Source organism: Pseudobutyrivibrio sp. UC1225 (genome assembly GCF_900115215.1).
Lineage (GTDB): Bacteria > Bacillota > Clostridia > Lachnospirales > Lachnospiraceae > Pseudobutyrivibrio.
Genome location: NZ_FOVQ01000001.1, coordinates 173,015 through 634,387, shown reverse-complemented (window position 1 = coordinate 634,387; position 461,373 = coordinate 173,015). Strand labels below are relative to the sequence as shown.

The window sequence follows — 461,373 nt, the reverse complement described above, 5'->3', positions numbered from 1 at the left end:
TTTGTTATTAACACGGTTCTATTTCTAGTTGGTTGGCGCGTTATGGGACGTCGCTTCGCAGCCAACACCTTACTTTCCACATTTTGTTTACCAGTAGAGATTCATATTGCAGAAATCATTGCATCTCATTATGAGCCTGTTGATGATATAGTTTTGTGCACGGTTTTTGGTGGATTACTTATTGGCGCCAGCCTTGGAATAGTAATCAGAACTGGTGCATCTACCGGTGGTATGGATATTCCACCAATCGTTATGAATAAGTTTTTCGGTACATCTATTTCAGGCGTAATGTGGGTGTGCGATATTATAATTCTTGGTGTTCAGGCTATTTTTACTGATCACAGATTAGTGCTTTACGGCATTATCCTGGTGGTTATTTACACCATGACTTTGGATAAGACCTTGATTCTTGGAAAAGCTAAGACTCAGATAAAGATTGTCAGCAAGAAGAGTGATGAAATACGTCGTGCCATCCTTCAGGATGTGGACCGTGGTGTTACAGTTATGTACGGTCGCACAGGCTATCTTGGCAAGGACACAGAGATTTGTCTTTCAATTGTTTCCACAAGAGAGCTGGCGAAGGCTGAGCGTCTTGTACACCAAATCGACCCTGAGGCTTTCATTATTGTCAGCCGTGTATCTGAGGTAAAGGGTCGAGGCTTTACTGAGCAGAAGAAATACTTATAAGATGATATGAGAGTCATTCAGAAGCTTCTGGTGGCTCTTAAATTTTACTTATACACTTTACTGCACTAAAGTGTTCTGCTAGAATGAAAGTCAAATAAAGCGTAATAGTTGAAAGGGAGAAGGATTATGCCAGTGTTTGATTTTGCTAATGATGAGAAAGAGAAAAAGGAAGCTGTGGTGACATACACTACATTTCGCTCGGACGAGCCGGTGGCATCTGCTGAAAAGCCAATTTTGGTTTTGGCAGATAAGGCAGGGGTAATGAAGCACCATACAAATGGAACGTTCACTAATCCGATTTCCAGAAGCAGCTTCGAATACGAAACAGATAATGGCGTTATTTCTACTGATATTCTGAGGGTGGACTCTCGCTTTGTCAGCCTTATTGGATGGCTGGGAGAGAATCATATTCCTGTGAGACTTTCAGGTGCCAATATAGCAGAGGGATATGCAGTTTACAAAATCAGAGAAACTGCGACAGGTAACGGTAAGCTTTCTTCAGAGGATGGCTTTTTGCAGTTTATGATGGAGCGCCTTTTTGCTTCTAATGCCCCTTCCGAAGAGGAACTGGATGATGAAGATGCAGAAGATGGCGATGATATGAAGCTTACCAGCATCCAGTCAATTACTGATTTCATTACCTGTGCCGGAAGAACTTTCCCTGACAACATCAGACTATGGGCTCGTCGCAATCTTGCCGTTGCGAAGTCAGCTGAGGTTACAATCGAGGAGCGCCGTCATGCTCAGAGAGCACTTTCTATAATGACAGGTATCCACTGGAAGAGTGATTATTTTGAAGCCATTGATCCAGTAGAAGCAAGAAGAATTTTGGATGAAGAGCTTTACGGCTTGGAGTCTGTAAAGCAGAGAATCATGGAGACAGTAATTCAGGTGAACCGCACCCATACTTTGCCCAGCTATGGCTTGCTTCTTTGCGGTCCTGCAGGAGTTGGAAAATCTCAAATCGCATATGCGGTAGCAAGAATCCTAAAGCTTCCATGGACAACTCTTGATATGAGCTCTATAAACGACCCGGAGCAGCTTACAGGAAGCTCAAGAATATATTCAAACGCAAAACCAGGTATCATCATGGAGGCTTTTGCAAATTCAGGTACCAGCAACCTTGTATTCATAATAAACGAGCTTGATAAGGCAAATTCAGGTAAGGGCAATGGTAATCCTGCCGATGTTCTTCTTACACTTCTTGACAACCTTGGCTTTACAGACAATTATATGGAGTGCATGATTCCTACAATGGGCGTATACCCAATTGCCACAGCAAATGTAAAAGCCGATATTTCAGCTCCACTTATGTCTCGTTTTGCAGTTATCGATATTCCAGATTATTCTCTTCAGGAGAAGAAGGAGATATTCAGAAGATTTTCACTTCCAAAGGTTTTAAAGCGAATGGGAATGGCTGACGAGGAATGCCAGGTTACAGAGGATGGACTTGATGCTGTTATGGAGAAATTTGTTATTTCTACAGGTATCAGAAATGTGGAGCAGGCGGCAGAACATCTTGCAGCAAATGCTTTGTATCAAATAGAAGTGGACAAAGTGGAGTCTGTTGTCTATGACAGAAAAATGGTAGAAAAACTTTGCTTATAGGGTAGCAAAAACTAAATTTTTGTGTTAAAGTTTTTTTGTTAATATCTATAATATATTCAATTAAAACGAAAGGAGAGCAGCTATGGATAAATCCGACAGTCACGGGCGATTATGTAACTATTTTGCAGCTGCTCTTTTCTTATACTAATCGGGCAGTTTTCCTTTTTGTGTTTTTGCAATTACATATTCAGTGACTTTTTTATGCCTATAGTTCAAACGAAACTATGGAAACAAAAGACTTACTAGAAGACAACAAGATTCAGGAGATTATAGACTTACTGCGCTCAAATATGAGTGCGGAGCAGATGATTGAGGCGTTGGATGATTATCATGAAAATGATATCGCTGAAGCATACGAGTCTCTTGAAACTGAAGACAGACAAAGACTTTTCGGCATCTTAGGTGCGGAGCTCCTGTCTGAAATTTTCCCTTACATCGAGGATGTAGGAGAATACTTAACTGAGATTACACCAGAGCAGGCGGCTGACGTCCTTGAAAACATGGACGCCGATGATGCGGTTGATGCCTTGGAAGACATCGATGATGAGGAGCAGAGAGAAAAGCTTATCGAATTGATGGATGAGGACGCATCTGCAGACGTTCGACTGATTAATTCTTACGATGAAGATGAAATCGGTAGCATGATGACTACGAACTTCATCGTTATTGCAGAAAACTTTTCTGTAAAGCAGGCGATGCGAGCTCTGATTACCCAGTCTCAGGATAATGACAATATCAACACTATTTATGTAGTGGATGATAACGACAAATACTGTGGAGCCATTGAGCTTAGAGATTTAATTCTCGCCCGAGCTGATACTCCTCTTACAGACATCATTAGCCACAGCTACCCAAGCGTTCAGGCTGATGCATCTATTTCAGATAGCATCGAAATGTTAAAGGATTACGCAGAGGATTCTATTCCAGTTCTTAATCCAAACGATGAAATCATCGGTGTAATCACATCTCAGGATATCATCGAGGCCGTTGATGATGAGATGGGTGAAGACTATGCTAAGTTGGCTGGTTTGACAGCAGAGGAAGATTTAAACGAGTCGCTGTTTGAAAGTATTAAAAAGCGTATTCCTTGGCTTTTATTACTTTTAGGATTAGGGCTTGTGACAAGCTCTGTTATTGGTATCTTTGAAGGCGTTGTAGCCTCAGTAGCAGTTGTAGTAGTGTTCCAGTCTCTTATTTTGGATATGGCCGGAAATGTTGGTACACAGTCTCTGGCTGTTACCATCCGAGTTCTTATGGATGAGGAAATTTCTGGAGTAGAAAAAGCAAAGTTCGTTCTTAAGGAAATGAGAGTTGGAGGTACCAACGGACTAATTTTAGGATTACTTGCCTTTGTATTTGTTGCAGTATATCTTCATGGTTTTAAGGCCTACGCATGGTACGCTGCCTTCAGTGTATCTGGCATTGTTGGTTTTTCACTTTTTGTGGCAATGATTGTTTCAAGCTTCATCGGTACAATTATTCCTATCTTTTTCCACAAGATTAAGGTAGACCCAGCAGTAGCTTCTGGTCCACTTATTACCACAGTAAATGATTTGGTTGCAGTGGTAACATATTATGGTCTTGCAGGTTTACTTTTGGTGGGACGTTTGTAATAATAAACAGATTTTAAGAAGCCTTGTATGTTGTTATTCAAAATAACAATATACAGGGCTTTTTTCACATAATTGTCATAAAAAACAACAAAATGTTGTAGAACTTATTATGCAAATAAGATAGAATTAAATTATAAAAACTACCTTCTATACGGTCGATATATTAGGTACAGAAGCTCTTGTTTTTTAAAATTTAATAGGTAAGGAGTGTGACCCCATATGAAGAAAAATTACGTCCTTGATACCAACATTCTGATCCATTGTCCTACTGCGTTATTTGGTTTTGATGATAACAATGTTATTATCACCACCACAACTCTTCAGGAACTTGATTCCAAGAAGACAGCCTTTGCTGAGGTGGGCTATGGCGCCAGAGAGTCAATTCGAAACATCGAATCAATTGAGGGAGATTATGCGAGTGGAGTTACAATGCTGAATGGCGGTACCTTTAAAATCGCCAAAGAATCTGAATTTGAGAAGCTGGTTCCAGCTGAGTATTCGCTAGACAAACCTGACAACAGAATAATAAATGGTGTACTTGGCATAGCTAAGGAATCAGACTTAGAAACTATATTAGTTACAAATGATATTTCAATGAGAATCAATGCAACAATGTGTGGCTGTGTAGTACAGGGCTATCACAACGAGATGATTCTTGACAGTGAGAACTATACAGGACGAAGGGATATCACACCGGAAGATATAGAGAGTCCATTTAATAAGGGATTCTTAGAAAATGAATTTGGTATTTGTAGAGACGGAAGTAATTCAGCCCTCTACACCTTTAAGGAAGACGGATGGCACCTGTTAAAGGACAGAGACTACTACACTCCATACTGTCAGCCTAGAAATGTAGGACAGCGATTTGCTTTATATGCTTTGCTGGCACATCCAGAGGATTTACCACTTGTTATTTTAAAGGGAAGTGCAGGAACGGCTAAGACTTTCCTTTCACTGGCAGCAGGACTTCAGGGATATTACCACAACGGCTACGACAGAATCATGATTACCCGAAGCAATACTCTTTCAGATAACGATTTGGGATTCCTTCCTGGTGATTTGGAAGAAAAGATGACTCCTCTTATTGCACCATTTATGGATAACCTGCAGGTACTTCTCAAAGGGCAAAATGAAGAGAAGGAACAGGTTAAGCTCCAAATAGAGGACATGTTTGAAACAGGTATTATCGAGATTTGTTCACTGGCTTACATGAGAGGTCGTTCTCTTGTTAATTCTTTTATCATAGTGGATGAAGCACAGAACTGCACAATTGGACAGATTCTTGAAATTATTACCAGAGCAGGCAAGGGCTCTAAGGTAGTTCTTCTTGGAGATCCAGACCAGATTGATTCTCCTAAGCTTGATAGAAAGAATAATGGTCTTACATTTGCTTCAGAGAGAATGAAGGGCTCAAAGCTTTGTGCACAGGTTACCTTTGATGAAAGCGAGACTGTTCGAAGCCCACTTGCAGCTGAAGGCGCAAAGCGTCTTGTAATCAAATAGTTTAATCTCTTGTTTATTTTATAAATCCTCCTTTAGGGACCCAGTGTTCTTGCCTGGGTCCCAGCTTTTTTGCCATAGAGTTTGTGAAATGTGGCTATATGATGTATGATACATGTATTACAACTAGTTTGGGAGGGGTGAATAATGAAGCGAAAAATTGTAGGTTTTCTTGCACTATTTATTTCGGTAACGATGATAACTACTGGTTGCGGAGGAGCGGACTCTGCATCTACATCATCTTTTGCAACCACTGAAACAGCAGATTATGATGCAGGGGGCTTTGATGGGAATCTCGAAGGGTCAAACTATGTTGACTCCTATGATGAAAGCTATGCTGAAGAAAAATCCATGGAGGCTGAGTCTCCAGAAGAGCCAGAGTTGGATGAAGATACTGAATATGACACAAGCAGAAAGAAGGTATACAGATCTCATATTAGTATTGAGACAAAGAAGTTTGATGATGATATAGCTGCCATAAGGGATTTTGTACAGTCAAATCAGGGCTATTACGAGGATTCGGCAGTATCAGGCTCTCAGGAATACGGTGGTAGAAGAGCAAGCTTCACAGCGCGTATTCCAGCTGCAAATTATCAGAAATTCATGGAGAGTATTGGCGACATAGGCTCTGTAACCTCTACCAGTGAAAACGTGGAGGATATTACAAGCAGTTATGTGGATGCACAGGCAAGACTTAAGAGCCTTAGGACAAAGCTAAAGCGCCTTGAGGAGCTTGAGCAGAACGCACAGACTGTTGAAGAGCTTCTTCAGATAGAGGACAGAATTAATGATGTTCAGTATCAGATAGAGAATTATACTGCTCAGCTTCGTGTATACGATAATCAGGTGGATTACTGCACAATCTCTATCAATGTTGAGGAGGTTGTCACCTATACAGAAATCAAGGCTGACACATTCTGGAATCGTCTCACAGAGGCAATAGGAGATTCCTTGTCAGGCTTTGTCAGCTTCCTTCAGGGGCTGGTAATTGTCATTGTTTATGTATTGCCATATGCCATAGGTGCGGTAGTAATAGCATGTATTGTATTGTTTATTCTTAAAAAGAAGGGAAAAACTCCTAAGAAGCTAAAGGAGAAGAAAGCTGGTAAGGCAGCTTCAATTACAAAGACTGCAGGCTATACAGGCCCAAGCTATTCAGAGGAAGATAAAAAAGAATGATAATAATTATCAAGGCCTAGGACATTGTCTTAGGCCTGATTTTATGTTAGAATTTCTTAGATTATGGGAAACTATACTTTCTTTTAAAAAGGATAAGATAGGAGATAGATATGAGAATAGGAACAGGTTATGATGTACATAAGCTTGTAGAGGGCAGAGACCTTATTATTGGCGGCGTAAAAATCGACCATACACTTGGTCTTTTAGGTCACTCAGATGCAGATGTACTTTTACATGCTATTTCTGATGCTGTTCTCGGAGCAGCAGGGTTGAAGGATATTGGGGCTCATTTTCCAGATACAGATCCTAAGTACAAGGGTGCTGATTCCATGAAGCTTTTAGAAGAGGTTCGTGAGCTTGTTATGGATAAGGGCTATGTTGTTGGAAATGTAGATGCCACTGTTATTGCACAGAAACCAAAGCTTCGTCCTTTCATCGAGCAGATGGAGGAAAATGTAGCACGATGTCTTGGCATCGATGTGGATCAGGTTAATATTAAAGCTACTACAGAGGAGCATCTTGGCTTCACTGGTAGAGAAGAGGGAATTAGCGCACAGGCTGTCTGTTTGCTTTATGAGTTTTATGATGGAAGCAATGTAGTATTTGACAGCGGACGAAGCTGCGAGACATGCGGGGGTTGCGCTAGAAATAAAGGAGAGTAATGAAAATGGATTTTAAGTTTTACAATACTGCCTCAAGAGAGGTAGAGGTTTTTAAGCCAAACGAAGAGGGCAAGGTTGCAATGTACACCTGCGGCCCTACAGTATATCATTTCGCACATATCGGAAACATCCGTACATATATCATGCAGGATGCACTTATTAAGTCTTTAGAGTACGCTGGTTACGATGTAAAGCGTGTTATGAACATCACAGATGTAGGACACCTTTCAAGCGATGCTGATACAGGCGAAGATAAGATGGTTGCTGGCGCAAAGCGTGAGCACAAGACAGTTATGGAGATTGCAAAGTTTTATACAGATGCCTTCTTCAAGGACTTTGATGCAGTAGGAAACAAGCGTCCAGATGTAGTGGAGCCTGCTACAAACTGCATTCCAGAATTCATCCATATGGTAGAGGTTCTTCTCGAGAAGGGCTATGCATATGTTGCTGGTGGAAATGTATACTTTGACACAAGCAAGCTTCAGGATTACTACGTATTCTCATCATCAGTTGAAAAGGAAGCCCTTGAGGTTGGTGTACGTGATGATGTAGAAGAGGATACAAATAAAAAGAACAAGACAGACTTCGTTCTTTGGTTTACAAAGTCTAAGTTCGAGGACCAGGCTCTTAAGTGGGATAGCCCATGGGGCGTTGGTTACCCAGGCTGGCATATCGAGTGCTCATGCATTTCTATGAAGCATCTTGGTGAGTACATGGATATCCACTGCGGTGGCGTTGATAACATCTTCCCACATCACACAAATGAGGTTGCTCAGTCAGAGGCTTATCTTGGCCATAAGTGGTGCAATTACTGGTTCCACAGCAATCACCTTAATGATCAGTCAGGAAAGATGTCTAAGTCAAAGGGCGCTATCCTTACAGTTTCTGTTCTTCAGGAGAAGGGTTACGATCCACTGGTTTACAGATTCTTCTGCTTACAGTCACACTATCGTAAGCCACTTGTATTCTCTTGGGACAATCTTGATAACACAGTTCAGGCTTATAATAAGCTTGTTAAGAGAGTATCTGAGCTTAAGGCAGAGGGTGCTGTTGACGAGGCAGTTAAGAAGGAATTCGAGGAGAAGTTCTGCGAGGCAGTTTCAAATGACTTGAATACTTCTATGGCTATCACAATCCTTTATGATGCATTAAAGGCAGATACAAATGATGCTACAAAGCTTGCTCTTGTAGAGAGCTTTGACAGAGTTCTTTCTCTTGATTTGATTGGTCATGCTAAGGCTCTTTCAGAAGCAGGAAGCAATGTTGATGCTGAGCTTGAAGCATTTATTAACGATGCTATCGCTCGTCGTGCAGAGGCTAAAAAGGCAAAGGATTTTGCTACAGCAGATGCTATCCGTGATGAGCTTTTAGCAAAGGGTGTAGAAATTAAGGATACTCGTGAAGGAGTAGTATGGAAGCTAGTTTAAATGAATATTTAAATAGCAAATTTAACATTGAACCAAAGGATATAAGAACTTACTCACCACTGACACTTGCTTACATAGGCGATGCTATTTTTGATGTGGTGATTCGTTCTATCCTTGTTAATAAGGGTAATACTGCAGTCAACAAGCTTCATCAGAGAACCAGCTCTGTGGTAAAGGCGCCTACACAGGCAAAGATGGCAGCTGCTCTCATGGAGGATTTTACAGAGGAAGAGGCCGACTGGTATCGTAGGGGTCGCAATTCAAAGCCACACACAAAGGCTAAGAATGCCACCACTATGGATTATCTGGAGGCCACAGGCTTTGAGGCTGTTATGGGTTATCTTTATCTCACTGGAGATATGGATAGAATCTGTGAATTGGTAAACCGCGGTATTGAACGTTTGGAATTAGATATATTGGAGTAAATATGGAAGAAAGTAGAATTGTAGAAGGGCGTAACGCCGTATTAGAGGCATTTCGCTCAGGAAAAACTATAGACAGATTGTTTGTGCTTGAAGGCTGCAAGGATGGCCCTGTTCAGACTATCCTCAGAGAGGCAAAAAAGAGCAAGGACACAGTTGTAAGCTTCGTTAAGAAGGAGCGTCTTGATCAGCTTTCAGAGACAGGAAAGCATCAGGGTGTTATTGCTTATGCAGCAAGCTATGATTATGCAGAGCTTGATGATATTTTGGCAGCAGCAAGAGAGAAGGGTGAGGATCCATTCCTTATCATCCTTGATAACATTGAGGATCCACACAATCTAGGCGCTATCATCCGTACAGCAAATCAGGCTGGCGCTCATGGTGTGGTTATTCCAAAGCATCGTGCTGTAGGCCTTACAGCTACCGTTGCAAAGGCATCTGCAGGTGCTATCAATTACACTCCAGTAGCTAAGGTTACAAACATCTCCAAGACTATGGAAGAGCTTAAGGAACAGGGGATGTGGTTCGTGTGCGCAGATATGGGTGGCACTACTATGTACGACCTCAACCTTACAGGCTCAATTGGTCTTGTTATTGGTAACGAAGGTCACGGCGTTTCAGATCTTGTTAAGAAGAACTGTGATATGGTTGCCAGCATTCCTATGTATGGAGATATCGATTCACTTAATGCCAGTGTTGCTTGCGGTGTATTGGCATATGAGGTTGTTAGACAGAGAATCAACAAAGCAAAATAATTCCTACGGGGGTTAAAGATGGACCTGAGAGAAGAGTACGCTAAGTTTACTGATGAGGAGCTTGTGAAAAGCTATCAGTCAGGAAACGTTGCTGTTGTTAATTATATTTGCGAAAAATATAAGCCGCTTGTTTTAAAGCTTTCCAAGAAATATTTTTTGATTGGTGGGGAGAATGAGGACCTTATTCAGGAAGGAATGATAGGTCTTTTTGGTGCCATAGGAGATTATGATACCAACTCAGATGTTACATTTTTTCATTTTGCCCAGCTTTGTATAGACAGGCAGATGATAAAGGCTATCGAAGCCAGCAATCGAAAAAAGCATTCCCCACTTAATGCATATGTTTCTTTATATGACGAGGAGGGTGGAGAGCTGGATGAGCCTAATTTTACATCAGATGATCCGGCAGAGCTTATTATTGTAGCCGAAGAGAATCTTGATTTAATAGAGCGCCTGAAGCAGGCATTATCTCCGATGGAAAAAAAGGTCTTCGAGCTCTATATGCAGGATTATGATTATAAAGAAATTGCAATAAAGCTCGATAAACCAGAGAAATCAATAGATAATACATTAACAAGAATAAAGCAAAAAGCCCGAGGGCTTTAGAGTTGGCGGATTAGATTTTATAATCCGCCAATTTCATTTCCATGTAATAAGTTTCTTCTTTTTCTGATGGAACAACCTTGAAGCCAAAATGCTTATATAGCTTAATAGCTTTTTCGTTGTCCTTTTCAACTTCGAGACGTACAGTCTCCATATCGTTTTTCTTTCCAATATCAAAAGCTGTATTCAACAGTCTTATAAGAGTTTTTCCTTTTAAAAATCCAAGTTCATCTTTAAGTGCCAAAGATGTAATATAAGCCATTTTAGAATCTGTGTCGTTGCAGTAGAAGCTGAAGAATCCTACTGGCTTTTCGTCGTGGTATTCAGCCAGAAAATGGCCATTTTCAAGATGTTTTTCAATGAATGACTTTCTGTTGTCATCGTCTGTGATAGCTCTAAGGAAGTAAGTATCCTTGAACTCTAAGATATCGTTTTCTGCCTCTTCAAATGTTGTTACTTCTTTAACATTGATTGTTACGTTTGACATTATTTTCCCTCTTATACCTAAAAATTAATGGACACGAAATCTTTTTGTAACGATTTATATAGATTCACATTAAAATGTAACGTTACATTACAAAAAGTAACTTTTTGCCCACACTAAAAAGAATATCACATGTGTTTGTAAAAAACTAGCAAATTCACTGGATTTGTGTGACGTTTAAAGGGGAATAAATGCAATAGATTATAATAGTTAAAAAAAGAGACAGATATGAATCGATAGATTCATATCTGTCTCCTGAAATTGAGTATTATTAGTTCTTCAAGATGCCCTCTGTATAAATGTTATACAGCTCAGGGGCTACATTTGATTTTATATTGTCATATACAGGTTTACTAAGCTTTTGTATTTCATTTCTCATTTCATCGGAGAGGGGTATTATCTGTGTACCTGATTCTTCGATCGTAGCCACTCTGGAGGCGATTCTGTCATCTGACTGCTGTCTAGCATACTTAGTAGCGGTAGCAGCAGCCTCCTTTAGTATTTCCTGCTCCTCTGGAGTCCTCTCATTCATAAAATCATCACTTACAATAAGAGAAATAAGATGAGGCAGGTGGTTTGTTTCTATTACGTAATCCTGTTGTTCGTATAGTCTGTTGGATACGATAACTTCATAAGGATTTTCCTGAGCATCGATGGTACCCTGCTGTAATCCAATGTAAACCTCAGAGAAGGTCATTGGAGTAGGAGAGGCTGAAAGTGCCTTCCAAAAATCCAAATGGTAGGAATTTTCCATGGTACGGATTTTTTGACCTTTGAAATCATTAATAGTTTTGACCGGTTTGTTGGTGGTCATAACTCTGAATCCCTGATCTGCGTAGCCTAGCAGCTGATATCCGCCATCCAAATACACCTGAGATATTTCTGTCATGAATTTAGGATCATCTACTTTGCTGCGAACCTGATCTATTGTGCCAAACATACATGGCATATCAAATATTGCAACGTCAGGTAGGAATGTTACTTGTGGAGCAGTATTTTGTACGACAAATGGAATGTCGCCATCTTTACATGATTCTAAAAGCTCTCTGTCACCGCCTAAAACGCTGTTAGGATAAACCTGAATAACCATCTGACCATCGCTGAGTCTGTAGACTTCCTCGGCGAATTTCTCAGCGTAAATTTGTGTAACGGTGTCCTCTGGACTTGAAGTACCAAGAGGCCAGGCATAAGTCTGAACCTCCGACGATTTGCCACAGGAGCAAAGACTAAGGGCTGATATAAAAATTGTAGAAAGAGCAATAATTCGTTTGAATTTCATATCATCCTCCTAAACTAAAACCAAACTGATTCCAGGAATAAAAGTAATCAGCAATAAAGCGATAATAAACATAGCAATCATAGGTAGCGCTTTTGCTGCAATATCAACAACAGGAACATCTGTAAGTGAACTTGCAACAAAAAGGTTAACACCGATTGGAGGTGTAACGAAGCCTATAGCCAGATTAACAACCATCATGATACCAAAATGAACTGGGTTCATTCCAACTGCTGTTACGATAGGCAGAAGGATAGGAGATAAGATGAGGATTGCTGGTGTTGTATCCATAACCATTCCAACAAGAAGAAGGAACAGGTTGATTACCAGTAATAGGATAATCTTATTTGTAAAGTTATCCAGGATGTAAGCGCTGACTGTCTGAGGTACCTGCATAAGGGTAAGCACTCTTGAGAAGGCGGTTGATGCTGCCAAAATGAAAAGGATTGGAGCATAGGTCTTCATAGCCTCTACAAAGATGTTCCAAATGTCTCTGACGTGGATTGTCTTGTAGATGAAGAGGCTGACAATAAGTGCGTAGAATACAGAAATAACAGCAGCTTCTGTAGGGGAAGCTATCCCTGCATAGATACAGCCTAAAACAATAATAGGACTGAGGATTGCAAAAAAGCTTTCCTTGAAGATTGCGCCAAAGCCTTTTGCGTGAAGTGCATCGATTTCTGCATTAATTTTTTCCTTGTCCTCGCCTACCAATTTGCAATGGAAATATGCATAGGCCATAAGCAGTGCACTAATTAAAAGTCCTGGAATAATTCCGGCTATAAATAAATCACTTACAGACTGGCCAGATGCCATAGCATACATAATAAAAGGTATGCTTGGAGGAATAATAACTCCAAGACCGCCAGCAACAGCAACGATTGCTGTAGAGAACTTCTTATCGTAGCCCATCTCTAAAAGAAGAGGGATGGTCATAGAACCGACGGCTGCAACAGTAGCTGGAGCGGAGCCGGAAATGGCGCCATAGAACAGGCAGGTGATGATAACTGCACAAGGGACACCTGCTGTTTTCTTTCCAATGAAATATGAGAATACATCAAAGAGCTTCTTTGAAATCTGTCCGTGAGCCATGATGATTCCAGAAAGCACAAACATTGGAACTGCTAAAAGTGGAAAGCTATCAATTCCTCCAACCATAGAGCGAATAACATAGCTTGCACTGGCTGTAAAGGAAGGATCAAAAGCTCCAGGCAACACTGCAACTATTCCAAGGGAGATAGAAACAGGAATTGCGATAATTAAGCACAAAGCAAATAAGATAAGTACGGTTAATGCACTCATTTCTTCTTTCTCCCTTCTTTAGATTTAGTGTTTTCAAGTACTTCTTTATTAAAATTCCCCTTAGCAAGGAGAGCATTCATTTCGATTCTGTGTTGTTCACGTTCTTCTATCTGCTTGAGATGAGAAGGCCATGTTTTTAATTCTTTACGATGGATGACATTGTGCCACTCAAGGAACCATCTTTCTAGTATTCTGATGGCGCAAAGTGTAAAGCACACAAGTGGTGCTGACTGCACAAAGTACATAGGAATTCCGCAGGCAGGAGATACCTGACCGCTTTCAATAGTCGATACCAAATAACGATATGAAAATGGAATGAGATAAACGAAAAATATAAATTCAATTGTAAGGTTTAATACCTTAAATAACGCCTTGCCTCTAGGCTTAAAAGCGCGAATAAACTGATCAATTTTGATGGAAATACATTTCTTTGTGCATAGACTCACACTTAAAAATGCAGACCAAATGAATAAGTAACGGGTGATTTCTTCAGACCATGAGAGTGAGGCGCCTAAGATATAGCGACAAAAGATTTGGATGCCCATTATGACACTCATACCGATGAGAAGAACAACCATGATAAACTCTTCGAGATATTCATCTATAAAGAAAAAGATACGTTTCATGTGATTTTAAGTCCCCTTATAATTCAATAGGGCAATTTGTGCATTTACACAAATTGCCCTATAAATGCTTAATGATTACATTGAACCATGTATAAGATTAAGTATTGTTGAAAGATCAGAAGCATTCATCTGACCAGGAGCAGAAGCCTTGCCAACAGCACCAAAGGTAAGTGCTGAACCGAAAGCTTCGCCGCAAAGACGGCTTACAAGACCTGTGCCAGCCATTGACATTGTAATGATTGGACGGTCAGCGTAATTGTCAGCCATTTCCTGAGTTGCGCTAAGGAGTGTAACTACATCCTTACGGCAAGTAGGCATAACTGCAATCTTTGGAATATCAGCTCCAAGCTCCTGCATCTTACGAAGTCTTGAAACGATATCGTCTTTGTCAGGTGTCTTATCAAAGTCGTGGTTTGAAGCAACAACCTTAACATTATTCTTGTGAGCCTCAGCAACGATATCCTTAACGATATCATCACCGGTGAAGACTTCAACGTCTACTAAATCTACAAGACCAGTAGCAGCAGCCTTCTTGTTAAGTGTAGCGTATGCATCCTTCTCGATAGACTTTTCGCCACCTTCGTTTGAAGTTCTGAAAGTGAAGAGAAGAGGTGTGTCGCCTAAAGCAACTCTAAGGTCCTTGAGGACATCCTCTACCTTATCGAACTCGAAAACGCCATCGAACCAGTCAACACGCCATTCTACAACGTCGTGAGCAACTCCCTTGAAGGAATTTGCAGCAGCAAGGATATCGTCCTTTGTCTTACCAACGATAGGTACACAAATCTTTGGAACGCCCTCGCCAAGTACTACGTTTCTAATTTTTACAGTATTCATAATATATCCCTCTAAATTAGTGTGTTTATGAATTTGCCTCTACCATCTTAGTATATCTTAAGTTTACGAAGATACCAAGAACAACACCGATAGCTGTAAGAACAATGTTCATAACCATAACGCCTGATGGTGTCATAGCAGCAGCTGCTGTAAGGATTGTGTAGTTGCAAAGTGATGAAGCAATCATAACAAGTGCTGTAACTGTACCCTTAATCTTAGGGAAGAGCATGTTACATACAGATGTAGCAATCTGAAGAAGTCCGCCTGCTCCAGCCCAGCCGATAGCGAAAGCTGCGACCTTCATCATACCCTGTGATGGTGCCATAAGTACAAGGATTAATGTAGCAAGGCAAATGATAGGGTAAACTACGATGAAACGTACGTCCTTAATCTTACGTGTAAGAATAGATGTAACGATAAGAGCAAGGATTGTACCTGTTGAGTAGAAAGTCTGCATGATTGAAGGATCTTCCCAACCAACATTTGTCTTAGCGTAGTTCTGTGCACAGTTAAGCCATAACTGGAATGTACCTGTACATGTGAAACCGATAAGAATCATTGCAATTGACTCAATAGAGAAGTGAGTTGTCTTTAAGCTTGCAATAAGTCCTTCCTTCTTTTCAGCTGCAGCTGCATCTGAATCTGGAAGTGGAAGGATGAAGATAAGTACTACTAAAATAATGTATCCAATACCACAGATATAGAAAAGTCTGTTGTAGCTTACTAAGCCAGCAGCATTTGTTGCAACTGTCATTCCAAGGAAGAATGGAAGAAGCATCTGTGAGATTGCGATAAAGAACTTGATACCCATTGTAGCAATACCTGGAGCATCGCTGATGATTTCAGCAACAGCTGGGTAAATACCAGTATCAAGGAAAGAGTTAGCAATACCACCGATGATAGCGCAGATATAAGCAATCTGGTAACCACCGTTTGTACCTGCATTGAAGGCAAGTGCAAGACCGATAACGTAGATTGCATAAGAGCAACCACCGATAACTACAGAGATACGACGACCAAGCTTATCAGAAAGAGGTCCAGCGAATGGAAGAGCGATAAGTCTTCCGAGACCAAGTGCAGCTGAAATAGCTGTGATTGACATTACCTCAACGCCCCAGCTAGTAGCGAGAGCCTCTTTGATAACTGACTGTCCAAGAATTGAGCAGCCTACTCCGTGAATGAAGTAGTTCAAATAAAGAATTAAAGCTGCAGGATAATATTTTGCTTTTGAATTTGTTCCCATGAGATTTCCTTTCATTATTTAATATGAAATCAATTTGATTACTCGTACTTAATTCCAAGTACTTCCTTCATATGTTCGATTGGCATATCCTGACCTGTCCAAAGCTTGAAACCAGCAGCGCCCTGGAAGAGCATCATGCCAAGACCGTTCATCTTCTTACATCCAACTTCTTCAGCCATCTCTAAGAACTTTGTCTTAGCTGGAGCATAAACAGTATCGGTAACGATAAGGTCTGGACGGAGATAAGAAGTATCTGGAAGCCATGTCTGACCCTCGAGAGGCTTCATACCCATTCCTGTTGCGTTTGCAAGAAGGTAGCTGTCTGCGATTTCGCGTCTAAGAGCATCCTTATCAGCAAGATCGTAAAGAGTTGCTTTACAATCTGTTCTGTCGTTGATCTTGTCAACTGTCTCCTGTGCCTTGTCCCAGAATGCATCCTTGATGTTGAAGATAGATAATTCCTTAACGCCATCAAGAGCTGCCTGAATCTGGATTGCTGTACCAGCACCACCGCAACCAACGATAGTCATTTTCTTTCCGATTACATCGATATCGTAATCCTTAAGTGACTGCATGTAACCAATACCATCTGTGATGTGACCTGTAAGAACACCATTCTCGTTTGTAATAGTGTTTACAGCACCGCAAAGCTCAGCAGCAGGAGAGAGCTTGTCAAGATACTGTCCAACAACAGTCTTGTTTGGCATTGATACGTTCGAGCCAACAAGCTTAAGAGCTCTAAGTCCCTTAACTGCGTCCTCAAGTGTGCTGTTATCTACCTCAAATGCGAGATATGCATAATCGAGACCAAGGTAAGCAAAAGCCTCGTTGTGCATAGCTGGTGAGCTAGAGTGTCTGATTGGATAGGCCATAAGACCGATGAGCTCGGTGTGGCCAGTGATTCTTTCTGCCATTATTCATTTCCTCCAAAAGTGTTTATTAAGAATTTTTGATTTTAACAGTGCCCGCTAGTTAAATTGTTAAATTCTTAACAGTCTCTATGTATATTATTGTAAATGTATTAATAGAAAACTTCCAATACTTATATTGCGTAGAATTAATAGCATAAATGTACTGATTGTGGTATTATTAGACATATAGAACGAATTAATTGTGAACAAATTGTGCAGTTTTATGAATGAACTATGAAAAGGAGTCCAATATGACATTAAATCAACTCACGTATTTTTATGAGGCAGCTAAGCTACAGCATTTCAACCAGGCAGCAGAGAAGCTTCATATATCGGAGCCATCTTTGAGTCGTTCCATTGGTTCATTAGAGAGCGAGCTTGGAGTTGTTCTGTTTGAAAAGACAGGTAGAAATGTTGTGCTTACAAAAACTGGGGATATCTTTTTTGAGCATGTTGATAAGATTCTTAGAGAAGTAAATCAGTGTGATAGAAAGATGCATCAGCTATCAGGTTCTGGAGGACACATTGATCTTGCCTATGTGGCTCCTCTTGCTGGGTCCTTTATTCCTAATATGTGCAGAGCCTTCTTATTAGAAGAGAAGAATCAGGCTGTCACCTTTACCTTCCATCAGGATATTACCTCTAGAAATATAGAAGGCTTAAAGGCGGGTAATTACGATATTATATTTGGTTCCTTTGTTAAAGATGAGCCTAATATTAAGTTTATTCCTGTTATGCAACAGGAGCTGGTGGTTATTATGCCAAAGGGACATCCTCTGGAAGAGTGTGATCTGATTGATGCCAGCGCTTTTTCTAAGTATCCTGTGTTAGGCTATACAAGAAACTCAGGTTTAGGCCGACTTACCAGAGATTTCTTTACTCATAATGATGTTGAACCTAATTTTATTTGCGAATCACCTGATGAAAATGGCATTGCTTCCCTAGTTGCGGCGGACTTTGGAATAGCTTTGGTTGCAGATGTAACTTCTATACATAGAGGGGATGTTACTATAAGGAAGCTTTCAACAGAACAGTACGTTTCACACACTGTTTACATGGCATACATAAAAGGAAGATACCAAATGCCAGCGGTTCAGCGTATGATAGATTTTATATTAGTACACTCAATGCATTAATAATTTGCAAAAAATGCATTGGATTTATTAGTTAAAGCGGGATTATACTTCTATTATAAGAAGCATGCCCGCTTTTTTTAAATTCTGAATAGCTCTACGTAAATAATTGTTTATTTAATAGGAGCGTCTAAATTATGAAAACTAAGTATCCACACATTTTTGAACCACTTACAATTCGTCGTATGACACTTAAGAATCGTGTTATGATGACACCAATGGGAACAAACTATGGTGATCAGAATGGCGAGATGACTTTTGTGCATATCGATTATTATGAGCAGCGTGCTAAAGGTGGCACAGGTCTTTTAATGGTAGAAAATGCCAGCGTATTTTCACCACAGGGTTCAAATGGTACAACTCAGCTAAGAATTGATCACGACAATTACATTCCACGTTTATGGTATTTTACTGAGAGAATGCACAAGCACGGTGCTTGCGTAGGTATCCAGATTAACCATGCAGGTGCATCAGCTGTTTCTGCACGTACAGGTATGCAGCCAGTTTCAGCATCTGATATTCCTTCAAAGGCTGGCGGAGAGACTCCACGTCCACTTGAGAAGGAAGAGATTTATGAGATCGTTAAGAAGTATGGTGAGGCTGCAAAGCGTGCTCAGACAGCCGGCTTCGACTGCGTTGAGATTCATGCAGGTCATTCATATCTTCTTAGCCAGTTCCTTTCACCTACAACTAATAAGCGTACAGATGAGTTTGGCGGTTCTGCAGAGAACAGAGCTCGTTTTACAAAGCTTGTTATCGAAGAGGTTAGAAAGCAGGTGGGGCCATTCTTCCCAATCTTTGTTCGTATTTCTGCTGACGAATTTATGGAAGGTGGTAACACTCTTGAGGATACCTTAGATTATCTTCAGTATTTCCAGGAAGAGGTTGATGTGTTTGATGTTTCAGCTGGTCTTAATGGTTCTATACAGTACCAGATTGATGCAAATTATCTTCCAGATGGATGGCGTTCATACATGGCAAAGGCTGTTAAGGAAAAATATGGTAAGCCATGTGTAACAATGGGGAATATTCGTGATCCTAAGGTCGCTGAGGAAATTCTTGAGAAGGGCGACGCAGATATCATCGGTATGGGTCGTGGACTTATCGCAGATCCAGCTTGGGTAAATAAGGTAGAGTTCAATAGAGAAGACGAGCTTAGAAAGTGTATCTCTTGTAACGTTGGTTGCGCTGGTCACAGAATTGGTCTTAATATTCCAATCAGATGTACAGTTAACCCTGCAGTTAATGCAAATGATGAATATTATAAGAGAAAAATCAATAAGCCTTGCAACGTAGTTGTAATCGGTGGTGGTACTGCTGGTCTTGAGGCAGCTTGTACAGCAGCTGAGGTAGGATGTACTACTTTCCTTCTTGAGAAGAAGCATGAGCTTGGAGGTCTTTCTGTTCAGATTTCTAAGATTCCTGATAAGAAGAGACTTGCTGATTTCCCTAAGTACATGATTAACCGTGCTAGCAAGCTCAAGAATCTGTTTGTATTCACAGACAACGACACTACAGTAGAGCAGGTTAAGGGATTAAAGCCTGATATTATTGTTAATGCTACAGGTTCAAATCCTACACTTCCTCCAATTACAGGTCTTATGGATCTTGTAGACAAGGAAGATTCTAATGTAGCTACAGTTATCAAGATGATCGAAAGAATCAATGATTACCCAGAGGATATGAAGGGTAAGAAGGTTGCTGTAGTTGGTGGTGGCGCCGTAGGTCTTGATGTAATGGAATTCTTTACAGAGAGAGGTTGCGAGGTTACTATCATCGAGATGCTTCCAATCATCGGTAATGGTCTTGATCCTATTACTAAGTGTGATACAGCTGCTAAGATGAAGAAGTACAATGTTCGTCAGATGACAAATACTGCTCTTCAGGAAGTTTGCAACGACAAGTTTATCGTTAAGACTCCAGAGGGCAATATCGAGAACATCAACTTCGATTATGGTTTCGTATGTCTTGGTATGAGAGCTAACACACCTATCATCAATGATCTTGAAGAGGCATTTGCTGATACTGATGTTGAAATTTACAACATTGGCGATTCTAAGCGTGCTCGTCGTATCATTGAGGGAACAGAAGAGGGCCGTGATATTATTAAGGTTCTTGAGAAGCATGAGTTTCTTTAAGATATAATCTGATATAATTACAGACAGATTGAAATTATGGGTTTCAATCTGTCTGTTTTTTTGTTAATATTAGTGTTACAATTTAAAGCACTAAAGTGAAGGAGAAGCTGTTATGGACCAATTAAAGATGTTACGTGAACACTTAGGACAGAATGATGAGATAATATTAAATGCGCTTTTAATGAGAAATAGCATTGTTGAAGAGATTATGGCTTATAAGGAAGCTAATGGTCTTCAGATATTACAGCCGGAGCAGGATGAAAAGCGCGAGAATTGGTTAAAGGCCAGTCTTGAAGGAAAGCGTCACGGCAAGGAAGTACAAAATGTTTTTAAGAGTATTGTTGAAAACTCTAAGCGTATTCAGGCAAGACATCTTTTTAATTACAATATTGTACTAATTGGTTTCATGGGAGCAGGTAAGACTACTATATCTGATTACCTCAGCACATGCTTTGCCATGGATGTGGTGGAAATGGATCAGGTTATCTCAGAGAGAGAGGGAATGAGCATCTCTGATATTTTTGAGGTATATGGCGAGGAACATTTTAGAAATGCTGAAACTAATCTTTTGAAGGAGATGCAGACAAAGCATAATGTAGTTATTTCCTGCGGCGGTGGTACTCCAATGCGAGAGTGCAATGTGGTAGAAATGAAGAAGAATGGTCGTGTTGTTCTTCTTACTGCAAAGCCTGAGACAATCCTTGATCGTGTTAAGGACAGTCACGACAGACCACTCATTGAGAATAATAAAAATGTGGAATTTATCGAGGAGCTTATGCTGAAGCGCCGTGAAAAATATATGGCAGCAGCTGATATTATTATTGAGACAGATAATAAGTCAGAGCTGGAAATCTGCGAGGAACTTGTAAATTCACTTTTGAAGTTCGATGCAGACAACAAATAGAATAGGACGATAAAAAAGCCTGAGCTTTTCCTATAGAGGATAAGCTTCAGGCTTTCTGTTTTTGTAAACCATAAATTCTTTGAAGCCGCAGGTATTTAGCATATCAGGAAGCTTTTCAAAATCTGCAGCAACGTGAGCTGGTTCGTGGGCATCAGCGCCAAGGGTTATCATTTTTCCACCAAGCTCATGGTATCGTTTTACGATGGATAATGCAGGATTAGGATTTGCCAGCCCTTTTCTAAGACCGCCAGTATTTATTTCCAGTGATTTATCCATCTTTATTATCTTATTAAGAATCTCATCAACAATTTCAAAGTAAGGCTGGTGGGTATCTTCTTTTACCTTAGGATCCTTTGCATATCTAAAGGCGTAATCTAAATGTGCGACAGTATCAAAGTCTGTAAATGCTGTAATATTCTCTAAAACACATTCGTAGTAGCGGGTGAGAAGCTGCTTCGCATCTCCGGATTCCCAAAAGGTATCAAAATATGGATCCTGCTTATCAATGAGATGAGTACTTCCTATTATAAAGTCGAAAGGAATATCTTTAGCTACCTTATATATGTCAGCTGCAATATGTGGCTGAATCCCAAGCTCAATTCCGGTTAATACTGTGAAGCTATCATTAGATTGTTCTATAGCAAGCCTGTGCTGCGCTTCGTAATAGCTGTAGGGGTCAAGTTCGAAAAAGCCATATTTAGGAGGATAGTCCAAATCCATATGGTCTGTGAAGGTGATACCTCGAAGTTTTTTTGCGCGAGCTGCGTTTATCATATCAATGGGTTCGGCCTTGGAATCCCCTGAAAAATTACTGTGCATGTGATTGTCCCAAAACATAATTCTGCCTCCTTTTGACGCTAATTCTAGCAGATTGAGAAAATTTTAACAATAATTTCATTTTGGGCTTGAATTATAAATTGGTTTTGTTTAAAATGTAGTACATACGGGGTGCATTTTTGTGGCACTTCGAAAAATTAATATTTTAAAAGAATCTTTAGGAGGATTTAAAAATGGCAGTAAGAGTAGCAATTAACGGTTTTGGCCGTATCGGACGTCTTGCATTCCGTCAGATGTTCGGTGCAGAAGGTTACGAAGTAGTAGCAATCAACGACTTAACTAGCCCAAAGATGTTAGCACATCTTTTAAAGTATGATTCATCACAGGGAAAGTACGAGCATGCAGATGAGGTTTCTTGCACAGATGATTCAATCATCGTTTGCGGTAAGGAAATCAAGATTTATGCATTCCCAGATGCAAACAATTGCCCATGGGGTGAGCTTAAGGTAGACGTAGTTCTTGAGTGTTCAGGATTCTACACATCAAAGGAAAAGGCACAGGCTCACATCAATGCTGGTGCTAGAAAGGTTGTTATCTCTGCTCCTGCAGGAAACGATCTTCCTACAATCGTTTACAATACAAACCACACAACACTTAAGGCTGATGATACAATCATTTCAGCAGCTTCATGTACAACAAACTGCTTAGCACCTATGGCTGACGCACTTAACAAGTACGCTCCAATCCAGTCTGGTATCATGGTAACAATCCATGCTTACACAGGTGATCAGATGACACTTGATGGCCCACAGAGAAAGGGTGATCTTCGTCGTTCACGTGCAGCAGCAGTTAACATCGTTCCTAACTCAACAGGTGCTGCAAAGGCTATCGGCCTTGTTATCCCAGAGCTTAACGGAAAGCTCATCGGATCTGCTCAGCGTGTTCCTACACCAACAGGTTCTACAACAATCCTTACAGCAGTAGTAAACAAGAAGGATGTTACTGTTGAGGGTATCAACGCAGCTATGAAGGCAGCAGCTAACGAGTCATTCGGTTACAACGAGGATGAAATCGTTTCTTCAGATATCGTAGGTATGAGATTTGGTTCTCTCTTCGATGCTACACAGACAATGGTTTCTAAGGTTTCTGATGATCAGTACGAGGTACAGGTTGTTTCTTGGTATGATAACGAGAACAGCTACACATCACAGATGGTTCGTACAATCAAGTACTTCTCAGAGCTTGCTTAATTCGTTTATCGAAATTAACGACTTTATTAGGGGTCCGGTCCACATGGACCGGACCCCTTTTTTATTAAGGAGGAATAATAAAAATGGCATTAAACAAAAAGACAGTTGATGATATCAACGTAAAGGGTCGCCGTGTTCTCGTTCGTTGTGATTTTAATGTACCACTTAAGGCTGGCGAGATTACAGATGATACACGTATCAAGGCAGCTCTTCCTACAATCAACAAGCTTATTGCTGATGGTGGAAAGGTTATCCTTTGCTCACACCTTGGTAAGGTAAAGAATGGTCCTAACGAGGGCGAGTCACTTGCTCCAGTTGCTAAGCGTCTTTCAGAGAAGCTTGGTAAGGAAGTTGTTTTCGTTTCTGATTACAACGTAACAGGCGAGGCTGCTACAAAGGCAGTTGAGGCTATGAAGGAAGGAGATGTAGTTCTTCTTCAGAATACTCGTTTCCGTGGCGAGGAAGAGACAAAGAACGGTGAGGCATTCTCTAAGGAGCTCGCTGATCTTGCTGATGATTATGTATGCGATGCTTTCGGTTCATCACACAGAGCACACGCTTCTGTAGCTGGTGTTACAAAGTTCATCACAGCTAAGGGTGGTTCTAACGTAGTTGGATACCTTATGCAGAAGGAAATCGACTTCCTTGGCAACGCTGTTGAGAATCCTGTACGTCCATTCGTAGCTATCCTTGGTGGTGCTAAGGTAGCTGATAAGCTTAACGTTATCAACAACCTTCTTGAGAAGTGTGACACACTTATCATTGGTGGTGGTATGTCTTACACATTCCAGAAGGCTATGGGATATGAAATCGGTACATCACTTTGTGATGATACAAAGCTTGACTACTGCAAGGAGATGCTTGAGAAGGCTAAGAGCATGGGTAAGGAGATTCTTCTTCCTACAGATGCTGTTACAATTGCAGAGTTCCCAGATCCAATCGATGCTCCAGTTGAGACTGTAGTATATGATTCAGACAAGATGCCTGCTGACAGAATGGGTTGCGATATCGGACCTAAGACAGTAGAGCTTTTCTCTAACAAGGTTAAGACAGCTAAGACAGTTCTTTGGAACGGACCAATGGGTCTTTTCGAGAACCCAGCACTTGCTGTAGGTACAGAGTCTGTAGCTAAGGCTCTTGCTGAGACAGACGCTACAACAATCATCGGTGGTGGTGATTCAGCAGCAGCTGTTAACCAGATGGGATTTGCTGACAAGATGAGCCACATCTCTACAGGTGGTGGTGCTTCACTTGAGTTCCTTGAGGGTAAGGAGCTTCCAGGCGTTTACGCAGCAGATGATAAATAAGAAAAGAGGAAAATAAAAATGGCAAGAAGAAGAATTATTGCCGGCAACTGGAAGATGAACATGACACCTTCTGAGGCTGTAAAGCTTGTTGCTGAGCTTAAGGATTTAGTAAAGAACGATGATGTAGACGTAGTTTACTGCGTACCTGCAATCGACATCGTTCCTGTAGTAGAGGCTGTTAAGGGTACAAACGTAAACGTTGGTGCTGAGAACTTCTACATCGAGGATAAGGGTGCTTTCACAGGCGAGATTTCAGCTCCTATGCTTGTTGACGCTGGTGTTAAGTACGTTATCATGGGACACTCTGAGAGAAGAGATATCTTTGGTGAGGATGATATCCTTATCAACGCTAAGGTTAAGAAGGCATTCGCTGCTGGTCTTACACCAATCCTTTGCTGTGGTGAGTCTCTTGCTCTTCGCAAGGCTGGCACATACAAGGAGTGGATCGAGCGTCAGAACACTTGGGACCTTTCAGGTGTTACAGCTGATCAGGTTAAGAATCTTGTTATCGCTTATGAGCCAATCTGGGCTATCGGTACAGGTGAGACAGCTACAGCTGATCAGGCTGAAGAAGTTTGTGGATTCATCCGTGAGCTTATTGCTAAGCTTTATGATGGTGCTACAGCAGAGGCTGTTCGTATTCAGTACGGCGGTTCTATGAACGCTGGTAACGCTGCTGAGCTTCTTAGCAAGCCAAACATCGATGGTGGTCTTATCGGTGGTGCTTCACTTAAGCCAGACTTCGGAAAAATCGTTAATGCTTAAAATTTAATGAGTTTTATCAATGACTTTGTTAAAATTGTCAATTATAAGTAAGAAAAACTCCTAAAGTTTTACATGCGCACCAGTCATCTGGTGCGCTATTTTTATTTTATTTGCCATATTTTTATGATATAATTTGCGCTGATGGACGTTTAGTGCCAGAAGGAGTTATTTTATGAGACGATTATCTCGTTTATTTCTTATATCAGGATTTTGTTTTTTAGCATTCACAGCTTGTGGCAAGGATGATGCCGAACAGACAGAAGAGGCAGTTGATACCACAGAGCAGGTTGCTTTTGATGATGTAGAGGTTGAGGACTATACAGTCCTTTCATATAGTGAGCTTGAAGTACTTGCTTATCAGGGCGATACAGAGGCTCAGGTTATGCTTGGAAGAATGCTTGAGTATGGTACAGAGGATGTTAAGCAGAATTTTGCAGAAGCTATCTCATGGTACCAGATGGCATCTGATTCAGGCAGCGTAGAAGGAACAGATGCACTTGGTTATTTCTATCTTACAGGTGCAGGTGTTGAACAGAATCTGGACAAAGCAGAAGAGCTTTTTAAATCAGCTATTGATGCAGGTTCAGTTAATGCAAAGGTTGGTCTTGCCCGTGTATTACTTAAAAAGGGAGACTATGAAGCTGCAGAAACTGAGCTTGAAGAAGATACCACAGAGCATGCTACAGCAAATGAAAAGAAGTCGACTAAGAAGGATTCTGAGGATGATACTGATGAAAATGAGCTTTCACAGATCGTAGATTTACTTATCGTTGCTCAGCAGGCAGGAGATTTAGATGGTGGCTATTATCTTGGCTACATCTATGAGAAGGGTATCGGTGTTACTCAGGATTATAAAAAGGCTTACGACTATTACAATAGAGTAGTTAGAAGTACTAGCACAGCATTAAATGATAGAGATTCAATTAATCTTTCTAATATTGCCATTGCACTTATGTATATTAAGGGTTATGGAGTAGGCGTTGATACTGATGCGGCTATGGAGCATTTGACTGTAGCATCAGATAATTCATCACCAAAGGCCAGCTATTACATCGGACAGATGTACGAAAAGGGCATCGGTGTTGACAAGGATTATGAGAAGGCAATGGAGTACTACTTAAAGGCAGCAGACTTTGATTTTGCTCCAGCACTTAATCAGATTGGTTACCTTTATTACAATGGATATGGTGTAGATGTAGACTTTGCTTCGGCAGTTTATTATCAGAAGCTTGCAGCATTGCAGGGATATGCCATCGCCCAGGTAAATTTAGGTTTTCTATACGAAAATGGATATGGGGTTGAGAGGAATTTGGAAACAGCTTTGTCCTACTACGAAATGGCGGCAAATTCAGGATATGAAGGCGCCACTGAGGCTGTTGTCCGAGTGAAGGCACAGATTAATGAGGAAATGTAATTTAGGCTTAGCTTTAGTTTTGACATGTAGTGTTTTACTTTCCGGTTGCGGTGCAAAGGAAGGCATCGTAAGTTCTTTTAATTTAAAAGAAAGTCAGCCAAAGAAATTGCAGATAGCAGATTTGGGAGATGCATGGGATACTATTTTGAACAATAGTACCAAGGAATTTATTGGCGGACATCCTATAGATGAGTCCTTTTTAGCATTGGTTACATCAGAATATGGAGATAGTGTTATTGAAGAAATTGCCAGCTATGCTAATTTTGAAACTCCTGATATTTGGTATGAACTTACTGGAAAGAGCATACATGTTCTTTGGTATGAGTACTGTAAAAGTACAGGTATTCAGAGCTATTCATTAGGTAATACCTATGAAATAGATTGTGATGATGAGGTAGTCCTGGATTTCACAGGAGATATCTCATTTGCAAATGATGTTGCAACCACAGAATATATGGATCATCAGATTAATGGAATTACTGATTGCTTCTCAGAGGATTTATTGGAAGAGATGCGTTCAGCAGATATAATGATGATTAACAATGAGTTTGCATACACCACAAGAGGTGCTGCTCTTGAAGGAAAGGCATATACCTTCAGAGGAGACCCAAGCAGAGTTTCTCTTTTAGAGGAGCTTGGCGTTGATATTGTTAGTGTTGCTAACAATCACGTATTTGATTACGGCGAAACTGGTTTAAAGGACACACTTGATACACTGGAAGATGCTAAGATGCCTTATGTAGGCGCGGGCAGAAATTTAGAAGAAGCCAAAAAGCCAGTTTATTTCATAGCAGCAGGCAAAAAAATAGCTATTTGTTCTGCTACACAGATAGAACGAACCCTCAATTTCACACAGGAGGCGACAGACACTTTACCAGGTGTTTTGAAATGTCTTCATCCAGAAATTTTCTGTGGAGTAATTCGAGAAGCAAAAGCAAATTCGGATTACGTAATTGTTATTCCACACTGGGGTACTGAGGGAAATGCTAATTATGGAGAGGACCAGATAAATCTTGCAAGAAGCTTCGTAGAGGCAGGGGCAGATGTTATTATCGGTGGTCACACTCACTGCTTACAAACAGTAGAATATATGGATAATGTTCCTATTTTCTACAGCCTTGGTAATTATTGGTTCTCTATTACAGGAGAAATGCCAGCAGATTATCATACTGGTTTAGCTCAGATTAAGATTTCAAAGGACGGACAGATTGATGCAGCGTTCATACCTTGTGAATTCTCATCAGGTGTTACGCGCCTTTTAAATAAAAACGATAAAGCATATAGCGATATCATAGACAGTCTCAATAGTCTTTCTAGCACTGCTAAGATAGATAAAAAGGGACATATTACAAAAAAACAATAGAATAATGAACTAGTATTACACTAGACATTTAAGGAGGAATTACTATGAGTAAGAAACCTGTAGTACTTATGGTTCTCGATGGATATGGTCTTAATGACAATCCTAAGGGAAACGCCATTGCAATGGCAAAGACACCTGTTATGGATAAGCTTATGGCTGAGTGCCCATTTGTTCCGGGCCAGGCATCAGGTATGTTTGTTGGTCTTCCAGATGGCCAGATGGGAAATTCAGAGGTAGGACATATGAATATCGGCGCAGGCCGTATCATCTACCAGGATCTCACAAGAATCACTAAGGCTATCAATGATGGCGAGTTCTTCGAGAACAAGGTTCTTCTTGAGGCAATTGAAAACTGCAAAAAGAATGATTCTGATTTACATCTTTGGGGTCTTCTTTCTGACGGTGGCGTTCACAGCCACATCGAGCACCTTTATGGAATGCTTGAGATGTGCAAGAAGAACGGTCTTACAAAGGTATTCGTTCACGCCTTCCTTGATGGTAGAGATACACCACCAGCTTCTGGTAAGGATTTCTTAGCTCAGCTTCAGAGCAAGATGGATGAAATCGGAGTTGGTGCAATTGCATCTATCTCTGGTCGTTACTACGCTATGGATAGAGATAACAACTGGGATCGTGTACAGAAGGCTTACGATTCACTTGTTAAGGGTGAGGGCGTTAAGGCTACTTCAGTTCAGGATGCTATGCAGGCTTCTTATGATGAAGGTGTTACTGATGAGTTCGTACTTCCAACAGTTATCACTTATGCTGATGGAACTCCACTTTCAGTTGTTAAGAACGGCGATTCAGTTGTATTCTTCAACTTCCGTCCAGACCGTGCTCGTGAAATTACAAGAGCATTCTGCGATGACAAGTTCACAGGATTCGATAGAGAATTCCTTAATTTATATTATGCTTGCTTCAAGGATTACGATGAGACAATCCCTAACAAGCACATTGCTTTCGAGAAGGAGAGCATTACAAATACTTTCGGCGAGTTCCTTGCAAACAGCGGCTTAAAGCAGCTTAGACTTGCTGAGACAGAAAAATACGCACACGTTACATTCTTCTTCAACGGTGGTGTTGAAGAGCCTAACAAGGACGAGGAGAGAATCCTTGTTAACTCACCAAAGGATGTAGCTACATATGACCTTAAGCCTGAAATGTCGGCACCAGAGGTTGGCGCAAAGCTTGTAGAGGCTATCAAGTCTGATAAGTACGATGTTATCGTTATCAACTTTGCTAACCCAGATATGGTAGGTCATACTGGCGTCATAGAGGCAGCTGTTGCAGCTGTAGAGCGTGTTGACTCACTTGTAGGAGAGGCAGTAGAGGCAGTAAAGGAGAAGGACGGAGCGTTGTTCATCTGTGCTGACCACGGAAATGCTGAGAAGATGATTGATTATGAGACAGGAGAGCCACACACAGCTCACACAACAAATCCTGTTCCATTTATCTTAGTTAACTATGATGAGGCTTACACACTTCGCGAAGGCGGCGCATTGTGTGATATCGCTCCTACACTTATCGAGATCATGGGTCTTGAGCAGCCAAAGGAGATGACTGGTAAGTCACTTTTAATTAAGAAATAGTTGTTCGCCTCCTTTTAGGAGGCAGAGCGATTAAAATAAACTAAATAAAAAGAGAGAGGATTTGATTATGAAACCAATTAAAGAGGGAAAAGTAAGAGAAGTATACGATAACGGAGATAGCATTATCATGGTGGCAACAGATCGTATATCTGCATTCGATGTTATTTTAAAGAATAAGATAGTAAATAAGGGTGCTGTTCTTACACAGATGTCTAAGTTCTGGTTCGACCTTACAAAGGACATCGTTCCAAATCACATGCTTTCAACAGATGTAAAGGATATGCCTGAGTTCTTCCAGAACGAAGAATACAAAGGCAAGTCAATGATGTGCAAGAAGCTCACAATGCTTCCAATCGAGTGCATCGTTCGCGGTTACATCACAGGCTCTGGCTGGGCTAGCTACAAAGAGAACGGTACTGTTTGTGGTATAGAGCTTCCAGCAGGTCTTAAGGAATCTGATAAGCTCCCTGAGCCTATCTACACTCCTTCAACTAAGGCAGAAATTGGTGATCATGATGAAAATATCTCTTTCGAGCGTTCCATTGAAGTTCTTGAAAAGGAATTTCCAGGTCACGGTTTAGAGTACGCTACTGCTCTCCGTGATAATACAATTGCTCTTTATAAGAAGTGCGCTGATTATGCTCTCACAAAGGGTATCATCATTGCAGATACAAAGTTTGAGTTTGGTCTTGATGAGGCAGGCAATGTAGTACTTGCTGACGAAATGCTTACACCAGATAGCTCACGTTTCTGGCCACTAGAAGGATATGAGGCAGGCCACGGTCAGCCATCCTTCGATAAGCAGTTTGTACGCGACTGGCTCAAGGCAAATCCAGAGTCTGATTACCTCCTTCCACAGGATGTAATTGATAAGACCATCGATAAGTACCTTGAAGCGTATAAATTACTTACAGGTAAGGAACTCAGTATCTAGACATATTTCGGATTAAAGTAATAGGAGTAATTAATGGGAGATTTTAACTTAAAGGACATGCCATGGGACGGACTGCATGAGGAGTGCGGCGTCTTTGCTATGTATGATTTCGACGGTGGGGACGTTGCCTCCTCTATTTATTATGGCCTTTTTGCTTTACAGCACAGAGGACAGGAGAGCTGCGGTATCGCCGTATCAGATACTAATGGTCCAAAGCGTAACTATGCTTTGCATAAAGACATGGGCCTTGTTAATGAAGTTTTTAATCAGGAAATATTAGAGAGCATGCACGGAGATATCGGTGTGGGTCACACCAGATATTCCACTGCTGGTTCTTCCTGTCGTGAGAATGCACAGCCACTTGTGCTTTCTTATTGGAAGGGTCTTCTTGGAATGGCACATAATGGAAATCTTATCAATGCCGATGAGCTTCGTGAAGAGCTTTCAATGACAGGTGCTATTTTCCAGACTACTATCGATTCTGAAACTATTGCATACCTTATCGCAAGAGAGCGACTTAAGAGTGCTTCAGTTGAGGAAGCTGTTGCAAAAGCTTGTGACAGAATAAAGGGAGCATATTCGCTGGTAGTAATGTCACCAAGAAAGCTTATTGCAGCCCGCGATCCACAGGGCTTCAGACCTCTTTGTATTGGTAAGCGTGATAATGCTTATGTTATAGCATCTGAGACCTGTGCTCTTGATACTATCGGAGCGGAGTTTGTTCGTGATGTTGAGCCAGGTGAGATTGTTACTATTTCTCCTGATTTTGGAATTAAATCAGATAAGAGCAGATGTGTTCCTAAAAATGAACATGGTCGTTGTATTTTCGAATACATTTATTTTGCAAGAACAGACAGTACCTTTGATGGAAAATCTGTATATGAAGCACGTATTAAAGCAGGACGTTTCCTTGCACAGGATTCTCCTGTAGAGGCAGACCTTGTAGTTGGCGTACCAGAGTCTGGTAATGCGGCTGCGCTTGGTTATTCTATGGAGTCAGGTATTCCATATGGAACAGCCTTCATTAAGAATAGCTACGTAGGACGAACATTCATTAAGCCTAAGCAGAAGAGCAGAGAGTCTTCAGTTCAGGTTAAGCTTAACGCCCTTAGAGAGGTTGTTGCAGGAAAGCGTATCATAATGATTGATGATTCCATCGTACGTGGTACCACATCAGATAGAATTGTTAAGATGCTTAGAGATGCAGGTGCTACAGAAGTACACGTTAGAATTTCATCACCACCATTCTTGTGGCCATGCTATTTCGGTACAGATGTACCTTGCAGAGAGCAGCTTATTGCATACAATCGCTCAGTAGATGAAATCTGCGGAATTATCGGAGCAGATTCGCTGGCATATCTACAGTTTGATCGTTTATCGCAGATGGTAGACGGTTTGGAGATTTGTCATGGTTGTTTTGATGGAAATTACCCTATGGACCCACCTACTAAAGATATAAGAGGAGAATATGATGAGTAATACAGATAGATACAGTAGCCCACTTTCAGAGAGATATGCCAGCAAGGAGATGCAGTATATTTTTTCTCAGGATAAGAAGTTTTCAACATGGCGTCGTCTTTGGATTGCTCTTGCTGAGACAGAGATGGAGCTTGGTCTTTCTCAGGATGGAAAGCCAGTCATCACTCAGGAGATGATTGATGAGATGAAGCAGCACATTGAGGATATTAATTATGATGTTGCTGTTGCCCGCGAGAAGGAAGTAAGACACGATGTAATGAGCCATGTATATGCTTATGGCAAACAGTGTCCAAAGGCAGCAGGTATTATTCACCTTGGTGCAACAAGCTGCTATGTTGGTGATAATACAGATATCATTATCATGCGTGATGCACTTCTTCTTATCAGAAAGAAGCTTGTAAATGTTATTGCTGAGCTTGCTGCATTCGCTGATAAATATAAGGCACAGCCTACACTTGCATTTACTCATTTTCAGCCAGCACAGCCTACAACAGTAGGAAAGCGTGCTACACTTTGGCTTAATGAGTTTGTTATGGATCTTGAGGATTTGGATTATGTGCTTTCTACTCTTAAGCTTCTTGGTTCAAAGGGTACTACAGGTACACAGGCAAGCTTCCTTGAGCTTTTCAACGGCGACAACGAGACAATCGACAAGATTGATCCTACAATCGCAAAGAAAATGGGATTTGAGTCTTGCTATCCAGTATCAGGCCAGACATATTCTCGTAAGGTAGACACAAGAGTTTGCAATATCCTTGCAGGTATTGCAGCCAGTGCTCATAAGATGTCAAATGACATTCGTCTTCTTCAGCATCTTAAGGAAGTAGAAGAACCATTTGAGAAGAGCCAGATTGGTTCATCAGCTATGGCTTATAAGAGAAATCCAATGAGAAGTGAAAGAATCGCATCTCTTTCAAGATACGTTATGATTGATGCTCTTAACCCAGCAATCACATCAGCTACTCAGTGGTTTGAGCGCACCCTTGACGATTCTGCTAACAAGCGTCTTTCTATCGCTGAGGGCTTCCTTGCTACTGATGGTGTACTTGATCTTTGTCTTAACGTAGTAGACGGTCTTGTGGTTTACGATAAGGTTATTACAAAGCGTCTTATGTCTGAGCTTCCATTCATGGCTACAGAGAACATCATGATGGATGCTGTTAAGCTTGGCGGCAACAGACAGGAGCTTCACGAGAAGATTAGAACTCTTTCTATGGAGGCAGGAAAGAACGTAAAGGTAGAAGGTAAGGAGAACAACCTTCTTGAGCTTATCGCTGCAGATGACGAGTTCCCAATGGGTCTTGAGGAGCTTGAGGCTACAATGGAGCCTGCACGTTATGTTGGACGTAGCCCACGTCAGGTAGAGGTTTACCTCCGCGAGGTTATTACACCAATCCTTGATGCAAATAAGGATATCCTTGGCGTAAAAGCAGAAATCAACGTATAATATGAGAATGTATCTACAAACGGTATGTCAATCTTCACGGACTATGGAAAGCTTTTAATTCTTCTTGTTGGATGTATGCTTGCAGTTGCACTTATTGTAGATCCACTTCTTGCAGCAATCGTTCTTAGAAGAAATCCATATCCACTTGTTTTCAGATGTCTCAGAGAGTCAGGTGTGACAGCCTTCTTTACTAGAAGTTCAGCTGCAAATATTCCTGTAAACATGGAGCTTTGCGAGAAGCTTGGCATGGACCCAGAAATGTATGCTGTATCCATTCCTCTCGGTGCAACTATCAACATGGACGGTGCAGCTATCACAATCGCGGTAATGTCACTTGCAGCTGCTAACACAGTAGGAATTCAGGTTTCCTTTGCCACAGCACTTATCCTTGCTTTCATTGCAACTCTTGCTGCCTGCGGAGCTTCAGGTGTTGCTGGTGGTTCACTTCTTCTTATCCCAATGGCTTGCTCATTATTCGGAGTTAATGCTGATGTAGCCATGCAGGTAGTAGCAGTAGGATTTATCATCGGTGTAGTTCAGGATTCTGTTGAGACAGCCCTTAATTCCTCAGGTGATGTTATGTTTGCTGCAACAGCAGAGTACGCTCAGTGGAAGAAGCAGGGTAAATCTCTTCCAACATTTTTAGGCGGAGATACCAAACTTGATATCTAATTTTTATTGAATTTTTTCTATCCCAATGTGGGGCATGATGCTTCACACTGGGATTTTTTTTGCCGATATATAGTAATGGAATATATTCAACATTACTATGGGGCGGTGATAAAAAATGGATAAAAAATTCTTTGTACGAATACTGGCATTGGCTATGGTAGCAGTGTTAGTTCAAGCGTATTTAAATAGAAATTTCCTTTTTTCTGAAGCAGACGAATTGGATTTAAATATAAATACCATTATGGAATTGAGCTCTGAAAAAGCTGGAGATGGAGAAGAGTCTGATTCCAAAGAAGAACAAAAGAATGATGAGGCAGGTAAGTCTGAGGAAGAACCTAAGTCTGAGGAACTCAAGTCAGGTGAGGGGCAGAATTCTGATGAAGATGTTAAACCAGAAGAAGCAAAAAGTGACGATGAGTCAAAGGCTACTGATGAAACTGGTGCTGAGGGAGAAAAGAAAGATGGGGAGGAGAAGTCTGTCAAATTAAGAAAGAGCGGAGAAGGATCTTCTGATGGGGAAGATACAGACGGTGAAGAAGAGGAAGAAGAGGGAGAAGAAGGAGAAGGAAACCAGCAGCCAACGGAAGAAGAAAAGGATAAATGGACAGTAACAGTAAGGGACGGCATTGAACATATCTCTATTGAAATATCAAACCATAATCCTTCTGTTGACGATACTGTTTCGGTCATAGCTCGACCTGATGATGGATATCAGGTAAAGAGCCTTTCGGTAAAACCTGCCGTAGCTGATACCTTTACAGAGATTTCCTTATCACCTTCTGAGGACGGCAGTTGTAGTTTTACTCAGCCAAATGGAGACGCAATTATAGATGCATCTGCAGAGATAGTAAGCTACACCATTGCTACACCTACAATTTATCCTGAAGCGGCACAGACGGAATGCAGTATTCAGATACAAGGTATCATTAAGCAGCCAGAGTCTACCGCTGAGGGCAATACAAATGCCTGTGTTGGCGACAAAGTAGTTTTATCTGTAATAGAAAAAGTCGGATATGTCCTTTCGTCTATTGCTGTCACAGATAGTAATAGCAATAAAATTGATGCAGTTAAAAATCTTGATGGTAATTATGAATTTATGATGCCAGCGGCAAATATAGATTCTATAGTCGCAACCTTTATAGATTTCAAAATTCTTGAAGAAGCAACAAAGCCATTTATTGTTAATGCCAACGGTCATGATATTCCACAGGTAGGAGATAGATTGACCGCGTCTACATATGCTTTGCCAAGCATTCAGTGGAAATGGTATGCCAATGATGTATTCATTGAAGGAGCTACCAGTGAAATCTTGGTATTAACAGATCGTGAGCTTGGAAAGACTATTAAGGTTCAGGCAACACAGCCTCGAAATGCTGCAGGCGAAGGAAAACCTGCTACAGATATTTCTCTTATGTCAGAGGCAACACAGCCTGTTGTTGGCAGAGAAGCAGGAACTATTACAGCAGAAGAGGTGGCTGCAGCCATTATTTATGATTATGTAAATGAGACTATTAATGTGACAGCTGATTATGAGGTGGCCTTATCCGATTCTTCTATGGAAGGACAGACATCACTTGTTATTACAGACATTATAGATAGAGAAGTGAACAGGGTAGTCTATATAAGAAGAAAGGCTACTGAAAGCTCACCTGCCAGTGAGTGGCTGGCGGTATTCATTCCTGAAAGACCAGCTGCGCCAGTGATAAGTGTAGAGAATGCTGTTACCTCTGATTGGAATAATGGTGGCTTAGTGGGAACAAACTCTGCCATGGAGTACAGGCTGATTTCCGCTACAACCTATACCAGAGCAAATGACACATATACCAAGGTGCCAATTGGAACCTATGTGATACGATATGCAGCAAGCGCCACAGCTTTTGCGGGTAAGACGGCAGAGTACACGGTGCGTAGACAGGTAATTGAACTGACCGCACAAAATAAACCAGTTATTGTGAATGTTACTGCTTCCAGAACCCAGCCTATTATAGGAGATACTTTGGAGGTACAGGTAAATGCAGGACCTGGCATAACTTATCAGTGGTACGCAGGCAGTACAGCTATAAGTGGAGCCACTGGAGTGAGATATACACTGCCTACAAATACTTATAATAAGTATATAACGGTAAGGGCTACTCAGGCAGCCAACGTTGATGGTGAAGGTCACCCAGCAAGTGCAATAACAGTAGCGTCAGCCTCCGTTGGACCTGTAAAGAAGGTGCCTGGAGATTCAATCAGTGAATCAGAGATAAAAGAGCATCTTAGTTACAATTATCCGATGGAAGTAGTGGCTATAAGCTCTGATTATGAGATTTCAACAGGTTCTGGTTCTTCTGGAACAGCTAATTTAAAGCTGACATCAGTGCTAGACCGAAACAGCGCTAAATATATTTATGGACGAAGGAAAGCCTCTGACTGGAAGGAAGCAAGTTCATGGGTAAAGGTAAGTATCCCAGAAAGACCTGCAAGTCCTAGTAATCTAACGACAGAGGATGCATCCAGCTCAACTGCTGAGGATGGAAAGATAATTGGGACCAGTACTTCTATGGAATATAAGGCCAGTGGAGCATCGTCTTATACAAAGGCGTCAGCATCATACACTACTGTTAAAGCAGGTACCTACTTCGTCAGAGTTGCAGCAACAGGCTCAAACTTTGCCAGCAAGTATGTAACTGTAAAGGTAGAAGCAAAAGCAGAGAAAAAAGAGACTACAACAGCTACTAAAAAAACAACTACAAAGAAGACCAGTAATAAGAAGTCATCCAACACTTCTAAAAAAACGGAAGTCGACGGTGAAGGCACAGCCTTAGATTTTGATCTTATAGACAAGGACGACATGTGGAAAACTCTTCCTGAGGACACCAAGGCAGCTTTAAAAGAGTTATTAGAGTCTACAAGTGGTGAGCTAATAGATGCCAATGATATGTTAGATGCTTCCGCGGTGCAGGAAAGTGAGATTGCTGTACAGGATGTTCCAATAGCACTTGTGGTTGGTAAGGGTGTTATTGTAATTGAACTTGATAAAATGGATTATGGTGGTGTAAAGCTACCAGATGCATACGCAGTTGCAAAGAGCATTCTTACGGAAGAACAAATTGATTTGATTTCAAGAGGTGGACTTGTTGAGCTAAAGATAGCCACTAATTCTACTCTTGAAGAGCGTATACCGGATGCCGAACAAGCTGTATTTGAAAAAGGATTTTTGGAATATAGTGAAGTATATCCAGATCTGACGAAAGAGGGATATTTCGATATAAACATATCCTATAAGTTTGATTCTCATGACTGGAAGGAAGTTACGGAAACGCTGGCTCCAATCAAGTTTGTTTTTGAATTACCTGACAATCTAAAAAACTCAGCTCAAGACTTTTATATGATAAGGGTTCATGATGGCGAAAGTGCTTTGTTAGGTGATCAGGATGAAGACTTAAATACAGTTACCATATCTTCGGAGCAATTTTCTACTTATCTTTTGGTTAGCACGCCGGTGGTACCACTTGCTGTTTCCGAACCTATAGAAGAAGAGGTCGACGAAAAAGGAAATAGTCCTATTAAGTTTTTCGTTACTCATCAGTGGCCAATTCTTTTCTGGGCGTTAGTGGGACTGGATGTTGTATTCCTTGCATCAAGAAAGATAAGGAAGATGAGAAGGATGAAAAAACTAAAGACAGCTGAATAACAAACAGACTCCCTTGCTGAAAAGCGAGGGAGTTTTTTATTGCATTTTCACATAGCCGTCACTTAGTAATCAGCTAACGATAATATTTGTGTTTTATAGTCTAGAAAGACAAAAAACACAAAGGAGAGTAATAGCTATGATAACCGTAGAGCATTTATCTAAAAGATATGGCGATGTTCTTGCAGTGGATGATTTGTCTTTTACCATTGAGGATGGTCATATTTATGGTTTTCTTGGCCCAAACGGAGCCGGAAAGTCTACAACTCTAAATATCATTACAGGCTGTCTTGCAGCTACAAGCGGTGAGATTAAAATCGATGGTCACGATATATATGAAGAGGAGAGGGAGGCTAAGAGACTAATTGGATATCTTCCAGAAATTCCACCTCTTTATATCGATCAGACACCTAGGGAATACTTAAAGTTTGTGGCAGAAGCAAAAGGTGTAAAAAAAGCCGACATAGAAGCTGAAATAGACAGGGTAATTGAGGAGACTCACATCACAGAGATGCAGAATCGACTGATTAAGCATCTGTCAAAGGGATACCGACAGAGGGTGGGAATATCTCAGGCTTTAATCGGAAATCCTTCTGTAATCATCTTAGATGAGCCTACTGTAGGCTTAGACCCTATGCAGATTATTGAAATACGAGATTTAATAGCTGAGCTTGGAAAGAAGCATACTGTTATTTTAAGCTCCCATATTCTTTCTGAGATTCAGGCTATTTGTGAGAAGGTTCTTATCATCTATAAAGGAAAGCTTGTTGCCTTTGATAATATCGAAAACCTTGGTAAGACCAGACTACAGGGAAATCAGATAGAGATTTTATCTGGTGGAGATCCACTAGAGACTATAGAATTACTTGAAAGAAATACAGCTATAACCTGTTTTGAGCAAAAGGAGCAGGTAGATGGATATAACAGCTTCAAGTTAACCACAAGCAGTAGTGATTCTTTTGAGATTTGCAAGGAGCTGTTTGTAGCCTTTGCAGGTAAGGGGATTCCTTTGGTTAAGCTTAATCCTATCAAGACCACATTGGAGGATATCTTTATCGAACTTACCTCAGCAGAAAATGAGGAAGAAGCATATGGAGGCCCAAAAGCAATCGAGCCTGCTGAAGAAAAAGTAATTCCAGAACAGGAGGCGAGATAATGTTAGCAGTATTGAAACATGAGTTATCACTTTATTATCATAGTTTGTCGGGCTATGTATTCGGAGCTTTTCTTTTAGCATTTACAGGTATAGGAGCATTGATTTATAACATCAATGCATCAGTGGCTAATTTTGAATATGTGCTTAGCTTTATTCAGATGGTGTTTATTATCATTGTTCCAATTCTTACCATGAGAATAATTGCAGATGAGAAGAGACAGAGAACAGATCAGCTACTTTATTCCTTGCCAATCAGAACAAGTGAAATTGTAGTTGGAAAGTTTTTGGCGTTACTTGTGGTATTTATTATTCCAATGCTTGTAATATGCCTTTATCCATTGATTTTCTCCATGTATGGAGAGGTTTATCTGCCAACCAGCTATGGTTCAATATTTGCTTTTGTATTTTTGGGACTGGCTCTTATAAGTATAGGAATGTACATTTCATCCCTTACTGAGTCTCAGGGAATGGCTGCAGGAATCTGTGTGGTAATAATGCTCCTTAATTATTTTTGTGTTCAGATTGCCAATGCTATTCCAAATGAAACAATTCAAAACATTATTGCAAAGATATCTTTATTTCAGAGATTTTCCTTGTTTTACAATGGAATTTTCGATTTGACAGCGATTGTTTATTACATAAGTATCATTGCCTTTTTCCTGTTCTTATGTGTGCAGTCACTTGAGAAGAGGAGGTACAACGGATAATGAAACTTCAGAAACCTAATATTGACATAAAAGCTTTTCAGGAGAGAACAAAGGAATCCTTAAATACAAAAAGGTTTAAGATTGGTAGTTACAGTAAGGCAATAACGATCCTTGTTCTTGGTATCGTAATTGCGATAAATGTGTTTGTATCATCTTTGCCTTCAAAGTTTACACAGTTTGATATATCAGCAGCCAGACTCTATTCCCTGACATCTTCAAGTAAGGCTGTTGTAAGTAATATAGAAGATGACGTGACTATCTACTGGATATGTCAGGCAGGTCAGGAATCTACAGTCATTGAAAAGCTGCTTAATGTATATGATTCCCTGTCAGATAACCTGAAGGTTGTGAAGAAGGACCCAGATACTTACCCAACCTTTGCAAAGGAATATACAGATGAAACTGTTACAAACAATTCCTTGATTGTAGTTTCTGGAGACAAGAGTCGTTATATAAGCTATGAGTCAATGTATCAGGTGGATAACAGCTCATACTATACAACAGGTTCTGCTTCTCAGTCTTTTGATGGAGAGAGCTTAATCACAACAGCTATAGATTATGTGGTATCAGAGGAGCTCCCACAGGCTTATGTTCTCACAGGTCATGGTGAAGCTGAAATGGGTACAACTATGAAATCTGCGCTTGAAAAATCAAATGTGGAGACAAAAGAATTCTCGCTTTTAAATGTGGACAGTGTGCCTGAGGATGCATCAATCATCCTGATAAATTCTCCTACAAGTGATTTGTCGGAGGAAGAGGTTACAATTTTAGAGTCATATATGGATAATGGAGGTCATATTGTTGTACTTTCCGGTCCAGAGCAGGATGCTGAATTGGCTAACTTCAAGAGCCTGCTTGAGTATGTAGGTGTTTCTGTGACAGATGGAATAGTAATAGATACCAATAGAGATAATTACGCTTTTGAATACCCTTATTTCCTTATGCCAACCATAGGCGCATCTGACATTACAAACTCACTGGTTGAGGGAAATAGTAAGGTTATTATGCCAATTTCTGCGGGACTTACAATCAATAATACAGCAGGAGCATATACAGTAACTTCTCTTCTTGACAGTTCATCAGAATCCTATGCTAAAACAGCAGGATATTCTCTTAGCACCTACGATAAAGAAGAGGGGGATGTAGATGGCCCATTTTCACTTGCTATATCAGCAGAGAACTCAAGTGAAGGCTCCTTAGTATGGATTGCTTCTGATTATCTTTTGGATGATCAGTATAACTCTTATTCTTCAGGTGCCAACACAGACTTCTTTATGAATGCTATTAGCTGGAAGATGACAGATAATGAATCACTCCAGATTAGAGCAAAGTCTTTAGATTATAACTATCTTACAATCAGCGCATCAGCTGCCAGAATGATTAAGATAATCATGATTGGACTGATTCCTCTTGGATATCTGCTTTATGGTATTGATGAAGTGGTTCGCAGAAGAAAAGTAAGCCTTGAGTAGGAGGGATATAATGAAGCGAAAAAAGACATTGCTGATATTAAGTCTTGTGCTGGTGGTGGCCGTGGTTGCCATCGTGGCAGAAAAGGCTATAGCTCAGCATGTAGATAAAATAAACACTATTGATGAAGAGGTATTTAATATCTCAGAAGAGGATGTAAATCAGGTGACCGTCACTAAGGATGGAAATACTGCCGTGGTAGAAAAGGTGGATGACACCTGGAAGAATACTTCGGACACAGATTTTCCTGTTGATCAGGCTTATGTAGCTGAAATATTTAAGGCCTTTGAGTCTGTACACGCCAGCTTTATCATAGATGACGTGGAGGATTACAGTCAGTATGGAATCTCTAATCCAGAGGGAAAGATTACATTTACAACAGCAGATGGTACCAAAGAGATTGCTTTTGGCTCATTTTCCACAATTGATGAAAAAAGATATATCTGCGTGGATGGCGGCAGCGTTTATCTAATTGATACTGATTTGCTTGAGAAGCTTTCAGGTGATATAGAAGATTATCTGGATAGAGATAAGGTGGCAGGTTATTCGCAGTTAACAGCTATGCGAGTCACAGGTGCCAGCAAGGCAAATGTGGTTTATGATCCTGATGGAAAATATACATATACAGACGCTTACAATTTTTACAATGTAAGTGATAATGAGCATCAGCCACTTTCAGAAAGTAAGGTTTTAGGATACTTAAGCACTTTGACTCATCTTGATTTAAGTAATTACGAGACCTATAAAGCTACTGAAGATGATATGGCAAAATATGGCTTGGATAATCCAACCCTGACAGTAGCACTTACTGGAGAGGTTCCTGCAGATGATGAAGATGAGGATGCTTCAGTAAAGTCTGTTAATCAGACCATGTATTTTAGTCATAAGGATGGTAAGGATAAGGCATATCTTTGCTTCGATGGTTCAACTATCGTATATACGATAACTGCTGATGAATATGAAGATGTTCTAAAAGCAAATTACGAAGATTTAAGACCTGATGAGATAGTTTCTATAGACTGGACTAAGGTGGCTCAGATATCTGCAAAGATAGATGGTGAGACCAGTATTATTGAGGTAGATCACAGCGGTGATGGAAATAAATACTCTATCGGTGACGACAAGATAGAATTCGTTGCAGCTACAAGTAAGATAGACGGACTTACTCTTTCAGAAGTAGGAGAAGATTATAAAAAGGGAACAGAGGAGCTGGCATTTGCTATTACCTTGGATGATGATGACGCAACACTGGTAAATGTAGTCATGTATCAATATGATGGTGATTCCTGTGTTGTAGCAGTGGATGGAAAAATTGTTGGACTTTGCGACAGATCTTCAATGTCTACTTTGAGAGAGGAGATTACCAGTGCAATATTAAATAAGGGCAAGGACCAGTAGCCCTTACCCTGTAATTAACTTAATAGAGTCATAACACCCTCAGCACTACTATTAGCCTGGGCAAGGATTGTTTCTCCTGCCTGGGCTAAAATTTTATCCTTAGATAGTTTTACCATCTCAGAGGCCATATCCGTATCTCTGATACGAGATTCAGCAGCGGTAGTATTTTCTACGACATTATCAAGATTTCTTATTGTATGTTCTATACGATTTTGGATTGCACCAAAATAACTTCTAACGCCACTTACTATTAGAATAGCTGTACCAAACTCATCGATGGCAGAGGTGGCGTCATCTTCAGTAAGTACATTTGTCTTGGAGATTGTAAGTGCATCACAACTCATATTATAAAGAGTGATTTCCTCCTTATTGGACATATCTGCATCAGTACCCAGGTGCAGATTAATATTTATATAGGTTGATGCAGCGGCTCTAAGCTGATAGTATTCGTCTGATACATTAACAATTTCCATCGGCTGGTCAGATTTTTTGGCTGAGGTGCCCAATATATTAGAGCCACCAGTATTTAGAGAAAATGAAGTAATGGAACCTGCGCCATCACCTGACAGATAGGTTAACTGTCGAACAAACTCAACGGAGCTCATTTTTCCGCCCTTTGAGGAAGTGGTGTTTCCACTGTTGATATCGTTCTTTAGAGTATCTACAGATATTCCAGTAACATTGTTCATGATACTATCGAAACTTGAGTCTGAATCATCTAAAAATGCCTGGAAGATTTTATCTGCACCATTAAGTAGATTTTCCTTGGAGACATCATCTCCGTCTGCAGCGAGATAGCAGGTATAGGCTGCGGCAAGATAACCGTGACCATATTCACGATTATCAACGGTATCGGTCTGTAAATATGCAGCGATTTCTCCATCCTGAGAGGAATCATTGGCGCTAGATAAAGATTTTGTAAGATAGGTTAAGGTGCTGTTCCATCCAGTGGTGTAACCGCCACCTGTTAATTGAGCAGCTCCCTCTACAAACCAATTTGGAAAGTCAGTATCAGAACCATCTCTTCTGTACATTCTTTCAGGATAAAGAATATCCATCACACCGTGCATAACTTCATGGGCAATTGTTGATTCCAAAGTTTGCACCTGACTTTTGGTAAGGTCAAGTGATGGAAAATCAGCCTCGTCAACATGCATGGATAATGATCCACTGGCAAAGTTTTGGGCTGGAATAGTAAAGGCTGCCTGCATATAAGCCAGCTTATTACTTGGTCCATCTATATATCTGATACTTAGCTCTGTATTGTAGGCAGACTTATTGACTGAAGCCAGATCACGAAGCTTGTTACCCATTGAAGGAATATTATCAAGTATCTGTGCTATAGCATTTGGGTAGTATTCTTGAGCTATTTTCCCTGCAAGAGTGTTTACAGCAGATTTCTGAGAGGCAGAACCATTTATTTTTCTAATTTTTGGAGTGGTTCCGTTCTTATCAAAAATCTGAATTTCATTGAATTTGGTTCTGCTTGTAATGGAATTAATTTCTTCTTTAAGCTTTTCGATTTCTGCATTTACGTTTTTTCTGTCACTTTCAGAGAGAGTTCCATTTGCCGCCTGAACAGCAAGCTCATTTGCTCGCTGGAGCATGTCATGAACCTCTGTAAGAGCACCGTCTGCAATCTGTGCAAGAGAAATACCATCTCCACCGTTAGAAGAAGATTGTGTAAGACCACGAATCTGGCGACGCATTTTTTCAGAAATAGAAAGACCAGCAGCATCATCAGCAGAGCGGTTAATCTTAAAACCGCTTGAAAGCTTTTCACTTTCAGTTGAAAGTGAAGAATCTGTAAGATTGTACATTCTGCTGGCGTTACTTGCGCCTAGATTGTGTTGGATGACCATATTTTCTCCTCGTGAAAAAATATAATACGTAACTATTTATTATTTCGGTAACAAAATGTATATTATTAGAGGAAAAAATTGTATTTCATATTTAAAAATTTATTGCTTTAAAGTGCTAAAAGATGTACAATCTTTTCTAGATTGTGCCGGAAGAGGTCTCTGGCGCACCTGAACTTATTTTTGGAAGGAGAGAATAACAAATGAATTTTAAGAGTAGTTATTTACAGGGCGTTTACGACGGACTTGAGTCAAGAAACGCAGAGCAGAAGGAATTCTTACAGGCAGTAGGAGAGGTTCTTGAGTCTTTAGAGCCAGTTGTTGCTGCTAATCCAAAGCTTGAGGAGCTTGGTGTTATCGAGCGTATCGTTGAGCCAGAGCGTATTATTCAGTTTAGAGTATCTTGGGTTGACGACAAGGGCAAGGTTCAGGTAAACCGTGGATACAGAGTACAGTTCAATTCAGCAATTGGACCTTACAAGGGAGGCCTTAGACTTCACCCTTCAGTAAATCTTTCAGTTATCAAGTTCTTAGGTTTCGAGCAGATCTTCAAGAACTCACTTACAACACTTCCTATCGGTGGTGGTAAGGGTGGTTCTGATTTCGATCCTAAGGGTAAGTCAGATATGGAAATCATGAGATTCTGTCAGGCATTCATGACAGAGCTTGCAAAGCACATCGGTGCTGATACAGACGTTCCAGCTGGTGATATCGGTGTAGGTGGACGTGAGATTGGTTATATGTATGGCCAGTACAAGAGACTTCGTAACGAGTTCACAGGTGTTCTTACAGGTAAGGGACTTTCTTACGGCGGATCACTTGCTCGTACAGAGGCTACAGGATACGGCGTATGCTACTTCACACAGGAGATGCTTAAGTCTGCAAAGAACACATCATTCGAGGGCAAGACAGTAGCTGTTTCAGGTGCTGGTAATGTAGCTATCTATGCTATCCAGAAGGCATATCAGCTTGGCGCTAAGCCAGTTACATGTTCTGATTCTACAGGTTGGATTTATGATCCAGAGGGAATCGATGTTGATCTTCTTAAGGAAGTTAAGGAAGTTAAGAGAGCTCGTCTTTCTGAGTATGCTGCAGCTAGACCATCAGCTGAGTATCACGAGAAGAAGAATGGCGAGCATGGTGTATGGCAGTACAAGGTAGACATCGCTCTTCCATGTGCTACACAGAACGAGCTTGATGAGAATGATGCTAAGATGCTTATTGATAACGGCGTTCTTGCTGTATCAGAGGGTGCTAACATGCCTTCAACTCCAGAGGCTGTTGCTGCATTCCAGAAGGCTGGCGTTCTCTTTGGACCAGCTAAGGCTGCAAACGCAGGTGGTGTTGCTACATCAGCTCTTGAGATGTCACAGAACTCTGAGAGACTTCACTGGTCATTCGAGGAAGTTGATTCTAAGCTTAAGGGCATCATGGAAGGTATCTTCCACGCATGTGATGATGCTGCTAAGAAGTATGGTATGGAAGGCAATTATGTTGCAGGCGCTAACATCGCAGGCTTCGAGAAGGTTGCAGATGCTATGATCGCTCAGGGCATCGCATATTAATCACATAATCTTGATATTATATCTCCAGAACAGGTATTGTTCTGGAGATTTTTTTTGTCTCAAAAACGGTGAATAGTAGCTTGAAAAATAAACTTTTGGCAAGAAATTCTAAAATTTGGCAATAAAATGTTACATTTGCTCTTTAAATTTGAAAATTCTGTGTTACAATAACATGGCGGATTTAGGGTTATAAATAAGTTATGTTTTAGATTTTTTGAGGTATTTATAATGTCGAGAAAGAAAGTAGAAAGTTTATTAAAGGGAGTTGCGATAACGGGTGCTACAGTTGGTGGAGCATCTGTACTTGGTGATGCAAATTTAGCATACGCTGCAGAGCTTGGCGAAGAACAGGCAGCTGCAAGTGCGCAGGGCGTGATTACTATAGAAGTTACTCAGCAACAACAGCAGCAGGTTATTGAGTCCACAGTACAGAGTGTACAGGAGGAGAGAGCTCAGGAATCTGTTGAGGAGCAGGCTAAGGAAGAAACTGAAAAGCAGACAGAGGAAATCGATTCCACTATCACAGCAGAGAGTCAGTCGGCAAGTGACTCAGCTGCTACAGAGACATCTGAATTGGCATCACAGTCAGAGGTTGCAAGAACCTCATTATCAGAAGAGGAATCTACTATTTCATCTACTTCTACCTCGGCATTAGAATCCCTCACTTCAGAGAATGAGAGCTTAGCAAGTACATCAGTATCAGATTCAGAGAGACTGGCTTCAGAGAGCGCAAGTCTTTCTACAGCTATGTCTGAGGCTGAGGAAGTATTTGAGTCAGCATCTACATCATTCTCAGAGGCAGGTCTTCAGGACGATTATCTTGAGAATCTTATAAAGCAGATTGAGGAGGCGCAGGCGGAGCTGAAGGCAGCACAGGCTGATGCCATTGCTCACGGAGAGCGACTTAATCATACACCAGCGTCTAATAACTATTACGGTTATGGTGATAAGCTGGCAAATCTTCTTATTCAGTATTCCTTCTATCAGGAGGGTTATGTTGGAGAAATCCTTTACAGTGACTGGGATAGCAGCAATTACAATACCAACAGTGTAAAGGTTACTTATATTGATGCAGCTGGTGAGACAAAGTACGCATATTTTGATTATGTAACAGTTGATCAGAATGGTGATGCTTTGGTTCCTGGACTTACAACTGGATGGGGTCAGAATGATAATGCAAATATCGTTTCTGGAATCATGGTTGTTAAGAAGACAACTCAGTATACAGATGGTGCAGGAAATGTTCTTACATGGAAGTATGAGACAAATTATGCTGCTGATGGAACAGCTCAGACAGTATGCAGATATTATGTAAATGGATACCAGCTTCAGGATGTTGTTAAGGTTGATTTAAATGATGACAATACATTTACTCTTTCATGGCCTACAGAGGAGACAAAGGGCACACTTGTAAATGTTGGATGTGATCATGATTATTACACATGCAATGGTACTGTTTACAAGAATTTAGCTTATTTCTCTACAAAGGATAATGACTGGAACAATACCTTTGACGGTATTTTTAGAAATAATAGAAATGATAATCTTGGTACAGTGGTCAATCACTGGAATGGAACAGGTACTTACAGTGAGTTGACTGACACAGAGGGAAATATTGTCAGCCTTGTAACAAAAGAAAAAGCGGTGTGCAAGCAGAATAAATGGGGCTGGGAAATGGAAAGATATACTGCCATTTCCATTGGTGGAAAGACTTATTATTATGAGTCATCCAACATATCAAAAAATCCTGATGGAACTTACCATCTGGTTGCATATTTAGATGGAGTTGGAGAGACCTATGAGGCACAGCATATTACATTAAAGGCAGCCACATATTCATCTACTACTACTGTAAACTATAAGCTCAGCTTCGTAGCCAAGGAGCATGAGGGTTCAGATATTTACTTTAATTACAACGGTGAGGCCAGAGATGGAAACTTCGATGTAAAGGGTTACACATACTTTGGAGAGGATGCATTTAATAAGGGTAAGGATGATTACCATGAAGCAAGAAGTGAAGTGACTTCTTTATCTGAGTCAGTTAGTGCAATAGCATCAGAGTCAGCAGCATGGTCAGAGTCAGTTAGTGCAAGCGAGGCAGTATCACAGAGTGAGGCAGCCCAGAGAAGTGAGTCTATTTCTGAGAGCTCAAGAATGTCTGAGAGTGCATCTCAGTCTAGAAGCATGTCCCTTTCAGATAGTGCAGCAGCATCAGAATCTGCATCTTCATCAAGATCAGAGTCTACAAGCTTCTCAGCAAGTGCATCTGCAAGCGCAAGCGCATCAATGAGCCAGAGTGCATCTGAGTCAGCTAGCTGTGCAGCTTCATTATCAGAGAGTGTGTCAGCAAGTGAGAGTGCTTCAGCAAGTACATCAGCATCTGTAAGTGCAAGTGCTTCAATGAGCATGAGTGCTTCAGTAAGCACATCAATGAGTAACAGTATGTCAGAATCTGCAAGTACTTCAGCTTCAGAGTCTGCTTCAAATAGTGTAAGTGCATCAGAATCAGAGAGTACATCAACAAGTGCAAGCACATCAGTAAGTGAGAGTGCATCTACAAGCTCAAGTGAATCAGCAAGCGCAAGTACTTCAATGAGTGATAGTGTAAGTCAGAGCACATCAGCATCAGAGAGCGCTTCAACAAGTGCAAGTGAGTCTGCATCAGCAAGCACTTCAATGAGTGATAGCGCAAGTCAGAGTACTTCAGAGTCAGCAAGTACATCAGTATCTGAGAGTGCCTCAACAAGTGCAAGTGAATCAGCAAGCATAAGCACTTCAATGAGTGATAGTGCAAGTCAGAGTACTTCAGAATCTGTAAGTACATCAGCTAGTGAGAGTGCATCAACAAGTGCAAGTACATCAGTAAGTGAGAGTGCTTCAACAAGTGCAAGTGAGTCTGCATCAGCAAGCACTTCAATGAGCGATAGTGCAAGCCAGAGTGCTTCAGAGTCTGCAAGTGCTTCAGCTTCAGAATCTGCTTCAATTAGTACAAGTGCATCAGAGTCAGCAAGTACATCGGCATCAGAGAGTACATCAGCAAGTACAAGTGAATCTGCATCAACAAGCACATCAGAGTCAGCTAGCACATCAGCATCTGAGAGTGCATCAACAAGCATGAGTGATTCAGCTAGTGCAAGTACTTCAATGAGTAATAGTGAAAGCCAGAGTACATCAGAGTCAGCAAGCACATCGGCATCAGAGAGTACATCAGCAAGTACAAGTGAATCTGCATCAACAAGCACATCAGCATCTGAGAGTGCATCAACAAGCATGAGTGATTCAGCTAGTGCAAGTACTTCAATGAGTAATAGTGAAAGCCAGAGTACATCAGAGTCAGTTAGTGCATCTACATCAGTAAGTATGTCAGAGAGCATGAGCACATCAGTGTCTGAGAGTACATCAGCTAGTGTAAGTGAATCTGCATCTACTAGTGCATTAGAGAGCACTTCAGCAAGTATGAGTGAATCAGCAAGTGCAAGTACTTCAATGAGTGATAGTGCAAGCCAGAGCATGTCAGAGTCTGAATCAACAAGTACAAGTGAGTCTGCTTCAACAAGTGCATCAGCATCTGAGAGTGCTTCAGCAAGCACAAGTGAGTCAGCATCTACTAGTGTATCAGAGTCAGCTAGTACATCAATGAGTAACAGTGCTTCTGAATCAGCTAGTACAAGTGCAAGTACTTCAGCTAGTGAGTCATCATCAACAAGCATGAGCAACTCAGCAAGTACAAGCGCTTCAACGAGTGATAGTGCAAGTCAGAGTGCTTCTGAATCAGCTAGTACATCAGCATCTGAGAGTACATCTGCAAGCTTAAGTCAGTCTGCGTCAGCAAGCGCTAGCACATCAGTATCTGAAAGTACTTCAATGAGCATGAGTGCATCAGCAAGTACAAGTGCCTCAATGAGCCAAAGCATGTCAGAGTCAACAAGTACTTCAGCATCAGAGTCTGCATCAACAAGTGCAAGCCTCTCAGAATCAGTAAGCGCATCAGAGTCAGCAAGTATTTCTGAGCGTATTAGTGAATTAGAGAGTGTATCTCTTTCATATAGCATGAGTCAGTCGGCATCAGTAAGCATGTCAGAGAGCGCTTCAGCAAGTGCCTCAGAGTCTGCTTCAGTTAGTGAGAGTGTTTCTGCATCAGAGTCACTTTCACAGAGCATCAGTACACTGGAAAGTCTTTCAACATCTGTAAGTCTCAGTGAGTCAGTTTCAGCGAGCGAGAGCATGAGTGTAAGTGTTTCAGAAAGCATCTCAACAAGTGAGAGCATCTCTGTTTCAGAGTCTGTTTCAACAAGTGAGAGCATTTCGATTTCTGAATCTGCTTCTGTAAGACTTAGCGAGTTAGAGAGCTTATCAGCATCTTCAAGATTAAGTGAGCTTGAAAGTATGTCTGAGAGTGCAGCAGTATCTGAAAGTACATCAGTAAGCCTTAGTGCTTCAGCATCAGAGTCTGCATCAGTGAGTGAGTCAGAGTCAGCAAGCACATCAGCGTCAGAGTCTGCCTTAACAAGCACAAGTGAGTCAGCAAGCACATCAGCATCAGAGTCTGCATCAACAAGTGCAAGTGCTTCAGCAAGCACATCTGCTTCAGAATCTGCAGCTGCATCTACTACACCTGCACCACAGGGAAGTAACAATGGAAATGGTTCAGGAAATGGATCAGGTTCTAGTTCATCAGCTAGTGAGTCTAGCCATGTTGCACCTGTAGAGACTAAGGTGGAAGACAACTTTAAAGAGGTTGGCGAGCCAAAGATTACCATTAGCACAACCAAGTTCAACGAGGTTGAAGTTTCAATTGAGGATCAGGAAGTAAGCCTTGCAGTGGTTCTTGATGATGAGGCTACAAAGGTAGATGATGTGGTTGAAATCCTTGAAGAGGAAACTCCACTTGGTGTGTCTAAGGCAGGCGTAAGTGGAAGAGTATGGTGGTACTGGATTCTTATTCTTATAAGTGCTATCTCAGGTAAGATTGCAAAGGATAAGAGAAAGAACAAAATGAATGACCTTTCTGAATAAGGTATATATACATACAGAAAAAATTCACAGAAGTTGGTAGAATGTAAATTTAAATCATTCTATAATAAGAGGGTAGTGGGGATGACCTTACTACTCTCTTTGTTTTTTAATCGAGAGGAGATATTTATGAACGGTAAAGTAAAATCTGCCTTGGAGGCTCTGGCAATTCTTTCAATCACTTTGATTATAGCCATGTCCAGCCCTTTTAATCCTTGGATAGAGGGTTCATTTACTACAATCCAAACTGAAATATTAGATATTGCGTATTCGGTTCGTCAGGGCTTCTTGGCATATGTTGAGCTTGATGGACACTATGGACCAGTATTATATGAGTTTTATGGTCTTGGATATCTGCCTACAGACACACATATTGTTCATTTTATAATGGAAACGGTGATTGTGTTCTTTACAGTATTGTTTAATTTCAAGACTGCAAAGCTTTATACCTCTGAGATATTTGCATTAATTAGTACCTTCTTGCTTACAGTTTTTGAGATGGGAGCACTTACTCATGCAGGAGCAGAGGAGTTTATGTTTTTCCTTTTCTCATTGACGGTTTATCATGTTGCAAGACAGCTAAAATATGGTTTCCTTTCATATCACACTTATCTTCTTGCAATTGACTTTGGTTTGGTATTCTTTCTGCAGCCAGTTTATTCCCTTATTTGGGTGATTCTTTTGGTATTTTTTGCAGTGAAATTCTGGAATGAGAAGCTTCCATCAGATGAATATAAAGCATTTGTTGTATCTGTAATTGAGGGTCTTATTACAGTAATGATTCCAATGGGCTTGTACCTTTGGTATTTCAAGAATGCAGCAGCCTTCTGGCAGAATGTGGTGGTTTACAATTTCAGTCACATGGGAACCTTTGAAGAGGGAATCAGGACAGTTTGTGGAACACCATGGATAATACTTTTGTCAGTACTTATCGTTGTAATAATCATTAAGAGTATCAAGAAAGAAAACATATCTGATTTATGTTGTTGGCTTGGATTAATGTTTGTATCCTACATCGTAATTGCGTTACAGGGTGATAATCCATCAACAATAGTGCAGTTGTCAAAAGCTTTATATATTGTACCTCTCGCAAGTGCTTTTTCGTTATTTGATAATTACTTGGGATTGAGTGTGGAAAAGCGTAAATTTTAATTATATAAATGGAAAAAAGCCATGGATAGAATTAGAATACTGCAAATTGGACAGGAAAGCTGGGAAAAGAGATTCCAGCTTCCAGACAGGGTAAAGATAATATATGCTAACGAGAATATAGAGCTCAAAAAAGAGATTTATGAGCTTGTAGTTTTGGAGCGTAATATTACCCAGGAAGAGTTCGAGGCAGTAAACAAGATGTCCATGGCTTATTGTTTTTTTATAGTGGATTCCTTTGTGCCAGATTCTATTACCCAAAGACTATTTGCCCAGAAAATAGGAAAGGTAATTCCAAAGGACACGATTCAAAGTTTTCTTGATAATGAGATAAAAAAATATTTTCCAAAGCCATATGGCGAAAAGTTTAGACCAGAAGCTGTGGGAATAGCTCAGGGATTTAAGGGTAGCATAAAATGGTATGGTCAGTATAGTGTCACTCTTAATGGAAGTTATGGTCAGGAGTTCAATCAGATTGCATTTTGGAGAGGAAATATTCCTATCGAAGCAGGCCAGGCCATAGAATTTTGGCTAGAATATAAAAAGGAGCCAGAGGTAGAGCTAATGCTTGTAATAAAGCAGTTTGTATCTGGTAGTCTGGCAGACATTTGCGATAGCTGGGAATTCAGCGAAGAAGATATGGAAAATCCTGTCCTTATAGAGGGACGTAATGGCCCTGGTACTATATTCTGCGAGTTAAAGGCAAAGGGCAGCGGAAGACTGGATATTATTGGATTACACGACCGTATTTCCAGATGGGACCAGGGATGCTTTATGGTCGGTGGAGAAAGATATGTTACCTCTGACAGAGAAGAGATATTCGCATATTTTGATCCAGGTGATATGAAACCACCTATGGCTGTTTATTTCTCAGGATATAAGACTATGGAGGGGTTTGAAGGGTATTACATGATGAAAAAAATGGGATGCCCATTCCTTCTTATTGCCGAGCAGCGCTTTCAGGGCGGTGGATTTTACATGGGAAATAAAGAGTATGAGCAGTTAATGATTTCTGTAATACAGGGATATCTTGATAGACTGGGATTTTATTCAAATCAGCTTATATTATCAGGTATTTCCATGGGCACCATTGGCTCTATGTATTACGGATGTGATTTGAGACCGCATGCGCTGATTTTAGGCAAGCCACTGGCTAGCCTGGGGAATATTGCTGAGAACGAAAGATTAAAGAGACCGGGGGGATTTCCTACGTCTCTTGATTTGTTGCGCTTTCACGGTGGTGGAATGGAAAAGGATGCCATCGATATATTAAATGATAGATTTTGGAACAAGATTAGAAATAGCGACTTTGGACATACAAAATTTATAGTTTCTTACATGTACGAGGATGATTATGATGATACAGCCTATGACAGACTGTTATCAGAATTGAATTCTTCTGGAGTTCAGGTGTACGGTAAGGGATTACATGGACGTCATAACGATAATTCCGCAGGAATCGGCGCCTGGTTTAAGAGCCAGTACGAGCGAGTCCTGCGGGAAGATTTTGAACGTATTTGATTTTATAAGGCGTTACATACCGGAAGTTTTGCAGATAGAGCAGAGCGCACATGGTTATGAGCTATGGCTGTATCGCTAACATTGAAATACTGATATGAATAGGTATTTAAGGTTTCGTTTATAGTGTCATCACCGGTAACATCTACGTTGTAGTAATTTCCACCTATCTTGACTATATTCCAGGCGTGTTCTTCGCCGTTAGCAATTCCCGTAACATAATAGCAGGTTATGCCAAGTTTCTGGCAGGAAATCTGAAACGCCCTCGAATATCCTGCACATACACTACAACCTTCCACCAATGCAGAGTACGCACTTTGGTGGCTCTTATTTGTGTTTGCGTAGGTAGATAAATCACAAATCATATCATGAACAATTCGTTCTCTTTCCAAATCAGTAGGATATGCTGCAGCCTGAGTAACAATATTGTCTATAGCGTTGTTGAAGGCTATGGTAGCAGCGGCCAGACTAGACTTAGGAATACAATAATTGAGCTTCATCTGGATAACCATATTGTGGGAGTTATATCCATATTTGTAAGAAGTACTAACCCAAAAAAGCTCAGGATGATCGTTATATACAGCATTCATAGTGATGTATAAATCCTCATGAGTAAGAGGCACATTCAGGCGGAATACAGCTTCATTAAAGGTAAGTATATTCTCGTATACCTGATTGTAAACTCGCTGTTGAGAAGGATTAAGAACGCTGTTATATATGTATAAATCATTATTAGCATAAGCTTCGAAATCACAGTTCAAAAAGAACATTACAAGAAGGCAAATAACGCATATGCCTGTTAATCCTTTACCATAATTGTTTCTTACTGCTTTTCCCATACATAAATCCTCAATAGTTAAATTTCTGGGTACAATTTGTGGCTGGTAATTTTATTATAATGGATGATATCAGATAATATATGAAGGAATTGTTAACTACACAGAAAATTCATACTTGTTTAACCTAAAAATTACGATTGATTTTGGGACCCATGTTATCATTAGGCTACATCCATTTGCGCTATTTGGAGGTGCCTATGAGCTTTGTAGAATTTAAAAATGTTGGAAAAATTTATAAGACTGGAGAGGTCAGAGTTGAGGCTCTTCATGATGTGAATTTTGAGATTGAAGAGGGCGAATTTTGTATTATTGTTGGGGCTTCTGGAGCCGGCAAGACTACTATTTTGAATATACTTGGAGGAATGGATACCCTCACCAGTGGAGGTGTATATCTGGCTGATAGAGATGTATCAGGTTATTCTCCAAGAGAACTTACTAGCTATCGTAGATTTGATGTAGGATTTGTATTCCAGTTCTATAATTTGGTGGGAAATCTTACAGCAAAGGAGAATGTAGAGCTGGCTGCTCAGATATGTAAGGATCCAATTCCAGCAGAGGAAATATTGGAAGAGGTAGGGCTTAAGGAGCGAATGAACAATTTCCCAGCCCAACTTTCTGGTGGAGAGCAGCAGCGTGTAGCTATAGCCAGAGCCTTGGCAAAGAATCCAAAGCTTTTACTGTGTGATGAGCCTACAGGCGCTCTTGATGATGAGACAGGACGAGCGGTTCTAAAGCTTTTACAGGAGACCTGCAAGAAGGGGAAAAAGACGGTTGTAGTTATTACTCATAATCACGCACTCACTGCAATGGCAGACAGGGTCATAACCGTGAAGTCTGGAACTGTTGTGGATATGCATATGAATGATAATCCAGTAGATGTGGATGAGATTAACTGGTAGCAAAGGTTTCCCTTTGATGAGAAACTGTCAGCAGAGCTGACTGATGAGGTGTAATAATATATGTTAGCCAAATCAACGTTAAGAGAAATAAAAGATTCCCTGGGGCGCTATATAGCCCTGCTTATAATCATCGCCATAGGCGTGGGCTTTTTTGCAGGATTAAAAGTAACTGACCCTGCCCTAAGAGTATCTATGCAAAAATATTTTGAAGATACTCAGTTCTATGATTTTAGGCTTATTTCATCCCTGGGCTTTGGCGAAGAGGAAATCGACTATTTAAAGGAAAAAATTGAGGCTGGCTCCGTGGAAGAATCTATTTCCTTTGATGTGATGATGGAGTATGAAGACAGTGACTATGCCATTAAAGTAATCAGTCTGCCAAAGGAAATAAATAAGGTGGTGCTGATAGATGGAAGATGGCCTCAGTATGAAAATGAATGTCTTGTTGATGCAGCTATATTAGACAGTGATGCCATAGGCTCTACAATTTACGTGGCAGATGGAAATGAGAAAGAGGACAGGGACAGATTTAATTACAGCAGCTTTAAAATTGTTGGCGTAGCAAAATCGCCGTTATACATCCAATACGAACGTGGTACTACATCTATTGGGGCAGGTGTTTTAGATGGTTTTATCTATGTTGAAGGTAAAGCCTTTAAAGATGATTTTTATACGGATTGTTATGTGAAGCTTGATTCCAATCCAGAGCTATATACCGAAGAGTATGACAGTCTTATAGAGGCTAATGAAGATAAGATACAGAAAGCACTTGATGCGGCTTCGCAAAAAAGATATGAGAGTATAGTTAAAGAGGCTCAGGAAAAGCTGGATGATGCTAAAAAGGAATTAGAAGATAAGAAAGCATCCACTGGAGAAGAGCTTGCAGATGCAAAGATGGAGCTGGATTCAGCAAAGAAGAAGCTGGATTCTGGCAAGAAGCAAATAGAGGAATATGAGAGCCTTGAGATACAGTTGAAGGATGGTCTTGACCAGATGTTAGATGGTATTAATCAGATGGATATGGCAAGACAGATGAATCCAGCCATGGTTGATGAGAACAAATACAATGCTCTTGTAGCCGAGTATCAGGAAAAGTCCGCTCAGCTTTATACCTTGCAATCAAGTCTCAGTAAGGCAAAAAAGGATTATGATTCTGGGGTGAAGGAATACAAAGATGGCTTGGCTGAGTATGAGGATGGTGTAGAGGAATTTAATGAAAAGATTGCTGATGCTGAAGCTGAGATAGCTGATGCACAAAAAGAGATAGACGACATAGAAGAAGCTGATACTTACCTTTTGAAGCGCGACAGTAACGCAGGTTATGTGTGCTTTGAAAGCGATTCTACGATAGTAGGTGCTATAGGCAACGTATTTCCTATATTCTTCTTTTTAGTAGCAGCTTTAGTTTGTATGACTACCATGAACCGCATGGTAGAAGATCAGCGTACACAGATAGGAGTGCTTAAGGCTTTAGGCTATAGCAATGGAGCAATAATGGGTAAATTTGCATTTTATTCAGGCTCCGCAGCCTTTCTTGGCACAAGCATAGGCTTCGCTTTAGGAACCTTTGGTTTTCCACAGGCCATATGGTATGCATATCAGATGATGTATAACACTAGAGAGGTGGATTACTATTTTGATGGCAGGATGCTTATCATCAGTTTTGCTGCAGCATTTATCTGTTCAGTTGGAGTCACACTTGTATCTTGCAGAGTCGAGATGACAGAGATGGCAGCCTCTCTAATGAGACCAAAGGCGCCAAAGGCTGGTAAGCGAATCTTCCTGGAATATATTCCTTTCTTCTGGAACAGATTAAAATTCCTAAAGAAGGTCAGCCTTCGTAATATATTTAGATACAAAGGTCGACTGATTATGATGGTAATGGGTATAGCAGGATGTACAGCACTTCTTGTGGCAGGTTTTGGTGTATATGATTCCATTGCTGATATAGCTGTGAATCAGTACACAAATATTTCCCTTTACGATATGGATATAACCTTAAAAAAGGGAGCCAAAGAATCAGTTCCAGTTTTAGAGAAGAAGGGATATGACAAGGAGGACTATATTCTTTTCTATCATACCTCTGTAGATATGAAATTTGGTAAACACACCAAGAATATCTATATGAATGTTTATGATGATGGAGCTGATATAGATACGTTCTATGATATGCATGATATTAAGGGCAATCATATTGATATGAGTTCTCTGTCAGAAGACGAGATAGTAATTAACATGGGACTGTGTGACAGATATGGAATGAAGCTTGGTGATACTATTACAATATCTTCTGATGATATGAAACCGACAGAGTTTAAGGTGGGAGCTATTAATCAAAACTTTATTTACAACTACATGTATATGAATGCCAGCACCTATGAGAAATACATAGGAGATATTCCGGAGAGAAAGAACCTTTATGTTGTGGTTGATGAAGGTGTGGATTCTCATGAAGCTGGAGCAGAGCTTATGGGGGATACAGCCATAAGTATGGTTGTTCCAACAAAGGATATGTTAGACAGAGTCGAGAACATGATGAGCAGTTTAAACATAATCATCTATCTTGTAATAGGAAGTGCTATGGCTCTTGCAGCAGTGGTTGTGTATAATCTTACAAACATAAATATTTCTGAGAGAGTAAGAGAAATAGCGACGGTTAAGGTTTTGGGCTTCTATAAAGAGGAAACCAGAGCATATGTATTTAGAGAAAATATTCTTCTTGCTATAATGGGTGCAGCAGTTGGACTTGTGGTTGGAAAGTTTTTCCATGCTTTCATAATGAGTGAGATAATAGTGGATTTGATTACATTTGATGTTAGGGTCACAGCTTTTAGCTACCTACTGTCATTTGTATTGACGATTGTGTTTACGTTGCTTATCAATATACTTATGGGTAGAAAGTTAGACGAGATTAGTATGACGGAATCTTTGAAAGCAGTGGAATAAACACTAGACTTTACTTCTTTACTGTGCTACAGTAAACTGAAAAGAAATTTATAGATAAGCGAGGGAAGAATCATGTCAGTTAATTATGTTAGTACTAGAGATTTAAATAAGCAGGAAATTACTGCTTCACAGGCAATCTTAAAGGGACTTGCAGATGATGGTGGTTTGTTTGTGCCTACATCTATTCCTAAGTTGGAGGTTCCTGTGGAGACGCTTGCTGAGATGACATATCAGCAGGTTGCTTATGAGGTATTAAAGCTTTTTCTTTCAGATTTTACAGAGGATGAGCTTAAGCATTGCATTAACAGTGCATACGACAGCAAGTTTGATACAGAAGAGATTGCACCACTCGTATATGCGGATGGAGCATATTATCTTGAGCTTTTCCATGGAGCTACAATTGCATTTAAGGATATGGCACTTTCAATTTTGCCACATCTTATGATTACTTCCGCTCGTAAAAATAATATAAAGAATGATATTGTAATTCTTACAGCAACATCAGGTGATACAGGAAAAGCAGCACTTGCAGGTTTTGCAGATGTTGAAGGTACAAGAATCGTTGTATTTTATCCAAAGAATGGTGTTTCTGCTATTCAGGAGCGTCAGATGGTTACTCAGAAGGGTGACAATACTCATGTAGTTGGTATTAAGGGTAACTTTGATCAGGCTCAGACAGGTGTTAAGCAGATGTTTAATGACAAGGCTCTTGCAGCAGAATTAGATGCAGCAGGATTCCAGTTCTCATCAGCAAACTCTATCAACATTGGCCGTCTTGTTCCACAGATTGCTTACTACGTATATGCGTATTCAAAGCTTCTTGCAGAGGAGAAGATTACTTCTGGTCAGGAAATCAATGTAGTTGTTCCTACAGGTAATTTTGGTAATATCCTCGCAGCTTATTATGCTAAGAACATGGGGCTTCCAATTGCAAAGCTTGTCTGTGCATCAAATGAGAACAAGGTTCTCTATGATTTCTTTACATCAGGAGAATACGACAAGAACAGAGACTTTATTCTTACAAATTCACCTTCAATGGATATTCTTATTTCAAGTAATCTTGAGAGATTAATTTATCACATTGCTGGAAATGATGCTGAAAAGAACACAGAGCTCATGGAGTCGCTTAAGGTTACAGGAAAGTATCAGATTACTGATGATATGCGTGCAAAGCTTGATAGCTTCTATGGTAATTATGCATCAGAGCTTGAGACAGGAATGACAATCAAGGATTTATACAATGAGACAGGCTACATTATTGATACACACACAGGTGTAGCTGCTTCTGTTTATAACAAATATAAGAAGAAAACTGGTGATGATAAGGTAACTGTGATTGCTTCAACAGCCAGCCCATTTAAGTTTACACGTGCAGTTATGGGTGCTATTGACTCAGCATACGAAAAGGAAGAGGATTTCGTACTTGTAGATAAGCTTTCAGAACTTGGTAAGGTTGATGTACCAAACGCAATAGAAGAGATTCGTTCCGCTCCAGTTCGTCACGACACAGTCGTAGAGGTAGAGGATATGTGCGCAGAAGTTAAGCGTTTCCTAGGCATTTAATTTGTATTAAAAAATGGCACCCATTCGGGTGCCATTTTTAAACTAATAACATACTAGTAAATGAACAATTCCAAATGGATAGGCTACTGGGAAGTCTACACATTTGTTAGGTCCTGAAAGAACACCTTCCTCTGTTATCACAGGAGGTGACAGGGAAATATCTTCTGAAAGCTGATTAGAGGCATTTACTATGAACAATCCATTGTGGAGGTTAAGGAAATCCTCTAATGCAGCTACAATATACTCGTTAAATTCATTGAAATCCTCTTTTGCATATCTTGATGAAAATGCAATAGCGGTCTCTCTGTCGCAGTCGATGTGTGTAATGAACTCATGGTCACTGCTAATACCCTGAGATACGCCGAATGTTATAGGAAATTCCTCCAGCACCATAGGTGAAAGAGGAGAGAAGTCTTCTCCTATAAATCTTATCAGGCTGTTAAACATAAGCTCAAGGTACATAAGATTTAGGTCGTTTGCAGGCATCTCTGCCATAAGGAAGAACTTGGAAATAATACTTTGAATTGCTTCCTGATTTTCTACATCAAGACTCAAATCATAAAGCTCGGCTTCATTTTTATAATCAAAGATAATTCGTTCCAGTTCTTCGTATGAAAAAACACCATCCTCAACCAGATTCTGACCAAGCAATATAAAATCAGGGGTCTGCTTCGATAGGAGCTCCTGAACTTGAGCTTCTTCAAGATAACCTCGTTCTATGGCTATTTCACCAAAGCGCTTGTCCTCGCGAGTCTGAACATAAAGACACTCATCCACTTCGTTGGCAGTCATTAAACCCTCATGTATGGCAATTGTACCAAGCTTTATGTGGGTCTGCGAAAGTCGGGACATAGCACTAAATAGCTGTTCCTGATTTACAATTCCCTTTTGCAACAAATAGTTACCTAAGAACTGTGTGTACATAAACTACTTTCCTCCAAGTCGAAGTTCGATAATTTCTTTAATCTGGTTCTTCTCAAAAGGTTTCTGAATGAAATCCTTTGCACCCAGTTGAATGGCTTTTTTAAGCTGTTCCTGTGTACCCACAGAAGATACGATGATAATAACTGCATCCTTGTCAAAAGATGTAATTTCAGAAAGAGCCTGAGTACCGTCTTTTTCTGGCATAACAATATCCATGAAGACAAGGTCAGGTTTTTCTTTTTTGTAAAGTTCAATAGCTTCAGCGCCATTTTTTCCTTCTATGAAGGTGGCGCCAGTTGCGACTTCCTTTACAGCATCAACCAATTGTTTTCTGGCAAGTACTGAATCATCACAAACTAGAATTTTTTTGTTAGTTATGTCCATAAAGCCAACACCTCCTGCATATTATAAATTAATAATACAATAACAATTGGGTAGATTCAAATGGATTTATCAGAAATCTTAAGTATATTTTGTGAATTTAGCAAATATTAATCAACGACGTTGTATCGAATAATTTCTTGGATGCAATAGAAAAAATGAGGCATTTTCGTTATAATTAATGCATAAAGATTTTTGGAGGGAACAATAATGACAATGAATTTTTTCTCAATCTTTGATGCAATTATCACATTGCTGGGAGCGTACCTGTTATTTACAGGCATCAAGGGATATAAAAAGGGAGAGGTTGATCCTATGGTTGTCACCACGGAGGAGCTTACCAGATGTGGAGATATAAAGGGACTTTCAGCTTATCTTATGCCTAAGTGTGCAATCTTTGGAGCATTCTGTATCATTTTTGGTGTACAGGGACTCTTAAATGATTCACAGTTTATTGCATTTCCTAAGTTTGTAAATGTAATTTTCCTTATAGCTTTTGTTGTTGTGTGGATTTTATTTTCTGCAGCTATTCATAAGGCAAAAAAGCAGTATATTCATTAAAAAATTTAAATAACATCACCTAGAATTCACATAAGTGATGGATACTATAATTCGGTAGTTTACGTATCGTGTTTTAGGAGGCGTACATGAAGAAGATTTTGGTGGTTGATGACGAGGAAAAGATTCGCTCAATTATCCGTAAGTATGGTGAGTTTGAAGGCTATGCAGTCGAAGAGGCCTGTGATGGCATGGAGGCCATCGAAAAGGTAAAGGCCAACAATGATTACGATGTTATAATTATGGATGTTATGATGCCGGAGTTAGATGGCTTTTCGGCATGTAGTGAAATAAAAAAGATAAAAGATATTCCAGTTATTATGCTTTCAGCAAGAGGTGAGGAGTACGACAGAATTCACGGCTTTGAAGCAGGAGTTGATGACTACGTGGTTAAGCCATTTTCACCAAAGGAGCTGATGATGCGCGTGAATGTTGTTACCAGTCGCAGCAAACCTGACGCTGGAGCAGCTATGGATGTTTTCAAATACGAAGGATTGGAAATTAATTTTACCGCTCGTACAGTTTCTATAGATGGAAAGAGAATCGAAATGTCTCCAAAGGAATATGAGCTTCTCTTTTATCTTGTTCGTAATAAGAATATTGCGCTCGAAAGAGAAAGACTTATTACTGAGGTATGGGGATATGACTATTATGGCGATGACAGAACGCTCGATACCCATATTAAGTTACTTAGAAACAGTCTTGGCGAATACAGAAAATTATTAATTACCCTTCGTGGCGTTGGCTACAGATTTGAAGCGTAATAATGGAGGGATTCTTTTGAGAAAAAGTCGTATTAGTATTAAATGGAAGACCTTTTCAATATTCCTGATTTTTACCATAGTGCTTTTAGGAGTACTATGGTTTTTTCAGATAGTCTACCTTGATGATTTCTATAAAATCATAAAAAGACAGGAAACAGAAACTGTTCTTAACAATGTAGAGGAATTGCTTTTATCGTCCAATGATAGTGACGATGATTGTTCTGACGATATAGAAAAGATCGCAGCAAACCATAATCTTGGAATTTTTATTACTGATGAAGATGGTAATTCTATCTACAATGCAGAGTACATCTATAATTCACAGATGTCCTCATTGCCACCGTTTCTTTTCGAAATTTTCTACGATGAGGCTGTGGCCAATGGTGGGGAGGCTGTTATAGAATATAAGGGCAGTGAGATGCAGAACAAAATTCGAGAGGTTCTTGATAGCATAGAAAAGCCTACTGAAGAAGAGGATGCCAACGCGGGACGAATCGCATATACGATACCTCCAAAGAGAGAGGAGCCAGGACAATTCCGTCAGAACATCGGAGACGATATGGCCGAATCAGTTATTTATGTGCGAGTAATCGATGTAGGTAGCTTTAAGCAGGTCATAATGATTAATTCTGTTTTGACCCCAGTGGATGCCACCGTTAGTACACTAAAGGCTGAGCTGAAATACATCTCAGTTATTATAATTATTATTGCTTTTATATTGGCAGTAATGCTTTCGCGAAGCCTGTCAAAATCCATAATTAAAATTAATGATGGAGCAAAGAAGCTGGCTGCTGGAGATTACTCTGTTAAATTCAATTCACATGATTACATGGAGGTGGCTGAGCTTTCAGATACTTTAAATTATGCAACATCCGAATTAGGAAAAGCCGACAGCTTTCAAAAGGAATTGATAGCAAATGTATCTCATGATTTGAGAACACCTCTTACAATGATTAAGGGATATGCAGAGGTAATGCGTGATATTCCTGGAGAAAACACACCGGAAAATGTGCAGGTTATTATTGATGAGACGGAGAGACTTTCAGGTCTTGTTAATGACATGCTAGATATCTCAAAACTTAAGGCAGGTACAATCACTATTCAGCCTGAGGATTATAATATTACTGAAAGTATTCGTCATGTTTTGGAGCGATATAATAAGCTTCGCGAGGTGGATGGATATACTATTGATTTTATATATGATGATGAAGTTATCGTATATGCGGACGAGCAGAAGATGTATCAGGTGCTTTATAACCTTATAAACAACGCTATTAATTATACGGGCGATGACAAGAAAGTAACTGTTATACAAAAGGTTATAGACAACAAGCTTCGAATAGAAGTAAAGGATACAGGACAGGGAGTTAAACAGGAGGATATCCCATACGTTTGGGATAGATATTATAAAGATTCATCAGCTCATAAACGAGCTATTCAGGGTACCGGCCTGGGGCTATCTATCGTAAAGAATGTACTTGAGCTTCATGGTGCTAAATATGGTGTCTTCTCTATAAAAGGTCAGGGCGCAACCTTCTGGTTTGAGATAACAATAAATCCTTTTGTTGAAGAGGATGAGGAATAGGAAAGGAAGAGATGTTTTCTAGGGACTTTAGCTTATGGCTAAAGTCCTTTTTTATTTTCAACCTGCTGATTACAGGATACCCATCAAGGCAGTGCATCAATGATACCCTTCGGCGCTTCGCGTCATTGACCCACTGCCTGTAGATGGGTATAAGGTAATCAAGCAGGCTTGAAAATGGGACTGTGGCATAGCCCAGAGAATAGATATACATAAATTTAGGGCAAATATGTGCTAAAACTGCGATTTACGGAAAAATGGTATGGTTTATGCATTTGTTACGTAGAGTTTTGATAAAGTGAGTATTATTTCGGGAACATAATCTTTTGTATGTGTAGTATTTAATGGGGATATTGGAATAAATGGATATTGGTTAAATTATGTGGATTTTTGATTACGGAAAAACAGTATATATTTGAGCATTGTTACGTAAATGAATCTCTTGTAAGAGTAGTTATTTCCTTTTTTGTAAAAACACTGTAGATTCCCCCAATATATGTGTGTTGAAGGCTGGTGGCATGCCACAGTCCCATTTTCAAGCAGGTAGAAAAAAGGATTCCAGCAAAACGCTAGAATCCTTAAACATTTTAATCCAAAACTCTTTCTTCAATTGGAATGTATTTCTTGTGCTGGCATACTGTCATGTATGCAGGTCTCATAATCTTACCCTTATGGCAAATCTCTTCCATGCGGTGAGCACTCCAGCCAGCGATACGAGCGATGGCAAAGATAGGAGTGAAGAGCTCTCCTGGAATGCCGAGCATCTGATATACGAATCCAGAATAGAAATCCACATTAGGTGAAACACCTTTATAAATCTTTCTCTCCTCAGCAATAATCTTTGGAGCAAGCTTTGCAACTAATTCGTAAAGACGATATTCCTTTTCCATGCCTTTTTCAATGGCAAGGTCTTCTACGAAGGAATGGAAGGTAAGAGCACGTGGATCTGAAACAGAATAGATAGCGTGTCCCATACCATAAATAAGCCCCTGTCGGTCAAAGGCTTCGCCGTGGAGAAGGTCACGAAGGTAATTACCAACCTCTTCCTCGTCTTCCCAATCCTTTAAGACTGATTTCATATCTTCAAACATCTTAACAACTTTGATATTGGCGCCACCGTGCTTTGGACCCTTAAGTGAACCAAGGGCAGCAGCAATAGCAGCGTATGTATCTGTACCTGAAGATGATACAAGGTGAGTAGTAAAGGTAGAGTTGTTACCACCACCGTGCTCCATATGAAGGATTAAAGCAACATCAAGAAGCTTTGCTTCAAGTGGAGTGAATTTACTATCAGGTCTAAGGCAGTGAAGAATGTTCTCTGCTGTAGAATAATCAGGTCTAGGCTGATGAATGATAAGTGAGTTTTCATTATAGTAATAATCATAGGCAGCGTAGCTGTAAACCGAAAGTAATGGGAAATTAGCTATGAGCTGCAAACACTGTCTTAAAACATTTGGTTCTGATGTATCATCAGCGTAATCATCATATGAATAAAGAGCAAGGACGGAACGGGCAAGTGAGTTCATCATGTCCTTTGAAGGGCTCTTCATAATCATGTCGCGAACAAAGTTCTGTGGGAGTGAACGGTAATGTGCCAGTATCCCCTTAAACTCGTTGAGCTGCTCAGTAGTTGGAAGAGTGCCAAATAAAAGAAGATATGCACACTCTTCAAAGCCAAAGTGCTGCTCCTGTGGAAGGTTTTTAACTAAGTCACGTACATTGTAGCCACGGTAGAAAAGCTGTCCGTCGCAAGGTACTTCCTTACCATCCACAAACTTCTTTGAATTAACCTCAGAAATCTCTGTGATACCAACAAGAACACCCTTACCATTAAGGTCACGGAGACCTCTTTTAACATCATAAGTAGTGTACAACTCTGGATCTATATATGAAGATTTTTTGGAAAGCTCCGCAAGCTTTTCCAATTCAGGAGTTATCTCGCTGTAATTCTCAATCACCATGTAACATTGTCCTCCTCAAAACTATTTCGCACTTTAGCGTGCTAAACTACAATTTAATGTATACTACCATAAATATGTGTAAATATACAAGGTTAATTGTGACATTTATTTAGGTTATTTTGCAAGAGAAATAGGCAAATTTAAGAAAAATTTTATAGTTAGCAAATTGCTTAATTTTATGTTTAAAAATTGTACAAATCATAAAACACTTTTTTTGTGAATTTATTGACAATAATTTGTGTAACGTCTAGAATGATAACTAGCGAAAATTAGTTTTTAGCCTTTATTTTATAGGGGTTAGCTAGTAAAAATTTATTTAGAAAAGTGAGGTAAAGACAAGATGGCTAATGTTGATTTAACAAAGTATGGCATCACAGGAACTACTAGCATTGTTCACAATCCTTCTTATGAGGATCTTTACAAGGCAGAGCTCGCAGATTCAAACGAGGGATTTGAAGTAGGTAAGGAAACAGAGCTTGGCGCTGTTAACGTTATGACAGGTATCTACACTGGACGTTCACCTAAGGATAAGTACATCGTTATGGATGAGAATTCTAAGGATACTGTTTGGTGGACAACAGAAGAGTATAAGAATGATAACCATCCAATGTCTGAAGAGGTTTGGGAGAAGGTAAAGGACCTTGCTAAGAAGGAGCTTTCTAACAAGGATCTTTACGTTGTAGATTTATTCTGCGGCGCAAACAAAGACACACGTATGGCAGTTCGTTTCATCGTTGAGGTTGCTTGGCAGGCTCATTTCGTTGAGAACATGTTCATTAAGCCAACAGCAGAGGAGCTTGCAAACTTCGAGCCAGATTTCGTAGTTTACAATGCATCAAAGGCTAAGGTTGAAAACTTCAAGGAGCTCGGTCTTAATTCTGAGACATGTGTAGCTTTCAATATTACAACTCGTGAGCAGGTTATCATCAATACATGGTACGGCGGAGAGATGAAGAAGGGTATGTTCTCAATGATGAACTACTTCCTTCCACTTAAGGGTATTGCTTCAATGCACTGCTCAGCTAACTGCGACATGGATGGAAAGCACACAGCAATCTTCTTTGGTCTTTCTGGAACAGGTAAGACTACACTTTCTACAGATCCAAAGCGTCGTCTTATCGGTGATGATGAGCACGGCTGGGATGACAACGGCGTATTCAACTTCGAAGGTGGTTGCTACGCAAAGGTTATCGGTCTTGATAAAGAGTCTGAGCCAGATATCTACAACGCAATCAGAAGAGATGCTCTTCTTGAGAACGTAACAGTTGATGGCGCAGGTAAGATTGATTTTGATGACAAGAGCGTTACAGAGAATACTCGTGTATCTTATCCAATCGACCACATCAACAATATTGCAGCTGAGGTAAACAAGGTTTCTGCTGGTCCTGATGCTGAAAACGTAATCTTCCTTTCAGCAGATGCATTCGGAGTACTTCCTCCAGTATCTATCCTTACACCAGAGCAGACAAAGTACTACTTCCTTTCAGGATTTACAGCAAAGCTTGCTGGTACTGAGAGAGGTATCACAGAGCCTACACCTACATTCTCCGCTTGCTTCGGTCAGGCATTCCTTGAGCTTCACCCAACAAAGTATGCTGAGGAGCTTGTTAAGAAGATGGAGAAGTCTGGAGCAAAGGCTTACCTTGTTAACACAGGATGGAATGGAACAGGAAAGAGAATCACAATTAAGGATACAAGAGGTATCATCGATGCTATCCTTAACGGTGACATCAAGAATGCTCCAACAAAGACAATTCCTATGTTCAACTTCGAAGTTCCTACAGAGCTTCCAGGTGTTGATCCTAAGATTCTTGATCCTAGAGATACATATGCTAACGCTTCTGAGTGGGAAGAGAAGGCAAAAGATCTTGCAGCTAGATTCAACAAGAACTTTGTTAAGTACACAACAAATGAGGCTGGTAAGGCACTTGTTTCTGCAGGTCCACAGCTCTAATTTGAAGCTTAACAATTATAAATTCTAATAATTTACCCACCTTGTGACATATTGTTACGAGGTGGGCTTATCTTTGGAATATAGGACTTCAATATAACTTTGTGAAAAATCTGTTCTTTATTTTGACACAAATATATTGTAATATAATTGCAGGTACAAGATACCGACTTTTACCTAACCTGGGATGTACGATTTAACTTATCCTTTTTGAACCTACATTTACTTTAAATGGAATGCTTATATTTCTAATCGGCTGTCAGGCCTCCTTTGCAGTGGAAGGCAAAAGATTAGTTGCGGCGATCCACCTAGCTGGCGCTAGGAGTCAATTGATAGGCCCGGCACCTCCGGGTTAGGTTTTAAAAGAAAACAGTAGCGGCTATGCGTTGCATAGTCGCTTTTTCTTTGCTAAAATTTAGGCGTTGAGGAGAATATTTTATGTGGACCTTTTTGGGATATGGAAAAACATATTTAGATAAATGCGGCAGAGATAACATAGGTGCGTACGCTGCACAGACGGCCTACTTTATGATTATGACCGCCATCCCTGTAACTATGCTTTTAGTGTGGATTGCCGGCTTGATTCCTTCTATTAGTCATTATCTTAATGAGCTTATTTATGAGGTTGTTCCTGCGGAGTTTTCACCATTCATGGCAAAGGTTGTTCACCTTGTTACAAAGGGTTCTGTTGGTGCTATTTCTATTTCTGCGCTGATGGCTATCTGGTCTTCAGGAAAAGCTTTTCAGAATCTTATGGTAGGACTTAATCAGGTTAATCAAATAGAAGAAACACGAAATTGGGTTGCCAGACGTATCAAGGCGATTTTCTATACAATGTTTCTTCTTTCAATTATTGTTGTAATCATGCTCATGCTTGTATTTACACAGAAGCTTCAGGGATATGCTAAAAGCAATTATGGCTTCCTTGCATACGTATTTGGAATACGACCATTGTTTAGAAGTATTTTTGTTTTTATCTTTTTGGTTATCGTATTTACGTTTTTATTTACCGCATTGCCAAATAAAAATCTAAAGTTTATGAGCCAGCTACCAGGTGGAATAATCTGTGCGGTTAGCTGGTATATATTCAGTTTGTTCCTTGCTATCTGGGTAAAATACTTTAATGGCTTTTCTATGTATGGAGCTTTGGCCACTATGATGATTTTTATGTTTTGGCTTTATTTCTGTATGTACTTTATGCTTATGGCTGCTGAGGCGAATGTATTTTTTGCAGATGCCTTTGGAATGGCATGGGAGAAGTTCAAAAAAGACTTTAAGGCAAAGCATTTTAGTAATTGGACTACCAAGTAATTCTGTGCTAAACTAGGTTGAATGTTTATTAATGATTTAGAAAGAAATTAAGATGTTAGTAAAAGATTTTGATTACGAGCTTCCTGAGGAGTTGATAGCTCAGGACCCTCTTGAAAAGAGAAGCAACTCAAGACTTATGGTCTTGGACAAAAACACAGGCGAGACACTTCATCGCCATTTCTATGATATTAAAGAATATCTCAGACCAGGTGATTGCCTGGTTATCAATAACACTCGTGTTATTCCAGCAAGATTATATGGAGCAAGAGTAGGCTCTGGCGGAAAGGTAGAGATTCTTCTATTAAAGAGACTCAGCGACACTCAGTGGGAGTGTTTGGTTAAGCCTGGCAAGAAAGCTCGTCCAGGAATGGAGATTTCCTTTGGTGATGGTCTTTTAATTGGAAAGATTATTGATATTGTAGATGAGGGAAATCGTATCATCGAGTTTTCTTATGATGGTATTTTTGAAGAGATTTTAGATAAGCTTGGAGAAATGCCACTTCCACCATATATCACTCATAAGCTTCAGGACAGAGACAGATATCAGACAGTTTATGCAAAGTATGATGGAAGTGCTGCAGCACCTACTGCAGGTCTTCATTTTACACCTGAGCTTCTCGAAGAAGTTAAGGCTATGGGAGTAAAGATTGCGGAGGTTACTCTTCATGTAGGTCTCGGTACCTTCCGTCCTGTAAAAGAGGATGAGGTATTAGATCACCACATGCACTCAGAGTACTATGAGATTACTCAGGAAGCCTGCGATATTATTAATGAGACAAAGGCTAACGGAGGAAGAGTTATTTCAGTAGGCACCACAAGTACACGTACTCTTGAATCAGCTGCAGAGCCAGGAAAGCCACTTGTCCCAAAGAGTGGATGGACACAGATATTCATTTATCCTGGTTATGAGTTTAAGGTTATCGATTGTCTGATTACAAATTTCCATCTTCCACAATCGACACTTATTATGTTGGTTTCAGCGCTGGCAGGAAGAGAACATGTCCTTGCTGCGTATGAGGAAGCTGTTCAGGAAAGATACAGATTTTTCTCCTTTGGAGATGCCATGATGATTACTGATTTACAGCAGTAGGAGTATTGAATTTAACACTTTCAACTGTTAAAATTTTAACTTAATGAGATTATTATTTAGGGAGGCCACCTATGGTAGATATTATTACTGAATTAAGTGCCAAGTTCGAAACAGAGCTTCAGAATATCAAGAATTCTGAAGAGCTTGAGAATATAAGAGTTTCATACCTTGGTAAAAAGGGTAGTGTTACAGCTGCCATGAAAGAAATGGGCAAGCTCTCAGTGGAAGAGAAAAAAGAGTTTGGCCAGAAGATTAACATGCTTAAGAACACTGTTGCAGACAAGATTGCCGAGAAGAAGGATGAGCTTGCAGCATTAGAGCTTCAGAAGGAAATCGATAAGGTTCCAGAGTTTGATATTTCCCTTCCAGAGCATTTTGATCAGGGAAGCTATCATCCAATTACTCTTGTTCAGCGTCAGTGCGAGACAATATTTAAGTCTATGGGCTTTACCGTTGAGGATTACAGCGAGGTGGTTACAGATTACGAGTGTTTCGAGTCTGTTAATATTCCTAAGTATCACCCTGCAAGAGATATGCAGGATACATATTATCTTGAGAATGGTCAGCTTCTTAAGTCTCAGACTACAGCTGCTCAGAACGCTATTTACAAGAAGTATAGAAAGCAGCTTCTTGAGAATGGTACACCTATTAAGGCTATCTTCCCAGGTCGTTGTTTTAGAAACGAAGCTACAGATGCATGTCATGAGAATACTTTCTTCCAGATGGAAGGTGTTATGGTAGGTAAGGACATTTCTATTTCAAACCTTATCTACTTCATGAAGACTATGCTTTCAGAAGTATTTAGAAGAGATATTAAGGTTCGTCTTCGTCCAGGTTTCTTCCCATTCGTGGAGCCAGGTTTCGAGCTTGATATCAACTGCCTCAACTGTGGTGGTAAGGGTTGCCCTTCTTGCAAGCATTCAGGATGGCTTGAGCTTTGCCCATGCGGTATGGTTCATCCAAAGGTTCTCGAAGAGGGTGGCATTGATCCAGAAAAGTACACAGGTTTTGCCTTTGGCCTTGGCCTTACAAGACTTGCAATGATGAAATACGGTATTAAGGACATCCGTGATCTGAACAGCGGTAATCTTAGCAGCTTGGCTCAGTTCACTGATGACGAGCAGTAAGGGAGGACTTTTGATATGTTTATTTCAATGAATTGGATCTCTGATTTTGTTGACCTTAGTGGTCTTGACAAGATGGAGCTTATCGCTAAGTTCTCTCTTGCAACAGCAGAGGTTGAAAATGATATTTTCCATAAGGGTGAGGATTTATCAGGTGTAGTTGTTGCTGAGATTAAATCAGTAGAGGAGCACCCAGAATCTAAGAAACTTCATCTCTTAAAGGTTGATGCCGGAGATGGAAAGCTTACAGATGTTGTATGTGGAGCACCAAATGTTCGCGTTGGTATGAAGACAGCCTTCGCAAAGGTTGGAGCAAAGCTTGGTGAGATTACAATTGCACCACGTCCATTAGCTGGTTTCGAGTCATATGGTATGTGCTGTTCAGAGAAGGAAATCGGAATCTCTGATAACAATGATGGCATCATGGATATTACAGAAGACGTAGCAAATGGTACAGATATCAAGGATTTATACGAAATTGACGATATAATCTTTGAGGTTGATAATAAGTCTCTTACAAACCGTCCAGACCTTTGGGGACACTACGGTATTGCCAGAGAGTTCGCAACAATTGCAAAGCGTCCACTTAAGGAACTTCCTACAATCGACTTAAGCAAGTACGACAATCTTGAAAAGATTGATCTTAAGATTGAGGATGAGCTTTGCCAGAGATATTCATCTATTAAGGTAGAGAATGTTGAGAAGAATGTTGCTCCTATGAATATGAGAATTCGTCTCTACTATTGTGGTATGAGAGGAATCAATCTTCTTACTGATCTTACAAACTACCTTATGCTCGAAATGGGTCAGCCAATGCATGCTTTCGATTCACGCAAGGTTGGTAAGATTCGTATTAAGAGATTTGATAAGCCATTTACTTTCACAACACTTGATGGTGTTGAGAGAAACATAGATGAGAATACACTTATGATATGCAATGATAACACACCAGTTGCTATCGCAGGTATCATGGGTGGTCTCGATTCAGAAATCGTGGAAGATACAACAACACTTACTCTTGAGTCAGCTACATTTAATGCAGCTTCAATCAGAAAGAGTGCAGTTCGTCTTGCTCACAGAACAGATGCATCTGCTCGTTATGAGAAGAGTCTTGATCCAGAGATGACTACAGTTGCCATCGCTCGTTTCATGAAGCTTCTTCTTGATATTGATCCAGGTGTAAAGGTTGTATCAGCACTTACTGATGAATATGCTTTCCATTATCCACATGTAGCCCTCGATTTTGACAAGAACTTTGTGGATAAGTACACTGGAATTGAGATTACAAATGAGCACATTGTGGATACACTTACTGCTTTAGGTTTTGAGGTAAAGCAGGACGGGGATAACTTCCACGTTGATGTTCCTTCATATCGTGCTACAAAGGATATCAGCTTAAAGGCAGATATCATCGAAGAGATTACTCGTATCTATGGTTACGATAATTTTGAGCTTTCTACTACAAATGCTCCTCTCTACCCAGTTCGTATGGATGAGACAAAGAATGTAGAAGACAGAATTAAGGATATCCTTGTTAAGAGATTTAAGCTTCACGAGGTACATTCTTATGTATGGCAGTACGCTGACGAGTATAAGAAGCTTGGAATAGAAGTAGAAGAGAATGTTAAGCTTGCTAATTCTACAAACCCTAACATTGAGACTCTTAGACGTTCAATGATTCCTACTCAGCTTTGCCAGGTTAATTACAATACAGGTTACGATACTGATTTCGGTATTTTCGAGGTTGGTCGTGTTGTTGAAGGACTTAAGGCAGATGGCCTTTGTGATGAGAAGAAGAAGCTTTGCATCACATTATTCTCTAAGACAAAGTCACTTGAGCAGCTTTACTTCGAGCTCCGCGATATGATTGCTGAGACAGTAGACGATGTTAGAAATAAGGCTCTTACATATAAGAAGCTTGAGGCTACACATTCATATGAGCATCCAAAGAATCTTAACGCTCTTATTATTGATGGCGTTCAGATTGGTGAAATTGGTGTTGCTCACCCAGTAGTATCAAAGAAAATTGATAAGAAAGCAGCCATTGTTTTCGCAGAAATCGATGTTGAAGCGCTTTCAGATATCAATCCAGAGCCTATAAAATATGTAGAACCATCAAAATATCCATCAATTGAAGTAGATTTATCATTTATTGCCGAGAAATTTTCTGAAATAAATGATACAATAAAAGAAAGTGCTAAAGATATTCTGAAAAAGGTCGGTGTATCCGATGTTTATTCAGACGGAGGCAGCAAGTCAATTACCGTAAGATTGCTCTTTGGGGATGATGAGCGTACTCTTACACATGAAGAAGTTCAGAAGGTAGTTGACGAGATTATTGAGAAGCTTAAGAATAAGGGGATAAATCTTAAGGCTTAAACGTAACTACTAATTAATGTATTGGGGGGCATGAGATGGAGGAGAAAAGAAAAAGCAAACGTTTAGACATTGGTGTAAAGGTAGAAATTGAGCGAATTGATGAAGCCAACATCACCACCGTGAAGTACATGGAGGTTGAGGTAACCAATATCTCAAAGACAGGTTTAGCTTTTAGGGTTCCTGGTGTGGAATTTGAAATCGGAGCAACTTTCGATGCTAAGATTCAAATTTGGACAAAGGAAACCATTGATTCCGTATTTAAGGTTGTTCGTTCTAACAAGCTTGATGGAGACATCTATGAGTATGGCTGTATATTTGTCGGAATGACAGATACAGACGCGCTGAAGATTGAGATTTATCAGTTGTTTAGCGACGCAGAATAGAGGAGACATAAATTGGATTCTAGCATTATTTTTCCAAATCTTCATATCACTCTAAACAATATTGAAAAAGGATTCCATATCGGGTCCTTTTTCATTGCGTTTTACGGCGTTATAATTGCTATTGGTATGTTGGTTGGGGTCACTTACATTCTTAATGAAGCAAAGCGAGAGGGCTTTGATGAAGACAAATTTTTGGATATCTGTATTATCACCATTATTGTTGGTGTTATCGGAGCCAGACTTTACTATGTAATATTTGCATGGGAGTACTACAAAGATAATCCCCTTAGTGTTTTCAATATCAGACAGGGCGGTCTTGCTATTTATGGCGGAGTGCTTGCTGGTATTGCCTGTGTAGCAGTGCTTTGCAAACTTAGAAAGCATAATTTCCTACAGGTAATGGATATCTGTATTGGCGGTGTGGTCATTGGTCAGATATTTGGTCGATGGGGCAACTTCTTCAATAGAGAAGTTTTTGGACAGTACACGGATGGGCTGTTTGCAATGCTGCTTCCTATTAATTCCATTAGAAGTCAGTCGGATGTTACATCTGAGATGCTTACAAATATCGTGCAGATAAATGGAGTAGACTATATATCTGTTCATCCTACCTTCCTTTATGAGTCTTTATGGAACCTGGGATTGTTTATTATCATGTTCCTAATGATAAGAAAAAAGAAGTTCCAGGGCCAGGTATTTTTTACCTATCTTTTAGGCTACGGAGCAGGACGCTTCTGGATAGAAGGAATTCGTACTGATCAGCTTAAGCTTTGGGGCACAGGCATCCCGGTATCACAAGCATTGGCTGCGATATTAATTGTTCTTGGCACAGGATTATATGTATATAATCTCAAGAAATTAGAAAATAATTAAATAAAAATGTATTTTTTTAAGTACAATCTGAGACATTGGTCAATCCAATGTCTTTTTTTTATGTCTTTTTTGGCATATTTTGTGCTAATTATGGGAACGCCCACCACTTTATACCACATGTGGGGAATATTGATTTTACGGGCTTTGCGGGTTGCAGATGAGCTTAATTTGGTTTAGAATGTAGTTAAAAGTGGAGGAAAGTGGAATAAAAGTGTCATAAAGTGGTGGATATGGAGACAGTCTGCCATTTGGAAAGGAGGAAGTGTCTCATGTTCATGGGCGAATACAGTCACAATTTAGACGCGAAGAATCGTCTTATTATGCCTGCAAAGTTTCGTGAGCAGTTGGGAGATCACTTCGTTGCCACTAAGGGACTTGATGGTTGCCTTTTCGTTTATCCACTTAGCGAATGGCAGAATATCGAGGAAAAGTTCCGAGAGATTCCACGTACCACAAAGGATGCTAGAAAGTTCTCCAGATTCTTCTTTGCAGGAGCAGCAGAATGCGACATCGATAAGCAAGGAAGAGTACTTATTCCAGCTACACTTAAGGAATATGCTGGAATTGATAAGGAAGTTGTTTCTGTAGGTGTTCTTAACCGAATTGAAATCTGGTCTAAGGAACGCTGGATAGAGGAAGGCACCTACGATGACATGGATGAAATAGCAGAGCATATGGCTGAGCTTGGTCTCGGAATTTAAGGAGTTAAATGGAATTTAATCATTATTCGGTTCTCTTACATGAGACAGTGGACAATTTGAATATTAAACCTGACGGAATCTATGTTGATGGCACATTGGGAGGTGGCGGTCATTCTTTTGAGATAGCCAGTCACCTTACTACAGGACATCTTTACGGATTTGATCAGGACACCGACGCCCTAAAGGCAGCTGGGGAGAGGCTTGCATGTTACGGGGATAAGGTCACCAGAATTCATAGTAATTATGAATTCATGAAGGAGCGTCTTGCAGAGTTTGGTGTTACCAAGGTGGATGGCATAATGCTTGATCTTGGAGTTTCCAGCTTCCAGCTTGACGAGGCGGACAGAGGATTTACTTACAGAGTAGAGGATGCTCCTTTGGATATGCGTATGGACAAGGACAATCCTATGACGGCTGCTGATATAGTTAATACTTATTCAGCAGAGGATTTGACCCGCGTCCTATACACATATGGTGAGGAAAAATTTTCAAAGCAGATTGTTAAAAACATCATCAAAGAGAGAGAAAAAGCTCCAATACTTACAGCTGGTCAGCTTAATAAAATCATTGCTGAGAGTATTCCAAAGAAGGCTCAGGTTGGTCAGGGGCATCCTTCAAAGAGAACCTATCAGGCTCTTCGAATTGAACTAAACAGAGAACTTACTGTTCTAGAAGATCATATAGACGATATGATTGATTTACTTAATCCAGGTGGAAGACTTTGTATCATCACCTTCCATTCGTTGGAGGACAGAATTACAAAGGTTGCTTTTAAGAGAAATGAGGATCCTTGTACATGTCCAAAGAACTTCCCGGTATGTGTTTGTGGGAAAAAGTCAAAGGGTAAAGTGGTTACTAGAAAGCCAATATTACCAAGCGATGAGGAGCTGGAAGCAAATTCCCGCTCAAAGAGTGCGAAGCTTAGAGTATTCGAGCGTGGTGACGAAGCCTAAGCAGATAGAGAATTTTGGGTGCTAGTTTTGATTACTAGTTTAAATTGAGGAATAGAGAGATATGCAGGAATTAAAGACTTACTATTACAACGATGGCAATGCCGTCCGCAAAGAGACAGAATACCAGTTGCGTCCGGCTAGAAGTCTGCCTACACGTGAGCAGCGTGAGCGTGAAAAGCGTGAGGATGCCATCCGTCGCCAGAAGATTACAGATAGAAGACGTGTAGCAGCTCTTAGAAAGAATAGATTGTTAACAGGTTATATGATTATGGCAGTTGTTCTTACCTGCTTTATGCTCGTGGGCTATGTGGCACTTCAGACTAACGTTACAACAAGAATGGGACACATTGCAGATATGGAAAATGAGCTTTCTACCATCAATGCTGATAACAATGCAGCTGAGAGTAGAATCGCTACAAATACCAATCTTTCAGAGATAAAAGACAAGGCTATAAATGAGTTGGGAATGGTATATGCAACCAGCAACCAAATAGTGTATTATAGTATAGATGGTTCTGACTACATGAGTCAGTACAAGGATATACCATAGGAAGATACGCATAATGTCTAGTAATAAAAAACGACGAAGAATAAAACCTAATAAAAAGATTTTAAAAAGAATGCAAAGAAAACTCTGGCTGGTATTTGGAGTTGTTTGTATTCTTTTTGTTGTTCTAATAGGACGCATAATGTACATCCAGTACACTAGTGGTGATAAATACGAAAAGATAGTTTTGGCTCAACAAAAATACGACAGCTCGATTATTCCTTTTCAGAGAGGAAATATTGTTGATACCAGAGGAACAGTATTGGCCACCAGCGTTGATGTTTACAACGTTATTCTAGATAGTAAGGTTCTTAATGATAATGAAAAAAAGGCTAAGGACAAAAATAAGGATAGCTGCATTACAGCCACAGTAAACCTGGTAGCTGAGTGCTTCCCAGAAATAGATAAAGAGAAGATTCGTACTCAGCTTGAGGAACATCCAAAATCTGCATATTTTGTTTTGGCTAAAAAGGTTCCTTACGAAGAGATGGCTGCCTTCGAAGAGAAAAAAGCCGCAGATGAAAATAAAGGGAAGATTTTTGGTATCTGGTTTGAAAAGGAATATGTAAGACAGTATCCATACGGAAGTCTGGCGGCAGCTACCATAGGTTATGCAAGTAGCGGTAATGTTGGTGTAATTGGTCTTGAAAACAAATATTCAAATGTTTTGAACGGAATTAACGGACGTACCTATGGATACCTTAATTCTGACAGTAACCTTGAACAGACGACAATTGATGCCACTAACGGTAACAACATTGTTTTATCTCTGGACGTTAACATTCAGACTATTGCTGAAAATGCTATAAAAGATTGGAACGAGAAGACAATGGCTCAGTGGAATGCAGACCATCCTGATGAGCCAGAGTATCAGGGTTCACTTCATACAGCTGCGCTGGTTATGAATCCTAATACAGGTGAGATTCTTGCCATGGCTCAATATCCATCCTTTGATTTGAACAATCCAAGGGATTTATCTGCATATTACACAGAAGAGCAGATTGCGGAAATGTCTACAGATGACAAGATGGATAAGCTTAATAAAATCTGGCAGAATTTTCCAATTACATATACCTATGAGCCAGGTTCTACCTTTAAGCCTTTTACCGTAGCTATGGGACTTGAGACAGGTGCCTTATCAGGCAGTGAGACCTATTTTTGTGATGGTGGTGAGATGATTTCCGGCTATCCAAAGTTGGTAAGATGTGTTGCCCACAATAAAGGTGGTCACGGCACACAGACTATTGCAGATGCATTGTCCAATTCCTGCAACGATGCCCTTATGCAGATGGTAAGAGTCATCGGCGCAGATACATTTTCTGATTATCAGTCGATATTTGGATTTGGACAGAAGACAGGCATCGACCTTACAGGTGAAGCCAGCACAGCAGGACTTATTTATAGCAAGGACGATTTACATTCCGCTATTAACCTTGCTACAAATTCTTTCGGTCAGAACTTTAATACTACTATGATTCAGCTTGGAACAGGTTTCTGTTCCCTTGTAAATGGTGGTAATTTATATGAGCCACATCTTGTTAAGAAGATTACCGATTCAAATGGTAATACTGTTAGCGAGATTGAGCCTAATCTTTTAAAGAAGACAGTTTCAAAAGAGGTTAGTGATATACTTAAGGAATATCTTCACTTCGTAGTATCTGATGGTACTGGAAAGACTGCCGGTGTTAACGGATATACCATCGGTGGTAAGACAGGTACAGCGGAGAAGCTTCCTCGAGGCAATCACAAATACCTAGTTTCCTTCATTGGCTTTGCACCTGTTGATAATCCCCAGCTTGTAGTATATGTTATTGTTGATGAACCTGGAGTAGGAGCAGAGGGCAACAATCAGGCCCACAGTAGCTTCGCCCAGGAGATTGTTCATAACATTTTTGAACAGGCATTACCTTATATGGGTGTTGAATCTTCTCTTACAGAAGAAGAGGAGGCTGCCGCAGCATCAGCTCTTACCGAGGCTGCTCAGCAGAGCGAGCCGGATGAAGGTGTAGCTGAGGACACACCTGAGGGTGGCGAGTCCACAGCAGACCCGTCCGTAACCCCAGATAATGGTAACGAAGATCAAAACTAAGGAGTTTTATTATGTTAGAAGTTTTTTTACCAATGATAGTTGCATTTTTTATAGTTGTAGCGCTGGCGCCAGTGTGTATTCCATTACTTCGTAGACTTAAGATGGGAAACACAGAGCGTGAGTACATTAAGGAGCACAAAGCAAAGAATGGTACACCTTCAATGGGTGGCATCATGATACTTATTGCATTTGCTGTTACAGCTATTTTGTTTGGAAGAAATGTTCCACATATCTATCCAATCGTTATTCTTACAGTTGGCTTTGGTGTTCTTGGTTTTGTAGATGATTTACTCAAGGCTTTGAAGCGAAGCTCAGACGGTCTTAAGGCATGGCAGAAGATGCTTGGTCAGATTGTTCTTACAACAGGCTTTGCTGTATATATGGTAAAGTTTTCTGATGTTTCTTTAGAACTTAGAATTCCAGCAACAGGTGCTTTTGTGGATATTAGCTGGCTTGCAATTCCACTTCTTTTCCTTGCAGTGCTTGGAACAGTTAATGGTGCCAATTTTACAGATGGTCTTGATGGTCTTGCCACTTCAGTTACACTTGCAATTGCAGGTTTCTGGGGACTTGTAGCAATTCATCTTTATTCAGATATTACTCCAGCAATTGCTGCCATGATTGGTGCATTGTTTGGATTTTTAATGTTTAATGTACATCCTGCTAAGATTTTCATGGGCGACACAGGTTCACTTGCTCTTGGTGCATTCGTTGTATCAGTTGCATACACTTTACAGATGCCTATCTTCATTATCGTTGTTGCTCTGATTTATCTTGCAGAGGTTCTTTCTGTTATTCTTCAGGTAGGTTACTTTAAGATGACAGGTGGAAAGAGAATTTTCAGAATGGCACCAATTCATCATCACTATGAGCTCGGTGGTTGGTCTGAGGTAAAGGTTGTTGCTGTATTTACAACAGTTACAATTTTCTTATGCACATTTGCATATTTTTTGGTATAGGGGAGTTAATTTAGTTTTATGACAAGAGACAAGGAGCTGGCCGCTTCAAGACGAGAGGCCAGACAACGAAAAAAATTAAAAAAGCTATTGAATTTTGATTACACTCTGCTTTTTATCGTTGTGTTTATTTTAGCCTTCGGTCTGGTTATGCTTTACAGCACCTCTGCTTATGCAGCGTCTCTTAAGATAGGAGATTCTACTTACTACCTTAAGAAGCAATTATTTGCGGCAGGACTTGGCTTTGTAGGCATGAGCTTCTTTACAAAAGTTGATTATAGAAGATGGAGTGCATTTGTTATTCCGATTTATTTTGTTTCTATTTTCTTATGTGTAATTGTTAATTTCGTAGGTACTACCTTGAATGGTTCTACACGTTGGCTTAAGGTAGGCGGAATTTCTGTGCAGCCATCAGAGATTGGAAAGGTTTCAGTTATTCTGCTCATAGCTTTTGTAGTTGATAGAGCGCCAAAGCATCAACGTACAATTAAGGGAACTATTCGTACCTTGGCACTTATTCTTCCAATATTTGGTGTAGTAGCATATAACAATCTGTCTACAGCGATTATCATTGCAGGTATAGCTTTTGTTATGACATTTGTGGCATCACCAAAATACAGACCATTCTTCCTTGCTGGTGCAGGCTTTGTTGGTTTGGGACTTTTGGCAATACACTTTGTTAGCTACAGAGCACAGCGTATCTCAGCATGGCTTCATCCAGAGGATTATATAGAGGATACTGGATTCCAGATTCTTCAAGGACTTTACGCCATTGGTAGTGGTGGATTGTTTGGAAAGGGGCTTGGTGGCAGTATGCAAAAATACATTGTGCCAGAGGCTCAGAATGATATGATTTTTTCTATTATCTGTGAGGAATTAGGTATATTCGGCGCAGTTTGTATTATCCTTTTATATATCCTCCTGCTTTACAGATTACTTTTCATAGCTACTCACGCCAAGGATATGTTTGGTTCATATATTTGTATCGGTATAATGGCTCATATTGCGCTTCAGGTTGTACTTAACATTGCCGTTGTTACCAATTCAATTCCAAATACAGGTGTTTCTTTACCGCTAATTAGTTACGGTGGAACATCAGTGGCGATTCTTTTATCAGAATTTGGATTGGCCCTTAGCGTGTCTAAGAATATGGATTTTGATGGGGAGGAATATGAGTAGAAGAGCTAGAAGACGAAGAAAAGCCTTTGTGCTTGTTTTTATAGAATTTGTTCTGGCTGTGGTTATTGTTGCATCCGTGCTGGGCGCAGGCGCATATTTTATGTGCCCAATTAAAGAGCTTTCCGTGGAGGGCACAGATCTTTATACAGCCGACGAGATAAAGAATTATATTTTGGATGATGAATATTCAGGGAATGCAGTATATGCGTTTTTTAAGAATAAGCTTTTCCCTAAGGGAGATGCTGAATTTATAGATTCCTTCGATGTTAAAATGACTGGATTAAATTCAATTACAATTGTTTGTAATGAGAAGAAGATTCTTGGGTACATATATCAGGAGGATGGAAAATACGTTTATTTTAATCATAGTGGAGAAATAGTCGAGATTAGTGAGACTTTTGTGGATAGAGGGTACATGAAAGTTGAAGGTGTTGTCTGTGAAAACCCAGAGAGAGGTGAAAAGCTTCCTATCGGTAAAGAGCAGATTGGATATCTTACCTCATTAATCAAGATATTAAATAAAAATGATTTAATGCCAAATGTGGTTTCATATGATGAAGATGGACGAATAATTTTGTCTTATGACACCTATAATATTGCTCTTGGAAGTAGCGTTTATCTGGAGGAGAAGATTGACCGTGCACTTAGGATTCTTCCACAGCTTGATGGAATGACCGGAACACTACATCTTGAGAATTATTCCAGCGCTAACACAGATATTGTATTCGAAAAGGACTCTGGAGAGGAAGAAAATTAACTTTTTTTGATAAAAAACGGTTGATAAATAGAGTGAAAAAATATAATATTATATATAGTATTTTGGTATTAGAGAATTTGTTTGACCTCCCTTAGAGGTTTAATAATAAGGAGGATAAAGTTTTGATTAACATTACGACTGACGAGACAGGGGCTCCTGTCAGAATCATTGTTGTAGGCGTAGGCGGCGCCGGCAATAATGCAGTAAAGCGTATGGTTGAAGAGGGAATTGGGGGAGTTGAGTTCATTGGCATCAACACTGATAAGCAGGCGTTGGATTTATGTAAGGCGCCTACTCTTTTAGCTATAGGTGAGAAAACAACAGGTGGAAAGGGCGCTGGCGCAAATCCAGAAGTAGGCATGAAGTCTGCTGAGGAGAGCGCAGAGGATATTTCAGCTGCTATTAAGGGAGCTGATATGGTATTCATCACATGTGGTATGGGTGGTGGTACTGGTACAGGTGCTGCTCCAGTTGTTGCTAGAATCGCAAAGGAACAGGGCATCCTTACAGTAGGTATTGTTACAAAGCCTTTCCAGTTTGAAGGAAAGCCACGTATGAATAATGCCCTTAATGGTATTGAAAGATTAAAGGAGAGCGTAGATACTCTTATCGTTATCCCTAACCAGAAGCTTGTTGAAATCTGCAACAAGTCTATGGGTATCGGAGAGAGCTTCCGCATGGCAGATCAGGTGCTTCATCAGTCTGTTCAGGGTATCACAGATCTCATTACTAAGAATTCACTTATTAACCTTGACTTTGCTGATGTTCAGACAGTTATGAAGGACAAGGGCTTAGCACATGTAGGTATCGGTTCTGCTAAGGGTGATGAGAAGGCTCTTGAGGCTGTTAAGGCAGCTGTTGCTTCTCCACTTCTTGAGACAAGCATCCAGGGTGCTACAGACGTTATTGTTAATATCTGTGGTGATGTTGGTCTTAACGATGCAAACGAGGCTACATCTTATGTTCAGGATATGACAGGCGCAGATGCAAATATTATCCTTGGTATTACGGTAGATGAGACTATGGATGACGAAGTATCTGTTACAGTTATTGCTACAGGTCTTGGTGAGCCAGTTTCTACACCAGGAATGCGTACAGCTTCAGGTATGATGTACAATGCACAGCCTAGACAGTCTAGTGCTGATATTCTTGCAAGCATGCAGCGTACAGTAGCTCCAGCTGGACAGGCAGGTGTTACAAATCCTACACCAGTTGTTAACAGAGCTGTTACACCTACTACACCTATCCAGAAGCAGGTTACACCAGTGGCACCTACAGAGAGCACAGTTCCAGAGCTCAATATTAAGATGCCAGATTTCATGAGCTCAATTAAGAAATAATTATATGAATTAGTAAAGGCACTGCATTTGCAGTGCCTTTTTTTATAACTCATATTTACCTTTTTTCTTGGTTATTTCAGCCATGTAGGCTGCAGTTATAATACCAGTCGGAAGAGCGATGACAGCCATTCCTACCAATGCGGAAATCATTGTAATAAATCGTCCTACCGGAGTAACAGGATATATATCACCATACCCAATTGTAGTAATAGAAATAGTAGCCCAATACAAGGCATCGAAGAAGGTATCAAACAGATTTGGTTCTAGCTGGAACACCAGCATTGCTGATACTATTATATAAACTATAATCAAAATCAATACTGCTAAAAGCTGAGCCTTAACTTTTCTTATTACATTTGCAATGATAATCATTGTTTTAGAGTATCTAACCAGTTTTAAAACTCTAAAGATTCTAAACAATCTGAAAAGCGAGATTATCGTTGAGACTGGAAAGAAGATATATAAAACCGGAGAAATTGACAACAAATCAAATAATGCTAAAGGTGTAAAAATATAAGCTATGTAGGCTCTATAATGCTTGTAGCCCATTTTATAATCTGCAGTATAAATTCGTGCTATGTAATCAATAATAAAGAGTATACTTACAGCTACATCAATAATAAGAGTAAGTAGATTATTTCCTTTTTGAGTCAAAGGAACAAGACCTACGATAATAGCCACAGTCATTAGCCTATCGTAAGCCCGGCTAGAAACATCACCAATAGACGACACCTCTAGCACTTCATATATTCGACGTTTAAAATCGTATTCAGTACCCATTAGATGTTACCACCTTTAATAAATGCAATAATACCTAAAACAATCAATGCAATAGTAAGGATGTCACATAACAGCACAAAAATTTTTGCCTGCTTTGTACGTGCATCCTTTGTAAGGCCGGAATCACTAATTAAGATATCTTTGTTATTACCTTCTTTTTTATTCATAGTTATAATCTCCTAAAATAAATAATATCATCTTAATGTGAAAAAAAATTATACACATTATGTAGATTTTCGTATCTTTATCCCAACAGTATACTTGCAAAACTTGTAGGAAGTGGAAGGTGAGAGATTCATTTTTTGTAAATCAAGATTTTATTTTAAAAAAAATCTGAAATATTGTATTGACACTGTATAATTGTAATGATATAGTTACTTCAACATAATAAAGTACTAAACCGATGAGGGAGAAGAGTACCTCTACATGATTCTTTTTAGAGAGCTGTGATGGTGGGATGCAGTAAGATAGTGTTTTGGGAATGGACTCCTGAGGGCGTGAGGAAATAGCATTATTGCTAGAGTATTGCACGACGGAAGGCACTCGTTAGTTGCCAGGGATATGATGGTATCCTGATAAGCGCATGAGTAAATCATGAATTCAAGGTGGCACCGCGGAATAAATTTTCGTCCTTGATAGAAACGTGACGTTTCTATCAAGGGCTTTTTTAGTTTAGAGCGGCTAGAAAAACTAGGTAAGCGCGAGCAGGAAGGCTCCATGCAAGCTAGGAAGGAACCCGAAGGGGAGGTTGCCTAGCGAAGTATGGAAGGTGGCCTGCGGGAGCATAAAAAAGCAGGATGCCGCTCAATAGTAGAAAGGAGAATAGACATGATAAAAGAAGCAATTGCAAAAATCGTAAACAAAGGAGACCTTACATATGATGAGGCCTATCAGGTAATGAATGAGATTATGAATGGAGAAACATCTCAGACTCAGAACGCAGCTTTCCTTGCAGCTCTTTCTACAAAGAGCGCAAAGGCAGAGACAACAGATGAAATCGCAGGATGTGCTACAGCAATGAGAGAGCATGCTCTTAAAGTTGAAACTGGAATGGATGTTTTTGAAATAGTAGGAACAGGCGGCGATAATGCACATAGCTTTAACATTTCTACAACCTCAGCACTTGTAGCAGCAGCTGCTGGAATGAAGGTAGCTAAGCATGGAAACAGAGCAGCTTCTTCACTTTGTGGAACAGCTGATTGTCTTGAGGCACTTGGAGTAAATATTCAGCAGGATCCAGAAAAGTGTGTGGAGCTTTTGGATAAAGTGGGAATGTGTTTCTTCTTTGCTCAGAAGTATCATGCATCAATGAAGTACGTAGGAGCAATCAGAAAAGAGCTTGGTTTTAGAACAGTTTTCAATATCTTAGGACCACTTACAAATCCAGCAACACCTTCTATGCAGCTACTTGGCGTATATGATGAATACTTAGTTGAACCGCTTGCTCAGGTTCTTGTAAGTCTTGGCGTAAAGCGAGGAATGGTTGTATATGGAATGGACAAGCTTGATGAGATTTCTTTAAGTGCACCTACAAAGATTTGTGAAATTTACAACGGTGAGTTGCTTACATACACAATTAAGCCAGAGGATTTTGGATTTACCAGATGCACAAAGGAAGATTTAAAGGGCGGCACACCTGAGGAGAACGCAAAGATTACAAGAGAAATCTTAAAAGGAGCTAAGGGACCTAAGAGAGATGCAGTTCTATTAAATGCAGGTGCATCACTCTTCATCGGAGGAAAAGCAGAGAGCTTTTCTGAGGGAATTAAGCTTGCTGCAAAGATTATTGATTCAGGAAAAGCTCTTGAGACCTTAGAGAAATTTGTTTTAGTAAGCAATGAAATTAAAGCAGGAGAGGCAGATGAACATACTACAGCAGCTAGGGCAGCATGCAACGCATAGAGTTGAGGAAGCAAAAAAATATATATCTTTGGAAGAACTAAAAGCAAAGGCTTATGGTCTTCCAAAGGGGAATTTTGAATTTGAAGAAGCTCTCAAAAAAACAGGAATAAGTTTTATATGTGAGTGCAAAAAAGCTTCTCCTTCAAAGGGAATCATCGCAGAGGATTTTAATTATCTTCAGATTGCAAAGGACTATGAAGAGGCAGGTGCAGATTGCATCTCAGTTCTCACAGAACCTAAATGGTTTTTAGGTAGTGAGGAATATCTAAGAGAAATCGCAGATGCAGTAAATATTCCATGTATCAGAAAGGATTTTACTGTAGATGAATACATGATATATGAAGCAAAGGTTCTTGGAGCTAAAGCGGTACTTCTTATATGTGCAATTCTGACGGAAGAACAAATAAGAGAATATATTCGTATATGCGATACACTGGGGCTTAGTGCTTTGGTAGAGGCTCACGATGCTGATGAAGTAAAAATGGCTATTGAAGCAGGAGCACGTTTAATTGGTGTAAACAATAGAAATTTAAAGGATTTTTCAGTAGACACAGGAAATAGCAGAGGACTAAGAGAATTGGTTCCTAAGGATGTTATTTTTGTTTCAGAAAGCGGAATCAAAGGACCAGAAGATATACAGCTTTTACAGGATGCCAAGGTAGATGCAGTTCTGATAGGTGAGACCTTAATGAAGGCAGAAGATAAAGCAGCAAAACTTAGAGAATTAAGAGGAAATTGATATGACAGCTATTAAATTATGCGGACTTACAAGAGAAGAAGATATAAAAAAAGCTAATGAAATTAAGCCAGAGTATGTTGGTTTTGTCTTCTATGAGAAGAGCAGACGAAACGTTACAAGGGATAAGGCAAAGAAGCTTAGAGCTATGCTTAATCCAGAGATTAAAACTGTAGGTGTTTTCGTTGATGCTAATCCAGTTGAAATTGAAAAGCTTTACGATGAGAGAATCATTGATGTTGCTCAGCTTCATGGAAATGAAAGTGAAGATTATATTAAGGATCTTCAGGATAAATGCATTCCAGTAATCAAAAGATTCAAAGGAGATGAACCTGAGGAACTTATTAAGGCAGAAAAGTCCAGTGCAGATATGATTCTTTTTGATGTAGGTCAGGGCGATGGAAAGACTTTTAATTGGAAATTGCTTTCATATATCGATAGACCTTTTATTTTAGCAGGTGGCCTTAATCAGGAAAATGTTGCAGAGGCTATTGAGGCTACAAATCCTTATGGCGTTGATGTCAGCTCAGGAATTGAGACCGATAAGCTTAAGGATGGTCATAAGATGAGAGAATTCGTAAATGCGGTTCGAGAGGATAAAAAAGTGGCAAAGACTACAGGGCGTTTTGGAGTACATGGTGGTCAGTATATTCCAGAAACACTTATGAATGCAGTAAATGAGCTGGAGGAATCATATAACCACTATAAGGATGATCCAGAATTTAATAGAGAGTTAAAGGAACTTCTTGATAATTATGCTGGTCGCCCAAGCCTTCTTTATTACGCAGAGAAGATGACTAAGGATTTGGGTGGAGCAAAGATTTACCTTAAGAGAGAAGATTTAAATCACACAGGTTCTCATAAAATAAACAATGTATTAGGACAGGCACTTCTTGCAAAGAAGATGGGAAAGACAAGACTTATTGCAGAGACTGGAGCCGGTCAGCACGGTGTAGCAACTGCTACAGCAGCAGCTCTTCTTGATATGGAATGTGTGATCTTCATGGGTGAAGAGGATACTAAGCGTCAGGCTTTAAATGTGTATAGAATGAAGCTTCTGGGAGCTGATGTTGTACCAGTTACCAGTGGAACTGCAACTTTAAAGGACGCTGTTTCAGAGTGTATGAGAGAGTGGACAACAAGAATTGACGATACACATTATTGCCTGGGTTCAGTAATGGGACCTCATCCATTCCCTACAATCGTTAGAGATTTTCAGGCGGTTATTTCAAGAGAATCAAGAGCACAGATTCTTGAAGTGGAAGGAAGACTTCCAGATGCTGTTCTTGCCTGTGTAGGTGGTGGAAGTAATGCCATGGGTTCTTTCTATCACTATATTGGTGACGAAAATGTAAGACTCATCGGATGCGAGGCAGCAGGACGAGGAATTGATACTTTCGAGACAGCAGCTACAGTTAATACGGGTAAGGTTGGCATCTTCCACGGTATGAAGTCTTATTTCTGTCAGGATGAGTATGGACAGATTGCACCAGTTTATTCCATTTCAGCTGGTCTTGATTATCCAGGTGTTGGCCCAGAGCATGCTTACCTTCATGATATAGGCAGAGCAGAGTATGTGCCAGTTACAGATGATGAGGCAGTTGAGGCCTTTGAGTACATTGCAAAGACAGAGGGAATCATCGCAGCCATCGAAAGCTCACATGCTATCGCATATGCGAAGAAGCTTGCTCCTACAATGGACAAGAATCAGATAATCATGGTTACAGTTTCAGGTCGTGGTGACAAGGATTGTGCCGCAATTGCACGTTACAGAGGAGAGAACATCTATGAGTAAGATAGCAGAAGCATTTAACAATAAAAAAGCATTTATTCCATTTATCACCTGCGGTGATCCAGACCTTGAGACCACAAAGAAGATAATAAAGGAGCTTGAGAAAAACGGGGCAGATTTAATTGAGCTTGGTATTCCTTTTTCAGATCCTACAGCAGAAGGACCAGTTATCATGGAAGCCAATATTAGAGCTTTGAAAAATAAAGTGACAACTGATGATGTGTTTAACATGGTTGCTGAGGTAAGTAGTGAAGTAAGCATACCTTTAGTATTTATGACTTATGCAAACGTGGTTTATTCATATGGTAGTGACAGATTTTTTGAAAAATGTAAGGAGACAGGAATCTGTGGAATCATCCTTCCAGATGTGCCATTCGAAGAAAAAGCTGAGTTTGAGGATGCGGCTGCAGAGTATGATGTGGAATTTGTGTCGATGATTGCACCAACTTCTGAGGACAGAATAGACATGATTTCAGCAGACGCCAGAGGATTTATTTATATCGTTTCCAGCCTTGGGGTAACAGGTACAAGAAAAGAGCTTAACGGAAATATTAAGTCTTTGGTGGAGCGTGTTAGAAAAAATACTGATGTACCATGCGCAGTGGGATTTGGTATTTCTACTCCAGAGCAGGCAGCTGAAATGGCTAATATTTCAGATGGTGCCATCGTAGGTTCCGCAATTGTAAGAGTAATTGCTGAGCACGGAAAAGATGCACCAGCACATGTAGGTAAATTTGTTAAAGAAATGAAGGAGGCATATTATGTTTCCTAGTTTAGAAGAAGTAAAAAAGTTGGCAGAAAGCGGTGATTACAAGCGTATTCCAGTGGCGATTGAGATGCTTTCAGATAGTCTTACAGCTATCGAGACCGTAAGAATTTTAAGGAATGCCAGCCATCAGTGCTATCTGTTGGAAAGTGCCAGTCAGTCTGAGACATGGGGAAGATATTCTTTTCTTGGCTTTAATCCTAAAATGGAAATTACCTGTCAGGACGGAGTAGTAAAAATTAAAGAAAATCATGGAGCAGATAAAACTCTAGTTGAAGAGAGAAAAGTTGCACATCCTGGATTAATTCTTCGTCAGGTGCTTGCAGATTATAAGACACCAACCTTGGAGGGGCTTCCAACTTTTACAGGAGGTCTTGTTGGATATTTTTCTTACGATTACATCAAATATGCAGAGCCAAAGTTAGCCCTTGAAAATCATGGTGAAGATGATTTTAAAGATATGGATTTAATGCTTTTTGATGATGTAATAGCCTTTGATAATTACAAGCAGAAGATTTATATCATTACAGGAATTATGCTGGATACGGATTCGCTGGAAGAAGCATATGTACAGGCAGGAGAAAGATTAGAGCAACTAAAGAAGCTTCTTAATGAGGGTGTAAAAAAGGAGTTTAAGCCACTTAAACTTAACTCTGAAATTACACCAAAATTTTCTAAAGAAGAGTATGGCCAGATGGTAGAAAAGGCAAGACATTACATTAAGGAAGGTGATATCTTCCAGGTGGTACTTTCAAATCCTATGACAGCCAAAGCAGAAGGAAGCCTTTTTGATACTTATAGATATCTTCGTTCTACAAATCCATCACCATATATGTTTTATTTCAACAGTGATGACATAGAAATAGCAGGCGCATCACCTGAGACCTTGGTAAAGGTTGAGCAGAAAAAGGTAAGCACCTTCCCTCTTGCAGGCACACGCCCACGTGGAAAGAGCCAGAGTGAAGATGAAGCACTTGAAGCTGAACTTCTCAGGGATGAAAAAGAGCTTGCAGAGCACAATATGCTTGTAGATCTTGGTAGAAACGATATAGGTAAAATAAGCAAGCTTGGTACGGTAAATGTGGAAAAATACATGGGAGTGGAGCGTTATTCTCATGTAATGCATATCGGTTCTACAGTGGTAGGCCAGCTTGCTGATAACAAGGATGTAATTGATGCCGTAGATGCTATTCTTCCTGCTGGAACTCTTTCTGGTGCACCTAAGTTTAGAGCCTGTCAGATTATCGAGGAGTTGGAACAGAGCAAGCGAGGTATTTACGGTGGTGCTTTGGGCTATATCGACTTTGCAGGAAATCTTGATGTGTGCATCGCTATCAGACTTGTGTATAAGAAAAAGGATACAATCTGTATTCGATCTGGTGCCGGAATCGTATATGATTCAGTACCACTTACGGAAGCAGAGGAATGTATTAATAAAGCAAAGGCAGTTGTTAATGCTGTGAAGTACGCAGAGGGGGGATTGGCATGATTTTATTAATAGATAATTACGATAGCTTTTCTTACAATCTCTACCAGCTGGTGGGTGAAATAAATTCGGATATTCTTGTAATTCGAAATGACGAACTTCGTTTATGCGATATTGAAAAACTAAATCCAAGTCAGATTATTATTTCACCAGGTCCAGGCAGACCAATAGATGCAGGAATATGTGAAGATGTGATAGCTCATTTTGCAGGAAAGGTTCCTATTCTTGGAGTATGTCTTGGGCATCAGGCAATCTGTGAAACCTTTGGTGCTGATATCACATATGCCAAGGAGCTTATGCATGGTAAACAATCAGTGGTAGCAATTGATAGAGATTGCAAATTATTTAAGGGACTTCCTGAGGAAATAAAAGTAGCACGTTATCATTCGCTGGCAGCTGATCCAGAGGTACTTCCTTCAAATCTAAAGGTTGTAGCTACTTCCGATGATGGAGAGGTAATGGCTGTAAAGCATAAAGATTATGAAGTATATGGTCTTCAGTTCCATCCAGAATCTATTCTTACCCCTGATGGAAGACAGATGATAAAAAATTTTATAGCATAAAAAATGTTGAATTTGCCAGCCTTCGGGCTGGCTTATTTTTTATATTTTGCTATACTAGATATGTGTTTTATTGAAAAATTGGAGGAAGAATAATTACAACAATGAAGGACTTTAATCATTTTGATTACAACAAAAAAGCTTCCAGCAGAGGAAGGAAGCAAAAAGATATTTTTAGGCGAAGGATACTTATTGGCGGTATTGCTGTAGGTATTCTATTTTTAACGCTGGGTACAGTTTTTATTGTGAAAAAGGTTACTGGTGGAAAGGAAGAGCCAGTAGAAGTAGCAGAAGAACTGGAGCCAGAAGATGATGTTAAAATCGAAGTAGTGGTAGATGAGCCAGAGGAAGAACCAGCAGAGGAAGTTACAGAGGACACAGAGGAGGAAGAAAAATCTTCTAAGGATCCACAGGTAGAGGTCAAGGTAGAATCTGGAGCAAATGTTGATGTTGGTAGTCTGGTAAGCGCCAGCACTGTAGGCGAGAACTCAAATATCACTTATGGTATTGATGTTTCAAAATTTCAGGGTACTATCGACTGGACACAGGTAGCTTCTTCAGGTATCAATTTTGCGATGATTCGTGTTGGCTATAGAGATTCATCTACAGGAGAAATCAAAGCTGACTCAAATGCAAAATATAATATGCAGGAAGCTGAAAAGAATGGAATTAAGATTGGTGCTTATTTCTTTTCTACAGCGATAAATTCTACAGAGGCCAATGAGGAGGCTACCTGGGTTGCAAATTATATTGCTCAATATCCTATAACATATCCTGTTGGATATAACTGTGAGGGATTTGAAAATAGCTCAAGTCGACAGTACAATCTGACAAAGGATGAGAGAAGTGCAGTTGCAGATGCTTTTTTGGATGCCATATATAAGGCCGGATATACACCTATTTTCTATGCTTCAAAAAATGAGCTGACAAATGATGCCAAGTGGAATGCATCTTCGTTAGAGAAAAAATGGAAAATCTGGATGGCATGGTATAACCAGGATACATCAGCCATTGCTACAGGTCCTGCATATAGCGGAAAATGCGCTATGTGGCAATACACAAATCAGGGAACTATTCCTGGAATTAGCAAAAAGGTAGATGTTGATGTGGCATACTTTGGTTACAACGGCACAGAAACAGCCAAGGATACATCTGAAAGAGCAGTGGCGTCAGCTGATGTGGAAGCACTTATGAAGTTCGATGCTGTGGAGGAAACAGTTACAGCGAAGAGTAAGACAAACTTAAGAGATAAGCCTAGCCAGGGAGCAGATAGTACAGTTAAGGTGACACTTCTTAATGGTCAGACTGCTACACGTACAGGAGTCAGCAAGAGCGGATGGTCAAGAGTGGTATTTGAGGGCGGCACATATTATGCAGTTTCAAGCTACCTTACAACAGATTTATCTGCAGCCGCCCAGACAGCACCTTCACCTACTCCAGAAACAGCTACAGATGCAGCCCAAGCAGAGCAGACACCAGCTACAACAGGATTTAAAACAAAATTTACCGATTGTAATGAGTTAATAACTGCAAAGGAAATAGTTAACCTTCGCTCTAAGCCAAGCGTTACCGATGCAGATTCGCAGGTTGTTATCACTTTATACAATGGTATGACGGCTACACGTACAGGTATTAATAATGAGTATGGCTGGTCAAGAATTGATTACAACGGACAGACACTATATTGCGTAAGCAGTTATATAAAAGTAGTAGAGTAAAAATGATACTCGCCAATTTAAAGTTTTCCTTCTGAAAAAGGAAACTCTAAAAAAAGACCCGATTTTTTTGTAAGAAAAAATTGGGTCTTTTTTAGTAAATATGCACAGTGAAAAATTAAATCGAAAGAGTAAAATATTAACAAAATATTACGAAAATGATACAAAGTGCATAAAAAAATACTACAATTAATTGTTAAAAATACTAGTATATTAGTCTTGACAGAGTTTTTACGACGTGAAAACTGCACGTGTGAAATAATACACAGCGAGGCATAAGTTATTGACTATAACGTTTAAGTACACATATTATATATATAGGTCGCGACAGTAAGACGAAGGGAGATGCATAAGAATGCATAATGTTAAAAAAATTAAGCGATTATTATCGTTAGTATTGACATTAATAATCGTTGTAACAGCAGTTCCTGTAAAAACAGCAAATGCTGCCAGCGGTACAAACAAAACTGCTACACAGGTTGTCTCAGACATGACAGTAGGTTGGAATATAGGAAACAGCCTTGATTCTTATGGTCAGAAGTCAAATTTCCCATATACAACTTCAAATGAGACATACTGGGGAAATCCAAAGACAACAAAAGCTTTAATCGATGAAGTAGCTAAGGCAGGTTTTAATACAATTCGTATTCCTGTTTCATGGGGACAGTATACAACAGGATCTAATTATCAAATTCCTGATTTCTTCATGAAGAGAGTACATGAAGTAGTAGATTACTGTATTGCAAATGATATGTATGTAATTCTCAATACACATCATGATATTAACAGCGATTATTGCTTCTATGTTCCAAACAATGCTAATAAGAATCGTTCAGAGGCTTATTTCAAGTCAGTTTGGACACAGATTGGTAAAGAGTTCAAGGATTATGATTATCACCTTGTTTTTGAAACAATGAATGAGCCAAGACTTGTTGGACACAGCGAGGAGTGGTGGTTCCCAAGAAATAATCCAAGCTCTGATATTAAAGAGGCTGTTGCATGCATCAATGATTACAATCAGGTAGCACTTGATGCAATCAGAGCAACAGGTGGAAACAACGCTACAAGATGCGTAATGGTTCCAGGTTATGATGCTTCTATCGAAGGCTGTATGACAAATTCATTTGCTATGCCTAAGGACTCAGCAAGCAACAGACTGATTCTTTCAGTTCATGCTTATATTCCTTATTATTTCGCTCTTGCAAGTGATACATACACAACAAAGTTTGACGATAGCAATAAGGGGGATATTGATTCATTCTTCAATGATTTAAATTCTAAGTTCTTATCAAAGAACGTACCAGTTATCGTTGGTGAGACAAGTGCAACAAACAGAAACAATAGGGCAGATCGTGTAAAGTGGGCTGATTACTATTGGGGAACAGCTGCAAAATACAGCAATGTAGCAATGGTTCTTTGGGATAACAATGTCTATGAGAATAATTCTGCAGGTTCTGATGGTGAGTGTCACAGATACATTGATAGAAATTCATTAAAGTGGATGGATCCAGAAATCATCAGTGCTATTATGAAGCATGTAGATGGAACACCAGCTACTATCAATGGAAAAGTTGTTCCAACACCTACACCAGTGCCAACAGCAACACCTACACCAACACCAAAGCCAACACCTACACCAACACCAAAGCCAACACCTACACCAACGCCAAAGCCAACACCTACACCAACTCCTCAGCCAACAGCAACACCTTCAGCTACAGGTGATTTAAAGGCTGAGTACACAATTAATAATTGGGGTTCAGGCTATCAGGTATTAATCAAGGTAAAGAATGATTCTTCAGCTAAGGTTAATACATGGACAGTGAAGGTAAATAAGAAAGATGTAAAGATTGATTCAAGCTGGTGTGTAAATGTTGCCGAGGATGGTGACTATTATGTAATCACACCAATGTCATGGAATTCTTCTATAGAAGCGGGAGCGTCGGTAGACTTCGGAATTCAGGGCAATGGTTCAATTGGTACAACAGTAGATATAACTGTTAAGTAAGATTAAAAAATTAGAGAATGCGGGTAGATTTTTAGAGTAAATTTTACTCGCATTCCTTTTAATCAGAAACTCAAACGTTTAAGTAAACTATGATATCAAGCGCGCGGATATCATAATATAAAAACAATTTTTAAGGAGGAATATGTTATATGCACAAAAACACAAAATCTTTTTGCAAAAAGGTTCTGATGTGCTCTCTGTCTGCATCCATGGTGATTGGAGGCTTTAGCCTTCCAACACTTAAGGCTGATGCTGCAAATTACAATTATGGTGATGCTCTTGCAAAGTCATTATTGTTCTATCAGCTTCAGGAATCTGGAAAGCTTTCAGAGGAAACATTATCAAGAACAAACTGGAGAGCAGATTCTGCACTTAAGGATGGCTCAGACAACGGACTTGATCTTACTGGTGGATGGTATGATGCTGGTGATAATGTTAAGTTTAATTTACCAATGGCATATTCATCTATGGTTCTTGGTTGGTCATACTTAAATAATCCAAAGGCATACAAGGAGTCTGGACAGGAAAAGTGGATGCTTCACGATATTAAGTGGGCAAATGATTACTTTGTAAAATGTAATCCAGATTCAAACACATATTATTATCAAGTAGGCGATGGTGGAAAGGATCACGGATTCTGGGGAGCGCCAGAGCTTGTAGAGGCAAAGATGGACAGACCTTCTTTCAAGGTTGATGGAACATCTGCAGGCGGTGGCTCATGTGTAACTGGTGAGGCAGCTGCTTCACTTGCTGTAGCTTCTCTTGTATTAAAGGATTCTGATCCTGCAAGATCTGCAACATATTTAGCACATGCAAAGACACTTTATAAGATGGCAGAAAGCGCAAAGAGCGATGCTGGTTATACAGCAGCAAGCGGATTCTATACATCATACAGCGGATTTTATGATGAGTTATCATTAGCAGGCTGCTGGTTATACAAGGCAACGGGAGATAAGACATATCTTACAAAGGCAGAGAAGTATGCTGAAAACTTTGGTTCAGAATTCCAGGGTGGCGATGAAATTGCATATTCATGGACAATGTCTTGGGATGATACACATATGGGGGCATGTTTACTTCTTGCAGAGTTAACAGGTAAGGATAAGTATTACACACCAATTGAGAATAGTATTGATTGCTGGAATGGCAAGCTTGAAGGTTCTAATTCAGTAAGAATTACTCCTGGTGGACTTTCATTCTTAAGTGAGTGGGGCTCAGTTCGTTATGCTTGCAACCAGGCATTCATTGATACAATTTATCTTGGTCTTGATAAAGCAGATAAAGCTCATAAGGATGGAGCAAATGCTTATATCGAAAGAACAATCAATTACACACTGGGAAGCAATGGTCAGAACTTCATGGTTGGCTACAATGCACAGTCTCCTAAGAATCCTCATCACAGAGCAGCTCATGGTTGCTGGTCAAACAACCTCAACGCAGCTCCTGAGAATTCAAGACATACACTTGTAGGTGCTATCGTTGGTGGACCTGGTTCTGCAGACGATTCATACAAGGATGTTCGTAGTGATTATCAGGCAAACGAGGTTGCTTGTGATTACAATGCAGGCTTCACAGGCGCTTGTGCATATCTCTATGAAAAGAACGGATTTGGTGCCGTTACAACACCAACAGCTATCGAAAAGACAGATGGTGAAGAGTTTGTTCTTAAGGCTGGCATCAATGCTCAGGATAAGAACAACAAGATTAACTTTGTTGAGCTTAAGACTGTTATCGAGAATCATACAGCTTGGCCAGCAAGAGTTACAGACAACTTAAAGCTTCGTATGTACTTCGACCTTAGCGATGTTATCGCACAGGGAAACAGTGCATCAGATATGAAGGTTTCTACAACTTACATGCAGCATCCTGTAAAGATTTCTAGCTTTAAGAAGTCTGGCAACTCAGGTCTTTACTATATCGACCTTGATCTTGCAGGCGCTGAAATCTATCCAGGTGGACAGAGTGAGTGCAAGTGCGAGCTTCAGGTTAGAATTACAGCACCTGGAAAGTGGGATTATTCTACAAGCCCATGTGTAGCAGGACTTGGCGGAACAAGCAATTCTCAGATGTCTGCACCTAAGGGAATGCAGTTGTTCGAAGGTTCTACTTTAGTGCTCGGTGAGAAGACAGTTGATGTTGTTGATGAGCCAACACCAACACCAGTAGTAACACCAACACCAACACCAAAGCCAACACCAACACCTACGCCAAAGCCAACACCAACACCAACACCAAAGCCAACACCAACACCTACACCAAAGCCAACACCAAAGCCAACACCAGTGCCAACTGAGACACCTTCAGGAAGCTTGAATGCTGATTATTCAATTAACAACTGGGGTTCAGGCTATCAGGTATTAATAAATGTTAAGAATGACTCTAAGACCACAACTAACACATGGACAGTTAAGGTAAATAAGAGCGACATTCAGATTGATTCTAGCTGGTGTGTAAACATTGACGAGACAGGTGATTACTATGTAATCACTCCTATGTCATGGAACTCAGTTCTTGAGCCAGGTGCATCTACATCATTTGGTGTTCAGGGATCAGGTCACGTAAACTCAACAGTTGGAATTACTGTAGAGTAGGAGGTGCTAAGTGCAGAAAAAATCAATTTGCAAGAAGACATTGTCTGCTTCTTTAGCAGCTTTATTACTTGTATCAGGATGCAATCTTGCACCTCTTAGTGTTAGAGCAGCAGAGAAGGAATTAACAACAGCCTATACAATTAATAACTGGGGCTCAGGCTATCAGGTATTAATTAAGGTAAAGAATGATACAACAACCAGAGCTGATTCTTGGGCTCTTAAGGTTAACAAGAATGATGTTGGAATTGATTCAAGCTGGAATGTTAAGGTAAAAGAGTCTGGTGACTATTATGAAATCACTCCAATGGAGTGGAATTCAGTAATTGAGCCAGGTAGCACAGTGGAATTCGGTGTACAGGGTTCTACTCATGTTGGTTCTACAGTTGAGATTATTGCAAATGGGGATGGACAGGCTGATACACCAAAGCCAACACCAACTCCAGTTGTAACACCAACACCTACACCTACAGCAAAGCCTACACCAACTCCAACACCAGTTGTGACACCAACACCTACTGTTAAGCCAACACCAACACCAACGCCAACTCCAACTCCTACAACAGTAGTAGAGGATCCTTCAGTTCAGGGAGATGATTGGCTTCACACAGATGGCCATAAAATCCTTGATAAGCAGGGACGTGAAGTATTCTTAACTGGTGCAAACTGGTTTGGCTTCAACTGCTCAGAGAAGGTATTCCATGGTTTATGGAGTGCTAATATGAAGGATGTAGTTGAGGGCATGGCTGATCACGGTATCAACCTTGTACGTGTGCCAATTTCTACAGAGCTTCTCCTTGACTGGAAGGCTGGTAAGAAAGTAAAGGTTAACGTAAATACGTATGCTAATCCAGAGCTTAAAAGAGCTGATGGAAGCGATATGGATTCAAGAGAAATCTTTGATACCTTCGTAGATCTTTGCCGAGTAAATGGTATCAAGATTATGATGGATTGCCATAGCGCTGATGCCAACAACTCAGGTCACAATTATAATGTTTGGTATGGACCTAAGGGCTTCACCACACAGGATTGGATTGATGGTTGGACATGGTTTGTAAAAGAGTATAAGAATGATGATACAATCATCGCTTGCGACCTTAAGAATGAGCCTCACGGCAAGTATTCTACAGGTGAAGAGCCTGCTGCTAAGTGGGATGATTCAAAGGATGAATGCAACTGGCAGTACGCAGCAAGCCGTTGTGGAAAGGCTATTCTCGATGTAAACCCTAACCTTCTTATTATGGTAGAAGGTATCGAGGAGACACCAAGACCTGGTTATGATTACAATTCAGGATTACAGGATCCAAATGCTTCAGAAGAGCAACTGAAGTATTACGGCGGATGGTGGGGTGGAAACCTCAGAAACGCTGGCAAATATCCAGTAGACCTTGGAAAGTATCAGAATCAGTTAGTATACTCTCCACATGATTACGGTCCACTTGTTTACGAGCAGACATGGTTCAAGAAGGATTTCAGCGAAAAGACTCTTCTTGAGGATGTTTGGTATGACAGCTGGTTCTATATCCAGGATAAGGATATCGCACCTCTCCTTATTGGTGAGTGGGGTGGATTCATGGATGGTGGTTCAAATGAGAAGTATCTGAACATCATGTCAGACTTCATCGCTAAGAATCACATCAACCATACCTTCTGGTGCATCAATCCTAACTCTGGTGACACAGGCGGCCTTCTTGAAGGCGACTGGGTAACATGGGATTCAGCTAAGTACAACATGATGAAGCAGACACTTTGGTCTGATTCAAAGACTGGTAAGTTTGTAGGTCTTGATCACAAGGTGCCTCTTGGCTCTAACGGTGAGACAGTGACAACTTATTACAAGTAATTTAACACTTTAATGTAAAAAAGTACTTGCATTTATATAGAAATAATTGTATATTAGTGCAAGACAAAGGCGTCTAAACAACACCCGAAGTGGGTTCGTTTAGGCGTCTTTTTTGTTATGTAAAATGTGGAAGGAGTAGCAGACATGGATAATGACAATCAGCAGATGGGATTATACAATCCTGCCTTTGAACATGATAATTGCGGAATCGGTGCTGTAGTTTCAATCAAAGGAATCAAGACTCATCAGACTGTATCAGATGCTTTAAAGATTGTAGAAAATCTTGAGCATAGAGCAGGTAAGGATGCAGCTGGAGAAACAGGTGACGGCGTAGGTATTTTACTTCAGATTTCTCACAAGTTTTTCAAGAAAGCTTGTAAGACTTCAGGCATTGCCATTGGTGATGAGAGAGAATACGGAGTTGGTATGTTTTTCTTCCCTCAGGATGAGCTAAAGAGAAAACAGGCCATGAAGATGTTCGAAATCATTGCTGAGAAGGAAGGCTTGGAATTTTTAGGTTGGAGAGAGGTTCCAACAAAAGCAGAAATTCTTGGTAAGCTTGCAGTAGAGTGTATGCCTCATATTATGCAGGGCTTCATTAAAAAGCCTGCAGACTGTAAGAAGGGACTTGATTTTGACAGAAAGCTATACGTGACACGTCGTGTTTTTGAGCAGACAGCTGAGGATACCTATGTAGCTTCTCTTTCTAGCAGAACTATCGTATATAAAGGAATGTTCTTAGTAGATCAGCTTAGACTTTTCTTCGAGGATCTTCAGGATCCTGATTATGAGTCAGCTATCGCTACAGTTCACTCAAGATTTTCAACAAATACAAATCCATCTTGGGAGCGTGCTCATCCAAACCGTTTTATTGTACATAATGGTGAGATTAACACTATTAAGGGTAATGCAGATAAGATGCTTTCCCGCGAGGAGACAATGGTTTCTCAGGTTCTCGAATCTGAAATGACAAAGATTACCCCAGTATGTAATCAGGCAGGTTCAGATTCAGCCATGCTTGATAATGCATTGGAGTTCCTTGTAATGAACGGTATGCCACTTCCACTTGCTGTTATGATTACAATTCCAGAGCCATGGGTAAAGAACAAGGCAATGGAGCAGGCTCGTCGCGATTTCTATCAGTATTATTCCACAATGATGGAGCCATGGGATGGTCCAGCATCAATCCTTTTCTCAGATGGAGATATTATGGGTGCCGTTCTTGATAGAAATGGACTTCGCCCATCAAGATACTATATTACAAACGACGATTACCTTATTCTTTCTTCAGAGGTTGGTGTTCTTCCAATCGAAGAGAGCAGAATTAAGGCAAAGGATAGATTAAAGCCAGGCAAGATGCTTCTTGTTGATACTGTAGAGGGCAGACTTATTGCAGATGACGAGCTTAAGGCTACATTTGCGGCACGTCAGCCATACGGTCAGTGGCTTGATGCTAATCTTGCCCACCTTGCAGACATTAAGATTCCTAATGAATCTGTGCCAGTATATTCTCAGGCTGAGAGAGATAAGCTTCAGAAGGCCTTTGGATATTCCTATGAAGAGATTAAGGATTCAATCCTTCCAATGGCATTAAATGGTGGTGAAAACACCGGTGCAATGGGTATTGATGTACCACTTGCAGTTTTATCAAAGCATCATCAGCCATTATTTAATTACTTCAAGCAGCTTTTTGCACAGGTTACAAATCCACCAATCGATTCTATTCGTGAGGAGATTGTTACAGCTACAACAATTTATCTTGGAACAGCGGGAAACGTCCTTGAGGAAAAGGAAGAAAACTGCAACATGCTCCAGATTAACAACCCAATCCTTACAACTACTGACTTGATGAAGATTAAGTCTATGAAGGTACCAGGACTTAAGGCAGAAACAGTGCCAATTATTTACTATAAGAATACTTCTTTGGAGAAGGCTATCGAGCATCTCTTCGTAGAGGTAGACAGAGTAAACAGAGAGGGTGCAAATATCATCATCCTTTCAGATAGAGGTGTGGATGAAAACCATGTGGCAATTCCATCACTTCTTGCAGTTGCAGCTGTTCAGAGACATTTGGTTCAGACAAAGAAGCGTACAAGCCTTTCAGTAATTTTGGAATCAGGTGAGCCAAGAGAGGTTCATCATTTCGCAACACTTTTAGGCTATGGTGCTTCTGCTATCAACCCATATCTTGCACAGGAGACTATTGCTGAGCTTATCCAAAAAGGTCAGCTTCAGAAGGATGTTCACGCAGCTATTGATGCATATAACGAGGCTGTTATTTCAGGCATTATCAAGATCGCATCAAAGATGGGTATTTCTACAGTTCAGTCATATCAGGGTGCTAAGATTTTTGAGGCTATAGGTATTAGCTCTGATGTAATTGATAAGTACTTTACAGGAACCATCAGCCGAATTGGTGGAATCACTTTAAAGGATATTCAGGATCAGGTGGACATGCAACATTCACAGGCCTTTGATCCCCTAGATTTAGATGTAGATGAGACTCTTGATTCAAGAGGTCAGCATAAGATGCGTTCAGGTGCAGAGGAGCATCTTTATAATCCAGCTACAATTCATCTTCTTCAGCTTTCTACAAGAACAGGAGATTACAATACCTTCAAGGAGTACACTGCTCTTGTAAATGAAGAGGATAATATCAGAAACCTTCGTGGTTTAATAGATTTTAATTACCCTAAGAAGGGTATCAGTATCGATGAGGTAGAATCAGTAGATTCTATCGTTAAGAGATTTAAAACTGGTGCAATGAGTTATGGTTCTATCTCAAAGGAAGCTCATGAGACTATGGCAATTGCCATGAATATGCTTCACGGAAAGTCAAATTCTGGCGAAGGTGGAGAGGAAGATGAGCGTTACGAGATTGGACCAGATGGTCTTAACCGTTGCTCTGCAATTAAGCAGGTAGCATCAGGTCGCTTTGGTGTAACAAGCAAGTACCTTGTTAGTGCCAAGGAAATCCAGATTAAGATGGCACAGGGTGCTAAACCAGGTGAAGGTGGACATCTTCCAGGAAAGAAGGTTTACCCTTGGATTGCAAAGACTCGTCTTTCTACTCCAGGTGTTGCTCTTATTTCGCCACCACCTCATCACGATATCTATTCAATCGAGGATTTGGCAGAGCTTATTTATGATTTGAAAAATGCAAATAAGGATGCTCGTATTTCTGTAAAGCTTGTATCAGAGGCAGGCGTTGGTACAATTGCTTCTGGTGTAGCAAAGGCAGGAGCTCAGGTAATTCTTATTTCAGGTTACGACGGTGGTACTGGTGCAGCTCCAAAGTCATCTATCCACAATGCAGGTCTTCCATGGGAGCTTGGTCTTGCTGAGGCTCATCAGACTCTTATGATGAATGGCCTTAGAAACAAGGTCGTAATCGAGACAGATGGAAAGCTTATGAGCGGTCGTGATGTAGCTATCGCATGTGCACTTGGTGCAGAGGAGTTCGGTTTTGCTACAGCTCCACTTGTAACTATGGGCTGCGTAATGATGCGTGTATGTAACCTTGACACCTGCCCAGTTGGTGTGGCCACACAGAATCCAGAGCTTAGAAAACGCTTCGCAGGAAAGCCAGAATATGTTGTAAACTTCATGCGCTTTATTGCTCAGGAGCTTCGTGAATACATGGCAGAGCTCGGCTGCAAGACTGTAGATGAACTTTGTGGACGTACAGATTTACTTAAGGTTAAGGACAATTGCAAGAACGGTTCCTATGGTAAGGTGGATATGTCTGCAGTTCTTAATAATCCATTCGAGGGTGAGAAGATTTCTTACGAGAATAAGAATGTATATAACTTTGAGCTTGAAAAGACAGTTGATGAGAAGATTCTTCTTAAGAAGCTTGGCAGCGCAATTAAGTCAGGAAAGGGTGGAGAGCTTTCTGTAGATATTTCCAATACAGATCGAAGCCTTGGAACACTTCTTGGTGCTGAGCTTACTCGTCACTTTGGTGAGAGTCTTGAAGAAGATACTTACAAGGTTAACTGCCACGGTGCAGGAGGTCAGTCCTTCGGTGCATTTATTCCAAAGGGACTTACACTTGAGCTTGAAGGAGATTCCAACGATTACTTCGGTAAGGGACTTTCTGGCGGAAAGCTTGTAGTATATCCATCAAAGGAAGCTACCTACAAGCAGGATGAAAATATCATCATTGGTAACGTAGCGCTTTACGGTGCCACAAGTGGTAAGGCCTTTATCAATGGTGTTGCCGGAGAGCGTTTTGCAGTTCGTAATTCCGGAGCGACAGCAGTTGTAGAGGGCTGTGGAGACCATGGTTGTGAATACATGACAGGTGGTCGTGTAGTAGTCCTTGGTACAACAGGAAAGAACTTTGCTGCAGGTATGTCAGGCGGTATTGCATACGTGCTTGATGAGGATGCAACACTTTATAAGAGGCTGAATAAATCTATGGTAAGCCTTGAGACTGTAACAGATAAATATGACGTTTTAGAGCTTAAGGAAATCATCAAGGAGCATGTTAAGGCAACAGGCTCTGCGAAGGGTAAGGAAGTATACGAAAACTTTAGCGAGTACCTTCCTAAGTTCAAGAGAATTGTGCCATTCGATTACAAGAAGATGATGCAGACAATCGTCCAGATGGAGGAGAAGGGCTTATCTTCAGAACAGGCTCAGATTGAAGCGTTTAATTTACTGTGCAGATAGGAGGATTATCATGGGAAAGCCAACAGGATTTTTAGAATATGAGCGCAAAGAGGCTTCTGCAGTTAGTCCTCTTCAGCGTATTAAGAATTTTAACGAATTTCATACACCACTTTCAAAGGAGGAGCAGCAGAAGCAGGCAGCCCGTTGTATGGAGTGTGGTGTTCCATTCTGCCAGGCAGGTATGACAATTAAGGGGATGACTTCAGGCTGTCCTCTTAACAACCTGATTCCTGAGTGGAATGATTTAGTATATCAGGGAAACTATGAGATGGCATACAGACGTCTTCATAAGACCAGCAATTTCCCAGAGTTTACCTGCAGGGTATGTCCAGCTCTTTGTGAGAAGGCATGTACCTGTGGTTTAAATGGAGATGCTGTCTCTACAAAGGAAAATGAGATGGCTATCATCGAATACGCCTATGCGAATGGCCTTGCAGATGCAAAGCCACCAAAGGTTCGCACTGGTAAAAAGGTTGCAGTAATTGGTTCAGGTCCTTCAGGACTTGCAGTGGCAGATCAGCTTAACAGACGTGGTCACAGCGTCACTGTTTATGAGCGTAATGACAAGGTTGGTGGATTACTTCGCTATGGTATCCCTAACATGAAGCTTGAGAAGCAGATTATCGACCGCAAGGTAAAGGTAATGGAGCAGGAGGGCATCAGCTTTATCGTAAATGCGAATGTTGGTGAGAATGTTAAGGCAAATGATTTAGTGTCAAAGTATGATGCGGTTATTCTTTGCTGTGGTTCTTCTAATCCTCGTGATATTGCCGCAACAGGTCGTAAAGAGGCCAAAGGAATATATTTTGCTGTAGATTTTCTCACTTCAACTACAAAGTGTCTCTGGGCAAACAATATGCAGCTTGTAGATGGAGAATATATTTCTGCCAAGGGCAAGGATGTAATCATCATTGGTGGTGGCGATACAGGTAATGACTGTGTAGGTACAGCAATTCGTCACGGCTGCAAGTCTGTAACACAGCTTGAGATGATGCCAAAGGCTCCAGATGTTCGTGCTGAGTCTAATCCATGGCCACAGTGGCCACTTGTGTGCAAGACAGATTATGGTCAGCAGGAGGCTATTGCTAAGTTTGGACATGATCCACGTGTCTACACAACAACTGTAAAGGAATTTAAGACTGACAAGAATGGTAACCTTAAGTCTGTAGTTTTAGTTTCTTTAGAGTCACAGGTGGATAAGAAGACAGGACGAAAGATGATGGTGCCAGTAGATGGTACAGAAAAAGAGGTTCCATGTCAGCTTTGTCTTATCGCAGCAGGTTTCCTTGGTTCACAGGATTATGTTACAAAGGCATTTAAGGTGGAAGTGGATGGACGCACTAACGTTGCATCCGTAAATGCGAATTCATTTGCCACAAATGTGAAGAAAGTATTCACCGCTGGAGACATGCACACAGGCCAGTCTCTCGTAGTAAAAGCAATTCGTCAGGGACGCGATTGTGCCCGTGAAGTAGATGAATATTTAATGGGTTATTCAAATTTATAAAAAAAGTTGTTGACAACGAATTAACAAAGTTTTATTATTCAAATCAATAAAAAACAATGGAACGACAAAGGCGTCGTAAACGTAGAGATGAGCTACGTTTACGGCGCTTTTTTGTTTCTAAAAAACTGGTAGGTAACAAGCTCTTAGGTTTCTGAATGAAGCATGTTAGCTGAATGAAGAAACACTAAGGCTTGTTACCGTAACCAGGAAATCTGGGAAGGAAAAAGAAGTATGTGTTCAATTATGGCTTTAAGCAAATGCCACGTTGAAATGAAAGATTTCGAAGCGGCATTCTCTAAAACAGTGTCTAGAGGACCAGATATGCAAAAGGTGATACGCATAAACGATTCGGTCCTGGGATTCCAAAGATTATCAATCATGGGCCTTACAGAAGCAGGAATGCAGCCCTTCGAACTGGATGGTAATTATGTAATCTGCAACGGTGAGCTATACGGGTTCAAGCCAGTAAGAGAAGAGTTAAAAGCAGACGGTTACAAATTCTTAAGCGACAGTGATTGCGAAATCATCTTACCGATGTATCGCAAATACGGTACAGCAATGTTTGAAAAGCTGGATGCAGAATTTGCAATGGTTATCTACGATAAAGCTGAAGACGATTTGGTAGCAGCAAGAGATCCAATCGGAATCAGACCTTTGTTCTACGGATATGACAAAGCAGGTTCGATAATGTTTGCTTCTGAGGCAAAGAACTTAATAGGTCTTACAGAAGAGGTTAAACCATTTCCACCTGGACATTATTACAAAGCTGGAAAGTTTGTATGCTACAGAGATTTGGCAAAGCGCAAGCCTTACAGTAAGGATGGTGTTGAACAGGCTTCAGCAAAGATTAAAGAGCTTCTGGTGGCAGGAATTGAAAAGAGACTTGATGCAGATGCACCAGTTGGTTTCCTTCTTTCCGGAGGACTTGATTCATCACTTGTTTGTGCAGTAGCACAAAAGATGATGGATAAACCAATCAAAACCTTTGCAATTGGAATGAATGAAGATGCAATCGATTTAAAGTATGCAAAAGAGGTTGCTGATTACATCGGATCAGAGCATCACGAGATAATCATCAATAAGGATATTGTTCTTGAATCTCTTGAAGAAGTTGTTGCAGCTCTTGGAACTTACGACATTACAACAATAAGAGCCAGCATGGGAATGTATCTTATTTGTAAAGGAATCAAAAAAGAGTTCCCAGAGGTTCGAGTACTTCTTACCGGTGAGATTTCAGACGAGATTTTCGGATATAAATATACAGACTTTGCTCCTAATGCTGAAGAGTTTCAGCTTGAAGCAGAGAAGAGACTGAGAGAGCTTTATATGTACGATGTGCTTAGAGCTGACAGATGTATCTCAGTTCACTCAATGGAAGCAAGAGTTCCATTTGGAGATTTAGCCTTTGTGGATTATGTGATGAGCATTAATCCTGAAATAAAGATGAATAAGTACAACAAAGGAAAATATTTATTAAGGCATGCCTTCGAGGGAGACGATTACCTGCCTTACGACATTCTCTTTAGAGAGAAAGCGGCATTTTCCGATGCAGTTGGACATTCAATGGTTTATTACTTAAAGGAGTATGCAAACAGTATTTATTCAGATAAAGACCTCGAGAATGCAAAACGTAAATACGAATACAGAGCACCATTCACAAAGGAATCTCTCCTTTATAGAGATTTATTTGAAAAGTACTATCCAGGTCAGGCAGAAATGATTGTAGACTTCTGGATGCCAAATAAAAATTGGGAAGGATGCAACGTAAACGATCCATCCGCCCGAGTATTATCAAATTATGGAGCTAGTGGAATTTAAAAGGAGGAATAATGATATGAGCAAGGTAACAGAGATTTTTGGAAGTAAAGTTTTCAATGATGAGACCATGAAAGAGCGTCTCCCTAAGGATGCTTACAAAGCCCTTAGAAATACTGTAGAGGAGGGACGTCCACTTGATAGAGAGCTTGCAAATGTAATTGCGCATGCTATGAAGGAATGGGCTATTGAGCTTGGTGCTACACACTTCACACATTGGTTCCAGCCAATGACAGGTGTAACAGCTGAGAAGCATGATTCATTTATTCAGCCAGAGGAAGGTGGAAAGGTTATTATGACTTTCTCAGGCAAGGAGCTTATTAAAGGCGAGCCTGATGCGTCTTCATTCCCATCAGGTGGACTTAGAGCTACATTTGAGGCTAGAGGATATACAGCATGGGATCCTACAAGCTATGTATTCATCAAGGATGATACACTTTGTATCCCTACAGCATTTTGCTCATACTCAGGTGAGGCGCTTGATAAGAAGACTCCACTTCTTCGCTCTATGGAGGCACTTGATAAGTCAGCAGTTAGAATACTTAAGCTTTTCGGACACGACGAAGTAAAGAGAGTAATTACAACAGTTGGTCCGGAGCAGGAATATTTCCTTATTGATTCTGAGATGTATAACAAGCGTCCAGATTTAATATACACAGGCCGTACACTTTTCGGAGCAAAGCCTCCAAAGGGACAGGAGCTTGAGGATCACTATTTTGGAACAATCAAGCCTAGAGTATCGGCTTTCATGAAAGAGTTAGACGAGGAGTTGTGGAAGCTGGGAGTTCTCGCAAAGACAAAGCATAACGAGGTTGCTCCAGCACAGCACGAACTTGCACCAGTTTTCTCAACCACTAATATAGCAACTGATCATAACCAGCTCACCATGGAGATGATGAAGGTAGTGGCAGGTAGACATGGCATGACTTGCCTGCTCCATGAGAAGCCATTCGCTGGTGTAAATGGTTCTGGTAAACACAACAACTGGTCTATTTCAACAGATACCGGAGTGAACCTGTTAGAACCAGGTGCTACTCCTTCCCAAAATGCCCAGTTCTTATTATTCCTCACAGCCGTGATCAAAGCTGTTGATGAGTATCAGGAGTTACTCCGTGTATCTGTTGCTTCTGCTGGAAATGATCACAGACTTGGTGCAAACGAGGCACCACCAGCAATCATCTCAATGTTCATCGGTGATGAGCTTGAGGCAATTGTAGAATCTATTATAGATGGCAAGGATTATGCAGATATCAAGAAGAAAAAGATGTCAATCGGTGCTGCAGTAATCCCAAGCATTTCACAGGATACAACAGACAGAAACAGAACTTCTCCATTTGCCTTTACAGGTAATAAGTTTGAGTTTAGATCACTTGGTTCATCAGCATCTATTTCTGGACCAAATGTAATCTTAAATACAATCGTTGCAGAGGAGCTTGATAAATTCGCAGCAGAGCTTGAGAAGGCTAAGGACTTCGATAAGGCGCTTGATAAGCTTATCAAGAGAGAGCTTACAGCTCATAAGAGAATCATCTTCAATGGAAATGGTTACTCAGAGGAATGGGTAAAGGAAGCTGAAAAGAGAGGTCTTAAGAACCTTAAATCTACAGTAGATGCCCTTCCAGCTTTTGTAGACAAGAAGTCAATTGATGTATTTACAAAGCATGGAGTATTTACAGAGCAGGAAATCTTAAGCCGTTACGATATTCAGCTTGAGAACTACTATAAGGTAATCGACATCGAGGCTCTTACCTTTGACTCAATGGTTAAGAAAGACATTATGGCTGCAGCTTCAGATTATCAGTACACACTTGCAGAGACACTTAATTCTAAGCTTGCTACAGGCCTTGACCTGGACTTTACAGTTGATAAGAAGCATCTTGAGAAGGCATCAAAGCTTTCAGCAGCTATGGACAAGAAGCTTGAGAAGCTGGAGAAGGATATCGAGAAAGGAAAGAAGCTTACTGATACATATGAGCTTGCTAAGTACCATCACGATGTAATCTTTGCTGATATGAATGATTTGAGAGAGGTTGTTGATGAGCTTGAGACAGTAGTACCAAGCGATATCTGGCCATATCCAACATATGGAGAAATCTTATATTCGGTTAAATAATTAGGGTGCAATGGGGCACAGTTTGGAGATACCAGACTGTGCCCTATTTTAAATATATGATTTAGGAGGAAAGTATTATGGAAGAGTATACTAGCATTTTATTTGGTGTGTGGTTCCTGATAGGCGCCGCATTGGTTTTCTGGATGCAGGCAGGTTTTGCGATGGTAGAGGCAGGCTTCACCAGAGCTAAGAACACAGGTAACATTATTATGAAGAACCTTATGGACTTCTGTATTGGTACTGTAATGTTTATTTTCTTAGGTTTTGGTCTTATGTTTGGAGAGGATACACTCTTTGGCCTTGTAGGAAAACCAACTCTTGGAATTTTTACTGATTATGCAAGCTTTGACTGGAGCAATTTTGTATTTAACCTTGTGTTCTGTGCTACAACAGCAACAATTGTTTCAGGCGCTATGGCTGAGCGTACAAAGTTTGTTAGCTATTGTGTTTATTCAGGTGTTATTTCACTTGTAATTTACCCAATCGAAGCACATTGGATTTGGGGCGGCGGCTGGTTATCACAGCTTGGCTTCCATGACTTTGCTGGTTCTGCAGCAATCCACATGGTTGGTGGTATCTGTGCACTTATCGGAGCAAAGATTCTTGGACCTCGTATTGGTAAGTTCTCAAGAGACAGCAAGGGACGTATTACAAAGGTAAATGCTTTCCCGGGACATAATATTGCACTTGGCGCACTTGGCGTATTTATTCTTTGGCTTGGATGGTATGGATTTAACGGTGCTGCAGCTACATCCCTTGAGCAGTTAGCATCAATCTTTGTTACAACAACAATTGCTCCTGCAGTTGCAACAGTAACAACAATGGTATTTACATGGCTTAAGTTTGGCAAGCCAGATGTTTCAATGTCACTTAACGCTTCACTTGCAGGTCTTGTAGCTATCACAGCTCCTTGCGATGTTACAGATGCATTTGGTGCTATGGTAATTGGTATTGTTTCAGGTTTCCTTGTAGTATTTGGTGTATGGCTTCTCGATTATAAGCTTCGTGTTGATGATCCAGTAGGAGCAGTAGCCGTTCATATGATGAATGGTATTTGGGGTACAATTGCAGTTGGTCTTTTTGCAACAACTTCAGCTCCAGCAAGTGAGCTCACAGGTCTTTTCTATGGGGGCGGTTTCAAATTACTTGGTATACAGTTACTTGGTGTTCTTACAGTAGGCGCATGGGCAGCAGTAACAATTACAATTACATTCTCAGTAATTAAAGCAGTTATTGGTCTTCGTGCTTCAGCAGAAGAGGAGATTGTTGGTCTTGATAGAACAGAGCATGGTCTTCCAAGTGCATATTCAGGCTTTAACATGCTTGATGATGACTTTGATTCTGATGAATATGATGAGGAGACAGCAAGTCTTATTACAGAGACACTTGAGGCAGCAGGTCTTGCATCTCCTGAGGAGGCTATTGAGGTTGAGTACGCACCTTCACAGATTACAGCAGCAGGTCGCCCACGTATGACAAAGGTAGAAATCCTTTGCAAGGAGCGTAACCTTGAGAAGCTTAAGAATGCACTTCTTAAACTTGGTATTACTGGTATGACTGTTTCTCACGTAATGGGTTGTGGTGTTCAGAAGGGTGCTCCTGAGTACTACAGAGGTGTTGCTTTAGAGCCATCACTTCTTCCTAAGATTCGTGTAGACGTAGTAGTTTGCAAGGTACCTGTTAAGGATGTTATTGAGACTGCTAAGAAGGTTCTTTACACTGGTCATATAGGTGATGGAAAAATCTTCGTTTATGACGTAGAGCAGGTTGTTAAGATTCGTACTGGTGAAGAGGATTTTGCAGCTTTACAGGATGTAGAATAAATTTAAATTTAGAATAATAAAATGCTTTACAAAAGGATACGCCTGTTGTAATCTAGATGAGTACAAAGGCGTATTTTTTGAGCAATAGAAGGCTTAAAAAGTGCGCCATTTTTTATATCAAATTTAGGAGGGAATATGTCACAGTTTACAGTTGAAGATGTAATTGAGTTTGTTGAAGAAAATGATGTTAAGTTTATTCGTTTAGCATTTTGCGATTTATATGGTATTCAGAAGAATATTTCTATTATGCCAGGAGAGCTTCGTTCCGCTTTTGAAAAAGGAATTAATTTTGATTCCTTCCTTATTAATGGATATGAAAATATAGAGAACCAGGATTTATTCTTAAAGCCAGATTCTGACACTCTTCATATTTTACCTTGGCGTCCACAGTCTGGACGAGTTGTTCGTTTATATTGTGATATTGTTCTTGCTGATGGCACTCCATTTGCATACGATTATCGCCATTTCCTTAAGGAGACCTTAAAGGAGTGTGAGGCAGAAGGCTTTAATACAAGAATGGGATTGAAGTCTGAGTTCTATCTTTTTAAGACTGATGAGGAGGACAATCCTACAAACATTCCTTTTGATAATGGTAGTTATTTTGATGTTGCTCCTAATGATAAGGGAGAAAATATCAGAAGAGAAATTTGTCTTACTCTGGAGGAAATTGGTATCAAGCCACAGTCTTCTCACCATGAGAGAGGCCCAGGACAGAATGAGATAGATTTCATGCCAGATGATGTTCTTACTACAGCTGATAATTTTGTTACTTATAAAAATGTAGTTGAAAATATTGCAGCCAGAAATGGAGTGTACGCATCCTTTGATCCAATGCCACTTGAGGATAAGCCAGGAAATGGTCTTCATATAAAAATGGCAAATTATAAGAAGGGGGAGAATCTCCAAATAACAGACAAGGCCTTTTCAGAGAGCTTTATTGCAGGAATTCTCAACAGAATGAGAGATATCACGCTCTTCCTTAACTGTAGAAAAGATTCGTATAACCGTTTTGGAATTACAGAGGCGCCAAAGTATATTACCTGGTCTTCTCAGAATAATTCCAGACTTTTAAGAGTACCTGAGATTAATGGACATAGTGAGCATTTCATTTTACGTTCACCGGATTCATGTATTAATCCATATCTTGCAAGTGCTATTGTGATTCAGGCAGGTTTGGCAGGTGTTAGAAATAAAGAGCAGCTACCACCACCTCTTGATATTAATTCAAGATTATTGACTGAGGATAGAACATCTAATTTAGCAACTCTTCCTCTTACTATTGATGATGCTATTAAATGTGCTTCAAAAAGTGAATTTATTAATAATTCCAATTTCAAAGATATTGCAACTCATTATATTGAGACAATTAAGAGCAGAGTTTAAGGAGCATTAATAAATGGATAGGGCACTAATTGTGTGCGATAACGAAAAGGGCACTTCCTTTTATAAATCCTTCCTAAAGGAAAATGGATACATAGACATGGTTGCTGTTACAAGTGGACCAATGGCCAAGCGTGCCATACTGGACTATGACTTTGATATTTGTATCATTAATGGACCGATAGGAGGGGCAAGTGGCGAAGAGCTTTCCATAGATATCGCAGAGAAAAATATATGTCAGGTTATACTCTTTGTTAAGGCTGAGCGTTTAGAGGAAATCTCCGCTCAGGTGGAAGACTACGGTGTAATCACTGTAGGCAAGCCTATTAACAAGCAGCTATTTTGGCAGGCCTTAAAGCTTGCGAAGGTGGCACAGCGACGTATAACCATGGCTCATAAAGAGAGCGAAAAGCTTGAGAAAAAGCTTGAGGATATGAAGATTATTTCCAGAGCTAAAATACTGCTTATGGTGGAAAATAACATCTCAGAGGAGGAGGCACATAAGCTGATTGAAAGACAGGCAATGGACCGTAGAATGACTCGTGTTGAAGTTGCCAGGGAGATAGTAAAAAATGCATAAAAATACATGATTATTTAATAATAAATTCCTATATCGAAGTATAAAAAAAAACTATATAGGAATTTATTTTAAACCTCTTGACTTTAACACTTGAAAGTGATATCAATTTAAATTAGTACTGTTTATTAAACATAGTTTTATTTTTTGAGTAGAGAAGATATGGCAAAAGTTGAATTTACTGAGGTTACAACAGATTCATTTGTAGGAAATAATTTAGACAAACAGGAACAGGATACCACAATCAATAAATATGAGTTAGGTATATCTGAAGGTACAAATAGTGATGCTGTTGTGCATGCTTATATCGTATTTACGAATGACATTTCTATTGATGAAGGCATTGGTACTATTGAAGAAAAGGTTTGTAATGGTCAAACCCTTAAAGTTACCAGAAGAGATGATTCTGGCAATGCAGTAGTAGCTGTTATTTCACAGGCAGAAGCTAAATCAATTGAACAGTTATCGCAAGTGTCATCTGTAAAGATTGATACAGGTGTAGAGACTACAAATACTGATAAAAAAAAAGATGCTACAAATGAAACAGTAGAGACAGAAAATAAGACAGAAGAGAAGACAGATGAGAAGGTAGAAGCACAGGAAACAGAAGAGACATCAAATACTGATTCACAATCAGTTATAAGCAACGATATTACTTCAGAGACAACAACTGAAGTTCAGGACAACAATTTAGATACTAGTATTAAAACAGGGGTCACTTTTCCAATTGTAATAGCGGCACTTTTAGCTGTAGCTATTCTAATCGGAATTATTATAAAGAAAACCAATAGATAAAATACGTATCTGACTATTATGGTTAGGTACGTTTTTTATAAATAACATAAAGGGAGGACTCATTATATGAGAAGGAACTGGATACCTAAAAAGGTATTGTCTGTAATTCTGGCAGCCGCCATGACAATGTCGCCAGCACTTACAGCACTTGCTAGTCCAGTTGACGAGTCAGCAGAAGTAACCGTTGAATCAGAAGCAAGCAACGATACTGTTGAAGAGGCTTCTGAAGAAGCAGATGATTCTGAAGATGCTGACGCATCAGAGGAAGAGGCTGTAGAGGTTAAAGAGACAACAGATGCTGAAGCGCCACTGTTTGAGGAGGTTGATCCTCAGGAAGAAGGTCTTGTAGATCCAAAGAGTGTTCTTTCAGGTGAGGAAGTTGAAACACCTGTAGAGGCTCAGGATCCAGATGAGCAGACCAGAGTAATTATTGTTATGGAGGGCGACAGCGTCCTCGACAAGGGATTCGACACAGCAGATTTAGCAGACAACAAGGCTGCTATGAAGGCCGCTGATAAAATCGAAGCTCAGCAGGAGAATGAAGTAAAGAAAATCGAGAGAGAAGCTCTTGACGGAGAAGCTCTTGAGGTTAACTACAATTTCTCTATCTTAACAAATGCTATTTCAGCTGATGTAGCATTTAAGGACATTGAGGAGATTGAAAAGGTTGACGGAGTTGCAGCTGTATATGTAGCAGCACAGCATGACCCACAGGTAGAGGCAGAGCCTAATACAATCACTTCAGGTGACATGGTAGGCAGCTACAACACATGGACAGCTGGTTACACAGGAGCAGGAACAAGAATCGCTGTAATCGATACAGGTCTTGATATTGATCATCCATCTTTTGATGGCGGTGCATTCGATGCTCACCTTAAGGAGACAGCAGAAGCTGCAAGCAAGACTGTAGCTGATTATGATCTTCTTGATAAGGAAGAAATTGATAACGTATTACCAAATCTTAATGCGTTCAAGAGAGATGCTGATATCACAGCAGATACTCTTTACAACAACGAGAAGGTAGCATTTGCATTTAACTATGTAGATTCAAACCTTGATATTACACATGACAATGATGATGAGGGAGACCATGGTACACATGTAGCTGGTATTTCTCTTGCAAACACTTATGTACCAAGTGCAACTTCAGCAACAGGTTATGATAAGCAGGCAGCAGGCGTTGTAGGTATCGCTCCAGATGCACAGCTTATTGTAATGAAGGTTTTCGGTACAAAAGGTGGTGCATACACAGATGATTATATGGCAGCTATTGAGGATGCAATTCTCCTTAAGGCTGATGCTGTAAACCTTTCACTTGGTTCTTCAGCTGCTGGTGAGTCATCTGATGTAGAAGGTTATATCAATGATATTTTCAAGAAGCTTGAAGGAACAAGTACTGTAGTTTCTATCTCAGCTGGTAACTCAGGTCGCTGGTCAGATAGCTCTCAGTATGGAGCAAACTTAAGCAAGGATGTAAACCTTGATACAGTTGGCTCACCAGGTTCATACTTAAATGCTCTTACAGTAGCTAGTGCTGTTAACTCAGGTTTAACATCTTTCTATTTTGCTACTACAGATGATAAGCATGTATCCTTCTCAGATGGTTCTGATTCACTTGCACCACATTTCTATGAGCTTGATACAACAGCTGATCAGAGTGGTGTTGAGTATCCATTCGTATACTTTGATGGTATCGGCGAAGCTTCTGATTATGAAGGTGTAGATGTTAAGGATAAGGTAGTACTTGTATCTCGTGGTTCTATCACATTTGCTCAGAAGCACATGAACGCAGCAGCAGCTGGTGCTAAGGCTTGTGTAATTTACAATAACCAGCCAGGTACAATCAGCATGACAATGCAGGGCTCTGATGCAACTATTCCAGTATGTTCTATCACACAGGCTGATGGACAGGCTGTAGCTGCAACAGGTAAGCAGGTCGCTGAGGGCGTTTACGAAGGAACAATCAAGGTAACATCACTTCCTGAGACAGTAAGAGATGTTGCAGATGGTTACACAATGAGTGATTTCTCATCAGTTGGTGTTCCTGGTACACTTGATCTTAAGCCAGAGATTACAGCTCCTGGTGGAAATATCTTCTCAACAAGAGATAATGGTTCTTACGGACTTATGAGTGGTACTTCAATGGCTGCTCCATCAATCGCTGGCCAGAGTGCTCTTGTTCAGCAGTACATTCGCGAGAATGATCTTGCAGAGTTAAATGGTGTTTCTGTACGTACACTTGCTCAGTCACTCCTTATGAGTACAGCATCACCATTATATGAAGGAAATGACAGAGAAAACGGTCTTGAGTATTCACCTCGTGCACAGGGTGCAGGTCTTGCAAATGTTCAGGATGCAGTTACATCACCTTCATATATCCTTGTTGGAGATAAGGAAGGCAACGATGGTAAGGTAAAGGCTGTTCTTGGTGATGATCCATCAAAGACAGGTTCTTACTCATTCGACTTTGACATTTACAACATGGAGGTTGAGCCACAGTACTATGTACTTGATTCAACAGTATTAACAGAGGAGCTTTATGATAAGCAGGGTACAACATACTTCTCTGGCACATCACATAAGCTTAACCCAGCTGTAACACTTACAGCTGATGATACAAAGCTTGTATATGACCTTAACGATGATGGTAAGGTAAATGCAAAGGACCGCAAGGTTCTCCTTCAGGTAGTAAACGGAACAAATTCAGTAGCTATCGTTGAGAATAACGAAGAGTACTTCGATTTCAACAAGGATGGCGTTGTTAACACAAAGGATGTATACACCTTTGCTAAGGCAATCAAGGGTAACGCAGATGTAAATCTTGGCCTTGAAGTTGTTGAAGTTAAGGACAGCACAAAGATTTCTGTTAACATCAACCTTTCAGAGGAGGATAGACAGTATCTTGCAGGCTTCGAAAATGGTATGTATGTAGATGGATTCATCTATGTAAATGGTACTGTAGATCTTTCAGTTCCATTCCTTGCTTTCTATGGAAGCTGGGCTGATTCTCCAATGTATGAAGACTTTGATTTCATGGAGTACTGGCACAATGAAGATTATGATGCAGTTACATACTCTGGTGTTCAGAGAACAAACTTCCTTTCAATCTTCCCACTTGGAATGAATAATGAGAACTACTACGTTCCTAACTACTTCACAGATGATGCTAAGTACATTGCTGATAGAAATGCAATCAGCTCAGAGAATGGCACATACCTTGGTTCTCAGTACTACACATTAATCAGAAATGCTAGCAGAGTTGTTCTTACAATTAAGGATAAAGAGACTGGCGAGAAGTACTTTGAGAAGGTTTCAAAGGGCGAGAATTTCGCTGAGTTCTATTATGCAAGCAAGGGTAGATGGATGGAAACTCTTGCAGCTCAGGAACTTAACTGGGCTGGTACAGATGCTGAAGGCAACCCACTTCCAGATGGAACACAGGTTGATATTACACTTCAGGCAATTCCTGCATACTATGATGATGTTGAGGATGTAACAACACTTACAGCTCCAGGCATGTACCTTACAACACCAATGACAATTGATAACACAGCTCCAGCTGTTGTAGATGCTGTTAAGGGTGAGGATGGCAAGTATGACCTTACATTATATGATAATCGTTATACTGCTTCTGTACTTGTAATTGGTAGCGATAAGGAAACAATCATCGGCAAGTATGCAGTAAATCAGGAGACACCAGATGAGGATATTACAATCTCTATCGATGCTCCAGAAGATGTATTCTATGTAGACGTTATTGACTACGCTATGAATAAGTCAGTATATCGTTTCAACAATACTGGTCACGCTGATACAAAGTATGTTTCAGAGCTTACAGTAGATAAGGATGAAGTTGAGCTTCAGGTAGGCGAGAAGGCACAGGTTACAGCTACTGTTGGTCCTAAGTGGTTAGCAGAGGGCTACAATCGTGTTGTTTGGATTAGTGATGACAGCCGCGTTGCTTCTGTTTCTCAGTCAGGTGTAATCACAGCTAAGAAGGCTGGAGAGACAACACTTACAGTTTATACTGTAGCTACAGATAAGAGAGGTAAGCACCTTACAGCTGAAGTAAAGGTAAAGGTTGTTGATTCAAAGGATGAAGATGCTGAGGACACAAAGGCTTCTGAAGATGAGAAGAAGGCTGATGATGTTAAGGCAGAAGAGAAGGTAGATTCTAAGAAGTCAGAGTCAGATGATGATGAGACAAAGGAAGAAGCTACAGAAGAGACTACAGATGATGCTACAGAAGAAGAGACAGAGGAATCAGAAGAGGATTCTGAAGTAGTAGAGGACCAGTTAGGAGGAGAGAATGATGAATAAGAATTTAAGAAGAGCAGTCGTTCTCGGTATGGCAGCAATTACATTACTTACTGGAATACCTGCTACACCAGTTTTAGCTGCAGAGAAGGCACCTGTTCATACATTAGTGCAGTCTACAGGTAAGGGCGACAGCCAGAAAGTTACTGTAAAGGTAACTTTAGATAAGACAACTGTTACAGATGGTAGAGTTGCTGTTGAATATGATCCAGCTGTTCTTGAGCTTAAGAGCGATTCAGAGGGAATCAAATTCGCTGATGCAGATGTTAACAAAGCATTTGAGGATGGAGCTTCAAAGGGAGTTGCATATGCCTTCGTTGGTGATGCTCCAAAGTCTGTTAAGGGAACTCTTATGACTGTACAGTTTACAGTTAAGAAGGGACTTCAGTCTCAGAAGACAACAATTGGAACAAAGGTTTATGGCATTAATAATGAAGAGGCAGCAGTTGTTGAAGAGACAGTTTTAGAGGATGTAGTAGAGGTTGGAAGACCGAAGCTTAAGAAGCCTTCAATCAGTGGAATAGATCAGACACTTCTTGGCGTTCTAGTAAGGTGGAATAAGGATGCTAACGCTGATGGATATGTTGTATATCGCAGCACATCAAAGAATGGTAAGTACACAAAGCTTGCTACTGTAAGTGGTGTTAACGGTTATTGGAATCTTTCAGTAGAAAATAACAAGACATACTACTACAAGGTGGTTTCATACCAGGGAAGTGGCAAAGACAGAGTATATTCAGAGGAGTCTGCACCTGTTTCAATTAAGGTAAAGAAGTTCTTCGGATTATTCGGCTAAGTAAAAAATGCGGCTGGGACATTTAAGTCCCAGCCGTTTTTTTTATTTGTGTCCATTTGCTTTCTGCATAAACTTTTCATTGTTGATGATGAAGCGTTCGTGGGTTCCCATTCCAATCATTCCGTTCTCATCGGAACAAACTACCTCGAAGGTAAGCTTGCGACCATCAATATTGATAAGAGTTGCTTCACACATGACAGTCATTCCGATGGCACTTGGTGCCATGTGACTCACATCAACCTTAGTACCTACAGACCCAAGGCCTTCCTCCAACTCTGGCTGTATCATTTTCCAGCAGGTTTCCTCCATAAGAGAAATCATTGCTGGTGTTGCAAAAACCTCAAGAGCTCCACTGGTAAAAGCTTTAGCAGTGTTGTCCAGAGTGACGACTGTTTCTGCATTGCCCTTCATTCCGATTTCTAACATATTTAGATGCTCCTTCCTCTAAAAAGTTCATAGAAATATTATACTCTTTTTGTGAATAAAGTGGTAAAATTATTGCATAACTCTAGATGGAAAGGGGAATAAGCATGATTAGCGAAGAAAATATTATCGATTTATCTGATTTTGCAGAGCGTGATATTAAAGAAGAGTTTACACGGCTGAAGGACAGTATCTCTGTGCTTGAAAAGCTTATTGATGCCAAGGATCTAGAACAGCCTGAGGAGAATGGAAATATCGCGAAGCAGTTAAAGAGTACCATTCGGGAAAACATCGAGGAGATTAGTTTGCCTATAGAGCAGAAGTGCGATGTTTTGGAAGCAAAGCTTAATGGTATTCAGGAGACACTTAATCAGGTGAAACTCAGACAGGAGATAAAGGAGAGATTACTTGTTCTTAACACAATCGGTCTGGGAATTATTTTTGTGATTTATATCTTGAATTATATTGGTATATAATCCTTGATTTATTGAGAATCCCGCGATTGTGGGATTCTCTTTTTTATGTTATAATTTAGCACCGTGGATTTGACTTTTTTAAGTAAACATATAAATAGATTACATATGGAGGATAAGAATGAAAGCGATTCTTCAGCAGATTAAGGAAGAAGTTGTCGCAGGTTTTACAGCCTGTGGATACGACGAGAAATATGGAATGGTTTCTCTTTCAAACCGTCCAGATCTTTGCCAGTTTCAGTGTAATGGTGCACTTGCAGCTGCAAAGGAATATAAAAAAGCTCCTATCGCCATTGCAGGTGAGGTAGCAGAAAAGCTTGCAGGAAACAGCATGTTTTCAAAGTGTGAGGCTTGCCCTCCAGGTTTCATTAATATGAACCTTTCAGATGAATTTATTGCAGCTTTTGTTTCTAGCATGGCAGAGGATTCTGAGCGCTTTGGAGTAGACAAAGTTTCTTCACCAAAGAAGGTTATGATAGATTACGGCGGACCAAATGTTGCAAAGCCACTTCACGTTGGACACCTTCGTTCTGCAATCATTGGTGAGTCTATTAAGCGTACAGCTCGCTTTATGGGAGATGAAGTGATTGGTGATGTTCATCTTGGTGACTGGGGTCTTCAGATGGGTCTTATCATCACAGAGCTTAAACTTCGCAAGCCAGAGCTTGTTTATTTTGATGAGAATTACGATGGAGAATATCCTGTAGAGCCACCATTTACTATTACAGAGCTAGAGGAGATTTATCCATGTGCATCAGGAAAATCAAAAGAGGATCCTGCCTATAAGGAAGCAGCTATGACAGCTACTTATGAGCTTCAGCATGGAAGAAAGGGCTATCAGGCACTCCTTAAACATATTCTTAACGTTTCAGTTACAGACCTTAAGCGCAACTACGAAAAGCTTGATGTAGACTTCGACCTTTGGAAGGGCGAAAGCGATGCACAGCCTTACATTCCTGATATGGTTCAGAAGATGAAGGATGATGGCTTCGCATACATTTCAGAGGGTGCTCTTGTAGTAGATGTTAAGGAAGAAACAGATACAAAAGAGGTTCCACCATGTATGATTCTTAAATCAGACGGAGCATCTCTTTACAATACAACTGACCTTGCAACACTTGTATGGCGCATGAAGGATTACAATCCAGATTCAGTTATCTATGTTGTTGATAAGCGTCAGGAGCTTTACTTTACACAGGTATTCCGTTGTGCAAAGAAGACTGGTATTGTACCAGCAGATAAGAACCTTTACTTCGTAGGCTTCGGTACTATGAATGGTAAGGATGGAAAGCCTTTCAAGACACGTCAGGGTGGCGTTATGCGTCTTGAGTACCTTCTTCAGGAAGTAGAAGAGAAGATGCTTGAGAAGATTAAAGAGAACGGCACTATGAACGATGAAGAAGCAGAAAAGACTGCTCAGATTGTAGGTCTTTCAGCTGTTAAATATGGCGATCTTTCAAATCAGGCGTCAAAGGATTATATCTTTGATATTGATCGTTTCACTTCAGCAGAAGGAAACACAGGCCCATATATTCTTTATACAATCGTACGTTGTAAATCAATCCTCACAAAGGCAGGAGTTAGCTCATTTGACGGAGCTATTCTTCCAGCACATTCTGAGTCAGAGCGTGCTCTTCAGCTTGAGCTCACAAAGTTCATGGCAGCTCTTACATCAGCTTATGAGGAGATGGCACCACACAAGATTTGCGCTTACATCTACGATTTAGCTAATGCATTCAACAGATTTTATCATGATACAAAGATTTTGGCTGAGGAGGACGAGACAGTTAAGGCCAGCTACCTGAAGCTCTTATGGCTTACAAAGGGCGTTCTTGAAAAGGCTATTAACCTTCTCGGTTTCAATGCACCGGAGCGTATGTAAATGGACACATCTTTTTTACCAATTGATTTTGTTAATCGCATGGAGCAGGACTTAGGTCCTGACTTCCATGCGTTTTTGCGTTCTTACGAGGAAAATAAGATATCAGCACTGAGATTCAATCCTGTAAAGGCAGATGTTTCAGCTGTAGACACTATGTCTGATATGCTCACAGGAAAGGTGGAGTGGAGTAAGAACGGATATTATTATGAGGATGAGGCACGTCCAGGTCTTCATCCATATCATGCTGCAGGAGTATATTATATTCAGGATGCCTCTGCGCAGCTTCCAGTGGAGATGCTTTCACCTGAGCCAGGAGACGTATGCCTTGATTTGTGTGCAGCTCCAGGAGGAAAGTCTACTCAGATAGCAGGTTATCTAAATGGCGAGGGTATACTGATTTCTAACGAGCCAATGAAGAACAGAGCCAAGATTCTATCTGAAAATGTTGAAAGACTTGGCATAAGAAATTGCATAGTTACTTCCGAATATCCTGATAAGCTTGCAGATACATTTCCAGAGTATTTTGATAAAATAATGGTAGATGCACCATGTTCTGGTGAGGGAATGTTCAGAAAGAATCATGATGCCTGTACAGAGTGGTCTTTAGAGTCAGTGGAGATGTGTGCTGACAGACAGGCAGAAATATTGGATAGAGCATATGAGATGCTTATTCCTGGCGGAAGGATGTGCTATAGCACCTGCACCTTTGCTAAATTGGAGGATGAGGAGGCTGTAGCTGCTTTCATAAGTCGTCATCCAGATATGACTCTTATTGAGGAAAGGCGCTTGTGGCCACACGAGGTGAAGGGAGAGGGGCATTACGCAGCTCTCCTTGAAAAGGCTGATAAAGAAGGAAGAAGAGAGGAATGCTCTTTAAACCGCAGCGTTTTCAATACCAAAAAGATAAACAACAAGATATTAAATGATTATTTGATTTTTGTAAAAGAAACGTTAAATGACAGCTGGGATGATAATTTGTTATTATTGGGAGATTTACTTTATAGACTTCCAGAAAATTGCCCAGACTTTAATGGACTTCATGTGTTGCGAGGAGGACTTTTCCTTGGTACACTTAAGAAAAATAGATTTGAACCAAGCCATGCCTTGGCTTTAGCACTTACCAATGAAGAAGTTAAAAATAGCTTTAATTTATCTTCAGAAAGCCAGGAGATTCAGAATTATCTTAGAGGCCAGTCTGTAATGGCTGATGTAAAGGATGGTTGGACACTTATGACAGTGGATGGTTTTTCGGTAGGCTGGGGAAAGGCTGTAAAGGGTCAAATCAAAAATCATTATCCTAAGGGACTAAGAATACTTGGATAAATCCTTAGTAGGATAAAAGGAGAATTATATGCTTCATAGAATTTATAAACATAAACAGGATATATATGAGTTTATCATGTTTACTATAGCTTCAATAGTTATGGTTATAGGAATTTATTTTTTCAAATTCCCTAATCATTTTTCTTTTGGTGGTGTCAGTGGTATTTCTATTGTGCTGGCTGAGCTTTTGCCAAGAACACCTGGTAATATCAATTTGATAATCAACATGATCCTTCTTGTTATTGGCTTTTTAGTTTTTGGCAAGAAATTTGGAGTGAAGACAACATATATTACTTTGCTGGTTTCTTTTGGTCCAAGAATTCTTGAAATGGTATGTCCTATGGATGGGCCACTTACAGATGAGCCTGTATTGGAGTTGTTATTTGCTGTGGCGCTGCCAGCGTTTTCATCAGCAATTTTCTTTAATCTCGGAGCTTCCTCAGGTGGTACCGACATAGTTGCAATGATATTAAAGAAATATACAAAGGTTGATATTGGTACAGCATTGTTTATGTCAGATGTATTTATCGTAGCATGTGCTTGTCTGGTATTTAATGTGCAAACAGGACTTTTTTCTCTTGTAGGTCTTTTGGCTAAATCACTTGTGGTTGATGAGACAATAGAAAATATTAACCTTGCAAAGTATTTCACTATTATCTGTAGTGATCCAGAACCTATCGTTAATTTTATTATGAACGATCTTGGAAAGGGAGCTACCGTCTATAAGGCAGTGGGGGCTTATGGTCACCAGGAAAAGACAGTAATCCTCACTATTCTTAAAAGACAGCAGGCAGTAGAGCTGAAGAATTTTATTAGAAGAAATCAGCCTTCTGCATTTATAGCAATTACCAACTCAAGTGAGATAATTGGTAAGGGATTTAGAGGTTATAATTAATGAAATCTGTATGGGGAATAATGGCACATGTAGATGCGGGTAAAACTACATTGTCTGAAGCAATTCTGTATAATGCAGGCCAGATAGCGTCCATTGGTCGAGTAGACCACGGGGACGCTTTTTTGGATACTGATTCGCAGGAAAAGACCAGAGGAATAACTATCTTTTCAAAGCCTGCAGTTTTTCAATACAATAATCAGTCTATTACTCTATTAGATACACCAGGGCATGTGGATTTTGCCACTGAGGTGGAAAGAGCAATATGGGCACTTGATTATGCAATTCTTTTGATATCTGGAACTGATGGCGTTCAGTCTCATACAAAAACTATCTTCAGACTCCTCGAAAAGAATAATATTCCTACAATCATCTTTGTTAATAAGATGGATATGGATACAGCAAATCTCGATGAAGTTATTACTGATTTGAAGACACAGCTTTCTGACAGATGTGTTGTTTTTTCGGATAAGGAATCAATGTCTATGGAAGATGAAGCTGCCATGGAGGAATTCTTAGAGACAGAGGATTTGTGTCAGAAGACCATAAACAGGATGGTATTATCACGAAAAGTATTTCCGGTTTTTTCTGGCTCTGCCATGAAAAATGAAGGTGTCACTGAGCTGATGGCTTTTATGGCTTCTCTTTCAGAAGGCATGGAGAGAGAGCAGGATTTCGGTGCTCGAATTTATAAAATAGAAAGCCTTGGTAGAGATGCCCGACTTACCTTTACTAAAATAACTGGCGGAGCGCTTAAAGTAAAAGAAGTTCTTCCTAATGGAGAAAAAGTAAACGAGCTTCGAATATATTCAGGTCTAAAATACCAGCAAGTGGAAAAAGCGGAAGCAGGTGATGTGGTTGCTATTGTTGGACCTAAGGCTACCTTTCCAGGTCAGGGGCTTGGAACTGAAGACGACAGGATGGAGCTTATGCTTAGACCGGTTCTTCAATACAAGCTTGTGTTTACAGATGGCACAGTGCCAAAGCTGGCATATCCAAAGCTACTTGCACTTAATGAGGAAGATCCATCTTTAAATGTAAGTTGGGATACTCATAAAGAAGAGATAAAAATGAATCTTATGGGGGAGGTTCAGACAGAAATTCTTATTAATAAAATAAAAAAAGAATTAAATTATGACATTGAATTTGAAGAAGCTGGTGTCCTCTATAAAGAAACTATTTCTGAGCCAGTGGAAGGTGTTGGTCATTTTGAGCCTTTGAGACATTACGCAGAAGCTCATATCTTGATGGAACCATTAGCAGCAGGCAGTGGAATAGTAGTTGAAACTGATGTTGCCACAGATGATTTAGCTCTTAATTGGCAAAGACTAATTGAAACTCACATTCTTGAGAAGGAACATTTAGGAGTTGAAATAGGAGCGCCTTTAACTGACATTAAATTCACAGTAATAGGTGGTCGTTCACACATAAAGCATACAGAAGGTGGGGATTTTAGAGAAGCTACCTACAGAGCCATAAGACAAGGACTTATGGAGGTTGGTACCACTATTTTAGAGCCATATTATAAATTTGAACTTCTAGTACCATCAGATGCTATTGGAAGGGCAATGACTGAAATAGAAACTATGTCTGGTTCTTTTGATGTCCCAGAAGATTACAATGGTATGTCTAAGCTTACAGGCACGGCGCCTGCTTCGGAGATAAGAAATTATCAATCCAAACTAATTACCTATACCAAGGGGGAAGGACAGCTGTCACTTACCTTCCACGGATATTTGCCTTGCCATAACAGTCAGGAAGTGAAGGAGCTTATAGGATATACCCCGGATTCTGATGTAGATAATCCATCTTCTTCAGTTTTTTGTTCTCACGGTAGTGCGGTCATTGTTAATTGGGACGAAGTCAAAGAAAATTGCCATGTCCCATGTCGAAGTCAGAAAACATCGGATGATTCAGAGGTTGTGGTTACAAAAAGAATGAATCATTCAGTTGAGGAGTGGCTTGATCCAGATGAGATAGATAAGATTCTTCACATGGCTACTCATAGCAATCACGGAAAGAATCCTAAAAAGGGTTGGCATTACGGAGAAAGTAGCAGACCAAGACGTGTAGATTCTGATTATGTGTATACAGCGCCGAAGGAAGTCAAAGCCAGAGAAAAATATCTTCTTGTGGATGGCTATAACCTGATATATGCATGGCCTGAGTTAAAGGCTGTTTTAGACGTGAATCTTGATGGAGCAAGAGGAAAGCTTCTTGATATTCTTAGCAATTATAAGGCTATGACAGATTATAATGTTATTGCAGTATTTGATGCATACCGAGTTAAGGGGCATGAGGTGACTGCCTCGGATTATCTGAATATTCATCAGGTTTTTACAGCAGAGGCACAGACTGCAGATGCTTATATTGAACGATTTACACATGAGCATGGCAAGAAGTATGATATTTCAGTAGTTACCTCAGATGGTCTTGAACAGGTTATTATTCGAGGAGCAGGAGCCAGATTAATATCTTCCAGAGAATTTATTGAAGAGGTAGAAAGAAAGGCTCAGGAACTTCGAGAACAGTTTGATATAAAATAATTTTGAATAGTAACAAATTATTATAAAAAATAATGAATTGATTGTATTTTTAACAGTTAATTCATTATTTTTTTTTATACTAGCAAAAGATGGGTAATGTCTGCCTGTTTATTTTGTGCGACCGGGGGGTATTAGAACAATGGAGAAGTATCAGTTCGGGGAAATTGAAAGAGCTGCTCTTGAGCAATTAAATATTGCCATGGCAATATATCAGTATATAGACAAGCGAGTAGTGACGCTTTTAGTTACAGATGGCATGTGTAAGCTTATGGGAATGGAGCGAAAAGATGTCACTGCATATTTAGATGATGATATGTATAAAGACACTCATCCAGATGACAAAGCCAGAGTTGCAGATGCTGCATTAAAATTCGCTGCTGGTGGAGATAATTTTGACTGTGTTTATAGAACTATGTCAAAGTTAATAAATGATTATGTTATTTTACATTCTCATGGAGAACATTTCTTTACGCCTAACGGAACCATGCTTTCATCTACTATATACATGGTAGAAGGGCTGAATAGTGATAATCCGCTCACAGAAAAACTGGCTTCTAATTTCGATGATATTATGACAAAGGAAAGTCTGATAAGAGACAATTTCTATGATACTCTTACAGGCTTACCAAATATGTCTTATTTCCTTCAGCTGGCAGAAGCTGGAGGTAGAAGATATCGCAAAGAGGGCCATGCACCTGCAATGGTATTTTTTGATTTGACAGGTATGAAATATTTTAATGAAAAGTATGGTCTGAGAGAGGGCGATAATCTTATAATTGCCACCGCTAACACTTTAAAAAACTATTTTACTAATGAAAATTGCGGACGAATGGGGTCTGATCATTTTGCAGTTTATACAAAATCCGAAGGCTTGGAGGATATTCTAAAAAAAATGTTTGAGGATATGAAGTATGCCAATGAGGGAAGAACGGTTCCGATACATGTTGGTATATATTCTGATGCCTTTGAGGAGATTTCTGCTTCAACTGCTTTTGATAGAGCAAAGATGGCAAGTGATAGAGAAAAGGGGGCCTATGTTTCAAAGTATTCTTATTATGATGCCAACATTCATGAGTCAGCAACGAACTACGAGTATGTAATTAATAATTTTGATAGAGCTATGGAGGAAGGCTGGATTAAACCATACTACCAGCAGATAATCAGATCTGTAAATGGACAGGCTTGTGATGAAGAAGCATTGGCAAGATGGATAGATCCGGTTAGGGGATTAATCCCACCTCAGTATTTCATATATGTATTAGAAGATATTAAGCTTATTCATAAGTTAGATTTATATATTCTTGATTGTGTTTTACGGGATTTAGAGGAGGTTGAAAAGAAGGGATATCCTATTGTTCCTGTATCTATAAACCTATCAAGATTTGACTTTCAGCTGTGTGATATAGTTGAAGAAATAAAAAAGAGGGTAGAGAAGTCGTCAATTGCGCCTGATAAAATTACTATAGAGATAACGGAAAGTGTTTCTGAATTAGAAATTGGTTTTGTAATTGAGCAAATCAGAAGGTTCCATGAAGCAGGCTTTAAGGTATGGATGGACGATTTTGGAAGTGGATATTCATCCCTCAATATGCTTCAAAAATTCGATGTTGATTTGATTAAGTTTGATATGAGTTTTATGCGTGAGTTTTCTACAAATAAAAGAAATCACGTTATTATGACGCAACTTATTCAGATGGCTAGAAAGCTTGGAATCGATACAGTTGTAGAAGGCGTTGAAACTGCAGATCAGGTTAAATTCCTCAGAGAAATAGGAGCTGGAAAGTTACAGGGCTTTCATTTTGCAAAGCCTATACCGCTGGAAGAGTGGTACACAATTACGGAGACCAATGTAGGCAATGTGATTGAGCAAGAATCTGAAGTAGATTATTATGACGCTATCACTCGTACTAATGTAATGGAACCTGACGTAGAAGCGGATAATAACTGGGGATCTAATGAGTTCTTGGGTCAGATACCAACAGGTATTTTGGAACTAAGAGAAGATGGATTATATGTTGTTCGATATAATAAATCTTTTGCAAGCTTCCTTGTAAAATTGGGATATATAGAACAATCTGATCTTGGTCACATAATGATTAAGCAAAAAGCCCTTCCATCAGATCAGTTTTTATGTGCTGTGGAAAGTACCGATAGCAAAGACTGGGTTCTTGTTGAAGACGCAAAAGAAGCAGGACTTATAATTGATGTATATATTAAAAGGATTGGTCAGAATCCTGTTAACGATAATATTGCTTTTGCAGTTTCGGTTATCACAATAAAGAATGACGGTTCTTAGGTTTGACATAGTGTGTTAAATATGGTAACTTTTCTTAGAATTTAATAATTTTTAAAGTTTAGGTGCCTATAGATTTCGTATTTACGAAGTTGGTATGGGTGAAAAGGGAATCTGGTGAGAATCCAGAACGAAGCCGTCACTGTGTCAGGGAGTTTACATTTATGTCACTGAGCGCTGCTTGGGAAGAGAATGTAGATGATGATCGAAGTCAGGAGACCTGCCTATTCTTAAATTAATGATTTGCGGACTTTCGAATCTTAATTCATGATTTTGATTGAATTGAGGGTCGCATTTTGCGGCCCTTTTTAGATTTGCGTCCGCACATTATAGAAATGGAGGAAGCAATATATGAAAAGAAAAGTATTATCTTCAATTGCGATGCTGATGGTAGCTGCTATGGCTTTTACAGCATGTGGACAGACAGCAAATAAAGGAGAGACATCAGAGACTCCTGAGACAACAGCTGCAACAGAGGGCGAATCTGACGAGGAGGCAGCTATGAAGGTAGCAGAGCTTATTGATGCAATTTATGTTCAGGAGTGGACAGAGGACACAGAAGCACAGTGTAAGGCAGCTAAGGAAGCTTGGGATGCACTTACAGATGCTCAGAAGGAATTAGTTGAGGGCGAGGATGCTGATCCAGATTACTTTGGTAGAGATACAGGTGATGCATCTAAGGATGATCCTTTAAATCAGGATGAAATCGGTGAGAACGAGATTCTTGTTGTTAGCTTTGGTACATCATTCAATGATAGCCGTGTAAATGATATCGGCGGTGTAGAAAAGGCTATCGCAGAGGCTAATCCAGATTGGTCAGTAAGACGTGCATTTACAGCACAGATTATCATCAATCACATTTTGGCTCGTGATAATGAAAAGATTGATAATGTAAAGCAGGCTCTCGACAGAGCAGTAGATAATGGTGTTAAGAACCTTGTTGTACAGCCTACACACCTTATGCACGGCGCAGAGTATGATGAGCTTATGGAAGCAGTTGATGCTTATGCAGATAAGTTTGAGTTAGTAAAGGTAGCTGAGCCACTTCTTGGTCAGGTTGGCAAAGACGCAGCTGAGGTTAATAAGGATAAGGAAACAGTTGCAAAGGCAGTTGTAGCTGAAGCTGTTTCTGTAGGTGGTTTTGACAGTCTTGATGCTGCAGCTGATGAAGGTGTTGCATTTGTATTTATGGGACACGGTACAAGCCACACTGCAAAGGTTACTTATTCACAGATGCAGACACAGATGAATGACCTTGGTTATAAGAACGTATTCATCGGTACCGTAGAAGGTGAGCCAGAGGAGACATCTTGCGAGAATATTATCGCAGCTGTTAAAGAAGCTGGTTACACTAAGGTAGTTCTTCGCCCACTTATGGTTGTTGCTGGTGATCACGCAAACAACGATATGGCTGGTGATGATGATGACTCTTGGAAGTCAATGTTTACAGCAGATGGAAGTTTCGAGTCAGTTGATTGCCAGATTTCAGGACTTGGTGGAATCGAAGAGGTTCAGAAGATTTACGTTGAGCATACAAAGGCAGTATTATAGGAGATTTATTAAATGAAAAGCAGATTTTTAGCATTAGCATTAGTATTGACAATGGCAGCCTCTCTTGTAGGCTGTGGAAATAAGGCAGCAGAGGTTACTGAAGAACAGACTGCAGTAGAGGAGACAGCAGCTCCAGAAACTGAGCAGGTGGAAGAGCCAGCTGAGAAAACAGAGACAGAGGCTACTGAGACAGCCGGAATCAATCTTGAGGATGGAGTATATCAGGTAGATTTCAACACAGACAGCAGCATGTTCCATGTAAATGAGGCTATGAATGGTCACGGTACTCTTACTGTTAAGGACGGTCAGGCCACAGTTCATATTTCACTTGTGTCAAAGAAGGTTGTTAATCTTTATTTAGGTCTTGCAGCTGATGCTGAAAGTGATGAGGCTAACTGGCTTCAACCAACTGAGGATGAAGTTACATACGAAGATGGTACAACAGAAACTGTTTACGGCTTCGATGTTCCAGTAGCTTCTTTAGATACAGAGTTTGATCTTGCTCTTATAGGCGAAAAGGGTGTTTGGTACGACCATAAGGTAAGTGTTACAAACCCAGTTGTAGAAGAATAGATCGGGGTCTGAGGTGTTTGTTTGAAAAAATTTGGTTTAATAGCTGCAGTGCTGGCTCTAAGTCTTACAGCCTGCAGCTTTTTTAATAAGGATAATTTAATAAAGGATAATAACCCTCAGACTGGTACTTATCAGTGTGAGATAGCTTTAGAAGGCGGAAGTGGAAGAGCTACAGTAGAATCACCTGCAGAGGTAACAGTATCAGAGGAGGGAAATACTGTAAAGCTGGTTTGGTCCAGCTCACATTATGACTATATGGTAGTGGATGGTATTCGCTATGATAACGAAGCTAATATAGATGAAAACTCCGTATTTACGATACCATTTTCATCCTTTGACGAAAGCTTCGATGTGATAGGGGATACCACGGCCATGAGTACACCTCATGAGATAGAATATACACTTATGGTGTTTTCTCCGGGAACAATTCTATCATCAGAAGCTTCAATAGGGGAAAAAGTGAATGAAAAGCAGACTGATGAGGTGTTCTTACCTTCAAAACTAAAATATACTTCATCTATGCCTTTGCAGTACGCTAACCAATTTTCCGTAGATAATTATCAGGATGACAATAATAAGAACTATTCTTTCATCACAATTGGAAGTGGTGATATGACCCAATACTTTTTATTTGGCGAAGGTGCTTCAAAAATGACTGGGTTATCATCGAATATCACACCTATTGATTCAGTAGATAAAACCTATCTGGTTTCCACCTCTGTAATGGATTTAATTTCATCAATTGATGCCCTTGATAATATCAGATTATCTGGAACAGATAGTAAGGATTGGTATATAAAAGAAGCAAAAGAAAAGATGAAGAGTGGTGATATTATCTATGCAGGAAAGTATTCTGCGCCGGATTATGAGCTTATTCTTACTGAAAATTGTAATTTTGCTATAGAAAATACCATGATTTATCATAAACCATCTGTTAAAGATAAGCTTGAGGAGCTTGGAGTTCCAGTTATGGTAGAGCTTTCCAGTTACGAGAAAAATCCACTAGGCCGATTGGAGTGGATTAAGCTTTATGGAGTTTTATATAACAAATTAGATGAGGCAGAGGATATCTTTAATAATCAGGTAGAAAGAGTTGGTAAAGTGGAGAGTAAAACCAATTCTGGGTTAAAAGTTGCAGTTTTTTCGATTTCATCAAATGGTCAAGTGGTGGTGAGACGACCAGGAGACTATATTTCTACTATGGTAGGTATGGCTGGTGGGATTTATGTACCAGCAAATATAGAGGACACAGATACTTCTGCTGTTTCTACTACTAAAATTACCATGGAGGACTTTTATCTTCAGGCAGCTGATGCTGATGTTCTGATTTATAACAGTACCATTGAAGGAGAACTTTCTTCCATCAGTGAATTAGTTACAAAATCAGAGGTTTTGGCAGATTTTAAGGCTGTCAAAGAAAATAAAGTATATTGTATTGAAAAGAGCTATTTTCAAAGAACCAGTGATGTGGCAGAATTAATAGAAGATATACATAATATTTTAGATAAAGAAGATAAGTCGTTAACATTTATTTATCAGCTAGAGGATTAGACATTGAATAACAAAAAAAGATATTACACGATTAAATTTTTGGGAATGATAATATTGCTTTTTATTATATTTGTGCTGAGCATAGGAATGGGCAGCGCTGATGTTACTGTGCCACAAATCTTTAAAACTCTCATTAATTCAGGAGATGCTTATCTTGATAAAATCATTATTTCTATAAGACTACCTAGAATTTTAGCAGCTATTATTCTGGGTGGAGCCTTGGCTGTATCAGGCTTTTTACTTCAGATTTTCTTTGGTAATCCTATCGCAGGACCTTACGTACTTGGTGTTTCTTCCGGTGCAAAGCTTTTTGTAGCCCTTACCATGGTAGTTTATTTAGGGCAGGGGAAAATAATGAGCTCTGCTGGAATGGTTATAAATGCTTTTACAGGTTCCCTGATTTCTATGGGAATAGTTTTGCTATTGTCAAAAAGAGTTAGAAATATGTCGATGCTTGTAGTTTGCGGTGTAATGATAGGATATATCTGTTCCGCAATTACGGAATTTATTATCGCATTTGCGGATGATTCAAATATCGTAAATCTACATAACTGGTCACTGGGAAGTTTTTCAGGTATCAGTTGGGAAAATGTTTATATATCAATAATCTTTATTTCTGCAACCATGTTTTTGACCTTCTTTTTATCAAAGCCTATTGGGGCTTATCAGCTTGGAGAAAATTATGCAAGAAATATGGGTGTAAATATAAGTGCACTTAGAATAGCACTTATCATTCTTTCAAGTGTGCTGTCAGGCACGGTTACAGCCTTTGCGGGGCCTATTTCTTTTGTAGGAATTGCGGTACCTCATATCATGAGAAGTGTTATGAAAACCTCAAAGCCTATTGTGATGATTCCAGCATGTTTCTTAGGTGGAGCCATTATTACATTAGTGTGTGACTGTATAGCCCGCACTGCCTTTGCACCTGTGGAGTTAAGTATTAGCGCGGTTACAGCAATTGGACTTGCGCCTGTTGTAATCTATCTTTTAATTAAGCGTAAGGAGACAGGAAATGGAAAAAATTAATGCGATAGATTTAACAGTTGGATATGGTAAGCCAGTTATTTCGGACGCCAGTTTTCGTGTTTACCCAGGGGAAATAATTGCTTTAATCGGACCTAATGGTTCAGGAAAATCCACAATTCTCAAAACTATTACAAGACAACTGAAAAAGATGTCGGGAAAGATTTTTATAAGTGGTGATATTGACGAATCACTCATGGATAATGAGCTTGCCAAAAAGCTTTCAATGGTAATGACAGAAAGAATACATCCGGAGCTAATGACTTGTTTTGAGGTGGTTTCAGCTGGCAGATATCCTTATACTGGCCGTCTTGGAATATTAAGTGCTGAGGACAAAAGAATAATTAACGAGGCCATAAAGCTTGTTGGCGCTGAAGATGTGGCTGATAAGGATTTTATGAAAATCAGCGACGGACAAAGACAAAGGGTTATGCTTGCAAGGGCAATAGCTCAGGAGCCAGAGATAATGATTCTCGATGAGCCAACCTCCTTCCTTGATATTCAGTATAAGATTGACATTCTGTCTGTTATCAAGAAACTTGCTGTGGAACGAAATATAGCTGTTCTAATGTCTATTCACGAACTTGAATTTGTTCCTGCTATCGCAGATAAGGTTATTGGAATCTGTGATGGAAGTATTTATAAAATCGGAATACCTGAAGAGATTTTTACTGGTGCGAATATTGAGAAGATATATAGCATGCCAAAAGGAACAGGCGACAAAATTATTTCAGGATTGTTGGCTTATTCAAATAGTATTATTGAGACGTTATGAAGATAGAATTTGTACTTCCAAATGAAATTGAAAAAAGAAGCTTTGAAATAATCGCTCAGGAGCTGGCAGATAGAGGTGTCACCTTACCAGCTGATGAAGCGCCAATCACCATGCGCACTATCCACACCAGCGCTGATTTTGATTACGCTGATACTATGCGTTATTCAGCTGGTGCTATTGAAAAGGCAAAAGAGCTTATCAGAAGTGGTGCTGATATAGTAACTGATACAAATATGGCACTCTCTGGAATTAATAAAAAGAAGCTGGCATCCTTTGGAGGACAGGTTCATTGCTTCATGGCAGATGAGGATGTGGCTGCAGAAGCAAAGGAACGTCAGGTAACTAGAGCCACTGTATCTATGGAGAGGGCAGCAAGGCTTGGTAAGCCTGTTATTTTTGCTATCGGAAATGCTCCTACAGCCCTTATTTCACTTTATGAAATGATGGAAGCGGGAACTTTCACACCTGAATTTGTCATCGGAGTTCCAGTTGGTTTTGTAAATGTAGTTGCAGCCAAAGAGCTATTTCTTAACTCTAATGTCCCATACATTATAAATGAGGGTAGAAAAGGTGGCAGTAATATCGCGGCTGCTATCGTAAATGCGTTACTTTACAACATGGATTGATTATGAAAAAAGGATTCACCACTGGAAGCTGCGCAGCAGCTGCTGCTAAGGCGGCGGCGTATATGCTTCTAACAGGGCAGGAAAAACTTAATATAGAAATCGAGACTCCTGCTGGAATCATGTTTAAGGCTGATATCGTGGACGTGAATCGACAGGAAGAAAAAGTTAGCTGTGCAGTAATAAAGGATGGTGGAGATGATCCTGATGTTACTACAGGCTGCCACGTAACTGCGACTGTGAGTATAGAAATACCAAGTGCTGAAGCTGCAGCAGGACAAAGCCTTGGAATCCAGATTGATGGTGGCGAAGGAGTAGGACGAGTGACCTTACCAGGGCTGGATCAGCCTGTTGGGAATGCGGCCATCAATCATGTGCCAAGAGAGATGATTGAAAAGGAAGTAGCAGAGGTTTGTAAGCTTTTGGATTTCAACGGCAAGCTTCAGATAATCATTTCTATTCCAGAGGGTGTGGAGCTGGCAAGTAGGACCTTTAATCCACGTCTTGGAATTGTAAATGGGATTTCAGTCCTTGGAACCACTGGTATTGTGGAGCCAATGAGCGCGAAAGCACTCATAGATACCATAGAAGTAGAGTTGAAGCAAAAGAAAGAATTAGGCTTTAAAACCGCCATTGTTACTCCAGGAAACTATGGACTTAAGTTCATGAAGGATTGTTACGACTACGATTTAGATAAAAGTGTAAAATGCTCAAACTTTATTGGTGAGACGGTAGATATGTGCTGCAGGCTTGGTTTTGAAGCTATGCTTATTACAGGACATATTGGAAAGCTTATAAAAGTGGCTGGTGGCATTATGAATACCCATTCTCACGAGGCAGATTCCAGAATGGAGATTCTTTCAGCTTGTGCTTTACGAGCAGGCGGTGATGGGGATTTAGCCAGAAAAGTGCTTGAGTGCCTTAACACAGAAGAAGCTCTGAATATTATTGATGAGGCAGGATTTCTCCAGCCAACAATGGATATAGCCCTTGAGAAGATATTGTTCTATATGGACTTTAGAGCTCAAGGAAAAATCAAAATTGATTGTATCTTGTATTCGAACGAATTTGGACTTCTTGCGGAGTCGGCAAACAGTAGAGGAATATTATTAGAATGTCAAAAGTAATAATGATTCAGGGGACTATGTCAAATGTAGGAAAGAGTCTTTTGGTAGGCGCCCTGTGTCGTATTTTCAAGCAGGATGGCTATAAAGTGGCGCCCTTTAAGTCACAGAATATGGCTCTAAATTCTTTTGTAACAGCAGATGGATTAGAGCTTGGACGTGCTCAGGCAATGCAGGCCGAGTGTGCAGGTGTGGCACCATCAGTTTACATGAATCCTATTTTGCTAAAGCCAACAAATGATATAGGCAGTCAGGTCATTGTAAATGGTGAAGCCATTGGAAATATGTCTGCCAGAGATTATTTCGCTTTTAAGAAAAAATTGGTGCCAGATATAATGGCAGCCTTTAATAAGCTTGAAGAATGGGCGGATATCATTGTAATAGAAGGAGCAGGCAGTCCTGCTGAAATTAATCTTAAGAGTGATGATATTGTAAATATGGGCATGGCTCAGCTTGTCGATGCGCCCGTGCTTCTAGTGGGTGATATAGATAGAGGCGGCGTTTTTGCTCAGCTTCTTGGAACCTTGGAGCTTTTAGAGCCTAAGGAAAGAGAAAGAGTAAAAGGTCTTATAATTAATAAATTTAGAGGAGATAAAAGTCTTTTAGATTCAGGCATAGAAATGCTTGAGGAGCGAGGTAAGGTACCTGTTGTCGGAACTGTTCCCTATGCAAGACTTATGATAGATGATGAAGATAGTCTAAGTGAAAGATTATCAAACACCTATGACTATGGTGATACCGTAAATACGATAGAAATCGCAGTGGTACGTTTACCTAGGATTTCAAATTTTACCGATATTGCTCCCTTTGAAAACCTTCCAGGTGTAAAGGTTAATTTTATTTCAAATCCAAGAGAACTTACTGATGCTGATATGGTAATTATACCTGGCAGTAAAAATACAATCTCAGATTTGAGATGGATGAGAGAATCTGGAATGGAGGCAGCGCTTAAGCGTTTTGCCATGGATAAGCCTGTAGTAGGTATTTGTGGTGGTTTTCAGATGATGGGAGATATTGTGGAAGACCCTGAGGCGGTAGAGGAGGGTGGTTCTATAAGAGGAATGGAGCTTCTTTCTCTAAAAACTATCATTAGTGGAGAAAAATATCGTAGCCAGACTGAGGATTGTTTTGATGATTTGACTGACGTTTTTTCATGCATTGCTGGTGAAGAGTTTGTAGGTTATGAGATTCATAATGGAGTTACTACCATAGAACAAGAATCAGCTTTACCTGAAATAATCGAGAGAGACGATGAGGGCAATATTATTCTCGTTCAAAATAAAAATATCCTGGGGACTTATGTTCACGGTATTTTTGATAATGGTGATTTGGCATACCGACTTGCTGATTCAATTGCTCAAGCCAAAGGACTTAGTTTAGAGGGCGCAGGTGTTGACTATCAGCAACTAAAAGAGGCTGAATACGATAAATTAGCATCCATAGTAAGAGAAAATCTAGATATGGATTATATCTACAGCATACTTAAATAAACTGGAGGACTTATGATTTATTTTGTTGGCGCAGGATGTGGCGCAGCAGATCTTATTACGGTAAGAGGAATGAAGCTTTTGCAGCTGGCTGATGTAATTATTTATGCGGGCTCTTTGGTTAACCCAGAACTTTTAGAATATGCAAAAGACAGTTGTGAAATCTACAACAGCGCTACCATGACTTTAGATGAGGTTATGGAAGTAATGCTTAGGGCAGACAAGGAAAAGAAAACTCTTGTGAGACTTCATACTGGCGAGCCAAGTATTTATGGTGCTGTACAGGAGCAGATGCATATTCTTGACGAAAATAATATTGCTTATGAGAGCTGCCCAGGAGTTAGCGCATGTTTTGGTGCGGCTGCTGCCTTGAATTTAGAATATACTCTTCCAGATGTGAGTCAGTCTTTGATTATAACAAGGATGGAAGGTAGGACTGCAGTTCCTGAGAAGGAAAGTATTGAGAGCTTTGCTGCTCATGGAGCTTCGATGGCTATATACCTAAGTGCAGGCATGCTTGAGGAACTTCAGGAGAGACTGATTAAAGGGGGATATGATAAAAATACCCCAGCTGCAATTGTTTATAAAGCAACCTGGCCAGATGAAGAAAAGTACATCTGTACCGTAGGAACTCTTGCAAACACTGCAAAGGCTAAAGGGATTAGTAATCTGGCGGTAATACTTGTGGGAAATGTAATTGCAAAGTCTAACTATTCGTTGAGTAAGCTTTATGATCCAACATTTGAAACTATGTATAGGACACCTCATCAGTCACCTTCGGTGACAGCTTCCCCTCAAGGGGAAGCCTAGGAGTAAAAATGTTATTAATTAGAGTAGTTTTTTTTACTGATAATGGGAAAAAGATAGCCGACAAACTTAATAAATTCTTTATTGTAGAGGCAAAGCCAGAGGAGAGCTCATTGTCAGATTGGACCAAGGACTGTTTTGAAATGCATCTTCCTATAGTTTTTATTGGTTCTACTGGAATAGCAGTGCGTACTATTGCTCCGTTTATTTCAAGCAAGCTAAAGGATAGTCCGGTAATTGTGATTGATGAGCTGGGGCAAAATGTTATTCCGATTTTATCAGGGCATTTTGGTGGAGCCAATGAGCTGGCTAATATAATTGGCAAAGCTCTTGGTGCAAATCCAATTATCACTACAGCTACAGATATTAATAACGTATTTGCGGTAGATGTTTTTGCTAAGAAAAATGGTCTTTTAATTACGGATAAGAGCTTGATTAAAAAGGTATCGGCAAAAGCTTTGAGGGGAGAGGCGCTTGATATCAAAGAATCCGAGGATGAAATTGTTATCGAGGGTCTCAGGCTTATTCCCAAACGTTTAATACTTGGAATTGGATGTAAGAAAGGAAAGCCTTTCGAAGAATTAAAAGTTTTCGTAAATACGTTTTACGAGGATGATGAGCTTGAAAAGAATCTTTATGCAATAGCATCCATTGATGTGAAAGCAGAGGAGATAGGTTTGATTAAGCTGGCAGAATATTTTGGAGTACCATTCGTTACCTTTTCTGCCGAGGAATTACAGTTGGTAGAAGGTGAATTTGAGGAATCCTCCTTTGTAAAGGATAAGGTTGGAGTTGGAAACGTATGTGAACGTGCAGCTCTAAGCTTAGCTGGGGAGAACGGGGAATTAATTAGGAATAAAACTGCTAAAGATGGAATGACACTTGCGGCAGCAAAAAGAACTTCAATAAATTTAGTTTGGTAGGAGAAAAAATGGCAGGACATATTTATATAGTTGGCATGGGACCAGGAGATAAGTCGATGATGACGGAAGAGGCTTACTCAGCTATGGAGCAGGCTGATGTTATTGTTGGCTATACAGTATATATCGATCTGGTGAAGGAACATTTTCCTGAGAAAGATTTTTTTACTACTCCAATGAGGAAAGAAATTGAGCGTTGCAGAGCCTGCTATGATTTTGCCATTGAAGGGAAAAATGTAGCTTTTATTTGTAGCGGTGATGCAGGTGTTTATGGAATGGCTGCACCTATGTATGAGCTTCTTCCAGAATACGAAAATGCGAATTCAGATATATCGGAGGCTAGCATAACAGTTATTCCTGGAGTGACGGCGGCTATTTCTGGAGCAGCCATGCTTGGATCTCCAATAAATCATGACTTTTGCGTGATTAGTCTTAGTGATTTACTTACCCCATGGGAGGTTATTGAAGTCAGACTGAAAGCGGCAATACAGGGAGATTTTGCTATTGCTATTTACAATCCTTCCAGCCATAAGAGACATGATTATTTACAGAAGGCCTGTGATATTATGCTGGCCGCTGGAGCAGATGAAAGCCGTGCCTGTGGTTATGTGGAAAATATTGGTAGAGAAGGTAGCAAAGCAAAGGTATGCACCCTTTTAGAGTTAAGAAATACACAGGTTAATATGTTTACCACCGTTTTTATTGGAAGCTCAAGGAGTGAAATTATAAATAATAAACTGGTTACACCTAGAGGATACAAAATATGAAAAAGGTAATCATTTTCGGAGGAACTACAGAGGGAAGAAAGCTGGCTGAAACACTTGAGGAGGCTGAGATTTTTTGCGTCTACTGTGTTGCCACCGAATATGGTAAAGAACCTGTAAAAGAATCATCATATATAAAAATTCATTCAGGTCGACTTGATGCTGAAGGAATGGTTAATTTATTCGAACAGGAAAAACCGGACGTAATTGTTGATGCCACCCATCCTTTTGCAGAAATTGTAAAGAAGGAAATAGAGAACAGTCTATTTAAATATCAGAATGTTCCTTTTTTCAGACTTGCCAGGGATGAGGAGCAGATAGATTACAGCAACTGTACCTTCTTTGATTCCGTAGAAGAATGTGCTAAGGCTCTTAAAAGTACTACGGGAAATATCTTTCTTACAACAGGCAGCAAAGAACTTCCTGTTTTTTGTGAAGATGAGGGGCTCAGGGATAGAATCATTGCAAGAATAATTCCTAATGATGAAAGCCTTGATATATGTAAACAGCAGGGGCTTAAGGGCAACCAGATTGTTGCCATGCAGGGACCATTTTCCAAGGGAATGAATGTTGCCTGTCTTAAGGAGTTTAATGCCAGCATTTGTGTATTGAAGGAAAGCGGAAAATCTAGTGGAGAGGCCAATAGAATAGAAGCTGCAAATGCTTGTGGAATAAAAAGCTATGTCATAAGACGACCAAAGGAGACTGCCAATGCAAGGTCCTTTTCTCAGGTCGTAGAAGAGATTTATAAATTGTTTGGAATAACAAAATCTCCAGAGCCAGCATTTGAAAAGATATCTGCTGATACAATTACAGCAGATAAAAAAATTATTGTTTCGCTGGCAGGTTTTGGAATGGGTTTTGGTACAGTTACCGCCGAAGTTCAGCAGGCAGTTGCTGAAGCAGATTTTTTGTTTGGCGCCCCAAGAATGTTACTAGGGCTTGAAAGCAATGCCAAGAAATATCCATATTATCTGGCAAAGGACATTCTTCCTTGTATGGAAGAAATTGCAGAAAACATTCAGTATGGCAAGAAGAAGGCTGTTGTTTTATTTTCAGGAGATACTGGATTTTATAGTGGCGCCACTAAGCTGGCGGAGGCTTTAAAGCAGACTGGTTATGCAGAAGTGAAAATCTTACCTGGAATTTCGTCTATTAATGCAGTGGCTGCAAAGGCTAATCTTACTTGGCAGAATGCAAAGATAATGAGTTCCCATGGAATTCCTCAGGAGAGGTGGAGACCAGAGCTTATAGATGCTGTAAGGCATAACAAAGAAACCTTTGTTATTACTTCTGGAAGCAAGGACGTAAGAGATATTGGAGATATTCTTGTAGCGCTGGAAAAGGAACAAAATATAAAGTTTAGAGTTTTCATTGGAACCAATCTTTATTCTGATGAAAAAATAGGATGGTACAGTGCAGAAAAATGCAGTACTTACAATCAGGATGGACTAAGCATAATCATTATTGAAAATGCAAATTGGCAGCCTAAAGTAATAGCTCCAAAGCTTTCTGATGATGATTTTATAAGAGATAAGGTTCCTATGTCCAAGGAGGAGATTCGTCAGCTTTCTATTTGTAAATTACAGTTACATAAGGATGCTGTAGTTTATGATATTGGAAGTGGTAGCGGATCTGTAGCCGTGGAAATCGCCAGAATGGATGCCGGCATAAAGGTTTATGCCATAGAGCTCAAGGAGGTAGCTTGTCAGCTTATTCGTAAAAACGTATCAAAGTATATGCTTGAAAATGTGTCTGTTATTTCTGGAACAGCACCGGATGCTCTTGAAAATCTTCCTGCTCCTACTCATGTTTTCATCGGTGGAAGTGGAGGTAGATTAGAAGATATCTTTATGACACTAAAGAAAAAGAATTCGCATATGCGAATTGTAATTAACTCTGTGACCATAGAGACTATTGCAGAAATCAACAGTGTGATAAAGAAATTTGAAATTGAGAATGCGGATGTAATCCAGGTAACGGTATCAAAGGCAAAGAAGGCAGGAGATTACAGTATAATGCAGGGTCAAAACCCCGTATATATCGTAGCGTTTAACCTATGAAGTATCCAAGAATTGTGATAGCTGCCCCTAAGAGTGGTAGCGGAAAAACTACAATTACATGTGGTATTTTGCGTGCACTGACAAACTCAGGGCTTAGTTTGTGTAGCTACAAATGTGGCCCAGACTATATAGATCCCATGTTCCATAGGACTGTTCTTGGTATTCCGGCAGGAAATTTAGATACTTTCTTTACTGATGACGACACCACAAAATCATTGTTTGGAAAATCTTTTTCTGGTGATATGGCAGTAATAGAGGGAGTCATGGGACTCTATGATGGAATCGGAGGCGTAGAAACACAGGGTTCCACCTATGATTTGGCCAGAGTACTTAAGGCACCTGTTGTATTGGTAGTAGATGCTAAGGGTACAGGTCGTTCAGTAATAGCGCAGCTTAGAGGCTTTTTGGATTATGATGAACATAACCTTATCAAGGCTGTGATTTTAAACCGAACCAGTGTATCCTTTGGAAATACTTTGGGAGCTCTAATCGAAAATGAGCTTGGAATAAAATTCCTGGGAACCATTCCTGATATGAAAAATCAGGAGCTTTCTAGCAGGCACCTAGGGCTTGTAATGCCAGAAGAGGTTCCTGAACTCCAAGATAAGATAAATACCTTAGCTAATTTGATTTCAGAAAATCTTGATATGGAGAGCTTAAAGAATATTGCCTTCTCAGCTTGCAGTTTAGATATAATTAAAGATAAGGAAACCAGGAAAAACGTAAATACGAAACTTACACTTGCGGTGGCAAGAGATAAGGCATTTTGTTTTTATTACAGGGAAAATTTGGAAATGCTTAAGGAATCGGGAGTCAATATTGTAGAGTTTTCACCAATAGCGGATTCTAAATTACCTGATAACATTAGTGGTATTTTGCTTGGTGGTGGTTATCCTGAAAATTTTCTTCAGGAACTATCCACAAATGACTCCATGAAAAAAGACATAAAAAATGCCATTGATAAGGGGATACCCGTGCTGGCAGAATGTGGTGGGTTTATGTACCTTTCTGAAACAATTAAAAATCAGGAGGGGGAGGTTTATGAAATGGTTGGAGCCATAAACGCTCACGTAGAATGGAAGGGGAAGCTTGTCCGTTTCGGTTATGTGACAATTGATACGGGCGAGCTTCAGATAAAAGGCCATGAGTTTCATTATTACGACACGGATAATAATGGTAATAGCTGTGTTGCTACAAAGCCAGTTGGGGGAAAAAGCTGGGAATGCATTCACAGCAACAATGGAAGCTATATAGGATTTCCACATCTTTATTATCCATCGAATATGCAATTTATAAATAATTTTGTGGAGGTTATGAAAAATTATGGGGAACGCTAGATACTTATTTGATGATGTTCTTGAAAACAAGCTTAAAGTAGAGCCTGTTGATAAGGAAGCTTTAAAGGAACTTCAAAATGAATGGGACAGAGTTGCAAAGCCTATAGGAAGCTTTGGAACCTTAGAAACTGTTTACTCTAAAATTGCTGCAATTCAGGGCTTTAAGGCACCTGATTTATCAAACATGAGACTTATAGTCTGCTGTGGTGACCACGGTATAGTAGAAGAGGGAGTCAGTCAGACTAGTCAGGATGTTACAAGAATCTGTGCAACTAACATCGGTAAAGGAGTTACCACAGCTGGTGTTATGGCAAAAAGCCTTGGTATTGATATTCTTTCTGTAGATGTTGGTATCAATTACGCAGAAGAGGTTCCTTACACACTTAATCGTAGAGTGAAATATGGGACCTGTAATTTCCTTAAGCAGCCAGCTATGTCTGTGGAAGAGTTTTCACGTGCTGTGCAGGTGGGAATGGATTTGGTGAAGGACAGTCAGGAAGAAGGAAAAAATATAATTCTTGTTGGTGAAATGGGAATAGGAAATACTACGTCGGCTTCTGTTATGGCTGGATACCTTTTGGACTTAAATGCAGAGGCAGTTACTGGAAGAGGGGCTGGTCTTGATGAGGAAGGCTTCAGCAGAAAACGTGCAGTAGTTTCAATGGCCCTTTCAAAGTACAGTGGATTAGATCCAGTTGAAATTTGCAGTAATTTTGGTGGTCTTGAGCTTGCTGCCATGACAGGAATTGTTATTGGAGGCGCACTGTACAAAGTACCAATTATCTTAGATGGAATGTTAAGCATGGTGTCTGCTCTGGTGGCAGACAGATTGCTGGAAAATACAAAGGATTATCTTATCCCTTCACACATCAGTAAAGAGCCAGTTGCAAGAAAGCTTGCCTCAAAGCTTGATATCGAACCTGTTATTGATGGAAAGATGGCTGTTGGCGAAGGCGCTGGTGCTGTTATGATGGCACATATGCTTAGACTTACTGATGAAGTATTCCATAATGCACTTAAGTTTCAGGATTCTGAAGTGGAGCAGTACGAGAGATTTAATAAATGATTACATTGATTTATGGTGGAAGTAGTAGCGGAAAATCTTCTTATGCAGAGGATTATGTTTGCAATTCCAAATATAAAAATAAATATTATTTAGCCACAATGAAGTCTGGTGACAAAGAGACTGAAGAACGTATTAAAAGGCATAGGTCTATGCGTCAGGGAAAGGATTTTGTCACTGTGGAGTTGCCGTATGATATCGTAAATGCGATAGAGCCAGATGCGGATAGTATTATTCTTCTGGAGTGTATGTCTAATTTGGTGGCTAATGAAATGTTTAGAGATGGAAAGATTAACAAAGCTTCCTACATAGTTGATAAAATTCTAAAGGATATTAATGAATTGGAAGCAAAGGCAGGGAGCCTTGTAATAGTATCGAACGATGTATTTGAAGATGGTCTTCAATATGATGAGACCACAAAAGAATATCTTAGAGCCTTAGGGGAAGTAAATGCTAAAATAGCCCAAATGGCCGATAAAGCCGTGGAGGTTATTGTGGGAATAGGAGTGGAACGATGAAAATACTTAAATCTATAGCAGTGGCATTTTCCATGTATTCGAGAATACCTATGCCAAGGTTTAACTGGGATAGTGAGGATATGAAATATCATCTTATTTTCTTTCCATTTGTGGGGATGATCATTGGTGCTGTGTTATATCTTTGGCATAAACTATATTATGTTTTACCTATTAATGCGATTCCCTTTGCAACTATTTCTATTGTTATTCCAATTCTTATCACAGGAGGCTTTCATGTAGATGGATATATGGACACCTGTGATGCTTTAGCTTCATGGGGCGATAGAAAAAAGAAATTGGAAATTTTAAAGGATTCTCATATAGGAGCTTTTTCAGTAATTAATCTGATTACCTTGGGAATAATTCTATTTACCGCTGTTTATCTTATGGATGACAAAGCATTTCTTACCTGGTGCTTTTCCTTTGCTATAGTCAGAGCTGTCAGTGGTATATGTGTTGTACGTTCAAAAAAAGCAAAGGACGATGGAATCTTAAGTACCTCGGCAAGAACCGCAAGTAATAATATAGTAGTAGCTTGTCTTGCAGTGGAATTTATTATATGCACTCTTACTGCAGGGTGGATATTTCAGTGGTATTGTACCTATTCGTTTTTAGCTCTTGCTGTAGTCCTCGTTTATTACATTTACGTTGCTTACACAAAATTTGGAGGTATCACAGGAGATTTAGCCGGTTGGTTTGTATGTAAAGCAGAGGTGTTTATGGCTATTGCCTTAGCAATTTGTTCTATGGTAAATAATCCAGCTATTTTAGGTTAATCATACATTGAGGTGAAGAGTAAATGATTTTAATTGTTGGTGGAAGCTATCAGGGAAAAACAGAATTTGCTAGAACTGAATTTCCAAATGCTAAGTATTTTAATCAGTTTCATTTATTTGTAAAAAAACGTATTTCCGAAGGAAAGAACAATAGTGAAATTCTTTCTGAAATCAGAGACGTTATAAGTGATGGCCAGTGGGTAATCATTTCTGATGAAATTGGAAATGGAATTGTTCCAATGGATGAGGCTGACAGAACCTGGAGAGAGGTCTGCGGTCGCATTATGATAGAGCTGGCAAAGGATGCCACTGAGGTTTATCGAGTGGTATGTGGTATAGGACAAAGGATAAAATAAAACATGGATAGAACGATAACCTTTATTCGTCATGGAAAGACAGCTGGAAATCTCACCAACTGTTATATAGGTGTTACTGATGAACCTCTTACGCTAGAGGGGGAAAAGGAAATTCAGGATAGAAATTATCCTGAAGCAGATATTGTTTTTTCCAGTCCTTTGATTCGTTGCATCAGAACTTCAGAGATTATTTATCCAGCTCTTAAGCCTGTAGTTATTGATGAGCTTAGGGAGACGAATTTTGGAAGGTTTGAGGGGAAAAATTATAAGGAATTATCCGCTGACCCAGACTATCAGCGTTGGATAGATAGCGGAGGAGATTTGCCATTTCCAGAGGGAGAAAGCAGGCAGGAGGCTACAGACCGGTTTGTGGCAGGCTTTGACAAGCTTATAGAACTCAGTAAGGATTATTACAACATTTCTGTAATTGCCCATGGTGGTACTATAATGGGGATTCTTAGTAATATCTTTGGGGGAGATTACTATTCATATCATGTAGAAAACTGCGAGGGATACACAATTGATTTATCACATGACGGCATTTTTGGTGGGCTCTATCCTAGATCTTTTCTTAGGTGACCCGATGGGGTTCCCACATCCAGTACGATGGATTGGAAGCTTAATCAGTAATCTGACAGATTTATTTCTGAAAAGAGCAGAAAGAACTTTGGAGCCTGATAAAGTAAATAAACGCAAAAGAAAACTGGGGCTTATTATGGTAATTATCGTAATTACGGTCTCAGCAGGAATTTGTTTTGTTATTCTACACCTGGCATACACATTGAATTCAGTTTTAGGTCTTATAATAGAATCCGTAATTACGTATCAGTGTATTGCAGCAAAAAGTCTTTATGTGGAAAGCATGAAGGTTTATAAGGCTCTTGAACAGGAAGGCCTTGAAGCAGGAAGAAAAGCAGTGTCAATGATAGTTGGCAGAGATACAGCAAGTCTTGATGAAAAAGGAGTAATTAAAGCTGCGGTTGAGACTGTTGCGGAAAATACTTCAGATGGAGTGATTGCTCCACTTATTTATCTTGCTATAGGTGGTCCAGTTTTAGGAATTGCGTATAAGGCAATCAATACCATGGATTCCATGGTTGGATATAAAAATGATAAGTATATGGATTTTGGAAGAGCTGCTGCAAAGCTTGATGATGTGGTGAATTTTATACCATCACGTATCAGTGCAGTGCTTATTATTTTAAGTTGTTTGTTTTTAGGAAAGGATTACAGCTTTTTAGGAGCCTGCAAAATCTTTTTTAGAGACAGATTTAATCATGCCAGTCCAAATTCTGCTCAGACAGAAAGTGCCTGTGCAGGAGCCCTTGGATTACAGCTTGCAGGACCAGCAAGTTACTTTGGAAAGCTTGTAGAAAAAAAGTACATTGGAGATCCAATACGTTCTATTGAGCTTAAGGATATAAAAAGAGCAAATATATTAATGTTTGGTGCATCTTTTTTATGTGAAGCAATTTGTATTTTGATACTAATGATTTGGATAAATATGTAGAAGGAAAAAAGGTTTCAATTATGCATGGCGGTGACATCTACAGAAACAGCATACAGCACGACTTCTCAGTCAATATAAATCCAATGGGGATGCCCGCTGAAGTTCAGTGGGTGCTGACTGAGGCAGTTTTTCATGCAAATAAATATCCTGATATTTATCATGAACGACTTGTTGAAATGACATCTGGAATTTTTAATATTCCAGAAAATCATATTGTATATGGAAATGGAGCATCAGAAATAATAATGGCAATATGTCATAGCATTGCCCCTAAAAAAGTGTTGTTACTGGCACCATGTTTTTCTGGGTACGAGACCTGCGTGAAAGGTGCCTGCAAGGATTGTGACATTTCATACTATACCTTGTCGGAAGATAATGACTTTGAAATTCACCATGATATTTTGGAGCATATTCAGGTGGTAAAGGCAGATTTGATGTTTCTTACCAATCCAAATAATCCAAATGGTAAATTGATTTCAAAGACGCTTTTAGAGGAGATTGTTTCAGCCTGTGAGAAAGCTGGAACAGTACTTGTAGTAGATGAGTGTTTTCTTGCTCTTACAGGAGAAGAAAGAGAAAACTCTCTTGCCTATGACATTTCAGAACACAAATCATTGATTGTTCTCAGGGCGTATACAAAAACCTTTGCCATACCTGGCGTAAGAATTGGTTATTGTTTATGCGGAAGCGAAGCTATGGCTACCTCGCTAAGGAATCATCTTCCAGAATGGAATCTTTCCATGTTTGCCCAGATGGCAGGTGTTGAATGTCTGAAACATATGGAATACATAGAAGATTCAGCTAAGCTTATAGAGCAGGAAAGAAGATATTTGACTCAGGGGCTTAGTAGGCTTGGAGCAAAAGTTTATACCAGTGACGCAAATTATATTCTATTTAAATGCTCAGAATTAGATTTAAATAAGAAAATATTGGAATATAGTATTTTAATTAGGGAGTGCTCAGATTATAATGGGTTGGAAAAAGGCTTTTATAGAGTAGCAGTTAAATCACATGGAGAAAATGAAAAGCTACTGTCAGCCCTGGAGGACTTACTTAATGATTAATGAACAACAGGTTAAACAGTTATTTGCAAATTATACAAGTGACTACAATCCAAAAGATCCAAAGATAGCATTGAAAATAGCTCACACCTATAAGGTGGCTGAGAATTCAAAGGCTATTGCTGAAAGTCTTGGTCTGTCAGAAGAGGATGTTGAGCTGGCATGGCTTATCGGTATGCTTCATGATATAGGCAGATTTGAACAGATTAAAAGATACCAGACCTTCAGTGATGCACAGTCTGTAGATCATGCAGAATTCGGTGCGGATTTATTGTTTAAGGAACCAGGTTTAATAAAAGATTATATTGAAACAAGAGAGTATGACAATTTAATCGAAACAGCAATAAGAGAACATAATAAATATCGTATTTCCGATAAGTTGGATGATAGAACAAAGATGTTTGCGAATATTATCAGGGATGCGGATAAAATTGATATTTTCCGTGTTCAGGTAGAGGAGCCAATAGAAGGAATATATGGAGTTCCTTTTGAATGTATAAAAAGTCAGCCTTTAAGTGATCAGGTGTTGGAGCAGGTCAAAGCTCACACGGCAGTCTTGCGAAGCACTAAGATTTCTTATTTAGATTATTATGTTGGGCATTTTTCATTGGCCTTTGAGCTGGTTTATCCATATAGTAGAAAGCTTACTATTCAGCAGGGGTATTTAGCTCAGCTTCTCACTATTCAGGTAGAGGATGAGAACACTCAGCAAAAGCTGGATTATATTAAAAAGGAAATTGAAGATTTTTTATTTGCATAAATCAAGGAGAATAAAAATATGAAATTAGGTATAGCCGGCAACGGTGTTATAGTACAGGAAGTCCTGTCCTTTATAGATGAGATTGGATTTGAAGAAATTTATATCTGTGGAAGAAAGCAAAGCGAAGACAAGCTTAAGGAACTAGCTAAAAAGTATTCGTTAAAGGGTGTTTATACAGATTATGACGATCTTTTGAAATCAGACATTGATTTGGTTTACATAGGTGTTTTAAATGATATGCATGTAGAGTACTCAAAGCGTGCAATTGAAGCTGGAAAGCATGTAATATGCGAAAAGCCAATCTCTATTAATTTGGCAGAACTGGAAGAGCTTGATGAGCTTGCTAAGAAAAATGGGGTTATGCTCTTTGAGGCTATGAGCATTTATCACCTGCCTGCATATAAGCAGCTTCAGGAAGATGTTAAGCTTGTAGGAGATTTAAAGCTTTGTAATTTTAATTACAGCCAGATGTCACGTCGATACAAGAACTTTCATGAAGGAGCTGCAACTCCTGCAGTGTTTGATCCAGCCCATGCAGGTGGAGCACTTAGAGATTTAAATGTATATAACATTTCTGCAATGGTAGGGTTATTTGGAATGCCAAAGTCAGCTACCTATAGTCCTAATATGGAAAAGGGAGTTGATACCAGCGGAGTATTGTTAGCTGATTACGGCAGCTTTAAATGTATATGCGCTGCCACAAAGGATTGCAATGCACCAGGACCAAGTACAATCCAGGGTGTGGATGCCACAATATGTATTTATCCTCATGTTAATGGTATGACTGAATATGATGTTCTTTTTAATGACATGGATACAGAAACAAAAGAGGTGGATCTTTCAGATGGAAGCCACAGATTGTATTTTGAATTTGTAGAATATAAGAGAATCATTGAAGAAAAAGATTCCAGCGCACAGCAGAAGCTGATGGAATACAGCAAAGCCGTGGCTGGTATCATAGATATGGTACAAAATTAAAGATTAGAAATATATTTACGCATAGTGTTCATTACAAGCTTCTTGTTGCCACTCCATAGAGGGGCGATGAGAAGCTTTTTTGGTCCATCTCCAGTAAGACGATGAATAACAGTTTCTTTTGGAAGGAGCTGTAGACATTTACCTACAAGCTCACAGTATTCCTCCAGTTCATATATATGGAAAGGCTCTTTTTCATACATATCAGCCAATTTAGTTCCTTTTAAAACATGTAAGAGCTGAAGCTTTATTCCAAAAAGAGTTGGATTTAGATTTGCTAAATACTTGATGGTTTCTAATATATCGCTTTCTGATTCGCATGGAAGACCAAGTATTACATGCACCACAACTTTTAGACCAGCATCTGTAAGTCTTTTATATGCATCCTCAAATACTGAAAGTTCATAGCCTCTGTTAATAAAACGAGCTGTCTCTTCGTGAATAGTTTGTAAGCCAAGCTCTACCCAAACTTCCTTGGTCTTATTTAACGCAGCAAGAAAGTCTATCATCTCATCAGAAAGACAGTCTGGTCTTGTGCCAATGGAAAGACCGACGATTTCTGGGTAGGAGAGTACTTCTTTAAAAAGTGTCATAAGTCGCTGTTGGTCACCGTAGGTGTTAGTAAAGGATTGAAAATATGCTATGTACTTTCTCTCTGAAAGTGGAATCTTAGCTGGAATTTTAGAATCAACAAGCTTTCTGGCAGAGGTTATCTGTTCATTTAGTGGCATAAATTTTGCAGCAAAATCCCCTGAGCCGCCTTCTGAACAGAAGATACATCCTCCTGTACTTATAGTTCCATCTCTGTTTGGACAGGTACAGCCACTTGTAAGAGATAACTTATAGACTTTTGTTTCGTATTTATCTTTTAGATAATCTGATAGGCTTAAATAGTTCATGACACAATTTTATAGCCTTGTAGTCATATCTTCAATAATAAAAATTATGATTGACAAGCGGGCATTTCTGTTATAGAATCGATAAGGTTTTTGAATAGTATTAGTGTTTATAATGTTTATAGGTATTGAGGAAGAAGAATTATGATTACAGTTCGTACGAGAAAAAAAATTGGTATGACACAGCAGCAGCTTGGAGGTACTAAGGAAGAAGCTTTCGTTGTTGATTTAGCACAGAATTTTATTGATTTTGTTAAAAAGTATTCAGAGGATTATCAGTATGAGAGTTCTCTTTTATATGGAAAGATGAGTGAGTATGTTAAGGCTAAGGATAGCGAGAATATCCAAAAGTTATTTTCAACAATTCAGGTCTTTGGTACATATGATAAAATCACTCAGTTTACTACAAAGTATAAGACTGTTAAGTCAGCAAGTGGTAATGCCTTCAACGGAACAGTTTTTGAGGGCGGTCCTGATGAAAAGGCAGAGCTTGAAAGAATTGTAGCTCATACCTGTGGAATGTGTTCTGAAAAGGGTGATGAGTTCCTTGGAAAGCTTTTAGCTTAATTTTGAATTGTAATCTAAAATATTAAGAACCAGATGGAAGTCTGGTTCTTTTTTTATGGCTTGATATAATTTTATTTACCTCCACAGCCGTAGCCATAAGATAAATATGCAGGTGAGAGTGATAACTATTGCTCCAAATACTAAAAATGACAGAGTACGCCTTGAAATCATAAATTGAGAATTGATGATTATGGTGGTATCTTCAGCCTTTAAATCATCACCACTATATTTCAATGGATTGATTCGGCGCATTTTTCTTGATACTGATACCAGTAAATCAAAAAGTTCCATATGTTTTCTTAGAAATTGAATCAGATTGTCTGAGGCATGTCGCATCTTTAAAATAGATATGACTGCCTCAGGCTTTTTTCCTATTAGTTCCATTAACAGGTCATAGTTTGTCACGAAGTTTATAGCACCAAGCATATTGGTGCTGAATCCATTCTGCTGTAGGATTTCCCTTACAGAATCTATCATTTTAGGTTTTTCAACTTTATAGCGTAAAGTATAGGCAATTAATTTAGCTGCACTATCTGAATTAGTGCTGTCAGAAAAGGAATATACCAGTTTGTCGGTATCGCCGCTGGAGGCATTAACGATAACGCTGCCAAGCATATTGGCAACCTTTTCCTTTGTAGACATGCGGATAGATCTGATAAAGCTGTTAAGCATTTTATCAAGAGCTGACATCTTCTTATCCTGACCAGGTGCCTCATGTATTGTCATTTCTCCAATATCATCATAGAAAGCGATGGCATTCGGACAATGATTTTCAGCAAAGCCAAGACGACCGTAATTGGTGCCTAAGTAGAACTGCTTTTTGCCCACATCGTTTAAAAGGATATTTACAAAATCACTTTCTGCGCTTATGTTCAGTATCTTATCCTGATTCTTTAATATTAATGGTGAATATTTACGAATGAATTCGTCAGAGAATCCCTGTCCGTCAAAAGAAAAGCAGTTGTCTACTCTGTCATCCATGATAGTGATAAACTTTGCTTTATTTCCGCCCTTGGAATGACCAGTTACTGTGATGGTATCATAGCTCTCCAAATCTAGAGATCTAAACCAGTTTAGGGCGTTATTCTGAAATTCTGTAGGTACACGATATAACCCGGAAACATTATCTATCCATTCAGCATCGCTTTGTGTTCCTTTGAAGGCAACTATTGCTTCGTTTGAAGAAGGATCGAAGAGAAGAGCACTACGTCCACCTCCAGCACCTTCACTTTCATAGTGTACCTGCATAATGATAATATTCTTCAGATGCTCCATAGGTCTTATGGCCCACATAAGCTGTTTATATTCTGCTCCGGTTACACCAGTGCTATATTCCTTATCATTTTCAATTTTTGTTGCATAGTGAAGTACACCATCTACAAAATTGCCAATGGTTCGGGATTCTTGACTTATTGAAAGGAAAGTTCCTCTTGGACCTCCAAGATTCTCGCAGTAAAGCAGGCAGTTAATCAAAACAATTTCTTCTATAGATAGGCAACTGTTCATAAAAATACCTCTTTGGATTATAACAATATACTATCAGAAAAAACTCGGTCTCTGGCAAAGTCGCCATCACAGCTTGATAGAATTACCAGATATACCTCGCCACTTATTTTATTTGTCTGTAAGCAGGTCTTTATCTTTTCCATGACAGCCTGATAGTCTTCATCAGGAAGCTTTGAACCATCAAGGAAAATTTTGAAATCATTTCCAGCGTCTATTTCTCCAGTCAAAACTTTTTCGGCAGATATTTCTTCTCCGTATTCTTCTCCAAGATATTCCCAAAATGATACTTCTATGGTAATAACAGGCAGATTAGCTTTAGTAAGTAACTCTTCTAGATAATTCTTTATAGGCTCACGTATTATCTGTCCAAAGAAGGCATCTCTTACAGTGAAATATTTATCGTTCTCTTCGGACATTGCAATAAAAGCAGATTCTCTGTTGATTTCCTTAGATTTGAAATACCATTCCGAATAAGTTCGTGTTGTACCTGATTTTGGTTCACAGCCGGTTATTTCAAAAGTGAAGCTTGGGTATTTTTCTATCAGGTAATTTTCTACAGCTCTCATTTCATTAAGAAGAGTAGCATCACTTTCACGAAGATTTCCACTCTCAATTTCTTCGGTATTAAAGGAAATACCGTTTAATACCTTTTTCTCGGAAGCTGTTATATCCATAAGACACCTCCATTTCTTCACTACGACAGTATACGTATTCTACCACGCAATTATGAAGACAGTGTTAAATTACCCAATCAATAGAAATTGGATTGTCATGCGTTATTTTCTGTGCTATGATACACAGCTGTTGAAAAAAATTACACTATATAACTGTATGGAAGAATGAGGAGAATAGTGGTGAACGATATAATAATTAACAGAGGAAGACAAAAAGAATTAGATTGGGCTAAGGCTTTCAGTGTATTGTTTATGGTCTGCATACATTGTTATGAGGAGATTAGCAATATCGATGCAGAGATAGCACCAACTGGAATCTTTAGAAATCTTATGGAGTTTTTAGCTGGTCCATTGGGAGCGCCTATGTTTATGTTTTGTATGGGTGTAGGAATTATGTATTCCAGAAACAATACACCTGCTGATATGACAAAAAGAGGTTTGAAGTTACTTGGAACTGGATATTTATTAAGCTTTGTAAAAGGTACTGTTCCTACTGCAATAGCTATATACTTAGGATATGAAGTTCCATGGACACTTGCAGATTCTTTGTTTTTGGTAAGTATTCTCCAGTTTGCAGGAATGGCATTTTTCACAATTGCCCTCATGAAGAAATTGAGACTTCCACTTTCAGCTATGATGGCAGTATCCCTTGTCCTTTCTGTATTAGGAGGAATGCTTTCAAAGCTTGATTTCACAAATTCATGGACTAAATATTTATTTGGCTTATTTTTCGATACCTGTGATGTTACAACCTTTCCAATGTTTAGATGGTTATTTTATCCAGTATTTGGAATGATTTTTGCATACTATTTACAGCGTACAGAGGACAAAACAAGATTTTACCGTCTTATTTGCCCAGTGGCTTTAGTTGGAACAATCGCATTCACTCTAATTTATACAGCATGTGGATATGATATTAGAACAATGTACATGTTGGCTGGCAGAGTTTTCTATCATCAGTCTTTACTTCATCATTTATTTATTTCAATGGTAATCCTTGTGGCTGTATCATTATGTTATTTCCTTTCTCAGGTAGTAAAGAATATTGCAGTGAATGGGGCAACAGCATACCTTGGAAAGAATGTTGATGTAATCTATCTTGTTCAGTGGGTAATTATTATATATGCTGAGTCATTTATGAATATATTTGGTGGATTCAGAATTTCAGCACCATACATTATTCCAGCTGGCATTCTTGTACTTGTATCAAGTATAGGATTAATTGAATTATGGCGCTTTGTTAAGGGCTCATTCCCGGTAATTAATAGACAACGCGGCAATTATGTGAATGTATAAGAAGAAAATCACTTAAACGTTTACGAAAATAACGAAAAAGTATTGACACAAGGACACATACGTGATAATTTAACATCCGTAGTGTGTAACTTGTAACCAATCAAGGCACGAACTATACATAAACTATTTTGTATTTATGTGGGTTCGTGTCTTTTTTTATGCCCATTTACCCATCACCCGGCATAGGAGAAGACAAATACTTTCCCATATAGGTGCGCAAAAATTTTTCATGTATAGGAGATTAAAAAAATGAAAGACAAATTATTTGCAGTATTGCAGCGAGTTGGACGTTCATTCATGCTTCCAATCGCAATCCTTCCAGTAGCAGGTTTGCTTCTCGGAATCGGTGGTTCATTCACAAACTCAACAATGCTTGAGACATACCACCTCACATCAGTTTTAGGCCCAGGTACAGTAGGATATGCTATCCTTACAGTTATGAACGAGGCCGGTAACATTGTATTTGCTAACTTACCAATCATCTTTGCTATCGGTGTTGCAATCGGTATGGCAAAGAAGGAGAAGGAAGTAGCAGCTTTAGCAGCAGCTATCGCTTTCTTTATCATGCACGCTTCAATCGGCGCTATGATCACAATCAATGGCGGAACAGAGGCAATGCTTGATGGTGCAACAACTTCAGTTTGCGGTATCACATCATTACAGATGGGTGTATTTGGTGGTATGATCGTAGGTCTTGGTGTTGCTTCACTTCACAATAAGTATTACAAGATCCAGCTTCCACAGGTATTATCATTCTTCGGTGGTACAAGATTCGTACCTATCATTTCAGGTTTGGTATACACAGCAGTTGGTATTTTAATGTTCTTCGTATGGCCATTCGTACAGCAGGGCATCTACGCAGTAGGTGGTGTTGTTCTTGCTTCTGGTTATGCAGGAACATGGGTATATGGTCTTATGGAAAGACTTCTTATTCCATTCGGTCTTCACCACGTATTCTACCTTCCATTCTGGCAGACAGCTCTCGGTGGTACACTCGAGGTTAATGGTCAGATGATCGAAGGTGCACAGAACATTTTCTTTGCACAGCTTGGTGCACAGAACACAATTGATCACTTTGCAGTATCAGCTACAAGATTCATGTCTGGTAAGTTCCCATTCATGATCCTTGGTCTTCCTGGTGCAGCACTTGCTATGTACAGATGCGCTCTTCCTGAGAAGAAGAAGGAAGTAGGAGGTCTTCTCCTTTCAGCAGCTCTTACATCAATGCTTACAGGTATCACAGAGCCAATCGAGTTCACATTCTTATTTGTAGCTCCAGCTCTTTACGGTATCCACTGTGTATTCGCTGGTGCATCTTACATGTTCATGCATATGCTCGGCGTTGGTGTTGGTATGACATTCTCAGGCGGTATCATTGACTTAATCCTCTTTGGTATTCTTCCTGGAAACTCTATGACATCATGGGTATGGGTACCAGTAGTAGGTGTAGGTTACTTTGTAGTTTACTATTTCCTTTTCACATTCCTTATCAAGAAGTTCGATCTTAAGACTCCTGGTAGAGATGCAGATGAAGAGGTTAAGCTTTACAGACGTTCTGATTACAATGCTAAGAAGGAGTCTATGAATGACAACACTTCTGAGAAGATCTGTAACGGTCTTGGTGGTAAGGCTAACATCTCTGATGTTGACTGCTGCGCAACAAGACTTCGTTGTACAGTAAAGAAGTCAGAGCTCGTAAACGATGCTATGCTTAAGGCTACAGGTGCTTCAGGTGTAGTTCACAAGGGTAATGGTGTTCAGGTTATTTACGGACCACACGTTACAGTTATTAAGTCAAATCTTGAAGATTATCTTGAGACAGCTCCTAATGTTGAGTATAATGGAGCAAATGATGCCGTTGCTGAGGAAGCAAAGGCAGTTGAGACAGCTGAGCCAACAGGTAAGGTTGTAAAGACAGTTATTCTTGGTAGCCCACTTACAGGTGTTGCTGCAGATTTAGCAGAGACTCCAGATGATGTTTTTGCTCAGAAGATGATGGGTGATGGTGCCGTTGTTACTCCTAAGGAGGGCAAGGTTGTAGCACCAGCTGACGGAACAGTTGTATTCGTATTCGATACAAAGCATGCTATCGGATTCAAGACAGATGATGATGTAGCAATGCTTCTTCACTTTGGTATTGACACAGTTAAGCTTAAGGGTGAAGGCTTTAACGTTCATGTAACAAATGGACAGAAGGTAAAGAAGGGTGATGTACTTATGGAGGCAGACTTAGATTATATCTCTAAGAACGCTCCTTCAATTGCCACACCAGTTCTTTGCACAGAGCTTAAGAGCAATCAGAAGCTTCGCCGCATTGCAAATGGCGATGTTAATGCAGGTGATGACTTACTTGCAGTAGATTTTTACGAGTAATCATTAAGGAGAAAAAATGTACAGAATCGAGAAGGTCCTCAATCACAATGCGCTGATAGGTATCTTGGAAAACACAACACAGGAGTATCTTATTCTCGGTAAGGGAATAGGATTCGGAAAACATATCAGTGAGATTATCGAGACTTCCGATGAGCATAAGATTTATTCTCTTAAGGAGTCTACCGAAAGAGGCGATAAAAAAGAGTTAGCAACCAGTATCGATCCTGTATATCTTGAGATTGCAAACGAGATTTTAGATGGCGCCGAGAAAGCATTTAAAACAATTGATCGTGATGTTTTGCTTCCTTTGGCAGACCATATCGAGTATGCAGTTAAAAGAAGTAAGAACAATGAGCAGCTTAAAAACCCCCTTACAGATGATATCAGAGTTCTTTTTCATTCAGAGTTTAAAGTGGCAGAAGCAGCAAGGGAGATTTTGTCGAATCGTCTTGATGTCAATCTTACAGACGATGAGATTGGATATATTGCACTTCATGTGCATTCATCTATTATGGATCAGGCAGTATCTCAGGCTATGCAAATGGCCGACGCTGTGAGACAGTGCGTGAGCATGGTAGAGAAAGAAACTGGAAAGAAGATAGATACTCAGTCATTATCTTATAACAGGTTGCTCAATCATATTCGTTATATGATTGCCCGTACTTTAAAGGGAGAGGTAATAAAGCTTGATATGAACGACTACATCAATGCCTCTGCCGCAAATTCATTTCAGGCAGCTACAAAAATCTGTAAAGAGCTTTCAAAAAGTCTTGGCCGAGATATTCATGATGCAGAGATTGGATATCTGGCTATGCATATTGAGAGAGTAGCTCTTGATGAAATGGATTAATAATGTTGTTTAAATCCCTAAAAACAGTTCACATTTAATAATCCCGATTTTTATAATCGAAACTTTATCTAACCAGCTTATTGAAAAATAGGCTGGTTTTTTAATGATATTTTTTACCAATAGCAAAATGTGAAGGAGTAGAAGTTTTAACAATAATGTGATAATATATATGTTTGTTGTAGAGAATTAAATTTTGTCAAAAAGGAAGGTATTATCATGACAAAGATTGATATAATTTCAGGTTTCCTGGGAGCAGGAAAGACTACTTACATTAAGAAAATGCTTGAAGAAGCTTATAAGGGAGAAAAGGTTGTCCTTATTGAAAACGAGTTCGGCGAGGTTGGTATCGACGGCGGTTTCTTAAAGGATGCTGGTATCACAATATCAGAAATGAACTCTGGTTGTATTTGTTGTTCTCTTGTTGGAGACTTCGATAAGAATCTTCACGAAGTACTTGAGAAGTTCAGCCCAGATCGTATCCTTATCGAGCCATCTGGTGTTGGTAAGCTTTCAGATGTTATGACATCAGTTATTAAGCTTGAGGAGACAGCTGACGTTAAGCTTTGCGGTCTCGTTACAGTTGTTAATGCTCTTAAGGCCTCTAAGCAGATGAAGGCTTTTGGTGAGTTCTTCAACAATCAGATTGAATTTGCTACTACAATCGTTCTTTCACGTTCACAGACAGCTACAGAGGATCAGCTTGAGTTCTGTGTTAAGCAGATTCAGAAGCTTAATCCAAAGGCTGCTATTATTACAACTCCATGGGAGGAAATCACTGGCGAGAAGCTTCTTTCAGTTATGGAAGGACAGGACAATCTTGCAGTTGATTTAAAGCATCTTGCTGAGGAAGCTCACGAGGAACATGAGCACGAGCATCACCATCATGACCATGATGAGCATGACCACGAGCACGAGCATCATCATCACGATCATGAAGAGCATGACCACGAGCACGAGCATCATCATCACGATCATGAAGAGCATGACCACGAGCATGAACATCATCATCACGACCATGGCGAGAATTGCACATGTGGTTGCCATGACCATGATCATGAGCATCATCACCATCATGCAGATGAAGTATTTAATACATGGGGCAAGGAGACACCTCATAAGTTTGAGAAGGCTACAATCGAGAAGGCTATGAAGGCATTTGCTAACACTACAGATTATGGTACAGTTATCCGCTCAAAGGGTATGGTTGAGTCTGTAGAGGGCGGCTGGATTTATTTCGATTTTGTAGATGGAGAGTACGAGCTTAGAAGTGGTGAGCCTGACTACACAGGACGTCTTGTTGTAATCGGTGCAGATATTGATGAGCACAAGATTGAAGAACTTTTCGGCTTAGAGTAATACATTTTAGATAGAGGTTAGAATGGCTAGAGATATACCAGTTTATGTTTTTACTGGATTCATGGATAGTGGAAAAACTACTCTTATCCAGGAGACATTGTTTGAAAATGACTTCGCTCAGGGCGGCGAAGATAAAATTCTCATCCTTTCTTGTGAGGATGGAGATGTTGAGTACGACATTGAAAAGCTTAAGACAATAAATGCAAAAGTAGCTACTATTGATTCTGAGGATGAGTTCAATCTTGAGAATCTCACACGTATCTCTAAGGAGTACGACCCTGATGTTATCTTCCTTGAGTACAATGGTACCTGGGGTGTAGATAAGATTTATGATGAGCCGCTTCCAGAAGGATGGGTGCCAGCACAGAGTCTTGCTACGGTAGATGCTACTACTTTTGAAAACTACCTTAATAATATGCGTACTATGATGATGGAACAGCTTTTTAAGGCAGAAGTAGTTATCTTCAATCGTTGTACAGAGGCTACACCAAAGTCTAAGTTTAGAGGTCAGATAAAATCTATGAACCGACCAGCTCAGATTGTTTATGAGCGTGCAGATGGTTCTATTGATGATACTCCTGAGGAGCTTCCATTTGATTTAGATGCTGACGTAATCGATATTACAGATGCTGATTATGCACTTTGGTTTATGGATTGTATGGAAACACCTAAGAAGTACGATGGAAAGACAGTTCATTTTAGAGGTCTTGTTTATAATCCAAATGATAAGAAGCTTCGCAGAGATGTGTTTATTCCAGGTCGTTTCGCAATGACTTGCTGTGTTGAGGATATTCAGTTCCTTGGTATGAAGTGTAAATGGGATAATGCAGCATCTCTTGGCCATAGAAGCTGGATTGATATTACAGCTACTATTAAGGTTGAGTTCGCAAAGGAATACAAGGGTAAGGGTCCGGTTCTCTATCCTGTATCTGTAGAGCCAGCTGAGAAGCCAGAAGATGAGCTTGTATACTTTAGTTAAAAGACTTCCCCGAAAGGGGAAGCTTTTTGTTGCTTTAACACTTTACAAAACTAAAGAAATAAGATAAATTATTAGAAATTGGTAAAAAAGGGAAGGAGTCTTGTTTATGTATCCAATCGTAAAGAAGGAAAAGCTTTCTGATAAGATTTTCCTTATGGTGGTTAAGGCACCACGAGTTGCTGACGGTTGCTTACCAGGTCAGTTTATTATCGTAAAGATTGATGAGGAGGGTGAGCGTATTCCTCTTACAATTTGCGACTATGATAGAGCAGAGGGCACTATTACAATAGTATTCCAGACAGTTGGAGCTTCTACAGAGCGTATGGCACTTCTTAATGAGGGAGATGCTTTCGCTGATTTTGTAGGCCCACTTGGACAGCCTTCAGAGCTTTGCCTTGAGGAAGATTTAGAAGAGACAAAAAAGAAGAGCATCGTCTTCATCGCAGGTGGTGTTGGTACAGCTCCAGTATATCCACAGGTTAAGTGGCTTAAGGAGCATGGTGTAAAGACTACAGTTATTATTGGTGCACGTTCTAAGGATATCCTTTTCTATGAGGATGAGATGCGTGAAGTAGCTGATGAACTTTACCTTGCAACAGATGACGGTAGCTACGGTTTCCATGGAAATGGTTGTCAGCAGCTTCAGGCACTTGTAGATTCTGGCAAGAAATATGACCACTGCGTAGCAATCGGTCCTATGATTATGATGAAATTTGTATGTCTCCTTACAAAGGAGCTTGGCATTCCTACAGTAGTTTCTATGAACCCAATTATGGTTGATGGAACAGGTATGTGTGGAGCTTGCCGTCTTGTAGTTGGTGATGAAGTTAAGTTTGCTTGCGTAGATGGACCAGAGTTTGATGGTCACCTTGTAGACTTTGATCAGGCTATGGCCAGAGCAAAGCAGTACAAGACAGAAGAAGGTAGAGCACTTCTTAAGCAGCAGGAAGGCGATACACACCACGGCGGATGTGGAAATTGTGGAGGTGACAAGTAATGGGAGACGTTTTAGTTAGAGTACCTATTTCAGAGCAGGACCCTAAGGTTCGTGCTACAAACTTCGAAGAGGTTTGTCTTGGATATACAGAGGAAGAGGCAGTAGAAGAGGCAGGACGTTGCCTTAACTGTAAGAAGCCTATGTGTGTAGGCGGCTGCCCAGTTTCTATTAATATTCCTGCTTTTATCGAGCAGGTTAAGGAGCGCAACTTCGAGAGAGCATACGAGATTATCTCTGAGTCATCAGCTCTTCCAGCAGTTTGCGGTCGTGTATGCCCACAGGAGTCACAGTGCGAAGGCAAGTGTATCCGTGGTATCAAGGGTGAGGCAGTAGCTATCGGTAAGCTTGAGCGTTTCGTTGCTGACTGGGCTCGAGAAAATGGAATTAAGCCAAAGAACACGTCTACTCCAAACGGACACAAGGTAGCTGTTATCGGTTCAGGCCCTTCAGGTCTTACAGCAGCTGGCGACCTTGCAAAGCTTGGTTATGATGTTACTGTATTTGAGGCTCTTCACGAGATGGGTGGAGTACTTGTTTATGGTATTCCAGAGTTCCGTCTTCCAAAGGACAAGGTAGTTAAGGCTGAAGTTGAGAACGTAAAGGCTCTCGGAGTTAAGTTCGAAAAGAACGTAATCATCGGTCGTTCAATCACAATCGATGAGCTTATGGAAAAGGAAGGCTTTGAGGCTGTATTCATTGGCTCAGGTGCTGGACTTCCAATGTTTATGCATATCCCTGGTGAGCAGGCTAACGGAGTATTCTCAGCAAATGAGTACCTTACACGTAACAACCTTATGAAGGCTTTCAAGGAAGGTTATGATACACCAATCGCTCGCGGCAAGAAGGTCGTAGTAGTTGGTGGTGGTAACGTAGCTATGGATGCTGCTCGTACAGCCCTTCGTCTTGGCGCTGAGGTTCACGTTGTATACCGTCGTTCTGAGGCAGAGCTTCCAGCAAGAGCAGAGGAAGTACATCACGCTAAGGAAGAGGGCGTTATCTTTGATCTCCTTCAGAATCCAGTTGAAATCCTTGTTAATGAGGAAGGTAGCGTTCGTGGATGCAAGATTATCAAGATGGAGCTTGGCGAGCCAGATGCTTCAGGACGTCGTCGCCCAGTAGAGATTCCAGGTTCAGAGTACGAAATCGAGTGTGACACAGTTATCATGTCACTTGGTACATCTCCAAACCCACTTATCTCTAGCACAACAGTTGGTCTTGATACAAACAAGAAGGGTTGCCTCATCGCTACAGAGCAGGGCGCAACTACAAAAGATGCCGTATTCGCAGGTGGTGATGCTGTAACAGGTGCCGCTACTGTAATCCTCGCCATGGGCGCAGGCAAGACAGCAGCCGCAGCTATCGACGAGTACTTCAAGTCTAAGAACTAAACTAATATCAAATATATGGCGGTCTCTGGAAAATCTTCGGAGGCCGCTTTTTTTAATTCTTTCCCCAGCCACACTCTAATTAATTATTCTATAGACTCTAGGAGGTCCACACTCCCCACCACCAACTAAAGCATTTGAGCAGGATTATAGATTTTCTTAATACTGCTGGTTGAGCTTTTATTGGTGTCTTTTCATTGGTTTTGCACTTCGAAGAGAATGCTGTGCTTTCCACAGACATGTTTTATCTATAAGTATTCTCCAAAGTTGTTTGTTGAGGTTGCTTTCATATTCCGTTTGCTAAGTAGAACTTAAAAAGAGATATTTGTTTGTAAGGGCACCGTGGCACATTCAACGTCCTGTTTCAAGTGACCACTGCTGCCGCCGTCCTAGCGGCAGCTGCCCTTACAATTCAAATATCTCTTTTAGTTCTACTAAGCTCACTCCAAATATCCAGCAACCTTCAACAAAAATTTTGGAGAATAATTCTTAAATTATATTTCATGTCTGTGTTAAGCACACATTCTTGGCAGAAGTGCAAAGAATTGAAAAGACACCAATTAATAAAAAAAGCGAAACGCAGTATTTAGAAAATCATAATTCTGTGATTGCGTAGTTGGTGGTGGGGAGTGTGGGCCTCCTAGAGTCTATAGTTAAAGTAGAGGAAGAGTGTGACTGGGAGAGGATACAAAAAAGCGGCCACCATAAAAGGTGACCGCCATATATTTGATATTAGTCTTCGTACTGACCAAATGCATACTTGAAGAAAGATACTGGCTCCTTGCCCTCGTTTCTCTTATTTTTGCAATATTTTTCATAATCTGAATAAATTGTGTACATCTGGAATGATACTTCTTCGAACATTCTTATTTCCTCCTATAAACTCTCTTTTTCTTTATCAACAGGGACATGATAAACCCATGATTGTGCTTTGTCAACAAAAACATTGTTAATATATTGTGAAAAATGGACAAACCTATTTCTATTGAGTTAGTTTCCATTAGTGTGGTATTATTTAGTTAAGGAAACTCAATATACAAATTATAGTTTTTGGGAGTAAAATTATATGAATCAACGAATTTTAGAAGGTGCCTTAAACGTTTTTAAGGAGAAGGGTCCTAAGTTCACAATGGATGATCTCGCTTCAGAAATGAAGATGAGTAAGAAAACTATTTACACAGTTTTCAATGATAAAAATGAATTGATGTGTGAAATGGTAGATTACGCATTTAACATTATCAAGGAAGAAGAGGATAAGGTTTATAACAACGCAAAGCTTTCTACAGTAGAAAAGCTTCGTGGCATCCTCGTTGTATTACCAGAGAATAGTTATGGTTTTGATTATGCTGCTATGCAGCAAATGGCTGAAAAATATCCTATGGCTCACGAGAAGATGAATAATCGACTTGAGAGTGGCTGGGAGAAGACCTTCGACTTACTTACTAAGGGAATGGAAGAAGGAAAAATCAGACCAATAAATCTTGAAATTTTTAAGCTTATTTATGGTTCCAGCGTTGAGAGATTGTTAATGGGGGATTTCCTTAAGCAGAGCAAAATGGATTACCCAACTGCTTTAAAGGAAGTTGTAGATGTACTTATTGATGGAATTCTTATAAAGGAAAAGTAAATGGCACAAAGAATTTATTTAGATAGAAAATGGCGATTCAATGAAAACTTTTCTGAGGATATGATTAATGAGCCAATGGAAAATAGCACTTTAGTCAATATCCCACATACCGTAAAGGTTACTCCATTGTCATATTTTGATGAGAGTATTTACCAGATGGTCAGTGGATATCAGAAAAGCATTTTCGCACCTGCTCAGTGGGAAAATCAATTTGTTTCCCTGGTGTTTGAAGGAGTAGGACACGCCTGTGATGTGTACGTTAATGGAACACATTTAAAGCATCACGATTGTGGTTATACAGCATTTTCTGTTGATATCACAAAGGTTTTAAAGCTGGGAGAGGAAAACCTCATCACAGTTAAGGTTGATTCCAGAGAGACACTTAATCAGCCTCCTTTCGGTTATGTAATAGATTATATGACCTACGGTGGTATCTATAGAGATGTTTATTTTGAAGTAAAAGAAAAGGTTCACTTTGAAGATCTTATAGTTCAGCCAGCTTTATTAGAACGTGTTTCTACTAGCAAGCGCTCAGCTAAGCAGATAAAGATGATGAACGTTCAGGGAATCATTAAAACAGAGTGCTTTTTCAGAAAGAATATAAATAAGCTTGCTAATGATGAAAGAGTATTCATCAAACAGTATCTTGATGATGAGCTTCTTTTTTCTCAGCCAGTAGGAGGTCTTGAGGAGAGAAACGGTGGCTATTATCTCAGCCTTACCAGTGCTCCATCTACAGTAAAGCTTTGGGATATTGAAAGCCCATATTTATATACTTTGAAGACACAGCTTGTTCTTGATGACAATGTGGTTGATGAAGTCAAAGAGACAATCGGTTTTAGAAGTTCAGAGTTCAGAAAGAACGGCTATTACCTCAATGGTCGTAAGATAAAGCTTAGAGGATTAAACAGACATCAGTCATATCCATACGTTGGGTATGCTATGCCAGAATCAATGCAGAGACTTGATGCCAAAATCTTAAAAGAAGAGTTGGCTTTGAATGCAGTAAGAACTTCTCATTATCCACAGTCACATTACTTCCTTGATGAGTGTGACAGACTTGGACTTTTAGTGTTTACAGAGATTCCAGGCTGGCAGCACATCGGTGACAAGGAATGGCAGGATATTGCAGTAGAAAATACAAAGGATATGGTTCGTCAGTATCGAAATCATCCTTCAATAATTCTCTGGGGTGTACGAATTAATGAGTCACCAGATAATGATGAGTTTTACGAGCGAACAAATGCAGCTGCTCACGAGCTTGATCCAACAAGACCTACAGGCGGCGTAAGATGCATTGCCAAGAGTAATCTTCTTGAAGATGTTTATACATATAATGATTTCTCGTTCTCAGGAAAAAATAAGGGTTGTGCTAAGAAGAAAGACATAACCTCAAATGAGGAAAAGTCTTATCTGATTAGTGAGTACAATGGTCACATGTTCCCAACAAAGCCTTTTGACTGGGAAGAGCATAGACAGGAGCACGCTATAAGACATGCCACAGTTGTGGATGCGGTGGCGGGAGAGCCTGATATTGCTGGAGCCTTTGGATGGTGTATGTTTGATTACAACACTCATAAGGACTTCGGCTCAGGGGACAGAATCTGCTACCACGGTGTTATGGATATGTTCAGAAATCCTAAGCTTGCAGCGTCAGTATATGCAGCTTTTTCAGAGACAGAGACAGTACTTGATGTTACAACAAGCTTTGATATTGGTGAGCATCCAGCATGTAATAGAGGAAAATCCTATATCATCAGCAATGCAGATTCAGTGAAGATGTATAAGAACGATGTTCTTATAAAGGAATACTTCCCTGAGGACAGCAAATTCGAAAACATCAAGCATGGTCCGATTTTGATAGATGATTTTGTTGGTGATGCCATCGAACAGGATGGAGAATTTTCAAAGGGACAGGCTAAGCTTATTAAGAAGATTCTTAACGAGGTTACCTTAAAGGGATTCAGACCAACACCTACCTTGGTATTAAATGCAGCCAGACTTGTATTATTCCATGGCGTCAGCCCTAAAAAGGCAGTTCCAATTTACAACAAGTTTATTGGTGACTGGGGTGGAGAATCTCGAGAGTATAAATTTGAAGCTATAAAGGATGGTCAGGTTGTTAAGACAGTTGTTAAAGCAGCGGTTACAAAGGCTCACATTGAAGCGAAAGCCAGCCATACACTTTTGACAGAGCTTCATACCTATGATGTGGCAAATATTCGTATAAAAATAGTAGACCAGAATGATAATCAATTGTTCTATTTTGCTCAGCCACTGAGCTTTGAAATTGAAGGTCCATTTGAAATAGTTGGACCAGACACAGTAGCCCCAATGGGAGGCTGTACGGGAGTATATATAAAATCCATTGGAGAGGACGGCGATGGTAAGCTCACTATTAAGTGCGATGGCTTAGAGCCAGTTACCATTGGTCTTTCGGTGGAGTGTTTAACTAAATAATTAAAGGGGTAAGAGGAATAAGTAATGCAAGACAAGAGTAAAGTTATTTTTGGAAATGTCATCGCTGACAAAGATTACAACAAGGCTTGTAAATCTAAAGCGAAGTATGCCAAGAAATTTGGGGATGATTCAAACGTTGATTACAACATTGTTCTTGAGAAGAATTCACACATCGGCGATTCCCTTGGTGTCTATGACGTTCTCCTTAAGGAAGGACAGTCAAAGGAAGAGTTTGATACAGAGAAGGGTATCATTGTAGGAAATATAAGAATGGGCTTTGGTCATTATCGTATTTCAATGGCTATGGCTTCAGCTGCAAAAGCACTTGGCTACACACCATACTGGATGGATTTAAATGGCTACCCACAGACAACCTGTACAAAGGTAATTAGCCATCAGAATGATTTGTATTCTAAGGGCTCACGTATGTCAAAGAATAAGCTTTTTAATAAGTTTATCTGGGAACCAGCAAATTACGAATGGTTTAGAAAGCTTTCTTATAATTCTTCAGACCAGAAGAATGCAGAGCTTATGGCACCAGTCTTCAAGAATGTGCCAAAGGAGATTCCAGTTATCGGTACACATGTATGGCCAGCACAGGCTGCTATCCATGCAGGAATGAAAAACGTTGTAAATGCAATTCCTGATAACTGGCCAATGGCTCTTCATTTTGCTGAAGGCAGTGTTCATACAATCCAGTGCAAGAACGCGTACATGGGTTATCGCATTTGCAACGGAATGGCTCCAAACAATGCAGTTTGTAACCCAATGCCAAATGATGATTTGGTTTACACAGGTCATTATATTGATCACGAGCTTGTTAGCAATATCGAAGCTGATTGTGATGCAAGAATGGCTAGAAAGCGTGATGGTAAGGCTATGCGTTTTCTTCTTACAATCGGTGGTGCTGGTGCACAGAAGGAGATTTTCGCAGCAATTATCAAATACCTTCTTCCTGCAATTCAGGAAAACAAGGCTATGCTTTATGTAAACGTTGGTGATTACAAGAACGTTTGGGATGATCTCCTTGCAGAGATTCCTGAAATGAAGGCTGTAGCAACAGAGCATTTCAATGAGTTCGAGGCTACAACAAAGTTTGCTGAGGATGCTATCACAGGAGATGTTACGGGTATCCACGGATTCTATCATGAGAATATTTTTGAGGCTGTTTACTGCACAAACCTTCTCATGAGAAGCTGTGATGTTCTTGTTACAAAGCCATCAGAGCTTGCGTTCTATCCAATTCCAAAGCTTTTCATTAAGAGAGTAGGAAAGCATGAGATGTGGGGTGCTATTCACTCTGCAGAAATGGGAGATGGTACTTTAGAGTGTAGAGATATTCCACATACAATCCAGATGATTGATATGTTTATGAAGGATGACAGACTTCTTTCAGATATGTGCGAAAGCATTAAGGTTAATAAGACAATTGGTCTCTATGACGGAGCTTACAAAGTTGTAGAGCTTGCTATGGGACTTAAAGGGGGAAATAAATAATGGATAACAAAATGAAATTATCAGGAGCTGCAAAGGCTTCCTACGGATTAGGTGCTGTAGGAAAGGATATGGTATATATGCTTTCCGCATCTTATGTACTTTACTATTTTCAGGATATTTTAGGCGTTAGCGCTGCAGCAATGGGAGTTATTCTCATGGTTGCTCGTGTGTTTGATGCGTTTAATGATCCTATCATGGGCGCTATTGTTGCTAAGACTAAGACAAAGTGGGGTAAGTTTAGACCTTGGCTTCTCATCGGTACACTTACTAACGCGGTTGTTCTTGCTCTTATGTTTTCAGCTCCACCATCAATTAATGGAAAAGGCCTTGTGGCTTACGCAGCTGTAACATACATCCTTTGGGGCGTTACTTATACAATGATGGATATTCCTTACTGGTCAATGATTCCTGCTTTCACAGAAGGTGGTAAGGAGAGAGAGGGACTTACAACACTTGCTCGTTCTTGTGCTGGCGTTGGTTCTGCTATTATCACAATCATCACTGTTATGTCAGTATCTGCTCTTGGTCATTTGTTTGGTGGCGCAGGCATCACAGACAGAGAAGTTGAAAGAGTTGGTTTTTCATACTTCTCAATTGCAATCGCTGTTCTTTTCGTATTATTTACAGTAATCTGCTGCATTTTCGTTAAGGAAAAATCTACAGTAGATATGAAGACAGCATCTATTGGTGAGATGTTCAAGGCTCTTATTCAGAACGACCAGGCTATGGCAGTAGTTGTAGCAATCGTAATTGTAAACTGTTCAATCTACATTACATCAAACCTTGTAATCTACTTCTTTAAGTATGATTTTGGTGGCACTGGCTGGAGAGGAGATTATACATTATTCTCTACTTTTGGTGGTGGTATTCAGATTCTTGCAATGATGCTTTTATACCCAGTCCTTAGAAAGTTCTTTACTTCTATCAAGATTTACTTTATAAGCATGGGAATGGCTATTGTAGGATATATTTCACTTTTACTTCTTGCATCAACATCAATGAGCAATGTTTATTTATTGTTTATTCCAGCATTCTTTATCTTTTCTGCAAACGGAATGCTTTCGGTTATTACAACAGTATTCCTTGCTAACACTGTTGACTATGGCGAGTTAAAGAATAATCGTAGAGATGAGTCTGTTATTTTCTCTATGCAGACCTTTGTTGTAAAGCTTGCTTCTGGTATTTCAGCTTTGATTGCAGCTATTGCACTTCAGGTGCTTGCTCTTTCTAATGATACTGCTGAGACAGCTACAGAAATCGATTATTCAATGGGAGTAGAATCTTCTCAGAAGATGGGACTTAGAATGACTATGACAATTATTCCAATTATTGGTCTCGTTTTTGCAATTATTTGGTTTAAAAAGAAGTATATACTTACTGATGAGAAGATAGAGGAAATTGCAGAGGAGTTAAAGACTCGCAATTAATTATTATGTAATGAGGAGAATTAAAAATGATTAAAGCTGATGGTAAGGTATTTGTTTTAAATACTAACAATACTACATATGCTTTTCGTGTATTGGAGACAGGTCAGCTGGAACATTTGTATTACGGAAGGCTCATCCATGAGGATGAGCCATCTGTGCTTAAAGAAAAGCGTGCATTTGCTCCAGGTAACACTGTTACATATAATGCTGAGCATCCTGAACTTTCATTGGAGGATGTAAGACTTGAGACTTCGGCTCTTGGTAAGGGCGATTTTAGAGAGCCTATGGTTGAGGTTGTCTGTGCAGACGGCAGCAGCACTCTTGATTTTATCTACGATAGCTATCAGGTGATAAATTGCAAGCCAGAGCTTGAAGGACTTCCTAGCTCATATGACGAGGATGACGCCGCAAAGACTCTTGAAATAACACTTAAAGATAAGAATCACGGACTAACACTAAAGCTTTCATATTCTGTTTTTGAAGAGTGCGATGTTATCACTCGAAGCGCTAAGTTCATCAATACCTCTAACGAGACAGTTAAGCTGACACGTATGCTTTCCATGCTTCTTGATTTTGATAAACCAGGACTTAAGGTTACTTCTTTCCATGGTTCATGGACAAGGGAAATGAACAAGTCTGATGTTATTCTTACTGCAGGGAAGCTTGTTAATTCTTCATTTACAGGTACCAGCTCTAACAGATGCAATCCATTCTTTATGGTATCAGATGCTGATGCTACAGAGACTGATGGCGATGTGTACGGATTTAACCTGGTATATTCAGGTAATCATTATTCTGCTACAGAGGTTTCACCATGGGGAAAGACCAGAGTTGCCTATGGTATTAATCCACAGAACTTTACATGGACTCTTGAGGCAGGAGAGGAATTCCAGGCTCCAGAAGCTGTACTTACTTATTCAGGTACAGGCTATCGCAAGATGAGCCATAATATGCATGATTTTGTTAGAGAGCATATTACAAGAGGTGAGTGGAAGGATAAGGAAAGACCTATCCTTATCAATAGCTGGGAGGCTTCATATTTTGATTTCACAGAAAAGAGTCTTCTTAAGCTTGCAAAGACTGCTAAGGATACTGGCGTAGAATTATTCGTTATGGATGACGGATGGTTTGGCGACAGAAATGACGATAAGAGAGCTCTTGGAGATTGGGATATTGTTAACAAGAAAAAGCTTCCAGGTGGGCTTGAGGGCTTATCAAAGAAGGTTAATGACCTTGGTCTTATGTTTGGTCTTTGGGTAGAACCAGAGATGATTAATGTAGACAGCGAGCTCTATCGTAAGCACCCTGAATGGGCTATTGATATTCCGGGAATGGAGCATGCTGAGGGACGTAATCAGCGCTTACTTGATCTTTGTAATCCAGAAGTTGTTGACTACATGATTGACAGAATGAGTGAGGTGTTCTCTACACCAGGCCTTTCATATATTAAGTGGGATATGAATCGCAACTTCTCAGATTATTATTCAAAGTACCTTCCAGCTGAAAAGCAGCAGGAGGTTAGCCACAGATATGTTCTCGGCTTCTACAGATTACTTAGAACACTTGCAGAGCGCTTCCCAGAAATCCTTATGGAAGGCTGTGCATCTGGCGGAAATAGATTTGACCTTGGAGCACTTTGCTATTACCCACAGATTTGGGCAAGTGATAATACTGACGCAGTTAGCCGCCTTGTTATTCAGAATGGCTATTCTTATGGCTATCCACAGAGCACCTACACAGCTCATGTTTCTGCATGTCCAAACCATCAGACTCTTCGTGTTACACCTATTGAGAGTCGCTTTGCCGTGGCAAGCTTTGGTGTACTTGGTTACGAGCTTAATCTTAACGATTCCAAGGCTGAGGATATTGCATCAGTAAAGGCTCAGATTGAGCTTTATAAGCAGTATAGAAGAACACTTCAGTTTGGAGATTTCTATCGCTTAAAGGATGGAAATATCTACGAGTGGAGTATTGTAGATAAGAGCAAGAGCACTGCTATCACAATGGTAATGCAGCGTGAGATTAAGGCAGGAGAGCAGTACCTTAGAATTGATCAGGCAGGACTTGATCCTGAAGCTAAGTATCATTTCTTTGGACGTAAGCTTGAATATGACCTTAAGGGATTTGGAGATTTAGTTAATACAGTAGCTCCTGTTCATATCAAACAGGATGGAATTCTTCATAACGTAATTGCGAAGTTCGTGAAGATGCCAGGAGAATCAGAGGATTTCGTGGCCAGTGGTGATACACTTAACAATGCAGGTGTAAAGCTTGCTCAGTCCTTTGTAGGAACAGGATATAACGAACAGGTTCGTTACTTCCCAGACTTTGGAGCACGTTTATATTTCGCAGAGAAAGAATAAAAATTTAGACCAGCGATTTGCTGGTCTTAATTTTTTATTGTACTTTTTTATCGATATAGTTACTTTTGTATTTACTGTAAACAATCTTTTGTGCCTTATAAAGTCCAGTATAGCCTGATACCCAGTAAGCGAAGGCTACCGCTAAAAGGAAGTAAGGCATTGGCTCATATCCGAATAACTCAAAGCAGATTAGCAAGCTTGATATTGGACAATTGGTAACGCCACAGAAGAGAGCACCCATACCTACAGCTGCCATAAGTGGTGCTGGAAGACCAAGGAGTGGTCCTACGGCAGCTCCTAAAGTTGCACCTATAAATAATGTTGGAACGATTTCACCGCCTTTGTAGCCACAGGATAATGTGAGGGTGGTGAAAACTATCTTTAATAAGAATACCTGTAATCCAATTGCTGCACCTGTAAAGCAAGAAGCAATGATTGCAGAACCAGTACTATTATAATTTTGATTTCCAACTAAAAGTGTAAGTATAAGAACAGAGGTACCACCTACAACTGCTTTTATATATGGGTTAGTGACCTTCCCTGAAAGGAACTCTTCATATTTATGCAAGCATGTGCAAAACAAAATAGAAACGAAACCGCAAATTACTGCGAAAATACATATTAAAACTGCGTTCTTGATTCCAAAAGAAGGAATGTCGGGAATTAGATATTCTTCAGCACCTAATCCCATTTTATTTGCGACAGCTCTTGCTACAAGTGAAGAGATAACACATGGCACCAAAGCAGCATAGTGCATTATTCCAACGGAAATAACTTCCATAGAGAAAATTGCTGCAGCCATTGGTGTTCCAAACAAAGCAGAAAAGGCTGCGCTCATGCCACACATAATCATTGTCTTTTTATCTGTAGAATTAAGTCTGAAGGCACGTCCAATTCCATTTCCAATAGCTCCTCCCATTTGAAGAGCAGCACCTTCTCGGCCAGCAGAACCACCAATTAAATGTGTAATACATGTAGCTACAAAAATAAGTGGTGCTAATCTAAAAGGAAGCTTTTTATCGGATTGAATAGCTGCAATAACAGTGTTAGTACCGCTGTCCTTTTCCTTTAGGATTGTTTTATACATAAAGGTAATAAAAACAGCGCCCACAGGTAGAAGATATATAATCCAAGGGTTGGCTTCTCTTGTTTGAATAACAAATCTCATGGAAAGACCAAAGGCTGATGCAAAGGCACCAACAAATAGTCCTACAAGAACAGAAGCTACTGTCCAGGATACAACAGACAGAGCTCGCTGGCTGTTGTGATCTATTTTGCGATAGGCTTTTTTCTTAAATTCGTCGTTAATCATGTGGATTCACCTTTCTTTTTTATCGATAGTTTATATGCTATCATTATTACATATTATAGAAAAGGTATTTTTATTATGAAGAACTATTTTATTGTAAACAAAGCCTCAAGAACTGGCAAAGCAGCTGAAACCTGGAATCGAATTGAAGAGTATCTGAAAAATAATAAGGTGGAATATCAGGTGCACTTTACTGAAGGAGCTGGAGATGCTACAGAATTTGCTAAAGTTGCCACCAGTACTGGAGAACAAGTTGGTCTTTTTGTTATGGGAGGAGATGGCACATTAAATGAAGCTTTAAATGGAATAGTGGACTTTGAAAATACACTTTATACCCCATTGCCATCAGGTTCTGCTAATGATTTTGTGAAGGGAATAGGCATTCAGGGTAGTGCTATAGAAATATTAGATAGAGCTCTTAAAACCAGCGAGTATAAGAGCTTTGATATTGGAAAGGTAATATATGATGGAGGAAAGGTGCGTTTATTTGGAGTAAGTGCAGGAATAGGTGTGGATGCATACGTATGTCTGCAGGCTCTTGATAGTAAGCTTAAAAAATTCCTTAATAGATTTGGCTTGGGGCAGGCTACCTATGGTCTTCTTACAGTGGGAGATATTTTTACAATGCCTTTTGCTGATTCAGAAATTACCCTATGGTATAAGGGAGAGATGAAAGAGAGCAAGGTAAAGGGAACTATATTTGCAGCTGCTATGAATTGTAAGGCAGAAGGCGGTGGTATTCCTATGGTTCCATTTGCAAAGCCTGATTCAGGATATCTTACAGCATTTCATGCCCATGATATTAGCAGACTGAAATGTTTGTGCCTTTTGCCGTACTTGGTTGCCGGAAAACATGAAGGTAAATCGGGTTTCGAGTTCTTAAATTTTGATAAAATGAAAATCAAAATGGATACCCCAATGTGTGTTCATGCAGATGGGGAACACCTTGGATTTTTTGAGGAAATTTGCTTCGAATGTTTGCCACAGGCCCTTAAAATACGAGGTTGATGCATGTACAATTTATTAAAAAAGCATTAAATAATCCACAGCTGTCGCATTGTTATTTTTGTAGTATAAGGTTATAATATGTAATGGAGTAACGGGGAATCGTTTCTCGTATATTTAAATAATTAAGGAGGATGGAAATATGCTTTTCCAAATTACTAATCTTTGGCAGATCCTTGGCTGGTGCTTAGTATTTGCTGGATTAATTATTATGAATGAGCTTGGACGTCGCACTAAGGTCGGCGGTATGATTATCTTCGTAATCATCCCAGCTATTCTTACTGTTTACTTTATTCTTGCACATGTTGGTATGTTCGGTGGTTCTGCTAATCCAACAGTAGCTTACATGGATGGTTGGTTCCACTACTTTAAACTTTATGCTGCAGACATCGGATGTGTCGGCTTCATGATGATCAAGTACAAGTGGGGCATTGGTAAGGAAAAATGGTTCGCTTGGTGGCCATGGTTCATCGTTGCAGCAAACATCATGATTGCTAACGTATCAGATATGGAGTCAGCTCTTGCTGCTTATCAGATTTCTGGTACACTTTCTGGTGCTTGGTGGGCTTCAAACGAAGGTGTATTCATCTACGGTGGATGGTGGAACGTTGTTAACGCTATCGCTGGTATGATCAACATCTTCTGTATGACAGGTTGTGTAAAGCTTTACACATCAAACGACAAGAACCAGTCAGATATGATTTGGCCAGATATGACAGTTTGGTTCATTATTGCATATGATGTATGGAACTTCGAGTACACATACTTAAATCTTCCTACACATACATGGTACTGTGGTGTTGCACTTCTTCTTGCTCCTACATTTGCTAATGCACTTTGGAACAAGGGTGCTTGGATCCAGAACCGTGCTAATACACTTGCAATTTGGTGCATGTGGGCACAGGTAGTACCTCTCTTCCAGTTAAAGGGTACATTTGCAGCTGTTCTTCCTCGTGTATACGGTGGCGCTACAGAGGCTGGTATCACAACAATGGATCTTTACGAGCAGGCTATCGCTCTTTACAATGCAGGCCAGGGCAAGACAGCAGCAGCTGGTGAGGCTATTGCAGCAATGGGTATCACAGCAGATCCTACAATGCAGGGCTTTGTAGCAATGGCAGCTTTAGCAGCTAACGTAATTTGTATTGCAGTTATCATTAGAAACTCTATCAGACTTGGACACAATCCATATTCTGCTCCAGTATTCGAAGGTACAAAGGATTACGAAGAAGCTATGGCTCGTGCAGCTAAGTAATTAGTTATACAGATTATTTTAAGTCCGGACAGTTTATCTGTCCGGGCTTTTTTGCTATAATTATCTTTAATTGGGGAGTTTTGTTAATAAGAAATTGTAATTAAAGAAGGGCCTGAATAATGACTAAGGTTTATTACTTGATGCATAGCTCTTTTTTGGTGGAGCTGGATGATAGATACTTGTTGTTTGATTATTTTAATAAAGAGGTTTGTGCGGAAGTTGTAGAATATCATGGTTCTTTGCCGGAGCTTTCTCCAGAGAAGGCCTTGTATGTGTTTGCAAGTCACAGCCACAAGGATCATTGGTGGTTGGAAAATCTTAGACTTGCAGAGGGAAGAAATAATGTTAAATTTATTCTTTCAAAAGATATTCGACTTGGTAGAAATTACTTGATTCGAAATGGTTTTGATTTATCTATAAAAGATAAGATAACCTTTGTAGCACCACTTAAAAAATATCGTATAGACGATATGACAATTGAAACTCTTCGTTCTACGGATGCAGGAGTGGCCTTTGTAATCAATGTAAATGGCATGAATATTTATCATGCTGGTGATTTGAATTGGTGGAATGCAGAAGGACGAGGGGAGCTTTACGGTGAGGTTTATGGCAGAGAATATAAGCGCGCCTTAAAGCCAATTGCAAATCGACATTTTGATTTAGCTTTTGTAGTGCTTGATTCCAGAATGGGAGAGGATGGCTATTTCCTTGGAATGGAGCATTTTGTAAAGAATATTGAATGCGATTATATTTTCCCTATGCATATGTGGGGTGAATATAAATGGATTGAAAGATTTAAGGGAAGGCCGGGAATGGCGAACCTTAAAGATCGGATAATAGATATTGATCAAGAAAATATGATTTTTGAAATAGAGGACTAGAATGATTTTTAGCAAGAAATTAACTCCCGAAGAGTTTGATCCAGAGGTCATCATGAACTCTGGTCAAGTTTTCAGAATGAAGCGGGAAACAAAGGGTGCAGATGGTATGCCAGACACCTACAGCGCCTGTTCAGGAGATAATGATATATATTTTTATTTAAACAAAGAAAAAGATACCTGGGACTTTGCCTGTGAGGAAAGTCAGTGGGATTTCTGGCAGAGATATTTTGATTTTGACACAGATTACATTGCCTACAATGATAAAATTCGCAGTAGCAATGATAATTTTTTGAAGGATTCCTTAAAGGATTCTTTTGGGATGAGGATTCTCAGACAGAATTTATGGGAGGTATTTATCTCTTATGTTATTTCTCAAAATAACAACATTCCTAAGATAAAAAAATCTATACAGATTCTGTGTGACAGATATTCTGATGGTATTCATTTTCCAAAGGCAGACACACTGGCTTATATTCCAGAGTCGGAGCTGATGGATGGAACAGCTCTTGGATACAGAGCAGATTATATAATTGGCATTTCGAAAAAGGTGGTAGCTGGAGAGCTTGATATAGAAAAGATTAGCAAACTTCCCTATGATGAAGCCTATAACAAGCTTCTTGAAATAAAAGGAATCGGACCAAAAGTTGCCAACTGCATTATGCTTTACGGCTTCCATTTCATGGAAAGTTATCCAATTGATACCTGGATGAAAAAGATAATAACTGAGGATTACAAAGACTATTCCAAGAAGGATTATCTTGATTATATTAATGGCTCCTATGGCGGATTTCAGGGGTACGTTCAACAGTTACAGTTCTATCATAAACGTAAGACAAAATAATTATATACAAGGGATAGAGTAATGTTTAAACTACACATTCTAGCGTTATTATTAGGGACAATTTTAGAGTTTGTTTTCGGGAGAATTTATAGCCTGTGGAATCCTATGGATACCATCAAAAGACTGGTAGAATTCCTGGACAGGGCTTTACTGGGGGATGAGATTATCCTTCTTGAGCCTTCAAAACAAAGAAGCTTTGGAAGATGGCTTATAGTCATTGTCGTAGCGCCAGTATTTTTAATCATCCTGTTTTTTAACATATTGTGCTACGAAATTGCACCTTCCTTTGGTGTACTTTTTGAGGCTGTGGCTACCTATTTCTGCTTGGATTATCATCGCTTGTACTATGGCGGTCTTGGAGTGACTGATGATTTTTATGGTGATGGTATTGATGCTATGAAGCATTCAGCAGGTATTCTTATGAATCAAGAGGAGAATGCCGATACAGAGCCAAACGTTACAAAAAACGTAATTACGTATATTGCTAAAGAGACTGATCGTAGTGTGCTGTCATCCTTGTTGGTTATGTTTTTATTTGGACCAGTTGGAGGCTTCCTTTATAGGTCTTTGATGCTGATTCAGGATAGAATAGGTAATAGTGTAGCCCAAAATCGTAGATACGAATTTTTTGGTCAGCCTATTGTGAGTGTTAATAAGGTGGTGGATTGGCTTCCATCAAGAGTTAGCAGTGCAATCGTTGTATTTGCCGCTCGTCATACCTTTGGTGGTTTTAATGGCAAAAACGCCAGATACATTCACCTGAGAGATGGGCAGGGAAGTGTATCAGCTTTTGCGGGAGCTCTTGATATTGCCTTAGAAAATGGGCTGATAGGAGATGATGATAAGGTGGCAGATGCCAAGGATATTAGAAAGGCTGTAGGTCTACTTAGAAATAGTTATTTATTATGCCAGGTTATTTTAGTGATTTTATTGTTATTTTTCTGAAATACAGTGGAATTTAAAAACACTTTGGATTATAATTTGAGTAAGTATGTAATACAGGTTTAATTAGTATTATAAATTGTGATTTAGGAGGAATTGCCATGTCTGCATTTTTATCTACTTTTGCAAGTTATCTGATTAAAATGATCATACTGGTTGCGCTAGGCATCTGCGGAGGCTTCATTGGAGTTAAGCTTCGCAAGTCAAAAAATAGGAAAGAAGGTATTGAGGAGTAATTCTTCGTCTTCTTCCAAGTAATATATTTTGGAGGACTTTGTTTTGAATAACGGTGTTAATGATTTACGACGCGCCTACTTGGAGTTCTTTGAGAGCAAGGATCATCTTTGCCTCAATAGCTTTTCTCTTGTACCACAGAATGACAACTCTTTGTTGCTCATCAACGCTGGTATGGCACCACTCAAGCCATACTTTACAGGTCAGGAGATTCCACCAAGAAAGCGCGTTACTACTTGTCAAAAATGTGTTAGAACAGGTGATATTGATAATGTAGGTAAGACGGCTCGCCATCTTACTTTTTTTGAGATGCTTGGTAACTTCTCATTCGGAGATTACTTTAAGCACGAGGCAATCGCATGGTCTTGGGAGTTTTTAACAGAGGTTCTTAAGCTCGATGCAGATCGTCTTTACCCATCTATCTACGGAGAGGATGAGGAAGCTTTCGAAATCTGGACAAAGGAAGTTGGTGTAGCTCCAGAGCGCATCACACGTTTCTATCGTGATCCAGAGACAGGCGAATGTGACAACTTCTGGGAGCACGGCGCTGGTCCATGTGGTCCTTGTTCAGAGATTTACTACGACCGTGGAGAGAAATACGGATGTGGAAAGCCTGATTGTAAGGTTGGTTGTGATTGCGACCGCTTCATGGAAGTTTGGAACAACGTATTCACACAGTTCAATGGTGATGGCCACGGCGGTTATGAGGAGCTTTCTCAGAAGAATATCGATACAGGTATGGGTCTTGAGAGACTTGCAGTTGTTATGCAGGACGTTGATTCTGTATTTGATATCGATACAATGAAGGCTATTCGTGATAAGATTTGCGAGATGTCAGGAAAGAAGTATCAGGTAGATGCTCTTGATGATGTTTCTATCCGTCTTATCACTGATCATATTCGTTCATCTACATTCCTTATTTCTGATGGTGTTACACCTTCAAATGAGGGTAGAGGATACGTTCTTCGTCGTCTTATTCGTCGTGCTGCAAAGCATGGTCGTGCACTTGGTATCAAGGGTACTTTTATGGCTAAGCTTTCAGAGACAGTTATCAACGAATGTAAGGACGGTTATCCAGAGCTTTGGGAGAAGAGAGAGTTCATCTTCAAGACTCTCACAGCTGAGGAAGAGCAGTTCAATAAGACTATCGACAAGGGTCTTGAGATTCTTGCTGGTATGGAAGAGAAGCTTGTTGCAGCTGGTTCTAAGGAGCTTTCAGGTGAGGATACATTCAAGCTTTACGATACTTACGGATTCCCTGTAGATCTTACTGCAGAAATTCTTGAGGAAAAGGGCTTCACATACGATGCTGCAGGCTTCGAGGCTTGCATGGAGAAGCAGCGTCAGACAGCTCGTGCTGCTCGTAAAGAGACAAACTACATGGGTGCTGATGCATCTGTTTACGATGATATCGATCTTTCTGTTACATCTGAGTTTGTAGGCTACGATAAGACTACATCAGAGTCTACAGTTACAGTACTTACAACAGAGGCAGAGATTGTTGATACACTTGCTGAGGGAATGATTGGTACAATCATCGTTCCTGAGACACCATTCTACGCTACAATGGGTGGTCAGATTGGTGATACAGGTGTTATCTCTACTCCTAATGGTCAGTTCACTGTTAAGGATACAATCAAGCTTAAGGGTGGAAAGATTGGTCACGTTGGTGAGATGACTACTGGTATGATTAAGGTAGGCGAGAAGGTTACACTTACTGTTGATGCTGAGCGTCGTGCTCGCATCTGCAAGAACCACTCAGCTACTCACCTTATGCAGAAGGCACTTCGTGAGGTACTTGGTACACACGTAGAGCAGAAGGGTTCTTACCAGGATGCTGACAGAACACGTTTCGATTTCTCTCACTTCGAGGCAATGACTTCTGAGGAAATTGCTAAGGTAGAGAAGATGGTTAACGAGAAGATCGCTGAAGGCCTTGCTGTTGAGACAGCTATTATGTCTATCGACGAGGCAAAGAAGAGCGGTGCTATGGCTCTCTTCGGTGAGAAGTATGGCGATACAGTTCGCGTAGTTAAGATGGGTGATTTCTCTGTAGAGCTTTGTGGTGGTACACACGTTGCAAACACATCAGAGATTTCAGCATTTAAGATTCTTTCTGAGTCTGGTGTAGCTGCTGGTACACGTCGTATCGAGGCTATCACTGGTACTGCAGTATTCGAATATTATGCAGATCTTGAGGCAAAGCTTAACGCTGCAGCTGCAGCACTTAAGTGTAAGCCAGCAGAGGTTGAAGAGAAGATTGCGCACCTTCAGAAGCAGCTTAAGGAGACAAACTCAGAGCTTGATTCTCTTAAGGCTAAGGCTGCACAGGCAGCTGTTGGTGATGTTATGGATTCAGTTGTCGAGGTTAAGGGTGTTAAGCTTCTTGCTACATCAGTTTCAGGTGTAGATATGAACGGCCTTCGTGATCTTGGCGACGATCTCAAGACAAAGCTCGGCGAGGGTGTAGTTGTTCTTGCATCTGATTGCGACGGCAAGGTAAATCTTGTAGTTATGGCTACAGATGATGCTCAGGCTAAGGGCGCACATGCAGGAAATCTTGTTAAGGCTATCGCACCAAAGGTTGGCGGTGGCGGCGGCGGTCGTCCAAACATGGCACAGGCCGGCGGCAAGAATCCAGCAGGTATCGCTGATGCGTTAGCAGAAGCAAAAACTGCATTAGAGGGCATGCTAAACTAAGAAGATTAAGCAAGTAGGTATCAAGCTCTTAATGTTGCTGAAGGAAACATTTTAGTTGACGAAAGCAATATTAAGGCTTGAGACCGTAACTTGCGTAGTTATATTAAAAATTGGGTTGACAAAACTTGATTTTGTGTTAAAATGCTTGTTAGTGCTTTTAGATTAATGAGTACAAGTCCCCAAATGGAGGGAGGTTAGGATTAGACTATGTCATATGTTACAGTTAAAGAAAACGAGTCATTAGACAGCGCTCTTCGTAGATTTAAGAGAAACTGTGCTAAGGCTGGTATCCAGCAGGAGATTCGTAAGCGTGAGCACTATGAGAAGCCTTCAGTAAAGCGTAAGAAGAAGTCTGAGGCTGCTAGAAAGCGTAAATACTAATTTACAGCTTACAATTTTGAATTTATGGCCTATATCGTTACGGCGGTATAGGCTATTTTTCGGTTTAGATACATGGAGGTTTTAAATGGCTTTTACAGTTGAAGAAGAAATTAAGAGACGTCGTACATTTGCGATTATTTCCCATCCCGATGCTGGTAAGACCACTCTTACAGAGAAATTCCTTCTTTATGGAGGACAGATTAACCTTGCAGGTTCTGTAAAGGGTAAGGCTACAGCTCGTCACGCAGTATCCGACTGGATGGAGATCGAGAAGGAGAGAGGTATTTCGGTTACATCTTCTGTTCTTCAGTTCGAGTACGACGGTTATTGCATAAATATCCTTGATACACCTGGACATCAGGACTTCTCAGAGGATACATATCGTACACTTATGGCAGCAGATTCAGCTGTAATGGTTATCGATGCATCAAAGGGTGTTGAGGCACAGACACGTAAGCTTTTCAAGGTCTGCGTTATGAGACACATTCCTATTTTTACATTCATCAATAAGATGGATAGAGATGCAAATGATACATTTGAGCTTCTTGATGATATTGAAAATGAGCTTGGTATCGCTACAGTTCCTGTAAACTGGCCAATCGGTTCAGGTAAGGAATTCAAGGGTGTTTACGATAGAAATACACGCTGTGTCCGCATGTTCTCTGATACACAGAAGGGTACAAAGCAGGGCGAGGAGCGTATCTTATCTATCGACGATCCAGCTTTAAAGGATGAAATCGGTCAGGATAAGTACGATCAGCTTATGGAGGAGCTTGAGCTTCTTGATGGTGCTGGTGCTGAATTTGATCAGGAATTAGTTACAGCCGGAGAGCTTTCACCAGTATTCTTTGGTTCAGCTCTTACAAACTTCGGTGTTGAGACATTCCTTGAGCATTTCCTTCAGATGACTTACAGCCCACTTCCTCGTAAGAGTGACGCTGGCGAGATTAGTCCTTTCTCTGAGGATTTCTCAGCTTTCGTATTTAAGATTCAGGCAAACATGAACAAGGCTCACCGAGACAGAGTAGCTTTCCTTCGTATTTGTTCTGGTACTTTCGATGCCTCAAAGGATTATTTACATGTTCAGGGGGGGCGTAAGGCTAAGCTTTCTGCTCCACAGCAGATGATGGCTGATGAGCGTAAGATAGTAGACAAGGCATACGCCGGAGATATCATTGGTGTATTTGATCCAGGTCTTTACAGCATTGGTGATACATTTACTTCTGCTAAGAAGCCATTCAAGTTCGAGGGTATTCCTACTTTCGCACCAGAGCATTTCGCACGTGTTCGTCAGATTGATACCATGAAGCGTAAGCAGTTCATGAAGGGAATCACACAGATTGCACAGGAAGGTGCTATCCAGATTTTCCAGGAGTACAACACAGGTATGGAAGAAATCATCGTAGGTGTTGTAGGTGTTCTTCAGTTTGACGTTTTAAAATATCGTTTGAACAACGAATATAATGTAGAAATCGGTCTTGAGAACCTTCCATATGAGCATATCAGATGGATTGAAGGAGATTACGACATTAATAAGATTGCTGGTACTTCTGATATGAAGAAGATTAAAGATCTTAAGGACAGACCTCTTTTATTATTTGTAAATTCATGGTCTGTAGGTATGGTTCTTGATAGAAACGAGGGTCTCGTTCTTTCTGAGTTCGGTACAAATTAGTGCTTGACTAAATAAATTTTGGATTGTATATTATTGGGCAGTGGCGTTCGCCACTGTCTTTTTTGTTTTTGTTTTTTTCGATTTTTTATCCCATTTTATTGTTGACATTTAATACCCATTTCACTATTATTATATTAAAAGAACGAACAGTTGTTCCGAACGGAGGTTTTATAAAATGGCAAATGAAGATAAGCTTAAAGCATTAGATGCGGCTATTTCACAGATCGAGAAGCAGTACGGTAAGGGCTCAGTTATGAAGCTTGGAGAGGGAGCTAATATCCAGGTGGAGACAGTTCCTACAGGTTCTATCAGCCTTGATCTTGCACTTGGTCAGGGTGGCTTCCCTAAGGGTCGTATCATTGAGATATATGGACCAGAATCATCTGGTAAGACTACACTTGCACTTCACGCAGTAGCAGAGGTTCAGAAGGCAGGCGGTATCGCTGGTTTCATCGATGCTGAGCACGCTCTTGATCCTAAGTATGCTAAGGCAATCGGTGTTAACATCGACGATTTATACATTTCTCAGCCTGATAACGGTGAGCAGGCTCTTGAGATTACAGAGACTATGGTACGCTCAGGTGCTATGGACATCATCGTAGTGGATTCAGTTGCAGCCCTTGTTCCAAAGGCAGAAATCGATGGAGATATGGGAGACAGCCACGTTGGTCTTCATGCACGTCTTATGTCACAGGCCATGAGAAAGCTTACAGGTATCGTTGCCAAGACAAACTGCGTAGTTATCTTTATCAACCAGCTTCGTGAGAAGGTTGGCGTTATGTTTGGAAATCCTGAGACTACCACAGGTGGTCGTGCTCTTAAGTTCTATGCATCAGTTCGTATCGATGTACGCCGTATCGAGGCTCTTAAGCAGAACGGTGAGGTAATTGGTAACAGAACACGTGCTAAGATTGTTAAGAATAAGGTAGCACCTCCATTCCGTGAGGCAGAATTCGATATCATGTTTGGTGAGGGTATCTCACGTGAGGGAGACATCCTTGATGTAGCTACAAATCTTGATATCGTTCAGAAGTCTGGTGCATGGTATGCATACCTTGGCGAGAAGATTGGTCAGGGTCGTGAGAATGCTAAGGTTTACCTTAAGCAGAATCCAGAGGTTTGCGAGGAAATCGCAGCTGCTATCCGTGATTACTACAAAGAGACTGACGAGAACGAAGTTGGCCTTATCGGTGGCGAAAAAGAAGATATACCTACAGAGGTTATTGATTAATTATGGAAATTACATCTCTTGTAAAATTATCCAAGGGAAGAGCAAAAATCTGTCTCGACAACGGGGCAGATTTTGTTCTATATAAAAAAGAATATGAGAGCTATGGTATAGAAGAGGGAGCAGAGCTTAGCGAGGCTTCTTATGAGGAGATATGCAGGGAGATTCTCATCCCTCGCTGTAAGAAGCGTGCCCTTCACCTACTTGAAAAGCAGGATCGTTCTGAAAAGAATCTTAGGGATAAGCTGAAAGAAGGCGGATACCCATCAGACATCGTCGATATAGCCATAGATTATATTAATGACTATGGCTATTTGGATGATGCCCGCATGGCTGCCAGTCATGTTCGTTTTTATCAGGATTCCCGCAGTCGCAACAGGCTCCGTCAGGACCTTATAGGAAAGGGTATTTCATCTGATGTTATTGAGCGAGTTTTAGAGGAAGAATACACAGTAGATGAGCAAGAATTGATAAATCGCCTTCTTGAAAAGAAGGGTTATGACAAGGAAAATGCCACCTATGAAGACAGAGGAAAGATGTATCGATTTTTGGCAGGAAGAGGATTTTCCTCTGAGTCAATCAGTAAATCCTTAAGTTAAGGTTTAATTAAGTTTAATTTTATTTAATAGAATTGAAGGTAACTTAATTCATGCCCAGACTACTATATATAGTATACATTTTCTTGACATGAGCCCATTATAAAGTTAAACTAATTGTGTTGAAGTTTATAAATGAGAGCAGTATAGCTTTTATTTTATATTCAAAATTTAGAAATTTAATAAGGAGGTGCTCCTGTGAACGGTGTAACGATTATTGTTTCAATTATCGTTGCTCTTGTAGCAGTTGTTGTGACACTATTTGCAGCAAATAAGCATCATGAGACTCAGGGCAAGAATAAAGTAGATTCTGCCGAAGCTAAGGCTCGTGAGATTATTGATGAGGCTGTAAAGAGTGCGGAGGCCAAGAAGAGAGAGGCAATGCTCGAGGCAAAGGAAGATGCCATGAGACAGAAGAACGATCTCGACAAGGAAATCCGTGAGCGCCGAGCAGAGATTCAGCGTAGCGAGCATAGAATTTCTCAGAAGGAAGATAACCTTGAGAAAAAGCTTGAAGCGGTAGAGAAGAGAGAAGCTGAATTCGCTCGTCAGGAACAGCAGCTTAACAAGCAGCGAGAAGAGGTTGCAAAGCTTAATCAACAGCGTGTGCAGGAACTAGAGAGAATCTCAGGACTTACCTCCGAACAAGCAAAAGAACAACTTTTAAAATCTGTAGAAGAAGACGTCAAACTAGACGCAGCAAAGCTTATTAAGGAAAGTCTTACTCAGGCTAAGGACGAAGCTGAGAAGAAGGCACGTGAAATCGTTGTTAGTGCTATCCAGAAGTGCTCAGCAGATCACGTAGCAGAGACTACTATTTCTGTAGTTCAGCTTCCAAACGATGAGATGAAGGGTCGTATCATTGGTCGTGAGGGTAGAAATATCCGCACACTTGAGACTATGACAGGCGTTGAGCTTATCATTGATGATACTCCAGAGGCAGTTATTTTATCTGCTTTTGATCCAGTTAGACGTGAAATTGCACGTATTGCATTGGAGAAGCTCATTGTTGATGGTCGTATCCATCCAGCAAGAATTGAGGAGACTGTTGAGAAGGCTAAAAAGGAAGTAGAACAGCAGATTCGTGAGGAAGGCGATGCAGCCGCTCTCGAGGTTGGTGTTCAGGGTATTCACCCAGAGCTTCTTAGATTACTTGGAAAGATGAAATTTAGAACTAGCTACGGTCAGAATGTACTTAAGCATTCTATCGAGGTTGCTCAGTTATCAGGACTCCTTGCTGCAGAGCTTGGACTTGATGTTAGAGTAGCTAAGCGTGCTGGTTTACTCCATGATATTGGAAAGGCAGTAGATAGAGAGCAGGAGGGTACTCATGTACAGCTCGGCGCAGATCTTTGTCGTAAGTACAAAGAGTCTCAGACAGTAGTAAATGCTGTAGAGGCACATCATGGCGATGTAGAGCCAGAAACACTTATAGCTTGTATTGTACAAGCCGCTGATACAATCAGTGCAGCTCGTCCAGGTGCTCGTAGAGAGGCTATGGAGACATACACAAACAGATTAAAAGAACTTGAAGAAATATCTAACAGTTTTAAGGGTGTTGAAAAATCTTTTGCTATTCAAGCAGGTAGAGAGATTCGAATCATGGTGGTTCCTGAACAGGTTACAGATGCCGATATGGTCATCATGGCGAGGGATATTTCAAAGCAGATTGAGAATCAGCTTGAGTATCCAGGACAGATTAAGGTTAACGTAATTCGTGAATCACGAGTTACAGATTACGCGAAGTAATTACTGGGCGGCTGGTTATCCAGCCGCTTTTTTAATGGAGAATACAACTATGCAGGAAATCAAAAGAATAGATCGAAAACTAGTACATCAAGGAGCCATCCTTGATTTTTATGAGGACACTATGCTTCTTCCAAACGGCAAGACAGAAAAGTGGGACTTTATAAGTCATAGAATGGGAGCTGCATGTGTACTTGCTGTAAAGCCAGATGGAAAGATATTAATGGTAAGACAATATAGAAATGCCCTGAATCGAGAGACACTGGAGATTCCCGCGGGCAAAAGAGATTCTGTAAATGAAGATACAGCTGTATGTGCTGCAAGAGAGCTTGAAGAGGAGACAGGATATAGAGCTGGAAAAATAGAAAAGCTTCTTTCTCTTAAATCAACTGTAGCCTTTTGCGATGAATTAATCGATGTTTATCTTGCTACTGAGCTTGAAAAAGTAGGAGAGCAGAAACTCGATGAATCTGAGGAAATTGATATTGAAGAATGGGATTTAAAAGATCTTATGGAGATGTGTTATTCAGGAAAGCTGCAGGATGCTAAAACAGTGGCCGCAATTATGGCTTATGCAGTTAAATGTAGAAACTAGTGATTGATACTGTATCAAGTATCAGTTTGTAGAGATTAGAGACATTGTTCTTTAATCTCTATTTTTTTGCCTTGAATTCTCGGCGTTTTTTAAAAATGACAATTTTTTTGTGCATTATCACAATATAAAACCTATAAGATTTTGTGACATATTACTATATTGTACTTAAATAAATACAACACGACGTTATAAAACCTGTTATAATCTCATTCTGTGTTCACAAATATAACACAAATGCATTTTTGTTTTTGGTTTATGGTTTTTGGTTTATTTTTTATGGAGGTTTATATGAAAAAGACTAAGAAAACTGACAAAATTAATACAGCTAAGATTTCGTTTTTTTCAAGTGTAAAGACAAAGCTTATTGTTGCAATGGTTGCTTTAGCAGGTATACCACTTTTGGTATCAACTTCTGTTAATTATTATGCAGCTACAAAGCAATCAACTTTTGCAGCTAAGGAGCAGAATGAATGGTCTGCTTGGTACTTACAGGCAGCATTAAATACTATTTTTGCTGAAGGTGAAGCTGCATTAAATACTATTGCTGCTTCTCAGGATACAGTAGATTTTCTTCTTAATCAAGAGAAGGCAGAAAATGTAAAATACCAAATGCAGTATATAAATTCAAAGATTAATGATGGTAATTCAATTAATCTTGTTAATACTGAGGGACAGATGGTGCTTAGAAGTGATGATAGAGCTCTTTCTGATGTTTCATCTAGAGACTATTTCCAGGGTGCTGTAAAGGGACAGACTACAGCTTCAGAAGTAATGGTTAGTACTTCTACAGGTGTTAGAAGCATTTGTCTTGCCGTTCCTGTATTCCAGCCAAATACAAAAAATATAATTGGTGTATTATACAGAAGCTATGATTTAGCACAGCTTCATGATGTTTTAGTAGATGCAGGTGGTTCATGCTTTATTGTTGATAAGAACGGAACTATTGCCGCTGCTTCTTATATGGAAATATCAGTTGATGATGAGCCAATCGTTATTGCTGATGCACCTTTCGTAGGCTCTGATGAAGAGTCTGGTACTTTTGAAAATAGCGCTATGGGTGAATTAATGTATACATCATACGTTAAAGAGCCTATCACTGGTTATACAGTATGTATGAATGTTCCCGTAAATGAGGTGCTTTATTCAGCACGTATGAGTGCCATTACATCTAATATATTAGGTTTAATTCTTATTTTAGTTGGTGGATTTGTTGCTTTCTTTATTGCTGTTAGCTTTACAAAGCCTATCCTTGCAGTTAATGATTCACTTTCAGCTCTTGCAGAGGGTAGATTTAAGAATATTGATAAGTTTACAAATCGTAAAGACGAGTTTGGTCACATTGTAAATTATACAAATACAGTAATTGAGAAGCTTTCACGTATTGTTGCTAGCATTATGGATTCTTCAAGCAATGTTGGCGAGTCATCAGAAGAGTTATCAATGATGGCAGATCAGATTAATGCTACAGCAGAAAGCGTTGCAGTTGCAGTTCAGCAGATTGCAAGCGGTGCAGTACAGCAGGCAGAAGAAGTACAGTCTGCAGCACAGAGCACAAATCAGATTACAGACGCTGTTGAAAGTGTTCAGGATTCAACTGTTGAAATGTCATCACTTGCAGATAGAATGAAGAATGCATCAGAGGCATCTAGCTCATCACTTGCAGTTCTTCAGAATACAAGCAGTGATATGACTCTTAAGATTGAAGAAATTGCTCAGAAGATTTCTTCAACACAGAATGCAGTTTCAAATATTAATGAAAGAGTTGAGGGTATTTCTGGTATCGCAGCTCAGACAAACCTTCTTTCTCTTAATGCTTCAATTGAGGCAGCACGTGCTGGTGAGGCTGGTAAGGGCTTCGCAGTTGTTGCTGAAGAGATTAGAAAGCTTGCTGATGATTCAGAGAACCTTGCTCAGGAAATCAGAGTATTAATGGATGAGCTTTTAGCAGAGGCAGAGCAGGCAGTTAAGGCGGCTGGCCATGTTATGAACGGAAATATGGAACAGCAGAAGGCTCTTGGTGAGGCCCTTGATACAGTTCAGGGAATGCTTCAGGATATTGATGAGACAGTTCACAGTGTTACTAAGATTTCTGGTGAGGCGGATATTTGTGTATCTTCTAACACAGTTGTAGCTAATGCAATGTCATCTCTTTCTGCTATTTCAGAAGAGAATGCAGCTTCTTCAGAGACAACAGGTGCATCAGTAGAGGAACTTTCAGCTACAGTATCGACACTCGCAGAATCAGCATCACACCTTAAGGGCATTGCTGATCAGTTAAATGAAGAAATGAAGTTCTTTAAAATAGCTTAATTATTAACAGGTTTTATAAAGAATAAAGGAGGATTCAATAATGAACGATTTAGTGGTTATGAAGAATGTGGAAAATGAAGATAAGCAGTATATTGTTTTCCATATTGATAAGGAATCATTTGGTATTGATATTTCTGTAATCAATTCTATTATTATGGTTCCAGATATCACAAGTATCCCAAAGGCTCCAGAGTATATGAAGGGTGTAATCAATTTACGTGGACATGTTGTTCCTGTAATGAGCCTTCGTAAGAGAATGAATTATGTTGAGGAGAATATTAATAAGGATTCTCGCATTATTGTTCTTAACCTCGAGAATGACGAGATGATGGGAATTATCGTTGATGATGTAAAGGCTGTAATGAATATAGCTAATGATGAGATTAACGAGCCTTCACCATTTCTCAAGAAAGAGGATAGCTTCATTAGTGGAGTAGGAAAAAAGGATGATGAGCTTATTTCAATTTTTGAAGTAGGTAGACTTACAGCATAAAGGAAAACCTCTAGTTATACTCTCAAGCCTTAGTATTGCACTGTTCAACTAACATGTTTCACTGCGCAAAACTAAGAGCTTGATAGCTACTAGAGGTTTTTTATGCTTTAATTTCTCTCTGCTATCGTATACAAGAGATGACGGGTATCTTCCCAACCAAGGCATGGATCAGTGATAGACTGTCCATAGGTCTGGTTTTCAGAAATAGGCTGACATCCTTCAACTAAATAAGATTCAATCATTACACCCTTTACTAACTTCTTAATATCATCTGAGTGATTGCGGTTGTGCATCACTTCTTTTACGATACGAATCTGCTCCTTGAACTGTTTGTTTGAGTTAGAGTGATTTGCATCGATAATACATGCAGGATTTACTAAATCCATTTCCTCATACATGTTGTGAAGACGAATAAGATCTTCGTAGTGGTAGTTCTGAGTGCTGTTGCCGTGCTTTGAAACAGCGCCACGTAAAATTGTGTGTGCAAGAGGATTACCAGTAGTGGTTACCTCGTAGCCTGAGAAGGTAAAATGATGTGGATGCTGTGCGGCATACACTGAATTAAGCATTACTGAGAAATCACCTGAGGTTGGGTTCTTCATTCCTGATGCAACGTCAAAGCCTGATACGGTGAGGCGGTGGTGCTGATCCTCAACAGAGCGGGCACCGATTGCTACATAAGAAAGAAGATCATCTACATAGCCCCAGTTTTCAGGATAGAGCATTTCGTCAGCAGCTGTAAGCTCTGATTCTGTCATTGCTCGTATATGCATTTTTCTCATGGCGATGAGTCCAGCGAGCATATCAGGAGCTTCATTTGGATCAGGCTGAGAGGCAATTCCCTTATAGCCGCTACCTGTTGTACGAGGTTTGTTTGTATAAATACGAGGAACAACTAATACTTTGTCTTTTATATCTTCAGCAACTCTTGCAAGTTTACTTATGTACTCACATACAGCGTCTTCATTGTCAGCCGAACAAGGTCCGATGATACATAAGAATCTGTCATCTTTTCCAGTAATAATATCAGCTACTTCCTTATCACGCTTGAGCTTAAGCTCTTGAACCTTCTCAGGGACGGGAAGCATTTCCTTTATTTCTTCTGGTGAAGGCATTTTTTTTAGATAATTGAAACTCATTTTTATTCCTCTATTCTTTTAATTTTATTTTCTACATCTTTTGGCATTTCCTGACCTGTCCAAAGCTTGAAGGCAGCCGCACCTTGATATAGCAGCATATATTTTCCATTCATGGTTTTGCATCCCACAGCTGCAGCATCTTTTAATAGTCGGGTCATGTCTGGATGGTAGATTGTGTCACATACGATGAGATTTTTATGAAGGAATTCCTTTGGAACAAGAGAGGTGTCATCGTCACCCATTCCTACATTTGTACAATTAATAAGGATATCACTTTCCTGAAGGGAAAATTCTAAAATGTCCTTATCTGCCATGTCATAAACAAAAACATCACATTCCGTTGCCTTTGTAATTTTGTCGGCATACTCTACTGTATCTTTAAAGGTTGAATTTTTACGTTTAAAAATATTTATCTTTGATACACCCTCGGAAGCAGCCTGAGTGATAATAGAAGTGGCAACGCCGCCTGCACCTAGCATAGTTATAGTGGTGCCTTTATACTTTATCCCACACTCAGCCATGGACTGTAAGAATCCGATTCCATCAGTTGTATAGCCGCGAAGTTTACCATCAATGTTAACTACTGTGTTAACGGAATGAGCCAAGGACGCAATCTCGTCTATTTCATCCAAAAGAGGAATGATTGCTGTTTTAAAGGGCATAGTACAATTAAAGCCGCCGCAGTTTACAGCCTTTAACCCATCAACAACCCTTGGTAAGTCATCAGGCTCAACATTAAAAGCCATATAAGAGTTATCCAGCCCCAGAGTATCAAAAGCCAAATTGTGCATGGCAGGAGAGATACTATGCGAAACAGGATTTCCGAGTAAACAATATAATCTAGTGGAACCAATTGGATTCATACCTGCATAACCTCCTAAATAAATTATTATGATTTTAGAACACTTTAGCACTTTTATCAACTAAAGTTTTCTCCCAAAATAAGGTTTTCTGATTTGATGTGAGTAGTAAGTTGTGATACAATAAATCGGCAAGTAAATTAGTAGGCGTAGCGTAGCTGGATAACGCATCGGACTCCGACTCCGAAGACCGCCGGTTCGAATCCGGCCGTCTACAGTTAAAAGCCTACAAAAGTCATCGGAGGCATACATGGATTTTCAAAAGTTAAAAGATAAGATTAGATATATAGCAGGAATTTGCGGCGATTTTATCGCTTTACATAAAAGATATTTCTTGGCTGGTTGTATTTTTATATGCATGGCATTTGTACTGTTTATGGGAACAGGAAAGTCGGCAACACAGGATAAATCAGTAGAGGGTGTTTATAAGAATTACAAAGAAAATAAAAATGAAGAGCTTAATAAATTAATTAGTGATTATTACGTAGCTTACGCAGCTGGAGATACTGATTCACTTAAGAAGATAGCCGATCCAGTTTCAGATCAGGAAGTTAGCTACATTCAGTTCTATAGTCAGTACATTGATAGCTTTAATAACATCAAGGTTTTCACAAAAGATGGCCTTGAGAATGGATCTTACCTTTGTTCTGTTAGAGTAGATCTTAAATATAAGGACATTGATACACAGGCTCCTGGTCTTGATTTCTTCTATGTAGAAACAAATGATGACGGTAAGCTTTTCATAAACAATATTTATGGTTCTTTCAATCAGACAAATAATATCTATGAGATGGATACAGAGATTTCTGATTTGATTTCTGTATTTATTCGTCAGCAGGATAAGTTAGATAAAGAAGCTGAGGTTACTGAGGCATACGAGGATGCTATTGATAAAGACGCCAGCCTTGCTACATTTATGTCAGAGACACTTCCAGCTGCAATTGTTCAGTGGAATTCTGATTACCAGGTTCAGGTAGCTGCCGCAGCAGAAGAAGCCGCAAAGGCAGAGGAAGAAGCAAAGGCAAAGGCAGAGGAAGACGCTAAGGCCGCTGAAGAGGCTGCAAAGGCTGCTGAGGAAGAGGCAAACTCATACACAGCAACGACCAGCGCAAAGGCTAATGTACGTGAGCAGGCAGATAAGAACAGTAACAGACTTGGCTCTATCCAGAAGGGGGTTGAAATCACTGTATACGGAGAAGAGGGTGATTTCTACAAGTTTGATTACAACGGAACAAAGGCATATATTACAAAGGATGCAGTAAAGCTTTCTGATGGTAATGATACAGCAGAAGAGACTCAGGAGACTCAGGAAGAGACACCTGCAGCTAAGACCTTAAACAAGGGTGACAAGATTACTATCAAGAGTACAACAAACATCCGCTCAAGCATGGATACATCTTCATCTAAGGTAGCAGTAGCTTACGATGGTGATGAGGTAGAAGTAATCCAGAGCTATGCAGAGGGATGGACAAAGGTTAAGTTTAAGAAAAAGGAAGGCTACATCAGAACAGATCTTTTATCTAAGTAAGTCTTTCTTCTAATAAATAAGAAATTTATGGAGACCATGAACTTGGTCTCCATTCTGATATATAGATGGAGGCTTTAGTGGAAGAATTATACAGATTAAATAAATATTTGTCTGATGCGGGAGTGTGCAGTCGAAGAGCTGCGGATGCTGCCATTGAAGCTGGAGAGGTTATGGTAAATGGGCAACCGGCACAGATGGGCATGAAGGTGTCTTCGTCAGATGTGGTCCTTTTTAAGGGTAAACCAGTATCAAATGTTGGGAAAAAACAGGTGCTGATTGCTTACAATAAGCCAGCAGGGATTGTTTGCACTGCAGAAAAGCGAGAGAAGAATAATATTGTAGACCACCTGAATTATCCTGAGAGAATATATCCAATAGGCCGTCTTGATAAAGACAGTACTGGGTTGCTTTTGCTTACAAATCAGGGTGATTTAGTTAATAAGATAATGAGAGCAGTAAATGCTCATGAAAAAGAATATATTGTTACTGTTGATAAAGAAATTACAGCGGACTTTATCAAGAAGATGTCAGCGGGTGTTTATCTTGAAGAGCTTGAAGTTACCACTCGCAAATGTCAGGTAACAAAGCTCGGATCAAATAAGTTTAAAATCATTCTTACTCAGGGACTGAACCGTCAGATTCGCAGAATGTGCCAGGAGCTTGGTTACAGGGTTCGTACTCTTAAGAGAGTAAGAATAATGAATATAGAGCTTGGAGATTTAAAGGAAGATACATACAGAGATGTAACTTCTGATGAGCTTAAAAAGCTAAATAAAATGTTAGAGGGATCAAAGAATTAATGGAACTGAAAGAATATAAAAAGCTGGTAGACCAAATCGACTACCACATGGACCGATATTACAACCAAAACGAGCCAGAAATTTCTGATTTCGAATATGATCAGTTGATGCAGGCATTGAAAGCAGCAGAGGCTGAGCACCCAGAATGGGTCACACCAGATTCACCAACACAGAAGATTGGTGGAGTTGCCATGCGTGAAGCAGGAGTAAAGGTTACTCATGATGTACCTATGCTTTCTATAGAGGATGTTTTTAATAAAGAGGACGTGACAGCATGGGTTGATAAGGTAAAGGCTGTTCATCCTGATGCAAAGTTTTCTGTAGAGGCAAAGATTGATGGCCTTTCTATGACTCTTAGATATGAGAGAGACAGCCAGAATAAGTTAAAGCTTAAGCTTGCTGAGACAAGAGGAGACGGTCTTGTAGGTGAGGACGTTACAGAAAATGCACTTGTTATTCCAGATGTAAATAAATATCTTGATTTGCCATATGAATCACTTCAGCTTCGAGGTGAAGTATATATGTCTCACGAGGATTTCGACAGATACAACGAAGAGCAGGAAATTGCTGGAGGTAAGCTTGCAGCTAATCCTAGAAACCTTGCTGCTGGAACACTTCGCCAGCTTGATGCAAATATCACTAAAAAGCGTGGTTTGAAGATGTTTGTATTCAATGTTCAGCAGGGTCCGGATGAGCTTACAGAGAGTCATTGTAAGGGACTTGATATTTTGGACGAGCACAATGTGCCAGTTGTTTTCCATCGTATATGCGATAATGCAGAGGATATTTTATCTGTTATCGATGAGATTGGCGAGAAGAGAGAAGAGTTTGAATTTGATATAGATGGTGCGGTAGTTAAGATTGATCAGGTTGCATACAGAGGAGATTTTTCAACCAGTGCTAAGTATACAAGTGGCCATATTGCGTACAAGTATCCACCAGAGGAGAAAGAGACAAAACTTCTTGATGTAGAGCTTTCTGTAGGCCGTACTGGTCGAGTAAATCCTACAGCTATTTTTGAGCCAATTCGTTTATGCGGTACAACAGTTAGCCGTGCAACACTTCACAATCAGGATTTTATTGATGAACTGAACATCGGTATCGGAGATACGATAGTAGTTTATAAATCAGGCGAAATCATTCCTAAGATTAAAGAGGTTAAGCACGATAAGCGACCAGAGGGCGTTAGCACTTATAAGATTCCAAGTGTTTGCCCAGCCTGTGGCGGTCCTGTCTCAAGGGATGCTGATACAGCAGATATGAAGTGCTCTAATCCTAGCTGTCCAGCTCAGTTAGAGCGTCATATTATTAATTTTGTATCAAGAGATGCTATGGATATTAGAGGATTTGGTGAAGTATATATCATCGACCTTGTAAGAAGAGGGTACATTAAGGATATTGCTGATATCTATTCTCTTAAGGATAAGCGAGATGAGCTTATTGAGGAGGGGATTATCGGTAAGGAAAAGAATACTGACAAGCTTCTTGGTGTTATCGAAAGCTCAAAGGAAAATGATGCTGTAAAGCTTTTCACAGGCTTTGGTATTCCTAATGTTGGAAAAGCTGCTGCAAAGGCGTTACTTGGACAGTTCAAGGACATCGAAAAAATCATGGAACTGTCAGAAGAAGAGCTTATGCAGGTTAATGATATTGGAGAAATCAGTGCCAAATCTATTTATGATTATTTGCACGCCCCTGTAAATATTGACATTATAGGCAGATTAAAGGCTGCAGGTGTTAATATGGTAGAGGAAGAAAAAGAAGGCGCTACAGACAAGCTTTCAGGCCTTACTTTCGTAATCACAGGAACACTTCCTACTATGGGCAGAAAGGAAGCTCAGGAGCTCATAGAACTAAATGGTGGAAAGTGCGCAGGTTCTGTTTCTAAGAAAACTAGTTATTTAGTGGCTGGAGAGGCTGCTGGAAGCAAATTGGATAAAGCTAATTCATTAGGTGTTACAGTACTTGATGAAAATGGATTGTTATCCTTGATAAATAGCTAATTTATAACGATTTCTTACAAAAAAAAACACATATATATTTTATAATGTGCACATGATGGAAAGAAGGCGACAAATTTTAATAAAAAGGTTCCTGATACTCCCGATGCTAATACTATTTATAACAATAGTTATGTTGGTATTTGGGGGTAGATGGTTTACCTCATCATCGAATTTTTCAATCAGCTGCTTAGATTCTGGCTGGTCTGTTTTTCGTGACGGTGAAGTGTCCAATAATGTGTCATTATCCAAGTATAAAATCGGCAGAATTCGTAAAGGAGAACGCATAACTATATCGCAAACAATTTTTGTTCCAGACAAATCCACGCTTATGTTTAGGACAAAGCTTCAGGCAGTTGATTTGTTGGTTGATGGAAGAATTAGATATTCTTTCGGAAAGGATGAATTTGAAAAAGGAAAATTAATTCCGAAAAGATATAGTTTGATAGATATGAGCCCGCAGTCTGGTATGCATAATATCATGCTAACCTATACAATGGGTGAAAATGATTCATCCGGAAGGATTGCGCCGATTTATTTTGGCCAAAGAAGTTACTTGGTTCGAGCGTTTTATAGTTATAATAGAATTTCTATGTTTGTTGGCAGCTTTTTAGTTGTCTATTCTTGTTTATTGTTTTCATTGTCAATTTATCTGGCTTTTACCCGAAGAAGTGCTATACAAATTTATATTGGTGCAGATTTTTCAATGCTATTGGGCTGCTATGTCTTTGCAAGAAATGATATATTATGGTTTATTGGTTCCCATGATGTTTTATTTTCTATGTTGGAGTATATAGCATTTTATTTGATGCCATTGGCATTTTCGATTATCTTGTATTCTATTCATCCAGATTTAATTAAGAGAACGCAGCGCACATTTATCACAATCAATATCGTATTTCCGATAGTATTTTTGCTGCTTCATTTCATGGGTATTCTTCACATTAACAGAATGGTAAGTATTGTAGGTATACTGGATATTGTTGAGATTCTTGTTATCCTGCCTCCACTTATAAGGGGAATTGTAGATAAGCAGAAAATTAATGAGGAATCTGAATACTATTTTAGTGTGGATGCAGATTTCTATCTTTTGTTTGGATTTATTATGATGCTTGTTTTTTCTTTGCTAGAGATGTTGATAGAATCTATTTTCAATGATGAGGCCAATTTGACTGATACAAAATTGTTCCCATCTATAGATTTGTTAGAGCTTGGAATGTTAATTTTCATGCTTTGTTATTTTGTTTATTATTTCATGAATGGCATCAATCATATGAGTGCCGATAGAGTAAAAAAGCAATTGGAAGGCATGGCTTTTACCGATGCATTAACTGGACTTTTGAACAGAGCTGCATGCAATCAATATTTTGCAAATTTATTTGGAAATTATACAATTATCAGCTTGGATTTAGACAAGCTTAAATATGTTAATGATCACTTTGGACATATGACTGGGGATAAAATGATTATCGCATTTGCGAAGATATTAGAGATTGTCTATGCAGATTCTGATATGATAGCACGAACCGGAGGCGATGAATTTGTTGTGGTATTTAAAAATATCGACGAAAAATTGTGCGAAGCCTGCGTCCGTGATTTAGAGGAAAAAATGCAAAAATATAATGCATACAGTAAAGATATTAGCTTGGGTGCATCTGTTGGATATGCATTTAGCAAAGAGGTGCCGGGCGGACGATATCAGGATGTATTTACTCTAGCTGATCAGCGCATGTATGAAATGAAGGAGGTGCACCATGGGTAAAAAGATACTTTATCTTGGAATCTCCTTTTTGGCTTTTATTATTGTATTTACGATTGGCTATTTTTTCCTTAGACCTGATTATTATTCAAGTGTTGTTGTGTTGAATAGTGGTTGGGAGGTTACTTACAACGATACAAAATATGAGAATGTTGAATTATCAAATCTCAGAAAGCTTATTGGAAATAGAACGCATAAAGGGGATATTATTACATTAAAAAATGATAATGTAAATTTGCTTAATTTTGTATCTCCAACAATAATGTTTGAATCTAGATTTAGTGCCTGGAGAGTATATTCTGGGGAAGAACTGATAGGACAAAGATTTTTAGACGAATATAAAAATGGAAAATTTATTGGCTGCGAAAATAATTTCGTTAGTCTACCTAAAAAAATTAAGCCATCAAACATTCAGATTAATTTGCTTGTGGCTGAGGAGGGGGCGTACGATTATTATGATGCTCCAGCAGTTGGCGGATATGTAGGATTGCTGACATTTGAAGTATATAATCACATGTTTATATATTTGGTTTCGGCATTTCTAATAGTGTTTGGCATTATATTTTTTGCAGTGGCTATAGGCTTCAGAAGCGATATTGCAGAGGTAAATATGCAGATATACGCTGCATTAATGTATCTTGTGCTGGGAATATGGTTTTTGGCTCAGTTTAGATTATTGGATTTGTTTATTGAAACCAATGGACATCAGACTGAAATAGAATATATATCTTTGTATATGGTAGTTCCACTTATGTATTTAACAATCGGCTGTATGCGAGATTATTTAAATAATAAAGTTTTTTTGGGATTCAGTGTCGTAGGTTCACTTGTGCCATTTGCTTTGATAATAATTCATTTCGCGGGATTGGTTCACATCAATAGGACTTTACTTATATATCAGTTGGATGCTGCAGTTTTGATTGGCTTCATGTTCGTAATGGTGCTTCTGAAAGATGCAAAAGGAAATCTAGTAACGAAATCGCAGTACACTCAGTTGATTGGTCAAATTGGCCTGGCATCTGCATTTGCCATTAATGTTTTCTTTTATTATTTAGAGATTTATGGCATTACTAAACAGATATTTTTATCAAAACTTATTGTTCCAGTAGCTGCTATCTGTATGGTTTTCGGAACACTACTTAATTATTACACTTTTATTTCTGAGTCATTTGCGAGAAATGAAGAGTATTCTTCCCTTGCACATTTGGCTTACGCAGACGAGCTCACTGGTTTAGCTAATAGATCGAAATACGAGGCTTATATGGAAAAGCTCACCAAGAGTGAAATGGATTACTGTATTGTCAGTATTGATTTGAATGGTTTAAAGGCTATTAACGATAATCAGGGACATTTGATGGGTGATAAATATATTACCGAATTTGGAAAGACGCTGGATGAAATTTTTGGTAAGGAAGGTTTTGTTGGACGTATAGGTGGCGATGAATTTGTCGCTATTCTTACAGGGAATAGCATGGATAAATTGGATGAGTTTATAGAAAAGCTTAACAATAAATTAGATGAACTGAATAAATTAGATCCATCAATAAATCGTAGCGCAGCAATTGGCTATGCTTTTAGACATGAATATGAGAATGCAGATCCTAATCGAGTATATCTTAAGGCAGATGAGCGAATGTATGCGAATAAAGAATTAATGCATGGCACAAGAAGTTAGGTTGTGTTATCATTAAAAAAGTTACGTAGATATACTAGATGGTAAAGGAGAGGGAGAAGTATGCCAATTAGAACACAAAACGATTTACCTGCTAAGGCAATACTTGAGCAAGAGAATATATTTGTTATGGACGAGAATAGGTCCACTCATCAGGATATCAGACCTATCTCAATTGGGATTTTAAATCTAATGCCTTTGAAGGAGGCTACAGAGCTTCAGCTTTTGCGATCCCTTTCCAATACACCACTTCAGGTGGATGTGACTTTCCTCACTGTCGGAAGCCACGAGAGCAAGCACACAAGTAAGACTCATCTTGATACTTTCTATGAGCGCATTGAGGACGTGTACGATAGATATTTTGATGGTTTGATTATTACAGGAGCACCTGTAGAACAGATGCCTTTTGAAGAGGTGGATTATTGGGAGGAGCTCACTCATGTATTTGAGTGGACAAAGACTCATGTCACATCTACACTTCATCTTTGCTGGGGATGTCAGGCTGGTCTTTATTATCGTTACGGCATTAATAAGTACGATTTGGATGATAAGAAATTTGGTGTGTTCCCACACAAGGTTCAGAACAGAAAGATTCCACTTGTTCGTGGTTTCGATGACGTTTTTTATGCGCCACACAGCCGTCACACAGGCGTGCGCACAGAAGATATAGAGGCTTGTAAGGATCTCGTAGTTTGTGCTAAAGGAGAGGAAGCAGGAGTGTTCCTTTGCATGTCTAAGGATGGCAGCAATATTTTTGTAATGGGACACCCAGAGTATGATCGCTTCACTCTTGATAACGAGTACAAGCGTGATAAGAGCAAGGGATTGAAAATCGACCTCCCTGTAAATTATTATCCAGACGATGATCCTGAGCAGAAACCTCTGCTCCAGTGGAGAAGCCATGGAAATATTATGTATTCTAATTGGTTGAATTATTACGTGTACCAGAACACACCTTATGAGTGGAATAAGATTTCGGATAAGCTACCGGATGATTTTTAATGGAATAAGATGGAACTGTCGCAGATTTTGCGACAGTTCTTTTTTTGTATCTAAAGCGCGCAAGGTTAGAGCACAATCTTGCTGAAAAATGTGCCTGTGTGGCATAACTAAGGGCTTGTTTTAAAATTTTACGGGTATAGTTTGAGAAAATGTAAATATACCCGTAAAGTAAATTCAACAGATGTTTTTTATTATTCGTAAATACGATATACTATTACTAAACTATAAGAGGTGAAATATGACGCAAAGACCAATACTTAACACAAATCTAGATAGCGATTCATTCAGAAGTTACTATTATCTGAAGGAAGAGCTTGTAGAGTTTTGCAGAAACAATGGACTTCCTACTTCTGGGGGAAAGGTAGAACTTACTGAGAGAATAGCGTACTTTCTAGATACTGGAAAGGTAAAGGAAGTGTCCAAAACTAAGAGAAATACCGTTGAAGTTGGCACTCTCACTGAAGATACAATCATAGAAAACAATATAGTCTGTTCCGAGAAGCATAGAGCTTTTTTCAAAGAAAAGATTGGTAAATCATTTTCATTTAATGTGCAGTTTCAGAAATGGTTAAAAGCAAATGCGGGGAAAACATACAGAGATGCTATAGCTGCCTACTATGAGATATTAGAAGAAAAGAAAAAAGGTAAAACCAAGATAGACAAGCAGTTTGAATACAACACTTACATTAGGGACTTTTTTGAAGATAATCAGGGCAAAAGTTTGGATGATGCTATTAAATGTTGGAAATACAAAAAGAGCATGCAAGGGCATAATAAGTATGAAAAGTCGGACTTAGTGGCCCTCACTAATGCAGATACCTAGCATTATACTCACGGTTAATCTCTGCGATTTCCTTTTTGCCATCGATATAATCCTGGTACATATCCCAAGGGGAGCCGCCACCGAGCCAGCAGGAAGAACAGTTCTCACAGCCGCCGCCACAGTCCAGAGAGCTGCGGATGATTTGCTCACGTTCTTCTTTTGTGGTGTCCTTAATAAGAATTGATTTCATAGGGGTACCTCCTATCGATAATCCATAGAAACATCCATATATTCGCGCTTGCCACTTGGGGGATATCGTAATGACACGACAGGCTGCATTTGATTTGGAAAAGCTTCTAACCATGACTTTACAGGCTATGGCTGAGAGCGAAGACATAATAAACGAAGAGTTGGTTACATTATGATTAAACACATCAAACGTGAATTAATAGCACAGCAGGAGGCACTGAGCCTGCTGCAGAAATAACAGTGTTTATATCAAAATATGAGAAATCCAAATTCAAGTATTAAGAAGCCAGTGAATTTGGTTATTGCTACTATATTCAAGGAAATGTATTCTATTACAGAAGAAATAGAAAAGGTATATTAGGAATTAAGTTATGGAATTATCTTGCATACATCACATTGCTATTATTGTTTCCGATTACAAGCGTGCGAAAGACTTTTATGTAAATAAGCTTGGATTTGGGATAATAAGAGAAAATTACAGACCACAGAAAGAGGATTGGAAGCTTGATCTTAGGGTTAATGAACACACAGAGTTGGAAATATTTGCTCCAAAGAATCCACCTAAGAGACCATCATTTCCTGAGGCATGTGGTTTGAGACATTTGGCTTTTTATGTGAAAAACATAGAAGCTGAAGTGGAAGAGCTTAAAAGCAAAGGGATTGAATGTGAACCCATCAGAACAGATGAGTTCACTCATAAGAAAATGACCTTTTTCTTTGATCCAGATGGGCTACCACTAGAATTACATGAATAGCAAGCGGGGGGTGGACTACAGATTGTCCTCGCCCCAGCGCTTAATCGGGAGGATAAAGATGAAACTGTTAAAAGGTAGACCAGAAAATTGTGAAGAAAGACAGTCAAGGGAAATTCGTACATACGATTTTTTGGATAATCTTGGAATTGAATATGAGAGAACAGATCATGAGGCAGCTGGAACAATGGAAGTCTGCAACGAGATTGACAAAATTTTGGATGTCACCATTTGCAAGAATCTTTTCCTGTGCAATAAGCAGAAGACAAAGTTCTACTTGCTTATGATGCCAGGTGATAAGAAATTTAAAACAAAGGAATTATCCAGCCAGATTAATTCTGCAAGACTTTCTTTTGCATCGCCTGAAGATATGCTTAAATATCTGGATATTGAACCAGGCTCAGTAAGTATCATGGGTCTCATGAATGATAAAGAACATGCTGTAAAGCTTCTTGTGGATGAGGATGTAAAAAAGGATGAGTACATTGGATGTCATCCATGTATTAATACCTCCAGCTTGAAAATAAAGACAGTTGATATTTTTGATAAATTTCTTCCAGCTGTAGGTCATGAACCAGAGATTGTACATTTGGTGGGAGAAGATTAAAGCTTTTAAGTATAAGGTTACCACAGTTTTCTAGGGTAACCTTTTTTATTTTTCTAAATAAGAAAAATATAATACCAATAATCACCATTTTTGTACTATTGTACTAAGAAAACATCATCTATAATAAAACCAACAACACAAAAGTGATATACTTATTACCAATTAGTATTTTTAGAAAGGATGTTTATTATGAGTAAAAAATTATACAAAAGTTCAGACAGAAAGCTTTGTGGTGTTTGTGGAGGTATAGCAAATTATTTTGATATTGATCCTACTGTTGTAAGATTGCTTTGGGTTTTATTTACATTAGCAGGAGGTTCAGGAATTCTTGCTTATATTATTGCCGCAATCATCATGGATGATGAGCCAGATTACATTGACATGAACAACTAAGAAAGAGATGAGGGAGAGAAATATTGACTGAGACAACTACAAAACGCTGGGGACTCATAACAAAAGTCCTGTTAATGGTATTTCTTATTGTTTTTTCTTACTGCGTAGCTTCAGCCAAAACTGAGAATCTGCCGGTGTTTGGCGGATCTGTTGAGACACTTGAAGAAGCTAAAACAACCGTTATGGGAATAGCAGGGGCGACAATTGCCATGTCTGTAGTTATCACATTTTTGCCAGACGATTACGCTACACCTTTGGCAGATTCACTGGCAGACATGAATAAATATTTCATTCTGATGCTTGGAATGATTATGTTTGAAAAGCTTTTGGTTATCAAAGGTGTGCCATTAGTTTTTAGATTTGTTATTCCTGTTGCACTCATTTTGCTTCTTGCCTACATGGTTACAAAAAGGGAGTTTTTTAAAGCATTGTCTTTGAAGATATTTACGTTGGCTGTGGTTCTTGTGTTGGTGGTTCCTTGCGGTACAGCCTTATCTGAAAAGATTTGTGCAGAGTATATGCCTTACGTGGAAGAAACAGTCAATCTTGCAGAGGATGGAGCAGAAAAGGTAGAGGGAATATCTGATTCCACTGCCGACAAAGGATTCTTTGAGAAGATTTCTGTGGCATTCCAGTCAGCCATTGACGGAGTAAAAGATCTTTTTGATTATTATAAGGGCATTATTCAGAGATTTATCGTTTCTATTGTTATTCTGATAATTGCCTACTGTGTTATTCCGGTTTTAACATTTGCATTGCTGTTATGGATATTGAACCAACTGTTTCAGTTTAGCAGCTTTAAAATCAGAATGAGGAGCGGAGGCGATGAATAAGACAAATATACTGAAGTTATTATGCGCTGTTTTGTTGGTAGCGACACTTTCGATTATTATTGCATATAATATCAAGAAAGATAATGATACTGCTAAATTTGATGATGGCATTGAAATGATTGATCCAAATACCATCAAGCTAGGTGGCAGCGGAGTAAGAGTTTCATTTTCTGATGTGATTCTTTCAAAGCCAAATGAAACCAGAAAACTTGTGGCATACGAGGTGACAGGAGATGTAAGCTACACCATTGAAGACAGAATGCTAGATTCTCTTGACTGGGATCCAACTAAGAAATATCAGACTGTTACATATAAAGGCAAAGGAAGTTTTGTCGTAGACCTTGATAAACTTAATAAATCTAATATTATTGATGATGAGGAAAATAAGGTTTTGACCATTAGAATTAAGCATCCATATCTAGATACCATCGAAATAGATCCAGACAAAGTGGAGATTGGTAGTCAGAAAAGTGGGTTCTTTACCATTGGAAGTATTAAGCTGACAGTGCAGGATTACAATACTATTGAGAGGGAACTTAGTAAAAGACTTCGCGAGAGTTTTAATGAGGCTTCAAATGGACAGAAAGCAGATGACATGGCACTTAAAGCAGTATATGATATTTACGAGCCTGTAGTGAAGGCTGTTGATAGCAGATATAAATTAAAGGTAGAATTTATTAACTAATAGACAAGGAACCTACAAATGGAAGAAAAGCAGCATAAAAGAAGAGTTCGATATTCTGGAAAATATCCTAAGAAGTTCGAGGAAAAATATAAGGAGCACAATCCAGAAAAATATAAGGACACCATAGAGCGTGTTATAAGCAAGGGCTCCACACCTGCAGGAATGCATATTTCGATAATGGTAAAGGAGATTTTAGATTTCCTTCAGATTCAGCCGGGACAGCAGGGCTTGGACTGCACCTTAGGATATGGTGGCCATACCAGAAAGATGCTTGAACAGCTTCAGGGAAATGGTTGTGTTTATGGACTTGATGTAGATCCTATTGAATCCGCAAAGACGGTAGAGCGCCTTCGCGGATTTGGTTTTGGTGAAGATAATTTTCAGTTCCGACTTATAAATTTTGCAAACATAGACAAGGTTGCTGAAGAGGCCGGACAATTTGATTTTGTACTAGCTGATTTGGGAGTTTCTTCTATGCAGATTGATAATCCGGAAAGAGGTTTTTCTTATAAGATAGATGGCCCTCTTGATTTGCGTCTTGATCCAGAACATGGTGAATCTGCTGCAGAACGTCTTCATAACATTACTGAAGAAGAGTTTGTTGGAATGATGGTAGAAAATTCTGATGAGCCATATGCTGAGGAGATAGCCCATAAGGTATTTACTCTTATGTCTAAGGGAAATCCTATGGATACAACTACAGCTCTTCGAGAGGCCATTACAGAAGCTCTCTGGAAGGTACCTAAGGATGAGAAGGAGCAGGCAGTTAAGAAAAGCTGTGCCAGGGTTTTCCAGGCACTTCGTATAGACGTTAATAGCGAATTCGAAGTATTGTATTCTTTCCTTGAAAAGCTTCCTGGCATCCTTAAGCCAGGTGGACGTGTGGCTATTCTCACATTCCATTCAGGAGAGGATCGTCTGGTGAAGAAATCCTTTAAGGAGCTGGCTAGAGTAGGTGTATATTCTGAAGTCTCATCAGATGTAACTCGTCCATCAGCAGAGGAGTGCAGAATTAATCCAAGAAGTAAATCTACTAAGATGAGATGGGCTATTAAGGCCTAAATTTATAAGCAACGGACGGGGATGGTTTTCAGCAAATTAGACAAATATGAAAAAGTATTGCGAATATTCATTTAGCAGTTGACAATCCCCCCAATCCAATGCTATATTATACGAGTCGCTTGAAGCGGTAATAAAACGCTAAAAGCTCTGGGATCTTAGCTCAGCTGGGAGAGCATCTGCCTTACAAGCAGAGGGTCACAGGTTCGAGCCCTGTAGGTCCCATTCAAAATCAAATAATAGTCATTATGGCGAGATAGCTCAGTTGGCTAGAGCACGCGGTTCATACCCGCGGTGTCGAGGGTTCGAATCCCCCTCTCGCTACTCAAAAGACCTAAGCAAATGCTTAGGTCTTTTTTCGTATCTCAAGGGTGATTCACCCAAGTTCCAGTTATTACACAAATATTAAAATAATATTGCATAATATGACATGTGTTGTTAAAATAATAAACAGGGGTTATTGCGGTGTCTATTTAAAGTAGACAACCCCATATTTTACAGAAAAGGAGAAGATGTTTAATGAAAAAAAGCAAAAGAATTTTAGCCAAAGCTTTAGCATTTGGTCTTGTTGTTACATCATTAGGTATGACAATGAAGACTGATGTAGAGGCTGCAGGCGACACAGCACAGATTGCTGATGGCTGGTATTACATTAAGGGAGTTCAGTCTCAGAAGTACCTTACAGTTGAGGGCAACAAAGCCAGCGGATGGACAAATGTATGCATCAGCTCAGGCACAGGAGCAGAGGGACAGAAGTGGTATGTAACAAATACAAATGATGGTTACATCAATCTTACTTCAGGTCTTGGCAATTACATGCTCGATGTAGCAAACGGCGAGGATGTAGATTCTGCTAACATCGGAATTTATCAGGGCTATGGCGGAAATGCCCAGAAGTTTGTCGTAAAGACAACAAATGACAGTAATATCTTCAATATTGCAACAAAGGCTTCAAATGCAGTTCGTTATCTTGATGTTAACGGCCATAAGACAGCCGACGGATCCAATGTAATTCAGTACAGATATAACGGAAATCAGAATCAGCAGTGGCAGTTAGAGAGAGTTGATGGACAGTCTCAGGAGACACAGCCTACAGCTACTCCAACACCAACTCCACAGCCTACTCAGACACCAGCTGCTTCTACAAAGGGACTTGAGCTCACTTATACAATCTATAACTGGGGCTCAGGTTACCAGATTAGTTATAAGATTACTAATAAGACAGGCAGCACAGTAAATGGCTGGACACTGAAGGTTAACAAGAATCAGGTTAACATTGGTTCTAGCTGGAATGTAAATGTTAAGACAAGTGGAAATTACTATGTGATTACTCCTGTTGAGTGGAACAAGACAATTGCAAATGGTTCAAGTGTAGAGTTTGGTTCACAGGGTACAGGCTCTATTGGTGATAAGTTTGACTATGAGTTTGAGGGCGCTGCTACAGTTCAGCCAACTACAACACCAGCACCTACAGCAACTCCAAAGCCTACAGCAACACCAACAGCAACACCTAAGCCAACACCAACACCTACACCAGTTCCAACACAGAACCCACACTACAACCCAACTGCTAAGATTGAGAACTCAATTCCTTCAAAGTACACAGCAGTTAGAAGTGGTGAAGGCTCAGGTAAGATTGTAAACATTTCTTACACAGCACATGATTATTCCGCAAATAATCGTACATACACAAAGAGAGCTAATGTTTATTTACCAGCAGGTTATGATAGCAGCAAGAAGTACCCAGTTCTTTACCTCCTTCATGGTATCGGTGGAAATGAGAATGAGTGGGGCATGACAGGAAACAACTCACGTGTAAAGGCTATCATGGATAACCTTACATACTATGGTGACATCGATGGATTTATCGTTGTAACACCAAACGGAAAGGCATCAGCAAGTGGTTCTACAGATTCCTTCTACAACTTTGGTAAGGAGCTTAGAAACGACCTTATTCCATACATTGATTCTCATTACAGCACATACACAGACAGAGACCACAGAGCATGCGCTGGTCTTTCAATGGGTGGTATGCAGACAATTAATATCGGTATTGGCGAGTGCGTAGACTTATTCAGCTACTTTGGAGCTTTCTCAGCTGCACCTACAAGTAACACAGCAGCTAAGACAGCACAGATTTTAAATGGCAATAAGTATCCAATCCACTACTTCTACAACATTTGTGGTCTTCAGGATGGCATAGCATACTCAAGTGCTTCAACTGCAGCTAAGAACCTTCCATCAGTTTGCAACCAGTTCAAAAATGGTGAGAACTATATGTGGCAGGAGCTTAACGGCGGACATGATTTCAATATCTGGTATCTTGGTTTCTACAACTTCGCACAGATAGCTTTCAGTAAATAAAATAGCGTAAATAAGGGATTCCGAAAGGGGTCCCTTTTTTGTTGTGAAATCAATGTGAAAAAAGAAGATCAATACTGTGAAACCCATTGAAAAATAATCTGCGTGTGATAACTTTTAAAATGAAAATGGTTCAATAATGAAAAAAGGGAGTGTAATAATCATTACTTTTTTAGGAGACTAAACTATGAAAAAGATTATTTTTACACTCACAATTATGGTGCTGGCATTTGCCCTCCAAAAGACTACAATCATTGTTGAAGCAGCAGAGATTACAGATTTTGATCCAGTGTATTATGCTGCCAACAATCCTGATGTAGTAGCTACATTTGGCAATGATCCGCAGATTTTGATGGCTCATTATATTAATTGTGGAAAAGCCGAAGGGCGTTATAAGAATCTAAATGAAGAGCTTACAGGGATTATTGTGGAGCCTGAGGTGATAGAACCAGAAGCCGTTGAGACACCTAGCTTGATTGGTACGGTATTTGATAATCTTCCGTATCCTACATATGTAGACGTGGATATAAATAATCAGACGGTTTCTTATTTTGAGAATAACGTTCTTGTAATGCAAAGTCCGTGCGTTACAGGAAAGACTTCTGCACATCGCGGTACACCTAGAGGAACCTATTCAATCAAGGCTCATATTCCAGGAAAGACTTTGAGAGGACCTACATGGAAGGTTTGGGTAGATTACTGGATGAGATTTACAGATTCCAACATTGGTCTCCATGATGCTACATGGCGTACAGCAGAAGAGTTTGGTGGAGATACTTATATTAATCATGGATCCCATGGTTGTGTAAATCTTCCACATGAATTTGCAGCACAGTTGTTTAATAAAGTAAATATTGGAACTAAAGTCGTAGTTAGATAATGAAGACTTTTTCAGGGCACGGGCATTTGTCTGTGCCCTTTTATTTTGAATATTGAAAGGACAACTGTTAAAATGAAACAAGTTAATAAAAAAGAGAACGGGGATTACACTATGCATAAAATATTATTCGTTTGCCATGGCTCTATTTGTAGATCGCCAATGGCCAAATATGTTTTTCAGGATATGGTAGATAAGCGCGGAATCAGTCAGGACTTTTACATTGATTGTGCGGCTATGACATATGAGGAAATCGGAAATCCGGTATATCCACCAACAAGACAGGTGCTTAATGCACATGGAATTAACTGTGATGGATATGCAGCCCGTCATATTCGTAAAGACGAATACGGAGAATTCGATTATATCATCGGAATGGATGCGGAGAACATGCACGATCTTGCATATGAATTTGGTCCAGATAAAGATGATAAGATTTACAGACTTCTAGATTTTACAGACAGACCAAGAGATATTGACGACCCATGGTACACACGTAAATTTGATGTTTGCTATGATGATGTACTTAGAGGCTGTGAAGGGTTATTAAAGCATTTAGGATATTAGAAGCATGCTTAAGGATAAGGATATAAGAGAGGCTTTATTTGATTATTTAGAGCTTGAATACGGCAAGACCAGAATCTTTGAGGAAAAGATGATAGGAAAATCTAGAGCCGATGTAATTATGGTGATTACAGGCGCTATAGTGGGTATCGAGATTAAGTCAGATGCAGACACTTATACAAGACTGGATAGTCAGATAAAGGATTATGATAAATATTTTGATTACAATTTAGTTGTTGTGGGAAGCAGTCATGCCAGCCATATAGAGGAGCATGTTCCCGAACACTGGGGCATCATCACAGTGGATGAAGTAGATGATAAGGCTGATTTTTATTTTCTCAGACAGCCACAGCTGAATAAAAAGATGAAGCTTGAGAGAAAAATAGAGCTGCTGTGGAGACCTGAGCTTGCTATGCTTCTTGAAAGATTTAGCATGCCTAAATATGCAGGCCAGAGCAAACCATTTGTGAGAAAGAAGATAATAGAATGGACAAAGACTCCACCTACAAAAGCTGAGATTACAAGAATAAAAAGAGCAGCAAAGGCTGAAGGTGTGGAACCAGATATACCAGAGACAAAGGTTGACCCAAAGGCTTTAAATGTAGAAATTAGTGAGCTTTTATTTGAGCGCGATTATGAAAAGCTTCTTGCAGACATAAAGGAATACCAAAAGGAAAAAAATCCTCGCAGAAGAGGTACAAAGAAATCTACCAGAGTACGAAGAATCAGAAGATTAGCTAAGAAACAATAGCATTGTGACAACTAAAATGAGAGAATCTGACTAAAAAAGTTAGGTTCTCTTTTAATTTTATATTGATATTTATTCATTTTGTGTTAATATATATGAATAAAAATACAGAGTAGGGGAATAAAAATTCATGAAGAAGAAATTATCGCTTATCCTTTTAGCTATGACAGCAGCATTGTTTGTAGCCTGCGGAACAGCTGATAAGGACACAGGAAAACAGATTCAGTCATTGGACGATTTACCAGGATCACGCATCGGAGTTCAGCTCGGTACTATTGGTGATATTTATGCATCCGATTTAGAGGGTGATGAAGAAGGCACTACAATCGAGCGATATAATAAGCTTACAGATGCAGTGCAGGCCTTAAGACAGGGAAAGATTGACTGCGTTATTGTTGATGAGCAGCCAGCTATTGCTACTACACAGGACGAGGCTAATCTTGAAATTCTTGATGAGCCATTCACAACAGAAGATTATGCAATCTGTATTGCAAAGGATAATGATGAGCTTCTTGAAAAAGTAAATGGTGCTCTTGCTGAATTAGTGGAAGATGGCACACTTGATCAGATTACAAAGAATTATATTGGTGCTGAGACAAAGGGAACCTGCCCTTATGAAACACCAGTTGGTACTGTATATGATAATGGTAAGCTTGTAGTTGTATCAAACGTTGCCTTCCCACCTTATGAATATTATGAAAATGGTGAAGCAGTAGGTATCGATATGGAACTTATCAAGGCTATCGGCGATAAGCTTGGTATGGAGATTGAAATCGAGGATATCGAGTTTGATAGTATCATCAATGCTGTAAGTTCACACAAGGCTGACCTCGGTATAGCTGGAATGACAAAGACAGAGGAGCGTCTTAAGTCTATCAACTTCTCTGAGTCATACGTAAAGACGAAGCAGGTAATCATTGTAAATAATGGAGCAGCAGCTGGAAGCAGCATCAGCTTTATAGAAAATCTTAAGAGAAACTTTGTAGATGACAGCAGATGGACATATCTTGTAAAGGGTCTTGTTAACACACTTATCATCGCTCTCCTGGCTGTACTTGCTGGTATGATTATAGGTTTTGTTGTGGCTATCATTCGTGTTACATATGACAAGACTGGCGGATGGGCTCTTGCAAATGTTATTTGTAAGCTTTACCTTACAATCATCCGTGGAACTCCTATGATGATTCAGCTTTTGATTATTTATTATGTAGTATTCAAGTCAGTGAATGTTCCAAAGCTTCTTGTGGCTATTATCGCATTTGCGATAAATTCTGGTGCATATGTAGCTGAGATTATGCGTGGTGGTATCATGTCTATTGATGGTGGTCAGATGGAGGCAGGACGAAGCCTTGGTCTTAACTATAAGCAGACTATGATTTCTATCATTTTACCTCAGGCTATTAAGAACGTACTTCCTGCACTTGGAAACGAGTTTATTTCACTTATTAAGGAAACATCAATCTGCGGTTACATTGGTCTTATGGATCTTACTCGTGGTGGTGATATTATCAGAAGTATTACTTACGAGGCATTCCTTCCATTGATTGCAGTTGCACTTATTTATCTTATTATTGTTCAGGTTCTTAACATGGGCGTAGGAAAGCTTGAAAAGAATTTGAGAAAGAGTGAACGATAATATAAGGAGAGAATAAAATGGCTAATGAAGTTTTAATAAAGGTTGAGAACCTATCAAAATCCTTTGGAGATAATGAGGTTCTTTCAAATGTAAATATGCAGATTGAAAAGGGAGAGGTTATTGCCATCATCGGACCATCTGGTTGTGGCAAGTCTACCTTCATTCGTACGTTGAACCAGCTTGAGGATGTTTCAAGTGGTACTATTTATCTTGATGGCGAAGATATTACTGCAAAGGGAGTAGATATAAATGATGTTCGCCGTCGTGTGGGAATGGTGTTCCAGCACTTCAATCTTTTCCCACATCTAACTATTAAGAAGAATCTAACACTTGCACCAGTAAAGCTTGGTCTTATGAGTCAGTCAGAAGCAGACGCAAAGGCAAAGGAACTTTTAGAGCGTGTTGGTCTTTCCGATAAGGCAGAAGCATATCCAGACAGCCTTTCAGGTGGACAGAAGCAGCGTATTGCTATCGCACGTACACTTGCCATGAATCCAGAGGTTATTCTTTTTGATGAGCCAACAAGCGCCCTTGACCCAGAAATGGTAGGTGAGGTTCTTTCTCTTATGAAGGAGCTTGCTGATGATGGAATGACAATGGTTGTTGTTACTCACGAGATGGGCTTTGCAAAAGAAGTAGCTGACCGAGTTATGTTCTTTGATGAAAAGGGAATCAAAGAGGAGGGTACTCCTGCTGAGATTTTTGAATTTCCGAAGAGCCAGCGTCTTCAGGATTTCTTATCTAAGGTATTGTAATTATTATGCTTCTCCAAAATTGGAGAAGCACTTTTTTTTATGTTTTAAAGTAGTATAATGATATGAGCTACTTTGATTTAGGAGATGATTAGAAATGGAATCTACACTTAGACGTACATGGGCAGAGATAAATCTTGATTCTATTGCCTATAATTATAAAAAGATAAGAGAAAAAATTGGACCAAATGTAAAGTTTCTTGGAGTTGTAAAGGCTGATGCTTATGGCCATGGATCTATTCAGGTAAGCCAGCTTTTAGAGGAGCTTGGAGCTGATTATTTAGCAGTAAGCAGTGCAGATGAGGCTTTGGAGCTTCGTGTAAATGGAATAAAGATGCCTATACTTATCCTTGGACATACTCCAAAGGAGCAGGTGGGACGTCTTATTGAATATGATATTACTCAGGCAATCACATGCAAGGCTAAGGCGGATGAGTACAGCGCTGAGGCTGTTAAGTGTGGTGGTACCTTAAAGGTTCATATTAAGGTGGACACAGGTATGTCACGTCTTGGCTATCTTTGCTATGATAATTATTTTGGAACTGGTGTTGAAGGCATTGTGGAAGCCTGCAAATTGCCAGGTCTTTCTGCCGAAGGTATCTTCACTCACTTTGCTGTTGCTGATGAGCATGGTGATCAGTGTGATGAATACACTAAAAAGCAGTTTGATTTATTTACACGTGTAATCGAGTCAGTAGAAAAGGAACTTGGCCATAAGTTTGCAATTCGTCACTGTGCAAATACAGGTGCTACAGTTCGCTTCCCTGATACTTATCTTGATATGGTTCGCCCCGGATTGTTACTTTATGGATACGGCGAGTTCGCTCATGAGATGGGATTGAAGCCAGCTATGACTATGAAGACTACAGTTAGCACCATCAAAATCTATCCAGAAGGCACAGCCATCAGCTACGGTGGAATGTTTGTTACTGACAAGACCACTCGTATTGGAGTTCTTCCATATGGTTATGCTGATGGATTCCTTCGCAGTCTTTCAAATAAATGCAGTCTTTATACAAAAGAGGGTCCAGCAAAGCTTCGTGGAAAGATTTGCATGGATATGTGTATGATTGATATTACTGATATGCCTACCGTTGATGTTGGCAGTGAGGTAGAAATCTTCGGAGAGAAGAATTCTATAGATGAGCTTGCTGAGCTCGCAGGAACAATTCCTTATGAGCTTACATGTGCTGTAAGTAAGCGCGTTCCTCGTATCTATCTTCGTGATGGAAATGTAGTCGAAAAGGAACTCATGCTTAGAATGTAAATGTGAATAAAGTGTGAAAAATAGTTATAAACGAAAATTCTTTTGAAAATGAGTTGACTTTTATAACGCTAGGCCTTATACTCCAAAACCGTGCGATAAATTCGCATGGTTTTTTTGGTTTAGTGCGAAAGCACTTTTGGTTTATTCCCCTAATGGATTTCGGGAATGTTTACATGGAGGTAAATAAAGATTATGGTAGTTCAACACAACATGCAGGCTTTAAATGCCGCAAGAGTACTTAACACAACAGCTGGTAGCCAGGCTAAGTCAACAGAGAAGTTAGCTTCAGGTTACAAGATTAACCGTGCAGCTGATGATGCAGCTGGTCTTTCAATTTCTGAGAAGATGCGTAAGCAGATCAGAGGTCTTTCACAGGCTTCAACAAACGCTCAGGATGGTGTTTCTGCAGTTCAGACAGCTGAAGGTGCTCTTACAGAAGTTCACTCAATGCTTCAGAGAATGAACGAGCTTGCTGTTCAGGCTTCAAATGGTACAAACTCTGAGTCAGATCGTTCATCTATCCAGAATGAGATTGACCAGCTTACAACAGAAATCGATCGTGTAGCTGAGTCTACAAAGTTCAATGAGACACACCTTCTTAAGGGTTCTAACGGAAAGAAGACTGTTAAGATTGATGCTCATGATGCTGGTCTTGAAGGAACACTTACTCAGAATACTGAGAAGGCTACTTTCACAATGAATAAGCTTAATGTTGGTGATAGCGTAACAATTGGTGGCACAAAGTACGAAATCGGTGCTAAGAGTGTTGCTGAGGCTCTTTCAACATTAAAGGTTGATAACACAACTACTGGTTCACTTATCATCGATGGTAAGACATATGAGCTTACAAAAGATACTAAGTCAGATGAAGAGGCAAAGATTACATTTAATGATATTACAGATCATGCTGGTCATGGTTCAACAATCCAGTACAATGGTAAGTCTGTAACAGTATTTGCTAAGAGCGCTACAGTAGATCCTACTTCATTTGCTGCTACAGATGAGAAGGTTGATATCAACAATAAGAACCTTATTACAGCACAGAAGGCATATAAGCTTGCTGCAACAGAGTTTACAGCTGCATCTAATATCGGTGCTTCTAAGACAAAGGCTACTGATGCAGAAATAGATACAACTGGTTCTCAGGTTAAGCTTACACTTACAAAGGGTGAGGCTGAGGTTCAGAACGATCTTACATTTAATCTTCATGTTGGTTCTGATGCTGACATGACAAACAAGATTAATGTTACAATCAATGCTATGGATTCTACAGCTCTTGGTATCAAGGGTCTTAACGTAGCTGATGCTACAGGTAAGTCTGCTACATACGCTATCGATGCTATCGCTGATGCTGTTTCTAAGGTATCTGCACAGCGTTCATCACTTGGTGCTATCCAGAACAGACTTGAGCACACAATTGCTAACGTCGATAACGTAGTTGAGAACACAAACGCTTCTGAGTCACGTATCCGTGATACAGATATGGCTGAGGAAATGGTTAACTACAGCAAGAACAACATCCTTCAGCAGGCAGGTCAGGCTATGCTTGCACAGTCTAACCAGGCTACAAATGGTGTTCTTTCAATCCTTGGTTAATTAAATCTTTTGATTGAATAAAAACGCGACATAAAATTTGGGCTTTTGGAAATATTCCAAAAGCCCTCTTTTTTGTATATGAAATTATTATATAAATTAGAATGGTTCCTTTTTATCATTTACAATTCTGTAAACACCAATCAAGCTTGTGACAAGTGAGAAGCAATCAAATGCAAATACTGTCCAGTTTCTAAGTACAAAATCGTAAGTTCCAAAGCTTAAAATACTTCCGATGCAACCAAGCTTGATTATAAGTGGATTCTTAGAGCTAAGTGTAAGAGTAATAAGTGTAGCTGCTACAAATGGAAGCCAATCCATAAGTCCGTGTGTGCCAGCTTTCTGTGGAAGCCATGCGAACCAAACATTGTATAAAGAAACATATGTAATTACGAACTGAAGAACGATAAAGAAAATCTTTAATGGAGTAGTAAATTTCCATTTGAGACAAACCATGTTTCTTATTAAGCTAACGATATTTCCAACTACCGCAGCGATTCCTCCGATGCAGGCATATGAAATAATAAAAAATATGAACTGCACGTTCTGAGCAATGAGCATGCCTCTTTTGGTCTTTAAATAGCCGATTCCTACCATTAAAATACAGGCGAGAATGGCGAATATCTGACTTACAATAAATAAATTCATTTTATATATCACCTCAAAACTAAATTTTTTACAGAAGATTATGATAAGTCATAAATGTGATAAAAAAAAGTATTAAATAGAAAACATAAAAATAACAATTTTATATATCTACAAAATCAAAAAAATGAGCACGTATTAAAATTGATTTGATATAATTTGGTTATCTAGTAAACAGTTTGATTGAAGGAGAAGGGTATGTCGAGTGTAAAGATTACATCAAGTTTTTGGGGTAGGTACAGGGAGTTAGTTCGAAGAGAAATGATTCCTTATCAGTGGCAGGTTTTGAATGATATTGCAGGCATCACTATCGAAAAAGAGAGGGATGATGCCAATATACCTAACGAGAAAAGCCATGCTATTGAGAATTTCAAGGTTGCTGCCGGAAAGGTACAGGGAACCCATTATGGCTGGACTTTTCAGGACAGTGACGTATATAAATGGCTGGAGGCAGTAGCATATTCACTTAGAGAGAAGATGGATCCAGAGTTGGAGAAAAATGCGTTGCAGGTTATTGATTTGATAGAAGCTGCTCAGGAACCTGATGGTTATCTTGATACTTATTTTTCGATTCTTGGAATTGAATATAAATATCAAAGCCTGGCAGGAAGCCATGAGCTTTATTGTATGGGGCATTTTATTGAGGCAGCGGTGGCTTATTATGCTACTACAGGCAATGAAAAAGTCCTTAATATAGCCAAAAAATGTGCAGATAATATCGATACAAATTTTGGCCCTGAGGAGGGCAAAATTCACGGTTATGATGGTCATGAAGAAATAGAGATAGGACTTCTGAGACTTTATCATACAACAGGTGAGGAGAGGTATCTTAATCTGGCAAAATACTTCCTTACAGAAAGAGGAAAACATCCTAATTTTTTCAAGGAACAGGCTAGAAAATATCAGGGGCCTAATGCCCTTAATTGGGTGGCAAATGCTCCTAATACATATTTTCAAAATCATGCACCTATATCCGAGCAGAAGACTGCAGAAGGACATGCAGTGCGCGTGGTTTATTTGTGTACAGCTCTTGCAGATTTAGCTGCAACAACTGGTGATCAGGAGATTTTAAAAATCTGTCGAACACTGTGGGATAACATCACTGATTGTAGAATGTTTATAACAGGTGGTATCGGCTCCACTGTAAATGGTGAGGCTTTTACGTTGGATTACGATTTGCCAAATGACACAATGTACTGTGAGACATGTGCTGCTATTGGACTTATGTTTTTTGCACGTCAGATGCTTAGAATTGATCCATGTGGAGAATACGCTGATGTGATGGAGCGTGCATTGTACAATTGCGCCTTGGCTGGAATGGCACTTGATGGCAAGCACTTTTTCTATGTAAATCCTCTTGAGGTTAATCCGGTAAAATCAAAGAAAGATCCAGGAAAAAGTCATGTTAAGCCGGTGAGACCTTCATGGCTTGGATGCGCATGCTGTCCTCCTAATCTGGCTAGAATGATTGCATCCTTGGATGATTTCGTATATACGATAAAAGATAATACTATTTTAGTTAATCAATATATGGATTCGGATTCCCTGTTGGATGTGGAAGATGGTGTTGTTTTAATAAAGCAGACTACAAGTTTTCCATGGGATGAGCAGGCAGGCCTTTACGTTAGCAATAACTCAGGGGTTAATGTAAAAATTGGAATAAGAATACCAGCCTGGTCTGAAAATTTTAGGATAAGAATAGGTGGCAATCTTGTGGAAATCGATTCACAGAAGGGCTATCACTACCTTGATGTGGCGCCAGGTGCCTCTGTGGTAATAGGAGTTAATTTTGATATGTCAGTAATTAGAAACTACGCTAATCCACACGTATCTGAGGACGTAGGCAAGGTGGCAGTTTCCAGAGGACCATTAATTTATTGTCTCGAGGGTGTTGATAATGGTGAAGACTTAAATTGTCTCAGCTTGCCATTAAATGCTCATTTTGAATACAAATTTGATCATAGTCTGCTTAACGGCGTAGGTTTGTTAACAACAACAGGAAAGAGACTATATGCAAAGAAAGATTCAGGTCTTTACACTAAAGACAAACCATCTCTTAAAGACGTAAAGCTCACATTTATTCCATATTATGCCTGGGCAAATCGTGGGGAAAATGAGATGCAGGTTTGGATTAGAGAATAATTTGTGCAATTTAGCTCTTTAAACCACTAAAGAATTACGTTACAATAGTTGCAATACTATTTTGACATCAGGAGGAATTATGGGTAAGGTATTTCGATTTAACAAAGACGTAGATACTGATCAGATTATCGCATCTCAATATCTGCTATTCCCTACAATAGACGAAATGAAGGTGCATACTTTTGAATCGCTAAATTCAGATTTTGCATCCCAGGTGAAGCCAGGGGATTTTGTTGTAGCTGATGAGAATTTTGGCTGTGGCTCTTCTCGCGAGCAGGCACCTAGTGTGCTAAAGGCTCTTGGAGTGAAGGCTGTAATCGCAAAGTCCTTTGCCCGTATTTTCTATCGTAATTCTATTAATATTGGTATGCCTGTAATTGTCAGCAAGGAACTATATGATGCTGTAAAAGATGGCGATGAAATGGAACTGGATTTGCAGGCCGGCATCATTACTGTAGGTGACAAGCAATTTCCATGTACCAAGCTACCAGCAAAAATGCAGGAAATTTTGGATCAGGGTGGCTTGATTGCATCGCTAGATAACTAAAAGGAGATAAAGATTATGGGCATGACTATGGCAGAAAAGATTATCGCTGCAGCCGCAGGAAAAGAGAGCTGTAAGGCTGGCGATATTGAGACAGTTACTTTAGACAGACTTATGAGTAATGATGGAACAACCCATCTTACTATTGATATGTATAACAATTTAAAAAAGCCAAGAATTGCTGATGTGGATAAATTGGTTTGGATTATTGACCATAATATTCCAGCGGATAGTCCAAAGACTGCAGCCTCTCATAAAAAAATGCGAGATTTTGCAAAAGAACATGGCATCACTTTTTATGAGGGAGAAGGCGTATGCCATCAGGTTATGATGGAAAAACACGTTCGTCCAGGCGAGCTTATTTTTGGTGCAGATTCCCACACATGTGCTTATGGAGCACTTGGAGCTTTCGGTACAGGTGTTGGATGTACAGATTATCTTTATGCAATGGTTACAGGAACCTCATGGCTTCTTGTTCCAGAAACAATCAGATTTAATCTTCATGGTGCATTAAAGAAGGGCGTATATGCACGTGATTTAATTCTTACTATTATCGGTCGAATCTCTGCAAATGGCGCTAATTACAAAGCTATGGAGTTTGCAGGAGATGGACTAAAAGGTCTTTCTATAGCAGACAGAATCTCTATCTGTAATCTCTGCGTTGAGGCTGGTGCCAAGACTGCACTTATGGAAGTAGATGATGTAGCTCTTGATTACCTAAAGGCACATGGCCGTGAGCCAAAGGCTATTTTTAAATCAGATGATGATGCTGTATTCTCAGAAGTTTTTGATATTGATTTATCGGAGATTGAGCCTATCGTTGCAAAACCACATTTCGTTGATAACATTGTTCCAGTATCAGAATGCGAAGGCACAAAAATTGACGAGGCATTCCTTGGCAGTTGTAACAATGGACGTATAGAAGACCTTCGTGTCGGAGCAGAGGTAATCAATGGAAAGCATGTGGCAGATAAAGTGAGATTCCTCGTTGTTCCAGCCAGTCGCGAAGTGTATAAGCAGGCTCTCAAAGAAGGTTTACTTGATATCTTTATGAGTGCAGGCGCAATGGTTATGAATCCTAATTGCAGTGTTTGCTGGGGTGCATGCCAGGGTGTCATCGGTGAAGGAGAGACCCTTATTTCAACAGGCACACGTAACTTTAAGGGCCGTGCAGGTCACAAGGATTCCTTTGTGTATTTGGCTTCTGCCGCTACAGTAACCGCATCAGCCATCAAAGGCTACATAACATCAGCGGAGGTACAGTAATGAGTAAGATTTGGAAATTAGATAATGACATAGATACAGACATTATTTTGCCTACAGAGTACCTAGCCTTTGAGACAGTGCAGGAGATGAAGCCTTACGCTTTTTCTCCGCTTAGACCAGACCTGGCGGCTCAGATTCAGCCTGGCGATATGATTGTTGCAGGAAACAATTTCGGTTGCGGTTCGTCTCGTGAGCAGGCACCAGAGGTGGTGAAGGCTCTTGGTATATCTTGCATTGTTGCAAAATCCTTTGCACGAATTTTCTTTAGAAATGCAATTAACAATGGACTTCTTTTAATCGAACAGCCGGATTTATATGATGAAGTAGCTGAAGGCGATGAGGCAGAGGTTATTCCAGGAAAAGAGATTATTGTTAATGGTAAATCCTATCCAATAGCAAGTCTTCCAGAAAATCTTACTGAGATTTTGGAGGCAGGCGGTCTTGTAAAGGCCATGAGAAAACGTAATGGATTAGACTAATTGGGAGGATTAAATGGGACATACACTTGTTGAAAAAATAATTGGAAATAAGGTAGGGCATGAAGTAAAGCCTGGAGATATTGTTACTGTAGACGTAGATTGGTGCATGATTGATGACATCATGGTTCCTTTCGCAGTGCAGAAATTTGAGGAAATGGGCTTCAAGAAAGTAGCAAAACCAGAGGGCGTTGTTTTGATCTATGATCATTTCCTCCCAGCTACACAGGTAGATGACAGCAGACACTTTAGAGTTGGAGATGAGTTTGCAGATAAGTATGGCATCAAAAATGTTCATCGTACAGATGGAATCTGCCATCAGCTTATGACAGAGGCTGGCTATGTGAAGCCAGGAGACATAGCCTTTGGTACAGACAGTCATACTGTTACATATGGTTGTGTGGGAGCATTTTCTACTGGTATCGGATATACGGAGATGGCAGGTATTCTGGGCACTGGCCAGCTTTGGATTAAGGTTCCTGAAACTATAAAGGTGGAAATCGAAGGTACCTTGCATGGAAATGTTACCTCAAAGGATATTATTCTCAGAATCATTGGTGATTTGACTGCTTCAGGAGCCACTTATCAGGCAATCGAATTTACTGGTAGCACGGTTGATGCCATGAGTGTTGCAAGCCGTATGACTATGTCAAATATGTCAGTTGAAGCCGGTGCTAAGTGTGGTCTTTTTGCACCTGATGAAAAGACTTGCGATTATTGCAAGATTCCATTTGATGATAAGCTTAAAGAGCTTCGTTCTGATAATGATGCTAAGTATTCAAAAATTCTTAGATATAAGGCAGAAGATTTCAAACCTGTCTGTGCTTGTCCGTCGCTCGTGGATAATATAAAGCCTGTAAAAGAACTTAAAGGCACAAAGGTTAATCAGGTATTTATTGGGTCATGCACTAATGGGCGTCTTGAAGATTTAAGAGCTGCAGCTACAATCCTTAAGGGGAAACATGTGGCTCCTTTTGTAAAACTTATTGTTACTCCTGCCAGTCGAAAGATTTATCGTGAGGCATTAGCAGATGGAACCTTAGAGATTCTCTCTGATGCTGGAGCAATTATTACTACACCAGGATGTGGATTGTGCTGTGGCAGAGGCGGCGGAATTCTTTCCGATGATGAAGTTGTTGTTGCTACCAACAACAGGAATTTTCTTGGAAGAATGGGAACTAGTAAAGTGCAGATTTATCTGGCAAGTCCTGTTACTGCAGCGGCAACAGCAATTGCTGGCGAGATTGTAGAAGGATAAGTGTGAAGATTTTGTGATAACTACACAGGTGTGTAATTATGGTATTGTAAAAATATCTTTGAGACTGTATTATAAATCCTGTTGGTTTTTGAAAGAAGGGGTAAAAATATAATGAGAATCAGAGATGTTATTGAAAATTTAAGTCAGTATGATCAAGATTTAGAAGTAGTAGTTGGGGTTGATGGAGATTTCTTCTCACCTAATTTTAAGCGAGATATTGTTCTATTTAAGCATGCTTTTAATGGAGTAGCATATAAAGATGAGGCTGTTATCTTATCTAATCAATAAATATTGCTGAGTAGATTTTGAGGACCTGAGGGTCCTCTTTTTTTGTCCATAATTTTGAAAATGTTGCGCAGAATTGCGCATATTTAAGCAAAAATTTACACAAAATGATTAAGCAATATTTGTAAATGTTTCTGAAAATAGTAAATTATATTGACACACATGTGTATTATCAGCTATTTTAAATAACGACATGGGCTGGAAACGTTTCCATAAAACCGGTAAATGCGGAACCGTTTGCGCAGCATCGAAGGGGATCCCAATTATAATGTATGAGAAAATGGAGGGTAAGAATGTTAAACAAAAGAATGTGTCGCAGTGTGCTATCACTTTTAGTGGCCTCTGGGTTAGTATTTAGTGGTTTTAGTTTTAATGCTGGTACTGTAGAGGCTGCACAGACAGGCGCTTATGGTCTTCAGACAAACATTAAAGATGGTAATATCTTGCATTGTTTCGATTGGACTTATCAGCAGATAATTGATGAGCTTCCAAATATTGCGGCAGCTGGATTTTCTACAGTTCAAACTTCACCTGCTCAGGCGGCAAGCTGCTCAAGAGGTGGAATCTGGTATATGCTTTACCAGCCAAATGGTTTTTATGTTGGCGATGCAGGTCTTGGTTCAGAAAGTGACTTAAGAAGACTTTGTCAGGAAGCAGACAAATATGGAATCAAGGTTGTAGTCGACGTAGTAGCAAATCACCTTGCTGGCGATCACGCAAACATCGATGGTAGCCTTAAGGATTCAAGTCACTGGCATAACGAGTGGGGCGGTATTGATTACAACAATCGTCATCAGATTACTCACAGAGATATCGGTATGCCAGATATTAATTCAGAGGATCCTTATGTTCAGAATAAAGTAAAGAATTACATCTCTCAGCTTAAGTCTGATGGAGTTGATGGAATCAGATGGGATGCTGCAAAGCATATTTCTGTTCCATCAGAAAATTGTAGCTTCTGGAGAAATGTAATTGATAACTCAATTTTCAATTATGGTGAGATTCTTGATCAGCCTGTAGTCGGTAATGACTCATACGCACAAAGACTTATGAGCGAGTATACAGATTATATGTCTGTAACTGATTCAGTTTATAGTGCTACAGTAATGCAGGCTTTAAATCAGGGCTCTGTTCCATACAGCTATGGTTATTGGACAACAGCAAATGGTATCGAGGACGATGAGGTGATTTACTTCGCTGAAAGTCACGATACATATTCTAATCATTCGCAAGGGGAGGGCGGCTGGACTAAGTATATTGACCAGAACAAAGTTGACAGAGCATATGCAATCCTTGGTTCAAAAGCAAATTCATCAGCACTTTACTTCTCAAGACCATATGCTAAAGAAAAGACAGCAATCAAGGTTGGCGAAAAGGGAAGCACACACTTTACAAGCCCTGAAGTTGCTGCAGTAAATAAGCTTCATAACCAGTGTGCAGGCGAGAAGGAATACTATTCTACATATGGAAATGTAGCTATCGTGGCAAGACAGTCAGGTGCTACACTTGTTTTAGGCTCAGGTTCAAATTGGGATGTAAGTGTTTCAAATCCAGGAAGTACACTTAGAAGTGGTACATATAAGGATCTTGTAAGTGGAAGCACATTTACAGTAGATGGATCAAATATCAGAGGTCACGTTGGATCAACAGGTATTGCAGTTTTACTTAAGGATGTTGGCCCAACTCCAACACCTACACCTACCCCAACACCAACACCTACACCAACACCAACACCTACACCAACACCATCTCCAACTCCAACACCACCAATCGAGAATGAAATTACAGTTTACTTCTCAAATAATGCTAACTGGAGCAATGTATATGTATATACATGGGGTGGCAGTGATACAACAGGTTGGCCAGGAAAGGCTGCAACTTTTGTAAAGAAGAACGAGTACAACGAGTCAGTTTATTCTGCTAAGATTCCAAAGGACATTAAGGGATTGATTTTCTCTGATGGAAATGGAAAACAGACAGTAGATATTAATTCTGGTTTTGTTGATGGATTAGGTTATTATATTTCAGGAAATTCTGGCAACAAGAGTACAGTTGGTACCTACACTTTTTCTAATTAATATTCCTTAAACGAAAGAGGGATTCGCATATGCGAATCCTTCTTTTACTAATATTGGTGGTTGTATGCTATTTTGCTCCAAAATATTCTTTTACTTTTGTTTCATTGATTTCTTCACCGATAATAATGAAGACTTCCTGCCCAACAGGCATTTGGTTTAGTTCGAAATCTTCTTTAGTGGCGTTGAATTGATACCATACCTCATTATCCTTGAAGAACCCTTTTGCTCTGAATATTTTGCCGAAGGCTGGGTCAGCCATAAGTGCATCGATTTTTTCTTTAAGTCCGTCCTTTTTCATAGGAAGTTCCAGGAAGTAAAGAGTCTTGTAACCTGCATCATCAGTACCAAGCTTCTTTATATATGAATGTGTGCTATAGCCGCTGTTTGAGATTTTATCAAAATCGGCAGAAACAAGTTCATTCCAGTTCTTGGAAAAAACGATTGAATCAATATTCTTATCAAGCTTTGCCTTTTCGGCAGCTCTTTTAAGATGAGAGATAGTAGCAGTGATATGAGTATCATCTGTCATCTGGCTTCGGCTGAGAACAATCACTCCTGCATTTGCAATCTGAGATGCAAGGAAGAAATCTGAATCCTCAGAAAGATTTTCGTCAAGCTTAGCATCTACGATAGTGATTACATTTCCAATTTCATACCATCTATCTAGGGGCTCATCTCTTAATGAATCGAAAAACTCATCTACATCAAATATACCAGAAGGCTCGATGATTACGCGGTCATAGCCACTCATGCCCATGGAAATAAGCTTTGTTTTAAAGCGTCTTTTGTGGCAGTCAGCATCGCATCCACCAGCTACCATTTCAAGCTCACAGTTGTCACATCTAAGCTCGTTTAGTAGAAGCATATCTACATTGACCGCGCCGTAATCATTCTCAAGTATTCCGATGCGCTGTCCCTGATCCATAAAGTATTTTGCATATTTTTTAAGGAAGGTAGTTTTTCCACTACCAAGAAATCCTGTAATAAGGTCGACTTTTATCATAAAAATACCTCTTAGAAAAATATTTAAACACAATTATTTGATATTATAGCATGTAGTGTTATAATCAAAAATACTATTTTTAAAAGGAGTATAGAATTCATGGGAATCGTTGTTTTAGGAGCAGTATTTATTGATATTAAAGGACACTCTACAGCAAGTTATATTCCTGCTGGTAGAAATGTAGGTACTGTTGAAGAAGTACACGGTGGTGTTAGTAGAAACGTAGTAGAGGATATTGCTAATGTAGAGCTTAGACCTACATTTGTAAGCCTTGTTGATGATAGTGGTATTGGTACAGGTGTTTTAGATAAGCTTAACAACCATAAGGTAGATACAAGATTTGTTCGCCGTACACCAGATGGAATGGGTAAGTGGCTTGCAGTTTTTGATAATCATGGTGATGTGGTTGCATCTATTTCAAAGCGCCCAGATCTTTCAGAAATTAATAATATTCTTGATGAGCAGGGTGACGAGATTTTTAAGGATGCAGACAGTATAGCCCTTGAAATTGATATGGAAAAGGACACTATTAAGAGAGTGTTCAAGTATGCAGAAAAGTATAATCTTAAGGTTTATGCAGCTGTTTCAAATATGAGTATTGCTGTAGAGCGTCGTGATTTCCTTAAGAATGTTGAGTGTTTCGTTTGCAATCAGCAGGAAGCAGGAATTCTTTTCATGGATGATTATTCAGAGAAGACTCCAGAGGAGATGCAGGATATTTTATCTAAGAAGATTCAGGGTGCTCAGATTAAGAAGATGATTGTTACTCTTGGTGGACAGGGTGCTGTATATGCCGATATAGATGGTAACACAGGTTTTGTTCCAGCAAGAAAGGTAGACGTTAAGGATACAACAGGCGCAGGAGATTCCTTCTTTGCAGGTGTAACTATTGGTCTTACTTATGGAAAGACAATGGAAGAGGCTTGCGAGATAGGTTCTACACTTGCAGCATCTGTTATCGTTACTTCCGACAATGTTTGCCCAAGATTTTTACCAAGTGAGTTTGGAATCGAAGTTAATAACTAGCAGCTTTTTTAAGGAGCGAAGGTTATGGTGGATTGGGGTTTTGTAAGGCGAGTTATCGCTACAATTTACATCATAGTAATATGTTTTATAATTGTGGTGGGTTTTGCATATTCAAATCAGGACGATGCAAGGCTGCGAGAGAACTATGTCTCCATGGATAACGGATGGACTAATAATGGTGTGGATGTGGTGTTCCCTTACGCAAATAAAGAGGAGTTTGTCATTGAAAATACCTTACCATTAGTATATGGAGATCAGTTCCTTGTGTTGAAGTGCTATTATGACAAGGCTGCTGTATATGTTGATGGAAATGAGGTATATCATTCCTTGGATAATACTCTTTTTGGTCAGGAGTCTGATGTAGGAAAGAAGGAAATTCATGTTCTTATGAAACCGGAGTATTCCTACAAGACAGTTTCTGTCAAAATTGTTATGCAAAAATCCCTTTATGGCTCTGAATTGACAGAAGCCTTTATTACCACCAGATCGGGTTATGGAATTCGAATACTTAAGGAAGAGATGCTTCCAATAGTTCTATCTGTTATATTATTTTTCACTGGACTATGGGAAGCCTTAATTGCTATTCATTTTATACTTAGAAAATCCTTAATTTTAAGAAAGCTTTCCTTCCAGGCATTGCTTTATTCTGGTTCCTTTTCTATGTTGGCAGGTACATGCTTGCTATGTGAGACCCGTTTATTGACGGTTATTTTCGGAAACAATACAGGATTTGCCATTCTTGAAATAATGTGCTTTGTGCTTATGCCACTTGCATTCCTGGAATTGGTTAGAGCTGTAAACTTTAGAATAAGCAGGCGTGATAATGTTTTGGATGGCATATATGCAATGCTGATTTTGGGAGCCTTTTTATTTGCTTTGTTTGGTGTTGTAGAATGGGGCAATATTGTAATCTTTGCTCATGTAATTGATGTTTCAATGATTTTCCTTGTTGCTTACTATTCATATTCAAGCATTAAGGCGGAGAAGCGAAAGAGCGAGAGACGACTTATAGCAATGGGCAATTTGCTGTTCTTGTTTGTTTGCGTTATCGCTTTGGCAATGTATATTAATAACATTGATAGTAATTACAATGTGATAGTTATTATTGGACTTGTGGTTTATATATCCACTCAGATTGGAATTATATATCGAAGGATTGGCCTTAAGGTGGAGGAAGAAGCAGAACTGGTGCAGGTTAAAGAGCTTGCCTATACAGATGAACTGACAAAGCTTACTAATAGAAGATATTTCTATGAGGAACTTAACTCAATCAAGGACAGAGAGCTTTCAAGTGACACTACGGTGGTATTTTTTGATGTTAATAGATTAAAATATACAAATGATACTTTGGGACATGATGCAGGAGACGAACTTCTGATTGGCGCTGCTGATTGCATAAAGAAGGCTTTTCAGGATAATTCTACCAGTGTTATAAGTCGTATGGGTGGTGACGAGTTTATTGCCATGCTTATTGCTAGCAAGGCTGAGCTTACTAGAAGGCTTGAGAATTTTAAAAAGTATACTTATGAATGGAAGGGTACATATATTGATGAAATAAGTGTTTCTGTTGGTGCTGCGTCACTTAGAGACAATCCTGGAATCGATATAAATACCCTTTGTAAAATAGCAGATGATAATATGTATTTAGCAAAAAAAGAATATTATAAAGACACTGGATTTGATAGACGTTTAGATAGATAAAATGTTTGCAACGGTCTTTCAATATGCTTATAATGTTGACTTGAAAGGATTTCAAAGACTGTATGACAGATAGGGAGAATATCAATTACAGACAGTTGTATTTTGATAAAGACGGGACAATCAAACAGGAGACATATGTGTTCCACAGAGAGATGACAGCTGAGGAACAGGAAAAATATGACTCATTAGTATCTGATTCAAATCAGATGACAATATTTGATTTTTTAAAGGCATAGGACTCCAAGGCTTTGAGGATTCAAGGCTTTGGAGTTTTGTTTATATAAATATGATAGATGGGAGAAAAATTTATTATGGATTTAATTAACTCGAGTATTTCTAATTTTACTAAGTTGCTTGCCTCTAAGACTTCAGTGCCAGGCGGTGGTGGCGCCAGTGCTTTAGTTGCTTCAATTGGCATTGCTCTTGGAGATATGGTAGGTGAATTTACCGTTGGAAAGAAAAAATATGCTGATGTAGAAGATGAAATATTGGTGTTAATGGATAAGGCACAAAAGCTTAGAGTTGATTTACTACAGTGTATAGAAGATGATGCTGTTGCTTTTGAACCTCTCTCAAAAGCGTATTCTTTGCCAAAAGAGACTGAAGGTAGAGATGAGCTTATGGAAAAATGTCTTAGGGATGCAGCTTCTGTTCCTATGCATATATTAGAACTTGCCTGTGAAGCGGTGGATTTACAGAAAGAATTTGCAGATAAGGGTTCTGTGATTATGATTAGTGATGCTGCTACAGGAGTTGCTATGCTTCAGGGAGCGATAAAGGGCGCTGCTGTTAATGTAAAGATTAATACAAAATCAATGAAAGACAGAGCATATGCTGAGGATTTGGATGCCCGTGTAGATGCTTTAGTAAAAGAATATGTAAGCAAAGCTGATTCTATTTATAGCGATGTTTGGAATAGATTATAGGAAGGTTAGTTAAATGGCAAAATTACTTAAGGGAAAAGATGTTGTTGAAGCATTAAATGAAAAGCTTTTAAAGGATGTTGAAGAATTAAAGTCTAAAGGGATTACACCTACTCTTGGTATTCTTAGAGTTGGAGAGCGACCTGATGATTTATCCTATGAGCGCGGTGCGTTAAAGAAATGTGAGCAGGTTGGCGTACAGGTTAAGGTTTTCGCACTTCCAGAGGATGTGAGTGAAGAAGACTTTCTTGACACACTGGATAAATTAAATAATGATATAACAATACACGGAATTCTTATGTTTAGACCACTTCCTAAACATATCGATGGTGAAAAGGCTAGAAAGCTTTTAAGAGCTGATAAGGATGTAGATGGTTGTACAGATTTATCCCTTGCAGGAGTATTTACAAATACTAAACTTGGTTTTTCACCTTGTACTGCAGAAGCAGCTATGGAGATATTAAAGTATTATGGTGTCTCTCTTTCTGGAAAGAAGGTAGCTGTAATAGGTCGTTCACTTGTAATAGGTCGTCCAGTTGCCATGATGCTTATGCATGAAAATGCTACTGTAACTATTTGTCATACAAAAACAATTGATGTTCCATCAATTACAAAAGATGCCGATATAGTAGTTGTAGCATCAGGACAGATGGAGAGCGTAGGAGCAGATTACCTCAGAGAGGGTCAGACTGTAATCGATGTAGGTATTAGCTGGAATGATAAGAAGAATAAATTGTGTGGCGACGTTATTTTTGATGAAGCAGAGCCTATAGTAGATGCTATAACACCTGTTCCTGGTGGTGTTGGTGGAGTTACTACAAGCATTCTTGTAAAGCATGTGGTTGAATCTGCACAGCGCGTTCATATATAATGGACATATATGAGGAAATAGGGAGAATACAATGAAACTTCAACAGCTTGAGGCTGGTCAGGTAGTTACCTTAGAAATCCTGATTGGCGGCTCATCTTTTGAATTGAAGACGGAAGTGGTTGGAACCAATGCTGGTACTGGCGCATTGGTTAAACCTTATGTTTATAATAATACAGCGGTAGATTTTACTCAGGGTTCACCAAAGAGTATGTCCTTTTCACTGCATTGCATTGACCCAAATACTGGAGGTAGAGTTGTTTGGAAAAATGTTGCAGTAAGTCTTGTTAATTTCAAGGGCGTAGATTATTACGCTATAGATTCCAGCGATTTCGGAACAATAGCTGCTTCTAGTGAGAGACGTGAAGATGTGAGAGTTATGGTTAAAAAACCTGGCTCTGCCATGATGGAGGATGGAAGAAGATTCGCTGTCACTGTTCTGGATGTTAGTGATAGAGGAGTTTCTTTTGTAGGAAATGCAAATAGAGTTACTATTGGAGACAAGGTTGAGATAAATTTTGCTGACGTGGCTCACAAAATCGATATCAGTCTTGGTATTATGGTGCAGATAGTTCGTGCTGAGGTACATAAAGACGGTATTCTTTATGCAGGAAAGGTCCTTGAAAGGGATAATAAACTTCTTGCATATTTATGTTTTAAAGGAATGGATCGTAAAGCAAACAACCAATCTAAATAAGGGTGACGTTGATGGCAGACGACAAGCTAAAGCAAGAATTGCTATATATGGCCAGCATTACTTCCAAGTATGATTTCACAAAGATGGAGGTAGTTGAGGGGATACTGAGGCTAGAGAATGAAAGACGAATTCTAGACTCTGTTTTTGGCCGCCGATTTAAAGCCAGAATTTTTGATATAGCTGCAGGTGTTAGTATTGATGAAGCATGTGTGCTTTGTGGACAGCACGCTGATAATCACGTAATCTGTAACCATTGTATGGAGACTATTCTTGGTAGTGATTATGCGAAAAATAAAATCAAGACTAAAGAAACCCGACGCTTTTCGTTGGCTAAGCTTGACTTTACTAAGATTAAACTACCGGATATAAAATTGCCTAAGATTGATGTCTCTAAAACCAGACTACCGGATATAAAATTGCCGAAAATCTTTCAATATGCTGCTATTGTTTGTTTAACCCTGATTTTGTTTATTCAATCCTGGCTGGTAGTGCTGGCTTTGTCTATCCCAGATATGAATCCTACCGTAGAGGCTAAGGTCTCTGATAGCGAGCCGGTGGCTGTTTCTGATTACAAAGCTGCAAAAGCTCAGCTTGAAAAAGATTTTCCTGCTGACCAGGGTTATACCGTTACTTTTGCAAGAGAAGATACCGATTATGTTGGACGTTTTCTTTTAGAGAAGGGTGAGTGTTGCGAAGAAGTAGAAGAGAAACTTACCGATGAAGAAAGATACGACTACTTTTTCAATGAGCCTGTATTTATTTTTTATATTTCTTATAATGAAGAAAACGCTGGAAAAGTGGGGATGGCAGAGGTAAATGCGGCTGGTGCAATCCTTGTAATGGGCTCCTTTAACGATGGTAGAAGGACAGATAGTTTCTATAAATATAGATAATAATTTATTCAGACAACACTTGAAAAATGGTCATTTGACCGTCACATCATTTACATATTTCTCTGATACAATCCTTAAGACTTCAGAGAGGTTAGTATTATTTTTTGAGGTTTTTATGAGATTAAGAGCAGAGGAAGAAGCAAGATTAAATTCTATTCTTGCGCCAATTAAAAATGACGTTCGCGTGCAGGATATGAAGAATTATACTCAGCACGGTAGAATTACAACCTATGATCATGTTGAAAGCGTAACACGACTTAGTTATTGGATTAATAAAAGATTTCATATCGGTTGCAACGAGAAAGTTCTTTCTATCGGTGCATTCTTACATGACTATTATTTATATGACTGGCATGAGACAGACGGAGGGCACGGTCTTCATGGATTTTCCCATTCCAACACAGCCAAGGAAAACGCCAAAGCTCATTTTGGAATTGGAATACATACCCAGAATGTAATTGAGAGTCATATGTGGCCTTTGAATATCACAAAAATTCCTAGATGCAGGGAAGCCTGGGTGGTTTGTTTGGCTGATAAATATGTGTCTACAAAAGAAACTCTTTTGTGTCGCTAAATACACAATATTTTACACTTATGGAGCATTGTTCTATTGCAATGCTCCTTTTTTAATGTTATAACTGTATTATCAGAACTAGAACAGTTGGTGCCTAGTTCTAGAAATTTTCTTGGGCGAAAGGAAATGTTATGAAGAAAAGAATAGTCATATTTCTTATTGTGGCAGCAATAGTAGCTGGCGGCGCTTTTGCTGTTCTAAAATCAGGTCTAATTGGCGGTGGTTCCACCTCTTCAGATTCATCCTCAGAAATATATGTAATGTCTTTATCTGAAATAATGGGAGAGAATAGCTCATATTCTTCGGATGTATTTATGGGGATTGTTGAGGGACAGGAATCTACATCTGTAACTAAGAGTTCTGAGCGAGAGCTTGACCAGGTCTTCGTTTCTGAGGGTGATACAGTTTCCGTTGGTACACCATTGTTTTCTTATAAATCTGATAGTCTTGAGGCTGAGAATGTTCAGTATAATTTCTCTATTGAAAGCGAGAATATCAATATCAATGAGACAAATCGACAGATTGAGAAGCTTACAAATGATTTGTCAAAAATAAAAGGTCAGACTGATGAAGACAAAGAAAAGAAGGAAGATCTTGCAAATCAGATTGAAGGCTTAAAGCATGATATTGCTATTGCGCAGAATTCTATAGCACAGACTCAGGCTAAGATTGAAGAGAATAATAAAAAGATTAATAATGCCACAGTTTCTTCTACAGTAGATGGCATTATTACTAAGATTGCAGATGACACAAATCCTTATACTTCTGATGGTACTTTTATTACCATCCTTGCCTCAAAGGAGATGAGAGTTAAGGGACAGATTAACGAGCAGAATGTTTGGTCAATAAATGTTGATGAGCCTGTAACGATTCGTTCACGTGTTGAGAAGGACAAGACATGGAGCGGAACCATCACAAAGATTGATACTGAATCTAAACAGGAAAATAACAATGATAATTATATGGGTGGAAGCTCAGAGGACAGCTCTACAAAGTATCCATTTTATGTAACTTTGGATAGTAGCGATGGTCTTATGATGGGACAGCATCTTTATATTGAGCTTGGTCAGACTGGTGCACCTGAGATGGATTTTTCTGACGGCACATATTTATATGATTATTACATTGCCTATGATGAGGATGGAAATCCTTTTGTATGGGCAGATAAGAATGGCAAGCTTGTAAAACAGAGCATCGAGCTTGGTAATTATCATGAGGAGCAGATGGTTTATTCAGTTTCTGGAATTGATAAAGATACCAAGATTGCATATCCAATGGAAGATCTTTCTGAAGGAATGCGCACAGTCAGCACTGTTGAGGGAGAATAGTTATGATAGTTAAGCTTGAAAATATTAATAAGGTGTACGGAGAATCTGGAACAGAGACCTCCGTACCTGCATTAAATAATGTCTCCCTTTCAGTAGATGAAGGGGAATATGTGGCAATTATGGGACCTTCGGGCTCTGGTAAAAGTACTCTTATGAACGTTATTGGCTGTTTGGATAAACCTACTTCTGGGGTTTATTATTTTGGAGAAAAGGATGTCCTTAAAATGAAAGATAGACAGCTTTCAGATTTACGCCTTAATTCCATTGGCTTTGTATTCCAGAGTTTTTATCTTATGAACGAAGAGAATGCTATTGAAAATGTAGCACTGCCTCTTAGCTATGCAGGCGTTTCAAAGCGCGAGCGCGAGCGTAGAGCAGTGGAAGCTCTTACCAGAGTTGGACTGGCAGACAGAGTAAAGTTCCGTCCTGACCAGCTTTCTGGTGGTCAAAAGCAAAGAGTTGCCATTGCAAGAGCCATTGTTAACAATCCAAAGGTGCTTCTTGCAGATGAACCTACAGGTGCTCTTGATCAGAAATCCGGTGCTGCTATCATGGAGCTTTTCCAAAAGCTTAATGATGAAGGCACTACAATAATTATGATTACCCATGATGCAAATATTGCCAGTCATGCCAAGAAGACCTATCGAATTGTTGATGGTCAGCTGTTTCATGGATTAGAGGAGGACACTCATGAAGAAAATAATTAAGATAGTCCTCATCATAGTTGTATTAGCTGGATTAGTTACTGGCGGGTTATATTTTGGCTACAATTACAAGCAGGGCAAAAAGGTTGCTAAGGTAGCACCATTATCTAACATGGGAACAGATTCCTATTGGGGCGATGATATTCAAAGCTTTGGACAGGTAACAGCGGATAAATCCCAGATGGGGTATCTTCCTTCAAAGGCAGAGGTTTTGAGTGTTAACGTTAAAGAAGGCGACCATGTTGAAGCTGGAGATGTTATTTTATCTGTAAAAAAAGAGACTCAGGATATAAATAATAAAAAGCTTCAGATAGCAAAGGCTAATCATGATTTAAGTGTTGAACAGCTTAAGCTTGATCGTCTTATGAAGACAGAGCCTGCTCCAGATTATGTTTATTGGCAGGATGTTTATGCTGATTATGAGTATGTGGAAGCCAGGGAATATTATGACTCAAGTGACAAGCTTATAGGTGAAGAGCTTTTTGACATGAATGGGAACTCTGTCGGATTTAGCAAGATTTTATATGATGGCGGTGAAGAAGTAAGACGTGATTTAGATAGTCAAACTGACATTGATGCTATTAAATCAAGTAGTGCTACTACTAAAGAAAAAAAGACTGTATACAATTACCTTCGCAGCACTTCATATTTTGATTACGACACGGGTAAACTTGTTGGCGAGACCAGCTACGATATGGATGGTAAGGTCATCAGCGAAAAGAAGCCACCAGAAGGCATGAAGGCAGATGAGCTCAATGCTGCTATAGCTGATGCACAGGATTCTATCAAGAAACAGGATTTGGAGATTCGTAAGCTTCAGTATGAGCTTGAAACAATGGAAAACACTACCGACACAGGTGATGTTGTTGCTAAGGTTTCAGGTACTGTTTCTAAGGTTCAGGATATTAATAACTACAATACTTCACAGCCATTCTTTGTTGTAACAGCTACTGATGAGTATTTTATCTCCGGAAGTATAGGCGAGTTTTACCTTGATCAGTTAAAGATAGGCGATACAGTTTCTATTTCTTGCTGGGATAATGGCGCTACTGCTGAAGCTAAAGTCATTTCTATAAGTGATACTCCTGCAACAGACGGAGGAAACTTCTGGTCTGAAGGCAATTCTAATAGTAGTAACTATGAGTTCAAGGCCAGCTTTGATAAGAACAGTGGCATTGAAATTGGGTCAGCTGTTGATATTTCCATTACACCTTCAGGTCAGGAAGAAAAGGGCATTTACATTCCAGTTTACCTTATCAGAAAAGATTCAGGTGGAAGTTATGTAATGAGAATGAATGATTCTAACAGACTAGAAAAAGTATATGTTAAAGTTGGAAAGACTGTATGGGGGTATCAGACTCAGGTTAAGTCTGGATTAACAATGGATGACTATCTTGCATTCCCTTATGGTGATGGCGCTATTGAGGGGGTTCAGTGTGAACAGGTAGAATATTTAGAAGATGATGGAGGCTTGGGATAATGTTTGAAAATATACGTTTAGCGTTTAGAGGTATATGGACTCACAAGCTCAGGTCTTTCCTGACAATGCTTGGTATTATTATTGGTATCGCGGCTATTATTGCTATTGTATCTACTATTGAAGGTACAAATCAGCAGATTAAGGAGAACCTTATTGGTTCTGGCTCAAATACTGTTGATATTCAGCTCTATCAGAATGATTGGCCTTATGAAATGAGCTATAATGCGCCACCCTACGGTGTCCCTCAGGTTTCAGATTCGCTTATGGATGATATCAAAGCAATTCCAGAGGTTAAATCAGCTAGCCGATATACCGTGCGAAATATTTATGATGGTGTATATTATCAGAATGCATCTATGAATGGTGGCTATGTAAAGGGTGTTGAGACGGACTATTTTAGTACAGCTAATTTAACAGTAAAACAAGGTAGATTGTTTACTGATAAAGAAGTGAATTCGTATAAAAAGGTTTGTGTTATAGATGAGGCTATAGTTTCTACACTTCTTCAAAACGAAGATCCTATCGGAAAAGTAATCGAAATAGGTGGGGATTCCTATGTAGTTGTAGGTGTTGTTGCAGCTCGTTCTACATTTGAGCCTGTTATTAATACTATGGCTGATTATGAGACTTACAAGCAGGATGAATCTGGTGAAATTTATATACCAGTTAGTGATTGGCCAATAAGTTATCGCTACGATGAGCCTGAAAATGTTCTTGTAAGAGCTAATTCTACTGATGACATGACACAAGCAGGTAAAAAGACTGCTGATATCTTGAACGGCAATATTCATCCTGATGACAGCAGCATTAAATATCAGTCAAAGGATTTGCTTGAGCAGGCTACAAGATTACAGCAGCTCTCTTCATCGACTAATTCCATGCTTATTTGGATTGCCGCAATATCACTCTTAGTTGGTGGTATTGGTGTAATGAATATCATGCTTGTATCTGTTACAGAGCGTACTGCTGAGATTGGTTTGAAGAAGGCTATTGGTGCACGCAAAACTAAGATAATGTGGCAGTTCCTTACAGAAGCAGCCGTGCTTACTTCTATGGGTGGTGTACTTGGAGTTGTAAGTGGAATAGGTCTTGCAAAGATTATTTCTATTATGAGTGGAACTCCAATTGCTATTTCATGGCCAGCTGCTATGATTGCTGTTGTATTTTCGATGGTCATCGGAATTGTATTTGGAATCCTTCCAAGTCACCAGGCAGCAAATCTTAATCCTATTGACGCATTGAGGACAAATTAATGAAATTTATATCTTGGAACGTAAACGGCCTACGTGCCGTAATTGGAAAAAATTTTTGGGAATTTTTTGATAGCATTGATGCAGATATCATGGGCCTTCAGGAGATTAAGCTTTCTGAAGGTCAGATAGAATGTGAGAAGGAAGGCTATCACGTTTATTGGAATTATGCCGAGAAGAAGGGCTATTCTGGAACAGCCATCTTCACAAAGAAGGAGCCTATTTCTGTAACCTACGGCATCGGTATAGAAGAGCATGACCACGAGGGGCGTGTTATTACGCTGGAGTTTGAGGATTATTATTTCATTACCTGTTATACTCCAAATTCCCAGAATGAGCTTAAGAGACTTGATTATCGTATGGTCTGGGAGGATGATTTTAGAGCATATTTATGTGAGCTGAATAAGAAAAAAGGCGTTATTCTCTGCGGTGATTTAAATGTTGCCCATGAAGAAATAGATCTTAAGAATCCTAAGACTAACAGAATGAATGCAGGCTTCACAGATCAGGAACGTCAGAAGATGACAGAACTTCTTGAGGCTGGATTTGTTGATAGCTTCAGACATTTCTATCCAGACCAGACTGACATTTACTCTTGGTGGTCATATCGCTTTAAGGCCAGAGAGAAGAATGCAGGATGGCGTATAGATTACTTTATCGTATCTGCGGATATGAAAGATAGAATGAAGGATGCTAAGATACACACAGATGTGTTTGGTTCTGATCATTGTCCAATTGAACTTGATTTTGAATAAAAGGCGCGTAAGCGTCTTTTTTTGTTTCTCAAAAATAATTTATCGAAAATCGATAAAAAGTTGTTGCAAAACAAAAATAAGAGTGTTATAACATCCTTAGAAAGAGTTTTAGGAGGACTGGTGATTTTATGGACAACAAATTAAACAAATTCGTAAAAACGATATTGGACATTTGCTTTTTTATTGGATTGATTATGGAAATAGCAGTTCCTTTTGGTCTTAAGTACGCAGTGAAGCTTGTTATGAAGCTTTGGGGCGAAACTACAGAGTACGCTCAGATTTTAGAGCATTATCCATATGCAGTAGTATCCATAATGCTTGTTGGAGCATCTGCTCTTATGATTCTCTGGGAGCTTAGAAAGATGATGAAGACAGTCATTCGTGATGATTGCTTTGTTCAGGAAAATGTTAGCAGTCTGGTTCGTATGTCAATATATGCATTTGTTATTGGCGGACTAAAGCTTCTCAGATGCTTTGTTTATTTCACACCTGCGGCTGTTATTATTGCAGGAGTGTTCATTTTCGCAGGCTTGTTTAGCAGGGTGTTGGCTTGTGTTTTCGATAAGGCAGTTAGTTATAAGCAGGAAAATGATTTGACTATTTAGTTTGGATAGATTGGGAGCTACGATGATTGTTATAAATTTAGATGTCATGATGGCAAAAAGGAAAATAGGATTGACGGAGCTTGCTGGTAAGGTTGGTATTACCTTGGCAAATCTTTCAATCCTTAAAAATAACAAGGCTAAGGCAGTCCGCTTAGAAACCCTTGATGCAATTTGCAAGGCTTTAGATTGCCAGCCTGGAGACATTTTAGAATACGTAGAAGATGAGACAGAAGAGACTAGAGAGTCTTAAAGGAGGATGTTATGGCGGAGATTTACACAGGACCAAATTATTCAGAGGCAGAAATCAAAAACATGGTAAAAGAGATTAAGCCAGTTGTTCAAAAGGTTGAGCTTGAAGAGCAAAAGGGCAGTGCAGAGGTATTTCGTAAATACGGAGTATTAGCTTTAATCTTTTCTCTTGAATATACGTTTTGTCTGTATAGGAATTACTCAGGAATTACTTATCCGATTTTTATGGCAGCAACACTTGGATTGTTTCATTTGCTTAGAAAAAAAGATGGTTTATCTTTGTTAAGTACTCGCAGTGGCAATAAAGCACTTGGAATATTCCATGTGGCGTCCCTTATGCTTTTATCTATTCATAAGTGCATGACTACTAGCGGAGCACTATTATTTTTAGATGCGGTTGCAATATTCTTATTATTCTTTAGTTTTGTTTTGTACCTGTATGTAGATACCACAGGATGGGACATAGCCTGCTGGCTTGGTGGAATTATAGTTTCAATATTTTTGCCATTTGCACATTTTCTTAATCCGTTTTTTGATCTTGGACAGTGGATTAAGGGCAGAGGTGGAGAGATTAATAAAGAAAAGAAGCAGGTTATTTCAGCAATTGTAATTGGTATTATAGTTGCAATCCCATTGCTCTTTGTTGTTATATCGTTATTAAGTTCTGCTGATATGGTTTTCAATCGCTTATTGGAAAAGATGGTAGAATCCATTCACCTTCCTGATAATTTTGCAGATATCATCGGAATTATATGCACATTATTACTTTCATTTTTAGCAGCTTATCTTATTCCTTATGTTTTTGATAAGGGAGAAGTGAAGATAAAAGCCAGGGGAGAAGGAAAAGCAAATCCTATTACAGCCATTACTTTTTCATCAATTATAGGAGTTGTTTATTTAGTGTTCTGCCTTATTCAGGTAGTGTTCTTATTCACTGGTTCCATGAAGCTTCCTTCAGGCTACACATATGCTGAATACGCACATGAAGGATTCTATCAGCTTCTTACAGTATGTATTATTAATGTAGTTATGGTATCTGTTTGTACCAGAGAGTTTAAGAAATCAAAAGTACTTAATGGTGTCATGTTTTTCATAGGAGCATGTACATATATTATGATTGCATCTGCAGTTGTAAGAATGATTATGTACATTCAGGTTTATAACCTTACCTTCCTTAGATTATTTGTACTTTGGTTCTTGGCGGTACTTTGTTTATGGCTGGCATTCTTGATGGTAGCAGTTCTTAACAGAAGCTTTCCAGTATTTAGAGCATGCATGGTAGCTATAACCGTGGCTTACATTGGTTTCGTATTTGCGAATCCAGATTATCAGATAGCAAAGTATGATCTTACTGTTGTTGAAAATCGTGCCTATGAAGATAAATATGCCAAGATTGATGAATATGGATCAGTTACTGACTATATTTTAAGTAGCCTTTCTACTGATGCAGCTCCTGCTCTTGTAAACGATGAAAATCTTCTCCACAAGTTTGATTTACACATTACAAGCAGGGATAAATACGCTAAGAAAAACTATGAGGGCTTTAGAAAGTATAATTTCTCTTATGCAAGAGCACAGAAGTTGTTTGGAAAATAGAGGAGAATTCTCATGACTAAAGGTAGAATAGTAATGATAGTAGTCCTTACTATGCTTGCATATTTCATATTATTTATTTCCTTAAAATGGTTAATGCATACTCCAAGTTATTATTTTAGTTCAGGGTATTTAGATGGACCTCAATTAGCAAAGGCTATTTATCTTCTTGATTTAGAAGATGTCTATGTTACTGAATTATATAATGATGCAGGAGGTTTTCATGGAGATGGTATAGAGCTTTATTCTGTGGATTATGATGAAAAAAAGATTAATATAAGCACATGGAGTGAGATACCTGATGAAGAATATGAAAATCATATTAGATTTTGTTTATCAGAAGATAATAAAGATTTAAATGATTATCTTATGAATATCAGTACTGGAAAATACTATCTTGCTGATATGAACCCAAATGATAATTATAGCGAGAATTATGTACTTGGTATCTATGATGGTAGTTTGGATAAAATTTATATTTTAATAGTAAACACTTAAAATATTTAAAAAAGTAATGTTTTATATAACATAATATGTGCTATTATAGTTTTAGAATTCACGGGAGGTGGTTGTGATGGCAGACAATAATAAAGAAGCAACTTTCGTAGTACATATTAATAAATGCGAGAATGAGAGCTGGCAGGGGCAGGTTACATGGGCAGATCGCGATGAGAAGATTAATTTTCGTAGCGCAATGGAGCTCATGAACATTATGGATGCCGCTTTGGATTCAGAAGAGTAAAAAAATGGGTTTCGCCTTTTTAGCGAAACCCATTTTTTTATTTCATATTTTTATTTTCTTGTAACTTCATGGCTCTTACTTTAAGTGGAAGTCCCCAAAGTGTTATGAAGCCTTCAGCGTCGTGGTGGTCATAAAGATCTCCTGTTGTGAAGCTTGCAAGACTCTCAGAGTAAAGTGAGTAAGGTGATGTTGTACCAGCTTTGATGATATTTCCCTTGTAGAGCTTGAATTTAACTTCACCTGTAACATATTCCTGTGTAGATTTTACAAAAGCCTGAATTGCATCACAGAGTGGTGTGAACCATTTTCCTTCGTAGCAAACCTGGGCAAGCTTGTTACCCATTTCCTTTTTCATTTCCATTGTCGCGCGGTCGAGACAAAGCTCTTCAAGCTGAGCATGTGCCTCCATGAGGATAGTGCCACCTGGTGTCTCATATACGCCACGAGACTTCATACCAACAACACGGTTCTCTACAATATCAACGATTCCAATACCATTTCTTCCGCCAATCTCATTGAGCTCTTTGATGATATCGGATACCTTCATCTGCTTTCCATTTACAGAAGTTGGAACACCCTTTTCGAAAGTCATTGTTACGTACTCAGCTTTATCTGGAGCTTTCTCTGGTGGAGTAGTAAGTACAAGAAGGTGATCATAGTTTGGCTCCTGTGAAGGATCTTCAAGCTCAAGACCTTCATGACTGATGTGCCAAAGGTTTCTGTCACGGCTGTAAGACTGATCTGTTGAGAATGGAAGGTCAATTCCGTGAGCCTTACAGTAATCAATTTCGTCCTGACGAGACTGGAGCTTCCATTTATCATTTCTCCAAGGAGCTATTACCTTAATATCTGGAGCAAGCGCCTTAATACCAAGCTCGAAACGAATCTGATCATTTCCTTTACCAGTTGCACCGTGGCAGATTGCTACAGCACCTTCTTTTCTGGCAATTTCAACAAGCTTAGCGGCAATTCCTGGACGAGCCATAGCTGTACCAAGAAGATATTTATTCTCGTAAATAGCACCAGCCTGTACGCAAGGTACAATGTAGTTATCACAGAAGTCATCAACAATATCTTCTATATAAAGTTTAGAAGCACCAGAGGCCTTAGCTCTCTCTGAGAGACCATCTAATTCTTCGCCCTGTCCACAATCGATGCAACAACAAATAACTTCATATCCATAATTCTCTTTGAGCCATGGAATGATAGCAGTGGTATCAAGACCACCTGAGTAAGCAAGTACAACTTTTTCCTGTGCCATAATGTTTCTCCTTTATAGAAATTAATTTTAATTCGCTTGAATTTGAACAAATCATACACCACTTAATTTGATATTTCAAGTGGAAATTTATGCATAATTAGAGAATAAAAATGAATTATGTTAAAAATATACTTGATTTAGTCGATATATAGATGTATATTTATGCAAAATTATTTTATAAAATTTCACTGTAGTACTTTACTTTGTGAAAGTGAAGTACTACAATCATATTAAATTATTCCAAGTCATATTGGAAGTATAAAATTACTCAAATTTAGAAAAGGAATGGACAGCTATGATTAAGGTAGGAATTATTGGTGCTACCGGTTATGCGGGAGCAGAAATTGTTAGGTTGTTATACAGTCATCCAGAGGCAGAAATCGTTTGGTACGGTTCCAGATCATATGTAGATGAGCGATTTGCTTCTATATATAAAAATATGTTCACCTTGGTTGAGGATAAATGCCTCGATGATAATATCGTTGAATTATCAAAGCAGGTAGATGTTATTTTCACAGCTACACCACAGGGGTACTTAGCAGGAGTTCTTACTGAAGAGATTCTTAGTAACTGTAAGCTGATTGATCTTTCTGCGGATTATCGTATAAAGGATGTTGCTACATACGAAAAATGGTATGGCCTCGAACATAAGTCACCACAGTTTATAGAAGAAGCTGTTTATGGCCTTTGTGAGATTAATAGAGATAAGGAAAAGGGGGCAAGACTTATTGCAAATCCTGGTTGCTATACTACCTGTTCAATTCTTACCGCATATCCGTTAGTGAAGTCAGGACTTATTGATCCATCCACACTTATTGTAGATGCGAAGTCAGGAACTTCGGGTGCGGGACGAGGAGCAAAGCTTCCTAATCTTTACTGCGAGGTTAATGAGAGCATTAAGGCATACGGTGTTACCTCTCATCGTCATACACCTGAAATTGAAGAACAGCTTGGATATGCCTGTGGTCAGGAGATTATGATTAATTTCACTCCGCATCTGGTTCCTATGAATAGAGGAATCCTTGTTACAGAGTATGCCAGCCTTGTTAAAAAGGATGGAATACTTCCTACAAAGGAAGAGGTAATGAAAGCATATCATGATGCCTATGATAATGAATTCTTTGTTCGAGTTCTTGAATATGGTGAGTGCCCTGAAACAAAGTGGGTTGAGGGCAGCAACTTCGTAGATGTGAGCTGCAAGATAGATGAGAGAACAGGCCGAATCGTTATGATGGGAGCACTTGATAATCTTGTTAAGGGTGCTGCAGGACAGGCAGTTCAGAACATGAATATTATTTTCGGACTTGATGAAAAGATGGGACTTGATTTTGCACCAATGTTCCCATAGGTTTTTGTTTTTCATCAGAAAAACAAAAAACGGACAATAGCAACATTTATCTGAAAGAGAAATGTTGTCCTGCAAAGCAGGATTATTGTGGGCTTTTCCTTATAGCCCACAATAACTCATAGGCATGTAGGCATTTAGATAGGAGTTTTATTATGGTTACAACAAATGAAAGCATTAACGTCACTTTAGATTTAGGGGTACATATGAATTACACTATCAGAACTATGGAGGAAAGCGATTATGATGAGGTTTATCAGCTTTGGACTACAATCCATGGCTTTGCCATGCGAAGTCTTGACGACTCTAGGGAAGGTGTAACCCGAGTGCTTAAGAGGAACCCTGGGCTTTCAGTGGTAGCAGTTTCAGATAATAAAATTGTTGGTTCCATTTTAGTTGGACATGATGGAAGACGAGCATGCTTTTATCATGTTTGTGTTCATGAGGATTATCGTAAACACGGTATTGGAAAAGCTATGGCTTCTGAAGCAATGATTAGATTGAAGGAAGAGGGAATTAATAAGATTCAGCTGGTGGCTTTTAAAGAAAATAAGCTTGGTAATGGCTTTTGGCAGGCTGAACAATGGATAATGCGTGATGATTTAAATGTTTATGATTTCGTATTAAACGAAGCAAATATTACAGCATTTAATAAATAGGAGAATTTTATGAAAGAGATAAAGGGTGGTATCACAGCCGCAAAAGGGTTTAAGGCAGCCAGCACAGCGGCTGGCATTAAATATCAGGGACGTACTGATATGGCAATGGTTTATTCAGAGGTTCCATGTGTCAGCGCAGGGACTTTTACAACAAATGTTGTTAAGGCAGCCTGTGTTCAGTGGGATATGAATATCGTAAAAGCGAATAAGCCACTTCAGGCTGTAGTAATAAATTCTGGTATAGCAAATGCCTGTACTGGTCAGGAAGGTTTTGATGCCTGTGAAGCTACAGCAAAGGGAGTAGAAAAGACTTTAGGCGTAAACTTTGATTCAGTGGCAGTTGCATCAACTGGTGTTATTGGAATGCAGCTTCCAGTAGATAAGCTGGTGGCTGGTGTTGAGGCAATGGCACCTGACCTTGATGAAAGTCTTGAGGCAGGAACTGCAGCATCAAAAGCTATTATGACTACAGATACAGTTAATAAAGAAATTGCTGTTGAGTTTCAAGTAGGAGGAGTTACAGCCACTCTTGGTGGTATGAGCAAGGGCTCAGGAATGATTCATCCTAATATGTGTACCATGCTTGCATTTCTTGGTACGGATGTAGCTATTGAGAAAACTCTTCTTCAGAAGGCAGTAAGTGAGGTGGTTGCCGACAGTTTTAACATGATTACTGTTGATGGCGATACTTCTACAAATGATACTTTACTTTGCATGGCAAATGGTTTGGCTGGTAATGAGATAATCAGTAGCGAAGATGCCGATTACGAAAGCTTTAAGGAAGCCCTTAACTTCATATGTACGAATCTTGCTAAGAGAATGGCAGCCGATGGAGAGGGCGCAAGCAAGCTTTTTGAAGCAAAGGTGGTAAATGCAAAATCTGTGGCAGATGCAAAGACATTAGCACGAGCTATCGTGGGTTCAAATCTCTCTAAAGCAGCTATCTTTGGATGTGATGCAAACTTTGGTCGTTTTCTTTGTGCTATGGGTTATTCTGGAGCAGATTTTGACCAGAACGATGTGGAGTTGTATTTCAAAAGCGTTAATGGCGAACTGAAGGTTTTTGATAAGGGTACACCTATTGTTTTTGATGAAGATAAAGCTTTAGAGATTATGAAAGCGGATGCGGTTACAGTTTACGTTGATATGCATGAAGGAGACGCTGAGGCAACAGCCTGGGGCTGCGACCTCACATACGATTACGTAAAAATAAATGCAGATTATCGTAGTTAAGTATAACTTTTAAATGAGCAGTAGCTAACAAGCTCATATATTAGTGAAGCTTACATGTAGTAAGCGGAACTAATCATATGGCTTGTTAGTGTAACTGCGGATTGGAGGATTTATGGATAGCAGTATGCAGCCAATATTGGATAAGGCCCAGGTTTTGATTGAGGCATTACCTTATATTCAGCGTTTTAATCGAAAGATTATGATTGTAAAGTATGGCGGAAGTGCCATGGTTGATGAGGAATTAAAAAAGCAGGTCATTCAGGATGTTACTTTGCTTAAGCTTGTAGGTTTTAAGCCTATTATTGTACATGGCGGTGGCAAGGAAATTAGCAAATGGGTAGAGAAGAATGGCATTAAGCCAGAGTTTATCAATGGTCTTAGAAAGACAGATGAAGCTACCATGGAAATTGCTGAAATGGTTTTGAATAAGGTTAATAAGTCACTTGTTCAGAACGTTCAATCTCTTGGAGTAAATGCTATCGGTGTATCTGGAAAAGACGGTGGTCTTTTAAAGGTAGATAAGAAGCTTTCAGATGGTCAGGATATTGGTTTTGTTGGTGAGATTAAAGAGGTTAATCCAAAGATTCTCGAGGATCTTCTCGAGAAGGATTTTCTTCCTATCGTATGTCCTATAGGAATGGACGACAATTATGAAACCTATAATATTAACGCAGATGATGCTGCCTGTGCCATTGCAAAGGCTTTAAATGCAGAAAAGCTTGCCTTCCTTACAGATATCGAAGGAGTATATAAGGATAAGGACGACCCATCAACACTTATTTCTGAGATGACCGTTGATGAGGCAAGAGCTCTTATCGGAGATGGTTATATCGGTGGTGGTATGCTTCCTAAGCTCACCAATTGTATAGATGCCATCGAGCAGGGTGTTAACAGAGTCCATATTTTGGATGGAAGAATTGCCCATTGTCTGTTGCTAGAATTCTTCACTAATAAAGGTATTGGAACAGCTATTATCGGAAATAAGGACACGAGGTATTACGATGAATAAAAAGGAATACATTGAAAAAGCAGAAAATAATTTACTACATGTATATAATCGTTTTCCTGTAATTTTTGATTATGGCAAGGGTGTACATCTATATGATGAGCTGGACCAAGAATACCTTGATTTTGCATCAGGAATTGGTGTAATGGCCTTTGGTTACGGAAATGAAGATTATGAGGATGCGCTTATCACACAGCTTAAGAGAATTACTCATACTTCAAATCTTTACTATCATATTCCAATGATTGAGGCTGCGGAAAAGCTTTCAAAGGCTTCTGGAATGGACAAGGTTTTCTTTACAAATTCTGGAGCGGAAGCAATTGAAGGCGCGCTCAAAACTGCAAAAAAATATGCTTATACAAGAAGAGGTCAGGGAGACTATGAGATAATCGCCATGGAAAATAGTTTTCATGGACGTACGGTGGGCTCACTTTCGGTGACAGGAACAGAGCATTATAGAGAGCCTTTTTATCCATTAATGTCTGGAGTGAAATTCGCCACCTTTAATGATTTTGGTTCGGTGCTTGCTAATCTTACTGATAAAACCTGTGCAATCATCATGGAAACCGTTCAGGGAGAAGGTGGATTATATCCAGCTGATAAAGAGTTTCTTCAGAAGGTACGTCAGCTTTGTGATGATGAGGGTATACTTCTTATTTTAGATGAGGTGCAGTGCGGAATGGGACGTACTGGAAGTATGTACGCTTTCCAGCAATATGGCATCAAGCCAGATATTTTAACCACAGCAAAAGCACTTGGAAATGGTGTTCCAGTAGGAGCCTTTTGTGTAACAGATAAAGTGGCTGAGCAGTCCTTGGTTCCAGGGGATCATGGCACTACCTATGGAGGAAATCCACTTTGCGCCACAGCAGTTTCGCAAGTATTTGATATGTTCCAGGAATATAAGCTTACAGAACACGTACAGAAGATAGCTTCTTATCTGGAAGAGGTTTTGGATGTTTTTGTAAACAAATATGACTTTATAACTGAAAGAAGAGGAATTGGTTTGATGCAGGGACTTGTTCTTACAATTCCAGTTAAGGATGTGGTTTCCAGAGCACTTCTAGAGGAGCATCTTGTTGTTCTTTCGGCTGGAAAAGATGTTCTTAGACTTCTTCCTCCTCTTGTAATTACAGAGCAGGATGTTGATGAATTCAAGGAAAAACTAGAAAAAGTTTTTGATTTTTTCCTTTAAATTCGAGATTTTTTGGCACATGAGAAAAAAGTTATGAAAAAAGTCGTGAAATAATAACGTAAAAGTATTGTAATATTTAAAAATATTGGCTACAATGTACAAGTGATACTGACATTTCCTATGTAAAATTTTTTTATTTTAGATAGGAGATTGCATGAAAAAATATATATTTCTTGTGCTTTGTAGCCTTTTGATGTTCACTGGCTGCGGGCACGAATCATATTTTCAATCCACAGAATTGGTGGAAAACACAGAGGAACAGGATGAGATATCCAGTGATATTCCAGAGGTTGTTTCTCAGATTATTTGTGTTCAGGTTGCTGGCGCAGTTGTAAAGCCAGGAGTCTATGAATTACCATCCAATTCCAGGGTCTATGCGGCAATAGATGCTGCAGGTGGTTTGTTGGATTCGGCAGACGATTCTGATATTAATCAAGCTTCGCTTCTTGAGGACGGGCAGAAGATATATGTCTATTCTAAAGAAGAAAGGGCAGAGCTTTTATTATCGGAAGAGGAATCTGATGACGATGGACTAATCAATTTGAATACTGCCACAGAAGCAGAGCTTATGACACTTCCGGGCATCGGACAGTCAAAGGCATCTCAGATAATTTCTTATAGAAATGCAAATGGTAATTTTGCTTCTATAGAAGATATTAAGAATGTATCTGGGATAGGTGATGGTATTTTCAAACAAATTAATTCACTAATAAAAATTTAGTAAATCGAGGATAATTATGGCTAAGAAAGTATTGGTTGTAGACGACGAGAAGCTTATTGTGAAAGGAATCAGATTTTCATTGGAGCAGGACGGCATGGAAGTTGACTGCGCTTATGACGGACAGGAGGCGTTAGATCTTGCCACTGCAAATCATTACGATATGATTCTGTTGGATGTTATGCTTCCAAAGCTCGACGGATTTGAAGTTTGTCAGAGCATCAGAGAATTTTCAACAGTGCCTATCGTTATGCTCACCGCAAAGGGTGATGACATGGACAAGATTCTTGGATTGGAGTATGGCGCTGACGACTATATTACAAAGCCATTTAACATTCTTGAGGTTAAGGCAAGAATTAAGGCCATTATGCGTAGAGCATCTCTTGGTATGGCAGCATCAGCTGAGCATAAGAATGAAGAGAATATTATCGAAAATGGTGATTTAGTTCTCGATAAGAGCAATAGAAGACTTACTATTCTTGGAGAAGAGTACAATCTTACTTCAAAGGAATTTGATATGCTGTTACTCTTAGTGACAAATCCTAAAAAGGTATTTTCGCGTGAGGATTTATTACATACGATTTGGGGTACAGATTATCCTGGCGATGAGCGTACAGTTGATGTACATGTTCGTAGACTTAGAGAGAAAATCGAACCAAATCCAAAGGAGCCTAAGTACGTTCGTACTAAATGGGGAGTAGGCTACTATTATCAGTAAATCCTTAGGATTATCTTATAAAGAGAGTTTTATTAATGAAAAATAAATTTAGCTTTTCTGCTTTTCATAGTTTAGGATTTAAAATTGCACTTATAATATTGTTAATAGGCATCATTCCATTTTTGGTTTGTGTGCCTATTTCATTGAGGGCATATAAATCAGTCTCTATTCATACTGATGCCACAAATCTTATGGCCCAAGCTGCTCAGTACAATAGCCAGTTAGTTACAAGTGGATATATTCTTGGTGAAGAAAATACCGAGCTAGACACTGAACTAAAGGCTATTGCCGACAGCTACAATGGTCGAATTCTTATTGTTAATTCAGCATTAAAGGTAGTTAAAGATTCGTATTCCGTAGATATTGGTAAGACAGTTATTTGGGAAAATATCATTCATTCTATGCAGGGAGATTCTCTGTATTATTATGACGAAGATACAAAATATCTTATCGTATCAGTTCCATTATCAAATTCAGATAATGATATAGTGGGTACATTGGTTATTAATAAATCAATGGATTATATTGATACAAATTTGGATAATTATGTTTCCTATGCTCTTATTGGCTCCGTAATAATTGTTTCTCTATCGATAATTATTGCTGTTGTATCAGCGATTTATTTTTCGCGTCCAATGACAAAGCTTTCTGATTCTTTGGATGCCATTATTCGTGAGTATTCAAATGAGCTTCCAGATAATAAGTCCTTCCTTGAGCTTGAGATTATTTCTGAGAAGTTTAATGAAGTATTTAAGAAGCTTCAGGCTATCGACCAGTCTCGACAGGAATTTGTATCGAACGTGTCTCATGAGCTTAAAACTCCACTTACTTCTATGAAGGTGTTAGCGGATTCTCTTAATGGTTCTGAGGATGTTCCTATTGAGATGTATAGAGAATTCATGGTTGATATAGGCGACGAAATCGATCGAGAGACTAAGATTATTAATGATTTGCTTAGTCTTGTTCGTATGGATAAAAGTGGTGCTCAGCTTAATGTTTCAGCATTAAATATTAATGAGCTTATTGAGCATATTCTTAAGCGCCTTAAACCTATTGCTGAAAAGGCAGGAATCGAAGTAGTATTTGAATCCTTCAGACCTGTTGTTGCCGAGGTGGATGAGGTTAAGTTTACTCTTGTGGTTACTAATCTTGTTGAGAATGCAATTAAGTACAATGACGAGGGTGGCTGGGTTCATATTTCCTTGAATTCGGATCATCAATTCTTCTATATTAAGGTAGAAGATAATGGACTTGGAATTCCTGAGGATTCTGTAGATCATATCTTCGAGAGATTTTACAGAGCAGACAAATCTCATTCAAGGGAGATTGGTGGAACGGGCCTTGGCCTGGCTATCACAAAGAGCGCCATTGCTATGCATAATGGCGAGGTAAAGGTGCGCTCAAAGCTTGGTGAAGGTTCTACCTTTGATGTGCGTATCCCTCTGAATTACATTGAAAAGGAGGTGCGCTAATGAATAAGATGAAGAGACTCTTAGGATTCATACTTGTTTGTTCATTGATGCTTTCCTTGATTGGATGTAGCAAAGGCTCTGGAGAATATGATTCTAAGATTTACTACGTAAATACGGATAAGACCAGCATTACAGCTGTGGATTACGATATTAAGGCGACAGATACCGAGCATCAGATAGCTGAAGTTATAGAGATGCTTGGAAAGGATACTGAAGAAATAGGATATATTACAACCATCCCTTCAGGTCTTGATTTGAAACGCTGGGAACTCAACGATGGCACCTTAGAACTCTATTTTGTAGGTGATTATGATTCGTTGGATATGTATACTGAGGTTTTGGTTAGGGCAGCTATTGTAAAATCACTGGTACAGATAAAAAAGGTTAAATCTGTTTCTTTTTACATTAACAATTCGCCATTGGTAGATTCCAGCGGTGAAGCTGTTGGAGCAATGACGGCAGATACCTTTATAGAAGATTTTGGAGAGGAAACTGATTCACTGTTATCCACAACCCTTACCTTGTATTTTGCAAGTGCAGATGGAATGTCTGTTGTTGCAGAGAACAGACAGGTGTATTACAGCCGTAATGTTTCCATCGAGAAGCTTGTTATGGAACAGCTTTTAAAGGGACCTGATGACAATAGACTTTTATCTGCATTGCCAACGGGCACAAAGCTTAATTCTATCTCGGTATCAGAAGATGGTGTTTGTATTGCCAATTTCGATGCCACTTTAGAGACTGCAATTGCTGGCGTTACTGAGAATGTTACTCTATATTCAATAGTTAATTCTCTTACTGAATTGGATAGTATCAAGCAGGTTCAGATTTTGGTAAATGGTGAAACACCTCGTTTATCTAATGTGGATGTTGATTTGTCTGGCGCAGTACCTAGAAACGATACGATTATTAATTTTACTTCTTTAGATGAAGAAGATACTTACATAGAAGAAGATGAGTATTACTCTGAGGACGAGGATGTCCCTGAAGAAGAGGATACTACACAGGAATAACAGGAGGTTATATGTTACAAGGTCGTGTGCTTTGTAAGATTTCCTTGTTGATTATTCTTATTATTTCAATTAGTGCATATGCCCCCTGGGATTTTATGGGGGTATATGATAAGGCTGAGGCTGCTGCTCTTATAGAAGAAGGGCAGCAGATCAAGGCCGAAGGATATATATATCACAAGGAAGTTAAAAAGGACAAAGTTCTTTATTATGTAAAAAACGCTTCTGCAACCACTGGAAGCGAATCACTTTCAAAAACATCTTTTATTTTTAAATTAGAATCGGACATAATTCCCAATTATTCAAAACTTAATATTGTTGGTAAGATGAAGCATTTTTCAGTTGCAACAAATGATGGCATCTTTGATATGAAGAATTACTATAATTCGCTGGGGCTTTATTTTGAAATCACGGATATAGATTTTTATGATTATCAATGCGGATTATTTGTTGGTAATGATTATGCTTATAGATTTAGACAGCATATCTCATCGGTATACGAACAGTCCCTTCCTGGCGAAGAAGCAGGTTTTTTATCCAGCGTGGTTATTGGTGAAAAGAGCGGATTGAATACGGATTTAAAATCTCTTTTTCAGAATGTTGGTATAGCTCATATTTTGGCAGTTTCAGGTCTACATGTTTCTGTAATTTGCATGGCGTTATATAAGTTTCTTCGAAGGAGAGGTTTTGGATTCCTTGCTTGCGGATTATCAGCCGGAGCAATTGCTGTGGTGTATGGATTTATTACTGGCGGAAGTGTATCTTCTATCAGAGCTATTGGAATGTTTCTTGTTTATCTTATGGCTCAGATAACTGGAGAATGCTACGACATGCCAACAGCGATGGCTGTTATGGCTGACTTTTTGATAATTGATAATCCTTTATATATCAAGAATGGAAGTTTTATTTTTTCCTTTGGAGCAATCCTTTCAATTTATTATTTTGTTTTGCCGTTGAATAACGCATTTACGAATTATTATGTTTATCAAAGAAAGTCAAAAAAGTCACATGAAAAGTTTTATGAGGGACTGTCTCTGCTACAAAAGGCGATTATGTATGTTCTCAATAGTCTGGTATTTTCCTTTGGAATGTTTGTTGCAATGTTGCCTCTTGTTACACAGCTATATAATCAGACACCTTTATATTCAGTACTTTTGAATTTACTGGTACTACCATTAATGCCATTGTTGTTAGGAACTGGTATTATAGCAGGTTTTGTGGGACTACTATTTATGCCAGCTGCTAAAGTACTTTTATTTGCTTGTCATTTCATAATTTATTTTTATGAGTGTATTTCTGATTTTGCCCAGGGATTGCCATTTTCAAATGTAGTGGTTGGAACTAAGAGTATATGTTTTGTTGCGGCATATTATATGGCGCTATTATTTATTGTTTATGGTTTGGATATCTGTTTAAAAGTTTCTGGATCCAAAAGTCATAAATTTCGTGGGAAAAGGTTCTTGCTCAAAAGTTCTTTGCTTATTTTGCTTGCCTTTTTATGGCTGGCACCTACGCGTGGCTCTTTCGAAATTGATATTCTTGATGTTGGACAGGGAGATGGAATCTACATTAATTCAGGAGATGGAGTTCGATTTTTTATCGATGGAGGTAGTACTTCGACCGAGGAAATTGGTCAGTACACACTTTTACCGTTTTTGAAATATAAAGGAGCTGGTTCAATTGATTATTGGTTTGTATCTCATATGGATGAAGACCATGTTTCAGGAGTGATTGAATTACTAGAACAGGGATACAGAATAGATAATATTGTGTTGTCAGCAGAGATTCCTGAGGGAGAGACTTTGAAGCAGCTACTGACATTGGCTGAGCTTAATAGGACAAACATAATCTATATGAAGCAGGGGGACGTCTGTGGAAGCAAACACCTGTCATTCACCTGCGTTTATCCATATGAGGGAATGGTTTCTGATGATGTAAACGCTTTATCATTGTGTTTGCTTATGAATTATGACAGGAATTTAGATGGTCACTATGAATATAATGCTTTCTTTGGTGGTGATATAGCTGCTGAGCAGGAGCAGGCAATTGCTGACGCAGGTCTTGTTGGACATGTTAATTTCTTGAAAGTTAGCCATCATGGTAGTCGCTTTAGCTCGGATTCTTCATTTTTAAAAGTGCTATCACCAGATGTAGCTGTTATCAGCTGTGCAAAAGTAAATCGCTATGGCCATCCTTCTGCTGAAGCGATAGCGCGTCTGGAGACCGCGGCAGGGCATATCTATTATACGATGAATTCTGGACGCGTGAGGGTGGATAAAGCAGGGGTGGATGAATATATATCTGAGAAATAAATGATTTGTTCCATGTTTGAAATATAAGCTTTAGCAGGATTTCCTGCCTTTGTCATGAAAAAGGACATAGACAGGAATAGAAAAACATTCTATAGGGAACATTTTGGACTGGCTTCTGATAAGGATTATTCAGAAACAAATTTGGAAAAGCTATTAAGATATGAAAAGTCAGGGCTTGTTTTAGGAGATAATTTAATAGTTTCTTTTGAATCGGCTGGAATCAGCTTTGATGTTAAATTGATTGAAGAGAAAATCAAGACTTATCTTTTATAATGTATTAGAATATTATAGTGTGTAAACTGGTTGAAAAGAGGCGAGAATAATGGGCTCAAGAAAGATGAGCAAAGGAAGAGAAAACAGACGAAAAGAAAGAAGAAGTAAAAGGCGTAAAAGATTATTTACCCTTATTATGGAATTGTTGATTCTTGGCGGATTAGTATTCGGAGGATATAAATACTTTTTTCATAGAGACAGGCTTGAGATAGCCGAGAATATTCAACTTCCAGATTGGATTGATGTGCAGTACATAGATGAGGGGAATCCATCGCGAACAGGACTTAGGTTAGATGGAATCAATAATATAGTAATTCATTATGTGGGAAATCCAGGAACAACCGCACAGCAGAATAGAGATTTTTATAATCACGAGGATTCGGATGTTTGCTCACATTTTGTGGTGGGGATAGATGGTGAGATAATCAACTGTGTTCCACTTTATGAGCGTTCTTCAGCAAGTAATCATCGAAACCATGACACTATTTCTATAGAGGTTTGTCATCCTGATGAATCAGGAAAGTTTACTGAGGCTTCCTATGATTCTCTGATTAAATTAACAGACTGGCTTCTAAAGGAGTTTGGTATGAAGCCTGAGGACGTGATAAGACACTATGATGTTACAGGAAAAGAGTGTCCTATATATTATGTGAAAAATCCTGATGCTTGGGAGCAGTTTCTTGCTGATTTATAAGAAAGATTAAGATGACAAGATGGTAAAAGCATCACTATTGTATTAGAATACTTTAGTGATGTTTTTTAATAAAAAAAGTTGAAAGGACTATAAATGACACTTACAACTCTTTGCTATTTAATTAAAGATAACAAGTATCTAATGCTTCATCGCACCAAGAAGGAGCATGATATTAATTCTGGAAAATATATTGGTGTGGGAGGTCATATCGAAGAAGGAGAATCTCCACTTGATTGCATCAAAAGAGAAGTAAAAGAGGAGACCGGTCTTACACTTAACAGTGCAAAAATGCGAGGTCATATTACCTTTGTTATGGGAGATGAGACTGAGTATGCACACCTATTTACCAGTGATGACTTCACAGGCACCATTACAGATTCCTGTGATGAGGGAGAACTTACCTGGGTAGATATTGATAAGGTGATGGATTTAAATCTCTGGGAGGGAGATAGAACTTTCCTAAAACTATTAAATGATAGACAAGATTATTTTTCATTAAAGCTAGTTTATGATAAAGAAGACAATTTGATAGAGACAGTAATGGAGGAATGATAAATGAAAAAGAGACGTAGAAGACAAAGAAGAGCAATTTCTATTGCGGTTATCGTAATTGCGATAATAATGATTATTGGCTTTGCTGGATATGTATTCTTACAAAAGAATAATAATCAGAAAGAGACAACAGGGATTAATACTCCAGCAGCTTCAACGACAGAGACGAAAAAATCTGACGAAGCTGGGCCAGCAAAAGAAACATCAGATAATAACTATGAAAACCTCATAAACGGCACAGGTAAACTTAGCTTTGATTACTACAAAAAGAACGTATATCTCGACAACGAATACCAGTCTTATCAGGACGAGTTTGTTAGTAAGCTTTCAAAGGATGATTACACAATCTCTGAGCTTGTAGAAGATATGAACGCAATCTTCAGCAACCCTGATAATTACTATGCCGAAGGAAAAGTTGAATCAGTAGAATACGCTTATCTTGATTGCGGAAATGATGGAAATAAGGAGATGGTTCTTAGATTCACTTGTCCAATAGTAGAGGAAGCTTCAAGCATCGAGTTTATTCTTAAGGAAATGGATGAAAAAATCCAGGTTGTGTACTCATATTGCTGCTGGTCAAGAAGCGAAACCTCAATTAATTATCAGGGCTTCATCAGTGGTGGAGGCAGCAATGGAGCCAGCAACCATGGTTATGATTGTGGAATAATAAAGGCTGACGGTTCTTATTCTTATGGATATTATGAGGAAGAGGAATACGATTTATCAATGCTGGCTTACAGATATGGTGTAGAAGATTTAGATCCCTCAAGCCTTTCTGGAAATATTGTAGTTTACTCGCTTCAGACCGAGAAAAGCACAGCAGATAAAATGGCTCCTATCGTATTTTCGTATTTAGTATATGATGACAACTATAATGAAATTACAGACATTCCGAATCTATACACAGATAGTGACTATCAGAGACTTATAGATACTATACCTGATGCTCAGTTTATTCCTTATGATGAATTCCAGTCAAAGATTAATGCCAAGCTTGATTCAATTGGGGCGACTCAGGAAGTTATTGGTAGTAATCAGCTTCAGTATAGTAAAATCAACCTTTAATCTTGTAGAATTACAATATTTATGGTAGGATATACCACAGAAAAGCGATGACAGAAACAGTAGTATTTGCGGAAGCTAAGAGAGAGGACGCCTAGGCTGGAAGCGTCTAGTGGAAGCTTATATGAACACCATTCTCGAGCTGAGCGCGAAAGCATTTGCGTAAGCGTCTCCGGGTAGTTCCGTTAAAGACAAAATGAGTGAAACACTAAGGTGGAACCGTGTGAAATGTATATTCGCACCCTTAGGATTGGTTAGATGCCAGTTCTATGGGTGCTTTTTTGTTTTACACCCTTAGTACCAGTAGTTATTTACATTTTTCATTCATTAGTAAAAGGAGAAAAACAATGGTTAATTTCAAAGAAGATGAGTCATTAAATACTCTAAATCACTCATGTGCTCACATGATGGCACAGGCTGTAAAACATCTTTATCCAAACGCTAAGTTTTGGGTTGGTCCGGTAGTAGAGGAAGGCTTCTATTACGATATGGATCTTGGTGATGTTATGCTTACAGATGAGGACGTTGCTAAAATCGAAAAGGAAATGAAGAAGGTAGCAAAGTCTGGTTGCAAGATATACAGAAGAGAAATCTCTAAGGCTGAGGCTCTTGAGATGTTTAAGGATGACCCATACAAGATTGACTTAATTAATAACATGGATGAGGACACTCAGACAATTTCTTGCTACGATCAGGGCGATTTCACTGATCTTTGCCGTGGACCTCACGTAGATAATGTTAAGCTTTGCCGTTACTTCAAGCTTATTAAGCACTCTGGTGCTTACTGGAAGGGTGATGCCGAGAATCAGGTTCTTAACCGTGTTTACGGTGTTTGCTTCCCAACACAGGAGCAGCTTGATGAGCACCTTGCACTTCTTGAGGAGGCTAAGGAGCGTGATCACAGAAAGATTGGTAAGGATATGCAGCTTTTCATGGCTGATGATTTAATCGGTCGTGGACTTCCAATGTACCTTCCAAACGGTTACACAATCTGGACAGAGCTTGAGAATTACATCCGCAACAAGGAGCGCAAGCTTGGTTACCTTCACGTAATGACACCTTGCGTTGGTACAGTTCAGCTTTACCAGACATCTGGTCACTGGGATCACTACAAGGAGAATATGTTCCCTGCTATGGAAGTTGAGGGAGAGAACTTTGTTCTTCGTCCTATGAACTGCCCACACCACATGAGAATTTTTGCAAACCGTCCACATTCATACAAGGAGCTTCCTATCCGTATCGCTGAGATCGCTCATGATTTCCGTTTCGAGTCATCAGGAACTCTTAAGGGTATCGAGAGAGGACGTCACTTCTGCCAGAACGATTCACATATCTTCTGTACACAGGAGCAGATTAAGTCTGAGGTTAAGAGTGTATGCGACCTTATCTTCAGCACATACGAGGATTTCGGTATTACAGATTACAGATGCGTTCTTTCACTTCGTGACCCAGCAGATACAAAGAAGTATCACCAGGATGATGAGATGTGGAACACAGCAGAGCAGGCTCTTCGTGAGACTCTTCAGGAAATCGGTATTGAGTTCACAGAGGAGATTGGCGAGGCTGCATTCTACGGACCAAAGCTTGATGTTAACGTTAAGCCAGCTATCGGTAATGAGATTACACTTTCTACCTGCCAGCTTGATTTCTGCCTCCCAGCTAAGTTTGATCTTACTTACACAGATGCAGATTCTAACAAGCAGACACCAGTAGTAATTCACAGAGCTATCCTTGGCTCGCTTGATAGATTTATGGCATACATTCTTGAGGAGACAAAGGGTAACCTTCCTACATGGCTTGCACCTACACAGGTTAAGGTTCTTCCTGTAAAGAATGATGATGCAGATCTTAATGCATACTCACAGAAGCTTGTAGATGCGCTTGCAGATGCAGATGTTCGTGTTGAGTTTGATACACGTTCAGAGAAGCTTGGTTACAAGATGCGTGAAGCTCAGATTCAGAAGGTTCCTTACCTTGCAGTACTTGGCAAGAACGAGGAGGCTGAGGGTACTGTATCTTACAGACTTCACGGTGAGCAGGGCACTACAACAGTTAAGTTTGATGAGTTTGTAGAGCTTATTGTAAATGAGATTAAGACAAAAGGTCGTAAATAAAAATGAATAAGAAATGTACGCTTTGCCCTAGAAACTGTGGGGTAGACCGTGATGAAGCACTTGGTGTTTGTCAGGTTTCATCCACTGTAAAAGTGGCAAGAGCTGCCCTTCACTTTTGGGAGGAGCCATGCATTTCTGGTGAAAATGGTAGTGGAGCGGTATTCTTCAGTGGATGTCCGCTCCACTGTGTTTTTTGTCAGAATGAAGAGATTAGCCATGGCAAGGTAGGTAAGGAAATTACAACTGAAGAACTGGCGAATATTTACCTGGATTTACAAAGACAGGGTGCTAATAATATCAATCTTGTAACAGGAACTCACTACATTCCATCTATTGTGGAGTCGGTAAAAATTGCACGAGACAAGGGCTTGCAGATTCCAATAATTTACAATACTAGTGGCTATGAGACTGAAGAAAGTTTAAAGCTTCTGGATGGTATCGTAAATGCGTATCTACCTGATTTTAAATATTGGGACGATGTGTTGGCTTCTCAATATTCTCACGCAAAAGATTATCCTGATGTGGTAAAATCTGCTATAGTAGAAATGGTGAGACAGGTGGGAGAACCTAAGTTTAATGAAGATGGATTTATTCAGTCTGGAGTTATAGTAAGACAGCTTCTTCTTCCAGGTCACACTAAGGATTCTAAAGCTATACTTAAATATTTGTATGAAACCTATGGAAATCGTATATACGTTAGTCTGATGAGCCAGTATACGCCAATGCCTCATATAGCAGAAAAGTATCCTGAGCTTAATAGAAGAGTGACAAAACGAGAATACGAAGCTGTTGTGGATTATGCCTTAAATCTTGGAATAGAAAATGCTTTTATCCAGGATAGAAAGGTTGCGAAGGAAAGCTTTATTCCTAAATTTGGTAATGAAATTATATAGTGAAGGTGGTAGGTGATGATTTTAATTAACAACATGATAACTAGAACTAAAAACAAAGTCTTAACTTATTCAGTACTTGCTTTATTACTAATATTATTTATTATGCCAACAGGCACGGTAAGAGCCGCTGAGCTAGGAGGCAGCACACAGGAAACAACCGCAAGTGAAGAAGTAGTGTTTGATGCAGCCTTTTATGCTACTCAGTATCCTGATGTAGTATCAATCATAGGAAATGATGAGCAGATGCTTTATTGGCATTATGTTAATTATGGCAAAGCAGAAGGAAGATTTCCAAACGCCCAAGAGGCCGCAAAAGCTGTAACTGCCACCGTGCCTTTGGCTGTACCAGTAGTAGGTACAGAGACTTTGGCGGATGGCGCTTATGACATTCTTGCTATCGGTAATTCCATTACAGTACACCCTATGTGCAGTTATTGGTGGGGACCATGGGGAATGGCAGCATCAAGCATTGATAAAGATTATATCCACAGATTGCAGAATGGCCTTATGGAAAAATATGGGACTGTTAACTTAGATATTGTTCCAGTTCAAAGTTGGGAAACAAGCTATTCTCGTTCAAAACAGCTAAAAAAATTCGATGAAAAGCTTGCAAAAAGCTACGATTTAGTAATCATTCAGCTGGGTGAGAATGTTAGCGATATGAGCACCTTCAAAAAGGATTTTAACAAGCTTGTAGATTATGTAAAAACATCTCAGCCTGATGCAAAAATAGTTGTAATAGGCGATTTCTGGTACAGAAGCGGAAGAGATGCTGCTAAGAAGGATGTGGCTATCAAGCAAGGTTGTGATTTTGTTGATTTATCTGAAATAAGAGGAGTTAAAAAATACCTTCCAGAAAAAGGCTCAAAGGTACTTGGTTACGACGGAAAGTATCATACTATTACAAAAGCCTCAGTTTTAAAGCATCCAAATGATTTGGGAATGGAATATATTGCAAATAAAATTTTAGAGAAGTTACAGATTTTGAATTAAAAATATTTAGAAAAGGAGAAATCATATGAGAAAAAAACTTATTAGTGGATTATTAACAGGAATTATGGCGTTGTCGCTAGTCGCTTGTGGAGGTGCATCAGAATCTGAATCAGCTTCTGAGAGTGCGGCAGGTTCTTCTGATAAGGTTTGGAAAATTGCAACAGACACATCTTTCAAGCCATTCGAGTACACAGATGATAATGGTGATTTCGTAGGAATCGATATGGATATCCTGGCTGCAGTTGCAGAGGATCAGGGCTTCAAATATGAGGTTCAGGTACTTGGTTGGGACGCTTCAATCGCAGCTTGTCAGGCAGGTCAGGCGGATGGCATGATTGCTGGAGCATCTATTACAGATGAGAGAAAGGAATCTGGATGGATTTTCTCTGATGGATATTATGATGCAAACCAGAGCATGGCTGTAGAAGCTTCTTCAGATATTAAGGGCTTTGAGGATTTATCTGGAAAGTCTGTAGCTGTAAAGACTGGTACAATGTCAGCAGCTTATGCTGAGAGTCTTGCAGGTGACTATGGTTTCACAGTTACTTACTTTGAGGATTCACCAACAATGTATCAGGCAGTTGTAGGTGGACAGGTTGTAGCTTGTTTTGATGATACCCCTATCATGGCTTCAAATATTAAGGACACAGGCATTGCTATGAAGATAGTAGATGGTACTGGAAATGATCCAGCAGCTTATGGCTTTGCTATTTTCAACTCAGACAATCAGGAGTTAGTTGATATGTTTAACGCTGGTCTTAAGAATATTAAGTCTAATGGAAAATACGATGAGATAATTGCCAAATATCTCGGAGAGTAGACTTTGATTATGGGTAGGGTTATAATAAACCCTGCCCATATTATTTTTATAGAAAGGTTAGTTTTTATGTTTAAAATTATTACAGTATACGGTCCTATGCTTTTGATTGCGTTGGGACGCACACTGCTTTTGGCATTACTTGGATTGTTTTTTGCCTGCATTATTGGAATGCTTTTTGGAATAATGGGAGTTGTGAAAAATAGAGTTTGCAATGTCATTTCGCAGATCTTTGTAGATGTAATTCGAGGGGTGCCGCTTATTGTTTTGGCATTTTTCATCTATTTTGGTATTCCATATTTCTTTAATACAATAATAGGTGGATTCTCAATGAATCTTACTGCACTTCAGGCAGGAACAGCTTGTCTTGCTCTTAATTGTGGTGCCTATATGGCAGAGATTATTAGAGCAGGTATTCAGTCAGTTGATATTGGTCAGATGGAGGCAGCTCGTTCTCTTGGTTTGACATATGGTCAGGCTATGAGAAAAGTAGTATTACCACAGGCTATTAGAACAATGATTCCTACTTTTATTAATCAGTTCATCATTACTCTTAAGGATACATCCATCCTTTCAGTAATTGGATTCCCAGAACTTGTTAATACGGCTAAAAATGTTCAGGCGAATACATTTATGTCTTTCCAAACATGGGCAATCGTTGGAATTATGTATTTGATTGTCATTACAATCCTTTCACGCAGTGCAAAGGTTGTTGAAAGGAGGTTAAGCGTTGGTAGATAAGAATGAAGTAAAAATCAGTGTTAAGAATTTAAAGAAGACTTTTGGAGATTTAGAGGTACTGAAGGATATCAGTACTGATGTATATAAAGGTGAGGTACTTTGTATTATTGGACCTTCAGGTTCAGGTAAGTCTACTTTTTTAAGATGTCTTAATAAGCTTGAAAAGCCTACAGGGGGCAGTATCATTATTAATAATGAGGATATCGTTGATAAAAAGGTTAATATCAATAAGGTTCGCGAGAATATTGGTATGGTATTCCAACATTTCAATCTTTTTAACAACCTTAACATTTTAGATAATCTTACCTTAGCGCCTGTACAGTTAAAGAAGTGTTCTAAGGAAGAAGCTCAGGAGCGCGCAAAGAAAATGCTTGCCAGAGTTGGCTTAGCAGAAAAGGCTGGCAGCTTCCCAAATCAGCTTTCAGGTGGTCAGAAGCAGCGTGTTGCTATTGCCAGAGCGCTTTGTATGCAGCCAGATATAATGCTTTTTGATGAGCCTACTTCAGCCCTCGATCCAGAAATGGTTGGCGAGGTTTTACAGGTAATGAAGGATTTGGCAGCCGAAGGAATGACAATGGTTATTGTTACACACGAGATGGGATTCGCCAGAGAAGTAGCTGATAGAGTCATTTTTATGGATGGTGGCTATATTATCGAGGAAGGTACTCCACAGGAGGTTCTTGGGGCACCTAAGGAAGCTAGAACAATAGATTTCTTGAATAAAGTATTATAAAAGGGATAAGAGAAGGGTATGAAAAATATAATTACAATTAGCCGTCAGTTTGGTGCTGGCGGAAGCACAATTGGTACGAGGGTGGCAGAGGAATTAGGCTACTACTATTGCGATAAAGATATGATTGTAAGAGCGGCTATAGAAAGTGGTAGTCTTACTCCAGACGAAGTTCGCTTTTACGATGAGAGAGTTCCTAAGCAATTTGGCTTTGGTCAGAGTCTATTTGATTTCTATAATAAGCCTCTTGATGAAAAGCTTTTCAGAGCCCAATCTGAAGCTATCAAAAAGGTTGCAGAAAAAGGCAATTGTGTTATTGTTGGTCGAAATGCAAATATCATATTAAAAGAATTTGATAGAACTCTTCATGTATTCATTTCTGCATCTGAGCACTTCAGAATTAACAGAATGATGGAAAAGATGCCAGAGATGCCAGAGGAAAAAGTAATAGAGCGAATTCATGCTGTTGATAAAGCTCGAAAAAAATATTGTAAGTATTATACTGATACAGAATTTGGTAATGCAGCATATTATGATTTATGCGTGAAAAGCTCCACCCTTGGAATTGATAATTGCGTCAAGTTGATATGCGACACTGCAAAAAATTAATGAATACTTTTATGTATATAAATGATAGGATATACTTTTATCTATGAGACGAATAGATGAAGACATTCAAAACGGACAATTTCAAAATTTATATTTGCTCTATGGCGAGGAGGAATATCTTAAGCTTCAGTACAAAAATAAACTGATTGCAGCTCTTGTTAATGAGGGTGATAACATGAATTTCTCCAAGTATACAGATACAGGTATTAATGTTAATCAGGTAATAGACCAAGCCGAGACTATGCCATTTTTTGCAGAGCATAGAGTGATTCTTATAGAGAATAGTGGCTTTGGTAAGAAGATGCCTGAGGAGCTTGGCAATTATCTTTCTACTATTCCAGATTTTACTGTTTTTATTTTTGTGGAGCCTACAGCTGACAAGCGAGGTAAGCTATATAAGGCTGCAAAGGCTGCAGGTCGAGACATAGAAATTAATATGCCAAATGAGACCGTGCTTGCCAAGTGGGTTGGAGGTATGCTAAAAGAATCAGGCAAACAGATGAAGAAGGATGCCTGGGAACAGTTTCGTGATATGACAGATAGCAGCATGGATAATATGAAACGTGAGATGGATAAGCTTATCACTTATGTTGGTGACAATCCACAGATCACTGTCGAGGATGTTAGAGCTATCTGCATTCCACAGATTGAGACAAAGATCTTTGATATGATTAATTCCATTGCGGTTAAGGATTTACCTAAGACTATGGACTTATATCAGGATATGCTTTCAGCCAAAGAACCTCCAATGCGAATTCTCTATATGATAGTTCGTCAGTTTAGACAGCTGTCGGTTATTAGAGAATTAAAGGAATTGGGAGATAATACTGCTACTATATCTCGTAAAATAGGTATGCAGGATTATATTGTTCGTAAAAACGAAGCACTCATTAGGAATCTTGGATCCAAGGAAATTAAATGTCTTCTTAAAGATGCTGCTACCTTTGAGCAGCAGGTAAAGACTGGACTGTTGGATGAAAATCTGGCTGTAGAAATGATAATAATGAAATATGCAGGTAAATAGTAAAAGCTGAGGTTTTGAACCCTCAGCTTTTTTTATTTTATACAAGTTTTATCTTTTCCAGTCGTTTTTGCCTCGTAAAGAGCTGCATCCGCTCTTCAGAGATTTCTTTCTGTACCTCACTAAGACATATTGAGATTTTTTCGATGTTAGAAACTTCGTAGGTAAACTGTTTCATTACTTGTCCTCTGCACACAATTCGCACACTACTACTTGATATAATACTATAAAAGTATGAAAGCTTAGTGAATATTGGGATGGGATAAGATTCTATCTGCTATAATAAGGCTATGGCTGAGAAGAAAAAAACATTATCTATTTCAGAAGTTAATAAAGACACAACCCTGTCTGTTGTAGCTACACTTGATGGTAAAAAGCTGGAGCTACCGGTGGATTATGCAAAAGTTTCTCCGCAAGAGCTTGCTGAGATTAAAGAGCATTATGGTAACCTTGTTATTCCTCTGGAAGATGTGGTGAAACAATGGCAGGAGCAGTTGTTTGAGGTTTCTTTTAAGGGCCATTTGTCTAAGCTTGAGCTTTTGGCAATAAATACTGAGGGTGTGTATCATTGGGATAATATAAAGATATACAAGGTTAAACTGACTACAGGATTATCTGTAAATCTTCTTAAGGTAAAATTGCTTGAGGGAGAAAAGTTTAATAGAAGACGAGGTGTTAGAATTGCCTTGGACAAAAGTATGGATATTCAGCAAAATGGCGAGATTTTGAGAGTTATAGTTAGAGATCTTTCATACTGCGGTCTTGGCTTTATTGAGCCTGGCGAGTCAAAAGTAAAACTTGGAGTACCATTTATACTGTTTCTTATGGAAGATACAGATGATGGCGAAAAGCTTATTGGAAAATTTACAGGTAAGGTTATTAATCAAAGAGAGCTACCTGCTGGGGGAATTTTTAGTGGGTGTGTTCTTTCTGCTGATCATTCATCTTTTCTTCAGCGATATATTGCTATGAAGCAGATGGAGCAGCTTAGTGGCAAAAAAATGAATGCTACCATTCAGAAAAATGCCACTGGTGATAATTGGAAAAACAAGATTGTTGATTCTCTAGTGGAGAGCTTGGATGAGTGATGAAAAAAAACAGCAACTTCATATTTCAGAGGTAAGACCAGAGGATAGCATTTCTGTTACAGCTATGATGGATGGTAAGAAGGTAGATATATCCTGCACTTATGCGCAGCTTACTGATGAGCAAACAGAATTTCTTAATGTTAATTATGGGAATCATTATTTACCGGTAGAGCTTATTACAATGGAGGTAAATGGCGAAGAAATTCCAGTGACTTTTCAAGGGCAGAATTCTGTGCTTCAGGTAGTTGTGGTGAATCCTGATGGTGTATTTAAGTTTGAAAATATACTTATACGAAAAACTACGTTACCAGGAGAAAAGACCTTTCATTTAATAAATGCTGTATCAACGATTGGTATACGTTTTAATAGAAGACGTGGTGTTAGAGTTAATGTTGATACACGTATGGAATTGGAACAGGGAGAGGAGAAGTTTATTATACTGGTTCGTGAAATATCTTATTGCGGATTTAGTTTTATTAATCTATCTCAAAATGATGTAGATACCAATCGACCATTTGTACTTAATTTGATAGAAAGAGATGGAGATAAATCCTTCTCTTATGGAAAATTTATAGGAAAGGTTCATAGAACTGAAGAAGTAAAGGGCGGGAGCACCATTTATGGTTGTGTCCTAGCTGATAAGCATGCTGATCAGCTTCAAAAATATGTTGCGATGAAGCAACTTGAATTTCTTACCGGAAAAAAGGCATTTGCAGAGGATATTCAAAAAACTTCTAATTCTGACAGATGGAGAGCTGAAGTTGCAGATGCTTTAGGTAATACCTTAATAGATAATGATGAAGATGGTACAACTGAAAATGTAAATTAGAAGAAGCCCTATTGAAATAGGGCTTCTGTTAATGTTTTGTATTCATTTAGATTGTTTGATTTTCTAATTTTCTTGATTGCTTTGGCATCATCTGGAAAGTTAGATTCCCAGTAGACTAAGAATTCTTTCATTCGGTGTAAAACAGGTTTTTCGCCAGAAAGAATTTCAATATATTGTGCGAGCAAATCATTATGGAATAATTTGAATTTATTAAGGTCCAAAGGTGTAGTCTCTTGGCCGTTTTTATAGGTGATAGCAAGCTCAGGATTGGATATAAGGCCTCTGCCAATCATAATTGCATTAATACCAGCATACTTTGAAAAAGTGTTTTCTATATCATCTTTTGTCTTGATTTCACCGTTAAATACTAAATGTGCTTTTGAATGTTCTAAGGCATATTCAAAGAACTCTGGATGAATAGGCTCTCTATAAAATTCCATTTGTACACGAGGATGAATAGTAAGCTCTGAAATAGGATACTTGTTATAGATATCTAGTATTTCATAAAATTCCTCAGGTTCCAGTTTGCCTAATCGTGTTTTTATGGATATCTGGACATCATCTTTCAAACCTGCAAAAATTTCATCAAGCATTTTATCAAGATCTTCAGTATAGTAGAGAAGACCGGAGCCTTTTTTCTTTGCTACAACAGTACCGGATGGGCATCCAAGGTTAAAGTTAATTTCTTTAAAGCCAAGCGCGGCTATTTCGTGAACAGCCCATAGAAAGTGCTCAGCATTGTTGGTTAAAAGCTGAGGAACAGTTGTATTAATATCATTTTTTTCTGGATCGATATCTTTGAACTCCCTGGTTGTGAATTTAAAAGTAGAGTTAGGGGATATAAAAGGAGTGTAGTACTTATCAATTCCGCCGTAGCATTTATTAAAGGTGTTTCTAAATATACTATCGGTGACGCCCTCGAGAGGAGCGAGGTATATATTTTTTTTATTATCCATAGTTACTCCTAAAAAATAAAGCACTGGTTGACGGGACCAGTGCTCTAATAAAAATTCTTATCTTAAATTAAGCAAGTGTGTTTACAAGCTTTGAAAGACGAGATACCTTACGGCTAACAGTGTTGTCATGATAAACACCCTTTGAACCAGCCATCTCGATAACCTTGATAGCAGCCTTAAGCTCTGACTCAGCAAGTGCCTTGTCCTTAGCCTCAACAGCAGCCTCAACACGCTTAACGTATGTCTTAACCTCTGATCTGATTGCCTTATTGCGCTCTGTTCTAACAGCTGTTACCTGAACACGCTTCTTAGCAGACTTAATATTTGCCATGTGTTGCTACACCTCCAATTTGTATAAAAATTAAATGTTCTAATTAAAATACGTTGTAGCCGGACACGGACAGTTCAACGCATACTCGAATATAATAGTGAATAAATGTCAGTTTGTCAATAGAATTTGGCTATTTATCTAATAAAAATTTTGATAAAACCTGATTACTTACATCAATACCAATATCTGTTAAATATAAACGACCTTCTTTGGCTTCCATAAAGCCTTGATTGCGAAGTGCAGTAATAATTGGGCCGTAAATTGCCTCGATATCTATGCCAAACATCTGGAAGAAATCAGAACGGGCAACACCGTCTATTTTGCGTAAGCCCAAAAACATAAATTCTTCCATGGCATCTTTCTTTGAAAGCTGTTCCTCTGAATCAAAATATGGAGAAGACAATTCTGCGGATGGAATAGTGCCATTCTCAATGGCTTCTGAAATCTCAACATATTTGTATATATCTCTAAGATTAGTAGTGCGTACATTATCAAAAAGAGAAGCAGAACCAAGACCTACACCAAGATAAGGAACTCTATCCCAGTATCCTACATTATGGCGACAAATCTTACCATTTCGCGCATAGTTAGAGATTTCGTAGCGTTTATATCCCTTATTCTCAAGATAGTCCATTGTAAACTTATATAGGCGGTATGCCTCCTCATCAGTAGGTAATTCTTCAGTCTCCATGCCAGCCTGTTGTTTAACAGCATCAAATCTGTATTTTTCGTAGAAGGGTGTACCCTTTTCTATGATGAGAGAGTAGGCTGATATATGTTCTGGACGAAGCATCGTAACTGCATTAAGAGTCTTTTCCAATTTGGCAACATTTTGATGAGGCAGGCCGGTCATAATGTCAACGTTGACGTTATCAAATCCAGCTTTACGAACCAAATCAAATGTATGTAAGAATCGATTGTAATCGTGAATACGACCTAATTCCTTAAGTTCATCATCGTTTGCAGATTGAAGACCGATGCTTAGACGGTTGATACCTATTGAACGGTATACATTAAGCTTTTCTGCTGAAAGTGTACCGGGATTACATTCAACCGATATTTCTGCCAAAGGATCAATTTTGAAGCATTCCTTAACAGTGGTGATAATAGCATCCATCAAATCCTCTGAGAGCCATGATGGTGTGCCACCACCCACATAAATAGTGGAAATAATACAGTTTGGATGAGTGGCTGCAACGTATTTTATCTCAGTGCACAAAGCAGCGGTATAACGCCGCTGCATTTTTTCATCGAAAACCCCAGAAAGGAAATCGCAATATAAACATTTTTTTACGCAAAATGGTATATGTATGTACAGTTCGATAGGATTCATTTTAGTCCTCGTCAAGCTTAAGAACGCTCATGAAGGCTGCCTGTGGAATTTCTACATTGCCAACCTGACGCATTCTCTTTTTTCCTTCCTTCTGTTTTTCAAGAAGTTTTTTCTTTCGTGAAATATCGCCACCATAACACTTGGCAAGAACGTCCTTGCGCATAGCTTTAACTGTTTCACGAGCAATAACCTTTGAGCCAACAGCTGCCTGAATAGGAATCTCGAACAAGTGACGTGGAATTTCATCTTTAAGCTTTTCGCACATTTTTCTTCCTCGCTCGTAAGCTGTTCCCGAGAAGACGATGAAGGAAAGTGCATCAACTTCTTCTTTATTAATGAGGATATCAAGCTTAACAAGCTCAGATTTCTGATATCCCTTCATTTCGTAATCAAAGGAAGCATAACCACGTGAACGGCTCTTTAAAGCATCAAAGAAATCGTAGATGATTTCGTTAAGTGGAAGAGTATATTTGATAAGGGCACGTGTTTCCTCAATATACTCCATGCTTATGTACTGACCGCGGCGCTCCTGACAAAGATCCATAATAGCACCTATGAATTCGCTGGTAACCATGATTTCGGCATCAACCATAGGCTCTTCCATGTAATCAATTTCTGATGGATCTGGAAGATTGCTTGGGTTTGTAAGTTCAATCATGGTACCGTCAGTTTTATGTACTCGGTAAACTACTGATGGAGCAGTAGTAACAAGATCAAGATTATACTCACGCTCTAAACGTTCCTGAATGATTTCCAAATGAAGAAGACCAAGGAAACCACATCTAAATCCGAAGCCGAGTGCAATAGAAGTCTCAGGCTCAAACTGAAGTGCAGCATCGTTAAGCTGAAGCTTCTCAAGAGCATCTCTTAAGTCTGGATATTTTGCACCATCAGCTGGATACAATCCACAGTAAACCATAGGGTTAACTTTCTTATAGCCTGGAAGAGGCTCGGCTGCTGGACGATTAACGTGTGTGATAGTATCACCGACGCGAGTATCACGTACGTTTTTGATAGAAGCTGTCATGTAACCAACCATACCAGCAGGAAGCTCATCACAAGGAATGAACTGACCAGCGCCAAAGTAGCCAACTTCAACAACGTCGAATTCAGCATTTGTTGCCATCATGCGAACTTTATCGCCAACCTTAAGAGTACCTTCTTTAACTCGGCAGAATACGATAACACCCTTGTAAGGATCGTAAAGGGAGTCGAAGATAAGTGCCTGAAGAGGAGCTTTTACATCCCCCTTAGGTGCTGGAAGCTGATGAACTATTGCTTCAAGTACATCGTGAATATTAAGACCTGTCTTAGCGGAAATCTGAGGAGCATCCTGAGCCTCAAGACCGATAATGTCCTCAATTTCTTCTATAACATGTTCTGGATCTGCAGATGGTAAGTCAATCTTATTGATAACAGGGATAACATCAAGGTCGTGATCTAATGCAAGATAAACATTTGCAAGAGTCTGAGCCTCGATACCCTGAGCTGCATCTACAACAAGAATAGCCCCATCGCAAGCTGCAAGGGAGCGGGAAACTTCATAATTAAAATCTACGTGACCAGGAGTGTCGATAAGATTAAAGATATACTCCTGACCATCATCGGCTTTGTAAATAATACGGACGGCCTGAGACTTGATTGTGATTCCACGCTCACGCTCAAGGTCCATATTATCAAGAACCTGTGCCTGCATCTCTCTGTCGGTAAGAGTTCCAGTCATCTGTATAATACGATCAGCAAGAGTAGACTTGCCGTGATCGATATGTGCTACTATACAAAAATTTCTAATTTTACTCTGATCCATAAATTCCTCTTCTTATTTAATATTCTTAGCTTTGACTAGTTTATCATGTTTGGCTTTATTTATCTATTTATAAATCTAAAAAAAATCTAAAGTCAGTTGACAAAAGGATAGGGTAGGTGTAAATTAACATCAGAAAATGATTAGCACTCCAATTTGATGAGTGCTAACAATCAAAGGCGGTTGTGAGTGAGGTGAATGTATGGCAGATACAGAGCTTGATGAGAGAAAAGTTAAGATTCTAAATGCTATTATCAAAAATTATTTAGAAACAGGAGAGCCAGTTGGTTCACGTACCATTTCTAAATATACAGATTTAAATCTAAGCTCGGCTACCATTCGTAATGAGATGTCAGATCTTGAGGATTTAGGATATATCGTTCAGCCTCACACATCTGCAGGACGAATTCCTTCTGACAAGGGTTACAGATTTTATGTTAACAATCTGATAGCTTCCAAAGATAAAGAAGTTTCAGATATGAAGGAATGGATGATTGAACGAGAAGAGAAGATGGAGACTCTTCTTAAAAACGTGGCAAAGGTTTTGGCTACTAATACACAGTATGCTACATTGATTTCTGCTCCATCAGTTGTTTCGAACAGATTGAAGTTCGTACAGCTTTCAGCAGTTGATGAAAATCAGTTGCTTTCTGTTGTAGTTATGGATGGAAATATTGTAAAGAATAAAATCATTCAAATTGACAAGCCACTTGATAATGAGACATTACTTAAGCTAAATATGCTTTTGAACACAAATCTTAATGGTCTAGCCGTTGATCAGATTAATCTAGCGCTTATTACCAGATTAAAGGATCAGGCGGGAATTCATGATGAGATAGTTTCTCAGGTACTTGATACTGTAGCAGAGACCATTACAGAAGATGAAGATTTACAGGTTTACACCTCGGGTGCGACTAACATCTTCAAATACCCAGAGCTTTCAGATTCAAAGAAAGCATCTGAGCTTTTAGATACCTTCGAAGAAAAGCAGTCGTTGATAGAGCTTCTCGCAGAGAATGCTTCTGATGAGGAGACAGGCATTCAGGTATACATCGGTGATGAATCACCAATATCTACCATGAAGGATTGCTCAATTGTTACAGCAACATACGAACTTGGAGACGGAGTTAAAGGAACAATTGGTATTGTAGGTCCAAAACGAATGGATTACGAAAATGTTGTTGATAATATAAAAAGTCTCAAGGGACAGCTTGATAAGCTGCTCCGTAATGAGAAGAAAAATGATAGTTAGGAGATTTCTTAATGGCAGAGAATAAAATGGAAGAGTTTTCTACAGAAGAAGCAGTTAAGGAAGCTGTAGAGAACGCTGAAGAAATGAAAGAGGAAGCTGCGGCTGAGAATACAGAAGAGGCAGCTGAGGCTAAGGGTTCTGAGAAAGAATCTAAGAAGGGCTTCAAGAAAAAGGAAAAGAAAAAAGACAAAAGAGACGAGCAAATCGAACAGCTTAATGACAGAGTAATGCGTCAGATGGCAGAATTTGAAAACTTCAGACGCAGAACTGAAGTTGAAAAGTCTCAGATGTTTGCAACAGGTGCAAAGAGCATCGTAGAAAAGATTCTTCCTGTAGTAGATAACTTCGAAAGAGGTCTTGCTACAGTTGAGGAAGGAGCAGATCCATTTGCAGATGGAATGCTCATGATATATAAGCAATTACTTACAACTCTTGATGAGGCAGGAGTTAAGCCAATCGAGGCTGTAGGACAGGAATTCAATCCAGATTTCCACAACGCAGTAATGCATGTTGAGGATGAGGAAGTTGGCGAGAACATCGTCGTAGAAGAATTCCAGAAGGGCTATATGTACAATGACACTGTAGTCCGTCATTCAATGGTAAAGGTAGCAAACTAAGGAAATTATTTAGGAGGATATAAATCATGGGAAAGATTATTGGTATCGATTTAGGAACAACTAACAGCTGTGTTGCTGTTATGGAAGGTGGAAAGCCTACTGTTATCGCAAATACAGAGGGTGCTAGAACAACACCATCTATCGTAGCATTTACAAAGACAGGTGAGAGACTTGTTGGTGAGCCAGCAAAGCGTCAGGCTGTTACAAACGCTGAGAAGACTATCGCTTCTATCAAGAGAGATATGGGCACAGATAATGGTCGTATCATCGACGATAAGAAGTACTCTCCACAGCAGATTTCAGCTATGATTCTTCAGAAGCTTAAGAGCGATGCTGAGAGCTACTTAAATGAGAAGGTTACAGAGGCAGTTATCACTGTTCCTGCATACTTCAACGATGCTCAGCGTCAGGCTACAAAGGATGCTGGTAAGATTGCAGGTCTTGATGTAAAGCGTATCATCAACGAGCCTACAGCAGCTGCACTTGCTTATGGTCTTGATAACGAGCAGGAGCAGAAGATTATGGTATACGATCTTGGTGGTGGTACATTTGATGTATCTATCATCGAAATCGGTGATGGCGTTATTGAGGTTCTCGCTACAGCTGGTAACAACAGACTTGGTGGTGATGACTTTGATCAGAAGATTACAGATTGGATGCTTGCTGAGTTTAAGGCAGCTGAAGGCGTAGATCTTTCTACAGATAAGATGGCACTTCAGAGACTTAAGGAAGCAGCAGAGAAGGCTAAGAAGGAGCTTTCTTCAGCAACAACTACAAACATCAATCTTCCATTCATCACAGCTACAGCAGAAGGTCCAAAGCATTTTGATATGAACCTTACACGTGCTAAGTTTGATGAGCTTACACATGATTTAGTAGAGGCTACAGCAGGCCCTGTAAATCAGGCTCTTAAGGATGCAGGTCTTAATGCATCAGAGCTTTCAAAGGTACTTCTTGTTGGTGGTTCTACAAGAATCCCAGCAGTTCAGGATAAGGTAAAGGCTCTTACAGGTCACGAGCCAAGCAAGACTCTTAACCCAGATGAGTGCGTAGCTATCGGTGCTTCAATCCAGGGTGGTAAGCTCGCTGGCGATGCTGGTGCAGGCGATATCCTTCTTCTTGATGTAACACCACTTTCACTTTCTATCGAGACAATGGGTGGTATTGCTACAAGACTTATCGAGAGAAACACAACTATCCCTACAAAGAAGAGCCAGATTTTCTCTACAGCAGCTGATAATCAGACAGCAGTAGATATCAACGTAGTACAGGGTGAGCGTCAGTTCGCTAAGGATAACAAGTCACTTGGACAGTTCAGACTCGATGGTATCCCACCAGCAATGAGAGGTGTACCACAGATCGAGGTTACATTCGATATCGATGCAAACGGTATTGTAAACGTATCTGCTAAGGATCTTGGAACAGGTAAGGAGCAACACATTACAATTACAGCTGGTTCTAACATGTCTGATGATGATATCGAGAAGGCAGTTAAGGAAGCTGCTGAGTTCGAGGCTCAGGATAAGAAGCGTAAGGAAGCTGTTGATACAAGAAACGATGTTGAGAGCTTTGTATTCCAGACAAAGAAGGCTCTTGATGAGGTAGGCGACAAGATTGACGCAGCTGATAAGGCAGCAGTAGAGGCTGATATCGAAGCAGCTCAGAAGCTTCTTGATCAGTACACAACTCCAGAAGAGATGTCTGATTCACAGATTGGTGAGCTTAAGGCAGCTCAGGAGAAGCTTACAGAGTCAGCTCAGAAGGTATTCGCAAAGATGTATGAGCAGTCACAGGCAGCTCAGGGTGCAGCTGGTGCAGGCCCAGATATGAGCCAGTTCACAGGTGCAGGCGCTGGAGCAGGTGCAAACACAGGCGCAGCTAACGATGACGTTGTAGACGCTGACTTTAAGGAAGTGTAATAGATGGCAGAACAAAAACGTGATTACTATGAGGTCCTTGGTGTTTCCAAGACAGCCTCAGAAAGCGAGCTCAAAAGTGCATACAGAAAGCTTGCAAAGAAATATCACCCAGATATGAATCCAGGTGATGCTGAAGCTGAAAAGAAATTTAAGGAAGCCTCAGAAGCCTATGCGATTCTTTCTGATCCAGATAAGAGACGTCAGTACGACCAGTTTGGTCATGCAGCCTTTGAAAATGGCGGAGGCGGAGCCGGTGGTTTCGATTTCTCAGGTATGGATTTTGGCGATATTTTTGGCGATATTTTCGGAAGCTTCTTTGGTGGCGGCGGAAGAAGTGCATCTAATGGTCCTATGCGTGGTGCAAACCTTCGTGCAGCTGTTCACATCACATTTGAAGAGGCAGCCTTTGGTTGCGAGAAGCAGATAGAGATTACACTTAAGGAAGAGTGTGCCGCATGCCACGGTTCAGGTGCAAAGCCTGGTACAAGCAAGCGCACATGTACTAAGTGTGGCGGTAAGGGACGTGTAATGGTTACACAGCAGTCCCTCTTTGGAATGGTTCAGAACGTTACTACTTGTCCAGATTGTCATGGTACAGGTGAAGTTATTGATACTCCATGTCCAGATTGTAACGGTACAGGTTATGTATCTCGCAGAAAGAAGATTGCTGTATCTATTCCTGCAGGTATTGATAATGGTCAAAGCGTACGCATTCGTGAAAAGGGTGAGCCAGGAAGAAATGGTGGTCCTAGAGGCGATTTACTTGTAGAGGTTATCGTTTCCAGTCATCCTACATTCCATCGTCGTGATTATGATATTTATTCAGAGGCTCCAATTTCATTTGCTCAGGCAGCACTTGGTGGAGAGGTTATCATCGAGACGCTTGATGGAAAGGTTTCATACGAGGTTAAGCCTGGTACTCAGACAAATACTCAGATTCGCTTAAAGGGAAAAGGAATCCCATCACTTAGAAATAAAGCAGTGAGAGGTGACCATTACGTTACACTTGTTGTTCAGGTTCCTACATCTCTTTCTAAGGACGCAAAGGATGCACTTAGAAAGTTTGATGAGCTTACAGGAAACACTACAACAGGTGGTCCTAAGACTGTTAAGACAGAAAAGAAACGCAAGGGATTTGCTGATAAGATTAAAGATGCAATAGATGATCTATAAAATATTTGGCTAGTAGTCTACACAGACTACTAGCTTTTTTAATAGTCGAATTTGCAAGAATTTTGGTGGTTAAGCTTGATTATGAAAACTGAAATATTATAAAATAGTTTCCATAGGGGAATGAATAATTTGAAATATAATAATTGAATTAACCGGAGGGGATTATGATTCAGGAAAGTATTAAAAAATTAGTTCAGTATGGAATTAATAAGGGGCTTACACCTGAATGTGAGCGTATCTATACTACAAATCTTTTATTAGAATGTCTGAAGGAAGATGAGTATACTGACCCAGATTGTGATTTATCAGACATTGTTCTTGAGGAGGTTCTTGCAGATCTTTTGGAGGAAGCAGTTAAGAGCGGTATCATAGAAGACTCTATTACATATAGAGATTTATTTGATACAAAGCTGATGAACTGCCTTTGCCCAAGACCATCACAGGTTATTAACGAGTTTAATAGTATTTATAAGAATAAAGGCGCTAAAGATGCTACTGATTATTTCTATAATCTTAGTAAAGCATCGGATTATATTCGCACATACAGAGTAAAGAAGGATTTGAAATGGACCACTGAGACTGATTACGGTACATTGGATATCACTATCAATCTTTCTAAGCCAGAAAAGGATCCTAAGGCTATTGCTGCTGCAAAGAATGCAAAGCAGTCTGCTTATCCAAAGTGTCAGCTTTGTATGGAAAATGAGGGCTATGCAGGTCGTGCAAATCATCCTGCACGTGAGAATCACAGAATTATTCCTATCACTATCAACGATAGCAAGTGGGGATTCCAGTACAGCCCATACGTATATTATAACGAGCATTGTATCGTTTTTAATGGAGAACATACTCCAATGAAAATCGAGCGTGCCACATTTGTAAAGCTGTTTGATTTTGTAAAGCTTTTCCCACATTATTTCCTTGGAAGTAATGCAGACCTTCCTATTGTAGGCGGTTCAATTCTTAGCCATGATCATTTCCAGGGCGGATGCTATACATTTGCTATGGAGAAGGCACCTATCATTAAGGAATTCTCTGTAAATGGATATGAAGATGTTAAGGCAGGCATTGTTAAATGGCCGCTATCAGTAATTCGTCTTCAGTGCGAGGATGAAAAGAGAATTATTGATTTAGCTGAACATATTCTTAATGCTTGGCGGGGCTACACAGATGAAGCAGCATTTATCTTTGCTGAGACAGATGGAGAGAAGCACAATACTATTACACCTATTGCAAGAAAGCGTGGAGATTTATTTGAGCTTGATTTAGCTCTTAGAAATAATATCACTACCGAGGAGCATCCTCTTGGTGTTTATCATCCACATGCTCACCTTCATCATATAAAGAAGGAGAATATCGGACTTATTGAGGTAATGGGACTTGCAGTTCTTCCTAGTCGTCTCAAGGGTGAGATGGAACAGCTTGCGGATTACATTGTTAATGGCAAGGACCTTAGAAGCAATGAGGTACTTGAAAAGCATGCTGATTGGGTAGAAGAGTTCTCTAAGAATTATGAACACATAGCTGCTAGCAATGTAAAAGAAATCCTTGAACAGGAAATTGGTAAGGTCTTCTGTGAAGTACTAGAGTGCGCAGGTGTATACAAGTGCAATGAAGAAGGACTTGCAGCATTTATGAGATTTGTTGATACATTATAATATTGTTTTTTAGCTCTTTGATGGGAGACCATCAAGGAGCTTTTTTCATTTAATCTTTTTTTGAAATTCATTTTACCTTCACTTAACAATCACTTTCCCCCATTAGATTATAGCCATAGCAACAAATCACACAGAAAGGAACCAAAGCATGGCTGAGATTCAAAAAGTATTTAACAGATACGAAAAGAAATTTCTACTAGATGAAAATACTTATCTTAAATTTAAGAAAGATTTGGATGAATATATGGAGGAAGATAATTACGGAATCCATACCATTAGGAATATATATTACGATACTCCAACAGATGAACTGATTAGAACATCAATTGAGGGACCTAAGTACAAAGAGAAATTTAGAGTTCGCTGTTACGGAAAGCCATCCTACGATAGTATGTGTTTTCTGGAAATAAAGAAAAAATACAAGGGTCTGGTTAATAAGAGGCGAGTAGCAATTCCAATGGAAGAAGCTGAAAGCTACCTGATTGATGGAGTTTTACCAACGAATCCAAATCAGATTTTTAGAGAGATAGATTATTTCTTTAGTCATTATCCTCTAGAACCTAAAAGATACATAGCTTATGACAGACTGGCATTATTTGGAAAAGAGGATTCAGAATTTCGAGTTACTTTTGATATGAACATTAGAAGCAGGGATTACAACCTGACCTTGTACAGTGATGAAGATAATGAATATTTGCTAGAACCGGGGCAGAGATTAATGGAAGTAAAAATATCTGATGCAATGCCACTTTGGTTTGCCAGACTACTATCAAAGTATCAGATATATCCAACATCATTTTCAAAATATGGAAATTTTTATAAGAAGCAATTAAAGGAAGCGTAAGAAAAGGAGTAAATTTAAAATATGGAATCGATTTTGTCAGCAATTCAAAGTACAAATGTGGAGACAACATTTACAATCGCAGACGCATTAATGGATGCAGGTCTTGCGGCAATTTTAGGACTTATTATTTCATTTACGTATATTAAAACAGGAAAGAACTCAAAGAATTTTGCAAGAACACTTATTATTTTACCTAGTTTGGTTTGCCTTGTAATGTTGGCAGTTAATGGAAACTTCGGAACAAGTCTTGCAGTTGTTGGAGCCTTTTCACTGGTTCGATTTAGATCACTTCAGGGAAGCTCCCGGGACATAGGGTTCATTTTCTTTACAATGACAGTAGGTATTATTTGTGCAATTGGAGAATTGCCGCTGGCACTTTTGGTAACAGCATTTATTTGTGCAATTCATATGGTTCTTTTCTATACAAACTTTGCGGCAAATGATGTGGATGAAAAGGACCTTAGGGTAACAATTCCAGAAAATCTTGATTATAGCGATATATTCGATGATATTTTTGAGAGATATACAAAGAGCTATAAGCAGGTAGCAGTAAAGACTACAAATATGGGCTCTATGTATGAAATCAATTATAGGGTAAAATTAAATGATGAAAAGCAGGAAAAATCATTCATCGATGAAATCCGAATGAGAAACGGAAATCTTACAGTTGTATGTGGTCGTTGTGATATGAACGAAGCAGAGGAATTATAATATGAAAAATAAAATTGTAATTAGTATTTTAGGTTTATTACTTGTTGGTTCTCTGGTTGGCTGCAGTATTAATAAAACTAATACAGCTACTTCAGCAAAATCAGAGGAACAGACAGAAACTACAGTCACCACAGAAGAGGTATCTTCGGATACAGCTTATAGTGATGCTGCATCTGCATCAGCTGCTTATAAGGAACTGACTATTAAAACCGATTGGGATAGTAAAGCTACTGTTACATTTTCATCTGAAGGAATGACTATAGATGGAAGTGGATGCTCTAATGAGGATGGTGTTTTATATATCACAGAGGGCGGTGCCTACACACTGACAGGCGCTAGTGAAAATGCATCCATTCTTATAAATACAGATGAAAATGTAAAGCTGATACTCAATGGTGTTGAATTAAAGAGTGCAAAAGGCCCAGTGATTTATGGCCAGCAGGTTAAAAATCTGTATATAGAAACAGCAGCTGGCACTACAAATTCCATAGAGGATGCCTCTGAATACGAAACAGATTCTGAGGGAAACGATATTGGTAAAGCTGCTATTTCTTGCAACGATGATTTAATCTTTTTAGGAGAGGGAACTCTTAATGTAACAGGAAATTATAAGCATAGCATTGCCTGCGATGACAAGCTTTATATAGAATCTGGAACAATCAATGTCGTTTCAAATGTGAAGGATGGAATTCGTGCCAATGACCTTTTGAGCATAGACGGAGGAACTGTTAACGTCACTAGTGAAAACGAGGGTATCGAGTCAAAGAGCTTGATATTCATAAATGGAGGCGATTTAACTGTAGATTCTGTAGATGATGGTATTAACGCCAGCTGCTATATAGAAATCAATGGAGGAACAGTTACTGTTAAAAGCACTAATAATGATGCTATAGATAGTAACGGCGGTTTTGATGGTTGCCTTACCATAAATGATGGCGTTGTTAATGCTACTGGAGCTGGAATGCCTGATGGCGCCTTAGATGCAGATGAATCTTCTGTAATCATTAATGGAGGAAAAGTGACAGCTACAGGCGGTTGCAATAGTCCAATCATCGAAAACGGTGGAGATAATATTATAACTGGCGAGACATTCTCAGGCGGAGGAATGGGTGGCCAAGGTGGACCAGGTGGTCAGAAAGGTCAGGGCGGCCCAGGACAGAAGGGGGGTTTTGATCCTAATAACCTTCCAGAGGATTTTGATCCTGAGAACAGACCAGAGCCACCAGAAAATGGTGAAAAAACAGAAGCGCCAGAAGGTGGCACTGATAACGAACAGAATGATGATTCATTATAAGAATCAACTACTTGAAAAAAATAGAAATTGGTATAAAATAATTAAGGACTGCGGATTTTTGCAGTCCTTAGTTTATTTTTGATATTGAGAGGAAATATAAATGAGTAAAGTAAGAACACGTTTCGCACCATCACCAACTGGTCGTATGCACGTTGGTAATCTTCGTACAGCTCTTTATGCATATTTAGTAGCAAAGCACGAGGGAGGAGATTTCCTTCTTAGAATAGAAGATACAGATCAGGAGCGTCTTGTAGAGGGCGCTGTTGATATTATCTACAGAACACTTGCAGCTACAGGCCTTATCCACGACGAAGGTCCTGATAAGGACAAGGGTGTTGGCCCATACGTTCAGTCAGAACGTCAGGCAGCTGGTATCTACCTTGAGTACGCAAAGCAGCTTATCGAAAAAGGAGAAGCATATTACTGCTTCTGTGATGATGAGCGTCTTGCAGAGTGCAAGCAGGTTATCGGAGATAAGGAGATTCACATTTATGATAAGCACTGCCTTGGTCTTTCAAAGGAGGAGGTAGAGGCTAATCTTGCAGCTGGAAAGCCTTATGTTATTCGTCAGAACAATCCTCGTACAGGTACAACTACATTTGTAGATGAGCTTTACGGAGAGATTACAGTAGATAATGCAGAGCTTGATGATATGATTCTTATCAAGTCTGATGGATATCCTACATACAACTTTGCTAACGTAGTAGATGATCACCTTATGGGCATCACACACGTTGTTCGTGGTAATGAGTATATTTCATCATCACCTAAGTACAATCGTCTCTATGAGGCTTTTGGATGGGAAGTACCTAAGTACATTCACTGTCCACTTATTACAAATGAGGAGCACCAGAAGCTTTCTAAGCGTTCAGGTCACTCTTCTTACGAAGACCTTATCGAGCAGGGCTTCCTTACAGAGGCAGTTGTCAACTTCGTAGCTCTCCTTGGATGGTCTCCAGAGAATGATAACGAGATATTCTCACTTGAGGAGCTTGTAAAGGAGTTCGATTATCATCGTATTTCAAAGTCACCTGCAGTATTCGACATCACAAAGCTTAAGTGGATGAATGGCGAGTACATGAAGGCTATGGACTTTGATAAGTTCTACGAGATGGCCGAGCCATACCTCAAGGAATACATTAAGGGCGATTACGACCTTAAGAAGATTGCAAAGATGGTTCAGACTCGTATTGAGGTATTCCCAGACATCAAGGATCACGTTGATTTCTTTGATGCTGTTCCAGAGTATGACAGTGCAATGTATACTCACAAGAAGATGAAGACAAACGAAGAGTCATCACTTGCTGTTCTTAAGGAGCTTTTACCAGTTCTTGAGGCTCAGGATGATTATTCTAATGATGCTCTTTACGCACTTCTTTCAGGATTTGCTACAGAGCACGAATATAAAAATGGATACGTTCTCTGGCCAGTACGTACAGCTGTTTCAGGTAAGCAGATGACTCCTGGCGGTGCAACAGAGTTGATGGAGATTCTTGGTAAGGAAGAATCTATCAAGCGTATCAAGGCAGCTATTGAAAAGTTGTCATAATAGGGTTCAAATTTAATTAGTTGGTTGATCTTGAATATTGGGCATAGAGGAGTTTTATGAATCTTAATGCCACACAAAGGCAGGCTGTTCTCCATAAGGAAGGACCCTGCCTTGTTATAGCAGGCCCAGGTAGCGGTAAAACCGCCGTTTTGACACAAAGGGTGAGAGAGCTTATTAATTCAGGTATACCAGCAGAACAGGTTTTGGTAATTACTTTTACCAAAGCTGCAGCGATAGAAATGAAGGAACGTTTCGAAGGTTTATCAGAGGAGAAAGCTCCCGTGACCTTTGGAACGTTCCATTCTTTATTTTGGGGAATAATACAAAAGGAACTTGGATATAAAAATTCTGACATAATAATGGGCCAGATGCGGGAAAGAATTTGGAGGGAAGCTCTTCATTTTGCAAAAGACGACGAGAAGGAGGCCAAGAAGAAGTATCAGCAGCTTAAGGATAAATATCATGTGGTAGATTTTGACGATATGCTTACAAAAGCCTACAAGTTATTCATTCTAAAGCCTGAGGTTTTGAAAAAATGGCAAAGCAGATTTTCTTATTTCCTTGTAGATGAGATGCAGGATATGAATGACCTTCAGTTTAAGCTTATTACCATGTTATCTGCCAGGACTAATAATTTATTCTGTGTAGGTGATGATGACCAGTCAATTTATGGTTTTAGAGGTGCTAATCCTAAAATTATGCAGGATTTTATGGAAATATATCCCAAGGCCCAGAAGATTATTCTTGATTATAACTATAGAAATCCAGTCAACCTTGTGGAAGCTGCAGGAAGGTTAATTAGCGTTAACAAAAACAGATTTAGTAAGGATATCAAAAGCACTGCACCTGAAGGGAATATATTGGTGGAAGAGCATTTTTCACCCGAGGAGGAAGCCAAAGCTATTATTGAACAGCTTATAAGCCTTAAAGATACGGGATACGACTATGATAAAATTGCTATCTTGTATCGTAATCATTCTGATGCCAGATATGTGGTGGATAAGCTTGTGAACGCCAGTATACCTTTTTATCTTAAGGAGCAGATGCCTAATATATATTCGCACTTTATCATTAATGATATAGAGACATATTTTCAAATTTCTATAGGGAATATCACTAAAGCACGAATACTTGGTATACTAAATCGACCTAACAGATTTCTTCACAGGCAGTCCTTGGAAAAAGGGTCTTCTAAGAAGGCAATGTTGGATTTTTACCGTACAAGTCCATATAATTACAGAACTGTAGAAGCTTTATGGACTGATATTGAGCTTATATCAAAAATGTCCCCAGTAGCCGCCATTAGTTACATTAGAAAGGCTATGGGCTATGATACTTTTTTGGTAGAAGAAGCTGTTAAAAAACAGGTAGAGGTGGCAGAGTATTACGAGATTTTGGATTTCCTGACGGAGGTTTTTAGGGAAAGCAGGACAATACGACAGGCTATAGATAAGCTTAATATACTCAGGCTGAAAATAGATTACGAGAATAAAAATATGAATGTCGATAAAACTGGAAAGGTAGGGTTATATACACTTCATTCCAGTAAGGGTCTTGAGTTTGAAAACGTTTTTATAATTTCTGCAAATGATGGGATTATCCCTTCCAATAAAGTGGAGAGTCGAGAGGATATGGAAGGAGAGAGGCGTCTATTTTATGTAGGGATTACCCGTAGTAAAAAGAACCTTTATATATCATATACAAATAAAAAAAATCGGGACAAGTCCCGATTTTTAGATGAAATGAAGTTGTGATATTACTCACCGAAATCCTCATCACAGATTTCATCGAAGCGCTTTGAAACAGCTTCGTATTCTTCATCAGATTCAATGTTGTCAAGGGATGGAGCACCTGTCTCATCTTCGAAATAGCGATAGATGAACACTTCTCCGTCCTCGTTTGGCTCACCATTCTTATCAAGTGGAAGCAATACGATATAATCCTGATCATTAACATCAAATATTGTAAGGATTTCACATGTAACCTCTGAACCGTCATCTAAATTCAAAGTAACTACTACATCATCATCCTCGTTATCAACTGGGAAAACCTGATTCTCGTCCATCTTATACTCCTTTTAAGATAATATTTGTTTAAGAACTGCCCTTATGATATAATTCATCAATGGCGATGTCTAGTAATTTTTGATATTTCAGCCAATAATTACACAACATGCAAGAAAATGGGGCTTAATCATGAACATTTCAAGAGGAGATTTTGGGGAATATGGTCCACGAATTAGTGGAAGAGATGCAGTTACCTTCACATTTGCTGTGAAGCCTTCTGCGGAGAAAATCTCCATCATTTTATTCGATAAATCCACATATAAACAATTATCTTTAATAGAGCTTTCTAAGGATTATGCTGTTGGTGCTGTATATTCAGTACTGGTAACAGGTATTAATCCTGATGAGATATGTTATCTTCTGAAGGAAGATAAAAAAGCTTACGTCGATCCATATGCTACAGCTATTGTTGGGCGTGACCTATGGGCTGATGTTACAGGTAGAGAAAAGCATCAGTTCAAAGTTTATTCTGGTATTTCCCATATCGAAAAGGATTGGAAGGACACAAAAGTTCAGATTGAGCCTACTGATATGGTTTTATATAAGCTTCATTTAAGAGGCTTTACCGCTGGTTTTAATATGTCAGAATCTAAGGTGGGTACCTACAAAGGCTTGACATCTAAGATTTCTTATCTTAAAAAGCTTGGTATTACGAGCGTTGAAATCATGCCTCTGTATGATTTTGAGGAATTATTCCTAGAGACAAAGGGCGTCATTTCTCCAAAGGGAAAAATGACAGATGTATTAGAATACACAGGAAAGACTAATTACTGGGGCTTTGGCTTAGCTAATTATTTTGCACCTAAGGCATCATATTTTGGTGGTGCAGGCAAAGCCTGTGACTCTATGAGAAATCTGATTAGTACACTGCATGCCAATGGCATGGAAGCTATTATGGAGTTCTCCTTTGCTCTTGAGGTTAGTCCACAGGTATATATCGATTGCTTAAAGTACTATGTAAAATATTTCCATATAGATGGCTTCCATATTGTTGGCTGTAATGCACCTATTGAGCGTATTGCTGCAGAGCCATTTTTGGCAGAAACAAAAATCTTTTATGAATACATTCCAGAGGAGATTCTTTGTCAGGAGTCAGGTAAGAAGCATTTGTTTATCTACAATGATTCCTTTATGAACGTCACAAGACAGATTCAGAATCATATGAATGGAAGTATGGTTCAGTTTGCAAATCATATGCGTAGACAGAATGGCTCATATGGTTTTGTGAATTATATGGCTAATGTTAATGGTTTTTCCCTTTGGGATTCTTACTCTTACGGTGAGAAGCACAACATGGGTAACGGTGAAGAAAACCGTGATGGTACCAATAATAATTATTCCTTTAATTACGGTATTGAGGGAAAGACCACTAATAAAATAATTAATGCAAATCGTTTTAGAGAAATGAGAAATGCTTTTACAGCTCTTTTCATGTCTCAAAGCGTTCCACTTATTGTTGCTGCAGATGAAACGGCAGCTACACATGAGGGTAATAACAACCCATATTGTCAGGATAACAAGATTGGCTACACTATGTTTGCCAAGAACAAATCCAAGAACACTTTGCAAACATTCGTTATGGAACTTGTAGCTTTTAGAAAGCATCACAAGTGTCTTAGAGGCGAAACTCCATTTTACATGAATGATTACAAACATCTTGGTCTTCCTGATATGTCGTTTCACGGCTCAGAACCTTGGATGATGAGCATTGGCGAAGAGCAGAAGGCTCTTGGCGTTCTTTATAATGGCGCTTATGCTAACGAAAAGGAAGATGTTTTTGTATGCTATAACTTCCACTATGACAGTGTTGATATGGCACTTCCTCTTTTAGCGCCAGGAAAGCGATGGCGCCTTTGCTTTAATACGGCTGAGTTTGATGATAAGAGTGATTTTTCACCTAAACCAATTCATGATCAGCAATCAATAAAAGTACCTGGTAATTCCATTACAGTTCTTGTTGGAATGAAGCCAGAAAAGAAATAAGGCTAGGAGTTTTTCATGAAGGCTTGGGAACATTTTAAAACAATTACTCATCATAGACATTTAGTTATGAAGGGGTGCTTTGCTGTAGGTTTATACAAGCAGGGGCTTCTACATGATTTATCTAAATATTCATGGACAGAATTTTCTGTTGGCGCTAAATACTATCAGGGCTTCAAAAGTCCTAATAATGCTGAGAGAGAAGCTACAGGAGTATCTCTGGCATGGCTTCATCACAAAGGCCGCAATAAACATCATCTAGAATACTGGATTGATTACGGTATAGGTGAAGGTGAACACGGTTGTATGACTGGAATGGAAATGCCAGTTAAATATGTAGTTGAAATGTATTGTGACAGAGTTGCTGCCTGCAAGACTTATCAGAAGGATGCATACACAAACAGAAGTGCCCTCGAATACTATGAAAAAGGTAAAGGAAAGTACATGATGCATGCTAATACTGCAAAGCTGTTGGAGAATATGCTTACTTATCTTGCAGAACACGGCGAGGCAGCTACTAACGACTACATCAGACGAGAAATATTAAAGAATAAAAAGTAATTTCGGAGATAATAATTATGGAAAAAGAGAAAAAAGTATTATATTCAGGAATGCAGGCTACAGGCAAGCTTACTATTGGCAATTATATTGGAGCCCTTAAAAACTGGGTTAATTTACATGAAGAGTACGACTGTTTCTTTGGTGTAATGGATTTACATTCACTTACAGTTAGACAGAATCCTACAGAATTCAGACAGAATGCCAGACGTATCTATACACAGTACGTGGCAGCAGGTCTTGATCCTAAGAAAAACTGCATCTATTTCCAGTCACATGTACCAGCTCATGCTGAGCTTGGATGGGTTCTTGATTGCTTCACTTACATGGGTGAGCTCAACCGCATGACTCAGTTCAAGGATAAGTCTGCAAAGCACGCTGACAATATTAATGCAGGTTTATTTACATATCCAGCCCTTATGGCTGCTGATATCCTTTTATATCAGGCAGACCTTGTTCCAATTGGAGCTGATCAGAAGCAGCACCTTGAGATTTGTCGTGATGTTGCAGAAAGATTTAATAACATTTATGGTGATGTATTTACCATCCCAGAGGGTTACTTCCCAAAGACTGGAGCAAGAATCATGTCACTCGCTGAGCCTACAAAGAAGATGTCTAAGTCTGATGAGAACACAAATGCAACCATCTACCTTGTAGATGACAGAGATACAATTATCCGTAAGTTCAAGAAGGCTGTTACAGATTCTGATGCAGAGGTTCGTTATGATACAGAAAACAAGCCAGGCGTTTCAAATCTTATGGAAATCTATGGCGTTGTTACAGGCAAGACTATGGATGAGATTGCCAAAGAGTTCGAGGGCAAGGGCTATGGCGACTTTAAGCTTGCTGTTGGTGAGTCAGTAGCAGATATGCTTGATCCATTCCACCAGCGTTGTGCTGAGTTAGAAAAAGACAAGACATTTATTGACGAATGCATTAAGGAGAACGCTGAAAAGGCTTCTTATTTTGCAAATAAGACTCTTCGTAAGGTTCATAAGAAACTTGGACTTACAGAAAGAATCCGATAGTTATAAAAGAATTGATTTGAAGACAGGAGTGTGCTAATATAACTCCTGTCTTTTTTCTATCATCTAAACATAATCCCACAGGAGATTAATTGTATAGTATTGTAAAAACCGCTACCATTTTTGGTATCGATTCTAAAATTATATCTGTTGAAGCAGATATATCTGAGGGTATGCCTATGTTTGATATGGTTGGCTACCTTTCCTCGGAGGTGAAAGAGGCGAGAGAGCGTGTAAGGGCAGCCTTAAAAAATGAAGGTTACACGTTGCCTATTAAAAGAATCACCGTTAATTTATCACCAGCAAGTATTAGAAAAACAGGAGCAGGTTTTGATTTACCTATCGCAGTTGCCATATTATCGGCTATAGGCATAATTAATTGCGAAAGGCTAGAGAATATATGCATATGTGGAGAAATCGCCTTAGACGGCAAAATACAGCCTGTAAATGGTGTGTTATCCATGGTGATCGAAGCAAAAAGAAACAATTTGGATATTGTTATTGTTCCTGAAGAGAATTTGATGGAAGCAAGACTGGTTCCAGATATCATCACAATCGGTGTAAAACAGCTGCGAGATGTTATTAATTTATTGAATCAGAATGAATTCTATATGGAGGAACTTAGTTTTGAATTTCCACAAAAGCTTCAAGAGGAAGCCTTTGATTTTTCGATGATTAATGGACAGCAGGCTCTAAGACGTGCCTGTGAGGTGGCTATTTCTGGAATGCATAACCTTCTTATGGTTGGGCCTCCAGGGGCAGGAAAATCCATGATTTCAAAATGTATTCCCACAATTCTTCCAACAATGGATGCTGAGGAGCAAATGGAGTTGTCAAAGATTTATTCTGTTTCAGGGATGTTTGATGAACGCCTTGGATTAATAAAAAACAGACCTTTTAGAAGTCCTCATCACACTATTTCAGCTCAGGGCTTGGTGGGGGGAGGACATATTCCAAAGCCAGGGGAAATATCACTGGCCCATGGTGGAGTTCTCTTTTTAGATGAGCTTACAGAATTTAGTAAGTCCACGCTTGAGATACTCAGACAGCCATTAGAGGATAAAAAGGTTAATATAGCAAGAGCCCAGGGAAGCTTTACCTTCCCTGCAGATTTTGTGCTGGTAGCAGCCATGAATCCATGTTCCTGCGGTTATTATCCTGATTTGAATCGATGCCATTGTACGAGAATGTCTATTCAACGATATTTAAATAAGGTTTCTCAACCACTTCTGGATAGGATAGATATTTGCGCTGAGGCGCCTACTTTGAATTTTGGAATGTTAAATAACAAGCAGGATAATGAATCTTCTGCAGATATAAGGACTCGTGTAATTAAAGCTCATGAAATTCAAAAGAATAGATATGCTGACTATGGATTTAGATTTAACAGTCAGATTCCAAGCAATTTGATTGAGAAGTTTTGTCAGCTGGATGAAGAAGAACTAAATTACATGGAAGCTATGTATGAAAAGTATTCATTGACTGCAAGAACTTATCATAAAGTCCTTAAGGTGGCCAGAACAATTGCTGATATGGCAGGAAGTGAACAAATTAAACTTATTCACCTTCAAGAGGCTATCTTGTATCGAGGATTAGATAAGAAATATTGGGAGGAGGGTTAGTATGAATGAGATAGTTTACCAGTACTGGTTTCTTTCTAATGAGGATATTTCTTACAGCAAGAAAGTAAAGCTAATTGATTATTTTTATGATTCCTATAATCTTTATACGTCGCAAAAATCAGCGCTACTTAACAGTGGTTTGCTTGATGAAAAAACAATAGATAAATTCCTGTTTAACAGGTCCAAATATGATTTGCAAAAGGAATATGAAAAATTTACTCACACACCTTTTTCATTTTCTACTGTTGAAGGAAAAGCTTTTCCAGAAAAACTAATGAATATTTACGATACACCTTATGGTTTTTATTATCTTGGTAACCTTCCTGATTTTAGTAACTGTGTTTCTATTGTTGGGGCAAGACGTTGTAGTGCCTATGGCAAAAAAATAGCTCACGAACTGGGAAGAGAGTTGGGAAAAGCTGGCTTTACTGTAATTAGCGGAATGGCAAGGGGCGTTGATTCATATGGGCATAAGGGGTGTCTAGAGGGGGGAGGTAATACCGTTGCAGTGCTTGGCTGTGGCTGTGATGTTATTTATCCTCCTGAGAATCATTTATTATATGAAGAGATAGCAAAAAATGGAGCTGTCCTTTCGGAATATCAGCTGGGGACAAATCCTGTAGCTATGAATTTCCCTAGAAGAAACCGTATAGTTTCAGCCTTATCAAATATCGTGATTGTAGTAGAAGCAAGGGAAAAGTCAGGATCTTTGATAACCGCTGATTTTGCTCTTGAACAGGGAAAAGATATTTATGTTGTCCCGGGCAGGGTTGGAGATTCATTATCTTCAGGATGTAATAAACTTATATCGCAAGGCGCAGGTGTTATTTGGGACATTAATCAGTTTATTAATGAAATTTCTGATTTATGCGGTAAAACACCTGAGAATATTGTAGTGAAGAAAAAGAAGAGCATGATGGATTTAGAGCCAGAACTTCTTCAGGTATACAATTATTTTGATTTATATCCCAAGAGCTTATCTACAGTTTTAGAGGAATCTGGAATGGATTATCTTCAGCTTTTATCGCAGGTTTTAGCCTTAGAACGCAAAGGCCTGCTAGCAGAGGCCTTCAAAAATAATTATATAAAACAAGGGTAATTTGGTATCGGTTTTTGTAACGAAGATTTGAATGTTCTGTCAATAATTAAAGTTTTTCTTGAAAATAGAAATTTAATGTTGTATAGTGAGTAACGTTTCAATATAATATTGGAGCGAAACTAGAATATGGAGATGGAGTTTCTATGGCAAAAAATCTGGTTATCGTAGAGTCGCCAGCAAAGGTGCATACCATTAAGAAGTTTTTAGGAAGCAATTATGAGGTAATGGCTTCTCAGGGACATGTTAGGGATATGCCAAAGTCTCAGCTGGGATTTGATCCTGAAAATGATTTTGAACCTAAATATATAACTATTAGAGGAAAGGGCGAGTTACTTGCAGCGCTTCGTAAGGAAGTGAAGAAGGCAGACAAAATCTTTCTCGCAACTGATCCCGACCGTGAGGGAGAAGCTATTTCTTGGCATCTTACTCACGCACTTAATTTACAGGACAAAAAGGTATATCGTATTACCTTTAATGAAATTACAAAAACTGCTGTCAAAAATTCACTTAAGAATCCACGTGAAATTGATATGGATTTAGTTGATGCGCAGCAGGCACGTCGCATGCTTGACAGAATGGTTGGATATGAGATTTCCCCCCTTCTTTGGGCAAAGGTTAAGAGAGGCCTTTCAGCAGGACGTGTTCAGTCTGTTGCACTTAGAATTATTTGTGACAGAGAAAAAGAAATTGAACAATTTATTCCTCAGGAATATTACACACTTGATGTGCTTTTAGATACAGCAGGTGCAAAGAAGCCTATCGTTGCCAAGTATTATGGCGATAAGACAGGTAAGAAGGATATCTCTGATAAGGAAAGTCTTGATAAGATTATGGCAGAGCTTAAGGGCGCTGATTTCAAGATTGCTTCTATCAAGAGAGGTACTCGTGAGAAGAAGGCACCACTTCCTTTCACAACATCTACTATGCAACAGGAAGCCTCAAAGGCTTTGAATTTCTCAATTCAGAAGACTATGAGTGTTGCCCAGCAGCTCTATGAAGGTGTCAGTGTTAAGGGACATGGTACAGTGGGTCTTATTACATACTTACGTACAGATTCTACACGTGTTTCTGATGAAGCTAAGGCAGCTGCAGAAGATTTCATTTCTGCAAACTACGGAGATAAGTATTTATCTGAGACAGCAGGAAGCTCAAAGAAGAACACAGGTAAGGTTCAGGATGCGCATGAAGCTATTCGTCCTGCAAATATCGAACTTATTCCATCTGAGATTAAGGACAGCCTTACACGCGATCAATATAGATTGTACCAGCTTGTATGGAAGCGTTTTGTAGCCAGCCAGATGGCAAACGCTCTTTATGATACAGTATCACTTAGCGTTTCAGCTAAGGACCAAGTGTTTACAGCATCTGAATCATCAATCAACTTTGATGGTTTTATGATGATTTATACAGCTGCGGATGATGAAGAAGATTCTAAGACTCATCCACTTGCAAAGCTTACAGAGGATACAAAGCTTTCCTTTAACAGCTTTGAGGAGAAGCAGCATTTTACCCAGCCATCGCCACATTTTACTGAGGCATCATTGGTTAAAACTTTAGAGGAGCTTGGAATTGGAAGACCTAGTACATATTCGCCTACAATTACCACTCTTTTAAAGAGACATTATATTACAAAGGAAGCTAAGAACCTTTTCGTTACAGAGCTTGGTGAGGTAGTTAACTCTATCATGGTTGATTCCTTCCCAATTATTGTTGACGACAAGTTCACTGCTAATTTAGAGCTTCTTTTGGACGGCGTTGAAGAGGGCACAGTTGAATGGAAGTCAGTTGTCAGAAATTTCTATCCAGATTTGGAGAAGGCAGTTAAGATTGCCGAGGAAGAGTTGGCAAAGGTTGAAATTCACGACGAGGTTACTGATGTTATCTGCGAGGAATGCGGAAGAAACATGGTAATCAAGTTTGGACCTCACGGAAAGTTCCTGGCATGTCCTGGTTTCCCTGAGTGTCGAAATACAAAGCCATTTTTGGAGAAGATTGGAGTTCCTTGTCCAAAATGCGGCGGAGATGTTGTAATTAGAAAATCTCAAAAGGGCAGAAAGTTCTTTGGCTGTGCTAATCACCCAGAGTGTGATTTTATCAGCTGGTCAAAGCCAACAACTGTTAAATGTCCAAAGTGTGGCACTTATATGGTAGAGAAGGGCAATAAGCTTGTTTGTGGCAACGATGAGTGTAGATTTGTCCAGAGTCAAAATTAATATTTGAATAGTTAAAATATTCTGAAATTAATTGAAATTTAATGCATTCAGTGCTATAATTTGAACAATTCAGATTTGACTTTAGAAGTCAGGGGAAACAGATGCTTATGAAAGGTTTGCATTTTGTTTTATTTAGGAGGAATATATTTAAATGAGTGTACAGTTATTAGACAAGACTAGAAAGATTGGAAAGCTTCTTCATAACAACAATTCTTCAAAGGTTGTTTTTAATGATATCTGTTCTGTATTGACAGAGATTCTTGATTCTTCTGTACTTGTTATTTCTAAGAAGGGTAAGGTTCTTGGTCTATCTCACCTTCCAAACACAACAGAAATCGGTGAGCTTATTGTTGATGAAGTTGGTGGTTTCATTGATCCACTTTTAAATGAGAGATTACTTTCTATTCTTTCAACTAAGGAAAATGTAAATCTTAAAACTCTTGGCTTTGAAAAGTCTGATATTGATATGTATTCTGCAATTATCGCTCCTATTGATATTGCTGGAGAGCGTCTTGGAACACTTTTCGTTTACAGATTCGACAAGCAGTACGATATCGACGATATCATTCTTACAGAGTATGGTACAACAGTAGTTGGTCTTGAGATGATGCGTTCGGTTAACGAAGAGTCAGCTGAGGAGAATCGTAAGCTCCAGGTAGTTAAGAGTGCTATTTCAACACTTTCTTACTCAGAGCTTGAAGCAATCATTCACATCTTTGATGAATTAGATGGTAACGAAGGGGTGTTGGTTGCATCAAAAATTGCCGATAGAGTAGGTATAACAAGATCAGTTATCGTTAATGCTCTTCGTAAGTTTGAGTCAGCAGGTGTTATCGAGTCTCGTTCATCAGGTATGAAGGGTACATACATTAAGGTTCTCAACGATGTAGTATTTGATGAGCTTGAGGAAATCAAGAAAAACAAATAATAAATAATTCATTAGCTTCATATAAAATGGATTTGTGTTTTAAAAGGACTTAGAGATATCTTTAAGTCCTTTTTTGTATATTTAGTTATATTACACAACTTTTACACAATAATGTATTATCATAAATAATATTCTAATAACTAGAGTTACAAACTTGATAATTACACTACTAATTGTGCTTAATATTGACGATATACACAATATAGTGTAAAAGGTGTTTGAAATTTCAGAAAACTTTCAATATAATGAAGTTAAAGTAATCTAGGAGGTGTGTAGGTATGATTATGTCAGATGCTTTTTCTTACGTAAATGCGCTTGATTGTGCTGCCGACGCTAGCTGGCGTAGACAGACTCTTATCCTGAATAATTTAGCTAACGAAGATACTCCTGGATATAAGAGAAAAGATATAGAATTTGCAAGTGTCTTGAAAAAGGAATTGTTGGGAACCCATGAAAGGACTCTGGACAGAGCTGTTAATAAGCTTGATGATAATGGCAACCATGTTGACGGCTTTGAGTACACTGATTATGAGAACTTCTCTTACAGACTGGATGGAAATAATGTAGATCCAGACACTGAGAATGTTGAGCTTGCATCAGAAACACTTCGCTATCAGGCGTACACCACAAGCATATCAAACGAATTCGAAAGATTTTCAATTGTTTGTAACAAGTAGTATGTTTGATTAGGAGGTGCCTATGGGATTATTTCAACCTTTTGATATCTGTGCTACAGGAATGACTGCTCAGCGATTTCGTATGGATATTATTGCTGAGAATATTGCAAATGTAAGTACGACAAGAACTGAGAATGGCGGTCCTTACAGAAGAAAAATAGTTACCTTCAAAGAGAAGGAGTATCATGCTGGAATTCCAAATTTTAGGAATATCTTAAATGAAAAGACCATGCACTATTATGGCAATGGCGTAAAGGTTAGCAAGGTATCTGAAGACACTGAAACAGATTTTATTATGGAATACGACCCATCTCATCCAGACGCAGATGAGAATGGTTATGTTAGATACCCTAATGTTAATACAGTTACAGAGATGACAAATCTTATTGATGCAAGCCGTTCCTATGAAGCAAATGTAACAGCTTTTAATGCTATTAAATCTATGGCAGGATATGGAATTCAGATTGGTCAGCGATAATTGATTGTAGTAGATAACGGGGGATGCATATGGATATTTCTTCACTTCAGAGTTTATATGGTGGCACACCTGTTAAGGACACAAGAACGCCTAAGGTGGACGCCACAACTGGTTTCCAGAGTATGCTGGATTCAGTTATGAATTTATTAGAGGATACAAATTCTCTGCAAAAGCAGGTAAATAAAGCGCAGGTGGCATTTCAGCTAGGAGAAACTGATAACACCCACGATTTAATGATTGCAGAAAAGAAGGCAAACACTGCATTGCAGTACACTGTAGCTGTTAGAGATCGAATCTTAGAATCTTATCAGCAAATTATGCAGATGCAAGTATAGCATGCTTTTTTTAACAGCTTGCCTGTTATAAAAAAGTATGCTCAAGAAGTGCCCCATTCGCGGAGCGAATTATAATGGCACTTTTTCCTTGGAAGAACAGGTGCTTTAGCACCGAGAGATTATTATGGTAATTTTGGAGAATGGTATTTTGGTTGCATATATGTAGGGGAGAGAGTCTATGCCAGAACAAATTCAGGCTATTCTTAATCGATTTCTTGAGTGGTGGAGAAAGTTTACGAAACGGCAGCAGGTATTGATTATTTCAATCACTGCTGTTGTTATTGTGTCTTTTGCTATTTTAGCCTTTGTTATCACAAGGCCTACCATGATGCAGCTGGTAGTATGCGAGGATGGTAAACAGGCCGCCGCTGTTAAAGAACTACTGGAGAACGAAAAGATTAACTATGAGACATCTCCAGATGGTTTTACCTTCTATATTGACGAGAAGGATGAAGGTCGTGCTAACGTTCTTCTTGGTTCCAATGAAATCCCGACATCTAAATATTCTGTAGATAATGTTTTTGACGGTGGCTTTTCAGCCACTGAAGCAGACAAACAGAAGAAATATAAAAAGTATCTAGAAGAGCAGTTCGCAACAGATCTTGAAGCTTTTGAGATGATTGATAAGGCAAGGGTTACTCTAAATATTCCTGAGGATGATGGTACCCTTATAGCACAAAATCAGCCTGGATGGTCTTCTGTAATTCTTACCTTAAATTCGCCTATTACAGATGAAACAATTGAAGGTTTAGCCAGACATTTGGCTACAAACCTAGCTAATGAAACAACCGATAACATCACAATCATGGATACAGAAGGAAATCTATTGTATCCAAATGCAAAAGCTGGTACAGCAGGGGCATCTGCTTCTGCTAATCAGGATGCCAGAGATAAAGCCAGAGAAGAGATTGTAAAACGTGTTCAGACTGTTCTTGAAGGAACAAACCTTTACGATGCTGTTTCTGTTGGTGTTAATCTTTCAATGAGCTTTGATGAAAACAGCTACGTTCATTATGACTATTCAGTTGATGAAGGTCGTACCGAGGGTTATCTTGATTGGGAAAAGGGCTCCAGCTCCAGCTCAACAGGCGGTAGTGGTGGTGTTCCAGGAACAGATTCAAACGATGATGATACTACCTACGTAATCGAGGATGAAAATGTATCATCTGCTTCCACAGAAGATTTTGAGAAGGATTATCTTCCAGATGAGAAGATAACCACTCATAAGGACGAAATCGGAAAGCAAAGCTTAGAGGATTCTTCTATTTCAGTTACCTGTAAGAAATTTGCTATCTACAATGAAGACAAGATGGAGAAGGATGGAACCCTTGAAGAAGCAGGGCAGACCTTTGACGAATTTGTAAAAGCAAATTCAAATCCTGTTCAACAGGAGGTTTCAGATGACATCGTAGAGGTAGTAGCAAGAACAACAGGTTTCCCTACTGCTAACGTTAAGGTTGTGGCATACGAGATTCCAATGTTCCAGTACTCTGAAGGTCCACCTATTTCGGTTTCAGACATTGTTCAGATTGTTCTTGCACTTCTCATCTTCGCAATGCTCGGCTTTGTTGTATTTAGAAGTCTTAAGACTGAAGAAGAGGAGCCTGTGGAACAGGAGCTTACAATTGATGATCTTATTGCTTCTACTGCTCAGGAAGAGGAAGAGGAGCTTGAAGATATTGGATACACAGAGAAATCTGAAGCCCGCATACTTATTGAAAAGTTTGTGGATGAGAAACCGGAGGCTGTTGCTCAGCTTCTGAGAAATTGGCTAAACGAGGATTGGGGATAAGGTTATGGCAACTGAAGACATGAATGGCGTTCAAAAAGCCGCTATACTTTTAATCGCCCTAGGACCAGAGAAATCAGCTCAGATATTTAAGCATCTCAAGGAAGAGGAAATCGAGGAACTTACACTGGAGATTGCCAATACGAGAAGTATTTCTCCTGCGCTCAAGGAAGAGGTTATCGAAGAATTTTATCAGGTATGTCTTGCTCAGCAGTACATCGCAGAAGGTGGTATTGGTTACGCTAAGGAGCTTCTTGAGAAGGCTCTTGGTGATGACCGTGCTCAGGATGTCATTACAAAGCTGACAGCATCATTGCAGGTTCGTCCTTTCGAGTTTATTCGAAAGACAGAGCCTTCTCAGGTGCTGAACTTCATACAGGAGGAGCATCCACAGACAATTGCGATGATTTTGTCTTATCTGTCTGCTGGCCAGGCATCACTTATCATTGGAGCGTTGCCACCAGAAAAGCAGGCTGATGTTGCCAAGCGTATTGCGCTTATGGATAGAACCAGCCCAGAGGTTATAAAAGAGGTCGAGAGAGTTCTCGAGAGAAAGCTTTCATCTCTTATCAATCAGGATTACACTATCGCCGGCGGCGTAGATGCGGTAGTTAATATCCTTAATACAGTTGACCGTGGTACTGAAAAACGTATCATGGAGTCTCTTGAAATTGAAGAGCCAGAGCTTGCTGAGGAAATCAGAAAGAAGATGTTCGTATTCGAGGATATCCTTCTTTTGGACGACAGAGCTATTCAGCGTGTTCTTAGAGACGTTGACAACTCAGATCTTGGCGTTGCACTTAAGGGAGCTAATGATGAGGTTCAGGCCGCAATCTTTAAGAATTTGTCTTCTCGTCTTGCAGCTATGATTAAGGAAGACATGGAATTCATGGGTCCTGTTCGTATGAAGGATGTTGAAGAAGCTCAGCAGAAGATAGTAGGTATTATCAGAAAGCTTGAGGATTCTGCAGAGATCGTAATTTCTAGAGGAGGCGGAGATGAGCTCATTGTCTAGTAACAATGTCATCTATGGGTTTCTTGTGAAACCAAATGAACCAGACGAAGAAACTGGCGAAACAGGTGAACTCGTAATCGATTCCAATGCTTTGGCAAAGGAGCTTATTCTTAAGCAGGAAAAGGCATACAAAGCCAGGCTTTTAGAAGAAGAGCGTGAGCGTCGTTTAGAAGCCATGCGTGAATCAGGCGCTGAAATTCCTGAGGGAGTAGATCCAGATGAATTCTTAGGCTTGGCTGACTCTATCATGCAGGAAGAGGAAGAAGAGCCTGAGGATTTTGGCCCTGCCAGAGAAGAGATTATAGCAGCAGCTCAGGAAGAGGCTCAGAGAATTATAGAGGATGCAAATGCGCAGGCCGAGGAGATTTTAAATGCTGCTCAGCTTAATGCTGATGCTATGCGAAATCTTGCTCGCCAGGATGGAGAAAAAGAGGGCTATAACGAAGGTACACAAAGGGCAGCCCTTGAACTTCAGGAATCACAGAATAATATGCAGGCAGAAATTCAGCGTATTGAAAATGATTATATGCAAAAGCAAATTGATATGTCACATGAAATCGTTGAAATGTGTCTGCCTGTGTTTGAGCATGTATTTGCTGCAGAGCTTTCAGGCAAAAAGGATGTGTTATATCATCTTTTAGACCACTGCATTATGAAAATTGAGCGCACAGGCCAGATGCAAATCAAGGTTAGTGATGCAAATGCAGAATTTTTAAAGGGAAAGAAGGAAGAAATTCAAGGTAAAGTTGGAACTGAAGTGGGACTCGATATAATTGCAGACCCACTTTTGAATGATAGTCAGTGTATTATTGAGACAGATGGCGGTATTTTTGATTGTAGCATTGATACAGAGTTAGATAATCTTATCAGGGAAATTAGAGCCCTAAGCTAGGAGGCACAGTGGACCAGGGATTATTGATGCAGCTGACAGAGAAGGATTACTTTAAATCTCTTGGGAAGGTTGTAAAGGTTGTAGGACTTACAATTGAATCAGTGGGACCAGAGGCTAAGCTTCGCGATTTGTGTGAAATAATCGTGGAGGGCTCTGATCAGCGTATTAAAGCAGAGGTTGTCGGATTCAAAGACAAACGTCTGCTTTTGATGCCTTATGAGAACGTGGAAGGTATAGGCGTTGGATGCATGGTTGAAAACACTGGACATCCCCTTGGTGTTAATGTTGGAGACCAGCTTCTTGGACATCTTGTAGATGGCCTTGGTGTTCCTTCGGATGTGGATGATCTTACAGATTTTGAGAACCTTATAGAGTATCCAGCCGAAGCTGACCCTCCAGATCCTATGGCAAGAGTCATAATCAAAGAGCCATTGTCCCTTGGTGTGAAGGCTGTAGATGGTCTTATTACTGTTGGTAAGGGCCAGAGAATTGGAATTTTTGCAGGCTCAGGTGTAGGTAAATCTACCTTAATGGGTATGTTTGCCAGAAATACAAAGGCTCAGATTAACGTTATTGCTCTTATTGGAGAGCGTGGACGTGAGGTTCGTGAATTCGTAGAAAACGACTTAGGTCCAGAAGGTATGGCAAGATCTGTTGTGGTTTGTGCTACTTCAGATAAACCTGCTCTTATTAGAAAAAAGGCAGCCCTTACAGCAACTGCAATAGCTGAATACTTTAGAGACCAGGGCAAAGATGTACTTCTCATGATGGATTCACTTACCCGTTTTTCGATGGCGCAGCGTGAGATAGGATTGGCATCGGGCGAGCCTCCAGTAACAAGAGGATATCCGCCATCAGTATATTCTGAGATGCCACGTCTTTTGGAGCGCGCAGGTAATTCTGCAGTAGGTTCCATCACAGGTCTTTATACTGTCCTTGTAGATGGTGATGATTTCAATGAGCCTATCACTGATACAGCCAGATCTATTTTAGATGGTCACATAGTTCTTAATAGAAAGTTGGCACAAAAAAATCATTATCCTGCTATTGATGTATTGCAGTCCATTTCCAGAGTTATGTCAGCAGTGGCAACACCAGAGCATAAGGCTATTGCAGGCAAGCTGAAAAATGTCCTTGCAACCTATCAGGAAGCAGAGGATTTGATAAATATTGGAGCTTATAAAAATGGCTCAAACAAAGCGATTGATTACGCTATCAAGAAGATTGATGCAGTAAATGAGTTCTTACTTCAGGCTACCCATGATAAGTTTGATTATGACGAGATTATTGGGCAGATGACAGCAATCTTCGATGATTAGAGGTGGTTCTAATGGCAAAATTTGTTTATCGAATGCAAAATATTCTTGAATTAAAACAGAAGATAGAGGAGCAGGAGAAGGCAAATTTTGGTATGGCTACAGCGCGTTTTAATCAGGAACAGGATAAGCTTAGAAAGTTAATGATTAAGCAGGCAGATTATGAAAGACAGCTAAAGGAATTGTCTGTAGGAAATATCGATATAAAAGCCATCAAAACCTGTAAAAGCGCTATTACATCCATGAAGGTAGCGCTTCGAGATCAAATGATCGAGGTTTCTAAGGCGCAAAAGGCAATGGAAAATGCCAGAAAAAAGCTTAATGCAGTTATGATGGAACGAAAAATGCATGAGAAGCTTAGAGAACATGCCTTTGAAGAATTTTTAGATGAGTTAGACCGTGAGGAAAGTAAAATCACGGATGAGTTGGTTAGTTACACGTATTTTAACACAGAAAAAGAGGATGAGTAAGTTATGGCAGATGAAGCACAGGCACCTGAAGAGGTAGCAGCACCAGCACCTGATACTGGTAACGAAAAGGCTGACAAGAAGGCCGAAAAAGAGGCAAAAAAAGAAGCGAAAAAGGCCGAGAAGGAACGCCGTAAAGAAGCCAAAAAGAATGGTGAAGTATTGCCAGAGGATGAGGAACGTCTAGGAATAGGCGGCGGAATCATCATGGCTTTTGTTGTGTTGCTTATCATTATGATTTGGCTGGTTATTTTTGCCTTTTTAGTAAAGATGGATGTTGGTGGATTTGGCTCATCAATTCTATTTCCAGTGCTGAAGGATGTGCCTTATGTTAATCAGATTTTACCAGGTATCGAGGAATATTTGCCTCAGGAGGAAGAAGATAATCCTTATTCACAGTATGATACTGTGGAGAAGGCAATAGAGCGCATAAAAGAGCTTGAAACAGAGATTGAAGAACTAAAAACCAAGGGTAATGAAAATAGTGATTATATAACAGAATTAGAAGCTGCCTCGGCGGAATTGGCAGAGTATAAAGCTAACGAAGCAGCTTTTGAAGAATTAAAAGAAAAATTCTATGAAGAGGTTGTTTTTTCGGATAATGCACCCGATATAAATGAATATAAGACGTATTATGAATCCATCGAGCCAGATAACGCTGCAGCTATCTATAAGCAGGTTGTTTCACAGCTCCAGACAGACCAGGAAATCGAAGATTACGTTAAGACTTACACAAGCATGAAGGCAAAAAATGCAGCGGCAATCTTTGATGAAATGAGTGATGATTACGACTTGGTATGTGAAATCCTTCAGGCTATGGATGCAAGTACCCGTTCTAGTATTCTTTCAGCAATGGATGCAAAAAATGCAGCAATACTTACAAAGATGATGGAGCCTTAATCCTAACAATACGTTTTATAGCAACTTGAAAACAGAATATGTGAAAGGAGGGGTTACATGACAAGTAGCAATGTTTCCAATTTGCTGGTTCAGGTAAGTCAGATTGATGTTTCTGTAACATCAGACAAAGCATCGGCTAACGTTGATGCAGGCTTATTTGAAAAGACATTGAAGGGCGTTGCTAACAAAGTCCAAAGTGTAAACTCAGACGTGAATTCTGCACTTCCTGAGAAACAGCCAGATAAAAAGACTGTTTCGGTAGACAGTTCTACAACAAATAAGAAGTCTGTTCAACAGGAAGAAAAACCACTGCCGGAAAAATCAGAGGTAGCAGAAAAAATTGAGGCGGTAGTAGAGGAAGTCAAGGAAATAATAGAAGACCAACTCGATGTGACCGAGGAAGACATCGAGAAGGCAATGGAAAACCTAGGGCTAACCTTTATTGATCTTCTTAATCCACAGAGTCTTGCACAGCTTGTATCAGAACTTACTGGGGAGACGGAGTCAATTACTCTCGTATTAAGTGATGATTTTGCTGAGATTTTGGACAAAGCAACAGATCTTTCAAACCAGCTATTTGAAGAAACGAATAATTCCTTTATTCAGCTTAAAGAACTGGTTTCACAGAACGATTCAACCTTAATCCAGGCGGAGGAAACGATAGAAATAGCTTCTGATGTTGAAGTGCCTGAAGTATCGGATCAGGATAAGGTGATAGATGTGAAGGATACTACTACAGATGATAAACAACCTGTAATTCAGCTTGTACAGGAAGACGTAAAACCTGTTGAAAAACAGGAAGCTCCTGTTGTTGAAGAAGCAACTGCTACAGTAGAGACAGAAAAGGTATTTAAACCTGTAGAAGAAAACACTAATGAGAAGGATAACCAGTCTCAGGGTGAAGAAAAGGAAGAGATGACTCAGAGCACTTTTAAGATGCCTGAGAAAACACACAACGAATCTCACATTGTAAGAGAAGATGGAATTCTTCCACCACAGCAGAACAATCAACTACAGTTTATAGCTGAAGACACAGCGGTTTCACTTCCAACAGGTGAAACAGTAAAGGCAGAAGATATTGTTAGTCAGTTGGTTGAACAGGCGAAGGTAATGACAGATTCAGAATCTACCACCATGGAGATGACCTTGAATCCTGAAGGATTAGGAAAAATTTACCTGGAGGTTACACAGAAGGGTAGCGAAATTACAGCAAAGATTTTTACCGAAAATGACGCTGTAAAGGCAGCTCTTGAAAGTCAGATGGCAGCTCTTAGAACAGAAATGAATCAAAGCTCGACAAAGGTTACTTCTATTGAGGTTTCCGTAGGAACTCATGAGTTCGAAAGAAATCTTGATGAGAATGGACGAGAAGGTTCAAATAATCAGGAGCAGAATTCAGGAAATTCCTCAAGAAGAAATAGCAGAATTGACTTAAATAATCTCGATGAATTAACAGGATTAATGACAGAGGAGGATATTCTGATAGCTCAGATGATGAAGGATAATGGTGGTACCTTAGATTTCATGGCCTAAAAATGGCCGACCCATTGAAAGGAGATATTTGATGGCAGATTCATTATTAGTTGGTGCCGTAAAAAATGGTGAATATACCAAAACACAGGCATCACAGGATGCTGCAAAGGCCAATCAAACTGTTTCTACTTCAAAAACTGAGGAAAAACGTGACACTGGATACAACAAAGATATGTTTTTACAGCTTCTTGTAGCTGAAATGCAGTATCAGGATCCATTACAGCCAAGCGATAATAGTCAGTATGTTGCGCAGCTTGCTTCATTTACTCAGGTAGAAGCAATGCAGTCGCTTCAGCAGAACATGGAGACTATCCAGAGTAACAGTATTGTTGGAAAGATTGTAGCACTTAATATTGATGGACAGGAAGTAACCGGAAAGGTTGATTTTGTTCAAAAGGATGACAAAAAAGGAATGATGCTTTCCGTTGACGGCAAGCTTTATGAAATGTCCAAAATGATATCTGTAGTTGATACAGATTATTACAACGCAAAATACATTGCAAAGCTTCTTACAGATGCAATCAAAAAGCTTCCTGAAGCAGCACAGGTTACTGTTAGGGATGGTGAGGTTATCGGTGAAGCAGCTAGCATTTACAATGCTATGGACGAATATGATCGTAGCTTCGTAGATGAAAAGCTCTTAAAGAAGTATAATGAAGTGCTAGCACAGTATACAAAGCTTATGCAGGCAGATAGTGAAGCTGAAAAGGCTGCAAAGGAAGAGGAGCCTGAGGAAGAAGAAAAGGTTGAGGCAGTTGAAAAAACTGAGGATACTGTAGAACAGGCTGAGGCAGTAGCTGAGAAATCAGCAGATACAACTATTAAGACTGAAGAGACAGACAGCAGCTCAGAAGAGACAGAAGAACTTGATGTAAGCGATGCAACAGAGGTTTAGTTTAGGAGGCATATATGAGTAATTTAAATATTAATCCAAATTTTACCTCCATCGAGAAGGTAGCTGGAACCTATCTCAATCCAGCAGCCGAGTCCAGGCCACTTGGTAATTTAAACGGCGCAAGCTTTGAGGATATTTTTAAGCAGAAGCTTCAAAGTGCATCTGAATTAAAGTTTTCAAAGCATGCAGCACAAAGGCTTGATGACAGAAATATTGAGCTCACGGAGGAGCAATCCCACAGACTGGAAGAAGGAGTCATGAAGGCTTCTGAAAAAGGGATTACTGATTCTCTAGTGTTAGTTGATACTTTAGCTTTTATAGTTAACGTACCAAATCAAACCGTAGTTACGGCTATGGACCAGACTGAATCAGATGAGAACATTTTTACAAATATTGATGGTGCTGTTATAGTTTAGCTGGACCTTATGGAAGCTAAGTCGTGGACTGACAGAAGCGACAAACAGACACCCTCAATTGTTCGTGTATTAGTTGAGGAGGTCATTTAGTTATGATGAGATCACTTTTCTCTGGTGTAGCAGGTCTTAAGACACACCAGACCAAGATGGACGTTATCGGTAATAATATCGCTAACGTTAACACTGTTGCATTCAAATCTTCTGCAACAACTTTCTCTGATATCATGTATCAAACTACACAACAGGCATCCGGTGCAACAGCAACCCGTGGTGGTACTAACGCTAAGCAGATAGGTCTTGGTGTTACTAATGGTGCCACAAAGGTTTCTATTACATCTGCAGGTGCAGCACAGTCTACAGGTGATGCTCTTGATATCAGACTTACAGATGCTAATTCAACAAACTTCTTTATCGTTAACAACGGTTCCCAGAACTTATTTACAAGAGCGGGTTCCTTCTACATTGATGGAAATGGTAACCTTGCTATGACTACAACTGGATACCTTGTAATGGGATGGCAGGTAGACCCTGACGACCCTTCAAACATTATTAAAGATACAGTTTCGGCTCTTAGAGTTATGAGAACTGAAAACCTTACATCTGCACCAGAGGCAACAACTGCCGCAAATTTCGCAGGTGTAATTGATAAGAATGACAGCCAGTTTGAAAGTACTGGTGGTTATGTAAGAACCTTTACACTTTATGATAATCTTGGTTATGCATATACTGCCAAGTTTTCTATTAAGAAAGTTGATGGCACAATGGGTAGATACACTATTGAGCTTACAAATGTTCTGGATCAAGACAACCATGATGTATTAGCTGATTATATTAGCAACGGTGGTAAACTTGAAGACATTTTTGGTACAAATGGTATCACCACAAAAGAATACAATTTCTCATCTGCTGTTAAATGGGATGACAATGTAACTAATGTAGATGGTACTTCTACAGGTGGATATGTATTTACAGATTCAAGTGTTTCTCCTGCTGTAAAATATTTAATTGATAAGAATAGTGAGAATCCTCCTTCATTTGTATTAAAGGAACTGGATTCAGACGGTAACCTTACTGGTACATCACTAGCCTATGATGCAAGTAAGCATGGATTCCCATATACAAACGCTGAAGGTGATGAAGTTGTTATTACTTTAACTCAACTTTTGGGTGTCCCTACAAGTGATTTGACAGATATTAAAGACGGCGGTGTTGATTTAAACGGTTTTGATCCTTCTACCAAGGCAACTACTTCTCCAGCTATCAAGGTTAGCTTCAATACAGTTAACTATGGTATTCAGTTTGATACACAGGAAGGTACACTGCTTTCGGTAGGTAATGATGGCGGAACAAAATTAATGTTTAATGCACATTTACTTGGACCTAATAGAAGTGATGAAGATCCAATTAATGAGGAACTTCAGAACAATGCCATGTCTGACATTGAAATCGAATTTGCAAGTCTTTTGAACTACGATAACAAGGGTACATCTACCGTTGTTGCAAATCGTGGTATTCCTGATGGTTCTTCAATGAGAGGCGAAGGTAAGAAGCTTGGTACAATGACAGGTCTTTCTGTTCAGAATGATGGTAAGATTTTCGGTTCCTACAGTAATGGTAATACAGTTCTTTTAGGACAGATTGCAGTAGCACAGTTCGCTAATGCATCAGGTCTTGAGGAGAAGGGCGACAACTGTTACGATACAACCCTTAACTCAGGTGAGTTCGATGGTATTGGTATCGATATTTCAGCTGATGGTTCCTCTATGAATACTGGACAGCTGGAAATGGCCAATGTAGACCTTTCAAGTGAGTTTACAGACATGATTACTACACAACGTGGTTTCCAGGCAAATTCACGTATTATCACTGTATCAGATACCATGCTTGAAGAGTTAATCAACCTTAAGAGATAATTTATAGACATATTTTGGAAGAGAGGGCAATAGCCCTCTCTTTCTAAATTTTTTATAAAAATCTGAAAAATTTGTGAATATTCTATATTTAGTGGTTTGGACATAAAAATTACACAATAATATGCGACCATTTTCATAAGAAAAGTAGACAATAATGTACAAATCTAGTAAAATAATCACAAAAGTGTATACCGAGTAATTCTATACAGATTTTTCTGGATTTTCGCATTAGAGGCTAGTTTCTAATATCATTTACAAGGTGGTGAGAGTTTGGATATAGCTTCACTTATCGGCTTAGGACTTGGTGTCGTAATGGTTATTTTCGGTATCGTTTCATCAGGTGGTGTAGCCGCAATGGCAAATTTCATAGACGTTCCATCAGTAATCATTACTATCGGTGGGTCTTTGTCTGCATGTATCACCTGTAATAAGATGCCGGACTTCATTGCTGGTCTTAAGGGTATTGGTATAGCTATAAAAGAACCTCCTGTTGGAAACGCGGCAGACACTATAGGTAACATTATAAACTTGGCTAATATTTCTCGTAAAGAGGGTATTCTTGCTCTTGAGGAGGCGGCTCACAGCATTGAGGATGAGTTCTTAAAAAAAGGAATCAACCTTGTAGTTGATGGTACTGATCCAGAACTTGTTAGAGCTATTCTTGAAACTGATATGAGCTGTCTTGAAGACAGACACAAAAAGGTTATTGCTTTCTATGGTAAATGGGGTGAGATGGGACCTGCCTGGGGAATGATTGGAACCCTTGTTGGTCTTGTAAATATGCTACAGAACCTTTCAGATGCATCCACCATCGGACCTAATATGGCGGTTGCTTTGCTTACAACATTATACGGTTCACTGATTGCCAATTGGTACACTGGTCCAGTTGGAACAAAACTAGGTGTTGATAATGCACTTGAAATTATGATGAAGTCAATAACCGTGGAAGGTCTTCTTTCAATTCAGGCCGGTGAAAACCCACGTGTTATAGAAGAAAAACTTAAATCATTCCTTCCACCTTCTGCTAGAGAAGGCATCGGCAGCGGCGATGGAGGAGGTGAGGGCTAATGGCAAAGAAGCAAAAGCAAGAAGAAGCTCCTGCTGGGTCTCCTGCCTGGATGGCCACTTTCTCCGACTTAATGAATCTGCTACTTTGTTTCTTCGTTTTGCTTTTCTCTATGAGTAGTACTGATACAGCAAAATTCGAGGAAGTAATAGCAAGTATTCAGTCCAGCTTTAGTATTTTCTCTTCCGGTGGTAGTTCCATTGGAGAAGGGCATATGATTTCATCTGGTATTAGCCAGTTGGAAATGTTTGATGATTATTTCAAAAGTGTAACTGATGGCGAGGATGATGATTACGAGCATCAGGGAGCCTCTGATCAGAAAGTAGAAGGCGAACAATCAGAAGATGGGGCAAACACTGAAAACGGTTCCCAGACAGAACAAGGACAAAACCCTGGAGATACTTCAAGTCAGGAACAAAATGTTTCAGAAAATGAGGCCGAAGCTAAGGATATGTCCGTTGCTCAGGCAAAGAAGGCGTTAGAAAAGGCTGGTGTATCTGAAAGCGAACAAATCGCTGAGGAGATTGAAGAACAGCTCAGACTACATGGTCTTCAGGACCAGGTCGAAGTAGATTTTAATGCCGAGTATGTAATGATTACCATCAATGGTGCATTACTTTTTAACTCAGGTAAAGCTGTCCTTACTGAGGACGCAAATGCAATTATAGATAATTTGTCAAAGATTTTGGCTGATTATACAGATAACATTATAGAGGTTGAGGGTCATACGGATAATGTTCCGATGCACTCAGGAACTTACGAGAACAATGATGTTCTTTCAATGTACAGAGCGTTATATGTTGCTGACAGGATTAGATCAAAGACAAACATTAATCCTGCACATATAAAATCCGCTGGTCGTGGTGAATATGTTCCGATAGCAGATAACAGCACTGCTGAAGGAAGAGCAAGGAACAGAAGAGTAGAAATTAAGATATTTAATAAATATTCATCAGATTTTGGAGCAGACTCCATTGTGAATGAGTAGAAAGGGGACCGAGCATGAAAAAGAATTTGATTACGGTAGTTATTCTTGCTCTTGTTGTGGTAAATCTTGTTCTTACTGCGGTTCTTACAATTACAATTATTCCAGAGACCCAAAAGGCAAATGAACTTATTACAAAGGTGTGCTCAGCAATTGATCTTGATTTGGTGGCTGGCGATACAGCTGGTTCCTTAGCTATCAATGTTGAGAACATGGTTGATTATCCTGTTAATTCGGGTTCTACCCAGACTATTAACCTTAAGGATGATGGCGACGGTGAAGCTCATTATGCTGTGCTTGCTGTTTCTCTTTCAATGGATAATCAAAATGAGGATTATGCTAAGTTTGCTGCAGATGGTACATTGACACCATATGACAATATCCTGAATGATACGATTAAGACTGTAGTTGCTGGACATACAATAGATGAAATGAGAAATAATGAAGAGGGTGTAAAAGAGGAAATCCTCGAAGCCATCCAGTCATTGTTTAAGTCATCCTTCATAGTAAGAGTAAACTTCTCAAGTGCTACTTACCAATAGCACTGATGAAAAATTTTCGGGATGAATGGTGGTGAGAAAGCTTGGGTGACGTTCTTTCACAAAACGAAATAGATAATCTGCTTCACGCGTTGACAAGTGGTGAGCTTGATGCTGAAGAGATTAAAAACAACAAAGAAAAGCCTGTAAAGAACTATGATTTTGCCAGACCATCAAAGTTCTCAAAAGAGCATCTTCGTACAATGGAGATTATCTTCGAACATTATGGTCGATTGCTTTCTACTAATCTGCCAATCTTCTTACGAAAGAATATACAGATTGAGGTTATGAACTCCGAAGCAGTTACCTACATGGAGTTTTCAAATTCTCTATCAAACCCGGTTCTTTTAGGTGTAGTTGATTTTTCTCCGTTGGAGGGAAATATTATCGTAGAAATGGCATCCAATCTTGGATTTGCCATGGTAGACAGAATGTTAGGAGGAGTAGGAGAGCCTCTTGATAAAGTAAGAGATTTCTCTGAGATAGAGCTTTTGCTCATTGAAAGAATTATGACCTCCTGCATAGAGCTCTTAAGAGAGCCTTGGGAGAACGTTTTGGATGTTCACCCAAGACTTGAGCGAATTGAGACAAACTCACAGTTTGCTCAGATTATATCGCCGTCAGAAATGATAGCGATTGTCACCTTGAATATCAAGATAGGTGATGTGGAAGGCCTTATGAATATTTGTCTTCCATTTATTACTTTAGAGCCAGTTATGGACAAATTGAACACAAAGTTCTGGTATAGTAGTCAAAAGGAGAAAACGGGAACCAGTTTTTCAGACTCTGTTGAAGCTCTTATTAGTAAGGCAAAGATACCTGTAAAAGCCGTACTTGGCAACAGTGTTATTACAGTAGCTGATTTCTCTCAACTCCAGGTAGGCGATATAGTAAAGCTAGATACAAAGGTTGACGAAGAACTGGATGTTTTTGTGGGCGACATTAGGAAATTCGCTGCCCTTCCAGGTGCTTCAGGAAAAGAATACGCAGTAAGAGTAACACAAATCATAAGAGAGGAGTAGCGAATGGGCGACGGTGTATTATCACAGGATGAGATTAATGCACTACTTAGTGGTGGCATTCCCGATGCTGCGCCAGCAGATGATGGTGGCGGAGGATCCGGCGGAGGAGCTGGAGAACTCTCAAGTGAGGAGATTGATACTATTGGCGAGGTTGCCAATATCAGCATGGGTAGTGCAGCAACATCATTGTTTGCACTTGTAAATATTAAAGTAGAGATTTCTACTCCTGTTGTTACAGAAACAAACTGGGATGAGTTAGCTTCCCAATATACGGACAAATGTGTAGTTGTTCGTATTGGATATACAAAAGGTATTGACGGTAGTAACGTTCTTGTTTTAAAAGAAAACGATGTTAAGGTTATTACCGATTTGATGATGGGTGGTGACGGAACCAACACCGATGGTGAAATTACCGAGCTTCATCTGTCAGCGATATCAGAAGCCATGAACCAGATGATGGGTGCGTCAGCGACCTCCCTTTCATCTATGCTTGGTATGATGGTTGATATTTCCCCACCAACAGCAACCCTTACAGATTTGACTGCTATTAGTGGTGGTGAGATAGATTCTTTCCTTGAGAGCAATTTCGTTAGAATTGCTTTCAAGATGGAAATTGGAGATTTAGTTGATTCAGAAATGATGCAGCTGTATCCAATTTCTCTAGCAAAAGAAATGTGTAATGCGGTGCAGAACACAATGGAGAATGATTCCAAGTCTACAGTGGACAGTGGAGTTGCTCCAGAACCAGCACCAGCTGCAGCACCTCCTCCTGAGGCTGCTCCACAAGCAGCGGCGCCTCCTCCACAGGCGGCAGCGCCACCTCCTCAGATGGATCCAAATATGATGGCTGGCCAGCAAATGCCACCATACATGTATATGCCGCAGCCAACAATCAATGTTCAGCCTGCGCAGTTCACACCATTTGGACCAGGTTTTTCTGCACAGTTTGCTCAGGAAAACATCGATTTGATTTTAGATGTACCACTTGATGTTACTGTTGAATTAGGTCGAACCAATAAGACAATCCAAGATATTTTGGATTTTGCTCCTGGTACTATCATCGAGCTAAATAAAATAGCTGGTGAACCAATAGATGTACTTGTTAATGGCAAGTACGTGGCCAAAGGTGAAGTAGTAGTAATTGAAGAATCCTTTGGAGTACGTATTACAGAAATCATCAAAGAATAAATACATATTTAAGGAGATGAAGACATGGCAAAAAACATTTTAATCTGTGACGATGCTGCTTTCATGAGAATGATGATCAAGGACATTCTCACAAAGAATGGCTACAATGTAGTCGGCGAAGCTGAGAACGGCAAGATTGCTGTTGATAAGTATGCCGAGCTTACACCAGACCTTGTTCTTCTGGATATCACAATGCCAGAGATGGACGGTATCGGTGCGTTAAAGGCCATCAAGGAGAAGGATCCAAACGCTTGCGTTATCATGTGTTCTGCTATGGGTCAGCAGGCCATGGTTATCGAGGCTATCCAGTCTGGTGCAAAAGACTTTATCGTTAAGCCATTCCAGGCAGAGAGAGTTCTCGAAGCTGTTAAGAAGGTAATTGGATAATTATGCTTTTTCTTTCTTCTGCTGGTGAGAGTTTCTTTCAGTTAATATTTATATTAATTGTATTTGTTGGTGTTCTTGCCGTTACTTTCTATGTAACCAAATGGATTGCCGGCTATCAGAAGACTCAGGGCTTCAACAAAAACCTTGAAATTGTTGAAGTTTTAAAAATCTCCAGCAATAAATATGTTCAAATTATAAGAGCCGGTCAGGATCGATATTTCTTGATTGCTGTAGGCAAGGATGAGGTTGTTCCTCTTGGGGAAATATCATCCGACCAGCTTAAAGAAATCGAAGAGGGAGAAATGAAGGCTATAACGCCCGTCGATTTCAAAAGCGTATTGGACAAATTCTCAAAGAAGAAATAACATCGTTGGGGCAGTTTATGTTATGGATAAAATCAAAAAGGTGTATTTAGTCTTCAGTATTATTTTTGCAACTGTAGTTGTTTGCTATACCCTTATTTCTACTGGGATTACAGTTCATGCAACAGAATATGACGGAACCCAGTATGGGGCTGCAAATGGGACTTACGGTGCAACTGAAAACGCACCAAATGCGTCGGATGAAGTTGTTGGCGAAAGGAATGGTTTTACATTAACGTTCAATGGCGAGGATGGAAATTTTTCTTCCACCCTTAGGATGTTATTGGTTTTAACAATCCTTACTCTATCGCCATCAATTCTCATAATGTTAACTTCCTTTACCAGATGCGTCATTGTTCTACACTTTGTGCGTGCTGCTATTGGAACTAACACAGCGCCTCCAAATCAGGTATTGATTGGTTTGGCGTTGTTTTTAACATTATTCATTATGTCTCCAGTATTGACTCAAATCAAAACCGAGGCGATTGACCCATTTGATGCAGGGGAGATTACTCAGCAGGAAGCAATTGATGCAGCTATAACTCCTGTTAGAGAATTTATGTATCCTCAAATTCAAACTAAGGATTTAAATCTGTTCTGTGATATAGCTGGTATCACATACGAAGATAACAAGTATGAGGATGTTCCTTTTACAGTTATCGTGCCGGCGTTTATATTATCAGAGCTTAGGACAGCCTTTATTATAGGCTTTATGATTTACATTCCATTTATTGTTATTGATATGGTAGTAGCATCAGTACTTATGTCAATGGGTATGATGATGCTTCCACCTACTACGATTTCACTACCGTTTAAGATATTGTTATTCGTATTGGTAGATGGTTGGGATCTTGTTATTGGTGGATTGGTGAAGACTTTCTATTAACACTTTACCTATTCACCCGGGGGCTTTAGGAGAGGGTAGTTATGACTGAAGGACAGGTATTAGATATCATTAGAGATGCGGTTTATATGCTTCTGATTACATCTCTACCACTTTTGCTGGTATCCCTTACTATAGGTTTGATTATCAGTATTTTTCAAACAGTCACATCTATTCAGGAGCAGACTCTTACCTTTATTCCAAAGATTGTAGGGGTTTTTGCGGCTCTTCTATTTTTCGGTCCATGGATGCTAACAGTGTTAACGGAATATATCACTGAATTGTGGGCAAATTTTAGTATTTATCTGGGCTAGAAATGAATGTTTAGTATACATTTTACATTAGAAAACTTTGAATATTTCTTGTTGATACTTACACGCATATCCATGTTCGTAGTAGTAGCACCCTTTTTTAGCATCAGCAATACACCTGCAAGGGTGAAGGTCGGCTTTGCGGCACTTGTTTCCCTTCTTTTGTATTTTGTGGTTGATTTTAGTGCGCTTAACTATTCTACAGTAGTTGGATATGCTTTTTTAGTTACGAAGGAAGCCTTGACTGGTTTGATAATTGGGTTTTCAACATATTGCTGCAACTTCATTATTCTTTTGGCTGGAAATATGATTGATATGAATATAGGTCTTTCAATGGCCCAGGAATACGACCCAACACTTCGTACTGAATCCAGTGTTACTGGTTCTTTGTACAACAATTTCCTTATGATTCTTCTGATTCTATCAGGGATGCATAGATATATTTTTAAAACCTTTTGTGATGCTTTTACATTGATTCCAATTGGGGGAACTATTTTTAAGTGGGATTCACTATTTGTATCTACTTTGAAGTTTATGGGAGATGTTTTTGTTATTGCCTTTAGAATCATCCTTCCAGTTTTTGCGGTAATAATGATATTGAATACCATTCTTGGAATTATGGTAAAAGTGGCACCACAGATTCATATGTTCTCTGTTGGTGCTCAACTAAAAATTATTGTAGGATTTACGGTTTTATTTTTGACGATTTTCCTTTTACCTGATGTTGCGGCCTTTATTTTCAAGGAAATGAAAACAATGCTTACTTTATACATTCAGGGGTTGCATTAATGACAGAGACGAAAGAACTTCTTTTTCCCTATGATTTGCAGTTCTTTGCAGATGGAGAGGGTGGAGAGAAAACTGAACAGCCTACCAGTAAGAAGCTTTCCGATGCTAGAAACGAAGGCAAGGTTGCCAAAAGTAAGGAGATGGTAAATGGAATAGCGCTTCTTGGATTTTTCTTTGCTCTAAGTGTTTTCCTGGGTTTTGCAGGCGTTCGCTTTGAAGAGATTTTTGCGTGGATTTATTCCATTATTCCTGATGTTGTTTCTTATAACGGAAGCGGTCTTACGGTACATACCATAACCGGTATTTTTAGAATTCTTCTTGTGAAAATGCTTATAATCCTGCTCCCATTCTTTATTATTGGTTTCATAACAGGATTTGTAACCAATCTGATACAGGTAGGATGGAAGCTTACTTTGAAGCCACTACAGCCTAAGCTTAGCAAATTCAATCCAGTCAGTGGTTTTAAACGTATTTTTTCAAAGGATTCTATTATGAATCTTTTGATGGCACTGGCAAAGATATTCTTGGTTTGTTATATAGCATATATTTCTATTCGCGATCAGGCTGGTAATTTATTCATTCTTTATGATATAGGGCTTAATGCAGCCCTCAGTTTGATATTTAAGTTAATTTGTGAAATAGGAATAAAAATCAGTATCGTATATATAATCCTGGGCCTTATTGATTACGCTTATCAAAAGTGGAAATTTACTAATGATATGAAGATGACCAAGCAAGAGGTAAAGGATGAATACAAGAATACTGAAGGAGATCCTAAGATTAAAGGAAAACAACGTCAGAAGATGATGGAGACATCTCAGCGCAGAATGATGAAAAATGTTCCGCAGGCTGATGTTGTTATTACAAACCCTACCCATATTGCAGTAGCAATTTTATATGACAATACCAAGGATGAAGCTCCTAGGGTTATAGCAAAGGGTGAGGATTATCTTGCGAAGAAGATTAAGGACACTGCCGCAGAAAACGGTGTTCCAATTGTTGAAAACAAGCCGTTGGCACGAGCTTTATATGCAACGGTTGATATTGATCAGACTATCCCACCGGAGCTTTATCAGGCTGTAGCCGAGATTTTGGCTGTGGTATACACAGAAAGAAATAAAGTTGTTTAAAATCTAAAGAAAGGGGGAGATGAGTAATGGACATAGCTGCATCTGTAAAGAAAACTGATGTTGGAATAGCCTTGTATTTGCTTGCCGCAGTTGCCTTCTTTATTATTCCAATTCCAAATTTTTTACTGGATATAATGATTGCTTTCAATATATCCATTGCTCTTATTGTCCTTATGAACGTTTTGTTTGTGCAGGAAGTTCTGGACATGTCCTTCTTCCCAACCTTATTACTTTTTACCACTATTTTTAGAATTTCTCTAAACGTTTCTTCGACAAAGCTTATTCTTTCAAGTGGTGACCCAGGAAACGTTGTAAGAACCTTTGGTACATTCGTTGGTGGTAATAATCTTATTATTGGTGGAATTATTTTCCTTATTCTGATTATCATTCAGTTTATGGTAATCAATAAAGGTTCTGAGCGTGTAGCTGAGGTTTCAGCACGATTCACACTGGATGCTATGCCTGGTAAACAGATGGCCATTGACGCGGATTTGAATACCGGAGCTATTGATGATCAGGAAGCAAAACGAAGAAGAGATAAGATTCAGGAAGAATCAGCATTCTTCGGAGCTATGGACGGTGCTACCAAGTACGTTAAAGGAGATGCCACTGCAGGTCTTATTATTACAGTTGTTAATATGGCTGGTGGTACTGCTCTTGGAATGATTAATCAGGGCTTGCCATTTGCTGAGGCAATTCAGCAGTTTGGTATCCTTACAATAGGTGATGGCCTGGTTTCTCAGATTCCTTCACTGCTTATTTCGTTATCAACAGGTATCCTTGTAACAAAGGGCTCAAAGGCAGCAGATTTCTCAGGTACTTTGGTTAAGCAGCTCTTTGGTTTACCAAAGGTTTTGTATATTGTTGCAGCTTCAATGGCAGTTTTGGCATTCACACCTCTTAATACTGTTTTATTCCTAGGTTTTGCTGCAGCTTTTGGTGTTTCTGGATATTCAATGTCAAAGACTCTTGGCGAGGAAGAGATAGAACAGGAGGTAGCTGCAGAGGAAACAGAAGCAGAGGAAATTCGAAAGCCGGAAAATGTTGTTTCGCTGTTGCAGGTTGATCCGATTGAGCTGGAGTTTGGTTATGGAATCATCCCTCTTGCAGACGTTAATCAGGGAGGAGATTTGCTGGATCGAGTCGTTATGATTCGCCGTCAGATAGCCTTGGAACTTGGTACTGTTGTTCCGATCATTCGACTTCGAGATAACATTCAGCTGAACCCTAATCAATATATTATAAAGATAAAGGGAATTCAGGTTACAGAAGGCGAGATACTATTTGACCATTACATGGCCATGAATCCAGGCTATGTTGAGGAAGAAATCACTGGTATTCCTACCTTTGAACCATCCTTCCATCTCCCGGCTATCTGGATTACAGAGAGTCAGCGTGAGAGGGCAGAATCCTTAGGTTACACAGTTGTAGATCCTCCTTCAATAATTGCTACACACCTTACTGAGATTATTAGAAGCCATATTGCCGAGCTTCTTACAAGACAGGATGTTCAGAATCTTGTGGACAATCTCAAGGAATCAAATCCTGTTATTGTTGATGAGCTTATACCTAAGCTCCTTGGATTGGGAGATGTACAGAAGGTATTACAGAATCTGTTATCAGAGGGTATTTCTATTAGAGATTTGCTTTCTATTTTTGAAGTACTGGCTGATCATGCTACAACAACTCATGACACTGATGTTTTGACAGAGTATGTTCGTCAGGGCTTGAAGAGAGCTATTTCAGGCAGATATTTTGCACCTAATGAAGTTACGCAGGTTATCACGGTTGATCCGAAGGTGGAACAGGATATTATGGCATCTATTAAACAGACTGAACAGGGTGCATATCTGACATTAGACCCAGAGAGAATAAAAGCAATTATAGCTTCTCTTGAGGATGAGATTAAAAAGATTGAGGACATGGGAAGAACACCTATTGTCGTTACATCTCCTATCGTAAGAATGTACTTCAAGAGCATGACTCAGGACTATATAAAAGATTTAATTGTTGTTTCCTATAATGAGATTGATTCTAATGTAGAACTTTCATCGGTGGGAATGGTTACAGGGTGAATTAAATGGTTATTAACAAGTACACTGGAAAAACTGAAGAAGAGGCAATGTCAAAAGTTCGAGAGGAGCTTGGCGATGCTGCAGTTATCATGAATGTTAAGGTTATCAAGCCAAAGGGACTTGGAAGCTTCTTTAAGAGTAGCACTTATGAAGTGACAGCTGCAGTAGAGGATGATGGCTTTTCAAAAGAAGCTTTGGATTTTGCAACTGTAGCTTCAGAAAAAGTGGAGAATAATGGCGAAGAAAAGATTGGTACTTTTGATGCTGTTGCAGACGATGCCCTTATTTTAAAGGATGCATTTTCCGCAGTAAATGAAGTGTTAGAGAAACAGGAGGGAGATACTATGACTTCTAATCAAGTTGAATTTGAACCTCTTTCTGGCTCGGCACCAAGAGCAAAACTAATCGAACCTACATATTCGAAGCCAGCCTTTGTTAAGGCTCCGATAAAATCTGAGCCTGAGGAAGAAACTACTGTTGGAAGGTCTCCGGTGGAGATGCCAATAGAGGCTACTCACAGCGAAAAGCTTTCTATTGATAACGATAACCATGTATTTGTTAAGATGCTTTATAACGTCCTTTTGGACAACGAGGTTCAGGAGAAATACATAAATCAGGTTTTGGATGATATGGATAAGGTATTACAGACCAGTCATTCCCTTGATAATCTTTTGTCCTCTGTATATCAGAAAATGGTATTAAAGCTTGGAACACCAACTAGAATAGTTGCAGGAGAAAAGAAACCTAAGGTTATTTTCTTTATTGGTCCAACAGGTGTAGGCAAAACTACTACAATCGCCAAAATTGCTTCCAAGTTTAAGGTTGAGGAGGGCAAGAAGGTTGGCCTAATTACAGCAGATACCTTTAGAATGGCTGCTGCAAACCAGCTTCAGACCTACGCTAATATTCTTGGCGTTCCTCTAAATGTTATTTATTCTGCCGATGAGCTGTTAGATACAGTAAAAAGACAGAACAGAGAGAATCAGGATTTAGACGTTATTTTGGTAGATACCATAGGGTTCTCTCACAAAAATCAGGACCAGAAGAACGATACCAAGAAGCTTATTAGTGCCTTGGGAGAATTCTATGATAGCGAGGTTTATCTTGTTTTATCAGCAACAACAAAACACAAGGATTTAGTAGAGATTGCAGACACCTATATGGAATTCACCAAATTCAACTTAATCTTTACCAAGCTTGATGAGACAAAGTGTCTTGGTAATATTTTTAATTTAAAACAATATACTGGTGCACAGCTTTCCTACATAACTACGGGGCAGAATGTGCCAGACGATATCGAGATTGTTAATGCCCAGAAGCTGGTTAAACAGTTATTGGGAGGAAACTAAATGGATCAGGCGGAAAATTTACGAAATGTAATAAAGGCACAGAGCGTTAGAAATATCGAGAACACCAAGGTTATTACAATAACCTCAGGCAAGGGAGGCGTTGGTAAATCCAATATGGCCGTTAATCTTGCTGTGCAGCTTTCGCAGATGGGGAAAAAGGTGATTATCCTTGATGCGGATTTTGGCCTTGCCAATGTGGAGGTAATGTTTGGAACTCTGCCAAAATACAATTTATCTGATGTAATTTTTAATGGCAGAAGTATTAGAGATATTATTTCTACAGGGCCAATGGGGATTGGTTTTATATCAGGTGGCTCTGGTGTAGTGGGATTAAATAATCTAAATCGTGAACAAATTACGTTTTTAGTGCATAATCTATCACTTTTAAACGACTTATGTGATATTCTTATAATAGATACTGGTGCGGGCGTTTCGGACCAGGTGCTGGAGTTCGTTCTTGCCTCCCCGGAGGTTATATTAGTTTCAACTCCAGAACCAAGCTCGCTTACCGATTCCTACTCCTTAATGAAAGCTATGTGTAAGAGCACAAAGTATGTTAAGGATGGAACCAACGTACATTTAGTTGCTAATAAGGTAAACAGTGAGGCTGAAGGAAAAGCTGTTTACATGAAGATGCAATCTGTAGTGAAGAAATTTTTGGGTGGAGATTTAGATTATTTAGGATACATTCCTTATGACGGCAATTTAGAAAAGGCTGTGAGGAACCAAAAGGTAGTGTCTCTGGATTATCCTACCAGTAAGGCATCCAAAAGCTTTGAAGGTATCGCATCGAAGCTTCTTCAGAAAGATGAAAACACTCATTATAAGTGGGGTGTTTCACATATTTTCAGTGCACTTTTAAGAGATAGGGCTTGAGTATGGAAATATTCGATCTGAGACCTGGCACACCGATTGAATTTACAATTGCCAGCACAAATTCTGATGTTGAAAACAACATAGATGAGGATAGAAGTGCTTATATCTCCAGCGTCTTTGGTGTTACCAAGAACAAGGATATAGTATTTCATATTCCTACGAGAAAGGGACATACAGTCACTATACCGATGAATGTTCCTTTTCATGCTGTCTTCAATACTAAAGCTGGAATGTTTCAGCTTACTGGCGAGATTACAAAAAGAGGTCGATTAGAGAATTTTCCGGTATATGTTTTTGAGCCTTCTACCGAGCTTAAAAAGGTTCAAAGAAGAGATTATTATCGATTTGATTGCTTAATAGCAGTTAAGATATTACCTATTCCTGAGGATGTTGCATATTTACCTAATATGGTTTTGGTAGAACGTGATTTGGAAAAATATGGTAATACCTACGGTGAACCAGTTGATGGAAATATCGTGGATATAAGTGGTGGTGGCGCTAAAATTCGTGCTAAGAAAGATATTCAGACCGACAAATTTATGTATGTTTCTTTCAAACTGAAATCTAATACCGTATCTGAACGCATAAATGTAGTTGCGAAAATGATTAAAAATGAATTCAAACAGGATATAGGACTATATGAACATAGAATAGAATTCCTGTTTAAAGAGGCAGAAGATAGGGAGACAATTATTAAGTACATTTTTGACGAGGAGCGACGCTTAAGAAAGAAGGATCAAGGGTAAAGAATGTATAAGATTTTGGTTGTTGATGATTCTGCACTTATGCGAAGGGTTATCTGTGATATTATCAACGCAGATAGTGATTTTCGTGTAGTCGACGTTAGTGCAGACGGCGAAGATGCTTACAATAAAATAAAGAACAATCCATATGATCTTGTGGTACTTGATATGGTTCTTCCTAAGCTACAGGGCGTCGATTTACTTGCCAAGCTTTACAATGAGAAGATACCGTTTAATGCTGTTCTTGTTAGTTCTATTTTGAAGGAGGATACAGAAAGTACCATAAGGGCTTTGGAGTATGGTGCTTTAGACTTTGTAGTAAAGCCTATCAGATCAGGCAGCGATACCAGGGATGTATTTGGTCGACAGTTGGTTACGGCGTTGCATAATGCAACTAAGCAATCAAGCTTTAGACAGATATCTGCCAGAAGAAGTACAAGCGATGCTACAAAGGCTATTGAGGAATCTAGGCGCTCTACCTTGGAGCGTATGGAGAATGTGAAAAAGAGCCTTCAGGCTACCAAAAGTGGAAGCAGTATTGCGCAAACTTCTTCTACGCCAGCGAGACCTGCGGCTCCAACACCGGTTGAGAGAAAGCCAGCTACTGCACCTCCACCGGCTCCAGTAGCTTCTCCAGGTGGTGATAAGAAACCTCCTGTAAAACCTGTAGGTACAGGGGTCAGAACAAAAAAGATTATTGCTCTGGCGTGTTCTACTGGAGGTCCTCAAGCATTACATACATTCGTTCCAATGCTACCAGCAACTTTATCTGTTCCGCTTGTTTTGGTTCAGCATATGCCAGAGGGATTTACAGCATCTCTTGCAGCTCGTCTGGATCAGATATCAGCGGTAAATGTTAAGGAAGCCGAAAATGGAGAGTACTTTAAGCCTGGATGGGTTTATATTACGCCGGGTGGTAAGCACATGGAAATCTGCGAAGACGGAAGTCATGCGGCTTATTGTCATTTGGATGACAGCCCACCTGTAAACAGCTTAAAACCTTGTGCAGATGTTATGTACAGGTCTCTAAGCAAATCTAGTTTTGATGAGATAATATGTGTTGTTCTTACAGGAATGGGAGCAGATGGATCTGAAGGAATTAAATACTTGAATCAATACAAAAAGACTTACGTAATTTCGCAAGAAGCTTCCACATGTGTTGTATATGGAATGCCGAAAGCGGTGGAGCAAGGGGGGTTGTCCAATGAAGTTGCTCCACTTAAATCAGTTGCTAATTCAATTGTAAAAAGGTTGTAGAAAACTGGAGGTCATGAGTTATGGATGTAAGTCAGTATCTGGATATCTTTATTGATGAGACAAGTGGTCATATTCAGAGCCTTTCCGATAACATTATGGAATTGGAAAAGGAGCCTGATAATAAGGATGTTGTAAATGAAATATTCCGAGCAGCTCACTCCTTAAAAGGTATGGCTGGTACTATGGGATTCAAGAGAATGCAGCGTCTTACCCATGATATGGAAAACGTTTTCCAGGAAGTTCGAAATGATAACGTTAAGGTTAATTCTGCACTTATTGATATTCTCTTTAAGTGTCTTGATGCTATCGAAACTTACCTTGAAACAGTTAAAGCCACATCAAACGAAGGTGAAGAAGAGAACGAAGCTTTAATTAAGCTTTTAAATGATTACCTTGCAGGTGGCGGTTCAGGTGAAGGCGGTGGCGATGCTGCAGCACCTGCTGAAGCTCCAGCAGAGGGTGGCGCAGAAGGTGGCGGAGAGGCTGCACCTGCTGCAGACGCAGCTGATGGCCCGCTTTATAAGAAGATTCCTGTTGATCCTGAGCTTTGTGAGAAGCTTAAAGGCGAGAAGCAGCTCTATGGATTTACAGTTCATATCAGCAAGGAGTGCTTGCTTAAGGCAGCAAGAGCTTTCCTTGTATTTAAGGCTGTTGAAGACTTTGGTCAGATTATGGCCTTCGACCCAAGCTCTGGAGATATTGAGGATGAAAATTTTGAGTTTGATTTCTCATTTATTCTTTCTTCAGAGTCCGAGCTCGATCCTATCATTGAGTCTATTAAGACTGTATCAGAAATAGATTCAGTTGAAGCTGATAAGGTTACACCAGAGATGTATGAAAAGAAGGAAGGGGCTCCTGAACCTGAGGCTGCAGCACCAGCTCCAGAGGCTGCACCAGCACCTGCGGCAGCAACACCAGCACCTGTACCTTCAGCAGCTCCAGCTCCAGCAGCAAAGGCAGCAGGCGGAAAGACTAACCAGCCAGCGAATAAGCCTGTTACTTCCCGTACAATTCGTGTAGATATTGAAAAGCTGGATGCACTTATGAATCAGGTATCCGAGCTTATTATTGCAAAGAACTCACTTGCTTCTCAGAGTAATGGCTCTGGTGAGATTGACAGCCAGACATTACATGAGAATATTGAATACCTTGAGAGAATTACAACAAACCTTCACGAATCAGTTATGAAGGTTCGAATGGTTCCTATCGAATCCGTTGTAGCTAAGTTCCCTCGAATGATTCGAGATTTGGACAGAAAGCTCAACAAACCAATGGAACTTATTATGACTGGTGAGGACACAGAGCTTGACCGTACTGTAGTAGATCAGCTTGGTGATCCACTTCAGCATTTGCTTAGAAATTCTGCTGACCACGGTATCGAGTCTCCTGAAGACAGACGTGCTGCTGGAAAACCAGAAAAGGGAACAATTTTCCTTAACGCTTTCCAGGAAGGCAACAATGTCATCATTGAGGTTGGAGACGATGGTGGCGGTATTAATACTGACAAGGTTAGAGATAAAGCTGTTGAAAGAGGTCTTGTAACGCCTGAAGAAGCTGAGAATCTTACTCAGAAGGAAATTATAGACTTCCTGTTTATGCCATCCTTCTCAATGGCTAAACAGATTACAGATATCTCTGGTCGAGGCGTAGGTCTTGACGTTGTTAAGAGTAATATTGAGGCCCTTGGTGGTGATGTTACAGTTAAATCTGTGATGGGTGAAGGTTCTACCTTTACAGTAAGACTTCCACTTACACTTGCTATCATTCAGGCGCTCATGGTTGAAATTAGAGATGAGAAGTATGCGATTGCGCTTGCTTCTATTATGAACATTGAAAATATTCCTAAGTCAGAAATCAAGTATGTAGAGTCCAAGGAGGTTATTCACCTTAGAGGACAGGTTATTCCACTTATTCATTTGGATAACCTTCTTGATTGTGAACCAAAGGAAGATACAGAAGATACAATGACAGTTGTTATCTGTAAGAAGGGTGATACTCTTGGTGGTATTATCGTTGATAATCTTATTGGACAGCTGGAAATCGTTATCAAATCTCTTGGTAAGCTGGATAACAACAAGCTCATTAGTGGTGCTACTATCCTTGGTGATGGTGAAATCGCTATGATTCTTGATGTTAATGCTGTCATTTAATAGGAGGTGAGACCATGTCAGATATAACTATGTATGATGTAGTTGAAAAAGAAAAAAAGCAATACATTGTTGTTAAAATTGGTGGCGAGCACTATGGTATCGACATTTCCTATATTGATAACATCGTTAGACTTAGTAAGATTACCAGAGTGCCAAAAGCACCTTCTTACTACCGTGGAGTAATTAATCTTCGTGGTGAGGTTGTTCCTGTAATGAGTCTTAGGCGCCGAATGGATTTGGATGATGACGAGTTTACTGATGCATCTCGTATTATCATTCTTAAGCTTGATGGTGGCGGACTTATGGGCGTTATTGTTGATGAGGTAAAGGAGGTTCTCTCATTATCAGAGGATGATATTGAGGCACCATCTTCAACATTGAAGAGTAAGAATTCCTTTATTAATGGCGTAGGAAAAAATGGGGACGAGCTCATTTCTATCTTCGAAATTAGTTCTATTATAGGAGAGAATGAGGCTTCTTAACGGGAGGTTATATGCTCACACTTAATGAAGTAAATGAAAAATATTTTGATGTCCTCAAGGAAATAGGTAATATTGGCGCTGGTAATGCAACAACGGCCATCGCCAATATGCTTGGCCTTAGGATTGATATGAGTGTTCCAGAGGTCGCATTTCTTCCTGTTGAAGAATTAGGTGGCGCAATTGGAGCTGAAGACGAAATTATTGTTGGTATCATGCTTGGTGTTGAAGCTGATATAGATGGTTCCATGATGTTTTTAATGGATATGCAGTCAGCCCATCATGTAGTAAATATGCTTATGATGCGCGACCCTGATTACTCAGAACCATTCAATGAAATGGATTTATCTGCAATTAAAGAAGTTGGAAATATTATTGCAGGTTCGTATTTGTCAGCTTTATCAGGATTGACAAACCTTACAATTTTACCATCAGTACCATTTGTTGCAGTTGATATGGCAGCAGCTATTCTTTCAGTTCCTGCTGTTCAGTTTGGTATTTTTGGTGATAATGCTCTTATGATTAATACAGAATTCTCTGATGATTTAGGAATCAAAGGACATTTTATATTAATGCCAGAAGAAGATTCTTATGCGAAGATATTAACCGCGCTTGGTGTATCAATATAAGGAGAGTGAATGTATGGGGCAGATGATTAAAGTCGGCATGGCTGATCTTAAAATATGTAAAGCTCCTGATGCACTGACGACCATTGGTTTGGGCTCGTGTATTGGTATTGCAATCTATGACCCATCTACAAAAATCAGTGGTTTGGCGCACATTATGCTACCTGACAGTACTGCAATCAGAAACAATACAAATATTGCTAAGTTTGCAGATACTGGTATTCAAAAGCTTTATGATGACATGATTAAAGCTGGAGCAAACAAAGCTCGAATGGTAGCTAAAATCGCCGGTGGTGCTAAGATGTTCGAAATGCCAGGTGCGTCCACATCAATTAACGTTGGTGATCGTAACGCTGAGGCGAGCCGTCAAAAGCTTAAAGAACTTGGAGTTAAGCTTGTTGCGGAGGATTGCGGCCTAAATTATGGTCGTACTGTAGAACTGTACAGTGAGACAGGAGAATACTATATTAAGGCAGTTGGCAAAGAGCTAAAAATTATTTAGAATAATATTTGGAGGCACAGATGAACACAAAGCCTATACCTATTATAATTACGTTGGCTGCAGCGTTTATTTCGTGTGTTATTTCTATTATTCAAAGGGTTGAACTTTCGGTCTTTGTATCAAGACTGTTAATTGTTGTTATCATTTTTCTGTTTATGGGCACGGTAATCAAAATGATTCTTGATTATGCCTTCAGAGAATTGGAACCGGCTGAGTCTCTTGATGAGGAGCCTCAGGATATTAGCAGTGTGCTGGCCGAAGATGAAATCGAAGAAGAAGATCAAATGAATTCCGAGGATGTTGCGTCTGGACCAGAGGAGGGGTTATAGAACTGATTCAGACTTGATTTAAGGGGGCATTAATGAAGGCGAGTGACAAGGAAAAGCTTTGGGACAAATACAAAGTTAGTCCTACTCCCGAGATTAGGGAGCAATTAATACTTGAATATGCGCCGCTTGTTAAGATAGTTGCTGGCAGACTCTGCATGTATTTGGGAAATACAGTTGAGTATGAAGATTTGTGTAGCTACGGTATTTTTGGACTTATTGATGCTATAGATAAATTCGATTTGGCCAAGGATGTTAAGTTTGAAACCTATGCAAGTCTTAGAATCCGCGGTTCTATTTTGGACCAGATTCGCAAGATGGACTGGATTCCTCGTACAATACGCCAAAGACAGAGGATGATTGATGATGCAATCAAGGCGGTTGAAGCTCGCACGGGTCATAGTGCCACCGATGAAGATATAGCTGCTGAGCTTAAAATTTCTTCGGACGAATTTTCTAAGTGGCAGTCTCAGCTAAATGTCACTAATGTAGTATCACTGAACGAATTTGTGGAAGCTGGAAATGAGCCTGTTATGGAGGCGGAACATAACTCTCACTTTATTCAGCCAGAAGACAACATTTCTAAAAAGGAGCTTACTGAAAAACTTCAGGAAGCCTTAGATATGCTTACCGAAAAGGAAAAGCAGGTTATACTTTTATATTATTACGAAGATTTGACTTTAAAAGAAATTAGCGCAGCTCTTGAGGTTTCGGAATCGAGAGTTTCGCAGCTTCATACCAAGGCTCTTCAAAAAATGCGAAAGGTTCTTGGTGAATACATGGGTATTTTAACTAATCAGTAGTTTTTGTAGTTCTGTTAATTGAATGATTGATTTATGGTGTATGATCTTTAGGGAGGGTATGTTATGTCGATAAGTCCAATCAATTTTAATGGAATGATCCAAAATACAAATGAGCTAAGTCATACCAAGGCTCAGGAGGATCAAAAGCCCATGCTGGAACAGCAGAATCTCACCCACACGGTAGAAAAACAGCAAGAACAGCAGGCAAAGCAGGTTAATGACCTGTACAAGTCAAACAGGGAAGAGGACAGTTACGAACGAGAAGGAAATGGTAAGGGCTACGAAGGAAACAAAGACAAAAAAGGCATAAAAAAAGGTAAAAAAGACAAAAAAATGCCTGATGGAAGTGTTTCTGAGAAGCATACAACATCCTTTGATATGAGGATTTAAGAGGGGAGACTATAATGACTATACTTGAAATTGTGCTCCTAATTATCGGGTTGGGCCTGTGTATTGGGAGCTTTTTTGTGTCTGAAAGATTATCTGAGAAGGATCGAGAGAATCTTACGAAGCTCACAAAAGAACAAATCGAAGAAATTATAAAAGATAAGATGGCTGATGCCAGAGTTGAGACAGAAGACAAGCTTTCTGCCACGATAGACTCTGCCATGGAAGAGCTGGATAGACGTACTGATAAAGAGACTAATGAGAAAATCCTTGAAATCTCACAGTATTCAGATACAGTTCTGGAATCTGTAGATAAATCTCATAAAGAAGTGACTTTCATGTACTCAATGCTTAATGAAAAGCATCAGGCCATGGTCGAAATGACAAAGAAACTATCTGAGCTTCAGGATACCCTTGTTGCTCTGGATTCTTCCGTTGCCAGAAAGCTTGATATGCTTAAGGATAAGGAACTTGAGATTGAGGAAGAGATGAAGAAGCTTGCCGAGGAGCGAGAAGCGCTTCTTGCTGCAAAGGAGGAGGAAAAAGAGCGTAAGGAAGAGGAGTCAAAGACTATTTCCTTCACCGAGGCGCTTGCTCAAAAGTTTTCAGAGGAGAATCAGCCAATTAAGGCTAATGATAATATGCAAATCCTTGCAATGGCGGATGAAGGATTGTCTGACGTAGAAATAGCAAAAAAACTTGGACGTGGTCTTGGTGAAGTTAAGTTTGTTATTGGTTTATATCAGGAGGGGAGATAATGAGGTTTAAGTACTATCTTAGAGGAATTGGTATTGGCGTTACGTTAGCAACATTACTTTTAACTATAAGCTTTTATTTTGGAAGAGACTTTCTATATAATAAGTCTCTGACAGATGAAGAGATTATAGAGAAGGCTTCAGCTCTTGGCATGGTAATGCCAGAGGGGACAGAGGAAGAAGCTATTGTAGCTGAAGAGGAAATTTCTTCTGAGGTTGTGGAGGAAGCCCCTGTTGTTACTGAAGAAGTTACTTCAGTCGGGGAAGAAGAGATTTCTGCCGAGTCTTCCGTAGAGCAAACAGTTGAAGATAGCACAGCTGCTTCAGAGGATGAGGTTATCACCTATGTTCCATTTACTGTTCGTGCAGGAGAGTCTTCAGAAGTGATTTGCTCTCACTTAAAGAAAGCAGGACTTATTGATGATTCTGAGGAATTCAACAAATATCTTAATAAATGCAAGGTGGATAATTTGATTCAAAATGGAACCTTTTATGTAAAGCAGGGAAGCACCTATGATGATTTGGTGGCAGTCCTTGTAAATAAAGATGTTAGAACAACAACGCCCCCAAAGAATTGATAGTTGCAATAATTGCAAAATTATGGTAAATTCTAAGGGCTGTTGAAAATACACGCATAAGGACTGACATTGGTTCCCAACCTATCGTAGGCCGGGTGTTTGTCAGGTGGAATTATGCGGAAGAAACAAACCAGGAGGTATTAAAATGAGTGTTATTTCAATGAAGCAGTTACTTGAGGCAGGTGTTCACTTCGGACACCAGACACGTAGATGGAACCCTAAGATGGCTCCTTATATCTACACAGAGCGTAATGGTATCCACATTATCGACCTTCAGAAGTCTGTAGGTATGGTAGACGATGCTTATGATGTTATCTTTGACATCGCTCAGCAGGGTGGTAACATCCTTTTCGTTGGTACAAAGAAGCAGGCTCAGGACGCTATCGCATCTGAGGCAGAGCGTTGCGGTATGTACTATGTAAACGAGAGATGGCTCGGTGGTATGCTCACAAACTTTAAGACAGTTCAGACAAGAATCGCTCGTCTTAAGGAAATCGAGAAGATGGAGGCAGATGGTACATTCGATCTTCTTCCAAAGAAGGAAGTTACTCAGCTCAAGAAGGAGCAGGAGAAGCTTACAAAGGTTCTTGGTGGTATTAAGGAAATGAACAGAATTCCTGATGCTATCTTCATTATCGATCCTAAGAAGGAGCACATCTGTGTTCAGGAAGCACACGCACTTGGTATTCCACTTGTAGGTGTTTGTGACACTAACTGTGATCCAGATGAGCTTGATTATGTAATCCCTGGTAACGATGATGCTATCCGTGCAGTAAAGCTTATCGTTGCAAAGATGGCAGACGCTGTTATCGAAGCAAAGCAGGGTGAAATGAATGAGGTTGCTGAGGAAGCAACAGCAGAAGAGGAGGCATAATAATATGGCAGCTATTACAGCAGCAATGGTAAAGGACCTTCGCGAGCAGTCTGGCGCAGGTATGATGGATTGTAAGAAGGCACTCGCTGAGTGCGATGGTGATATGGATGCGGCTTTCGAGCTTCTTCGTAAGAACGGTGCAGCTAAGGCTGAGAAGAAGGCATCTCGTATCGCTGCAGAGGGTATCTGCAAGGTAGTAGTAGAAGGCAATACAGCAGTTGTTCTTGAGGTTAACTCAGAGACTGACTTCGTTGCTAAGAACGAGAAGTTCCAGACATACGTAGAGAAGGTTGCTACTCAGATTCTTAAGTCTGATGTTAATACAATTGATGAGCTTCTTGCACAGCCATGGGCTGAGGATTCATCTAAGACAGTTAACGATGTTCACGTAGAGATGGTTGCTACAATCGGTGAGAAGCTTTCTCTTAGAAGATTTGAAAAGGTTACATCTGATGGATTCGTAGTATCTTATACACACGGTGGTGGACGTATCGGCGTTATCGTAGATATGGCTGGCGCTGAGTCAGATGCAGCTAAGGAGGCAGCTACAAATCTTGCTATGCAGATTGCAGCTCTTAATCCTAAGTATGTTAGCCGTGATGAGGTTTCTGCTGAGTACATCGCTCACGAGAAGGAAATCCTTCTTGCTCAGATCATGAACGATCCTAAGGAGTCTCAGAAGCCTGAGAAGGTTATCAACGGAATGATCGAAGGTCGTGTATCTAAGGAGCTTAAGGAAATCTGTCTTCTTGATCAGGTTTACGTTAAGGCTGAGGATGGAAAGCAGACAGTTGCTAAGTACTTAGAGGAAGTTTCTAAGGCTACAGGTTCTGCACTTTCAATCAAGAGATTCGTTCGTTTTGAGACTGGTGAAGGTCTTGAGAAGAAGAACGAAGACTTCGCTGCTGAGGTTGCAGCTCAGATGAACGCTTAATTAGTTCACAAATATGCTTTTTAAAAGGGTCTACATTTAGTAGACCCTTTCTTTTTTATCCTTTATCTTGTAAATTGGTTGTGATAAAATAAAAGAGAAATTTTAAGGGGAGGGAGTTATAACCTTGGATATTGCAAATGATGGGCTCGAGAAGCAGCGCGCAAAGCGTAAGCGTGTAGCTCGAATGAAAAAGATGATAGTTTATACAATTATCAGCTTTATGCTTCTCACTTTAATTGTAATGACTATCCTTATTTTTGAAGTTATTTCTCTTCAAAGACAAATTGATTCCATTTCAGCTAAAATTGCTGTCTCTAATACTGTTGATGATGCTGACGAGATGGTAGATGATAGCTTCTTGGACAATGTTTATCTTGTAGATAACATGGATAATATTGCAGAAGAAGGTGACATACCTATGGTGTATCTTACCTTTGATGATGGTCCTAGTGAAAACACTGAGACTATATTAGATATTCTTGATGATTATAATGTTAAGGCTACTTTCTTCGTTGTAGGACAGGATATTGATACTTACGGTGATGCCTACAGACGTATAGTAGAGGATGGGCATACTATTGGTATGCATTCTTATAGCCATAACTATTCTAAAATCTATCAGTCTGAAGATTCTTTTATTGCAGATTATGACAAGATTCACGATTTAATATTAGACACTACTGGTGTTGATACAAAATTATACAGATTCCCAGGTGGAAGCAGTAATAAAGTTAGCAATACAAGTATGTCTGTTTTTATTAATTATTTGAACTCTATCGGGGTCAAATATTATGATTGGAACATTGCCTCTGGAGATGCTACTTCACAGGCTTTTACAGCAGATGAACTTATTGATAATGTTATGAGTGATGTGGTAAAATACAAGACGTCTGTAGTATTGCTACATGATGGCGCAAACAAAAAGGCAACGGTTGAAGCGTTACCTAGACTTATCGAGTCTCTTAATGATGCGGGAGCTATGATTTTACCAATTACAGATGAAACAGAAATAATACAACACGTAAGTGTTGTTCAATAAAGAATATGTTATGGAGGATTTATAAATGGGTTTCTTTAAAGATTTCAAAGAAGACTTTAATGATGCAGTTAATGAGCTAGTACCAGGTGGCGAAGACACTGCAGCTACTGAGGAGGTCATGGTTAACACTCTCGATGGCGATATTGATGTCGAGTCTGAGCTCAATAAGCTTGATGGCCTTCTTGAGCAGGTTTCTAAAAAGGTTGATGAGCCTGCTACAAAGGCAACAGAGACTGTTCCTGCAAAAGAGCAGTCAGCAGAGAAGAAGTCATTCTTCTCAGACACAAAAAATGATTCAAAGGTGGAGGCATCAAAGACAATGGGAGTTATGGAAAATGGTTCTGACGCAAAGAACGTTGCTTCAGACGAAAATGCAGTTATTACTGGTGGTATGAAGATTACAGGTAACGTTGAATCTATCGGTTCTATCGAGGTTCAGGGTGAAATCGTTGGTGATGTTACATGTAATGGTAAGCTTGTTATCGCAGGTAAGGTTACAGGAAATTCTTCTTCAGCTGAGTTCTTTGCTGACGCTGCAAAGATTGAAGGAGAGGTTGTTACTACTGGAACAGCTAAGATTGGTGTTGGTTCAGTAATTATTGGAAATATCACAGCTACATCAGCAGTTATCGCTGGTGCTGTTAAGGGTGATATTGATGTTAACGGACCTGTTGTTGTTGATACATCAGCAGTTGTTATGGGTAACATCAAGTCTCGTTCAGTTCAGATTAATAATGGTGCTGTTATCGAAGGCTTCTGTTCACAGAGCTACGCAGATGTTGATGTAAACAGCGTATTTAATATCTAATTTGTCGAGACAAAATATATAAAGGAAATAAAAGAATAAATGAAAAGAGTAGTATTAAAGCTTAGTGGAGAAGCACTTTCTGGGGATAAGGGTTTTGGATTTGATGAAGCTACTTGCTTAATGGTCGCTCGTCAGGTTAAGAAGCTTGTTGATGATGGCGTTCAGGTTGGCGTTGTTATTGGAGGCGGAAATTTCTGGAGAGGACGTACTTCTGAAAATATCGACAGAACAAAAGCTGATCAGATTGGAATGCTTGCTACAGTTATGAACTGTATTTATGTCTCTGAGATTTTCAGAACTGTTGGTATGAAGACACAGGTTCTCACTCCATTTGAGTGTGGAAATGTATCAAAGCTTTATTCTAAGGATAGAGCAAATAAGTATTTTGAGAGAGGAATGGTTGTATTCTTTGCAGGTGGTTTAGGACATCCATATTTCTCTACAGATACACCTACTGTTCTTAGAGCAGTTGAGATCGAAGCTGATTGCATTCTTTTAGCAAAATCTATCGATGGCGTATATGATAGCGATCCAGCTAAGAATCCTAATGCTAAGCGTTATGATGAGATTAGCATTCAGGATGTTATCGATCAGAAGCTTCAGGTAGTTGATATGACAGCATCAATAATCGCTATGGAGCAGAAAATGCCTATGTATGTATTCTCACTTAATGAGGAGGATTCTATCGTAAAGGCAATTTCAGGCAAATTTAATGGTACGGTTGTAACCGTATAAGGAGGGCTAATGGATAATATACTTTCTGTATACGAAGAAAAAATGACAAAGAGCTACAATAATCTTGAAAGTGAGTTCACAACTATCAGAGCAGGTCGTGCTAACCCACATATCCTGGATAAGATTACTGTTGATTATTATGGAGCACCAACTCCACTTCAGCAGGTAGCAAATATTTCAGTTCCAGAGCCAAGACTTATTCAGATTCAGCCATGGGAAGCTTCTCTTGTTAAAGAGATTGAAAAGGCTATCAACATGTCTGATATCGGAATTAATCCTACAAATGATGGCAAGCTTATTCGTCTTGTATTCCCTGAGCTTACAGAGGAACGTCGTAAGGAAATCGCCAAGGATGTTAAGAAGCACGGCGAGGATGCAAAGGTTGCTATTAGAAATATCAGAAGAGATGCTATTGATCATTTAAAGAAGCACTCAAAGGATGAGGGCGTTTCAGAGGATGAAATCAAGGATCTTGAAGATAAGTGTCAGAAGATGACAGATAAGTTTATTGCTGAGGTTGATAAGGCTGTTGAGGCAAAGACTAAAGAGATTATGACTGTCTAAGAGATATTATTAAATTAATTTTTACAGGGCACAATTTGTGCCCTGTTTCATTATTTTTATAAAAAATGGAGGCACTATGAACGTACCAGAGCATATAGCCATTATTCTTGATGGAAATGGGAGATGGGCAAAATCAAAGGGGATGCCTCGTACTTACGGGCATACAGTAGGTGCGAAAAATGTTGAGACCATATGTAGAGCAGCTCACGATTTAGGGGTTAAATATGTGACAATGTATGCGTTCTCTACAGAAAACTGGTCAAGACCTGATGATGAAGTAAAAGCTTTAATGAAGCTTCTCGGAGAATATATTAAGACTTGCATGAGAACAGCAAAGAAGGATAACCTTCGTGTTCGCTTTATTGGAGATTTAACAAGACTTGATGAAAAGCTTCGCAAAGCCATTGATGAGCTTACAGAGTATTCATCACAGTTCACAGGACTTACACTTACAATTGCTATAAATTACGGTAGTAGAGATGAGATGACAAGAGCTATCAGAAAGGTGGCGTCTGACGTAAAAGATGGTAAAATAGATGTTGAAAGCATTGATGAATCGCTTTTTGGAAGTTATTTAGATACAAAAGATATTCCTGATCCAGATTTTATGATTCGTACATCAGGAGAGCAACGTTTATCAAACTATCTTCTATGGCAGCTTGCTTATGCGGAGTTTTATTTTACACCTGTGGCATGGCCAGAGTTTACTCCTGATGAGTTAAAGAAAGCTATAGAAGAATATGACAAAAGAAATCGTCGTTTTGGCGGAATTTAGAGAGGATTTTAAATGTTTATCACACGACTTATTAGTGGAATAGTACTTGTAATTTTAGCTTTGCTATTTATTTGTACCGGTGGAGATTTACTTCTTGGAGTAATGCTTGCATTATCTCTTATTGGAATGTTCGAGCTGTATCGTATATTTGATATTGAAAAGAAGCCCCTTGGCTTTTTAGGATATGCGGCTTGTGTTGCATATTATTTGAATTTGAAACTTAATTTTTCACCAGATAATATGGCAATCATGCTTGTATTTCTTATTTGTTTATTAGGAGTGTTCGTATTTGCGTATCCTAAATACCATACACATCAGATTATGGCAGCCTTCTTTGGTCTTTTTTATGTTGGAGTGATGCTTTCATTCCTTTATCAGACAAGAATGCTTCCTAATGGTCAGTTTATAGTATGGCTTATTTTCCTTTGCTCATGGGGATGCGATACATCAGCATACTGTGTAGGCGTACTCTTTGGAAAGCACAAGATGTCACCACTTCTTTCACCAAAGAAGTCCATTGAAGGAGCAGTAGGTGGAGTGGTAGGATCTATGCTCTTTACAGCGCTTTACTGTTTTATTATTGATAATATTTTCAGATTAGAGGATTTCCCAATTATTCCTCTTGTTGTTTTTGCAGGAATTGGCGCACTCATATCTATGGTGGGTGATCTTGCTGCATCGGCTATTAAGCGTAATTTTGATATAAAAGATTATGGAAAGCTTATTCCAGGTCACGGTGGAGTTTTAGATCGTTTTGACAGTGTTATTATTACTGCACCAATTATATTTTTCTTAGCATATTACATTTTATAGAGGTAGACACACATGGCAAAGAATATATCAATTCTTGGTTCTACAGGTTCAATTGGTACACAGACATTAGACATCGTTTCTCAGAATCCTGATGATTTAAATGTTGTGGCTATGTCCTGTGGTAGTAATCTGGATCTTTTTGAAAGTCAGATTAGAAAATATGAGCCTACGCTTGTTTCTGTTGGAACAGAAGAGTTGGCAAAGGATTTAAAGACTAGACTTTCTGATATTACAATAGATATTCATTATGGTATGGAAGGTCTTATTGCAGTTGCTACTGCAGAAGAGGCTGATACAGTTGTTACTGCAGTTGTAGGTATGGTTGGTGTTCAGCCAACAATCGCAGCTATCAATGCAGGCAAGGATATCGCTCTTGCAAACAAAGAAACACTTGTTACAGCTGGTCATATTATTATGCCGCTGGCAAAGGAAAAAGGTGTTTCTATTCTCCCAGTGGATAGTGAGCATAGTGCTATTTTCCAGTCGCTTAATGGTGAGAGACATAATAAGATTTCTAAGATTCTTCTTACAGCCTCAGGTGGACCATTTAGAGGTCGTACACTTGATGACTTAGAAAACGTTACCTTAGAAGATGCCCTTAAGCATCCTAACTGGTCAATGGGAGCAAAAATCACAATTGATTCTGCTACCATGATTAATAAAGGTCTTGAGGTTATGGAAGCTAAATGGCTTTTTGGTGTTAACCTTAATCAGGTAGAAGTAGTGGTTCATCCTCAAAGTATTCTTCACTCAGCAGTAGAATTTATGGATGGTGCAGTTATTGGGCAGATGGGTACACCTGATATGCGTCTTCCAATTCTTTATGCATTATTCTATCCAAATCGTAAGACTTTGTATTCAGAGCCATTAGATTTATTTAAAGTTGGTACTCTTACTTTTGAGAGACCTGATATGGAAACCTTCTATGGTCTTGCTCTTGCTTATGACGCTATGGATGCTGGTGGCAATGTGCCTACAGTTTTCAATGCAGCCAATGAAAGAGCAGTTGCCAAGTTCTTAAAGAATAAGATTAAGTTCTTGGAGATTCCAGAGATTGTTTCTGAGGCTATGATTAATGTAGACTTTATTCAGAATCCTACTATTGAGCAGGTTCTTGAGACAGAACAGATGACTTACGATTACATAGAGAGCAGGTGGTAGTTATTCTTAAGATAATACTTGCAATACTGATTTTTAGTTTCATAATTATTTTTCACGAGTTAGGACATTTCTTATTTGCAAAGAAATGTGGTGTAAAGGTTAACGAATTTACTCTTGGTCTTGGACCAACACTTTTTAGTTGGGGAAAGGGTGAGACTAAGTATTGTTTGAAAGCACTTCCCTTCGGCGGTAGCTGTGTAATGGAAGGTGAAGATGAAGAAAGCGATAGCGACAGAGCCTTTAGTAAAAAAGGTAAATGGGAGAGATTCCAGATTGTTTTTGGAGGCCCACTGTTTAACTTTATTTTAGCGTATATGCTTTCGGTTATTTACATTGCATCTGTTGGTGTTAATGACACAACTATTACAGATGTAATGCCTGGATATGCTGCTGCAGAAGCAGGCATAGAAGCAGGAGACAAGATTATCAGCTTAGGTGGATATAATGTTCACTTTTATAGCGAGATTAGTATTTATACTTTTCTTCATGCTAATGCTGATTCTATTGATGTTGTTTATGAACGTGATAATCAAAGATATTCCACCACTCTTGTACCAAAGTATGATGAAGAAGCAGGTCGTAAGCTTATAGGTATTCAGAAAGCAAATGAATACGTTAAGGTATCACCTGTTGGAGTATTACAGTATGCAGCTTACGAGATGAAATATCAAATCTACGTTACGATTAGTAGTTTGAAGATGTTGTTTACAGGAGAGCTTTCTGTTAATCAGGTTTCAGGACCTGTTGGAGTGGTTACTACTATTTCTGACGTTTATGATCAGTCAGTGACTAGTGGAATGTTCTATGTATTTGTTAACTTACTTTCAATAGCTATATTACTTTCTGCGAACCTTGGTGTAATGAATTTGCTTCCATTCCCAGCTCTTGACGGTGGTCGTATTGTGCTCATCTTATTTGAGGCTATTCGCGGAAAGAAGATGAAGCCAGAGATTGAAAATGGAATTAACCTGGTTGGTTTTGCATTATTGATGCTTTTGATGATTGTTGTCATGTACAATGATATTTTAAAACTTATGTAATAGGAGATTTTTGTATGGATACAAAAGTTGTACATATTGGAAATAAAGTAATCGGTGGAGGTAATCCAATTCTCATCCAGTCTATGTGTAATACAAAGACTCAGGATGTGGCTGCTACAGTAGCACAGATTCATGAGCTTGAAAAAGCTGGATGCGATATTATCCGTGTTGCATGTCCAGACATGGATGCAGCTAAAGCTATAGGAGAGATTAAAAAACAGATTAGTATCCCTCTTGTTGCAGACATTCATTTTGATTACAGACTTGCAATTGCTGCTATTGAAAATGGTGCTGACAAGATTCGTATTAATCCAGGTAATATTGGAAGTACTGATCGTATTAAGGCTGTAGTTGATGCTGCAAAAGCAAAGAATATTCCTATTCGTGTAGGCGTTAATTCAGGTTCCCTTGAAAAGGAGCTTGTTGAAAAATATGGTGGTGTTACAGCAGAAGGACTTGTAGAGTCAGCTCTTGATAAGGTAAAGATTATCGAAGATTTAGGATATGATAATCTTGTTATCAGTATTAAGTCTTCTAATGTTATGATGTGCGTTAAGGCGCATGAGCTTATTGCAGACAAGACTAATCATCCACTTCATGTAGGAATTACTGAGGCGGGTACACTTAGAGCTGGTAACATTAAGAGCGCCGCAGGACTTGCAATGATTCTATCGCAGGGTATCGGTGATACAATTCGAGTTTCACTTACAGGTGCACCTGTAGAAGAAATAAAGACTGCTAAGCTTATTCTTCGTACACTTGGTCTTAGACAGGGTGGTATCGAGGTTGTATCTTGCCCTACATGCGGTCGTACACAGATTGATTTGATTGGACTTGCAAATAAGGTTGAGACAATGGTAGAAGAGTTCTCAGATCTCAACATTAAAGTTGCGGTTATGGGTTGTGTAGTTAACGGACCAGGAGAAGCAAAGGAAGCAGACCTTGGTGTAGCTGGTGGTATCGGAGAAGGACTTCTTATCAAGCATGGCGAAGTGGTTCGCAAAATGCCTGAGGGAGAGCTCCTTAATGCGTTACGTGAAGAGTTGATTAATTGGCCTCGTTAGGCTTAAGTTCGGAGATATGTTATGGATCAAATGGGATTTTATGAAGTATTCCCAAATATGAATGCAGATAACGATTTGTCTACTGCCCTTAGTGATGCAACAATCACTAAGGTCAGTACGGGTCGTTCAAAAGACGATATTCGTATATACGTTACTTTCAATACACTTATTCCTAAGCGCCGTATTTGGAAATTAGAAAAGTCTATTAAGAAACAATTCTTTGCAAACAACGGTGTTTCCATTCGAATTTTGGAGGACTTTGATTTATCAAGTCAGTACACTCCAAAGAATTTAATTTCATCTTATAATGACAGTATTTTAGAAGAGCTGGAAGCAAGAAGCGCTCTTCTTTTTAACATATATAAAAAAGCAGACTTAGATATTACAGAAGACGGAAATGTTAAGGTTACCATCGAGGACACAGTCATTGGCAGAGAAAAGGAGCATGAATTATTTGATTTGCTCCATAATATTTTGTGCAATCGTTGTCATATGGATGGTAAGATTTTCTTCGAATATAAGGAACCTGTAAAAAGCAAATATCTTGAAAATGCTGAACGTGAAATAGAGCAGAGGATTGCTTCAATTAGTGCTAAGACTGCCGCTGTAGAAGAATCTGAAGAACAGCCAGCAGAGGAAAAAACAGAAGATAAAACGAATAATAAGAACAAAGAAAAAGATAATAATTCTGAAAATCAAGAACCAGAGAAGAAATTCGTGCGTCCTCTTACAAAATCAGATGACCCAGATATCATTATGGGTTCAGAGATTGCTGAAGATGCCACTACGATGGAAGATATTAATGGAGAACTTCTTGGTTCTATTGTAATAAAAGGTCAGCTTAACGCCCTTGAATTTAGAGAGACTAAAAAGGGTGGTTATTTTGGTACAGGTACTATGACCGACTTTACAGATTCTATCTCAATAAAATTCTGGTTTAGTGATGCTGATCAGGGTAGAGAGCTTGAGTCTAAGCTTAAAGTTGGTGGCTTTTATAAGGTTCAGGGTAAGTTAGATGAGGATACCTTCTCTAAGGAGCTTACCGTTGGTAGAATCACTTGTATCCAAAAGATAAAAGATTTTAGAGTTGTACGTCAGGATACAGCAGTGGAGAAACGTGTAGAGCTTCACTGCCATACAAAGATGTCTGAGTTCGATGGTGTCTCTGAAATCACTGACATTATTTCACGTGCCAAAGACTGGGGACACAAAGCCCTTGCTATTACCGACCATGGTGTAGTGCAGGCTTTCTGTGACGCAGATCACATGAAAGGTCTTGGAGATTTCAAGGTTATTTATGGCTGTGAGATTTACCTTGTAGATGATACCAAGCGTCCTGTTACAAATGACAAGGGACAGTCTCTTCATGATGAGTTTGTAGTATTTGATATTGAGACGACTGGTTTTAATCCTCGAACCTGTAAGATTATAGAAATAGGTGCAGTAAAGTTTAAGGATGGTCAAATTGTAGATCATTTCTCTGAATTTATTAATCCTAAGGTGCCAATACCTTATAGAATTACAGAACTCACATCTATTACAGATGAAATGGTACTAGATGCTCCTACAATAGATGTTATTTTGCCTAAGTTCATGGATTTCTGTAAGGGTAGCGTTTTAGTTGCTCATAATGCAGGCTTTGATACAGGTTTTATTAGATATAATTGTAAACAGTTAGGGCTTGCGTATGATTACACTCATGTAGACACTGTAGAAATCGCTCGATATTTACATCCTAATAATGCTAAATTCAATCTTGATGCTGTTTGTAAATTGGAAAAGGTAGTAAATGAGCATCATCATAGAGCGGTAGCTGATGCAGAGGTTACTGCAAAGATTTTTGAAAAGTTTATTGTTAAACTTGAAAATGAAAATATACATACTCTTGCTGAGCTGAATGAAAAAGCAAAACCTACTGCTGAGCAAATCAAAAAGATGAAAGCTCATCATTGTATTGTCTTAGCAAAGAATGACTTGGGCCGTATTAATCTTTACAGACTCGTTTCAGAGTCTCATTTATATTATTATAGCCGTTATCCAAGAGTACCAAAGACTTTACTTACAGAATGTCGAGAAGGTTTGATTATCGGTTCTGCCTGCGAGGCTGGTGAATTATATGGAGCTATTGTAGATGGCAGAGATGATTCAGAGATAGCCAGAATTGCTAACTATTATGATTATCTTGAGATTCAACCTGTTGGAAATAATGACTTCATGATTCGTTCTGATAAGTACGAGGATATTAATTCTGTAACTGATTTACAGAATATAAACAAGCAAATTGTTGATTTGGGCGAGGAGTTTAATAAGCCTGTTGTTGCTACTTGTGATGTTCATTTCCTAGATCCACAGGACGAGGTATATCGACGTATCATTATGGCTAACAAGGGCTTTGATGATGCGGATCAGCAGGCGCCACTTTATCTTCATTCTACAGATGAGATGCTTGATGAATTCTCATACCTTGGTCTTGCCAAGGCACATGAGGTAGTTATCGAAAATACGAATATGATTGCGGATATGTGTGAGTACATTCATCCGGTTCGTCCAGATAAATGTCCACCTGTTATTGAGCATTCTGAAGAGGATTTACGTCGTATTTGTGAGACAAGAGCCCATGAAGTATATGGTCCTGAGCTTCCAGAGATAGTATCAGCTCGTCTTGAGCGTGAGCTTAATTCAATCATTGGTAATGGATATTCCGTTATGTACATTATTGCTCAAAAGCTTGTATGGAAATCAAACGAGGATGGTTATTTGGTAGGTTCCCGTGGTTCCGTAGGTTCTTCTTTTGCAGCTACAATGGCAGGAATCACTGAGGTTAATCCACTACCACCTCATTACAGATGTCCAAACTGTTTCTACGTAGATTTTGATGGTCCAGAAGTACAGGAAATTGTTAATCAGGGACTTTCAGGCGTAGATATGCCAGATAAGATTTGCCCGAAGTGTGGCAAGCCTTTGGCAAAGGATGGTTTTGATATTCCTTTCGAAACCTTCCTTGGTTTTAAGGGTGATAAGGAGCCTGATATCGATTTGAACTTCTCAAATGAATATCAGTCAAAGGCTCATAAATATACAGAGGTTATCTTCGGCGAAGGGCAAACCTTCAAGGCTGGTACTGTTTCTACACTTGCCGATAAGAACGCCGTTGGATATGTTCTTAAGTATTTTGATAAGCGAGATATTAGAAAACGTCGTGCAGAAAATGAGCGAATTGCTAAGGGTGTTGAAGGTGTTAAGTCCACTACAGGTCAGCATCCGGGTGGTGTAGTAGTTCTTCCGAATGGTGAGGATATATATTCCTTTACACCTGTTCAGCATCCTGCTAACAAGGATACTGACATTGTTACAACTCACTTTGATTACCATAAAATCGATGCCAATCTTCTTAAGCTTGATATTTTAGGACACCTTGATCCTACCATGATTAAGCGATTGGAGGACTTAACTGGAATTGACGCTACAACAATTCCTTTTGATGATAAGGATGTAATGTCACTGTTCCAAAGCACTAAAGCTCTTGGGATTACACCTGAGGACATTATGGGAACTCCACTTGGTACACTAGGTATTCCAGAGTTCGGTACTGATTTTGCCATGCAGATGCTTGTTGAGGCTAAACCTCAATATTTCACAGACTTGGTTCGTATCGCCGGTCTTGCTCATGGTACCGATGTATGGCTGGGAAATGCTCAGGATCTGATTCTTAGCGGAACAGCAACCATCACAGAAGCTATCTGTACTCGAGATGATATTATGGTTTATTTGATTCATAAGGGTCTTGATCCTGCTGAGTCATTTACAATCATGGAGCGAGTTCGTAAGGGTATTGTTGCTAAAGGTAAATGTGACGAGTGGCCTACATATAAGGAGCATATGCAGGAGCATGGTGTTCCAGACTGGTATATTGAATCCTGTGAGAAGATTAAGTATATGTTCCCTAAGGCTCATGCTGCCGCTTACGTTATGATGGCTTGGAGAGTAGCATATTGTAAGATTAATTATCCACTTGCTTATTATGCAGCCTTCTTCTCAATCAGAGCCGGTGGTTTTGATTATGAGAAATGTTGTCAGGGTAAGGCAAGATGTGAAGCGGAAATTAAGGCCCTAAAGGCTCAGTCTGATTTATCTGCTACAGATAAAGATGTATTAATTGCACTTCGTCTTGTTCAGGAAATGTATGCCCGTGGTTTTGATTTTTTACCTATGGACCTATACCAATCTGACTCAAGATACTTTAAAATAGTAGATGGAAAGATACTTCCACCATTTAATTCACTTCCAGGAATGGGTGATAAGGCTGCTGAGCAGTTGCAGATTGCAGCTTCTCAGGGAAAGTTTCTTTCTTTGGATGATATAAAAGACAGAGGTAAGGTTTCACAGACTATTATCGATAAGATGGTAGAACTTGGAGTTATCAAGGATTTGCCTCAGTCAAATCAGCTTTCTATTTTTGATTTTACTTAATGCGTATTGATTAGGCTTTTGGCCTGGGAGGGCAGTAGAATGAAGATAGTTAGACGAATCATTATTGCTATAGTTGCACTTGGGATTATTGCAGGTGCTGCTTATTACAAGTACATTAATTCTATTACCTACTTTAATGATGCAGGTACTAATGGTAACACCATTGGAAATCTATATGGTAATGGTTTGTTTTGCGAGACAGATGGTGTTGTATATTTTGCAAACCCTACAGACTACAATCGTATCTATAAGATGAATCCGGATGAGTCTGATATTGAGATAGTAGCTAATGATAGTGTTTATTTCCTTAATGCGGATTCACATTATGTTTATTATAGTCGTCAGCAAAACAGGGATAATTCCCAATTTGGCTTTTTAAATGTTAATGTAAACAGCCTTTGCCGATTAACTAAGCGCAATAAGAAGGTAATGATTCTGGATGAAGCTGATTGCAACGCCTGTGCATTGGCAGGTAATAATATTATTTATTTACGATTTGATGACGAATTATTAACCACGAATCTTAATACTGTTAAAATTGATGGAACTGAAGGGCAGCAGCTTAGTAAGCTTGCTATTGATCCTAGATGCGTTGTAGGTGAGAAACTCTATTTTTCTGGAGTTGAAAATGATCATAATCTGCATAGTATGAATATTTATTCTAAAGATATTGCATACGCATCAGCCTTTAATCTGTGGATGCCGATAATTGAGAAGAGTAATCTTTATTTTATTGATTTAGATAGCAAACATAGAATTTGTAAAGCTGCTCTTGGAAGTACAGATAAGACTGTGCTTACGTCTTATCCAGCTCAAAGCTATAACATTGATGGATTATATTTGTACTATCAAAGTATGAAGGGAAATCCTGATGGATTATATAGAGTAGATATGGCCAGTGGTGCAGAAGAGCTAATAGCGGAAGGCCAATTCAACAATATTAATATTACTAGCAAGTATGTTTATTTTGCTGATTATTTTTCTGGAGAGATTTATCATTGTCCAGTTCGTGGTAACGCTGTATCAAAATTTGATCCACCTATTTTACCACTTGATGACTGATATTAACCTAGCACAAACGAAGGAGCAACATGAGAGACTTAAATGACATCAGAGTAGAGATTGATCAGGTAGATAAAGAAATTCTTAATTTATTTACACACAGAATGGAATTAGCCTGTCAGGTAGCAGAGTACAAAATAGCTACCGGGAAAAAAGTATACGACAAAGTCAGAGAGGATGAAAAGCTGGAAAAGCTTTCTTCCTATGTTGAGGATGGCTTTAGTCAGCAGGCGGTAAAAGAATTATATACTCAGATAATGTCTATAAGTCGAAAGAAACAGTTTTCTATTCTTAGAGCTAATGGAATTAACTTCGATAGTGGATTTCAACAGGTAGATGATTTTGATTTTTCAGAAGCAACAGTTTGCTTTCAGGGTGTTCAGGGTGCCTATTCCCAGCTTGCTATGCTTGCATTCTTTGATGATGAGATGAAAAGCAGTTTTCATGTGGATTTATGGCGTGATGCTATGGATGCTATAAGCAGTGGTGAAGCAGATTATGCAGTGCTTCCTATTGAGAATAGCCTGGCTGGCTCAATAGAAGAGAATTTCGATTTACTATCCGAATACAATGTTGCCATAATCGGAGAGCAGATATTAAAGGTTGACCATGCGCTCCTTGGAGTTAAGGGGGCAAAGATTTCTGATATTAAAACAGTTTATTCTCACCCAAAGGCCATTGCTCAGTGTGACGAATATATTCGCACCAAGCATATAGATTGGGATGTTAAAAACCTTAGAAACACTGCCATGAGTGCACAAAAAATTAAAGATGATGGAGATATCACTCAGGCTGCTATTGGAAGTACATATAATGCTTTCCTTTATGATTTAGATATTTTAGAGGAAGCTATTCAGGATGATAAAAATAACGAGACACGTTTTGTCATTGTCTCAAAAGATAAAAAATATCGAAAGAATGCAGACAAGATTAGTTTATGTCTTGAGATTTCTCATACACCAGGAAGTCTTTACAGGATTCTTTCGAATCTTATGTTTAATGGAATAAATATGAATAGAATAGAATCTCGTCCAATTAAGGGGGTTAATTGGCAGTATAGATTCTTTATAGATATTGATGGCAATCTTAATGATGAGGCGGTTAGAAATGCTTTAACTGGTCTCAAGGAGGAGTGTGTAAGTCTCAGGGTTTTGGGAAATTACTAATATATTTAAGGGGTTTTTTATGAAGCTTTTTGCAAGTATTTACATTGGGTCCTATGAGACTACAATGAAGATTTTTGAGATAGGTAAGCAGCAGAAAAAGGTTAAGACCATAGATACTATTAAGGCGCAGTCTGATATTATTAGGGACGTGCTAAACTATAGTCGTATTTTGCCTGAAACCACAGAAAAACTTTGTAAAGTTTTAAATGATATGCGAAGAGCTATTGATGGCTATAAGGTAGATGCTTTTTCTGTAGTTGCTGGCCCTAATATCAGACAGGCGGAAAATTCTCTTATTGTTCTTGAACAAATAAAAGTCCAAACCGGATTTTCAGTCAAAGTAATTTCTAATTCCGAGCAGAGATTTTTGGGTTACCAAGCGGTTGCTGCCACTGATGATTTTGAAGAACTGATTAGTGATTCGGCAGTTCTTGTGGATATCGGTGGAGTTTCTCTTCAGATTACTTTATTTTCAAAAGGAAAAATTATCACTACCCAACATCTTTCCATGGGTACAGTTTCCCTTAGCGAAAACATTAAGAAGATAGGAATAGTAGTCTCATCCTTAGATCAGATTTATGAGATGATTTATAAGGAACTGGAAGTCTTCAAAACCATGTTCCTCAGAGATATTCAACCTAAATACATGATTCTTCTTGGTAGCCAGATAAGTTGCGCTATAGAAAATGCTATCGGATTTACGAATCAGCTTACAAAGGTAGAAGATTATATTGTCAAAACTCTGGCTGAAACACTTATGCCTAAAAATGTCGTAGCACCAGGTGTTTCTGTATGTGATGGAATGGCATACCATTTTTGCTATAACAAAAAATGGCTTGTGGCTACACACGACTTTGACAATGACATTATTACGGCTGCATGGTCCATTGCAAAAAGATATGATAGCTATCAGCCTCATCTGAAAGCTTTATACAAGCTGTCAGGAGAAATTTTTGACGCTATGAAAAAATATCATGGATTGGGCAAACGTCAAAGAGTTCTCATGCAGGCTATTGCTATATTGCATGACTGTGGTAAATATATTTCTCTTGCTGATGCGTCTGATTGTTCCTATACAATCATAATGTCATCTGAAATCCTTGGACTTAGCCATAAGGAAAGGGAGATTATAGCTACAACGGTTGCTTTTAACAGAAAACCTGTGGAACCTTATGAGAATCTTTCAGATAGATTTTCTACTGAGGAATACTTATTAATATTAAAGCTGCTTGCTATTCTTAAGGTGGCAAATGCCCTTGATCGTTCTCATAAGCAGAAGATTAAAAATGTATCAATGCGTGTAAAAGATAAGGAGCTGGTTATATCAATTGAAGCTAATAGCTCCCTTGCCTTAGAAAAGGGCTTGTTTAAAAAGAATGCAGATTTCTTTCAGGAAATTTTCTCTATAAAACCTGTACTTAAAGAGAATAAGTAGTTTTAGGAGGACTCATGGCAAAGGTAAACATTTCTGATGCAAAATATTATGATAATCGAGAATTAAGCTGGCTGAAATTTGAAAGACGTGTTTTAAATGAGGCGACCAACAAAGAGTTGCCTATTTTAGAGCGCCTTAAATTTGTCAGCATTACATCCTCTAATTTGGATGAGTTCTTTATGGTCAGAGTTGCATCACTTAAGGATATGGAGCATGCTGGCTACACGAAACCTGACATTGCCGGAATGACTCCTACACAGCAGCTTATTGCCATTAATGAGAAGACTCGTGAGCTTGTAGATTTTCAATATCTTACTTTCAATAAATCCCTTACTCCTATTCTTAAGGAAAAAGGGATTATTATCTATGAAAAATATGAGGATTTGAATCAGGAACAATTGAAGTTTATTGATTCTTTCTTTATGAGTCAGGTGTATCCAGTACTTACTCCAATGGCCTTTGATGCTTCCCGTCCATTTCCTCTTATTAGAAATAAGTCCCTTAATATTGCAGCTCTAATTGAAAAGAAAAAGGATTCAGTTGGAGCAGGAGCAGAAAGTGATGATGTAGAGTTTGCCACAGTTCAGGTGCCTTCAGTTTTACCTCGAATTGTACGACTTCCTTCAGATGATAAAGTGAATGATTGCTTTATTCTGTTGGAACAGATTATTGAGCGCAATATGGGAAAGCTGTTTCTTAATTATAATGTGGTTGCAGCATCGCCATACCGTATTATGAGAAATGCTGATTTTTCCATTGATGAAGAGGGAGCTGAGGATTTGCTTATTGAAATTGAAAAGCAAATAAAATCTCGTCAGTGGGGAGAAGTTATCCGTCTTGAGGTGGAGGCTTCTATAAATAAAAAGCTTCTTGCAATATTAAAAAAGAATCTTGGTGTTAACGAGATTGATATATATAAGATTAAAGGACCTATAGATCTCACTTTTTTGATGAAGTTATATGGTATAGAAGGACACAGTGATTTGAGACTTCCGGCCTTCAAACCTCAGGATAATCCTAGACTAAGACCAGGAGATAAGATATTTGATGAAATAAAAAAAGGAGATATCCTTTTGCATCATCCATATCAAACCTTTGACCCTGTTGTTGATTTTATTGCTCAGGCTGCTTTTGATCCGCAGGTTCTTGCTATTAAACAAACACTTTACAGAGTAAGTGGTAATTCTCCAATTATAGCAAGTCTTGCTCACGCAGCTGAAAATGGTAAACAGGTAACAGTACTTGTAGAGCTTAAGGCGAGATTTGATGAGGAAAATAATATTATTTGGGCTAAAAAGCTTGAAAAGGCCGGCTGTCATGTTATTTATGGTCTTGTAGGTCTTAAGACTCACTGTAAGATAGCTCTTGTTGTTCGCCGTGAAGAAGATGGTATCAGAAGATATGTACATCTTGGAACTGGTAACTATAATGATTCTACTGCTAAGCTTTATACAGACTGCGGTATGCTTACATGTCGTGAGTCTTACGGAGAAGATGCTACGGCTGTATTTAATATGCTTTCAGGTTATTCTGAGCCAGCCAGCTGGAATAAGTTGGTCTTAGCACCTTTATGGCTAAGAAATACATTTGTCCGCCTTATTGAAAGAGAAATAGATAATGCAAAAAATGGCAGAGAAGCCATTATTCTTGCTAAGATGAATTCGCTTTGTGATAAGGAAATTATTGAAAAGCTTTATGAAGCAAGCAATGCTGGTGTGAAGATTCATCTTATTATTCGTGGAATATGTTGTCTTAGAACAGCTATACCCGGCGTAAGCGAAAATATACATGTTTCTTCAATTGTTGGTACCTATCTGGAACATGCCCGTATCTTCTATTTCTATAATAATGGTCTTGAAGATATTTATATGGGTAGTGCCGACTGGATGCCTAGAAATCTTGACCGCCGTGTTGAGATTATGTTTCCAGTTGAAGATGAAATATTAAAATCTCAGGTTAAACATATTCTTGATGTTCAACTAGGTGATACTCTTAAAGCTTATGAGATGACAGGAGATGGAACCTATGTTAGAATAAAACCTCCGAGAGGTAAAAAGCCCGTGGGAGCGCAGGATACCTTCTGTAAGGAAGCAAAAAGGAATAATGAGCCAGAGATAGATTTCTTTAAAAAGAGGACTTTTGTTCCTATTCTGGCTAATGAGGTTTTTGATGAATAAGAAATTATTAGCCGTTGATATGGACGGTACACTTTTTAATGATGATAAGACTATTTCTAAGGAAAATTTAGAGGCAATCACAAAACTATTAGATGCAGGACATGCTTTTGCATTTAATACTGGTAGACCAAATCATGCTTTAAAAGAAATTTTATCTATATATGATGAATTCAAAAGAGATGATGTTTATATTTTAGGCCATCAGGGCATTATCGGTACTAAAATGATTAGCGATGAAACTCTTTTCAGTGACTGCATGGATGACAAAGATGCAATTGAGGTCATTTCAGAAGTCTTAAGATGTGGTTTTACTGTAGTTACCTTTGATGCTTCTCATATTTATACCTTTAATGATAACTGGTTCATTGAAAGCTACAAGAAACTTTCAGGTGAACAGCTTGTATATTTATCTAATATAGACGAGCTTAAAGGAAAAAATATCACAAAGCTTATTGCTATTGATTATGATCATCCAGAAGCACTTCAGGCCTTTAAAGATGATCATGCAGAGGTTTATGATGACAGATTTGAGAGCTTCTTTTCGCATTATGCGTTTCTTGAATATGTAAAGAAGGGCTCTGGAAAAGGCGATGGAGTTAAAAAACTTGCCGCTCGCCTTAATATATCAATATCTGATGTAGTTGCTGTTGGTGATGAACGTAATGACATCAGTATGGTAGAAGTTGCAGGTGTTGGTGTAGCCATGACGAATGGAAGAGAGGAGCTTAAGGCTGTTGCTGATTATGTAACTGAAAATGATAATAATAATGCTGGTGTAGCAGAAGTAATTTATAAATATTTTCTTTAATATCAAAGAAACTGTTGACGTCAGCGGAATTCTATGTTAAATTACCTATGTTGTGAAAACAAAGTAGAGTATCCACTCTCACCTTAGCACATAAGTGACTCGGGTTTATACTTCACACAAACCTTGTTTGTGATGATTTATGGTGGATATTCTGTATCCACTATTTTTTTTATTTATTGGAGGTAGTACCATTAGCGATTTAATGATTAATGAGCAGATTCGCGACAAAGAAGTTCGTGTAATCAGCTCCGATGGGGAACAGCTTGGCATTATGTCAGCAAAGGAAGCTCAGAAGCTTGCAGATGACGAGGGCTTAGATCTCGTTAAGATTTCACCAAAAGCAAATCCACCAGTGTGCAAGATTGTAGATTACGGTAAGTACCGCTACGAGCAGGCACGTAAGGAAAAGGAAGCTAAGAAGAAGCAGCACGTTGTTGAGGTTAAAGAGATTCGTATGTCTCCAAACATCGATGCTAATGATATGAACACTAAGGTAAATGCAGCAAAGAAATTCATCTCTAAGGGTGATAAGGTTAAGGTAACACTTCGTTTCCGTGGCCGTGAGATGGCTCACATGCAGTCAAGCAAGCATATACTTGATGATTTTGCTGAGGCACTTGCTGATGTTGCAGTAGTGGAAAAGGCACCAAAGATTGAAGGCCGTTCTATGAGCCTGGTGCTTACAGAAAAGAAATCGTAATACAGGAGGAAAATTATCATGCCAAAGATGAAGACAAGAAGAGCAGCTGCAAAGCGCTTTAAGGTAACAGGAACAGGAAAGCTTAAGAGAAATAAGGCTTACAAGCGTCACATCTTAACCAAGAAGACAACAAAGAACAAGAGAAATCTTCGTCACGCTACAATTGTAGATGCTACAAACGTAAAGAACATGAAGAAAGTACTTCCATATCTCTAAAATTGATTTGGAACAGTTATTTATTTGGTTAGGAGGAATTTAAAATGGCAAGAGTTAAAGGCGGATTAAACGCTAAGAAAAGACATAATAGAACATTAAAGTTAGCAAAGGGTTACAGAGGCGCTAGAAGCAAGCAGTATCGTGTTGCAAAGCAGTCAGTTATGCGTGCCCTTACATCTTCATATGCAGGAAGAAAGCAGAAGAAGAGACAGTTCAGACAGCTTTGGATCGCTCGTATCAATGCTGCAGCTCGTATCAATGGACTTTCATATTCTAAGTTCATGTACGGTCTTAAGCTCGCTGGTGTTGAGATGAACAGAAAGATGCTCGCTGAGCTCGCTGTTAACGATGCAGAAGGTTTTGCAAAGCTCGTAGAGGTTGCAAAGGAAAAGGTTGCAGCTTAATATTTTGGGATGATAAGAGTCTTGGATTTATTCCAGGACTCTTTTTTGTTATGTTTTCATAAAGACACTTTATGATTTTTGTCTATTATCACAACAAAAGCCATTGAATATGCGCTTATATATATAAAAATGACTCTTTTTTTATTTCATTGTTTCTGTTATTCTTGAACATGGTTAACATAATTAGTTTAACTGAAGGAGGATATATATTATGGCAATTTTAGTTACAGGTGGAGCAGGCTTCATTGGTAGCCACACATGCGTTGAGCTCCAGCAGGCGGGTTATGACGTTGTAGTTTATGATAATCTTTCAAATGCGTCAGAGAAGTCTTTGGAAAGAGTTGAGGCTATTACTGGAAAGCCAGTTAAGTTTTACAAGGGAGATATCTTAGATAGAGATAGATTAAACGAGGTGTTTGAAAAAGAACAGCTCGATTCATGTATTCATTTCGCAGGTCTTAAGGCTGTAGGCGAGTCAGTTGTTAAGCCTTGGGAATATTATGAGAATAATATTGCTGGTACACTTACTCTTGTTGATGTTATGAGACAGCATGGCTGCAAGAACATTATTTTCTCATCATCTGCTACAGTTTATGGAGATCCAGCTGAGATACCTATCACAGAGAACTGTCCTAAGGGACAGTGTACAAACCCATACGGATGGACAAAGTCTATGCTTGAGCAGATTCTTTCTGATATGCAGAAGGCTGATCCGGAATGGAATGTAGTTCTTCTTCGTTACTTCAATCCAATTGGAGCGCATCCATCAGGAACAATGGGAGAGAATCCAAACGGTATTCCAAACAACCTTATGCCTTACATTACACAGGTGGCTGTAGGAAAGCTTCCTGAGCTTGGCGTATTTGGAAATGATTATGATACTCCAGATGGTACAGGCGTACGTGATTACATTCACGTTGTTGACCTTGCTAAGGGACATGTTAAGGCTCTTAAGAAGATTGAGGAGAATGCTGGTCTTAAGATTTATAATCTTGGTACAGGTGTAGGTTACTCAGTTCTTGATATTGTTAAGAACTTTGAGGCTGCCAACGACATTAAGATTCCTTATTCTATTAAGCCACGCCGTGCAGGCGATATTGCTACATGCTATTCAGATGCTACAAAGGCAAAAGAAGAGCTTGGATGGACAGCAGAGTATGGTATCAAGGAAATGTGTGCTGATTCATGGAGATGGCAGAAGAACAATCCTAATGGATACGCAGACTAAAAAATAAATTAAAAAAAGTGTTGACATAAGTCAATCTACATAGTATTATATGTCTTGTCGCTGAGGCAACAAGCCTTGCGACAGACAATATGGTTCCTTGGTCAAGCGGTTAAGACGTCGCCCTCTCACGGCGAAAACAGCGGTTCGATTCCGCTAGGAACTGCGAAAGTAAAGCACTCAGTTTTCTGAGTGCTTTTTTGTTATATGTTTACTAAATCAAACTTTCTATTAAATTCATTGGGAAAGGTCATTCCTGTTTTTTCAGTTAAAATTGTTCTATAAATATCAGCTGCGAAAATATCGTGACTATCAATCTCGTCGGTAGGACTTGTAAGGAGTGGGGAGATTCCATTTTCTTTGACAGCTCCAAGATATTCTGCTCCCTTTTTGCTGAAACCTAGCATTCTTAAATAATTAATATATCCGGAAGCTTTTGCTTCTTCAAAATCATCTTGAGTTATATTTAACAAAATATGGCATAATACTCTGCTGATTCGAGAGTAAGCAATATTTTTGGTTTTTAATAAATCGCAGAATTGACTAAATGAAATATAATCCTTTAAATTGTTTTTTATTCTGTCAGCGAGATCAAAAGAGCAATCAAGATATTTTTCATATTCTTTTTCTGTAATCAATTTATAGTGCAGGATTGATGAAATATCATCACTGCATACAGGTTTAAATTTTTCATAGATTGCTTTGGTCTCCTCAGGAACAGCTACAACAAGTTCTGTTTCTTTTAAATGAGCTCTTATGGCTGAAGCGGAGCTAATTTCTCCTGTGAGAGCTAATTCATTATATCCATTTCCCTGTCTTTTGATTATAGCTATATTAAGTGGAAGTTTATTCTCGGCTATATAACGGCAATATTCTAATCCCAGGATGTTGTTAGGGTTAGATATTAGTTCTGATGGTATATGCTTTTCTAAGGCTTTTGAACGGGCTGTAGCGTAGCTGTCTCCTAAGGCTATAGATGCGCTTATTTCATTGTCTAATTCACCGGATTTTTCAAATTCTACAAGTTTATTGGCAGCTTCTTTAAATAGATTTATATCATCTGATTCTGCTCCGAATAAAATTGTATCTACAATACCTGTATTTGCTAGAAGTTGAACGCTGGCTGCAGCGAATTCTCTTGCAGATGCGGTAGAGAAGATAGTAGGGATTTCAAACACGATATCAGCACCAGAAATAAGGGCTGCGTGTGCTCTTGTGTATTTATCGAAGCAGGCAATTTCTCCGCGCTGAGTAAAGCTGCCAGACATGGCAACAACAACAGCATCTGCCTTCAAAACATTTTTTGCATAATCTATCTGAAGTTTATGACCGTTATGGAACGGATTGTATTCTGCAACAATGCCTATAATCATTAGGTTTCCTCCTGATGAAAATATATATTAATATGATACACGTATTATATGGAATTCTCAAATAAACCTCACCATTGTTTTTCTTTAAAAACCTGTGTTTATTTCTGTTTTTTTCATATCTTTGTGCTATAATAAAATGTCGTTTGAACAAACATTAAAGAAAGATTAAAAATATATCAGAAAGGAAATAGCTATTATGAAGATTTTAGTTATCAACTGTGGTAGTTCATCTCTTAAGTATCAGGTAATTGATTCAGAGAGTGAGCAGGTACTTTGCAAAGGACTTTGTGAGAGAATTGGTATCGACGGACGTATCGTATACCAGAAGGAAGGTCTTGATAAGGAAATCACAGACATTCCTATGCCTACACATAAGGAGGCTGTTGCATCTGTTATTGATGCAATCACAAATGCTAAGACAGGTGCTATCGCATCCCTTGATGAGATTGATGCTGTTGGACACAGAGTCGTACACGGTGGTGAGAAGTTTGCAGCTTCTGCACTTATTACAGATGAAATGATTAAGGTTGTAGAAGAGTGTAATGATCTTGCTCCACTTCACAACCCAGCAAATATTATTGGTATTAACGCATGCCGCGAGCTTATGCCAGGCAAGCCACAGGTAGGTGTATTCGATACAGCTTTCCATCAGTCAATGCCACAGGAAGCTTACATGTACGCTGTACCTTATAAGTATTACGAGCAGTATGGTGTTCGTCGTTATGGTTTCCACGGAACATCACACAGCTATGTATCAAAGAGAGTTTGCGAGTTTGCAAACGCTGACATCAACAATTCTAAGATTATCGTTTGCCACATCGGTAACGGTGCATCTTGCTGTGCAGTATTAAATGGAAAGTCTGTTGATACATCAATGGGTCTTTCTCCACTTGAGGGTCTTGTTATGGGTACTCGTTCAGGTGATATCGATCCTTCAGCTGTTGAATATATGGCTAAGAAGGAAGGCCTTGATTTTGCAGGCGTTATGAACGTACTTAACAAGGAGTCAGGTGCTCTTGGTATTTCTGGTATTTCATCAGATTTTAGAGATCTTATCGCTGCTTCAGGAGAGGGCAATAAGAGAGCAAAGCTTGCTATGGATATGATTGCTTATCGTATCGCTAAGTATGTAGGTGCTTATGCAGCTGCTATGAACGGTGTAGATATGATTTGCTTCACAGCAGGTCTTGGCGAGAACAATGCCGGCCTTCGTCAGGCAGTTTGTGATCACCTTGGATTCATGGGCGTTGAGCTTGATGCTTCAAGAAACGATGGTCCTTCAGAGGATAAGCTTATCTCTTCAGATTCTTCAAAGGTTAAGGTATTTGTTATCCCTACAAATGAAGAGGTTATGATTGCAAGAGATACAGCAGCTATCGTATCTGGAAAATAATTATTAAATTACGTCATAAATTTTGCAGAAAATGTTTGACAACTATATTTCTGCTATGTATAATTGACAAAGTGTGGATAGGAGATATTTATGAAGATTTCTATTAAGGATATTACTTCATTAACTGATCAAAATAAGAAGTTCGCAGGTTCCTGCGATATAAAAGATTTTTCTTATCTTGGCAGTGATTTTTCTATCAATCACATAGAGCCATTTGAAGTAGTTTTATCTATGATTGGAAATGGTAAGCTTCATATCACATTTAATACTGAAAGTACTATTTCAGGAGCGTGTGACAGATGCTTAACAGAAGTTACTTTTAAGGTTCCTGTTTCCGTTGATGAGACCATTCAGGTCACTGATGGAGAAGTGGTTCCTGATGAAGAGCTTGGTCCTTATTCATTTATTGATGAGGAGGACATCCTTGTAGATGAGCTAATTTTAAACGAGATCTTAGTGAATTTCCCGGCAAAGATATTGTGCCAGGATGACTGCAAGGGCATTTGCCCAGTTTGCGGAAAGAATCGTAACATTGAGGCCTGTGGCTGCGATGATACAGTTTTAGATCCTAGAATGGCACAATTTTTAGATGTCTTTAATAGCTTTAAGGAGGTGAAATAGCATGTCTATTTGTCCAAAGAACAAATCTTCTAAGGGAAGAAGAGATAAAAGAAGAGCAAATTGGAAGATGAGCAACCCTACTCTTGTTAAGTGCAGCAAGTGCGGCGAGCTTATGGTACCACACAGAGTTTGCAAGAACTGTGGTTCATACAACAAAAAAGAAATCATTACTGTAGAATAATTTACGTATTGAGTCGCCCCTCGTTAATCGAGGGGCTTTCTTTTTGGCGTCATTTCAAGTATACTTTTAACAGTATGTAAGAAAGGGAATGTTATGGGCGATTATACAGTTGTAGCGCTTGATGCCATGGGTGGAGACAATGCACCTTCAGAGATGGTAAAAGGCGCTGTAGATGCGGTAAATCTTAATAATGAAGTTAAGGTAATTCTTGTTGGAAAGGAAGATGTGATTAAGTCTGAATTACAGGCTTATCAGTATCCAACAGAACAGATTGAAATAAAGAATGCCACTGAAGTTATCGAAACAGCAGAGCATCCTGTTATGGCTATTAAGCGTAAGAAGGATTCTTCTATGGTAGTAGGCCTTCATCTTGTAAAAGATGGAGTGGCAGATGCCTTTGTTTCTGCTGGTAATTCAGGTGCACTTCTCACAGGTGGACTTGGTATTGTTGGTCGTATTCGTGGCATTGAGAGAGCACCTTTTGGAGCACTTTTCCCAGTTAAGACAGGAGTTGCGCTTCTTGCTGATTCAGGAGCCAATGTTGACTGTCGTGCCAGCCATCTTGTTCAGTTTGCCAAGATGGGCAGCATCTACATGGAAAAGGTAGTAGGTATTAATAATCCTCGTGTTGCCATTGTAAATGTTGGCGCAGAAGAGGAAAAAGGTAATGCTCTTGTAAAAGAGACTATGCCACTATTAAAAGAATGCAAGGATATAAATTTCATTGGAAGTATAGAAGCCAGAGAGATTCCAAACGGTTACGCAGATGTTATTGTTTGCGACGGCTTCGTTGGAAATGTAATTTTAAAGCTTTATGAAGGCTTGGCAGGTACTCTTGTTTCTATTATTAAGGGTGGTCTTATGAGCACACTTCGCTCGAAGATTGGCGCAGCACTTGCTCTTCCAGCTCTTAAGAAGACTTTAAAGAGCTTTGATGCTACTCAGTATGGCGGAGCTCCACTTCTTGGTTTAAAGGGGCTTGTAGTTAAGACTCACGGTAGTGCTAAGGCAGGCGAAGTAAAGAACACTATTTTCCAGTGTATTGCTTTTAAGGAGCAGAAGATTAACGAGCATATCCAGAATAATATAGTTATAGAGAAAAAGGAGGACTAGAAAATGGAATTCGATTTACTTAAGGAGATTATTGCAGAGGTATTAAATGTAGATACAGCTGAGATTAAGCCAGAGACAACATTTGTTGATGATTTAGGTGCTGATTCCCTTGATGTATTCCAGATTATCATGGGCGTTGAGGAGAAGCTTAACATCGAGGTTGATACAGATGCAGCTGAGAAGCTTTCAACTGTTGGTGATGCTGTAGAGCTTATTAAGAAGACTGTAGCAGAAAAGTAATTTAAAAAGTTCAAAGCATCCAGCTTTGGCTGGATGCTTTATTTTACTCATATACAGGAGGTATTATTTTGAAGGATTTAAAAGAGTTTCAAAAGACTATCGGATATGAGTTTAGAGACGAAAGCTTATTACGTCAGGCACTTACACACAGTTCTTACGCTAACGAACACCATATGAAGAAACTCTCTGATAACGAGAGACTTGAGTTCCTTGGTGATGCAGTGCTTGAGATAGTATCGAGTGAGTTTTTGTATCTAAATTACACCGATTTAAACGAGGGAAAGCTTTCAAGGCTTAGAGCCAGCATTGTATGCGAGCCAACCCTTGCTTATATCTGCAAGGAGATTAATCTTGGAGATTATGTTCTCCTTTCTAAAGGTGAGGATATGACAGGTGGACGCAATCGTAAGTCTATTTTGTCAGATGCCTTCGAGGCTACTATTGGTGCCATCTTTTTAGATGGTGGTATGGAGCCAGCATCTAAGTATATCCATCGTTTTGTATTAAATGATATTGAACACAAGCAGTTGTTCTACGATAGCAAGACCCGTTTGCAGGAGGTTGTTCAGGCTAATTTCAAGGAGGCTCTTACTTATGAGCTGATTTCAGAATCAGGCCCAGACCATGCAAAGCAGTTTGAGGTTCGCGCTATGGTAGGCACTCGTGTCCTTGGCACAGGCGTAGGCAGCACAAAAAAGGCAGCCGAGCAGGAAGCTGCCTACGAAGGCCTCATGCGTCTACACAAGGAAGATTCTATAAAGATAATTTAGGCTATTAGATGAGCTGGTAGATATCAATCTCTGAGTGTTGCTGTAGGAGACGTGTTAGTCGACGAAAGCAATATCTCAGGATTGAGATCGTAACCAGCGGATTTTATTAGGGGAGTAGAGAAAAATTTCAGGGAGAAAAAAATGTATTTAAAAAGTATAGAATTATATGGATTTAAGTCTTTTGCGCATAAGATGAAGTTTGAATTCCATAATGGAATCACCGGTATCGTTGGTCCTAATGGTTCCGGAAAATCAAACGTTGCTGATGCAGTTAGATGGGTTCTTGGTGAACAGTCTGCAAAGCAGCTTCGTGGTGCTTCTATGCAGGATGTTATCTTTGCAGGTACAGAGGCAAGAAAGCCACTTTCATACGCTTATGTTGCACTTACCATGGACAATTCTGACCATGTGCTTCCAGTAGATTATGAAGAGGTTACAATTGCGAGACGAGTTTATCGTTCAGGTGAGAGCGAATACCTTTTAAATGGTACACCATGCCGTCTTAAGGATGTTGCTGAGCTTTTCTATGATACTGGTGTAGGTAAGGAAGGTTATTCTATTATCGGACAGGGCCAGATTGAAAAGATTCTTTCTGGTAAGCCAGAAGATAGACGAGAGCTTTTTGATGAAGCTGTTGGTATCGTTAAATATAAAAAGAGAAAAGCAGCGTCTGTTAAGAAGCTTGAAAATGAGCGTGAGAATCTGGTTCGTGTAAATGATATTTTATCAGAACAGGAAAGAAGAATTGGGCCACTTGAGAAGCAGTCAGAGGATGCTAAAAAATATCTTAAGTTCAAAGAGGATTTAAAGAAGCTTGATGTTAATGCCTTCCTTTTAGAGGTTGACAGGCTCAACACAAATCTTGAAGAAGTCGAGAAGAACTCTAAGATTGCAAATGAACAGCTTGAGGCAAGCAAGGCTTCACAAGAAGATATTCGTGTCAAATACGATGCCTTAGAGCAGGAAATCACAGAACTTGATGAAAAGATTGAAAGCTTAAAGCAACAGCAGTCTGACTCTACACTTCTCAAAGGAAAGCTTGAAAACGAGATTGCCCTTTTAGAGGAAAAGATTCGCTCAGCTAATGCTACAGATGAAAGCCTTTCAGCTCGTGTAGCTGAAATTGAAGCTGACAAGAAAGATAAAGAGGAACAGGTTGCTGGATTTAAGTCAGAAAAGGAATCCCTTGATAAGACTTTAGAAGAAGCTGTAGAACGTCTCAATGCTGTTAAGAGCAACTATTCTGATTTACAGAATGCAATTGTTGCAAATAATGAAAAGATTGATGCTGATAATAAAGCTATTATGGAGCTCCTTAATAATAGAGCTTCTATTAAGTCTAAGGAGCAGCGTCTTGAGACAATGCTCGAGCAGACAAATATTCGCAAGGCGAAGCTTACTCAGCGTCTTTTAGAGAGAAAGACTCGTGAGGAAGATTTGGATTCTGCTGTTGCAGCTGCAGAAGAAGAATTTAAAAATGCTCAGAGCTTACTTTTAGAGCTTCAGGATAAGGATAAAGAGCTTTCTGAAAAAGCTGCAGAATGGAAAGAAAAGAATCGTAAGAATTTTGCAGATTTACAGGCCAAGAAGGATGAGTTCGCAAGAGTTCAGACACGACTTGAGTCTGTTAAGAATATTGCTGAGCGTTATGAGGGATATGGTAATTCTACTCGTAAGGTAATGGAGCAGAAGGGTAAGATTAAGGGCATCGAAGGTGTTGTTTCTGATCTTATCCATGTAGAAAAGAAATATGAGATGGCCATCGAGACAGCTCTTGGTGGAAACATCCAGAATATTGTTACAGCTGACGAGGCTTGTGCTAAGGAGCTTATTCGCTTCCTTAAGGATAATAAGCTTGGCCGTGCCACCTTCCTTCCGCTTACATCTGTAGACGGACGTGGAAACTTCAAGAAGACAGAGGTTCTTAATGAAAAAGGTGTACTTGGTCTTGCTTCTGAACTTGTTACCTGCGACAGCAAATTCGATGGCGTTGTGGCTTACTTACTTGGAAGAGTTGTTGTTACTGATAATATTGATTCAGCTATTGCCATTGCAAAGAAGAACAACTATAGCATTCATATTGTTACAGTAGATGGCGAGTATCTTGCTCCAGGTGGTTCCATGACTGGTGGTCATTTCAAGAACAAGTCAAATCTTCTTGGAAGAAACCGTGAAATCGAGGAGCTTGAGGAGAAGCTTGATGTTCTCTCTAAGGAAATGGATGATCTGAAGAAGCGAGCTGATGACATTGAGACAGCAGCTGGTCTTCTTGAAGCTGATAGAGAGGATAACACGGCAAAACTTAACGAAGCAGCTATTGCTCTTAATACAGCAAAGCTCGGATTAGATCGTGCTAACGAGCAGAAGAAGGAAAGTCTTACTGCTTATGAAGGCCTTTCAAAGGAAAGCGAAGAGCTTGAGGCACAGCTTACTGAAATTGCTGCAGGTAAGAAAGAGATTGATTTCGAAAAGAAAGAATCTGAGGATAAAGAGGCTGAGCTTAAGGCTGAAATCCAGAAGCTTTCTGATGAAGTTGATGAGAAGACTTACATGGAGACATCTGTTAACAGAACCATGTCTGAGGTTCTCATTGAAGAGGCTAACGCTAGAAGCAATGTTGATTTCGTTCAGCAGAATATCGACCGTGTTATATCAGAAATTGAAAAATGCGACAGCGATATTGCTTCTGTCAAGGAAAATGCTAAATCTTCAAAGGATGAAATAGAGACTAATACAAAGCGTATAGAAGAGATTAAGGCTACAATCTCTGCATCTGATGATTCCTTTGGTCAGCTTGAGACTGAAATCAAAGAGAATGTTGTGAAGCGTGATAATCTTAATAATTCTCACAAGAATTTCTTCGAACAGCGTCAGGAGATTTCTGACAGAATCTCTGAATTGGATAAGGAAATCTATCGTCTTGATTCTCAGAAAGAGAAGATTAACGATTCTATTTCTTATCAGAATAATTATATGTGGAATGAGTATGAGCTTACTTACCACAATGCAGAAGAGATGAAGGATCCTGAACTTAATGATCTTGATCAGATGAAGAAGGATGCTAATAAGATTAAGAACTCTATACGTGCAATGGGCAATGTTAATGTTAATGCTATCGAAGAGTTCAAGGAGCTTTCTGAAAGATACAACTTCCTTAAGGGGCAGCATGATGATCTTGTTGAGGCAGAGGCTTCTCTTATTCGTATCATTGAAGAGCTTGATGAGGGAATGAGAAAGCAGTTTGCTGAAGGCTTTAAGGATATTCAGGTACAGTTTGATAAGGCTTTCAAGGAGCTTTTTGGAGGTGGTCATGGTACCTTAGAGCTTGTTGACAGTGAGGATCTTCTTGAGACAGGTATTATTATTAATGCCCAACCACCTGGAAAGAAACTTATCAATATGATGCAGATGTCCGGTGGTGAGAAGTCACTTACAGCTATTGCATTGTTATTTGCAATTCAGAATCTTAAGCCATCACCATTCTGTCTTCTTGACGAGATTGAAGCGGCTCTTGATGATGCAAACGTAGACAGATTTGCAAATTACTTACATAAGCTCACAAAGAATACTCAGTTTATTGTTATCACACACCGTCGTGGTACAATGAACGCTGCTGACAGACTTTTCGGTATTACAATGCAGGAAAAGGGTGTATCAGCACTTGTATCAGTAAATCTTATAGAATCACAGTTGGATGATTAGTTATGGCAGAAAAAATACCATTTTGGAAACGTCTCGTTAAGGGACTTACAAAGACAAGAGATAATTTTATAAAATCCATGGATTATATTTTTAATGGATTTTCAAACATCGATGAGGACTTCTACGAGGAATTGGAAGAAGTCCTTATCATGGGCGATATTGGTGTGCGTACCACAGAAACTATTCTTGATGATCTTAAGGATGCAGTTAAGAAAGAGCACATCAAAGAGCCTGCAGAGTGTAAGGAATTTCTTATTAATGAAATCAAGGAGCAGATGTCTTTAGATGAGACAAGTTTTGATTTCGAAAAGAAGACATCTGTTGTGCTGGTTATTGGTGTAAATGGCGTAGGAAAGACTACTACTATTGGAAAGCTTGCTGGAAAGCTTAAGGCTAACGGTAAGAAAGTTATGGTAGCAGGCGCCGACACCTTTAGAGCAGCAGCTTCTGACCAGCTAAAGGAATGGGCAGACAGAGCAAACGTTGATTTTGTAGGAGGACCAGAAGGTTCGGACCCAGCAGCGGTAGTTTATGATGCGGTTCATGCTGCAAAGGCCCGTGGTATTGATGTACTTTTAGTAGATACAGCAGGTCGTCTCCATAATAAGAAAAACCTTATGAATGAGCTCTCTAAGATTAACAGCACCATCACTAAGGAATTTCCAGAAGCTTATAGAGAGACACTTATTGTTCTTGACGGAACAACAGGTCAAAATGCTCTCGTTCAGGCTAAGGAATTTTCTGAGGTTACAGATATTTCTGGTATTGTTCTTACAAAACTTGATGGAACAGCAAAAGGAGGTATTGCAATTGCAATACAATCTGAGTTAAAATTACCGGTAAAATACATTGGTGTTGGAGAAACAATAGACGACTTAGAAAAGTTCAACGCAGACGAATTTGTTAATGCTTTGTTCTACGCTGAACAGTAAGCGTCAGTAAGGGAGAAAAAATGCTTACTTTAGACAAATTTGAAGAGGCCTCAAAGATTGTCACAGAGGTCACACACGAGACAAAACTTATTTACAGTGACTATTTCAGCGAGAAATCTGGTAACGATGTATATCTGAAGCCAGAAAATATGCAGCTAACAGGAGCTTACAAGCTTCGCGGTGCATATTACAAGATTAGTACTCTCACAGATGAGGAGAGAGCAAAAGGACTTATTACAGCATCAGCTGGTAATCATGCTCAGGGTGTTGCTTACGCAGCTCAAAAATATGGTGTCAAGGCTACAATTGTAATGCCTACTACCACACCTCTTATCAAGGTTAACCGCACAAAGAGCTACGGTGCGGAAGTAGTTCTTTATGGTGATGTTTATGATGAGGCATGTGATTATGCATATAAGCTTGCAGATGAGCACGGCTACACATTCATTCATCCTTTTGATGATTTGGCTGTAGCTACAGGACAGGGTACTATTGCAATGGAAATTTTTAAAGAGCTTCCACTTGTAGAGTACATTTTAGTTCCAGTTGGTGGTGGCGGTCTTGCTACCGGTGTTTCTACACTTGCAAAGCTTCTTAATCCAAAGATTAAAGTAATAGGTGTTGAGCCTAGCGGAGCAGCTTCTTTACAGGCTTCCTTTGATAAAGGAGCAGTTACAACACTTCCTTCTGTAAATACTATTGCAGATGGTACTGCGGTTAAGACTCCAGGTTCAAATATATTCCCATATCTTCAAGAGAATATCGATGAGATTATCACAGTTGATGATGATGAGCTTATCGTAGCCTTCCTTGATATGGTTGAAAATCATAAGATGATTGCTGAAAACTCAGGCCTTCTTACAGTTGCAGCTTTAAATCATCTTAATATTAAAGGTAAGAGAGTAGTTTCTGTTATCTCTGGTGGTAATATGGATGTTATTACCATGTCTTCTGTTGTTCAGCAGGGGCTTATCTTCAGAGATAGAATTTTCACAGTATCTGTACTTCTTCCTGATAAGCCAGGTATGCTTGCAAAGGTTTCTCAGGTTATTGCTGATAATCAGGGTAATGTAATCAAGCTTGAGCATAATCAGTTTGTTACTACAAACCGTTCAGCTGCTGTTGAGCTTCGCATTACACTTGAAGCATTTGGAACAGATCACAAGGGACAGATTATCAAGGCTCTTGATGAAGGCGGATACAAACCTAAGATTGTTAGAACTTCACTTTAATTTTTTTAAGTGTCAAGTAAAAGTACTTGACACTTATTTGTTTATATAGTATATTAATCTGCGGTGATAAAGGAGAGTCATGGAAGATAAGATTAAATCAGGATATTTATATGATTTCTACGGCGAATTGCTCACAGAGCGCCAGCGTAGCGTATATGAGATGAGTATCAATGATGATTTGTCTTTATCTGAAATTGCTGACACTTTATCAATATCTCGACAGGCAGTTCATGATATCATCAAAAGATGTGATCATCAGCTTCAGGAGTATGAAGATAAGCTCCATTTAGTTGATAAATTCATGAACATCAGGGGAGATGTTTTGAAGATTAACAAGCTTACATCTTCAGAGCCTGGCAAAGATACTTTAGCTGAGATTTCCCGTTTATCGACATTGATTTTAGAGGAATTATAATATATGGCTTTTGACTCACTTTCAGAGAAGCTTCAAGGAGTATTTAAAAATCTCCGTAGCAAGGGTCGACTTTCAGAGGCAGATGTTAAGGCTGCTTTAAAAGAAGTAAAGATGGCATTGCTTGAAGCGGATGTTAATTTCAAAGTTGTAAAACAGTTTACTAACACTGTCACAGAAAGAGCTATTGGTTCAGATGTTATGAACGGCTTAAATCCTGGACAGATGGTTATAAAGATTGTAAACGAAGAGCTTGTTAATCTTATGGGCTCAGAGGTTACAGATATTACTTATGGCACAGGCGGAGCTATTACCACTATCATGATGGTTGGTCTTCAGGGTGCCGGTAAAACTACCACTACAGCAAAGCTTGCCGGAAAGGTTAAGCAGCGTGGAAAGAAGCCACTTTTGGTTGCCTGCGATATTTACAGACCAGCCGCTATTGAGCAGTTACAGATCAATGGTAAAAAGCAGGACGTAGAGGTTTTCTCCTTGGGAGACAAGGAAAAGCCTGTAAAGATTGCAAAAGAGGCTATGGATTATGCTAAGAAGAACGGTTTTGATGTAGTCATTTTCGATACAGCAGGTCGTCTTCATATAGATGAGGATATGATGAATGAGCTCGCAGCTATTAAGAGCAATATCGACATCCTCAACACTATTTTAGTAGTTGATGCCATGACAGGTCAGGATGCAGTTAATGTATCTCAGACCTTTGATGAAAAGATTGGTATCGATGGCGTTATCATCACAAAGCTTGATGGTGATACACGAGGCGGTGCAGCCCTTTCTATCAAGGCTGTTACAGGAAAGCCTATTTTATTCGCTGGTATGGGTGAAAAGCTTTCAGATTTAGAGCAGTTCCATCCAGACCGTATGGCAAGCCGAATCCTTGGAATGGGAGATGTTTTATCACTCATAGAAAAGGCTGAGGCAGAAATCGATAAGGATGCAGCTCTTGCACTTACAAAGAAAGTTAAGAAAGCGTCATTTGATTTCAATGATTATCTCACTTCAATGGAGCAGATGAAGAAGCTTGGGGGGCTCACCTCAATTCTTGGTATGATGCCAGGTATGAATGCTTCTCAGATGGCACAGCTTGAAAATGCAGTGGATGATAAAAAGCTTGCTCACATAGAAGCTATCATCCTTTCTATGACTCCGGCAGAGCGTGAGAATCCAAAATTACTAAATCCTAGCAGAAAGCACAGAATTGCTGCTGGAGCTGGTTTAGATATAGCAGAGGTTAATCGCTTCATTAAACAGTTTGAGCAATCAAAGAAAATGATGAAGCAAATGCCGAATATGATGGGAAAAGGACGACGTGGAATGCGTTTTCCATTTTAACCGTTAGTAATTTATTAATTTATTGTTTTATTTAACAGGAGGAATTAAAAATGGCAGTAAAGATTAGATTAAAGAGAATGGGTCAGAAGAAGAGACCAATCTACAGAATCGTAGTAGCAGACGCTAGAGCACCACGTGATGGTAGAAACATCGATGAGATCGGTACATATGATCCAAATCAGGAGCCAGCTGAGGTAACAGTTGATACAGAGGCAGCTAAGAAGTGGATTGCTAATGGTGCAAAGCCAACTGAGACAGTTGCAAGACTTTTCAAGCAGGCTGGTGTTCAGTAATCATTCACAATCGAAAGGTAGAGGAATATAGTGATGAAAGAATTAGTTGAAGTAATTGCTAAGTCACTTGTAGACAATCCAGAAGAGGTTGTTGTTTCCGAGAAAGAAGACGCTAAGTCAATTGTTGTTGAGCTTCGCGTTGCACCTTCAGATATGGGAAAGGTTATTGGAAAACAGGGTAGAATCGCAAAGGCTATACGTGCGGTTGTTAAGGCTGCAGCCTCAAAGATTGACAAGAAGGTTATTGTTGACATTGTAGATGTTAACTAAATCAAATATGGACCCGAAGCAATTTGGGTCCATATATTTTGACAATATTGTTTATTTAGGGATACAATACTCTAACACTTTAGTCCATAAAAGCGATAAACTGTTAAACAAACCCCGTAAATTCACAGTTTCTTCACTTTTTGTATTTTTATTCACTGGTGTGAATAAAAATTGCTATTGAATACTTTAAAGTAATAAACTACAATAGCTTCTATGAACAAGGGCGTTCTTAAACCTTGTTTTTTTGTTACCTATAATGTCCGCGTGGCACTTACATATGTTTTTTAGTTATGTTGTTTAACAAGTATAAAGATGATTACAAACAGGTACAAAGTATTGGCCTGGATGGCAAATTACGTACCGTTACATTTTACGAAGGAAGCTATTTCGAACTTCCTTATGATGAAAAACAGTTCAATAAATACAAGCTTGTATGCGCTGGCTTTTCACTTTTGTTTATACTTATATTTTTAGGAGCTGGTCTTATTAATCCAGATTCATCAAAAACAGCCTGGATTGTATTTCCGTATTTCTTCTTGTTCCTTCCTATAGGATTTAATCTTCTTGGTACTTTTAATCTATTAGGTCAAAAGTGCAGAATGGAAAAGGCAGGATATGAAGAAAGCATAATAAGATTAAAGAAGAGCTCTATGGCCATTTTAATATTGGCAGCTATAAATATAATTTTGGATTTAATATTTATATGTATAAATCATAATATAAATTTTGTTATAGAATTTTCTTATATTGCGATATTACTTTTGCTTATAGCCTCAGTTGTTGCATTTGGTGTAAAATATGACAAAATGTTTGGAGGGGTAATTAGGAACTCCAATTAAAAAGTTAATTTGCTCCCGGGAATATATTAAGGGTGTAAATATAAATAATAGGAGGAATTCTTATGAAAAAGAAAAAGATTGTTTCGCTTCTTCTTGTAGCTACAATGGCACTTTCTATGGTTGCTTGTGGCAAGAAGGCAGACGATGCTGGAAAATCAGAATCCGGCGCAAGCAATGGCTCTGACACTCCACTTGTTATCGGTTGGGATGCTATGAGCCAGAAATTCAGCCCATTCTTCGCTGAATCACATCCAGATATGTATTTGGATGATAAGTGTGTACAGATTGGTCTTCTTGGAGTAGACCGTGCTGGTCAGTATATCTTAGAAGGTATCGATGGCTATAAGGCTGAGTACAATGGTACAGAGTACACATATTACACACCATCTAATATCAAGGTTAACGAGAATGAAGATGGCTCAGTTACTTATGATATTGAGATTAGAGATGATTTAAAGTTCTCTGATGGAGAGCCTGTTACTATCGATGATGTTATCTTTTCATTCTATGTAGTATCAGATCCTACATATGATGGACCTTCTACATTTGCTTCACTTCCTGTAAAGGGAATGGAAGAGTATAGAAGCGGTGTTTCTACACTTTCTACTCTTATTGCTGAGGCAGGTAAGGACAACACAGATTTCACTAACTTCACAGAAGAGCAGCAGAAGGCTTTCTGGGATGCAGTTGAGACAAAGGGTGCTGAGTTCACTCAGTCAATCGTTGATTATATGGTAGAAAATGCTGGTGTTGCAGAAGGAGATGTAACAGCTGCAGCTGCAGGTTGGGGCTTTGAGCTTCCAGCTGGTGCTACTACAGAGGATTTCTTCCTTGCAATTGGTGAGCAGTATGGTTGGAATTTTGCTTCTATGGATAAGGAAGCAGCTTCAGTTACAATCGCTGATTCATTCCCAGCAGATGTAGTTGCAATGTCTACAACAGGTGTTGAGACTGGTGAGTCTGCAGATCATATCGAAGGTATTGTTAAGACTGGTGATTACTCAATGCAGATTACTGTAGAAGAGTTCTCTGCTCCAGCTATCGAAAAGCTTGGTACTGCAATTGCTCCATTACACTACTATGGTGACAAGTCACTTTATGACTATGATAACAACAAGTTTGGTTTCCCTAAGAACGATCTTTCAATTGTAAGAGAAAAGACTACTAAGCCACTTGGTGCTGGTCCTTACAAGTTTGTAGAGTATAAGAACAAGGTTGCTTATCTTGAAGCAAATGAAAATTATTTCCTTGGTGCTCCAAAGATTAAGTATCTTCAGTTTAAGGAGACACAGGAGGCTGATAAGATTCCTGGTGTACTTCAGGGAACAATCGATTTAGCTGAGCCTTCAATGTCTAAGGCAGCAGCAGAGCAGATTGCTGGTGAGAACTCTAATGGAGAGCTGGCTGGTGATGTTCTTACAGCTACACTTGCTGATAACCTCGGTTATGGTTACATCGGTATGTGTGCAAAGAATGTTAAGGTTGGTAATGATCAGGGTTCAGAGGAATCTAAGAATCTTCGTAAGGCTATCGCAACAGTTATTGCTGCATACCGTGATGTAGTTATTGATTCATACTATGGAGATGCAGCTGAAGTAATTCAGTATCCTATCTCTAATTCTTCTTGGGCAGCTCCACAGAAGTCTGACCCAGATTATGAAATTGCATTCTCTAAGGATGTAAATGGTGATCCAATTTATACAGATGGTATGTCAGATGATGAGAAGTACGAGGCAGCTCTTAATGCAGCACTTGGTTACTTCGAGGCAGCTGGTTATACAGTTACAGATGGTAAGCTTACAGCAGCTCCAGCTGGTGCAAAGCTTTCATACGAGGCTATGATTCCTGGTGGTGGAAACGGTGATCATCCAGCATTTGGAATTCTTACAGGTGCTAAGGAATCACTTGCAAAGATTGGTTTTGAACTTGTAATTAACGATCTTTCAGATTCTTCAGTTCTTTGGGATGCTCTTAATGCAAAGACTGCAGAAATGTGGTGTGCAGCTTGGGGTGCTACTCCAGATCCTGATATGTATCAGGTATACCACAGCAAGGGTGGTACAACTCACTATGAGGTAAACGAGCCAGAGCTTGATGCTCTTATCGAAGATGCTAGAACTAGCGATGATCAGTCTTACAGAAAGGCTGTTTATAAGGAATGTCTTGATTATATTGTAGATTATGCAGTAGAAATTCCTACATACCAGAGACAGAATGCAGTTCTTTACTCATCAGAGAGAGTTAATATTGATTCTCTTGTAAAGGATCCAACACCATTCTGGATTTGGATGGATGATCTTGCTACACTTGAGATGAAGTAATTTAAGTATTCTTTATTTCCTAGGGCTTGTGTATAATAGCCCTAGGAAATATTTTGCTTAATTTTTTGATTAAAACTACCTTTAATAAACTCAAATAATAAAGGTATTTTATGATGGGATGAGTTATTGAATTTGGTAAAGGGCATTAGTCCTTTATTTGTCTCACCATAAAATATCTTTATTTATGAAATAAAGGGGAATAATAAGAAAGGAATTTTAGTGTCATGAAGAAATTTGTGATCAGACGATTATTATTATCAATCGTTATCTTGTTCTTCGTATCGATGATTATCTATGCAATCATGAGATGCATGCCTACATCTTTCGTAGAACAGAAAGCTATGGCTCTTTCACAGAAGCCAGGAGCAAAGAGCTATCAGGAGTGGCTCGATCAATTAAACGCAGCCTATGGTTTGGACGTAGGTATTGTACAGGGATATCTTAAATGGTTTGTTAAGCTTATTACTCAGCGTGATTTTGGTGATAGCTGGTACTTCAACATGCCAGTACTTGAGAAGTTTTCTAGTGTAATTTGGTATTCATTTGCACTTTCACTTGCTTCATTTATCCTTGAGATTTGTATAGCAATTCCTCTTGGTGTTATTGCAGCAAGAAAGCAGTATTCTGGTGCAGACTATGCCATTACAGTATTTGCTCTTATCGGTATTTCACTTCCAAGCTTTTTCTTTGCAACTGTTCTTAAGTGGATTTTTGCTGTAAAGCTTAATATTTTTGATTTATATGGTATTGTAGGTCGAAATTACATGAACCTTTCTACCGGTGGAAAGATTCTTGATATGGCATATCATCTTGTGCTTCCTGCAATTACACTTACTATTGTTAGCGTTGGTTCATTGATGCGTTACACACGTACAAATATGCTTGAGGTACTTAATGCAGATTATATTCGTACAGCTCGTGCAAAGGGTCTTCCTGAAAGCAGAGTAGTAAATTACCACGCATTTAGAAACATTCTTATTCCAATTATCACCTTGCTTGGTGGAACTTTGCCTGGTCTTTTTGGTGGTGCTATGATTACTGAGACATTGTTCCAGATTCCAGGAATTGGATACACATCATATCAGTGCATTATTCAGGGTGATATTCCTTTTGTAATGTTCTATATGTTATTCTTTGCAATGCTTATTCTTTTGGGCAACCTTATTGCTGATATTCTTTATGCAGTAGTTGACCCACGAGTAAGAGTTAATTAAGGAGGAAAGTAACGTGAGTGAAGAAAAGAATGTAAATAATAGCGAAGAGCTTGCGCTTGATGATGCTAACCGCGTTCAGGTACTTTCTCCTGGAATGATGGTTGCAAAGCGTTTCTTTAGAAACAAGCTTGCAATTACAGGTCTTGTTATTATTATTTGTATGTTTTTATTTGCCTTTTTAGGTGGTGTTGTTGTTCCTTATTCTCAGAGTGAGGTTTTCTATACATCTGAGGAGATGAAAAAGGATTATGCTGGCGCAACAGAGATTACTGAGTACCAGGTTTTTGCAAATGACGGTGTTGAGCTTCCAAAGGATATTAGCTCAAAGCTTATCCGTGCACTTGTTAAAAAAGAGCCTACAATCGAGACTCGTGATGGTTCTACATTCGCTCTTAATGAGTTAAATAATGATATATTTGAAATTGCCAGTGCTGATGGAAGCAAGAGCCTTGCTTATGTATGCAAGCTTCAGGCTTATGCTCCTGAAGGTGGCTTAGTAGAGTCTGGTCTTACAGCTGCTATGGTTGCTGCAAGAGCTAATGGCGAAACAAGCTTTGATTATAACGGTGAGTCATACACAGTAGAGGAGCATGGCTCTGGTACAATGGTTAGAAACGCTTCAGGAGAAGATGTTGCCTATGTTACATCTTACAGTATCAATGCTGTAGAAAATGGTGTTGCTATTTCTATTGATTTCAGAGAGGCAGTTGTTAAAGCAATCGCTGATAATGCTGAATCATTTGATTTTAATGATGAGGAATATCAGGTGGCAAATACAAATGGTCAGTATGAGATTACTAAATATAAGAATACAAGCGTAATTAATCAGTTCGAACGTCCTTCTTCAAAGCACTGGGTTGGTACAGATGCAAATGGTATGGATCTTCTTGCGCGTCTTATGTATGGTGGTAGAATTTCCCTTCTTATTGGTTTCGTAGTAGTAGCAATCGAGCTTTGCCTTGGTATTATTGTAGGTGGTTTCGCTGGTTACTTTGGAGGTTGGGTAGATACACTTCTTATGAGACTTGTAGATATTATTTACTGCGTACCTTCAATGCCACTTTACCTTATCATCGGTTCAATCATGGACTTCTACAAGGTAGGCGCTGGTGTGCGTATTTTCTACCTGTGTATCCTTATGGGTCTCATCGGATGGGTAGGTATTGCCCGTATCATTAGAGGACAAATTTTATCACTCAGAGAGCAGGAATTTATGACAGCTTGCGAGGCTTGTGGTATCAGCATTAAGAGACGTGTGTTCAAGCACCTTATTCCTAATGTAATTCCACAGCTTGTAGTATTTGCTTCAATGGATATCGGTTCAGTTATCCTTGCTGAGTCAACACTTTCATTCCTTGGACTTGGTGTTAAGTACCCAGCAGCTTCTTGGGGAAATATTATCAATGCAGTTAACGATTCATATGTAATGACAAACTACTTATTCGTATGGATTCCAGCTGGTATTCTTATTCTACTTACAGTACTTGCATTTAACTTTATTGGTGACGGCCTTCGTGATGCTTTCGATCCAAAGATGAAGAGATAATAGAGGTGATAACATGGCAAAGAAAAATGTAAATTATATATCAGCCAAGGAATCCCGTAAGATTTCAAAAGAGAATCGAAAGATTACAAAGGAATTCGAGGCTAAGAGAAATAGAAAGCATATTCCAGAAGAGGAATATATTACAAAGATGAAGAACACAGAGAACTGCGTTGAGTTTGATGATGTTCATACATACTTCTTTACTGATATCGGAACAGTAAAGGCTGTAGATGGTGTTTCATTTAACGTACCACAGGGTAAGACTGTTGGTATCGTAGGTGAGTCAGGCTGTGGTAAGTCAGTTACATCACTTTCTATGCTTCAGCTTGTACAGCGTCCACAGGGGCAGACAGTTTCAGGTGAAATTCGTTTCAACTCTGGTGACGAGTGTGTCAATGTTGTAAATGCCCCAGCATCTAAGATGCAGGAGCTTCGTGGAAACAAGATGGCTATGATTTTCCAGGAGCCAATGACAGCACTTAATCCTGTATTCAGAGTAGGTGCTCAGATTGATGAGGTTATCAAGCTTCACCGTCCAGAGATGACAGATGATGAAGTAAAGGCTCGTACAATCGAGATGCTTGGTATGGTTGGTATCGCCAACAAGGAAGGCGTTTATAGCATGTACCCACATGAGCTTTCAGGTGGTATGAGACAGCGTATCTGTATCGCTATGGCTCTTGCCTGCGAGCCAAAGCTTATCGTAGCTGATGAGCCTACAACAGCTCTTGATGTTACTATTCAGGCACAGATTCTTGACCTTCTTCGTGATCTTAAGGACAGAATCAACAGCTCAATCATGCTCATCACTCACGACTTAGGTGTTGTTGCTGAGATGGCTGATTATGTAGTTGTTATGTATGCTGGTCGTGTAGTTGAAAAGGGTACAGCAAGAGAAATCTTCAAGGACCCACGTCATCCTTACACAATTGGTCTTATGAAGTCTAAGCCAGTTGTTGGACAGAAGGTAGATGAGCTTTACTCGATCCCTGGTTCTGTTCCAAACCCAGTTAACATGCCAGATTATTGCTATTTTAAAGATAGATGTGATATGTGTATGGAATGCTGCAATGGCGAGTTCCCTGAGGAATACTATATCTCAGATACACACATGGTAAGATGTTACAGATGCAAAGAGGAGGGTGAGAGACATGAGTAACGAGAAAGATTATATCTTAGAAGTCAATCACCTCAAGAAATACTTCCCTATAAAGGGTGGCTTCTTTGGCGGTGTAACAGGAAATGTAAAGGCTGTAGATGACGTTTCATTTAAAATCGAAAGAGGTACTACAATGGGTCTCGTAGGTGAGTCTGGTTGTGGTAAATCTACTACAGGTCGTACAATCCTTCGTCTTTTAGAGAAGACTGACGGTGAGGTTATCTTCAATGGCGAGGATGTAAATGCTAAGAGCAAAAAGGAACTTAGAGAACTTCGTACAAAGATGCAGATTGTTTTCCAGGATCCTTATTCATCACTTTCACCACGTCTTCCAATCGGTGAGATTATTGGCGAGGCAGTTAGAGAGCATGGTCTTGTTCCTGCTGCTGAATACGATGAATACATCTCAAAGATTATGAAGGAGTGCGGTCTTCAGGAGCACCATAAGGATAGATATCCTCATGAGTTCTCAGGTGGACAGAGACAGCGTGTATGTATCGCTCGTGCACTTGCGCTTAATCCTGATTTTATCGTATGTGATGAGCCAGTATCTGCTCTTGATGTTTCTATTCAGGCGCAGGTAATTAACCTTCTTAGAAAGCTTCAGAAGGATAGAGGCCTTACATACTTATTCATTTCACATGACCTTTCTGTTGTAGAGCATATCTCTGATACAGTTGGTGTTATGTACCTTGGCGGACTTGTTGAGACAGGTAAGACAGAGGATATTTTTGCAAATCCTCTTCATCCTTATACAAAGGCACTTTTCTCAGCTATCCCAATGCCTGACCCAGACCTTAAGAAGGATAGAGTAATTCTTGAAGGAGATATTCCATCCCCTGCTAATCCTCCTAAGGGATGTAAGTTCCATACAAGATGTTCAGAGTGCATGGGCATTTGTAAGGAAGTTGCTCCAGAGCCAAAGGATATGGGTAACGGACATGTTGTAAGATGTCACTTATATGATGATAAATAATTATGAATGATTTTGGATATTTAAGAACGATTATATCTTCTGATTCATCAGAAGTATTACAGCATGCTTTCAAGTCTCTCAGCAATGAGGGACTTGAAGTCTATGTGCAGGATTTAAAAAATCGCTTTTATTTAGCTAATGAAAATCTTGTTCACAAGAGTAGTGTATTACTTGTTCCTGCTGCAGATTGGGATTTTGCAGTTGAAATTCTTACTAGTGTTGGGCTTGAAAAATACCTTACAGAATGTATAATTCCTGAGGGAGCAAAATCTGAATTGGATATTGCTGTAGAAAAGTATTACAAAAAGCGAAAATGGACTTATATCGAAGCAGGTGTTATTATCGTGGTAGCACTTTTATATTTTTTAATTAAGATTTTTACTAATTAGGAGGCATATTTGGAAGAATTATTTCAGGTTGGTTCAATTACACAGACTCATGGTATTAAAGGAGAGGTAAAGGTATTTCCTCTTACAGATGATATTTCCCGTTTTAAGGGTATGAAGCATCTTTTGTTAGATGGCGGCAAAGATGGCTATATAGAGCTTGAAGTAGAAAACGCCCGTCCACAGAAGAATCTTGTTATTCTTAAGTTTAAGGGAATTGATAATATCAATGATATCGAAAAATATAAGGGCAAGGGTCTTTACGTCACAAAGGAAAATCGTGTAGCTCTTAAAAAGGATGAATATTTCATCGCAGATTTAATTGGCTGTGAGGTATATACAGATGAAAATCCTGATGAGAAGTTTGGTGAGATATCTGACGTAATGGAGACAGGTGCTAATGATGTCTATGACATTGAGCTTGTAAATGGAGGAAATGTTCTTCTTCCCGCTATCAAGGACTGTATCTTGAAGGTAGATGTGGATGCACGTCGAGTAGATATACATTTATTGAAGGGATTGATGGATTAGCATGAAGTATTATATTTTAACCCTTTTCCCAGAAATGATAGAGGATGCCTTGAATACCAGTATTTTAGGTCGTGCCAAGAATGCTGGTGCAATATCTTTTGAGGCAGTTAACATTCGAGATTACACTCTTGATAAGCATAAAAAAGTAGATGATTATCCTTATGGCGGTGGTGCAGGCATGGTTATGCAGGCTCAGCCTATTTATGATGCCTATAAGGCTATCTGTGAGAAGGCAGGTCATAAGGTTCATTGTATTTACCTTACTCCCCAGGGGCAGCTTTTTAAGCAGCAGAACGCTAAAGAGCTTGCGCTCAAAGAAGATATTTGCTTATTATGTGGCCACTATGAAGGCATTGATGAGCGTGTATTAGAGGAAATAGTAGATGAGTACTATTCAATTGGCGATTATGTACTTACAGGTGGTGAGCTTCCATCCCTTGTAATGATAGATGCAATATCTCGTATGGTACCAGGTGTTCTTACAAATTCTGAGTCAGGAGAGGATGAATCATTAGAGAACAACTTATTGGAATATCCTCAGTATTCCCGCCCAGAGACATGGAATGATAGAAAGGTTCCACCAATTTTACTTTCTGGTGACCATGCAAAGGTAGATGCCTGGAGAAAAGAGCAGTCAATCCTTAGAACTAAAGAAAGACGTCCAGATTTATATGAGAAATATTTAGAATCTAATGTTGATAAATAGCACAATCCGTGTTATTATACTAGAGTTGCTAAAAGAAGAGATGGTCCTCTGATATGCAATAGGGCATTTCAAGAACGTCGCGAGTTTAGGAGGAAATAAAATGAACGCAAACGAGATTATTAGAAACATCGAAGCTGCTGAGCTTAAGGCAGAGCTTCCTGAGTTCCAGGTTGGAGACACAGTTAAGGTTTACGGTCGTATCGTTGAGGGTAACCGTACTCGTACACAGGTTTTCGAGGGTACAGTTATTAAGAGACAGGGCGGCAGCAACCGTGAGACATTCACAGTTCGTAAGTCATCAAACGGTGTTGGTGTAGAGAAGACTTGGCCACTTCACAGCCCTAACGTTGAGAAGATCGAAGTAGTTCGTAAGGGTAAGGTTCGTAGAGCTAAGCTTTACTACCTCAGAGATCTTACAGGTAAGAAGGCAAAGGTTAAGGAGAGAATCTAATCTCGAAATTCATGGAACAGTCACTAAATGTGGCTGTTCTTTTACTTTTAAGGACTTTTAATGGAAATTATACTCAAAGTGCGGTATATTTATACTAAAGATTAAAAAGGGATATTGTATGTTTTCATCAGATAAAGGATTTTTAAAAGGTAGATTATTTAAGAAAAAAGACGGTCTTAACTTTAGGAGAAGACGTAGAAAGATAGATTTTGATAAGGTTAGATATATTCTAATCTTTGCTTTGGAATTGGCTCTTGTTATTGCCTTAGCTTATGGCGTGGTAATTTCTTTCGGAAAACAGGTAGAATGTGCTAATGCATCTATGGAACCTACCTACCAAACATCCGATATATTACTTGTAAATACTATTGCTTACAAGTTTTCTAAGCCTCAGCAATCAGATGTCATTGCATTCAAGCCAAAATCTAATGTAAACGCCAGTTATAGTGTAAAAAGAGTAATCGCAACTCCTGGAGACACTATATACATTAATAATGGCCGTATTTATATAAATGATGAGCTTTACAAAGAAAATCTTGAAGTAGAGCGAATTGAGAATCCTGGTATTGCTGCTGCACCAATTACTCTTATGGAGGATCAGTATTTTGTTCTTGGAGACAACCGTAATTCTTCCGAGGATTCAAGATACGAAAGTGTGGGCTTTGTTGCCAGTGAAGATATTTTAGGAAGGGTATGGATGAAATATCCATTCTAGAGGTGATTTATGGAATTTCAATGGTATCCAGGGCATATGACGAAAGCAAAGCGTCAGATGCAGGAAGATATTAAACTTATAGATTTAGTAATAGAGGTTATTGATGCTCGTTGTCCAGTTTCCAGCCGTAATCCCGATATTAACGGCCTTGCAAACGGAAAGCTTAGACTTATTCTTTTGAATAAATCTGATTTAGCAGACAAGAGCGTCAATCAAAAATGGAAAGAATACTTTAAAGCACAGGGATTCTACTGCGTAGAGCTTGATTCCCGTGACAGAAAAAACATGAAGGGTGTGCAAGCTACATTAGATGAAGTTTGCGCAGCTAAATTTGAGAGAGACAGAAAACGTGGTATTAAGAATAGACCTGTAAGAGCCATGGTAGTTGGTATTCCAAATGTAGGAAAGTCTACATTTATCAATTCCTTTGCCGGAAGAGCAGTTGCTAAAACTGGAAACAAGCCAGGTGTTACAAAGGGTAAACAATGGATTAAGCTTAATAAATCAGTAGAGCTTTTGGATACTCCAGGTATTCTTTGGCCAAAGTTCGAAGATAATACAGTTGGACTTCACTTAGCATTTATTGGTTCTATTAACGATGCAATAATTGAGACTAGAGAGCTTTCTTTAGAGCTTGCAGATTTCCTTAAGGAGAATTATCCAGGAATACTTAACAAGCGCTATGAGATTAATGAGGATGCTGTTAATCATGAAATCATCTCTGAAATTGCTGCAAAAAGAAACTTTGTAAAGAAGGGTTCGGAGCTTGATTTTGACAAAGCAGCAGCAGTATTGATTGACGAATTCAGAAATGGAAGCTTAGGAAATATATCACTTGAAAGGCCGTAAAAATGAACAACGTAATTGACTTTAACGAAGAAGAACAGATTAAAAAGGATATTGAAAGAGCTAGACGTAATGTAGATAACTCTCCTTCTGAGACAAAACCTTCAAGAAGCAAAGGTGAAGTTTTTGAAGAGGAAGAAGAGCCTATTACAAAGGGTGTTATTGTTAGAGAGATACTCAGCGTAATCATAAACGTACTGGTTTGTTTTTTAGTTGTATTTTTGATTACACAGTTTATCGGTCAGAGAACTGTTGTTAGTGGTTCTTCTATGGAAGATACACTTACAGATGGCGACAATCTTATTGTAGATAAAATTAGCTACAGAATTCATGATCCAGAGCGTTTTGATGTGGTTGTATTCCCATATAAGTACGAGGAGGATACATACTATATCAAAAGAGTTATAGGTCTCCCAGGAGAATGGGTTTATATTGATGGTTCTGGAAATATCTATATAAATGATGAGCTCCTTGAGGAAAGCTATGGTACTGAGACTATCTTAAATGCTGGTTTAGCAAATACAGATATTCTCCTTGGACCAGATGAGTATTTCGTTCTTGGTGATAATCGTAACAACAGTACAGATTCAAGATTTGAAGCTGTTGGAAATATAAAGGGAGATGATATTGTTGGCAAGGCTTGGCTTAGGGTTTATCCTTTTAAAGACTTTGGTCTTGTAGACAATATTGAATAATCATGAGCGAAAAGAAGATTACTGATATTCAAAAGGAATTCAAAGCGGCGGATATTGATATTCTTCCTGATTTTATTCAGGAATATATCGATGATGGAAGACCTGGCGTTTCTAAGATTATTGGTCAGGCTCAAAAAAAGATGGAAAAGTTACGTCTCGAAAAGGAGCGTATCGAACGTCTTAAAGAATTCGAATACAAATATTGGGAGCAGTATGATTTCATCGGTGGTATAGATGAAGTTGGAAGAGGTCCTCTTGCAGGTCCTGTTGTTACTGCTTGCGTTATTTTACCTAAGGACTGTGACATACTTTACATCAATGATTCGAAAAAGCTTTCTGCTGCAAAACGTGAAGAGCTTTACGAAGAGATTATGGAAAAGGCAGTTTCCGTTAGTATAGGTGCTGCATCAGAAGCTCGAATTGATGAAATCAATATTCTTCAGGCTACTTACGAAGCAATGAGACAGGCCATTGAAGAAAGCAAGGTTGAACCTCAAATGCTTCTTAATGATGCGGTAACAATACCACAGGTAAAAATACCACAGGTTCCTATTATCAAAGGTGATGCTAAATCAATTTCTATCGGTGCTGCCAGCATTATTGCTAAGGTTACCAGAGATAGAATGATGGTTGAGTACGATAGTATTTATCCTGAATATCATTTTGCAAATAACAAGGGATATGGTTCAGCAGAGCATATTGAAGCTTTGAAAAAATATGGTCCATGTCCTATACATAGAAGATCTTTTATAGGAAACTTTGTTTAAGTTTGCAGGGGTGAGTTATGAACATCAATACTGGGCTTAATCCATATGGTAACGGCTACAATATTAACGCTGCCGATACCACAAAGATGAGCCAGAGTCAGTCTCTTACAGGTTCTGTTACAGACAACCTAAAGGAGGGAGAGATTTTCGAAGGCTCTGTCAATTCTGTTGATAATGGCAAGGTTACTATTGGGCTTGCCAATGGTCAAACTATGACTGCACGTCTGGATTCTGGCGTTAGTCTTGTGCCCGGTCAGTCTGTTTTCTTTCAGGTAAAGAGTAACGACGGGAATTTAGTTCAAATTCGTCCCGTTTCTTTGAATAGCCTTGATGCTAATCCCACACTTCTTAAGGCTCTTGATATGGCGAATATTTCTGTTAATGAAAGGACCATAAATATGGTCAATTCTTTGATGCAGAATTCCCTTTCAATTAATCCTGAAAATTTGACAGTTATGAATAGAGCTATGCTTAATAATCCTCAGGTGGAACCTCAGACCCTTGTCACCATGGCAAAATATGGGCTTGAACTTACGCCTGAGAATATTTCCATGTTCCAAAACTATGCCAATGATAAAGCTGCTCTAGCTAATAATTTTGATATAATTTCTGATATGCTTCCTGAATTGATGACTTCTGACGAGGTCTCTACCAGTGACGTTATCAGTTTAAACAACCAGTTAAGAGATATATTTATTGATGGTGCTGAAGAAGCATCTACACCAAGCATAGCAACCCAGGGGCAGTTTAGTGAAGAACAGGCTGTACAGCAAACAAATCAGGAAGCCATGCAGGTACAGAATTTCAGCAACAGTGGAAATGAAGGTATAAATCCTCAAGTGATTGGTGCACAGCAGAATTCTGTAGTGACAGAAAACTTAAATCAGCTTCAGGGACAGGTTATTGCTGAAGTTGTGGCTGATGAGCAGGCTGCTGAAGGCGCTGAAATTGCCAAAGAAGCAAATACTCAGCAACAAGCTCAGGTTGTAGCAGAGCAGACAAAAAATGCTGTTATACAGGAGAATATTGGTACACAGACGCTAAATAGTTTTGCCGGTGAAAAACAGATTGCTTCCTTTAATACAATACTAAGCACAATGCCTGATTTTCCTAAGGATAATCTTGAGATTTTCGGAGAGGACGGCACATTAAAGGCAGATGCCAATATAAAAGAGGTCTTTCGCGAAATATCGGATTATTTAAATGAGCATCCAGATATTCCAAAAGAGACATTAAATGATATAATAAAGGCTCCGCTTTATAAGGGGCTACTCAAAAATCTAATTGCTGACAGTTTCACTATGGAGCCAAAGGATGTAACCAAGGCAGGTCAGCTATCAAAGTTATATGAGAGAGTTCTTAAGCAGACAGAAGCATTAGAAAAGCTTATGTCCAGCTTTAACAATAAAGCTGCTGAGACTATTAAGAATCAGACTACAGAAATAAAACAGAATATCAATTTCATGAATAATGCTAATGAAATGTATAACTTTGTGCAGATTCCTCTGAAAATGTACAATCAAAATACAGATAGCATGTTATATGTTCGTCAGAACAAAAAAAGCAGTTATGAAGAAGGTGAGGAAATCACAGCATTTCTTCACTTTGATATGGAGTATTTAGGGCCTACAGACGTTTTCATAGCTTTAAAAGAGATGAAGGTAGGTTGTAAATGGAATCTTGCTGATGAGTCTGCGTTAAAGCTTATAGAGGACAATATTGATATTCTAACTGAAAGGCTTGCCGCAAAAGGCTTTACATGTACCTCAGAGATGACTTGTGGTCAGCCAAAGACAAGCTTTGTGGAGGATTTCTTAGGAGCACCTCCAATAGAAACAGAAAATACAAATAAAGATGGTATAGTTCATAGATACAGCTTTGATATGAGAGCATAATAATCGTGAGGACTTATTATGGCTGGAGAAAAGGAAAAAACATTCGACAAAAATAAAACAGCGGTTGCACTTTCCTATGAAGCTGGAGATGCTGCGCCTAAAATCCTTGCTTCCGGTAAGGGATATGTGGCAGAGCAGATTATCGAGGAGGCTAAAAAGGCAGATGTTCCTTTTTATCAGGACAACGAGCTTGCTCAGACTTTGAGTAAGTTAAACATTGGTGATGCCATTCCTCCGGAGTTGTATGAGGTTGTTGCGGAGATTTTAGTCTTTGTAAACGACATGGAAAAGCTTAAAGCTAAGCTTGGAAGATAAAGATATATGAATAATAGAAGACAGGGAAATGATTTCGAAGGCCTTGCTGCAGATTATCTAAAACGCAATGGTATGTGGCTTCTGGAACAGAATTATTACTGTAAAATGGGCGAGATAGATATTGTCGCAAAGGATGGAGAATATCTTGTTTTTGTAGAAGTGAAATATCGCAAAAACAAAAGGGCTGGCTCTGCCGCCGAAGCTGTAAACTTCAATAAAATGAGAAAAATCTCACGATGTGCTGACGTTTATATGATGCAACATAGAGTGAGTGGAAATACAAGTGTCAGGTTTGATGTAGTAGCAATTGAGGAAGGACATTTAACGCATTATAAAAATGCATTTGAGTATATACCAATATGTTAAATTCAAGTCATAAAATTAAACAGGTAATGGAAGGCTCACCAGCACATTTAGCTGGGCTTGTACCTGGAGATATTATTACAAAAATAAATAATGTAGAGCTGGTAGATATCTTTGATTATCATTATTATTCTGATGATGCAGATATCACGGTTGAGCTTCTTCATGAAGATGGCAGCACAGGTGTTGTTATCGTGAAGAAGGAAGAAGGCGAGGACCTTGGCGTCATTTTCTGTAACGGTCTTATGGATGATTATAAATCCTGCTCTAATAAGTGTGCATTCTGCTTTATTGATCAGATGCCACCTGGTATGAGAGAAACTCTTTATTTTAAGGATGATGACACTCGTCTATCATTCTTACAGGGTAACTATGTCACTCTTACAAACATGAAGATGGCTGATTTGGATAGAATTATTGCATATAAGCTTGGACCTATTAATATTTCTGTTCATGCCACAAATCCAGAGCTTAGAATGAAGCTTTTACATAATCGATTTGCCGGAGATATACTGGATAAGATTAGAAAGCTTTATGAAGCTGAGATTCCTATGAATGCTCAGGTAGTTTCATGTCCAGGATTGAATGACGGGCCAGAGCTTGATAGAACAATTGGAGATTTACTTCAATTTGCACCAGTAATGAGTTCAATGTCGGTTGTTCCTGTAGGTATTACAAAGTTTAGAGATGGGCTTTTCCCACTGAGAACCTACACTGCTGAGGAAGCAGGAGCTGTCATTGACCAAATTGAAAAGTGGCAGAAGATTGCCATGGAAAAGGTGGGAAACCACTTCGTTCAGGCTTCAGATGAATGGTACATTTTAGCAGGTCGTCCTCTTCCTGAGGCAGACAGATATGATGGCTTTATTCAGCTGGAAAATGGTGTAGGAATGCTTCGTCTTTTAAAGGAGGAAGTATTAGATGCTTTAGAGGATATTAAGAAGCCATTCTTCATGAAGCGTCGCAAGGTTACCATTGCCACAGGAAAACTTGCAGCACCATTTATGCAGGAGCTTGGAGATATAATTACTGAAAAGTTTAATAAAGTTTCAGTAGAGGTTGTGCCTATCACTAATGATTTCTTCGGAGAGGAAATTACTGTTTCAGGTCTTATCACAGGACAGGATCTTATTGCACAGCTTAAGGACAGAGATTTAGGAGATAATCTTCTTTTATCATGCACAATGCTTCGTGCACAGGAAGAGGTTTTCCTTGATGATATAACACTTTCAGAGCTGGAGTCAGCTTTACAAGTGAAGACCCGTATTGTACAATCAGACGGGCGTGATTTAGTTTACGCGATAATCGGACGTTAATTCAGAAAAGAGGTAATATATGTCAAGACCAGTAGTAGCTATTGTAGGTCGTCCAAATGTTGGAAAATCTACTTTATTTAATGCTCTTGCAGGAGAAAGAATATCTATTGTAAAAGATACTCCTGGTGTTACAAGAGATCGTATATATGCAGATGTTTCATGGCTGAACTATGATTTCACCATGATTGATACAGGTGGTATTGAGCCAGATTCAAAGGATATTATTCTTTCACAGATGCGTGAGCAGGCTCAGATTGCCATCGATACAGCTGATGTTATCATTTTCCTTGTTGACGTTAAGCAGGGATTACAGGATAGTGATTCAAAGGTTGCAGATATGCTTAGACGTAGTCATAAGCCAGTTATTCTTGTTGTAAACAAAGTAGATAGCTTTGAGCGTGATATGGCTGATGTTTACGAGTTCTATAATCTTGGAATTGGTGATCCAGTTCCAGTTTCAGCTTCAAGTCGTCTTGGTTTTGGTGATATGCTTGATAAGGTTGTGGAATACTTCCCTGAGCAGACTGGCGAGGAGAAAGAGGATGACACTCCAAAGATTGCCGTTATTGGTAAGCCAAACGTAGGAAAGTCATCACTTATTAATAAGCTTTGTGGTGAGGAGCGAGTTATTGTTTCTGATATTGCAGGTACTACAAGAGATGCTGTGGATACTAGAGTTCGCTACAATCACAAGGATTATATTTTCATTGATACAGCAGGTCTTCGTCGTAAGAGCAAAATCAAAGAAGATCTTGAAAGATATTCCATTGTTCGTGCCGTTGCTTCTGTAGAAAAGGCTGATGTTGTTATTATTATGATTGATGCTACAGAAGGTGTTACAGAGCAGGATGCAAAGATTGCTGGTATTGCTCATGAGCGTGGAAAGGGTATAATTATTTGTGTAAACAAGTGGGATGCCATTGAAAAGAATGATAAGACCATGAAAGAGCACGAGACAAAGATTCGTCAGATTCTTTCATTTATGCCTTATGCATCTATCCTTTTCATTTCTGTAAAGAGCGGACAGCGTCTTGGTAAGATTTACGAGACTATTGATGCTGTTATTGAGAACAATTCAATGCGTATTGCCACTGGTGTACTTAATGAAATTGTTAGTGAGGCAGTTGCTCTTCAGCAGCCACCTACAGATAAGGGTAAGAGACTTAAGATTTTCTATACAACTCAGGTTGCTGTTAAGCCACCAACTTTCGTTATTTTCGTAAATGAGAAGTACCTGATGCACTTCTCATATGTACGATACCTTGAGAACCGAATCAGAGATGCATTTGGCTTCGAAGGAACATCTCTGAAATTTATAATTAGAGAGAGAAAGGAAAACGAATAATGATTATTGGGAGAATTATTGCTGTATTAATTGGTTACTGCTTTGGCATGATTTTGATGGGGTATTTTATTGGAAAGTCAAAGCACATTGATCTTACAAAAGTAGGCAGCGGTAATGTAGGGTCTACAAACACAATGCGTAATCTTGGAGTTCCTGCCGGTCTTATTACTTTACTTTGGGACTGTTTTAAATGTGTAGTTGCATGTTTTGTTGTTTGGCTTACTTATCACAGATTTTTTGATGATGTAAGCATCTACATGGTTTATGCAGGCCTTGGTACAGTTTTAGGACATGATTTTCCTTGTTACATGCATTTTAAGGGCGGTAAGGGTGTAGCTTCTACACTCGGATTTATCATTGCCTTATTCCCTATGGGACTTCCAATTCCAGCGTGTATTTTCATTGCTCTTGTGGCACTTACACGCTACGTATCACTTGGCTCAATTATTGGATGTTTATCCTTTGCAGTTGAAATGCTTGTTGGAGCTTATTTCGGATTAGTACCATTTAAAGGATCAGAGCTTGTAGAAGTACTTGTAATTTGTTGCTTCGTTTCAGGTCTCGCAATCGTGCTTCACCACGCCAACATCAAGCGTTTAATTAATGGAAATGAAAATAAGTTCTCTTTTCATCCAGAGACAAGAGCGTGAGTATTACATCATAAAATGAAAATAACAAGCTAGTAGTAAACAAGCTCTAAGGTTATTGAACGAAACATGTTAGTTGAGTGAAATAACACTTAGGCTTGTTTGCGTAACTAGCGTAAGACTTTGATAGACTAGAGGTATTTTATGGCTAGAATTAGTGTTTTAGGTGCAGGCAGCTGGGGCATTGCCCTGGCTGTTATGCTTAATAAGAATGGACATGAGGTAAAGGTTTGGTCGCATAGACAGTCTCAGGTAGACCAGATGAATGACACTCATACCAGCGATAAGATTAAGGGAGTAAAGCTTCCTGAATCTATGATTTTTACAGCAGATATTGAGGATGCTGCAAAGACAGCTGATGTAGTTCTTATGGCAGTTCCTTCAAAGGCAACCAGAGAGACGGCTGAAAAAATCAAACCATATGTTAATGATAATCAGATATTTATTACTGTAACAAAGGGTATCGAAGAGGAGACACTTTACACTCAGACAGAAATTTTAGAGGATGTCTTAGGATGCGAAAAACGTATATGCGTATTATCTGGCCCAAGCCATGCAGAGGAAGTAGTAGTTTTTAAACCTACTCTTGTTGTTGCAGGCTCTACTGACAGACAGACTTCTCTTTTTGTTCAGAATCTTTTCATGAATAAATACTTTAGAGTATATTCCTCACCAGATGTAAAGGGTATCGAGGTTGGTGCAGCTCTTAAGAATGTCATTGCACTTGCTGCTGGTATGTCTGATGGACTAGGCTTTGGTGATAATGCAAAAGCAGCACTTATTACACGTGGTATCAAGGAGATATCCGCACTTGCTGTAGCTATGGGCGGACAGGCTGAGACTTTGGCCGGTCTTACTGGTGTTGGTGATCTTATTGTAACTTGCTCATCAATGCATTCTCGAAATAGAATGGCAGGCTTTTATATTGGACAGGGAATGTCTAAGGATGATGCAATGGAAAAGGTTGCAATGGTTGTAGAAGGCGTTTATTCTGCAAAGGCAGCAAAGAAGCTTGCTGAAAAATATAATATAGAAATGCCAATCGTTGATGTCGTTAATGCTGTTTTATTTGATGGAATGGCTGCGAAGGATGCAGTTTATGAATTAATGACACGTTCAAAGAAGGACGAAACTTCAGATATGGAATGGTAAGAAAAAAGGTAACTAACGTCATCAAGTTGGTTACCTTTTTTTATTTTCTTTAAATATGTAATTACTTGTTAAACAGATTGATTTTCTATTATTTCAAAGCCTAATTTCATAGCTTTATCAGGAATATCAGGTTTGTTTATTTTATTTAGTAAGAAGGTGGCACCTTCAATTCCGCATTCTCTGTAATAGAAATGTACTGTAGTGAGACTAGGAGAAAGGATGGAAGATGGCTTGCTTTCCCCAAAGCCGGCAACAGCAATTTCGCCAGGAATCTTTATTTTATTTTCGTTTAGGTATTTGATAGCACCTAAAGCTATAGTATCTGTAGCGCACAAAATAGCATCAATATTTTTATTCTGGCAAAGTAGAGCCTTAGCATTTTCATAGCCATTATCCATGTAGAATGAGCCGGTCTTGATGAGCTTGGCAGGAAGCTTGATATTGTGTTTTTCCAGGGCATCAAGAAAGCCTTTCCTTCTATTTACACCTACAGCAATATCTTTTTCAGTAACACCAATGTAGCCAATATTTTTATGACCTTTATTTATGATGTAATCTGCTAATTCGTATGCTGCTGTGTAATCATCATGGAATATACAGGTGGAAATATCAGTCTGTTGTCCTAAGACTACATATGGGATTGTAAGGTCTTTTAGGGCTTTTTTATGCTTAGGTGTAAGTGTAGTTCCAAGGAGGATGATGCCATCAACAATGTTCTGTTTGAATGTATTAATAAATTCTATTTCCTTTTCATCATGGTTATCTGTGTTGGCCAAAAGCATTTTATAGTCCTTTTCATTAAGGACCTCGCCAATACCAGCCACAACCTGTGAAATGGAATCCGAATCAATCTTAGGGATAATAACCCCGATAATCTTGGTTTTCTTGGTTCTGAGAGTTTGAGCCTGGGTAGATGGAATATATCCAGTCTCATCTATTACTTTAGCGATTGCCTGGCGCTTTTCCTCACTTAGGTATCCATTGTTTAGGTATCTGGAAACTGTTGCTGGGGATACGCCTGCAAGTTTTGCTATTTGATTAATATTCATGGGTTTCTCCTAAAATATTATTGAAATCGTTTTCACTAATATTATATTTGTTAGACAGGTCTAAATCAATTTTTGTAAGGATAATTAGGCTTTTATAGATTATTTTGTGAAAAACATATAAAAAATATGTGAAATCGTTATCACACATTACTAATAGGAATTTTGCCTTACTAGTTATATAATGTCACCAAGATGTGAAATCGATTTCATAAGTGATATTAATCGATTTTATCGTATATTCATTAAAGGAAAAACAGAAAGGGAAAAACATGGATTACAGATCGTGTGCAAGCCAGATCTACGAACAGATTGGCGGAAAAGATAATTTAATCTCAGCTGCACATTGTGCAACTAGACTTAGATTAGTAATTGCTGACAACAGCAAGGTTAATGTACCAGCATTAGAGGAGATAGATGGAGTTAAGGGTGTATTTGATGCATCAGGTCAGCTTCAGCTTATCATCGGTACAGGTACAGTTAATAAGGTATATGACGAGTTTATTGATATAGCCGGTATCGAGGCATCTACAAAGGAAGAGCTTAAGCAGGTTGCTGCAAGCAAGGCACCATGGTGGAAGCGAGCTATCAAGACTCTTGGCGATATCTTTATCCCAATTATTCCAGCTATTGTTGCAACTGGACTTTTAAACGGTTTACTTGGTGGCCTTGTGCAGATTTGGCCATCAATGGCAGATTCATATTTCTATAATCTTGTAAATATGTTCTCAAATACTGCACTTACATTCTTACCAATCCTTATAGCTATTTCAGCAGCTAAGATTTTTGGTGGAAATATCTATCTTGGCGCAGTAATTGGTATGATTATGATTCATCCTAGTCTTGTTAATGCTTGGACAGTAGCAAGCGGTGCTGAGACAACTACACTTTGGTCTTGGTTTGGTGCTTGGAACATTGCAAATGTTGGTTATCAGGGACACGTTATTCCTATCATTCTTTCTGTTTGGTTAATGTGTACTATCGAAAAGAAATTACATAAGATTGTTCCAGAAATGTTTGATCTTTTTGTAACACCACTTTGTTCAGTACTTATTGCAGGTTTCATCGCTATGACATTCGTTGGACCTATTTTTGCTCAGATTGAGACATGGGTTCTTTCAGGAGCTAAGGCACTTATCACTATTCCATTTGGTGTTGGTGCATTCCTTATGGGTGGTTTTTATGCTCCAACAGTACTTGCTGGTGCTCACCACATGTACAATGCAATCGAGATGATGATGCTTTCTGATAATGGTATGAATATCTGGATGCCTATCGCTACAGCAGCTAATGTAGCACAGGGTGCAGCTGCTCTTGCAGTATCATTAAAGACTAAAAACAATAAGACAAAGGCTATGGCCCTTCCAGCTTCACTTTCAGCTTTCATGGGTATTACAGAACCAGCTATCTTCGGTGTTAATATTCGTTACGGAAAGCCATTTATCGCAGGTATGATTGGTGGTGCCGCAGGTGCTTGTGTAGCATCTATCATGGGTGTTTATGCTACAGCAAACGGTATTACAGGTTTATTTGGACTTCTTATCGTAACTGATTGTTTACCAGGATATTTACTTACATTTGCAGTTGCATCTGTTGTAGCTTTTGCAGCATCTTGGATTCTTTATAATGATGAGGAGAAGACTCCTTCTGTTGTTGTTGAGACAAAGTCTGAAGTAAATGTAGATGCAGATTCAGTATATGCTCCTCTTAAGGGAGAGATTATTCCTCTTACAGAGGCTCCTGATAAGGTATTCGCAAGCGAGGCACTTGGAAAGGGCGTTGCAATTAATCCAGCAGAGGGTAAGGTTGTTGCTCCTTTCAATGGAACTGTTGCTATGCTTTATGATACAAAGCATGCTATTGGTCTTGTAAGTGATGATGGCATTGAGGTTCTTATTCACATCGGTCTTGATACCGTTAAATTAAATGGAGAACACTTTAAAGCACACGTTGCTCAGGGTGACAAGGTTGCTTGTGGACAGACTCTTGTAACATTTGATATGGATGCTATTACAAAGGCTGGTTACCCACTTGTTACACCAGTTATTGTTTCTAACACACAGAAGTTTGCTGAGGTTAGTACAATCAAGACAGGTAACACTGATTTCAGTGAGAAGGTTTTAAAAGTAACAAAATAAAAGGTGTTTATTAGATGAGTATAAAAGAAAAAAAGTATTTAACTCCTAGATTTCATCTTTTTCCTATTTCAGGCTGGCTTAATGACCCTAATGGTCTTTGCCAGCTTGATGGTGTACATCACATATTTTTCCAGTATTCACCAGATGATCCTAAGGGCGGTGAAAAGGACTGGGGGCATTACTCCACAAAGGATTTCATTAATTATGAGTTCACAGGAGTATTCATGAAGCCTGATAGGCCTGAGGATGCAAGTGGTGTTTATTCAGGATGCGCTTACGTGGAAGATAATAAAATGTATATTTATTACACAGGTAACGTTAAGCATCCAGGAGATTATGACTATATCCTTGAAGGAAGAGAGAGTAATACCATTTTAGTAACTAGCGAGGACGGAATAGATGCTAGCGAAAAAAGAGTATTACTGAGAAGTGAGGATTATCCAGATAATCTTACTCTTCATGTTCGAGACCCTAAGGTTTGGTATCAGGATGACTATTACTACATGACTCTTGGGGCAAGAAAAAAGAGTGATGAAGGATGCGTTATTTTATTTAAATCCAAGGATAAGATTAATTGGAAATTTAGTCATTTTATAGAGTTTGAAAAATTTGGTTATATGTGGGAATGTCCTGACTTATTTTATGTAGATGGCAAACAGTTCTTGTCAGTATCTCCTCAGGGCTTGGAGGCGAAAGAGTATTCTTTCCAAAATATTTACCAGGCTGGTTATTTTAATGCAAAAAAGGATTTATTGGCTGATGGCAAGGGCTTAGGCGAATTTACAGAATGGGATTATGGTTTTGATTTTTACGCTCCACAGACATATGTAGACGAAAAGAAAAGAACCATCCTAATTGCCTGGATGGGTATGCCTGATGCGGAATATGGTCATGATATTTCAATAGATGATGGATGGCAGCATATGTTGTCATTGCCAAGGGAATTAGTCTATGATAGCAATTCCGGGAAATTGCTTCAGCAGCCTGTTGCTGAAATCATGGATTTAAGAGAAGAAAAAATTGATATCAAAAACATTGCTGACGTTGATTCATATGAATTAAATCTATCAGAGTTTGGACTGGACGATTTTTCTATTCAGTTTAACAAAGGTTTTGATGTTAAATACAATAAGCTTACAAATGACTTGGTATTCTCATTTAGTGATGAGATGCTAGGAAGCAATAGAACTAGCAGAAAGCTTAAGTTAGCTGACGGTGAGAAAATAGAAAACATGAAGATTTATGTAGATACATGTAGTATAGAAATCTTTATTAATGATGGTCTTTATACCTTCACTACAAAATGTTTTAAGCCTAAGGATGCCAAGAATTCAATTACTATAGACGGAAGCATTGATAATATAGAAGCCTATAGTCTTAATGCTTTTAATGTAGTACAAAGATAGTTTATCAATCTATTTTAGTAGGTCTAGGATGACATGTAAAAGAGATGGGAAAAATATTCCCATCTCTTATTTTATATTTATTATTACGTATTCAGACCTAACACCAGTCTTAAATTTTAGAGCCCAATCCGATATACCAGAGGTAACGATAAAATCAGTATTGTTAATATTCGTATATCCGTAGGTGAAATCATTGGCACCAACAAGCACTCCAATATGACGTATTGGAATCATCTGGCCTCCATGAGTATGTCCCGAGACAACTAAATCTGCTTTAGAGTTGGATTCTGCATTATAATCATTTGGTTCATGATCCATAACAATTATGTATTTATCATCGGGGATGTCTAGAAGTAAATCAGCAATTGTCTTTCTGATATCTCCATTAACATTTTTATCTAACCTTCCAACAAGATAAAAGTTATTATCTATAAGCTCATACTGGTCTGCTAATATGTGAATTCCATTTTCTAATAGACTTTTTTCTAAATCTTCTGCAGAAAAATCTCTATGATTAAAATAGCCTTCATCGTGATTGCCATAGGAATACCAGACTCCGTATTTAAGGTTCATTTCACCTAAAGCCTTGCAAGCTTTTTCCATATCAAGCCTTTTTGTGCCATCATCTACAAAATCTCCAGCTATTAAAAGAATATCCGGATTTTGATTCTCTATAGTCTTTAAGTGTTTGGCAAAGCCATCGCCATCAAAGATGGTGCCAATATGAGAATCTGCAATCATAGCGACTGTTATAGGCTCAATATTTTTAGTAGTAGATAGATTATAGTCTTTCTCCACAACAGAAACGCAAAGATAGTAGCCTGTTCCAAGATACAGGATAGAAGTAAATATAGCTAGCCATCCCTGCCAATGAATTGAAGTCGGCAGGTTATATTTTAGCTTTAGTATTTTAACTAGTATTCCAAAAATCAGGAAGAATAGCGTAGTATAAATGCTTATTGTAAGAGCATTAATCCATCCTAACGTGAAGAAAAACAAGAGAAATAATGCTGCGATAATAATAAAAGCAACCAGCTTGTTTTTTATAAATGAAAATTTTGCTATTGAATTAATCATGTAGATGGAGCCTAGAATTGCTCCTAAGGCAGCACCTACAAACATTATTAACCAAATCATATATCTTTCACCTCAAAAGCTAAAAATACCTAGCCACTATAATACTATTAAAATGTGTCAAATTATTTATTGAGAAGACTATTTCCTATAGATTTATTTTCAAAATAAGGTAGAATATTAAACAGTGACATAAATTTGTAGCTTAATTGGGAAAGGTTGGAGGATAAAGTTATGAAAGGTGTAGTAATTTATAAGTCAAAGTATGGTGCTACAAAGCGATATGCTCAGTGGATTGCGGAAGAGACAGGCTTTGATTGTATTGATGTTAAGCATGCAAAGATTGAAGATATAAAAGAGTATGATACAGTAGTTTTTGGTGGAGGTCTTTATGCTCAGGGAATTGCAGGATTGTCTTTTCTAAAGAAGCATATTGATGCACTCAAGGATAAGCAGTTATATGTCTTCTGCGATGGTGCATCACCTATTGAAGAAGGTGCTATTAGCTTCATCTTTGATCATAATATGAAGGATTATTTGAAGATGCTTCCGTTTTTCTATTTCCGTGGAGGATGGGATATGGATAATATGTCCTTTATGGATAGAAATCTTTGTAAAATGCTTCAAAAGTCTGTAGCAAAGAAAGATCCAAAGGATTATGAGGTTTGGGAAAAAGCTTTGATGGAAGCTGGTACCGATAAACATGACTGGACTGACAAATCTTATATTAAACCACTTATTGAGGCTATTAATACAAGTTGTGTTTCCTAGAAAAATATTATGATTGAATAGAGGTAGAGAGATTTTGAAATGTTATTATCACCTTCCGGGGTTGTTTGAGTTTTATGAACTTTATAAAGTCTTTCTTCCTCTTTTTTATAATCATAGAGAATATTTTTATGATTGGTGCGAAATTGGTTCTATCTATGGTGCCCCTGATGATTGTATTTGGGGAGGTGGACGTGTTGGTTTTGGGGATGAAAGTCCAGAAGCAGTAGCTTCACTTATGAAAAAATTTGATATTTCATCACGATTGACCTTTAGCAATTCTCTTTTAAAAGAGGAACATCTTACAGATAGAAAGTGCAACTTGTTATGTAAGTTATTTGAGAATAATGGAACAAAGCAAAATGGCATTATCGTATATTCGGATTTACTGCTTAATTACATAAAGAATAATTATACAAACTATTATTTTGTTTCAAGCACAACAAAGGTTATTACTGATTTCGAAGAGTTTAAGAATGAATTAAATTGCAAAGAGTATTCTTTTGTAGTTCCAGATTTTAGACTTAATAGAGAATTTGACAGCCTTAATTCATTGACACAGGAACAAAAAGATAAAGTGGAATTCTTGTGTAATGAATGTTGTTGGTTCAACTGTTATGATAGAAAAAACTGCTATGAAAATGTTAGTAGAAAAAGTCTTGGTGAAGCCTGTGAGGATCACATATGTGTTTCACCTACTGCATCTAATGGTTATAGATTTTCTGATGCCATGAACAATCCGGGATTCATTGGAAAAGAGGATATATTAAATATCTATATGCCTAGCGGATTCTCGAATTTTAAAATTGAAGGCAGAGGCTTGGGTAGTGCAGTTATACTTGAATTTTTGTTATACTACATGACTAAACCAGAATATCAACTAAAAGTCAGAGAAGAAATATATTTGGATAGCATGCTGGATTTATTTTAATAGGTGCTACCTTTTATAACGTATTTTATTTGTGATATTTGTAACAGCAGATGCTGTTAATATTGTAATAATCAAAGCCATGATATACGTAAATACGATATTAACGATGCCATATCTTTCAATAATTTGAAGCATAACAAAATGATGCACCAAATAAAAAGCGAAAGATAATGAACTGAAGAATTTCAATACTTTAGCAGTTGTTTCACTGTATTTTATTGAAGAAAATAACACATATAAAACATAAAAAATTGCTATTCCAAGAAGATTTTTCCATGGAAGAACGTTCCCTATGAATGGTAGCTTTACAAACAATACTAAAAGAATAACTGCAATGGCAGAAATTATTTTCCACCAAACAGGCTTTAGTATTGTTGGATATTCCTGGAACATCATTCCAATCCAGAAAAGCATAATACCTGTAAAAATACTTGCATCGGCTGGAACAGTTGGCTGTATTCCTCGTATACATTCGGTAAAGTACAGAATCGCAATTACGATTGATGAAATCACAGGATATTTTTTTATAAGAATACGAAGTAGCAAATAAGCTATATATAAGAATATAATCATGGCGGTGAACCATTCACCAACACATGAGTAGGTTGGAACGTAGTAGTACTGAAGATAAGTATCTACTCCAAGAATAGATAAAGCAATTCTCCATATCTCCCCGCCCCATAGGTAATTATTTTTGTTAATACTAGTCAATAAATACACTATGATAAAACTAAGCCAAAGGGATGGATATATAGATAAAAATCGCTTTTTTAAATACGTAGATATATTAGTATTCTTACTTCCCATATGGATTAGATATCCAGAAAGAAGGAAAAAGATGCTGGTACCAACACTTCCCCAACCACCATTTTTATATACGCAAAAAAAGGACTGGCTGGCACCAGCCTCCATACAAAAGTGGTAGTTAAATATCATAAGTATTGCGAGAATACGAATTATATCAAATTGTGATTTACGGTTTGATTTTGTAGTCATTAATTTCACCTCGTATTAGAGGGTACCATATAGTTTATTCATTTGTAAATGAAGGTTTCACGGAGAGATGTTATGGGCGCGAAAATTACGGTTATAGTAGATAATATTTCAAATATGGGACTAGAAGGAGAATGGGGGTTATCTCTTTTGATAGAGTTTTCTGATAAGAAAATTTTACTAGATACAGGGGCTTCAAATTTATATTTGAGTAATCTTAAAAGCCTTGGTTTTGATGTGGCTGATATTGATTATGGGGTTCTTAGTCATGCTCATTATGATCATGGAAATGGAATGCCTTCGTTCTTTAAAAATAATTCCAAGGCAAAATTCTATTTGCGTGAGGAGGCTCTTGAAAATTGCTACCATAAGCGCAAGTTCTTTAGAGTCTATATCGGCATCCCAAAACACGTGCTAAGAGATTATCCTGATAGAATCGAAAAAGTGTCTGGAGACTATAAACTTATGGAGGGAGTCTATCTAATCCCTCATAAGTCTGAAGGATTATCTTTGATAGGAAAAAGAGAAAAAATGTTTATAAAGGCAAACCATAAATGGTTTCCTGATGACTTTGCCCATGAACAAAGTCTTGTTCTAGATACTAAAAAAGGTCTTGTGATTTTAAATTCTTGTTCCCATGGTGGAGTTGAAAATATTATAAATGAAGTGCAATCTACCTTTCCTGAAAAACGTATATACGGATATATAGGTGGCTTACATCTATTTAATAAGAGTGAAGAGGAAATCCTGTCAGTAGCAAATACTTTTAAGGAAAAGAATATTGAATATATATGCACAGGCCACTGCACCAAAAACAGGGCTTATGGAATATTAAAAAGTGAACTGGGAGACAAACTGGAACAACTGAAAGTTGGTCTTGAAATAAATATTTGATGTAGAAGGAGGATAAAAATGGACGCTAATATTATTAAAAGAAATGAATTACTGGCACAGAAGGTTATTAAAGGACTAGAGTCTAGAAACATGAGTGGTTATTATGCTTCAAATAAAGAAGAAGCTTTAAAGAAAGCTTTAGAGCTAATTCCTGAGGGTTCTTCAATTTCTATGGGTGGAGCAATGTCAGCTCATGAAATCGGGCTTGTTGAAGCTTTAAAAGAAGGTGAATATCACTTTATCGATAGAGATGCTGCAACGGATAAAAGAGCAGCAATGCTTTCAACTTACGATGCTGATTATTTCCTCAGTAGTGCCAATGCAATTACAGAAGATGGAGTAATGATTAACATCGATGGTAATGCAAACAGAGTCTCAGCAATTGCCCAGGGACCAAAGCATGTTATTTTCATTGTTGGAATGAATAAGGTGTGTCCAGATGTAGATTCTGCCATAAAGAGGGCAAGAAATGTTGCGGCACCTATTAATGCACAGCGTTTTGGATTATCTACTCCTTGCGCTAAGACAGGTTCTTGTATGGACTGCAAGTCACCAGATACAATTTGTTGTCAGTTCCTTATGACTCGCTATTCTCGTCATGAAGGCCGTATTCACGTGATTCTGGTTAACGACAATCTGGGATTTTAGTGAAATGTGTCTGAATTGTTAAACTTTATTTTGTGTTTTGTGAACCTATTGACTACTAGATAGTGTGGTGGTAGTATAAAACCATCAACACAATATCTAGTAGTTTTTGTTTTGAATCAACTAGATATTGACAGAAAATTCTAAAATTATTAGCAGTTTTTTAATAAATTTCCGGAGGTTAGGTATGAATCGTTTTGTAGTTAAAAAGGATGGTGCACTTGAGCCATTTGATGTACAAAAAGTTGTAGAGGCTGTGGGGAAGTCAGCTACACGCGTTCTTGTAAAATTTACTCCTGAGCAGGAGAAATTTATATGTCAATTTGTTGAGGAGAGAGTGGAGGAGCTTGGCCTTGAGAAGATTGAGATTGCGCAAATGCATAACATTGTTGAGGGTGCTTTGGAGCGTGTTAATCCAATGGTTGCAAAGAGCTACCGCGATTACCGCAACTATAAGCAGGATTTCGTTCAGATGCTTGATGATGTTTATAAGAAGTCTCAGAACATCATGTACATCGGTGACAAGGAGAATTCAAATACTGATTCGGCCCTTGTTTCTACCAAGCGTTCATTGATTTTTAACGAGCTTAATCGTGAGCTTTACAAGAAATTCTTCCTTACAACAGAAGAAGTTCAGGCTATTCGTGATGGCTATATTTACATTCATGATATGAACGCCAGAAGAGACACAATGAACTGTTGTCTTTTTGATGTTAAATCTGTTCTTGAAGGTGGCTTTGAGATGGGTAACATTTTCTATAACGAGCCAAAGAGCCTTGATGTTGCCTTTGATGTTATAGGTGATATTGTTCTTTCAGCTGCCAGCCAACAGTATGGTGGTTTTACTATTCCACAGGCAGATCAGATTCTGGAAAAGTATGCTCAGATTTCTTATGACAAGTATTTAAAGAAATATCTTGATTTAGGAATCGATAAGACAAAAGCAGAAGAAGTTTCCATGGCTGAGGTTCAGCGCGATATGGAGCAGGGCTTCCAGGGATGGGAGTACAAGTTTAATACTGTTGCTTCATCACGTGGCGATTATCCATTTATCACAGTAACAATCGGTCTTGGTACATCCGTATTTGCGAAGATGGCATCAAAAGCATGCCTTAAGGTTCGTTCAATCGGACAGGGTAAGCCTGGCTTTAAAAAGCCGGTACTTTTCCCTAAGGTTGTATTCCTTTATGATGAAAATCTTCACGGACCTGGTGGTGAGCTTGAGGACGTATTCGAAGCTGGTATCGATTGTTCAAGAAAGACCATGTACCCAGATTGGCTTTCTCTTACTGGCGAGGGTTACATTGCCAGCATGTATAAAAAATATGGCAAGGTAATATCACCTATGGGATGTAGAGCCTTCCTTTCGCCTTGGTATGAAAGGGGAGGAATGAAGCCAGCTGATGATGAAGATGAGCCAGTCTTTATTGGTCGTTTCAATATCGGTGCAGTTTCACTTCATCTTCCAATGATTCTTGCAAAGGCACGTCAGGAATCTAAGGATTTCTACGAAGTACTTGATTATTATTTGGAGATGATTAGAAAGCTTCACATTCGTACATATGCTTATCTTGGAGAGATGCGTGCATCTACAAATCCACTTGCATACTGTGAGGGTGGTTTCTACGGTGGACATCTAGGCTTCCATGATAAGATTAAGCCTCTTTTAAAGGCGGCTACAGCTTCCTTTGGTATTACAGCCTTCAATGAGCTTCAGGAGCTTTACAATGGTAAATCTCTTGTTGAGGATGGAGAGTTTGCATTAGAGGTACTCAAGCACATCAATGAAAAGGTTAATCAGTTCAAGGAGGAGGATGGCAATCTTTATGCTATCTATGGTACACCAGCTGAGAATCTTTGCGGACTACAGGTAAAACAGTTCAGAAATAAATATGGAATTATAGAAAACGTATCTGATAGAGAATATGTTTCAAATTCCTTCCATTGCCATGTTACAGAAGATATTACACCTATTGAAAAGCAGGATAAAGAAGGACGCTTCTGGGAGCTTTCAAACGGTGGGAAGATTCAGTATGTTCGTTATCCTATTAACTACAACCGTGAGGCTGTAAAGACACTTGTACGTCGTGCTATGCAGAAGGGCTTCTATGAGGGTGTTAACCTTTCCCTTTCATATTGCGATGATTGCGGACATGAGGAACTTGAGATGGATGTTTGCCCAGTTTGCGGTAGCAAGAATCTCACAAAAATTGACCGAATGAATGGATATTTATCTTACTCACGTGTAAAGGGAGATACACGTCTTAACGAGGCGAAGATGGCGGAAATCGCTGATCGTAAATCTATGTAAGATTTTGTAGACTTGGAGAATAATTGTAATGAATTATCATAATATAACTAAAGATGACATGCTTAATGGCGATGGTCTTAGAGCTGTGCTTTGGGTTTCGGGCTGTGACCATCATTGCAAGGATTGTCAGAATCCTATTACTTGGGACCCAGAAGGTGGACTGAAATTTGATCAGGCTGCCAAAGATGAATTGTTTGAAGTACTGTCCAGAGACTATATTTCCGGAATTACATTCAGCGGAGGTGACCCATTGTATCCAGGAAATCGAAAGGAAGTGACGGAGCTTGCCCGGGAAATTAGGGAGAGGTTTCCCGGCAAGACCGTCTGGCTCTATACTGGATTCACTTACGAGGAAATTAAGTCTTTGGAAATCATGGAATATGTGGATGTTCTTGTTGACGGGGAGTTTGAAATTGATAAGATAGATTTACAGGCAAAATGGCGTGGAAGCATCAATCAGCGGGTTATTGATGTTCCTCAGACTAGAAAGCTAGATCAGATTGTTTTGCATGTAGATTAGACTAAGGGAGATTATTATTTTATGAATATTAATATTACAAAGCTTACCGACTCTGCAAAGCTTCCAGAGAGAGGTTCAGAGTATGCTGCAGGCTATGATTTGTTTGCAGACGTTACAGAGGAGGTAAAGATTGCACCACACGAGACCAAGATGATTGGTACAGGACTTGCAATGGAGATTCCAGTTGGTTATTTTGGCGGTGTTTTTGCACGAAGCGGACTTTCTGCAAAAGAAGGTCTTCGTCCTGCAAACTGTGTAGGTGTAGTTGATTCAGATTACAGGGGAGAAGTTAAGGTTGCTCTTCACAATGATGGAGAGGTTGAGAGGGTTATTACACCAGCAGAAAAGATTGCTCAGCTTGTAGTAGTGCCTTTCCTTTCAGTAGAATTTTCTGAAGTATCAGAGCTTTCAGATACAGCTCGTGGAGCTGGTGGTTTTGGTTCTACCGGAAAACACTAAATTGATATTAACTGGCGCCTGGAAATCCAGACGCCTTTTAGACGTTTTATAGACGTTTATAATTATTTTTTTGAAAGAGAGAATTTTTATGGCAAAAAAAGTTACCTATGATGAAAGCAGTATATCTGTTTTAGAGGGACTTGAGGCTGTTAGAAAGCGTCCGGGTATGTACATCGGTTCTACCTCACGCAAAGGTCTCAATCATCTTATATACGAAATCGTAGACAACTCAGTTGATGAGCATCTTGCAGGAGAGTGTGACACTATTTATGTTACTCTCGAAAAGGATGGCAGCTGTACAGTTGAAGATAATGGTCGTGGTATTCCTGTTGGTATGCACGCTAAGGGTGTTCCAGCAGCACGTCTTGTATTCTCTACACTTCACGCAGGTGGAAAGTTCGATGACAGTGTTTACAAGACCTCGGGCGGTTTGCACGGTGTAGGTTCTTCAGTTGTAAATGCTTTGTCTGAATATATGGTAGTAGATATTTCCCGTGAAGGATTTGTTCACCACGACAGATACGAGAGAGGTGTTCCTACAGAAAAGCTTGTAGACGGACTTCTTCCAAAGGTTTCAAAGACAAACAAGCACGGAACAAAGATCAATTTCCTTCCAGATGCAGAAATATTTGAAAAGACATATTTTAAGGAGGATGAGGTAAAGTCACGTCTTCACGAGACTGCTTATCTTAATCCAGGTCTCACTATCAACTATGCAGATTTACGTGGTGAGACACCAGAATATATTACATATCATGAGCCTGAGGGAATCATGGGATTTGTTAAGGAAATTAACAAATCAGCAGAGACTCTTCACGATGTTGTTTACTTCAAAGGTAAATGCGATGATGTAGAGCTTGAGGTGGCCTTCCAGTACTGCAACGAATTCAAGGAGAATATCCTCGGCTTCTGTAACAACATTTACAACTCTGAGGGTGGTACACACATTACAGGATTTAAAACTGTACTTACTACAGTAATTAATAACTATGCTCGTGAGCTTGGTATTCTCAAAGATAAGGATGCCAACTTTACTGGTGCAGACGTTAGAAATGGTATCACAGCAATTGTCAGTATTAAGCATCCTGATCCACGTTTTGAAGGACAGACTAAGACAAAGCTTGATAACCCAGATGCATCTAAGGCTACTCAGAAAGTATGCCAGGATGAATTCGTTTTATTCTTTGATAGAAACTTAGAGACTTTAAAGGCAATCATTTCCTGTGCAGAGAAGAGTGCCAAGATTCGTAAATCCGAAGAGAAAGCAAAGACTAATCTTCTTACAAAGCAGAAGTTCTCCTTTGATCAGAATGGAAAGCTCGCTAACTGCGAATCCCGTGAAGCAGATAAATGCGAAATCTTTATCGTAGAGGGAGATTCCGCTGGTGGTTCAGCAAAGAAAGCACGTAATCGTATGTATCAGGCAATCATGCCTATCAGAGGTAAGATTCTTAACGTTGAAAAAGCATCAATGGACAAGGTTCTTGCCAATGCGGAAATTAAGACTCTAATTAATGCTTTTGGCTGTGGTTTTTCAGAAGGCTACGGTAATGACTTTGATATTACAAAGCTTCGTTACAACAAAATTGTTATTATGGCAGATGCCGACGTGGATGGTGCTCATATCAGTACACTTCTTCTGACATTCTTCTACAGATTTATGCCAGAGCTTATTAGAGAAGGCCATGTTTATATTGCAATGCCACCTCTTTACAAGGCAATCCCATCAAAGGGAGAAGAGGAATATCTTTATGATGATGTTGCTCTTGAAAAATATCGTAAAAAGATGGAAGGAAAATCCTTTACTCTTCAGCGATACAAGGGTCTTGGTGAGATGGATGCTGAGCAGCTTTGGGAGACTACACTTGATCCAGAACGTCGTAAGCTTAAGCTTGTAGAAATTGAGGACGGTCTTATGGCTTCAGAAGTTACAGAGCTTCTTATGGGTAGTGATGTTGCTCCTCGTAAGCAGTTTATTTATAAGCATGCAAAGGAAGCTGAGCTGGATGTTTAATTCCGGTAATTGATTTGAAAGGATATATTATTAATGGCACAAGAAATTATTAGAACTGAATATTCAGAGATAATGCAAAAATCCTTCATTGACTATTCCATGTCTGTAATACTTGCTCGTGCAGTACCAGATGTTAGAGATGGTCTCAAGCCTGTACAGCGTCGTACACTTTACGATATGTATGAGTTGAAGGTTGATTATAATAAACCCTACAAAAAATCTGCCCGTATCGTTGGTGATACAATGGGTAAATATCATCCACATGGTGATAGCTCCATTTACGAAGCTTTGGTTGTAATGAGCCAGGACTTCAAAAAGAGCCTTCCTCTTGTGGATGGTCATGGTAACTTTGGTTCAATCGAAGGTGATGGAGCCGCTGCCATGCGATACACAGAGGCACGTTTGGCAAAGGTTGCTCAGGAAGTATATCTTGGCGACCTTGATAAAAACGTTGTAGATTTCATTCCTAACTACGATGAGACAGAAAAGGAGCCAGAAGTACTTCCAGTACGTGTTCCAAATCTTCTTATCAATGGTTCAGATGGTATCGCTGTAGGTATGGTTACATCTATCCCTCAACACAATCTTGGTGAGGTTGTTGATGGTGTAATTGCTTACATGAAGAATCCAGATATTAGCACTGCTGAAATGATGGAGATTATTCCAGGTCCAGATTTTCCAACAGGTGGTATCGTTACAAATAAAGATGATTTGCTGGAAATCTATTCTACCGGTGTAGGTAAAATTAAAATTCGTGGAAAAGCCGAAATCGAAAAGATTAAGGGTGGTAAAGAGCAAATTGTTATCACTGAAATCCCTTATCCTATGATTGGCGCTAATATCGGTAAGTTCTTAAATGATATCTGTAGTCTTGTAGAGACAAAAAAGACTAATGATATTGCAGATATTTCAAACCAGTCTAAGGGCGAGCAGATGAGAATCGTTATCGAGCTCAGAAAAGGTGCTGATGCCCAGAATGTACTCAATCTTCTTTATAAGAAGACTCGTCTTGAGGATACCTTTGGTGTAAATATGCTTGCGGTTGCTGATGGTAAGCCTGAGACTCTTGGAATTGTTCCAATTATCAAGCATCACGTTGATTTCCAGTATGAGCTTTGTACTAGAAAGTACACACATCTCCTCGGAAAAGAGCAGGAGAAAAAAGAGATTCAGGAAGGTCTTATAAAGGCATGCGATGTAATCGATTTGATTATCGAGATTCTTCGTGGCTCAAAGGATGTTAAGCAGGCAAAGGCCTGTCTCGTAGATGGAATTACTGCTGGAATCAAGTTTAAGTCACAGAAGTCTAAAGCAGATGCAGAGCAGCTTCATTTCACAGAGAAGCAAGCTCAGGCAATTCTTGATATGAGACTTCATCGCTTAATTGGCTTGGAAATCGAAGCTTTACGTGGCGATTATGCTGAGACAATGGATAAGATTGCCAGATACACAAAGATTCTTGGTTCTCGTGCTGAGATGGCAAAGGTAATCATCAAAGATCTTCAGGCAATCAGAAAAGAATATGCAAAAGATCGTCGTACAGTTATCGATAATGTAGAGGAAGCTGTTGTAGAAGAGAAGCCTATTGAGGTTATCGATGTGGCTGTTCTTATCGACAGATTCGCATATGCCCGTGTGGTAGATATGCCTACCTTTGAAAGAAATAAAGAGGCTGCAGAAATCGAGTCAAAGAAGATTGTATTCTGTAAAAACATAGATAAGATTTGTCTGTTTACAGAAAAGGGAGACATGCATGCAATAAAAGTTTTAAGTCTCCCATTCGGTAAATTTAGAGATAAGGGTCAGCCTATTGATACCGCTGAAAAGGGCTCAAAGATTGACCTTACCAAAGAGAATCTTATATTCGCTGATTCAATGGAAAATATTATTAAGAATAAGCTTATCTTTGGTACAAAGCAGGCAATGATTAAGCTTGTTGATGGTAGCGAATTTGATGTTTCCAGAAAAACAATTGCTGCCACAAAATTAAATGACAAGGATGAAGTAATCTGCGTTAAAATTATTAATCCTGGTGATACAGTTGTTATGCAGTCGGCAAAAGATATGTTCTTAAGAATTGAGGGAGATACAATTCCAGAGAAGAAAAAGACTGCTGCGGGAGTTAGAGGAATTAAGCTTGCAAAGGGTGATGAGCTTACAAATATCTACGTGCTTTCAGAAGGTGATTCACTAGAAGTAAAAGTAAAAGATAAAGCTGTTGCCCTCAACCGACTTCATATAGGAAGCCGTGATACTAAAGGAGTTAAGAAGTGATAAAAAACATTTATTTTGACTTGGATGGTACATTAATCGATTCTGCTCCAAGTATCATAGAAGGTCTTAAAATTACACTTACTAAGTATGGATATGATATCCCAGATTATGCAACACTTCGTAAATGCGTAGGACCTCCTTTTACATATTCGTTTCCTAATTATCTAGGTGTTAGAGATGAGGATTTTAAAGAGGCTGTGGCTACATACAGACATTACTATGATGCTGAAAATGGATGTTTAAATGTTGAGGCCTTTGAAGGTGTGGAGGGTCTGCTTGATGCACTTGTAAAAAGAGGCTACTGTCTATTGGTATGTACCTCTAAGCCTGAACCTACTGCACGAAAGATCCTTGAATATTTAGGAATAGATAAATATTTCACTGATATTTGCGGTTCCACAATGGATGCAAAGATTAATACAAAAGAGCAGGTTATTAATCTTTGTTTCAGCAGATCCCCTTGGCATCAAAAGGAAGAGACTATACTTATTGGAGATACCAAATTTGACGTAGATGGAGCAAAGGCTGCTGGCATTGATTGCATTGGAGTTTCCTGGGGATTTGGTTCTACTGAAGAAATGCTGGAGCATGGCGCTTTAGAGGTCTTTGATTTTCCAAGTGAGGTGTTAGATTACATTGAATCAAATTAAGACTAATCGAGTAATTCAAATAATTTATCCATTGTTGGTATATTTTATTGTCTATCAGCTTGGTAGTTCTTTATTGATGGATTTATATGCTGCAAATATAGGCAGGCTTATGTGCCTGCTTATTGCAGCATTATTTTGTTTGGTACCAATGTGGATAATATATAAGGGCTCCCCTAAGATAATACCTACAAAACTAGATAAAAACGAAATAATTAAAAGCTTAATATGGGTGATTTTTGTAATTGCTGTTGGTGTTTTATCAAATATTGTTCTTACACATAGCGGACTTATACAGCGCTCCACAAATTTTTCAAAGGCAAGTAGTACACTTTCAGATGGTGGATTGTGGCTAAAGCTTATTTGTAATGCTCTTGTAATTCCTATTTTAGAGGAACTATTAATGCGTGGAATTATAGCAGGACAGTTGTGGTTATGGTACGGGCCTATACAAGCTGTTGTTTTATCTACAATTTGTTTTGGAATTATACATAATAATATAGTACAATTCATATATGCAGTGATTGTTGGTATAGCACTTGGAGCCATGTATGTTAAAAACAAAAGACTTTGGATGTGTTTTTTAGCTCATGGCCTAATCAATCTTATTGCAATATTATTTAGCTAACTAGAGGAGGGTAATAATGACTAAGAACAGTGAAGAAATTAATGATTCAAAGGTGGCATTGGTTGCGCACATTGTTGCATCTCTTATTTATCTTGCATTAGGAATATGCCTTTTGGTTTTGGATGCTGAGTTTATTTCCAAAATGGTTTATTCATTTTCCGTTTTAGCAGTAGGCATACTTTTTATTTGTTTTGGAGCATGGTACATGATTAAATTCTTCTTTAATCATGAATTTATAAAAATTTCCAACTATGGATTTACCATGGGAGTTATTTTAGTTATTATTGGCGCTGTTTTTATTTTCCAGGCCAATACTATTTCAACTTTTATTGAAGCATTGGTTTGCTTAATAGGCGTGATTCTAGGAGCAGTAATGCTTCAACAATCTTTTGCTTTATTCCATATTCAAAGAGGGGTTTGGTTCATAAGCCTTATTTTCGGAATAGCAAGTATAGCAGCTAGTATCTATTTCCTTTTTGTTCCACAGAAGTTTTTTGAAAGAAATGTAATTACTTGCTCATATTTGATTGCCGTTGGTGCTTTATCTTTATTCTCATTGCTTCTTATGGCAATTGGATTACATGATCATAAAAAGGATGCTAATCGCAATTACAATCGTAATCTAGAGGATGCTCCAAGTAAGTCATCGCTTGATGATTCGATTTTTGAAGAGGAGCCTCAGGAAGATTACTTTGACGATATTTACACTGACACAAACTCAGACTCATTATTTGAGGAATAATTTATAACTATGGCTAACATTGAAGATTATCTGATTTGGCGAGGCGACGTACCATTTGATATTGACCCATTTAACGAGGTCGACAATGCTGTCTTATGCGAGCTTGTATATACAGCCTTCGATGGTATAGTCCCAGGACCAGGCTTAAAGGAAAAGATTTCAATAGAAGACGCCTGTGACTTATTTTTTGAAAAACATTCTGAAAATGAGCTACTGGCAAGGACTTCCCTTACAAAACGCGCGCCTTTTCTTATAAGAGAAATGGCTCATTCTAAGAGATTTGGCGGTATGAAGCTTTCTGGTTTTGTTAACGAGCTTGATGCTGAAGAGCAAAGTCAGTTTGCTGTATGCACCTTTTACCTGCCAGATGGCACTATCTATGTTGCATTCCGTGGTACCGATGACAGTCTTATTGGATGGAAAGAGGATTTCAATATGTCCTTTTCGCCAGGGACAGGTGGTCAGTTAAAGGCTGTAGAATACTTAAATAAAAATTTTGCCCGAACAATGAAGCAGCTTCGTATAGGAGGTCATTCAAAGGGTGGAAGCTTTGCCTTATATGGTTCAGCATTTTGTAAACCTCACATAAAGGATAATATTATAGAAATTTATAATAACGATGGCCCTGGCTTTATTCCTGAAATTCTTAAAACACCAGAATACAAGTCCGTAATTAAAAGAGTACACAAATATATTCCAAATGAATCTATTATCGGAATGATGATGTACACTAAAGCAAAGATTTCTGTTGTATCCTCTAATACAAAAGGGTTAAGCCAACATGATTTATTTAGTTGGCAGGTGGTTCGTAATAGATTTACAAAGGTAGATTCTGTAGCAAATTCATCAGTTATGATTGATGAAATAATGAAAGAATGGACTAAGAAGTTTGACTACGAAACCAGAGAAGCGTTTGGTGACGTATTCTTTGAGCTTTTATCTAATTCTGGAGCTACGAAAATGTCCCATATTACAGGCAATAAAGTAAAATCTATTGCAATAGTTACTAAGGAAATCCAGGAATTGGATCCAGAAAACCAGGCAATAGTCATAGACGTTCTGAAACATTTGATGGCAGTAGGCGGAGATACCCTTAAAAATACGGTACTTTCCAAGCTTCCAAAAATGCAAAAGTAAGAAAAAACGAGAAAAAAAGAGAAATAAAGAGTTTTTAATAGGATTCTATTGAAATTCTTCCTTCCGATTTAGTTGAAAGTTTTTCAATAGAATCCTATTATACTTTTTGTAGTTAGCACTCGTATACAATGAGTGCTAACAGAATGGCAGAGATTATTATTTAGGAGGTAATATAAAATGAAATTGGTTCCATTAACAGACCGCGTTGTATTAAAGCAGTGCGAGGCAGAAGAGACTACAAAATCAGGAATTATTCTTGCATCAGCAGCACAGGAGAAGCCACAGGAGGCACTTGTAATCGCTGTTGGTCCAGGTGGGGTTGTAGATGGTAAGGATGTTACTATGCAGGTAAAGGAAGGCCAGAAGGTTATCTACTCTAAGTACGCAGGTACTGAGGTTAAGCTTGAAGGCGAAGAATACATTATCGTTCGTCAGAATGATATTCTTGCAGTTGTTGAATAATCTAAATTCAAAATACAGAAAAGAGGTAAATTATAATGGCAAAGGAAATTAAGTACGGTGCTGAAGCTAGACAGGCTTTAGAGGCAGGTGTTGATAAATTAGCAAATACAGTTAGAGTTACTATTGGACCAAAGGGGCGTAATGTTGTTCTTGCAAAGCCATACGGTGCTCCACTTATTACAAACGATGGTGTTACTATCGCTAAGGATGTTGAGCTTGATGATCCATTTGAGAATATGGGTGCTCAGCTTGTAAAAGAAGTTGCTACAAAGACTAATGATGTAGCAGGTGACGGTACAACAACAGCTACAGTTCTTGCTCAGGCAATGGTTAAGGAAGGTATGAAGAACCTTGCTGCAGGAGCAAACCCAATCGTTCTTAGAAAGGGAATGAAGAAGGCTGTAGAGTGTGCTACAGAGGCTATCTCAGCTATGTCAAAGGCTGTTGATGGCAAGGAGCAGATTGCAAGAGTAGCTGCTATTTCTGCTGGTGATGATGAAGTAGGTCAGATGGTTGCTGACGCTATGGAAAAGGTTTCTAACGATGGTGTTATCACAATCGAGGAATCAAAGACAATGCAGACAGAGCTCGACCTTGTAGAAGGTATGCAGTTCGATAGAGGTTATATTTCAGCTTACATGTGTACAGATATGGATAAGATGGAAGCAAATCTTGATGATCCATACATCCTTATCACAGACAAGAAAATTTCTAATATCCAGGAGCTTCTTCCAGTACTTGAGCAGATTGTACAGTCAGGTGCAAGACTTCTTATCATCGCAGAGGATATTGAGGGAGAGGCACTTACAACACTTATCCTTAACAAGCTTCGTGGCACATTCAATGTAGTAGCTGTTAAGGCTCCAGGCTATGGTGATAGACGTAAGGAAATGCTTCAGGATATTGCTATCCTTACAGGCGGTCAGGTAATCTCTGAGGAGGTTGGTCTTGAGCTTAAGGATACAACTCTTGAGCAGCTTGGTCGTGCTAAGTCAGTAAAGGTTAATAAAGAAAACACTACAATCGTTGATGGTGTTGGCGATAAGGATGCAATCGAGGCTCGTGTAGCACAAATTCGTGGTCAGATTGATGAGACAACATCAGAGTTTGATAAGGAAAAACTTCAGGAGAGACTTGCTAAACTCGCTGGCGGTGTTGCAGTTATCCGTGTAGGTGCTGCTACAGAGACAGAGATGAAGGAAGCTAAGCTTCGTATGGAAGATGCTCTTAACGCTACACGTGCAGCTGTTGAGGAAGGTATCATCTCAGGTGGTGGTTCTGCATACATCCACGTTCAGAAGAAGGTTGCTGAGCTTGCTGAGACACTTTCTGGTGACGAGAAGACTGGTGCTAACGTTATTGTTAAGGCACTTGAGGCTCCACTTTTCTACATTGCTGCAAATGCAGGTCTTGAGGGCTCAGTTATCATTAACAAGGTACGTGAGTCTGAGGACGCTGTAGGCTTTGATGCATACAAGGAAGAGTATGTAAACATGGTTAAGGCTGGTATCCTTGATCCTGTAAAGGTTACAAGAACAGCACTTCAGAATGCTGCTTCTGTTGCATCTACACTTCTTACAACAGAGTCAGTTGTTGCTGATATTAAGGATCCTGCTGCTGATGCAGCTGCTGCAGCCGCTGCTGCTGGTGGAATGGGTGGAATGTACTAAAATTCACTTAAAAATGTTTTATTTCACCGCTGGTTATGGTATCATAATCAGCGGTGCTTTTATTTTAAGCAATACAATTTTCGAGGTGAATTATGAGTAAAGTAGCAATACTTACAGATAGCAATAGTGGCATTACTCAGGAAGAGTCTAAAAAATTAGGTATCTTCGTTGAGCCAATGCCTTTTTATATTGATGGACAGTTATATTACGAGGACATCGACCTTAGTCAGGACGAGTTTTATGAGAAGCTTACCCAAGGCGGAGAAATTACTACTTCAATGCCTATCACAGGTAATCTTATGGATTCCTGGGATAAGATTCTTGAAGAATATGATGAGCTTGTTTACATTCCTATGTCATCTGGCCTTTCATCATCTTGTGCCACAGCAAAGATGTTGTCAGAGGATTATGATGGAAGAGTTGTTGTTGTAGATAATCAGCGTATATCCGTTACACAGAAGCTTTCAGCTTTAGAAGCTAAGAAGCTTGCGGATATGGGTAAGAGTGCACAAGAAATTTGCGACGCACTTATGGAAATTAAATCTGCATCTACAATTTATATTACAGTTGATACTCTTGAATACTTGAAGAAGGGTGGAAGACTTACTCCTGCTGTAGCAGCTATTGGTTCCTTGCTTAAGATTAAGCCTGTTCTATCTATCTATGGAGAAAAGCTTGATAAATACAGCATGGCACGTACCATGAAGGCTGCAAAGCAGACTATGATAGAAGCTTTAAAAAAGGATATGAAAGATGTCCTTCATACAGATAATTTTGATGATGTTGTTATTTCTGTAGCACATACTCAGAATCAGGAAGCAGCTGAGAAATTCCGTGAAGAACTATTAGAAGAATTTCCTGTTAAAAATATTTGGATAGATCCGTTATCATTATCAGTTTCATGTCATATTGGACCAGGCGCTTTAGCTTGTACAGTTACAAAGAAGCTGATTGATATAGAATAATTTAGGCAATATTTTAGGAGGATTGTTATGGTAAAAGCAGTTGTAGGCGCCAATTGGGGCGACGAAGGAAAAGGCAAGATTACTGACATGATGGCTGCAAACGCTGACATCATTGTTCGTTTTCAGGGAGGAGCTAATGCTGGTCATACTATCGTAAATAATTACGGTAAATTTGCTCTTCATACATTACCTTCCGGAGTATTTTATAGTCACACCACAAGTATTATTGGAAATGGTGTAGCTCTTAATATTCCAATCCTTATTAATGAGATCAACTCCATTGTTGAGAAGGGAGTACCTGCACCAAAGATTTTGGTATCAGACAGAGCTCAGATTGTAATGCCATATCATATTCTCTTTGATCAATATGAAGAAGAACGTCTTGGAAAGGCCTCTTTCGGTTCAACAAAGAGTGGTATCGCTCCATTCTACTCAGATAAATATGCAAAAATTGGATATCAGGTTCAGGAGCTTTTTGATGAGAAGCTTTTAAAGGAAAAGGTAGTTCGTACTTGCGAGCAGAAGAATATTCTTTTAGAGCATCTTTATCACAAGCCACTTCTTACACCAGAAGAGCTTCTTAATACACTTCACGAGTACAGAGATATGATTGCACCTTATGTTTGCGATACTTCTGCATATCTTTGGAATGCACTTAAGGAAGACAAAACAATTCTCCTTGAGGGACAGCTTGGCACACTTAAGGATCCTGATCATGGCATTTATCCTATGGTTACATCTTCATCAACACTTGCACCTTATGGTTGTATTGGTGCTGGTATCCCGGCTCAGGAGCTTAAGCAGGTGGTTACAGTATGTAAGGCTTATTCTTCAGCAGTAGGTGCTGGAGCCTTCGTTTCAGAAATCTTTGGAGATGAGGCTGATGAGCTCAGACGTCGCGGAGGCGATGGTGGTGAGTTTGGTGCTACAACTGGACGTCCTCGTCGTATGGGTTGGTTCGATTGTGTTGCATCAAAATATGGATGTAGAATGCAGGGTACAACAGATGTAGCCTTCACAGTAGTTGATGTTCTTGGATACCTCGATGAAATTCCAGTTTGTGTTGGATATGAAATCGATGGAGAAGTTACTACCGATTTCCCTGTTACATCTAAGCTTGAAAAGGCTAAGCCAGTTCTTGTTACTCTTCCAGGATGGAAGTGCGATATTCGTGGTGTTAAGAAATACGAAGATCTTCCAGAAAACTGCCGTGAGTACATTGAATTTATTGAGAAGGAGATTGGCTTCCCAATTACAATGATTTCAAACGGTCCTAGCAGAGACGATATTATTTATAGATAATCAATTAAAATTGCTTTACAATATAGTTGTAAAGCAATTTTTTGTTTAGGAGGAGCTGGAGTTATGGGGGCATTTTTGAATTCTAAGAAATTAAAGATAGTTTTATTGATTCTTGTTCTGATACTGATTGGCGCCTTTATAGCTATTATTTATATGAATCATGTATGGAATAGTGAAAATCCGCCTTTAGGATTGCTCAATCCCAGCGACGAAACAATTATATCCAATACCCCATCCATAGCAGATAAACTTGATAAAGAAAGCGAAAAAAAGGATAAGGGTGAGCAAATAATCTATATACCAAAAGAAGAGGTTTATAAGTTCACTATGACTGATTCAAATGGTATTGAACTTTATTTCGAAAAGATTAATGATCAGTGGATTTATACTGACAATACTGATATCAGTTTAAATCAGAGTCGAATTGATAATGTTCTAAATTATTTGTGTGATATTCATAGTATCGATTATATTGAAAATGCAAATGGCGAAGATTATGGCTTAAACACAGAGTCAAAAGTATTTTCGATAGAAGATTCTACTGGAGACGCAATCTATATTTCTATAGGCGATAAGAATGATAAAGGAAATATTTATTTTGCAGTGAATTATGATTTTTCTACAATATATGTAAATAGCGGTAAAATAGGCAATATATCAGAATATGCCATTCAGGATATGGTACAGCTTTAATATAAGCTAGTTTATGATTTTTTCTTTGTTTACATATTTTACTGGCTGTGCTATTATACTAAAGTACGATTTACTGTAACTCAGGTTTTGGACACTCCGACCTTTCCTTAGTTACGGCATATTAATAGTTTTATTAGGAGGTAATTAAAATGATTACAAAAGAGAAGAAGCAGGCAATTATCAATGAGTACGCTAGAACAGCTGGTGACACAGGTTCTCCAGAGGTTCAGATTGCAGTTCTTACAGCTCGTATCTCAGAGCTTACAGAGCATCTTAAGGCTAACCCAGGTGATCATCATTCACGTCGTGGTATGATGAAGATGGTTGGTAAGAGAAGAAACCTTCTTGCATACCTTAAGAACACAGATATTGAGAGATATCGTTCAATTATTGAGCGTCTTGGCTTAAGAAAGTAATCTATACGAGCGGAGTGTATTCTCCGCTCATTTTTCTATGATTTAGTTTTCGAGCCCAATCCGAAGCCACTGAATTTGTTAGCGAAAGACTTATAATAAGTCAAGGTTCTAGAAGTTCGCTTCATTTTCAGTAGTTTCGGGTTAGAGCTTAATATAATTTAAGTTTATAAGGAGAAAACCATGAAGACATTTACAATGGATTTAGCTGGTAGAACACTTCGTGTAGATATCGGCAGAGTTGCAGCTCAGGCTAATGGAGCAGCATTTATTCAGTATGGTGATACAACAGTTCTTTCAACTGCTACAGCATCTGATAAGCCACGTGATGGCATCGATTTCTTCCCTCTTTCAGTAGAGTTCGAAGAGAAGACATACGCAGTAGGTAAGATTCCAGGTGGATTTAATAAGAGAGAAGGTAAGGCATCTGAGAACGCAGTTCTTACATCTCGTGTTATCGACAGACCTATGCGTCCACTTTTCCCAAAGGATTATCGTAACGACGTTACACTTAACAATATGGTTATGGCTGTTGACCCACAGTGCCGTCCAGAGCTTGTTGCTATGCTTGGTGCTGCTATTTCAACATGTATTTCAGATATCCCATTTGATGGTCCATGTGCTATGACACAGATGGGTATGGTTGATGGTGAGTTAATCGTTAACCCTTCACAGGAGCAGTGGGATAAGGGCGACCTTAAGCTTACAGTTGCTTCTACAAGAGAAAAGGTAATCATGATTGAGGCTGGTGCTAACATCATCCCTGAGGATAAGATGATTGAAGCTATCTACAAGTGCCACGATGTTAACCAGACAATCATCAACTTCATCGATGAGATGGTTAAGGAATGTGGTAAGCCAAAGCACGAGTACACATCATGTGCTATTCCAGAAGAGCTTTTTGCTAAGATGAAAGAAATCGTTCCTCCAACAGAGATGGAGGAAGCTGTATTCACAGATGAGAAGCAGGTTCGTGAGGAGAATATTCGTCAGATTACAGAGCGTCTTGAGGAAGCTTTTGCAGAGAATGAAGAATGGCTTGCAGTTCTTGGTGAGGCTATTTATCAGTACGAGAAGAAGACAGTTCGCAAGATGATTCTTAAGGATCATAAGCGTCCAGATGGACGTCAGCTTGATCAGATTCGTCCACTTGCAGCTGAGGTTGATATTATTCCACGTGTTCACGGTTCATCAATGTTCACACGTGGTCAGACACAGATTTGTGACGTAGTAACACTCGCTCCTCTTTCAGAGGCACAGAAGATTGATGGTCTTGATGCCTTCGTTACAGAGAAGAGATATATGCACCACTACAATTTCCCTGCATACTCAGTAGGTGAAACAAAGCCTTCTAGAGGACCAGGACGTCGTGAGATTGGTCACGGTGCACTTGCAGAGAGAGCACTTCTCCCTGTACTTCCTACACCAGAGGAGTTCCCATATGCAATCCGTGCCGTTTCAGAGACATTTGAGTCAAACGGTTCTACATCAATGGCTTCTACATGTGCATCTTGTATGTCACTTATGGCTGCTGGTGTTCCACTTAAGGCTATGGTAGCTGGTATCTCTTGTGGTCTTGTTACAGGTGATACAGATGACGATTTCGTACTTCTTACAGATATTCAGGGTCTTGAGGACTTCTTCGGAGATATGGACTTCAAGGTTACTGGTACTAAGGAAGGTATCACAGCTATCCAGATGGATATTAAGATTCACGGTCTTACACGTCCAATCGTTGAGGGCGCTATCGCTCGTTGTCGTGAAGCTAGATTCTTCATCATGGACAACTGCATGAGCAAGGCAATCGCTGAGCCACGTCCACAGGTTGGCGAGTACGCTCCAAAGATTATTCAGCTTTCTATCGATCCAGAGAAGATTGGTGATGTTGTTGGACAGCGTGGAAAGACAATCAACGAAATCATTGCAAGATGTGATGTTAAGATTGATATTACAGATGAAGGCAACGTTTCTATCTGCGGTACAGATGCTGCTAAGATGGATGAGGCTAAGAAGATGATTGAAATCATTACTACAGATTTCGAGAAGGATCAGATTCTTACAGGTAAGGTTGTCAGCATTAAAGAATTCGGTGCATTCATCGAGTTTGCTCCAGGCAAGGAAGGAATGGTTCACATTTCTAAGATTGCTAAGGAGAGAATTGATAGAGTAGAAGATGTTCTTACACTTGGCGATACTGTTAAGGTTGTTTGCCTTGGCAAGGACAAGATGGGACGTATTAGCTTCTCTATCAAGGACGTACAGTAAAACTAATTAGCTAGCTATTTTAATGCGCCTGGCTCTTTGTCGGGCGCATTTTTTAAGGAAAAAATCATGTTACTTAATGTTTCACATATTTATAAATCCTTTGGCGAGGATTCAATAATTAAAGATGCTACATTTACAGTAGACGAAGGTTCAAAGGTTGCTATTGTCGGAAACAATGGTACCGGCAAATCAACACTCCTTAAAATTATAATCGGAGAACTTCCAGCAGATGACGGAGAAGTTACTTTAAAAAAAGATGCCACAATGGGCTACTTGGCTCAGTATCAAGAGGATTCCTTCGGAAGCAATATATTAGACACTGTTCTTGGTGCCAGAGAAGACCTTCTTTCAATGGAAAAGCGCCTGACAGAAATGGAACAGCAAATGAGTCAGCTTTCTCATGAAGAGATGGAAGCATTTATGGAGGATTATCATAAGCTTCAGCATCAGTTTGATTTAAAGGGAGGATACACCTTCCGTTCTGAAGCTGTAGGTATTCTTAAAGGTTTAGGCTTTGAGGGTGACGATCTTTCGAAAAGTATGAATGAGCTCTCGGGCGGTCAGAAAACAAGAGTAAGTCTTGGTCGATTGCTGGCATCTTCACCAGATTTACTTCTTCTTGATGAGCCTATAAACCACCTGGATTTAAATTCTATAATGTGGTTGGAAGGATATCTGGCTTCCTATAAAGGTGCTGTTGTAATTGTTGCCCACGATAGATATTTCCTTGATAAAATCGCTGACCATGTAGTTGATTTATCTTACGGCAGAACCAGTGTATATACTGGTAATTACTCATCCTTTGTTGCTCAGAAAGAGCTTGCTCAGATTTCCTACGAAAATGCTTATGAAAAGCAGCAGAAGGAAATAGAACATCAGAAGGCAGTAATTGAAAAGCTTCAGTCATACAATAGAGAAAAATCTATCAAAAGAGCTGAAAGCCGTAAAAAGCTTCTTGATAAAATGGATGTAATGGATGCACCTGATAAGGATTTACCAAAAATGCGTCTTACTCTTGAGATTGAAAAAGAAAGCGGTAAGGATGTTCTTGATTTTTCCCATGTAACCAAATCTTATGACGATAAAAACATCTTTACAGATTTATCTTTTGACGTCCATAAGGGCGATAGAATCGCTATCTTAGGTGATAACGGTACAGGCAAAACTACAATTTTAAAATGTATAAATGGTCTTACTGATTTCGAATCCGGTGAGATTCGTTTTGGTGCAAATGTAACTGTAGGCTACTACGATCAGGAGCAGCAGGGACTTACTGAATCTAATACAATTTTCAGTGAGCTTCACGATGCTTATCCTTTCCTTACAGAAACAAAGGTTAGAAACACTTTAGCAGCCTTTATGTTTACTGAGGATGATGTTTTCAAGCGTATCAGTGATTTATCAGGTGGTGAACGAGGAAGAGTATCTCTTGCAAAGCTTATGCTTTCAAAATCAAACCTTCTGATTCTCGATGAGCCTACCAACCACTTGGATATGGATTCAAAACAGATGCTTGAAGAGGCGCTTAATGAATATGATGGTACTCTTTTATATGTAAGTCACGATAGATATTTTGTAAATAAAACCGCCAATACCATTTTGGAGCTTTCAAATGGTGGACTGACAAAATATCTTGGTAACTATGATGAATACATTGCCAAGAAAGAGCAGTTATATGGCAATTCATCTACATCAAGCGTGTCTCAGGGCTCTGGAACAAATCAGGAAGAAACAGCTGCAAAGCTGGACTTCAAGGAACAGAAGCGTATCGAAGCAGAGAAAAGAAAGCTTCAGAATCGTATTTCAAAGATTGAAGAAGAAATAGAACAGCTTGAAGCTGAGAAAGCCTCTATAGACGAGGAATTTATCAAGCCTGAGAATATGACCAATTCAGCTAAATTAAATGAATTGACTGCTAAACAGAACGAAATAAATGCTAAACTTGATAACCTATACCAACAGTGGGAGGAAATCAGTAGTATATAGCGTATAAATTGTTAATTTGTTGACAAACTTTTTTGCGAACCCTATAATAAAATTAATCTTTTATTAGGAGGCGTTTATTTTGGACAAACAGATTTCGCAGGCAGTAATCAGGAGACTTCCTAGATACTATAGATACTTAGGAGAGCTTCTAGATGATGGTGTTGAACGCATTTCTTCAAATGATTTAAGCAAGCGTATGCACGTTACGGCATCTCAAATAAGACAGGATCTTAACAATTTCGGCGGCTTTGGCCAGCAGGGCTATGGTTACAATGTAGCTTATCTTCATGACGAAATTGGAAATATCCTTGGTGTTAATGAGACTCATAACGTTATAGTTATTGGTGCTGGTAATCTTGGCCAGGCTATTGCAGGATATGTTAAATTTGAACGAGTTGGTTTCAAGATTATCGGTTTATTTGATACAAACCCTGATTTAAAAGGTAAAATGGTTAGGGATTTACCTATCCAGATGCTTGATGAATTACCAGAATTTATTAAGAATAATGATGTTGAAATTGCAGCCCTCACACTTCCAAAGGCAAATGCAAAATCAACAGCTTTAAAGCTGGTTTCACTTGGCGTTCACGCTATTTGGAACTTTGCTCATGTTGATTTGGATGATATTCCAGATGTTGTTATTGAAAATGTTCATCTTTCTGACAGCTTAATGCAGTTATCATATAATATTACCAAGCAAAATAAGTAGGTGATTTTATGGCAGAACATGATTTTCAAAGTGCAATTGCTAAAATCAAGGTTCCAATGCTTATTTTAGATCAAAAATGGCACAGGCTTTTTGCCTTAGGAGGCAAGCCTGATACCGTTAAAGATTTAGAAACAAAAGAAAATGAGCTCCTCAAAAGAGATGCTGAGCTCAAAAAGGAATTAAAGGATTTAAAAAAAGTAAAAGAAAGTCTTATGGCTTCCGTTATGGAAAATATGGAGGGCACCTCTGACTTGGTTTCAAAGAAACTTGACGATGATAAAAGACTTCTTGAAGAATGTAACGAGAGGATTGCTGCTGCCGAAGACGAACAGAAGGATTTACCTGCCCAAACTGATGAGGTAAACAGAGAGCTTATGATGGCAACCATGGATTTTTGTTATGATAAGCTTAGGACTAATTCTTCAGAGGCTGAAGAAATCACAAATTGGATAAAAGATATCCGTGTTCAGCTCAAAAAAAATGTTATTAGAAAGCATAATCGAGAGATAAATAATAAAGAAATATATTCATATATGCATGATGTATTTGGAATGGAAGTTTTAAATCTCTTTGATATGCAAAATGGCGACTTTTATATTGGTATAGCCGATGATAAAATCGATGATGCTGCACCCAAAAAATCGACAGATGCTGAAGTAGCTGATTTATCTAACGTTGATTTAGAAGATGTGGATTTGGAGGCTGTGTCAAAGGAAACAAAAGAATCTAATAACTCTGAAGATGCAACTTCAGATGAATCTGAATAATCTATGAATTTTAAAGACTAAGCTTCATAAAGTTTAGTCTTTTCTTTGTCATTATGGTAAAATATAAGATGTTAGAATTCATTGTTTTCGAAAGGAGAATCTAATGGAGGACGGGTCGAATCCCTATATTTTTCTTGTAATTTTATTAATTATAGTTATAGCAGAGCTTATAGCCATTATTATTTTGTATCGCAAATCAAAGCAGGAAAATGTCACAGAAGAAGATGTTATCTCGCTTGTGAATGAAGGCCATGAAGATGGCAATATTTTAGCTTCTGAAGCGGAAATGATTCAAAATATTTTCGAGTTTTCTGATACTGATGTAAAAGATATCATGACTCATAGAAAAAATATTGTGGCTATCGATGGTGAGCTTACTCTTAGAGAAGCTATAGAGTTTATTAATAATAATAATATGAGTCGTTATCCGGTATATCTGGAGGATTTAGATAACATTATTGGGATTTTACATATCAAGGATATCCTCACTTACTTTGATAAGGATATAGACAATGTTAAAATAAAAGATCTTCAGGATTTAATGTCTGTGGCAGAATTTGTTCCAGAAACCCATGGCATAAATACTTTGTTTGCAAAAATGCAGACGAAAAAACGTCACATGGTTATAGTAATAGATGAATATGGTCAGGTTTCAGGAATATTATCTTTAGAAGATATTTTGGAAGAAATCGTTGGAAATATTGAGGATGAGCATGACGAGGAAGAGGCGTCCATAGAAGTCCGTACTCAGGATTCATTCATGATGGATGGTAGTACCACTCTGGAAGAAGTTGAAGAAATCCTTGGAATGATTTTATCAGAGGATTACGAGACGCTTAATGGATATCTTATTTCACTTCTTGGAAAGATTCCAGAAGATGGCTCCAGCTTCAAATTAGAAGATGATAATTTTACATATTATGTAAAAAATGTCTCAGAAAAGGTTATCGGACAAGTGTATGTTCGTAGGAAAAGCCACGTTGAATAACGCATTGTTATTTGATATAATTTTTTGAGATTTTAAAATTAGAAAAGAGGTATATAAATATATGTCAGGACATTCAAAATTTGCAAATATTAAGCACAAAAAAGAGAAGAATGATGCTGCAAAGGGTAAAATTTTTACAATTATCGGACGAGAGATTGCTGTAGCCGTTAAGGAAGGTGGTCCAGATCCTAACAATAACTCTAAGCTTCGTGATGTAATCGCAAAAGCTAAGGCTAATAACGTACCTAATGCTACTATTGAAAGTGGTATTAAGAAGGCCGCTGGTAATGCAGACGCTGTAAACTATGAGTCAGTAACCTATGAAGGATATGGTCCTAACGGAACAGCTATCATCGTAGATTGCCTTACAGACAACCGTAACCGTACAGCTGCTAATGTAAGAAATGCTTTCACAAAGGGTGGTGGCAGCATTGGAACACCAGGTTGTGTATCTTTCATGTTTGATAACAGAGGACAGATCATCGTTTCTAAGGAAGAGTGTTCTATGGAAGCAGATGATTTAATGATGATTGCTCTCGATGCTGGTGCAGAAGACTTTGCTGAAGAAGATGATTGCTTCGAAATCTACACTACTCCTGAGGATTTCTCAAAGGTAAGAGAAGCTCTTGAGGCTGAAAAAATTCCTATGGCAGATGCTGAGGTTACAATGATTCCTCAGACATATGTTGAGCTTACAGACGAGCAGGATTTATATAAGATTAATAAGATTCTTGATCTTCTTGATGAAGATGATGACGTACAGAACGTTTACCATAACTGGGATGAGTAATGTAGTTTTACTATAAAATTTTTGCGGGGTTAAAAACTAATGAACAAAATTTTGTTTGCGTCAAGTGAATGCGTACCATTTGTAAAGACCGGAGGTTTGGCTGACGTTTGTGGTGCATTGCCAAAGGAATTTTGTAAGGATTATTTTGATGTCAGGGTGGTTTTGCCATACTATACATTTATTCCTGAAAAATATAAAAAAGATTTCCGATATCTAACAAGTTTTCAGATGAATATGGGACCTCTTGTAGGCACAAAATACGTTGGTGTTTTTGAGTATGAATTAGATGGTGTTACTTTTTACTTTATAGACAATCATGATTATTTTGATTGTTTCTATCCTTATTCAGAGGATAGATGGGACCTTGAAAAGTTTATTTTCTTTGATAAGGCTGTTCTTTCAATGCTTCCACTTATTGGATTTCAGCCAAATCTTATTCACTGCCACGACTGGCAGACTGGATTTATTCCAGTATATTTAAAGACAGATTTTCAGGGAGATCAATTCTTCTGGGGAATGAAATCTGTTATGACAATTCATAATCTTAAATTTCAGGGCATGTGGGATACAAAGACAGTATCCGGTATTTCAGGACTTCCAGTGGATTTATTTACACCAGATAAGCTTGAATACAAAAAGTGCGGAAATATGTTAAAGGGTGGTTTGGTATATGCTGATTACATTACCACTGTGTCATCTAATTATTGTGATGAAATCCAGACTCCATACTATGGAGAAGGACTTGACGGCCTTTTAAGAGCCCGTCATTATGATATGCAGGGTATTGTTAATGGTATTGATAACGGTATATACAATCCAGCCACTGATTCTAAGATTTATAAGAATTACGATATTTCTACATTCCGTAAGAATAAAAAAATCAACAAAACAAAGCTTCAGCAGGAACTTGGGCTTGATGTTGACCCAAAGAAATACATGATTGGTCTTATTTCAAGACTTACGGACCAAAAAGGTTTAGACCTTATCAATTACTGTATTGAAGGAATTGTAGATGATTTTACTCAGCTTGTAGTTATCGGAACTGGAGAGTCTAAGTATGAGAATATGTTTAGACATTATGCATGGAAGTATCCAGAAAAGATTTCTGCCAATATAAGCTATGATGATGCTATGGCTCACAGATTATACGCTGCAGCTGATTCATTCCTTATGCCATCAAGATTTGAGCCTTGCGGGCTGACACAGCTTATTTCCTTCAGATATGGAACAGTACCAATCGTTCGTGAGACAGGTGGCTTAAAGGATACAGTCGAGGCATACAACGAATACATGAAGACAGGAGATGGTTTCTCATTTGCCAACTACAATGGCGATGAGCTTATTAACACTGTCAACTATAGTAAATTTGTATTCTTCGAGAAAAAAGCTCAATGGAATAAAATGATTGAGCGCGGTATGAGTAAAAATTATTCTTGGTCTGTACAAAAGGAAAAATATGAAAATATTTACAACTATTTGATTGGTTGATAAATAAAAAATGCAAAAAGAGAATAGTTTAGCTATTCTCTTTTTGATGAATCGAAGAATAATTGGATGAGGTTTTAATTTGGCAACAAAAGGGAAGAATAATTCTAGAAAAAAATCTAATACCAGGTCAAGGACTGGTGGCTCATCTAAAAGAGCTTCCACCAGAAAAAAGTCATCTAAGCGAGTAAATGACGAGTTAGATTTTGAAGATCCTTTTTTCGAGGATTCTTCTAAGGAGATTATTTTATGGTCTTCTATAGCTCTTTGTATTTTACTTTGCATTAGTAATTTTGGACTGGGTGGTGTTGCTGGTAATGCTGTTGCTGATTTTCTATTTGGTGTTTTCGGCATTATTCAGTATGTCCTTCCATTCATGGTAGCTTTTTCTGCATTTTTTATAATTTCAAATTATGGTAATAAGGTTGCAATTGCCAAAGTTATTGCCGGTTTTGTTCTGCTAATGTTTATAAGCGCATTTGTAGAATTAATTATTAATGGTCAAAATATTTTATTGCCTTTAGATGCTTTTTCTTTTGCGAAAGAAAAGCACCTTGGCGGAGGACTTGTAGGAGGCGGTATTGTATTTGGAATTAACGATAGCTTTGGACTATTTGGGGCTTACCTTATAGTTCTCATTGCTATGATTGTTTGTACAATAATCATCATTGAAAGATTTGCTTTCGACAGAGTTCAGCAATCATCAAGATATCATGCTGACAGAGCTGCAGAAAAACGTCGTATTCGCAGAGAACGTCAGTTGATGGAAAGAGAAGCTAATCAGACACGCTTTAATTCTGATAGACAGGCTATTAGAGATAAAATCGAAAAAGATAAAGAATTAGAGCTACAACAAAGAAAACAAAACGATGGAAATCGTAGAGATAGAAGATTTTCCGGTGTTACCTCTGACACTACAATTATGCCTGATTTTACTGAATCAGCTTCAAGTGCAGATGGTATAAACGAAATTCGCTTTAATATGGCTGATGGTGAGGAAGAAATGGAAATCACCAAAACCAGCAGACATCGTCTAAGAGCAGGAGATAAGCGCTCAAAAAGTGCTCACGCTTTCAAAGAAATTGAGCAATCCGCAGAGGAAATTGCTGTTGCTCAGCCTGTTATAAGTGAGCCGGAACCTGTTATTCCAAAGAAAAGCACTATTTCCTTTAAGGGGGCAGCTCTTATGGAAGCAGAACAAGAGGCTGCTAGCATAAGACAGGAACAGGAGGCAGCTCCGGTTCGTCACGGCAAGGCGTCTGTAGCTAGTGCTGATGAGATTGAAAACTCTTCAGAAAGCCTAAAAGCGTCTATAGATGCAGATAAAAAGAAGCCTAAAAAGCCATATAAATATCCACCTCTTACCTTGCTTAAGGACGCAAAGAAAAACGGTGGTGATTCAAAAGAATATCTTACAGAGATGGCTAACAAGCTTGAAACAGCCCTTAGTAGTTTTGGCGTTCAGGCAAAGGTTACTGAGGTTACACTCGGGCCATCTGTTACGAGATATGAGCTTGAAATAGCAGTTGGTACAAGAGTATCAAAGGTAGTAAATCTTGCCGACGATATTAAGCTTAGTCTTGCTGTTACAGATGTTAGAATTGAAGCTCCTATTCCAGGTAAGTCTGCCATCGGAATTGAGGTTCCTAATAAAGTTAAATCTATGGTTGGATTTAAGGAACTGGTATCCTCTAAGGAGTTTAAATCAGCAAAATCAAAGATTTCTTTCTGTGTTGGAAAGGATATTTCTGGTAGTGTTATAGTTGGAAATATTGAAAAGATGCCACATCTTCTCATTGCCGGCGCTACTGGTTCAGGAAAATCTGTTTGTATTAACACAATTATTATGAGTATCCTTTATCACGCTAACCCTGATGAGGTTAAAATGATAATGGTTGATCCTAAAATGGTAGAACTTTCTGTATATAACGGTATTCCTCATTTGTTACTACCAGTAATCACAGATGCTAAAAAGGCAGCCGGTGCGCTGCATTGGGCTGTTAAGGAAATGACAGACCGTTATGAGCTTTTGGCTATGGCCGGGGTTCGTAATATAGAAGGTTTTAATGAAAAAGTTGCGAGCAATGCATTGCCAGAAGAAGTTCCAGAAGAGAAGCGTGTACGTATGTCACAGCTTGTTATTATCCTGGATGAGGTTGCAGACCTTATGATGGTAGCAGCTGCCGATGTTGAGGACTCCATTGTCCGATTGGCACAGCTTGCACGTGCTGCAGGTATTCATCTTATTATCGCGACTCAAAAGCCTACAGTTAACGTTATTACAGGCTTAATTAAAGCCAATGTTCCTTCACGTATAGCTTTTTCTGTTTCAAGTGGAAATGATTCTCGAGTTATTCTTGATATGAATGGTGCTGAGGATCTTCTTGGAAATGGTGATATGCTTTATGCTCCACAGAATTTATCTAAACCAATTAGAATTCAAGGAGCTTTTGTTAGTGATGACGAGGTCAGTGCCGTTGTTGATTTCTTAAAGAATAACAATGACCCTGCAGAAGATAATTCAGAAATTGAAGCTCAAATTCAAAGCTCTGAGACAAGTTCAGGTGCAGTAAGCATCTCTGGTGAGCCAGATAATTCCAGAGATCCATTATTCGCTGAGGCTGGACGTCTTGTTATAGAAAATCAAAAGGGTTCTATAGGCTATCTGCAAAGAAATTTCAGGATAGGCTTTAATAGAGCAGCCCGTATCATGGATCAGCTGGCAGAAGCCGGTGTAGTTGGTCCTGAAATGGGAACAAAGCCTCGAGAGATTCGTATGGCAATATCAGAGTTTGAAGAACTAATAAATGCATAGTAAAGGGAGTTTGCAAATGAAGTCAGACATTCAAATCGCACAGGAAGCAAAGATGGTTCACATTAAGGAGGTTGCTTCATCCTTAAATATTCAGGAGGATGACCTTGAGCTTTATGGCAAGTATAAAGCAAAATTCTCTGATGAACTGTTAAGCAAAATTGAAGGCAACAAGGATGGAAAGCTCGTTCTTGTAACTGCTATCAATCCTACACCAGCTGGTGAAGGAAAAACCACTACATCAGTTGGTCTTGGTCAGGCTATGGGTGTTCTTGGAAAGAAAGCCTGCCTTGCCCTTAGAGAGCCATCCTTAGGACCTTGCTTCGGAATTAAAGGTGGCGCTGCCGGTGGTGGATATGCTCAGGTAGTACCAATGGAGGATCTTAACCTTCATTTCACTGGAGATTTCCACGCTATTACCTCTGCTAATAATTTACTTGCAGCAATGCTTGATAATCACATTCAGCAGGGAAATTCTCTGGGAATTGACCCACGACAGATTGTGTGGAAGAGATGTCTTGACATGAATGACAGAGCTCTTAGAAATATTGTTGTAGGCTTAGGTTCAAAGATGGACGGAATGGTTCGTGAAGACCATTTTGTTATTACAGTAGCTTCAGAAATCATGGCTATTCTCTGCTTAGCAGATGATATGCATGATTTAAAGAAGAGACTTGGAAGAATTATCGTTGCATATTCTTTCGAGGGTAAGCCAGTAACAGCCGATGATTTACATGCAACCGGTGCTATGGCAGCACTTCTTAAGGATGCACTTAAGCCAAATTTAATTCAGACACTGGAGCACACACCAGCAATTGTTCACGGTGGACCATTTGCTAATATTGCTCACGGTTGTAATTCAGTTCGTGCCACAAAGGCTTCTATGAAGTTAGCTGATATTACTATTACAGAAGCTGGATTTGGTGCTGATCTTGGTGCTGAGAAATTCTTTGATATCAAGTGTAGAATGGCTGGTCTTAAGCCTGATGCCGTAGTACTTGTAGCTACTATTCGTGCTTTAAAATATAATGGTGGAGTACCAAAGGCAGAGCTTACAACTGAAAATCTTGATGCTTTAAAGAAGGGTATTGTAAACCTTGAGAAGCATATTGAAAACTTACAAAAGTACGGTGTACCTGTTGTTGTTACACTTAATTCTTTTGTTACAGATACTCAGGCTGAGACAGATTTTGTTCGCAATTTCTGTCAGGAGAGAGGCTGCGAATTTGCTCTTTCTGAAGTTTGGGAAAAAGGTGGAGAAGGCGGCGTAGAGCTTGCTAAAAAGGTGCTTTATGTTCTTGAAAATAAAGAAAGCAACTTCAAGCCACTTTATGAAGATTCATTATCCTTAAAGGATAAAATTAAAACTGTTGCTACAGAAATTTACGGCGCAGCAGATGTTTCTTATTCACCAGCAGCTGAGAAGGAACTCAAGAGAATCGAGGAGCTAGGCATGGGCGATTTCCCTGTATGTATGGCTAAGACTCAGTATTCTCTTTCTGATGACCAGACAAAGCTTGGTAGACCAGAAGGCTTTACTGTTAATGTAAGAGAAGTATATGCCTCTGCCGGTGCAGGCTTTGTTGTGGCTGTTACAGGAAGTATAGTGACAATGCCGGGACTTCCAAAGCAGCCAGCAGCTAATAATATTGACGTTACAGACGATGGAGTAATTACAGGACTTTTCTAACTATGAATTGTAAAAAATGCGGAGCTGAAATAGAATCAGGTTTTTTATACTGCCCAAAATGTGGGGAGTCTATTCAGCTTGTGCCAAATTACGATGTAGTAGAAGAAGAGCTTCTTTCCAGAGTTGTTGAAGACAAGGATAAAGCTAAAAATAATCGTTTTGCTACTGGGGTGTATAAGCCTGTAACAACTGGAAACGCTCAAAAGCAACAGACTGATAAAAAACCAACCAACAATGGAGCAGTTATACGTAACAAAGATTTTCTAATAAAGCTTTTAGTTTTTCTTCTAATTGTAATTTTAGGAATGGTTATAATAATTCCATTAATCGGCAGCCACTCTTATGACAACGTTATGAACAGCGCTGTAGCTGCTGAGGGTGAAGAGCAGTATGCAAAAGCTTTAGGTTTCTATCAAGAGGCCTATGACCTTGATAATGCTTCTTTTGAAGCAATCTATGGATTAGGCAGAATGTATTATAAAGTCAAGGAATATGATAAAGCTATCGAATACTTGACTCAGGCATTGGAACTTGATGTTACCAATAAAAAAATATATACATATCTGCTTGATTCCTATACAGCAATTGGAGATACAGATAGCATTTATGCTCTTCAAAGCAAAGCTCCAAATGAAGAAATATTAAAGCTTTTTGATGACTATGTGGTTCAACCACCAGAGTTTAGTGAATTAGGCGGTGATTATGACGAAGAAGTATACCTTGTTCTTTCCAGCAAAAGCGATAATCAGATTTTCTATACTTTAGATGGTAAAAATCCAACTACATCTGGAAAACTGTTTTCAAAGGCAATTGAATTAGAAGAGGGCGTTACAGAAGTGAAAGCTGTATCGCTGAGTCCATCTGGTGATTATTCTGAAGTGGTAAGTGAAACCTATAATATCGTTTACCCTTCACTTGATACACCAGTGGTCAGCCCACAGGCTGGAACATATACTCAGCAGGAATATATTACTATTACAGTACCTGATGGATGCAAGGCTTATTATACCTGGGATGGTACAGACCCAGCGCAGGTTGGTATATTATACACAGAACCTTTTCCTATCCTAAAAGGTGCCAGCGTTCTTACTGTGGTAATTATCGATAGTAAAGGAAACAACAGTCCTTTGTATCGTGGGGATTATATTTATAATCCTTGAAATTGTTCACATTTTTTTCACAATTAGTACTTTATTTATACATATTTTATTAGTAATATAAGCCTATCTCATTAAGAGATACATTTTTCATAACATTATTCTCCCTTTTAAAAGGCACGTCACCGCAGGCGTGCCTTTTTATTTTATCCATTTGTTCATATAAACCACTAAATCTATGTGATTCTATTGTTAAATCCTACTAAATGTTCTAAAATATAATACATGAATGTTAAAATTCTTTGCGTAGGAAAAATCAAAGAAAAGTTTTATAGAGACGCTATTGATGAGTATGTAAAAAGACTTTCAAAATACTGTTCAGTCACGGTAACAGAGGTTCCAGATGAAAAGACTTCTGAGAATGCATCTGATACAGAAATAGACATTGTTAAGGACAAAGAAGGTGAAAGAATTCTTAAGCATATCAATGAGCGAGATTATGTAATCGCTCTTGCAATTTTAGGAAAGCAGATGGATTCTGTGGCTTTCTCAAAATTCATCGAGGATTTAGGAATACAGGGCAAAAGTTCACTTGTTTTCGTTATAGGTGGTTCTCTTGGTCTTTCAGATAATGTTCTAAAAAGAGCAGATTATCAAATATCCTTTTCTAAAATGACTTTTCCTCATCAGCTTATGCGAGTAATTTTATCAGAACAAATTTATAGGGCGATGCGTATTATGAAAAACGAGCCTTATCACAAATAAGTAATTAGAGGTATTTTCTATGAGAATGTATGATTTGATTGAAAAGAAAAAATTAGGTCAGGAGCTCTCCACAGAGGAGATTTATCATATTATTGACGGCTACACCAAAGGTGATATTCCAGATTACCAGATATCAGCCTTACTTATGGCTATATATTTTAATGGCATGAACGTAAGAGAGCGTTATGACCTTACAATGGCCATGAGAGATTCGGGAGATATTCTTGATTTATCTTCAATTGATGGAGTAAAGATTGATAAGCATTCTACAGGCGGTGTAGGTGACAAAGTTACACTTGTTTTAGGTCCAATCATTGCTTCTATTGGTGTTCCAGTTGCAAAAATGAGCGGTAGAGGTCTTGGTCACACAGGTGGCACCATCGATAAGCTTGAGGCTTTTCCAGGCTTTAACGCTGAGCTTTCAGATGACCAGTTTATCAATCAGGTTAACAGCATAAAGATTGCCGTTACAGGCCAGTCTAAGAACTTGGCTCCTGCAGATAAAAAGCTTTATGCTCTTAGAGACGTTACAGCTACTGTTGATGAGATTTCACTTATCACAGGTTCAATCATGTCTAAGAAGCTTGCTGCTGGTACAGATGCCATCGTTCTGGATGTTACTGTTGGCGACGGTGCTTTTATGAAAAATAAGGAGTCAGCCCTTGAACTTGCAAAGTCAATGGTAGATATCGGTAAGAGAGCAGATAAAAAAATTGCTGCTGTTCTTACAAACATGGATGAGCCTTTAGGTTTTGCAGTAGGTAATGATTTAGAGGTTATTGAAGCAATCGAAGCTTTAAATGGCAATGGTCCAGAGGATTTAATGACTGTCGTATATGAGCTTGGTTCTCAGATGATAGTATTTTCTGGTATTGAAACAGACAAAGCTAAGGCTAAAGAGCTTATGAAGGAAGCCGTTGCTTCTGGTAAAGCCTTTGATAAATTTGTTGAATTTATTGATGCTCAGGGCGGTGATTCTTCCTTTGCAAAGGATACAAAGAAATTCAAGCCAGCTGCACATATTGTTCCTATTAACGCAGAGTCAGACGGTTATGTTCATGCTATAAAGGCAGAGGCTATCGGTCTTGCCTCAATGTCACTTGGTGGTGGACGTGAGACTTTCGATGATGTTATCGATATGGCTGTTGGTATTGTATTAAATAAAAAGGTTGGAGATGAAATCAAAAAAGGTGAGCCTATTTGCTATATTCACGCAAATGATCAGGCTAAAATTGCTCACGCAGAAGAGATGATTAGAAATGCAACTGTTATCTCTTCTGAGAAATGCAATCACATGGATTTGATTATTGATATTGTAGAATAATATGGATGAATTTACTTTAAATATCAGTATTCCCTCTGACCATATAGACAACATATTTGGTCAGTTTGACAGAAACATTAAATCTATAGAAAATGGCATGAATATCTCCTTTATTCTTAGAGACGATGCCATCAAGCTTATAGGTGACAGGGATAGAGTGGAGCACGGTAAAATCATTATCGATGAGCTTTTAGCTCTTTCTGAAAAAGGGAATATTATAACAGCACAGGATGTAAATTACGTTATGTCTATAGAAAAAGAGAAGATTGAAAGCCATGATGTCTCTGAGGCCAGAGGCGAGATAATCTGCCATACCACGACAGGTAAGCCTGTAGCCCCTAAAACACTTGGTCAGAAAAAATATGTAGACGCCATCAGCAATAATATGATTGTTTTTGGTGTAGGACCTGCAGGTACTGGTAAAACATATCTTGCAATGGCAAAGGCTATCACAGCCTTTAAAAACGAGGAGGTTTCTAGAATTATTCTTACTCGTCCAGCCATCGAAGCAGGAGAGAAGCTGGGATTCCTTCCAGGTGATCTTCAGAGCAAAGTTGATCCTTACCTTAGGCCATTATATGATGCACTTTATCAAATAATGGGAGCTGAGGCTTTCCAGAGAAATATGGAAAAAGGTCTTATTGAGGTTGCACCTCTCGCGTACATGCGAGGCAGAACTTTAGATAATTCCTTTATTATTCTAGATGAAGCACAAAACACAACACCAGCTCAAATGAAGATGTTTCTTACAAGAATTGGTTTTGGATCGAAGGCGGTTATCACAGGTGATCAGACTCAAAAGGATTTACCAAATGGTCAAAAATCCGGTTTAGATGACGCCATGAAGGTTCTTAAAAATATTGATGATATAAAGATTTGTACTTTAGATTCAAAGGACGTTGTAAGACATCCACTTGTACAAAAGATAGTTAACGCATACGAAATACACGAGAAAAAACTAGAAAGTAAAAATAAAAGGGCAAAATAAAAGGGTAGAATAATGAAACACACCAATAGGTTCTCTTCAATTAGGATTGGATATACCATTGGAATGGCATTAATTTTCATTATTGCAAATACAGTTTTATGTTTAATGAATACCGTTCTGTTTGACAAATTTATTTGCATAATGGCAATTAATGTATGCTTCTTCTTTTTGTTTGTTTTACTTCTCATTAGAAAAAGATTAGAAGGGGCGCTTCCAGAATTTAACTATATTACATACGGTAAAATTACTTTTGTAGTTTTATTGGCATGGATTATTACGTTTTTATGCGCTATTCTTGCGCCTGATTTTTTTGCTCCATTCATATTGTTGCCTATTGTCTGCAAAACAGTTTTTGATGACAGTCTGTCAAATGTACTAAGTCTATACATGGTGGTGGTTACTTCCATCTGTCTGGACTATAGTATTTTTATTGTTCTATGCTACATCACCCTTGTTGCATTTGGCACAGTTTTTGCTCAGCTTTTCAAAGAAAAAGAAGGGCTTGAGAGACTGTACATTTTAATTCTTATTTTTGCAGTTACAACAGTTATTTCTGTAATATTTTATTATTTTAATTACCTGGAACTTTCTCTATCAGTTTTGTTTTTTGGTCTTGTTGATGGCTTTATAGCAAGCGGTCTTACCATTTGCCTGGTACCACTGTTCAAGACTTACGTAGAAAAAACACAACACAGTAATTACGAAATGTTCCTAAGCCAGGATTACACATTAGTTCAGGACATCAGGAATTTTTCATTTATTGAATATCAGCATGCCAGCAGGGTTTCCATTTTATCTCGTAAATGTGCCGAGGCCATAAATGCTAATTCTGAACTTGCTGCCTGTGGTGGATTTTACTATCGACTTGGTAAAATAGAAGGCGAGCCAATGATAGATAACGCCTTAAAAATTGCAAATGATTATTGCTTTCCAAGTGATGTGATTCAGATACTTGCGGAATATGGTGGCATAATATATTTACCTAGTTCTAAAGAATCTGCCATTGTACATATGGTTGATTCAGTTGTTACAAAGGTCGAGCTTTTTGATAAAGATTCAATGAGCAGTGCCTGGAATCAAAACATGGTAATTTACCAAACAATTAATGAATTATCTCAAAAAGGATTTTATGATAATTCAACTCTTTCAATGAATCAGTTTCTAGTGATTCGAAATATTTTAGCTAATGAGGATATTTTAGCATGACAATTTTAATTGAAAGCGAATGTGAATTTGACTTTGATTTTGACTATGAAAAAATCGCAAAAGATGTAATTAATACAGCAATTGATCATCTCAAATTCCCATTTGAAGCAGAGATTAGTATTACAATTACTGATAATGATGGTATTCACGCCATTAATAAGGAGTTTCGAGGAATAGATGCTCCAACAGATGTTCTTTCATTCCCAATGATTGAATATCCAGCGCCAGGTGTTTTTGATGAAATCGAAAACGATGACGATTTATTTAATCCTGAAACAGGTGAAGTTATTCTTGGAGATATCGTTCTTTCAGTTCCTAGAATTTTATCTCAGGCTGAAGAATACGGCCATTCAGTACTCCGAGAGTATGCTTTCCTTATAGCCCATAGTATGTTACATTTATTTGGGTTTGATCACATGACAGAGGCTGAAGCGACTGTTATGGAAGAAAAACAAAGAGAGATTTTAGATATTCTAAAAATATCTCGAGACTAAGAAAAGGAGACACTAATCTATGAAAAAAAGGGTAGTATCTGCAATGCTTATTCTTACAATGGTAACTTCTCTTGTTGCCTGCGGTAAGAAAGATGAAGAAGTCGCTGTAACTGATGTTGATGATGCACCAGTTGCGGAGGAAGAGCAAGACGTTGAGGTTCTCGATGATTCCGCAGCATTTTGGGATCAGGTATCCGAGGATGGAAGGGTTCGAAGCTACCTTAATGGCGAATGGGTTGATCCCAAATATGGAAGACAGCGTCCAGTCGCAGTTATGATTGAGAACACAAAGGCATGTTTGCCTCAGTACGGTATTGGAAATGCAGGGGTTATTTATGAATGTGTAGTTGAGGGTGGCATCACTCGTATGATGGCTATTTTTGATGACTACACTGGTCTTGACCAGATTGGTAACGTTAGAAGTGCAAGACCTTATTATGTATATTTTGCAAGTGAATACGATGCTGTTTACATGCATGCAGGTGGAAATCCAGCAGCATTTGAGCTTATTGACGGTGGCCTCGTAGAAAACCTTAATGCACTTAAGCTTGAAGGTAAAAAAGGTAGTGCTGCTACATACAGAACTGGTAAGAGCGAGCATACTTTATACACTAACTCCGATGGTATCGGAATTGGTCTTGAGAAGATGAAGTATGATATGACATTACCTGCAAACTATGAGCCACATTTCAAGTTTGCTCAGAATGGCAACAACCTTGAAAACGGTGAAGATTGCCAGGCAATTCAGATGTACTATTACACAAACAAGCCTTATTGGATTTACAACGAGGATGATGGATTATATTACAGATATGAGTTCAATCAGAAGCAGGTAGATGCTACAACAGGTAAGCAGCTTACTGCTAAGAACATTATCATTGAGGATGTAGCTTGGTGGATTTATCAGGGATCTGAGTATCTTGGATATCTTCTTTCTTACAACACAGGTACTGGAAAATACATCACAAATGGTAAGATGATTGACATTGCTTGGTCAAAGGATGGTGATAGTGATATCACTCATTATTATGACTTAGCTACAGGCGAGGAAATCCAGTTAAATATTGGTACAACATGGATTCAGGCTTGCCAGCATGATTACAGTGATGAGAATGTATTCTATGCAAACAAAAATGATTTTAGTAAGGCAAAATAATTAATTTATGACTACAAGAAACAAACGTAGCGATACCAAGTTTCTTATGCAGGGCAGTATCCTTGCAATGGCATCAATAATAAGCCGTATTGTGGGACTCATGTACAGAGTCCCACTTAAGGCTATTATAGGCAAAATCGGAAACGACTACTATGGTACCGCATATGAGGTATACAATATAATATTGCTTATTTCTTCTTACAGTATTCCACTTGCTGTTTCCAAGCTGGTTTCTGCAAGAATGGCAAAAGGGCACGTAAAAGACGCAAACAAGGTTTTGCACGGCGCCCTTCTTTTTGCGTTTATAACAGGTGTTAGTGCATCACTAATAGTATTCTTTGGTGCAGAATTTTTTACAGGTTCACTTTTAAAGACTCCACTGTCAGCCATAGCTTTAAAGGTTTTGGCTCCAACATTATTAGTGGTTGCTATTCTTGGTGTATTTCGTGGATTTTTCCAGGGCCTTGGCTCTATGATACCAAGTGCTATATCACAAATAGGAGAGCAGATTGTCAACGCTATAGTATCTGTAGTAGCTGCTCACATTCTATTTAGTTATGGAAAAAAAGTTGGTGGTGTTCTAGGAAATGAAAAGGGTTATGCTGCGGCTTTCGGTGCTGCAGGTGGTACACTGGGTACTGCTTCAGGAGCAGCCTTTGCTTTGATTTTTGTTTTGTTTATCTTTTTCGCTTTCAAAAAAGTATTTAATAAAATGATGAAAAAAGATAAGCACAGAAATACTGAAGGATATGGCGAGATAATGTCCGCCCTTGTAATGACTATTATCCCTGTACTTTTAAGTACAACGGTTTATAATATCAGCTCTATTATTGATCAGGGTATTTATAAAAATATTGCCCTTGCACAAGGACATGATGCCACTCTTATCAGCGAAAGCTGGGGTGTATTTACTGGTCAGTATAAGGTACTTATAAATGTACCTTTGGCCATTGCATCTGCTATGGCAGCATCTACTGTTCCAAGCTTGACTGCAGCTTTTCATTCAAATGACGCTGCACTGGTTAAAAAGCAGATTAATATGGCCAACAGATTTGTCATGGTTATAGCATTTCCATGTTGCGTAGGTATGATGGTTTTAGCTTCACCAATAATGCAGCTTTTATTCAGTGATTCAGAAAAATCTTCTGGACTAATGCTTATGATAGGTGGTTGCTCCATTATTTTCTATTCTTTATCTACACTATCAAATGGTATTTTACAGGGTATAGATAAAATGACTATCCCTGTAAAAAATGCATTAATAGCCCTAGTGGCACATGTTGCCTTTTTATTCGTACTACTAGAAGTCTTTGATCTGCATATTTACGCTGTAATTATCGCAAATGCATTTTACGCCCTGCTTATGTGCTTTTTGAATCAATCTGCTGTACTGAAATTTTCAGGCGCAAATATTGATATCAAAAAAGTATTTCTTGCTCCACTTGAAGCAAGTGCACTTATGGGTGTTATAGTATACTTAGTTTACAGATTGATTAATGGTCTGGTTTCATTAAGTGCTTCAGCAGGTGTTGCTAATTTTGTAGGATGTATTGTCTCTATTATTGCTGGAGTTATCGTTTACTTTGTCTCTATGTTCATTTTTAAAGGTATAGACGAAGAGACCTTAATGAAATTCCCAGGCGGAGCTAAGCTATGCAGTATTGCCTATAGCTTACATTTATTGAGGTAAATTATATGGATAACAACGAAAAGCTTTACGATGTCTGTATAGTTGGTGCTGGATTCTCAGGACTTGTTCTTGCAATTAAGCTTGCAAGAGCAGGTCTTTTGGTATGTTTAGCAGAACTTAACAGAGTCGTTGGAAGACGCATATTATCTACTGGTAACGGAAGATGTAATTTTACCAATAGACGTATGAGTAGTGATTATTATTACAGTCAGCATGACCTTTCCTTTATGGAAGATTATCATGACGATTTAATAGATTTCTTGCGAGAATTAGGTGTAATTGAAAGAGATTTTGATGGATATTATTATCCAATCACCAATCAGGCTAAAACAGTAAGAGATGCTTTGGAAAATGAAATTATCGCTCTTGGAATTGATGTATTCTTAGATAATCGTGTTACAGATATTTCAAAAGATGATGTTTTTACAGTTACTACCCATAGAACAGTAATTAAAGCTAAAAAGGTATGTGTGGCTTCCGGTGGATTATCTGCAGCGACTCTAGGATCATCTAAATTCGGTTACAAGATGGCCACTAAGTTTAAAATGAAAGTCACAAAGCTTGCTCCTGCATTGGTGGGCGTAGTTTCTAAGGATATATGTCTTAAGGATTTAGCCGGCGTGAGAGCATTGGGGATGGTTTCATACAGAGATACCTCCTGCGAGGGCGAAATACAGTTTAATAAAGATGGTATTTCAGGCTATCCTGTTATGTGCATTAGCAGATATATAGGTTTTGATGAGCTTGATAAGAAGCTCTCTGATATATCAATTGATTTTGCTTACTTTATGTCAGAAGATGAGCTAAAAGAAGAGCTTAAGAAAAGATTTTCACACAACAATAATGCAACCATTCTAGCAGCTTTAAATGGTATCTCAAATGAAAAGGTAATCCAGACCGTGGTAAGTTACGCACGTATTTACGGAGATACCGTTGTTTCAAAGCTTGATGATGAAGATATAGATAATTTGGTTTATTATTTCAAGCATTTTACTGTTAGTCTAGAAGGAACAAAAGGCTTTGACAACTCACAGGTTACTGCCGGAGGTGTTGAGCTAGATGGTATTGAATTAGACAGTATGGAGTCAAAAAATTGTAAAGGTCTTTACTTTACTGGAGAAGTTCTTGATGTAGATGGAATTTGTGGTGGTTATAATCTTACATGGGCATACCTTTCAGCTTCAAAGGCTGCAAAGGCAATTATTGAAGAGGTGTAAATGATTAAAATTGACCAGCTGAAGCTAGATATTTCAGCAAAAGATAACCAAATAATTAGCGCTATAGCAAAGAAACTCAGAGTAAATGAAAAGGATATAAGAGAATATCAAATTTTAAAGCGTTCTATTGATGCTAGAAAAAAGCCTGATTTATTTTTCGTTTATTCTGTTGCAGTCACCTTAGACAATTCTTTAGAGTCTAAGGTCTTAAAAAAGTGTTCAAAAGACAATAACGTAAATACGTATAAGCCAAAGGTTTATGCATTACCTTCAACAAATTATAATTCATCACGTCCAATCGTGGTTGGTGCAGGTCCTGCTGGACTTTTTGCCGCTTACATATTTGCGCTAAACAACATGAATCCAATTGTTTTTGAACGTGGTAAAAAGGTTGATGACAGAACAAAAGACATCTTAGAGTTTTGGGAGACCGGTGTTTTAAATACATCTTCAAATGTACAGTTTGGAGAGGGTGGTGCCGGAACTTTTTCTGATGGAAAGCTTAATACACTTGTTAATGACAAGCTTGGTAGAAACAAATTTGTACTAGAGACCTTTGTTAAGTTTGGTGCTCCTTCAAACATTTTATATGATGGCAAACCACACATTGGTACAGATATTTTAAAACAGGTTATTGCCAGTATGCGTAATGAAATTATCAAGCTTGGCGGAGAATTCCATTTTGAAGCTCAGGTAGATAGCTTTGTTATTGAAGATAGTAAAATTAAGGGTGTTATATCAAAAGGCGAAACCTACTACAGTGATTCTGTAGTACTAGCAATTGGCCACAGTGCAAGAGATACATTCAAAACTCTTTATGACCTTGGCTTTGATATGGAAGCAAAAGATTTTGCAGTTGGATTTAGAATAGAACATCCTCAGGCAATGATTTCTGAGACCATGTACGGTCCTAAGTTTAACCAGCTTGAGCCAGCCCCTTATAAGCTTGCACATAATCTTGAAAATGGACGAGGAGTATATTCCTTCTGTATGTGTCCAGGAGGGTTCGTTGTTAATTCTTCATCCGAAGAAAACCGCTTAGTGGTTAACGGAATGAGCTATTCAAAACGAGATAGTCATAATGCCAACAGTGCTATTGTTGTATCCGTTGGCGCAACAGAATTTGATAAAAGTAATCCTCTTGCCGGAATCGAATTCCAGCGCAATATAGAAAGCAAGGCCTTTACTCTTGCCAATGGATTGATTCCACAGCAGCTTTACGGCGATTTTAAAGAGAATCGTTTATCAAAGGCATATGGCGATTTTTCTTCTGAAACTAAGGGAAAAACAGCCTTTGGACTTCTTTCTGAGATATTTTCTCAGGAAATTAATCAATCTATTATTGACGCAATGGGTCATTTTGGTACTAAAATAAAGGGATTCGATAGATATGATGCAATTCTTTCCGGTGTTGAAAGCAGAACCTCATCACCAGTAAGAATTAACAGAGATGAGCAGTTCCAATCCAATATCAAAGGATTGTATCCTTGTGGTGAAGGAGCTGGATTTGCAGGCGGTATCACATCTGCAGCCATGGATGGACTTAAGGTCGCTGAAGCTGTGATAGCAAATCATAATTTATAGAATAAGGTGGGAATAAATAGTGGCAGAATACACTCCAATGATGCAGGAGTATCTTAAAACTAAAGCAGAATATGAAGATTGTATCTTATTTTACCGTTTAGGTGATTTTTATGAGATGTTTTTTGAAGATGCTAAAACAGCCTCAAGAGAATTAGAACTTACACTTACAGGTAAATCATGTGGTATGGAAGAACGTGCGCCTATGTGTGGTGTTCCTTTTCACGCTGCAGATTCATATATAAACAGACTTGTTAGCCGTGGCTATAAGGTAGCTATTTGCGAGCAGGTAGAAGATCCTAAGGAAGCAAAAGGTCTTGTTAAAAGAGAAGTAATCAGAGTTGTTACTCCTGGAACTAATATCGACCAGATGGCACTTGACGAGGGCAGTAATAATTATATTATGTCCATCTTCTATAACAGAGGCATTTTTGGCGTAAGTTCCTGTGATATTTCCACAGCAGACTTTTATCTTACAGAAGTAGACAGTATAAGAAAGCTTATTGATGAGCTTTATAAATTCAATCCTGCAGAAATTATTTATTCAAAATCTATTTTTGAATCAGGCATTGATATTTCTGAGGTTTCGCAGAAAATCGAAAGTGCTTTATCACAGTTGGATGAATCTTTCTACGACGATACACTTTCTACAAGAGAGTTGTTAAATCACTTCCATGCCCATTCTTTAGAGGGACTTGGATTAATGGATTTTTCCTATGGTCGAATAGCAGCAGGCGCACTTCTCAGTTACCTTAAAGAAACACAAAAGACAGAGCTTGCTCACCTTACACATATCACTCCATATACAGATGGAAAGTATATGCTTCTTGATAACTCAACAAGAAGAAATTTAGAGCTTACTGAGACCATGAGAGACAAGCAAAAGCGTGGCTCACTTCTTTGGGTTTTGGATAAGACAAAAACCGCCATGGGAGCACGACAGCTTAAAAGCTTTATTGAGCAGCCTCTTGTATCTGTAGATGAGATTATTAAGCGTCAGGATGCCATTTCTGAAATTAATGAATCTCTCATAGATAGAGAAGAACTTAGAGAATACCTTTCTTCAGTTTATGATTTAGAGCGCCTAATCACTAAGATTACCTATCAGTCGGCTAATCCACGTGATTTAATTGCTTTTAAGCAGTCTATTGGTATGCTTACACCAATTAAGACTTTGCTTTCAGGCTTTCATTGTCATCTCTTAGAGGATACTAATTCAAATATTGATGACATGAAGGACTTATTTGAGCTCATAGATTCAGCTATCGATGATGAGCCTCCAATTTCTTCAAGAGATGGAGACATTATCAAGTCAGGCTTTAATGAAGAAGTAGACAGACTTCGTGCTGCAAAGGTGGATGGTAAACAGTGGCTCGCAGATTTAGAGGCAAAGGAAAGAGAAAAAACTGGTATTAAAAACCTTAAAATCAAATTCAACAAGGTGTTTGGTTTCTATCTTGAGGTTACAAATTCATATAAGGATTTAGTTCCTGATTACTACGTTAGAAAGCAGACCCTTGCTAATGCCGAGAGATATTACACTCCTGAATTAAAGGAGCTTGAAGACAGTATTCTCGGCGCCGAGGACCGTCTTAACACAATCGAGTACGAGTTCTTCAAAACAGTCAGAGATACTATTGCTTCAAACGTTGACAGAATTCAGATTACTGCCAAGGCTATTGCATTATTAGATGCAATTATTTCAATGGCTGTAGTTGCAGAAAAAAATCACTATGTACGTCCGATAATTGATAATAGAGGAATCATCGATATCAAGGATGGACGTCATCCTGTTGTAGAGCAGATGATTAACGCAGATCAGTTTATTTCAAACGACTGTGAACTTGATATCGACTCAAGAACAATAGCAATCATCACGGGACCAAACATGGCTGGTAAATCTACATACATGCGTCAGGTTGCACTTATTGTTCTTATGGCACAGATAGGAAGCTTTGTACCAGCAGCCTCTGCGCAGATTGGTGTTGTTGACCGTATCTTTACCCGAGTAGGTGCCAGCGATGATTTATCTACCGGTCAGTCTACCTTCATGGTGGAAATGAATGAGGTTGCTAATATTCTTCATAATGCTACCAGTAAATCACTTTTAATTTTGGATGAAATCGGTAGAGGAACATCTACCTACGATGGTCTTTCTATTGCGTGGTCGGTGGTAGAGCATATCGCCTACCAAATTGGTGCAAAGACCCTTTTTGCGACCCACTATCACGAGCTTACAGAGCTTGAAGGTCAGATAAAAGGTGTACATAATTATTGCATCGCTGTTCAGGAATTAGGTGAAGATATTATCTTCCTTAGAAAAATCATTCCTGGTGGTGCTGACCAGAGCTATGGTATTCAGGTAGCACGACTTGCAGGCTTACCAGAAGAAGTTCTTAGCCGTGCAAGAACTATCGTCAACTCGCTAAATGAAAACGATATAGCAGCTGTTTCTGACAGAATTTCTATCAGAGAACAGGTAGAAGAGAAGTTAAAATCTCTTGAAGGGGTAACCATATCAGAAAACGAAGCTGAAATAATAGCTGGTTTAAGGGAGCTTGATGTTACAAAAATCACTCCGCTTGAAGCTATGAATATACTATTTGAGTTTCACAATAAGGTTAATGAATAATGGGAAAAATTAATTTACTTAGTCAGGAAACAATCGATAAGATTGCCGCTGGTGAGGTAGTAGAAAGACCAGCTTCTGTCGCAAAAGAGTTAATCGAAAACAGTATTGATGCAGGTGCAACAGCTATTTCTGTTGAAATTAAAGGTGGTGGAATAGAGTATCTTCGTATAACCGATAATGGTTCTGGAATTGATAAAGACCAGATTCAGATTGCGTTCCTTCGTCATTCTACGTCTAAAATTTCATCAGCAGTCGATTTGGACAACGTTCGTTCACTAGGTTTTAGAGGTGAAGCTTTATCAAGTATTTCTGCTGTTTCAAAAGTCGAATTAATCACAAAGACAAAGGATTCTCTTCTTGGTGCCAGCTATATTATCGAGGGGGCCAAAGAGATTTCTCTTACAGATGTGGGAGCACCTGATGGCACAACCTTTATAGTACGACAGTTGTTTTATAATACTCCTGCCAGAAAGAAATTCTTGAAATCTGAAAGTACTGAAGGAAGCTATGTATTTGATGTTGTTGAGCATTTAGCACTTTCACATCCAGAGATTTCATTTAAATTTATTCTAAATGGCAAAGAAAAACTAATGACTTCTGGAAATGGCTCTCTTTCAGATACCATTTATCAGATATATGGACGTCAGATAGCTTCCAATGTTTTGGATTTAGATTACAAGGATGAAAAGGTTTCTATTAACGGATTTATAGGACAATCTATTATAGCTAGAGGAAATAGAGCCTTTGAACACTTCTTCGTTAATAGCAGATATATAAAAAGCAATAATTTATCTCGTGCCTGTGAAGAAGGCTACTACGGATTTTTAATGGGACATCAGTATCCATTTTTCGTAATAAATATCGCATTTACGGATTCAGCTGTGGATGTAAATGTGCACCCTACAAAACAGGAGGTACGTTTTGAGAATGAAGCTCAAATATGCGAGCTTCTAACAAAAATAATTAATCAGCGTCTTAGAAAAAGAGAAGATGTATTAGAGACCCATATAGATGAACCAGTTGTAAAGCCTCAGCCTATAATTCAGCAACCTATAAATACATCAAAGGTAGAACTACAACCTGAATTCAATACTTCATCTTCAATGTCTTCTCCAGAAACAGAGGTTATTCCTCCTCCAAAGCCTGTTAAAACTCCAGAACCTTTTGAGAGAGACAGGCTCGAAAAAATAAAGCAGTCTATCACTGCACAGATTCACAGCGATACTCCTTACGAAAAGAAGTTTGCTGAAAAGAATCGTGGCGGAGAAAAATATGAACAAATCAGTTTCCTAAACAAGGAAGCTGTTAAAGAACATAAAATTATAGGTCAGGTATTTGATACATATTGGATAGTAGAGTACGACAAAAATATGTATATAATCGACCAGCATGCTGCACATGAAAAGGTACTCTTTGAGAAAACCATGGCACGCCTGAAAAATAATGAGATGACTTCTCAAATGATAAGTCCTCCTGTTATTGTTTCACTTTCACCTCAGGATGTGCTGCTCTTTGAAAATTACAGAGAAGCTTTTGAAAAACTGGGATATAGAGTAGAATCCTTTGGTGGCAATGAGCTTGCTATTAACGGAATTCCAGGAAATCTTTTAAATCTCGACCCAAAAGCCTTTTTCCTTGAAGTTTTGGCAGATTGCCAGTCATATAAGGCAAGTGATTCCTTTGATATGATTATTGAAAAAGTTGCCTCTATGTCATGTAAGGCGGCAGTCAAGGGAAACAACAGACTTTCCATTCCAGAAATCAAAACACTTATTGATGAGCTTTTAGATTTGGATAACCCATATCATTGTCCTCATGGCAGACCAACAATGATATCTTTTTCCGAATATGAGCTTGGTAAAAAGTTTAAAAGGATTATTTAATGAAAAACTTAGTAGTACTTACTGGCCCAACAGCAGTTGGTAAAACTTCACTTTCAATTAATCTCGCCAAGGCTATAAATGGCGAGATTATTTCTGCTGACTGTATGCAGGTATATAAGCGAATGGATATCGGAACCGCAAAGATAATGCCAGAAGAAATGGACGGTGTAGTTCATCATTTGATTGATGTTATCGAACCACAGGAGGATTTCCATGTTGTACGCTTTAAGGAAATGGTCCTTGCTGCAATGGAGAAAATCTATGCAAAGGGAAAAGTGCCAATCATTTGCGGTGGTACTGGCTTTTATATACAGGCTATACTTTATGATATACAGTTTACTGATCAGGAAATTGATCAGGAATATCGTAGTTCTCTCGAAAAATACGCTGATGAGAATGGAAATGAAGCTCTTTTGGAAAAGCTAAGACAAGTTGATCCCGAATCAGCTGAATCCATTCCTGCAAACAATCGAAAGCGTGTAATAAGAGCTTTGGAATACTTCAAACAAACTGGAGAACAGTTCTCCGTACATAACAAGCGTGAAAGAGACAGAATTAGTCCTTATAATTTTGCATATTTTGTATTAAATGATGATAGGGAACTGTTGTATAATCGCATAGATTTGAGAGTAGACAAGATGGCGGAAGCAGGTTTGCTTGAAGAAGTAAAATCACTTCTTGAAGAAGGTTGCAAGCCTGGCATGACTTCTATGGATGGAATTGGCTATAAAGAAATCATAGCGAGTCTTAATGGAGAAATGTCCCTTGAAGAGGCTCTTGAATTGATAAAAAAGAATTCAAGAAACTATGCAAAGCGTCAGCTTACATGGTTTAGAAGAGAAAAAGAGGTTGTTTGGCTGGATAAAACTGACTTAAAAACAGAAAAACAACTTTTAGATAAAATTCTACAAACCTTAAAAGAGAAAGGAATTATATAAGGTGTTAAATATTTATAAAGAATTTGGAATTTCAAATGAAGTTTTTAATTTCGGTGCATCTGTTATTGATTCTCTTGAAGCACGTTTCAAGGAAATCGATGAAGTGGCAGAGTACAATCAATTAAAGGTTATCAAGGCTATGCAGGAACATCGAGTAGCTGCAGAGTGCTTTAATACATCCACTGGTTATGGTTATGATGATGTGGGACGAGATACTCTTGAAAAGGTATATGCATCTGTATTCAAGACAGAAGATGCACTTGTTCGTCCACAGATTACATGTGGTACACACGCACTTGCACTTGCTCTTATGAGTAATTTACGTCCTGGTGACGAGCTTTTATCGCCTGTAGGAAAGCCATATGACACATTGGAAGAGGTTATTGGTATTCGTCCTTCAAATGGTTCACTTGCTGAATATGGAATCACATACGCTCAGGTAGATTTACTTGAAGGCGGTGGTTTTGATTTTGATGGTATAAAGGCAGCAATAAACGAACGTACTAAGCTTGTTACTATCCAGCGTTCAAAGGGATACGCAAATCGCCCTACACTTTCTGTTGAGGCAATAGGAGAACTTATCTCATTTATCAAGGGAATTAAGCCAGACATTATCTGCATGGTTGATAACTGCTACGGTGAGTTTGTTGAGAAAATAGAACCTACAGAAGTAGGAGCTGATATGTGTGTTGGTTCACTTATTAAAAATCCAGGTGGCGGTCTTGCCCCAATTGGTGGTTATATTGTTGGAACAAAGGCTTGCGTAGAAAACGCCGCTCACAGACTTACAAGTCCAGGTCTCGGTAAAGAAGTTGGCGCATCACTTGGCATCATGCAATCCTTCTATCAGGGATTTTTCCTTGCTCCAACAGTAGTAGCAGGCGCTTTAAAGGGTGCAATTTTTGCTGCAAATCTCTATGAGAAATTAGGTTTCCTTTGCATCCCAAATGCAACAGAACCTCGCTACGACATAATTCAGGCTGTTACCTTCAACAAGCCGGAAGGCCTTATAGCTTTCTGTGAAGGAATTCAGGCTGCAGCACCTGTAGATTCATACGTTACACCAGAGCCATGGGATATGCCGGGCTATGATAGCCAGGTTATAATGGCAGCAGGTGCCTTTGTTCAGGGTTCTTCCATCGAACTTTCTGCAGATGGTCCGCTTAGAGCACCATATACTGCATTTTTCCAAGGTGGATTAACATGGAATCACGCTAAGCTTGGTATCCTTAAATCCCTGCAAAAACTTGTAAACAGCAACCTTGTGAACCCTAGTCAACTGTGCTAAAATTTTATTGATTATGGTTTTTTACTAAAATATTTTTTGGAGGAAAGTTATGCCAGGTTCATTCGGTATTGATATAGGAACACAGAATCTTAAAATTTTCAGTGGTTCTAACAGTCAGACAATTAACATTAAAAATACTATTGCTATTGTAAATAAAAATCAGATGTACGCATACGGAGACAGCGCTTATTCAATGTATGAAAAGGCTCCTGATACAATTGAGGTTTCCTTCCCAATCGTTTCAGGTGTTATTGCTGATTTTGATAATATGCAGACTATGCTTTTCGAAGTACTCGAGAAGGAACTTAAGGGAAAAATCAAGGGAGCAGATATTGTTGTAGCTGTTCCTACAGATATTACAGAAGTAGAGAAGAAAGCATTCTCAGACTTATTCAGCAAATCAAAGAATAAACCACATTCCATCAAAGTATGCGAGAAGCCAATCGCATGCGCTATCGGAATGGGACTTGATGTATCTGAGCCTACAGGTGTTATGGTAGTAGACTTAGGTGCAGATACAACAGAAATTTCTGTTATTTCTCTTGGTGGACTTGTTTTATCTGAGCTTTTACCATTCGGTGGAAACCAGATTGATGAATCCATCGTTACATATCTCAAGAGAAACTATAACCTTGTTATTGGTCAGAAGACAGCAAAGCAGCTTAAAGAGGAAATCGGTTCTGCAGTCGAAGGCAGAGGAGAGAAGCTTACTGTAGTAGGTCGTGATGTTGTAAGTGGCCTTCCAATCGAAATGGAGATTGAAAGTGACGTTATTTACAATGCAATCAAGAGCGATTTAGAGAGTTTCTGCACAAATGTAAAGCTTATTCTTGAGAAGGTTCCACCAGAACTTGCAAAAGATATTGTACATTCTGGAATTTATCTTACAGGTGGTACATCTCAGCTTCATCAGCTTACAGATTTATTCTCTGAGGTTACAAACATTAAGGTTAATGCTATCGATGAGCCTCAGGAATCATGTGTCCGCGGTCTTGGTCAGGTTCTTACTGATGCAAAATACAAGAAATACGGATACAGTATGAAGACAAGAATTTTCAAATAATACAGAGGTAATATGAGACAAAGAAAAGCAAATGGTGGTATTCCAAGTAAATATTTGCTCACCATCTTATCTATTATTTGTATAATGCTTTTGTTTTTTAGTTATTCAACTGGCTTTTCAGGTGGTCCCTTGGAGACAATAGCCAACCATATTTTCATTCCTATGCAAAAAGGTATTGATTATATTGGCAGCACTATAGCTATATCTTCAGCAGACACAAAGACAAGAAAAGAGCTTGTATCTGAAAACGAAGCTTTACAGGCAGAGGTTGAAGAATTAAATTCAAAAATCAGCAACATGCAGCTTAAGCTCGATGAATTGGACGAGCTTCAAAAGCTATATGAGCTTGATCAAAGCTATTATGATTACGACACAACAGGTGCGCGTATCATCGGAAAGAGCACTTCAAACTGGTTTAACACCTTCACAATAGACAAGGGAACAAAGGACGGCATTAAGGTCAATATGAACGTTATTGCGGATGGTGGTTTAGTAGGTATTGTTTCATCCGTTGGCGATTCTTATGCAGTTGTTAGAGCAATAATCGATGACACTGCAAATGTTAGTGCCACAATTTCTTCCACAGAAGACAATTGTATCGTTTCTGGTTCTCTTGAAAAAATGACCTTAAACAACCTTATTACATTTTCTAATCTTGATGATAGTGCTGATAAGGTTGCAATTGGTGACATGGTAGTCACCTCAAATATTTCTGATAAATATCTTCCTGGTATCCTTATTGGATATGTTTCAGAGGTTAACAAGGATGAAAACGACCTTTCGAAATCGGGAACAATTACTCCTGTAGTTGATTTTAAGCATTTATCAGAAGTACTTGTAATCAAGCAATTAAAGGAGTCCTATAAGAGTGAGTAAATTCAAACAATATTTAAAGAAAATATTGGTAATTGCACTTGTGATATATGTTTGTTTTTTACTTCAAACAAGTATTTTTTCACGATATAGACTTGCAGGAGTAACTCCAAATATTCTTATATGTGTTGTAGCTACCTACGGATTTATGAAGGGTAGACGCCACGGTATCACTGTTGGCTTTTGCACAGGACTTCTGCTTGATATTTTTTCAGGTACTTTATTTGGATTTTATGCTCTAGTATATATGTATATTGGCCTTTTAAATGGTCTATTTAAAAAGCAGTTTTTCGGAGACGACTTAAAGTTGCCTCTGATTCTTATTGGCACCAGCGACTTTATTTATGGAGTATTTTCTTATTTAGCACTCTACGCTATAAAATCTCAGTACAATTTTTCATTTTATCTTATGAATATTATTTTACCTGAGGTAGTTTATACTCTGCTCGTGTCAATTTTTGTATATTACATAATATTGAACATTAATAACTGGCTAGAAAAATTAGAAAAGAAAGGTTCTGATAGAATTGGAAATTATTAAGGACTTTTTTGTAAATGCATTTTCTTCACGTATTCGCGTGGTTTCAGTAGTAATGGGTATTTTTGCTGCTGTTCTTATTTCACGTCTTTTTTATTTGCAGATTATCAATGGTAGCGAATATCAGGACAACTATAATTTGAAGCTTGAAAAAACAGAGACGATTCCTGCAACCAGAGGTAATATCTATGATCGCAATGGAAATCTTTTGGCTTATAACGAATTAGTTTATGCTGTTACTATTCAGGATAATGGCTCGTATTCCAACAAAAAAGTGAAAAGCGAGTCTCTTAATTCAGAAATCGCAGAAATAATTACAAAACTTCAAGCAAACGGAGATGAAATTGACAACAATTTCCCTATCTATATAGATTCATCCAACAGTTATCAATTCATGTATTCAGGCAGTGCACTTCAGCGTTTTCGTGCTGATGTTTTTGGCAAAACAAGTATTGATGACCTTGAATATAATGAAAAACTGGGAATCGATGAAGCTAATGCCACTGCTGATGATATTATCAATTATCTGCAGGGTGAGAGAGTATATAACATCTCTGATGAATATAACCAAAAGCTCAGATATGAGATAATGGTAGTCCGCTATAATATGGGACAAAATTCCTATCAAAAATATATCTCAACGGTAATTGCCTCTGATATATCCGAAAAATCAGTGGCTTACATAGAGGAAAATGTTAATGAGCTTACAGGCGTAGCAATAGAACAGAAGTCTCTTAGACGCTACAAAAACAGTGAATATTTTGCTCATATCATAGGCTATACAGGACAGATTTCTACTGACGAATACAAAACTCGTTCAGCAAAAGATGATTCTGTGGAGGCAACAGATATTGTCGGTAAATCTGGTATCGAAAAATATATGGATGATTATCTCTCTGGTACAAAAGGTGCTGAAACCTTATTCGTAGACAGTGTAGGTAATACAATTGCTGAAGGCGATTACACACCAGCAGTATCTGGAAACGATGTATATCTTTCAATCGATATGGATTTACAAAAGGCTACCTACACACTTTTGGAGCAGGAGATTGCAGGTATCTTATATTCAAAGATTGCCAATATTAAGCAATATCATGCCTCTGAAAACGCTTCTTCTTCTGATGTAGTTGTACCAATTTATGATGTTTACAATTCATTAATTGCCAATGGCATCATTGATACAACAGCCTTCTCTGATGAAAAAGCGACGGATACTGAAAAGGCAGTTTTAGCAGCATACAAGATAAAGGAAAAGGAAGTATTAGCTAACCTTAAAACTCAATTGAAGTTTGGTAATGAAGTAGTTTACAAGGATTTACCCGATGAATATCAGGCATATTCTACTTTTATTGTTACAAAGCTTAAAAGTCTTGGTATATTTGATTCTTCTGCTATTGATAGCTCATCTGAGGTTCAGGAAAACTGGACATCTGAGAATATGGCAGTAAACAAGTACCTGCTATATGCTATTGAGCAGAATTGGATAGATATTACTAAGTACGAAAGTGAAGCTAAATATGCTGATACTGAAGAGCTTTATAATGACCTGATTAATTATACTCTCGAGTATATTTCTCAGGATAAATCTTTCCAAAATTTAATTTATAAATATCTTCTTTTAGATGATGGAATATCAGGAACACAGCTTTGTATTATTCTTTATGATCAGGGTGTGTTAAAGGAAGATGCTGAAACCTATAGCATGCTTAAAAGCGGTCGTATTTCTGCTTACGAGTTTATGCTTTCAAAGATCAAAAATCTTGAGCTTACACCAGGTCAGCTTGCATTGGATCCTTGTTCTGGTTCAACTGTAATCTTAGATGTAAAGACTGGTGAAGTTTTAGCTATGGTTACTTACCCAGGCTACGACAATAACAGACTTGCTAACTCTGTAGATTCAGATTACTATGCTTATCTTACAAATAGCGCAGCTAATCCTCTTTATAACTACGCTACACAGCAGAGAACAGCTCCTGGTTCTACCTTTAAGATTGTTAGTTCTACAGCAGGTTTAGCTGAAAACGTTATTACAACAACTTCAGAAATCGTGGATCTTGGTCAATATACAAAGGTTTCTAATAATCCTAAGTGTTGGATTTACCCAAGCAACCACGGTAGTATCAATGTTTCTGAAGCTATCAGAGATTCATGTAACTACTTCTTCTATGAAGTAGGTTGGAGATTATCGGGAGGCGATGGTGCCTACGATGATGTAAAGGGTATTGAAAAAATATCTAAGTACGCATCACTTTATGGTTTGGATGAAACAACAGGTGTGGAGATAGAAGAGAATTCTCCTCATATTGCCACAGAATATCCTGTCATGGCAGCCATCGGTCAGTCTGATAACAACTATACAACAGTTGGTTTGGCGCGTTATGCTACAGCAATTGCCAGCAGAGGAACTGTATATAATCTTACTTTACTTGACAGCGTAAGGGATTCAGAAGGAAATGTAGTTGAAAGCTATAAGCCTAGTGTTAGAAATCAAATTGATGTTCTTAATGCTGGACAGTGGGATGCAATCCATTATGGTATGAAAATGGTTACAGAATCACTTTCTTCCTTCAATAATTTCTCTGTTCCAGTAGCAGGTAAGACTGGTACAGCTCAGCAGGTAAAAAGCAGACCTAACCACGCTTTATTTATTGGGTTTGCGCCTTATAACAATCCAGAAATAGCCCTTGCAACACGTATCGCTTACGGTTATACCTCTCATAATGCAGCGGCTGTTTCAAAGGATATTATGTCTTATTACTTTGGAGTTTCTTCTACAGAAGAGCTTCTTAGCGGTGAGGCTACTTCAGTATCTAATTCAGGAAACGAAGTTACTGATTAATACATAATTACAATTTAGGAGGTACGTTTTGGCTAACGATCCTGTAGTATTAAAAAGTAATAAATACGGTTTATCGTTACAGCTTGATGCCACAATACCATTTGAAGATTTGGTGAGAGCCATCTGCGAGAAATTTGCTACTTCAGCAGATTTCTTTGGCGAGACTTCTATGATTCTCGAAACCTTTGGTCGAGAGATTAGTACAGAAGAAGGTCTCGTTATCATTCAGGCAATCGAGCTTAATTCAAAAATAAAAATCATTCTTCTCAACGAAAACAATCAGTATAAAGACACAAGAATGCTTGGTGAAATCGATAGATTTTATACTGATGAAATATTTGAGAATGCAAAAATCATCAGAGGCAGTGTCACCAAAACTGATGAGATTACATCAGATTCCAGCCTTATTATACTTGGTGATGTAAAATCCAAGGCAAGTGTAAGAGCAAAGGGCAATATTATTGTTCTCGGTAGTCTGGATGGTAGCTGTCACGCAGGATACCCTGATAATACAGGCTGCTACATTGTAGCTGGAGAGCTTAATTCAAAGGATATCCATATTGGAACGGTTACAGGCGAAATTAAGCTTCAGGAAAAATGGTCTCTTCGAGTAAGACGTTCTAAAGAAGAGCCAATAGGTATATCGGTATGGAACCATGAGCTTTTGGCCGAGCCTCTTAGCAGTGGTTTATTAAAAAGGATAAAATAAATGTTTCATAATTATAGATTTAAAAATCTGGATATAAAATTAATACTTGCAGTTATTACACTTACAATTATTGGTATTTTTGTAATCGGAAGTGCCAATGAATCAAACCAACAAAAGCAAATTATTGGTATGATTCTTGGTGTTATTGTTATGAGTGTAATGACACTAATTGATTATGATTTTATTCTTCATTTTCATTGGATTTACTACGGATTAGTTATTGCCTTGCTAATAGCCGTGCTTTTATTCGGTGATGAAGCAGGTGGTGCCACCAGATGGATTGATGTAGGTGTGCGCTTCCAGCCTTCCGAGCTTGGCAAAATTCTTTTAATTTTATTCTTTTCGTGGTTTTTAATGATGCATGAAGAAGACATTAATAAACCTAAAATATTAGGTTTAACAATACTTTTATCTGCATTTCCGTTATTTTTAATAGAAAAAGAGCCAGATTTATCCACTACTATAGTCACAATGATGATAATTTGTGTTATGATGTTTGTAGTGGGATTAAGTTATAAACTTGTCGCTATAGTTTTAGGCATTACAGTCCCATCAATTATCATTTTGCTTTTACTAGTCGTACAGGACGGTCAGACGATTTTGAAAGAATATCAAGGCGGTCGTATCCTTGCATGGCTTAAGCCTGAGAAATATCCTCAGGGAGCATATCAGCAGCAGAATTCCATTATGGCCATTGGTTCAGGTCAGTTACTTGGTAAGGGCCTGGGAAATGATTCCTTTGATTCTGTAAAAAATGGTAATTATATTTCAGAGCCTCATACTGATTTTATCTTCGCAGTAGCAGGAGAGGAATTAGGATTTGTAGGTTCAGCTTTAGTTATAATCTTAATATTTTTTATCACAATAGAAATATTACTAATCGCAAAAAGAGCAAAGGACGTTTCCGGAAAGCTTATCTGTGTTGGTATGGCCACACTTATTGGTTTCCAAAGCTTTGTTAATATTTGCGTAGTCACCGGATTGATGCCAAATACCGGTTTGCCTCTTCCTTTCGTAAGCTATGGACTAACATCGCTTGTTACCGTTTACTTTGGAATAGGTATTGTTTTAAATGTTGGCATACAGTCAAAAAATAATAATGGGAGGCTATTTTAAATGAACATTGGATTAGTAGCTCATGATTCCAAAAAGAAGCTTATGCAGAATTTCTGCATTGCTTACAGAGGAATTCTTAGCAAAAATGAAATTTTTGCAACAGGAACTACTGGCAGACTAGTTGAAGAGGTAACAAATCTTTCTGTACACAAATATTTAGCTGGACACCTTGGTGGTACACAGCAGTTAGGAGCACAGATTGAACAGAACGAAATCGATTTGGTTATCTTTCTGAGAGATCCTCTTACTGTTAAATCCCATGAGCCTGATGTAAACAATATTGTAAGACTTTGTGATGCTCACAATATTCCACTAGCCACTAATTTGGCGACAGCAGAGCTGCTTATTAAGTCATTAGATAGAGGAGATCTTGAGTGGCGTGAAATGTATAAATAAACTTTTATCTTTCGTGCTTATAGCATCAATGTCTCTTTCACTTACTGCATGCAAAAGTGAGCAGGAGGATGTCACAAAATACAATTTATACGATACATCCTTTGAATATGGGTTAACCCAAAACGGAGCTACCTCAGATGTTGAATTATACGCGAAGAAGCTTTGTGTTACGAACACTGATGATTTAGGTACTTCTAATGTAGATTCACAAGTTGCATCAGGCGCTGGTGCCTTTAACATTACTAAGCAATCTACAGTATACGCACAATCAGTGCATGAGAAGCTTTATCCTGCATCCACTACAAAGATTCTCACAGCATATATAGCATGTCTCAAAGGAAATTTGGATGACTATTACACGGTAAGTGCCAATGCCGTTAAACAGGCCAGTGATTCCTCTGTAATTAACTTAAAAGAGGGAGACATAATTTCATTAAGAGATTTACTATATGGTTTAATGCTTCGTTCTGGAAATGATGCAGCTATAGCTATAGCAGAGGGGATTAGTGGAGACACCGAAACCTTTGCTGATCTTATGAATGAGACAGCAAAATCTCTTGGAGCTACAAATTCACATTTTGTTACTCCAAACGGATTGCACGATGAAAATCATTACACAACTGTATATGATATGTATTTGATACTCAATGCAGCCATTGAGAACCCAGATTTTTACAATATTTTCACTGCAAATACCTATACTGCAAATTATACCAGCGGTGGAAAAGCAAAGACGGTTGAATGGGCTACAACAAATCAGTATCAAAATGGTAAGATCAAAAAACCTGCAGGCTTTAACATATTAGGCGGTAAGACCGGTACTACTGGTGCTGCCGGATATTGTTTGGTTCTTTTATCAGAGAACGAAGAGCAGGATAAGATTATTTCCATTGTATTTAATGCTGATTGCCGTAGTAATTTATATCTACTTATGAACGAAATACTCAGCAAGTATTGTATTTAGTTTTCTGAATTTTCCGGTTTTAACTTACAATTGTTCTATATATTGTATTTTATATGTGTATATTTTTTGAATAAATCTTGTTTTTGTTATTTAGGTTTTCTACACATTATGTTAGAATGTATATAACAAAAAAATAGTTAATCCGGAACGAGAAGGAGAACTATAAATATTACTTAAGGGAGGTATTTTGACATGGTGGAGATTATTTCAGGCGAGAAGGGCAAGGGCAAGACAAAGTATTTACTTGATAAGGTAAACAGTGATATCCAGAAGGTGGATGGATCCATTGTTTACATCGACAAGAATACAAAACATATGTATGAGTTAGATTCAAAGATTCGTTTGATTAACATGGGGGATTATCCAATCGATTCTTCTGATGAATTTTTAGGTTTCTTAAGTGGAGTTTTATCTCAGAACTCTGATATCCAAGAGGTCTTCTTAGACAGTTTTCTTACAGTATCAAATATTGACACAAATGAAGGTATTACAGTTGCCCTTAATAAGCTTGATAAGATTTGCAACATGTTTGATGTTAAATTTGTTTTGTCTGTTAGTAGGAATGAAAAAGATTTACCTGAGGATGCCAAAGGCAAGATAGTTATATCTTTATAAAATCAAAAATAATGGGGCACGGAAACGTGCCCTTTTAAATTGTAGCAGGAGTACTATATATTTAAATGCGCAAAAAGAAGGATGAAAAAATAATTAAATATCCTAAGCAATATCATATATCTATTGGCTTCATTACTATAGGTGTTATGTTTATTTACATGCTTTTTCATTTGCTTACCTATATTACAGAAGCAAATATCACTGTTTACGAGGTTTCACAAGGTTCTATATCTTCAAATCTTGAATACAATGCACTGGCAATCCGACAGGAACAAATTATTAACGCAGACACTAATGGTGATATCCTGTACTTAGCCGAAAATTACACTAAGGTAGGAGCGAAGTCACAAGTCTATGCATTAGATTTATCCGGAGAGATTCTTTCGTCATTAAAAAGTTCTTCTCAATCTGTAGACGTAAGTCTTGATGAAGATGATTATCAAAAGCTTCAAAACAGCATATCAACTTACTCTTTTGATTATTCAAATATCACCTACAACAAGCTATATTCATTTAAAAATGAATTAGAATCTCAGGTTCAACAGCTTTATACAGTATCTGCTATGGAAGCAATGAATGATTCTGTACAATCAGCTATTGCAAGTGGTACTTTTAATATATATTCAAGTCCGCAACCTGGACTTATAGTATACTCAATTGACGGTCTTGAGAATCTTACAATCGATTCCTTTATTTCAGATTCTTTTGACATGTCAAAATATGCAGCAACTAATTTAAAATCTCAGGAAACGGTTGTTGCAGGTCAGCCAGTTTATAAGTTAATTACGTCTGATCACTGGAATCTGATATGTGAAGTCGATAAAACACTATACGATTCTCTTCAAAGTGAATCATATATAAAAATAAAATTCTTGGAAGATGAAACAGAAACCTGGACATCCTTATCTTTTACAGAAAAAGCGGGGAAATATTATTTGATTTTATCCCTTGATGATTCCATGGATCGATACGCCGAAAGCAGATATGTCCACATAAAGCTTATAAATAATAATATTTCAGGATTAAAAATTCCTAATTCATCAATAGTACAAAAATCCTTTTATACCATTCCAAAGTCTTATGAAATGCGAGGAAGTAATGATGATGAAGCAGGATTTCTTAGAAAGACTGAAAGCTCCAGTGAGTATGTAAGTCCTACAATTTACTATGAAACTGATGATTATTTTTATGTAGATAATGAAGTGCTTTCCCGAGGCGATGTACTATGTAAGCCTAATTCTAACGAAACCTATGTAGTAGGTACAGATATGGATAAATTAAAAGGCGTATACAACGTAAATAAAGGTTACGCAGTATTTAAACAAATTGAGATATTATACCAAAATAACGACTACTCAATCATAGAGACAGGAACAAACTATGGAATTTCCATGTATGACCATATCGTATTACAGGGTGACGAAGTAGAGGAAAATTCAATCATAAATTAATTAACGAGGTAATATAATGAGAGTGGAAGAATTAAAAGAGAATTTAACTAATGTTGAACAACGTGTAGCAGATGCTTGTAAAAGAGCCGGAAGAAATCGAGAAGATGTTACTCTTATAGCAGTAAGCAAAACAAAACCCGTCGAAGATTTACAGGTCATTTATGACTGTGGCATCCGCAGTTTTGGAGAGAACAAGGTACAGGAGCTCACAGGAAAGATTCCTGAAATGCCAGAGGATATTGATTGGCACCTAATCGGACATCTTCAGAGAAATAAGGTAAAGTATATTGTTGATAAAGTAAAACTTATTCATTCAGTAGACAGCTATCGACTTGCTGAAGAGATTAATATTCAGGCCAAGAAACATGGAGTAATTGTGCCAATCCTTATTGAAGTAAACGCAGCAAATGAGGCTACAAAGTTTGGTGTTAAAATGGAAGAAGCAGTTCAGTTATGTGAGGAGATTTCACATCTTGATGCTGTTCGTATAATGGGCTTAATGACAATAGCACCAAATGTTGTGGTTCCAGAAGAAAATCGTCCAATTTTTCACAAAATAAAGGATTTATCGGTTGACATAGCTAATAAAAACATCGATAATGTAGATATGAAAATTTTATCTATGGGAATGACAAATGATTTTGAAGTTGCTATAGAAGAGGGTGCTACTCATGTTCGCGTGGGTACAGCCATTTTTGGAGAAAGAAATTATAATATCTAATTTTGAGGAGTAATGTTATGTTTGAAAGAATGCTTGACGCAATGCATCTTAGTGATGACTATGATGACTATGAGGACGAAGAACTTTACGAAGAAGAAGAGAAAGAATCTTTCTTCAATAAGTTTTCAAAAAAAGATGAGGAAGAAAAGCGTCCAGTTTTGAACAAGCCTTCTGACAGGGAGACTAGAGCTTCTAAACCAGCGCCAAAGATTACGCCAATGAGAAATAAAGGGAAAGGAGCTGTAATGGAAGTTTGTGTTATTAAGCCATCTTCATTCGAGGATGCCCGCGAGATTTCAGAGACACTTTTAGCTGAGCGAACAGTCCTTCTTAACATGAAGGGATTAGACTTAGGTGTTGCACAGCGAATTATAGATTTTACATGCGGAACCTGCTACGCAATCGATGGTAATTTACAGCGTATCGAAGATTATATCTTCATAATTACACCAGCAGGAGTTGAGCTATCTGGTGATTTAGCAGGAATCGTTGATGCCTTTGATTTTACAGGGATACAGACAGGATTTTAAAAAATTAGCACCAGATAATAATCTGGTGCTTTTTTAATACAGTTATTAAATTAGGAGACTAGAATTATGGATTGCTTAAACGTGAAATACGAGAATAAACCTTGTTACAACATCTATTTTCGTCCGGATTTTTCTGACCTTGCTTCAGTTTTTAAATCTGATTTAAATAAAGAGTACGATAATATTTGTGTTGTTTCTGATTCAAATGTCGCAGGCCTTTATTTAGCAGAGGTTGTTAGTATTTTTAAAAGTATATGTAACAATGTCTGTTCTTTCAGCTTTGATGCAGGTGAAGCCTCAAAGAATTTAGATACAGTTAGTCTCCTTTATGAACATCTAATAATAAAAAAATTCACTCGCAGCTCTTTATTAGTAGCCTTAGGCGGTGGTGTTGTAGGTGACCTTACAGGTTTTGCAGCTGCGACCTTCCTTAGAGGAATCGATTTTATCCAAATGCCTACTACCTTATTATCACAGGTTGACAGTTCCGTCGGTGGTAAAACCGGAGTTGATTTTAATCAATATAAAAATATGGTTGGAGCCTTTAAAATGCCAAAACTCGTATATATGAATATTGGTACTTTAAAGACTTTAGATGATGATAATTTTGCTTGTGGTATGGGCGAAGTTATAAAGCACGGACTTATATCCGACAAAGACTTTTATCAGTGGTTAAAGGATAATATTGATAAAGTAAAAGCTAGAGAATATGATGCTTTATCATATATGGTTATGAAAAACTGTGATATAAAGCGTCATGTAGTAGAAATTGATCCTACAGAAAAAGGCATAAGAGCTTATCTTAATTTTGGTCACACGTTAGGTCATGCCATCGAAAAGCTTAGCAATTTTTCACTTGGTCACGGCCAATGTGTTGGTATAGGAATGGTTTGTGCATCTTTCCTTTCTAAAAAGCTTGGCAATATTACCGAGGAGCAATACCTTGATATCATTAATTGCTTAAAACTATATAATATGCCAATTAATGTTTCTGGACTTTCAGCTTCTGATATACTTGAAGCCTCAAAATCCGACAAAAAAATGACTGGCAAAAAGATAAAATTTACAATATTAAAGGCTATTGGCGAAGCATCTTCATATTTAGATTTCACAGATGAGGATTTACTTGAAGCAATAGATCAGGTGCTAAATTAATGTTTTATAAAGTTAACAAAATTACATCCATAATATACAGTTTTGCTTTAATTCTGATTTCTATTTTTTTAGATCAGTACACCAAGTATTTGGCAATAAATCATTTAATGAATAAGGATGATATTATACTTATTCCAGGCGTTTTACAGCTACATTATCTAGAGAATACTGGTGCAGCATTTTCTCTTTTAGAAGGCAAACAGGTATTGTTCGCTATTATCACACCTGTTCTTTTAATTTTACTTGCCTATGTACTTATAAGAATGCCACAGAACAAGAAGTATACACTTTTAAACTATATAATAATATTTGTTATTGCAGGAGCCATTGGAAATTATATTGATCGTGTTTCAAATAATTACGTAGTTGATTTTATTTATTTTTCATTGATCAATTTTCCTGTATTTAACGTAGCAGACATTTATGTAACATGTAGCGTTATAGCTTTATTTCTTGTTATAATTTTTTATTATAAAGATGAGGATTTAGAGGAAATTAAGCAACGCTTATTATTTAAATAATATGGATGAAATCACAATCATAATTGAAGAACCTTCGGAAGAAAATATTAGAATAGATAAATATCTAGCTGAAAATCTTCCTGAAAAATCACGAAGCTATTATCAAAAAGCAATTGATAATGGCTTTGTTTTAGTGAACGGAAAACAGGTTAAATCCAAGTACCAAACAAAACTTGGTGATGAAATCGTAGTAAGCATTGAGCCAGTAAAAGAAATAGATATTCTTCCAGAGGATATTCCGATCGAGATTTTATATGAAGATACCGATGTTATCGTGGTAAATAAGCCAAAGGGAATGGTGGTGCATCCTGCCCCAGGACATTATTCAGGAACACTTGTAAATGCTCTTATGTATCACTGTAAGGATTCATTATCAGGAATTAATGGTGAAATTAGACCTGGAATAGTTCATAGAATAGATATGAACACAACAGGCTCCCTTCTCGTTTGTAAAAACGATAAGGCGCATAACGATATTGCGGCTCAAATTAAAGTTCATTCTGTTAATAGAATATATAAAGGAATAGTAATTGGAAATTTCAAAGAAGAGACTGGCACTATAAACGCCCCTATAGGCCGAAATCCTAAAGATAGGAAGAAGATGGCTGTAGTAAGTGATGGAAGAGAAGCAATCACTCATTTCACCGTTTTAGAGCAATTTAAGGGGTATTCTTATGTCCAGTTTAAGCTGGAGACCGGCCGAACACATCAGATACGTGTTCATATGGCGCACACAGGCCATCCACTTCTTGGAGATGACGTATATGGTAAGCCTGTAAAAGGACTTGAGGGCCAGACACTCCACGCACAGACCTTAGGCTTTATACAGCCTAGCACAAGCGAATACGTGGAGGTAAATGCTCCATTACCAGCTTATTTTGAAAATTTACTGGAAAGATATAGAAAAATGTCCTAATTATCTTTTCTTCTAAAATCAACTGCATTACGTGCCAAACGTTTGTGTTCGTCTTCAATGGCTGCGTAATAATCAATAGTAGTATTAATATTTTCATGGCCTAAAACATCTGCTACAAGGCGAATATCGCCCGTTTCACGGTAGAGAGCAGTGCCATAGGTACTGCGAAGCTTATGAGGTGTGATTTTCTTGTTAGGAACTACCATTTTAGCGTATTTCTTAACAAGATTTTCTATTGCATCAATGCTTATTCTTCTACCCTGTAAAGAATAGAAGAGTGCAGATTCATGACCATCTACCGGATTAATATATTCACGTTCTCCATTAACATAATCCTGCAAAACCTGAGAAACTTCATCGTTGAAATAGATTATATCCTGACCGCCACCTTTTCTAACAATTGTTAAAGAATTAACATTAAAATCAACATCAGTTAAATCTAATCCATTGCATTCACTAACACGAATTCCAGTATTTAACATAAGCGTTAATATGGCTAAATCACGCCCTCTGGTCTTTTGATTATATTTTCGTTGCCTTTCAGAGGTAAAAGCATTTCCGTTGTCTATAGCGTCTAAAATAGCCTGAACTTCATAATTATTCATACGGACAATATTTTTATCTTTTTTGATTGTCGGCATATCTACAAGCTGTGTTGGGTCTTTTGAAATGTAATCCCTTTGAAATAAATATTTATACATGCCTCTTAAAGGTGATAATTTACGTGCAATAGCCTTCTTACCATTTTCATGTTGTTCACCTATAGTATTAAGCTCAAGATAACGTTTGTATTCCTCAATATCTTCAGGAGTAATCTTATCTAAAAGCTTATAATCAATTTTTTTGATCTCATTACCTGTAATAGTAGGGTTTTTGTCAGCTAAAAATCGAAAAAAAGTAAGCAGGTCATAGCAATAAGAAATAAGTGAACTAGGCTGAGCATTTTGTTCCTTAGAAAGAATATAATCCTGAGCAGGCTTTGGAAGCAGAGCTTCAAGTTCACGTAATTTTATTTTTTGATCTCTAGATTTGTTTTTATAGAATTCAGAGTCTTTTCCCATAATAAAAATCCTCCTAAGTGTTGATTTTACTGGGCCTGAGCCTTATAAGTATATTATAAGTATTATTGATTTAAAAAGCAATATCTATCGGTAAAACAGATATTTATCCGATAGATTGATATATCAAAATACGTAGCAGCTATTACCCTGCTACGCTTAATTTTAAAAGTAAATGCAAACTATTTAGTTCATTGAATATAAAACAGCAACCTGTAATCCATCTTTTGAAAGATATATCACTGAATCATCCTTATAATTAAACTTCATAGAATTCTTAGTCTTATCATAAGGCTCACCGTATTCTTTGGTAAGTTCATTTTCGATTTTCTTAAAAGTAACATTTTTGTCTTCATCAGACTGAATGCTTACGTAACCATTATTTAATTCATTTTCATTGAAACAATATGTGATATTAGAATCATATCCATAATACTTGTCCCAATACATGAGTCTTTCATCGCCCTCATAAATAATCTGAGCTGTCTCTTCTTTGCGAACTAAATAACCAGGATCACCCCATTTAAAAGATCTGAAATCGTCTGTCTGTAACAAAGTACTGGCAGTTTCTTTTACCCCACAACCAACTAACATAAAAAAAGAACAACAAATACATAATATAGTAAAAAATCTTCTAGCTTTCATTCATTTCTCAATTCCTTAATTAATTTTTACAACACAGTAATATTAGTATAATTGAAACTGAGAATTATAGCTATTGATTAATTTATAAACGTTATTTTTTTTAATTGTGAAATTTTTATGAATATTTACTAAACCATTAAGCATTTGTTGTTTTACAGACATATATATGCTTTTGACAATAAAAATACATCCTATAATAATTAAGTCAACAAATCAGGCGAATTATTTCTATTATCAAATACTCCGTACGCTTCCATGGTAGAAATTATAGTACTACGAACTATATCTGCTACCTCATGTGTTTTTAAGTCTTTGTAATCTTCATACATAATAGGCTTACCAAATATAACCTTAGTATTTACAGGTCCTGGCTTAAGACTATTAAAGGCAATATAAGAATCAATTAGAGTAACCGGAATAATTGGGACCTTTGCTCTCATGGCACATTTAAAGCTGCCAGGCTTAAAACGCTGTACTATATTTCCATTATTATCATATCCACCTTCAGAAAAAAGAATGTATCTCTTACCTTCTTTAACTTCCTTGGTAATCTTATCCATGATAACTATATTCTGACGAACATCATCCAGCATGAGTCTTTTAGCACCTAATAAATCCACCATTTCTCTAACCATAAATCCATAGGATTTGGCTTTA

General features: G+C 38.9%; 406 protein-coding genes, 4 tRNA genes, 1 other RNA gene, 2 pseudogenes, 1 riboswitch and 2 other annotated features (2 of these 416 only partly in view). Of the genes and pseudogenes, 374 read left to right on the top strand and 39 right to left on the bottom strand.

Annotated elements, in window-relative coordinates; all coding sequences use genetic code 11:
* From BMZ41_RS02920 to BMZ41_RS02875, 10 genes are all read left to right on the top strand, one after another.
* On the top strand, positions 1–687 hold the 3' portion of the coding sequence (locus BMZ41_RS02920) for a YitT family protein (protein ID WP_090165703.1). The gene continues 165 nt to the left of window position 1, outside the view; the window shows 687 of its 852 coding nt (coding positions 166–852); the start codon falls outside the window, past its left edge; it ends in the stop codon at positions 685–687.
* Between the two features lie 126 nt (positions 688–813).
* On the top strand, positions 814–2,295 hold the full coding sequence (locus BMZ41_RS02915; RefSeq protein WP_090526797.1) for an AAA family ATPase: 1,482 nt from the start codon (positions 814–816) through the stop codon (positions 2,293–2,295).
* Between the two features lie 224 nt (positions 2,296–2,519).
* The gene (gene mgtE, locus BMZ41_RS02910; RefSeq protein WP_090165707.1) at positions 2,520–3,908 is read left to right on the top strand and encodes a magnesium transporter; all 1,389 of its coding nucleotides are present in this window, start codon (positions 2,520–2,522) and stop codon (positions 3,906–3,908) included.
* 219 nt (positions 3,909–4,127) lie between these two features.
* Positions 4,128–5,411 carry a PhoH family protein gene (locus tag BMZ41_RS02905; protein ID WP_090165709.1) on the top strand — a complete coding sequence of 428 codons (1,284 nt, stop codon included), beginning with the start codon at positions 4,128–4,130 and terminating at the stop codon, positions 5,409–5,411.
* A 144-nt stretch (positions 5,412–5,555) separates the two neighbouring features.
* Positions 5,556–6,587, top strand: a complete 1,032-nt coding sequence (locus BMZ41_RS02900) for a DUF4349 domain-containing protein (protein WP_090526795.1) — start codon at positions 5,556–5,558, stop codon at positions 6,585–6,587.
* A gap of 110 nt (positions 6,588–6,697) precedes the next feature.
* Complete coding sequence (gene ispF, locus BMZ41_RS02895) at positions 6,698–7,249, top strand: 2-C-methyl-D-erythritol 2,4-cyclodiphosphate synthase (protein WP_090526793.1); 552 nt, start codon at positions 6,698–6,700, stop codon at positions 7,247–7,249.
* Complete coding sequence (cysS, locus tag BMZ41_RS02890; RefSeq protein ID WP_090165718.1) at positions 7,249–8,676, top strand: cysteine--tRNA ligase; 1,428 nt, start codon at positions 7,249–7,251, stop codon at positions 8,674–8,676. The genes ispF and cysS overlap by 1 nt, the downstream gene beginning before the upstream one ends.
* A complete protein-coding gene (locus tag BMZ41_RS02885) occupies positions 8,661–9,101 on the top strand; it encodes a Mini-ribonuclease 3 (protein WP_090526791.1) in 441 nt (146 codons plus the stop codon). The genes cysS and BMZ41_RS02885 overlap by 16 nt, the downstream gene beginning before the upstream one ends.
* Before the next feature lie 2 nt (positions 9,102–9,103).
* Positions 9,104–9,853: a 23S rRNA (guanosine(2251)-2'-O)-methyltransferase RlmB gene (rlmB, locus tag BMZ41_RS02880; protein ID WP_090161904.1), complete on the top strand. Its 750-nt coding sequence runs from the start codon at positions 9,104–9,106 to the stop codon at positions 9,851–9,853.
* 18 nt (positions 9,854–9,871) lie between these two features.
* Positions 9,872–10,459 carry a sigma-70 family RNA polymerase sigma factor gene (locus tag BMZ41_RS02875; RefSeq protein WP_090526789.1) on the top strand — a complete coding sequence of 196 codons (588 nt, stop codon included), beginning with the start codon at positions 9,872–9,874 and terminating at the stop codon, positions 10,457–10,459.
* Positions 10,460–10,469: 10 nt separating this feature from the next.
* Here BMZ41_RS02875 and BMZ41_RS02870 read toward each other — a convergent pair whose 3' ends face one another.
* The 7 genes from BMZ41_RS02870 to BMZ41_RS02840 form a co-directional block, all read right to left on the bottom strand.
* Positions 10,470–10,943, bottom strand: a complete 474-nt coding sequence (locus tag BMZ41_RS02870) for a GNAT family N-acetyltransferase (RefSeq protein ID WP_090526787.1) — start codon at positions 10,941–10,943, stop codon at positions 10,470–10,472.
* A 268-nt stretch (positions 10,944–11,211) separates the two neighbouring features.
* Positions 11,212–12,219 carry a TRAP transporter substrate-binding protein gene (locus tag BMZ41_RS02865; RefSeq protein WP_090526785.1) on the bottom strand — a complete coding sequence of 336 codons (1,008 nt, stop codon included), beginning with the start codon at positions 12,217–12,219 and terminating at the stop codon, positions 11,212–11,214.
* Positions 12,220–12,228: 9 nt separating this feature from the next.
* Entirely contained in the window at positions 12,229–13,518 is a 1,290-nt protein-coding gene (locus tag BMZ41_RS02860) for a TRAP transporter large permease (protein WP_090526784.1), read from the bottom strand.
* A complete protein-coding gene (locus BMZ41_RS02855; protein WP_090526782.1) occupies positions 13,515–14,144 on the bottom strand; it encodes a TRAP transporter small permease in 630 nt (209 codons plus the stop codon). Before BMZ41_RS02855 ends, BMZ41_RS02860 begins: the two co-directional genes overlap by 4 nt.
* Positions 14,145–14,219: 75 nt before the next feature.
* The gene (gene aroD, locus BMZ41_RS02850) at positions 14,220–14,981 is read right to left on the bottom strand and encodes a type I 3-dehydroquinate dehydratase (protein ID WP_090165728.1); all 762 of its coding nucleotides are present in this window, start codon (positions 14,979–14,981) and stop codon (positions 14,220–14,222) included.
* Between the two features lie 25 nt (positions 14,982–15,006).
* A complete protein-coding gene (locus BMZ41_RS02845; protein ID WP_090165730.1) occupies positions 15,007–16,224 on the bottom strand; it encodes an MFS transporter in 1,218 nt (405 codons plus the stop codon).
* A 38-nt stretch (positions 16,225–16,262) separates the two neighbouring features.
* A complete protein-coding gene (locus tag BMZ41_RS02840; protein ID WP_090165732.1) occupies positions 16,263–17,138 on the bottom strand; it encodes a shikimate dehydrogenase in 876 nt (291 codons plus the stop codon).
* A gap of 248 nt (positions 17,139–17,386) precedes the next feature.
* Between BMZ41_RS02840 and BMZ41_RS02835 the strand changes: the two genes are divergently transcribed.
* The 3 genes from BMZ41_RS02835 to BMZ41_RS02825 all read left to right on the top strand — a co-directional run bounded on the left by BMZ41_RS02835 (position 17,387) and on the right by BMZ41_RS02825 (position 21,310).
* Positions 17,387–18,271 carry a LysR family transcriptional regulator gene (locus BMZ41_RS02835; protein ID WP_090526780.1) on the top strand — a complete coding sequence of 295 codons (885 nt, stop codon included), beginning with the start codon at positions 17,387–17,389 and terminating at the stop codon, positions 18,269–18,271.
* A gap of 134 nt (positions 18,272–18,405) precedes the next feature.
* A complete protein-coding gene (locus BMZ41_RS02830; protein WP_090526779.1) occupies positions 18,406–20,406 on the top strand; it encodes an oxidoreductase in 2,001 nt (666 codons plus the stop codon).
* Between the two features lie 112 nt (positions 20,407–20,518).
* Positions 20,519–21,310 carry a shikimate kinase gene (locus BMZ41_RS02825; protein ID WP_090165737.1) on the top strand — a complete coding sequence of 264 codons (792 nt, stop codon included), beginning with the start codon at positions 20,519–20,521 and terminating at the stop codon, positions 21,308–21,310.
* A gap of 30 nt (positions 21,311–21,340) precedes the next feature.
* Here the strand turns inward: BMZ41_RS02825 and BMZ41_RS02820 are convergent, their stop codons facing one another.
* On the bottom strand, positions 21,341–22,147 hold the full coding sequence (locus tag BMZ41_RS02820; protein ID WP_090526778.1) for a histidinol-phosphatase HisJ family protein: 807 nt from the start codon (positions 22,145–22,147) through the stop codon (positions 21,341–21,343).
* Between the two features lie 173 nt (positions 22,148–22,320).
* Between BMZ41_RS02820 and gap the strand changes: the two genes are divergently transcribed.
* The 15 genes and pseudogenes from gap to BMZ41_RS02745 all read left to right on the top strand — a co-directional run bounded on the left by gap (position 22,321) and on the right by BMZ41_RS02745 (position 42,711).
* Positions 22,321–23,337 carry a type I glyceraldehyde-3-phosphate dehydrogenase gene (gene gap, locus BMZ41_RS02815; RefSeq protein ID WP_090165741.1) on the top strand — a complete coding sequence of 339 codons (1,017 nt, stop codon included), beginning with the start codon at positions 22,321–22,323 and terminating at the stop codon, positions 23,335–23,337.
* Between the two features lie 83 nt (positions 23,338–23,420).
* Positions 23,421–24,644: a phosphoglycerate kinase gene (locus tag BMZ41_RS02810; RefSeq protein WP_090165743.1), complete on the top strand. Its 1,224-nt coding sequence runs from the start codon at positions 23,421–23,423 to the stop codon at positions 24,642–24,644.
* 18 nt (positions 24,645–24,662) lie between these two features.
* On the top strand, positions 24,663–25,409 hold the full coding sequence (tpiA, locus tag BMZ41_RS02805; RefSeq protein WP_090526776.1) for a triose-phosphate isomerase: 747 nt from the start codon (positions 24,663–24,665) through the stop codon (positions 25,407–25,409).
* Between the two features lie 172 nt (positions 25,410–25,581).
* Positions 25,582–26,823: a tetratricopeptide repeat protein gene (locus BMZ41_RS02800; RefSeq protein ID WP_090526774.1), complete on the top strand. Its 1,242-nt coding sequence runs from the start codon at positions 25,582–25,584 to the stop codon at positions 26,821–26,823.
* Entirely contained in the window at positions 26,810–28,186 is a 1,377-nt protein-coding gene (locus BMZ41_RS02795; protein ID WP_090526773.1) for a CapA family protein, read from the top strand. The genes BMZ41_RS02800 and BMZ41_RS02795 overlap by 14 nt, the downstream gene beginning before the upstream one ends.
* Before the next feature lie 44 nt (positions 28,187–28,230).
* Positions 28,231–29,775, top strand: a complete 1,545-nt coding sequence (gpmI, locus tag BMZ41_RS02790) for a 2,3-bisphosphoglycerate-independent phosphoglycerate mutase (protein ID WP_090165754.1) — start codon at positions 28,231–28,233, stop codon at positions 29,773–29,775.
* A gap of 67 nt (positions 29,776–29,842) precedes the next feature.
* Positions 29,843–30,709: a phosphoribosylaminoimidazolesuccinocarboxamide synthase gene (locus BMZ41_RS02785; RefSeq protein ID WP_090165756.1), complete on the top strand. Its 867-nt coding sequence runs from the start codon at positions 29,843–29,845 to the stop codon at positions 30,707–30,709.
* Positions 30,710–30,742: 33 nt separating this feature from the next.
* Positions 30,743–32,188 carry an amidophosphoribosyltransferase gene (purF, locus tag BMZ41_RS02780; RefSeq protein WP_177184138.1) on the top strand — a complete coding sequence of 482 codons (1,446 nt, stop codon included), beginning with the start codon at positions 30,743–30,745 and terminating at the stop codon, positions 32,186–32,188.
* Positions 32,181–33,635 (top strand): adenylosuccinate lyase, encoded by a 1,455-nt coding sequence (gene purB / locus BMZ41_RS02775; protein ID WP_090165758.1) that lies wholly within the window; start codon positions 32,181–32,183, stop codon positions 33,633–33,635. Before purF ends, purB begins: the two co-directional genes overlap by 8 nt.
* Positions 33,636–34,307, top strand: a pseudogene (gene sstT, locus BMZ41_RS02770) (serine/threonine transporter SstT); the annotation flags it as partial. It lies immediately after the preceding gene.
* Positions 34,308–34,422: 115 nt separating this feature from the next.
* Positions 34,423–37,983 carry a hypothetical protein gene (locus BMZ41_RS02765; protein WP_090165762.1) on the top strand — a complete coding sequence of 1,187 codons (3,561 nt, stop codon included), beginning with the start codon at positions 34,423–34,425 and terminating at the stop codon, positions 37,981–37,983.
* A gap of 136 nt (positions 37,984–38,119) precedes the next feature.
* Positions 38,120–39,136, top strand: coding sequence for an ABC transporter ATP-binding protein (locus BMZ41_RS02760; RefSeq protein WP_090526771.1), 1,017 nt, complete (start codon positions 38,120–38,122; stop codon positions 39,134–39,136).
* Entirely contained in the window at positions 39,136–39,843 is a 708-nt protein-coding gene (locus BMZ41_RS02755) for an ABC transporter permease (protein ID WP_090165766.1), read from the top strand. Before BMZ41_RS02760 ends, BMZ41_RS02755 begins: the two co-directional genes overlap by 1 nt.
* Positions 39,843–41,315 carry a GldG family protein gene (locus BMZ41_RS02750; protein WP_090165768.1) on the top strand — a complete coding sequence of 491 codons (1,473 nt, stop codon included), beginning with the start codon at positions 39,843–39,845 and terminating at the stop codon, positions 41,313–41,315. Before BMZ41_RS02755 ends, BMZ41_RS02750 begins: the two co-directional genes overlap by 1 nt.
* Positions 41,316–41,325: 10 nt before the next feature.
* Positions 41,326–42,711: a DUF4340 domain-containing protein gene (locus BMZ41_RS02745; protein WP_090526769.1), complete on the top strand. Its 1,386-nt coding sequence runs from the start codon at positions 41,326–41,328 to the stop codon at positions 42,709–42,711.
* 14 nt (positions 42,712–42,725) lie between these two features.
* Here the strand turns inward: BMZ41_RS02745 and BMZ41_RS02740 are convergent, their stop codons facing one another.
* Entirely contained in the window at positions 42,726–44,573 is a 1,848-nt protein-coding gene (locus BMZ41_RS02740) for a flagellinolysin (RefSeq protein WP_177184137.1), read from the bottom strand.
* A 200-nt stretch (positions 44,574–44,773) separates the two neighbouring features.
* On the opposite strand from BMZ41_RS02740, the gene gdhA reads away from it, so the two are divergent.
* From gdhA to asp2, 4 genes are all read left to right on the top strand, one after another.
* A complete protein-coding gene (gene gdhA / locus BMZ41_RS02730) occupies positions 44,774–46,135 on the top strand; it encodes an NADP-specific glutamate dehydrogenase (RefSeq protein ID WP_090526767.1) in 1,362 nt (453 codons plus the stop codon).
* A gap of 228 nt (positions 46,136–46,363) precedes the next feature.
* A complete protein-coding gene (locus BMZ41_RS15995; RefSeq protein WP_177184136.1) occupies positions 46,364–51,151 on the top strand; it encodes a hypothetical protein in 4,788 nt (1,595 codons plus the stop codon).
* A 126-nt stretch (positions 51,152–51,277) separates the two neighbouring features.
* The gene (locus BMZ41_RS02720; protein WP_090165776.1) at positions 51,278–52,300 is read left to right on the top strand and encodes a hypothetical protein; all 1,023 of its coding nucleotides are present in this window, start codon (positions 51,278–51,280) and stop codon (positions 52,298–52,300) included.
* A 21-nt stretch (positions 52,301–52,321) separates the two neighbouring features.
* Complete coding sequence (gene asp2 / locus BMZ41_RS02715; protein WP_090526766.1) at positions 52,322–53,818, top strand: accessory Sec system protein Asp2; 1,497 nt, start codon at positions 52,322–52,324, stop codon at positions 53,816–53,818.
* Positions 53,819–53,820: 2 nt separating this feature from the next.
* Here the strand turns inward: asp2 and BMZ41_RS02710 are convergent, their stop codons facing one another.
* Positions 53,821–54,654, bottom strand: coding sequence for a transglutaminase domain-containing protein (locus tag BMZ41_RS02710; protein ID WP_090165780.1), 834 nt, complete (start codon positions 54,652–54,654; stop codon positions 53,821–53,823).
* Between the two features lie 197 nt (positions 54,655–54,851).
* Between BMZ41_RS02710 and BMZ41_RS02705 the strand changes: the two genes are divergently transcribed.
* The 3 genes from BMZ41_RS02705 (at position 54,852) to thrC (ending at position 60,062) form a co-directional block, all read left to right on the top strand.
* Complete coding sequence (locus tag BMZ41_RS02705; protein WP_090165782.1) at positions 54,852–55,553, top strand: ABC transporter ATP-binding protein; 702 nt, start codon at positions 54,852–54,854, stop codon at positions 55,551–55,553.
* Between the two features lie 60 nt (positions 55,554–55,613).
* Positions 55,614–58,499, top strand: coding sequence for an ABC transporter permease (locus BMZ41_RS02700; RefSeq protein ID WP_090526763.1), 2,886 nt, complete (start codon positions 55,614–55,616; stop codon positions 58,497–58,499).
* A gap of 72 nt (positions 58,500–58,571) precedes the next feature.
* Positions 58,572–60,062, top strand: a complete 1,491-nt coding sequence (gene thrC / locus BMZ41_RS02695; RefSeq protein WP_090526761.1) for a threonine synthase — start codon at positions 58,572–58,574, stop codon at positions 60,060–60,062.
* Positions 60,063–60,104: 42 nt separating this feature from the next.
* Here thrC and BMZ41_RS02690 read toward each other — a convergent pair whose 3' ends face one another.
* Complete coding sequence (locus BMZ41_RS02690) at positions 60,105–60,986, bottom strand: cyclic di-GMP-binding domain-containing protein, MshE-related (RefSeq protein ID WP_090165787.1); 882 nt, start codon at positions 60,984–60,986, stop codon at positions 60,105–60,107.
* 3 nt (positions 60,987–60,989) lie between these two features.
* Positions 60,990–61,370 carry a response regulator gene (locus BMZ41_RS02685; RefSeq protein ID WP_090165789.1) on the bottom strand — a complete coding sequence of 127 codons (381 nt, stop codon included), beginning with the start codon at positions 61,368–61,370 and terminating at the stop codon, positions 60,990–60,992.
* A 207-nt stretch (positions 61,371–61,577) separates the two neighbouring features.
* Here BMZ41_RS02685 and BMZ41_RS02680 point away from each other — a divergent pair, with 207 nt between their 5' ends.
* The 3 genes from BMZ41_RS02680 (at position 61,578) to BMZ41_RS02670 (ending at position 64,274) form a co-directional block, all read left to right on the top strand.
* Entirely contained in the window at positions 61,578–61,928 is a 351-nt protein-coding gene (locus tag BMZ41_RS02680) for a hypothetical protein (protein ID WP_090165791.1), read from the top strand.
* Positions 61,929–62,014: 86 nt separating this feature from the next.
* Positions 62,015–62,689: a response regulator transcription factor gene (locus BMZ41_RS02675; protein WP_090526759.1), complete on the top strand. Its 675-nt coding sequence runs from the start codon at positions 62,015–62,017 to the stop codon at positions 62,687–62,689.
* Positions 62,690–62,705: 16 nt separating this feature from the next.
* A complete protein-coding gene (locus tag BMZ41_RS02670) occupies positions 62,706–64,274 on the top strand; it encodes a sensor histidine kinase (RefSeq protein ID WP_090526756.1) in 1,569 nt (522 codons plus the stop codon).
* 584 nt (positions 64,275–64,858) lie between these two features.
* On the opposite strand, the gene BMZ41_RS02665 is transcribed toward BMZ41_RS02670, so the two are convergent.
* On the bottom strand, positions 64,859–66,232 hold the full coding sequence (locus BMZ41_RS02665) for a citrate/2-methylcitrate synthase (RefSeq protein WP_090165797.1): 1,374 nt from the start codon (positions 66,230–66,232) through the stop codon (positions 64,859–64,861).
* 340 nt (positions 66,233–66,572) lie between these two features.
* Between BMZ41_RS02665 and pckA the strand changes: the two genes are divergently transcribed.
* The 16 genes from pckA (at position 66,573) to ftsZ (ending at position 83,865) form a co-directional block, all read left to right on the top strand.
* Positions 66,573–68,186, top strand: coding sequence for a phosphoenolpyruvate carboxykinase (ATP) (gene pckA / locus BMZ41_RS02660; protein WP_090165799.1), 1,614 nt, complete (start codon positions 66,573–66,575; stop codon positions 68,184–68,186).
* 173 nt (positions 68,187–68,359) lie between these two features.
* Positions 68,360–68,541: non-coding RNA, 6S RNA (gene ssrS / locus BMZ41_RS02655), on the top strand.
* An 80-nt stretch (positions 68,542–68,621) separates the two neighbouring features.
* Entirely contained in the window at positions 68,622–69,494 is an 873-nt protein-coding gene (locus BMZ41_RS02650) for a YihY/virulence factor BrkB family protein (RefSeq protein ID WP_090526754.1), read from the top strand.
* 52 nt (positions 69,495–69,546) lie between these two features.
* Positions 69,547–70,584 carry a tRNA preQ1(34) S-adenosylmethionine ribosyltransferase-isomerase QueA gene (gene queA, locus BMZ41_RS02645; protein WP_090165804.1) on the top strand — a complete coding sequence of 346 codons (1,038 nt, stop codon included), beginning with the start codon at positions 69,547–69,549 and terminating at the stop codon, positions 70,582–70,584.
* Between the two features lie 71 nt (positions 70,585–70,655).
* A complete protein-coding gene (locus tag BMZ41_RS02640) occupies positions 70,656–71,711 on the top strand; it encodes a phenylalanine--tRNA ligase subunit alpha (protein ID WP_177184135.1) in 1,056 nt (351 codons plus the stop codon).
* A 15-nt stretch (positions 71,712–71,726) separates the two neighbouring features.
* Entirely contained in the window at positions 71,727–74,087 is a 2,361-nt protein-coding gene (pheT, locus tag BMZ41_RS02635) for a phenylalanine--tRNA ligase subunit beta (RefSeq protein WP_090526752.1), read from the top strand.
* Positions 74,088–74,122: 35 nt separating this feature from the next.
* Positions 74,123–74,470 (top strand): PilZ domain-containing protein, encoded by a 348-nt coding sequence (locus BMZ41_RS02630; protein WP_090165808.1) that lies wholly within the window; start codon positions 74,123–74,125, stop codon positions 74,468–74,470.
* Positions 74,471–74,482: 12 nt separating this feature from the next.
* Positions 74,483–75,343, top strand: a complete 861-nt coding sequence (gene lgt / locus BMZ41_RS02625; RefSeq protein WP_090526750.1) for a prolipoprotein diacylglyceryl transferase — start codon at positions 74,483–74,485, stop codon at positions 75,341–75,343.
* A 269-nt stretch (positions 75,344–75,612) separates the two neighbouring features.
* A complete protein-coding gene (gene mraZ, locus BMZ41_RS02620; RefSeq protein ID WP_090165811.1) occupies positions 75,613–76,044 on the top strand; it encodes a division/cell wall cluster transcriptional repressor MraZ in 432 nt (143 codons plus the stop codon).
* 8 nt (positions 76,045–76,052) lie between these two features.
* A complete protein-coding gene (gene rsmH, locus BMZ41_RS02615) occupies positions 76,053–76,997 on the top strand; it encodes a 16S rRNA (cytosine(1402)-N(4))-methyltransferase RsmH (protein WP_090526748.1) in 945 nt (314 codons plus the stop codon).
* Between the two features lie 61 nt (positions 76,998–77,058).
* Positions 77,059–77,547, top strand: coding sequence for a hypothetical protein (locus BMZ41_RS02610; RefSeq protein WP_090165815.1), 489 nt, complete (start codon positions 77,059–77,061; stop codon positions 77,545–77,547).
* A 13-nt stretch (positions 77,548–77,560) separates the two neighbouring features.
* Entirely contained in the window at positions 77,561–79,633 is a 2,073-nt protein-coding gene (locus BMZ41_RS02605) for a peptidoglycan D,D-transpeptidase FtsI family protein (protein ID WP_090526746.1), read from the top strand.
* A gap of 11 nt (positions 79,634–79,644) precedes the next feature.
* Complete coding sequence (mraY, locus tag BMZ41_RS02600) at positions 79,645–80,592, top strand: phospho-N-acetylmuramoyl-pentapeptide-transferase (RefSeq protein ID WP_330386103.1); 948 nt, start codon at positions 79,645–79,647, stop codon at positions 80,590–80,592.
* An 18-nt stretch (positions 80,593–80,610) separates the two neighbouring features.
* Complete coding sequence (locus BMZ41_RS02595; protein ID WP_090526744.1) at positions 80,611–81,768, top strand: FtsW/RodA/SpoVE family cell cycle protein; 1,158 nt, start codon at positions 80,611–80,613, stop codon at positions 81,766–81,768.
* Positions 81,761–82,525: a cell division protein FtsQ/DivIB gene (locus BMZ41_RS02590; protein ID WP_090165823.1), complete on the top strand. Its 765-nt coding sequence runs from the start codon at positions 81,761–81,763 to the stop codon at positions 82,523–82,525. Before BMZ41_RS02595 ends, BMZ41_RS02590 begins: the two co-directional genes overlap by 8 nt.
* A gap of 122 nt (positions 82,526–82,647) precedes the next feature.
* The gene (ftsZ, locus tag BMZ41_RS02585) at positions 82,648–83,865 is read left to right on the top strand and encodes a cell division protein FtsZ (RefSeq protein WP_090165825.1); all 1,218 of its coding nucleotides are present in this window, start codon (positions 82,648–82,650) and stop codon (positions 83,863–83,865) included.
* A gap of 42 nt (positions 83,866–83,907) precedes the next feature.
* Here the strand turns inward: ftsZ and BMZ41_RS02580 are convergent, their stop codons facing one another.
* Complete coding sequence (locus BMZ41_RS02580) at positions 83,908–84,645, bottom strand: ion transporter (protein ID WP_090165827.1); 738 nt, start codon at positions 84,643–84,645, stop codon at positions 83,908–83,910.
* Positions 84,645–84,812: a hypothetical protein gene (locus BMZ41_RS15530; protein WP_176754429.1), complete on the bottom strand. Its 168-nt coding sequence runs from the start codon at positions 84,810–84,812 to the stop codon at positions 84,645–84,647. The genes BMZ41_RS02580 and BMZ41_RS15530 overlap by 1 nt, the downstream gene beginning before the upstream one ends.
* Before the next feature lie 227 nt (positions 84,813–85,039).
* Positions 85,040–85,282, top strand: a binding site (T-box leader).
* A 191-nt stretch (positions 85,283–85,473) separates the two neighbouring features.
* Here BMZ41_RS15530 and trpD point away from each other — a divergent pair.
* The 21 genes and pseudogenes from trpD (at position 85,474) to BMZ41_RS02480 (ending at position 119,841) form a co-directional block, all read left to right on the top strand.
* Positions 85,474–86,547: an anthranilate phosphoribosyltransferase gene (gene trpD, locus BMZ41_RS02575; RefSeq protein WP_090165829.1), complete on the top strand. Its 1,074-nt coding sequence runs from the start codon at positions 85,474–85,476 to the stop codon at positions 86,545–86,547.
* Positions 86,507–87,286: an indole-3-glycerol phosphate synthase TrpC gene (trpC, locus tag BMZ41_RS02570; RefSeq protein ID WP_090165831.1), complete on the top strand. Its 780-nt coding sequence runs from the start codon at positions 86,507–86,509 to the stop codon at positions 87,284–87,286. The genes trpD and trpC overlap by 41 nt, the downstream gene beginning before the upstream one ends.
* A 1-nt stretch (position 87,287) precedes the next feature.
* Positions 87,288–87,854: pseudogene (locus tag BMZ41_RS16080) on the top strand (phosphoribosylanthranilate isomerase); the annotation flags it as partial.
* Positions 87,849–89,078, top strand: a complete 1,230-nt coding sequence (trpB, locus tag BMZ41_RS02565; RefSeq protein WP_242942002.1) for a tryptophan synthase subunit beta — start codon at positions 87,849–87,851, stop codon at positions 89,076–89,078. The pseudogene BMZ41_RS16080 and the gene trpB, both read left to right, overlap by 6 nt.
* Entirely contained in the window at positions 89,071–89,847 is a 777-nt protein-coding gene (trpA, locus tag BMZ41_RS02560; RefSeq protein ID WP_090526738.1) for a tryptophan synthase subunit alpha, read from the top strand. Before trpB ends, trpA begins: the two co-directional genes overlap by 8 nt.
* The gene (gene trpE / locus BMZ41_RS02555) at positions 89,837–91,330 is read left to right on the top strand and encodes an anthranilate synthase component I (protein WP_090526736.1); all 1,494 of its coding nucleotides are present in this window, start codon (positions 89,837–89,839) and stop codon (positions 91,328–91,330) included. Before trpA ends, trpE begins: the two co-directional genes overlap by 11 nt.
* Entirely contained in the window at positions 91,327–91,890 is a 564-nt protein-coding gene (locus BMZ41_RS02550; RefSeq protein WP_090526734.1) for an anthranilate synthase component II, read from the top strand. The genes trpE and BMZ41_RS02550 overlap by 4 nt, the downstream gene beginning before the upstream one ends.
* A gap of 101 nt (positions 91,891–91,991) precedes the next feature.
* Positions 91,992–93,605, top strand: coding sequence for a GH25 family lysozyme (locus tag BMZ41_RS02545; RefSeq protein WP_090526732.1), 1,614 nt, complete (start codon positions 91,992–91,994; stop codon positions 93,603–93,605).
* A gap of 352 nt (positions 93,606–93,957) precedes the next feature.
* Positions 93,958–95,610 (top strand): cellulase family glycosylhydrolase, encoded by a 1,653-nt coding sequence (locus tag BMZ41_RS02540; protein WP_090526730.1) that lies wholly within the window; start codon positions 93,958–93,960, stop codon positions 95,608–95,610.
* A 149-nt stretch (positions 95,611–95,759) separates the two neighbouring features.
* Complete coding sequence (locus tag BMZ41_RS02535; RefSeq protein WP_090526728.1) at positions 95,760–98,201, top strand: glycoside hydrolase family 9 protein; 2,442 nt, start codon at positions 95,760–95,762, stop codon at positions 98,199–98,201.
* 10 nt (positions 98,202–98,211) lie between these two features.
* Positions 98,212–100,041 (top strand): cellulase family glycosylhydrolase, encoded by a 1,830-nt coding sequence (locus tag BMZ41_RS02530; RefSeq protein WP_090526726.1) that lies wholly within the window; start codon positions 98,212–98,214, stop codon positions 100,039–100,041.
* A gap of 144 nt (positions 100,042–100,185) precedes the next feature.
* Positions 100,186–104,718, top strand: a complete 4,533-nt coding sequence (gene gltB / locus BMZ41_RS02525) for a glutamate synthase large subunit (RefSeq protein WP_090526724.1) — start codon at positions 100,186–100,188, stop codon at positions 104,716–104,718.
* A gap of 10 nt (positions 104,719–104,728) precedes the next feature.
* Positions 104,729–106,225, top strand: a complete 1,497-nt coding sequence (locus BMZ41_RS02520; RefSeq protein WP_090165852.1) for a glutamate synthase subunit beta — start codon at positions 104,729–104,731, stop codon at positions 106,223–106,225.
* 231 nt (positions 106,226–106,456) lie between these two features.
* Positions 106,457–108,043, top strand: coding sequence for an asparagine synthase B (gene asnB, locus BMZ41_RS02515; RefSeq protein ID WP_090165854.1), 1,587 nt, complete (start codon positions 106,457–106,459; stop codon positions 108,041–108,043).
* 16 nt (positions 108,044–108,059) lie between these two features.
* Positions 108,060–110,153: a glutamine synthetase III family protein gene (locus tag BMZ41_RS02510; RefSeq protein ID WP_090165856.1), complete on the top strand. Its 2,094-nt coding sequence runs from the start codon at positions 108,060–108,062 to the stop codon at positions 110,151–110,153.
* Between the two features lie 77 nt (positions 110,154–110,230).
* The gene (locus BMZ41_RS02505) at positions 110,231–111,976 is read left to right on the top strand and encodes an ammonium transporter (RefSeq protein WP_090526722.1); all 1,746 of its coding nucleotides are present in this window, start codon (positions 110,231–110,233) and stop codon (positions 111,974–111,976) included.
* A gap of 135 nt (positions 111,977–112,111) precedes the next feature.
* Positions 112,112–113,359 (top strand): glutamine synthetase family protein, encoded by a 1,248-nt coding sequence (locus BMZ41_RS02500; RefSeq protein WP_090526720.1) that lies wholly within the window; start codon positions 112,112–112,114, stop codon positions 113,357–113,359.
* Between the two features lie 13 nt (positions 113,360–113,372).
* The gene (locus BMZ41_RS02495) at positions 113,373–113,936 is read left to right on the top strand and encodes an ANTAR domain-containing response regulator (protein ID WP_090526718.1); all 564 of its coding nucleotides are present in this window, start codon (positions 113,373–113,375) and stop codon (positions 113,934–113,936) included.
* Positions 113,937–114,095: 159 nt separating this feature from the next.
* Positions 114,096–114,728, top strand: a complete 633-nt coding sequence (locus BMZ41_RS02490; RefSeq protein WP_090526716.1) for a hypothetical protein — start codon at positions 114,096–114,098, stop codon at positions 114,726–114,728.
* 66 nt (positions 114,729–114,794) lie between these two features.
* Complete coding sequence (locus BMZ41_RS02485; protein ID WP_090526714.1) at positions 114,795–119,048, top strand: S8 family serine peptidase; 4,254 nt, start codon at positions 114,795–114,797, stop codon at positions 119,046–119,048.
* Entirely contained in the window at positions 119,041–119,841 is an 801-nt protein-coding gene (locus BMZ41_RS02480) for a cohesin domain-containing protein (RefSeq protein WP_028246702.1), read from the top strand. Before BMZ41_RS02485 ends, BMZ41_RS02480 begins: the two co-directional genes overlap by 8 nt.
* A 42-nt stretch (positions 119,842–119,883) precedes the next feature.
* On the opposite strand, the gene BMZ41_RS02475 is transcribed toward BMZ41_RS02480, so the two are convergent.
* Positions 119,884–120,267 (bottom strand): thioesterase family protein, encoded by a 384-nt coding sequence (locus BMZ41_RS02475; RefSeq protein WP_090165869.1) that lies wholly within the window; start codon positions 120,265–120,267, stop codon positions 119,884–119,886.
* Between the two features lie 104 nt (positions 120,268–120,371).
* Between BMZ41_RS02475 and BMZ41_RS02470 the strand changes: the two genes are divergently transcribed.
* From BMZ41_RS02470 to BMZ41_RS02335, 28 genes are all read left to right on the top strand, one after another.
* Complete coding sequence (locus BMZ41_RS02470; protein WP_090165870.1) at positions 120,372–120,740, top strand: hypothetical protein; 369 nt, start codon at positions 120,372–120,374, stop codon at positions 120,738–120,740.
* A 118-nt stretch (positions 120,741–120,858) separates the two neighbouring features.
* Complete coding sequence (argS, locus tag BMZ41_RS02465) at positions 120,859–122,619, top strand: arginine--tRNA ligase (protein ID WP_090526712.1); 1,761 nt, start codon at positions 120,859–120,861, stop codon at positions 122,617–122,619.
* A complete protein-coding gene (locus tag BMZ41_RS02460) occupies positions 122,620–123,942 on the top strand; it encodes an RsmB/NOP family class I SAM-dependent RNA methyltransferase (RefSeq protein ID WP_090526710.1) in 1,323 nt (440 codons plus the stop codon).
* A 28-nt stretch (positions 123,943–123,970) separates the two neighbouring features.
* On the top strand, positions 123,971–124,837 hold the full coding sequence (locus tag BMZ41_RS02455; protein ID WP_090526708.1) for a YitT family protein: 867 nt from the start codon (positions 123,971–123,973) through the stop codon (positions 124,835–124,837).
* Positions 124,837–127,380: a translation factor GTPase family protein gene (locus BMZ41_RS02450; RefSeq protein ID WP_090165879.1), complete on the top strand. Its 2,544-nt coding sequence runs from the start codon at positions 124,837–124,839 to the stop codon at positions 127,378–127,380. The genes BMZ41_RS02455 and BMZ41_RS02450 overlap by 1 nt, the downstream gene beginning before the upstream one ends.
* A gap of 139 nt (positions 127,381–127,519) precedes the next feature.
* Positions 127,520–129,676 carry an EAL domain-containing protein gene (locus BMZ41_RS02445; RefSeq protein WP_090526706.1) on the top strand — a complete coding sequence of 719 codons (2,157 nt, stop codon included), beginning with the start codon at positions 127,520–127,522 and terminating at the stop codon, positions 129,674–129,676.
* Positions 129,677–129,719: 43 nt separating this feature from the next.
* Positions 129,720–129,915, top strand: a riboswitch (cobalamin riboswitch).
* A 109-nt stretch (positions 129,916–130,024) separates the two neighbouring features.
* Complete coding sequence (locus BMZ41_RS02440; protein WP_090526704.1) at positions 130,025–131,224, top strand: sirohydrochlorin cobaltochelatase; 1,200 nt, start codon at positions 130,025–130,027, stop codon at positions 131,222–131,224.
* Positions 131,225–131,236: 12 nt separating this feature from the next.
* Positions 131,237–131,797, top strand: coding sequence for a hypothetical protein (locus tag BMZ41_RS02435; protein ID WP_090526701.1), 561 nt, complete (start codon positions 131,237–131,239; stop codon positions 131,795–131,797).
* A gap of 21 nt (positions 131,798–131,818) precedes the next feature.
* Complete coding sequence (locus tag BMZ41_RS02430) at positions 131,819–133,348, top strand: ABC transporter substrate-binding protein (protein ID WP_242942001.1); 1,530 nt, start codon at positions 131,819–131,821, stop codon at positions 133,346–133,348.
* 45 nt (positions 133,349–133,393) lie between these two features.
* Positions 133,394–134,374 carry a FecCD family ABC transporter permease gene (locus BMZ41_RS02425; RefSeq protein ID WP_090526808.1) on the top strand — a complete coding sequence of 327 codons (981 nt, stop codon included), beginning with the start codon at positions 133,394–133,396 and terminating at the stop codon, positions 134,372–134,374.
* Positions 134,361–135,146 carry an ABC transporter ATP-binding protein gene (locus BMZ41_RS02420; RefSeq protein WP_090526699.1) on the top strand — a complete coding sequence of 262 codons (786 nt, stop codon included), beginning with the start codon at positions 134,361–134,363 and terminating at the stop codon, positions 135,144–135,146. Before BMZ41_RS02425 ends, BMZ41_RS02420 begins: the two co-directional genes overlap by 14 nt.
* A complete protein-coding gene (locus tag BMZ41_RS02415; RefSeq protein WP_090165889.1) occupies positions 135,143–135,772 on the top strand; it encodes a precorrin-8X methylmutase in 630 nt (209 codons plus the stop codon). Before BMZ41_RS02420 ends, BMZ41_RS02415 begins: the two co-directional genes overlap by 4 nt.
* Before the next feature lie 2 nt (positions 135,773–135,774).
* Positions 135,775–136,896 (top strand): cobalt-precorrin-5B (C(1))-methyltransferase CbiD, encoded by a 1,122-nt coding sequence (cbiD, locus tag BMZ41_RS02410; protein ID WP_090526697.1) that lies wholly within the window; start codon positions 135,775–135,777, stop codon positions 136,894–136,896.
* Positions 136,884–138,383: a cobyric acid synthase gene (locus BMZ41_RS02405; RefSeq protein ID WP_090526695.1), complete on the top strand. Its 1,500-nt coding sequence runs from the start codon at positions 136,884–136,886 to the stop codon at positions 138,381–138,383. Before cbiD ends, BMZ41_RS02405 begins: the two co-directional genes overlap by 13 nt.
* Positions 138,384–138,395: 12 nt before the next feature.
* Positions 138,396–139,190, top strand: coding sequence for a precorrin-4 C(11)-methyltransferase (gene cobM / locus BMZ41_RS02400; RefSeq protein WP_090526693.1), 795 nt, complete (start codon positions 138,396–138,398; stop codon positions 139,188–139,190).
* Positions 139,191–139,198: 8 nt separating this feature from the next.
* Entirely contained in the window at positions 139,199–140,110 is a 912-nt protein-coding gene (locus BMZ41_RS02395; protein ID WP_090526691.1) for a cobalt-precorrin 5A hydrolase, read from the top strand.
* Positions 140,111–140,118: 8 nt separating this feature from the next.
* The gene (gene cobJ / locus BMZ41_RS02390; RefSeq protein ID WP_090526689.1) at positions 140,119–140,874 is read left to right on the top strand and encodes a precorrin-3B C(17)-methyltransferase; all 756 of its coding nucleotides are present in this window, start codon (positions 140,119–140,121) and stop codon (positions 140,872–140,874) included.
* Positions 140,871–142,934: a precorrin-6A reductase gene (cobK, locus tag BMZ41_RS02385; protein ID WP_090526687.1), complete on the top strand. Its 2,064-nt coding sequence runs from the start codon at positions 140,871–140,873 to the stop codon at positions 142,932–142,934. Before cobJ ends, cobK begins: the two co-directional genes overlap by 4 nt.
* Entirely contained in the window at positions 142,931–144,271 is a 1,341-nt protein-coding gene (locus BMZ41_RS02380; RefSeq protein ID WP_090526685.1) for a cobyrinic acid a,c-diamide synthase CobB, read from the top strand. Before cobK ends, BMZ41_RS02380 begins: the two co-directional genes overlap by 4 nt.
* Positions 144,258–145,337 carry a nicotinate-nucleotide--dimethylbenzimidazole phosphoribosyltransferase gene (locus tag BMZ41_RS02375; RefSeq protein ID WP_090165908.1) on the top strand — a complete coding sequence of 360 codons (1,080 nt, stop codon included), beginning with the start codon at positions 144,258–144,260 and terminating at the stop codon, positions 145,335–145,337. Before BMZ41_RS02380 ends, BMZ41_RS02375 begins: the two co-directional genes overlap by 14 nt.
* On the top strand, positions 145,334–145,852 hold the full coding sequence (locus BMZ41_RS02370; RefSeq protein ID WP_090165910.1) for a bifunctional adenosylcobinamide kinase/adenosylcobinamide-phosphate guanylyltransferase: 519 nt from the start codon (positions 145,334–145,336) through the stop codon (positions 145,850–145,852). The genes BMZ41_RS02375 and BMZ41_RS02370 overlap by 4 nt, the downstream gene beginning before the upstream one ends.
* Positions 145,849–146,628, top strand: a complete 780-nt coding sequence (locus BMZ41_RS02365) for an adenosylcobinamide-GDP ribazoletransferase (protein WP_090165912.1) — start codon at positions 145,849–145,851, stop codon at positions 146,626–146,628. The genes BMZ41_RS02370 and BMZ41_RS02365 overlap by 4 nt, the downstream gene beginning before the upstream one ends.
* 23 nt (positions 146,629–146,651) lie before the next feature.
* On the top strand, positions 146,652–146,984 hold the full coding sequence (locus tag BMZ41_RS02360) for a bifunctional adenosylcobinamide kinase/adenosylcobinamide-phosphate guanylyltransferase (protein WP_090165914.1): 333 nt from the start codon (positions 146,652–146,654) through the stop codon (positions 146,982–146,984).
* A gap of 3 nt (positions 146,985–146,987) precedes the next feature.
* Positions 146,988–147,563, top strand: coding sequence for a histidine phosphatase family protein (locus BMZ41_RS02355; protein ID WP_090526682.1), 576 nt, complete (start codon positions 146,988–146,990; stop codon positions 147,561–147,563).
* 4 nt (positions 147,564–147,567) lie between these two features.
* Positions 147,568–148,494: an adenosylcobinamide-phosphate synthase CbiB gene (cbiB, locus tag BMZ41_RS02350; protein WP_330388802.1), complete on the top strand. Its 927-nt coding sequence runs from the start codon at positions 147,568–147,570 to the stop codon at positions 148,492–148,494.
* On the top strand, positions 148,458–149,558 hold the full coding sequence (locus tag BMZ41_RS02345) for a pyridoxal phosphate-dependent aminotransferase (protein WP_090526679.1): 1,101 nt from the start codon (positions 148,458–148,460) through the stop codon (positions 149,556–149,558). The genes cbiB and BMZ41_RS02345 overlap by 37 nt, the downstream gene beginning before the upstream one ends.
* Positions 149,551–150,315: an HD domain-containing protein gene (locus BMZ41_RS02340; protein ID WP_090165921.1), complete on the top strand. Its 765-nt coding sequence runs from the start codon at positions 149,551–149,553 to the stop codon at positions 150,313–150,315. The genes BMZ41_RS02345 and BMZ41_RS02340 overlap by 8 nt, the downstream gene beginning before the upstream one ends.
* 18 nt (positions 150,316–150,333) lie before the next feature.
* Positions 150,334–151,293 (top strand): Gfo/Idh/MocA family protein, encoded by a 960-nt coding sequence (locus tag BMZ41_RS02335; RefSeq protein ID WP_090526677.1) that lies wholly within the window; start codon positions 150,334–150,336, stop codon positions 151,291–151,293.
* Here the strand turns inward: BMZ41_RS02335 and BMZ41_RS02330 are convergent.
* Positions 151,290–152,189 carry a tRNA modification radical SAM protein MnmL/YtqA gene (locus tag BMZ41_RS02330; protein WP_090526675.1) on the bottom strand — a complete coding sequence of 300 codons (900 nt, stop codon included), beginning with the start codon at positions 152,187–152,189 and terminating at the stop codon, positions 151,290–151,292. The genes BMZ41_RS02335 and BMZ41_RS02330 overlap by 4 nt on opposite strands.
* A gap of 141 nt (positions 152,190–152,330) precedes the next feature.
* Between BMZ41_RS02330 and BMZ41_RS02325 the strand changes: the two genes are divergently transcribed.
* Entirely contained in the window at positions 152,331–152,753 is a 423-nt protein-coding gene (locus tag BMZ41_RS02325; RefSeq protein WP_090526673.1) for a hypothetical protein, read from the top strand.
* Between the two features lie 75 nt (positions 152,754–152,828).
* On the opposite strand, the gene BMZ41_RS02320 is transcribed toward BMZ41_RS02325, so the two are convergent.
* Together BMZ41_RS02320 and BMZ41_RS02315 are read right to left on the bottom strand one after the other, a co-directional pair.
* Positions 152,829–154,259, bottom strand: coding sequence for an Mbeg1-like protein (locus BMZ41_RS02320; protein WP_090526671.1), 1,431 nt, complete (start codon positions 154,257–154,259; stop codon positions 152,829–152,831).
* Positions 154,260–154,276: 17 nt separating this feature from the next.
* Positions 154,277–154,933, bottom strand: a complete 657-nt coding sequence (locus BMZ41_RS02315) for a hypothetical protein (protein ID WP_090165931.1) — start codon at positions 154,931–154,933, stop codon at positions 154,277–154,279.
* A gap of 180 nt (positions 154,934–155,113) precedes the next feature.
* Between BMZ41_RS02315 and BMZ41_RS02310 the strand changes: the two genes are divergently transcribed.
* The 7 genes from BMZ41_RS02310 (at position 155,114) to gltA (ending at position 164,172) form a co-directional block, all read left to right on the top strand.
* Entirely contained in the window at positions 155,114–156,229 is a 1,116-nt protein-coding gene (locus BMZ41_RS02310) for an acyltransferase family protein (RefSeq protein ID WP_177184133.1), read from the top strand.
* A gap of 249 nt (positions 156,230–156,478) precedes the next feature.
* The gene (locus tag BMZ41_RS02305) at positions 156,479–158,602 is read left to right on the top strand and encodes a PTS sugar transporter subunit IIABC (RefSeq protein WP_090165936.1); all 2,124 of its coding nucleotides are present in this window, start codon (positions 156,479–156,481) and stop codon (positions 158,600–158,602) included.
* Between the two features lie 16 nt (positions 158,603–158,618).
* Positions 158,619–159,452 carry a PRD domain-containing protein gene (locus BMZ41_RS02300; protein ID WP_090165938.1) on the top strand — a complete coding sequence of 278 codons (834 nt, stop codon included), beginning with the start codon at positions 158,619–158,621 and terminating at the stop codon, positions 159,450–159,452.
* A gap of 216 nt (positions 159,453–159,668) precedes the next feature.
* Entirely contained in the window at positions 159,669–160,808 is a 1,140-nt protein-coding gene (locus BMZ41_RS02295) for a CobW family GTP-binding protein (RefSeq protein ID WP_090526667.1), read from the top strand.
* Between the two features lie 22 nt (positions 160,809–160,830).
* On the top strand, positions 160,831–161,787 hold the full coding sequence (locus BMZ41_RS02290) for a TIGR03943 family putative permease subunit (protein WP_090165942.1): 957 nt from the start codon (positions 160,831–160,833) through the stop codon (positions 161,785–161,787).
* Positions 161,788–161,893: 106 nt separating this feature from the next.
* Positions 161,894–162,784: a sulfide/dihydroorotate dehydrogenase-like FAD/NAD-binding protein gene (locus BMZ41_RS02285; RefSeq protein ID WP_090165944.1), complete on the top strand. Its 891-nt coding sequence runs from the start codon at positions 161,894–161,896 to the stop codon at positions 162,782–162,784.
* Complete coding sequence (gene gltA / locus BMZ41_RS02280; RefSeq protein WP_090165946.1) at positions 162,784–164,172, top strand: NADPH-dependent glutamate synthase; 1,389 nt, start codon at positions 162,784–162,786, stop codon at positions 164,170–164,172. The genes BMZ41_RS02285 and gltA overlap by 1 nt, the downstream gene beginning before the upstream one ends.
* 729 nt (positions 164,173–164,901) lie before the next feature.
* On the opposite strand, the gene BMZ41_RS15910 is transcribed toward gltA, so the two are convergent.
* On the bottom strand, positions 164,902–165,033 hold the full coding sequence (locus BMZ41_RS15910) for a hypothetical protein (RefSeq protein WP_255405296.1): 132 nt from the start codon (positions 165,031–165,033) through the stop codon (positions 164,902–164,904).
* A gap of 202 nt (positions 165,034–165,235) precedes the next feature.
* On the opposite strand from BMZ41_RS15910, the gene BMZ41_RS02275 reads away from it, so the two are divergent.
* From BMZ41_RS02275 to BMZ41_RS02255, 5 genes are read left to right on the top strand one after another with little or no spacing between them, the layout of a single operon-like run.
* A complete protein-coding gene (locus BMZ41_RS02275; RefSeq protein ID WP_090165948.1) occupies positions 165,236–165,796 on the top strand; it encodes a TetR/AcrR family transcriptional regulator in 561 nt (186 codons plus the stop codon).
* The gene (locus tag BMZ41_RS02270) at positions 165,797–168,256 is read left to right on the top strand and encodes a glycoside hydrolase family 2 protein (protein WP_090165950.1); all 2,460 of its coding nucleotides are present in this window, start codon (positions 165,797–165,799) and stop codon (positions 168,254–168,256) included.
* A gap of 24 nt (positions 168,257–168,280) precedes the next feature.
* On the top strand, positions 168,281–169,753 hold the full coding sequence (locus BMZ41_RS02265; protein WP_090526665.1) for a DUF6937 domain-containing protein: 1,473 nt from the start codon (positions 168,281–168,283) through the stop codon (positions 169,751–169,753).
* A gap of 11 nt (positions 169,754–169,764) precedes the next feature.
* Entirely contained in the window at positions 169,765–171,180 is a 1,416-nt protein-coding gene (locus tag BMZ41_RS02260) for a glycoside-pentoside-hexuronide (GPH):cation symporter (protein ID WP_090526807.1), read from the top strand.
* 26 nt (positions 171,181–171,206) lie between these two features.
* Entirely contained in the window at positions 171,207–173,543 is a 2,337-nt protein-coding gene (locus BMZ41_RS02255; RefSeq protein ID WP_090526663.1) for an alpha-galactosidase, read from the top strand.
* Between the two features lie 34 nt (positions 173,544–173,577).
* Here the strand turns inward: BMZ41_RS02255 and BMZ41_RS02250 are convergent, their stop codons facing one another.
* Complete coding sequence (locus BMZ41_RS02250; RefSeq protein WP_090526660.1) at positions 173,578–174,855, bottom strand: chloride channel protein; 1,278 nt, start codon at positions 174,853–174,855, stop codon at positions 173,578–173,580.
* Positions 174,856–174,930: 75 nt separating this feature from the next.
* On the opposite strand from BMZ41_RS02250, the gene BMZ41_RS02245 reads away from it, so the two are divergent.
* The 15 genes from BMZ41_RS02245 to BMZ41_RS02180 all read left to right on the top strand — a co-directional run bounded on the left by BMZ41_RS02245 (position 174,931) and on the right by BMZ41_RS02180 (position 191,734).
* A complete protein-coding gene (locus BMZ41_RS02245; RefSeq protein WP_090526658.1) occupies positions 174,931–175,860 on the top strand; it encodes a diacylglycerol/lipid kinase family protein in 930 nt (309 codons plus the stop codon).
* Positions 175,861–175,999: 139 nt separating this feature from the next.
* Positions 176,000–177,112, top strand: coding sequence for a DUF5692 family protein (locus BMZ41_RS02240; RefSeq protein ID WP_090165960.1), 1,113 nt, complete (start codon positions 176,000–176,002; stop codon positions 177,110–177,112).
* Between the two features lie 119 nt (positions 177,113–177,231).
* Positions 177,232–177,993 carry an MBL fold metallo-hydrolase gene (locus BMZ41_RS02235; RefSeq protein ID WP_090526656.1) on the top strand — a complete coding sequence of 254 codons (762 nt, stop codon included), beginning with the start codon at positions 177,232–177,234 and terminating at the stop codon, positions 177,991–177,993.
* A 1-nt stretch (position 177,994) separates the two neighbouring features.
* Positions 177,995–178,834 (top strand): DNA-3-methyladenine glycosylase 2, encoded by an 840-nt coding sequence (locus BMZ41_RS02230; protein ID WP_090526654.1) that lies wholly within the window; start codon positions 177,995–177,997, stop codon positions 178,832–178,834.
* Positions 178,835–178,855: 21 nt separating this feature from the next.
* Positions 178,856–179,779, top strand: a complete 924-nt coding sequence (locus BMZ41_RS02225) for a cobalamin biosynthesis protein (protein WP_090526652.1) — start codon at positions 178,856–178,858, stop codon at positions 179,777–179,779.
* A gap of 98 nt (positions 179,780–179,877) precedes the next feature.
* Complete coding sequence (locus BMZ41_RS15905) at positions 179,878–180,012, top strand: hypothetical protein (RefSeq protein WP_255405294.1); 135 nt, start codon at positions 179,878–179,880, stop codon at positions 180,010–180,012.
* Positions 180,013–180,055: 43 nt separating this feature from the next.
* A complete protein-coding gene (gene alaS / locus BMZ41_RS02220; RefSeq protein ID WP_090526650.1) occupies positions 180,056–182,710 on the top strand; it encodes an alanine--tRNA ligase in 2,655 nt (884 codons plus the stop codon).
* 207 nt (positions 182,711–182,917) lie between these two features.
* Positions 182,918–183,091: a 30S ribosomal protein S21 gene (gene rpsU, locus BMZ41_RS02215; protein ID WP_015549455.1), complete on the top strand. Its 174-nt coding sequence runs from the start codon at positions 182,918–182,920 to the stop codon at positions 183,089–183,091.
* Positions 183,092–183,176: 85 nt separating this feature from the next.
* Positions 183,177–184,766, top strand: coding sequence for a peptide chain release factor 3 (locus BMZ41_RS02210; protein ID WP_090526648.1), 1,590 nt, complete (start codon positions 183,177–183,179; stop codon positions 184,764–184,766).
* A 175-nt stretch (positions 184,767–184,941) separates the two neighbouring features.
* Positions 184,942–185,997 (top strand): recombinase RecA, encoded by a 1,056-nt coding sequence (gene recA / locus BMZ41_RS02205; protein ID WP_090165971.1) that lies wholly within the window; start codon positions 184,942–184,944, stop codon positions 185,995–185,997.
* 2 nt (positions 185,998–185,999) lie between these two features.
* Complete coding sequence (locus BMZ41_RS02200) at positions 186,000–186,593, top strand: regulatory protein RecX (RefSeq protein ID WP_090526645.1); 594 nt, start codon at positions 186,000–186,002, stop codon at positions 186,591–186,593.
* 195 nt (positions 186,594–186,788) lie between these two features.
* The gene (rny, locus tag BMZ41_RS02195) at positions 186,789–188,339 is read left to right on the top strand and encodes a ribonuclease Y (RefSeq protein WP_177184132.1); all 1,551 of its coding nucleotides are present in this window, start codon (positions 186,789–186,791) and stop codon (positions 188,337–188,339) included.
* A gap of 49 nt (positions 188,340–188,388) precedes the next feature.
* Complete coding sequence (locus tag BMZ41_RS02190) at positions 188,389–188,931, top strand: NUDIX hydrolase (protein WP_090526643.1); 543 nt, start codon at positions 188,389–188,391, stop codon at positions 188,929–188,931.
* A gap of 288 nt (positions 188,932–189,219) precedes the next feature.
* Positions 189,220–191,241 (top strand): methyl-accepting chemotaxis protein, encoded by a 2,022-nt coding sequence (locus tag BMZ41_RS02185; protein ID WP_090526641.1) that lies wholly within the window; start codon positions 189,220–189,222, stop codon positions 191,239–191,241.
* A 40-nt stretch (positions 191,242–191,281) separates the two neighbouring features.
* Positions 191,282–191,734: a chemotaxis protein CheW gene (locus BMZ41_RS02180; RefSeq protein WP_090165980.1), complete on the top strand. Its 453-nt coding sequence runs from the start codon at positions 191,282–191,284 to the stop codon at positions 191,732–191,734.
* A gap of 107 nt (positions 191,735–191,841) precedes the next feature.
* Here the strand turns inward: BMZ41_RS02180 and BMZ41_RS02175 are convergent, their stop codons facing one another.
* Complete coding sequence (locus BMZ41_RS02175; RefSeq protein WP_090165982.1) at positions 191,842–192,873, bottom strand: 3-deoxy-7-phosphoheptulonate synthase; 1,032 nt, start codon at positions 192,871–192,873, stop codon at positions 191,842–191,844.
* A gap of 2 nt (positions 192,874–192,875) precedes the next feature.
* Positions 192,876–193,736 carry a shikimate dehydrogenase gene (locus BMZ41_RS02170; RefSeq protein WP_090165984.1) on the bottom strand — a complete coding sequence of 287 codons (861 nt, stop codon included), beginning with the start codon at positions 193,734–193,736 and terminating at the stop codon, positions 192,876–192,878.
* Between the two features lie 140 nt (positions 193,737–193,876).
* Here BMZ41_RS02170 and BMZ41_RS02165 point away from each other — a divergent pair.
* From BMZ41_RS02165 to BMZ41_RS02130, 8 genes are all read left to right on the top strand, one after another.
* A tRNA-Arg gene (locus BMZ41_RS02165) sits at positions 193,877–193,950 on the top strand.
* Between the two features lie 33 nt (positions 193,951–193,983).
* Positions 193,984–195,261 carry an SH3 domain-containing protein gene (locus tag BMZ41_RS02160; RefSeq protein ID WP_090165986.1) on the top strand — a complete coding sequence of 426 codons (1,278 nt, stop codon included), beginning with the start codon at positions 193,984–193,986 and terminating at the stop codon, positions 195,259–195,261.
* 65 nt (positions 195,262–195,326) lie between these two features.
* Complete coding sequence (locus BMZ41_RS02155; protein ID WP_090526639.1) at positions 195,327–196,061, top strand: pseudouridine synthase; 735 nt, start codon at positions 195,327–195,329, stop codon at positions 196,059–196,061.
* Positions 196,061–198,064, top strand: a complete 2,004-nt coding sequence (gene ligA / locus BMZ41_RS02150; protein WP_090526638.1) for an NAD-dependent DNA ligase LigA — start codon at positions 196,061–196,063, stop codon at positions 198,062–198,064. Before BMZ41_RS02155 ends, ligA begins: the two co-directional genes overlap by 1 nt.
* 130 nt (positions 198,065–198,194) lie before the next feature.
* On the top strand, positions 198,195–199,823 hold the full coding sequence (locus tag BMZ41_RS02145) for a sensor domain-containing diguanylate cyclase (protein WP_177184131.1): 1,629 nt from the start codon (positions 198,195–198,197) through the stop codon (positions 199,821–199,823).
* Complete coding sequence (locus BMZ41_RS02140) at positions 199,816–201,495, top strand: GGDEF domain-containing protein (RefSeq protein WP_090526633.1); 1,680 nt, start codon at positions 199,816–199,818, stop codon at positions 201,493–201,495. Before BMZ41_RS02145 ends, BMZ41_RS02140 begins: the two co-directional genes overlap by 8 nt.
* Positions 201,496–201,555: 60 nt before the next feature.
* The gene (metA, locus tag BMZ41_RS02135; protein WP_090526631.1) at positions 201,556–202,494 is read left to right on the top strand and encodes a homoserine O-acetyltransferase MetA; all 939 of its coding nucleotides are present in this window, start codon (positions 201,556–201,558) and stop codon (positions 202,492–202,494) included.
* A gap of 238 nt (positions 202,495–202,732) precedes the next feature.
* The gene (locus BMZ41_RS02130) at positions 202,733–203,317 is read left to right on the top strand and encodes a DUF6434 domain-containing protein (RefSeq protein ID WP_090526629.1); all 585 of its coding nucleotides are present in this window, start codon (positions 202,733–202,735) and stop codon (positions 203,315–203,317) included.
* Here the strand turns inward: BMZ41_RS02130 and BMZ41_RS02125 are convergent.
* Positions 203,301–203,507: a hypothetical protein gene (locus BMZ41_RS02125; protein WP_028246811.1), complete on the bottom strand. Its 207-nt coding sequence runs from the start codon at positions 203,505–203,507 to the stop codon at positions 203,301–203,303. The genes BMZ41_RS02130 and BMZ41_RS02125 overlap by 17 nt on opposite strands.
* Before the next feature lie 370 nt (positions 203,508–203,877).
* Here BMZ41_RS02125 and gloA2 point away from each other — a divergent pair, with 370 nt between their 5' ends.
* The 16 genes from gloA2 to BMZ41_RS02045 all read left to right on the top strand — a co-directional run bounded on the left by gloA2 (position 203,878) and on the right by BMZ41_RS02045 (position 217,636).
* Positions 203,878–204,261 (top strand): SMU1112c/YaeR family gloxylase I-like metalloprotein, encoded by a 384-nt coding sequence (gene gloA2, locus BMZ41_RS02120; RefSeq protein WP_090526627.1) that lies wholly within the window; start codon positions 203,878–203,880, stop codon positions 204,259–204,261.
* Between the two features lie 58 nt (positions 204,262–204,319).
* A complete protein-coding gene (locus BMZ41_RS02115; RefSeq protein WP_090526625.1) occupies positions 204,320–204,865 on the top strand; it encodes a prolyl-tRNA synthetase associated domain-containing protein in 546 nt (181 codons plus the stop codon).
* A 189-nt stretch (positions 204,866–205,054) separates the two neighbouring features.
* Positions 205,055–205,258 carry a PspC domain-containing protein gene (locus BMZ41_RS02110; protein WP_072918962.1) on the top strand — a complete coding sequence of 68 codons (204 nt, stop codon included), beginning with the start codon at positions 205,055–205,057 and terminating at the stop codon, positions 205,256–205,258.
* Between the two features lie 23 nt (positions 205,259–205,281).
* Positions 205,282–206,091: a hypothetical protein gene (locus BMZ41_RS02105; protein WP_090526623.1), complete on the top strand. Its 810-nt coding sequence runs from the start codon at positions 205,282–205,284 to the stop codon at positions 206,089–206,091.
* Complete coding sequence (locus BMZ41_RS02100) at positions 206,084–206,776, top strand: DUF4230 domain-containing protein (protein ID WP_090166075.1); 693 nt, start codon at positions 206,084–206,086, stop codon at positions 206,774–206,776. The genes BMZ41_RS02105 and BMZ41_RS02100 overlap by 8 nt, the downstream gene beginning before the upstream one ends.
* Positions 206,777–206,794: 18 nt before the next feature.
* Positions 206,795–207,838 (top strand): 16S rRNA (cytosine(1402)-N(4))-methyltransferase RsmH, encoded by a 1,044-nt coding sequence (gene rsmH, locus BMZ41_RS02095; RefSeq protein ID WP_090526621.1) that lies wholly within the window; start codon positions 206,795–206,797, stop codon positions 207,836–207,838.
* A gap of 149 nt (positions 207,839–207,987) precedes the next feature.
* Positions 207,988–208,060 (top strand) — tRNA-Val (locus BMZ41_RS02090).
* 25 nt (positions 208,061–208,085) lie between these two features.
* Positions 208,086–208,159, top strand: a tRNA-Met gene (locus tag BMZ41_RS02085).
* A 195-nt stretch (positions 208,160–208,354) separates the two neighbouring features.
* Positions 208,355–210,199: an alpha/beta hydrolase-fold protein gene (locus BMZ41_RS02080; protein ID WP_090526619.1), complete on the top strand. Its 1,845-nt coding sequence runs from the start codon at positions 208,355–208,357 to the stop codon at positions 210,197–210,199.
* Between the two features lie 184 nt (positions 210,200–210,383).
* Complete coding sequence (locus BMZ41_RS02075) at positions 210,384–211,076, top strand: L,D-transpeptidase (protein WP_090526617.1); 693 nt, start codon at positions 210,384–210,386, stop codon at positions 211,074–211,076.
* 111 nt (positions 211,077–211,187) lie between these two features.
* A complete protein-coding gene (locus BMZ41_RS02070) occupies positions 211,188–211,640 on the top strand; it encodes a low molecular weight protein-tyrosine-phosphatase (protein ID WP_090164132.1) in 453 nt (150 codons plus the stop codon).
* A 4-nt stretch (positions 211,641–211,644) separates the two neighbouring features.
* Complete coding sequence (locus tag BMZ41_RS02065) at positions 211,645–212,388, top strand: sce7726 family protein (protein WP_090166085.1); 744 nt, start codon at positions 211,645–211,647, stop codon at positions 212,386–212,388.
* A gap of 127 nt (positions 212,389–212,515) precedes the next feature.
* Positions 212,516–214,021: an ABC transporter substrate-binding protein/permease gene (locus BMZ41_RS02060; RefSeq protein ID WP_090526615.1), complete on the top strand. Its 1,506-nt coding sequence runs from the start codon at positions 212,516–212,518 to the stop codon at positions 214,019–214,021.
* Between the two features lie 17 nt (positions 214,022–214,038).
* Complete coding sequence (locus BMZ41_RS02055; protein ID WP_090526614.1) at positions 214,039–214,776, top strand: amino acid ABC transporter ATP-binding protein; 738 nt, start codon at positions 214,039–214,041, stop codon at positions 214,774–214,776.
* Positions 214,777–214,870: 94 nt separating this feature from the next.
* Entirely contained in the window at positions 214,871–216,040 is a 1,170-nt protein-coding gene (gene alr / locus BMZ41_RS02050; RefSeq protein ID WP_090166091.1) for an alanine racemase, read from the top strand.
* A gap of 192 nt (positions 216,041–216,232) precedes the next feature.
* Positions 216,233–217,636: a flagellin N-terminal helical domain-containing protein gene (locus BMZ41_RS02045; protein WP_090526612.1), complete on the top strand. Its 1,404-nt coding sequence runs from the start codon at positions 216,233–216,235 to the stop codon at positions 217,634–217,636.
* Positions 217,637–217,732: 96 nt separating this feature from the next.
* On the opposite strand, the gene BMZ41_RS02040 is transcribed toward BMZ41_RS02045, so the two are convergent.
* Positions 217,733–218,281, bottom strand: a complete 549-nt coding sequence (locus BMZ41_RS02040) for a YgjV family protein (RefSeq protein WP_090166095.1) — start codon at positions 218,279–218,281, stop codon at positions 217,733–217,735.
* 195 nt (positions 218,282–218,476) lie between these two features.
* Between BMZ41_RS02040 and BMZ41_RS02035 the strand changes: the two genes are divergently transcribed.
* The 7 genes from BMZ41_RS02035 (at position 218,477) to BMZ41_RS02010 (ending at position 226,327) form a co-directional block, all read left to right on the top strand.
* Positions 218,477–220,420 carry a glycoside hydrolase family 127 protein gene (locus BMZ41_RS02035; RefSeq protein WP_090526611.1) on the top strand — a complete coding sequence of 648 codons (1,944 nt, stop codon included), beginning with the start codon at positions 218,477–218,479 and terminating at the stop codon, positions 220,418–220,420.
* A gap of 79 nt (positions 220,421–220,499) precedes the next feature.
* Positions 220,500–220,967 (top strand): LeuD/DmdB family oxidoreductase small subunit, encoded by a 468-nt coding sequence (locus BMZ41_RS02030; RefSeq protein ID WP_090166098.1) that lies wholly within the window; start codon positions 220,500–220,502, stop codon positions 220,965–220,967.
* A 15-nt stretch (positions 220,968–220,982) separates the two neighbouring features.
* Positions 220,983–222,230: a 3-isopropylmalate dehydratase large subunit gene (locus BMZ41_RS02025; RefSeq protein ID WP_090526609.1), complete on the top strand. Its 1,248-nt coding sequence runs from the start codon at positions 220,983–220,985 to the stop codon at positions 222,228–222,230.
* Positions 222,230–222,709, top strand: coding sequence for a LeuD/DmdB family oxidoreductase small subunit (locus BMZ41_RS02020; protein WP_090166102.1), 480 nt, complete (start codon positions 222,230–222,232; stop codon positions 222,707–222,709). The genes BMZ41_RS02025 and BMZ41_RS02020 overlap by 1 nt, the downstream gene beginning before the upstream one ends.
* A gap of 13 nt (positions 222,710–222,722) precedes the next feature.
* Positions 222,723–223,964, top strand: a complete 1,242-nt coding sequence (locus tag BMZ41_RS02015) for a 3-isopropylmalate dehydratase large subunit (RefSeq protein WP_090166104.1) — start codon at positions 222,723–222,725, stop codon at positions 223,962–223,964.
* A 111-nt stretch (positions 223,965–224,075) separates the two neighbouring features.
* On the top strand, positions 224,076–224,252 hold the full coding sequence (locus tag BMZ41_RS15525) for a hypothetical protein (protein ID WP_176754433.1): 177 nt from the start codon (positions 224,076–224,078) through the stop codon (positions 224,250–224,252).
* A 290-nt stretch (positions 224,253–224,542) separates the two neighbouring features.
* Entirely contained in the window at positions 224,543–226,327 is a 1,785-nt protein-coding gene (locus tag BMZ41_RS02010) for an alpha-amylase family glycosyl hydrolase (protein WP_177184130.1), read from the top strand.
* Between the two features lie 67 nt (positions 226,328–226,394).
* Here the strand turns inward: BMZ41_RS02010 and BMZ41_RS02005 are convergent, their stop codons facing one another.
* A complete protein-coding gene (locus BMZ41_RS02005; RefSeq protein ID WP_090166108.1) occupies positions 226,395–227,330 on the bottom strand; it encodes a GTP-binding protein in 936 nt (311 codons plus the stop codon).
* A 99-nt stretch (positions 227,331–227,429) separates the two neighbouring features.
* Between BMZ41_RS02005 and BMZ41_RS02000 the strand changes: the two genes are divergently transcribed.
* From BMZ41_RS02000 to BMZ41_RS15515, 18 genes are all read left to right on the top strand, one after another.
* A complete protein-coding gene (locus tag BMZ41_RS02000; RefSeq protein WP_090526605.1) occupies positions 227,430–228,356 on the top strand; it encodes a carbohydrate kinase family protein in 927 nt (308 codons plus the stop codon).
* Between the two features lie 24 nt (positions 228,357–228,380).
* A complete protein-coding gene (locus BMZ41_RS01995; RefSeq protein WP_090166112.1) occupies positions 228,381–230,057 on the top strand; it encodes a GGDEF domain-containing protein in 1,677 nt (558 codons plus the stop codon).
* Positions 230,058–230,119: 62 nt separating this feature from the next.
* On the top strand, positions 230,120–230,293 hold the full coding sequence (locus BMZ41_RS15520) for a hypothetical protein (protein WP_159430880.1): 174 nt from the start codon (positions 230,120–230,122) through the stop codon (positions 230,291–230,293).
* A gap of 75 nt (positions 230,294–230,368) precedes the next feature.
* A complete protein-coding gene (locus tag BMZ41_RS01990) occupies positions 230,369–230,983 on the top strand; it encodes a cyclodeaminase/cyclohydrolase family protein (RefSeq protein ID WP_090526603.1) in 615 nt (204 codons plus the stop codon).
* 13 nt (positions 230,984–230,996) lie between these two features.
* Positions 230,997–231,851 carry a bifunctional 5,10-methylenetetrahydrofolate dehydrogenase/5,10-methenyltetrahydrofolate cyclohydrolase gene (locus BMZ41_RS01985; RefSeq protein WP_090526600.1) on the top strand — a complete coding sequence of 285 codons (855 nt, stop codon included), beginning with the start codon at positions 230,997–230,999 and terminating at the stop codon, positions 231,849–231,851.
* A 31-nt stretch (positions 231,852–231,882) separates the two neighbouring features.
* A complete protein-coding gene (locus BMZ41_RS01980) occupies positions 231,883–232,545 on the top strand; it encodes a PilZ domain-containing protein (protein ID WP_090526599.1) in 663 nt (220 codons plus the stop codon).
* Positions 232,546–232,556: 11 nt separating this feature from the next.
* Positions 232,557–233,438, top strand: coding sequence for a hypothetical protein (locus BMZ41_RS01975; RefSeq protein WP_090526598.1), 882 nt, complete (start codon positions 232,557–232,559; stop codon positions 233,436–233,438).
* 115 nt (positions 233,439–233,553) lie between these two features.
* On the top strand, positions 233,554–234,012 hold the full coding sequence (locus BMZ41_RS01970) for an HD domain-containing protein (RefSeq protein ID WP_090166748.1): 459 nt from the start codon (positions 233,554–233,556) through the stop codon (positions 234,010–234,012).
* A gap of 131 nt (positions 234,013–234,143) precedes the next feature.
* Positions 234,144–235,340 (top strand): efflux RND transporter periplasmic adaptor subunit, encoded by a 1,197-nt coding sequence (locus BMZ41_RS01965; RefSeq protein ID WP_090526596.1) that lies wholly within the window; start codon positions 234,144–234,146, stop codon positions 235,338–235,340.
* Between the two features lie 2 nt (positions 235,341–235,342).
* Positions 235,343–236,047 (top strand): ABC transporter ATP-binding protein, encoded by a 705-nt coding sequence (locus BMZ41_RS01960; protein ID WP_090166125.1) that lies wholly within the window; start codon positions 235,343–235,345, stop codon positions 236,045–236,047.
* The gene (locus tag BMZ41_RS01955) at positions 236,031–237,524 is read left to right on the top strand and encodes a biotin/lipoyl-binding protein (RefSeq protein ID WP_090526594.1); all 1,494 of its coding nucleotides are present in this window, start codon (positions 236,031–236,033) and stop codon (positions 237,522–237,524) included. The genes BMZ41_RS01960 and BMZ41_RS01955 overlap by 17 nt, the downstream gene beginning before the upstream one ends.
* Complete coding sequence (locus BMZ41_RS01950) at positions 237,524–238,777, top strand: ABC transporter permease (protein WP_090166129.1); 1,254 nt, start codon at positions 237,524–237,526, stop codon at positions 238,775–238,777. The genes BMZ41_RS01955 and BMZ41_RS01950 overlap by 1 nt, the downstream gene beginning before the upstream one ends.
* Entirely contained in the window at positions 238,777–239,529 is a 753-nt protein-coding gene (locus BMZ41_RS01945; protein ID WP_090166131.1) for an exodeoxyribonuclease III, read from the top strand. The genes BMZ41_RS01950 and BMZ41_RS01945 overlap by 1 nt, the downstream gene beginning before the upstream one ends.
* Positions 239,530–239,657: 128 nt before the next feature.
* Positions 239,658–240,134, top strand: a complete 477-nt coding sequence (locus BMZ41_RS01940) for a DUF2975 domain-containing protein (RefSeq protein ID WP_090166132.1) — start codon at positions 239,658–239,660, stop codon at positions 240,132–240,134.
* Positions 240,135–240,156: 22 nt separating this feature from the next.
* Positions 240,157–240,384, top strand: coding sequence for a helix-turn-helix domain-containing protein (locus BMZ41_RS01935; RefSeq protein ID WP_090166134.1), 228 nt, complete (start codon positions 240,157–240,159; stop codon positions 240,382–240,384).
* Positions 240,385–240,395: 11 nt separating this feature from the next.
* Entirely contained in the window at positions 240,396–241,979 is a 1,584-nt protein-coding gene (locus BMZ41_RS01930; RefSeq protein WP_090526593.1) for a DUF4153 domain-containing protein, read from the top strand.
* 12 nt (positions 241,980–241,991) lie between these two features.
* A complete protein-coding gene (locus tag BMZ41_RS01925) occupies positions 241,992–242,474 on the top strand; it encodes a hypothetical protein (RefSeq protein ID WP_090166137.1) in 483 nt (160 codons plus the stop codon).
* 76 nt (positions 242,475–242,550) lie between these two features.
* Positions 242,551–242,718, top strand: coding sequence for a hypothetical protein (locus BMZ41_RS15515; protein ID WP_176754435.1), 168 nt, complete (start codon positions 242,551–242,553; stop codon positions 242,716–242,718).
* A gap of 37 nt (positions 242,719–242,755) precedes the next feature.
* Here BMZ41_RS15515 and BMZ41_RS01920 read toward each other — a convergent pair whose 3' ends face one another.
* Positions 242,756–243,979 (bottom strand): argininosuccinate synthase, encoded by a 1,224-nt coding sequence (locus tag BMZ41_RS01920; protein WP_072914598.1) that lies wholly within the window; start codon positions 243,977–243,979, stop codon positions 242,756–242,758.
* A gap of 295 nt (positions 243,980–244,274) precedes the next feature.
* Between BMZ41_RS01920 and argC the strand changes: the two genes are divergently transcribed.
* The 24 genes from argC (at position 244,275) to BMZ41_RS01800 (ending at position 268,063) form a co-directional block, all read left to right on the top strand.
* Positions 244,275–245,327: an N-acetyl-gamma-glutamyl-phosphate reductase gene (gene argC / locus BMZ41_RS01915; RefSeq protein WP_090526591.1), complete on the top strand. Its 1,053-nt coding sequence runs from the start codon at positions 244,275–244,277 to the stop codon at positions 245,325–245,327.
* A 203-nt stretch (positions 245,328–245,530) separates the two neighbouring features.
* Entirely contained in the window at positions 245,531–245,983 is a 453-nt protein-coding gene (locus BMZ41_RS01910; RefSeq protein WP_090166750.1) for a GNAT family N-acetyltransferase, read from the top strand.
* 9 nt (positions 245,984–245,992) lie between these two features.
* Complete coding sequence (gene argJ, locus BMZ41_RS01905; RefSeq protein WP_090526589.1) at positions 245,993–247,216, top strand: bifunctional ornithine acetyltransferase/N-acetylglutamate synthase; 1,224 nt, start codon at positions 245,993–245,995, stop codon at positions 247,214–247,216.
* 112 nt (positions 247,217–247,328) lie between these two features.
* On the top strand, positions 247,329–248,225 hold the full coding sequence (argB, locus tag BMZ41_RS01900; protein ID WP_090166142.1) for an acetylglutamate kinase: 897 nt from the start codon (positions 247,329–247,331) through the stop codon (positions 248,223–248,225).
* The gene (locus BMZ41_RS01895) at positions 248,218–249,417 is read left to right on the top strand and encodes an aspartate aminotransferase family protein (protein WP_090166144.1); all 1,200 of its coding nucleotides are present in this window, start codon (positions 248,218–248,220) and stop codon (positions 249,415–249,417) included. The genes argB and BMZ41_RS01895 overlap by 8 nt, the downstream gene beginning before the upstream one ends.
* Before the next feature lie 154 nt (positions 249,418–249,571).
* A complete protein-coding gene (locus BMZ41_RS01890) occupies positions 249,572–250,138 on the top strand; it encodes a ComEA family DNA-binding protein (RefSeq protein WP_090526587.1) in 567 nt (188 codons plus the stop codon).
* A 16-nt stretch (positions 250,139–250,154) separates the two neighbouring features.
* A complete protein-coding gene (locus tag BMZ41_RS01885; protein ID WP_090166148.1) occupies positions 250,155–250,853 on the top strand; it encodes a response regulator transcription factor in 699 nt (232 codons plus the stop codon).
* 35 nt (positions 250,854–250,888) lie between these two features.
* Complete coding sequence (locus tag BMZ41_RS01880) at positions 250,889–252,325, top strand: sensor histidine kinase (RefSeq protein ID WP_090526585.1); 1,437 nt, start codon at positions 250,889–250,891, stop codon at positions 252,323–252,325.
* Positions 252,325–253,338, top strand: coding sequence for a GerMN domain-containing protein (locus BMZ41_RS01875; RefSeq protein ID WP_090166155.1), 1,014 nt, complete (start codon positions 252,325–252,327; stop codon positions 253,336–253,338). Before BMZ41_RS01880 ends, BMZ41_RS01875 begins: the two co-directional genes overlap by 1 nt.
* Positions 253,339–253,349: 11 nt before the next feature.
* Positions 253,350–255,647 (top strand): DNA internalization-related competence protein ComEC/Rec2, encoded by a 2,298-nt coding sequence (locus BMZ41_RS01870; RefSeq protein ID WP_090526583.1) that lies wholly within the window; start codon positions 253,350–253,352, stop codon positions 255,645–255,647.
* A 54-nt stretch (positions 255,648–255,701) separates the two neighbouring features.
* Positions 255,702–255,920 (top strand): hypothetical protein, encoded by a 219-nt coding sequence (locus tag BMZ41_RS01865; protein WP_090526581.1) that lies wholly within the window; start codon positions 255,702–255,704, stop codon positions 255,918–255,920.
* Between the two features lie 49 nt (positions 255,921–255,969).
* A complete protein-coding gene (locus BMZ41_RS01860) occupies positions 255,970–256,614 on the top strand; it encodes a peptidoglycan recognition protein family protein (protein ID WP_036951799.1) in 645 nt (214 codons plus the stop codon).
* Between the two features lie 93 nt (positions 256,615–256,707).
* The gene (locus tag BMZ41_RS01855) at positions 256,708–257,166 is read left to right on the top strand and encodes an NUDIX hydrolase (protein WP_090166161.1); all 459 of its coding nucleotides are present in this window, start codon (positions 256,708–256,710) and stop codon (positions 257,164–257,166) included.
* A gap of 3 nt (positions 257,167–257,169) precedes the next feature.
* A complete protein-coding gene (locus tag BMZ41_RS01850; RefSeq protein WP_090526579.1) occupies positions 257,170–258,231 on the top strand; it encodes a hypothetical protein in 1,062 nt (353 codons plus the stop codon).
* Positions 258,232–258,269: 38 nt separating this feature from the next.
* Positions 258,270–258,477, top strand: a binding site (T-box leader).
* A 98-nt stretch (positions 258,478–258,575) separates the two neighbouring features.
* Entirely contained in the window at positions 258,576–260,342 is a 1,767-nt protein-coding gene (gene thrS, locus BMZ41_RS01845; protein WP_090526577.1) for a threonine--tRNA ligase, read from the top strand.
* A gap of 2 nt (positions 260,343–260,344) precedes the next feature.
* The gene (locus BMZ41_RS01840) at positions 260,345–261,235 is read left to right on the top strand and encodes a radical SAM protein (RefSeq protein WP_090166167.1); all 891 of its coding nucleotides are present in this window, start codon (positions 260,345–260,347) and stop codon (positions 261,233–261,235) included.
* 15 nt (positions 261,236–261,250) lie between these two features.
* Positions 261,251–262,228 carry an SGNH/GDSL hydrolase family protein gene (locus tag BMZ41_RS01835; RefSeq protein WP_090526573.1) on the top strand — a complete coding sequence of 326 codons (978 nt, stop codon included), beginning with the start codon at positions 261,251–261,253 and terminating at the stop codon, positions 262,226–262,228.
* A gap of 25 nt (positions 262,229–262,253) precedes the next feature.
* Positions 262,254–263,048 carry a transporter substrate-binding domain-containing protein gene (locus BMZ41_RS01830; protein WP_090526571.1) on the top strand — a complete coding sequence of 265 codons (795 nt, stop codon included), beginning with the start codon at positions 262,254–262,256 and terminating at the stop codon, positions 263,046–263,048.
* A gap of 66 nt (positions 263,049–263,114) precedes the next feature.
* The gene (locus BMZ41_RS01825; RefSeq protein ID WP_090166174.1) at positions 263,115–263,786 is read left to right on the top strand and encodes an amino acid ABC transporter permease; all 672 of its coding nucleotides are present in this window, start codon (positions 263,115–263,117) and stop codon (positions 263,784–263,786) included.
* On the top strand, positions 263,776–264,519 hold the full coding sequence (locus BMZ41_RS01820) for an amino acid ABC transporter ATP-binding protein (RefSeq protein WP_090166176.1): 744 nt from the start codon (positions 263,776–263,778) through the stop codon (positions 264,517–264,519). The genes BMZ41_RS01825 and BMZ41_RS01820 overlap by 11 nt, the downstream gene beginning before the upstream one ends.
* Before the next feature lie 18 nt (positions 264,520–264,537).
* The gene (locus BMZ41_RS01815; protein ID WP_090166178.1) at positions 264,538–265,125 is read left to right on the top strand and encodes a cytidylate kinase-like family protein; all 588 of its coding nucleotides are present in this window, start codon (positions 264,538–264,540) and stop codon (positions 265,123–265,125) included.
* A gap of 43 nt (positions 265,126–265,168) precedes the next feature.
* On the top strand, positions 265,169–266,149 hold the full coding sequence (gene holA / locus BMZ41_RS01810) for a DNA polymerase III subunit delta (protein ID WP_090526568.1): 981 nt from the start codon (positions 265,169–265,171) through the stop codon (positions 266,147–266,149).
* Positions 266,150–266,436: 287 nt separating this feature from the next.
* The gene (locus tag BMZ41_RS01805; RefSeq protein WP_090166183.1) at positions 266,437–267,234 is read left to right on the top strand and encodes a PilZ domain-containing protein; all 798 of its coding nucleotides are present in this window, start codon (positions 266,437–266,439) and stop codon (positions 267,232–267,234) included.
* Positions 267,227–268,063, top strand: coding sequence for a hypothetical protein (locus tag BMZ41_RS01800; RefSeq protein WP_090526566.1), 837 nt, complete (start codon positions 267,227–267,229; stop codon positions 268,061–268,063). Before BMZ41_RS01805 ends, BMZ41_RS01800 begins: the two co-directional genes overlap by 8 nt.
* A gap of 8 nt (positions 268,064–268,071) precedes the next feature.
* Here the strand turns inward: BMZ41_RS01800 and BMZ41_RS01795 are convergent, their stop codons facing one another.
* The 4 genes from BMZ41_RS01795 to lepA all read right to left on the bottom strand — a co-directional run bounded on the left by BMZ41_RS01795 (position 268,072) and on the right by lepA (position 272,490).
* Positions 268,072–269,019 (bottom strand): tRNA dihydrouridine synthase, encoded by a 948-nt coding sequence (locus tag BMZ41_RS01795; protein ID WP_090526564.1) that lies wholly within the window; start codon positions 269,017–269,019, stop codon positions 268,072–268,074.
* A gap of 67 nt (positions 269,020–269,086) precedes the next feature.
* Entirely contained in the window at positions 269,087–269,350 is a 264-nt protein-coding gene (rpsT, locus tag BMZ41_RS01790) for a 30S ribosomal protein S20 (RefSeq protein ID WP_072914510.1), read from the bottom strand.
* Positions 269,351–269,480: 130 nt separating this feature from the next.
* A complete protein-coding gene (hemW, locus tag BMZ41_RS01785) occupies positions 269,481–270,683 on the bottom strand; it encodes a radical SAM family heme chaperone HemW (protein WP_090166189.1) in 1,203 nt (400 codons plus the stop codon).
* Between the two features lies 1 nt (position 270,684).
* The gene (gene lepA, locus BMZ41_RS01780; protein ID WP_090526562.1) at positions 270,685–272,490 is read right to left on the bottom strand and encodes a translation elongation factor 4; all 1,806 of its coding nucleotides are present in this window, start codon (positions 272,488–272,490) and stop codon (positions 270,685–270,687) included.
* A gap of 199 nt (positions 272,491–272,689) precedes the next feature.
* Here lepA and hrcA point away from each other — a divergent pair, with 199 nt between their 5' ends.
* The 10 genes from hrcA to BMZ41_RS01730 all read left to right on the top strand — a co-directional run bounded on the left by hrcA (position 272,690) and on the right by BMZ41_RS01730 (position 285,258).
* The gene (hrcA, locus tag BMZ41_RS01775) at positions 272,690–273,739 is read left to right on the top strand and encodes a heat-inducible transcriptional repressor HrcA (protein WP_090526561.1); all 1,050 of its coding nucleotides are present in this window, start codon (positions 272,690–272,692) and stop codon (positions 273,737–273,739) included.
* An 11-nt stretch (positions 273,740–273,750) separates the two neighbouring features.
* Positions 273,751–274,356, top strand: coding sequence for a nucleotide exchange factor GrpE (gene grpE, locus BMZ41_RS01770; RefSeq protein ID WP_090166195.1), 606 nt, complete (start codon positions 273,751–273,753; stop codon positions 274,354–274,356).
* Between the two features lie 26 nt (positions 274,357–274,382).
* The gene (dnaK, locus tag BMZ41_RS01765) at positions 274,383–276,275 is read left to right on the top strand and encodes a molecular chaperone DnaK (RefSeq protein ID WP_090166197.1); all 1,893 of its coding nucleotides are present in this window, start codon (positions 274,383–274,385) and stop codon (positions 276,273–276,275) included.
* 3 nt (positions 276,276–276,278) lie between these two features.
* A complete protein-coding gene (gene dnaJ / locus BMZ41_RS01760; RefSeq protein ID WP_090526559.1) occupies positions 276,279–277,448 on the top strand; it encodes a molecular chaperone DnaJ in 1,170 nt (389 codons plus the stop codon).
* Between the two features lie 164 nt (positions 277,449–277,612).
* Positions 277,613–279,106, top strand: a complete 1,494-nt coding sequence (galT, locus tag BMZ41_RS01755; RefSeq protein WP_090526557.1) for a UDP-glucose--hexose-1-phosphate uridylyltransferase — start codon at positions 277,613–277,615, stop codon at positions 279,104–279,106.
* Between the two features lie 148 nt (positions 279,107–279,254).
* Positions 279,255–279,950 carry a polyphosphate polymerase domain-containing protein gene (locus tag BMZ41_RS01750; protein WP_090526555.1) on the top strand — a complete coding sequence of 232 codons (696 nt, stop codon included), beginning with the start codon at positions 279,255–279,257 and terminating at the stop codon, positions 279,948–279,950.
* A gap of 21 nt (positions 279,951–279,971) precedes the next feature.
* Positions 279,972–280,661 carry a DUF4956 domain-containing protein gene (locus BMZ41_RS01745; RefSeq protein WP_090526553.1) on the top strand — a complete coding sequence of 230 codons (690 nt, stop codon included), beginning with the start codon at positions 279,972–279,974 and terminating at the stop codon, positions 280,659–280,661.
* Between the two features lies 1 nt (position 280,662).
* The gene (locus BMZ41_RS01740; protein ID WP_090526550.1) at positions 280,663–281,955 is read left to right on the top strand and encodes a carbohydrate-binding domain-containing protein; all 1,293 of its coding nucleotides are present in this window, start codon (positions 280,663–280,665) and stop codon (positions 281,953–281,955) included.
* Positions 281,956–282,055: 100 nt separating this feature from the next.
* On the top strand, positions 282,056–283,504 hold the full coding sequence (gltX, locus tag BMZ41_RS01735) for a glutamate--tRNA ligase (RefSeq protein WP_090526548.1): 1,449 nt from the start codon (positions 282,056–282,058) through the stop codon (positions 283,502–283,504).
* A 56-nt stretch (positions 283,505–283,560) separates the two neighbouring features.
* A complete protein-coding gene (locus BMZ41_RS01730; RefSeq protein ID WP_090526547.1) occupies positions 283,561–285,258 on the top strand; it encodes an ATP-dependent helicase in 1,698 nt (565 codons plus the stop codon).
* A gap of 2 nt (positions 285,259–285,260) precedes the next feature.
* Here the strand turns inward: BMZ41_RS01730 and BMZ41_RS01725 are convergent, their stop codons facing one another.
* Positions 285,261–285,569, bottom strand: coding sequence for a DUF1292 domain-containing protein (locus BMZ41_RS01725; protein WP_028246912.1), 309 nt, complete (start codon positions 285,567–285,569; stop codon positions 285,261–285,263).
* A gap of 130 nt (positions 285,570–285,699) precedes the next feature.
* On the opposite strand from BMZ41_RS01725, the gene BMZ41_RS01720 reads away from it, so the two are divergent.
* From BMZ41_RS01720 to BMZ41_RS01390, 67 genes are all read left to right on the top strand, one after another.
* Entirely contained in the window at positions 285,700–287,553 is a 1,854-nt protein-coding gene (locus BMZ41_RS01720; protein ID WP_090526545.1) for an alpha-amylase family glycosyl hydrolase, read from the top strand.
* Positions 287,554–287,568: 15 nt separating this feature from the next.
* A complete protein-coding gene (locus BMZ41_RS01715; protein ID WP_090526543.1) occupies positions 287,569–288,111 on the top strand; it encodes a DUF5662 family protein in 543 nt (180 codons plus the stop codon).
* Positions 288,112–288,128: 17 nt separating this feature from the next.
* Positions 288,129–289,136, top strand: a complete 1,008-nt coding sequence (trpS, locus tag BMZ41_RS01710) for a tryptophan--tRNA ligase (protein WP_090166216.1) — start codon at positions 288,129–288,131, stop codon at positions 289,134–289,136.
* 89 nt (positions 289,137–289,225) lie between these two features.
* Positions 289,226–290,755 (top strand): YifB family Mg chelatase-like AAA ATPase, encoded by a 1,530-nt coding sequence (locus BMZ41_RS01705; protein WP_090526541.1) that lies wholly within the window; start codon positions 289,226–289,228, stop codon positions 290,753–290,755.
* Between the two features lies 1 nt (position 290,756).
* Positions 290,757–291,854: a DNA-processing protein DprA gene (dprA, locus tag BMZ41_RS01700; RefSeq protein ID WP_090526540.1), complete on the top strand. Its 1,098-nt coding sequence runs from the start codon at positions 290,757–290,759 to the stop codon at positions 291,852–291,854.
* A gap of 143 nt (positions 291,855–291,997) precedes the next feature.
* Complete coding sequence (topA, locus tag BMZ41_RS01695) at positions 291,998–294,067, top strand: type I DNA topoisomerase (RefSeq protein ID WP_090526538.1); 2,070 nt, start codon at positions 291,998–292,000, stop codon at positions 294,065–294,067.
* Positions 294,068–294,218: 151 nt separating this feature from the next.
* On the top strand, positions 294,219–294,995 hold the full coding sequence (gene codY, locus BMZ41_RS01690; RefSeq protein WP_090162189.1) for a GTP-sensing pleiotropic transcriptional regulator CodY: 777 nt from the start codon (positions 294,219–294,221) through the stop codon (positions 294,993–294,995).
* A gap of 278 nt (positions 294,996–295,273) precedes the next feature.
* Positions 295,274–295,672, top strand: coding sequence for a flagellar basal body rod protein FlgB (gene flgB / locus BMZ41_RS01685; protein ID WP_090166224.1), 399 nt, complete (start codon positions 295,274–295,276; stop codon positions 295,670–295,672).
* Between the two features lie 22 nt (positions 295,673–295,694).
* Entirely contained in the window at positions 295,695–296,150 is a 456-nt protein-coding gene (gene flgC / locus BMZ41_RS01680) for a flagellar basal body rod protein FlgC (protein ID WP_090526536.1), read from the top strand.
* A 29-nt stretch (positions 296,151–296,179) separates the two neighbouring features.
* The gene (gene fliE / locus BMZ41_RS01675; RefSeq protein ID WP_242941999.1) at positions 296,180–296,485 is read left to right on the top strand and encodes a flagellar hook-basal body complex protein FliE; all 306 of its coding nucleotides are present in this window, start codon (positions 296,180–296,182) and stop codon (positions 296,483–296,485) included.
* Between the two features lie 178 nt (positions 296,486–296,663).
* The gene (locus tag BMZ41_RS01670) at positions 296,664–298,277 is read left to right on the top strand and encodes a flagellar M-ring protein FliF C-terminal domain-containing protein (RefSeq protein ID WP_090526532.1); all 1,614 of its coding nucleotides are present in this window, start codon (positions 296,664–296,666) and stop codon (positions 298,275–298,277) included.
* A 4-nt stretch (positions 298,278–298,281) separates the two neighbouring features.
* The gene (gene fliG / locus BMZ41_RS01665; protein ID WP_028246924.1) at positions 298,282–299,289 is read left to right on the top strand and encodes a flagellar motor switch protein FliG; all 1,008 of its coding nucleotides are present in this window, start codon (positions 298,282–298,284) and stop codon (positions 299,287–299,289) included.
* On the top strand, positions 299,273–300,181 hold the full coding sequence (locus BMZ41_RS01660; protein ID WP_090166231.1) for a FliH/SctL family protein: 909 nt from the start codon (positions 299,273–299,275) through the stop codon (positions 300,179–300,181). Before fliG ends, BMZ41_RS01660 begins: the two co-directional genes overlap by 17 nt.
* A 26-nt stretch (positions 300,182–300,207) precedes the next feature.
* On the top strand, positions 300,208–301,500 hold the full coding sequence (fliI, locus tag BMZ41_RS01655; protein ID WP_090526805.1) for a flagellar protein export ATPase FliI: 1,293 nt from the start codon (positions 300,208–300,210) through the stop codon (positions 301,498–301,500).
* An 11-nt stretch (positions 301,501–301,511) separates the two neighbouring features.
* Positions 301,512–301,967, top strand: coding sequence for a flagellar export protein FliJ (fliJ, locus tag BMZ41_RS01650; protein WP_090166233.1), 456 nt, complete (start codon positions 301,512–301,514; stop codon positions 301,965–301,967).
* Between the two features lie 3 nt (positions 301,968–301,970).
* The gene (locus BMZ41_RS01645; protein ID WP_090526530.1) at positions 301,971–302,864 is read left to right on the top strand and encodes a MotE family protein; all 894 of its coding nucleotides are present in this window, start codon (positions 301,971–301,973) and stop codon (positions 302,862–302,864) included.
* A 57-nt stretch (positions 302,865–302,921) separates the two neighbouring features.
* Positions 302,922–304,397 (top strand): flagellar hook-length control protein FliK, encoded by a 1,476-nt coding sequence (locus BMZ41_RS01640; RefSeq protein ID WP_090526528.1) that lies wholly within the window; start codon positions 302,922–302,924, stop codon positions 304,395–304,397.
* 31 nt (positions 304,398–304,428) lie between these two features.
* Complete coding sequence (locus BMZ41_RS01635) at positions 304,429–305,292, top strand: flagellar hook assembly protein FlgD (protein ID WP_090166240.1); 864 nt, start codon at positions 304,429–304,431, stop codon at positions 305,290–305,292.
* A 14-nt stretch (positions 305,293–305,306) separates the two neighbouring features.
* Complete coding sequence (locus tag BMZ41_RS01630) at positions 305,307–305,708, top strand: TIGR02530 family flagellar biosynthesis protein (RefSeq protein ID WP_090166242.1); 402 nt, start codon at positions 305,307–305,309, stop codon at positions 305,706–305,708.
* A gap of 92 nt (positions 305,709–305,800) precedes the next feature.
* Positions 305,801–307,621: a flagellar hook protein FlgE gene (locus tag BMZ41_RS01625; protein ID WP_090526527.1), complete on the top strand. Its 1,821-nt coding sequence runs from the start codon at positions 305,801–305,803 to the stop codon at positions 307,619–307,621.
* Between the two features lie 270 nt (positions 307,622–307,891).
* Positions 307,892–308,689, top strand: a complete 798-nt coding sequence (locus BMZ41_RS01620) for a motility protein A (RefSeq protein WP_090166246.1) — start codon at positions 307,892–307,894, stop codon at positions 308,687–308,689.
* Positions 308,689–309,675 carry an OmpA/MotB family protein gene (locus BMZ41_RS01615; protein WP_090526525.1) on the top strand — a complete coding sequence of 329 codons (987 nt, stop codon included), beginning with the start codon at positions 308,689–308,691 and terminating at the stop codon, positions 309,673–309,675. Before BMZ41_RS01620 ends, BMZ41_RS01615 begins: the two co-directional genes overlap by 1 nt.
* Positions 309,676–309,689: 14 nt before the next feature.
* Complete coding sequence (locus tag BMZ41_RS01610) at positions 309,690–310,214, top strand: flagellar basal body-associated FliL family protein (protein WP_072914400.1); 525 nt, start codon at positions 309,690–309,692, stop codon at positions 310,212–310,214.
* A 41-nt stretch (positions 310,215–310,255) separates the two neighbouring features.
* Positions 310,256–311,233: a flagellar motor switch protein FliM gene (gene fliM / locus BMZ41_RS01605; protein ID WP_090166250.1), complete on the top strand. Its 978-nt coding sequence runs from the start codon at positions 310,256–310,258 to the stop codon at positions 311,231–311,233.
* Between the two features lie 3 nt (positions 311,234–311,236).
* Positions 311,237–312,421, top strand: a complete 1,185-nt coding sequence (fliY, locus tag BMZ41_RS01600) for a flagellar motor switch phosphatase FliY (protein ID WP_090166252.1) — start codon at positions 311,237–311,239, stop codon at positions 312,419–312,421.
* A gap of 24 nt (positions 312,422–312,445) precedes the next feature.
* On the top strand, positions 312,446–312,808 hold the full coding sequence (locus tag BMZ41_RS01595; protein WP_015549898.1) for a response regulator: 363 nt from the start codon (positions 312,446–312,448) through the stop codon (positions 312,806–312,808).
* Between the two features lie 2 nt (positions 312,809–312,810).
* Positions 312,811–313,173 (top strand): flagellar biosynthetic protein FliO, encoded by a 363-nt coding sequence (locus BMZ41_RS01590; RefSeq protein ID WP_090166254.1) that lies wholly within the window; start codon positions 312,811–312,813, stop codon positions 313,171–313,173.
* 22 nt (positions 313,174–313,195) lie between these two features.
* Entirely contained in the window at positions 313,196–314,056 is an 861-nt protein-coding gene (gene fliP / locus BMZ41_RS01585; protein WP_090166256.1) for a flagellar type III secretion system pore protein FliP, read from the top strand.
* Positions 314,057–314,097: 41 nt separating this feature from the next.
* Positions 314,098–314,367, top strand: coding sequence for a flagellar biosynthesis protein FliQ (gene fliQ / locus BMZ41_RS01580; protein WP_090166258.1), 270 nt, complete (start codon positions 314,098–314,100; stop codon positions 314,365–314,367).
* 6 nt (positions 314,368–314,373) lie between these two features.
* Positions 314,374–315,153 (top strand): flagellar biosynthetic protein FliR, encoded by a 780-nt coding sequence (locus BMZ41_RS01575; protein WP_090166260.1) that lies wholly within the window; start codon positions 314,374–314,376, stop codon positions 315,151–315,153.
* Complete coding sequence (gene flhB / locus BMZ41_RS01570; protein WP_090526522.1) at positions 315,153–316,283, top strand: flagellar biosynthesis protein FlhB; 1,131 nt, start codon at positions 315,153–315,155, stop codon at positions 316,281–316,283. Before BMZ41_RS01575 ends, flhB begins: the two co-directional genes overlap by 1 nt.
* A gap of 26 nt (positions 316,284–316,309) precedes the next feature.
* Positions 316,310–318,358 (top strand): flagellar biosynthesis protein FlhA, encoded by a 2,049-nt coding sequence (gene flhA / locus BMZ41_RS01565; RefSeq protein WP_090166264.1) that lies wholly within the window; start codon positions 316,310–316,312, stop codon positions 318,356–318,358.
* Between the two features lie 5 nt (positions 318,359–318,363).
* The gene (flhF, locus tag BMZ41_RS01560) at positions 318,364–319,707 is read left to right on the top strand and encodes a flagellar biosynthesis GTPase FlhF (protein ID WP_090526520.1); all 1,344 of its coding nucleotides are present in this window, start codon (positions 318,364–318,366) and stop codon (positions 319,705–319,707) included.
* A complete protein-coding gene (locus BMZ41_RS01555; protein WP_090166268.1) occupies positions 319,708–320,583 on the top strand; it encodes a MinD/ParA family protein in 876 nt (291 codons plus the stop codon).
* A gap of 2 nt (positions 320,584–320,585) precedes the next feature.
* The gene (locus BMZ41_RS01550; protein ID WP_090166270.1) at positions 320,586–321,329 is read left to right on the top strand and encodes a flagellar brake protein; all 744 of its coding nucleotides are present in this window, start codon (positions 320,586–320,588) and stop codon (positions 321,327–321,329) included.
* A gap of 3 nt (positions 321,330–321,332) precedes the next feature.
* Positions 321,333–322,583: a chemotaxis-specific protein-glutamate methyltransferase CheB gene (gene cheB, locus BMZ41_RS01545; protein ID WP_090526518.1), complete on the top strand. Its 1,251-nt coding sequence runs from the start codon at positions 321,333–321,335 to the stop codon at positions 322,581–322,583.
* Between the two features lie 20 nt (positions 322,584–322,603).
* Positions 322,604–324,733, top strand: a complete 2,130-nt coding sequence (locus BMZ41_RS01540) for a chemotaxis protein CheA (RefSeq protein ID WP_090526516.1) — start codon at positions 322,604–322,606, stop codon at positions 324,731–324,733.
* 14 nt (positions 324,734–324,747) lie between these two features.
* A complete protein-coding gene (locus tag BMZ41_RS01535) occupies positions 324,748–325,215 on the top strand; it encodes a chemotaxis protein CheW (protein WP_090166276.1) in 468 nt (155 codons plus the stop codon).
* Between the two features lie 11 nt (positions 325,216–325,226).
* Positions 325,227–325,841: a chemotaxis protein CheC gene (locus tag BMZ41_RS01530; RefSeq protein WP_090166278.1), complete on the top strand. Its 615-nt coding sequence runs from the start codon at positions 325,227–325,229 to the stop codon at positions 325,839–325,841.
* A 13-nt stretch (positions 325,842–325,854) separates the two neighbouring features.
* Complete coding sequence (locus tag BMZ41_RS01525; protein WP_090166280.1) at positions 325,855–326,340, top strand: chemotaxis protein CheD; 486 nt, start codon at positions 325,855–325,857, stop codon at positions 326,338–326,340.
* A 20-nt stretch (positions 326,341–326,360) separates the two neighbouring features.
* On the top strand, positions 326,361–326,669 hold the full coding sequence (locus BMZ41_RS01520) for a hypothetical protein (RefSeq protein WP_090166282.1): 309 nt from the start codon (positions 326,361–326,363) through the stop codon (positions 326,667–326,669).
* A 32-nt stretch (positions 326,670–326,701) separates the two neighbouring features.
* Positions 326,702–327,469, top strand: coding sequence for a FliA/WhiG family RNA polymerase sigma factor (locus BMZ41_RS01515; protein ID WP_090166284.1), 768 nt, complete (start codon positions 326,702–326,704; stop codon positions 327,467–327,469).
* A gap of 63 nt (positions 327,470–327,532) precedes the next feature.
* Positions 327,533–327,859 (top strand): hypothetical protein, encoded by a 327-nt coding sequence (locus tag BMZ41_RS01510; protein ID WP_090166286.1) that lies wholly within the window; start codon positions 327,533–327,535, stop codon positions 327,857–327,859.
* Between the two features lie 77 nt (positions 327,860–327,936).
* Positions 327,937–328,614: a DUF6115 domain-containing protein gene (locus BMZ41_RS01505; RefSeq protein ID WP_143071314.1), complete on the top strand. Its 678-nt coding sequence runs from the start codon at positions 327,937–327,939 to the stop codon at positions 328,612–328,614.
* On the top strand, positions 328,614–329,189 hold the full coding sequence (locus BMZ41_RS01500) for an endolytic transglycosylase MltG (RefSeq protein WP_090526512.1): 576 nt from the start codon (positions 328,614–328,616) through the stop codon (positions 329,187–329,189). Before BMZ41_RS01505 ends, BMZ41_RS01500 begins: the two co-directional genes overlap by 1 nt.
* 145 nt (positions 329,190–329,334) lie before the next feature.
* Positions 329,335–330,063 carry a 30S ribosomal protein S2 gene (gene rpsB / locus BMZ41_RS01495; protein ID WP_072914316.1) on the top strand — a complete coding sequence of 243 codons (729 nt, stop codon included), beginning with the start codon at positions 329,335–329,337 and terminating at the stop codon, positions 330,061–330,063.
* A 4-nt stretch (positions 330,064–330,067) separates the two neighbouring features.
* Positions 330,068–330,997, top strand: coding sequence for a translation elongation factor Ts (tsf, locus tag BMZ41_RS01490; protein WP_090166292.1), 930 nt, complete (start codon positions 330,068–330,070; stop codon positions 330,995–330,997).
* Positions 330,998–331,121: 124 nt separating this feature from the next.
* Positions 331,122–332,036: a polysaccharide deacetylase family protein gene (locus BMZ41_RS01485; RefSeq protein WP_242941998.1), complete on the top strand. Its 915-nt coding sequence runs from the start codon at positions 331,122–331,124 to the stop codon at positions 332,034–332,036.
* Positions 332,037–332,061: 25 nt separating this feature from the next.
* Positions 332,062–332,844: a polymer-forming cytoskeletal protein gene (locus BMZ41_RS01480; RefSeq protein WP_090526508.1), complete on the top strand. Its 783-nt coding sequence runs from the start codon at positions 332,062–332,064 to the stop codon at positions 332,842–332,844.
* Between the two features lie 39 nt (positions 332,845–332,883).
* Positions 332,884–333,579, top strand: a complete 696-nt coding sequence (pyrH, locus tag BMZ41_RS01475; RefSeq protein ID WP_028246960.1) for a UMP kinase — start codon at positions 332,884–332,886, stop codon at positions 333,577–333,579.
* A gap of 9 nt (positions 333,580–333,588) precedes the next feature.
* Entirely contained in the window at positions 333,589–334,143 is a 555-nt protein-coding gene (gene frr, locus BMZ41_RS01470) for a ribosome recycling factor (RefSeq protein WP_028246961.1), read from the top strand.
* 76 nt (positions 334,144–334,219) lie between these two features.
* Positions 334,220–334,918, top strand: coding sequence for an undecaprenyl pyrophosphate synthase (locus tag BMZ41_RS01465; RefSeq protein ID WP_090166298.1), 699 nt, complete (start codon positions 334,220–334,222; stop codon positions 334,916–334,918).
* Between the two features lie 12 nt (positions 334,919–334,930).
* Positions 334,931–335,731, top strand: a complete 801-nt coding sequence (locus BMZ41_RS01460; protein ID WP_090526506.1) for a phosphatidate cytidylyltransferase — start codon at positions 334,931–334,933, stop codon at positions 335,729–335,731.
* A gap of 12 nt (positions 335,732–335,743) precedes the next feature.
* The gene (locus BMZ41_RS01455; RefSeq protein ID WP_090166302.1) at positions 335,744–336,892 is read left to right on the top strand and encodes a 1-deoxy-D-xylulose-5-phosphate reductoisomerase; all 1,149 of its coding nucleotides are present in this window, start codon (positions 335,744–335,746) and stop codon (positions 336,890–336,892) included.
* A complete protein-coding gene (gene rseP / locus BMZ41_RS01450) occupies positions 336,886–337,932 on the top strand; it encodes an RIP metalloprotease RseP (protein WP_176754436.1) in 1,047 nt (348 codons plus the stop codon). The genes BMZ41_RS01455 and rseP overlap by 7 nt, the downstream gene beginning before the upstream one ends.
* A gap of 14 nt (positions 337,933–337,946) precedes the next feature.
* Complete coding sequence (gene ispG / locus BMZ41_RS01445; protein ID WP_090166305.1) at positions 337,947–338,996, top strand: flavodoxin-dependent (E)-4-hydroxy-3-methylbut-2-enyl-diphosphate synthase; 1,050 nt, start codon at positions 337,947–337,949, stop codon at positions 338,994–338,996.
* Between the two features lie 21 nt (positions 338,997–339,017).
* Positions 339,018–343,466, top strand: coding sequence for a PolC-type DNA polymerase III (locus BMZ41_RS01440; RefSeq protein WP_090526504.1), 4,449 nt, complete (start codon positions 339,018–339,020; stop codon positions 343,464–343,466).
* Positions 343,467–343,505: 39 nt separating this feature from the next.
* Positions 343,506–344,528 (top strand): DUF5050 domain-containing protein, encoded by a 1,023-nt coding sequence (locus BMZ41_RS01435; RefSeq protein ID WP_090526502.1) that lies wholly within the window; start codon positions 343,506–343,508, stop codon positions 344,526–344,528.
* A gap of 29 nt (positions 344,529–344,557) precedes the next feature.
* Positions 344,558–345,694, top strand: coding sequence for a prephenate dehydratase (pheA, locus tag BMZ41_RS01430; RefSeq protein ID WP_090526501.1), 1,137 nt, complete (start codon positions 344,558–344,560; stop codon positions 345,692–345,694).
* 19 nt (positions 345,695–345,713) lie between these two features.
* On the top strand, positions 345,714–347,129 hold the full coding sequence (locus BMZ41_RS01425; RefSeq protein WP_090526499.1) for a Ppx/GppA phosphatase family protein: 1,416 nt from the start codon (positions 345,714–345,716) through the stop codon (positions 347,127–347,129).
* Between the two features lie 14 nt (positions 347,130–347,143).
* Positions 347,144–349,306 (top strand): RNA degradosome polyphosphate kinase, encoded by a 2,163-nt coding sequence (locus tag BMZ41_RS01420; protein ID WP_090526497.1) that lies wholly within the window; start codon positions 347,144–347,146, stop codon positions 349,304–349,306.
* Positions 349,299–350,114: a Cof-type HAD-IIB family hydrolase gene (locus BMZ41_RS01415; RefSeq protein ID WP_177184129.1), complete on the top strand. Its 816-nt coding sequence runs from the start codon at positions 349,299–349,301 to the stop codon at positions 350,112–350,114. Before BMZ41_RS01420 ends, BMZ41_RS01415 begins: the two co-directional genes overlap by 8 nt.
* Positions 350,115–350,316: 202 nt before the next feature.
* Positions 350,317–350,814, top strand: coding sequence for a translation initiation factor IF-3 (gene infC / locus BMZ41_RS01410; RefSeq protein ID WP_090166319.1), 498 nt, complete (start codon positions 350,317–350,319; stop codon positions 350,812–350,814).
* An 18-nt stretch (positions 350,815–350,832) separates the two neighbouring features.
* Positions 350,833–351,030, top strand: coding sequence for a 50S ribosomal protein L35 (gene rpmI / locus BMZ41_RS01405; protein ID WP_015549855.1), 198 nt, complete (start codon positions 350,833–350,835; stop codon positions 351,028–351,030).
* 44 nt (positions 351,031–351,074) lie between these two features.
* Positions 351,075–351,434, top strand: coding sequence for a 50S ribosomal protein L20 (gene rplT / locus BMZ41_RS01400; RefSeq protein WP_015549854.1), 360 nt, complete (start codon positions 351,075–351,077; stop codon positions 351,432–351,434).
* 211 nt (positions 351,435–351,645) lie between these two features.
* Positions 351,646–352,662, top strand: a complete 1,017-nt coding sequence (gene galE / locus BMZ41_RS01395; RefSeq protein WP_090166321.1) for a UDP-glucose 4-epimerase GalE — start codon at positions 351,646–351,648, stop codon at positions 352,660–352,662.
* Between the two features lie 91 nt (positions 352,663–352,753).
* Positions 352,754–352,825: transfer RNA gene (locus BMZ41_RS01390), tRNA-Glu, on the top strand.
* 37 nt (positions 352,826–352,862) lie between these two features.
* On the opposite strand, the gene BMZ41_RS01385 is transcribed toward BMZ41_RS01390, so the two are convergent.
* Positions 352,863–354,032: a tRNA(Met) cytidine acetate ligase gene (locus BMZ41_RS01385; RefSeq protein WP_090526493.1), complete on the bottom strand. Its 1,170-nt coding sequence runs from the start codon at positions 354,030–354,032 to the stop codon at positions 352,863–352,865.
* Between the two features lie 196 nt (positions 354,033–354,228).
* On the opposite strand from BMZ41_RS01385, the gene BMZ41_RS01380 reads away from it, so the two are divergent.
* From BMZ41_RS01380 to BMZ41_RS01215, 34 genes are all read left to right on the top strand, one after another.
* Positions 354,229–355,425, top strand: coding sequence for an acetate/propionate family kinase (locus tag BMZ41_RS01380; protein WP_090526492.1), 1,197 nt, complete (start codon positions 354,229–354,231; stop codon positions 355,423–355,425).
* 90 nt (positions 355,426–355,515) lie between these two features.
* The gene (locus tag BMZ41_RS01375) at positions 355,516–356,046 is read left to right on the top strand and encodes a YceD family protein (protein WP_090166328.1); all 531 of its coding nucleotides are present in this window, start codon (positions 355,516–355,518) and stop codon (positions 356,044–356,046) included.
* A gap of 1 nt (position 356,047) precedes the next feature.
* The gene (rpmF, locus tag BMZ41_RS01370) at positions 356,048–356,227 is read left to right on the top strand and encodes a 50S ribosomal protein L32 (protein WP_028246978.1); all 180 of its coding nucleotides are present in this window, start codon (positions 356,048–356,050) and stop codon (positions 356,225–356,227) included.
* Positions 356,228–356,320: 93 nt separating this feature from the next.
* Positions 356,321–357,340, top strand: a complete 1,020-nt coding sequence (gene plsX, locus BMZ41_RS01365) for a phosphate acyltransferase PlsX (protein ID WP_090526490.1) — start codon at positions 356,321–356,323, stop codon at positions 357,338–357,340.
* 3 nt (positions 357,341–357,343) lie between these two features.
* Positions 357,344–357,580, top strand: a complete 237-nt coding sequence (acpP, locus tag BMZ41_RS01360) for an acyl carrier protein (RefSeq protein WP_015549845.1) — start codon at positions 357,344–357,346, stop codon at positions 357,578–357,580.
* A gap of 68 nt (positions 357,581–357,648) precedes the next feature.
* Positions 357,649–358,350, top strand: coding sequence for a ribonuclease III (rnc, locus tag BMZ41_RS01355; RefSeq protein ID WP_090166332.1), 702 nt, complete (start codon positions 357,649–357,651; stop codon positions 358,348–358,350).
* A gap of 141 nt (positions 358,351–358,491) precedes the next feature.
* A complete protein-coding gene (smc, locus tag BMZ41_RS01350; RefSeq protein ID WP_090526488.1) occupies positions 358,492–362,052 on the top strand; it encodes a chromosome segregation protein SMC in 3,561 nt (1,186 codons plus the stop codon).
* A gap of 2 nt (positions 362,053–362,054) precedes the next feature.
* Positions 362,055–362,984 (top strand): signal recognition particle-docking protein FtsY, encoded by a 930-nt coding sequence (ftsY, locus tag BMZ41_RS01345; RefSeq protein ID WP_090166336.1) that lies wholly within the window; start codon positions 362,055–362,057, stop codon positions 362,982–362,984.
* Between the two features lie 20 nt (positions 362,985–363,004).
* On the top strand, positions 363,005–364,216 hold the full coding sequence (ilvA, locus tag BMZ41_RS01340; protein WP_090166338.1) for a threonine ammonia-lyase: 1,212 nt from the start codon (positions 363,005–363,007) through the stop codon (positions 364,214–364,216).
* A gap of 79 nt (positions 364,217–364,295) precedes the next feature.
* On the top strand, positions 364,296–364,631 hold the full coding sequence (gene ylxM / locus BMZ41_RS01335) for a YlxM family DNA-binding protein (protein WP_090166340.1): 336 nt from the start codon (positions 364,296–364,298) through the stop codon (positions 364,629–364,631).
* 3 nt (positions 364,632–364,634) lie between these two features.
* Positions 364,635–365,975: a signal recognition particle protein gene (gene ffh, locus BMZ41_RS01330; protein ID WP_090166342.1), complete on the top strand. Its 1,341-nt coding sequence runs from the start codon at positions 364,635–364,637 to the stop codon at positions 365,973–365,975.
* A 50-nt stretch (positions 365,976–366,025) separates the two neighbouring features.
* The gene (gene rpsP / locus BMZ41_RS01325) at positions 366,026–366,268 is read left to right on the top strand and encodes a 30S ribosomal protein S16 (RefSeq protein ID WP_028246986.1); all 243 of its coding nucleotides are present in this window, start codon (positions 366,026–366,028) and stop codon (positions 366,266–366,268) included.
* Positions 366,269–366,301: 33 nt separating this feature from the next.
* On the top strand, positions 366,302–366,538 hold the full coding sequence (locus BMZ41_RS01320; RefSeq protein WP_028246987.1) for a KH domain-containing protein: 237 nt from the start codon (positions 366,302–366,304) through the stop codon (positions 366,536–366,538).
* A 290-nt stretch (positions 366,539–366,828) separates the two neighbouring features.
* The gene (locus tag BMZ41_RS01315) at positions 366,829–367,377 is read left to right on the top strand and encodes a hypothetical protein (RefSeq protein WP_090526486.1); all 549 of its coding nucleotides are present in this window, start codon (positions 366,829–366,831) and stop codon (positions 367,375–367,377) included.
* Positions 367,378–367,439: 62 nt separating this feature from the next.
* The gene (locus tag BMZ41_RS01310) at positions 367,440–369,698 is read left to right on the top strand and encodes an ABC transporter substrate-binding protein (RefSeq protein WP_090166346.1); all 2,259 of its coding nucleotides are present in this window, start codon (positions 367,440–367,442) and stop codon (positions 369,696–369,698) included.
* A gap of 224 nt (positions 369,699–369,922) precedes the next feature.
* Positions 369,923–370,912 carry an ABC transporter permease gene (locus BMZ41_RS01305; RefSeq protein ID WP_090166348.1) on the top strand — a complete coding sequence of 330 codons (990 nt, stop codon included), beginning with the start codon at positions 369,923–369,925 and terminating at the stop codon, positions 370,910–370,912.
* A gap of 13 nt (positions 370,913–370,925) precedes the next feature.
* The gene (locus tag BMZ41_RS01300) at positions 370,926–372,458 is read left to right on the top strand and encodes an ABC transporter permease (protein ID WP_090526484.1); all 1,533 of its coding nucleotides are present in this window, start codon (positions 370,926–370,928) and stop codon (positions 372,456–372,458) included.
* Between the two features lie 13 nt (positions 372,459–372,471).
* On the top strand, positions 372,472–373,617 hold the full coding sequence (locus BMZ41_RS01295) for an ABC transporter ATP-binding protein (protein WP_090526482.1): 1,146 nt from the start codon (positions 372,472–372,474) through the stop codon (positions 373,615–373,617).
* Positions 373,610–374,593 carry an ABC transporter ATP-binding protein gene (locus BMZ41_RS01290; protein WP_090166352.1) on the top strand — a complete coding sequence of 328 codons (984 nt, stop codon included), beginning with the start codon at positions 373,610–373,612 and terminating at the stop codon, positions 374,591–374,593. The genes BMZ41_RS01295 and BMZ41_RS01290 overlap by 8 nt, the downstream gene beginning before the upstream one ends.
* A gap of 2 nt (positions 374,594–374,595) precedes the next feature.
* Positions 374,596–374,982, top strand: coding sequence for a hypothetical protein (locus BMZ41_RS01285; RefSeq protein WP_090166355.1), 387 nt, complete (start codon positions 374,596–374,598; stop codon positions 374,980–374,982).
* Between the two features lie 9 nt (positions 374,983–374,991).
* Positions 374,992–375,510: a ribosome maturation factor RimM gene (gene rimM, locus BMZ41_RS01280; protein WP_090166357.1), complete on the top strand. Its 519-nt coding sequence runs from the start codon at positions 374,992–374,994 to the stop codon at positions 375,508–375,510.
* 1 nt (position 375,511) lies between these two features.
* Positions 375,512–376,216, top strand: a complete 705-nt coding sequence (gene trmD / locus BMZ41_RS01275) for a tRNA (guanosine(37)-N1)-methyltransferase TrmD (protein WP_090166360.1) — start codon at positions 375,512–375,514, stop codon at positions 376,214–376,216.
* A 100-nt stretch (positions 376,217–376,316) separates the two neighbouring features.
* Positions 376,317–376,667, top strand: coding sequence for a 50S ribosomal protein L19 (gene rplS / locus BMZ41_RS01270; RefSeq protein ID WP_028246997.1), 351 nt, complete (start codon positions 376,317–376,319; stop codon positions 376,665–376,667).
* Between the two features lie 118 nt (positions 376,668–376,785).
* Complete coding sequence (lepB, locus tag BMZ41_RS01265) at positions 376,786–377,382, top strand: signal peptidase I (RefSeq protein WP_090166362.1); 597 nt, start codon at positions 376,786–376,788, stop codon at positions 377,380–377,382.
* Between the two features lie 9 nt (positions 377,383–377,391).
* Complete coding sequence (ylqF, locus tag BMZ41_RS01260) at positions 377,392–378,231, top strand: ribosome biogenesis GTPase YlqF (RefSeq protein WP_090166365.1); 840 nt, start codon at positions 377,392–377,394, stop codon at positions 378,229–378,231.
* 158 nt (positions 378,232–378,389) lie between these two features.
* Positions 378,390–378,923: a signal peptidase I gene (gene lepB / locus BMZ41_RS01255; RefSeq protein WP_090166759.1), complete on the top strand. Its 534-nt coding sequence runs from the start codon at positions 378,390–378,392 to the stop codon at positions 378,921–378,923.
* 2 nt (positions 378,924–378,925) lie between these two features.
* Positions 378,926–379,690 carry a ribonuclease HII gene (locus tag BMZ41_RS01250; RefSeq protein WP_090526480.1) on the top strand — a complete coding sequence of 255 codons (765 nt, stop codon included), beginning with the start codon at positions 378,926–378,928 and terminating at the stop codon, positions 379,688–379,690.
* A 17-nt stretch (positions 379,691–379,707) separates the two neighbouring features.
* Positions 379,708–381,585, top strand: coding sequence for a flagellar hook-length control protein FliK (locus tag BMZ41_RS01245; protein ID WP_090166369.1), 1,878 nt, complete (start codon positions 379,708–379,710; stop codon positions 381,583–381,585).
* A gap of 18 nt (positions 381,586–381,603) precedes the next feature.
* Positions 381,604–381,900 (top strand): EscU/YscU/HrcU family type III secretion system export apparatus switch protein, encoded by a 297-nt coding sequence (locus tag BMZ41_RS01240; RefSeq protein ID WP_090166371.1) that lies wholly within the window; start codon positions 381,604–381,606, stop codon positions 381,898–381,900.
* 6 nt (positions 381,901–381,906) lie between these two features.
* Positions 381,907–382,266, top strand: a complete 360-nt coding sequence (locus BMZ41_RS01235) for a YraN family protein (RefSeq protein WP_090166373.1) — start codon at positions 381,907–381,909, stop codon at positions 382,264–382,266.
* On the top strand, positions 382,260–383,579 hold the full coding sequence (locus BMZ41_RS01230) for a DUF512 domain-containing protein (RefSeq protein WP_090166375.1): 1,320 nt from the start codon (positions 382,260–382,262) through the stop codon (positions 383,577–383,579). Before BMZ41_RS01235 ends, BMZ41_RS01230 begins: the two co-directional genes overlap by 7 nt.
* Before the next feature lie 19 nt (positions 383,580–383,598).
* Positions 383,599–384,924, top strand: coding sequence for a ribosome biogenesis GTPase Der (gene der, locus BMZ41_RS01225; RefSeq protein ID WP_090526478.1), 1,326 nt, complete (start codon positions 383,599–383,601; stop codon positions 384,922–384,924).
* A complete protein-coding gene (locus tag BMZ41_RS01220; protein ID WP_242870607.1) occupies positions 384,924–385,574 on the top strand; it encodes a glycerol-3-phosphate acyltransferase in 651 nt (216 codons plus the stop codon). The genes der and BMZ41_RS01220 overlap by 1 nt, the downstream gene beginning before the upstream one ends.
* A 141-nt stretch (positions 385,575–385,715) precedes the next feature.
* Positions 385,716–386,723, top strand: a complete 1,008-nt coding sequence (locus BMZ41_RS01215; RefSeq protein ID WP_090526476.1) for an NAD(P)H-dependent glycerol-3-phosphate dehydrogenase — start codon at positions 385,716–385,718, stop codon at positions 386,721–386,723.
* A gap of 68 nt (positions 386,724–386,791) precedes the next feature.
* On the opposite strand, the gene BMZ41_RS01210 is transcribed toward BMZ41_RS01215, so the two are convergent.
* Complete coding sequence (locus BMZ41_RS01210) at positions 386,792–387,772, bottom strand: LacI family DNA-binding transcriptional regulator (RefSeq protein ID WP_090526474.1); 981 nt, start codon at positions 387,770–387,772, stop codon at positions 386,792–386,794.
* Between the two features lie 269 nt (positions 387,773–388,041).
* On the opposite strand from BMZ41_RS01210, the gene BMZ41_RS01205 reads away from it, so the two are divergent.
* Both BMZ41_RS01205 and BMZ41_RS01200 read left to right on the top strand, forming a co-directional pair.
* A complete protein-coding gene (locus BMZ41_RS01205) occupies positions 388,042–389,907 on the top strand; it encodes a PTS sucrose transporter subunit IIABC (protein WP_090526472.1) in 1,866 nt (621 codons plus the stop codon).
* Positions 389,908–389,921: 14 nt separating this feature from the next.
* Positions 389,922–391,313: a glycoside hydrolase family 32 protein gene (locus tag BMZ41_RS01200; protein WP_090526470.1), complete on the top strand. Its 1,392-nt coding sequence runs from the start codon at positions 389,922–389,924 to the stop codon at positions 391,311–391,313.
* 66 nt (positions 391,314–391,379) lie between these two features.
* Here the strand turns inward: BMZ41_RS01200 and BMZ41_RS01195 are convergent, their stop codons facing one another.
* A complete protein-coding gene (locus BMZ41_RS01195; RefSeq protein WP_090526467.1) occupies positions 391,380–392,450 on the bottom strand; it encodes a metallophosphoesterase in 1,071 nt (356 codons plus the stop codon).
* Between the two features lie 171 nt (positions 392,451–392,621).
* On the opposite strand from BMZ41_RS01195, the gene BMZ41_RS01190 reads away from it, so the two are divergent.
* Both BMZ41_RS01190 and BMZ41_RS01185 read left to right on the top strand, forming a co-directional pair.
* Entirely contained in the window at positions 392,622–393,158 is a 537-nt protein-coding gene (locus BMZ41_RS01190) for a flavodoxin domain-containing protein (protein ID WP_090526465.1), read from the top strand.
* Positions 393,159–393,192: 34 nt separating this feature from the next.
* Positions 393,193–394,086, top strand: a complete 894-nt coding sequence (locus BMZ41_RS01185) for a hypothetical protein (RefSeq protein WP_090526463.1) — start codon at positions 393,193–393,195, stop codon at positions 394,084–394,086.
* Positions 394,087–394,092: 6 nt separating this feature from the next.
* On the opposite strand, the gene BMZ41_RS01180 is transcribed toward BMZ41_RS01185, so the two are convergent.
* Entirely contained in the window at positions 394,093–395,082 is a 990-nt protein-coding gene (locus tag BMZ41_RS01180; protein WP_090526460.1) for an acyltransferase family protein, read from the bottom strand.
* 72 nt (positions 395,083–395,154) lie between these two features.
* On the opposite strand from BMZ41_RS01180, the gene BMZ41_RS01175 reads away from it, so the two are divergent.
* From BMZ41_RS01175 to BMZ41_RS00905, 55 genes are all read left to right on the top strand, one after another.
* Positions 395,155–395,973 (top strand): MBL fold metallo-hydrolase, encoded by an 819-nt coding sequence (locus BMZ41_RS01175; RefSeq protein WP_090526458.1) that lies wholly within the window; start codon positions 395,155–395,157, stop codon positions 395,971–395,973.
* Between the two features lie 18 nt (positions 395,974–395,991).
* Complete coding sequence (locus BMZ41_RS01170) at positions 395,992–396,621, top strand: lactate utilization protein (protein WP_090166394.1); 630 nt, start codon at positions 395,992–395,994, stop codon at positions 396,619–396,621.
* Between the two features lie 184 nt (positions 396,622–396,805).
* A complete protein-coding gene (gene nrdD, locus BMZ41_RS01165; RefSeq protein WP_090526456.1) occupies positions 396,806–398,929 on the top strand; it encodes an anaerobic ribonucleoside-triphosphate reductase in 2,124 nt (707 codons plus the stop codon).
* A gap of 28 nt (positions 398,930–398,957) precedes the next feature.
* Entirely contained in the window at positions 398,958–399,449 is a 492-nt protein-coding gene (nrdG, locus tag BMZ41_RS01160; protein ID WP_090166398.1) for an anaerobic ribonucleoside-triphosphate reductase activating protein, read from the top strand.
* A gap of 21 nt (positions 399,450–399,470) precedes the next feature.
* A complete protein-coding gene (dut, locus tag BMZ41_RS01155) occupies positions 399,471–399,908 on the top strand; it encodes a dUTP diphosphatase (protein WP_090166400.1) in 438 nt (145 codons plus the stop codon).
* Positions 399,909–399,996: 88 nt separating this feature from the next.
* A complete protein-coding gene (locus BMZ41_RS01150) occupies positions 399,997–401,922 on the top strand; it encodes a DNA gyrase/topoisomerase IV subunit B (protein WP_090166402.1) in 1,926 nt (641 codons plus the stop codon).
* A 33-nt stretch (positions 401,923–401,955) separates the two neighbouring features.
* Positions 401,956–404,196, top strand: a complete 2,241-nt coding sequence (locus tag BMZ41_RS01145) for a DNA gyrase/topoisomerase IV subunit A (RefSeq protein ID WP_090166404.1) — start codon at positions 401,956–401,958, stop codon at positions 404,194–404,196.
* Entirely contained in the window at positions 404,193–404,846 is a 654-nt protein-coding gene (locus tag BMZ41_RS01140; RefSeq protein ID WP_090526454.1) for an HAD hydrolase-like protein, read from the top strand. The genes BMZ41_RS01145 and BMZ41_RS01140 overlap by 4 nt, the downstream gene beginning before the upstream one ends.
* Positions 404,833–405,471 (top strand): CPBP family intramembrane glutamic endopeptidase, encoded by a 639-nt coding sequence (locus BMZ41_RS01135; protein ID WP_090526452.1) that lies wholly within the window; start codon positions 404,833–404,835, stop codon positions 405,469–405,471. The genes BMZ41_RS01140 and BMZ41_RS01135 overlap by 14 nt, the downstream gene beginning before the upstream one ends.
* A gap of 16 nt (positions 405,472–405,487) precedes the next feature.
* Complete coding sequence (locus BMZ41_RS01130) at positions 405,488–406,213, top strand: DUF308 domain-containing protein (RefSeq protein WP_090526450.1); 726 nt, start codon at positions 405,488–405,490, stop codon at positions 406,211–406,213.
* A 9-nt stretch (positions 406,214–406,222) separates the two neighbouring features.
* Positions 406,223–407,350 (top strand): DUF2974 domain-containing protein, encoded by a 1,128-nt coding sequence (locus tag BMZ41_RS01125; RefSeq protein ID WP_090166412.1) that lies wholly within the window; start codon positions 406,223–406,225, stop codon positions 407,348–407,350.
* Between the two features lie 177 nt (positions 407,351–407,527).
* A complete protein-coding gene (locus BMZ41_RS01120) occupies positions 407,528–407,812 on the top strand; it encodes a co-chaperone GroES (RefSeq protein ID WP_090526448.1) in 285 nt (94 codons plus the stop codon).
* Between the two features lie 35 nt (positions 407,813–407,847).
* The gene (gene groL / locus BMZ41_RS01115; RefSeq protein WP_090526446.1) at positions 407,848–409,482 is read left to right on the top strand and encodes a chaperonin GroEL; all 1,635 of its coding nucleotides are present in this window, start codon (positions 407,848–407,850) and stop codon (positions 409,480–409,482) included.
* Positions 409,483–409,574: 92 nt separating this feature from the next.
* Positions 409,575–410,447: a DegV family protein gene (locus BMZ41_RS01110; protein ID WP_090166417.1), complete on the top strand. Its 873-nt coding sequence runs from the start codon at positions 409,575–409,577 to the stop codon at positions 410,445–410,447.
* Between the two features lie 27 nt (positions 410,448–410,474).
* Positions 410,475–411,749 carry an adenylosuccinate synthase gene (locus BMZ41_RS01105; RefSeq protein WP_090526444.1) on the top strand — a complete coding sequence of 425 codons (1,275 nt, stop codon included), beginning with the start codon at positions 410,475–410,477 and terminating at the stop codon, positions 411,747–411,749.
* A 63-nt stretch (positions 411,750–411,812) separates the two neighbouring features.
* Positions 411,813–412,442 carry a DUF4340 domain-containing protein gene (locus BMZ41_RS01100; protein ID WP_090526443.1) on the top strand — a complete coding sequence of 210 codons (630 nt, stop codon included), beginning with the start codon at positions 411,813–411,815 and terminating at the stop codon, positions 412,440–412,442.
* Between the two features lie 149 nt (positions 412,443–412,591).
* Positions 412,592–412,858, top strand: coding sequence for a 30S ribosomal protein S15 (gene rpsO / locus BMZ41_RS01095; RefSeq protein WP_028247035.1), 267 nt, complete (start codon positions 412,592–412,594; stop codon positions 412,856–412,858).
* A 180-nt stretch (positions 412,859–413,038) separates the two neighbouring features.
* On the top strand, positions 413,039–415,120 hold the full coding sequence (locus BMZ41_RS01090) for a polyribonucleotide nucleotidyltransferase (protein WP_090166423.1): 2,082 nt from the start codon (positions 413,039–413,041) through the stop codon (positions 415,118–415,120).
* 66 nt (positions 415,121–415,186) lie between these two features.
* Positions 415,187–417,106 (top strand): ribosomal protection-like ABC-F family protein, encoded by a 1,920-nt coding sequence (gene abc-f / locus BMZ41_RS01085; RefSeq protein WP_090166425.1) that lies wholly within the window; start codon positions 415,187–415,189, stop codon positions 417,104–417,106.
* Positions 417,107–417,182: 76 nt separating this feature from the next.
* A complete protein-coding gene (locus BMZ41_RS01080; protein ID WP_090166428.1) occupies positions 417,183–417,815 on the top strand; it encodes a redox-sensing transcriptional repressor Rex in 633 nt (210 codons plus the stop codon).
* Between the two features lie 8 nt (positions 417,816–417,823).
* Positions 417,824–418,582 carry a hypothetical protein gene (locus BMZ41_RS01075; RefSeq protein WP_090166431.1) on the top strand — a complete coding sequence of 253 codons (759 nt, stop codon included), beginning with the start codon at positions 417,824–417,826 and terminating at the stop codon, positions 418,580–418,582.
* A gap of 103 nt (positions 418,583–418,685) precedes the next feature.
* Positions 418,686–419,570 (top strand): hemolysin family protein, encoded by an 885-nt coding sequence (locus BMZ41_RS01070; RefSeq protein WP_090526442.1) that lies wholly within the window; start codon positions 418,686–418,688, stop codon positions 419,568–419,570.
* Between the two features lie 61 nt (positions 419,571–419,631).
* Complete coding sequence (locus BMZ41_RS01065) at positions 419,632–420,360, top strand: YebC/PmpR family DNA-binding transcriptional regulator (RefSeq protein WP_090526440.1); 729 nt, start codon at positions 419,632–419,634, stop codon at positions 420,358–420,360.
* 39 nt (positions 420,361–420,399) lie between these two features.
* Positions 420,400–421,848 carry a glycogen synthase gene (locus BMZ41_RS01060; RefSeq protein WP_090526438.1) on the top strand — a complete coding sequence of 483 codons (1,449 nt, stop codon included), beginning with the start codon at positions 420,400–420,402 and terminating at the stop codon, positions 421,846–421,848.
* Positions 421,849–421,927: 79 nt separating this feature from the next.
* Complete coding sequence (locus tag BMZ41_RS01055) at positions 421,928–424,660, top strand: FtsK/SpoIIIE family DNA translocase (protein ID WP_090526436.1); 2,733 nt, start codon at positions 421,928–421,930, stop codon at positions 424,658–424,660.
* A gap of 16 nt (positions 424,661–424,676) precedes the next feature.
* Positions 424,677–426,347: a formate--tetrahydrofolate ligase gene (locus BMZ41_RS01050; RefSeq protein ID WP_090526434.1), complete on the top strand. Its 1,671-nt coding sequence runs from the start codon at positions 424,677–424,679 to the stop codon at positions 426,345–426,347.
* A gap of 2 nt (positions 426,348–426,349) precedes the next feature.
* On the top strand, positions 426,350–427,507 hold the full coding sequence (locus tag BMZ41_RS01045) for a chitobiase/beta-hexosaminidase C-terminal domain-containing protein (protein WP_090166443.1): 1,158 nt from the start codon (positions 426,350–426,352) through the stop codon (positions 427,505–427,507).
* Between the two features lie 222 nt (positions 427,508–427,729).
* On the top strand, positions 427,730–428,209 hold the full coding sequence (gene rlmH, locus BMZ41_RS01040) for a 23S rRNA (pseudouridine(1915)-N(3))-methyltransferase RlmH (protein WP_090166445.1): 480 nt from the start codon (positions 427,730–427,732) through the stop codon (positions 428,207–428,209).
* Positions 428,210–428,228: 19 nt separating this feature from the next.
* Positions 428,229–429,533, top strand: coding sequence for a pyrimidine-nucleoside phosphorylase (locus BMZ41_RS01035; RefSeq protein ID WP_177184128.1), 1,305 nt, complete (start codon positions 428,229–428,231; stop codon positions 429,531–429,533).
* 1 nt (position 429,534) lies between these two features.
* Positions 429,535–430,521 carry a PhoH family protein gene (locus BMZ41_RS01030; RefSeq protein WP_090166447.1) on the top strand — a complete coding sequence of 329 codons (987 nt, stop codon included), beginning with the start codon at positions 429,535–429,537 and terminating at the stop codon, positions 430,519–430,521.
* Positions 430,522–430,584: 63 nt separating this feature from the next.
* The gene (locus BMZ41_RS01025) at positions 430,585–431,727 is read left to right on the top strand and encodes a hypothetical protein (RefSeq protein WP_177184127.1); all 1,143 of its coding nucleotides are present in this window, start codon (positions 430,585–430,587) and stop codon (positions 431,725–431,727) included.
* Positions 431,724–432,221 (top strand): rRNA maturation RNase YbeY, encoded by a 498-nt coding sequence (gene ybeY / locus BMZ41_RS01020; RefSeq protein WP_090526430.1) that lies wholly within the window; start codon positions 431,724–431,726, stop codon positions 432,219–432,221. Before BMZ41_RS01025 ends, ybeY begins: the two co-directional genes overlap by 4 nt.
* A gap of 19 nt (positions 432,222–432,240) precedes the next feature.
* The gene (locus BMZ41_RS01015) at positions 432,241–433,377 is read left to right on the top strand and encodes a DUF3048 domain-containing protein (RefSeq protein ID WP_090166453.1); all 1,137 of its coding nucleotides are present in this window, start codon (positions 432,241–432,243) and stop codon (positions 433,375–433,377) included.
* 7 nt (positions 433,378–433,384) lie between these two features.
* Positions 433,385–435,067 carry a putative polysaccharide biosynthesis protein gene (locus BMZ41_RS01010; RefSeq protein ID WP_090526428.1) on the top strand — a complete coding sequence of 561 codons (1,683 nt, stop codon included), beginning with the start codon at positions 433,385–433,387 and terminating at the stop codon, positions 435,065–435,067.
* Positions 435,068–435,072: 5 nt separating this feature from the next.
* Entirely contained in the window at positions 435,073–436,284 is a 1,212-nt protein-coding gene (locus tag BMZ41_RS01005; protein WP_090526426.1) for an aminoacetone oxidase family FAD-binding enzyme, read from the top strand.
* Positions 436,285–437,868, top strand: a complete 1,584-nt coding sequence (locus BMZ41_RS01000) for an NAD(P)/FAD-dependent oxidoreductase (RefSeq protein ID WP_090526424.1) — start codon at positions 436,285–436,287, stop codon at positions 437,866–437,868.
* A 19-nt stretch (positions 437,869–437,887) separates the two neighbouring features.
* Positions 437,888–440,497, top strand: a complete 2,610-nt coding sequence (gene mutS / locus BMZ41_RS00995; RefSeq protein ID WP_330386121.1) for a DNA mismatch repair protein MutS — start codon at positions 437,888–437,890, stop codon at positions 440,495–440,497.
* A complete protein-coding gene (gene mutL, locus BMZ41_RS00990) occupies positions 440,497–442,380 on the top strand; it encodes a DNA mismatch repair endonuclease MutL (protein ID WP_090526423.1) in 1,884 nt (627 codons plus the stop codon). The genes mutS and mutL overlap by 1 nt, the downstream gene beginning before the upstream one ends.
* Positions 442,380–443,318, top strand: a complete 939-nt coding sequence (gene miaA / locus BMZ41_RS00985) for a tRNA (adenosine(37)-N6)-dimethylallyltransferase MiaA (RefSeq protein ID WP_090166461.1) — start codon at positions 442,380–442,382, stop codon at positions 443,316–443,318. The genes mutL and miaA overlap by 1 nt, the downstream gene beginning before the upstream one ends.
* Position 443,319: 1 nt before the next feature.
* Positions 443,320–444,606 carry a methionine gamma-lyase family protein gene (locus tag BMZ41_RS00980; protein WP_090526421.1) on the top strand — a complete coding sequence of 429 codons (1,287 nt, stop codon included), beginning with the start codon at positions 443,320–443,322 and terminating at the stop codon, positions 444,604–444,606.
* A gap of 49 nt (positions 444,607–444,655) precedes the next feature.
* Positions 444,656–445,669 (top strand): rod shape-determining protein, encoded by a 1,014-nt coding sequence (gene mreB, locus BMZ41_RS00975; RefSeq protein ID WP_090166465.1) that lies wholly within the window; start codon positions 444,656–444,658, stop codon positions 445,667–445,669.
* Positions 445,670–445,681: 12 nt separating this feature from the next.
* Complete coding sequence (gene mreC / locus BMZ41_RS00970) at positions 445,682–446,545, top strand: rod shape-determining protein MreC (RefSeq protein ID WP_242870608.1); 864 nt, start codon at positions 445,682–445,684, stop codon at positions 446,543–446,545.
* Complete coding sequence (mreD, locus tag BMZ41_RS00965) at positions 446,538–447,083, top strand: rod shape-determining protein MreD (RefSeq protein ID WP_090166467.1); 546 nt, start codon at positions 446,538–446,540, stop codon at positions 447,081–447,083. The genes mreC and mreD overlap by 8 nt, the downstream gene beginning before the upstream one ends.
* Complete coding sequence (locus BMZ41_RS00960; protein WP_090166470.1) at positions 447,070–449,919, top strand: penicillin-binding transpeptidase domain-containing protein; 2,850 nt, start codon at positions 447,070–447,072, stop codon at positions 449,917–449,919. The genes mreD and BMZ41_RS00960 overlap by 14 nt, the downstream gene beginning before the upstream one ends.
* Before the next feature lie 28 nt (positions 449,920–449,947).
* Complete coding sequence (locus tag BMZ41_RS00955; protein WP_090166472.1) at positions 449,948–450,628, top strand: septum site-determining protein MinC; 681 nt, start codon at positions 449,948–449,950, stop codon at positions 450,626–450,628.
* Entirely contained in the window at positions 450,629–451,744 is a 1,116-nt protein-coding gene (locus BMZ41_RS00950) for an FtsW/RodA/SpoVE family cell cycle protein (RefSeq protein ID WP_090526419.1), read from the top strand.
* On the top strand, positions 451,745–452,140 hold the full coding sequence (locus BMZ41_RS00945) for a methylglyoxal synthase (RefSeq protein ID WP_028247062.1): 396 nt from the start codon (positions 451,745–451,747) through the stop codon (positions 452,138–452,140).
* On the top strand, positions 452,124–453,104 hold the full coding sequence (locus BMZ41_RS00940) for a D-alanyl-D-alanine carboxypeptidase family protein (RefSeq protein ID WP_242941997.1): 981 nt from the start codon (positions 452,124–452,126) through the stop codon (positions 453,102–453,104). Before BMZ41_RS00945 ends, BMZ41_RS00940 begins: the two co-directional genes overlap by 17 nt.
* A 192-nt stretch (positions 453,105–453,296) precedes the next feature.
* Positions 453,297–453,719, top strand: coding sequence for a twitching motility protein PilT (locus BMZ41_RS00935; protein ID WP_090166476.1), 423 nt, complete (start codon positions 453,297–453,299; stop codon positions 453,717–453,719).
* A 65-nt stretch (positions 453,720–453,784) separates the two neighbouring features.
* Positions 453,785–455,170 (top strand): biotin/lipoyl attachment domain-containing protein, encoded by a 1,386-nt coding sequence (locus BMZ41_RS00930; protein ID WP_090166478.1) that lies wholly within the window; start codon positions 453,785–453,787, stop codon positions 455,168–455,170.
* A gap of 16 nt (positions 455,171–455,186) precedes the next feature.
* Positions 455,187–455,891, top strand: coding sequence for a YggS family pyridoxal phosphate-dependent enzyme (locus tag BMZ41_RS00925; protein WP_090526417.1), 705 nt, complete (start codon positions 455,187–455,189; stop codon positions 455,889–455,891).
* Positions 455,892–455,908: 17 nt separating this feature from the next.
* Positions 455,909–456,421 carry a cell division protein SepF gene (locus tag BMZ41_RS00920; protein WP_090166482.1) on the top strand — a complete coding sequence of 171 codons (513 nt, stop codon included), beginning with the start codon at positions 455,909–455,911 and terminating at the stop codon, positions 456,419–456,421.
* Positions 456,422–456,487: 66 nt separating this feature from the next.
* A complete protein-coding gene (aroB, locus tag BMZ41_RS00915; RefSeq protein ID WP_242870610.1) occupies positions 456,488–457,576 on the top strand; it encodes a 3-dehydroquinate synthase in 1,089 nt (362 codons plus the stop codon).
* Positions 457,576–458,097: a signal peptidase II gene (lspA, locus tag BMZ41_RS00910; RefSeq protein ID WP_090166486.1), complete on the top strand. Its 522-nt coding sequence runs from the start codon at positions 457,576–457,578 to the stop codon at positions 458,095–458,097. The genes aroB and lspA overlap by 1 nt, the downstream gene beginning before the upstream one ends.
* A 1-nt stretch (position 458,098) precedes the next feature.
* A complete protein-coding gene (locus BMZ41_RS00905) occupies positions 458,099–459,013 on the top strand; it encodes an RluA family pseudouridine synthase (protein ID WP_090526415.1) in 915 nt (304 codons plus the stop codon).
* Here the strand turns inward: BMZ41_RS00905 and BMZ41_RS00900 are convergent.
* The 3 genes from BMZ41_RS00900 to BMZ41_RS00890 form a co-directional block, all read right to left on the bottom strand.
* Positions 459,010–460,074 (bottom strand): tyrosine-type recombinase/integrase, encoded by a 1,065-nt coding sequence (locus tag BMZ41_RS00900; protein WP_090166490.1) that lies wholly within the window; start codon positions 460,072–460,074, stop codon positions 459,010–459,012. The two genes, BMZ41_RS00905 and BMZ41_RS00900, sit on opposite strands and share 4 nt — an antisense overlap.
* A gap of 183 nt (positions 460,075–460,257) precedes the next feature.
* Entirely contained in the window at positions 460,258–460,626 is a 369-nt protein-coding gene (locus tag BMZ41_RS00895; RefSeq protein WP_143071312.1) for a hypothetical protein, read from the bottom strand.
* Between the two features lie 290 nt (positions 460,627–460,916).
* Positions 460,917–461,373: the 3' portion of a lysophospholipid acyltransferase family protein gene (locus BMZ41_RS00890; protein WP_090526412.1), read on the bottom strand. The gene runs 293 nt beyond the window's last position; the window shows 457 of its 750 coding nt (coding positions 294–750); its start codon lies off the right edge, out of view; it ends in the stop codon at positions 460,917–460,919.

What these genes read in the sequence shown, in the direction of transcription:
- BMZ41_RS02915 (WP_090526797.1), top strand. Translation starts at nt 814, where the DNA reads ATGCCAGTGTTTGATTTTGCTAATGATGAGAAAGAGAAAAAGGAAGCT.
- mgtE (WP_090165707.1), top strand. Translation starts at nt 2,520, where the DNA reads ATGGAAACAAAAGACTTACTAGAAGACAACAAGATTCAGGAGATTATA.
- BMZ41_RS02905 (WP_090165709.1), top strand. Translation starts at nt 4,128, where the DNA reads ATGAAGAAAAATTACGTCCTTGATACCAACATTCTGATCCATTGTCCT.
- BMZ41_RS02900 (WP_090526795.1), top strand. Translation starts at nt 5,556, where the DNA reads ATGAAGCGAAAAATTGTAGGTTTTCTTGCACTATTTATTTCGGTAACG.
- ispF (WP_090526793.1), top strand. Translation starts at nt 6,698, where the DNA reads ATGAGAATAGGAACAGGTTATGATGTACATAAGCTTGTAGAGGGCAGA.
- cysS (WP_090165718.1), top strand. Translation starts at nt 7,249, where the DNA reads ATGAAAATGGATTTTAAGTTTTACAATACTGCCTCAAGAGAGGTAGAG.
- BMZ41_RS02885 (WP_090526791.1), top strand. Translation starts at nt 8,661, where the DNA reads ATGGAAGCTAGTTTAAATGAATATTTAAATAGCAAATTTAACATTGAA.
- rlmB (WP_090161904.1), top strand. Translation starts at nt 9,104, where the DNA reads ATGGAAGAAAGTAGAATTGTAGAAGGGCGTAACGCCGTATTAGAGGCA.
- BMZ41_RS02875 (WP_090526789.1), top strand. Translation starts at nt 9,872, where the DNA reads ATGGACCTGAGAGAAGAGTACGCTAAGTTTACTGATGAGGAGCTTGTG.
- BMZ41_RS02870 (WP_090526787.1), bottom strand. Translation starts at nt 10,943, where the DNA reads ATGTCAAACGTAACAATCAATGTTAAAGAAGTAACAACATTTGAAGAG.
- BMZ41_RS02865 (WP_090526785.1), bottom strand. Translation starts at nt 12,219, where the DNA reads ATGAAATTCAAACGAATTATTGCTCTTTCTACAATTTTTATATCAGCC.
- BMZ41_RS02860 (WP_090526784.1), bottom strand. Translation starts at nt 13,518, where the DNA reads ATGAGTGCATTAACCGTACTTATCTTATTTGCTTTGTGCTTAATTATC.
- BMZ41_RS02855 (WP_090526782.1), bottom strand. Translation starts at nt 14,144, where the DNA reads ATGAAACGTATCTTTTTCTTTATAGATGAATATCTCGAAGAGTTTATC.
- aroD (WP_090165728.1), bottom strand. Translation starts at nt 14,981, where the DNA reads ATGAATACTGTAAAAATTAGAAACGTAGTACTTGGCGAGGGCGTTCCA.
- BMZ41_RS02845 (WP_090165730.1), bottom strand. Translation starts at nt 16,224, where the DNA reads ATGGGAACAAATTCAAAAGCAAAATATTATCCTGCAGCTTTAATTCTT.
- BMZ41_RS02840 (WP_090165732.1), bottom strand. Translation starts at nt 17,138, where the DNA reads ATGGCAGAAAGAATCACTGGCCACACCGAGCTCATCGGTCTTATGGCC.
- BMZ41_RS02835 (WP_090526780.1), top strand. Translation starts at nt 17,387, where the DNA reads ATGACATTAAATCAACTCACGTATTTTTATGAGGCAGCTAAGCTACAG.
- BMZ41_RS02830 (WP_090526779.1), top strand. Translation starts at nt 18,406, where the DNA reads ATGAAAACTAAGTATCCACACATTTTTGAACCACTTACAATTCGTCGT.
- BMZ41_RS02825 (WP_090165737.1), top strand. Translation starts at nt 20,519, where the DNA reads ATGGACCAATTAAAGATGTTACGTGAACACTTAGGACAGAATGATGAG.
- BMZ41_RS02820 (WP_090526778.1), bottom strand. Translation starts at nt 22,147, where the DNA reads ATGTTTTGGGACAATCACATGCACAGTAATTTTTCAGGGGATTCCAAG.
- gap (WP_090165741.1), top strand. Translation starts at nt 22,321, where the DNA reads ATGGCAGTAAGAGTAGCAATTAACGGTTTTGGCCGTATCGGACGTCTT.
- BMZ41_RS02810 (WP_090165743.1), top strand. Translation starts at nt 23,421, where the DNA reads ATGGCATTAAACAAAAAGACAGTTGATGATATCAACGTAAAGGGTCGC.
- tpiA (WP_090526776.1), top strand. Translation starts at nt 24,663, where the DNA reads ATGGCAAGAAGAAGAATTATTGCCGGCAACTGGAAGATGAACATGACA.
- BMZ41_RS02800 (WP_090526774.1), top strand. Translation starts at nt 25,582, where the DNA reads ATGAGACGATTATCTCGTTTATTTCTTATATCAGGATTTTGTTTTTTA.
- BMZ41_RS02795 (WP_090526773.1), top strand. Translation starts at nt 26,810, where the DNA reads ATGAGGAAATGTAATTTAGGCTTAGCTTTAGTTTTGACATGTAGTGTT.
- gpmI (WP_090165754.1), top strand. Translation starts at nt 28,231, where the DNA reads ATGAGTAAGAAACCTGTAGTACTTATGGTTCTCGATGGATATGGTCTT.
- BMZ41_RS02785 (WP_090165756.1), top strand. Translation starts at nt 29,843, where the DNA reads ATGAAACCAATTAAAGAGGGAAAAGTAAGAGAAGTATACGATAACGGA.
- purF (WP_177184138.1), top strand. Translation starts at nt 30,743, where the DNA reads ATGGGAGATTTTAACTTAAAGGACATGCCATGGGACGGACTGCATGAG.
- purB (WP_090165758.1), top strand. Translation starts at nt 32,181, where the DNA reads ATGAGTAATACAGATAGATACAGTAGCCCACTTTCAGAGAGATATGCC.
- BMZ41_RS02765 (WP_090165762.1), top strand. Translation starts at nt 34,423, where the DNA reads ATGGATAAAAAATTCTTTGTACGAATACTGGCATTGGCTATGGTAGCA.
- BMZ41_RS02760 (WP_090526771.1), top strand. Translation starts at nt 38,120, where the DNA reads ATGATAACCGTAGAGCATTTATCTAAAAGATATGGCGATGTTCTTGCA.
- BMZ41_RS02755 (WP_090165766.1), top strand. Translation starts at nt 39,136, where the DNA reads ATGTTAGCAGTATTGAAACATGAGTTATCACTTTATTATCATAGTTTG.
- BMZ41_RS02750 (WP_090165768.1), top strand. Translation starts at nt 39,843, where the DNA reads ATGAAACTTCAGAAACCTAATATTGACATAAAAGCTTTTCAGGAGAGA.
- BMZ41_RS02745 (WP_090526769.1), top strand. Translation starts at nt 41,326, where the DNA reads ATGAAGCGAAAAAAGACATTGCTGATATTAAGTCTTGTGCTGGTGGTG.
- BMZ41_RS02740 (WP_177184137.1), bottom strand. Translation starts at nt 44,573, where the DNA reads ATGGTCATCCAACACAATCTAGGCGCAAGTAACGCCAGCAGAATGTAC.
- gdhA (WP_090526767.1), top strand. Translation starts at nt 44,774, where the DNA reads ATGAATTTTAAGAGTAGTTATTTACAGGGCGTTTACGACGGACTTGAG.
- BMZ41_RS15995 (WP_177184136.1), top strand. Translation starts at nt 46,364, where the DNA reads ATGTCGAGAAAGAAAGTAGAAAGTTTATTAAAGGGAGTTGCGATAACG.
- BMZ41_RS02720 (WP_090165776.1), top strand. Translation starts at nt 51,278, where the DNA reads ATGAACGGTAAAGTAAAATCTGCCTTGGAGGCTCTGGCAATTCTTTCA.
- asp2 (WP_090526766.1), top strand. Translation starts at nt 52,322, where the DNA reads ATGGATAGAATTAGAATACTGCAAATTGGACAGGAAAGCTGGGAAAAG.
- BMZ41_RS02710 (WP_090165780.1), bottom strand. Translation starts at nt 54,654, where the DNA reads ATGGGAAAAGCAGTAAGAAACAATTATGGTAAAGGATTAACAGGCATA.
- BMZ41_RS02705 (WP_090165782.1), top strand. Translation starts at nt 54,852, where the DNA reads ATGAGCTTTGTAGAATTTAAAAATGTTGGAAAAATTTATAAGACTGGA.
- BMZ41_RS02700 (WP_090526763.1), top strand. Translation starts at nt 55,614, where the DNA reads ATGTTAGCCAAATCAACGTTAAGAGAAATAAAAGATTCCCTGGGGCGC.
- thrC (WP_090526761.1), top strand. Translation starts at nt 58,572, where the DNA reads ATGTCAGTTAATTATGTTAGTACTAGAGATTTAAATAAGCAGGAAATT.
- BMZ41_RS02690 (WP_090165787.1), bottom strand. Translation starts at nt 60,986, where the DNA reads ATGTACACACAGTTCTTAGGTAACTATTTGTTGCAAAAGGGAATTGTA.
- BMZ41_RS02685 (WP_090165789.1), bottom strand. Translation starts at nt 61,370, where the DNA reads ATGGACATAACTAACAAAAAAATTCTAGTTTGTGATGATTCAGTACTT.
- BMZ41_RS02680 (WP_090165791.1), top strand. Translation starts at nt 61,578, where the DNA reads ATGACAATGAATTTTTTCTCAATCTTTGATGCAATTATCACATTGCTG.
- BMZ41_RS02675 (WP_090526759.1), top strand. Translation starts at nt 62,015, where the DNA reads ATGAAGAAGATTTTGGTGGTTGATGACGAGGAAAAGATTCGCTCAATT.
- BMZ41_RS02665 (WP_090165797.1), bottom strand. Translation starts at nt 66,232, where the DNA reads ATGGTGATTGAGAATTACAGCGAGATAACTCCTGAATTGGAAAAGCTT.
- pckA (WP_090165799.1), top strand. Translation starts at nt 66,573, where the DNA reads ATGGCTAATGTTGATTTAACAAAGTATGGCATCACAGGAACTACTAGC.
- BMZ41_RS02650 (WP_090526754.1), top strand. Translation starts at nt 68,622, where the DNA reads ATGTGGACCTTTTTGGGATATGGAAAAACATATTTAGATAAATGCGGC.
- queA (WP_090165804.1), top strand. Translation starts at nt 69,547, where the DNA reads ATGTTAGTAAAAGATTTTGATTACGAGCTTCCTGAGGAGTTGATAGCT.
- BMZ41_RS02640 (WP_177184135.1), top strand. Translation starts at nt 70,656, where the DNA reads ATGGTAGATATTATTACTGAATTAAGTGCCAAGTTCGAAACAGAGCTT.
- pheT (WP_090526752.1), top strand. Translation starts at nt 71,727, where the DNA reads ATGTTTATTTCAATGAATTGGATCTCTGATTTTGTTGACCTTAGTGGT.
- BMZ41_RS02630 (WP_090165808.1), top strand. Translation starts at nt 74,123, where the DNA reads ATGGAGGAGAAAAGAAAAAGCAAACGTTTAGACATTGGTGTAAAGGTA.
- mraZ (WP_090165811.1), top strand. Translation starts at nt 75,613, where the DNA reads ATGTTCATGGGCGAATACAGTCACAATTTAGACGCGAAGAATCGTCTT.
- rsmH (WP_090526748.1), top strand. Translation starts at nt 76,053, where the DNA reads ATGGAATTTAATCATTATTCGGTTCTCTTACATGAGACAGTGGACAAT.
- BMZ41_RS02610 (WP_090165815.1), top strand. Translation starts at nt 77,059, where the DNA reads ATGCAGGAATTAAAGACTTACTATTACAACGATGGCAATGCCGTCCGC.
- BMZ41_RS02605 (WP_090526746.1), top strand. Translation starts at nt 77,561, where the DNA reads ATGTCTAGTAATAAAAAACGACGAAGAATAAAACCTAATAAAAAGATT.
- mraY (WP_330386103.1), top strand. Translation starts at nt 79,645, where the DNA reads ATGTTAGAAGTTTTTTTACCAATGATAGTTGCATTTTTTATAGTTGTA.
- BMZ41_RS02595 (WP_090526744.1), top strand. Translation starts at nt 80,611, where the DNA reads ATGACAAGAGACAAGGAGCTGGCCGCTTCAAGACGAGAGGCCAGACAA.
- BMZ41_RS02590 (WP_090165823.1), top strand. Translation starts at nt 81,761, where the DNA reads ATGAGTAGAAGAGCTAGAAGACGAAGAAAAGCCTTTGTGCTTGTTTTT.
- BMZ41_RS02580 (WP_090165827.1), bottom strand. Translation starts at nt 84,645, where the DNA reads ATGGGTACTGAATACGATTTTAAACGTCGAATATATGAAGTGCTAGAG.
- BMZ41_RS15530 (WP_176754429.1), bottom strand. Translation starts at nt 84,812, where the DNA reads ATGAATAAAAAAGAAGGTAATAACAAAGATATCTTAATTAGTGATTCC.
- trpD (WP_090165829.1), top strand. Translation starts at nt 85,474, where the DNA reads ATGATAAAAGAAGCAATTGCAAAAATCGTAAACAAAGGAGACCTTACA.
- trpC (WP_090165831.1), top strand. Translation starts at nt 86,507, where the DNA reads ATGAACATACTACAGCAGCTAGGGCAGCATGCAACGCATAGAGTTGAG.
- trpB (WP_242942002.1), top strand. Translation starts at nt 87,849, where the DNA reads ATGAGAGAATTCGTAAATGCGGTTCGAGAGGATAAAAAAGTGGCAAAG.
- trpA (WP_090526738.1), top strand. Translation starts at nt 89,071, where the DNA reads ATGAGTAAGATAGCAGAAGCATTTAACAATAAAAAAGCATTTATTCCA.
- trpE (WP_090526736.1), top strand. Translation starts at nt 89,837, where the DNA reads ATGTTTCCTAGTTTAGAAGAAGTAAAAAAGTTGGCAGAAAGCGGTGAT.
- BMZ41_RS02550 (WP_090526734.1), top strand. Translation starts at nt 91,327, where the DNA reads ATGATTTTATTAATAGATAATTACGATAGCTTTTCTTACAATCTCTAC.
- BMZ41_RS02545 (WP_090526732.1), top strand. Translation starts at nt 91,992, where the DNA reads ATGAAGGACTTTAATCATTTTGATTACAACAAAAAAGCTTCCAGCAGA.
- BMZ41_RS02540 (WP_090526730.1), top strand. Translation starts at nt 93,958, where the DNA reads ATGCATAATGTTAAAAAAATTAAGCGATTATTATCGTTAGTATTGACA.
- BMZ41_RS02535 (WP_090526728.1), top strand. Translation starts at nt 95,760, where the DNA reads ATGCACAAAAACACAAAATCTTTTTGCAAAAAGGTTCTGATGTGCTCT.
- gltB (WP_090526724.1), top strand. Translation starts at nt 100,186, where the DNA reads ATGGATAATGACAATCAGCAGATGGGATTATACAATCCTGCCTTTGAA.
- BMZ41_RS02520 (WP_090165852.1), top strand. Translation starts at nt 104,729, where the DNA reads ATGGGAAAGCCAACAGGATTTTTAGAATATGAGCGCAAAGAGGCTTCT.
- asnB (WP_090165854.1), top strand. Translation starts at nt 106,457, where the DNA reads ATGTGTTCAATTATGGCTTTAAGCAAATGCCACGTTGAAATGAAAGAT.
- BMZ41_RS02510 (WP_090165856.1), top strand. Translation starts at nt 108,060, where the DNA reads ATGAGCAAGGTAACAGAGATTTTTGGAAGTAAAGTTTTCAATGATGAG.
- BMZ41_RS02505 (WP_090526722.1), top strand. Translation starts at nt 110,231, where the DNA reads ATGGAAGAGTATACTAGCATTTTATTTGGTGTGTGGTTCCTGATAGGC.
- BMZ41_RS02500 (WP_090526720.1), top strand. Translation starts at nt 112,112, where the DNA reads ATGTCACAGTTTACAGTTGAAGATGTAATTGAGTTTGTTGAAGAAAAT.
- BMZ41_RS02495 (WP_090526718.1), top strand. Translation starts at nt 113,373, where the DNA reads ATGGATAGGGCACTAATTGTGTGCGATAACGAAAAGGGCACTTCCTTT.
- BMZ41_RS02490 (WP_090526716.1), top strand. Translation starts at nt 114,096, where the DNA reads ATGGCAAAAGTTGAATTTACTGAGGTTACAACAGATTCATTTGTAGGA.
- BMZ41_RS02485 (WP_090526714.1), top strand. Translation starts at nt 114,795, where the DNA reads ATGAGAAGGAACTGGATACCTAAAAAGGTATTGTCTGTAATTCTGGCA.
- BMZ41_RS02480 (WP_028246702.1), top strand. Translation starts at nt 119,041, where the DNA reads ATGAATAAGAATTTAAGAAGAGCAGTCGTTCTCGGTATGGCAGCAATT.
- BMZ41_RS02475 (WP_090165869.1), bottom strand. Translation starts at nt 120,267, where the DNA reads ATGTTAGAAATCGGAATGAAGGGCAATGCAGAAACAGTCGTCACTCTG.
- BMZ41_RS02470 (WP_090165870.1), top strand. Translation starts at nt 120,372, where the DNA reads ATGATTAGCGAAGAAAATATTATCGATTTATCTGATTTTGCAGAGCGT.
- argS (WP_090526712.1), top strand. Translation starts at nt 120,859, where the DNA reads ATGAAAGCGATTCTTCAGCAGATTAAGGAAGAAGTTGTCGCAGGTTTT.
- BMZ41_RS02460 (WP_090526710.1), top strand. Translation starts at nt 122,620, where the DNA reads ATGGACACATCTTTTTTACCAATTGATTTTGTTAATCGCATGGAGCAG.
- BMZ41_RS02455 (WP_090526708.1), top strand. Translation starts at nt 123,971, where the DNA reads ATGCTTCATAGAATTTATAAACATAAACAGGATATATATGAGTTTATC.
- BMZ41_RS02450 (WP_090165879.1), top strand. Translation starts at nt 124,837, where the DNA reads ATGAAATCTGTATGGGGAATAATGGCACATGTAGATGCGGGTAAAACT.
- BMZ41_RS02445 (WP_090526706.1), top strand. Translation starts at nt 127,520, where the DNA reads ATGGAGAAGTATCAGTTCGGGGAAATTGAAAGAGCTGCTCTTGAGCAA.
- BMZ41_RS02440 (WP_090526704.1), top strand. Translation starts at nt 130,025, where the DNA reads ATGAAAAGAAAAGTATTATCTTCAATTGCGATGCTGATGGTAGCTGCT.
- BMZ41_RS02435 (WP_090526701.1), top strand. Translation starts at nt 131,237, where the DNA reads ATGAAAAGCAGATTTTTAGCATTAGCATTAGTATTGACAATGGCAGCC.
- BMZ41_RS02425 (WP_090526808.1), top strand. Translation starts at nt 133,394, where the DNA reads ATGATAATATTGCTTTTTATTATATTTGTGCTGAGCATAGGAATGGGC.
- BMZ41_RS02420 (WP_090526699.1), top strand. Translation starts at nt 134,361, where the DNA reads ATGGAAAAAATTAATGCGATAGATTTAACAGTTGGATATGGTAAGCCA.
- BMZ41_RS02415 (WP_090165889.1), top strand. Translation starts at nt 135,143, where the DNA reads ATGAAGATAGAATTTGTACTTCCAAATGAAATTGAAAAAAGAAGCTTT.
- cbiD (WP_090526697.1), top strand. Translation starts at nt 135,775, where the DNA reads ATGAAAAAAGGATTCACCACTGGAAGCTGCGCAGCAGCTGCTGCTAAG.
- BMZ41_RS02405 (WP_090526695.1), top strand. Translation starts at nt 136,884, where the DNA reads ATGTCAAAAGTAATAATGATTCAGGGGACTATGTCAAATGTAGGAAAG.
- cobM (WP_090526693.1), top strand. Translation starts at nt 138,396, where the DNA reads ATGATTTATTTTGTTGGCGCAGGATGTGGCGCAGCAGATCTTATTACG.
- BMZ41_RS02395 (WP_090526691.1), top strand. Translation starts at nt 139,199, where the DNA reads ATGTTATTAATTAGAGTAGTTTTTTTTACTGATAATGGGAAAAAGATA.
- cobJ (WP_090526689.1), top strand. Translation starts at nt 140,119, where the DNA reads ATGGCAGGACATATTTATATAGTTGGCATGGGACCAGGAGATAAGTCG.
- cobK (WP_090526687.1), top strand. Translation starts at nt 140,871, where the DNA reads ATGAAAAAGGTAATCATTTTCGGAGGAACTACAGAGGGAAGAAAGCTG.
- BMZ41_RS02380 (WP_090526685.1), top strand. Translation starts at nt 142,931, where the DNA reads ATGAAGTATCCAAGAATTGTGATAGCTGCCCCTAAGAGTGGTAGCGGA.
- BMZ41_RS02375 (WP_090165908.1), top strand. Translation starts at nt 144,258, where the DNA reads ATGGGGAACGCTAGATACTTATTTGATGATGTTCTTGAAAACAAGCTT.
- BMZ41_RS02370 (WP_090165910.1), top strand. Translation starts at nt 145,334, where the DNA reads ATGATTACATTGATTTATGGTGGAAGTAGTAGCGGAAAATCTTCTTAT.
- BMZ41_RS02365 (WP_090165912.1), top strand. Translation starts at nt 145,849, where the DNA reads ATGAAAATACTTAAATCTATAGCAGTGGCATTTTCCATGTATTCGAGA.
- BMZ41_RS02360 (WP_090165914.1), top strand. Translation starts at nt 146,652, where the DNA reads ATGATTTTAATTGTTGGTGGAAGCTATCAGGGAAAAACAGAATTTGCT.
- BMZ41_RS02355 (WP_090526682.1), top strand. Translation starts at nt 146,988, where the DNA reads ATGGATAGAACGATAACCTTTATTCGTCATGGAAAGACAGCTGGAAAT.
- cbiB (WP_330388802.1), top strand. Translation starts at nt 147,568, where the DNA reads ATGGGGTTCCCACATCCAGTACGATGGATTGGAAGCTTAATCAGTAAT.
- BMZ41_RS02340 (WP_090165921.1), top strand. Translation starts at nt 149,551, where the DNA reads ATGATTAATGAACAACAGGTTAAACAGTTATTTGCAAATTATACAAGT.
- BMZ41_RS02335 (WP_090526677.1), top strand. Translation starts at nt 150,334, where the DNA reads ATGAAATTAGGTATAGCCGGCAACGGTGTTATAGTACAGGAAGTCCTG.
- BMZ41_RS02330 (WP_090526675.1), bottom strand. Translation starts at nt 152,189, where the DNA reads ATGAACTATTTAAGCCTATCAGATTATCTAAAAGATAAATACGAAACA.
- BMZ41_RS02325 (WP_090526673.1), top strand. Translation starts at nt 152,331, where the DNA reads ATGATTACAGTTCGTACGAGAAAAAAAATTGGTATGACACAGCAGCAG.
- BMZ41_RS02320 (WP_090526671.1), bottom strand. Translation starts at nt 154,259, where the DNA reads ATGAACAGTTGCCTATCTATAGAAGAAATTGTTTTGATTAACTGCCTG.
- BMZ41_RS02315 (WP_090165931.1), bottom strand. Translation starts at nt 154,933, where the DNA reads ATGGATATAACAGCTTCCGAGAAAAAGGTATTAAACGGTATTTCCTTT.
- BMZ41_RS02305 (WP_090165936.1), top strand. Translation starts at nt 156,479, where the DNA reads ATGAAAGACAAATTATTTGCAGTATTGCAGCGAGTTGGACGTTCATTC.
- BMZ41_RS02300 (WP_090165938.1), top strand. Translation starts at nt 158,619, where the DNA reads ATGTACAGAATCGAGAAGGTCCTCAATCACAATGCGCTGATAGGTATC.
- BMZ41_RS02295 (WP_090526667.1), top strand. Translation starts at nt 159,669, where the DNA reads ATGACAAAGATTGATATAATTTCAGGTTTCCTGGGAGCAGGAAAGACT.
- BMZ41_RS02290 (WP_090165942.1), top strand. Translation starts at nt 160,831, where the DNA reads ATGGCTAGAGATATACCAGTTTATGTTTTTACTGGATTCATGGATAGT.
- BMZ41_RS02285 (WP_090165944.1), top strand. Translation starts at nt 161,894, where the DNA reads ATGTATCCAATCGTAAAGAAGGAAAAGCTTTCTGATAAGATTTTCCTT.
- gltA (WP_090165946.1), top strand. Translation starts at nt 162,784, where the DNA reads ATGGGAGACGTTTTAGTTAGAGTACCTATTTCAGAGCAGGACCCTAAG.
- BMZ41_RS15910 (WP_255405296.1), bottom strand. Translation starts at nt 165,033, where the DNA reads ATGTTCGAAGAAGTATCATTCCAGATGTACACAATTTATTCAGATTAT.
- BMZ41_RS02275 (WP_090165948.1), top strand. Translation starts at nt 165,236, where the DNA reads ATGAATCAACGAATTTTAGAAGGTGCCTTAAACGTTTTTAAGGAGAAG.
- BMZ41_RS02270 (WP_090165950.1), top strand. Translation starts at nt 165,797, where the DNA reads ATGGCACAAAGAATTTATTTAGATAGAAAATGGCGATTCAATGAAAAC.
- BMZ41_RS02265 (WP_090526665.1), top strand. Translation starts at nt 168,281, where the DNA reads ATGCAAGACAAGAGTAAAGTTATTTTTGGAAATGTCATCGCTGACAAA.
- BMZ41_RS02260 (WP_090526807.1), top strand. Translation starts at nt 169,765, where the DNA reads ATGAAATTATCAGGAGCTGCAAAGGCTTCCTACGGATTAGGTGCTGTA.
- BMZ41_RS02255 (WP_090526663.1), top strand. Translation starts at nt 171,207, where the DNA reads ATGATTAAAGCTGATGGTAAGGTATTTGTTTTAAATACTAACAATACT.
- BMZ41_RS02250 (WP_090526660.1), bottom strand. Translation starts at nt 174,855, where the DNA reads ATGATTAACGACGAATTTAAGAAAAAAGCCTATCGCAAAATAGATCAC.
- BMZ41_RS02245 (WP_090526658.1), top strand. Translation starts at nt 174,931, where the DNA reads ATGAAGAACTATTTTATTGTAAACAAAGCCTCAAGAACTGGCAAAGCA.
- BMZ41_RS02240 (WP_090165960.1), top strand. Translation starts at nt 176,000, where the DNA reads ATGCTTTTCCAAATTACTAATCTTTGGCAGATCCTTGGCTGGTGCTTA.
- BMZ41_RS02235 (WP_090526656.1), top strand. Translation starts at nt 177,232, where the DNA reads ATGACTAAGGTTTATTACTTGATGCATAGCTCTTTTTTGGTGGAGCTG.
- BMZ41_RS02230 (WP_090526654.1), top strand. Translation starts at nt 177,995, where the DNA reads ATGATTTTTAGCAAGAAATTAACTCCCGAAGAGTTTGATCCAGAGGTC.
- BMZ41_RS02225 (WP_090526652.1), top strand. Translation starts at nt 178,856, where the DNA reads ATGTTTAAACTACACATTCTAGCGTTATTATTAGGGACAATTTTAGAG.
- BMZ41_RS15905 (WP_255405294.1), top strand. Translation starts at nt 179,878, where the DNA reads ATGTCTGCATTTTTATCTACTTTTGCAAGTTATCTGATTAAAATGATC.
- rpsU (WP_015549455.1), top strand. Translation starts at nt 182,918, where the DNA reads ATGTCATATGTTACAGTTAAAGAAAACGAGTCATTAGACAGCGCTCTT.
- BMZ41_RS02210 (WP_090526648.1), top strand. Translation starts at nt 183,177, where the DNA reads ATGGCTTTTACAGTTGAAGAAGAAATTAAGAGACGTCGTACATTTGCG.
- recA (WP_090165971.1), top strand. Translation starts at nt 184,942, where the DNA reads ATGGCAAATGAAGATAAGCTTAAAGCATTAGATGCGGCTATTTCACAG.
- BMZ41_RS02200 (WP_090526645.1), top strand. Translation starts at nt 186,000, where the DNA reads ATGGAAATTACATCTCTTGTAAAATTATCCAAGGGAAGAGCAAAAATC.
- BMZ41_RS02190 (WP_090526643.1), top strand. Translation starts at nt 188,389, where the DNA reads ATGCAGGAAATCAAAAGAATAGATCGAAAACTAGTACATCAAGGAGCC.
- BMZ41_RS02185 (WP_090526641.1), top strand. Translation starts at nt 189,220, where the DNA reads ATGAAAAAGACTAAGAAAACTGACAAAATTAATACAGCTAAGATTTCG.
- BMZ41_RS02180 (WP_090165980.1), top strand. Translation starts at nt 191,282, where the DNA reads ATGAACGATTTAGTGGTTATGAAGAATGTGGAAAATGAAGATAAGCAG.
- BMZ41_RS02175 (WP_090165982.1), bottom strand. Translation starts at nt 192,873, where the DNA reads ATGAGTTTCAATTATCTAAAAAAAATGCCTTCACCAGAAGAAATAAAG.
- BMZ41_RS02170 (WP_090165984.1), bottom strand. Translation starts at nt 193,736, where the DNA reads ATGAATCCAATTGGTTCCACTAGATTATATTGTTTACTCGGAAATCCT.
- BMZ41_RS02160 (WP_090165986.1), top strand. Translation starts at nt 193,984, where the DNA reads ATGGATTTTCAAAAGTTAAAAGATAAGATTAGATATATAGCAGGAATT.
- BMZ41_RS02155 (WP_090526639.1), top strand. Translation starts at nt 195,327, where the DNA reads ATGGAGGCTTTAGTGGAAGAATTATACAGATTAAATAAATATTTGTCT.
- ligA (WP_090526638.1), top strand. Translation starts at nt 196,061, where the DNA reads ATGGAACTGAAAGAATATAAAAAGCTGGTAGACCAAATCGACTACCAC.
- BMZ41_RS02145 (WP_177184131.1), top strand. Translation starts at nt 198,195, where the DNA reads ATGTTGGTATTTGGGGGTAGATGGTTTACCTCATCATCGAATTTTTCA.
- BMZ41_RS02140 (WP_090526633.1), top strand. Translation starts at nt 199,816, where the DNA reads ATGGGTAAAAAGATACTTTATCTTGGAATCTCCTTTTTGGCTTTTATT.
- metA (WP_090526631.1), top strand. Translation starts at nt 201,556, where the DNA reads ATGCCAATTAGAACACAAAACGATTTACCTGCTAAGGCAATACTTGAG.
- BMZ41_RS02130 (WP_090526629.1), top strand. Translation starts at nt 202,733, where the DNA reads ATGACGCAAAGACCAATACTTAACACAAATCTAGATAGCGATTCATTC.
- BMZ41_RS02125 (WP_028246811.1), bottom strand. Translation starts at nt 203,507, where the DNA reads ATGAAATCAATTCTTATTAAGGACACCACAAAAGAAGAACGTGAGCAA.
- gloA2 (WP_090526627.1), top strand. Translation starts at nt 203,878, where the DNA reads ATGGAATTATCTTGCATACATCACATTGCTATTATTGTTTCCGATTAC.
- BMZ41_RS02115 (WP_090526625.1), top strand. Translation starts at nt 204,320, where the DNA reads ATGAAACTGTTAAAAGGTAGACCAGAAAATTGTGAAGAAAGACAGTCA.
- BMZ41_RS02110 (WP_072918962.1), top strand. Translation starts at nt 205,055, where the DNA reads ATGAGTAAAAAATTATACAAAAGTTCAGACAGAAAGCTTTGTGGTGTT.
- BMZ41_RS02100 (WP_090166075.1), top strand. Translation starts at nt 206,084, where the DNA reads ATGAATAAGACAAATATACTGAAGTTATTATGCGCTGTTTTGTTGGTA.
- rsmH (WP_090526621.1), top strand. Translation starts at nt 206,795, where the DNA reads ATGGAAGAAAAGCAGCATAAAAGAAGAGTTCGATATTCTGGAAAATAT.
- BMZ41_RS02080 (WP_090526619.1), top strand. Translation starts at nt 208,355, where the DNA reads ATGAAAAAAAGCAAAAGAATTTTAGCCAAAGCTTTAGCATTTGGTCTT.
- BMZ41_RS02075 (WP_090526617.1), top strand. Translation starts at nt 210,384, where the DNA reads ATGAAAAAGATTATTTTTACACTCACAATTATGGTGCTGGCATTTGCC.
- BMZ41_RS02070 (WP_090164132.1), top strand. Translation starts at nt 211,188, where the DNA reads ATGCATAAAATATTATTCGTTTGCCATGGCTCTATTTGTAGATCGCCA.
- BMZ41_RS02065 (WP_090166085.1), top strand. Translation starts at nt 211,645, where the DNA reads ATGCTTAAGGATAAGGATATAAGAGAGGCTTTATTTGATTATTTAGAG.
- BMZ41_RS02060 (WP_090526615.1), top strand. Translation starts at nt 212,516, where the DNA reads ATGAAGAAGAAATTATCGCTTATCCTTTTAGCTATGACAGCAGCATTG.
- BMZ41_RS02055 (WP_090526614.1), top strand. Translation starts at nt 214,039, where the DNA reads ATGGCTAATGAAGTTTTAATAAAGGTTGAGAACCTATCAAAATCCTTT.
- alr (WP_090166091.1), top strand. Translation starts at nt 214,871, where the DNA reads ATGGAATCTACACTTAGACGTACATGGGCAGAGATAAATCTTGATTCT.
- BMZ41_RS02045 (WP_090526612.1), top strand. Translation starts at nt 216,233, where the DNA reads ATGGTAGTTCAACACAACATGCAGGCTTTAAATGCCGCAAGAGTACTT.
- BMZ41_RS02040 (WP_090166095.1), bottom strand. Translation starts at nt 218,281, where the DNA reads ATGAATTTATTTATTGTAAGTCAGATATTCGCCATTCTCGCCTGTATT.
- BMZ41_RS02035 (WP_090526611.1), top strand. Translation starts at nt 218,477, where the DNA reads ATGTCGAGTGTAAAGATTACATCAAGTTTTTGGGGTAGGTACAGGGAG.
- BMZ41_RS02030 (WP_090166098.1), top strand. Translation starts at nt 220,500, where the DNA reads ATGGGTAAGGTATTTCGATTTAACAAAGACGTAGATACTGATCAGATT.
- BMZ41_RS02025 (WP_090526609.1), top strand. Translation starts at nt 220,983, where the DNA reads ATGGGCATGACTATGGCAGAAAAGATTATCGCTGCAGCCGCAGGAAAA.
- BMZ41_RS02020 (WP_090166102.1), top strand. Translation starts at nt 222,230, where the DNA reads ATGAGTAAGATTTGGAAATTAGATAATGACATAGATACAGACATTATT.
- BMZ41_RS02015 (WP_090166104.1), top strand. Translation starts at nt 222,723, where the DNA reads ATGGGACATACACTTGTTGAAAAAATAATTGGAAATAAGGTAGGGCAT.
- BMZ41_RS15525 (WP_176754433.1), top strand. Translation starts at nt 224,076, where the DNA reads ATGAGAATCAGAGATGTTATTGAAAATTTAAGTCAGTATGATCAAGAT.
- BMZ41_RS02010 (WP_177184130.1), top strand. Translation starts at nt 224,543, where the DNA reads ATGTTAAACAAAAGAATGTGTCGCAGTGTGCTATCACTTTTAGTGGCC.
- BMZ41_RS02005 (WP_090166108.1), bottom strand. Translation starts at nt 227,330, where the DNA reads ATGATAAAAGTCGACCTTATTACAGGATTTCTTGGTAGTGGAAAAACT.
- BMZ41_RS02000 (WP_090526605.1), top strand. Translation starts at nt 227,430, where the DNA reads ATGGGAATCGTTGTTTTAGGAGCAGTATTTATTGATATTAAAGGACAC.
- BMZ41_RS01995 (WP_090166112.1), top strand. Translation starts at nt 228,381, where the DNA reads ATGGTGGATTGGGGTTTTGTAAGGCGAGTTATCGCTACAATTTACATC.
- BMZ41_RS15520 (WP_159430880.1), top strand. Translation starts at nt 230,120, where the DNA reads ATGACAGATAGGGAGAATATCAATTACAGACAGTTGTATTTTGATAAA.
- BMZ41_RS01990 (WP_090526603.1), top strand. Translation starts at nt 230,369, where the DNA reads ATGGATTTAATTAACTCGAGTATTTCTAATTTTACTAAGTTGCTTGCC.
- BMZ41_RS01985 (WP_090526600.1), top strand. Translation starts at nt 230,997, where the DNA reads ATGGCAAAATTACTTAAGGGAAAAGATGTTGTTGAAGCATTAAATGAA.
- BMZ41_RS01980 (WP_090526599.1), top strand. Translation starts at nt 231,883, where the DNA reads ATGAAACTTCAACAGCTTGAGGCTGGTCAGGTAGTTACCTTAGAAATC.
- BMZ41_RS01975 (WP_090526598.1), top strand. Translation starts at nt 232,557, where the DNA reads ATGGCAGACGACAAGCTAAAGCAAGAATTGCTATATATGGCCAGCATT.
- BMZ41_RS01970 (WP_090166748.1), top strand. Translation starts at nt 233,554, where the DNA reads ATGAGATTAAGAGCAGAGGAAGAAGCAAGATTAAATTCTATTCTTGCG.
- BMZ41_RS01965 (WP_090526596.1), top strand. Translation starts at nt 234,144, where the DNA reads ATGAAGAAAAGAATAGTCATATTTCTTATTGTGGCAGCAATAGTAGCT.
- BMZ41_RS01960 (WP_090166125.1), top strand. Translation starts at nt 235,343, where the DNA reads ATGATAGTTAAGCTTGAAAATATTAATAAGGTGTACGGAGAATCTGGA.
- BMZ41_RS01955 (WP_090526594.1), top strand. Translation starts at nt 236,031, where the DNA reads ATGAAGAAAATAATTAAGATAGTCCTCATCATAGTTGTATTAGCTGGA.
- BMZ41_RS01950 (WP_090166129.1), top strand. Translation starts at nt 237,524, where the DNA reads ATGTTTGAAAATATACGTTTAGCGTTTAGAGGTATATGGACTCACAAG.
- BMZ41_RS01945 (WP_090166131.1), top strand. Translation starts at nt 238,777, where the DNA reads ATGAAATTTATATCTTGGAACGTAAACGGCCTACGTGCCGTAATTGGA.
- BMZ41_RS01940 (WP_090166132.1), top strand. Translation starts at nt 239,658, where the DNA reads ATGGACAACAAATTAAACAAATTCGTAAAAACGATATTGGACATTTGC.
- BMZ41_RS01935 (WP_090166134.1), top strand. Translation starts at nt 240,157, where the DNA reads ATGATTGTTATAAATTTAGATGTCATGATGGCAAAAAGGAAAATAGGA.
- BMZ41_RS01930 (WP_090526593.1), top strand. Translation starts at nt 240,396, where the DNA reads ATGGCGGAGATTTACACAGGACCAAATTATTCAGAGGCAGAAATCAAA.
- BMZ41_RS01925 (WP_090166137.1), top strand. Translation starts at nt 241,992, where the DNA reads ATGACTAAAGGTAGAATAGTAATGATAGTAGTCCTTACTATGCTTGCA.
- BMZ41_RS15515 (WP_176754435.1), top strand. Translation starts at nt 242,551, where the DNA reads ATGGCAGACAATAATAAAGAAGCAACTTTCGTAGTACATATTAATAAA.
- BMZ41_RS01920 (WP_072914598.1), bottom strand. Translation starts at nt 243,979, where the DNA reads ATGGCACAGGAAAAAGTTGTACTTGCTTACTCAGGTGGTCTTGATACC.
- argC (WP_090526591.1), top strand. Translation starts at nt 244,275, where the DNA reads ATGATTAAGGTAGGAATTATTGGTGCTACCGGTTATGCGGGAGCAGAA.
- BMZ41_RS01910 (WP_090166750.1), top strand. Translation starts at nt 245,531, where the DNA reads ATGAATTACACTATCAGAACTATGGAGGAAAGCGATTATGATGAGGTT.
- argJ (WP_090526589.1), top strand. Translation starts at nt 245,993, where the DNA reads ATGAAAGAGATAAAGGGTGGTATCACAGCCGCAAAAGGGTTTAAGGCA.
- argB (WP_090166142.1), top strand. Translation starts at nt 247,329, where the DNA reads ATGGATAGCAGTATGCAGCCAATATTGGATAAGGCCCAGGTTTTGATT.
- BMZ41_RS01895 (WP_090166144.1), top strand. Translation starts at nt 248,218, where the DNA reads ATGAATAAAAAGGAATACATTGAAAAAGCAGAAAATAATTTACTACAT.
- BMZ41_RS01890 (WP_090526587.1), top strand. Translation starts at nt 249,572, where the DNA reads ATGAAAAAATATATATTTCTTGTGCTTTGTAGCCTTTTGATGTTCACT.
- BMZ41_RS01885 (WP_090166148.1), top strand. Translation starts at nt 250,155, where the DNA reads ATGGCTAAGAAAGTATTGGTTGTAGACGACGAGAAGCTTATTGTGAAA.
- BMZ41_RS01880 (WP_090526585.1), top strand. Translation starts at nt 250,889, where the DNA reads ATGAAAAATAAATTTAGCTTTTCTGCTTTTCATAGTTTAGGATTTAAA.
- BMZ41_RS01875 (WP_090166155.1), top strand. Translation starts at nt 252,325, where the DNA reads ATGAATAAGATGAAGAGACTCTTAGGATTCATACTTGTTTGTTCATTG.
- BMZ41_RS01870 (WP_090526583.1), top strand. Translation starts at nt 253,350, where the DNA reads ATGTTACAAGGTCGTGTGCTTTGTAAGATTTCCTTGTTGATTATTCTT.
- BMZ41_RS01865 (WP_090526581.1), top strand. Translation starts at nt 255,702, where the DNA reads ATGAAAAAGGACATAGACAGGAATAGAAAAACATTCTATAGGGAACAT.
- BMZ41_RS01860 (WP_036951799.1), top strand. Translation starts at nt 255,970, where the DNA reads ATGGGCTCAAGAAAGATGAGCAAAGGAAGAGAAAACAGACGAAAAGAA.
- BMZ41_RS01855 (WP_090166161.1), top strand. Translation starts at nt 256,708, where the DNA reads ATGACACTTACAACTCTTTGCTATTTAATTAAAGATAACAAGTATCTA.
- BMZ41_RS01850 (WP_090526579.1), top strand. Translation starts at nt 257,170, where the DNA reads ATGAAAAAGAGACGTAGAAGACAAAGAAGAGCAATTTCTATTGCGGTT.
- thrS (WP_090526577.1), top strand. Translation starts at nt 258,576, where the DNA reads ATGGTTAATTTCAAAGAAGATGAGTCATTAAATACTCTAAATCACTCA.
- BMZ41_RS01840 (WP_090166167.1), top strand. Translation starts at nt 260,345, where the DNA reads ATGAATAAGAAATGTACGCTTTGCCCTAGAAACTGTGGGGTAGACCGT.
- BMZ41_RS01835 (WP_090526573.1), top strand. Translation starts at nt 261,251, where the DNA reads ATGATTTTAATTAACAACATGATAACTAGAACTAAAAACAAAGTCTTA.
- BMZ41_RS01830 (WP_090526571.1), top strand. Translation starts at nt 262,254, where the DNA reads ATGAGAAAAAAACTTATTAGTGGATTATTAACAGGAATTATGGCGTTG.
- BMZ41_RS01825 (WP_090166174.1), top strand. Translation starts at nt 263,115, where the DNA reads ATGTTTAAAATTATTACAGTATACGGTCCTATGCTTTTGATTGCGTTG.
- BMZ41_RS01815 (WP_090166178.1), top strand. Translation starts at nt 264,538, where the DNA reads ATGAAAAATATAATTACAATTAGCCGTCAGTTTGGTGCTGGCGGAAGC.
- holA (WP_090526568.1), top strand. Translation starts at nt 265,169, where the DNA reads ATGAGACGAATAGATGAAGACATTCAAAACGGACAATTTCAAAATTTA.
- BMZ41_RS01805 (WP_090166183.1), top strand. Translation starts at nt 266,437, where the DNA reads ATGGCTGAGAAGAAAAAAACATTATCTATTTCAGAAGTTAATAAAGAC.
- BMZ41_RS01800 (WP_090526566.1), top strand. Translation starts at nt 267,227, where the DNA reads ATGAGTGATGAAAAAAAACAGCAACTTCATATTTCAGAGGTAAGACCA.
- BMZ41_RS01795 (WP_090526564.1), bottom strand. Translation starts at nt 269,019, where the DNA reads ATGGATAATAAAAAAAATATATACCTCGCTCCTCTCGAGGGCGTCACC.
- rpsT (WP_072914510.1), bottom strand. Translation starts at nt 269,350, where the DNA reads ATGGCAAATATTAAGTCTGCTAAGAAGCGTGTTCAGGTAACAGCTGTT.
- hemW (WP_090166189.1), bottom strand. Translation starts at nt 270,683, where the DNA reads ATGAATCCTATCGAACTGTACATACATATACCATTTTGCGTAAAAAAA.
- lepA (WP_090526562.1), bottom strand. Translation starts at nt 272,490, where the DNA reads ATGGATCAGAGTAAAATTAGAAATTTTTGTATAGTAGCACATATCGAT.
- hrcA (WP_090526561.1), top strand. Translation starts at nt 272,690, where the DNA reads ATGGCAGATACAGAGCTTGATGAGAGAAAAGTTAAGATTCTAAATGCT.
- grpE (WP_090166195.1), top strand. Translation starts at nt 273,751, where the DNA reads ATGGCAGAGAATAAAATGGAAGAGTTTTCTACAGAAGAAGCAGTTAAG.
- dnaK (WP_090166197.1), top strand. Translation starts at nt 274,383, where the DNA reads ATGGGAAAGATTATTGGTATCGATTTAGGAACAACTAACAGCTGTGTT.
- dnaJ (WP_090526559.1), top strand. Translation starts at nt 276,279, where the DNA reads ATGGCAGAACAAAAACGTGATTACTATGAGGTCCTTGGTGTTTCCAAG.
- galT (WP_090526557.1), top strand. Translation starts at nt 277,613, where the DNA reads ATGATTCAGGAAAGTATTAAAAAATTAGTTCAGTATGGAATTAATAAG.
- BMZ41_RS01750 (WP_090526555.1), top strand. Translation starts at nt 279,255, where the DNA reads ATGGCTGAGATTCAAAAAGTATTTAACAGATACGAAAAGAAATTTCTA.
- BMZ41_RS01745 (WP_090526553.1), top strand. Translation starts at nt 279,972, where the DNA reads ATGGAATCGATTTTGTCAGCAATTCAAAGTACAAATGTGGAGACAACA.
- BMZ41_RS01740 (WP_090526550.1), top strand. Translation starts at nt 280,663, where the DNA reads ATGAAAAATAAAATTGTAATTAGTATTTTAGGTTTATTACTTGTTGGT.
- gltX (WP_090526548.1), top strand. Translation starts at nt 282,056, where the DNA reads ATGAGTAAAGTAAGAACACGTTTCGCACCATCACCAACTGGTCGTATG.
- BMZ41_RS01730 (WP_090526547.1), top strand. Translation starts at nt 283,561, where the DNA reads ATGAATCTTAATGCCACACAAAGGCAGGCTGTTCTCCATAAGGAAGGA.
- BMZ41_RS01725 (WP_028246912.1), bottom strand. Translation starts at nt 285,569, where the DNA reads ATGGACGAGAATCAGGTTTTCCCAGTTGATAACGAGGATGATGATGTA.
- BMZ41_RS01720 (WP_090526545.1), top strand. Translation starts at nt 285,700, where the DNA reads ATGAACATTTCAAGAGGAGATTTTGGGGAATATGGTCCACGAATTAGT.
- BMZ41_RS01715 (WP_090526543.1), top strand. Translation starts at nt 287,569, where the DNA reads ATGAAGGCTTGGGAACATTTTAAAACAATTACTCATCATAGACATTTA.
- trpS (WP_090166216.1), top strand. Translation starts at nt 288,129, where the DNA reads ATGGAAAAAGAGAAAAAAGTATTATATTCAGGAATGCAGGCTACAGGC.
- dprA (WP_090526540.1), top strand. Translation starts at nt 290,757, where the DNA reads ATGAATGAGATAGTTTACCAGTACTGGTTTCTTTCTAATGAGGATATT.
- topA (WP_090526538.1), top strand. Translation starts at nt 291,998, where the DNA reads ATGGCAAAAAATCTGGTTATCGTAGAGTCGCCAGCAAAGGTGCATACC.
- codY (WP_090162189.1), top strand. Translation starts at nt 294,219, where the DNA reads ATGAGTGTACAGTTATTAGACAAGACTAGAAAGATTGGAAAGCTTCTT.
- flgB (WP_090166224.1), top strand. Translation starts at nt 295,274, where the DNA reads ATGATTATGTCAGATGCTTTTTCTTACGTAAATGCGCTTGATTGTGCT.
- flgC (WP_090526536.1), top strand. Translation starts at nt 295,695, where the DNA reads ATGGGATTATTTCAACCTTTTGATATCTGTGCTACAGGAATGACTGCT.
- fliE (WP_242941999.1), top strand. Translation starts at nt 296,180, where the DNA reads ATGGATATTTCTTCACTTCAGAGTTTATATGGTGGCACACCTGTTAAG.
- BMZ41_RS01670 (WP_090526532.1), top strand. Translation starts at nt 296,664, where the DNA reads ATGCCAGAACAAATTCAGGCTATTCTTAATCGATTTCTTGAGTGGTGG.
- fliG (WP_028246924.1), top strand. Translation starts at nt 298,282, where the DNA reads ATGGCAACTGAAGACATGAATGGCGTTCAAAAAGCCGCTATACTTTTA.
- BMZ41_RS01660 (WP_090166231.1), top strand. Translation starts at nt 299,273, where the DNA reads ATGAGCTCATTGTCTAGTAACAATGTCATCTATGGGTTTCTTGTGAAA.
- fliI (WP_090526805.1), top strand. Translation starts at nt 300,208, where the DNA reads ATGCAGCTGACAGAGAAGGATTACTTTAAATCTCTTGGGAAGGTTGTA.
- fliJ (WP_090166233.1), top strand. Translation starts at nt 301,512, where the DNA reads ATGGCAAAATTTGTTTATCGAATGCAAAATATTCTTGAATTAAAACAG.
- BMZ41_RS01645 (WP_090526530.1), top strand. Translation starts at nt 301,971, where the DNA reads ATGGCAGATGAAGCACAGGCACCTGAAGAGGTAGCAGCACCAGCACCT.
- BMZ41_RS01640 (WP_090526528.1), top strand. Translation starts at nt 302,922, where the DNA reads ATGACAAGTAGCAATGTTTCCAATTTGCTGGTTCAGGTAAGTCAGATT.
- BMZ41_RS01635 (WP_090166240.1), top strand. Translation starts at nt 304,429, where the DNA reads ATGGCAGATTCATTATTAGTTGGTGCCGTAAAAAATGGTGAATATACC.
- BMZ41_RS01630 (WP_090166242.1), top strand. Translation starts at nt 305,307, where the DNA reads ATGAGTAATTTAAATATTAATCCAAATTTTACCTCCATCGAGAAGGTA.
- BMZ41_RS01625 (WP_090526527.1), top strand. Translation starts at nt 305,801, where the DNA reads ATGATGAGATCACTTTTCTCTGGTGTAGCAGGTCTTAAGACACACCAG.
- BMZ41_RS01615 (WP_090526525.1), top strand. Translation starts at nt 308,689, where the DNA reads ATGGCAAAGAAGCAAAAGCAAGAAGAAGCTCCTGCTGGGTCTCCTGCC.
- BMZ41_RS01610 (WP_072914400.1), top strand. Translation starts at nt 309,690, where the DNA reads ATGAAAAAGAATTTGATTACGGTAGTTATTCTTGCTCTTGTTGTGGTA.
- fliY (WP_090166252.1), top strand. Translation starts at nt 311,237, where the DNA reads ATGGGCGACGGTGTATTATCACAGGATGAGATTAATGCACTACTTAGT.
- BMZ41_RS01595 (WP_015549898.1), top strand. Translation starts at nt 312,446, where the DNA reads ATGGCAAAAAACATTTTAATCTGTGACGATGCTGCTTTCATGAGAATG.
- BMZ41_RS01590 (WP_090166254.1), top strand. Translation starts at nt 312,811, where the DNA reads ATGCTTTTTCTTTCTTCTGCTGGTGAGAGTTTCTTTCAGTTAATATTT.
- fliP (WP_090166256.1), top strand. Translation starts at nt 313,196, where the DNA reads ATGGATAAAATCAAAAAGGTGTATTTAGTCTTCAGTATTATTTTTGCA.
- fliQ (WP_090166258.1), top strand. Translation starts at nt 314,098, where the DNA reads ATGACTGAAGGACAGGTATTAGATATCATTAGAGATGCGGTTTATATG.
- BMZ41_RS01575 (WP_090166260.1), top strand. Translation starts at nt 314,374, where the DNA reads ATGTTTAGTATACATTTTACATTAGAAAACTTTGAATATTTCTTGTTG.
- flhB (WP_090526522.1), top strand. Translation starts at nt 315,153, where the DNA reads ATGACAGAGACGAAAGAACTTCTTTTTCCCTATGATTTGCAGTTCTTT.
- flhA (WP_090166264.1), top strand. Translation starts at nt 316,310, where the DNA reads ATGGACATAGCTGCATCTGTAAAGAAAACTGATGTTGGAATAGCCTTG.
- flhF (WP_090526520.1), top strand. Translation starts at nt 318,364, where the DNA reads ATGGTTATTAACAAGTACACTGGAAAAACTGAAGAAGAGGCAATGTCA.
- BMZ41_RS01555 (WP_090166268.1), top strand. Translation starts at nt 319,708, where the DNA reads ATGGATCAGGCGGAAAATTTACGAAATGTAATAAAGGCACAGAGCGTT.
- BMZ41_RS01550 (WP_090166270.1), top strand. Translation starts at nt 320,586, where the DNA reads ATGGAAATATTCGATCTGAGACCTGGCACACCGATTGAATTTACAATT.
- cheB (WP_090526518.1), top strand. Translation starts at nt 321,333, where the DNA reads ATGTATAAGATTTTGGTTGTTGATGATTCTGCACTTATGCGAAGGGTT.
- BMZ41_RS01540 (WP_090526516.1), top strand. Translation starts at nt 322,604, where the DNA reads ATGGATGTAAGTCAGTATCTGGATATCTTTATTGATGAGACAAGTGGT.
- BMZ41_RS01535 (WP_090166276.1), top strand. Translation starts at nt 324,748, where the DNA reads ATGTCAGATATAACTATGTATGATGTAGTTGAAAAAGAAAAAAAGCAA.
- BMZ41_RS01530 (WP_090166278.1), top strand. Translation starts at nt 325,227, where the DNA reads ATGCTCACACTTAATGAAGTAAATGAAAAATATTTTGATGTCCTCAAG.
- BMZ41_RS01525 (WP_090166280.1), top strand. Translation starts at nt 325,855, where the DNA reads ATGGGGCAGATGATTAAAGTCGGCATGGCTGATCTTAAAATATGTAAA.
- BMZ41_RS01520 (WP_090166282.1), top strand. Translation starts at nt 326,361, where the DNA reads ATGAACACAAAGCCTATACCTATTATAATTACGTTGGCTGCAGCGTTT.
- BMZ41_RS01515 (WP_090166284.1), top strand. Translation starts at nt 326,702, where the DNA reads ATGAAGGCGAGTGACAAGGAAAAGCTTTGGGACAAATACAAAGTTAGT.
- BMZ41_RS01510 (WP_090166286.1), top strand. Translation starts at nt 327,533, where the DNA reads ATGTCGATAAGTCCAATCAATTTTAATGGAATGATCCAAAATACAAAT.
- BMZ41_RS01500 (WP_090526512.1), top strand. Translation starts at nt 328,614, where the DNA reads ATGAGGTTTAAGTACTATCTTAGAGGAATTGGTATTGGCGTTACGTTA.
- rpsB (WP_072914316.1), top strand. Translation starts at nt 329,335, where the DNA reads ATGAGTGTTATTTCAATGAAGCAGTTACTTGAGGCAGGTGTTCACTTC.
- tsf (WP_090166292.1), top strand. Translation starts at nt 330,068, where the DNA reads ATGGCAGCTATTACAGCAGCAATGGTAAAGGACCTTCGCGAGCAGTCT.
- BMZ41_RS01480 (WP_090526508.1), top strand. Translation starts at nt 332,062, where the DNA reads ATGGGTTTCTTTAAAGATTTCAAAGAAGACTTTAATGATGCAGTTAAT.
- pyrH (WP_028246960.1), top strand. Translation starts at nt 332,884, where the DNA reads ATGAAAAGAGTAGTATTAAAGCTTAGTGGAGAAGCACTTTCTGGGGAT.
- frr (WP_028246961.1), top strand. Translation starts at nt 333,589, where the DNA reads ATGGATAATATACTTTCTGTATACGAAGAAAAAATGACAAAGAGCTAC.
- BMZ41_RS01465 (WP_090166298.1), top strand. Translation starts at nt 334,220, where the DNA reads ATGAACGTACCAGAGCATATAGCCATTATTCTTGATGGAAATGGGAGA.
- BMZ41_RS01460 (WP_090526506.1), top strand. Translation starts at nt 334,931, where the DNA reads ATGTTTATCACACGACTTATTAGTGGAATAGTACTTGTAATTTTAGCT.
- BMZ41_RS01455 (WP_090166302.1), top strand. Translation starts at nt 335,744, where the DNA reads ATGGCAAAGAATATATCAATTCTTGGTTCTACAGGTTCAATTGGTACA.
- ispG (WP_090166305.1), top strand. Translation starts at nt 337,947, where the DNA reads ATGGATACAAAAGTTGTACATATTGGAAATAAAGTAATCGGTGGAGGT.
- BMZ41_RS01440 (WP_090526504.1), top strand. Translation starts at nt 339,018, where the DNA reads ATGGATCAAATGGGATTTTATGAAGTATTCCCAAATATGAATGCAGAT.
- BMZ41_RS01435 (WP_090526502.1), top strand. Translation starts at nt 343,506, where the DNA reads ATGAAGATAGTTAGACGAATCATTATTGCTATAGTTGCACTTGGGATT.
- pheA (WP_090526501.1), top strand. Translation starts at nt 344,558, where the DNA reads ATGAGAGACTTAAATGACATCAGAGTAGAGATTGATCAGGTAGATAAA.
- BMZ41_RS01425 (WP_090526499.1), top strand. Translation starts at nt 345,714, where the DNA reads ATGAAGCTTTTTGCAAGTATTTACATTGGGTCCTATGAGACTACAATG.
- BMZ41_RS01420 (WP_090526497.1), top strand. Translation starts at nt 347,144, where the DNA reads ATGGCAAAGGTAAACATTTCTGATGCAAAATATTATGATAATCGAGAA.
- BMZ41_RS01415 (WP_177184129.1), top strand. Translation starts at nt 349,299, where the DNA reads ATGAATAAGAAATTATTAGCCGTTGATATGGACGGTACACTTTTTAAT.
- infC (WP_090166319.1), top strand. Translation starts at nt 350,317, where the DNA reads ATGATTAATGAGCAGATTCGCGACAAAGAAGTTCGTGTAATCAGCTCC.
- rpmI (WP_015549855.1), top strand. Translation starts at nt 350,833, where the DNA reads ATGCCAAAGATGAAGACAAGAAGAGCAGCTGCAAAGCGCTTTAAGGTA.
- rplT (WP_015549854.1), top strand. Translation starts at nt 351,075, where the DNA reads ATGGCAAGAGTTAAAGGCGGATTAAACGCTAAGAAAAGACATAATAGA.
- galE (WP_090166321.1), top strand. Translation starts at nt 351,646, where the DNA reads ATGGCAATTTTAGTTACAGGTGGAGCAGGCTTCATTGGTAGCCACACA.
- BMZ41_RS01385 (WP_090526493.1), bottom strand. Translation starts at nt 354,032, where the DNA reads ATGATTATAGGCATTGTTGCAGAATACAATCCGTTCCATAACGGTCAT.
- BMZ41_RS01380 (WP_090526492.1), top strand. Translation starts at nt 354,229, where the DNA reads ATGAAGATTTTAGTTATCAACTGTGGTAGTTCATCTCTTAAGTATCAG.
- BMZ41_RS01375 (WP_090166328.1), top strand. Translation starts at nt 355,516, where the DNA reads ATGAAGATTTCTATTAAGGATATTACTTCATTAACTGATCAAAATAAG.
- rpmF (WP_028246978.1), top strand. Translation starts at nt 356,048, where the DNA reads ATGTCTATTTGTCCAAAGAACAAATCTTCTAAGGGAAGAAGAGATAAA.
- plsX (WP_090526490.1), top strand. Translation starts at nt 356,321, where the DNA reads ATGGGCGATTATACAGTTGTAGCGCTTGATGCCATGGGTGGAGACAAT.
- acpP (WP_015549845.1), top strand. Translation starts at nt 357,344, where the DNA reads ATGGAATTCGATTTACTTAAGGAGATTATTGCAGAGGTATTAAATGTA.
- smc (WP_090526488.1), top strand. Translation starts at nt 358,492, where the DNA reads ATGTATTTAAAAAGTATAGAATTATATGGATTTAAGTCTTTTGCGCAT.
- ftsY (WP_090166336.1), top strand. Translation starts at nt 362,055, where the DNA reads ATGGCAGAAAAAATACCATTTTGGAAACGTCTCGTTAAGGGACTTACA.
- ilvA (WP_090166338.1), top strand. Translation starts at nt 363,005, where the DNA reads ATGCTTACTTTAGACAAATTTGAAGAGGCCTCAAAGATTGTCACAGAG.
- ylxM (WP_090166340.1), top strand. Translation starts at nt 364,296, where the DNA reads ATGGAAGATAAGATTAAATCAGGATATTTATATGATTTCTACGGCGAA.
- ffh (WP_090166342.1), top strand. Translation starts at nt 364,635, where the DNA reads ATGGCTTTTGACTCACTTTCAGAGAAGCTTCAAGGAGTATTTAAAAAT.
- rpsP (WP_028246986.1), top strand. Translation starts at nt 366,026, where the DNA reads ATGGCAGTAAAGATTAGATTAAAGAGAATGGGTCAGAAGAAGAGACCA.
- BMZ41_RS01320 (WP_028246987.1), top strand. Translation starts at nt 366,302, where the DNA reads ATGAAAGAATTAGTTGAAGTAATTGCTAAGTCACTTGTAGACAATCCA.
- BMZ41_RS01315 (WP_090526486.1), top strand. Translation starts at nt 366,829, where the DNA reads ATGTTGTTTAACAAGTATAAAGATGATTACAAACAGGTACAAAGTATT.
- BMZ41_RS01310 (WP_090166346.1), top strand. Translation starts at nt 367,440, where the DNA reads ATGAAAAAGAAAAAGATTGTTTCGCTTCTTCTTGTAGCTACAATGGCA.
- BMZ41_RS01305 (WP_090166348.1), top strand. Translation starts at nt 369,923, where the DNA reads ATGAAGAAATTTGTGATCAGACGATTATTATTATCAATCGTTATCTTG.
- BMZ41_RS01295 (WP_090526482.1), top strand. Translation starts at nt 372,472, where the DNA reads ATGGCAAAGAAAAATGTAAATTATATATCAGCCAAGGAATCCCGTAAG.
- BMZ41_RS01290 (WP_090166352.1), top strand. Translation starts at nt 373,610, where the DNA reads ATGAGTAACGAGAAAGATTATATCTTAGAAGTCAATCACCTCAAGAAA.
- BMZ41_RS01285 (WP_090166355.1), top strand. Translation starts at nt 374,596, where the DNA reads ATGAATGATTTTGGATATTTAAGAACGATTATATCTTCTGATTCATCA.
- trmD (WP_090166360.1), top strand. Translation starts at nt 375,512, where the DNA reads ATGAAGTATTATATTTTAACCCTTTTCCCAGAAATGATAGAGGATGCC.
- rplS (WP_028246997.1), top strand. Translation starts at nt 376,317, where the DNA reads ATGAACGCAAACGAGATTATTAGAAACATCGAAGCTGCTGAGCTTAAG.
- lepB (WP_090166362.1), top strand. Translation starts at nt 376,786, where the DNA reads ATGTTTTCATCAGATAAAGGATTTTTAAAAGGTAGATTATTTAAGAAA.
- ylqF (WP_090166365.1), top strand. Translation starts at nt 377,392, where the DNA reads ATGGAATTTCAATGGTATCCAGGGCATATGACGAAAGCAAAGCGTCAG.
- BMZ41_RS01250 (WP_090526480.1), top strand. Translation starts at nt 378,926, where the DNA reads ATGAGCGAAAAGAAGATTACTGATATTCAAAAGGAATTCAAAGCGGCG.
- BMZ41_RS01245 (WP_090166369.1), top strand. Translation starts at nt 379,708, where the DNA reads ATGAACATCAATACTGGGCTTAATCCATATGGTAACGGCTACAATATT.
- BMZ41_RS01240 (WP_090166371.1), top strand. Translation starts at nt 381,604, where the DNA reads ATGGCTGGAGAAAAGGAAAAAACATTCGACAAAAATAAAACAGCGGTT.
- BMZ41_RS01235 (WP_090166373.1), top strand. Translation starts at nt 381,907, where the DNA reads ATGAATAATAGAAGACAGGGAAATGATTTCGAAGGCCTTGCTGCAGAT.
- BMZ41_RS01230 (WP_090166375.1), top strand. Translation starts at nt 382,260, where the DNA reads ATGTTAAATTCAAGTCATAAAATTAAACAGGTAATGGAAGGCTCACCA.
- der (WP_090526478.1), top strand. Translation starts at nt 383,599, where the DNA reads ATGTCAAGACCAGTAGTAGCTATTGTAGGTCGTCCAAATGTTGGAAAA.
- BMZ41_RS01220 (WP_242870607.1), top strand. Translation starts at nt 384,924, where the DNA reads ATGATTATTGGGAGAATTATTGCTGTATTAATTGGTTACTGCTTTGGC.
- BMZ41_RS01215 (WP_090526476.1), top strand. Translation starts at nt 385,716, where the DNA reads ATGGCTAGAATTAGTGTTTTAGGTGCAGGCAGCTGGGGCATTGCCCTG.
- BMZ41_RS01210 (WP_090526474.1), bottom strand. Translation starts at nt 387,772, where the DNA reads ATGAATATTAATCAAATAGCAAAACTTGCAGGCGTATCCCCAGCAACA.
- BMZ41_RS01205 (WP_090526472.1), top strand. Translation starts at nt 388,042, where the DNA reads ATGGATTACAGATCGTGTGCAAGCCAGATCTACGAACAGATTGGCGGA.
- BMZ41_RS01200 (WP_090526470.1), top strand. Translation starts at nt 389,922, where the DNA reads ATGAGTATAAAAGAAAAAAAGTATTTAACTCCTAGATTTCATCTTTTT.
- BMZ41_RS01195 (WP_090526467.1), bottom strand. Translation starts at nt 392,450, where the DNA reads ATGATTTGGTTAATAATGTTTGTAGGTGCTGCCTTAGGAGCAATTCTA.
- BMZ41_RS01190 (WP_090526465.1), top strand. Translation starts at nt 392,622, where the DNA reads ATGAAAGGTGTAGTAATTTATAAGTCAAAGTATGGTGCTACAAAGCGA.
- BMZ41_RS01180 (WP_090526460.1), bottom strand. Translation starts at nt 395,082, where the DNA reads ATGACTACAAAATCAAACCGTAAATCACAATTTGATATAATTCGTATT.
- BMZ41_RS01175 (WP_090526458.1), top strand. Translation starts at nt 395,155, where the DNA reads ATGGGCGCGAAAATTACGGTTATAGTAGATAATATTTCAAATATGGGA.
- BMZ41_RS01170 (WP_090166394.1), top strand. Translation starts at nt 395,992, where the DNA reads ATGGACGCTAATATTATTAAAAGAAATGAATTACTGGCACAGAAGGTT.
- nrdD (WP_090526456.1), top strand. Translation starts at nt 396,806, where the DNA reads ATGAATCGTTTTGTAGTTAAAAAGGATGGTGCACTTGAGCCATTTGAT.
- nrdG (WP_090166398.1), top strand. Translation starts at nt 398,958, where the DNA reads ATGAATTATCATAATATAACTAAAGATGACATGCTTAATGGCGATGGT.
- dut (WP_090166400.1), top strand. Translation starts at nt 399,471, where the DNA reads ATGAATATTAATATTACAAAGCTTACCGACTCTGCAAAGCTTCCAGAG.
- BMZ41_RS01150 (WP_090166402.1), top strand. Translation starts at nt 399,997, where the DNA reads ATGGCAAAAAAAGTTACCTATGATGAAAGCAGTATATCTGTTTTAGAG.
- BMZ41_RS01145 (WP_090166404.1), top strand. Translation starts at nt 401,956, where the DNA reads ATGGCACAAGAAATTATTAGAACTGAATATTCAGAGATAATGCAAAAA.
- BMZ41_RS01130 (WP_090526450.1), top strand. Translation starts at nt 405,488, where the DNA reads ATGACTAAGAACAGTGAAGAAATTAATGATTCAAAGGTGGCATTGGTT.
- BMZ41_RS01125 (WP_090166412.1), top strand. Translation starts at nt 406,223, where the DNA reads ATGGCTAACATTGAAGATTATCTGATTTGGCGAGGCGACGTACCATTT.
- BMZ41_RS01120 (WP_090526448.1), top strand. Translation starts at nt 407,528, where the DNA reads ATGAAATTGGTTCCATTAACAGACCGCGTTGTATTAAAGCAGTGCGAG.
- groL (WP_090526446.1), top strand. Translation starts at nt 407,848, where the DNA reads ATGGCAAAGGAAATTAAGTACGGTGCTGAAGCTAGACAGGCTTTAGAG.
- BMZ41_RS01110 (WP_090166417.1), top strand. Translation starts at nt 409,575, where the DNA reads ATGAGTAAAGTAGCAATACTTACAGATAGCAATAGTGGCATTACTCAG.
- BMZ41_RS01105 (WP_090526444.1), top strand. Translation starts at nt 410,475, where the DNA reads ATGGTAAAAGCAGTTGTAGGCGCCAATTGGGGCGACGAAGGAAAAGGC.
- BMZ41_RS01100 (WP_090526443.1), top strand. Translation starts at nt 411,813, where the DNA reads ATGGGGGCATTTTTGAATTCTAAGAAATTAAAGATAGTTTTATTGATT.
- rpsO (WP_028247035.1), top strand. Translation starts at nt 412,592, where the DNA reads ATGATTACAAAAGAGAAGAAGCAGGCAATTATCAATGAGTACGCTAGA.
- BMZ41_RS01090 (WP_090166423.1), top strand. Translation starts at nt 413,039, where the DNA reads ATGAAGACATTTACAATGGATTTAGCTGGTAGAACACTTCGTGTAGAT.
- abc-f (WP_090166425.1), top strand. Translation starts at nt 415,187, where the DNA reads ATGTTACTTAATGTTTCACATATTTATAAATCCTTTGGCGAGGATTCA.
- BMZ41_RS01075 (WP_090166431.1), top strand. Translation starts at nt 417,824, where the DNA reads ATGGCAGAACATGATTTTCAAAGTGCAATTGCTAAAATCAAGGTTCCA.
- BMZ41_RS01070 (WP_090526442.1), top strand. Translation starts at nt 418,686, where the DNA reads ATGGAGGACGGGTCGAATCCCTATATTTTTCTTGTAATTTTATTAATT.
- BMZ41_RS01065 (WP_090526440.1), top strand. Translation starts at nt 419,632, where the DNA reads ATGTCAGGACATTCAAAATTTGCAAATATTAAGCACAAAAAAGAGAAG.
- BMZ41_RS01060 (WP_090526438.1), top strand. Translation starts at nt 420,400, where the DNA reads ATGAACAAAATTTTGTTTGCGTCAAGTGAATGCGTACCATTTGTAAAG.
- BMZ41_RS01050 (WP_090526434.1), top strand. Translation starts at nt 424,677, where the DNA reads ATGAAGTCAGACATTCAAATCGCACAGGAAGCAAAGATGGTTCACATT.
- BMZ41_RS01045 (WP_090166443.1), top strand. Translation starts at nt 426,350, where the DNA reads ATGAATTGTAAAAAATGCGGAGCTGAAATAGAATCAGGTTTTTTATAC.
- rlmH (WP_090166445.1), top strand. Translation starts at nt 427,730, where the DNA reads ATGAATGTTAAAATTCTTTGCGTAGGAAAAATCAAAGAAAAGTTTTAT.
- BMZ41_RS01035 (WP_177184128.1), top strand. Translation starts at nt 428,229, where the DNA reads ATGAGAATGTATGATTTGATTGAAAAGAAAAAATTAGGTCAGGAGCTC.
- BMZ41_RS01030 (WP_090166447.1), top strand. Translation starts at nt 429,535, where the DNA reads ATGGATGAATTTACTTTAAATATCAGTATTCCCTCTGACCATATAGAC.
- BMZ41_RS01025 (WP_177184127.1), top strand. Translation starts at nt 430,585, where the DNA reads ATGGCATTAATTTTCATTATTGCAAATACAGTTTTATGTTTAATGAAT.
- ybeY (WP_090526430.1), top strand. Translation starts at nt 431,724, where the DNA reads ATGACAATTTTAATTGAAAGCGAATGTGAATTTGACTTTGATTTTGAC.
- BMZ41_RS01015 (WP_090166453.1), top strand. Translation starts at nt 432,241, where the DNA reads ATGAAAAAAAGGGTAGTATCTGCAATGCTTATTCTTACAATGGTAACT.
- BMZ41_RS01010 (WP_090526428.1), top strand. Translation starts at nt 433,385, where the DNA reads ATGACTACAAGAAACAAACGTAGCGATACCAAGTTTCTTATGCAGGGC.
- BMZ41_RS01005 (WP_090526426.1), top strand. Translation starts at nt 435,073, where the DNA reads ATGGATAACAACGAAAAGCTTTACGATGTCTGTATAGTTGGTGCTGGA.
- BMZ41_RS01000 (WP_090526424.1), top strand. Translation starts at nt 436,285, where the DNA reads ATGATTAAAATTGACCAGCTGAAGCTAGATATTTCAGCAAAAGATAAC.
- mutL (WP_090526423.1), top strand. Translation starts at nt 440,497, where the DNA reads ATGGGAAAAATTAATTTACTTAGTCAGGAAACAATCGATAAGATTGCC.
- miaA (WP_090166461.1), top strand. Translation starts at nt 442,380, where the DNA reads ATGAAAAACTTAGTAGTACTTACTGGCCCAACAGCAGTTGGTAAAACT.
- mreB (WP_090166465.1), top strand. Translation starts at nt 444,656, where the DNA reads ATGCCAGGTTCATTCGGTATTGATATAGGAACACAGAATCTTAAAATT.
- mreC (WP_242870608.1), top strand. Translation starts at nt 445,682, where the DNA reads ATGAGACAAAGAAAAGCAAATGGTGGTATTCCAAGTAAATATTTGCTC.
- BMZ41_RS00950 (WP_090526419.1), top strand. Translation starts at nt 450,629, where the DNA reads ATGTTTCATAATTATAGATTTAAAAATCTGGATATAAAATTAATACTT.
- BMZ41_RS00945 (WP_028247062.1), top strand. Translation starts at nt 451,745, where the DNA reads ATGAACATTGGATTAGTAGCTCATGATTCCAAAAAGAAGCTTATGCAG.
- BMZ41_RS00935 (WP_090166476.1), top strand. Translation starts at nt 453,297, where the DNA reads ATGGTGGAGATTATTTCAGGCGAGAAGGGCAAGGGCAAGACAAAGTAT.
- BMZ41_RS00930 (WP_090166478.1), top strand. Translation starts at nt 453,785, where the DNA reads ATGCGCAAAAAGAAGGATGAAAAAATAATTAAATATCCTAAGCAATAT.
- BMZ41_RS00925 (WP_090526417.1), top strand. Translation starts at nt 455,187, where the DNA reads ATGAGAGTGGAAGAATTAAAAGAGAATTTAACTAATGTTGAACAACGT.
- BMZ41_RS00920 (WP_090166482.1), top strand. Translation starts at nt 455,909, where the DNA reads ATGTTTGAAAGAATGCTTGACGCAATGCATCTTAGTGATGACTATGAT.
- aroB (WP_242870610.1), top strand. Translation starts at nt 456,488, where the DNA reads ATGGATTGCTTAAACGTGAAATACGAGAATAAACCTTGTTACAACATC.
- lspA (WP_090166486.1), top strand. Translation starts at nt 457,576, where the DNA reads ATGTTTTATAAAGTTAACAAAATTACATCCATAATATACAGTTTTGCT.
- BMZ41_RS00905 (WP_090526415.1), top strand. Translation starts at nt 458,099, where the DNA reads ATGGATGAAATCACAATCATAATTGAAGAACCTTCGGAAGAAAATATT.
- BMZ41_RS00900 (WP_090166490.1), bottom strand. Translation starts at nt 460,074, where the DNA reads ATGGGAAAAGACTCTGAATTCTATAAAAACAAATCTAGAGATCAAAAA.